Origin of the sequence: Geothrix campi (assembly GCF_024609265.1) — a bacterium.
GTDB lineage: Bacteria > Acidobacteriota > Holophagae > Holophagales > Holophagaceae > Geothrix > Geothrix campi.
In genome coordinates this window covers 1-447,003 of record NZ_JANHMP010000002.1, presented here as the reverse complement: position 1 = coordinate 447,003, position 447,003 = coordinate 1, and the positions used below count along the sequence as shown (strand labels likewise).

General features: G+C 66.7%; 429 protein-coding genes, 6 tRNA genes, 1 other RNA gene and 1 pseudogene (1 of these 437 only partly in view). 220 read left to right on the top strand and 217 right to left on the bottom strand.

The features are described 5' to 3' along the window. Window positions 1-1,026, top strand: partial view of a B12-binding domain-containing radical SAM protein gene (locus NOV65_RS11170; RefSeq protein WP_257306537.1) — the 3' portion only. It extends 630 nt beyond the left edge of the window; only the last 1,026 of its 1,656 coding nucleotides appear in the window; the start codon falls outside the window, past its left edge; the stop codon is at window positions 1,024-1,026. On the opposite strand, the gene pnuC is transcribed toward NOV65_RS11170, so the two are convergent. From pnuC to pyrF, 3 genes are read right to left on the bottom strand one after another with little or no spacing between them, the layout of a single operon-like run. After that, complete coding sequence (pnuC, locus tag NOV65_RS11165; protein WP_257306536.1) at window positions 1,007-1,615, bottom strand: nicotinamide riboside transporter PnuC; 609 nt, start codon at window positions 1,613-1,615, stop codon at window positions 1,007-1,009. The two genes, NOV65_RS11170 and pnuC, sit on opposite strands and share 20 nt — an antisense overlap. Further along, window positions 1,615-2,157: a hypothetical protein gene (locus NOV65_RS11160; RefSeq protein WP_257306535.1), complete on the bottom strand. Its 543-nt coding sequence runs from the start codon at window positions 2,155-2,157 to the stop codon at window positions 1,615-1,617. The genes pnuC and NOV65_RS11160 overlap by 1 nt, the downstream gene beginning before the upstream one ends. After that, window positions 2,157-2,882 carry an orotidine-5'-phosphate decarboxylase gene (gene pyrF, locus NOV65_RS11155; protein ID WP_257306534.1) on the bottom strand — a complete coding sequence of 242 codons (726 nt, stop codon included), beginning with the start codon at window positions 2,880-2,882 and terminating at the stop codon, window positions 2,157-2,159. Before pyrF ends, NOV65_RS11160 begins: the two co-directional genes overlap by 1 nt. Window positions 2,883-2,931: 49 nt before the next feature. On the opposite strand from pyrF, the gene NOV65_RS11150 reads away from it, so the two are divergent. Next, the gene (locus NOV65_RS11150) at window positions 2,932-3,906 is read left to right on the top strand and encodes a hypothetical protein (RefSeq protein WP_257306533.1); all 975 of its coding nucleotides are present in this window, start codon (window positions 2,932-2,934) and stop codon (window positions 3,904-3,906) included. 12 nt (window positions 3,907-3,918) lie between these two features. Here the strand turns inward: NOV65_RS11150 and NOV65_RS11145 are convergent, their stop codons facing one another. Further along, the gene (locus tag NOV65_RS11145; RefSeq protein WP_257306532.1) at window positions 3,919-5,865 is read right to left on the bottom strand and encodes a M1 family metallopeptidase; all 1,947 of its coding nucleotides are present in this window, start codon (window positions 5,863-5,865) and stop codon (window positions 3,919-3,921) included. Window positions 5,866-5,957: 92 nt separating this feature from the next. On the opposite strand from NOV65_RS11145, the gene NOV65_RS11140 reads away from it, so the two are divergent. Beyond that, window positions 5,958-6,034 (top strand) — tRNA-Met (locus NOV65_RS11140). A 330-nt stretch (window positions 6,035-6,364) separates the two neighbouring features. Here the strand turns inward: NOV65_RS11140 and NOV65_RS11135 are convergent. The 4 genes from NOV65_RS11135 to NOV65_RS11120 are packed head-to-tail and all read right to left on the bottom strand — an operon-like array spanning window position 6,365 to window position 8,410. Continuing rightward, window positions 6,365-6,619: a hypothetical protein gene (locus tag NOV65_RS11135; RefSeq protein ID WP_257306531.1), complete on the bottom strand. Its 255-nt coding sequence runs from the start codon at window positions 6,617-6,619 to the stop codon at window positions 6,365-6,367. Window positions 6,620-6,622: 3 nt separating this feature from the next. After that, the gene (locus NOV65_RS11130; protein WP_257306530.1) at window positions 6,623-7,072 is read right to left on the bottom strand and encodes a hypothetical protein; all 450 of its coding nucleotides are present in this window, start codon (window positions 7,070-7,072) and stop codon (window positions 6,623-6,625) included. Window position 7,073: 1 nt separating this feature from the next. Then, a complete protein-coding gene (locus NOV65_RS11125; RefSeq protein ID WP_257306529.1) occupies window positions 7,074-7,493 on the bottom strand; it encodes a hypothetical protein in 420 nt (139 codons plus the stop codon). After that, window positions 7,484-8,410 carry a hypothetical protein gene (locus tag NOV65_RS11120; protein ID WP_257306528.1) on the bottom strand — a complete coding sequence of 309 codons (927 nt, stop codon included), beginning with the start codon at window positions 8,408-8,410 and terminating at the stop codon, window positions 7,484-7,486. The genes NOV65_RS11125 and NOV65_RS11120 overlap by 10 nt, the downstream gene beginning before the upstream one ends. 203 nt (window positions 8,411-8,613) lie before the next feature. On the opposite strand from NOV65_RS11120, the gene NOV65_RS11115 reads away from it, so the two are divergent. The 11 genes from NOV65_RS11115 to NOV65_RS11065 all read left to right on the top strand — a co-directional run bounded on the left by NOV65_RS11115 (window position 8,614) and on the right by NOV65_RS11065 (window position 23,452). Continuing rightward, a complete protein-coding gene (locus tag NOV65_RS11115; protein WP_425250852.1) occupies window positions 8,614-11,037 on the top strand; it encodes an N-6 DNA methylase in 2,424 nt (807 codons plus the stop codon). Next, window positions 11,034-12,245: a restriction endonuclease subunit S gene (locus NOV65_RS11110; RefSeq protein ID WP_257306526.1), complete on the top strand. Its 1,212-nt coding sequence runs from the start codon at window positions 11,034-11,036 to the stop codon at window positions 12,243-12,245. The genes NOV65_RS11115 and NOV65_RS11110 overlap by 4 nt, the downstream gene beginning before the upstream one ends. 250 nt (window positions 12,246-12,495) lie before the next feature. Then, window positions 12,496-14,448: a GmrSD restriction endonuclease domain-containing protein gene (locus NOV65_RS11105; protein WP_257306525.1), complete on the top strand. Its 1,953-nt coding sequence runs from the start codon at window positions 12,496-12,498 to the stop codon at window positions 14,446-14,448. Further along, a complete protein-coding gene (locus tag NOV65_RS11100) occupies window positions 14,445-17,780 on the top strand; it encodes a type I restriction endonuclease subunit R (protein ID WP_257306524.1) in 3,336 nt (1,111 codons plus the stop codon). The genes NOV65_RS11105 and NOV65_RS11100 overlap by 4 nt, the downstream gene beginning before the upstream one ends. Next, window positions 17,780-18,469 carry a M48 family metallopeptidase gene (locus NOV65_RS11095; RefSeq protein ID WP_257306523.1) on the top strand — a complete coding sequence of 230 codons (690 nt, stop codon included), beginning with the start codon at window positions 17,780-17,782 and terminating at the stop codon, window positions 18,467-18,469. Before NOV65_RS11100 ends, NOV65_RS11095 begins: the two co-directional genes overlap by 1 nt. A 377-nt stretch (window positions 18,470-18,846) precedes the next feature. Next, entirely contained in the window at window positions 18,847-19,059 is a 213-nt protein-coding gene (locus NOV65_RS11090; RefSeq protein ID WP_257306522.1) for a helix-turn-helix transcriptional regulator, read from the top strand. Then, window positions 19,052-19,495 (top strand): hypothetical protein, encoded by a 444-nt coding sequence (locus NOV65_RS11085; RefSeq protein WP_257306521.1) that lies wholly within the window; start codon window positions 19,052-19,054, stop codon window positions 19,493-19,495. Before NOV65_RS11090 ends, NOV65_RS11085 begins: the two co-directional genes overlap by 8 nt. A 689-nt stretch (window positions 19,496-20,184) precedes the next feature. After that, window positions 20,185-20,580 carry a hypothetical protein gene (locus NOV65_RS11080; RefSeq protein ID WP_257306520.1) on the top strand — a complete coding sequence of 132 codons (396 nt, stop codon included), beginning with the start codon at window positions 20,185-20,187 and terminating at the stop codon, window positions 20,578-20,580. 1 nt (window position 20,581) lies between these two features. Further along, the gene (locus tag NOV65_RS11075) at window positions 20,582-21,628 is read left to right on the top strand and encodes an AAA family ATPase (RefSeq protein ID WP_257306519.1); all 1,047 of its coding nucleotides are present in this window, start codon (window positions 20,582-20,584) and stop codon (window positions 21,626-21,628) included. A gap of 339 nt (window positions 21,629-21,967) precedes the next feature. Beyond that, window positions 21,968-22,453: a hypothetical protein gene (locus NOV65_RS11070; RefSeq protein WP_257306518.1), complete on the top strand. Its 486-nt coding sequence runs from the start codon at window positions 21,968-21,970 to the stop codon at window positions 22,451-22,453. Between the two features lie 219 nt (window positions 22,454-22,672). After that, complete coding sequence (locus NOV65_RS11065) at window positions 22,673-23,452, top strand: recombinase family protein (protein WP_257306667.1); 780 nt, start codon at window positions 22,673-22,675, stop codon at window positions 23,450-23,452. 236 nt (window positions 23,453-23,688) lie between these two features. Here the strand turns inward: NOV65_RS11065 and NOV65_RS11060 are convergent, their stop codons facing one another. Then, window positions 23,689-24,378 (bottom strand): hypothetical protein, encoded by a 690-nt coding sequence (locus tag NOV65_RS11060; protein ID WP_257306517.1) that lies wholly within the window; start codon window positions 24,376-24,378, stop codon window positions 23,689-23,691. A gap of 240 nt (window positions 24,379-24,618) precedes the next feature. After that, window positions 24,619-25,275, bottom strand: a complete 657-nt coding sequence (locus tag NOV65_RS11055) for an SOS response-associated peptidase (protein ID WP_257306516.1) — start codon at window positions 25,273-25,275, stop codon at window positions 24,619-24,621. Between the two features lie 183 nt (window positions 25,276-25,458). Here NOV65_RS11055 and NOV65_RS11050 point away from each other — a divergent pair, with 183 nt between their 5' ends. The 3 genes from NOV65_RS11050 (at window position 25,459) to NOV65_RS11040 (ending at window position 31,814) form a co-directional block, all read left to right on the top strand. Further along, window positions 25,459-26,580, top strand: coding sequence for a Y-family DNA polymerase (locus tag NOV65_RS11050; protein WP_257306515.1), 1,122 nt, complete (start codon window positions 25,459-25,461; stop codon window positions 26,578-26,580). A 3-nt stretch (window positions 26,581-26,583) separates the two neighbouring features. Then, a complete protein-coding gene (locus NOV65_RS11045; RefSeq protein ID WP_257306514.1) occupies window positions 26,584-29,478 on the top strand; it encodes a helix-hairpin-helix domain-containing protein in 2,895 nt (964 codons plus the stop codon). A 128-nt stretch (window positions 29,479-29,606) separates the two neighbouring features. Then, the gene (locus NOV65_RS11040; protein WP_257306513.1) at window positions 29,607-31,814 is read left to right on the top strand and encodes a cell envelope integrity TolA family protein; all 2,208 of its coding nucleotides are present in this window, start codon (window positions 29,607-29,609) and stop codon (window positions 31,812-31,814) included. A gap of 20 nt (window positions 31,815-31,834) precedes the next feature. Here NOV65_RS11040 and NOV65_RS11035 read toward each other — a convergent pair whose 3' ends face one another. The 3 genes and pseudogenes from NOV65_RS11035 to NOV65_RS15625 all read right to left on the bottom strand — a co-directional run. Next, the gene (locus tag NOV65_RS11035) at window positions 31,835-33,559 is read right to left on the bottom strand and encodes a hypothetical protein (protein WP_257306512.1); all 1,725 of its coding nucleotides are present in this window, start codon (window positions 33,557-33,559) and stop codon (window positions 31,835-31,837) included. 24 nt (window positions 33,560-33,583) lie between these two features. Next, the gene (locus tag NOV65_RS11030) at window positions 33,584-33,754 is read right to left on the bottom strand and encodes a hypothetical protein (protein ID WP_257306511.1); all 171 of its coding nucleotides are present in this window, start codon (window positions 33,752-33,754) and stop codon (window positions 33,584-33,586) included. 219 nt (window positions 33,755-33,973) lie between these two features. Beyond that, window positions 33,974-34,159 (bottom strand): annotated as a pseudogene (locus NOV65_RS15625) (helix-turn-helix domain-containing protein); the annotation flags it as partial. Between the two features lie 444 nt (window positions 34,160-34,603). On the opposite strand from NOV65_RS15625, the gene NOV65_RS11025 reads away from it, so the two are divergent. Together NOV65_RS11025 and NOV65_RS11020 are read left to right on the top strand one after the other, a co-directional pair. Beyond that, complete coding sequence (locus NOV65_RS11025) at window positions 34,604-35,785, top strand: tyrosine-type recombinase/integrase (protein WP_257306510.1); 1,182 nt, start codon at window positions 34,604-34,606, stop codon at window positions 35,783-35,785. A 396-nt stretch (window positions 35,786-36,181) separates the two neighbouring features. Beyond that, on the top strand, window positions 36,182-38,182 hold the full coding sequence (locus NOV65_RS11020) for a transglycosylase domain-containing protein (protein ID WP_425250851.1): 2,001 nt from the start codon (window positions 36,182-36,184) through the stop codon (window positions 38,180-38,182). Between the two features lie 156 nt (window positions 38,183-38,338). On the opposite strand, the gene NOV65_RS11015 is transcribed toward NOV65_RS11020, so the two are convergent. From NOV65_RS11015 to NOV65_RS10995, 5 genes are all read right to left on the bottom strand, one after another. Beyond that, complete coding sequence (locus tag NOV65_RS11015; protein ID WP_257306508.1) at window positions 38,339-38,776, bottom strand: TPM domain-containing protein; 438 nt, start codon at window positions 38,774-38,776, stop codon at window positions 38,339-38,341. Window positions 38,777-38,801: 25 nt separating this feature from the next. Then, window positions 38,802-39,533 (bottom strand): TPM domain-containing protein, encoded by a 732-nt coding sequence (locus NOV65_RS11010; protein ID WP_257306507.1) that lies wholly within the window; start codon window positions 39,531-39,533, stop codon window positions 38,802-38,804. A gap of 12 nt (window positions 39,534-39,545) precedes the next feature. Beyond that, the gene (locus NOV65_RS11005; protein WP_257306506.1) at window positions 39,546-40,157 is read right to left on the bottom strand and encodes a LemA family protein; all 612 of its coding nucleotides are present in this window, start codon (window positions 40,155-40,157) and stop codon (window positions 39,546-39,548) included. Between the two features lie 124 nt (window positions 40,158-40,281). Beyond that, window positions 40,282-41,982 (bottom strand): sodium:solute symporter family protein, encoded by a 1,701-nt coding sequence (locus tag NOV65_RS11000; protein ID WP_257306505.1) that lies wholly within the window; start codon window positions 41,980-41,982, stop codon window positions 40,282-40,284. A 105-nt stretch (window positions 41,983-42,087) separates the two neighbouring features. Further along, window positions 42,088-44,607 (bottom strand): PIG-L family deacetylase, encoded by a 2,520-nt coding sequence (locus NOV65_RS10995; RefSeq protein ID WP_257306504.1) that lies wholly within the window; start codon window positions 44,605-44,607, stop codon window positions 42,088-42,090. A gap of 109 nt (window positions 44,608-44,716) precedes the next feature. On the opposite strand from NOV65_RS10995, the gene NOV65_RS10990 reads away from it, so the two are divergent. After that, window positions 44,717-45,571, top strand: a complete 855-nt coding sequence (locus tag NOV65_RS10990; RefSeq protein WP_257306503.1) for a hypothetical protein — start codon at window positions 44,717-44,719, stop codon at window positions 45,569-45,571. A gap of 15 nt (window positions 45,572-45,586) precedes the next feature. Here the strand turns inward: NOV65_RS10990 and NOV65_RS10985 are convergent, their stop codons facing one another. Then, entirely contained in the window at window positions 45,587-46,351 is a 765-nt protein-coding gene (locus NOV65_RS10985; RefSeq protein WP_257306502.1) for a slipin family protein, read from the bottom strand. Beyond that, complete coding sequence (locus NOV65_RS10980; protein ID WP_257306501.1) at window positions 46,348-47,625, bottom strand: NfeD family protein; 1,278 nt, start codon at window positions 47,623-47,625, stop codon at window positions 46,348-46,350. The genes NOV65_RS10985 and NOV65_RS10980 overlap by 4 nt, the downstream gene beginning before the upstream one ends. Window positions 47,626-47,806: 181 nt before the next feature. On the opposite strand from NOV65_RS10980, the gene NOV65_RS10975 reads away from it, so the two are divergent. After that, entirely contained in the window at window positions 47,807-48,679 is an 873-nt protein-coding gene (locus NOV65_RS10975) for a radical SAM protein (RefSeq protein ID WP_257306500.1), read from the top strand. Between the two features lie 41 nt (window positions 48,680-48,720). Here NOV65_RS10975 and NOV65_RS10970 read toward each other — a convergent pair whose 3' ends face one another. The 5 genes from NOV65_RS10970 to NOV65_RS10950 all read right to left on the bottom strand — a co-directional run bounded on the left by NOV65_RS10970 (window position 48,721) and on the right by NOV65_RS10950 (window position 54,066). Beyond that, window positions 48,721-50,826, bottom strand: coding sequence for a xanthine dehydrogenase family protein molybdopterin-binding subunit (locus NOV65_RS10970; protein ID WP_257306499.1), 2,106 nt, complete (start codon window positions 50,824-50,826; stop codon window positions 48,721-48,723). Continuing rightward, window positions 50,823-51,299, bottom strand: coding sequence for a (2Fe-2S)-binding protein (locus tag NOV65_RS10965; protein ID WP_257306498.1), 477 nt, complete (start codon window positions 51,297-51,299; stop codon window positions 50,823-50,825). The genes NOV65_RS10970 and NOV65_RS10965 overlap by 4 nt, the downstream gene beginning before the upstream one ends. A 174-nt stretch (window positions 51,300-51,473) precedes the next feature. Continuing rightward, window positions 51,474-51,653, bottom strand: a complete 180-nt coding sequence (locus tag NOV65_RS10960) for a hypothetical protein (protein ID WP_257306497.1) — start codon at window positions 51,651-51,653, stop codon at window positions 51,474-51,476. After that, window positions 51,650-53,821: a ferrous iron transport protein B gene (gene feoB / locus NOV65_RS10955; protein WP_257306496.1), complete on the bottom strand. Its 2,172-nt coding sequence runs from the start codon at window positions 53,819-53,821 to the stop codon at window positions 51,650-51,652. Before feoB ends, NOV65_RS10960 begins: the two co-directional genes overlap by 4 nt. Beyond that, complete coding sequence (locus tag NOV65_RS10950) at window positions 53,821-54,066, bottom strand: FeoA family protein (RefSeq protein ID WP_257306495.1); 246 nt, start codon at window positions 54,064-54,066, stop codon at window positions 53,821-53,823. Before NOV65_RS10950 ends, feoB begins: the two co-directional genes overlap by 1 nt. An 89-nt stretch (window positions 54,067-54,155) precedes the next feature. On the opposite strand from NOV65_RS10950, the gene pgsA reads away from it, so the two are divergent. The 3 genes from pgsA to NOV65_RS10935 are packed head-to-tail and all read left to right on the top strand — an operon-like array spanning window position 54,156 to window position 56,875. Further along, window positions 54,156-54,728 carry a CDP-diacylglycerol--glycerol-3-phosphate 3-phosphatidyltransferase gene (gene pgsA / locus NOV65_RS10945; protein ID WP_257306494.1) on the top strand — a complete coding sequence of 191 codons (573 nt, stop codon included), beginning with the start codon at window positions 54,156-54,158 and terminating at the stop codon, window positions 54,726-54,728. Continuing rightward, entirely contained in the window at window positions 54,728-55,762 is a 1,035-nt protein-coding gene (locus NOV65_RS10940; protein WP_257306493.1) for an AI-2E family transporter, read from the top strand. The genes pgsA and NOV65_RS10940 overlap by 1 nt, the downstream gene beginning before the upstream one ends. Window positions 55,763-55,804: 42 nt before the next feature. Further along, entirely contained in the window at window positions 55,805-56,875 is a 1,071-nt protein-coding gene (locus NOV65_RS10935) for a pseudouridine synthase (protein ID WP_257306492.1), read from the top strand. A 7-nt stretch (window positions 56,876-56,882) separates the two neighbouring features. Here the strand turns inward: NOV65_RS10935 and NOV65_RS10930 are convergent, their stop codons facing one another. The 6 genes from NOV65_RS10930 to NOV65_RS10905 all read right to left on the bottom strand — a co-directional run bounded on the left by NOV65_RS10930 (window position 56,883) and on the right by NOV65_RS10905 (window position 61,789). Continuing rightward, entirely contained in the window at window positions 56,883-57,674 is a 792-nt protein-coding gene (locus NOV65_RS10930) for an SDR family oxidoreductase (RefSeq protein ID WP_257306491.1), read from the bottom strand. A gap of 54 nt (window positions 57,675-57,728) precedes the next feature. Continuing rightward, window positions 57,729-58,181, bottom strand: coding sequence for a DUF2721 domain-containing protein (locus tag NOV65_RS10925; protein ID WP_257306490.1), 453 nt, complete (start codon window positions 58,179-58,181; stop codon window positions 57,729-57,731). 84 nt (window positions 58,182-58,265) lie between these two features. Then, entirely contained in the window at window positions 58,266-58,925 is a 660-nt protein-coding gene (gene ribA, locus NOV65_RS10920) for a GTP cyclohydrolase II (RefSeq protein ID WP_257306489.1), read from the bottom strand. 109 nt (window positions 58,926-59,034) lie between these two features. Next, window positions 59,035-60,030 (bottom strand): DHH family phosphoesterase, encoded by a 996-nt coding sequence (locus tag NOV65_RS10915; RefSeq protein WP_257306488.1) that lies wholly within the window; start codon window positions 60,028-60,030, stop codon window positions 59,035-59,037. A gap of 32 nt (window positions 60,031-60,062) precedes the next feature. Continuing rightward, the gene (gene add, locus NOV65_RS10910; RefSeq protein ID WP_257306487.1) at window positions 60,063-61,130 is read right to left on the bottom strand and encodes an adenosine deaminase; all 1,068 of its coding nucleotides are present in this window, start codon (window positions 61,128-61,130) and stop codon (window positions 60,063-60,065) included. A 158-nt stretch (window positions 61,131-61,288) separates the two neighbouring features. Further along, a complete protein-coding gene (locus tag NOV65_RS10905) occupies window positions 61,289-61,789 on the bottom strand; it encodes a Fur family transcriptional regulator (protein ID WP_257306486.1) in 501 nt (166 codons plus the stop codon). Between the two features lie 104 nt (window positions 61,790-61,893). On the opposite strand from NOV65_RS10905, the gene NOV65_RS10900 reads away from it, so the two are divergent. Together NOV65_RS10900 and NOV65_RS10895 are read left to right on the top strand one after the other, a co-directional pair. Continuing rightward, window positions 61,894-62,445, top strand: coding sequence for a hypothetical protein (locus NOV65_RS10900; RefSeq protein WP_257306485.1), 552 nt, complete (start codon window positions 61,894-61,896; stop codon window positions 62,443-62,445). Between the two features lie 12 nt (window positions 62,446-62,457). Continuing rightward, window positions 62,458-63,174, top strand: a complete 717-nt coding sequence (locus NOV65_RS10895) for a class I SAM-dependent methyltransferase (protein WP_257306484.1) — start codon at window positions 62,458-62,460, stop codon at window positions 63,172-63,174. Here the strand turns inward: NOV65_RS10895 and NOV65_RS10890 are convergent. The 6 genes from NOV65_RS10890 to recO form a co-directional block, all read right to left on the bottom strand. After that, window positions 63,164-64,318, bottom strand: coding sequence for an MFS transporter (locus NOV65_RS10890; RefSeq protein WP_257306483.1), 1,155 nt, complete (start codon window positions 64,316-64,318; stop codon window positions 63,164-63,166). The two genes, NOV65_RS10895 and NOV65_RS10890, sit on opposite strands and share 11 nt — an antisense overlap. A gap of 79 nt (window positions 64,319-64,397) precedes the next feature. After that, on the bottom strand, window positions 64,398-65,153 hold the full coding sequence (locus NOV65_RS10885) for a GNAT family N-acetyltransferase (protein WP_257306482.1): 756 nt from the start codon (window positions 65,151-65,153) through the stop codon (window positions 64,398-64,400). A 408-nt stretch (window positions 65,154-65,561) separates the two neighbouring features. Further along, window positions 65,562-65,924: RNase P RNA component class A (gene rnpB, locus NOV65_RS10880), an RNA gene on the bottom strand. A 9-nt stretch (window positions 65,925-65,933) separates the two neighbouring features. Beyond that, window positions 65,934-66,686, bottom strand: coding sequence for an energy transducer TonB (locus NOV65_RS10875; protein ID WP_257306481.1), 753 nt, complete (start codon window positions 66,684-66,686; stop codon window positions 65,934-65,936). Window positions 66,687-66,882: 196 nt separating this feature from the next. Continuing rightward, window positions 66,883-69,429 carry a methyl-accepting chemotaxis protein gene (locus NOV65_RS10870; protein WP_257306480.1) on the bottom strand — a complete coding sequence of 849 codons (2,547 nt, stop codon included), beginning with the start codon at window positions 69,427-69,429 and terminating at the stop codon, window positions 66,883-66,885. A gap of 73 nt (window positions 69,430-69,502) precedes the next feature. Beyond that, complete coding sequence (recO, locus tag NOV65_RS10865) at window positions 69,503-70,240, bottom strand: DNA repair protein RecO (RefSeq protein ID WP_257306479.1); 738 nt, start codon at window positions 70,238-70,240, stop codon at window positions 69,503-69,505. Between the two features lie 85 nt (window positions 70,241-70,325). On the opposite strand from recO, the gene NOV65_RS10860 reads away from it, so the two are divergent. After that, window positions 70,326-70,790 (top strand): Spy/CpxP family protein refolding chaperone, encoded by a 465-nt coding sequence (locus NOV65_RS10860; protein ID WP_257306478.1) that lies wholly within the window; start codon window positions 70,326-70,328, stop codon window positions 70,788-70,790. 199 nt (window positions 70,791-70,989) lie between these two features. Then, window positions 70,990-72,585 (top strand): transglutaminase family protein, encoded by a 1,596-nt coding sequence (locus tag NOV65_RS10855; RefSeq protein ID WP_257306477.1) that lies wholly within the window; start codon window positions 70,990-70,992, stop codon window positions 72,583-72,585. On the opposite strand, the gene NOV65_RS10850 is transcribed toward NOV65_RS10855, so the two are convergent. Beyond that, a complete protein-coding gene (locus NOV65_RS10850) occupies window positions 72,555-73,001 on the bottom strand; it encodes a MarR family winged helix-turn-helix transcriptional regulator (RefSeq protein ID WP_257306476.1) in 447 nt (148 codons plus the stop codon). The genes NOV65_RS10855 and NOV65_RS10850 overlap by 31 nt on opposite strands. 130 nt (window positions 73,002-73,131) lie before the next feature. On the opposite strand from NOV65_RS10850, the gene NOV65_RS10845 reads away from it, so the two are divergent. The 3 genes from NOV65_RS10845 to NOV65_RS10835 all read left to right on the top strand — a co-directional run bounded on the left by NOV65_RS10845 (window position 73,132) and on the right by NOV65_RS10835 (window position 77,031). Continuing rightward, window positions 73,132-75,060, top strand: coding sequence for an ABC-F family ATP-binding cassette domain-containing protein (locus NOV65_RS10845; RefSeq protein ID WP_257306475.1), 1,929 nt, complete (start codon window positions 73,132-73,134; stop codon window positions 75,058-75,060). Between the two features lie 80 nt (window positions 75,061-75,140). Beyond that, window positions 75,141-76,145, top strand: coding sequence for a DUF3450 domain-containing protein (locus tag NOV65_RS10840; RefSeq protein ID WP_257306474.1), 1,005 nt, complete (start codon window positions 75,141-75,143; stop codon window positions 76,143-76,145). Between the two features lie 31 nt (window positions 76,146-76,176). Then, window positions 76,177-77,031, top strand: a complete 855-nt coding sequence (locus NOV65_RS10835) for a hypothetical protein (RefSeq protein ID WP_257306473.1) — start codon at window positions 76,177-76,179, stop codon at window positions 77,029-77,031. Window positions 77,032-77,091: 60 nt separating this feature from the next. Here NOV65_RS10835 and NOV65_RS10830 read toward each other — a convergent pair whose 3' ends face one another. Further along, the gene (locus NOV65_RS10830) at window positions 77,092-77,742 is read right to left on the bottom strand and encodes a hypothetical protein (protein ID WP_257306472.1); all 651 of its coding nucleotides are present in this window, start codon (window positions 77,740-77,742) and stop codon (window positions 77,092-77,094) included. 210 nt (window positions 77,743-77,952) lie between these two features. Between NOV65_RS10830 and NOV65_RS10825 the strand changes: the two genes are divergently transcribed. Genes NOV65_RS10825 through NOV65_RS10815 form a run of 3 tightly spaced genes read left to right on the top strand, consistent with a single transcriptional unit; the run spans window position 77,953 to window position 80,881 of the window. Further along, window positions 77,953-78,738 carry a Smr/MutS family protein gene (locus tag NOV65_RS10825; RefSeq protein ID WP_257306471.1) on the top strand — a complete coding sequence of 262 codons (786 nt, stop codon included), beginning with the start codon at window positions 77,953-77,955 and terminating at the stop codon, window positions 78,736-78,738. Window positions 78,739-78,774: 36 nt separating this feature from the next. Further along, window positions 78,775-79,686 carry a PfkB family carbohydrate kinase gene (locus tag NOV65_RS10820; protein WP_257306470.1) on the top strand — a complete coding sequence of 304 codons (912 nt, stop codon included), beginning with the start codon at window positions 78,775-78,777 and terminating at the stop codon, window positions 79,684-79,686. 31 nt (window positions 79,687-79,717) lie between these two features. Next, window positions 79,718-80,881 carry a LysM peptidoglycan-binding domain-containing protein gene (locus tag NOV65_RS10815; protein ID WP_257306469.1) on the top strand — a complete coding sequence of 388 codons (1,164 nt, stop codon included), beginning with the start codon at window positions 79,718-79,720 and terminating at the stop codon, window positions 80,879-80,881. Window positions 80,882-80,920: 39 nt separating this feature from the next. Here the strand turns inward: NOV65_RS10815 and NOV65_RS10810 are convergent, their stop codons facing one another. Beyond that, window positions 80,921-81,505 carry a 16S rRNA (guanine(527)-N(7))-methyltransferase RsmG gene (locus NOV65_RS10810; RefSeq protein WP_257306468.1) on the bottom strand — a complete coding sequence of 195 codons (585 nt, stop codon included), beginning with the start codon at window positions 81,503-81,505 and terminating at the stop codon, window positions 80,921-80,923. A 234-nt stretch (window positions 81,506-81,739) separates the two neighbouring features. Between NOV65_RS10810 and ybeY the strand changes: the two genes are divergently transcribed. The 3 genes from ybeY (at window position 81,740) to NOV65_RS10795 (ending at window position 84,123) form a co-directional block, all read left to right on the top strand. Continuing rightward, on the top strand, window positions 81,740-82,468 hold the full coding sequence (ybeY, locus tag NOV65_RS10805; protein WP_306672088.1) for an rRNA maturation RNase YbeY: 729 nt from the start codon (window positions 81,740-81,742) through the stop codon (window positions 82,466-82,468). An 84-nt stretch (window positions 82,469-82,552) separates the two neighbouring features. Beyond that, the gene (locus NOV65_RS10800) at window positions 82,553-83,272 is read left to right on the top strand and encodes a tetratricopeptide repeat protein (protein ID WP_257306467.1); all 720 of its coding nucleotides are present in this window, start codon (window positions 82,553-82,555) and stop codon (window positions 83,270-83,272) included. Between the two features lie 119 nt (window positions 83,273-83,391). Next, a complete protein-coding gene (locus NOV65_RS10795) occupies window positions 83,392-84,123 on the top strand; it encodes a YebC/PmpR family DNA-binding transcriptional regulator (protein WP_257306466.1) in 732 nt (243 codons plus the stop codon). A gap of 101 nt (window positions 84,124-84,224) precedes the next feature. Here the strand turns inward: NOV65_RS10795 and NOV65_RS10790 are convergent, their stop codons facing one another. The 3 genes from NOV65_RS10790 to NOV65_RS10780 all read right to left on the bottom strand — a co-directional run bounded on the left by NOV65_RS10790 (window position 84,225) and on the right by NOV65_RS10780 (window position 88,969). Next, window positions 84,225-86,528, bottom strand: a complete 2,304-nt coding sequence (locus NOV65_RS10790; protein ID WP_257306465.1) for an erythromycin esterase family protein — start codon at window positions 86,526-86,528, stop codon at window positions 84,225-84,227. 46 nt (window positions 86,529-86,574) lie between these two features. Continuing rightward, the gene (locus NOV65_RS10785; protein WP_257306464.1) at window positions 86,575-88,242 is read right to left on the bottom strand and encodes a M14 family zinc carboxypeptidase; all 1,668 of its coding nucleotides are present in this window, start codon (window positions 88,240-88,242) and stop codon (window positions 86,575-86,577) included. A 256-nt stretch (window positions 88,243-88,498) separates the two neighbouring features. Further along, window positions 88,499-88,969 (bottom strand): hypothetical protein, encoded by a 471-nt coding sequence (locus NOV65_RS10780; RefSeq protein WP_257306463.1) that lies wholly within the window; start codon window positions 88,967-88,969, stop codon window positions 88,499-88,501. 68 nt (window positions 88,970-89,037) lie between these two features. Here NOV65_RS10780 and NOV65_RS10775 point away from each other — a divergent pair, with 68 nt between their 5' ends. The 4 genes from NOV65_RS10775 (at window position 89,038) to NOV65_RS10760 (ending at window position 94,095) form a co-directional block, all read left to right on the top strand. Beyond that, window positions 89,038-90,003, top strand: coding sequence for a Gfo/Idh/MocA family protein (locus tag NOV65_RS10775; protein ID WP_257306462.1), 966 nt, complete (start codon window positions 89,038-89,040; stop codon window positions 90,001-90,003). Next, window positions 90,000-90,959, top strand: a complete 960-nt coding sequence (locus NOV65_RS10770) for a serine hydrolase domain-containing protein (RefSeq protein WP_257306461.1) — start codon at window positions 90,000-90,002, stop codon at window positions 90,957-90,959. Before NOV65_RS10775 ends, NOV65_RS10770 begins: the two co-directional genes overlap by 4 nt. Then, complete coding sequence (locus NOV65_RS10765; protein ID WP_257306460.1) at window positions 90,956-93,064, top strand: SpoIID/LytB domain-containing protein; 2,109 nt, start codon at window positions 90,956-90,958, stop codon at window positions 93,062-93,064. Before NOV65_RS10770 ends, NOV65_RS10765 begins: the two co-directional genes overlap by 4 nt. A gap of 77 nt (window positions 93,065-93,141) precedes the next feature. Continuing rightward, window positions 93,142-94,095, top strand: coding sequence for a hypothetical protein (locus tag NOV65_RS10760; RefSeq protein WP_257306459.1), 954 nt, complete (start codon window positions 93,142-93,144; stop codon window positions 94,093-94,095). A 2-nt stretch (window positions 94,096-94,097) separates the two neighbouring features. On the opposite strand, the gene NOV65_RS10755 is transcribed toward NOV65_RS10760, so the two are convergent. The 3 genes from NOV65_RS10755 to NOV65_RS10745 are packed head-to-tail and all read right to left on the bottom strand — an operon-like array spanning window position 94,098 to window position 97,935. Beyond that, the gene (locus NOV65_RS10755) at window positions 94,098-94,748 is read right to left on the bottom strand and encodes a DUF2238 domain-containing protein (RefSeq protein ID WP_257306458.1); all 651 of its coding nucleotides are present in this window, start codon (window positions 94,746-94,748) and stop codon (window positions 94,098-94,100) included. A gap of 8 nt (window positions 94,749-94,756) precedes the next feature. After that, window positions 94,757-97,447: a formate dehydrogenase subunit alpha gene (fdhF, locus tag NOV65_RS10750; RefSeq protein WP_257306457.1), complete on the bottom strand. Its 2,691-nt coding sequence runs from the start codon at window positions 97,445-97,447 to the stop codon at window positions 94,757-94,759. 56 nt (window positions 97,448-97,503) lie between these two features. After that, window positions 97,504-97,935 carry a deoxycytidylate deaminase gene (locus tag NOV65_RS10745; protein WP_257306456.1) on the bottom strand — a complete coding sequence of 144 codons (432 nt, stop codon included), beginning with the start codon at window positions 97,933-97,935 and terminating at the stop codon, window positions 97,504-97,506. A 168-nt stretch (window positions 97,936-98,103) separates the two neighbouring features. Between NOV65_RS10745 and NOV65_RS10740 the strand changes: the two genes are divergently transcribed. Next, window positions 98,104-99,207, top strand: a complete 1,104-nt coding sequence (locus NOV65_RS10740; protein ID WP_257306455.1) for a hypothetical protein — start codon at window positions 98,104-98,106, stop codon at window positions 99,205-99,207. A 94-nt stretch (window positions 99,208-99,301) separates the two neighbouring features. On the opposite strand, the gene NOV65_RS10735 is transcribed toward NOV65_RS10740, so the two are convergent. Continuing rightward, window positions 99,302-99,378, bottom strand: a tRNA-Arg gene (locus NOV65_RS10735). Window positions 99,379-99,658: 280 nt separating this feature from the next. Here NOV65_RS10735 and NOV65_RS10730 point away from each other — a divergent pair. Together NOV65_RS10730 and NOV65_RS10725 are read left to right on the top strand one after the other, a co-directional pair. Beyond that, complete coding sequence (locus tag NOV65_RS10730; RefSeq protein ID WP_257306454.1) at window positions 99,659-100,372, top strand: TatD family hydrolase; 714 nt, start codon at window positions 99,659-99,661, stop codon at window positions 100,370-100,372. Next, window positions 100,369-101,106, top strand: coding sequence for a tRNA threonylcarbamoyladenosine dehydratase (locus tag NOV65_RS10725; RefSeq protein ID WP_257306453.1), 738 nt, complete (start codon window positions 100,369-100,371; stop codon window positions 101,104-101,106). Before NOV65_RS10730 ends, NOV65_RS10725 begins: the two co-directional genes overlap by 4 nt. Here the strand turns inward: NOV65_RS10725 and NOV65_RS10720 are convergent. The 3 genes from NOV65_RS10720 to NOV65_RS10710 form a co-directional block, all read right to left on the bottom strand. Then, window positions 101,103-102,686 carry a hybrid sensor histidine kinase/response regulator gene (locus NOV65_RS10720; protein ID WP_257306452.1) on the bottom strand — a complete coding sequence of 528 codons (1,584 nt, stop codon included), beginning with the start codon at window positions 102,684-102,686 and terminating at the stop codon, window positions 101,103-101,105. The genes NOV65_RS10725 and NOV65_RS10720 overlap by 4 nt on opposite strands. A 200-nt stretch (window positions 102,687-102,886) precedes the next feature. After that, window positions 102,887-104,500 (bottom strand): ATP-binding cassette domain-containing protein, encoded by a 1,614-nt coding sequence (locus NOV65_RS10715; protein WP_257306451.1) that lies wholly within the window; start codon window positions 104,498-104,500, stop codon window positions 102,887-102,889. Window positions 104,501-104,695: 195 nt separating this feature from the next. Then, window positions 104,696-105,160, bottom strand: coding sequence for a single-stranded DNA-binding protein (locus NOV65_RS10710; protein ID WP_257306450.1), 465 nt, complete (start codon window positions 105,158-105,160; stop codon window positions 104,696-104,698). A gap of 98 nt (window positions 105,161-105,258) precedes the next feature. Here NOV65_RS10710 and NOV65_RS10705 point away from each other — a divergent pair, with 98 nt between their 5' ends. From NOV65_RS10705 to NOV65_RS10695, 3 genes are all read left to right on the top strand, one after another. Beyond that, window positions 105,259-105,987 carry a gamma-glutamyl-gamma-aminobutyrate hydrolase family protein gene (locus NOV65_RS10705; RefSeq protein ID WP_257306449.1) on the top strand — a complete coding sequence of 243 codons (729 nt, stop codon included), beginning with the start codon at window positions 105,259-105,261 and terminating at the stop codon, window positions 105,985-105,987. Window positions 105,988-106,063: 76 nt separating this feature from the next. Further along, entirely contained in the window at window positions 106,064-106,852 is a 789-nt protein-coding gene (locus NOV65_RS10700; protein ID WP_257306448.1) for an enoyl-CoA hydratase/isomerase family protein, read from the top strand. A gap of 66 nt (window positions 106,853-106,918) precedes the next feature. Next, the gene (locus NOV65_RS10695; RefSeq protein ID WP_257306447.1) at window positions 106,919-107,203 is read left to right on the top strand and encodes a hypothetical protein; all 285 of its coding nucleotides are present in this window, start codon (window positions 106,919-106,921) and stop codon (window positions 107,201-107,203) included. On the opposite strand, the gene NOV65_RS10690 is transcribed toward NOV65_RS10695, so the two are convergent. Continuing rightward, complete coding sequence (locus NOV65_RS10690; RefSeq protein WP_257306446.1) at window positions 107,200-107,502, bottom strand: PH domain-containing protein; 303 nt, start codon at window positions 107,500-107,502, stop codon at window positions 107,200-107,202. The two genes, NOV65_RS10695 and NOV65_RS10690, sit on opposite strands and share 4 nt — an antisense overlap. Then, the gene (locus tag NOV65_RS10685) at window positions 107,502-108,470 is read right to left on the bottom strand and encodes a transketolase family protein (protein ID WP_257306445.1); all 969 of its coding nucleotides are present in this window, start codon (window positions 108,468-108,470) and stop codon (window positions 107,502-107,504) included. Before NOV65_RS10685 ends, NOV65_RS10690 begins: the two co-directional genes overlap by 1 nt. A 113-nt stretch (window positions 108,471-108,583) precedes the next feature. On the opposite strand from NOV65_RS10685, the gene NOV65_RS10680 reads away from it, so the two are divergent. Both NOV65_RS10680 and hrpB read left to right on the top strand, forming a co-directional pair. After that, a complete protein-coding gene (locus NOV65_RS10680) occupies window positions 108,584-109,582 on the top strand; it encodes a hypothetical protein (protein ID WP_257306444.1) in 999 nt (332 codons plus the stop codon). Beyond that, complete coding sequence (hrpB, locus tag NOV65_RS10675; RefSeq protein WP_257306443.1) at window positions 109,573-112,041, top strand: ATP-dependent helicase HrpB; 2,469 nt, start codon at window positions 109,573-109,575, stop codon at window positions 112,039-112,041. The genes NOV65_RS10680 and hrpB overlap by 10 nt, the downstream gene beginning before the upstream one ends. Before the next feature lie 25 nt (window positions 112,042-112,066). Here hrpB and NOV65_RS10670 read toward each other — a convergent pair whose 3' ends face one another. Beyond that, a complete protein-coding gene (locus NOV65_RS10670; protein WP_257306442.1) occupies window positions 112,067-112,735 on the bottom strand; it encodes an HpcH/HpaI aldolase family protein in 669 nt (222 codons plus the stop codon). 67 nt (window positions 112,736-112,802) lie between these two features. Between NOV65_RS10670 and NOV65_RS10665 the strand changes: the two genes are divergently transcribed. The 3 genes from NOV65_RS10665 to NOV65_RS10655 all read left to right on the top strand — a co-directional run bounded on the left by NOV65_RS10665 (window position 112,803) and on the right by NOV65_RS10655 (window position 114,574). After that, window positions 112,803-113,285 (top strand): GNAT family N-acetyltransferase, encoded by a 483-nt coding sequence (locus NOV65_RS10665; RefSeq protein WP_425250856.1) that lies wholly within the window; start codon window positions 112,803-112,805, stop codon window positions 113,283-113,285. Further along, window positions 113,285-113,653, top strand: a complete 369-nt coding sequence (locus NOV65_RS10660; protein ID WP_257306440.1) for a holo-ACP synthase — start codon at window positions 113,285-113,287, stop codon at window positions 113,651-113,653. Before NOV65_RS10665 ends, NOV65_RS10660 begins: the two co-directional genes overlap by 1 nt. A 72-nt stretch (window positions 113,654-113,725) precedes the next feature. Next, complete coding sequence (locus NOV65_RS10655) at window positions 113,726-114,574, top strand: HDOD domain-containing protein (protein WP_257306439.1); 849 nt, start codon at window positions 113,726-113,728, stop codon at window positions 114,572-114,574. Window positions 114,575-114,591: 17 nt separating this feature from the next. Here NOV65_RS10655 and lpxD read toward each other — a convergent pair whose 3' ends face one another. Beyond that, complete coding sequence (lpxD, locus tag NOV65_RS10650) at window positions 114,592-115,581, bottom strand: UDP-3-O-(3-hydroxymyristoyl)glucosamine N-acyltransferase (RefSeq protein ID WP_257306438.1); 990 nt, start codon at window positions 115,579-115,581, stop codon at window positions 114,592-114,594. Window positions 115,582-115,653: 72 nt separating this feature from the next. Between lpxD and NOV65_RS10645 the strand changes: the two genes are divergently transcribed. The 3 genes from NOV65_RS10645 to NOV65_RS10635 are packed head-to-tail and all read left to right on the top strand — an operon-like array spanning window position 115,654 to window position 117,941. Then, window positions 115,654-116,466: a prolipoprotein diacylglyceryl transferase gene (locus NOV65_RS10645; protein WP_257306437.1), complete on the top strand. Its 813-nt coding sequence runs from the start codon at window positions 115,654-115,656 to the stop codon at window positions 116,464-116,466. After that, on the top strand, window positions 116,463-117,443 hold the full coding sequence (locus tag NOV65_RS10640; RefSeq protein WP_257306436.1) for an RluA family pseudouridine synthase: 981 nt from the start codon (window positions 116,463-116,465) through the stop codon (window positions 117,441-117,443). The genes NOV65_RS10645 and NOV65_RS10640 overlap by 4 nt, the downstream gene beginning before the upstream one ends. Before the next feature lie 33 nt (window positions 117,444-117,476). Beyond that, window positions 117,477-117,941 (top strand): rhodanese-like domain-containing protein, encoded by a 465-nt coding sequence (locus tag NOV65_RS10635; RefSeq protein WP_257306435.1) that lies wholly within the window; start codon window positions 117,477-117,479, stop codon window positions 117,939-117,941. Window position 117,942: 1 nt separating this feature from the next. Here NOV65_RS10635 and NOV65_RS10630 read toward each other — a convergent pair whose 3' ends face one another. Continuing rightward, complete coding sequence (locus NOV65_RS10630) at window positions 117,943-119,157, bottom strand: AmpG family muropeptide MFS transporter (RefSeq protein WP_257306434.1); 1,215 nt, start codon at window positions 119,155-119,157, stop codon at window positions 117,943-117,945. A 25-nt stretch (window positions 119,158-119,182) separates the two neighbouring features. Continuing rightward, window positions 119,183-119,659 (bottom strand): DUF2231 domain-containing protein, encoded by a 477-nt coding sequence (locus NOV65_RS10625; RefSeq protein WP_257306433.1) that lies wholly within the window; start codon window positions 119,657-119,659, stop codon window positions 119,183-119,185. A gap of 179 nt (window positions 119,660-119,838) precedes the next feature. Between NOV65_RS10625 and NOV65_RS10620 the strand changes: the two genes are divergently transcribed. Both NOV65_RS10620 and NOV65_RS10615 read left to right on the top strand, forming a co-directional pair. Beyond that, a complete protein-coding gene (locus NOV65_RS10620; RefSeq protein ID WP_257306432.1) occupies window positions 119,839-120,387 on the top strand; it encodes a QcrA and Rieske domain-containing protein in 549 nt (182 codons plus the stop codon). A gap of 19 nt (window positions 120,388-120,406) precedes the next feature. Beyond that, a complete protein-coding gene (locus tag NOV65_RS10615) occupies window positions 120,407-121,201 on the top strand; it encodes a DUF5777 family beta-barrel protein (protein ID WP_257306431.1) in 795 nt (264 codons plus the stop codon). Between the two features lie 91 nt (window positions 121,202-121,292). On the opposite strand, the gene acs is transcribed toward NOV65_RS10615, so the two are convergent. Then, complete coding sequence (gene acs, locus NOV65_RS10610) at window positions 121,293-123,224, bottom strand: acetate--CoA ligase (protein WP_257306430.1); 1,932 nt, start codon at window positions 123,222-123,224, stop codon at window positions 121,293-121,295. 125 nt (window positions 123,225-123,349) lie between these two features. On the opposite strand from acs, the gene NOV65_RS10605 reads away from it, so the two are divergent. Then, window positions 123,350-123,991: a DUF4287 domain-containing protein gene (locus tag NOV65_RS10605; protein ID WP_257306429.1), complete on the top strand. Its 642-nt coding sequence runs from the start codon at window positions 123,350-123,352 to the stop codon at window positions 123,989-123,991. Window positions 123,992-123,995: 4 nt separating this feature from the next. Here NOV65_RS10605 and NOV65_RS10600 read toward each other — a convergent pair whose 3' ends face one another. Both NOV65_RS10600 and ybaK read right to left on the bottom strand, forming a co-directional pair. Further along, window positions 123,996-124,949: an aldo/keto reductase gene (locus NOV65_RS10600; protein ID WP_257306428.1), complete on the bottom strand. Its 954-nt coding sequence runs from the start codon at window positions 124,947-124,949 to the stop codon at window positions 123,996-123,998. Between the two features lie 27 nt (window positions 124,950-124,976). Further along, on the bottom strand, window positions 124,977-125,459 hold the full coding sequence (gene ybaK, locus NOV65_RS10595; protein ID WP_257306427.1) for a Cys-tRNA(Pro) deacylase: 483 nt from the start codon (window positions 125,457-125,459) through the stop codon (window positions 124,977-124,979). Between the two features lie 57 nt (window positions 125,460-125,516). On the opposite strand from ybaK, the gene NOV65_RS10590 reads away from it, so the two are divergent. Further along, window positions 125,517-126,215: a hemerythrin domain-containing protein gene (locus NOV65_RS10590; RefSeq protein WP_257306426.1), complete on the top strand. Its 699-nt coding sequence runs from the start codon at window positions 125,517-125,519 to the stop codon at window positions 126,213-126,215. 165 nt (window positions 126,216-126,380) lie between these two features. Here the strand turns inward: NOV65_RS10590 and NOV65_RS10585 are convergent, their stop codons facing one another. From NOV65_RS10585 to NOV65_RS10575, 3 genes are all read right to left on the bottom strand, one after another. Then, on the bottom strand, window positions 126,381-127,178 hold the full coding sequence (locus NOV65_RS10585; protein ID WP_257306425.1) for an arylamine N-acetyltransferase family protein: 798 nt from the start codon (window positions 127,176-127,178) through the stop codon (window positions 126,381-126,383). Beyond that, on the bottom strand, window positions 127,168-127,548 hold the full coding sequence (locus tag NOV65_RS10580; RefSeq protein WP_257306424.1) for a tautomerase family protein: 381 nt from the start codon (window positions 127,546-127,548) through the stop codon (window positions 127,168-127,170). The genes NOV65_RS10585 and NOV65_RS10580 overlap by 11 nt, the downstream gene beginning before the upstream one ends. Window positions 127,549-127,617: 69 nt before the next feature. Beyond that, complete coding sequence (locus tag NOV65_RS10575; RefSeq protein ID WP_257306423.1) at window positions 127,618-128,103, bottom strand: DinB family protein; 486 nt, start codon at window positions 128,101-128,103, stop codon at window positions 127,618-127,620. A 129-nt stretch (window positions 128,104-128,232) separates the two neighbouring features. On the opposite strand from NOV65_RS10575, the gene NOV65_RS10570 reads away from it, so the two are divergent. From NOV65_RS10570 to murJ, 9 genes are all read left to right on the top strand, one after another. Next, entirely contained in the window at window positions 128,233-130,827 is a 2,595-nt protein-coding gene (locus tag NOV65_RS10570) for a zinc-dependent metalloprotease (RefSeq protein WP_257306422.1), read from the top strand. Window positions 130,828-130,841: 14 nt separating this feature from the next. Continuing rightward, complete coding sequence (ggt, locus tag NOV65_RS10565; protein WP_257306421.1) at window positions 130,842-132,551, top strand: gamma-glutamyltransferase; 1,710 nt, start codon at window positions 130,842-130,844, stop codon at window positions 132,549-132,551. A gap of 153 nt (window positions 132,552-132,704) precedes the next feature. Continuing rightward, window positions 132,705-135,281, top strand: coding sequence for a bifunctional aconitate hydratase 2/2-methylisocitrate dehydratase (gene acnB, locus NOV65_RS10560; protein ID WP_257306420.1), 2,577 nt, complete (start codon window positions 132,705-132,707; stop codon window positions 135,279-135,281). 170 nt (window positions 135,282-135,451) lie between these two features. After that, the gene (gene ribH, locus NOV65_RS10555) at window positions 135,452-135,940 is read left to right on the top strand and encodes a 6,7-dimethyl-8-ribityllumazine synthase (RefSeq protein WP_257306419.1); all 489 of its coding nucleotides are present in this window, start codon (window positions 135,452-135,454) and stop codon (window positions 135,938-135,940) included. Continuing rightward, window positions 135,941-136,408, top strand: a complete 468-nt coding sequence (gene nusB / locus NOV65_RS10550) for a transcription antitermination factor NusB (protein ID WP_257306418.1) — start codon at window positions 135,941-135,943, stop codon at window positions 136,406-136,408. Window positions 136,409-136,477: 69 nt separating this feature from the next. Next, window positions 136,478-137,062: an acetyl-CoA carboxylase biotin carboxyl carrier protein gene (gene accB, locus NOV65_RS10545; protein ID WP_257306417.1), complete on the top strand. Its 585-nt coding sequence runs from the start codon at window positions 136,478-136,480 to the stop codon at window positions 137,060-137,062. 3 nt (window positions 137,063-137,065) lie between these two features. Continuing rightward, the gene (gene accC, locus NOV65_RS10540; RefSeq protein ID WP_257306416.1) at window positions 137,066-138,493 is read left to right on the top strand and encodes an acetyl-CoA carboxylase biotin carboxylase subunit; all 1,428 of its coding nucleotides are present in this window, start codon (window positions 137,066-137,068) and stop codon (window positions 138,491-138,493) included. A 134-nt stretch (window positions 138,494-138,627) separates the two neighbouring features. Next, window positions 138,628-138,703, top strand: a tRNA-Thr gene (locus NOV65_RS10535). 40 nt (window positions 138,704-138,743) lie between these two features. Then, window positions 138,744-140,348, top strand: coding sequence for a murein biosynthesis integral membrane protein MurJ (murJ, locus tag NOV65_RS10530; protein WP_257306415.1), 1,605 nt, complete (start codon window positions 138,744-138,746; stop codon window positions 140,346-140,348). Window positions 140,349-140,406: 58 nt separating this feature from the next. On the opposite strand, the gene NOV65_RS10525 is transcribed toward murJ, so the two are convergent. Then, the gene (locus tag NOV65_RS10525) at window positions 140,407-143,124 is read right to left on the bottom strand and encodes a S9 family peptidase (protein WP_257306414.1); all 2,718 of its coding nucleotides are present in this window, start codon (window positions 143,122-143,124) and stop codon (window positions 140,407-140,409) included. A gap of 139 nt (window positions 143,125-143,263) precedes the next feature. Here NOV65_RS10525 and dtd point away from each other — a divergent pair, with 139 nt between their 5' ends. Further along, complete coding sequence (dtd, locus tag NOV65_RS10520) at window positions 143,264-143,698, top strand: D-aminoacyl-tRNA deacylase (RefSeq protein WP_257306413.1); 435 nt, start codon at window positions 143,264-143,266, stop codon at window positions 143,696-143,698. On the opposite strand, the gene NOV65_RS10515 is transcribed toward dtd, so the two are convergent. Further along, entirely contained in the window at window positions 143,682-144,560 is an 879-nt protein-coding gene (locus NOV65_RS10515; RefSeq protein WP_257306412.1) for a phosphatase PAP2 family protein, read from the bottom strand. The genes dtd and NOV65_RS10515 overlap by 17 nt on opposite strands. After that, complete coding sequence (locus NOV65_RS10510) at window positions 144,557-145,435, bottom strand: 2-oxo acid dehydrogenase subunit E2 (RefSeq protein WP_257306411.1); 879 nt, start codon at window positions 145,433-145,435, stop codon at window positions 144,557-144,559. The genes NOV65_RS10515 and NOV65_RS10510 overlap by 4 nt, the downstream gene beginning before the upstream one ends. Window positions 145,436-145,548: 113 nt before the next feature. On the opposite strand from NOV65_RS10510, the gene NOV65_RS10505 reads away from it, so the two are divergent. Both NOV65_RS10505 and NOV65_RS10500 read left to right on the top strand, forming a co-directional pair. Then, entirely contained in the window at window positions 145,549-146,301 is a 753-nt protein-coding gene (locus NOV65_RS10505; RefSeq protein ID WP_257306410.1) for an outer membrane protein, read from the top strand. A 29-nt stretch (window positions 146,302-146,330) separates the two neighbouring features. Then, window positions 146,331-146,870, top strand: coding sequence for a hypothetical protein (locus NOV65_RS10500; RefSeq protein WP_257306409.1), 540 nt, complete (start codon window positions 146,331-146,333; stop codon window positions 146,868-146,870). 28 nt (window positions 146,871-146,898) lie between these two features. Here NOV65_RS10500 and NOV65_RS10495 read toward each other — a convergent pair whose 3' ends face one another. After that, complete coding sequence (locus tag NOV65_RS10495; RefSeq protein ID WP_257306408.1) at window positions 146,899-147,594, bottom strand: alpha/beta hydrolase; 696 nt, start codon at window positions 147,592-147,594, stop codon at window positions 146,899-146,901. Window positions 147,595-147,703: 109 nt separating this feature from the next. Beyond that, window positions 147,704-148,297 carry a YceI family protein gene (locus tag NOV65_RS10490; RefSeq protein ID WP_257306407.1) on the bottom strand — a complete coding sequence of 198 codons (594 nt, stop codon included), beginning with the start codon at window positions 148,295-148,297 and terminating at the stop codon, window positions 147,704-147,706. A 180-nt stretch (window positions 148,298-148,477) separates the two neighbouring features. Between NOV65_RS10490 and NOV65_RS10485 the strand changes: the two genes are divergently transcribed. After that, on the top strand, window positions 148,478-149,320 hold the full coding sequence (locus NOV65_RS10485; protein WP_257306406.1) for an RMD1 family protein: 843 nt from the start codon (window positions 148,478-148,480) through the stop codon (window positions 149,318-149,320). A gap of 7 nt (window positions 149,321-149,327) precedes the next feature. Here the strand turns inward: NOV65_RS10485 and NOV65_RS10480 are convergent, their stop codons facing one another. After that, entirely contained in the window at window positions 149,328-149,849 is a 522-nt protein-coding gene (locus NOV65_RS10480; protein WP_257306405.1) for a DinB family protein, read from the bottom strand. Between the two features lie 238 nt (window positions 149,850-150,087). Between NOV65_RS10480 and NOV65_RS10475 the strand changes: the two genes are divergently transcribed. Next, complete coding sequence (locus NOV65_RS10475) at window positions 150,088-153,021, top strand: bifunctional diguanylate cyclase/phosphodiesterase (RefSeq protein WP_257306404.1); 2,934 nt, start codon at window positions 150,088-150,090, stop codon at window positions 153,019-153,021. On the opposite strand, the gene NOV65_RS10470 is transcribed toward NOV65_RS10475, so the two are convergent. Then, complete coding sequence (locus NOV65_RS10470; RefSeq protein WP_257306403.1) at window positions 153,008-154,531, bottom strand: acyl-CoA carboxylase subunit beta; 1,524 nt, start codon at window positions 154,529-154,531, stop codon at window positions 153,008-153,010. The genes NOV65_RS10475 and NOV65_RS10470 overlap by 14 nt on opposite strands. A gap of 69 nt (window positions 154,532-154,600) precedes the next feature. Here NOV65_RS10470 and NOV65_RS10465 point away from each other — a divergent pair, with 69 nt between their 5' ends. Together NOV65_RS10465 and NOV65_RS10460 are read left to right on the top strand one after the other, a co-directional pair. Then, window positions 154,601-155,797, top strand: a complete 1,197-nt coding sequence (locus NOV65_RS10465; protein WP_257306402.1) for an MFS transporter — start codon at window positions 154,601-154,603, stop codon at window positions 155,795-155,797. Beyond that, complete coding sequence (locus tag NOV65_RS10460; RefSeq protein WP_257306401.1) at window positions 155,797-156,939, top strand: MFS transporter; 1,143 nt, start codon at window positions 155,797-155,799, stop codon at window positions 156,937-156,939. The genes NOV65_RS10465 and NOV65_RS10460 overlap by 1 nt, the downstream gene beginning before the upstream one ends. Window positions 156,940-157,096: 157 nt before the next feature. Here the strand turns inward: NOV65_RS10460 and NOV65_RS10455 are convergent, their stop codons facing one another. Together NOV65_RS10455 and NOV65_RS10450 are read right to left on the bottom strand one after the other, a co-directional pair. Continuing rightward, window positions 157,097-157,864, bottom strand: coding sequence for an SDR family NAD(P)-dependent oxidoreductase (locus NOV65_RS10455; RefSeq protein WP_257306400.1), 768 nt, complete (start codon window positions 157,862-157,864; stop codon window positions 157,097-157,099). 17 nt (window positions 157,865-157,881) lie between these two features. Further along, entirely contained in the window at window positions 157,882-159,237 is a 1,356-nt protein-coding gene (locus NOV65_RS10450) for an aminotransferase class I/II-fold pyridoxal phosphate-dependent enzyme (protein WP_257306399.1), read from the bottom strand. A gap of 165 nt (window positions 159,238-159,402) precedes the next feature. Between NOV65_RS10450 and NOV65_RS10445 the strand changes: the two genes are divergently transcribed. The 4 genes from NOV65_RS10445 to NOV65_RS15480 all read left to right on the top strand — a co-directional run bounded on the left by NOV65_RS10445 (window position 159,403) and on the right by NOV65_RS15480 (window position 163,226). Further along, entirely contained in the window at window positions 159,403-160,548 is a 1,146-nt protein-coding gene (locus NOV65_RS10445) for an acyl-CoA dehydrogenase family protein (protein WP_257306398.1), read from the top strand. A 199-nt stretch (window positions 160,549-160,747) separates the two neighbouring features. Further along, window positions 160,748-161,071: a DMT family transporter gene (locus tag NOV65_RS10440; protein ID WP_257306397.1), complete on the top strand. Its 324-nt coding sequence runs from the start codon at window positions 160,748-160,750 to the stop codon at window positions 161,069-161,071. A 213-nt stretch (window positions 161,072-161,284) separates the two neighbouring features. Beyond that, a complete protein-coding gene (locus tag NOV65_RS10435) occupies window positions 161,285-161,488 on the top strand; it encodes a cold-shock protein (RefSeq protein WP_257306396.1) in 204 nt (67 codons plus the stop codon). A 58-nt stretch (window positions 161,489-161,546) separates the two neighbouring features. Continuing rightward, on the top strand, window positions 161,547-163,226 hold the full coding sequence (locus NOV65_RS15480) for a tetratricopeptide repeat protein (protein WP_306672083.1): 1,680 nt from the start codon (window positions 161,547-161,549) through the stop codon (window positions 163,224-163,226). Between the two features lie 6 nt (window positions 163,227-163,232). On the opposite strand, the gene NOV65_RS10425 is transcribed toward NOV65_RS15480, so the two are convergent. Beyond that, a complete protein-coding gene (locus tag NOV65_RS10425) occupies window positions 163,233-164,291 on the bottom strand; it encodes a tetratricopeptide repeat protein (RefSeq protein WP_257306395.1) in 1,059 nt (352 codons plus the stop codon). Window positions 164,292-164,367: 76 nt separating this feature from the next. On the opposite strand from NOV65_RS10425, the gene NOV65_RS10420 reads away from it, so the two are divergent. The 4 genes from NOV65_RS10420 (at window position 164,368) to NOV65_RS10405 (ending at window position 168,018) form a co-directional block, all read left to right on the top strand. After that, window positions 164,368-165,288: a formyltransferase family protein gene (locus tag NOV65_RS10420; protein WP_257306394.1), complete on the top strand. Its 921-nt coding sequence runs from the start codon at window positions 164,368-164,370 to the stop codon at window positions 165,286-165,288. 99 nt (window positions 165,289-165,387) lie between these two features. Further along, the gene (locus NOV65_RS10415) at window positions 165,388-166,446 is read left to right on the top strand and encodes a 3-oxoacyl-ACP synthase III family protein (RefSeq protein ID WP_257306393.1); all 1,059 of its coding nucleotides are present in this window, start codon (window positions 165,388-165,390) and stop codon (window positions 166,444-166,446) included. A gap of 51 nt (window positions 166,447-166,497) precedes the next feature. Then, window positions 166,498-166,851, top strand: a complete 354-nt coding sequence (locus NOV65_RS10410) for a hypothetical protein (protein WP_257306392.1) — start codon at window positions 166,498-166,500, stop codon at window positions 166,849-166,851. A 117-nt stretch (window positions 166,852-166,968) separates the two neighbouring features. Then, complete coding sequence (locus NOV65_RS10405; protein ID WP_257306391.1) at window positions 166,969-168,018, top strand: SPFH domain-containing protein; 1,050 nt, start codon at window positions 166,969-166,971, stop codon at window positions 168,016-168,018. Between the two features lie 52 nt (window positions 168,019-168,070). Here NOV65_RS10405 and NOV65_RS10400 read toward each other — a convergent pair whose 3' ends face one another. From NOV65_RS10400 to NOV65_RS10385, 5 genes are all read right to left on the bottom strand, one after another. Beyond that, window positions 168,071-169,012 (bottom strand): cation diffusion facilitator family transporter, encoded by a 942-nt coding sequence (locus NOV65_RS10400; protein WP_257306390.1) that lies wholly within the window; start codon window positions 169,010-169,012, stop codon window positions 168,071-168,073. Beyond that, entirely contained in the window at window positions 169,012-169,797 is a 786-nt protein-coding gene (locus NOV65_RS10395) for an enoyl-CoA hydratase-related protein (RefSeq protein WP_257306389.1), read from the bottom strand. The genes NOV65_RS10400 and NOV65_RS10395 overlap by 1 nt, the downstream gene beginning before the upstream one ends. Further along, the gene (locus tag NOV65_RS15655; protein ID WP_482184092.1) at window positions 169,797-169,901 is read right to left on the bottom strand and encodes a biotin/lipoyl attachment domain-containing protein; all 105 of its coding nucleotides are present in this window, start codon (window positions 169,899-169,901) and stop codon (window positions 169,797-169,799) included. Before NOV65_RS15655 ends, NOV65_RS10395 begins: the two co-directional genes overlap by 1 nt. A 65-nt stretch (window positions 169,902-169,966) precedes the next feature. Then, window positions 169,967-170,179 (bottom strand): biotin/lipoyl-containing protein, encoded by a 213-nt coding sequence (locus tag NOV65_RS10390; protein ID WP_243304504.1) that lies wholly within the window; start codon window positions 170,177-170,179, stop codon window positions 169,967-169,969. Window positions 170,180-170,225: 46 nt separating this feature from the next. Then, window positions 170,226-170,462 carry an acyl-CoA carboxylase biotin carboxyl carrier protein subunit gene (locus NOV65_RS10385; protein ID WP_243317027.1) on the bottom strand — a complete coding sequence of 79 codons (237 nt, stop codon included), beginning with the start codon at window positions 170,460-170,462 and terminating at the stop codon, window positions 170,226-170,228. A gap of 129 nt (window positions 170,463-170,591) precedes the next feature. On the opposite strand from NOV65_RS10385, the gene ychF reads away from it, so the two are divergent. Continuing rightward, entirely contained in the window at window positions 170,592-171,692 is a 1,101-nt protein-coding gene (gene ychF, locus NOV65_RS10380; RefSeq protein ID WP_257306388.1) for a redox-regulated ATPase YchF, read from the top strand. A gap of 15 nt (window positions 171,693-171,707) precedes the next feature. Here the strand turns inward: ychF and htpX are convergent, their stop codons facing one another. From htpX to NOV65_RS10360, 4 genes are read right to left on the bottom strand one after another with little or no spacing between them, the layout of a single operon-like run. Next, window positions 171,708-172,547 carry a zinc metalloprotease HtpX gene (htpX, locus tag NOV65_RS10375; RefSeq protein ID WP_257306387.1) on the bottom strand — a complete coding sequence of 280 codons (840 nt, stop codon included), beginning with the start codon at window positions 172,545-172,547 and terminating at the stop codon, window positions 171,708-171,710. A gap of 45 nt (window positions 172,548-172,592) precedes the next feature. Beyond that, window positions 172,593-174,161 carry a PP2C family protein-serine/threonine phosphatase gene (locus NOV65_RS10370; protein ID WP_257306386.1) on the bottom strand — a complete coding sequence of 523 codons (1,569 nt, stop codon included), beginning with the start codon at window positions 174,159-174,161 and terminating at the stop codon, window positions 172,593-172,595. A gap of 19 nt (window positions 174,162-174,180) precedes the next feature. Beyond that, on the bottom strand, window positions 174,181-174,606 hold the full coding sequence (locus tag NOV65_RS10365) for an ATP-binding protein (RefSeq protein ID WP_257306385.1): 426 nt from the start codon (window positions 174,604-174,606) through the stop codon (window positions 174,181-174,183). A gap of 14 nt (window positions 174,607-174,620) precedes the next feature. Continuing rightward, window positions 174,621-174,980, bottom strand: a complete 360-nt coding sequence (locus NOV65_RS10360; protein WP_257306384.1) for an STAS domain-containing protein — start codon at window positions 174,978-174,980, stop codon at window positions 174,621-174,623. 109 nt (window positions 174,981-175,089) lie between these two features. Here NOV65_RS10360 and NOV65_RS10355 point away from each other — a divergent pair, with 109 nt between their 5' ends. From NOV65_RS10355 to NOV65_RS10300, 12 genes are all read left to right on the top strand, one after another. Beyond that, on the top strand, window positions 175,090-176,157 hold the full coding sequence (locus tag NOV65_RS10355; RefSeq protein ID WP_257306383.1) for a hypothetical protein: 1,068 nt from the start codon (window positions 175,090-175,092) through the stop codon (window positions 176,155-176,157). Window positions 176,158-176,238: 81 nt separating this feature from the next. Then, a complete protein-coding gene (locus tag NOV65_RS10350; protein ID WP_257306382.1) occupies window positions 176,239-176,532 on the top strand; it encodes an FYDLN acid domain-containing protein in 294 nt (97 codons plus the stop codon). A 78-nt stretch (window positions 176,533-176,610) separates the two neighbouring features. Continuing rightward, the gene (locus NOV65_RS10345) at window positions 176,611-177,546 is read left to right on the top strand and encodes an adenosine deaminase family protein (protein WP_257306381.1); all 936 of its coding nucleotides are present in this window, start codon (window positions 176,611-176,613) and stop codon (window positions 177,544-177,546) included. Between the two features lie 54 nt (window positions 177,547-177,600). Beyond that, window positions 177,601-177,677, top strand: a tRNA-Arg gene (locus NOV65_RS10340). A gap of 25 nt (window positions 177,678-177,702) precedes the next feature. Then, a tRNA-Leu gene (locus NOV65_RS10335) sits at window positions 177,703-177,787 on the top strand. Between the two features lie 86 nt (window positions 177,788-177,873). Beyond that, window positions 177,874-179,532: a trigger factor gene (tig, locus tag NOV65_RS10330; protein WP_257306380.1), complete on the top strand. Its 1,659-nt coding sequence runs from the start codon at window positions 177,874-177,876 to the stop codon at window positions 179,530-179,532. Between the two features lie 75 nt (window positions 179,533-179,607). Beyond that, complete coding sequence (gene clpP / locus NOV65_RS10325) at window positions 179,608-180,204, top strand: ATP-dependent Clp endopeptidase proteolytic subunit ClpP (protein ID WP_257306379.1); 597 nt, start codon at window positions 179,608-179,610, stop codon at window positions 180,202-180,204. Then, the gene (gene hisC, locus NOV65_RS10320; RefSeq protein ID WP_257306378.1) at window positions 180,204-181,331 is read left to right on the top strand and encodes a histidinol-phosphate transaminase; all 1,128 of its coding nucleotides are present in this window, start codon (window positions 180,204-180,206) and stop codon (window positions 181,329-181,331) included. The genes clpP and hisC overlap by 1 nt, the downstream gene beginning before the upstream one ends. 3 nt (window positions 181,332-181,334) lie before the next feature. After that, window positions 181,335-183,020, top strand: coding sequence for a RecQ family ATP-dependent DNA helicase (locus NOV65_RS10315; protein ID WP_257306377.1), 1,686 nt, complete (start codon window positions 181,335-181,337; stop codon window positions 183,018-183,020). Between the two features lie 184 nt (window positions 183,021-183,204). Then, on the top strand, window positions 183,205-184,656 hold the full coding sequence (locus NOV65_RS10310; protein ID WP_257306376.1) for a NapC/NirT family cytochrome c: 1,452 nt from the start codon (window positions 183,205-183,207) through the stop codon (window positions 184,654-184,656). Between the two features lie 35 nt (window positions 184,657-184,691). Continuing rightward, a complete protein-coding gene (gene cmk / locus NOV65_RS10305) occupies window positions 184,692-185,357 on the top strand; it encodes a (d)CMP kinase (protein ID WP_257306375.1) in 666 nt (221 codons plus the stop codon). Beyond that, window positions 185,354-185,908, top strand: coding sequence for a hypothetical protein (locus NOV65_RS10300; protein WP_257306374.1), 555 nt, complete (start codon window positions 185,354-185,356; stop codon window positions 185,906-185,908). The genes cmk and NOV65_RS10300 overlap by 4 nt, the downstream gene beginning before the upstream one ends. 82 nt (window positions 185,909-185,990) lie before the next feature. Here NOV65_RS10300 and cydB read toward each other — a convergent pair whose 3' ends face one another. From cydB to NOV65_RS10250, 10 genes are all read right to left on the bottom strand, one after another. Further along, entirely contained in the window at window positions 185,991-187,037 is a 1,047-nt protein-coding gene (cydB, locus tag NOV65_RS10295) for a cytochrome d ubiquinol oxidase subunit II (protein WP_257306373.1), read from the bottom strand. A gap of 9 nt (window positions 187,038-187,046) precedes the next feature. Next, entirely contained in the window at window positions 187,047-188,381 is a 1,335-nt protein-coding gene (locus NOV65_RS10290) for a cytochrome ubiquinol oxidase subunit I (RefSeq protein WP_257306372.1), read from the bottom strand. Between the two features lie 426 nt (window positions 188,382-188,807). Beyond that, entirely contained in the window at window positions 188,808-189,158 is a 351-nt protein-coding gene (locus tag NOV65_RS10285) for a rhodanese-like domain-containing protein (RefSeq protein WP_257306371.1), read from the bottom strand. Next, window positions 189,158-189,481 carry a thioredoxin gene (gene trxA, locus NOV65_RS10280; RefSeq protein ID WP_257306370.1) on the bottom strand — a complete coding sequence of 108 codons (324 nt, stop codon included), beginning with the start codon at window positions 189,479-189,481 and terminating at the stop codon, window positions 189,158-189,160. Before trxA ends, NOV65_RS10285 begins: the two co-directional genes overlap by 1 nt. A 42-nt stretch (window positions 189,482-189,523) precedes the next feature. Beyond that, complete coding sequence (locus tag NOV65_RS10275; RefSeq protein WP_257306369.1) at window positions 189,524-189,706, bottom strand: DUF6132 family protein; 183 nt, start codon at window positions 189,704-189,706, stop codon at window positions 189,524-189,526. After that, complete coding sequence (locus NOV65_RS10270) at window positions 189,694-189,906, bottom strand: YgaP family membrane protein (protein ID WP_243287646.1); 213 nt, start codon at window positions 189,904-189,906, stop codon at window positions 189,694-189,696. The genes NOV65_RS10275 and NOV65_RS10270 overlap by 13 nt, the downstream gene beginning before the upstream one ends. Before the next feature lie 3 nt (window positions 189,907-189,909). Beyond that, window positions 189,910-193,227, bottom strand: coding sequence for an efflux RND transporter permease subunit (locus tag NOV65_RS10265; protein WP_257306368.1), 3,318 nt, complete (start codon window positions 193,225-193,227; stop codon window positions 189,910-189,912). Further along, window positions 193,217-194,251 carry an efflux RND transporter periplasmic adaptor subunit gene (locus NOV65_RS10260; protein WP_257306367.1) on the bottom strand — a complete coding sequence of 345 codons (1,035 nt, stop codon included), beginning with the start codon at window positions 194,249-194,251 and terminating at the stop codon, window positions 193,217-193,219. The genes NOV65_RS10265 and NOV65_RS10260 overlap by 11 nt, the downstream gene beginning before the upstream one ends. Then, window positions 194,248-195,561 (bottom strand): TolC family protein, encoded by a 1,314-nt coding sequence (locus tag NOV65_RS10255; protein WP_257306366.1) that lies wholly within the window; start codon window positions 195,559-195,561, stop codon window positions 194,248-194,250. Before NOV65_RS10255 ends, NOV65_RS10260 begins: the two co-directional genes overlap by 4 nt. A 50-nt stretch (window positions 195,562-195,611) precedes the next feature. Next, window positions 195,612-195,941, bottom strand: coding sequence for an ArsR/SmtB family transcription factor (locus tag NOV65_RS10250; RefSeq protein ID WP_257306365.1), 330 nt, complete (start codon window positions 195,939-195,941; stop codon window positions 195,612-195,614). A 141-nt stretch (window positions 195,942-196,082) separates the two neighbouring features. Between NOV65_RS10250 and NOV65_RS10245 the strand changes: the two genes are divergently transcribed. Next, window positions 196,083-196,646, top strand: coding sequence for a KdsC family phosphatase (locus NOV65_RS10245; protein WP_257306364.1), 564 nt, complete (start codon window positions 196,083-196,085; stop codon window positions 196,644-196,646). Between the two features lie 9 nt (window positions 196,647-196,655). On the opposite strand, the gene NOV65_RS10240 is transcribed toward NOV65_RS10245, so the two are convergent. Both NOV65_RS10240 and NOV65_RS10235 read right to left on the bottom strand, forming a co-directional pair. Beyond that, window positions 196,656-196,838, bottom strand: a complete 183-nt coding sequence (locus NOV65_RS10240; RefSeq protein ID WP_257306363.1) for a hypothetical protein — start codon at window positions 196,836-196,838, stop codon at window positions 196,656-196,658. A 79-nt stretch (window positions 196,839-196,917) separates the two neighbouring features. After that, window positions 196,918-199,011: a M3 family metallopeptidase gene (locus NOV65_RS10235; protein ID WP_257306362.1), complete on the bottom strand. Its 2,094-nt coding sequence runs from the start codon at window positions 199,009-199,011 to the stop codon at window positions 196,918-196,920. Between the two features lie 90 nt (window positions 199,012-199,101). Here NOV65_RS10235 and NOV65_RS10230 point away from each other — a divergent pair, with 90 nt between their 5' ends. After that, window positions 199,102-200,067: a patatin-like phospholipase family protein gene (locus NOV65_RS10230; RefSeq protein ID WP_257306361.1), complete on the top strand. Its 966-nt coding sequence runs from the start codon at window positions 199,102-199,104 to the stop codon at window positions 200,065-200,067. Between the two features lie 40 nt (window positions 200,068-200,107). On the opposite strand, the gene NOV65_RS10225 is transcribed toward NOV65_RS10230, so the two are convergent. Continuing rightward, window positions 200,108-200,674 (bottom strand): hypothetical protein, encoded by a 567-nt coding sequence (locus NOV65_RS10225; RefSeq protein ID WP_257306360.1) that lies wholly within the window; start codon window positions 200,672-200,674, stop codon window positions 200,108-200,110. Window positions 200,675-200,703: 29 nt separating this feature from the next. Then, window positions 200,704-201,234, bottom strand: a complete 531-nt coding sequence (locus tag NOV65_RS10220; RefSeq protein WP_257306359.1) for an SET domain-containing protein — start codon at window positions 201,232-201,234, stop codon at window positions 200,704-200,706. A gap of 311 nt (window positions 201,235-201,545) precedes the next feature. Here NOV65_RS10220 and NOV65_RS10215 point away from each other — a divergent pair, with 311 nt between their 5' ends. Together NOV65_RS10215 and NOV65_RS10210 are read left to right on the top strand one after the other, a co-directional pair. Beyond that, a complete protein-coding gene (locus NOV65_RS10215; RefSeq protein WP_257306358.1) occupies window positions 201,546-202,874 on the top strand; it encodes an alpha/beta hydrolase in 1,329 nt (442 codons plus the stop codon). An 88-nt stretch (window positions 202,875-202,962) separates the two neighbouring features. After that, on the top strand, window positions 202,963-203,100 hold the full coding sequence (locus NOV65_RS10210) for a hypothetical protein (RefSeq protein WP_257306357.1): 138 nt from the start codon (window positions 202,963-202,965) through the stop codon (window positions 203,098-203,100). Window positions 203,101-203,139: 39 nt separating this feature from the next. Here the strand turns inward: NOV65_RS10210 and NOV65_RS10205 are convergent, their stop codons facing one another. Genes NOV65_RS10205 through NOV65_RS15565 form a run of 3 tightly spaced genes read right to left on the bottom strand, consistent with a single transcriptional unit; the run spans window position 203,140 to window position 205,921 of the window. Then, on the bottom strand, window positions 203,140-203,265 hold the full coding sequence (locus tag NOV65_RS10205; protein WP_257306356.1) for a hypothetical protein: 126 nt from the start codon (window positions 203,263-203,265) through the stop codon (window positions 203,140-203,142). Next, window positions 203,262-203,804, bottom strand: a complete 543-nt coding sequence (locus tag NOV65_RS10200; protein WP_257306355.1) for a hypothetical protein — start codon at window positions 203,802-203,804, stop codon at window positions 203,262-203,264. Before NOV65_RS10200 ends, NOV65_RS10205 begins: the two co-directional genes overlap by 4 nt. Window positions 203,805-203,830: 26 nt before the next feature. Beyond that, window positions 203,831-205,921, bottom strand: a complete 2,091-nt coding sequence (locus NOV65_RS15565; RefSeq protein ID WP_257306354.1) for a S9 family peptidase — start codon at window positions 205,919-205,921, stop codon at window positions 203,831-203,833. Between the two features lie 131 nt (window positions 205,922-206,052). Here NOV65_RS15565 and NOV65_RS10190 point away from each other — a divergent pair, with 131 nt between their 5' ends. The 7 genes from NOV65_RS10190 (at window position 206,053) to NOV65_RS10160 (ending at window position 215,604) form a co-directional block, all read left to right on the top strand. Further along, window positions 206,053-207,447, top strand: a complete 1,395-nt coding sequence (locus NOV65_RS10190; protein WP_257306353.1) for a hypothetical protein — start codon at window positions 206,053-206,055, stop codon at window positions 207,445-207,447. Window positions 207,448-207,450: 3 nt separating this feature from the next. Beyond that, window positions 207,451-208,872: a hypothetical protein gene (locus NOV65_RS10185; RefSeq protein ID WP_257306352.1), complete on the top strand. Its 1,422-nt coding sequence runs from the start codon at window positions 207,451-207,453 to the stop codon at window positions 208,870-208,872. A gap of 7 nt (window positions 208,873-208,879) precedes the next feature. Beyond that, on the top strand, window positions 208,880-210,313 hold the full coding sequence (locus tag NOV65_RS10180) for a hypothetical protein (RefSeq protein WP_257306351.1): 1,434 nt from the start codon (window positions 208,880-208,882) through the stop codon (window positions 210,311-210,313). Window positions 210,314-210,341: 28 nt separating this feature from the next. Continuing rightward, complete coding sequence (locus NOV65_RS10175; RefSeq protein WP_257306350.1) at window positions 210,342-211,796, top strand: HAD-IG family 5'-nucleotidase; 1,455 nt, start codon at window positions 210,342-210,344, stop codon at window positions 211,794-211,796. Window positions 211,797-211,953: 157 nt separating this feature from the next. Next, complete coding sequence (locus NOV65_RS10170; RefSeq protein ID WP_257306349.1) at window positions 211,954-212,919, top strand: sensor histidine kinase; 966 nt, start codon at window positions 211,954-211,956, stop codon at window positions 212,917-212,919. A 1-nt stretch (window position 212,920) separates the two neighbouring features. Further along, window positions 212,921-214,270, top strand: coding sequence for a sigma-54-dependent transcriptional regulator (locus NOV65_RS10165; RefSeq protein ID WP_257306348.1), 1,350 nt, complete (start codon window positions 212,921-212,923; stop codon window positions 214,268-214,270). Between the two features lie 137 nt (window positions 214,271-214,407). After that, complete coding sequence (locus NOV65_RS10160) at window positions 214,408-215,604, top strand: response regulator (RefSeq protein WP_257306347.1); 1,197 nt, start codon at window positions 214,408-214,410, stop codon at window positions 215,602-215,604. Between the two features lie 62 nt (window positions 215,605-215,666). Here the strand turns inward: NOV65_RS10160 and NOV65_RS10155 are convergent, their stop codons facing one another. The 7 genes from NOV65_RS10155 to NOV65_RS10125 form a co-directional block, all read right to left on the bottom strand. Continuing rightward, the gene (locus NOV65_RS10155; protein ID WP_257306346.1) at window positions 215,667-217,079 is read right to left on the bottom strand and encodes a hypothetical protein; all 1,413 of its coding nucleotides are present in this window, start codon (window positions 217,077-217,079) and stop codon (window positions 215,667-215,669) included. Window positions 217,080-217,177: 98 nt separating this feature from the next. After that, a complete protein-coding gene (gene mfd / locus NOV65_RS10150; RefSeq protein WP_257306345.1) occupies window positions 217,178-220,588 on the bottom strand; it encodes a transcription-repair coupling factor in 3,411 nt (1,136 codons plus the stop codon). A gap of 43 nt (window positions 220,589-220,631) precedes the next feature. Next, window positions 220,632-221,336, bottom strand: a complete 705-nt coding sequence (locus NOV65_RS10145) for a nitroreductase family protein (RefSeq protein ID WP_257306344.1) — start codon at window positions 221,334-221,336, stop codon at window positions 220,632-220,634. Then, window positions 221,329-224,529 (bottom strand): efflux RND transporter permease subunit, encoded by a 3,201-nt coding sequence (locus tag NOV65_RS10140; RefSeq protein WP_257306343.1) that lies wholly within the window; start codon window positions 224,527-224,529, stop codon window positions 221,329-221,331. The genes NOV65_RS10145 and NOV65_RS10140 overlap by 8 nt, the downstream gene beginning before the upstream one ends. 3 nt (window positions 224,530-224,532) lie before the next feature. Then, entirely contained in the window at window positions 224,533-225,678 is a 1,146-nt protein-coding gene (locus NOV65_RS10135; protein ID WP_257306342.1) for an efflux RND transporter periplasmic adaptor subunit, read from the bottom strand. A gap of 25 nt (window positions 225,679-225,703) precedes the next feature. Then, window positions 225,704-227,005: a TolC family protein gene (locus tag NOV65_RS10130; RefSeq protein ID WP_257306341.1), complete on the bottom strand. Its 1,302-nt coding sequence runs from the start codon at window positions 227,003-227,005 to the stop codon at window positions 225,704-225,706. Window position 227,006: 1 nt separating this feature from the next. Then, the gene (locus NOV65_RS10125; RefSeq protein WP_257306340.1) at window positions 227,007-227,690 is read right to left on the bottom strand and encodes a TetR/AcrR family transcriptional regulator; all 684 of its coding nucleotides are present in this window, start codon (window positions 227,688-227,690) and stop codon (window positions 227,007-227,009) included. A 159-nt stretch (window positions 227,691-227,849) separates the two neighbouring features. On the opposite strand from NOV65_RS10125, the gene NOV65_RS10120 reads away from it, so the two are divergent. The 6 genes from NOV65_RS10120 to NOV65_RS10095 all read left to right on the top strand — a co-directional run bounded on the left by NOV65_RS10120 (window position 227,850) and on the right by NOV65_RS10095 (window position 233,297). Beyond that, window positions 227,850-228,464, top strand: coding sequence for a TetR/AcrR family transcriptional regulator (locus NOV65_RS10120; RefSeq protein WP_257306339.1), 615 nt, complete (start codon window positions 227,850-227,852; stop codon window positions 228,462-228,464). Then, window positions 228,461-229,804, top strand: coding sequence for a TolC family protein (locus tag NOV65_RS10115; protein ID WP_257306338.1), 1,344 nt, complete (start codon window positions 228,461-228,463; stop codon window positions 229,802-229,804). The genes NOV65_RS10120 and NOV65_RS10115 overlap by 4 nt, the downstream gene beginning before the upstream one ends. 1 nt (window position 229,805) lies before the next feature. Further along, window positions 229,806-230,804: an HlyD family secretion protein gene (locus NOV65_RS10110; protein ID WP_257306337.1), complete on the top strand. Its 999-nt coding sequence runs from the start codon at window positions 229,806-229,808 to the stop codon at window positions 230,802-230,804. Window positions 230,805-230,817: 13 nt separating this feature from the next. After that, complete coding sequence (locus NOV65_RS10105) at window positions 230,818-232,362, top strand: DHA2 family efflux MFS transporter permease subunit (protein WP_257306664.1); 1,545 nt, start codon at window positions 230,818-230,820, stop codon at window positions 232,360-232,362. 62 nt (window positions 232,363-232,424) lie between these two features. Next, on the top strand, window positions 232,425-232,844 hold the full coding sequence (locus NOV65_RS10100; RefSeq protein ID WP_257306336.1) for a hypothetical protein: 420 nt from the start codon (window positions 232,425-232,427) through the stop codon (window positions 232,842-232,844). A 108-nt stretch (window positions 232,845-232,952) separates the two neighbouring features. Then, window positions 232,953-233,297: a hypothetical protein gene (locus NOV65_RS10095; protein ID WP_257306335.1), complete on the top strand. Its 345-nt coding sequence runs from the start codon at window positions 232,953-232,955 to the stop codon at window positions 233,295-233,297. 66 nt (window positions 233,298-233,363) lie between these two features. Here the strand turns inward: NOV65_RS10095 and NOV65_RS10090 are convergent, their stop codons facing one another. The 3 genes from NOV65_RS10090 to NOV65_RS10080 form a co-directional block, all read right to left on the bottom strand. Next, window positions 233,364-233,567, bottom strand: a complete 204-nt coding sequence (locus tag NOV65_RS10090) for a cold-shock protein (RefSeq protein ID WP_257306334.1) — start codon at window positions 233,565-233,567, stop codon at window positions 233,364-233,366. Between the two features lie 186 nt (window positions 233,568-233,753). Further along, complete coding sequence (locus NOV65_RS10085; protein ID WP_257306333.1) at window positions 233,754-234,545, bottom strand: hypothetical protein; 792 nt, start codon at window positions 234,543-234,545, stop codon at window positions 233,754-233,756. A gap of 53 nt (window positions 234,546-234,598) precedes the next feature. Then, a complete protein-coding gene (locus tag NOV65_RS10080) occupies window positions 234,599-236,725 on the bottom strand; it encodes an alpha-ketoacid dehydrogenase subunit alpha/beta (protein WP_257306332.1) in 2,127 nt (708 codons plus the stop codon). 217 nt (window positions 236,726-236,942) lie between these two features. Between NOV65_RS10080 and bioB the strand changes: the two genes are divergently transcribed. From bioB to NOV65_RS10065, 3 genes are all read left to right on the top strand, one after another. Then, on the top strand, window positions 236,943-237,893 hold the full coding sequence (gene bioB / locus NOV65_RS10075) for a biotin synthase BioB (protein ID WP_257306331.1): 951 nt from the start codon (window positions 236,943-236,945) through the stop codon (window positions 237,891-237,893). A 5-nt stretch (window positions 237,894-237,898) separates the two neighbouring features. Then, on the top strand, window positions 237,899-238,564 hold the full coding sequence (locus NOV65_RS10070) for a hemerythrin domain-containing protein (protein ID WP_257306330.1): 666 nt from the start codon (window positions 237,899-237,901) through the stop codon (window positions 238,562-238,564). Between the two features lie 72 nt (window positions 238,565-238,636). Then, complete coding sequence (locus NOV65_RS10065; RefSeq protein ID WP_257306329.1) at window positions 238,637-238,882, top strand: CDGSH iron-sulfur domain-containing protein; 246 nt, start codon at window positions 238,637-238,639, stop codon at window positions 238,880-238,882. A gap of 41 nt (window positions 238,883-238,923) precedes the next feature. Here the strand turns inward: NOV65_RS10065 and NOV65_RS10060 are convergent, their stop codons facing one another. The 4 genes from NOV65_RS10060 to NOV65_RS10045 all read right to left on the bottom strand — a co-directional run bounded on the left by NOV65_RS10060 (window position 238,924) and on the right by NOV65_RS10045 (window position 240,952). Further along, on the bottom strand, window positions 238,924-239,568 hold the full coding sequence (locus NOV65_RS10060) for an efflux RND transporter periplasmic adaptor subunit (protein WP_257306328.1): 645 nt from the start codon (window positions 239,566-239,568) through the stop codon (window positions 238,924-238,926). 172 nt (window positions 239,569-239,740) lie between these two features. Then, window positions 239,741-240,256 carry an aldo/keto reductase gene (locus tag NOV65_RS10055; protein WP_257306327.1) on the bottom strand — a complete coding sequence of 172 codons (516 nt, stop codon included), beginning with the start codon at window positions 240,254-240,256 and terminating at the stop codon, window positions 239,741-239,743. After that, window positions 240,217-240,537, bottom strand: coding sequence for an aldo/keto reductase (locus tag NOV65_RS10050; RefSeq protein ID WP_257306326.1), 321 nt, complete (start codon window positions 240,535-240,537; stop codon window positions 240,217-240,219). The genes NOV65_RS10055 and NOV65_RS10050 overlap by 40 nt, the downstream gene beginning before the upstream one ends. Window positions 240,538-240,592: 55 nt before the next feature. Further along, window positions 240,593-240,952: a cytochrome c3 family protein gene (locus NOV65_RS10045; RefSeq protein WP_257306325.1), complete on the bottom strand. Its 360-nt coding sequence runs from the start codon at window positions 240,950-240,952 to the stop codon at window positions 240,593-240,595. A 203-nt stretch (window positions 240,953-241,155) separates the two neighbouring features. On the opposite strand from NOV65_RS10045, the gene NOV65_RS10040 reads away from it, so the two are divergent. Genes NOV65_RS10040 through NOV65_RS10025 form a run of 4 tightly spaced genes read left to right on the top strand, consistent with a single transcriptional unit; the run spans window position 241,156 to window position 246,256 of the window. Beyond that, on the top strand, window positions 241,156-243,774 hold the full coding sequence (locus NOV65_RS10040) for a valine--tRNA ligase (RefSeq protein WP_257306324.1): 2,619 nt from the start codon (window positions 241,156-241,158) through the stop codon (window positions 243,772-243,774). 1 nt (window position 243,775) lies between these two features. After that, the gene (locus tag NOV65_RS15470; protein WP_306672080.1) at window positions 243,776-245,143 is read left to right on the top strand and encodes a polysaccharide deacetylase family protein; all 1,368 of its coding nucleotides are present in this window, start codon (window positions 243,776-243,778) and stop codon (window positions 245,141-245,143) included. A 52-nt stretch (window positions 245,144-245,195) separates the two neighbouring features. Then, window positions 245,196-245,621, top strand: a complete 426-nt coding sequence (locus tag NOV65_RS10030) for a hypothetical protein (RefSeq protein WP_257306323.1) — start codon at window positions 245,196-245,198, stop codon at window positions 245,619-245,621. Then, entirely contained in the window at window positions 245,618-246,256 is a 639-nt protein-coding gene (locus NOV65_RS10025) for a 3'-5' exonuclease (protein WP_257306322.1), read from the top strand. Before NOV65_RS10030 ends, NOV65_RS10025 begins: the two co-directional genes overlap by 4 nt. 4 nt (window positions 246,257-246,260) lie before the next feature. Here NOV65_RS10025 and NOV65_RS10020 read toward each other — a convergent pair whose 3' ends face one another. Next, window positions 246,261-246,431, bottom strand: coding sequence for a hypothetical protein (locus NOV65_RS10020; RefSeq protein ID WP_257306321.1), 171 nt, complete (start codon window positions 246,429-246,431; stop codon window positions 246,261-246,263). Window positions 246,432-246,582: 151 nt separating this feature from the next. Further along, the gene (locus NOV65_RS10015; RefSeq protein WP_257306320.1) at window positions 246,583-247,767 is read right to left on the bottom strand and encodes a hypothetical protein; all 1,185 of its coding nucleotides are present in this window, start codon (window positions 247,765-247,767) and stop codon (window positions 246,583-246,585) included. Window positions 247,768-248,158: 391 nt separating this feature from the next. Between NOV65_RS10015 and NOV65_RS10010 the strand changes: the two genes are divergently transcribed. From NOV65_RS10010 to NOV65_RS09970, 9 genes are all read left to right on the top strand, one after another. After that, window positions 248,159-248,728 carry a hypothetical protein gene (locus tag NOV65_RS10010; protein ID WP_257306319.1) on the top strand — a complete coding sequence of 190 codons (570 nt, stop codon included), beginning with the start codon at window positions 248,159-248,161 and terminating at the stop codon, window positions 248,726-248,728. Beyond that, the gene (locus NOV65_RS10005; protein ID WP_257306318.1) at window positions 248,721-249,233 is read left to right on the top strand and encodes a GNAT family N-acetyltransferase; all 513 of its coding nucleotides are present in this window, start codon (window positions 248,721-248,723) and stop codon (window positions 249,231-249,233) included. Before NOV65_RS10010 ends, NOV65_RS10005 begins: the two co-directional genes overlap by 8 nt. Continuing rightward, a complete protein-coding gene (locus tag NOV65_RS10000; protein WP_257306317.1) occupies window positions 249,217-249,594 on the top strand; it encodes a YraN family protein in 378 nt (125 codons plus the stop codon). Before NOV65_RS10005 ends, NOV65_RS10000 begins: the two co-directional genes overlap by 17 nt. A 218-nt stretch (window positions 249,595-249,812) precedes the next feature. Next, the gene (locus tag NOV65_RS09995; protein ID WP_257306316.1) at window positions 249,813-250,682 is read left to right on the top strand and encodes a MinD/ParA family protein; all 870 of its coding nucleotides are present in this window, start codon (window positions 249,813-249,815) and stop codon (window positions 250,680-250,682) included. An 8-nt stretch (window positions 250,683-250,690) separates the two neighbouring features. After that, window positions 250,691-251,581, top strand: a complete 891-nt coding sequence (locus NOV65_RS09990) for a FliA/WhiG family RNA polymerase sigma factor (protein WP_257306315.1) — start codon at window positions 250,691-250,693, stop codon at window positions 251,579-251,581. 135 nt (window positions 251,582-251,716) lie between these two features. Continuing rightward, a complete protein-coding gene (gene glmS, locus NOV65_RS09985; protein ID WP_257306314.1) occupies window positions 251,717-253,549 on the top strand; it encodes a glutamine--fructose-6-phosphate transaminase (isomerizing) in 1,833 nt (610 codons plus the stop codon). A 295-nt stretch (window positions 253,550-253,844) separates the two neighbouring features. After that, complete coding sequence (locus NOV65_RS09980; RefSeq protein WP_257306313.1) at window positions 253,845-254,009, top strand: hypothetical protein; 165 nt, start codon at window positions 253,845-253,847, stop codon at window positions 254,007-254,009. Between the two features lie 66 nt (window positions 254,010-254,075). Beyond that, window positions 254,076-254,150, top strand: a tRNA-Val gene (locus NOV65_RS09975). Window positions 254,151-254,362: 212 nt separating this feature from the next. After that, entirely contained in the window at window positions 254,363-255,172 is an 810-nt protein-coding gene (locus NOV65_RS09970; RefSeq protein ID WP_257306312.1) for a hypothetical protein, read from the top strand. Here the strand turns inward: NOV65_RS09970 and NOV65_RS09965 are convergent. From NOV65_RS09965 to NOV65_RS09780, 40 genes are all read right to left on the bottom strand, one after another. After that, the gene (locus NOV65_RS09965) at window positions 255,162-255,353 is read right to left on the bottom strand and encodes a hypothetical protein (RefSeq protein ID WP_257306311.1); all 192 of its coding nucleotides are present in this window, start codon (window positions 255,351-255,353) and stop codon (window positions 255,162-255,164) included. The two genes, NOV65_RS09970 and NOV65_RS09965, sit on opposite strands and share 11 nt — an antisense overlap. Then, the gene (locus NOV65_RS09960; protein ID WP_257306310.1) at window positions 255,353-257,179 is read right to left on the bottom strand and encodes a hypothetical protein; all 1,827 of its coding nucleotides are present in this window, start codon (window positions 257,177-257,179) and stop codon (window positions 255,353-255,355) included. Before NOV65_RS09960 ends, NOV65_RS09965 begins: the two co-directional genes overlap by 1 nt. Before the next feature lie 9 nt (window positions 257,180-257,188). Continuing rightward, on the bottom strand, window positions 257,189-259,228 hold the full coding sequence (locus tag NOV65_RS09955; protein WP_257306309.1) for a phage tail protein: 2,040 nt from the start codon (window positions 259,226-259,228) through the stop codon (window positions 257,189-257,191). After that, window positions 259,228-259,809, bottom strand: coding sequence for a C40 family peptidase (locus NOV65_RS09950; protein WP_257306308.1), 582 nt, complete (start codon window positions 259,807-259,809; stop codon window positions 259,228-259,230). Before NOV65_RS09950 ends, NOV65_RS09955 begins: the two co-directional genes overlap by 1 nt. A 4-nt stretch (window positions 259,810-259,813) precedes the next feature. Then, the gene (locus tag NOV65_RS09945) at window positions 259,814-260,680 is read right to left on the bottom strand and encodes a DUF2163 domain-containing protein (protein WP_257306307.1); all 867 of its coding nucleotides are present in this window, start codon (window positions 260,678-260,680) and stop codon (window positions 259,814-259,816) included. Beyond that, a complete protein-coding gene (locus tag NOV65_RS09940; protein ID WP_257306306.1) occupies window positions 260,677-261,843 on the bottom strand; it encodes a DUF2460 domain-containing protein in 1,167 nt (388 codons plus the stop codon). Before NOV65_RS09940 ends, NOV65_RS09945 begins: the two co-directional genes overlap by 4 nt. After that, entirely contained in the window at window positions 261,840-264,128 is a 2,289-nt protein-coding gene (locus NOV65_RS09935; protein WP_257306305.1) for a coiled-coil domain-containing protein, read from the bottom strand. The genes NOV65_RS09940 and NOV65_RS09935 overlap by 4 nt, the downstream gene beginning before the upstream one ends. Further along, window positions 264,121-264,273 carry a hypothetical protein gene (locus NOV65_RS09930; protein ID WP_257306304.1) on the bottom strand — a complete coding sequence of 51 codons (153 nt, stop codon included), beginning with the start codon at window positions 264,271-264,273 and terminating at the stop codon, window positions 264,121-264,123. Before NOV65_RS09930 ends, NOV65_RS09935 begins: the two co-directional genes overlap by 8 nt. Before the next feature lie 80 nt (window positions 264,274-264,353). After that, a complete protein-coding gene (locus NOV65_RS09925) occupies window positions 264,354-264,617 on the bottom strand; it encodes a hypothetical protein (RefSeq protein ID WP_257306303.1) in 264 nt (87 codons plus the stop codon). A gap of 2 nt (window positions 264,618-264,619) precedes the next feature. After that, window positions 264,620-265,360 carry a hypothetical protein gene (locus NOV65_RS09920; protein ID WP_257306302.1) on the bottom strand — a complete coding sequence of 247 codons (741 nt, stop codon included), beginning with the start codon at window positions 265,358-265,360 and terminating at the stop codon, window positions 264,620-264,622. A gap of 51 nt (window positions 265,361-265,411) precedes the next feature. Further along, window positions 265,412-265,663, bottom strand: a complete 252-nt coding sequence (locus NOV65_RS09915) for a hypothetical protein (RefSeq protein ID WP_257306301.1) — start codon at window positions 265,661-265,663, stop codon at window positions 265,412-265,414. 8 nt (window positions 265,664-265,671) lie between these two features. Beyond that, the gene (locus tag NOV65_RS09910) at window positions 265,672-266,109 is read right to left on the bottom strand and encodes a hypothetical protein (RefSeq protein ID WP_257306300.1); all 438 of its coding nucleotides are present in this window, start codon (window positions 266,107-266,109) and stop codon (window positions 265,672-265,674) included. After that, the gene (locus NOV65_RS09905; RefSeq protein WP_257306299.1) at window positions 266,106-266,591 is read right to left on the bottom strand and encodes an HK97 gp10 family phage protein; all 486 of its coding nucleotides are present in this window, start codon (window positions 266,589-266,591) and stop codon (window positions 266,106-266,108) included. The genes NOV65_RS09910 and NOV65_RS09905 overlap by 4 nt, the downstream gene beginning before the upstream one ends. Continuing rightward, window positions 266,588-267,148: a head-tail connector protein gene (locus NOV65_RS09900; protein WP_257306298.1), complete on the bottom strand. Its 561-nt coding sequence runs from the start codon at window positions 267,146-267,148 to the stop codon at window positions 266,588-266,590. Before NOV65_RS09900 ends, NOV65_RS09905 begins: the two co-directional genes overlap by 4 nt. A 3-nt stretch (window positions 267,149-267,151) precedes the next feature. After that, complete coding sequence (locus NOV65_RS09895; protein WP_257306297.1) at window positions 267,152-267,379, bottom strand: hypothetical protein; 228 nt, start codon at window positions 267,377-267,379, stop codon at window positions 267,152-267,154. Between the two features lie 3 nt (window positions 267,380-267,382). Next, the gene (locus NOV65_RS09890; protein WP_257306296.1) at window positions 267,383-267,568 is read right to left on the bottom strand and encodes a hypothetical protein; all 186 of its coding nucleotides are present in this window, start codon (window positions 267,566-267,568) and stop codon (window positions 267,383-267,385) included. A 56-nt stretch (window positions 267,569-267,624) separates the two neighbouring features. Then, the gene (locus NOV65_RS09885; protein WP_257306295.1) at window positions 267,625-269,118 is read right to left on the bottom strand and encodes a hypothetical protein; all 1,494 of its coding nucleotides are present in this window, start codon (window positions 269,116-269,118) and stop codon (window positions 267,625-267,627) included. Window positions 269,119-269,205: 87 nt separating this feature from the next. Then, window positions 269,206-270,387 (bottom strand): HK97 family phage prohead protease, encoded by a 1,182-nt coding sequence (locus tag NOV65_RS09880; RefSeq protein WP_257306294.1) that lies wholly within the window; start codon window positions 270,385-270,387, stop codon window positions 269,206-269,208. After that, entirely contained in the window at window positions 270,384-270,671 is a 288-nt protein-coding gene (locus NOV65_RS09875; protein WP_257306293.1) for a hypothetical protein, read from the bottom strand. The genes NOV65_RS09880 and NOV65_RS09875 overlap by 4 nt, the downstream gene beginning before the upstream one ends. 19 nt (window positions 270,672-270,690) lie before the next feature. After that, window positions 270,691-273,117 (bottom strand): phage portal protein, encoded by a 2,427-nt coding sequence (locus NOV65_RS09870; protein ID WP_257306292.1) that lies wholly within the window; start codon window positions 273,115-273,117, stop codon window positions 270,691-270,693. Continuing rightward, window positions 273,114-273,428 (bottom strand): hypothetical protein, encoded by a 315-nt coding sequence (locus NOV65_RS09865; protein ID WP_257306291.1) that lies wholly within the window; start codon window positions 273,426-273,428, stop codon window positions 273,114-273,116. The genes NOV65_RS09870 and NOV65_RS09865 overlap by 4 nt, the downstream gene beginning before the upstream one ends. After that, the gene (locus tag NOV65_RS09860; RefSeq protein WP_257306290.1) at window positions 273,425-273,961 is read right to left on the bottom strand and encodes a hypothetical protein; all 537 of its coding nucleotides are present in this window, start codon (window positions 273,959-273,961) and stop codon (window positions 273,425-273,427) included. Before NOV65_RS09860 ends, NOV65_RS09865 begins: the two co-directional genes overlap by 4 nt. After that, entirely contained in the window at window positions 273,954-274,217 is a 264-nt protein-coding gene (locus NOV65_RS09855; RefSeq protein ID WP_257306289.1) for a hypothetical protein, read from the bottom strand. The genes NOV65_RS09860 and NOV65_RS09855 overlap by 8 nt, the downstream gene beginning before the upstream one ends. Next, the gene (locus NOV65_RS09850; RefSeq protein ID WP_257306288.1) at window positions 274,214-274,729 is read right to left on the bottom strand and encodes a glycoside hydrolase family 19 protein; all 516 of its coding nucleotides are present in this window, start codon (window positions 274,727-274,729) and stop codon (window positions 274,214-274,216) included. Before NOV65_RS09850 ends, NOV65_RS09855 begins: the two co-directional genes overlap by 4 nt. A gap of 150 nt (window positions 274,730-274,879) precedes the next feature. Next, on the bottom strand, window positions 274,880-275,125 hold the full coding sequence (locus NOV65_RS09845) for a hypothetical protein (RefSeq protein WP_257306287.1): 246 nt from the start codon (window positions 275,123-275,125) through the stop codon (window positions 274,880-274,882). Continuing rightward, window positions 275,122-275,373, bottom strand: a complete 252-nt coding sequence (locus NOV65_RS09840) for a Mor transcription activator family protein (RefSeq protein WP_257306286.1) — start codon at window positions 275,371-275,373, stop codon at window positions 275,122-275,124. The genes NOV65_RS09845 and NOV65_RS09840 overlap by 4 nt, the downstream gene beginning before the upstream one ends. Then, a complete protein-coding gene (locus NOV65_RS09835) occupies window positions 275,370-275,525 on the bottom strand; it encodes a hypothetical protein (protein ID WP_257306285.1) in 156 nt (51 codons plus the stop codon). Before NOV65_RS09835 ends, NOV65_RS09840 begins: the two co-directional genes overlap by 4 nt. Before the next feature lie 140 nt (window positions 275,526-275,665). Further along, complete coding sequence (locus NOV65_RS09830) at window positions 275,666-275,863, bottom strand: hypothetical protein (RefSeq protein ID WP_257306284.1); 198 nt, start codon at window positions 275,861-275,863, stop codon at window positions 275,666-275,668. Continuing rightward, on the bottom strand, window positions 275,863-277,236 hold the full coding sequence (terL, locus tag NOV65_RS09825) for a phage terminase large subunit (RefSeq protein WP_257306283.1): 1,374 nt from the start codon (window positions 277,234-277,236) through the stop codon (window positions 275,863-275,865). The genes NOV65_RS09830 and terL overlap by 1 nt, the downstream gene beginning before the upstream one ends. Beyond that, entirely contained in the window at window positions 277,236-277,763 is a 528-nt protein-coding gene (locus NOV65_RS09820; RefSeq protein WP_257306282.1) for a terminase small subunit, read from the bottom strand. The genes terL and NOV65_RS09820 overlap by 1 nt, the downstream gene beginning before the upstream one ends. Further along, window positions 277,760-278,257, bottom strand: a complete 498-nt coding sequence (locus NOV65_RS09815) for a hypothetical protein (protein ID WP_257306281.1) — start codon at window positions 278,255-278,257, stop codon at window positions 277,760-277,762. The genes NOV65_RS09820 and NOV65_RS09815 overlap by 4 nt, the downstream gene beginning before the upstream one ends. Before the next feature lie 265 nt (window positions 278,258-278,522). Beyond that, window positions 278,523-280,571 carry a VapE domain-containing protein gene (locus NOV65_RS09810; RefSeq protein WP_257306280.1) on the bottom strand — a complete coding sequence of 683 codons (2,049 nt, stop codon included), beginning with the start codon at window positions 280,569-280,571 and terminating at the stop codon, window positions 278,523-278,525. Further along, window positions 280,568-281,533 (bottom strand): DNA cytosine methyltransferase, encoded by a 966-nt coding sequence (locus NOV65_RS15620; protein WP_425250850.1) that lies wholly within the window; start codon window positions 281,531-281,533, stop codon window positions 280,568-280,570. Before NOV65_RS15620 ends, NOV65_RS09810 begins: the two co-directional genes overlap by 4 nt. Further along, window positions 281,526-281,663 carry a hypothetical protein gene (locus NOV65_RS09805; protein ID WP_257306279.1) on the bottom strand — a complete coding sequence of 46 codons (138 nt, stop codon included), beginning with the start codon at window positions 281,661-281,663 and terminating at the stop codon, window positions 281,526-281,528. The genes NOV65_RS15620 and NOV65_RS09805 overlap by 8 nt, the downstream gene beginning before the upstream one ends. Continuing rightward, window positions 281,660-281,878 carry a sigma factor-like helix-turn-helix DNA-binding protein gene (locus tag NOV65_RS15615; RefSeq protein ID WP_425250855.1) on the bottom strand — a complete coding sequence of 73 codons (219 nt, stop codon included), beginning with the start codon at window positions 281,876-281,878 and terminating at the stop codon, window positions 281,660-281,662. The genes NOV65_RS09805 and NOV65_RS15615 overlap by 4 nt, the downstream gene beginning before the upstream one ends. A 41-nt stretch (window positions 281,879-281,919) precedes the next feature. Beyond that, entirely contained in the window at window positions 281,920-282,126 is a 207-nt protein-coding gene (locus NOV65_RS09800) for a hypothetical protein (RefSeq protein WP_257306278.1), read from the bottom strand. Further along, window positions 282,123-282,272, bottom strand: coding sequence for a hypothetical protein (locus NOV65_RS09795; RefSeq protein ID WP_257306277.1), 150 nt, complete (start codon window positions 282,270-282,272; stop codon window positions 282,123-282,125). The genes NOV65_RS09800 and NOV65_RS09795 overlap by 4 nt, the downstream gene beginning before the upstream one ends. After that, window positions 282,269-282,520 carry a hypothetical protein gene (locus NOV65_RS09790; RefSeq protein ID WP_257306276.1) on the bottom strand — a complete coding sequence of 84 codons (252 nt, stop codon included), beginning with the start codon at window positions 282,518-282,520 and terminating at the stop codon, window positions 282,269-282,271. The genes NOV65_RS09795 and NOV65_RS09790 overlap by 4 nt, the downstream gene beginning before the upstream one ends. Beyond that, window positions 282,517-283,017, bottom strand: a complete 501-nt coding sequence (locus NOV65_RS09785) for a hypothetical protein (protein WP_257306275.1) — start codon at window positions 283,015-283,017, stop codon at window positions 282,517-282,519. Before NOV65_RS09785 ends, NOV65_RS09790 begins: the two co-directional genes overlap by 4 nt. 231 nt (window positions 283,018-283,248) lie before the next feature. Continuing rightward, the gene (locus tag NOV65_RS09780; protein ID WP_257306274.1) at window positions 283,249-283,515 is read right to left on the bottom strand and encodes a hypothetical protein; all 267 of its coding nucleotides are present in this window, start codon (window positions 283,513-283,515) and stop codon (window positions 283,249-283,251) included. 96 nt (window positions 283,516-283,611) lie between these two features. Between NOV65_RS09780 and NOV65_RS09775 the strand changes: the two genes are divergently transcribed. The 22 genes from NOV65_RS09775 (at window position 283,612) to NOV65_RS09675 (ending at window position 294,688) form a co-directional block, all read left to right on the top strand. Next, window positions 283,612-283,989, top strand: coding sequence for a hypothetical protein (locus NOV65_RS09775; protein ID WP_257306273.1), 378 nt, complete (start codon window positions 283,612-283,614; stop codon window positions 283,987-283,989). Window positions 283,990-284,173: 184 nt separating this feature from the next. Next, entirely contained in the window at window positions 284,174-284,485 is a 312-nt protein-coding gene (locus NOV65_RS09770) for an ImmA/IrrE family metallo-endopeptidase (protein WP_482184091.1), read from the top strand. Beyond that, window positions 284,485-284,763: a zinc ribbon domain-containing protein gene (locus tag NOV65_RS09765; RefSeq protein ID WP_257306272.1), complete on the top strand. Its 279-nt coding sequence runs from the start codon at window positions 284,485-284,487 to the stop codon at window positions 284,761-284,763. Before NOV65_RS09770 ends, NOV65_RS09765 begins: the two co-directional genes overlap by 1 nt. A 304-nt stretch (window positions 284,764-285,067) precedes the next feature. Beyond that, complete coding sequence (locus tag NOV65_RS09760; RefSeq protein WP_257306271.1) at window positions 285,068-285,418, top strand: hypothetical protein; 351 nt, start codon at window positions 285,068-285,070, stop codon at window positions 285,416-285,418. After that, window positions 285,415-285,564: a hypothetical protein gene (locus tag NOV65_RS09755; protein WP_257306270.1), complete on the top strand. Its 150-nt coding sequence runs from the start codon at window positions 285,415-285,417 to the stop codon at window positions 285,562-285,564. The genes NOV65_RS09760 and NOV65_RS09755 overlap by 4 nt, the downstream gene beginning before the upstream one ends. Before the next feature lie 2 nt (window positions 285,565-285,566). After that, the gene (locus NOV65_RS09750; protein WP_257306269.1) at window positions 285,567-287,135 is read left to right on the top strand and encodes an ATP-binding protein; all 1,569 of its coding nucleotides are present in this window, start codon (window positions 285,567-285,569) and stop codon (window positions 287,133-287,135) included. Window positions 287,136-287,147: 12 nt separating this feature from the next. Further along, window positions 287,148-287,540 carry a hypothetical protein gene (locus NOV65_RS09745; RefSeq protein WP_257306268.1) on the top strand — a complete coding sequence of 131 codons (393 nt, stop codon included), beginning with the start codon at window positions 287,148-287,150 and terminating at the stop codon, window positions 287,538-287,540. Next, a complete protein-coding gene (locus NOV65_RS09740) occupies window positions 287,540-288,247 on the top strand; it encodes a hypothetical protein (protein WP_257306267.1) in 708 nt (235 codons plus the stop codon). The genes NOV65_RS09745 and NOV65_RS09740 overlap by 1 nt, the downstream gene beginning before the upstream one ends. A 305-nt stretch (window positions 288,248-288,552) precedes the next feature. Further along, complete coding sequence (locus NOV65_RS09735; RefSeq protein WP_257306266.1) at window positions 288,553-289,221, top strand: hypothetical protein; 669 nt, start codon at window positions 288,553-288,555, stop codon at window positions 289,219-289,221. Then, complete coding sequence (locus NOV65_RS09730; protein WP_257306265.1) at window positions 289,221-289,691, top strand: hypothetical protein; 471 nt, start codon at window positions 289,221-289,223, stop codon at window positions 289,689-289,691. The genes NOV65_RS09735 and NOV65_RS09730 overlap by 1 nt, the downstream gene beginning before the upstream one ends. Then, window positions 289,688-289,840: a hypothetical protein gene (locus NOV65_RS09725; protein ID WP_257306264.1), complete on the top strand. Its 153-nt coding sequence runs from the start codon at window positions 289,688-289,690 to the stop codon at window positions 289,838-289,840. Before NOV65_RS09730 ends, NOV65_RS09725 begins: the two co-directional genes overlap by 4 nt. 169 nt (window positions 289,841-290,009) lie before the next feature. Further along, the gene (locus NOV65_RS09720) at window positions 290,010-290,348 is read left to right on the top strand and encodes a DUF4406 domain-containing protein (RefSeq protein ID WP_257306263.1); all 339 of its coding nucleotides are present in this window, start codon (window positions 290,010-290,012) and stop codon (window positions 290,346-290,348) included. Then, on the top strand, window positions 290,345-290,893 hold the full coding sequence (locus NOV65_RS09715; protein WP_257306262.1) for a hypothetical protein: 549 nt from the start codon (window positions 290,345-290,347) through the stop codon (window positions 290,891-290,893). Before NOV65_RS09720 ends, NOV65_RS09715 begins: the two co-directional genes overlap by 4 nt. Next, window positions 290,890-291,156: a hypothetical protein gene (locus NOV65_RS09710; RefSeq protein WP_257306261.1), complete on the top strand. Its 267-nt coding sequence runs from the start codon at window positions 290,890-290,892 to the stop codon at window positions 291,154-291,156. Before NOV65_RS09715 ends, NOV65_RS09710 begins: the two co-directional genes overlap by 4 nt. Before the next feature lie 103 nt (window positions 291,157-291,259). Beyond that, window positions 291,260-291,685 (top strand): hypothetical protein, encoded by a 426-nt coding sequence (locus tag NOV65_RS09705; protein ID WP_257306260.1) that lies wholly within the window; start codon window positions 291,260-291,262, stop codon window positions 291,683-291,685. Continuing rightward, window positions 291,682-292,080, top strand: a complete 399-nt coding sequence (locus NOV65_RS09700; protein ID WP_257306259.1) for a MerR family transcriptional regulator — start codon at window positions 291,682-291,684, stop codon at window positions 292,078-292,080. The genes NOV65_RS09705 and NOV65_RS09700 overlap by 4 nt, the downstream gene beginning before the upstream one ends. Before the next feature lie 88 nt (window positions 292,081-292,168). Next, a complete protein-coding gene (locus NOV65_RS09695) occupies window positions 292,169-292,429 on the top strand; it encodes a PGDYG domain-containing protein (RefSeq protein WP_257306258.1) in 261 nt (86 codons plus the stop codon). Window positions 292,430-292,859: 430 nt separating this feature from the next. Next, the gene (locus NOV65_RS15610; RefSeq protein WP_425250849.1) at window positions 292,860-293,078 is read left to right on the top strand and encodes a DUF7446 family protein; all 219 of its coding nucleotides are present in this window, start codon (window positions 292,860-292,862) and stop codon (window positions 293,076-293,078) included. A 58-nt stretch (window positions 293,079-293,136) separates the two neighbouring features. Further along, entirely contained in the window at window positions 293,137-293,379 is a 243-nt protein-coding gene (locus NOV65_RS09690) for a hypothetical protein (protein WP_257306257.1), read from the top strand. A gap of 135 nt (window positions 293,380-293,514) precedes the next feature. Further along, window positions 293,515-293,943 (top strand): HNH endonuclease, encoded by a 429-nt coding sequence (locus NOV65_RS09685; RefSeq protein WP_257306256.1) that lies wholly within the window; start codon window positions 293,515-293,517, stop codon window positions 293,941-293,943. An 86-nt stretch (window positions 293,944-294,029) separates the two neighbouring features. Next, on the top strand, window positions 294,030-294,380 hold the full coding sequence (locus NOV65_RS09680; RefSeq protein ID WP_257306255.1) for a hypothetical protein: 351 nt from the start codon (window positions 294,030-294,032) through the stop codon (window positions 294,378-294,380). Then, complete coding sequence (locus tag NOV65_RS09675; RefSeq protein ID WP_257306254.1) at window positions 294,377-294,688, top strand: hypothetical protein; 312 nt, start codon at window positions 294,377-294,379, stop codon at window positions 294,686-294,688. The genes NOV65_RS09680 and NOV65_RS09675 overlap by 4 nt, the downstream gene beginning before the upstream one ends. Here NOV65_RS09675 and NOV65_RS09670 read toward each other — a convergent pair. Next, window positions 294,685-296,010, bottom strand: a complete 1,326-nt coding sequence (locus tag NOV65_RS09670; protein WP_257306253.1) for a tyrosine-type recombinase/integrase — start codon at window positions 296,008-296,010, stop codon at window positions 294,685-294,687. The two genes, NOV65_RS09675 and NOV65_RS09670, sit on opposite strands and share 4 nt — an antisense overlap. Before the next feature lie 758 nt (window positions 296,011-296,768). On the opposite strand from NOV65_RS09670, the gene NOV65_RS09665 reads away from it, so the two are divergent. The 3 genes from NOV65_RS09665 to NOV65_RS09655 all read left to right on the top strand — a co-directional run bounded on the left by NOV65_RS09665 (window position 296,769) and on the right by NOV65_RS09655 (window position 298,789). Then, window positions 296,769-297,248, top strand: coding sequence for a carboxymuconolactone decarboxylase family protein (locus NOV65_RS09665; RefSeq protein WP_257306252.1), 480 nt, complete (start codon window positions 296,769-296,771; stop codon window positions 297,246-297,248). 218 nt (window positions 297,249-297,466) lie between these two features. Beyond that, window positions 297,467-298,381, top strand: a complete 915-nt coding sequence (locus NOV65_RS09660; RefSeq protein WP_257306251.1) for a sigma-70 family RNA polymerase sigma factor — start codon at window positions 297,467-297,469, stop codon at window positions 298,379-298,381. Between the two features lie 63 nt (window positions 298,382-298,444). Continuing rightward, window positions 298,445-298,789, top strand: coding sequence for a cupin domain-containing protein (locus NOV65_RS09655; RefSeq protein WP_257306250.1), 345 nt, complete (start codon window positions 298,445-298,447; stop codon window positions 298,787-298,789). A 133-nt stretch (window positions 298,790-298,922) separates the two neighbouring features. On the opposite strand, the gene mobB is transcribed toward NOV65_RS09655, so the two are convergent. From mobB to NOV65_RS09640, 3 genes are read right to left on the bottom strand one after another with little or no spacing between them, the layout of a single operon-like run. Continuing rightward, a complete protein-coding gene (gene mobB / locus NOV65_RS09650) occupies window positions 298,923-299,426 on the bottom strand; it encodes a molybdopterin-guanine dinucleotide biosynthesis protein B (RefSeq protein ID WP_257306249.1) in 504 nt (167 codons plus the stop codon). Window positions 299,427-299,458: 32 nt separating this feature from the next. Next, window positions 299,459-302,557, bottom strand: a complete 3,099-nt coding sequence (locus tag NOV65_RS15560) for a BamA/TamA family outer membrane protein (RefSeq protein WP_257306248.1) — start codon at window positions 302,555-302,557, stop codon at window positions 299,459-299,461. A 4-nt stretch (window positions 302,558-302,561) separates the two neighbouring features. Next, the gene (locus NOV65_RS09640; RefSeq protein ID WP_257306247.1) at window positions 302,562-302,891 is read right to left on the bottom strand and encodes an STAS domain-containing protein; all 330 of its coding nucleotides are present in this window, start codon (window positions 302,889-302,891) and stop codon (window positions 302,562-302,564) included. Window positions 302,892-303,084: 193 nt separating this feature from the next. On the opposite strand from NOV65_RS09640, the gene ispG reads away from it, so the two are divergent. The 5 genes from ispG to NOV65_RS09615 all read left to right on the top strand — a co-directional run bounded on the left by ispG (window position 303,085) and on the right by NOV65_RS09615 (window position 308,945). Further along, the gene (ispG, locus tag NOV65_RS09635) at window positions 303,085-304,191 is read left to right on the top strand and encodes a flavodoxin-dependent (E)-4-hydroxy-3-methylbut-2-enyl-diphosphate synthase (RefSeq protein WP_257306246.1); all 1,107 of its coding nucleotides are present in this window, start codon (window positions 303,085-303,087) and stop codon (window positions 304,189-304,191) included. Between the two features lie 73 nt (window positions 304,192-304,264). Further along, window positions 304,265-304,489, top strand: coding sequence for a membrane protein insertion efficiency factor YidD (gene yidD, locus NOV65_RS09630; protein ID WP_425250854.1), 225 nt, complete (start codon window positions 304,265-304,267; stop codon window positions 304,487-304,489). Between the two features lie 125 nt (window positions 304,490-304,614). Continuing rightward, window positions 304,615-307,029, top strand: a complete 2,415-nt coding sequence (locus NOV65_RS09625) for an SIS domain-containing protein (RefSeq protein WP_257306244.1) — start codon at window positions 304,615-304,617, stop codon at window positions 307,027-307,029. Between the two features lie 138 nt (window positions 307,030-307,167). Continuing rightward, complete coding sequence (ric, locus tag NOV65_RS09620) at window positions 307,168-307,884, top strand: iron-sulfur cluster repair di-iron protein (RefSeq protein WP_257306243.1); 717 nt, start codon at window positions 307,168-307,170, stop codon at window positions 307,882-307,884. Between the two features lie 152 nt (window positions 307,885-308,036). Next, window positions 308,037-308,945 carry a hypothetical protein gene (locus tag NOV65_RS09615; protein WP_257306242.1) on the top strand — a complete coding sequence of 303 codons (909 nt, stop codon included), beginning with the start codon at window positions 308,037-308,039 and terminating at the stop codon, window positions 308,943-308,945. A 22-nt stretch (window positions 308,946-308,967) separates the two neighbouring features. On the opposite strand, the gene NOV65_RS09610 is transcribed toward NOV65_RS09615, so the two are convergent. After that, entirely contained in the window at window positions 308,968-309,186 is a 219-nt protein-coding gene (locus NOV65_RS09610; protein WP_257306241.1) for a hypothetical protein, read from the bottom strand. Window positions 309,187-309,270: 84 nt separating this feature from the next. On the opposite strand from NOV65_RS09610, the gene NOV65_RS09605 reads away from it, so the two are divergent. After that, window positions 309,271-309,984, top strand: coding sequence for a lysophospholipid acyltransferase family protein (locus NOV65_RS09605; protein ID WP_257306240.1), 714 nt, complete (start codon window positions 309,271-309,273; stop codon window positions 309,982-309,984). On the opposite strand, the gene NOV65_RS09600 is transcribed toward NOV65_RS09605, so the two are convergent. Beyond that, window positions 309,981-312,512, bottom strand: a complete 2,532-nt coding sequence (locus NOV65_RS09600) for a serine/threonine-protein kinase (protein WP_257306239.1) — start codon at window positions 312,510-312,512, stop codon at window positions 309,981-309,983. The genes NOV65_RS09605 and NOV65_RS09600 overlap by 4 nt on opposite strands. A gap of 82 nt (window positions 312,513-312,594) precedes the next feature. Between NOV65_RS09600 and NOV65_RS09595 the strand changes: the two genes are divergently transcribed. Next, window positions 312,595-314,160, top strand: coding sequence for a sigma 54-interacting transcriptional regulator (locus NOV65_RS09595; protein ID WP_257306237.1), 1,566 nt, complete (start codon window positions 312,595-312,597; stop codon window positions 314,158-314,160). A gap of 29 nt (window positions 314,161-314,189) precedes the next feature. Next, window positions 314,190-314,948: a YIP1 family protein gene (locus NOV65_RS09590; protein WP_257306236.1), complete on the top strand. Its 759-nt coding sequence runs from the start codon at window positions 314,190-314,192 to the stop codon at window positions 314,946-314,948. Here the strand turns inward: NOV65_RS09590 and NOV65_RS09585 are convergent. Together NOV65_RS09585 and NOV65_RS09580 are read right to left on the bottom strand one after the other, a co-directional pair. Further along, window positions 314,926-315,597: an enoyl-CoA hydratase/isomerase family protein gene (locus NOV65_RS09585; protein ID WP_257306235.1), complete on the bottom strand. Its 672-nt coding sequence runs from the start codon at window positions 315,595-315,597 to the stop codon at window positions 314,926-314,928. The two genes, NOV65_RS09590 and NOV65_RS09585, sit on opposite strands and share 23 nt — an antisense overlap. Further along, window positions 315,594-316,475 (bottom strand): tRNA (adenosine(37)-N6)-dimethylallyltransferase, encoded by an 882-nt coding sequence (locus NOV65_RS09580; protein ID WP_257306234.1) that lies wholly within the window; start codon window positions 316,473-316,475, stop codon window positions 315,594-315,596. The genes NOV65_RS09585 and NOV65_RS09580 overlap by 4 nt, the downstream gene beginning before the upstream one ends. 77 nt (window positions 316,476-316,552) lie before the next feature. Here NOV65_RS09580 and NOV65_RS09575 point away from each other — a divergent pair, with 77 nt between their 5' ends. Continuing rightward, window positions 316,553-316,948, top strand: a complete 396-nt coding sequence (locus NOV65_RS09575) for a hypothetical protein (RefSeq protein WP_257306233.1) — start codon at window positions 316,553-316,555, stop codon at window positions 316,946-316,948. A gap of 2 nt (window positions 316,949-316,950) precedes the next feature. On the opposite strand, the gene NOV65_RS09570 is transcribed toward NOV65_RS09575, so the two are convergent. Both NOV65_RS09570 and NOV65_RS09565 read right to left on the bottom strand, forming a co-directional pair. Beyond that, window positions 316,951-317,286 (bottom strand): hypothetical protein, encoded by a 336-nt coding sequence (locus tag NOV65_RS09570; protein ID WP_257306232.1) that lies wholly within the window; start codon window positions 317,284-317,286, stop codon window positions 316,951-316,953. Further along, window positions 317,283-318,068: an NRDE family protein gene (locus NOV65_RS09565; protein WP_257306231.1), complete on the bottom strand. Its 786-nt coding sequence runs from the start codon at window positions 318,066-318,068 to the stop codon at window positions 317,283-317,285. Before NOV65_RS09565 ends, NOV65_RS09570 begins: the two co-directional genes overlap by 4 nt. Window positions 318,069-318,136: 68 nt before the next feature. On the opposite strand from NOV65_RS09565, the gene NOV65_RS09560 reads away from it, so the two are divergent. Next, on the top strand, window positions 318,137-318,853 hold the full coding sequence (locus NOV65_RS09560) for a hypothetical protein (protein ID WP_257306229.1): 717 nt from the start codon (window positions 318,137-318,139) through the stop codon (window positions 318,851-318,853). A 6-nt stretch (window positions 318,854-318,859) separates the two neighbouring features. Here NOV65_RS09560 and purF read toward each other — a convergent pair whose 3' ends face one another. Together purF and NOV65_RS09550 are read right to left on the bottom strand one after the other, a co-directional pair. Beyond that, window positions 318,860-320,230, bottom strand: a complete 1,371-nt coding sequence (gene purF / locus NOV65_RS09555; RefSeq protein WP_257306228.1) for an amidophosphoribosyltransferase — start codon at window positions 320,228-320,230, stop codon at window positions 318,860-318,862. An 88-nt stretch (window positions 320,231-320,318) separates the two neighbouring features. Beyond that, a complete protein-coding gene (locus NOV65_RS09550; protein WP_257306227.1) occupies window positions 320,319-320,906 on the bottom strand; it encodes a hypothetical protein in 588 nt (195 codons plus the stop codon). A 50-nt stretch (window positions 320,907-320,956) separates the two neighbouring features. Here NOV65_RS09550 and NOV65_RS09545 point away from each other — a divergent pair, with 50 nt between their 5' ends. Continuing rightward, window positions 320,957-321,592 carry an HAD family hydrolase gene (locus NOV65_RS09545; RefSeq protein ID WP_257306226.1) on the top strand — a complete coding sequence of 212 codons (636 nt, stop codon included), beginning with the start codon at window positions 320,957-320,959 and terminating at the stop codon, window positions 321,590-321,592. A 130-nt stretch (window positions 321,593-321,722) separates the two neighbouring features. Here the strand turns inward: NOV65_RS09545 and NOV65_RS09540 are convergent, their stop codons facing one another. Next, window positions 321,723-322,277, bottom strand: a complete 555-nt coding sequence (locus NOV65_RS09540) for a TlpA family protein disulfide reductase (RefSeq protein ID WP_257306225.1) — start codon at window positions 322,275-322,277, stop codon at window positions 321,723-321,725. Window positions 322,278-322,373: 96 nt separating this feature from the next. On the opposite strand from NOV65_RS09540, the gene NOV65_RS09535 reads away from it, so the two are divergent. Both NOV65_RS09535 and NOV65_RS09530 read left to right on the top strand, forming a co-directional pair. Then, window positions 322,374-323,234: a sulfurtransferase gene (locus tag NOV65_RS09535; RefSeq protein WP_257306224.1), complete on the top strand. Its 861-nt coding sequence runs from the start codon at window positions 322,374-322,376 to the stop codon at window positions 323,232-323,234. Continuing rightward, the gene (locus NOV65_RS09530; protein ID WP_257306223.1) at window positions 323,231-324,415 is read left to right on the top strand and encodes an MFS transporter; all 1,185 of its coding nucleotides are present in this window, start codon (window positions 323,231-323,233) and stop codon (window positions 324,413-324,415) included. Before NOV65_RS09535 ends, NOV65_RS09530 begins: the two co-directional genes overlap by 4 nt. A 49-nt stretch (window positions 324,416-324,464) precedes the next feature. Here NOV65_RS09530 and NOV65_RS09525 read toward each other — a convergent pair whose 3' ends face one another. Both NOV65_RS09525 and NOV65_RS09520 read right to left on the bottom strand, forming a co-directional pair. Beyond that, the gene (locus NOV65_RS09525; RefSeq protein ID WP_257306222.1) at window positions 324,465-325,913 is read right to left on the bottom strand and encodes a hypothetical protein; all 1,449 of its coding nucleotides are present in this window, start codon (window positions 325,911-325,913) and stop codon (window positions 324,465-324,467) included. A 27-nt stretch (window positions 325,914-325,940) separates the two neighbouring features. Next, window positions 325,941-327,200 carry a hypothetical protein gene (locus NOV65_RS09520; protein ID WP_257306221.1) on the bottom strand — a complete coding sequence of 420 codons (1,260 nt, stop codon included), beginning with the start codon at window positions 327,198-327,200 and terminating at the stop codon, window positions 325,941-325,943. Window positions 327,201-327,625: 425 nt separating this feature from the next. Here NOV65_RS09520 and NOV65_RS09515 point away from each other — a divergent pair, with 425 nt between their 5' ends. Beyond that, a complete protein-coding gene (locus NOV65_RS09515; protein WP_257306220.1) occupies window positions 327,626-328,849 on the top strand; it encodes an ABC transporter permease in 1,224 nt (407 codons plus the stop codon). A 6-nt stretch (window positions 328,850-328,855) separates the two neighbouring features. On the opposite strand, the gene NOV65_RS09510 is transcribed toward NOV65_RS09515, so the two are convergent. Next, complete coding sequence (locus tag NOV65_RS09510) at window positions 328,856-330,493, bottom strand: acyl-CoA synthetase (protein ID WP_257306219.1); 1,638 nt, start codon at window positions 330,491-330,493, stop codon at window positions 328,856-328,858. Window positions 330,494-330,767: 274 nt separating this feature from the next. Here NOV65_RS09510 and NOV65_RS09505 point away from each other — a divergent pair, with 274 nt between their 5' ends. Next, complete coding sequence (locus NOV65_RS09505) at window positions 330,768-333,008, top strand: serine/threonine-protein kinase (RefSeq protein ID WP_257306218.1); 2,241 nt, start codon at window positions 330,768-330,770, stop codon at window positions 333,006-333,008. 62 nt (window positions 333,009-333,070) lie between these two features. Here NOV65_RS09505 and NOV65_RS09500 read toward each other — a convergent pair whose 3' ends face one another. Continuing rightward, the gene (locus tag NOV65_RS09500; protein ID WP_257306217.1) at window positions 333,071-333,481 is read right to left on the bottom strand and encodes a hypothetical protein; all 411 of its coding nucleotides are present in this window, start codon (window positions 333,479-333,481) and stop codon (window positions 333,071-333,073) included. Window positions 333,482-333,581: 100 nt separating this feature from the next. Then, window positions 333,582-334,793 carry an ornithine--oxo-acid transaminase gene (rocD, locus tag NOV65_RS09495; RefSeq protein ID WP_257306216.1) on the bottom strand — a complete coding sequence of 404 codons (1,212 nt, stop codon included), beginning with the start codon at window positions 334,791-334,793 and terminating at the stop codon, window positions 333,582-333,584. Window positions 334,794-335,012: 219 nt separating this feature from the next. Between rocD and NOV65_RS09490 the strand changes: the two genes are divergently transcribed. The 6 genes from NOV65_RS09490 (at window position 335,013) to NOV65_RS09465 (ending at window position 341,577) form a co-directional block, all read left to right on the top strand. After that, complete coding sequence (locus NOV65_RS09490; RefSeq protein ID WP_257306214.1) at window positions 335,013-335,753, top strand: YIP1 family protein; 741 nt, start codon at window positions 335,013-335,015, stop codon at window positions 335,751-335,753. Next, complete coding sequence (locus NOV65_RS09485; protein ID WP_257306213.1) at window positions 335,754-336,995, top strand: efflux RND transporter periplasmic adaptor subunit; 1,242 nt, start codon at window positions 335,754-335,756, stop codon at window positions 336,993-336,995. It abuts the gene before it with no gap. Then, window positions 336,995-338,218: an ABC transporter permease gene (locus tag NOV65_RS09480; RefSeq protein ID WP_257306212.1), complete on the top strand. Its 1,224-nt coding sequence runs from the start codon at window positions 336,995-336,997 to the stop codon at window positions 338,216-338,218. Before NOV65_RS09485 ends, NOV65_RS09480 begins: the two co-directional genes overlap by 1 nt. Beyond that, a complete protein-coding gene (locus NOV65_RS09475; protein ID WP_257306211.1) occupies window positions 338,215-338,832 on the top strand; it encodes a YiiX family permuted papain-like enzyme in 618 nt (205 codons plus the stop codon). The genes NOV65_RS09480 and NOV65_RS09475 overlap by 4 nt, the downstream gene beginning before the upstream one ends. A gap of 77 nt (window positions 338,833-338,909) precedes the next feature. Then, window positions 338,910-340,268: an acyclic terpene utilization AtuA family protein gene (locus NOV65_RS09470; RefSeq protein WP_257306210.1), complete on the top strand. Its 1,359-nt coding sequence runs from the start codon at window positions 338,910-338,912 to the stop codon at window positions 340,266-340,268. 103 nt (window positions 340,269-340,371) lie between these two features. Then, on the top strand, window positions 340,372-341,577 hold the full coding sequence (locus tag NOV65_RS09465) for an FG-GAP repeat domain-containing protein (RefSeq protein ID WP_257306209.1): 1,206 nt from the start codon (window positions 340,372-340,374) through the stop codon (window positions 341,575-341,577). A 45-nt stretch (window positions 341,578-341,622) separates the two neighbouring features. Here the strand turns inward: NOV65_RS09465 and NOV65_RS09460 are convergent, their stop codons facing one another. Next, on the bottom strand, window positions 341,623-342,084 hold the full coding sequence (locus NOV65_RS09460) for an Hsp20/alpha crystallin family protein (protein WP_257306208.1): 462 nt from the start codon (window positions 342,082-342,084) through the stop codon (window positions 341,623-341,625). 193 nt (window positions 342,085-342,277) lie between these two features. Here NOV65_RS09460 and NOV65_RS09455 point away from each other — a divergent pair, with 193 nt between their 5' ends. Further along, window positions 342,278-343,372, top strand: coding sequence for a S1C family serine protease (locus NOV65_RS09455; protein WP_257306207.1), 1,095 nt, complete (start codon window positions 342,278-342,280; stop codon window positions 343,370-343,372). A gap of 263 nt (window positions 343,373-343,635) precedes the next feature. Then, window positions 343,636-343,938 (top strand): hypothetical protein, encoded by a 303-nt coding sequence (locus tag NOV65_RS09450; protein ID WP_257306206.1) that lies wholly within the window; start codon window positions 343,636-343,638, stop codon window positions 343,936-343,938. Between the two features lie 47 nt (window positions 343,939-343,985). Here the strand turns inward: NOV65_RS09450 and NOV65_RS09445 are convergent, their stop codons facing one another. The 3 genes from NOV65_RS09445 to NOV65_RS09435 form a co-directional block, all read right to left on the bottom strand. Further along, window positions 343,986-344,795: an MqnA/MqnD/SBP family protein gene (locus tag NOV65_RS09445; RefSeq protein WP_257306205.1), complete on the bottom strand. Its 810-nt coding sequence runs from the start codon at window positions 344,793-344,795 to the stop codon at window positions 343,986-343,988. A gap of 101 nt (window positions 344,796-344,896) precedes the next feature. Further along, window positions 344,897-345,265: a cytochrome c3 family protein gene (locus NOV65_RS09440; protein ID WP_257306204.1), complete on the bottom strand. Its 369-nt coding sequence runs from the start codon at window positions 345,263-345,265 to the stop codon at window positions 344,897-344,899. A gap of 143 nt (window positions 345,266-345,408) precedes the next feature. Next, complete coding sequence (locus NOV65_RS09435) at window positions 345,409-345,930, bottom strand: tetratricopeptide repeat protein (RefSeq protein ID WP_257306202.1); 522 nt, start codon at window positions 345,928-345,930, stop codon at window positions 345,409-345,411. Between the two features lie 63 nt (window positions 345,931-345,993). Here NOV65_RS09435 and NOV65_RS09430 point away from each other — a divergent pair, with 63 nt between their 5' ends. From NOV65_RS09430 to NOV65_RS09380, 11 genes are all read left to right on the top strand, one after another. After that, window positions 345,994-347,847 carry a tetratricopeptide repeat protein gene (locus NOV65_RS09430; protein WP_257306201.1) on the top strand — a complete coding sequence of 618 codons (1,854 nt, stop codon included), beginning with the start codon at window positions 345,994-345,996 and terminating at the stop codon, window positions 347,845-347,847. Window positions 347,848-347,915: 68 nt separating this feature from the next. Further along, window positions 347,916-349,355 carry a Fe-S cluster assembly protein SufB gene (gene sufB / locus NOV65_RS09425; RefSeq protein WP_257306199.1) on the top strand — a complete coding sequence of 480 codons (1,440 nt, stop codon included), beginning with the start codon at window positions 347,916-347,918 and terminating at the stop codon, window positions 349,353-349,355. 104 nt (window positions 349,356-349,459) lie between these two features. Further along, complete coding sequence (gene sufC / locus NOV65_RS09420) at window positions 349,460-350,224, top strand: Fe-S cluster assembly ATPase SufC (RefSeq protein WP_257306198.1); 765 nt, start codon at window positions 349,460-349,462, stop codon at window positions 350,222-350,224. After that, complete coding sequence (gene sufD / locus NOV65_RS09415) at window positions 350,221-351,501, top strand: Fe-S cluster assembly protein SufD (protein ID WP_257306197.1); 1,281 nt, start codon at window positions 350,221-350,223, stop codon at window positions 351,499-351,501. The genes sufC and sufD overlap by 4 nt, the downstream gene beginning before the upstream one ends. Further along, entirely contained in the window at window positions 351,498-352,733 is a 1,236-nt protein-coding gene (locus tag NOV65_RS09410; protein WP_257306196.1) for a cysteine desulfurase, read from the top strand. Before sufD ends, NOV65_RS09410 begins: the two co-directional genes overlap by 4 nt. A 136-nt stretch (window positions 352,734-352,869) precedes the next feature. Beyond that, complete coding sequence (gene sufU / locus NOV65_RS09405) at window positions 352,870-353,319, top strand: Fe-S cluster assembly sulfur transfer protein SufU (protein WP_257306195.1); 450 nt, start codon at window positions 352,870-352,872, stop codon at window positions 353,317-353,319. 2 nt (window positions 353,320-353,321) lie between these two features. Next, the gene (locus NOV65_RS09400; RefSeq protein WP_257306194.1) at window positions 353,322-353,882 is read left to right on the top strand and encodes a NifU family protein; all 561 of its coding nucleotides are present in this window, start codon (window positions 353,322-353,324) and stop codon (window positions 353,880-353,882) included. Window positions 353,883-354,011: 129 nt separating this feature from the next. Beyond that, complete coding sequence (locus NOV65_RS09395) at window positions 354,012-355,769, top strand: 30S ribosomal protein S1 (protein WP_257306192.1); 1,758 nt, start codon at window positions 354,012-354,014, stop codon at window positions 355,767-355,769. 96 nt (window positions 355,770-355,865) lie between these two features. Continuing rightward, the gene (locus NOV65_RS09390) at window positions 355,866-356,990 is read left to right on the top strand and encodes an exonuclease SbcCD subunit D (RefSeq protein ID WP_257306190.1); all 1,125 of its coding nucleotides are present in this window, start codon (window positions 355,866-355,868) and stop codon (window positions 356,988-356,990) included. Further along, window positions 356,987-359,779: an AAA family ATPase gene (locus tag NOV65_RS09385; RefSeq protein ID WP_257306188.1), complete on the top strand. Its 2,793-nt coding sequence runs from the start codon at window positions 356,987-356,989 to the stop codon at window positions 359,777-359,779. The genes NOV65_RS09390 and NOV65_RS09385 overlap by 4 nt, the downstream gene beginning before the upstream one ends. Before the next feature lie 51 nt (window positions 359,780-359,830). Continuing rightward, a complete protein-coding gene (locus NOV65_RS09380; RefSeq protein WP_257306186.1) occupies window positions 359,831-362,197 on the top strand; it encodes a S9 family peptidase in 2,367 nt (788 codons plus the stop codon). Here NOV65_RS09380 and ggt (NOV65_RS09375) read toward each other — a convergent pair whose 3' ends face one another. Then, complete coding sequence (gene ggt / locus NOV65_RS09375; protein ID WP_257306184.1) at window positions 362,198-363,874, bottom strand: gamma-glutamyltransferase; 1,677 nt, start codon at window positions 363,872-363,874, stop codon at window positions 362,198-362,200. It lies immediately after the preceding gene. A gap of 46 nt (window positions 363,875-363,920) precedes the next feature. Here ggt (NOV65_RS09375) and trhA point away from each other — a divergent pair, with 46 nt between their 5' ends. Continuing rightward, a complete protein-coding gene (gene trhA / locus NOV65_RS09370) occupies window positions 363,921-364,676 on the top strand; it encodes a PAQR family membrane homeostasis protein TrhA (protein ID WP_257306183.1) in 756 nt (251 codons plus the stop codon). Window positions 364,677-364,691: 15 nt separating this feature from the next. On the opposite strand, the gene NOV65_RS09365 is transcribed toward trhA, so the two are convergent. The 4 genes from NOV65_RS09365 to NOV65_RS09350 all read right to left on the bottom strand — a co-directional run bounded on the left by NOV65_RS09365 (window position 364,692) and on the right by NOV65_RS09350 (window position 368,962). After that, window positions 364,692-365,456 (bottom strand): class I SAM-dependent methyltransferase, encoded by a 765-nt coding sequence (locus tag NOV65_RS09365; protein ID WP_257306181.1) that lies wholly within the window; start codon window positions 365,454-365,456, stop codon window positions 364,692-364,694. 4 nt (window positions 365,457-365,460) lie between these two features. Continuing rightward, window positions 365,461-366,036: a hypothetical protein gene (locus NOV65_RS09360; RefSeq protein WP_257306179.1), complete on the bottom strand. Its 576-nt coding sequence runs from the start codon at window positions 366,034-366,036 to the stop codon at window positions 365,461-365,463. A 60-nt stretch (window positions 366,037-366,096) separates the two neighbouring features. Beyond that, window positions 366,097-366,615, bottom strand: coding sequence for a tRNA (N6-threonylcarbamoyladenosine(37)-N6)-methyltransferase TrmO (gene tsaA / locus NOV65_RS09355; RefSeq protein ID WP_257306177.1), 519 nt, complete (start codon window positions 366,613-366,615; stop codon window positions 366,097-366,099). Window positions 366,616-366,790: 175 nt separating this feature from the next. Beyond that, complete coding sequence (locus tag NOV65_RS09350; RefSeq protein WP_257306176.1) at window positions 366,791-368,962, bottom strand: serine/threonine-protein kinase; 2,172 nt, start codon at window positions 368,960-368,962, stop codon at window positions 366,791-366,793. A 54-nt stretch (window positions 368,963-369,016) separates the two neighbouring features. Between NOV65_RS09350 and NOV65_RS09345 the strand changes: the two genes are divergently transcribed. After that, a complete protein-coding gene (locus NOV65_RS09345) occupies window positions 369,017-369,691 on the top strand; it encodes a cupredoxin domain-containing protein (RefSeq protein WP_257306174.1) in 675 nt (224 codons plus the stop codon). Between the two features lies 1 nt (window position 369,692). On the opposite strand, the gene NOV65_RS09340 is transcribed toward NOV65_RS09345, so the two are convergent. After that, complete coding sequence (locus tag NOV65_RS09340) at window positions 369,693-370,751, bottom strand: hypothetical protein (RefSeq protein WP_257306172.1); 1,059 nt, start codon at window positions 370,749-370,751, stop codon at window positions 369,693-369,695. 225 nt (window positions 370,752-370,976) lie between these two features. Here NOV65_RS09340 and NOV65_RS09335 point away from each other — a divergent pair, with 225 nt between their 5' ends. Both NOV65_RS09335 and rsmH read left to right on the top strand, forming a co-directional pair. Further along, on the top strand, window positions 370,977-372,449 hold the full coding sequence (locus NOV65_RS09335; RefSeq protein WP_257306170.1) for an aminotransferase-like domain-containing protein: 1,473 nt from the start codon (window positions 370,977-370,979) through the stop codon (window positions 372,447-372,449). Window positions 372,450-372,465: 16 nt separating this feature from the next. Continuing rightward, window positions 372,466-373,509: a 16S rRNA (cytosine(1402)-N(4))-methyltransferase RsmH gene (gene rsmH / locus NOV65_RS09330; protein ID WP_257306168.1), complete on the top strand. Its 1,044-nt coding sequence runs from the start codon at window positions 372,466-372,468 to the stop codon at window positions 373,507-373,509. A 99-nt stretch (window positions 373,510-373,608) separates the two neighbouring features. On the opposite strand, the gene NOV65_RS09325 is transcribed toward rsmH, so the two are convergent. Continuing rightward, on the bottom strand, window positions 373,609-375,144 hold the full coding sequence (locus NOV65_RS09325) for a M28 family peptidase (protein WP_257306166.1): 1,536 nt from the start codon (window positions 375,142-375,144) through the stop codon (window positions 373,609-373,611). Between the two features lie 140 nt (window positions 375,145-375,284). On the opposite strand from NOV65_RS09325, the gene NOV65_RS09320 reads away from it, so the two are divergent. Next, window positions 375,285-378,554 carry a S41 family peptidase gene (locus NOV65_RS09320; protein ID WP_257306163.1) on the top strand — a complete coding sequence of 1,090 codons (3,270 nt, stop codon included), beginning with the start codon at window positions 375,285-375,287 and terminating at the stop codon, window positions 378,552-378,554. Window positions 378,555-378,606: 52 nt separating this feature from the next. On the opposite strand, the gene NOV65_RS09315 is transcribed toward NOV65_RS09320, so the two are convergent. Continuing rightward, entirely contained in the window at window positions 378,607-379,365 is a 759-nt protein-coding gene (locus NOV65_RS09315) for a dienelactone hydrolase family protein (RefSeq protein WP_257306162.1), read from the bottom strand. A 130-nt stretch (window positions 379,366-379,495) separates the two neighbouring features. Between NOV65_RS09315 and NOV65_RS09310 the strand changes: the two genes are divergently transcribed. After that, the gene (locus NOV65_RS09310) at window positions 379,496-381,457 is read left to right on the top strand and encodes a sensor domain-containing diguanylate cyclase (RefSeq protein WP_257306160.1); all 1,962 of its coding nucleotides are present in this window, start codon (window positions 379,496-379,498) and stop codon (window positions 381,455-381,457) included. Here the strand turns inward: NOV65_RS09310 and dut are convergent. Then, the gene (gene dut / locus NOV65_RS09305; protein ID WP_257306158.1) at window positions 381,436-381,891 is read right to left on the bottom strand and encodes a dUTP diphosphatase; all 456 of its coding nucleotides are present in this window, start codon (window positions 381,889-381,891) and stop codon (window positions 381,436-381,438) included. The two genes, NOV65_RS09310 and dut, sit on opposite strands and share 22 nt — an antisense overlap. 150 nt (window positions 381,892-382,041) lie before the next feature. Between dut and NOV65_RS09300 the strand changes: the two genes are divergently transcribed. Both NOV65_RS09300 and NOV65_RS09295 read left to right on the top strand, forming a co-directional pair. Next, window positions 382,042-383,175: a hypothetical protein gene (locus NOV65_RS09300; protein WP_257306156.1), complete on the top strand. Its 1,134-nt coding sequence runs from the start codon at window positions 382,042-382,044 to the stop codon at window positions 383,173-383,175. Between the two features lie 143 nt (window positions 383,176-383,318). Beyond that, the gene (locus NOV65_RS09295; protein ID WP_257306154.1) at window positions 383,319-383,873 is read left to right on the top strand and encodes a metal-dependent hydrolase; all 555 of its coding nucleotides are present in this window, start codon (window positions 383,319-383,321) and stop codon (window positions 383,871-383,873) included. Between the two features lie 21 nt (window positions 383,874-383,894). On the opposite strand, the gene rlmN is transcribed toward NOV65_RS09295, so the two are convergent. The 5 genes from rlmN to NOV65_RS09270 are packed head-to-tail and all read right to left on the bottom strand — an operon-like array spanning window position 383,895 to window position 387,260. After that, window positions 383,895-384,971, bottom strand: a complete 1,077-nt coding sequence (gene rlmN, locus NOV65_RS09290) for a 23S rRNA (adenine(2503)-C(2))-methyltransferase RlmN (protein WP_257306152.1) — start codon at window positions 384,969-384,971, stop codon at window positions 383,895-383,897. A gap of 57 nt (window positions 384,972-385,028) precedes the next feature. Continuing rightward, window positions 385,029-385,916, bottom strand: coding sequence for a DMT family transporter (locus tag NOV65_RS09285; RefSeq protein WP_257306150.1), 888 nt, complete (start codon window positions 385,914-385,916; stop codon window positions 385,029-385,031). Further along, the gene (locus NOV65_RS09280; protein ID WP_257306148.1) at window positions 385,913-386,341 is read right to left on the bottom strand and encodes a hypothetical protein; all 429 of its coding nucleotides are present in this window, start codon (window positions 386,339-386,341) and stop codon (window positions 385,913-385,915) included. Before NOV65_RS09280 ends, NOV65_RS09285 begins: the two co-directional genes overlap by 4 nt. Then, window positions 386,341-386,802, bottom strand: coding sequence for a GNAT family N-acetyltransferase (locus tag NOV65_RS09275; RefSeq protein WP_257306146.1), 462 nt, complete (start codon window positions 386,800-386,802; stop codon window positions 386,341-386,343). The genes NOV65_RS09280 and NOV65_RS09275 overlap by 1 nt, the downstream gene beginning before the upstream one ends. Further along, a complete protein-coding gene (locus tag NOV65_RS09270; RefSeq protein ID WP_257306145.1) occupies window positions 386,799-387,260 on the bottom strand; it encodes a carboxymuconolactone decarboxylase family protein in 462 nt (153 codons plus the stop codon). Before NOV65_RS09270 ends, NOV65_RS09275 begins: the two co-directional genes overlap by 4 nt. 85 nt (window positions 387,261-387,345) lie before the next feature. Between NOV65_RS09270 and pdxR the strand changes: the two genes are divergently transcribed. Continuing rightward, window positions 387,346-388,788: a MocR-like pyridoxine biosynthesis transcription factor PdxR gene (gene pdxR / locus NOV65_RS09260; RefSeq protein WP_306672078.1), complete on the top strand. Its 1,443-nt coding sequence runs from the start codon at window positions 387,346-387,348 to the stop codon at window positions 388,786-388,788. Here the strand turns inward: pdxR and NOV65_RS09255 are convergent. Together NOV65_RS09255 and NOV65_RS09250 are read right to left on the bottom strand one after the other, a co-directional pair. Continuing rightward, the gene (locus tag NOV65_RS09255; protein WP_257306143.1) at window positions 388,785-390,053 is read right to left on the bottom strand and encodes a M16 family metallopeptidase; all 1,269 of its coding nucleotides are present in this window, start codon (window positions 390,051-390,053) and stop codon (window positions 388,785-388,787) included. The two genes, pdxR and NOV65_RS09255, sit on opposite strands and share 4 nt — an antisense overlap. A 38-nt stretch (window positions 390,054-390,091) precedes the next feature. Continuing rightward, window positions 390,092-390,400, bottom strand: coding sequence for an ArsR/SmtB family transcription factor (locus NOV65_RS09250; RefSeq protein ID WP_257306141.1), 309 nt, complete (start codon window positions 390,398-390,400; stop codon window positions 390,092-390,094). 132 nt (window positions 390,401-390,532) lie between these two features. Here NOV65_RS09250 and NOV65_RS09245 point away from each other — a divergent pair, with 132 nt between their 5' ends. After that, the gene (locus NOV65_RS09245) at window positions 390,533-391,519 is read left to right on the top strand and encodes a quinone oxidoreductase family protein (protein ID WP_257306139.1); all 987 of its coding nucleotides are present in this window, start codon (window positions 390,533-390,535) and stop codon (window positions 391,517-391,519) included. 102 nt (window positions 391,520-391,621) lie between these two features. Here the strand turns inward: NOV65_RS09245 and NOV65_RS09240 are convergent, their stop codons facing one another. The 4 genes from NOV65_RS09240 to NOV65_RS09225 are packed head-to-tail and all read right to left on the bottom strand — an operon-like array spanning window position 391,622 to window position 395,124. Then, window positions 391,622-392,407: an ABC transporter permease gene (locus NOV65_RS09240; protein ID WP_257306137.1), complete on the bottom strand. Its 786-nt coding sequence runs from the start codon at window positions 392,405-392,407 to the stop codon at window positions 391,622-391,624. Further along, on the bottom strand, window positions 392,404-393,324 hold the full coding sequence (locus NOV65_RS09235) for an ABC transporter ATP-binding protein (protein ID WP_257306135.1): 921 nt from the start codon (window positions 393,322-393,324) through the stop codon (window positions 392,404-392,406). Before NOV65_RS09235 ends, NOV65_RS09240 begins: the two co-directional genes overlap by 4 nt. After that, window positions 393,324-394,184 carry a hypothetical protein gene (locus tag NOV65_RS09230; protein WP_257306133.1) on the bottom strand — a complete coding sequence of 287 codons (861 nt, stop codon included), beginning with the start codon at window positions 394,182-394,184 and terminating at the stop codon, window positions 393,324-393,326. Before NOV65_RS09230 ends, NOV65_RS09235 begins: the two co-directional genes overlap by 1 nt. Window position 394,185: 1 nt before the next feature. Further along, complete coding sequence (locus NOV65_RS09225; protein ID WP_257306130.1) at window positions 394,186-395,124, bottom strand: ABC transporter ATP-binding protein; 939 nt, start codon at window positions 395,122-395,124, stop codon at window positions 394,186-394,188. Window positions 395,125-395,247: 123 nt separating this feature from the next. On the opposite strand from NOV65_RS09225, the gene NOV65_RS09220 reads away from it, so the two are divergent. The 4 genes from NOV65_RS09220 to NOV65_RS09205 all read left to right on the top strand — a co-directional run bounded on the left by NOV65_RS09220 (window position 395,248) and on the right by NOV65_RS09205 (window position 402,547). Beyond that, window positions 395,248-396,498 (top strand): 7TM diverse intracellular signaling domain-containing protein, encoded by a 1,251-nt coding sequence (locus tag NOV65_RS09220; RefSeq protein WP_257306128.1) that lies wholly within the window; start codon window positions 395,248-395,250, stop codon window positions 396,496-396,498. Window positions 396,499-396,620: 122 nt separating this feature from the next. Further along, window positions 396,621-400,256 (top strand): DNA polymerase III subunit alpha, encoded by a 3,636-nt coding sequence (gene dnaE / locus NOV65_RS09215; RefSeq protein WP_257306126.1) that lies wholly within the window; start codon window positions 396,621-396,623, stop codon window positions 400,254-400,256. Window positions 400,257-400,284: 28 nt separating this feature from the next. Continuing rightward, a complete protein-coding gene (locus NOV65_RS09210; protein WP_257306124.1) occupies window positions 400,285-401,004 on the top strand; it encodes a helix-turn-helix domain-containing protein in 720 nt (239 codons plus the stop codon). Between the two features lie 40 nt (window positions 401,005-401,044). Then, on the top strand, window positions 401,045-402,547 hold the full coding sequence (locus tag NOV65_RS09205) for a sigma-54-dependent transcriptional regulator (RefSeq protein ID WP_257306122.1): 1,503 nt from the start codon (window positions 401,045-401,047) through the stop codon (window positions 402,545-402,547). 9 nt (window positions 402,548-402,556) lie between these two features. On the opposite strand, the gene NOV65_RS09200 is transcribed toward NOV65_RS09205, so the two are convergent. The 4 genes from NOV65_RS09200 to NOV65_RS09185 all read right to left on the bottom strand — a co-directional run bounded on the left by NOV65_RS09200 (window position 402,557) and on the right by NOV65_RS09185 (window position 408,117). Beyond that, window positions 402,557-404,554: a tetratricopeptide repeat protein gene (locus NOV65_RS09200; protein ID WP_257306120.1), complete on the bottom strand. Its 1,998-nt coding sequence runs from the start codon at window positions 404,552-404,554 to the stop codon at window positions 402,557-402,559. Further along, window positions 404,551-405,738, bottom strand: coding sequence for a transglutaminase-like domain-containing protein (locus NOV65_RS09195; RefSeq protein ID WP_257306116.1), 1,188 nt, complete (start codon window positions 405,736-405,738; stop codon window positions 404,551-404,553). The genes NOV65_RS09200 and NOV65_RS09195 overlap by 4 nt, the downstream gene beginning before the upstream one ends. 106 nt (window positions 405,739-405,844) lie before the next feature. Further along, the gene (locus NOV65_RS09190) at window positions 405,845-407,617 is read right to left on the bottom strand and encodes a DUF885 domain-containing protein (RefSeq protein WP_257306660.1); all 1,773 of its coding nucleotides are present in this window, start codon (window positions 407,615-407,617) and stop codon (window positions 405,845-405,847) included. A gap of 254 nt (window positions 407,618-407,871) precedes the next feature. Next, a complete protein-coding gene (locus NOV65_RS09185) occupies window positions 407,872-408,117 on the bottom strand; it encodes an ArsR/SmtB family transcription factor (protein WP_257306114.1) in 246 nt (81 codons plus the stop codon). Window positions 408,118-408,342: 225 nt separating this feature from the next. Between NOV65_RS09185 and NOV65_RS09180 the strand changes: the two genes are divergently transcribed. Then, window positions 408,343-408,666, top strand: coding sequence for a hypothetical protein (locus tag NOV65_RS09180; protein ID WP_257306112.1), 324 nt, complete (start codon window positions 408,343-408,345; stop codon window positions 408,664-408,666). A gap of 310 nt (window positions 408,667-408,976) precedes the next feature. On the opposite strand, the gene NOV65_RS09175 is transcribed toward NOV65_RS09180, so the two are convergent. From NOV65_RS09175 to NOV65_RS09145, 7 genes are all read right to left on the bottom strand, one after another. After that, window positions 408,977-409,912: a YihY/virulence factor BrkB family protein gene (locus NOV65_RS09175; RefSeq protein WP_257306110.1), complete on the bottom strand. Its 936-nt coding sequence runs from the start codon at window positions 409,910-409,912 to the stop codon at window positions 408,977-408,979. Window positions 409,913-409,929: 17 nt separating this feature from the next. Next, entirely contained in the window at window positions 409,930-410,130 is a 201-nt protein-coding gene (locus NOV65_RS09170) for a hypothetical protein (protein WP_257306108.1), read from the bottom strand. Window positions 410,131-410,177: 47 nt separating this feature from the next. Continuing rightward, window positions 410,178-412,610, bottom strand: coding sequence for an endopeptidase La (gene lon, locus NOV65_RS09165; RefSeq protein ID WP_257306106.1), 2,433 nt, complete (start codon window positions 412,608-412,610; stop codon window positions 410,178-410,180). Between the two features lie 15 nt (window positions 412,611-412,625). Continuing rightward, window positions 412,626-413,870: an ATP-dependent Clp protease ATP-binding subunit ClpX gene (gene clpX, locus NOV65_RS09160; protein WP_257306104.1), complete on the bottom strand. Its 1,245-nt coding sequence runs from the start codon at window positions 413,868-413,870 to the stop codon at window positions 412,626-412,628. A gap of 25 nt (window positions 413,871-413,895) precedes the next feature. Further along, the gene (locus NOV65_RS09155; protein WP_257306102.1) at window positions 413,896-414,366 is read right to left on the bottom strand and encodes a GreA/GreB family elongation factor; all 471 of its coding nucleotides are present in this window, start codon (window positions 414,364-414,366) and stop codon (window positions 413,896-413,898) included. A gap of 50 nt (window positions 414,367-414,416) precedes the next feature. Beyond that, window positions 414,417-415,337, bottom strand: a complete 921-nt coding sequence (locus NOV65_RS09150; RefSeq protein ID WP_257306100.1) for a lysophospholipid acyltransferase family protein — start codon at window positions 415,335-415,337, stop codon at window positions 414,417-414,419. A gap of 223 nt (window positions 415,338-415,560) precedes the next feature. Next, entirely contained in the window at window positions 415,561-416,862 is a 1,302-nt protein-coding gene (locus NOV65_RS09145) for an arginine deiminase (RefSeq protein WP_257306099.1), read from the bottom strand. 197 nt (window positions 416,863-417,059) lie between these two features. On the opposite strand from NOV65_RS09145, the gene NOV65_RS09140 reads away from it, so the two are divergent. Continuing rightward, window positions 417,060-417,641, top strand: coding sequence for a peroxiredoxin (locus NOV65_RS09140; protein WP_257306097.1), 582 nt, complete (start codon window positions 417,060-417,062; stop codon window positions 417,639-417,641). A 758-nt stretch (window positions 417,642-418,399) separates the two neighbouring features. Here the strand turns inward: NOV65_RS09140 and NOV65_RS09135 are convergent. From NOV65_RS09135 to NOV65_RS09120, 4 genes are read right to left on the bottom strand one after another with little or no spacing between them, the layout of a single operon-like run. After that, window positions 418,400-418,585, bottom strand: a complete 186-nt coding sequence (locus tag NOV65_RS09135; protein WP_257306095.1) for a hypothetical protein — start codon at window positions 418,583-418,585, stop codon at window positions 418,400-418,402. Window positions 418,586-418,600: 15 nt separating this feature from the next. Further along, the gene (locus NOV65_RS09130) at window positions 418,601-418,759 is read right to left on the bottom strand and encodes a hypothetical protein (RefSeq protein WP_257306093.1); all 159 of its coding nucleotides are present in this window, start codon (window positions 418,757-418,759) and stop codon (window positions 418,601-418,603) included. Window positions 418,760-418,798: 39 nt separating this feature from the next. Next, window positions 418,799-420,001: an NrfD/PsrC family molybdoenzyme membrane anchor subunit gene (gene nrfD / locus NOV65_RS09125; RefSeq protein WP_257306091.1), complete on the bottom strand. Its 1,203-nt coding sequence runs from the start codon at window positions 419,999-420,001 to the stop codon at window positions 418,799-418,801. Next, on the bottom strand, window positions 419,998-420,771 hold the full coding sequence (locus NOV65_RS09120; RefSeq protein ID WP_257306089.1) for a 4Fe-4S dicluster domain-containing protein: 774 nt from the start codon (window positions 420,769-420,771) through the stop codon (window positions 419,998-420,000). The genes nrfD and NOV65_RS09120 overlap by 4 nt, the downstream gene beginning before the upstream one ends. 479 nt (window positions 420,772-421,250) lie before the next feature. On the opposite strand from NOV65_RS09120, the gene NOV65_RS09115 reads away from it, so the two are divergent. From NOV65_RS09115 to NOV65_RS15460, 3 genes are all read left to right on the top strand, one after another. After that, window positions 421,251-422,786 carry a sigma-54 interaction domain-containing protein gene (locus NOV65_RS09115; protein WP_257306088.1) on the top strand — a complete coding sequence of 512 codons (1,536 nt, stop codon included), beginning with the start codon at window positions 421,251-421,253 and terminating at the stop codon, window positions 422,784-422,786. A gap of 236 nt (window positions 422,787-423,022) precedes the next feature. Further along, window positions 423,023-423,349, top strand: a complete 327-nt coding sequence (locus NOV65_RS09110) for a sll1863 family stress response protein (protein ID WP_257306086.1) — start codon at window positions 423,023-423,025, stop codon at window positions 423,347-423,349. Between the two features lie 207 nt (window positions 423,350-423,556). Further along, the gene (locus NOV65_RS15460; RefSeq protein ID WP_341849963.1) at window positions 423,557-424,108 is read left to right on the top strand and encodes a 1-acyl-sn-glycerol-3-phosphate acyltransferase; all 552 of its coding nucleotides are present in this window, start codon (window positions 423,557-423,559) and stop codon (window positions 424,106-424,108) included. 33 nt (window positions 424,109-424,141) lie between these two features. On the opposite strand, the gene NOV65_RS09100 is transcribed toward NOV65_RS15460, so the two are convergent. Continuing rightward, window positions 424,142-427,018: a DUF748 domain-containing protein gene (locus NOV65_RS09100; RefSeq protein WP_257306084.1), complete on the bottom strand. Its 2,877-nt coding sequence runs from the start codon at window positions 427,016-427,018 to the stop codon at window positions 424,142-424,144. 153 nt (window positions 427,019-427,171) lie between these two features. Between NOV65_RS09100 and NOV65_RS09095 the strand changes: the two genes are divergently transcribed. After that, entirely contained in the window at window positions 427,172-428,491 is a 1,320-nt protein-coding gene (locus tag NOV65_RS09095; RefSeq protein ID WP_257306082.1) for a cyclic 2,3-diphosphoglycerate synthase, read from the top strand. Window positions 428,492-428,742: 251 nt separating this feature from the next. Then, window positions 428,743-429,837, top strand: coding sequence for an NADH:flavin oxidoreductase/NADH oxidase (locus NOV65_RS09090; RefSeq protein WP_257306080.1), 1,095 nt, complete (start codon window positions 428,743-428,745; stop codon window positions 429,835-429,837). Between the two features lie 39 nt (window positions 429,838-429,876). On the opposite strand, the gene NOV65_RS09085 is transcribed toward NOV65_RS09090, so the two are convergent. After that, window positions 429,877-430,581, bottom strand: a complete 705-nt coding sequence (locus NOV65_RS09085; RefSeq protein WP_257306078.1) for a ComF family protein — start codon at window positions 430,579-430,581, stop codon at window positions 429,877-429,879. A 113-nt stretch (window positions 430,582-430,694) separates the two neighbouring features. Between NOV65_RS09085 and NOV65_RS09080 the strand changes: the two genes are divergently transcribed. The 8 genes from NOV65_RS09080 to serC all read left to right on the top strand — a co-directional run bounded on the left by NOV65_RS09080 (window position 430,695) and on the right by serC (window position 440,610). Then, the gene (locus NOV65_RS09080; RefSeq protein ID WP_257306076.1) at window positions 430,695-432,203 is read left to right on the top strand and encodes an amino acid permease; all 1,509 of its coding nucleotides are present in this window, start codon (window positions 430,695-430,697) and stop codon (window positions 432,201-432,203) included. A gap of 9 nt (window positions 432,204-432,212) precedes the next feature. Continuing rightward, entirely contained in the window at window positions 432,213-433,676 is a 1,464-nt protein-coding gene (locus tag NOV65_RS09075) for a heparan-alpha-glucosaminide N-acetyltransferase domain-containing protein (protein WP_257306074.1), read from the top strand. A 33-nt stretch (window positions 433,677-433,709) separates the two neighbouring features. Next, window positions 433,710-434,954, top strand: coding sequence for a hemolysin family protein (locus NOV65_RS09070; protein ID WP_257306071.1), 1,245 nt, complete (start codon window positions 433,710-433,712; stop codon window positions 434,952-434,954). A gap of 112 nt (window positions 434,955-435,066) precedes the next feature. Next, window positions 435,067-436,341 (top strand): glycoside hydrolase family 113, encoded by a 1,275-nt coding sequence (locus NOV65_RS09065; RefSeq protein WP_257306069.1) that lies wholly within the window; start codon window positions 435,067-435,069, stop codon window positions 436,339-436,341. A 19-nt stretch (window positions 436,342-436,360) separates the two neighbouring features. Then, on the top strand, window positions 436,361-437,140 hold the full coding sequence (locus NOV65_RS09060; protein WP_257306067.1) for a response regulator: 780 nt from the start codon (window positions 436,361-436,363) through the stop codon (window positions 437,138-437,140). A gap of 134 nt (window positions 437,141-437,274) precedes the next feature. Continuing rightward, window positions 437,275-438,516 (top strand): DUF1015 domain-containing protein, encoded by a 1,242-nt coding sequence (locus tag NOV65_RS09055; protein WP_257306065.1) that lies wholly within the window; start codon window positions 437,275-437,277, stop codon window positions 438,514-438,516. Window positions 438,517-438,528: 12 nt separating this feature from the next. Next, window positions 438,529-439,401 (top strand): NAD(P)-dependent oxidoreductase, encoded by an 873-nt coding sequence (locus NOV65_RS09050; protein WP_306672076.1) that lies wholly within the window; start codon window positions 438,529-438,531, stop codon window positions 439,399-439,401. Window positions 439,402-439,509: 108 nt separating this feature from the next. Then, window positions 439,510-440,610 carry a 3-phosphoserine/phosphohydroxythreonine transaminase gene (serC, locus tag NOV65_RS09045; protein WP_257306063.1) on the top strand — a complete coding sequence of 367 codons (1,101 nt, stop codon included), beginning with the start codon at window positions 439,510-439,512 and terminating at the stop codon, window positions 440,608-440,610. A 55-nt stretch (window positions 440,611-440,665) separates the two neighbouring features. Here serC and NOV65_RS09040 read toward each other — a convergent pair whose 3' ends face one another. The 4 genes from NOV65_RS09040 to NOV65_RS09025 form a co-directional block, all read right to left on the bottom strand. After that, window positions 440,666-441,562, bottom strand: coding sequence for an acyltransferase (locus NOV65_RS09040; RefSeq protein ID WP_257306061.1), 897 nt, complete (start codon window positions 441,560-441,562; stop codon window positions 440,666-440,668). A gap of 152 nt (window positions 441,563-441,714) precedes the next feature. Continuing rightward, complete coding sequence (locus NOV65_RS09035) at window positions 441,715-442,086, bottom strand: metallopeptidase family protein (RefSeq protein WP_425250848.1); 372 nt, start codon at window positions 442,084-442,086, stop codon at window positions 441,715-441,717. Window positions 442,087-442,124: 38 nt separating this feature from the next. Next, entirely contained in the window at window positions 442,125-442,289 is a 165-nt protein-coding gene (locus NOV65_RS09030; protein ID WP_257306058.1) for a hypothetical protein, read from the bottom strand. Window positions 442,290-442,481: 192 nt separating this feature from the next. Continuing rightward, window positions 442,482-443,495: an integron integrase gene (locus NOV65_RS09025; protein ID WP_257306056.1), complete on the bottom strand. Its 1,014-nt coding sequence runs from the start codon at window positions 443,493-443,495 to the stop codon at window positions 442,482-442,484. A gap of 233 nt (window positions 443,496-443,728) precedes the next feature. Between NOV65_RS09025 and NOV65_RS09020 the strand changes: the two genes are divergently transcribed. From NOV65_RS09020 to NOV65_RS09010, 3 genes are all read left to right on the top strand, one after another. Then, window positions 443,729-444,157: a hypothetical protein gene (locus tag NOV65_RS09020; RefSeq protein WP_257306054.1), complete on the top strand. Its 429-nt coding sequence runs from the start codon at window positions 443,729-443,731 to the stop codon at window positions 444,155-444,157. Window positions 444,158-444,987: 830 nt separating this feature from the next. Continuing rightward, complete coding sequence (locus NOV65_RS09015; RefSeq protein WP_257306053.1) at window positions 444,988-445,389, top strand: hypothetical protein; 402 nt, start codon at window positions 444,988-444,990, stop codon at window positions 445,387-445,389. 873 nt (window positions 445,390-446,262) lie between these two features. After that, a complete protein-coding gene (locus NOV65_RS09010) occupies window positions 446,263-446,757 on the top strand; it encodes a hypothetical protein (protein ID WP_257306051.1) in 495 nt (164 codons plus the stop codon). Window positions 446,758-447,003: the final 246 nt, after the last annotated feature.

Here is a 447,003-nt window from a genome sequence, read left to right as displayed (position 1 = left end):
GGCACCTCCATCCGCTTCCGCAGCGCGCCCTCGGTGCTGCGCGAGATGCGCCTGCTCCGCGAGCGGCACGGCCTCACCTACTTCAGCTTCCGGGACGACACCTTCACAGCCAACCGCGACCGCGTGCTGACCCTCATGCAGGGCATCCAGGAGAGCGGCCTGCACCCGCTGTGGAACTGCCAGAGCCGCGTGAACCTGGTGGACGAGGACCGGCTGGTGGCCATGAAGCGCGCAGGCTGCGAGTTCATGCAGTTCGGTGTGGAGCACGGCAGCGAGCGCGTGCTGGCCCTCCTGGACAAGGGCACCAACCTGCGGCATGCGCGAAGGGCGTTGAGCCTGGTGCGCAAGGTGGGCATGAACCTGGGCATCTACCTCATCACCGGCATCCCCGGGGAGACCTGGGCGGACGTGGAGGAGACCGCCGCCTTCATCCGCGACACCCGGCCCCAGGACTGCCAGATCAGTCCCCTGGCGCTGTATCCGGGCACCCGCATGTTCGACCAGTACCGCGCCGAGGGCCGCATCCAGAAGGACTTCTACCGGGCTAGCGGCGACGCCGAGATCTTCGCCCGGGTGGACGGCCACACCGAAAAGGCCCTGCGCGCCCTCGACGGGGAGGCCCAGCGGGCCAAGGCCAAGTCCAGCTTCACGCCCGCGGAATTCGCCGAGCAGAAAGCCTGGCTGGGCTTCTGCGCCGTCACCAATCTGCTGTGTGGTGAGGCCGCTGAGGAGCAGGGGCGCTTCCTCGAAGCCGAGGCGGAGTACGCCGAGATCATCGCCAAGGAACCGGCCAACCCGTGGGGCTTCATGAAGCGCGCCCTGCTGCGCGAGAAACTCGGCCAGGTCGAGCAGGCCCGCGCCGACCTGCGCGAAGTGCTGGCCCTGGCCCCAGGGAACCCCGAGGCCACGGAACTGGCCACCCTCTGGGGCCTCCAGCAGCGCAAGGCGCGGACGAAGAAGCCCGCCCACGGCCCCACGGCCGAGATGAAGGGCGCCGAAGCCTACCTCAGCCGGCCGAAGATGTGACACCGTCCTGCAGGCCGGGCATGGCCTGGCCGTCTCGGAGCGCCCGCCGCCAGGCCACCCAGCCGAGGATGCAGAGGATCTGATAGAGCAGGTAGAGGCCACTGGTGACGTAGAGCCCCTTGTAGATCAGCAGGCCCACCGACAGGAAGTTGGCCAGGATCCAGACCAGCCAGTTCTCGACCCACTTGCGGGTCATCATGAACTGGGCGACGAGGCTGAGGGCCGTGATGAGCGAATCCAGCACCGGCACCGTGCTGTTCGTGTAGCGGTGCAGCAGCCAGGCCAGCAGACCGGTGGCGGTCGCCACCACCAGCGCCATGAGCCCGGCCATGGCGGGCCTCACCCGGCTGACCTCCAGGGCGCCGTGGTCCCGGCCCCCGTGCAGCCAGCTCCACCAGCCGTAGACGGAGATGGCGATGTAGAACCCCTGCAGGCCGACGTCGGCGTAGAGGCCCGTCCGGTAGAACAGCACGATGAACACCAGGTTGTTGGCGATGCCGAGCGGCCAGTTCCAGATGTTCTGCCGCACCAGCAGGCCCACGCAGGCGGCGCCCGTGACGAACCCGGAGACTTCCATGAGTGAGGGCATCACTCCTCATGCTTCAGGTTTGGACTGCGCTCCAGAATGGTGAACACCAGCCGCTCCAGCTCGTCCACCATGAGGAAGCGGAGGGTCGGATCCTTCGGGCCGTGGTGCTCCGGCTCACCGCCGCCCCGCAGCACGAAGAAGGGGCCGGAGTGCTCGAGGCGGGTGATCCGCTTCCAGAGCAGGCGCCCGGCGCCCAGCTTGCGGGCCAGGGGCGCGGGCAGGGCGTTGTGCTCCACCGCGAGCCCCAGCTCGTCCACCAGCACCTGGGAACCCTCCACCAGAAGCAGGCCCAGGAGAGTGGCCAGGAGGAGGAAGCTGCCCACCACGACGGCGGCGATGGCCGCCACCAGGGCGATCCAGAAGGACCAGGTCGGCTCGCTAGCAGCTTCGGCCACCTTCATGGAGGCGCGCAGGACGGGGAGCCGTTCCATGATCTGCGCCAAGGCGCGGACTCCCACCAGCCACGACCCGGCGAAGAGCAGGACGGCCATGGCCCGTTGGGCGAAGGAAGGCCGGAAGACGAGGGGCGAGCCAACAGACATCAGGCTTCCATCTCGGCCACGATCGCTTCCGCGGCCACGGCAGGATCCGCCGCGTGGGTAATGGGCCGTCCCACCACCAGCCAGGTGGAGCCCTGCTTCAGGGCTTGGGCCGGCGTCATGACCCGGGCCTGATCCTGGATGGCCGCGCCGGCGGGGCGGATGCCCGGCGTGAGGCGGTGGAAATCCTCGCCACAGGCTTCCCGGATGGCCGCGGCCTCCCAGGCCGAGCACACTACGCCATCGCAGCCCGCCTGCTGGGCCAGTTTCGCATAGGCCAGGGCGAGATCTTCGGCGCGCCCCGCGTGGCCCAGGGCCGCCAGGGCCTCCCGGTCCAGGCTGGTGAGCACGGTCACGGCCAGCAGTTCAGATTGGCCCCCCGCGGCGCGGTGGGCGCGCACGGCCTCCACCGCCGCCTCCAGCATGGCCGGCCCGCCTTGCGCGTGGACATTGATGAGGCGGGGATCCAGCTTGAGCAGAGCGTCCAGGGCGCGGCGGACGGTGGTCGGAATGTCGTGGAGCTTCAGGTCCAGGAAGACCGGCACCTGTTTCTGGAGTTCCCGGACGAACGCCGGCCCCTCGGCGCAGAACAGCTCCAGCCCCACTTTCAGCATGCCCACCCGGCCCGACAGGCGCGCGGCCATGGCCAGGGCCTCCGGCGCCGTGGGCAGATCCAGGGCCACCACGAGGCGCTCCCGGGGCGTGAGATTGAAAGGGGCTGGGCTCAAGGCGACTCCCGTATGATGCGGAGGACCATTCTGCCACTAAGGAAGCTCCATGCTGCTACTGACCGCCCTGCCGCCCACGCCGCCGCCAACCCCTCCCGCCGAAGTCCGGCCGGCGCCGCCCACGGCCGCAGAGCTGCAGAACCAGCTGCTGGAGGCCTACGACTGGGGCCGGCCCCTGCCCGAGGCGCCGAAGGGCCCCGGGGCCGCGGCCCACCGGTGGCTCCAGGCCGCGGCCACGTTCGATCCGCACCAGGAGCAGCCGGCCAATCCCTTCCCGCCCGGGGCGGCCCATCGGGAAGCGGAAGCCCTGCGGGCCCTGGTGAAGGCTCCTGGGAACCACCTCGCCTCGCGCCTCGCCGCCCTGCCCCTGCGCCAGCCAGGCACCGCCCTGGCCCTGTGGCGCTGGGGAAAGGCCCAGGTCCGCGAGGGCCACTTCACTCCCGCCGTGAGGCGGGCCTGGGAGGATCGCCTGCTCGCCAAGGGCCCGGGCCTCACGCGCGGCTACGCGCTCCGCCATGCCCTCTGCTGGGCCCTGGCGGACCAGGACGAAGCACGGTTCGCCGCGCTCAAGGCCCGGGCGGACGAGGCGGCCGAGCCTGTCGTAGCCCGGTTCCAGCGGCTCTTCGGCCTGCTGGGTGGGCCCTCGCCGATCCTGCGCTTCTGGACCCTGCCGGGCCAGGACTACCAGGACCTGCGACTGGATCAGCTGGGGGCCCGCCGGCTCTGGATCCTCCCCGCCGGAGAGGGCCCTCTGCCGGACCTCCCGGCGGATGTGGCCTGGATCATCCCCAGTCTCGATGCGGGCATGGACGACCGCAGCGCGAGCCTTCCCGCCGGCCTGGTGGCCGAGGCCCGGGCCCTGTCCACCCGGCTCAAGGCCGCGGGGCGGACCGCCTGCTTCGTTCCCAGCCGGGCCGCTTTCGAGAACCTCGGCCTGGCCTGGTTCCCCATCCTCCTCGAGCTGGAGGACCAGGGGAACATCAAGGCCATCCGCATGGGCGACGCGGCACCGCAGAAGCCCTAGGAGGGCGGCCGCTCAGCCGATCCCGCAGCCCTGCAGCCAGCCGGCCACGGCACCCCAGACCATCTGGGACCAGTAGTAGAAGCCCCGCTTCACGGGCTTCGGGGTGTAGCTGGCGTGGAGCCGGTCCTTGAGCATGGGGTAGTTGCCATCGGGATCCAGCACCGCAGCGGCGACAGGCGAATCAAATTCGTAGGTGATCCAGCGGTCCTGGCCATCCCACACGAGCCGCTGCTCGTCCTTGTTCTCCAGGCGCACCCAGAGCGTGATGGGCACCTTCAGGCCACCCTTCCGCTCGAGGGTGATGGAGCCCACCCGGCCCGGCGCCGCGGGCTGCGGGGCCGCGAAGACCGGCGGCTTGTCCGAAAAGAGCCAGCCGCCCTGCGTGACCTCCTGGGTCTTCACGCCGCGGATGGCGTAGTCGAGCACCTCAGTGCCTTCCACGAAATCCCGCCAGAAAGCGGAAAGATCGCGGCCCGACACCCGCTCGGCGATCCGCCGGAAGTCATTCCTGGTGGGATGCCGGAAGGCCATCTCCTGGGTGTAGGCGCGGAGGATCTGCTCCATCACAGGCCGCCCCAGCATGGCTTCGAGCTGGTTCAAAACCAGCGTGGGCTTGCCATAGGCCGTGACGAAGTAGCTCTGCATGTTCACCGTCTTGAACCCGAAGCGTGTGAGCGGGTCGGCGGAAGGCAGGGACCAGTAGCCCGCCCACTCGATGAAATCCGTGGGCACCTGGAAGCGCCGACCGCTCAGGAGGCTGTGGTAGCTGCGCTCCATGGCCTTGTGGGTGAACCAGCTGTTGAAGCCCTCGTCCAGCCAGGGTTCCTCGAATTCGTTGCTGGCCAGCATGCCGTAGAAGAACTGGTGGCCGTACTCGTGGATGGCCACCACCTCCGGCTCAAGGCGCTGCTGCAGCGGATCGAAAGCCACCGAACTGGCCGTGATCAGCGTCGGGTATTCCATCCCGTCGGCCCCCGGGGCGTCCCTGGGCGTGTCGATCACCGTCAGCGTGGGGTACGGGTACTTGAAGAACCACTCCTCGCTCCAGCGCAGGGCGTTCTCCACGGCCCGGCGCTGGCGCTGGAAGTTCCCCCGGTTGCGGTCGTTGACGTAGTAGAAGACCTGCACCCCGCGGTACTCGATCATGGCGGGGTTGCGCCAGCTCTCCCGTGGCATCACCGCCCAGGCGAAGTCGTGGACATCCTCCGCGTGCAGGCGCCAGATCACGTTCAAGGGGCGCTTGGGATCCTGCTCGATCTCGGTGATGAAGTTGGTCTGCGTCCCCGTGTGGGCCAGGCCCAGCGCGTTCGGGAGGGACAGGGATACGTCGTAGACCCCGAAATCCGCGAAGAATTCCGTGTTCGCGTGATAGGCATGGCAGTTCCAGCGGTCGCCCTGGTAGACCCCCACCTTGGGGAACCACTGGCCCGACATGAGGAAGTCGTCCGACCAGCCGCTGCGCGCGAAGACTTTCGGATAGCGGTTCTCCCAGGCGATCTCCACCTGGATGGTCTCGCCCGGCGCCACCGGGCGCGGCAGCTTCAGCCAATGGACCGTCTCGTCCTCGCCGGTGTGGCCCTGGAGATCCCGGCCCTCCATGCGGGCGCTGATCAGGCGGCAGTAGCCCCAGGAGGTGGCCTCGGAAGGGCGGTCCTGGTGGTCGCTCCGCAGGCGTCCGCCGCTCTCCTTCACGAAGAGGCTCTGAGGCCCCTTGAAGGCGTTGAGGTACAGGTGCAGCGGCAGCTCCTGGGTGGGCGCCGTGCCCGTGTTCCGCCAGGACAGAGTCTCGGTCGCCTCCAGAGTCTTGTGCTCGAAGTCCAGCACCGCATCGATCCGGTAGTTGGCGATCCGCGGTGACTTCGGTTTGTCGAACCACTTCTCCGGCGTCCAGGTCCGCGGAGCCGCGCCCAGCCCCATGGCCGCGAACACCACCAGCGCAGCCACCATGCGGCGTACCATTGGATCCTCCCAGAGCGTCCGTCGAGTCTACCAACACTCGCCCAGCCTGCGTCCTTGCTACTCCCCAGAACCCTGCTACACTCAAGTTCTACCGCGGGGTGGAGCAGTCCGGTAGCTCGTTGGGCTCATAACCCAAAGGTCGCAGGTTCAAATCCTGCCCCCGCTACCAAACCAAAGGCCCGGAAACACTACGTTTCCGGGCCTTTTCGATTTTTGGTCCGACCGGCGCAGTGTGACGAGAAATACTCCCGAATGCGACGCGATCCGAACGCCAGAGTGCAAGGGGGGGTGCCCAAAAGTGAAACACCACCAGGGTGGTGTAGAGCCTCGTAGTTGAATAGGTTTTCCCCTTTGATGGTGGATCCCCACTACCTAGTGGGCACAGGCCCCAATCGAGGGGTCCTCCAGTCCTGGCGACGTATTCCGACGAGGTAGAGCCCCTTCCCCAACCCGCCGATCTCCTCACAGATGGAGACCGCTCTGTGGCGGCGCCCACCTACTACTCGCCACGAACCTCAACCTCGGCATCCGCGATGTTCCCCTCGAACACCTCGCGGCCCTCGACGGTGCTGACGTGGACGGAGCCCAAGTCGTCGTAGTTGAAGGCCCAGTGGTCATCCTCCATGACCCCTTCGACGGGGAAGCCCTGCCCCTGGACGATCACTGGGAGGCCCGTCAGGATCTGGGCGAAGACGGCCTCCGAGATGCTGATCGTGTGCAGGTCGAAGCCGTAGTCCACGGTCACGCGGATCACGGACTACTCCCGCAAGAACAGCATTATGTGGCGGCGGCCATTAGGTGAAAATTCCAGCCAGGCGTAAAAACACGCAGGGATGTCGGAGTCGGTCAGGGCCCGAACCAGCACTGTGGCACAGCCTTCAGGGTGGTTGAGTATCGCCGCGACGTTGACCAAGCTGACCCCGAGGGTCATCGGGTCGGGGCTCCTGTCAAGCCAGTCTCGAACCTTCCCTGTGATCAAGATCAGCGGACGGGGAGACATGCTCGGGCGGCGAGGAGGGATCGTGCCTCGCTGGTCAAAGGGGATGACCACGACCTCGAACCCCGCTTCGATCAGAGGTCCTTTGAGGGCCTGAATGCGCTCGTCGAGCAGGATGGTCTCTTGGATCCGCGTGGTCGAAGGCGTTGGCACCGCTGGTAGGCCCCCCTCGGAGTGCAGGCCGTCGTTCCGGATGAGGTTGATGCCCATGTCAGCTCCAAAGTAGGGGTGGCAACGTGTTCAAGCCGACGTGCACCGTGAAGGCCACTTCCCACACCAGAGAGGCCCGAAGATCAATTCGGTGAAGCCGGTGTTCTTCTACGGCCCGGAACTCGGCCCATAGGGTTGCCGTGGAAAAAAGCCGAAAGGCCCCGGCGACGACGACGGCCATGACCTCCCGGAAGCTGATCCCCCAGGTAAGAACCCTGAACATCCCCGGGTTCCGGACGGTGGTCACCACGACAACGACGACGGCCACCCAGCGGAGCCATGGCCCTCCCAGATTCTTCAGGAACTGGTCCACGACCGACAGGGCTGCCCCGGCGGAGAGCAGGCGCCCGTGCAGGCGGAGGCGGAGCCCCAGACACGCCAGGGCCCAGAGAAGTCCCAAGGTGACGACGATCAGCAGCACTTCCCCTGTCCAAGCACAACGTCCAGCGGCACTACCTGGACGCTCGGCCAGTGAAGGCAGATGGACCCGTGCCCGTATCCGGCGACCAGAGGGACGTGCAGAGACTCCCCGTCGAGAGTCACCATGTCCTTGCCGGGCACCGGCCAGAACCTCGGAAGTCCGCAGGCACGGCAGTGGAGGGTGTTACCGCACTGGCATGGGGCCGACTGCCCCGTGGTTGGCCAGCCGCAGTCAGAACACACCCGGACGTGCTTCGGCAGACGGTCAGGGTCAACCGGGGTCAAGGGCGGGGCCGACGGGGACAGCTTCCAGGTCCGCCCGTCCTTCAGGGCCAACCAGCCGGATGCCTCGACGCCAGCAGCCCTCAGGATGGCCACGAGCTGCTCGGGCGGCACGTCCCCCGGGAGCGCAGAGCAAGTCCAGGTCCCGCTAGCCAACCATCCATCCAGCAGGACGAAAGGGCGTGGCAGGGGCAGGACTTGGGTCGGGCGCATCCAGACCGGCAGGAGGAACCGGTAGTCCCCGGCCTCGATGACCGGCTTGGCGTCGCCGTAGGTGAAGACGATGGTCTCGCCCCGGCGGAGGTCTGAGACGGTGCACCGGGTGGCCGGGCCGCAGTTCAGTTGCATGAACTTCGCGCTGCCCTTGATGGTCTCCTCGATGGTCAGGGTCGCCTCAAACGTTACTGCCCCGGGTCCGTGCCCACGGGTGCGGATCAGCCCCTGGTCCATGGCGAGCAGCAGGATGTCCCGACGGCCTCGACCGTTGAAATTCCAGGTCAGGAGACTCAGGGCCTGAGCGACTTCCTCCGAAATCCCGAACCCCCGGGCGTTCTCGGGGCGCTGAATCCATCGGGCATGCTCATCCACGAGTCGATACGAGCCGGTCTTGCCGTGGATCCAGAAGCCCTCTCGCAACAACCCCCCGCTTGGTAGGGGGCCTCGTGCTCGTCACCTTCGCCGTCAGGCGGGGCCCCTTGGCCTAGTAGGGGCCTCGGGGGAGGTAGTGCACCCGCTCACCATGACCACCCCGCCGATGAGGCCCCAGCCGGGATTACCGCCAAGGAAAGTCCAAACCCCTGGGTTAACCTGAAGGTCATCTACCAACAGGGCCTTGCCTCATGTCTAGACTTACCTTGCCCCAGCTTGAACGCCACATCTATGCCGCCGCCGACATCCTGCGGGGCAAGATGGACGCCTCGGAGTTCAAGGAATACATCTTCGGGATGCTGTTCCTGAAGCGGTGTTCGGATGTCTTCGACCAGCGACGGGAGGAGATCATCTACGACCAGATCGGCCGGGGGAGGTCCAAGGCCCAGGCCGAAGAGCGGGCGGAAGAGCCTAGTTACTACACGGCGCCGGACTTCTTCGTCCCAGAGAAGGCCCGGTGGAAATACCTCATAGACAACCTCACGGCCCAGCGGGGCAACGTGGGGGAGGGCCTGAACGTGGCCCTCGGGGTCCTGGAGGAGGAGAACACGGCCTTGGAGGGCGTCGTCCAGCACATCGACTTCCTCCAGAAGGTCGGGAAGAGCCGGAAGGCGCCGGACCCCAAGCTCCGGCAGCTCATGGAGCACTTCAACAAGCACCGCCTGAGGAACGAGGACTTTGAGTTCCCTGACCTGCTGGGGGCCGCCTACGAGTTCCTGATCGCGGAGTTCGCCGACTCGGCGGGCAAGAAAGGCGGCGAGTTCTATACCCCACGGGACGTGGTCCGGCTCATGGTCCGCCTGGTGGACCCCCGCCCGGGGATGCGGATTTACGACCCCTGTGTGGGCTCCGGCGGCATGCTCATCCAGGCCAAGCACCACGTGGAGGAGCACGGTGGCAACGTGCGGGACCTCCGGCTCTACGGCCAGGACAACAACGGCGGAGTGTGGGCCATCTGCAAGATGAACATGCTGCTCCACGGCATCGCCGACGCCGACATTCAGAACGACGACACCCTGGCCAAGCCCATGCACCGTGAGGGCGGCGAGCTGATGCGCTTCGACCGCATCCTCACCAACCCGCCCTTCAGTCAGAACTACACCCGGACGGGCATGGAGTTCCAGGAGCGGTTCCGCTACGGCTGGTGCCCCGAGTCCGGCAAGAAGGCCGACCTGATGTTCGCTCAGCACATGGTGTCCGTGCTCCGCCCCCAGGGCTGCCTCGCCACGGTCATGCCCCACGGCGTTCTGTTCCGGGGTGGAGAGGAAAAGAAAATTCGGCAGGGCTTCATCGAGGACGACCTGCTGGAGGCCGTGATCGGACTGGCCCCCAACCTCTTCTATGGCACGGGCATCCCCGCCTGCATTCTCATCCTCCGGGCCCAGGGCGCCAAGCCCGCCGTCCGCCGGGGCAAGGTGCTATTCATGAACGCCGACCGGGACTTCCGAGCCGGGCGGGCCCAGAACTACCTCCGGCCCGAGGACATCGAGAAAATGGTCAAGACCTACATGGCCTTCGAGGATGTGCCCGGCTACGCCACCGTGGTGGACCACGCCACCCTGGCCGAGAACGACTTCAACCTGAACATCCGCCGCTACGCCGACAACGCCCCCGATCCCGAGCCCCAGGACGTGCGGGCCCACCTGCTGGGCGGCATCCCCAAGGTCGAAGTGGCCGCCAAGGCCGATCTGTTCGCCGCCCATGGCCTCGATCCCCAGACACTCCTGGCAGCGCGGGATGATCGCTACCTCGACTTCCGGGCCGCCATCCAGGCCCGGGAAGACCTGAAGGCCGCCGTGGAGGCCCACCCCGGCCTCCAGGTCAAGGAACAGAGCCTCCAGGCTCTGTTCGACGCGTGGTGGACGGTCAACCTGCCGCTGCTGGTGGCCGTGCCGGGCAGCACCCAGCTCATGACCCTCCGGGGCAGGCTCCTGGCCTCCTTCGCCGAGGCCCTGGAACCCCACGGGCTGCTGAACCGATACCAGGTGGAGGGGATTATCGCCTCCTGGTGGAGCGAGGTGCAGTTCGAGCTGAAGGCCCTGGCGGCCACGGGCTTCGACGGCCTCGTGGACGGCTGGGTGACCTTCATTCAGGACGCCCTGGAGGACGAGGAAGCCGCCGGGGGGAAGTTTGATCCCCTGGAGCACAAGCTCGTGAAGCACCTCCTGGCGGACTACCTGGAGGAGGTGCGAGCCCTGGAGGCCCAGGCCGCCGACCTGAAGGCCCAGCTCGACTCCGCCAAGGGCGGCGAAGACGAGGAGGCCGAGGACGACGAGGAGGGCCTCTCCGAGGAGGGGATCAAGGCCCTGAAGAAGCAGCTCACCGCCGTGAAGAAGGACCTGAAGAAGCTCAGAGACCAGGTGAGCCAGCGATTGGTCAAGGCCCGCAGGTCCCTCACCACCACGGGGACCCAGGCCCTCGTGCTGGGGATCCTCCGCGAGGACCTCGCCACCCAAGTGGACCGCTACGTCGCCGCCCACCGCGTTGAGGTTGTGGCGACTTTCGAGGTGTGGTGGGACAAATACCGGGTCACCCTCGGGAAGCTGGAGGCGTCCCGGGATGCTGCCCGGGCCAAGCTGGATGGCTTCCTGGTCGAGCTGGGGTATCGGACATGACCTCCTCGAAGATGACCAATCCTCCCGAGTGGGAAGTCCGATCGATGATGGACATCGTAGAGCTTCCCACAGGGCAAGTGGACCCTCGACAAGAGCCATATTTATCTATGATTCTCGTTGCACCTGATCACATGGAGAGTGCGACGGGTCGACTCCTCGAAAAGGCGACCGCGAGCAGCCAGGGAGCAATTAGCGGGAAATACAAGTTCCGTCCAGGTGACGTTCTCTACAGCAAGATCCGTCCCTACCTTCGGAAAGCCGTCCTTGCCGATTTTGAGGGCCTATGTAGTGCGGACGTTTATCCACTTCGGCCCCGGCAGAACATTCATCCGAGCTTCCTACTGGCCCTCATCCTGAGCGACCCCTTTTCGGTATTTGCCGAATCAGTATCAATGCGCAGTGGCTTCCCCAAGATTAACCGATGTGAACTAGCCGAGTTCTGCGCTGTTCTTCCCCCCTATATTGAGCAGGCCCGCATCGCCGAGGTGCTGGACACCTTGGATAAGGCGATCCAGGGAACTAAGGCGGGGATCCTCAAACAGGGTGCCGTCTACCTGGGACTTCAGGAGCAGTTCTTCACCCCCTCTGGGGTTAGGGCTCGGCTGGGTTGGCAAGAGGCACAGCTTGAGAACATCGCAGAGTCCATCACTAGTGGGCCCAGGGGGTGGGCCACCTACTACGCCGACGAGGGTGACTACTTCCTTCGGATCGGAAACCTCACCCGGAAGCACTTGGATCTTCGCTTCGACGACGTGGTGAAGGTCAAGCCCCCAGGGGGAGCCGAAGGCGTTCGCACGGCCTTAGCCCCCGGAGACCTTTTGATTTCCATCACCGCCGATCTGGGGATCATCGGAGTCGTCCCAGACTGGATGGGCGTGGCCTACATTAACCAGCACATCGCCCGCGCCCGGTTGGACAGAACCAAGGTGAACCCCAGATTCCTCGGGTATCAGCTCTCTGGGCTTATCGGGCAGAAGCAGTTCTATCGCCTGAACGATGTCGGTGCCAAGGCGGGATTGAATTTACCTGCCGTTGGGGGGTTGAAGGCGTGGCTGCCCCCGTTGACCGATCAGGATCGCATCGCGAGCACTCTGGACGGTATTCAGCAAGCTCTTCGACAGGAGGAGGCCCTTCTCTCGAAGTTGAAGAGTCTCAAGGCTGGCCTCTCATCGGACCTCCTCACCGGGCGTGTCCGGATCTCTGCATGAACCCTCGGGTAGTTCATGACATTGCTTTTTCCCTAAGGTCGAAACTTTTCGTCACCGGCTTCCTCTCACGCCGAGATGCCGTTCAATTGGTAGCGTCCAGATATGGGCCCCGATACATCACGCCATGGGGCAGCCTTGCTCCAGAAGTTGCAGATGCATTCAGGGATCAGCGTGGGCCAAATGTTAAGTGGAACCCTGGTCGTCGAGGATGGGAAGATAAGTAGAGATATAGCAAAACATTGGAGAATCAATGAAACTCTCCACAATTCTTGACCACATCGATAGCGGTCATATGGCCCTGCCCGAGTTCCAGCGCGGCTACGTGTGGAACCGCGATCAGGTGCGGGGGCTCATGCTCTCGCTCTACAGATGTCACCCCGTGGGCGGCCTGCTGGTGTGGGCCACCGAGTCCCTGGGCGCCCCGACACGGGGAGACGGGCCCCTGGCGCCGGGCGTGGTCAAGCTCCTGCTGGATGGCCAGCAGCGCATCACCAGTCTCTACGGCATCATCCGGGGCCACGCCCCCAAGTTCTTCGACGGCAACGCGAACACCTTCACGGGGCTCTACTTCCATTTAGAGACCGAGGAGTTCAGCTTCTTCATGCCCACCAAGATGCAGGGTGATCCCCTGTGGGTGGACGTGACCCAGCTCATGAAGGAGGGCATCGGCCCAGCCATGGAGGCCATCACCGGGAGCCCCGACCATGCCCCCAAGCTGGTGGACCACCTGAACCGGCTGAACCAGATCCAGACGGTCAAGGACCGTGAGCTTCACGTGGAAGAGGTCACCGGGGCCGACAAGACCATCGACGTGGTGGTGGACATCTTCAACCGCGTGAACAGCGGCGGCACCAAGCTGTCCAAGGGTGACCTGGCCCTGGCCAAGATTTGCGCGGAGGCCCCCGAGGCCCGAGTGACCATGAAGTCGAGCCTGAAGAAGTGGCGAGAGAAGGACTTCCATTTCGACTTGGACTGGCTGCTCCGCAACGTGAACACCATCGTCACCGGCGAGGCCAAGTTCAGTTTCCTGCACACCGTGGACGCCCCCACCTTCGCCGACGGCTTGAAACGGGCGGAGCGCCGGATCGACACCCTGCTGAACATGGTGGCGGGCCGCCTGGGCCTGGACCACGACCGGGTGCTGGCGGGCCGCTACGCCTTCCCTGTGATGAGCCGCTACCTGGACAAGAAGGGCGGCAAGTTCGACGGTGGCGCCGCCGAGCAGGACCGGATGTTGTTCTGGTATCTCCAGAGCGCCATGTGGGGCCGATTCAGCGGGTCGGTGGAGTCCCTGCTGGACAAGGACATGGAGGCCCTGGAACGGGGCGGCCTCGACGAGCTGATCCGCGAGCTGCGCCTGTGGCGGGGCAGCCTGAAGGTCCAGCCTGACCACTTCGGGGGCTGGAGCCTGGGCGCCCGCTTCTACCCGGTGCTCTACCTGCTGACCCGCATCGGTGAGGCCCGGGACTGGGGCCTTGGCCTTCCCCTGAAGGCGAACATGCTGGGCCAGCACAGCCACCTGGAGGTGCACCACATCTTCCCCAAGGCCCAGCTCTACAAGCGGAAGTATGGACGCCCCCAGGTCAACGCCGTGGCCAACTTCTGCTTCCAGTCGAAGGAAACCAACCTGGAGATCAGCGACCGGCTGCCGGAGGAATACTTCCCGGAGTTCGAGTCCCGGCACCCCGGGGGCCTTGCCTCCCAGTGGATCCCCATGGACCCCCAGCTCTGGAAGATGGAGAACTACCCCGACTTCCTGGAGGCCCGGCGCCAGCTCCTGGCCGACACCATCAACGGCTTCCTCCAGGACCTGCTGCACGGTGAGCCCCTGGACGGCGCCGAAATCCGGCGTGAACGGACTGCGGAAGACATGCGGGTCGCGGCCATCCCCGGCGGCATCGACAGCGAGGCTGAGGAAGAGGCTCTTGAGACCCTCAATGCCTGGGTGGTCGAACAGGGGCTGCCCGAGGGACACCTGCTCTACGAGCTGGCCGACCCCGAGACCGGCGAGGCGATGGCCGTGCTCGACCTCGTGTGGCCGGACGGTCTCCAGGAGGGACTGAGCGAGCCCGTGGCGGTCCTTTTGGACGAGAGCCACGACTTGGTCGCCATGGCCTCCTCCAGGGGCTACAGGGTGTTCACCCAGCTCGACCCATTCAAGCACTACGTGGCCCGTGAGGTATTGTCCGAGGTGGCGAGATGACGCCGCCGCTCCCCAGCGAGTGGACCGAGTCCGAGAAGCCCCTGATGGAGCAGCTCCAGGGCATGGGCTGGACCATTCGCTTGACCTCCCCCGGGGAGCCCAACGACCTTCATGGCCGCGAGACGTTCCGGGAGGTCCTGCTCCGGGACCACCTGCGGGCCAAGCTCCGGGAGATCAACCGGGGTCCTGACGGACAGCCCTGGCTGGACGAAGCGCGGATCAACGAGGTCATCGCCCACCTGGACCGTCCCCAGGGCCTAAAGCTCATGGAGGCCAACGCGGAGCTGACGGACCTCCTGCTCATGGGGACGACCGTCGAGGGTATGCCGGACTGGGATGGGGGCCGTGAACAGGCCGTTCGCCTCCTCGACTTCGACCACTGGGACCGCAACGAGTTCCTGGCCGTCAATCAGTTCAAGGTCCGACCCCCGGGGGAGCGGAAGGCCATCATCCCCGACATCGCGTTGTTCGTTAATGGAATCCCCCTGGTGGTCATCGAGTGCAAGAGCCCGGCGATCACGGGGCCCGTGGAGGCGGCCATCGACCAGCTCCGGCGCTACAGCAACACCCGGGGCTACGAGATCGAGGAGGGGGTAGAGAAGCTGTTCTGGGCAAACCAGTTCATGGTGGCCGCCGCCGGGATAAACGGAGCCCGGGCCGCCTGCATCGGCGCTGCCGAAGAGCACTTCCTGGCCTGGAAGGACACCAGCCCCGTGCCCATGGCCGAAGTCGCTAAGGCCCTGGGGAAGGCCCGGCTGAACGCCCAGGAGACACTGGTGGCCGGGATGCTCCGACCCCAGCACCTGTTGGACCTCGTCCGCCACTTCATCGCCTTCAAGACCAGCGAGGGCCGCACCTTCAAGATCGTGGCCCGCTACCAGCAGTTCCGGGCTGTGCAAGAGGCCGTCCGTCGCCTGCTCACCGGCCAGGTGGGCGAGCGGGGCCGGGGCATCGTGGATCGCCGGGGCGGCATCATCTGGCATACCCAGGGCTCGGGCAAGAGCCTGACCATGGTCTTCCTGGTGCGGAAGCTCCGGACTCTGAACCTGCTGACCCGCTTCAAGGTCGTCATCGTGACGGACCGGACGGACTTGGAGAAGCAATTCGCCGAGGGGGATGCGGGCCTCATCGGTGACCAGGTGAAGGTCGCGCCGACCACCCAGAGGCTCCAGCAGCTTTTGAGGGAGGACGGCCCCGGGCTGATCTTCGCGATGATCCAGAAGTATCAGACCCGGGACACCGAGGAGCTGACCTTGGACCTCCCGTTCCCCACGGCCTCTGAGGAGACGGGCACCGGCGAGGCCGAGCCCGAGGCCAAGGCCGCCGAGACCACGACCAAAAAGCTCACCCTGCCCACCGAGGACCTGTTCCCGGAGCTGAACCCCTCGCCTGACATCCTCGTGATGATCGACGAGGCCCACCGCTCCCAGGCCAGCGCCCTGCACGCCAACCTGCTTCGGGCCCTGCCCAACGCCGCCCGGATCGGCTTCACCGGCACCCCCATCCTGGCCAAGGACAAGAAGAACTCCCTGGACATCTTCGGCTCCTTCATCGACACCTACTCCATCCGCCAGAGCGAGGAGGACAAGGCCACCGTGCCCATCTTCTACGAAGGCCGGGAGGTGAAGGGCGCGGTCAAGGATGGCCAGGACCTGGATGACCTCTTCCGCAAGCTCTTCGACGACCGGGATGCCGACACCCAGGAGGCCATCAAGGCGAAATACGCCAACGCGGCCAAGGTGCTGGAGGCCGAGGAGCTGATCCAGGCCAAGGCCAGGGACATGCTCCGCCACTACGCCCAGGTCATCCTTCCCAACGGGTTCAAGGCCCAGGTGGTGGCCACGAGCCGCCTGGCGGCCATGCGCTACCACACCGCGTTCGTGGCGGCCCAGAAGGAGCTGGTGGACGCCGTGGAGGCTCTTGCCTCGGGCGACCTCGCCCTGGATGACACCGCCCGCTTGTCGCTCCCAGAGGAAACCCAGGTCCTCTTGCGGATCCAACCCTACCTCGCGGATGTGAAGCGGCTCGACTTCGGGGTTGTCATCAGCGGGGACCACAACGACCCCCCGACCTACGCACCCTGGACGGACAAGACCAAGCAGGACGCCCTGATCGCCCGCTTCAAGAAGCCCCTCAGGCACAAGGACCCGCAGAAGGCCGACGGCCTGTCCTTTCTGATCGTGAAGAGCATGTTGCTCACCGGCTTCGACGCCCCAGTGGAGCAGGCCCTCTACCTGGACCGGATCATCAACCAGCCCCACGAGATCCTCCAAGCCATCGCCCGGGTGAACCGCACCTATGGGAATAAGAAGGCGGGCCGCGTGGTGGACTACATCGGGCGGGGCGGAAAGATCATCCAGAAGGCACTGGAGGTCTACGATGCCGCCGACATCGAAGGCGCCCTCGAAGGGGTGGAGGACCAGATCCCCCTTCTCCGGGACCGGCACCAGCGGGTGAAGGACGTGCTCACCGGCCAGGGGGTCACCGACCTGACCAAGCTGGAGGACTCCGTCCTCGCCCTCCGCGACGAGAGGGTCCGCGCCGAGTTCATGGTCAAGCTCAAAGGGTTCCTGGAGACGTTGGACACTGTCATGCCTGACCCGGCGGGCCTCCCCTTCGTCAGGGACGCCAAGCTCCTGGGCTTCATCGCCCGCGCCGCCGCCGCCCACTACCGGGACTCCCAGATCGACCTGCGCGGTGTCGGCGAGAAGGTCCGGAAGCTCATCGACGACCACATCCAGGCCCAGGGCGTGGAGCTGAAGGTCGAGCCCATCAGCATCCTGGACGTGAAGTTCGACGAGGCCGTAAACCGCCACGTGTCGGACCGGGCCAAGGCCAGCGAGATGGAGCACGCCCTCCGCGCCCACATCCGCCAGCACTTCCAGGAGGATCCTGTTCGCTACCAGAAGCTCTCCGAGCGGCTGGAGCAGGTGCTCACCACCCTGGAGGGCAACTGGGCCGAGATCCTGAAGGCATGGCGGGCAATTATGGAGGAAGTCCGGCACGACGGGAACGAGTCCTCCTTCGGCCTCGACCCCCGGACCCAGGCTCCGTTCGCCCGCGTGCTGCTGGAGGAAATGGGTGCCGGGGACACCCCCACCGGGGCACAGATCAAGCGGGCCTCCGAAGTTACCCTGGAGCTGGTAGAACACTTCCGCCAGGAGATTCGCCTCGTTGACTTCTGGCGCAACGCCCAGGCCCAGCAGGTGTTGAAGGGCTGGGTGTTCGAGCTGCTCGACCACCGGGACCTCATCGACTTCAGGAAGGCCCGGGCCGTCGCTGACCGGCTGGTTGATCTGGCCAAGGCCCTCCATGACCGGTTGGTGGACTGATGGACCAGCTCGTCCTCGGCGACCTCCGTTTCCAGGTCCGTTGGAGCACACGGCGGAGGACCCTGGGCCTGACCGTCGAGAGGGATGGCACGCTCACCCTGGCGGCGCCGCCGCACTGCCCCACGGAGCGCCTCATCAAATTCGCGAAGTCGAAGACGTTCTGGGTCTACACCCAAATCGCCAAGCGCGACCTCCTCCGCCGTCCCCATGACGAGAAGAGCTACGTCACGGGCGCGGGCTTCAGCTACCTGGGCCGCACCTACCGTCTCCTCCTGGTGGACCACGACGAGGGCGAGCCTCTACGTCTTCGCGGTGGCCGCCTGGAGCTACACCGTGGACGGGCCCGGGAAGGCGCGGCCCTTCTGCGGCGCTGGTATGTGCGTCTCGGGCAGGTCTGGCTACGTGCACGAGTCCATCGCCTTGCGGGACAGGTTGGTGTAGATGCACCTCCCGTCCAAGTTCAGGAGCTGGGCTACCGGTGGGGGAGCTGCGGGAGGAACGGCAGGCTTTACCTGAACTGGCAGGTCATGGCCCTCCCCCCGGCCCTCGTCGAATACGTCGTCGCCCACGAGCTGGTGCACCTCCGCGAGCCCCATCACACCCCGAAGTTCTGGCGCCTGCTGGGGCGGGTGATGCCGGACTACGTCCAGCGGCGGGACCGGCTGGCCGAGCTTGGTGGGGACTTGTAGGCGAAGAACTCTGTTTGGTCAGCGCGTGGACACTTCTTACGGCACCCGCTGGCACCGGCCCCAGGAGATGGAGGGATGAGTGGGATCAAAACGTTGACCGCCAACCACCCGCCCGCCGTGAGCGCCGTCTCAGTTTTATTTGCCCAGTGACTCATGCGGTAACGGCAGGGGTCAGGTTCGATTTCACGGGCGAAACGGCATGTGACACAGCGAAATCACCGCCCTAAACAGTCGAGATCACTTGTATTTAGCTGCAAGTCGATGATTCTGCGCAATGTCATCGCCGCTGGCTCTCATTGTTGGGAGGCAAGAAAAAACTTCGATTTTGAGAAGTAGAAGGAGCCGATGGACGGCTCCTCAATCCCAGAGGAGGGACAGTGAATCTACTTCTAGAACTCGAAGCTGCAAACAGGCTTCGTCTCGCCCGCACAACCATGGCCGGGATGCGCTCCCGGGGCACCGGACCCGAATGGGTCAAGCTCGGCGGCAAGGTCTTCTATCGCCCAGAGGCCCTCGACGCCTGGGTGGCGGCCTGCACCCACACCCCGAGCCCGGCCCCTGCCCGCGGAGAGGAGGGCGGCGATGATTGACCAGACCACCCAGCTCCAGATCCCCCCGGGCCCCTTCAAGTGGCTACTCGGTCTGGGAGGTCTCCTGAACCTCGACCTCTCCCACGCAATACCGGACGGCCCCCCGGGCGATGCGGTCCAACGGGCCATCGATGACCTCCGCTGGGCCCTCAGCGACGCCAGGATCTGCCAACCGGCCATGGCTTCCCTGAAGGGAGACAGCTTCTCCCGTGGCTGTTTCACCATCGAACGCGGTGTCCTGTGCCACTTGCGGGTTTGGGTGCGTGCCCAAGCACAAGGCGAAGGCACCGGTCGGATCGGCCATGAAGGGACTGTCTTCATGGTGGACAACTATGAGCGCGTGTTCTGGGCCGAGAACGACTCGAAGCTGGCCCTGGACCTTCTGAGGGACATCCTTCAGGCTCCGGACCTGCAACTTCGGGGAAGCGTTCGCTGAATACGTCCCTCGCCTCCCCCAGAGGTTACTGGGTCACTGGGTAACACCCAAATGAGGGACCCACTGCGGTGGCCCCTCGATCCGTGAAGTCGAGTAGGAGGTCGGTCGTGGGGAGGGCATCCCCTCTCCGCGACCGGAATCGTGGCCGTGAGCCTTCTGACAGCTGGGAGTCCGGCGCGATGCGGGGTCCAAGCGTTTCCCACCTTCTCGGTATCATCCCCCTAGGAAGCCATTGAGGTGGATTCCACGATCTTCGATTCCGTTACAGGGCCTGATTCAGATGTAGGCAATTCACCCACATTTGTGTTCACCTCCTGCCGGGTATCATCCTGGTGAAGAAGCTGAAGGGCCTCAAAACCCCTGGCCTAATCGGCAACAAAATCAACCATTTCATAAAATAACCGAGGGCATCAACTCGGCATACTCGTTGGAATGGCGGCGGAGATGCCCGCCAGGTAAGACCAGAACAAACGTCACGCTCCCCCTGTCGTCGAGGCCCGCGCCCAGGGGATTACATGTAACTGAATCCTCCCCGTAGCAGCCAATGGGCGAAGCCCTGCCTGGAAGCCGAGCCACCGCCCCAGTGACCTGGACCGGCAATATCCCTTGGCACCTCTGATCTAAAAACTGTGGTTTACCCACCTCCGATTCGACGGGGTGGCCTAGCCCCTACCTGCACGAGGCATCCCATGACCTGGCTTCCTCCCGGCATCAAAGATCCTGGTTATATCCCTTCTGGCGAGCATCTCGCCGAGATCCTCGACATCTCTGGATTCAAGAGCAAGAAGTCCGGCGACTACTTCATCCGCATCTTCCTGAAGTGCTCAACGGGCGAGTCCGGCCCCATCAGCATCCGCTTCTTCGCCGACGACGAGCAACGGAGCTGGATCAACGGGCGCAACGAGAAGTTCGTGGACTTCCTTCTCTTCGCCGCTCAACAGGAGACACCTCGCGGTGTCGAACCGAACTGGGCGGATGTTCTCAGTGGACTGAAAGGGATCACCTTCAAGATCACCGTGGCGGCCAAGGGTAACGGTGCGCCTTACCTCACGGGACTGGATGTCGATGAAACCGAGGAGGACTAAGATGGGCTCCTTCTTCTTCGACGGGTTCGATAACCTGGACCTGCGCTACACCGCTGTTGCCTCCAACAGTCTTCCGCCGATGCTGATTCCTGATGTTCTCCCTTTGGGTGAACCCGGCCTTTTAGTTGGCGATCCCTCGTGCGGAAAGTCTGAGTTCGCTCAGACGATCTCTGTCGGTTTGTCTCTCGGCCTTCCAGTTCTTGGGCTCCACATACCTGATCCGGTTCCGGTGGTCTACCTGGCCCTCGAAGGTTCCAAACCAAGCCTCATGGCCCGTATCCATCGGATCTCCCGGGAGGTCGCACCCGAGTTTGACGAGGACGATGCTGCCCTCCTGGACGCCAATCTTCACCTCCTGACTCCATCTCCCTTCAGCCCAATCCCCAAGGCGGAGCGCTTGGAGAACATCGTCAACAACATCGCCAGGCTCTCTGAGAAAGTTCGTCAGCCTGGCTTGGTCGTCATCGACACTCTGTCCCACCTCATCGTCGGCGATGAGAACCACGCCGATTCCGCACGGGAGCCTTGGGAGATGGCCCAGGCGATCTCCAACGGCTATGGCTGGACAGTGATCATGATTCACCACCTCCGGAAGGTCATCCAAGGAACCGGGGCTCCCTTTCGGGGTCGGGGTGTGGCCGATGTTCGTGGCTCCTCAGCTCACACCGCATCTGCCAGGTTCGTTCTCGGGCTCAGCTTGAAGAGGCGGTCCAGGTCAGCCTACACGGGTCAGGCTGACCCCGGGGTGGCCATGGAACTCAAGGTCCTCAAGTGGAACGACGGGCCTGAAGATTTCACCGTGCAGTTTCGTCGAGATCCCGATACGGGGTGCCTCAAGAAGGACGACATGGAGGTCCCTGGTCATAACGGGGAAAAGCCCTCTGACAACACCAAGGCGGGCCGTCTACTTCAGATCCTTCAAGACCCGACGTTGTCCGAGGAGGAATCACGGGAACGATCCCTCAAGCTCTTCCGGGAGACCAAGAATCCCGAGACGAGTCTCCGTTCAGCAGTCCGTCATCTCAGGAATAAGGGGTCAATACCCTGAGGGTCTGCTTCTGTGATTCTCTTCTTCTCTCTATGGAGTGCGTCGCGTCGGTGCGCGACGCACCTATATAGCGCACGTGCGCACGCCTTCAAACTCCATCCGGAAGAGGTGAATAACCAGGGGAAGCAGCCCTAGGGTTGGCCCCATTCCTGGCGATCTCTCTGTGCTGGATATCCTCCGCCTGAAGACGGCCCATCCGACCTATATCGGCCGCTGAACTTCACCCCAACTCCCGGTATCGCGGCGTCAAGCAGCCCTCGATACCACCTCCCCCAGCACCTGACTATCCGACTCCGAGTCAGGTAGTCCCCGTATGCCCCATCCAACACAGGAGCTTCCATGAAGCCCAGCAAGAACCAGCAGCCGATCACCAAGACCACGGCTCAACCCCACAACCCCAACGGGAGGCCGACCACCGAACCAAAGTTCAGCCAGCTTGATGTCCAGGATCTCCCGGCAAGCTTCTACATAGCACTGGGACGACTCCTCCAAACCGTTTGCGACCGGGGAACCAAGGGATGCCTCGCTCACACAGATGCCTTCCGACAAGCAGCGGACCTCCTTCTCCACCCGGAGGCCCTTGCCAAGGATGGTGTCCTCCTAGAAGTAATCAACCACAGCATGACGTTCCAGCTCGACCTGAATCATCACGGTGAGACATTTCACCTCCAGCTCGCCGACTACCACGCCCCCTGTGGGAGCTACTTCTTTCGGATACCTGAGGACCCGGTTTTGAGTTCCGGCTCGGCTGCATTCATCCTCCTTCACATCGCAGCCATCCTCGGCGATCCCACCGTCATCGAAGCGAGGATCTTCAACAACTAGATGGGTCGGCACCCACCGTGTGGCAACGGTGCCTCCGGGGACTTTGAGGAAGGGGCCCGGGGTGAATGCCGGTTGGGGCATCTGGACCAGGAGGTGAATCCTCCGGTGCCGGGTGCCCCATCTTCCACCCCACGCGATGGTTTGGAGTGCGCTCCGGCCCAGAGAACTACCTACTGAGTGTTACAGCGGGGTCCCGCCGTAACGAATGAGGGGGTGAAAATGGTCGAATCGAGACCGAAGCAGTCGTCGAAGGCGGTTGGATATACTCGGGTCTCTACGATTGACCAGGCAAACCATGGTGTGAGCTTAGAGGCCCAAGCTGAGAAAATTAGGGCATGGTGTGCGCTCTCGGACTATGAGCTTGCTGATATTCATGTCGATCGAGGCCTGAGTGGCGGTCGAGCGGACAATCGCCCAGCACTCCAGGCCGCCTTGCAGTCCATCAAGAAGGGTGACGCATTAGTCGTCTACTCGTTGAGCAGACTTGCCCGCTCAGCCTCTGACTCGGGAACCATTCTGAAAGATCTGCAACGGCGTGGGGCAGACTTGGTGAGTCTGACGGAGCGAATAGACACGACCAGTCCCTCCGGAAAGCTGGTCTTCACCATGATGAGTGGGATTCACGAGTTCGAGCGGGATGTGATTTCAGAGCGGACAAAACTGGCTATGCACCACCTCCAATCCCTTAGAAGGTTTATCGGGGGTGGAGTTCCATATGGCTTCCAGTTGAAGGAAGATAGGGTGTGGCCTTTTGCACCAGAAATGGTTGTTATCGCCTGGGTCAATCGATCCCGGCTGGAAGGTATGTCGCTCCGAGCCATCGCTGCGGAGTTAGCCGCAGAGGGCATCTACTCTCGAACAGGCCGACCGTTTAACCCCGCACAGCTCCATCGAATGCTGAAAATCGCCCCGAAGTATTTCACTGGGGATGATCCGGGCAAGCCCCTTCCAGGAAGTGGTGATCCCCCTGCCGTCGGCCAGACCCAGGCCAATGGTTGACCACACTGCTGGCGGCGAGCAGAGCAATCCGACCCTCAGGACCGAAGACGCTCCCCCCAGCTAGAAAATCATTCACATTCGGAAGCGCTGGCAGCCTCTGGGATCTCCACCATACCAACGAAGCAATGAGACGGGAGAAAGCGAAAAACGATGCAGGCGGAGTCCGGGTTGAGCGGAGGGTCAGGTTGCGTTGAACGGCGAGCCACTAGTTCAAGCTGAATGCGAGGATTTGGAACCTAAGGATTGGGAGTGGAACGAGGAATGCAGCCACAGGATCCGCACCCGTCACATACAAGCCAGTTACAGGTTTTACATTTCAAGTTGGTGGTTGAGGATAAATCATCTTTCTTACAATGATGACAGTGTGTCGATCTATCGGGTTGATTTGGAGGCAACCTCACTCCGGTATATTTGTTATGTAGATCATGCCATTTTAGCTTATTCCAGTGTAAATCTATCATTTTTAAGTATTGATTACTAGTATTTATTGCCACGAATCGATCTTTATATTCTTTGAATTTCTGTTTGAGCTTATTTTCATTTTTCTCTTTTTCCTCATCGAATTTGATTTTTTCTAAAGCCGACGTTTCTTCTGTTTTAATAAAGTTGATTTCCAATTCTTTAAAAATCGATTCCCATTCATCAGGGTGTTTTAAAAACTCTGACGGGAAGTCGAATCTTATATTTTCATAACTGAAAATTTCGTCAAAATGGGTCAGACAACTCGGAATGGTTTCATATCTGATTCGACACTTCGGTAATGATACGGAGGTTATTTCACCTGTTCCGTATTCGGTTGATAGCTTGGTCCCAACCAAATAATTGATGTATTCAGGATGAATCTCAAGATATTCATTGAATGCTTTGGGGAATTTTTTCAAATATCCGAGTAGTTCTGCTCTCCCGAATTGATGTTCTTTTTCCATCGAAGCCTCAGGTTCCCGTGAGTTTTGAAAATTCGCCTCTGCGTTCATTGCACTTAATGATTTTACACCGCCACCATCAGTTCGCCGCCTAAGACGAAATTTGAAGATTGATATTGGAAACAGGGATCATGCGGCACGGGGGATGTTGGCATCTTAACCGGGGCAGGTGTCGATCGGCCGAACGCATTGTTGAGTGCGTTCTGTTGTCCCTCGGGGACCTGTCCAAGGAGTGTTCTTTGATCAATCCAAGGAGAAGTTCGTGGGACCTGCCTGTCGAGCTTCCAACCACCCTGATGGGCATGGCCTGAGGATCGACAGGAGCCCTTCCACCGGCGTCGCTGGGTCAAGCCATGCGGCCCACTCCGACGGTGCCAAGATCGCGGGCATCCGATGGTGGGGTAGCTCGGCGATCAGTTCGTTGGGCTCCGTGGTGATCACGGTCGCCGTGTCGTGGCCGACGCCCGTCTCGGGATCCGTCCAGGGCCCCCAGAGACCAGCGAAGACGAACAAGTCCCCCGTGGCCGGGATGATTGTCCTCGGCGTGCCCTTCCTGGCGCCGGGAGCCTTCGGCCACTCATACCAGGCGTTGACGACGATGAGGCACCGCTGGCTTTTGAAGGGTTTCGAGTAAAGCCGACCCGTGGCGATCTTGTCGGCGCGGGCATTGAAGGTGAAGTATTCGGAGATGAAGCCCCGGCTTGGAGCGTTCGGCGGCATGAACCCCCACATATAGCTGCCCGCCACGCGGGCGCCGTCCACAAGGCGGACGCCGGGGATGGCGTTGGTAGGGGAGACGTTCGCGTTTGGCACAGCCCAGTCCTCGATGGCACCGGCGGCGCCGAGGTGCTCAAGCACCAAGCCCTCGATGCCTTTCTTCACCCCAACCCGACCGCACACATGTCCTCCGACTTGAGCTGCCGACCATGATGCGCCAGCGGGAGTGCACCGGGCAGAGCCGGGTTACAGCACACCCACTCCCACCGCCTCTACGCCGGTCCAAGATCAGGAACCTAGCATATTATTTTCGCCTAATTTTCGCTATGCTGGGACCCCGCCGATGGGGTGGGTGGGGTTGGTCCAATGTTGGCTGTGTGGGTCCCGGAGTTGCCGTTCCAGCTTGCGCGTCAGCGCGAGTCGGAGCTGATCGGACGGCCCTTGGGGTTCCGAAACCCGGAGCAGGGCCGGGCCCCGAGACTTTGGATGGTGGACCGCATCGCCCGCAAGGCCGGGCTAGAGGCCGGGGTTCCCATAGATGTCGCCCTCCACCAGGATCCCGGGCTCGTCGTGCTCGACCCCATGCCTTCGACCTGGATGGATGCCCGCGCCTGCCTGGGCCGTCACCTGCTCGCCTACAGCCCGCTGGGCCGCCTTGGGCGCTTCGGTGAGGGCTTCGTGGATCTCCGGGGAACTGAGCGTCTGCACGGCCCCGTGCTCGACGCCGCCGAGCGCCTCCGCATGGACCTCCTCAAGGTAGACGGCTGGAGTGCCCACGGCGGCCTCAGCCATAGCTTCTCCGCTTCCCGGTTGGCGGCCAAGGCGGAGGACCGGGTGCGGATGATCGAGGCGGGCCAGGAGGCCCCCTTCCTGGCCCCGTATGCACTCGGGGCGCTGTCGGCCCTGGAGGCTCGGTCGCGGGATCGGCTCCAACATTTTGGCCTGCACCGGGTCGCCCAGGTTCAGCCCATGGAGGTCCACGCCCTCGGGCAGATCATCCCGGCACCCGAGGCGTTCCAGGTGCTCCGGCAGGCACGGGGTGAAGACCAGGACCGGCTCCCGCCGCTGGAGGTCGTCCAGGCTTCGGAGACCCTGCGAAAGATCATCATGCCCCCGGCGCACAAGCACGACCTAGGGCTCGCCTCGTGGGTGTGGGAGGCGGCGTGGGCGTGGCGCCTCGATGGCCGCTTCGTTCACCGCCTCCGCCTGTCCTGGTGGGATGTCGATGACCTCCCCCATGCGCTGCTATTCGCCCTCGGTGGCGAGGACCTCTGGGCTTGCTGCCGTGACCTCGAACTCCAGTTCATGGCCGAGGCCACCCGGCGCGTGCTCATCCAGCGTCTGGAGCTGGAAGCGTGGTTGGGGCCCACACCCGGCACCCCGCTGCTGCTCGCCGAGGACCACGTCCAGAAGAGGCTTGCGCTAGAAGCAACTGCCCTTCGACTCCATCGTCGCTTCGGCCACCAGGCCCTCCGCCAAGGGGCGTAGACCATGGCCTTGGCTCTCGGCATCTCCGCCTACAGCCTCATGGAGGGGGTCTACCTCCCCGAGGACTTGGGGAAGCTGGCGCTCCGCCTCGGCTATACGGACCTCGCCTTGGTGGACCGTGGACTTCACGGCCTTCCCAGGATGCGGGAGGCCGCCGACAAGCTCGGCCTTCGCCTCCACGTCGGCTGCCGCCTGCCGCTCGGGGACGGCGAAGTCTACGTTCTCCCACTGGACACCGAGGGCTACACCTCGATGAACAAAGCTCTGACCGACAAGGCCCACGGTCGTTCGTGGGGGTGGCCGGGAAGCTGCGTGCTCCTGGCGGACAGGTGGGGCGTGGCCTTGCATTTGCGGGAGGAGGCGCCGGACGCCGAGCTGGTGGCCATCCTCATCGGCGGCGGCGGGTGGCAGGTCGCCCAGAGGGCCCGCGCCGAAGGCATCGCGGTGGCGGGCCCGCAAGTGCTGCGGTTCCTGAAGTCGGAGGGGCTGGCCATTCACAAGGTGAAACGTGCTATCGCCATGAACGCCATGCTCCAGGACCTGAAGCCCAAGGACTACTGGGAGCCGCGCCTGGGGGCCAAGACCTGCACAGTCTGGGAGCAGGGGCTCTCCGAAGAAGTGAACGAGGGCACCCGGCGTCTCGAAGCCCAGCTCGACGGGTGGACGTTGCCATGGGGGCGATGGGTGTTGCCGAACCCTCCGCATCTCGGCCCCGGTGAGGACCTGGCCGAGCGGTTGTGGGCCGAAGCCCGCGCGGGGGTCCGACGGCGCTACGGCGCCGTGTCCGATCCGAAGGTCCACCGTCGCCTGGAGAAGGAAATGGACCTGATCCTGCGGAAGGGCTACGGCGGCTACTTCCTAGTCATGCAGGCCATCACGCAGAACGCCTCCCGGACGTGCGGGCGGGGGAGCGGCGCGGCGTCCCTCCTCAGCTACCTGCTGGGGATCACGAACGTGGACCCTGTTGGCGCCAACTTGATGTTCGAGCGGTTCCTCAATGAGGACCGCGAGGACCCGCCGGATCTCGACGTGGACTTCGCCTGGGACGAGAGGGACGACGTTCTTCAGTGGGTGTTCAACACGTTTGGGCGTGACCATGTCGCGATGGTCGCGAACCACAACATGTTCCAGCCCCGGGCCGCCATCCGCGACGTGGCCAAGCTGCACTGCCGCCCGGAGAGTGAAATCTCCAGAATGAGCAAGCGCCTCCGGACCTGGGGCTGGGAGGACGAGGCCGGGCTGTCCGTGAAGCTCGGGCGGACGACCCGAACCGATGCACCGATGCCTGAACCCTGGCCGGACATCATCCAGATGGCCACCCGGCTGGTCGGCCAGCCTCACCTGCTGTCGGTGCACCCCGGCGGCACGGTCATCACCCCTGGGCCCCTGTGGGAGCACGCGCCCAGCCAGCCCGCTCCGGCGAAGGATGGCGTGTCCATCCTCCAGTGGGAGAAGGACGGTGTGGAGTCCTACGGGCTCGTGAAGCTCGACCTGCTCGGCAACCGGTCACTCGCGGTCGTCCGTGACGGCCTGACCGTCCTGGAGGCACGAGGAGAGGCCCCAGAACGCCAGACCTGGTTCCCTGAGCAGGACGAAGCCACCCAGGACCTCATGGCCCGTGGTGACACCATCGGCGTCTTCTACGTCGAGAGCCCGGCCAGCCGGATCCTCCAACAGCGCGTAGGTAGAGGCGACTACGAGCATCTGACCATCCACAGCTCGCTGATCAGGCCCGCCGCGAACCGCTGGGTGGACGCCTATGTGTCCCGGACCAAGGGCGAGCCCTACGAGCCCATCCACGCCTCCCTGGATGACCTCCTGAGCGAGAGCTACGGCGTCCTCGTCTACCAGGAGGACGTGATGCGGGTGGCCCAGGGCATGGCCGGGTTCACCTACAAGCAGGCCGACAAGTTGCGAAAGGCGCTCGGGAAGAAGGACCACGCCGCCCGAGTCCCCGACTACAAGGCCGCCTTCATGGACGGGTGCCGGACCAACGGGATCCCCGAGAAGGGCGCCGAGGAGGTCTGGTCGATGATCGAGACTTTCACGGGCTACTCCTTCTGCAAGCCGCACTCCGCGAGCTACGCCCGGGTGAGCTACGAGAGCGGCTGGATCAAGGCACATCACCCCGGCCCCTTCTACGCCGCCGTTATCAATAACCAGGGCGGCTTCTACCCGGCCATCGCCTATCTCGGTGACGCCCGGCGCCACGGCGTGAAGGTCCTGGGCCCGGACGTGAACGAGAGTGACGCCGGGTATGCCCCCGATGGCGACCACGTCCTCCGCGTCGGGCTCAGCTTCATCAAGGGCCTTGCCAAGGCTGACCTGGAGAAGCTGCTCGCCGCACGCGAGGAAGGCGGCGCCTTCCAGGATCCCCAGGACCTCCAGGCCCGGGCGAAGACTTCTGCGAAGGCCATGGAGCTGTTGGCCAGGGCCGGGGCCTTCGACCGGTGGGCGCCCGACGGAGATCGGACCCGGCTGCTCTGGGACAGCGTGGGTGGCCTGCCGAAGGGCGTGGCTCCGAGGCCCACCGGTCTCGTGCAGAGGGCAAACCAGGAGATGGAGCTGCTGGGTATCACCCTGGAGCTTCACCCGGCGGCGCTCACCCGTGGGCAACGTTCAGGAGAGGACTACCCCCACCGCGCCGGGCAGGTGGCACACCGCATCGGCCACGAGAGCCGCTTCTGGGCGCTCGTCGTGGCCGAGAAGCTCGTGCTCACCAAGGACGACCTCCCCATGCAGTTCGTGACCTTGGAGGACGAGACCGGTCTCGTCGAGGCTGTCGTCTTCCCCGATGCCTTCCGTCGCCGGGGCCACGGGTTCACCGTGGGGGAAGTGGTCCCAGCTCGGGGGGTGGCGGATCTCCAGGATTGCGTGGTGATTCTCCGGTGGCTCTGACAATGCAAGTCGGGCGCTTTTTTTGGGTTTGATGTTTGGCGTGAAAGTCCCACAGGCTGACAAGACCCACTATCCTGTTTGCAAGTGAACGAGGCTTCAAACAGGAACGATGTTAAGGAGATGGCTGAATGGATGCCGAAGGACGAGATAAAATTTCCGCACAGTCATTCAGCCGCACATTTGAGAAAATGTGTAACTTCATCGCCGTCTCTAAGACGGGCGACCCGAGGGCCACGGTTCGAGGACTTATCACTCTCTGTCTTCTGGAGCTTAAAGACGACATTTTTAATGACAAAGATGATTTTTTCTCAGCAATTGAGACCTTATTCGGCCTTGTTATCCCTAAAGATCAGATTGAATCTGCGCTTATAGAACTTGAAAGAACTAGAATTATATTAAGACTTGGAAATACCAATTATCGCCTATCTCCTAATGCACTAGAAAGCATTAAAAAGGCGGTTGATGACGCTCAGGCATTAGAAAATAGAGTAAAAGACGGTTGGGTCGAGCAGTTGAAGTTAACATACCCGAATATTCCAGAGATAGATGCTCTTAAAGTGCTTCACAATTATTTATGCATTACATTCCGTCGTCATGGCATACAAACTGCGGCATTAATTGATCCAGGAGTAGACTCTCCTTCGGAGTATGAAGAAAGTTTGAGTAAAATTCTGCATGATGTAGTAGCGGATAACAAAGATTTACCTAAACACCTTCATAAGGATATGATTCGAGCGGTTGGTGATTTCATGGCGTCATTAGGAAGTGATGCTGATCGTTCTAAATATATTGCACAAATTGCAGATGGAGCATTTAATTTTTATACGTTAGAAGTTCCAGATGATTTGTCACAACAGTTACGGCAACAGTTGCACGACCTCACTTTGTTTCTTGATACAAATTTCCTTTTTGGCATCCTGGATCTGCATTACAACACACAAGTCCAAGTTTCTCACGACTTATTAAATGCAATCTCGAAACACCACTTGCCTTTCAAACTTCGCTTTCATATTGATACAGGCAAAGAGATGGCGAACACTATTGCCCACTACGGGGCGATATTGCGGTCACGCACATGGACACGGTCACTGAGTAGGGCAGCGTCGGTAAGTCGAAATTTATCTGGTATAGAACAGAAATTTCATGAAGAAAATTCAACAAATTCGATAGATGTTGATGAATTTTTAAGACATTTTGAACATTTTGATCACCTATTGCAAGAAATGAATATCAAACCATTCCGGCCGCATGAGGAGCGGATGGAGGCTCGGAGCACGCTGTTTCATGACTATCAAGATTTCCTGAGAGCCCACGGTCGAACAGAGAAGCCATATGAAATCATCATGCATGATGCAACGCTTTTAGAGGAAGCTCGGAATCTACGGACCCTTGCCCCTTCAAGTTTGGAGGCTGGCGCGTTGGTAGTTTCTTGCGATTATTTCCTTTACCGTTTTGATTGGGAATCAGCTCGACGCAATGGACACAGGGCCTGCGTTCTCCTTCCCAATATCTTGTGGCAGATACTTCGTCCTTTTGTTCCATCGGACCAAGATTCTGATAAGGCCTTTGCTGAGACCTTCGCATTACCCCAGTTCAGGGCAATTGGAAGCGGCGGAAGCAAGGCCTGCTCAAAAATGCTTCAAATTCTTGCTACATACAAAGATGTGCATGAAGAAACCGCAATGAAGATGTTAGCCAACGACTTATTATTGGATCAGTTAAAAACAACGAAAAATGATGCACAATTTGCAGAGCAAGTTGAAGTTGCCTTTGTGGAAGAAAACTCAAACCTCATGGAGGAGAAGGCTGCTCTAGAAAGGGAGATGCTTTCACAAAGGGCCCTTCTTGAAGAAGAGAGACAAAAGCGCTTTGAAGAGAATGCAATGCATGCTGAAAAGCACAAAAAAATGAGTAAAGAACTTGGGTCGGTAGAACAAGAGTTGGAGAGAACAAAGAGGACCCTCGTTGAGCATGGGAATGCGGCATCTGAAGCCAACCAGCGTGCCGAAAGAGCTGATGCGGCAACCAAAGAAGCTCAAGATGCTGCGACCAAAGAAGCACTTGAAAAGCAGGCGGCTGAGCAACATGCGTTCAAAATGAGTATCCTGTCAGGATTTTCAAGTGGAATATTGGGAGTCATACTGTTTATGGCATTTACCCATCTACAGCCATGGATTTGGTTAATTAATCATGATAATAGTATTCCCATACAAATTGCAATTTCACTCATGATCCTTTTTGCATTCCTTGGGGCCATGGTTAAACCTTGGCGAAAATGGTGCTTTGGAGTCGGGGTTTTTTCCCTGTTTTGTGGGGTATTACTCAAACTCATATGATCGGGGCACCATTCACATATTCAAGGTGTTGCTATCACCCTGGATATTCGGGCAAGGGCTTGAGCACAAAGGAAGAGCATGTGGGCACTCTGCCAGACATACGGCTGCTGTCGATTGACGCCCAAGTCTTCAAGCCGTTGCTCAAGGTTCGTAGCAGGCAGATGGGCATCACCTAAACGCAGGTCGTAGATGCAGAATAATGGAGCCATGATCTGCCTTGCGTCTGGTTCGGTAACCATAGTCACCAAGAATTTTTCGAGAAGTTTTAAAGACCCAAATGTTCCAGGATTCATTACAACCATCTTCAGTGAATCTTTATTCAAGCTATCCGCGGTAAGGCGGGCAATATCTTTCGCCAAGGCTAATAATCCAGGCCAATCCATGCCATCAAAACGACTTAACCTGGAAAGAAGATCCGATTGAATATCGTGATCCACAAAGAGCTTAAGGCCCGTTTTTTTCAGGAAGACCTGTTCGGTCCCTGTTAACGCCTCCGAGAAAAGCGTTTCTGGCGCCCGTGAATCAACAAATTGCCCGACCACCTGCATCCGGTGCAACTCAGAGGGCAACCCTCCCTCTGGGCTTACGTTGTATGCAGACCAAATGCGCTGTTGCCAATTTGGCAGGTATGAAATGTCTTTCGCGTAAACGGCTATCAATCCTGTTCGATTAAGCCCAAAGACAACGTCGCCATCCGGAGAGCAGCTTACAGAGCCTGTTTCCCTGGTGTTCCAGGTCAATGAGCCACCGCGTCGATTCGACAACGCGGGGATTACTCCTGGCCGGAACCAGATCCAACGCCCCCCGGCCTCAAGGTCACTACTCGCGACTTCTCCGCCGCTAGCCCCTACTACAAAGTTAATTGGAGACTCCTTGTCCCCTCTCACCCGCGTGCTTACGACACCTGGTTCAACCCACTCGGTTTTCCATAGTTGGCCGCAAATCCTATGACAGGCTGCTTTCCTTCGAAATGTTTCCTTACTTGTCTCCATGGGGTCGGAGTGGCTTACCCTTGGGTCATCCTCATTGGGGTTCACGTCTGGGCGGGTGATGTGGAGAATCGCAATGTCACCCACCGGCATCCCTTGTGCGTCTACTCCGGTTACATGTCCGGTCCATCGCCCGCCTGGGAAGGCTTCTTCTGCGGAATTGCCTTCCCAAGTGATCCCATCGGCCTCTTTTCGAATTTCAACACGTTCTTGATAACTCAACACGCAGAGCCCCAGCTTCCTGGCGCAAAGGTAATCCTTTAGCAGATCTTGTCGGATCTCAATCAATGTAGGTCGCCCTGTCGTATCAGTTTTCAATCGGACGGCTTCTCTATAATCCTCGGCAGGCCTGACCCAGGAATCACCTTCCCTTAGAAGGCCAAGGGCAAAGACAAGATCTTGGTCTAGGTGCCAAATATTGTGTTTTTCACCTGCTAATCGCTGCTCTAGGACCAACTCAATGCCACATGGCCTTCTATAGAATGAACGGAGGAAGCCTGTGGGGGTATATCGATTCCTCTCAGCAATCGGTCCCGAATTGGAGCCACAAAATGAGTCCCATTGCATCTCCTGGGCCCTGATTTTCTGGCGTTCATGGATCGCAAGGGTGTGGATGCCGAGGTAGTCTTCGATTCTCCCTAGGCGCCCTTGGGTGCCTACTTCCCTAATGTATTGTGAAGACCTCAGAGGAATCCAAACCGAATTTGAAAACGTAATTTGTTTGATTCCAGAAAATTCAAACCAAGATTGCTCCATGCCATTCCTCGCAAAATTGAAGTTCTAATCCTCCAAACCGAGGACCCATCTGGCTTTCACATCGAGCGCCTCAGCCAAGGCGAATAACAGCTCTGCCGACGGGCACGCCCGGCCTGCTCTAACCTCTTCAAGGAGGACCGACCCAAGCACCTGCTTGATTGGGTCCTCCCCCTTCATCTTCACGAGTTCCAGCACGCGTTCACGAGCGGACTCCAACTTCACCTGACGCCCAAGGCGAAGCATAGAAAGCGGCATGGCGGCCCCTGGCCGAGTGCCCAAACCAAAAATCCCAGGGTCGGTGGCGGTCCCAAACCCAAGCCCGGACTTGACACCCTTCGCCGCTGCCTTGGCCTCGTGGGTTCTTGCAGCGCTCGGCACAGGGGGTTCTCCATCACCAGTCAGCAGCCACCGTGCGTCACAGGGGAACATCGCTGCGATTTTCTCAAGCCTAGGGGTGGGAGGCACCCTCACACCTGCGAGGTAGTCATACAGCGTTCCACGGTGGATCCCGAGGAGGGCGGAAAGGGCCGAGGGCCCACCTACCTGGTTCGCCAGGATTTGAAGGCGGTCTTGGATGGAAGGACTGCGTTTGGAGCCCACGAGATACTCCCTAATACGACGCAATCAGAATGGTCACGAAAAATACCCTTGTCAAATTAGGATGTATTTCGTAGTATTTTGAAGCATCAAGGGAGTGCGACGTGGCCATCCTGAACATTCAAGCAGCCCAAGCCTGGATTGGCGAGCTACTTCATCGCTCCGGCCCGGTATCAGGGAGGACTTGGCGGGGCATGGTGGACCAGGGGCTGCCGGTCGGGCTGATCGCGGGATCGCCCTTCGTTTCGACCGATGCCGTCATGGCATGGCTTGAAGCCAGGGCCGGGTTACCACTCGCCTCCGCACCGCTGCGGACACAGACGCCCAGGCGCCGGGGACGCCCTACTAAGAGCGGTAGGTGAACGGCAGGACGCGGATCAGCCCACCGGCCACTTGACCGCTTCCCCCGACAGTCATACCCCTCCACCCTTCCTGGATGCCAAACATATGGGTTACACCAAGGGCCTGAAGCTGATCGGTGGGAAGTTCCACTATCGCTTCAAGCACAACGGTCAGTTGCTGCGAGGGTCCACGGGGTGTTCGACCCTCCCAGACGCCCAAAGATGGCTGAACAGGTATCGAGCTAAGTTGGCCTTTGAGGGCATCGGGATCCGGGATATGCCTTCCCTTGGGCAGCTCTTGATCGAGTGGATGGAGACCGCAAGCGCTACCAACCAGCCGGGTCAGATCGCGTCAATGAAAGCCGCCCTCCAAAGGCACTGCAAACACCTTCTACCCCTTCCCATCGACCAACTGACCACGGAGCGCGTCCAGGCGACGTTACAACTCTACGTGGCCACAAATGGGCGTGGACCTGGTCGTCAAGGGCACACCAGGGGCGGAGCCAATGCCCTACGACTCCGCCTCAACACCTTGATGGGCTATGCGATCCGGTGCGGCTACCTGACCAAGAAGCCCTATCAGGTGAAAAAGTTCAAGGTCCAGCAGAAGCCGCGTCCCGTGGTTAGGACAAGGCAGGCCAAGGCGTTCCGCGAAGCCCTGGATCGAATCGGGCGCTCCGTAGATCGGAAACTGGCCATTTGTATGATGCTGGGCCTCGGGCTCCGTGAAAGTGAGGCTCTCGGGATGCGGTGGGACCTGCTTGATCTTCGACAAGGCAATCTCTTCGTGGGCCGCATCCTAGATGGGGAGTTCTACACGAAGGGAGGAGAAGCGCGGAACCTAGCCATCCCCGGATGGCTCCTGGAGCGCCTTCTCGCCCACTGGAAAGCTGCGGGGAAGCCGAAGAAGGGTCTGGTGTTCCCCGGGCCTGTAAACCCTGATACCAAGGAGCGGGACCCGCACTCCCCCGGCTACACGGCCCCCTTGGTCCGGCGCATCGCGCAGGAGATAGGGCTTCCTGGCCTCACGCCCCACCGAATGAAGGCGTCGTTCGTCTCGGCACTCGTATTGGAAGGCAACATCCCCCTGCCCCAGGCCCAACGGATGGCTGGTCACAAACACGTCGTAACGACCATGCGCTATGTCGAGGGTGCCGAAGAACACAAGGACGCCGTCGATGTCCTTGAACGCCTTCAGCGGCTCGGCAAGGGGGTGCCCAAAAGGGAAACGAAACGACGGGTAAAGCCCCCGCAGAGGCAGCAGGATCGGGCATCTTCCACGGAGTAATGCTGGGGCTCATAACCCAAAGGTCGCAGGTTCAAATCCTGCCCCCGCTACCAATGAAATGTTGACCGGAGCCGAGTGCTCCGGTTTTCGCGTCCGCCCATAACGGACGGGCAGGATTTGGACCTGCGAGTGGGATGTGGAGGACGCGACTAGATGTCGCGTCAGGAGCAGACCGGGGACCGCGCAGCGGGACCAGTTCAAATCGTGACCGCATGAGCCGGCGCGACAGGCGGGGAGCGGCAAACACCTGACGGCGCGGGGGTGGCCGGAAATCGAGCCGTTCTCGCTTTCCGACCATACTGTTCGGGGCGTCAACCCGCCGGTGATGGCCTACGTGGTTCGACCACGTGCGAAGGCAGATGAAGATGTGCGTGGATGCGTAGATCGGGTGAAGGAATGGTTCTGACCTTGTCCCATTTGAAACAAACCCGCAGGGGCTGTTGGAGTCGTCCGGTGCTCCTGGTGCTGGGTTTGGTTCAGGGCCTGGCTGCCCTGGGCCAGCAGACCCAGAACAACTTCGCGACCTGCCCCCTGCTGCCGGCTGGGATCAGCTCGGTCACGGTGCTCGACAGCCATGGCAGATACGTGGGCCGCATTCCGCCCCAAAATCGCTACTGGGTCCCTCTGGAACGGATTCCCAGCTTCCTTCAGCAGGCGTTGTTGGCCGTGGAGGATGCCAGGTTCTACGAACACGGCGGCATCGATTACCGGAGCGTCGCCCGGGCCGCGGTCAAGGATGTGCTCAAGGGAAAAATGGCCGAAGGCGGCTCGACCATCACCCAGCAGCTGATCAAGAACAAATACCTGACCTCGGCCCGGACCCTGGACCGGAAACTCGAGGAAGCCAAGCTGGCTCTGGAGTTCGAGAAGCGGTACACCAAGCCCCAGATCCTGGAGATGTATTTCAACGAGATCTATTTCGGGAACGGCGCCCAGGGCATCGCCCAGGCGGCCCGGCTCTACTTCGACAAGAGCCCGGAAGAACTGACCGAGGGCGAATGCATCCTCCTGGCGGGCGTGCCGAAGAATCCGAGCCGCTACAACCCCTTCGGCAAGCCGGTGGAGGTGGCGGGACGGAGGGATGTCGTCCTCAAGCGCATGGAGGACCTCCAGCTCATTTCGTCCCAGCGGAAACGGGCACTCCAGGCCCACGGCGCCGCCACACGTCCCCTGGGCCAGGCTCCGCAGTACCTGGCCCAGATCCGGGCGCAACTGGCCGGACGCCTGGGGGCCGAAGCCGTCGAGCAAGGGGGTCTGGAGGTGATCGCCGCCCTCGATCTGGACCTGCAACGTCAGGCTGAACGGACCCTGCGGGATGGCGTCAAGCGCCTCGCCCCCGGGCTGCAGGGTGCTCTGGTCTGTCTGGATCCCACCACAGGCGACGTCCTTGCCGCTGTTGGGGATATGGATGGGGTCCAGAACGCCATCAACCGGGCCTTCATCTCAAAGCGCCAGCCTGGCTCGGCGATCAAACCCCTCATCTATGCGGCAGCCCTGGAGAAGGGCGTCACGGCGGCCAGCCTCTGGAGCGATGAACCCGTGGCCTACGACGCCGGGAATGGCCGGGTCTGGAAACCCCAGAACTACGGCCGGGAACAATTTGGCGAGCTCTCCCTCAGGCAGGCCTTGGCCCACTCCGACAACATCATCACGGTGAAGGTGCTGGAGACCGTCGGAGTGCCGGCCTTCGTGGATCTCGCCGGGAAGATGGGCCTCTCGCTGCATGCCCAGAACGGCCTCTCGCTGGCACTGGGTACGGACGAAGTCACCCTGAAGGACCTGGTGCAGGCGTACACCCCCCTGGCCACCGGTGGCATGAAGGCCGAGGCCAGGACCATCCTCCGGATCTATGACCGCAAGCGCCAGACCTGGATCGAGAACCCGCCGGTCGTTTCCCAGGTGCTGTCTCCAGCGGCTTCCTTCATCACCACGCAGATGCTGAAGGATGTCCTGACCTACGGCACCGCCAAATCCCTTCGCCCATTCAGCCAGGCCCATCCCTCCGCCGGGAAGACGGGGACCACGGACAACTACGTGGACGCCTGGTTCGTCGGCTATACCCCGAACCTGGTGACGGGCATCTGGATCGGGCACGACCAGCCCAAGCCTGGAGGGCAAGGGTTCACGGGAGGAGCCGTCGCAGCGCCGATCTGGGAACGATTCATGAACAAGGTCGTGGCCTCGCGGCCAGAAATGGATTTCCCCCGGCCGGAGACCGTCGTGACCTGCCGTATCGACCCCACCACAGGACTCCTGGCCCGGGAGGAATGTCCTCAAAAGCTGGATGAGTTTTTCATCTCTGGCACCGAACCAACGGAAAACTGCACCGCCCATGGAGAAGTGCCGACCCAGCCCGGGGATCACCCAGCGGGCCCAGTTCAAATCAGAGAACGGTAGGGCTGAACCTTCCCAGCTTCGGGTTATGACCCCATGGCCGGTAAGCCGCGGTCGAGGGGCCAGGGTGCCGCTCTTCCCCAGAGCCAGTCCAAGAACGCGGTGGTTTTGCGATTCCCGTTCGTGCCAAGTGCGGCAGGGCACTCATTTCAGGACGCCTCACTGGAAATCGACACCATCCGACAGCTCGTTGCGGTCCGCGGCTCCGGCGGAGGGGAAGTGGGTGGCTAGGCTGTCTCCCACCATGCGGATGCCTTCCACCAGGCCCTCGGTGAACGCCCCCTGGCGGAAATGGGAGGAAAGGCAGGTCGACACCTCGTTCCAGAAGGCCTGGCCGACCTTTTCGTGGATGCCGGTGTCGCCCAGGATGGCGAAGCGCCGGCGGCTGGGCACCAGGAAGATGAGCACCGCATTGCGGTCGGCGGTGTGCGCCATGCCGAGGCGGCGGAAAGCCTTGCCCGCCGTCTTTTCGACATTCCCCCAGAAAAAGGGCGCCACCGAAACCCGGATCTCTCCCGAGGTCACCTGTTCCGCCGCCCGGATGGCCGCCACAACCTCCGCCTGATCCACGCACTTCCTCAGACTTCTGCGGCTCATACCCACCATGGGGACCCTCCGTCTCTCACCATGATCCCGAGGCTCCGCCGCCCCCGGAACGGCCGCCGCCTCCGGACCAGCCGCCATCGCCACCGCCGCCGCTGCCCCGCCCCCCGGAAAGGATGTTGAACAGGAGCCAGATGGCCATGCCTGGATGCGTGACGGCCAGCACCAGGAACGCCAGGCCCAGGATCCCGATGAGGATCCATCCACCCAGCCCAATGGGTGGGCTGCCCCGTCGGCCCTGGTCCTGGGGTTCCCGGGCCGAGGCATCCCCGCCGACCACCTTCAGGATGCGATCCACACCCTCGTTCAGGGCCCCATCGGCGTCTCCGGCCTTGAGGCGCGGCAGGATGGTCTCGCGAATGATCCGGGAGGCCAGGATGTCGGGCACCTGCCCCTCCAGGCCATAGCCCACTTCGATGCGGACCTTCTGATCCCCCGTGAACACGAAGAGGACCAGGCCATCGTCCAGTCCCTGGCGGCCCACCTTCCAGGCGGCGAAGGCCCTCACCGTCCAGTCCTCCAGGGGATCCCCCCCGGTGGTGCCGCCGATCCACACCAGCACCTGGTGTCCGGTGCCCGCCTGGTAGGCCTTGAGGCGCTGGTCCAGACCTGCCCGAGTGGCCGGGGAAAGCAGGTTCGATCCGTCCGTCACCCAACGCACGGGCGGGGGCGGCGGAACCGCCTGGGCCCCCAGGCACAGCCCGCCCCAGAGGCCCGCCAGCAAACCGATCAGGACAAGAACTCGCCGCATGGGAACGGGTGGCTAGAAGGCGACTTTAGGCGCCACGTCAGCCCCAGCTTGGGCCTTGAAGTAGGCCCGTTCCCGGAACCGGTCGCCAAAGAACCCCGCCACCAGGACCGTGGGAAAACTGTTGCGCCGGGTGTTGAAGGCCTGGGCCGCCTGGTTGAAGCGCATGCGCTCCACGGCGATGCGGTTCTCGGTGCCTTCCAGCTGGGCCTGCAAGTCCCGGAAATTCTGGGTGGCCTTGAGGTCGGGGTATTTCTCCACCACCACGAGCAACCGCGACAGCGCCGAGCCCAGGCCCTCCTGGGCCTTCTGGAAATTGGCCATGGCCTCGGGGGTATCCGGCACCTTGCCGCCGGTGGCAACCTGGCCCACCTTGGCCCGGGCCTCGGTGACTGCCTGGAACGTGTCCTTCTCGAACGCCGCGGCGCCCTTCACTGTTTCCACCAGGTTCGGGACCAGGTCGGACCGACGCTGGTAGACGTTCTCCACCTGCCCCCACTGGGCGTCCACGGCCTGGCTGAGGCTGTTCAGGCTGTTGTAGGACCCCACTGCCCCCAGGCCCAGCACCACGAGCAGCAGCACCACCAGCCCGCCGCACCCCAACGCGATCTTCGCGCCCAATCCCATGGCCCCTCCTTAACGGAACACCAGCAGGATACCTTCGAGATCCACCCACCACCTGTTAGTTCCACACCTCCCATGAGATTCCATGGCGCCGATTCGCTGAAGAGGCGAGCCGCCAGGCTGGATATCAAACCGGATCCGGGACGGCGTCCGGCCTTCCAAACCAGCTGAACCCCCAGGCCAATCCCACCACCGCGAGGCAACCGATGAGGTTGTACCAGAGGAATGAGATGTTCGTGAATTTGAAGCAGAGCAGCACGCCGGCCTCGGCGACGAGGGCGGCGTAGAAGGCCGTGCCGCCGCGCACCCGCTTGACGTAGAAGGCCGTGATGAAGATGCCGAGGATGGTGCCGTAGAACAGGGACCCGAGGATGTTCACCGCCTCGATGAGGGAGCCCAGACGGGCGGCATACTCCGCGAAAGCCATGGCGAGGCAGCCCCAGGCGAAGGTGGCGATGCGCCCCACCCACACTTCGCGCGCGCCCCTGCTGCCGCCGATGAGGCGCCGCCACAGGTCCACCACCGTGGTCGCGCCCAGGGCGCTGATCTCCCCGGACATGGAGGACATCGAACCAGAGAACACGGCGGCGAGCACGAGGCCCACAAGCCCGGCCGGGAGGCTGCTCAGCACGTAGGCGAGAAAGATGTAGTTGATGTCGCTGGGATGGGTGCCGGGATTGGCCTTCTCGATGATCGCCAAGCCCCGCATCCGCACCGTTTCGCTCTCGGCCTGCGCCTGCTGGAGCTGCTGCTTGGCCGCCGCGATCGTCCTGGCATCCCCGGCATGCCGGGCGGCCACGAAGGCCTCGGCCCGCTGACGCTGGACGGCCCGCGCCTTCGCAAAGTCCACCTCGGTGGCGCGGTAGGCCGGCGCATCTGGACTCGCCATGACCTGTTTCACGGGGCCCGGGTTGAAGAAGAGCGGCGGCGCGTTGAACTGGTAGAAGGCGAAGACGAACACGCCGAGCAGCAGGATGAGGAACTGCAGGGGCACCTTGACCATGCCGTTCAGCAGGAGGCCGAGGCGGCTCTGGGTGAGGGAGCTGCCCGCCAGGTAGCGCTGCACTTGGGACTGGTCCGTGCCGAAATAGGACAGCATGAGGAAGAAGCCGCCGATGAGCCCGGACCACAGGTTGTAGCGGTTGTTGAGGTCGAACCGCAGGTCGATGGCATTCAACCGCCCCAGCCCGCCGGCCACATGGAGGGCATCGCCGAGGCTCACGTGGGGGGGCAGGCGGTGGACGGTCATCACGCCCGCCAGGATCATCCCGAAGGCGATGATCACCATCTGCGAGGTGTGGGCCCAGGCCACCGCCCGGGTGCCTCCCACGACCGTGTAGGTCATGACCAGCAGGCCGACCAGGAGGATGTTGGCGTGGATGCTCCAGCCCAGCAGCACCGAGAGGACGAGGGCGGGGGCGAAAATGGTGATGCCCACGGCGAGGCTGCGCTGGATCAGGAAGAGGCCCGCGGCGAGGAGTCGGGTCTTCAGGTCGAAGCGGTCCTCCAGGATTTCGTAGGCCGTCGATACCTTCAGGCGGTGGTAGAGCGGAAGGGCCGTGATGGAGAGGACGATGGCCGCCAGGGGCAGGCCGAAGTAGAACTGCACGAAGCGCATGCCATCCACGTAGGCGAGGCCCGGCGTGGAGAGGAAGGTGATGGCGCTCATCTGCGTCGCGATGATCGAGAGGCCGATCAGCCACCAACGATGATCGCGTCCACCGCCGATGTAGCCTTCTCCTGTGGTGGCGCCGCGCCCCTTGTAGAGCCCCCAGCACACGACGAACAGCAGGGCGCCGCCCAGTACGAACCAATCGAGCCGGGTCATGAGAAGGCCCAGGAGAAGAGGCGGAAGCCCAGGATGCAGAGCAGCAGTTCGCCCAGGACCAGCAGGTAGAGGCGCTTCCAGGTTCCGAGGAGGGGCGGGATTCCCTCAGCCATGGGGGTGCCCCAGGGCCAGGAGATTGGCGAAGAGGCGGGTGGCGCCCGGCACCCCATCGGGGAGCTGGCGGAAGAAGGAGAGGCCGGTGTACACGTAGTGACCCTTCCCGTAGCCAGCCACGATCAGGGCCCCGCCATCCTCAGCTTCGCCGGGGTCGGCCATGCCCATCAGGGCCGTGTAGTGCGTATCCCAGCCTTCCGCGTGATAGAGGCTCCGCTCCTGCACCCAGCCGTCGAAATCCTTCGCGGTGATCTCGTTGGGCCAGTGGAAGACGGGGTGCCCGGGCTCAAGGAGGTGGACCGGCACGGTCTCAACGGTGACGCGCTTCCTTCCCACCTTGAAGGGATAGGGACCGATCGCCTCCGTGACCATGGCGGCATTGATGCCCGGGAAGCCGGTGTTCACGGTGTAGAGCACCAGCTCGGTGCCGCCCGCCGCGACATAGGCGTGGAGGCGCTCCTTGAGGGTGTGGAGGGCCGGGCGGGTGTTGAAGGCGCGGATGCCCAGCACGATGGCATCGAACCTGCCGAGGTCCTCCCGGGCCAGAGCCTCGTCGGTGAGGAGCTCCACCTCGTAGCCGATGCGGCGCAGGGCCAGGGGAATGTCATCGCCGGCCCCCATGACGTAGCCGATGCGGCGGCCATCGTGCTTCAGGTCGAAACGCTCCAGGCGCACTTTCGCGGGCGGCAGGAGGGTCTGCAGGGGGATGTGTGGATGGTCCAGCTTCACGAGGCTGAGCGCAGGCGTGAAGCCAGTGCCGGTGTCCACCTCAGCACGGAGCTCTCCGGAAGCCGTCGAGGCGGGTGGCGTGAGCCGGAAGGCCAGTTCCCGTTCCTCCCCGACGCGGGTCAAGGTGAAGGCCTGTTCAGGCGGGTCCACCTGCCACCCGGCCGGCGCCGGAAGGCGCACCCGCCCCGAGGTGGCGGAACCGCCCGCCATCACCTTGAGGCGCACCTCCTTGGCCAGCGGGTCCTCGAAGACCTGCACGGGATCCGCAAAGGTCACGAGGGCGGCGGGGACCACCGCCAGGGGTTGATACCGCTCACCAAGCACGGGATCCCGGAAGCGGAACTGCACGGGCACTCTGACCTCGAAGCCGCCGTCGGAAGTGGTCAGCCGGGCCCGGAGGCGGAACGGCGCCGGGGATTCGGGAAGGCCCGCCCAGGCCTCGGCGCCGGGGCCGCCCAGCCAGTGGGGCTGGCTCAGAGGCGTCTCCTTCGGCACGGTGATGGTGAAAGCTTCCTTCCGTGGAGCGTTGTCGGGCAGGGCCTTCCCATCCTTGCGGAGCTCCAGGACCTTCACGCCTTCGGGCCGGACGGATTCCAGGGCCAGGGACTCGAGGGTCAGGGGGCTGCCGCCGCGCGCCAGCAGGGCGACAGCCACGGTGAGCTGGTCCCCGGGCGCCGTCCTCTGCCGGTCGGCGATGGCTTCCACCCAGAGGCCGGCGACGGCCCGGATCAGCTCTTCCAGATCCGCAGCCTTGGCCTGGATGAGCGGTTCCGCCTGGGCGGCTGGAGGCAGGCCTCGCAGGTCCGCCAGGGCGCGCACCAGCTGGGGCAGGATGGCGGCAGGTTGATCGAGGCGGAACCCCTGGCGGGCCTCGCGCAGGAGCGCGGCAACGCCGCGGGTGCCGGGGAAGCGGGACCAGCTGAGGTCGATCCCTTCAAACGGGTCGGTCTTCGCGGGACGGCCCGCCAGCAGTTCGAAGGTCTCCACCCGCCGCCCCCGCTGGGCCAGCACGCCGAAGCCCTGGCTGCGATGCTGGCTCCGGCTCTCGGCGGCGAGTTCGCCGTAGGACCGGCCGAGCAGGGGATCGAAGGCACCCACGTCCAGCGAGAGGCTCTTGGCGGGTGGCGCGGGGGCATCGTCGGTGAACAGGTAGTGGTTCCACAGCAGTCGCGTGGCCTGCCAGGGGCGCAGGCCCGCTCGAAGCTGCTCCGGGAAGCGAGTCGGATCCGCAGCGGCCTTGAAGGCTTCGATGGCGAGCAGCGCGGAGGCGGTGTGGTGGCCATGCCCCGCCCGGGCGTCTGGGGGGAACCGTGTGAGGATGACGTCGGGCTCGAAGGCGCGGATGGTCCGCACCACCTCCGCGAGGACCTTGTCGTGGTTCCACACACGCAGGGATTCTTCGGCGGTCTTGGAATAGCCGAAGTCCACCGCCGATGTGAAGAATTGCTCGGCCCCATCGATGCGCCGCGCGGCCAGCAGCTCCTGGGTCCGGATGGCCGCGAGGCCGTCTCCCAGTTCCGGGCCGATGAGGTTCTGCCCGCCGCCGCCACGGTTCAGGGCGAGATAGGCGGTGCGCAGGTTGCGGCCCTTGGACAGGGTGGCGAGCACGGCCGTGTTCTCGTCATCCGGGTGGGCGGCGATGTAGAGGACGCTACCCACGGTCTGGAGACGGTCGAGCTGCTTCCGCAGATCGGCCGCGTCCCGCACGGGGACCTGGGCCTGGAGCCAGGGTACCAGGGCGGCCACTAGGACGATGACGAGGCTCCGGCACTGGATCTGCATGGGCTACCGCCCGCGGCCGGCGGAGGGAGGGAAGACACACGCGGAGGGACCTGGATGCATGGGGATTCCTTGGACGGAAGGGCCAGCATAGCGCCAGGCCCGATTCTCCATGGAAGAGAAGATGGGAGACGATGTGCCGACAGGAGATATCCTCAATCCAAGGCTGCCGGGTCAGCGACCCGTACTCAACCCCTGGCCGCCCTTCCCCCTTTCGCCCATGTTCATCACCCTCGGCCGCCTCCCGGACCATCCGACCGCCATCGCCCGCGCCGCCAGGCTTGCGGGTTTGGCCCCGGCGGATGGAGCCCGCCTGCTCGCGGGCACCTTCCCGCGGATCCTCCTTCGAGTCGCGACGGAGCCCGATGCCCTGATCGCGGCCCTCACGGCGGAGGGCTTCCTCGCCTGGGCCTCGGATCCGGCCGAGGTGACCACTGATGCGCGCCGGGTGCTCGTCCGGGACCTCACCTGGACGGCGGACGGCTTCCTGGCCCAGGACGCCCAAGGGGCTTCCCACGCCTGTCCGTTCACCGCCGTGCGCCTGCTTCAGCGGGGCGCACGCACCCACACATCCACCGAAATCGAAAAGACGACCACGCGGCAGTTGAGCCTGGGCCGGGCGGTGCTCAGCGGCGGCATGATGCTGACCAAGAAGGTGACGCAGACGACGGAGCGCACCACCCACGCGAAAGAGCCCTTCCTCCTGGTGCAGCGCCAGGACGGCGCGCCGGACCTGATCATGTACGAGCACCGCCTGAGCTACCAGTGCCTGGGCGCCGAGATGGGTCCGGCCACCCTGGCCAACCTCGGCTTGCTGACGGCGCGGTTCCAGAAGCTCTGCCCGCAGGCCCCCCTGGATGACCGCGTGGGCCGCCCGGGTTTCGTGGCGGGCCTGCCGTTGATGACGGCCGATCCGGTGGATTTGGGGCTCTTCCTGGTCTCCGAGGCGCGGTACCGGGGCTGCTGATGAAGGACCGGCGCCCTACCCCTTCTGGATGAAGGGCCGGAAGAGCTCGCTCGGCAGGGGGATGAAGCTGGTGGTGTTGTGCTCGCTGGAGATCTCCACCATGGTCTGGAGGAAGCGCAGCTGGAGCGAGATGGGCTGCTCCGCCATCATGGCGGCGGCCTGCACCATCTTCTCCGCGGCCTGGAACTCGCCCTCGGCGTTGACGACCTTGGCACGCCGTTCCCGCTCGGCTTCGGCCTGCTTGGCCATGGCGCGCTTCATCCCATCGGGAAGCACCACGTCGCGCACCTCCACGGTGCTCACCTTCACGCCCCAGGGCGCGGTCTGGCGGTCGATGATCTCCTGCAGCTGGACATTGATCTTTTCGCGATGGGCCAGCAGCTCATCCAGCTCCGACTGGCCCAGCACCTTGCGCAAGGTGGTCTGGGCGATCAGGGAGGAGGCCTTGAGGAAGTTCTCGACCTTGACCACCGCCGACTCTGGATCTACGACGCGGAAGTAGACCACGGCATCCACGGTCGCAGGGACATTGTCGCGGGTCATGACCTCCTGCTTGGGCACATCGATGGTGACCACGCGCAGGTCCATCCGCACCATGCGATCGATGAAGGGGATCAGGAAGATCAGGCCCGGCCCCTTGGCGCCCTTGAGCTTGCCCCACCGGAAGATCACGCCCCGTTCGTACTCGCGCAGGATGCGCGCCGCCTGGGGCAGGACGATCAGTCCCAGCGCCAGAAGCACGGCGATCCAGGGGCCCAGGTACAACAGGAATTCGTTCATGATTGCTCCTCCTTGGAAGTCCCCATCGATTTCACCGTCAAGGTCAACCCGTTCAGTGCGACGATCTCGACCGCCTGGCCGGCCGCGATGGCCTCGGCGCTGACGGCATTCCAGTACTCGCCCTCGATGAATACCTTCCCGCCCGCGGGATCGATCGGCTCCACGGCCGGGACGACCCGGCCCAGCATCGTCTCCGCGCCGGCCCTGGCGGGAAGCCGCTGGGCGCGGATGCCCGCGCCGGCCACGAAGATGAAGAACAGGGCCGTGACGACGGTGGCGGGCACCATCCACATCAGCGACAGGCGCAGATAGGGTTCACCCCGATCGAAGAGCATGACCAGGCCGAGGAAGAAGGCGATGACGCCGCCGGCCGTGAGCACGCCATGCGTCGGGGCGAAGGCGTCGATGGTGAACAGCAGGATTCCCACGGCGATCAGCGCCAACCCGGTGACATTCATCGGCAGCACCGAGGAGAGGTACAGCAGCAGCAGCAGCGCGATCACGCCCGCCACGCCCGGCAGGATGGCCCCGGGACTGGTCAGCTCACCGATGATCCCGTACACCACGACCAGCATCAGGATCAGCATCACCTGGGGATGCGCGATCATCTGGAACGCCTTCTCCCGCGGTGACATCGGGATCACGACGAGGGTGGCCCCGGCGGTCTCCAGCCTGCGTCCCCCCGCCTCCCTCCCATCGAGGCGCTTCAGCAGGTCGGGCATGTCCTCGGCGATGAGGTCCACCACGTTCATCTGGAGGGCCTTCTCGGCGGTAAGCGAGGCACTTTCGCGCACCGAGGCCTTGGCCCATTCCACATTGCGATGCCGCTTGCCGGCGATGGCCTCGAGGTAGCTGGAGGCGAAGTTCTCCAGCTTCTGCTTCATCACGTCGTCCTGCTTCTCCCCGCCGGTGCCGATGCCGACTGGATGCGCCGCTCCGATGCTGGTGGAGGGCGCCATCGCGGCCACGTCGGCGGCCATGGTGATGAAGCAGCCCGCGCTGCCGGCCCAGGCCCCCTGGGGCGATACGTACACGACCGTGGGGACGGGTGAGCGGAGGAAGCTCTGGATGATCTCCTTCGTCGAATCGAGGAGCCCCCCCGGCGTATCAAGTTCGATGATCAGGCACTCGGCCTTCTGGCCGGCGGCCTCTCCGACGGCCCTCGCGAGGTAGCTCGCCGTCGCCGGGCCAATGGTCCCCTGCACCCGCGCCACACCCACTCGCCGTTCCACGGTCTGGGTTCCCCAGGCCACCTTGGGCGCCAGCAGGGCCATCAGGGCGACCAAAGCGACAAGCAGCAGACGGACCGCCGCGTATCCCAGCGGCACTGAAGGTGCATCGGACCCGACCCTACCGCGACCTGCTCGCATGGAGACCTCGCGGGGACGGCATCATTCTACCAGGGGGGTATGCCCCTTTTGGCGCCGACCCGGCCTGCTGCGGGAGAATGTCCTCATGCGCTACGACGAGCCCCTCTTCCGCCCGCCCAGCGAGGCCGAATCGTTCATTCTCCAGGCCACCTTGGGCTGCTCGTGGAATGCGTGCACCTACTGCGCCATGTACCGGGACAAGCGCTACCGGGTGCGCCCCCTGGAGGAGATTCTGGCCGACATCGGCGAGGCCGGCGCCCGGTTCGCCGAGGACGTGCGGCACGTCTTCGTGGCCGACGGCGATCCGCTGGGCATGGACCTCGGGATGTGGGAGCCCATCCTGCTCGTCCTGGCCTCTGCCTTTCCCCGGCTCCGGCGCGTCAGCACCTATGCCACGGCGCGCAACCTGCTGGAGAAATCACCCCAGGAGCTGGAGCGCCTCCGGGCGTTGGGGCTTTCGCTGCTCTACATCGGCCCGGAGTCGGGCGATGACGTGACCCTCCACCGCATCGCGAAGGGGGCCACGGCGGCAGAACATGTCGAAGCGGCGCGCAAGGCCCGCGCGGCCGGCATGGAGCAATCGCTGATCTTCCTGCTGGGCGCCGGCGGCCGGGAGCGCAGCGAGGTGCATGCACGGGCTTCCGGGCGTCTCGCCACGGCCATGGATCCGCGCTTCCTTTCCACGCTGACGCTGACTGTGGTCCCGGACACGCCCCTGGCCAACCTGGAGGGCCACGGACGATTCGAACTTCCCGATATCCGTGGATTGCTGACCGAGTTGCGCTGGTTCGTGGAGGAGGCTCATCCCAGCGGCGCCATCTTCCGTTCCAACCACGCCTCGAATTACCTGCCCATCGGCGGCCGCCTGCCCCGCGATCGGGAGGCCATCCTGGCCGCCATCGACGCGGCGCTCGCGGGCCGAACCCCGCTGCGGCCGAAGTGGGCACGGGGGCTGTAGGAGCTGCGGGGGTTCTGCTGCCTGGGTTCGGCCGCGTCGTGTCAACCGTGCGCCAGGGCGGCCTTGACCCGCTCCGGCGTCATGGGGAGCTGGAACAACCTCACCCCGATGGCGTCATGGATGGCATTGGCGAGGAGGGCGCCCATGACGGTGATGGCTGGCTCCCCGCCGCCCTGGGCCGGGACATCCGGGTTGTCGATGAGGATGGTCTCGATCTTCGGAAGCCAGGAGAAGCGTGGGATTCCGTAGGTGTCGAAGTTCTTCTCCAGCACGTCACCGCCCTTGAACCGGACCTCCTCGGAAAGCGCGGAACCCAGGCCCATGGTGATGCAACCTTCCATCTGCTGGAGGGCCCCATCGGGGTTCACCACGACCCCCATGTCCTGCGCCATGACCACCCGCTTCACCTGCACCTGCCCGGTGGCCTTGTCCACGGCCACTTCGGCCATGGCGGCCACATAGGTGCCGCGGTAGACCGCGCAGGCGAGCCCCACGCCCCGGCCGCTGGGTGCCGGCTTGGCTGCCCAGCGGAACCTCTCGGCGACCTGGTTCAGCACGCGGGTCATCCGGGGATCCGAGAGATTCTCCAGCCGGAAGGCGAGGGGATCCCGGCCTGCCAGCGTGGCCAGCGCATCGATGTGCGACTCCCGCGCGAAGCCGTTGGTGTTGGCGGACGGCGCGCGCCAGGGGCCGATCCCGAAGGGGTGCATGCCCGGAGGGTTTCCGCCCTGCCAGCTGCCCGCGGAAGTGGTTCGCTGGTGAGGGATGGCATAGAAGGGCTTGGCCTCCCGCTCCCCGGCCCCCACCACTTGGCCGTCCCAGAAGGTGATCCGCCCCGAGGCGGAGAGACCCGCACGGAGCTTGACGACGGCGGCGGGGCGGAAGGTGTCGTGGAAGAACTCCTCGGCGCGGTCCCACACCACCTGCACCGGCACCCCGGCCGCCCGCGCAAGGCGGGCCGCCTCCACGGCCTGAGGGCCGGAGCTCTTGCCTCCAAAGCCACCGCCGACGTAGGGCGTGATCACCCGCACCTTCTGTGTGGGGAGGCCGAGGGCCCGGGCCACTTCGGTTCGTACGATGAACGGCGCCTGGGTACTGGCCCAGACTGTGGCCTTCCCATCGACGAACTGCGCCACGGCCGAGTGGGTCTCGATGGGAGCATGGGCCACGTAGCTGTTGAGGTAGGTGGCTTCGAGCGTCCGGGTGGCCTGGCGTGCTCCCGCCCGCAGATCACCAGCCTCGTACACCAGCTGGGCCGGTGGGGCGGTCTTCAGCAGGTGGTCGAAGATGCTGGTGTCATCGGGGCCTGCCTCGGGATGGCTGAAGTCGGCCTTGATGACCCGCCGGGCCTGGGTGGCCAGGTCAGGGCGCTCATGGAGCGCGGCGAGCAGGTCGCCCTCGCGCACGATGCGGACACCGGGTATCCGCTCGGCAGCGCCCGTGTCCACCCGCTGCAGCTTCGCGCCGTGAATCGGCGGCCGCAGGACACACGCGTGCAGGGTGCCGGGCAGGCCGGTATCGGCGGCGTACTTCGCCCGGCCGGTCACCTTCTCCTGGGCGTCCTTGCGCGCCACGGACTTGCCGACGAGACGGAAGGCGGACACCGGCTTCACGGTCACCTTCTCCAGGTGGCGCTCGATCTGCCGCCCCTGGACGAGTTGCCCGTAGCTCACCTGCCTCTTGGGATCGCCGATCACCGAGATGACCCCATCCTTCACCTGCAGACGTTCCGCCGACACCGACCATCTCTCGCCCGCCATCTGGAGCAGCACGGCGCGGGCCTCGGCCGCGGCGCCACGCAGGACAGGGCCGAACTGCCAGATGCTCAGGGAGCCGAAGGTGCCCACGTCCCAGGGACAGAGGTCTGTATCGCCCATGACCATGTCCACCCGTTCCAGCGCCACGTCCAGTTCCTCGGCGAGGAGCATGGCCAGGGCCGTCATGGCCCCCTGGCCCAGCTCCACCTTGCCCACCAGGCAGGTGACGCGGCCATCGGGACCGATCCTGAGGTAGGCATTGAAGTCCTTGGGATAGCCCGGCCGGGCGGCGGTCCGTTCCGACTCCTGCGCCTGGAGGGAGCCTTCGAGCGGGAACCAGAGCACCAGGCCCACGGTGCCGGTGGCCAGGAGGAAGTCGCGGCGCTTCATGCCGCACCTCCCTTCCGGGACGCCACAGCCTCGATGGCGTCCAGGATGCGGACATGGGAACCGCAGCGGCAGAGATTTCCTTCCAGGTGCTGGCGGATCTGGTCGCGGGTGGGCCGTGGCTTCTTGAGCAGCAGCGCGTAGGCGCTCAGGATCATGCCGGGCGTGCAGAACCCGCACTGGAAGGCATGGTGGTCGAGGAAGGCCTGCTGCAGCGCGTGGAGGCGGCCGTTCTTCGCCAGGCCTTCGATGGTGGTCACCTGCTTTCCGGCCACGGCCTTGAGGGGAACCGAACAGGCGCGCACGGCCTCGCCATCCAGGAGCACCGTACAGGCCCCGCACAGGGCTTCGCCGCAGCCGAACTTGGTGCCCGTGAGTGCCAGGTCGGAGCGCAGCGCCCACAGGAGCATCCGCCCATCATCCGTGGTGAGGCTCACGCGCTTCCCGTTGAGCCTGAAGGGAATCGGCTTGATCATGGGCACCTCCGGCCGGGCCGCACGGACGGTGCATCCACGGATGGGGCAGTCCTCCGGAAGGCGGCAGACGGAAATACCGGAGGGACCCGGAATGGACCGCACGTGCGCAGCACTGTCCACCCGACCCGGGTCGGGTGTCAACCCCGGCTGGGAGTTCAGGGCCCGGGGACGGGCTCAGGTTCGCGGATGGCTGGAGGACGGGTGGGCCGGGGCCTGGAAGGGGCACCGCTTCGAACAGGTGCCACAACCCGAGGCGCACCCGTCCTTTTCCCTGAAATCCTGGATGATGCCCCACAGGAACCAGAGGGCTGCAGCACCCGCCATGGCGGCGGCGGTCAGGAGCTGGAGACTCATGCGAACCCCATCCAGCGGCCGGCCACCACGGTGACCCAGGCCAGGCCCCAGCCCAGGACCAGGCCGTAGGCAACCGTGAACCCTGCCCAGCCCCAGCTCCCCGCCTCGCGGCGGATCATGGCGATGGTGCCCAGGCAGGGTGTGTAGATCAGGGTGAAGACCATGAAGGCCAGGGCCGTGAGCGGGCTCAGGCCCGAGTTGTCGCGCAGCGCCACCTGGAGCGGGCTGAGGCGCTCGCCCACCTTGGGCTCATCGCTGGCCTGGTGGATGACCGCCATGGTGGAGACCACGATCTCCTTGGCGACGAAGCCCGCCGTGAGGGCGATGACATCCTTCCAGGCCTCCGGCCGCTTGTGGTCCGGGTCGAGGATGGGCTGGAGAAGCGGGGACGCCTTCTGACCGAGCCGTGCCGCGAGACTGGTGTTCACGATCCGGCTCTCGTGGGCCAGCTGGAGGGCCTTCAGACGATCCTCGGTCTCGGCCGCAGGGAGTTGCAGAGCCTGCACGGCCAGTCGCTGGTCCTGGTACTGGGCCGTCCATTCCCCGTTGGCGATGCCGGGGTAGCGGGACAGGAACCAGATCAGCGTGGCGCCCGCGAAGATGGTGGTGCCGGCCCGGGTAAGGAAGATGGAGCCCTTCTCCCACATGTGGATGAGCGTGGCCTTCAGGACCGGCAGCCGGTAGGGCGGCAGCTCCATCACGAAGGGCGAGCTGGGACCGCTGAAGAGGGCGCTGCGCAGCATTCGCCCCATCAGCACGGCCAGGCCCAGGCCCAGGAAGTGCATGCCGATGATGGCGAGGGCGGCCTTGAAGGGTGTGAAGAAGGTCCCGGCGATGACGATGTAGACCTGGAGGCGCGCCGAACAGCTCACCAGGGGCGTCACCAGGATCGTGATGAGGCGGTCCTGGGGGCTTTCGATGGTGCGGGCGGCCTGGATGGCCGGCACGTTGCAGCCGCTGCCCATGATGAGGGGGATGAAGCTCTTCCCGTGGAGACCCATCACGTGCATGAGGCGATCCATGATGAAGGCCGCCCGGGCCATGTAGCCCGTGTCCTCCAGGAAGGCGATGCAGCCCATGAGGATCATGATCACGGGCACGAACACGATCACGGCGCTGACCCCGGGGATCACGCCATCCACCAGCAGGCTGGTCAGCTCGCCGGCGGGCAGACGGGCCCCGGCGAAGTCCGACAGGGCCTTGAAGCCCTCCGCGATCCAGTCCTGGGGGATCTTCCCGAGAATGAAGGACAGCGAATACACCAGGGCCAGGATGCCCAGGAAGATGGGAATTCCCAGCCACCGGTGGGTGAGCAGGGCGTCGAGGCGGGCCGTGGGCGTCTTCCGCTCATCCGCCGCCGAGGCCACCTCTTTCACCAGGCCGTGGGCGAAACCGTAGCGGCGCTCCGCGATCAGTGTCGCGCCGTCAGCGCCCAGATGGGGCTCGAGAAAAGCGAAGCTCTTCGCCAACTGCTGCCCGATGGCCTCGCTGGCGTGGCTCTCGGCCACCTTCCGCTTGGCGTCGGCGTTGTTCTCCAGGAGCTGCAGGGCCAACCAGCGGGGGGGCATGGAGGCTTCCAGCTGTTCGTCTCGGCTGATCTCCGTGGCGAGCTTGCCCAGTTCGCCTTCGATATCGTGGCCGTAATCCACGGTGATGCGGCGGCAGCGAGTGGATTCACCCCGGGCCAGGGTCGCCAGCAGGGCCTTGAGCTCAGGAATGCCCTGCTCCCGGTTGCCCACGGTGGGGATGACCGGGCCACCCAGCAGGATCTCCAGGGCCGGCAGGTCGATGCGGACGCCGCGGTTTTCGGCATCGTCCACCATGTTCAGGACGAAGGCGACGGGCTTGCCCAGCTCCAGCAGCTGGGTGCTGAGGTAGAGGTTCCGCTCGAGGTTCGAGGCGTCGAGCACGTTCAGGACCAGGTCCACCTCGGGGGAGGCCAGGAACTGGGCCGCCACGCGTTCATCCGCGCTGCGGGCCGCCAGAGAGTAGGTGCCGGGAAGGTCCACCACCTCCAAGGTCAGGCCGTCCTGCTCGAAGGACCCGCTGCGCCGTTCCACCGTGACGCCGGGCCAGTTGCCCACGTGGTGGCGGGCCCCCGTGAGGGCATTGAACAGGGTCGTCTTCCCGCAATTGGGATTGCCCGCCAGGGCGATGGTGAGGGACATCAGGCCACCCGATGGACGAGGATGCAGGCGCTCTCGTCCCGTCGCAGCGACAGGTGGTAGCCCTTGATCACGAGTTCCATGGGATCGCCCAGTGGGGCCAGCTTCTCGACCCGCAGGCGTACCCCTCGGATGAAGCCCATCTCCAGCAGGCGCTGACGGATGGGACCCTGGGCCTCCACCTGCACCACCTCCCCCTGATCCCCCGGCTGGAGGTCGCTCAGAGGGATTAATAGATTTTGAGTCATAATCTCAACTCCGTGATCCAGTCTAGCCCATCACCAGGGTGCTACAAGGTCCAAGTCAAAGGATGTGATCTCCGTCTAAACTGGACGCAATGACCACGACCAGCCGACTGACCTTGCCCAACGCACTGACCTTGTTGCGGATCCTGGCGATCCCCTTTTTCGCCATCGCGGTCTGGTACGGACACCACTGGCAGGCCTTCATCCTGTTCGCCGCCGCGGGGCTCACGGACCTGCTCGATGGGTTCATCGCCCGTACCTTCAACCAGGGGTCCGATCTTGGCGCCGTGCTGGATCCGGCCGCCGACAAGCTGCTCATGACCACGGCCTTTGTCCTGCTGGCCTGGCGCACCCAGGGCATGACCGCCCCCATTCCCGTCTGGGTGGCCATCCTGGCCATCACGCGGGATCTGGTGATCTCCTTCTACGCCTTTGCCTCCGTGGATCGCCTCAGCGACAGCAAGTTCCACCCGAGCCTGCTGGGCAAGGTGAGCACGGCGGCCCAGCTCATCGCCGTATCCCTGGGTCTGATGTTCAACGGCCTGGGCTATCGGCGCTGGATGGACCCCTTCCTGCCCGAGATGTACTGGGTGGTGGCGGCCCTGGTGCTGGCCTCCGGCATCCACTACTTCATGCGGGCCAGCCGGGCGCCTGTGGCTTCCTGATGGAAGGCCGGGGCCGGATTCCGCTGCGCTTCGCCTTGGCCGCCGCGGCGGCACTGCTGGCCCTGTGGCTGCTGCGCAGGGCCCTGGCCCCCTTCTTCCTGGCCATGGTCCTGGCCTACCTGCTCGGCCCCCTGGTGGACCGCCTGGAACGGCGCCTGGCCCGGCCCTGGAGCGTGGCGGCGGTGCTCAGCCTCGCCGTGGCCGCGGCGGCCGGCCTCCTGGTGCTCCTGGTGCCCTGGCTGGTGGATCAGGGCGAGCGCCTGGCCGCCTCCCTGCCCCGCTGGAGACAGGCCCTCGAGGCCAAGCTGCTGCCCTGGCTCCAGGCCCACCCGGCCTGGCAGGCCCGTCTGGACCGGGGGCTGGAGGGGCTCGACCCGGGCCTGCTGCTGCGCGGCCTCCGCGCCACGGGCGGCGGCCTGCTGGGCTGCTTCCTGGATCTGCTGGCCCTCATCCTCGTGCCCCTGATCCTCTACTACCTGCTGCTCGAGGGCCCCCGGCTCGTGGCCACCCTCCGGGGCTTGGCGCCTCCCCGGCACCGGGAGCGCCTGAATCGCATGGCCGGATCCATCCATCAGCGCCTGGGCGGCTACATTCGCGGCCAGGCCGCCGTGGCCGCCGCCATGGCCCTGCTCCAGGGGCTGGCTTTCGCGATCCTCGGCGTGCCCTACGCCTGGCTGCTGGGCCTCGTCGCGGGGGTCTCCAACGTAGTGCCCTATTCCCCGTACCTGACCGCCCTGCCGCCAGCCCTGGTGCTGGCCTACCTGGACGGGGGGCGCGCCGGGCATCTCCTGACTCTCGCCCTCGTGTTCATCGCCGTGCAGAAGGCCGAGGCTTTCTACTTCACGCCTGTCTGGGTGGGCCGCGCCAGCCGCCTGCACCCCCTGGAGGTACTGCTCGCCCTCACGGCCTTCGGCTTCTGGTTCGGCGTGCTGGGGCTCATCTTCGCCGTGCCTCTGGCGGTGGTCTTGAAGGTCGTGGCCGAAGAACTGCTGGCGGACTACCGCGCCCATGCCTGGTTTGGAGAAGAAGGCTGATAGACTGGTCCTTCCGCGTCGGGAGACGCCGAAGGAGCTGCCATGAGTAAGCCCGCCCCGAAGGGGCCGCGCACCGCGCCCACCACCCGCAAACCCGCCACAAGCCGCGCAGCGGCTGGCCCCGCCCGCTCATCTGCGCCGGCCCGCCCAGCGACTGGGCGCGCCCGGACGACCGCGTCGGCTCGTCCGACGGCCGAGGCAACCCGCGCATCCTCGACCACCCGTACCTCGCCGTCGGCTCGTCCGACCTCGCGCCCAACCTCACGCCCTACCTCGCGCCCGGGCCCCCGTTCCGCCTCTGGCGCTCCGGCCGGAGCGAGGCCAAGGCCTGATGCCGCCAAGCCAGCGCCACGCAAGGCCAGCGCGCCGCGTCCCTCCGGCGCCCCGCCCCGCAGCCCCCAGGCCGGGCAGGATCGCCTCCAGAAGATCCTCGCCGCCGCAGGCATCGCCAGCCGCCGGGCCTGCGAGGAGATCATCCTTGATGGCCGCGTGCAGGTGAACGGGAGGACCGTCACCGAATTGGGCACCCGCGCCGACCCGCGCCGGGATGAGATCACCGTGGATCTCCAGCCCATCGAGCGCGAAGCGCCGATCTACATCCTCATGAACAAGCCCAAGGGCTATGTCACCACCGTGAAGGACGATCAGGGTCGGCCGACCGTCATGGCTCTGTTGAAGGGCGTGCCTGGCCGCCTCTACCCGGTGGGCCGCCTCGACTTCAATTCCGAGGGTCTGCTGCTCATGACCAATGACGGCGCCCTGGCCCAGGTGCTCATGGGGCCCGAGCATGAGATCCCCAAAGTCTACCTGGTGAAGGTCCACCGCAACCCGCGGCCTGAACTTCTGAAGGAATTCCAGGAGGGTTTCCTGCTCAGCGGGCGTCGCCTGAAACCCTGCCATATCGAGATCGCCGAGAAGGGCGACAACCCCTGGTTGAAGGTGACGCTCACCGAAGGCAAGAACCAGCAGATCCGGCGCATGTTCGCCGCCGTGGGGCATCCGGTCAGCAAGTTGCGCCGTGTGCAGTTCGGCCCACTGTCGGACCCCCTGCTGAAACCCGGTGCCTGGCGCTTCCTGAACCCCCAGGAGATCGCGGCGATCAAGAGCCTGTAGGTCTCCGCTACAGCAGCGACGAGATCGCCCCGCCATCCACCGCCAGCGTGCTGCCGGTGATGTAGGAGGCGCCGGGGCTCGCGAGGAAGGCCACGGCCTCGCCGAATTCCCGCGGCTCGCCATAGCGGCCGACGGGGATGCGGGCGCCCTGCTCCGTCTGGATGTCCTCCATGGAGCGGCCACTGGCCTTCGCGGCCTCGCCGTCGAGGAACCGCACGCGGTCGGTGTAGATGCGCCCCGGCGCCACGCAGTTCACGGTGATGCCATCCTTCGCCACCTGCCCGGCGAGGGTCTTCGCCATGGCCGTCACCGCGGCCCGCAGCGAATTGGACAGGATCAGCGCAGGGATGGGCTGCTTGACCGCGCTGGAGGTGATGAAGAGGATCCGGCCCCAGTTCCGCTCGGTCATGCCGGGTACCACGGCCCGCGCCAGGCGCACGGCCGGCATCAGCAGGCTCTCGAAGGCCCCCTGCCACGCGGCGTCGTCGAAGGCCATGAAGGGTCCCGGCGGAGGGCCGCCCGTGTTGGAGACCAGCACGTCCACGCGGGAGTAGGCGGCCAGGGTGGCCTCCACCAGCCGCTGGACGTCCCCGGCGCGGCCCAGGTCCGCCACCACCGGCAGGACCGCGCGCCCCGTGGCCCGGCGGATCTCCTCCGCCGCCTTTTCCACGGCCGCCTGATCCCGGCTGCAGATGGCCAAGTCGCAGCCGGACCGCGCCAGGGCTTCGGCCGAAGCCCGGCCCAGACCTTTGCTGGCCGCCGTCACAAGCGCCACTTTGCCTTCCAGATCCTGAGCCATGGGCAACCTCCCGCTGGGAATTGTGGCACTCCTGGCCTTCGTTCGAGTCCCGGATCAGGCCAGGTGCAGGCTCCGCACCGCCAGCAGGATCTCCCGCAGGAAGAACACCAGCGCCGCCACGAAGGCCGCCATGGCCAGGATGAAGAGCAGGGCCACGGGCACGGCCACGCTGGCCTTCAGCACAGCCCCCAGGAACACGGTGGCGATGCTGACGCAGACCAGCAGGGCCGCGGTGGTGCCGGAGGTGATGGCGAAGTTGATGAAGCGCCGCCGCCGCGCCAGCGTCAGCATCTCGTCATGGATCGCAGGGTGCCGACGCTCCGGCGCCAGCTCCAGAAGATCCTTCAGCGCCCGGGCCCGGTCCACGATGCGCGCCAGACGGGTGGACAGCACACCGAGGATCGTCCCGATGGACGTGAGCAGGAAGACTGGCGCCACCGACAGCTGGATGACGTGGGAGATGTCGGTGATGGTCTGGGCGGAGACGGGAGGCACGGGGACGGGCATGGCTCTATAGCTATCAGCACTTGCCTGCCAACGGTCAGGGAAAAAATGGCCTCGGCCCGGTCGGAACCGCCCTCCGGCGACTCCCTAGAGCACCTCTTCCTCGAAATCCAGCATGTGGCCGCTCTTGCGGGCCTTGGTCTTGAGGTAGCGCAGGTTGTGGGGATTGGAGGCCAGCTGGTGGCGCTCCCGTTCGACCTCGATGCCGGCGGATTCCAGGGCCCCAATCTTGCGCGGATTGTTGGTGAGCAGCTTGACCTTGGTGATGCCGAAGAACTTCAGCATCTCCACGGCGCAATCGTAGGTGCGCAGGTCATCGGGGAAGCCCAGCGAGTGGTTGGCTTCCACGGTGTCGAGCCCCTGCTCCTGGAGCGCGTAGGCCTTGAGCTTGTTCAGGAGGCCGATGCCGCGGCCCTCCTGGCGGAGGTAGAGCACCATGCCACCGTGCTCGGCGATGTGGCGCAGCCCCCCCTCCAGCTGCTGACGGCAGTCGCACCGGAGGCTGCCCAGCACGTCGCCCGTCCAGCATTCGGAGTGGATGCGCACGGGAATGCGCTGGCGGGCGTCGATCTCACCGGACACGATGGCCAGATGCTCCTTGCCCGTCGCGTGTTCCAGAAAGCCGTAGACCATGAACTTCCCGAAGATCGACGGCACGTTGGCCTTGGCGATGAAGGGGACCTTCTCCGCCTGCAGCTTGCAGAACAGTTCGAGTTTCGGGGCGCTGCTGGGTTCTTTGGGGGACATGGGGTTCCAGAAAGAAGGTGCGGGTCCGTCCTTTGGATGCCGCCCGAGGGGAAAATGAAGTCTGGGACCTGCGCCTTTTCGGGGCAACCCGGCCGGTCCCGCGATTGCCCTAGACCATATCGCGTTCCAGCTGGGCCACCACGGCGGCCTCCACCTGGGTGATGAAGGTTTCCAGGGGCATGGCCGCCTTGGCGCCGGAGGCCAGGCGATGCCCGCCTCCGCCGAACAGACGGCAGACCGCGTTCACATCCACCTTCTCGCGGGAGCGGAGGCTCACCTTGGCCCGACCGTCCGCGGCTTCGGAGAACAGGGCGGCCACCTCCACCCCCTTCAGTTTGCGGGGCTCTTCTACCAGCTCGTCCAGATCCTCGTGGGTGGCACCGCAGGCGTCGAGGTCAGCCTGGGTGACGGCCACATAGGCGAACCGGCCAGCGTCCCGCATCTGCAACCCACCCATGGCCCGGCCGAAGAGCTTGAGCTTCGCGGGTGTGGCGGTCTGGTAGAGGGCGTTGAAGGTGCGCGATGGGTGGACGCCCTGGGCGATGAGATCGGCGGCGGCGTGGTGGATCTTGGGGGTGCTGTTGGAATGCCTGAAGTTGCCAGTATCGCTCACCATGCCCGCATAGAGGGCCTGGGCCATCACAGGCGGGAGGTCGCCCCCGAGGCGGGGCCGCACCAGATCGTAGACCAGCTCCGCGCTGGCGCTGGCGGTGGAATCCGTGAACTCATCGTCGAAGCCCTTCGGCTCGTCCTTCATGTGGTGGTCAAGGCAGGCCCGTTCGGCCTTCGTCGTCTCGAACGCGGCGTAGAGCGGACCCATGCGGTGGGGTTCGGAGGCGTCGATGAGCAGCCAGGCGTCCGGCCAAGCGGCCAGGTCCGCGTGGGCCCCCGAAGGCTCATAGGCCTCGATCCAGCCTTCGGGATCCAGGAAGCGCAGGTTTTCCGGCAGGGCGGGCGTCACGACGATGCGCGCCTCCTTGCCCTGCCCCTTCAGGTGGGCGGCCAAGGCCACGGCCGCGCCCACGCCATCCCCATCCGGGTTCTCGTGCGTCGTGAGAAGAATCTTGGCGTGGCCATCGAGAAAGTCGGCGAAGCGATCCAGCATGAATCCTGACCTCAATAGTCAGGATACCAGGATCAGAGCTGCTCTCGTTTACTCTCCAGGCTGCCCGGCTTGAAGGCCTTCAATTCGTGGACGACCTCCGCCAGGAGGGCCCGCTTCAGGGCGTAGGGCAGGAAGGCGCTCTTGAAGCCCATGATGATGAGCTCCTTGATCTCCTCAAGGTTGAAGTTCAATTCCTCGTGGATGACCTGGAATTCCCGGCTCACCGTGGTGTTCGTCACCATGCGGTTGTCCGTGTTCACCGTGACGCGCAGGCCCAGGTCATAGAAGAGGCGGATGGGGTGGTCGGCCATCTTCTTCACGGCCTTGGTCTGCACGTTGCTGGAGGGACAGCACTCCAGCGGGATGCGGTGGTCGTTCACGTAGTTCAGCAGATCCCCATCCTCGATGAGCCGCACGCCGTGGCCGATGCGGTGGGCTCCGCAGAGGTGGATGGCCTGGTGGATGCTCTCGGGGCCGTAGGCCTCGCCTGCATGGAGGGTGCAGTTGATGTTGTTCTGGAGTACGCGGCCGAAGGCGTCCTTGTGGCGCTTGGCGGGAAAATTCTCCTCGGCGCCGGCGAGGTCAAAGCCGACGACACCCTTGTTCTTGAAGGCCACGGTGAGGTCCGCCAGGCGCAGGGAGATGTCCGGCGAGATGTGGCGCATGCCACAGAGGATGACGCCGGTCTTGATGTTGTACTTCCGCTCGGCCTGGGCCAGGCCCTCCAGCACGGCCTGGACGATGGCGTGCAGGGTGAGCCCCTTCTGCTGGTGGAGGATGGGGCTGTAGCGGACCTCCATGTAGCGCACATTCTCCTTCGCCGCGTCCTCCGCCAGCTCGAAGGCTGTGCGGACCAAGCTCTCGTAGGTCTGCATCACGGACAGCGTGACGTCGAAGGCGCGGAGATACTCCACGAGGGACTTGCAGTCTTCGCCCACCTCCACGAAGGGCCGCAGGCCCTCCGGCGTATCCGCGGGCAGCTTCACCTTCTGCTGTTCCGCCAGGTCGAGGATGGTGGGGATGCGGAGGCTGCCGTCGAGGTGGACATGCAGATCCGTCTTGGGAAGGCGTTGGAGGTCCTGGAGGCTGAGTTTCGACATGGCCTAGCCTAGCGCTTTGAGGGGCGGGTGGCCATCCGATGAGGGCCTGGGAATAAGCAGAAGCCCGGCTTGGCCGGGCTTCTGCTTGGGGGTGCGGGGGTGTGCGCGCAGCGCGCCCTTAGATCCGTGCAACGCATGCGTTGCGCGGGGGACCCCCGTCATACATTCAATTGGCTCATGCGGTGAGCGAGGGTCGCGCCATCCGTATCCTGGGACTGGCAGGCCTTGCACAAGCCGAAGATCTGGTGGCTGTGGTGCATGGGCCTGAAGCCGTACTCGTGGCAGATGGATTCCTGCAGGGCTTCCAGGTCCGGCCGGAAGAACTCGATGATGGCGTCGCAGTTGAGGCAGATCAGGTGGTCGTGGTGCTCGTTGCTCCGCACCGCCTCGTAGTGCGCGTGCTGATCACCGAAGCTGCTCTTCCGCACCAGACCGCACTGCACCAGCAGGTCGAGGGTGCGGTACACCGTGGCCCGGCTGATGGCCTTGCCCTTCTGCTTGAGTGCCATGTGCAGCTGGTCCGCGTCGAAGTGGTGCACCTGGCCGAAGACCTCCTCCACCAGTTCGAGGCGCTCTCCCGTCAGCTTCAGCTGACGAGACCGGAGAAAGGTTTCGAAGCGCTGCTGTTCTTCGGGACGTTCAATCTTCGGTTTGCGCATGGCACCCCCGGTGGGAAGTCTATCCAGTCCACTCTGCAGATCGTATTTTACAGATGAAAAGCGAAAGTGTATTATGTATTCACCGTATACATATTGGAGTCGTCATGGCCATCGTCATTATTCAATCTCCCAGTCTATCGCCGGATCAGAAGTCCCGCGTTGGGGAGCGGGTCATCACGGCGCTCCAGCAGGAAGGACTGAATCCCGGCTCTGTGGTGGTGCTCTTCCGCCCTGAGCGCGGCGACATCTACCTCGATGGGATGCTGGTGCAGGCCCAGGCTCCCCTGGCCGCGCAGGCCCCCGCGCCGCCTGCGCCCAGGCCTGCCGCCCCCGCGCCCGTGGCCGCTCCCCCCGCCTTCAAGACCAAGGCCCGCCGTTCGAAACCTGAGTTGGAAGACCTGAAGAAGGATCTGATGTTCGCCCTCCAGGACCGGGGCTCCCTCAGCAGTTTCGAGGCCCAGGTCGCCTTGGATCTCAAGGATTGCGACTGGGCCCCGGCCACCCTCCGCCGCCTCTTCACGGAACTGGAAGAGGCCAAGCTGATTTCCAAGAGCGGCCAGAAGCGTGGCACCCGCTACGTCTGGAAGGGCATCGTCAACACGCCCCAGTCCACGCCCATCGTGAAGCTCGTCAAGGCCGAGACTGATGAAGCCTGATTGAACGGTCCCATGGACTGGTTCGCCTGGGACTTCGATCGCCCAGCCTACTTCCAGATCTACGCGGACAAGGACGCGGAGGCCGCCACCGAAGGGCCGGCCCTCGCAGCCTTGCTGGATCTGCCCCCGGGCAGCCGGGTCCTGGACCTGCCTTGCGGTTGGGGCCGTCTCCACCCCCATCTGGCTGCCCGGGGCCTGGAAATCGTGGGAGGCGACCTGAGCCTCCTGAATCTGCGGCGGCACGCCGCGGAACATCCCGCGCCCCTGGCGCGCCTCGACTTCCGGGCCCTGCCGTTCCGGGAGGCCTGTGCCGACGGGGTCTTCTGCGCCTACACGAGCTGGGGCTACTTCGCCACCGGGGAGGAGAACCTCCAACAGCTGACCGAGTTCGCACGCGTGCTCCGACCTGGAGGCGTCCTGCTACTGGACTTGGCGGGCCGGAACTTCCTGAAGGAGGCCGTGGCGGAGGTTGAAGGCCAGTGGCTGGAATTCCCCGACGAAGGCTACGAGGAACGCGCCACCTGGAGCCCCGACGGCCGTCGCATCCGCACCGAACGGCGCTGCCAGGGCGAAGCCTTCCGTCATGACATCTGGATCCCCACGGATGCTGAGGCCCGGGCCTGCCTTGCGGAGGCGGGCTTCGGCGCCGTCCGTCCCTACGGCGGGCTGGATGGGCGACCCTGGGCGGCGATGGCGGAACGGTGGATCTACCGAGCCATCAGGACCTGATGCCGCGCGTGGCCAGCAGGTAGGCCCCGAAGCCCAGTCCCGACAGACCCATGGCCACGGGCAGGCCCAGCCCCTGGACGAGGGCGCCCCCCACCAGCGGACCCACCATCAGGCCCACGGAGTACGCCAGGTTCAGGATGGAGAAGGCCGAGGCGAAGCTCTGGCTGCCCAGGCGCTCCACCTGGTCTGCCACCGCCGGGCTGCAGGGGCTCATGATGAAGCTGGCCGTGCTCCCCAGGGCCATCATGGCCAACACCACCATCCAGGGCCGGGGCAGCAGCACTGGCAGCGGCAGGAGCACCACCGTCAGCGCCAGCCCCATCCGCAGCACCCGGACCCGGCCGATGCGGTCCGAGAGGCGTCCCATCAGCGGTGAGGTGAAGGTGTGGGTCAGGGCCGCGGCAGCGAAGAAGAGGCCGATCTGGGAGGGCGATTGGCCCAGCCGACGGTCCATGTCCAGTGGCAGGGTAGATTCGAGCAGGGCCCAGAAGCAGGACCCGAGGGCCATGGCCCCGGCAAAAACCCGGATGATGGGATTGGACAGCAACTGTCGGAAAGGTAGTCTTGGGCCACGGTCGGGTTCCACTTCCGGCAGCAGGAAGGCCCGACCCGCCGCGTCCAGGGCCACCAGGACCGCCCCCAGCAGGAAGGGTGTGGAGGGCCCGGCATGCTGGTCGAGAAAACCCGAAAGCGGCGGGCCGATCAGCACGCCCAGATTGGCCGCCGCGAAGGCGGTTCCCATGGCGCGGCCACGTGCCTCCTTGGGGAAATGGTCCGCCAGCAGGGCCATGCCCGGCAGCCAGGTGGCGGCCCCCGCCACACCCTGGCAGAACCGCGCCAGGACCAGCAGCCAGTATTGGTTCGACACCGCGAAGACCAGCGTCGTGACTCCCAGCCCGGCAAGCCCCCAGAGCATCGGCCCGCGCCGCCCGTACCGATCCGTGAGGATGGCCACGGGAAAGGTGGCCGCCAGCAGGGCCACGGCGTAGCTGCCGAAGAGGATCCCCACTTCCATCTGGTTCAGGTGCAGGTCCCGCGCATAGCGGGGGAGGAGTGGCACCAGCAGGTAGTAGAGGAGCATGTCCACGTGGAAGGCCAGGGCCGTCACGAGGAGCGCGGCGGTGGGGGGAGCGGGGCGGCGCATCCCCCCACTATCGCATCGCCGCCGCCAGGGTTGGTTTTCAGACCGGGGTGTGGCCGCGCCCCCACCTTGAAAACAGACCCTAGCCCAGCGCCATCTCCACCTTGGGATAGGCCACGTGAAAACCGCAGGCCTCATAGGAGCCCTGGCTGGCGGTGCCCGGAGCTGTACCCGCGCAGGCCAAGTCACAGCCGCGTTCCCGGGCGAAGGCCAGACGCGAGCGGATGAGGGTCTTCTGGAGTCCTCGGCCCCGGTAACGGGGTAGCACGCCATCGCCCGACAACAGCGCCACGCCATCCACGATCCCGAGCATGCCGCCGCCGGCGGGTTCCCCGTTCACGAACGCGAGGAAACCCCAGGCATCCACCACCTCGAGAGAAACCTCGAAGGGTGGTTCCAGTTCGGACCAGTCATCGCGTTCCAGGAAACCCGCGCAGATGATCCGATTGTAAAGGGACGCTTCCCCGGGTCCGGCAAGCCGGATGGAGGGCTCCAGCGTTGGCTCGACTTGGAGGAGGGGCCGCACCCACAGCTGCTGGAACTGATGAAGTCGATAGCCCCGCAGGGCCAACAGCGGCCATAGGGAGGGATCAGCGCCGGGGCTCAGTTCCAGCACCGTGGGAGCCCCGAGGAAGGCCTCGATCACCTCCAGATCCGGCTCGGCCATGGGATCGATCAGCCCCAGAGCCTGGTTGAGGGGATGGCCTTCTCCGCGGAAGTGGGCGAAGCCGCCGCCCACGGGCAGGCTGCGGCCACCGGCGGCCTGATTGAAGCGCTCGTTCTGAAGGGCCTGGGCGCGCTCAAGGCGGCGGGCCAGGCTGGTCAGGTCTTGAAACATGGGATCTCCGGAGGAACAGGTCCGGCTGGCCGCCTCGATGAGGGTTGACGGCGCCCCGGGCCTGGAACATCTGACAACACGCGACGATGCCGCGCCCTTGTGTCAGCCGAGGCGCACGGCTGCGACGCCAGGTCCAGGCGTGCCACGGTGGCGATACAGGGTGCAGGTCAGAGGCCTATCCAGAGAGACCTCCAGACTAGCGGATGTTCCTGACGAAAAGCGAAGCTCGGCTTCGCCGGGCTGAGCGCGGAGGCCCGGGGGGGAGGCTCCATGTCCACGCGCCAAAGGCGAGTGGGAACGACGCGAAGCGTCGTGTCACGTGGAGGCGCGCAGCGCGCCCTTAGATCCGCGCGACGCATGCGTCGCGCGGGAGACCCCCGGAGGATATAAGCGCGGCCCCCTTGCGGGGGCCGTGGTGGATCGGTAAGCCGGGTTCTGTCGTGGGACGTCATTCCTCTGGGATGGATGTCACCAACCACCTCGTGCGACCTACCCGCCGGCTCGGTCGGGTCAACCCTCGCCGCTTGCGCGGTGCGCCGGCCTATTTGGTCTTGCTCCCTGGGGGGTTTGCCGTGCCCGTCCTGTTGCCAGTCCGGCGGTGGGCTCTTACCCCACCGTTTCACCCTTGCCTGTGATCCGGAGATCCATCGGCGGTTTGCTCTCTGTTGCACTTTCCGTCGGGTCACCCCGCCCTGGTGTTACCAGGCCCAGCACCCTGTGGAGCCCGGACTTTCCTCTGCCCTCGCGGACAGCGACGCCCTGATCCACACCTTCACGGTATCACCTCAGCCGGAAGTTGAGGGTGAGCCGGAAGCTCGCCGGCACCGGGTGGCCATCCATCAGGGCGGGCTCGAAGCGCCACTGGCGGGCCGCCTGGAGCGCCACCTCCTGGAGGGCCGGAGGGCCGTCGAGGACGTTCACCTGCATAGGTACGCCCCGGTCGTCCACGATCATCATGAGCACCACCGTTCCCTGGACATGAGCCCGGCGTGCCAGATCTGGATAGATGGGATCCACGCGACGTAGGATCGCCGGCGCGGTGGCCGTGAAGTCGTGGATCACCGGGCCGGTGGCAGGGCCCGCGGCGCCGGAGGCTGGAACTGCAAAGCCCGGTATCGCAGGTCCCGCACCGGGACCCTCCAGGTGGCGATCCGTCGTGGGCAGGCCTGCCGCGGGCTCCACCGGATCCGCTCGGGTGGGCGCGCCGGAGTTGGTGGAGACCACGCCGCCTCCACCGGTCCCGGTGGGAAGAGGCGCAACGCGTTCGATTGAGCGCAGCCTTGGCGGCCCGTCGAACGTCACGGGCCTCCAGGGAGGTGCGGTCGGGAGGACCGGCGCCAAGGCGGCCTTCGGCCCGAAGGACGCAATGGCCACAGTTCCGCCGGCGAGCAGGAGGTAGACCAATCCGGACAGCGAGGCGGCGCGGAGCGTATCGGAAGGTGGTGCCGCAGCCAGGATGGCGTGCGGCTGGAGGGTGGGCGGAAGGTCCGGGAACATAGGCCCCCGGCCGCGCCGGAGCGCGAGGCTGGACATGGGATCTCCTGTGGGTGGCGCCTGTGGCCTCCCTCAGATCCCACGCCCGCCGGGAACGGCGGACATCGGTTGGTGGCAATCCCGGGCCCTGGATCACACACCGTCTGGAGGAGGTCCAAAGATCGCTTGCATCAGGTATCGGCGGCCCACCACGGCTGTCAAGGTACCTACCTGGATTAAGCGCAGATCCTTCAACTCATCCAAGAGAAGGCACCGGAAGCGCCCAGCCCTTCCGCTGGAGATCCTCCAGCAGGGTCCAGGCCGCGCGATAGGGGCTGCCATCGCTCCCGCCCAGCACCTCGGTTTGGAAGCGGGAACGGAAGGGTGCCAGGTCCGGATGTGTGGAATCCGCCAGGCCTGAGCCAGACTGGAAGAGCCGCAGGAGCAGAGCCTCGGGGTGGACATGACCGAGCCTGACTGCGCAGAGGATGGCCCCCCCTTCTCCTTCCTCCGCCCCGGCCTGCAGCAGGCGATCCCGCAAGGGGTGGAGGCTCTGGGCCTCGGCGCCCAGGCCCACGCAACGGACCTTCGGCCGCCCCTCGAGCGCGTCACCCACCTCGGGCTCCGCCAGCCAGGGACAGGGCGGACGATGCCCCTCGTATGGCAGCCACGGCATGAAGCTTTCATGCTGAGGGTCGTCCCGCATCCAGGTATGAACCAGATGCATGAGCCCGGTCCTCTGGGCCGGATCCATGTCCGGTCCACACCAGAGGAGCTGCTGCACGGGGACCTTCCTCGTTCCGGCCTCTCGATGGGGATCGCTCCATTCCGTGGCGCCCACCGACAGCTCCAGCCCGAGGCCCGCCAGGAACAGGGGAAGCCCGGGATAGGGGAAGGGCAGCCGAAGATCGACGCCGTCTGCGGCAACCCGCACGTCGGTTCCGGGCAGGCAACCCTGCAGCGGGCTCTCCCTTAGGACTTCCTGCAGGGAATGGCGATGGCCTTCGGTCCTCAGGCTCTCGATCAATCGCAATCGCCAGATTCGGCCCTCGGGGTCGCAGGACCAATCGCCCACGGCGGAGGGTTCGGGGCGATCGAGGGCATCCAGGCCAAGCACGAGCAACCGGATTCCACCTGTCGAGTCCGCGCGCCCGAGCGGCGGCAGCGGACCGCCCTCCTCCAGCAGCCGCGTGCGCCGCTGGGCTCGCGCCCATGCGGTGTGGCTCCACGTGATGTCAGCCGCTCCGTCCGGTCCAAGCAGGCGGGCCAGCTCGCCGGAAACGATCTGGCGGTAGGCCTCGCTTTGACGGAGTTTCTGGTGGCCTTCGAGGATTTCCCAGATCTCCTCGACACTCCTCCGGCTGGTTTGGTGGAGCTGGCCGCCCACTTCAGCCATGTGTCTCCCGGTCCGGAGCAACTGGTCGACCTCGACCGCGGCCTTGGCCTCCACCCCCCATTGCCGGCCCAAGGCTGTCTGGATGGCCGACGAGCATTCACCGATCTCGTGCAGGGATTGTTCCGCCCGCTCAGAAGCCTGCCGGACCTGACCCACCAGGTCGACATGGGTCTCCAGCACCCGTTCCATGTCCTGTCCCTGCCGATCCAGGTGACCAGCCACATGGAGCAGTTCCTGGATGCTCGCTCGCAGGTGTTGGGTCACTTCCTGGAGGTCCCACAAACCGGTGCTCTCTCGCTCCATGCCCCGCTGGTGCTCATCCAGGGCGCGCTCCAGATCGGCGGCTCCCTGGGAAGTCTGGTCCGCGAGGTTGCGGAGACGTCCCCCGATGGCCTGCATGCCTGCTCCCCCGCCCCCCTGCAGGGCGAGGATCGCGGCGTTCACCGCCAGCAGCCCGGTCTGCTGCGCCGCCTGATCAATGGTGTGGATGGCCCCCTGCGCACCCCCGAACGAGGAGATGCGACGCTGGGAGTCGGCCCGGAAGGCCTCGATGCGGCGAGCCAGGGCCTCCGCCTGGTCCCGCACGCCATCGGCGGAGGTCCGGAACCGCCGGAGCTGTTCCGCCCGCGCCTTCGTCTCCTCGAGAAGCCTCGGGGTATGGGCCGCCAGGCCCTTGGCCGCCAGATCCAGGCGCGCACCCTGGCGGGCACCGGCATCCGCCAAGCGGCCCAGCGCATCCTCCTCCTTCTGCAACCGGGGGAAGGTGTCCCGGAGTTCCTTCAGCAGGGCCTCGACTTGGCTCAGCCGGGCCTGCCCCTGCTCCAGCGCGGCCCTGAACGCCTGCCCCTGGAGACGATGCTGATCCGCCCTGAGCCGCTGATCCAGTTCGATCTGGTCGAACTTCAGGGAGACCTCCAGGGCCTCTCTGAGCTCCTGGCCATAGATCGCCAGGCGTCCGCCCGCCGTGGCCCGCGCCGTCCGATCCGCGCTGGACTGCTGCTGGAGCTGCGCCAGCAGGTGGTCCAGTTCCACCCAATCCCTGCAGACTGCCTGGTGGAGGGACTCCAGGCGCTCGCCGGTCCGGCGGTTTTCCCCGAGGATGGTATTGAGGGCGACCACGACCTGGTGGACTTCCCTCCCGAGGCCCGTCTGCGGCACAAGCGCCGTGCGATCACCGCGGAGGATGCGACCGGCCCAGTCAGAGAGGAGGCTCTCCGGGGCGAGGCTCCGTTGCCAGGCGTACCACCGGCGCCCGAGCAGCACCAACCCAGCGGCCACCATCATCAAGATGGCCGCTTCGCCGGGCCGCAGCGAAGCCGAGGCCCTGAACAGGAGGTAGGCCGTAGCCCCCAGGAAGGGCAGCACGGCCAGATCCGCCACCCAGCGACGGATCTCATCCTGTCTCATAAAGAAGCCACCCAGCCTCATGCCGACCCCAAGCCATGGCAACCCATCGGCCGCTGGACCCTCCAGGCCAAGTTTAGATCGTCCGCCAGAGCACCTCGTAGCTCCGCAGGCTGCCCCCCAGTTCCAGGAGGAGCCGGGCCCGCAGGAGGGCCGTGACCGCTACCAGGGCTGCGTCGGCAGGATTCAGGCGGGGGGCCGTCTCCGCGCCTTCGGTCCTCAGCCGACGCAGGTGCTCCCGGGCCCCGGGCGGAAGGGCCTCGCTGGGGTCCACCGGCGTACACGCGGTGCAGCACCAGCCGTGATCGGGGCTGAGGAGAGCCAGGGGCGCGGTCTCGTTCCCGCAGCGTCCGCAGACCCTCGGATGGGGCAGCAGGCCCAGGCAGTGGAGCAGCCAGTGCTCGGCGTAGGCCAGGATGCCCAGGGCATTGTCCGGATCCGCCTTGAGGGCCCGCCCGCAGGCGCTGAGCAGGCGATAGAGGCGGTCGTCCTCCACGCCCTCCTTGGCCACCCGGTCAAAGAGATCGGCCAGGCAGGCCATCACCAGGCTGCATTCCAAGTGCCCAAGCGTGAGGGGACTGAAGGCCAACTCGCAGCGGGTGACGCGCTTCAACTCTGTCTGCTCTTTCCCGAAGAAACTCACCCGCACCTGGCTGAGGGGCTCGAAGGCCGCCACCCATTTGGCGGTGGGCTTCTTTACTCCCTTGGCCAGACCCGACAGGCGCTCACCGTGCTCGGAAAGGAACGACACCACGGCCCCTCCCTCGGCAAAGGGCACGGCCTTGAGCACGATGGCGGCGCAGGTTCGGATCACCCTTCCAGTCTGCCCGGATTCAACCCTGGACCCGGAGCCGTGTCTCACCAAGCGAGGCTGCAGAGGCCCCGCCCGGGAGATGGTCATGACACTGCTGTTCCGATCCTTCGCGATTCTCGCCCTCGCCGCCCTGCCCGGGCTGGCCCAACCCGCTCCAGGTCCTGTCCCCGGCCCTGGCCCTGCCGAGGGTCCTCGGATGGCCAGGGCCCTGAACCTCACCGGGGCCCAGCAGGCCAGCATCCAGGCCATCCGCGAGCGACATCGGCCGGACCTAGTGGTTCAACGGGATACGGTCCGGCGGGCCCAGGCCGCCCTGCGGGCCGCGCTTCAGGACCCGGACACCTCGGAAGCGCAGCTGCGCGTGCTGCACGACAAGGCCTCCTCGGCCCGCTTCGAGTTGCTGCTGGTGGGCAGGGCCCTCCGACAGGAAGTCCAGGCGGTACTCACCCCCGAACAGAGGGCCAAGGCCGCTGAATGGCGGGCCACCGCCCAGGCCCATCGCCGGGAACGCGTGCGCCACTTCCGCATGGCCCTGGGGATGAACGACTGATCCGGGCCCAGCGGACCGGTAGACTGGGGGGATGCGTGCATCCCCCCTTCTCGTGGCGGCCCTCAGCGGGATTTTTCTGGTCGCCCAGGAAGCCCCGACTCGGACATACCGGCAGTGGGTGGGTGGACAGGAGGTGGGTGGCGCCTCCCAGGAGGCAAAGACCCTCGGAGGTGTACGCGAGGTCCGAAACCGTGAGTGGATGTCCATTTCGCGCCTAGGCCAGGAGATCCGCCAGGAGGTGGATCAGACCGCGCGGCGCGCTGCGGATGGCTCACTGACCTTCACCTGGCGCCTCCAGCTCTCCAAAGAACCCTTCGAAGGCAGGGCGGAATGGTCGCCCGCGAATCCGGGTTCTCTGAGCCTCCAGCCCCTGAACGGAGCGGCGCTGCGCACCCAGGTGCCCGCCGGGGCCCTGCTCTGGCCCGAGGAGCTCGACGCCCGCCTGATCGAGGCGGCGCGGCTACGCCGCCCCGTGCAGGCCATCACCTTCTCCTTCCCCGTCCAGCAGTGGAGCACCCTCACCCTCGCCCCCGTCGGGCCGGACCCGCTGCCGGGGTTCCCGGACGCCGTGCACTTCACCGGCCAGGAAACCCAGGGGGATTCCTCGGCGCCCGTGGAAGCCTGGATCTCCCCGAGCGCCGGCGAGTTGCGACAGAGGACTGAACTCGGTGGTCTCGCTATCCTGATGCAGCGTGCCGAACTCCCGCCACCCAAGGCCCGCGTCGGCGATGCAGAGGGCTTCTTCGAACGCACCCTCCAGTCGCTGCCGCCCCACCCGTTCCAGCTCTGGCTGCGGAACCTGACGTTGAGGGCCGAGGGTTCCGTACCCACGCTGCCCGAGGATGCCCAGCAGATGCGGCTCCCCGAGGGCCGGTGGCGTCTGGCCCGCGCGGCGGACCCCAGCGCCGCCGAGGCCGCCCAGCTTCCGGTGGCGGGAACCCCCAAAGGAGAGGAGGCCCGCTATCTGGCCCCCAGCCCCCTGGTGCCCTTTCGCGACCCCGCCTTCGACGGCCTCCTCCGGCGCCTGGCCCTACCTCCGGGACTGCCACGCTGGGAACTGGCGAAGCGCGTGACCACCTTCGTCTTCGATTGGATCACCGACAAGGATTTCACCGTGGGCTTCGCCTCGGCCCTCGAAGTCTGCCGCACGCCCAGGGGTGACTGCACCGAGCATGGCGTCCTGGCCGTGGCCCTGCTGAGACGCCTGGGGGTGCCCGCCCGTGGCGTCACCGGGTGGGTGGGCCTGGGGGACACCCTGGGCCTGCACTTCTGGGTGGAGGTGAAGCTGGGCGACCGCTGGGTACCCGTGGACCCCACCTTCGACCAGGCACCGGCCTCGGCGCTCCGCATCAAGCTCGGCGACACGGATCTCGCGGACCTCGGCAGCGTGGGCTGGGAGGGTGCGGCCCTGGCCTTCTCGGGCGTCCGCTGGATCCCCGAACGCGAGGGCACCGCCTCCTGGGGCGCGGGCACCCGCATCGAAGGTGATCAGGTGACGGCTTCAGGCGGGCACCGGCTGCGCCTGCCGGGAGGGCGATGGCATCTGGAGCGCGGCAGGCTCACCTTGAACCGGACCTGGGCCGTGGAAGCCGTTCCCCACCCAGGGCAGGCCCAGTTGAAGGGGAATCGGCGACTGGCGGGCCCGCGCACCTTCCGCGAGGGCTGGTGGGATCCGGCCTCCCGTCGCCTGTGGATGGACCTGGGCCAGGGGCGCTGGCTGCGCCTGGACGGCGTGTCGGAGGTGGCCGCCTATCAGCTGCTGGATCAGTTGATGGCACCCACCAGTTCTTCCTGAAGCCCCTCCTGCTGGGTGCAGTGCTCCCGCAGGCGTTCCAGCCAGAGCGAGATGTCGAGGCACTCCTTTTCGTCGCAGCAGCTGGTGAGCTGCGTGGCCATGACCCGCACGGGCTCGTCGAGGCGCTCCATGAGGCGCCGCCCCTTGGGGGTGATGACCACGCGGCTCACGCGGCGATCCTTGGGATCCGCCACCCGCTTGAGCAGCCCCTGTGTTTCCAGGCGGTCCACCAGCCGCGTCACATTGGCGAAGCGGTAGATCATCCTCCGCTCGATCTCGTAGATGGGATGCCCCTTGACCGGGCCACCCCGGGCGATGCGCAGGACGTTGTACTGCTGGATGGTCAGCCCGTGGGCTTCGAAGAGACGCTCCTGAACGCGGACGACGGCTTCCCGCGTCAGCATCAGCTGGAGCATCAACTGAACTCCCGGGGCGGGGAGCTTTGACATCTGAAGTTCTTCCTGAAGGGACATGGCGACCTCACGGATTCTTTGCGGGCAAGGATCTCCCCATCCATGGGATTCTGGAAGGTCGTAGGAGCCCTTCTTGCCCGCTATCGCCCTTAGTTTGATCAATGTCACGAAACGATATGGCGCGACAGCCATTCTGGACAGACTGAGCCTCGGTCTCTTCCAGGGCGAGAAAGTCGGGCTCATCGGCCGTAACGGCGCGGGCAAGAGCACACTCTTCCGGCTGCTGACCGGTGACGAAACCCCCGATTCCGGGGAGGTGGTCATCACGCAGGGCCTCCGCGTCGCCCGCCTCAGCCAGGAGCCCCACTTCGCGCCTGGGGCCAGCATCCGCCAGGCCCTGGAGGCCTCGCTGGCCGACCATGCCGCCCTGCTGGCCAGGCACCAGCGGATCCACGAGACTCTCCACGGGACCACCGGCCCGGAGGAAGCCCGGCTCTTTGACGAACTGCAAAATGTGGAACACCAGATCGAGCGCTGGGGCTGGGATCTCGAGCCGCGCCTCAAGGCGGCGGCCACCACCTGGGGCCTGACCGACCTCGAAGCCGAAGTGGAATCCCTCTCAGGCGGCTGGCGCAAGCGTGTGGCCCTGGCCCAGGCCTGGCTCAAGGAACCTGATGTCCTGGTGCTGGACGAGCCCACCAACCACCTGGATCCGGACCAGGTGGAAAAGCTGGAAGCCTGGCTCCAGGCCTATGACGGCGCCCTGCTACTCATCACCCACGACCGCCACCTGCTGGACGCTGTGGCGACGCGAATGCTCGAGCTGGAGGACGGCGCCCTCCGCAGCTACGAGGGTGGCTACAGCGACTATCTGCTGGAGAAATCCGACCGGGAGTTCCGCGAGTCCCGGCTCACCGAGCACATGCAGAACCGCCTGCGCCGGGAGATGGCCTGGCTGCGCCGGGGCGCCAAGGCCCGCACCCGCAAGTCCAAGCTCCGCATCCAGGAGGTGCTGGATCTGAAGGATGACGTGGACGACCGCACCCGGCTGGAGACCCGACAGGGCCTGGCCTTCGCTGCCGGCGGCAATCGCAGCGACGCCCTGATCCGCGCGGAACGGCTGCGCTTCGCCTATCCCGGCGGCGAGGAACTGCTCGACGGCATCGACCTCAGCCTCCAGCGCGGCATGCGCATCGCCCTGCTGGGGCCCAATGGCTGCGGCAAGTCCACCCTGCTCAAGGTGCTGCTGGGCGAGCTGGAGCCCACGGCAGGCGAGGTGGTCCGCCACCCCAAGCTCGCCATCACCACCATCTCGCAGGGGCGCGGTGAGCTCGATGGCCCGCGCAGCATCCTCGACAACCTCGCGGAGCGCGCCTCCGTGGTGGACACCGGGAATGGCACGGTGCTCGCGCACGTCTACCTCACCCGGTTCGGTTTCCCCGTGGACCAGCAGGCGCGCCCAGCCGCGACCCTCAGCGGTGGCGAGCGGAACCGACTCCTGCTGGCCAAGGCCATGCTGAGCCCCGCGGACCTTCTGGTGCTGGACGAGCCCACCAACGACCTGGACATTCCCACCCTCCAGAACCTGGAGGAGGCCCTTCTGGGTTTCGGCGGCACCCTCCTGCTGGTGAGCCACGACCGCTTCTTCCTGGACCAGGTGGCCACCCACACCCTGGCCTGGAACCCCGCCGGAACCCCGCGCTGGGAACTCTATGAAGGGCCCCCCTCCACCGTGCGCAGCCTGCGGGAAGCCCGGGCGGCCGCCCAGGAAACGCCCAAGGCCGAGAGCCCCCGCGCCGCGGCCAGGGTGGATGCCCCCCGGCCTCGGAAGCCGGGCCTGTCCCAGAAAGAACAGCGCCGCTTGGCCGAAGTGGAAGGGGAGATGGAGACCCTCCACCTCCGGCTGGCGGAGCTGGATGCCTTGCTGGCGGATCCCTCCGCCTTCCTCCGGGCGGACAGCCCCGGACACCAGGCCCTGCAGGACCGGGATGGGGTAAAGACGGCGCTGCACGTTCTGGAGGAGGCCTGGCTGGAACTCGAGGAGAAACGCAGCGGAAGCTGATCCCATCACAATTTGCCAGGGCAGCGGACAGGCCCGGGGCCTTTTCGCTACCCTGGAGCCTGGACTTTTGTGGAGTGCCTATGCGCCCGATGCCCTTCCTTCTCTTCCCTGCTGTGGCGCTTGTGGCCCAGAGCCCCGCCTCCACCAACCTGACCCAGCGGTTCAACACAGAACTGCCGGGGATCAACCAGATGCTCAAGGCCTTCCAGGCCCAGGAGGCCATGGCGAAGGTGGAGGGCCTGATCCCCGCCGAGCGCCCCGCCTTCAACGGCACCAACCTGCAGACCATCGGTCAGAGCATGGACAACGCCCAGGGCCTCCTGTCCTTCTATCGCCTCTGGGCCAACACCGCCGCCGAGGCCGGCCAGTGGGAGAAGGCCGTCGAGATCCAGCAGAAGCGGCTCAAGCTTGCCCAGGGCATCAAGGCGGATCTGGACAAGGCCCAGGCCCCCATCGCCGCCCAGTGGGACAAGGCGACCAAGGATTCCCAGGACTTCATCGCCAAGAACACTGGCCGCCAGCAGGAACTGCAGACGACGCTGAATGACCTCAAGGAAGAGATCGCGGCGGTGAACGCGAAGACGAAGAAGCCCGACGCCAAAGGCCTGGAAGACCTCAAGGCCCGGGCAGCGAAGGCCCCCGAACAGCAGCAGGAACTCGATCAGATCAACGCCGCCCTTCCGGTCCACAAGCAGAACCTCATCAACGCCCCCAAGGTGACCAAGGTGCTCGCCGACAACCGCAAGGAAGCGGAGGAGATGGTGAAGGCAGCCGAGGCCTCCGTCACCAAATCGAAGGAAGTCCTGAGCAGTCAGAGCGACGAGATCACCAAGTTCAACACCGAGCAGGTCATCAAGAAGGTGAAGATCGTCGGGAAGAAGAACTGGGTGGACGCCGTCCTCCGCAACCATGAGAACGTCACCAAATTGAGTGGATCCCAGGCCCAGGCCGCCTTCCTCAATCGCCTGCTGGTCCTGGACCCCGGGAACCCGGCTGCCATGAAGGCCCTGGGAAACCTGAAGCAGGGCAAGGAGCCCTTCGCCAAGGAAGCCAGGCCCGCGAAGAAGACCGGCAAGAAGAAGTGACCGTGCTCTACACGACCCGGAAGGAGCGACCATGAGCCGCCTCGGCTTTCTGCTTGCCTGTGCCCTAGCCACGAGCCTGAGTGCCCAGAGCCTCACTGACCGCTTCAAGGAGGTCCGGGGGCCCTGGGAGCTCCAGCTGGAGCGGGGCGACGCCCCCACGGTCCGCCGGGGCGTGGAGGCCCTGCTCGGCCGGGAGGGGCTCGCCGTGAATCCCTCCGACTACAACGACATGCACGCGCTGGCGGCCCTCCGCAGTCTGGCCGCCCGGGCCTGCGTGGCCGAAGGCAGCTGGGAGGAGGCGGTCCTCCACCTGCAGAAGGCCCAGGCCGCTGCGGAAGAGAATCTGGCCACCGCCGAACCCCTGCTGGCCAAGACCCGCACCGAACATGAACTCAAGCTCCGGGAATTCCGGGACGCGATGGACAAGCAGGCGCCGCGGCTCAAGGAACTGGATGAGGCCCCAGGCCTGAACCAGGACCAGATGAAGCTCCGCCAGCAACTCAAGATCTTCATGGACGAACAGAAGGCTGCTGTCGCCCACAGCGAGCGCGCTCTTAAAGACATTGACGGCATCCTCGAGCGCCTCCGCCAGACCAAGGCCAGCACCACCAAGGCCGCCGCGGACTGGAAGGCCTTCCTCGACCGGGAGAAGGCGGAGATCACCGAGGCTGGCGGCTCCGCCCGCTTCGTGGCGGAAAAGGTGGAGCAGGTGAAGGCCGACGACGCCCGTCCCCAGCAGGAGCGCCTGGCCTACGCCCGCCGCCTCCAGAAGCTCGACCTCGCCAACAAGGATGTCACCCGGCTGGTGAACGGCCTCATGGGCAAGGAAGAAGAGGCCGCCCCGGCCAAGCCCAAGGCCAAGAAGAAGAAGGCCGCCAGGAAATAGCTCTTCCCGCCTTACGGAAAAGCGGCCCGCTCGGGCCGCTTTTCCGTAAGTGGGGGAACCCTAGAACACGAACCCGAACCCTACCTTCACGAAGTCCGTGCTGGGGGGATCACCCGCGTCCACATCATGGCTGGTGAGGGTCTTGTGGAAGGTGGCTTCCAGGGTGAATCGCGCCCCTGCGTCGTAGCCGAAGCTGTGCCCGAGGCCGATGGACCCGCCCATCCGGCTCTTGCGAGTGGTGTCGGTGTAGTCATAGAGGGGATCGCCGAAGCTGCGATCGAATTGCTCGAAGTCGGCGGAGAGGCCCATCACGAAGTACAGCCCCCGATGCCGGAAGGCCGTGCCCTCGGGGAAGATCTGCAGATCGCCGCCCAGGTTGAACTGGGAGTGGCGCAGGTTGATGGTGGTTTCACCCGGAGCCCGGTTGGTCCCATTCTCGGCCGAACCGCTGAGGTTCAACCGGATGGCCAAGCTGCGGTCCACGGGGAAGCTGACCGTGAAGCTGCCGCCGAGGCCCACGTCATAGGTCTCTTTCTGGGGCGGGATGATGTACCCCGCACTGGGGCTGTAGTAAGCGGGGTAGGTCTTGCTCGCGAAATCCCCGGTGGGGATCATCAGGTTCAGGCTGAAGCCCACGTGTGGGCTCTGGGCGTGGAGCGCGGCCCCCGGGGCGAGCAGCAGGGGCAGCAATAGCATCGTGGTTCGGCGCATGGGGCCTCCAGTGGATGTGGCAAGAGAGCTACGGAGCGAAGGGCGTGCCAGCTTACGACAAGTGGCGTCAATCCTTGGATCCAGCGCAGCATACTCCGGTTGAAGACCCACTGCGATCGCGGCGTTTTGCCTCGGAGTGGTGCGGGATTGCAACAGCAGGCTTTGGGCCGGGGCCGCGATGGCCTACTCTGGACAGGACGAGGATGGTTCATGGCATGGAAGCAGGATCTGGCGAAGTTGAAGCAGCAGTTGGGACCTGAGCCGGCCTCTCCTGCCCCCAAACCCCCGCCCAAACCCGCGCCAAAGCCCCAGGGGCCTGGCGACCTGGTTGACGAGGATGCGGTTTTCCTTTCGGCCATGGGGCTGAAGCCCTCGACCCCCCGCCCAGCCAAGGCGGCAGCCCCGACTGTATCAAGCCCGTCCGAAGCGCCTGTGGCGGCGCCCCCTCCGCCGGCCCCGCCCGAAACCTTCGAGGAAGCCCTCAAGGATCTGAAGGGCCTCAAGCCGCTGTCCCGCGGATTCCAGGCCCAGGCAGCCCCGGCCCTCCCACCCCCTGTGACTCTCCCCCCTTCCCCGGCCCCGGCGCCTCCACCTGTCGTCCCTCCCGTGAAGTTGGCCTCCCTTCCACCGGAACCGTCCGAAGCCGCACTGGAGGAATCCCTTCCCGCAGCTCCGAATGCGCCCCCGCCCGTGCCGATGCGGTTCCAACTGGCGGCCGGCATGGCCATCGAGGTCGATGGCGTCCTCGATCTCAGGGGGCATTCCCTGCAGGACGCGGTGGAACGACTGAAGGACCGCCTGGGCGACGGCCTCGTGCTGGGTTGGCGCAGCATCCAGGTCATCCTGGGCCCGGATCCGAAGCTCCATGAGGGCCTGCTGGCCCTGCTGGCCTCCGGGGAAACGCCCATGGTCGCCCGCTACGCCCAGGCCCCGGTACCCATGGGTGGTAGCCAGGCCTGGCTGCTCTATTTCACGCCTTCCCAGCCCCAGTCCTGATCCAGTGCCTGATCCGCGCGATAGGGAGTCCCCCCAATGAGTTTGCTGGTGGTCGGCAGTGTGGCCTTTGATGATCTGGAGACGCCCTTCGGTCGCCGCCAGCGCGCCCTGGGCGGTTCCGCGACCTACTTCTCCCTGAGCGCCAGCCGTTTCCACCCGGTGCGCATCGTCGCCGTGGTGGGCGAGGATTTCGGTCCGGACCAGATGCGCGTCTTCGAAGGCCGCCCCATCGATCTGGCGGGCCTATCGAAGGTCAAGGGCCTGAGTTTCCATTGGAAGGGGTCCTACGGCTACGACCTGAACGAGGCCAAGACCCTGGCCACGGATCTGAACGTCTTCGCCGACTTCAAGCCTGATCTGCCCGCCAACTACCGCGAATGCGACTACCTGTTCCTGGGGAACATCGACCCGGTGCTGCAGCTGGACGTGGTGCGTCAGATGGCCCGACGGCCCAAGTGGATCGCCCTGGACACCATGAACTACTGGATCCGCGGGGCCCGCCCGGCCCTGGATGCGGTTCTCCGGGAAGTCGACATCCTCCTGGTGAATGACGCCGAGGTTCGGGAACTCACCCAGGAATACAGCCTCATTAAGGCCTACAAGAAGGTCCGGGCCCTCGGCCCCAGCACCCTCGTGGTCAAGCGTGGGGAATATGGTGTGGCCCTCTTCACGCCCGAGGGGATCTTCGCCGCCCCGGCCTACCCCCTCGAAAATGTCTTCGATCCCACCGGGGCCGGGGACACCTTCGCCGGGGGCTTCCTCGGCTACCTGGCCTGGATCGAGCGGACGGATGTCATCGCCCTGAAGCATGCGACTCTCGTGGGATCGGTCATGGCCAGTTTCACCGTGGAACAGTTCTCCACAGAACGACTCGAGCAGATATCCCAGGATGAAGTTCGCAACCGCTTGGCATTATTTTCAGATATGATCCGCGTCGAAGACCTATAATCAGCACCACCTAAACCCCTGGGGGTCCCTGATGCACCAGCCCAATCGTCTGACTGTCGGCCGGCGGCGCGCCCTCGCGATGGCGCCCGGCCTATTCGTGGCCCTGGCGCTCGCGGTCCCGGCCCTTGATGCCCAGGAACCCGCTGGGACGATCAAGGTCGAAGCCCACAGCTCGAAATGGGATTATCCCAAGGAAATCAAGGTGCCCGAAGGTTCCCGCACCCATATCGTCGAAAAGGGGGACACGCTCTGGGACCTGGCCGGAAAGTACCTCGGCAACCCCTATGCCTGGCCCCAGATCTGGGAACTGAACCAGTGGATCAAGGATCCGCACTGGATCTACCCTGGCGACCCCCTGATCATCGACCTGACGCGGGCCGTGGCCACCGCCGGTTCCGTGCCTGAATCGGTGTCCGGCCTCCAGCCCGATCGGCGGCGGGCAGATCCCGGCGCCCTCCGGCGGCCTGAGCTTGGCTTCAGCTTCCAGGATTTCATCCAGCTGCCGTTCTTCGCTGCCGACGGGGCCGAGGCCCACTACAAGAACCAGGGCGCCTTCACCCTGACCGCCAACCGCCGCGAAGATCGGCGCTTCCTGGCCGAGGGCGAGACCGTCTACATGAACGGCGGCAGCGAGCAGGGCGTGAAAGTCGGAGACCGGTTCCTCGTTCTCAAGACCGTGGCCCGCAAGATCCAGCACCCCACCACCAAGCAGAAGCTGGGTGACGTGGTGCAGCAGGTGGGCGTGATCCGCGTGATCACCGCCCAGACCAAGGGCTCCGTGGCCACCATCGAGCGCTGCCTGGATGGCGTGGAAGTGGGCGACCATCTGGTTCGATTCACCGAGCCTGCCAACCTGCCCCTCCAGCTCCGGACTGACACCACCGACCCTGTGAAGGTGGCCCCGAACTCGCCCGTGGTGGTCTTCGCCCGTGATGACCATCAGCACACCGCCAACGGCGACATGGTGATCGTGGACAAGGGTGCCAACGACGGCCTGAAGGTGGGCGACGTCCTGCTGGCCGTCCGCACCCGGACCTTCCCTGTGGGACCGGACGGTGACCACAAGAACGCCACGGAAACCACCACCCATTATGTCGGCCAGGCCCTGGTCGTCCGCACGGACGCGCAGACGGCCACCTGTCGCCTGCTCCGGACCACCGAGGAGATCCGCCTTGGGGACACCCTGACTCACTGAGCCGGGGGGAATGTTCCAGTTGGGGCCCCTTCGGGGGCCTCAGCCGTTCTGGCGTCGGAGCGCCACCACCACCCGCTGCCCCCGGGTGGGCAGGGCGTAGGGATGGGGGGTGGCCTCCCAGCCAGGCGGGAGCGGCTCCCTGAACCAGTCCGGCCCCTTGAGGGCCAGGAACGGAGAGCCTGCCTTCCCATGCCGGGCCCACCAACCCGCCAGCTGTTCCAGGGAGCCCAAGGCCTTGGCGGTCCCCAGGTCGGCCTTCAGGGACGGCAGCTCCTCCAGGCGCCCCTGCACGGGCCTCAGGTTGGGCACTGGAAGCTCCAGCACCGCCTGGCGGACGAAGGCCAGCTTCTTGGCTGAGGCGTCCACCGCGAGCACTTCCAGGTCCGGACGGGCCAGGGCCAGCACCACGGCGGGACAGCCCATGCCCGTCCCCAGATCAACCACCCGACTCCCGGGAGGCAAGGGGTCGAGGAAGGGCAGGAGGATCGCGGCGTCCAACATTAATTCTTCCCACCGCTCAGCTTGAGGCAGGGAGGTCAGGGCGTGGGTACGGTTCCAGCGATCCAGCAGCACCAGGTACCGGCGCAGGATGGCAGTGAGGTGGGCGGGCAGTCGAGGCTCCATGCCTCCAGGATGCCAGGGATCACGTCCGGCGATTGAAACCTCTTCACTTGGCCCTTTTCTTCTTTATATTCAACATTTTTGAACTATTTTGGATCGAATTATTCAACGGCCCGTTCTATCATCTGAATGTGGAACAATCGCTGTAATTCATGCACCTAGAATGAAGACATTGACGAATAGCCCAATAGCATTCATGATGAACCCCCTTTGATTGATCTTCCACAGGAGCCAGCCATGACTGAGACCAAGCTGCCCTTCCAGATCGATTGGTCGAGTCGAAGCAAAATGCGCGGGCCCGGTGAGCAGTCCCTCGGGAAGCTGCTTCATAGCCTGCGGGATCGACTCGCTCCGCAGGCTCAAGGTGTGTCACTGACTTATGTCGATGATCGTGGCATGAGAAAACTCAACCGCGAGCACCGCGGGAAAAACATGACAACGGACGTACTGAGTTTCCCCTCAAGTGTGGAGAAGGGTGCCTTTCCGCACCTCGGCGACATCGTGATCAGCCTTCCCACCGCCGACAAAATGGCCAAGAAGTTCGGAGTGAGCCGCCGGCGTGAAGTGGAGACGCTGGTGATCCACGGATTCCTTCATCTCTGTGGCCATGATCATGAAAAGGATCACGGCGAGATGATGGCACTCCAGGTTCAGCTCGAACGCGAGCTGCTCGAGACGGAGCCCCTATCCATGAGCCTCAAGCGGGGACGCAAACCCGGCAGCAAGGTGAAGAAGCTCAAGGATGGCACCCGGGTCGTGGTGACCGGCCGGGCGGCCGCCGCCCTCGTCCGCCGGGAGCGCGTGAAGAAGGAGAAGAAGGTCAAGGTGCGCAAGGTCGCCAAGCCCAAGGACCCCATCGTGAAGCGCGGTCCCGGCCGCCCCCGCAAGGAGGCCGCCGCGGCTCCGGCCAAGCGCGTGCTGCGCCGCCGCCGGCCGAGCCCCTCCCGCAGTGGCGTCATCGCCTAGACTCCTGAAGCTCCTCATGGAAAAAGGGCCCGAAGGCCGATAAAATGGCCCTTTGGCCCGGCCCCGGGCCCCATCGGAGCCTCCGTGATCAACCTTCTGCTCGGCCTGGGCGCAGCCCTCGCGGTGATCCTGCTGTCCGCCCTGCTCAGCATCAAGCTGTGGATCAGCGTGCCCATCGGCCTCCTCGCCGGCGCCGGCCTCTTCATCTGGCAGGGCCGCAAGGTCCAGCAGGAACTCGAGAAAATCTTCACCCGCGCGGGTGAGTTGTTGAAGAAGCAGCAGTTCGAGAAGGCCATCGAGGTGATGAAGGAGGGCTACCGCTTCGCTCCGAAGCAGTTCCTCGTCAAGGGCAGCATTGACGGCCAGATCGGCGTGGTGCAGTACCTCCGCAAGAAGAACGAGGAGGCCGAGCCCCTGCTGGCTTCCGCCTCCATGCAGCACTACATCGCCAAGGCCATGCTGGGCATCCTCCAGTGGAAGCGGGGCGAGAAGAAGAAGGCCAAGGAAACCTTCGCCCTGGCCCTGAAGACCGGCAAGAAGGAGAGCCTGCTCTATGCCGTCTATGCCTACGTGCTGGTGGAGATGGGCGAGCGCGACAAGGCCATCGAGATCCTCAACCAGGGCCTTGGCGTCTGCAAGGGCGACGAGCGCCTCATCACCAACCGGAACCTGCTCCAGAACGGCAAGGCTCTCAAGATGAAGGTCTACGGCGAGCAGTGGTATCAGTTCCTCCTGGAGCGCCCCATGATCCGCCAGGAGGCCCCCGCCTTCGCGCGCGTGTCGCGCCGGGCCCTCCGGGGCTGAGGCCCCCTGCGGAATCGATGCTGCGCATCGATTCCGCAGCATTGAAATGACTCTTTTTATTGATTCAGCAAACGCGAAGCGGTTGCTGCACGGAACGAACGACTGAAGGAGCCCACCCCATGTCCGGCCACAGCAAATGGTCCACCATCAAGCACAAGAAGGGTGCCGCTGACGCCAAGCGCGGCAAGGTCTTCACGAAAATCCTCAAGGAGATCACCGTGGCCGCCCGCCTGGGCGGCGGAGACGTGAACGCCAACCCCCGCCTGCGCTTGGCCGTGGACCAGGCCAAGGGCAGCAATATGCCCAAGGACAACTGGGAGCGCGCCATCAAGAAGGGCACCGGCGAACTCGAAGGCGTGACCTACGAGGAAGTGATCTACGAGGCCTATGGTCCGGGCGGCGTGGCCATCATGGTCGAGGCCATGACGGACAACAAGAACCGCACCACCCCCGAGGTCCGCAGCTACTTCACCAAGTTCGGCGGGGAACTGGGCGCCCAGGGTTCCGTGGCCTATCTGTTCAGCAAGCAGGGCCAGATCGTGGTCGAGCCTGAAGTTTCCGAGGACAAAGTCATGGAAGTGGCGCTGGAGGCCGGCGCCGACGATGTGGTCAACGAGGGCGAGGCCTGGGTCATCAAGACCAGCCCCGAGGCCTACCAGGCGGTGAAGGATGCCGTGGACGCCGCCAAGCTCCCCGTCATCGAAGCCAAGATCATCATGGCCCCCAGCACCAGCACCGCCCTCGAAGGCTCCAAGCTCGCCAGCTTCCTCAAGCTCGTGGACCTGCTCGAAGACAACGACGACGTGCAGAACGTGTGGCACAACGGCGACTACGAGGAACCCGAGGACTGAGGTTCCGTGCCCTACGCCCTCCGGGCGAACACGGCAAGTTCGGGGCGCTGTTCGGCGCCCCGAATCGTATTTCTACGGATTGGTTATGGCGTGGTTCGCGACTACGGCAACACTTCCAATCGCACCCCATCGAACCAAGCCGACCCCATTCCCTGGATCATGCATCCGAAATTGAGATTCACCGCATCAACGGCGACCGGACCCTCGATGGCGACTTCAGTCCACTCCGCGCCCGTGACGGGCCGGCGCATCATGTTGTCGAAGAACCCCATCCCGCTTGAGCAGTCTACGCGCATCCAGAACATGGCCCTGCAATCGGGTTTCCCGTCCGTCCGGATCCACCCACTGAGGCGAACCTTCTTCCCGCGATAGGCCGTGGCATCGACGACCTGCATTCCCGTCCACCACGCGGCCGGATTCCGGTCTCCTTCGAACGCGACCTGGAGGCAGTGGGCGCCCTGCTTGGCACCCTGACCGGTTACGGCAGCCTTGAAGCCCCGATCCCGAGGATTGGACCAGCCATTCAGCCCATCCTCGAAGCCCAGATTCACGGGTTCTTTTGCCTTGGCCGTAGCCATCATGGGGATTCCACGGCCCCCTACAGGCCTGGCACTCGTAGTGCGTTTCACGAACAGGATTGCGTCATAGGCGTCGACGATGGGCTGCTTTACAAGGTAGCTGGCCGCCTGCCTCTCCCTGAACATTGCACCGATGCTCCAGGATCCTTGCGGAGAAGCGAGCCAGCGTTTGACGGGACCTGAGCTCGGCCGGGACCTGAGATCCAAGGCAAGAACCGGATGGCCGGTCGCCGCAAGCGCGGCATCCAGAGTCCCAACCTCCAGAGGTTTCACCTCGAAGACGCGCAGTCCCTGATGGGAAGAATCGCCGCTTATCGCCTGAAATCCGCCTTCGCTGAAGGCAAACCCTATGGGGAGGTAGGCCTTCCCCAACCTTTGGCGGAGGTGCCACCCGAGGCTGTTGTCCCCACCAATCGAACCGGGATGAAAGCTGATATGCCCGTTGTGAGCCCAGAGCACCACTTTTGCTCCCTGTTCCCGAGCCTGGATCCACCGGAGGTTGGCCGCCATGGATTCATCCCGAACGTGATTGCCACGGCCGACCTCGGCCTGCATCGCCGCAAACTGAGCCAACACGCGAATGTTCTGGCGCTGGCGGTTCACATCTCCCTCGGAGAGTGACTTCCCGTCGAGGCGGACGATCAAAGCCTCCAATCCCTGAGCAATCGAACGCCAAGCCGCCTGTGCATCGTCCGTCCGCTTCGCGTTATTCCATGCCGGGAGCTTCACCATGGCTGTCCTGATCGCAGCCAGATGCCCAGCCTCGGCCGGGTCCACGATGTCCAGCCAGGCCTTCGCCTCTGCGTAGGCCACCGTTTCTGTTTGCATGTCCACGCCATAGAACCGCAGCTTCTTCAGGTGGGCCGGATCCTCGTTGTAGCGTCGCATCCACCGGATCATGTCGAGGACTTCCTCCGTATTCCAGGTCCAGAAGTAGAGACCTGCGAGAGCCTTCGCGGGGTCTCCCTTCCCGGTAACCACGTAATCGTCCACCGCGAAGGCTTCCGGCAGGTTGGCCTCGATGGCGAACACGGTGAACCCCATCTCCGTAGCCAGGAATTCCAGCATCCGGTGTTTGAGCTGGAAGAATTCCCGGGTGCCATGGGTCGCCTCGCCCAATCCCACGACAGTCGCATCCCCCACAAGGGCTCTCATGGGCTGCATATCCGAAAATCCACGCCCTGCCTCCACGCCTTGCAAAGGGATGGCCTTCTGCTTGATCCACGCCAGGGTCTCCGGACCCGCGGGTTGAGGTTCTGCGCTCAGCTGCATCGTTTCGTTCTGGATATCCCCGCGGACAACCACCCGTTTTCTTCCCGTCTGCCCCTTGGCCTCGACATTGATCAGGTAGTCTCCGGGAGCGAGCGTGATGTCGAACCGGCCGAGCTTCACCTCACCGTAGAATTCGTCCCCATCATCCTGACTGATTTTAGAGAATCCGATGCGGACTCCGGTCAAGCCGAGCCCCTGTGCCGGCAGCAGCGTGCCCTGGACCCGATGCCCTCCCTTTTCCAGTCGAACCTCGAGTGGCTGTAATGAACCTTCGGCCTTGAGATCCAGGTTGCGGAAATGAGGGGAGAAAGTCCTGGCCGTGACAGTCAGGCCGAAGCGACCTGCGGAAGCCTCGAGCCAGAATTGACCCTTGGCATCGGTACGCTGCTCGGGGGTTGGAGACAAACCCGAGCGCCCACCCGTCGGAACAAGCGCCACCACGGCACCGGAAACCGGCTCACCGCCAGGTCCCAGGACCCTGCCTTCCACCCGCACTGGCACACTGGCCGCCATCAGCGGGACCGATAGGGCCAGAAACAAGGCCATTCGCATCATGACGCCTCCAGAATCACGGTTCATTCCGGCGAAGCCGGCCGGTGGATCACTCCTGCGTTTTCGCCATCGGAGATGATGGAACAACGGGAGCCGCATCATCCCCCTTCCCCACGGCCAGGATGGGGAACCTGGGCGGCTCTCCCCACATGCCGTTGCCCCGGAGCAGGACCGTGTGGAAGAGACCCCAGAACACCAGGCTGTCGGTGCTGCGGGGATCCAGCAGGTAGAAGGCTAGGCGGCCGAGGGGCTGGTTCAGCGGCACGTAGAGCGCCCGATCCAGGTCCGCGGGCGTCCAGGGCAGTTCCATCGGCTTCGGGGCCACCTCCGCCTTCCAGGCGCCCTGGAGTTCCAGCGTGAAGACGCCCTGGTAGGCCGAAGGGGAGAGCTTGCGACCCGTCTCCTCGAAGCGGAGGAGGGGCAGGGTCCGCGGCCGCGCGCGACCTTCGAGCACCTTCAGGCCATGGGCCTGGAGCAGGGGCAGCACGGTGGGGGCGAAGGCCGGATCCACCAGGTAGCCTGCCGGGACCGGCACGAAGTCCTGGCCCTCGAAGCCCACGAAACTGGGGAGGACGAGGTGGGTGCGCGACTTCTCGCCCACCAGGCGGCCCTTCTCGTCCCGGATGGGGTCCACCCAGTCGAACGAGGCGTGTTCCACTTCCTTTAGCTTCGCTGAAAGGGGCAGTGCGACTGGGCCCTGGGCCCATGCATCGGTCCACCGGGTCTGGGCGCTTCGGATCTGTGTGCGGATCTCATTGCGGTGCTCCGCCATCCAGCCCAGGCAAGCCAGCACGAAGCGGCGGGTGTCGGAAATGCGGTCGGGCCAGCTGCGGTAGACGTAGCTTTCCGACAGCACCGCCAGGCGGTTGCGCAGCGCCGGGTAGTTCGTCAGCAGCCTCGGGTGGGCGTCGTAGGTCTCCCAGGCGGTGGGCGGCTTCTCCGGCGTGGGTTTGTACGGGATGAAGTTGCCGTAGTCGTAGGTGGGCATGCCCTCGGCCTTCAGGTGCTCTCGCACCTCCACCAGCATCTTCCGGTTGAAAGCCAGCAAGTCCTCGTCCGCCCCCAGGGTGCAGGCGGGTCCGTGGGTAAGGTGGAACCCGTGGGTGCTGCCGTTGGTGGTGTGCAAATCCAGCACCGCCGCCGGGTCAAAATCCTGCAGCATGGCCAGCAGCCAGCGCGTGTTGGGCGCGGCAGCCTTCATGAGGTCGCGGTTGAGATCCAGGCCCAGGGCATTCTCGCGCCGGCCCACGCCGCTTTCCGTGGGATTGGGCTGCCAGGGCCGGATGGCGGGATCCAGCGCATCGGTGCCGTCGGCGTTGTAGGCGGGCATGACCACCAGATCGAGGTCCCGCCGCAACGCCGGGTGCTTCCCTTGGAGCAGCTCCCGGAGGATCTGCTGGATGGCCTCCTTGCCTTCGACTTCCCCGGCATGGATGTTGGCGTTCACGTAGACCCGCAGCGGGTCTGGCCCCGTCCCCTTCAGACGCCAAGCCAGGAGAGGCCTGCCCGTCTCCGTGGCGCGGGGGGAATCCTTCGGCTGGTAGGGTTCCAGGCCTGGCGCCTGCTTGCGCAGGGCCTCCATGAAGGCCTGCACCTCCATGACCGTGGAAGTCCGCTTCAGCTGGGTGCGTTCAGGGACAGTCTGGGGCCACCCGGCGAGGAGACTCGTCCCCACCAGGGTCAGCAGCAGGCGCCCCACGCCAAGAGCGCCTGACAAGACTCCACGGCGCCGCGCGAGGGGCGCCGGGCGAGCGAGGCGAGGAAGGTAAGTGGCAGCGTAGCGGGCACTACGCGAAACGAGCCTGACGAAACATCGAGAAGCCCGCCGCCCCTCGCCCGGAGGGATGAAACCAGCCGGCCGCTCGACGGCGTCCGGCCCCTTGAACAACGAACCACGATGCCCGGCGGGCCCTTCCTTGTGGAGCATCCCGGCTGGCTTCATCGCGGCATCGTCGAGTTTTGTCAGGCGCTCTTTAGCGCGCCGTGAAGGAACTGTCCGCCGCGGCGGGGATCACCGTGGCTGGGGCCGGGGAGGCGCCGAAGAGCCCCTTGTTGTAGACCGTGAAGGCAGAAGCCAGGAAGAGCACCAGCACCAGCAGGGCCGAGCCCCGCTTCCCAGCCGCCAGGGCCTTAGGTGTCATTTCGGACAGGCCCACCAGCACCAGGACCAGCACCAGCTTGATGTGGAAGTAGTGACCGTGCTTCATGGGATTCTGGCCGCCCTGGATCATCAGGATCAGCAGACCGATGCCAGCGATGAGGGCCAGGCGGAAGGACCAGGCCACGACCTTCGCCCAGATGGTGGCGGCCAGGCCGCGGATGTCCTCGCGGCCTTCCTCGAATCCCGACAGGAGCAGGGCCACCACGGCCGCGCCGCCGCCCACAGCGAGGGTCACGAAGTGCAGCCAGCGGACAAGGTTCACAGCTTCGAGCTTGAGATTCATGGTCGCCTCTGGAGTAAGGAACCTCAGGGTAACAGCCCTGGTAGGCTCAATAGGAATCGGAGGTTCTCATGTCCAAGCTGCGCGTCGCCGTCGTCGGTGTGGGACACCTCGGGCAGCACCACGCCCGGATCGCGGCCTCTGCGCCGGAGGCCGTCCTGGCGGCCGTGGTGGATCCGGATCCCGTCCGGGGTCCCGAGATCGCCGCGAAATTCGGTGCCCCCTGGGCCGCTTCGCTGGACCAGGTGCTCGCGGAGGTGGACGCCGTCCAGATCGCCGCCCCCACAGGCTTCCACCACGCCCTCGGAACCCAGGCGCTGAAGGCCCGCAAGCACGTGCTCATGGAGAAACCCCTGGCCGCTTCCCTCGACGAGGGCGTGGCCCTGCTGGAGGCCCTGGCGGCCGCCCGCGCCCTGAAGCCGGACCTCGTCGCGCAGGTGGGCCATCTGGAGCGCTTCAATCCCGCCGTCACGGCCCTGCGCGACCGCGGCTTCAAGCCCCGCTTTCTCGAGGCGGTGCGCGTCTCGCCCTTTCCGGCCCGCAGCCTGGAGGTGGACGTGATCATGGACGTGATGATCCACGACCTGGACCTGCTGCGCGCCCTGGTGGGTCGGCCGGTGGTGGATGTCGTGGCCGTGGGGGTGCCGGTATTGACCCCCTATGCGGATCTCGTGAACGCCCGCCTGAAGTTCGAGGGCGGCGCCTACGCCACCGTCACCGCCAGCCGCGTGGCCCGCAAGAAGGAGCGCACCCTCCGCGCCTTCGGCGACAAGGAATACGCCAGCCTCGACTTCGCGGCCCAGAAACTGGAGCTGCTGCGCCTGGTCATGGGTCCCGACGGCCCTGAGGTGCAACCTGAAACCGCCAGCATCGAGGAGGGCGAGCCCCTCCGCCTGGAAATCGAGGCCTTCCATGCCGCCTGTCTGAGCCGGGGTACCGAGGGCGTGACCTGGGAAGAGGGCCAGGAGGCCATGCGCGTGGCCGACCAGGTGCAGAAGGCCGTGGCCAAGAGCCTGGCGGAAATCCGGCAAGCGTGACCAGGTTCTACGACCTCGCCTCGCTCACCAAACCCCTGGTGACGGCACCGCTGGCGCTGGCCTTCCTGGATCTGGATGCTGATCGACGCTGGGCCTTGGGTTTCCACGACCGTGAAACGCCACTGACGGTGCGGCAGCTGTTGTCCCACAGCTCGGGCCTGCCTCCCTGGCGGCCCTTCACCAGCGAGCCCCTGGCCACCCAACTCCAGCGCCTCGTGCCGGATCACCCCCTGCTCCGCCCCGCCACGCCCGACCTGGCCACCTACTCGGATCTGAACTATCGCCTGCTGGCGGAATCGGTGGTCGCTGAAACCGGTGTGCCCTTCACGAAACTGGGCACCGCCTCGGGCCTGGATGCCGCCCCCTGGCGGGAAACTCCCATCAGCCTACCGGATGCCCCCGACGCCGAGGCCTGGCGGCTGGCGACGGACCGGCCCCTGCCTCCACGCGATCCCCACCTGCCCCAGGATGCCAACGCCCGGGCCGGCATGCCCGGCCACGCGGGCTTCGGCGCCACCGCCCCCCAGTTGCGGGCGGCCCTGGCCCGCTGGGTGGCCGCTGGCTGGCCAGACCGCATGGCGGTGGAAACGGCCGAGGGCGAGAACGGCACGCGCTGGGGTCTGGGCCTCCAGATCCTCTTCGATGGGAATGGGCGCTTTGGACAGTTGCTGGCGAAGCTTCCCCTCGGCCTCGGCCTCCAGGTCCTCGAAGATTCCACCCAGGAGGCTCCCGCCGCGGCGCCTCCCGCCGTTGCCCCGGATCCAGGCAGGCCTTCCGGCTGGTGGTTCCACCTGGGCTACACAGGCCCCGCCCTGTTCTATCGGCCCGCCGATCGAAGCTGCATCGCCCTGCTCCTCCACCGGCGCGGACCAGGCGGGGCGATGCTCGACGTCGAGACGCTGCGGGCCCGGCGCTGGGAGGCCTTGGTGCAATTCGTGGGACAATGCGACGGATGAAGACCCTCTTCGTTCCAGCCCTGGTCCTGTCGCTCGCTCCCACCTTCGCCGCCCAGCCCCCGCTGAAGATCGGCCTCGACACCCAGGCCACGGAATGGATCGTGTCGTTGGAAGGCGGCGGCCAGGTCTGCGACCGCGCCGGGAAACCGCTGCTGAGGCTGGCCCCGGATGAGAAGCTGCGCCTCTGGTGGGACAGCCGCGGCGTCTCGGATCCCACCAGCGAGTACCGCATCCAGGTGGGACGGCCTCTGGGCGCCGACGAAGCGGCCGCCCTGATGAAGCGCCTGAGCAAGCTGGGAGAACCTTCGGACCGCGTGAAGGTGCCCGACGCGGATACCTGGCGCGTACTGACAGGCCATTTCCCCGACGCGCCAAAAGCCGAGCCCCTGCTCCAGAAGCTCCAGGACCTGGGCTTCGACGAATTGTGGGTGGCCTCGGAATCCCGCGGCAGCCAGCCCCGCAAGGGCCGCGCCCTCTACGCCGTCAGCGAGCGCTACGAGCGGCGGGCCCTGCCCCTCGGCGGCGTATGGCTGAAGCCCGCGGGCGAACTCACCAGCCTCAACGGCAAGGGGCGCTACCGCGGCAAGGTGGAGATCTTCCCCAACGCCCAGGGCCGCCTGACCGTCGTGAACACGCTGGACCTGGAAACCTACCTGCGCGGCGTGGTGCCCAAGGAGATGGGCGCCTGGGAATTCCCCGCCATTGAAGCCCTCAAGGCCCAGGCCGTGGCGGCCCGGACCTATGCCGTGGCCAACCGCGGCAAACGCGCAGCCGACGGTTTCGACATGGGCGACACCGTGGCCGACCAGGTCTACGGCGGGCGCGACGGCGAGCAGCTCCTCACGGACCGGGCCATCCAGGAGACCGAGGGCCTCTTCGCCACCTACGGTGGCAAGCCCATCCTGGCCCTCTTCATGGCGAATTGCGGCGGCCACACCGTAGACGTGTCCCAGGTCTTCGGCGGTGATGCTCCCTACCTCAAAGCTGCCACCTGCTATCCCGCCAAACCCCTTACGCTGCCCTTCACCTCCGGCGTGTCCGTCACCCCGGAGGCCCAGCAACCCTGGCTCACCTGGGACCTGCTGAGGCTGGCCTCGGGCATCATCCCCGTGGAATGGCTCAACGGCGAGCGCCTGGCCCGGCCTGCCACGGCGGAGGACCTGGCCGGTCCGGTGCGGGCCCTCCAGCAGCGCCTCGGCATCGACCCCACGCCCCTGGCCCGCGAAGGGAACCTCATGCTCGCCCTGGCCCGGGCCCTGGGCTTCCAGAAGGTGGTGGAAGGCCAGGAGCGACCCCAGGACGCCGCCTACTTCCTGCCCGCCGACCTGCCCCCGGGGGATCGCCTGCTGGCCGCCTTCCTCACCCGGCGGGGCCTCATCCCTCCGGCCACCTGGGCCGCCAGGGAGCCCTCCACCCTGCGGCAGGCCCTCGTGACCCTGGGCCGGATGTGGCAGGATCTGGATCCGCTGGTCCCCGGAGAAGGTGCCCTGCTGATGGACCGGCAGGTGCGCCGGAAGCGGGGCGGCCCCGAGCCTCTGGCCCTCGCCCCGCGGCTGCTGCTCGCGGAGGAGGCGCCGGACGGCAGTCTCCGCCTGCTGTCGAAGGCCGACGTCCAGGTGGGCGACCGCCTGAAGTGGATCCCCGCCGAGGACGGTTCCGCCGTGGTGCTGGTGCGCCGGCTCGATCCCGACGGCGCCGCCTGGGACCGCTACAACCCCACTGCCCACTGGCGGGTGGAATACACCGAGGCCGACCTGCTGGCCCTGGTGCGCAAGCGCATCAAGGTCTCCGGCATCCGCGAACTCAGGGCCCAACACAACGAGGAGGGCCGGGTGCTGGATCTGGCCGTGATCGACAGCCAGGGTGCGGCACACCGGGTGCGCGGCATGCACATCCGCGGCCTGCTGGGCCTCAAGGACAACGTGTTCCGGTTCCTCACCATGGGTCAGGGTGCTCAGCGCCGCTGGGTGTTCTACGGACGGGGTTGGGGGCACGGCGTGGGCATGTGCCAGACCGGCGCTTACGGCATGGCCCTCGAAGGCGCGACGTTCCAGCAGATCCTCCAGCACTACTACCCCGGGACTGAACTCCGGAAGGTCGACTGATTTTCGACCATGAAATCCCATTCTGGGATTGACGGAAGGGCCTGGTGGCCTCAGGTTAGCCTCCCCGGGAGGTGATGATGTCTCTGGACGCCTGGATCCTCGGCGCGCCGCTGAAGGTGCTGCGGCAGGAGGACCATCCGTACCGCGAGACCACGCTGGCCACCCTGGGCCGCCATGAACTGGGCCTGAGCCGGCGGAAGACCCCGACGGCCCAGCCGGGCTGCGAGATCTTCCTCGATGGGCGATCCATCTACCTGCCCGGGGCCCCCGCGCCGGAGCGCCCCTGGTTCGATCTCTGCCGCGAACTGGGCTACGAGCCCACCCGCCACTGGGACTGGGACCCGGCCCTGATCCTCTTCCAGCAGGTGCTGCCGGCTCTCGCCGCGGACTGGCACGAACCACCCCTGGCCCTGGACGACCAGGGGCTCCCAGAGGGCGTCCTGAGCCTGGCCAGTCTCCGGCAGACCTTCGCGGAGGCCGTTTCCGATCTGCGCCGGGACAGCCTCGGCCCCGTGGGCACCAAGGTGGCCGAGACCTTCGAATGGCTGCCCCTGCGCGCCGTGGTCTTCCACGATGACGCCCAGCTGCCCCTCGATTTCGAAGGGGCCGGCTCCTGTGGGCGGGTCTCCCTCTGGCTCGGCATCCACCGGGACCGGGCCGTGGCGCTGGATGGACCCGCCCCCTTCGGGTCCGGCCTGCGACGCTGGGTGGCCGGTGGCTCCGGGGACCTCCCGCCGGCAGAGGCTTTCCTCCGGGCCGCCGGCCTGGATCCGGAACCGCCCAAGGGCTTCGACGCCGCCTTCGAATCCGCCCTCCATCACCTCTGCTATCGGCTGGAAGGCTCCCTGGATGCCTACCGTCGCACCTACCCCGTGGGCATCCCATGGCACCACGACCAGCGCGAGCGCCTGCTGGGCCGGACCATCGTCGATGTGCGCCCCGGCGATCCCCCGATGCTCCTGCTGGACGACGGCACCGAGGTGGCCTTGGACAACACGCCCGTGCCCACCTGGGAGCACGGCGGGATCTGAGGTCAGCCGGCAGGCTCAGGCATCCGCCTCATCCGCCGCACCAGGGCCACCACGAGCATGGTGAGGATCGCCCCGGCCGCCGCCGCCGTCATGTCCTTCTGGGCGTCCCAGATGTCGCCCTGAGTGCCCAGGAAGGCGTCGCCCAGCTCCGGCGCACTGAGACGGGCCGTGATGCTCTCGATGATTTCGTAGACGGCGGAAGCCGCCAGCACCACGTCCAGGGGCAGGTAGTAGTTCCAGAAACCGCGCGTGCGGGCCACCCGCATGAACACCTCCCGCACCGGATAGGCGAGCAGCAGGCCGAAGCTGAAGTGGACGATGCGGTCGAAGGGATTCCGCGCCAATCCCCAGTGGGCCTTCATCCAGAAGCCAAGGGGCACATTGGCGTAGGTGTAGTGGGCCCCCACCGCGTGCAGGGCGAGGAACACGGCGATCAGGAGGTAGCTGAGATCCGACAGCGGAAACCGGGAGTACGTCCAGCCCAGGCCCCCCACCGCAAGGACCACCAGCAGGTTCTCCATCCGCCAGTCGCCGGGATAGAGCGGCCGGATGGCGGTCACGATCCAGACGAGGCCATAGGCCACGCAGAGGACCTGGAGAAACCGGTTCTCGCGGAAGGGGCGCGGGTTGGGGCTGGCGGCATGGCTGAGCATGCTCCAGGTTATCGGCCCTTTGACTTGGCCGCAGCGCTCAGGTTCACCGCCGTGACCTTGTACTCGGGCGTCCCGGTGACGGCATCCCGCCCTGGGCCCGTGGCGAGGTTCACATAGGCGGCCACGGCATGGAAGGTGGCGAAGGGTTCGCCCCGCCGGACCCGGTCCGTGAGATGGGCTCGGAGGGTGAAGGCTCCGTGCCGGCTTTGCACATGGACCGGGTCCCCGGCGGAAAGGCCCAGCTCGGCCGCGTCGTCGGGATGGAGGTCCAGTGCGTCGTCCGCCCGCAGTTCGCGGTTGCGGGTCCGGCCAGTCATGGTCGAGGCGTTGAAGTGGAAGAGGCTGCGGCCCGTGTTCAGCAGGAAGGGGTAATCCCCACTGGTCACCTCCAGGCTGGGCGTCCAGGTGAGGGGGCGGAAGGCCGCCCGGCCCCCGGGGAAAGCGCCCACGTGGAGCACCGGTGTGCCCGGGTGGTCCTCTGCCGGGCAAGGCCACTGAAGGCCCCCCTCCCGATCCAACCGCTCGTGGCTGATCCCGGCGATGGCCGGCCAGACCTGGCGGGCCTCGTCCCAGACGGCGGCGGCGTCCGAGTGCCGAAAGTGCCGCCCGGCGCCCAACCGCTCCGCCAGGGCCCCAAGGATCGCCAGGTCGGTGCGGCTCTCTCCCTTCGGCGCCACCACCCGGCGGATGCGCTGGATGCGCCGCTCGCCGTTCATGAAGGTGCCTTCCTTCTCGAAGGGGCTGGCGGCGGGCAGGAAGACCGTGCCGAAGGCCTTGGCCGTCTCGGTGAGGAACAGATCCACCACGATGAGGGCATCCAGCCCATTCAGATTCTCCGCTGTCTCCCGCGCCCCGGGGTGGCTGAGCAGGGGGTCGTAGCCGATCACCAGCAGGGCCTTCAGCCGGCCTTCTCCGGCGGCGTCGATCATCTCCAGGGCGTTGAGCCCGGGCTCCTGGGGCAGCTCGGCCCCCCATACCTGCGCGTGGGTGCCCCGGGCCAGGGCCACCTTCTGGTAGCCGGTGAGCCTGGACGGCTCGCAACCCATCTGCGCGCTGCCCTGGACGTTGTTCTGGCCCCGCAGGGGATTCACCCCGCCCCCCGGGATGCCCACATTCCCCGTGAGCAGGGCCAGGTGGGCCAGCGCCGAGACACCATCCGTGCCCTGGCGGTGCTCGGTGACGCCGAGGCCATGGAAGATCATGGCGGGGCCCGTGGTGGCGTAGAGCCGGGCCGCGCGGCGGATGGCCTCCGGTTCGATCCCGCAGAGGGCCCCGGCCCGTTCGGGGGTCCACTCCCGGAGCGATGCCGTGAAGGCTTCCAGGTCCCCGGTGCGGGTCGCGAGGAAGTCCGCATCCACCAGCCCCTCGCCGAGGATCAGGTTCGCCATGGCCTGCAGGAGGGGCAGGTTCGTGCCGGGCCGCGGGGCGAGGTGGACCGTGGCCAGGTCGGCCAGTTCCGTGCGTCGTGGATCGATCACGATGAGCGGCACGCCGGCCCGGGCCCGCTGGCGGATGCGGACTCCCACGATGGGATGGTTCTCCGTGGGGTTGGCGCCCACCACCATCAGCAGGCCAGCCCGTTCGATGTCGGCGTAGCTGTTGGTCGCCGCTCCGGTACCGAAGGTCTGGCCCAGGCCCGCGGCGCTGGGGGCGTGGCAGACCCGGGCGCAGCAGTCCACGTTGTGGGTGCCCAGGGCGAGGCGCGCGAATTTCTGCGCCAGATAGTTCTCCTCGTTGGTGGCGCGGCTGGAGGCCAGCACGCCCACGGTGCCTGGACCACCCACCCGCAGGGCCTTCCGCAACGCCGAAGCCGCGGCCTCCAGCGCCTCCTCCCAGGTGGCCGGCTCCCAGGCACCGTTGCGCCGGATCATGGGCGCCGTGATCCGGTCCGGTGCGTCGTTGAAGCCCCATCCATAGCGCCCCTTCACACAGAGATGGCCGCGACTCAAAGGCGAGGCGAACACTGGACGCGCCTCGGTGATGCATCCGTCCTTCACCCCCACGTCCATCTCGCAGCCGGTGCCGCAGTAAGGGCAGGTGGTGCGCACCCAGCGTTCCGGCACCCCCGCCGCCAGGCGCGAGACATCCTCGATGGCCCCCGTAGGGCAGGCATCAGCGCAGGCGCCGCAGCTCACGCAGGCGCTCTCGCGCAAACCGGGTGACAGTGCCGGTGCCAGGGCCAGGTCCCCACCGCGGCCTGTGAAGGTCCAGATGTTCTGTCCCTGCACCTCGTCGCAGATTCGCACGCAGCGGCCGCAGGCCACGCACCAGGAGAGGTCCACGTCCAGGTAGGGATGCTCCGGGTGCTTCGCCTCCGGCCTCCTCGCGCCTGAAGGTGCCACACCGTAGGCGTCCAGCAGCTTCCGGAAGGGCTTCCCCGCCAGCCGGGCCGGGTCCTCCGCCGGGATGCGTTCCGCCAGGCGTTCCAGCATCGCCCGGCGGAAGTCCTCCAACTCCGCCGTGTGGGTCGCGACCACCATGCCCTCCTCCACCGGAGTCGCGCAGGCGCAGGGGGGGCGCTCCCGGCCTTCCACCTCCACCTCGCACAACCGGCAGCTGGAGGCGGGCTTCAGCCGCGGATCCGAGCAGAGGGTGGGAATTTCGATGCCGTTCTGCCGGCAGGCCTCCAGCAGCATGGTGCCCGGTGGCGACGCGACGTCGCGGCCATTCACCCGCAGGCGGATGAGGGTTCCGGTCACCGGCTTGTCTCCTGAAGGAAGGGGCGCTCAGCAGTATGCGCCGCCCGCCCGCGACTTCAAGCCTCGCCCTGCTGCTCCCACCGCACGCTGAAATGATCGAGGATGTGCTGGCGCTCCACGCGTTCCTGCTCGCCGATGCTCGTATAGGGGTGGCGGAACACCACGCGTCGCACGCCCCGGCGCACCAGGGCCCGGCAGCAGGTGAGACAGGGTTCGTGGGTGACGAAGGCGGTGGCGACGGGACCGTCGCAGAAGCCGAGGGCGTTCTCCTCCGCGTGGCTCGTGTGCAGGCAGCGCTGGCCCGGCTTGCAGGTTTCCGGCGTGCAGTGGGGCATGCCCGGCAGCGCGCCGTTGAAGCCGGCGGCCGCGATGCCGCCGTCGCTCCGCAACAGCACGGCGCCCACCTGGAGGCGGCAGCAGGTCCCCAGGCGGCTGAGCTCCAGCGCCATGTTCATGAAGACCTCGTCCTTCAATTGGGATCGCGTCACGGGGCCCCTCGAGAAAACTCCATCATCGCAAGAAGTTGAGGGTCATGGATGGGCCGGAAAGGAATCAATGGACATGGGCGTCCTTGGAATAAATCGTGCGTTTCGTCACAGCCTAAAGGATTCAACTGAAGTCTCGCATAGGCATAATAAAATATAGGCAGGTAATATATGAAACTCCGCCTTCTGACCCTCCTTCTTGCCACCATGGCCCTCTGCGGTCCGACACCTCTGCGCGGCCAAGCCCGTGCCCAGGCCCGCACCGAGGGATGGGACCCCGCCCGCGCGACGGGGGGATGGGCCTATCAGGAAGTGGATGGGTCCCTGGTGTTCTTCGATCCGGCCACCCGGTCGCTCCGTGCCTGGATGAAGGGCACCGGCCTCCTGTCCACCCTGCAGATCGTCCTGCCCGAAGTCCGGAAACCCGCTCCGGCCTCGAAACCCGCGGCGGTCGCACCCTCCCGCGTCGCCACAGACTACGATGCCGCGGGCGCGCTGCTGTACGGCATTCCGCGACACCAACGACCCCAGCCCGCCGCCCCCAGACCCGCACTCCAGCAGGTTCCCGAGGCCGCTGCCTGCGACGCCGTCCCCGAGCGCTGGGTGATCGACTCATACAGCCGGATCTGGATGATCTGCGACGGACGCCTGGTCATCCTCAACAAGGACGGACAGATCGAGACCGCCTCGGCGCTCCCCGCCCCGGTCGAGGACATGGCCGTGGGCCGTGAGGGCATCCTCATCCTCTACCGCACCCTGAAACCATGCCTGGAAAAGCGCGACCTCCGGACCGGCTCCGTGCTCTGGTCCTATGGCGACCGCTCCCAGCTGAAGGACACCGCGGCCCAGCCCCTGCTGGTCCCCCTCAACCGCATGGCCCTGGGAACGGATGGAACGGTGTACCTGGCTGAGGGTGCCAGCCTTGCCTTCACGGTCCTCGATCCCGTCAAGGGCCCCAAGGATCCGGGCCAGACCTTCTTTACCTGCCACGACGCCCTCCCCGGCCGCGCCGCGTTGGGCCGGGTGGGCCGGGGCCCCATGCTCTCGTGGGCCGGCAAGGATGTGATCTTCTGCGTCTTCGCGCCAAGCCAGGTCAAGGCCTGCGGCGCCCCGGAGTCCACGGGCCTGATGCTCGCCCGCTTCGATCTCCTCAGCGGCGCTCTGGAATGGATCCCCACGCCCCTCGCCGAGGGCCACCAGCTGGTGGGTCTCCTCGATCGCGAAGCCGTCTTCCTCGCTCCTGGCGGTGGCCTGGCCTACACGCCCATCCGCTGATCAGAAGAGAGACCTTCCCTTCGTCCTGACTTGCGAGCAGAAGCTCTGAAGGAGCTTCTGCTCGCAAGTCAGGACGGGTAAGGCCCAAACCGAATGGTGGCCCCGATGCGATTTGAACGCACGACCTGCTCCTTAGGAGGGAGCTGCTCTATCCAGCTGAGCTACGGGACCCCGAACGTGCAGTTTCTCACACTCGGAACCCGGTCTCAGCCCCTGAGCGCAACTCCTCAGACTCATCCACGGGGAGGAGATCGCCCTCCGCCTCAAATATCTGCACTCCGAGGTCAAGTTTGAACCCGAAAGGAGAGGGCATTTTCTGACCTGTTTTTGACAATCGATTATCAGGCCTGTCCCACGGATGCGGGCATATCATTCCATCCCAAGATCGATGCCTGCATCTATCATGGGAGAAGTGCTTCCGGATCCCCTGATCCCCCCACGAGCGAGCCCCATGCCCCCCCTCTTCAATGCCCACAGCCACCTGCCGAAGGTCGGCGCACTGGAGGAAATGACGCCACACGGGGATCATCGTCGGGTCGTCTGCGGGACCTGCGAAGCCGACTGGAGGGCCGTCCTGGCCCACGCGGCCTCCCATGATCAGGTCCTCCCGATGCTCGGCCTCCACCCCTGGTTCGTCGTGGAGGCCGCCACAGGCTGGGCTTCCCGACTGGAATCCCTGCTCCGCTCCGACCCAGCTGGCGTAGGGGAGTGTGGTCTCGATTTTTCGCGGAAAAACGCGGATCGGGAAAGGCAGGAGGAGGCTTTCCGCACCCAACTGCGCCTGGCTCACCTCCTGCGGCGGCCTGTCGCGATGCACATCGTCAAGGCCTGGGGTCTTCTGCTGGACGTCCTGCGCGAGGAAGGCGTGCCACCGGCCGGAGCCCTCGTCCACGCCTACTCGGGAAGCCCGGAAACGGCTCGGGAACTGCAGGCCATGGGTGTCTTCCTGTCGTTCTCCGGCGACCTCCTGAACCCCGAGCGTCCGGGCGTGCGGGAATCCCTGCGATCCGTGACCAACAACCACCTGCTCCTGGAGACCGACGGCACGGCGGAGTTCGAGCGTGTGATCGCGGCTGCCGCCACGCTCCGTGGCATCTCCGTGCCCGAGCTGGAGTTCCTGATCTGGGACAATGGCGGTCGGTGTTTCCAGGAGCTGATGGCATGAGGTGGTATTCCCGCAGTGAGCTGCTGCTTGGAGAAGCGGCACTGGAGCGGTTGCGCGCCTCCCGCGTCACCATTTTCGGCCTGGGTGGCGTGGGCTCCTTCGCCGTGGAGGCCCTGGCCCGCGCCGGCGTGGGGCACCTGCGTCTGGTGGACCATGACGTGGTGGGCCCCAGCAACCTCAACCGCCAGCTCTTCGCCCTGCGCTCCACCATCGGCCAGCCCAAGGCCGAGGTGGCCGCCGCTCGTGTGCGGGATATCAATCCCGACTGCGACGTAGAGCCCCGCGTGACCTTCATCCACACGGACACGCTACCGGACCTGCTCACGCCACGGCCCGACGTGATGATCGATGCCATCGACTCGATGACCTGCAAGGTGGCTCTCATGCGCACGGCGCACGAGCAGGGCCTGCCGATCATCTCGGCCATGGGCGCCGGCGGCCGCACGGACAGCAGCCAGCTCTGTGTCGGCGACCTGGGCGACACGCGCCTGTGCCCCCTGGCTGCCCGCGTGCGGAAGGAGCTGCGCAAGGTGGGCATCACTCGGGGCATCCGCTGCGTCTATTCGCTGGAGCCCGCCGACAACAAGCGCCCTGCGAACCCCATCGACATCGAACCCCACCGCGGTCCCGGGCGCCAGCGTCGCCCCGTGGGCACCATCTCGTACATGCCCGCCATCGTGGGGCTGAAGGTGGCCGAAGAAGTCCTGCGGCTGCTACTGCAACCCTCTGTCTAGTCCCCTTCCACGGCCTGTCGCAGCACGGTCTGGAACTGCCCGCTCTGGTAGGGCTTCGCGAGGAAACCGGCCAATCCGCGCCCCAGGAAATCCGCTAGAACATCCTGTTCGCTGTAGCCGCTGGTGAGCACCACGGGGACACTCGGATCCACCGCATGCATCCGGAGGAAGGCCTGCCGCCCATCCAGATGGGGCATGGTCAGGTCCATCAGCACCGCGGTGATCTCCCGGTGGCGCAGCTCGAACAGGCCAACGGCCTCCTGGCCATCCGCGGCCTCCAGAACCTGGAAGCCCAGGTTCTCGGCCAGATTCCGGGCCACCCCCCGGGCGCCGGGCTCGTCGTCGACCACCAGGAGGATGCCCCGGCCATGCCAGCCCGCCTCCCTCGGCGGCAGCAGGGGTGTCTCGTTCGCGGGGAGCAGGGCCGGAAGGAACAGCTTGAAGACGGAGCCCCGGCCTGGCTCGCTGTAGACCTTGAGGCTGCCGTGATGGCTCCGCAGGATGCCCAGCATGGCGGAGAGACCCAATCCCCGCCCCGTGAACTTGGTGGTGAAGAAGGGATCGAAGATCCGGTCCCGTACTTCCGGCGCCATGCCGCAGCCGGTGTCGCTCACCTCCAGGGTCACGTAGCTCCCGGCGGCGAGCGGCAGGGCGGGCAGCAGGCCGCCGTTGTAGGCCTCGTCCACCGCCTGGAGGCCGGTCCGGATCGTGATGAGACCGCTGACCTCGTCCCCGATGGCCTCGGAGGCATTGGTGACCAGGTTCATGACGAGCTGCTGCATCTGCGAAGGATCTGCGGAAATGTGCGGCAGCCCGGGAGCCAGGTCATACCGCACCATCGCCTTCTTGGAGATGGATACGGTGAGGAGCTGGGTCATCTCCACCACCAGACGGTTCAGATCCACCTCGATGACCTGCAGATGACCCTTCCCCGCATAGGCCAGCAGCTGCCGGGTCAGGTCCGCGGCCCTCAGCGTGGCCTGCTCGATCTGGTGGAGATAGGGCAGGGCCGGGCTCTCCGGCGGGAGCTTCATCGCCCCCAGGTTCGCGTTGCCCAGGATGGTGGTGAGCAGGTTGTTGAAGTCGTGGGCGATGCCGCCGGACAGGACGCCGAGACTCTCCAGCTTCTGGGACTGGCGCAGGGCCTCCTCTGCCTCCTTCCGCTGGGTGATGTCCGCCCGGATGGCCACGAACTGCACAGGCCGCCCACTCTCATCCAGGAAGGGGACGATGGTGGTGTCCACCCAGTAGTGGCTCCCGTCCTTCGCGCGGTTCTTGATCTCACCCTTCCAGACATTCCCCACCAGGATCGTCGCCCATAGGCGCGTCATGAAGGCCTTGGGGTGGTGCCCCGAGTTGATGATCCGGTGATCCTGGCCCAGCAGCTCCTCGCGGGAGTACTTGGAGATGGCGCAGAACTTCTCGTTCACGTAGGTGATTCGCCCCCGGGCGTCCGTGACCGCCACGATGGCGTGCTCGTCCAAGGCGCGTTTGAAGTCCTCCAACTCCCGGAGAAGGCGGGCCAGCCGCGAACCTGACCGGCCGGACAGCCCGGTTCCGCTGCCTTCCTCCGGGGACATGCCCTTGTTTCCCTGCCGAAGCGTCACAAATGGCCTTCTTTCCAGATTAGGGATCACGCAGAACAAGACTCAGTATAGGTACCCCTCACAACTAGGCAAGTTAGGCCCAAAGCACTAGGGCCTGCCTTCAAGACGGGGTTTCGACCAGACACACCCCGGCCGGGGCCCTGCGGTCCCTTCCCGAAATCAGATGGCTAGGGTCAGCGTCCCAGTGGCGCGCCGTACTCCGCGTAAGTGCCCTGGAAATCCTCGATGCCGTCGTCGGTGAGGTGCCAGATGCGAGTGGCCACCTCGTCGATGATGTCCTCATCGTGGGTCACCAGGAGGATGGTGCCTTCATATCGCTGCAGCGCATCGTTCAGGGCGATGACGGCTTCCAGATCCAGATGGTTGGTGGGTTCGTCCAGCACCAGGATGTTGGGCTTCTGCAGCATCAGCTTGCAGAAAAGCAGGCGGCAGGACTCGCCGCCGCTGAGCACATCCGTCATCTTGTTGCCTTCCTCGCCCCGGAAGAGCATCTGGCCCATGACGCCGCGGATCTGCTCCTTGGTGGCGTCGGGGTCGAACTGGTGCAGCCAGGTCACCAGCTCGTAGCCCTTGGGAATGCTCTCCGCGAAATCCTGGGAGAAGTAGCCCACGTTGGCCTCGTGGCCCCACTTCACCTCGCCCGCGTCCAGCTTCAGCCCCAGTTCGGTGACCTGGGGGGCGTTGGCAAGCAGCGCATTCAGCAGCGTGGTCTTGCCGATGCCGTTGCGGCCCATGAGGGCCACCTTCTCGCCCCGCTGCACCATGGCGGAAAAACCCTTGATGACCTCGAGACGGCCCTTGTCTGTATCGTAGCCCTTCTTCACGCCTTCGAATTCCAGCGCGTAGCGGCCCCCAGGCTTCGCCTGGCTGAACTTGATGAAGGGCCGCTGGATGTTGCTGCGGGCCAGGTCGCTGGGCTGGAGGCGCTCCACTTCCTTGCGGCGGCTGTTCACCTGGCTGCTGCGAGTGCCGGCCGCGAAGCGCTGGATGAACTCGTTCAGCTGGGCGATCTTCTTTTCGCGCTGCGCGTTGTCCGACTCGATGCGCGACCGCACCTGGATCTTGGCCATGACCATGTCGTCGTAACCGCCGGTGTACTGGATGATCGTCTGGTAGTCGATGTCGGCGATGTGCGTGCAGACATTGTTCAGGAAATGGCGATCGTGGGAGATGACCACCACCGTGCCCTTGTAGCGGATGAGGAATTCCTCCAGCCAGTGGATGGAATCCAGATCCAGGTGGTTGGTGGGCTCGTCCAGCAGCAGGGCCTGAGGATTGCCGAAGAGGGCTTGGGACAGCAGCACGCGCACCTTCTGGCCACCCTGCAACTCGCCCATCTTGCGCCCGTGCAGGGACTCGGGGATGCCGAGGCCATCCAGCAGGACGGCCGCATCCGCTTCAGCCGTGTAGCCATCCTCGTCGGCCACCACGCCTTCGAGCTCGGCCACGCGCATGCCGTCCTCGTCCGTCATCTCCGCCTTCTCGTAGATGGCGTCCCGCTCCTGCAGCGCCTTCCAGAGGCCCGCGTTACCCATGATCACCGTGTCGATGACCCGGAACTGATCGAAGGCGAACTGGTCCTGGCGGAGGATGCCCATCTTGCGGGGGCGGATCACGTTCCCCATCTGCTGTTCCAATTCGCCCGCGAGGATCTTCATGAACGTGGACTTCCCCGACCCGTTCGGCCCCGTCAGGCCGTAGCGGCGGCCAGGGTTGAAGGTCGTGGTGACGTCCTCAAAGAGGATCTTCGCGCCATAGCGCATGGTGACGTTCTGCACTGCAAGCATGGAAACTCCCGAACCGACCATTGTACGGGAAGAATCCTGTTTCTCCGAGCACCTAGCTCCAAATGGCGCCCTGCCGGGCCCCGTTTGGAGTTACGGCGGCTTCGCTGCCGGACGGATCTTTCCCCAGCTACAAAACGGCGCCCGCATGGGCGCCGTTTTGTAATGGTGCCGAGGCCATCGGCGGGACATCACCCATCAGAACGGAATGTCGTCATCCGGGAAGCCGCTGCCCGCGGGGCTGGGGGCGCCATGATCCTCGAAGTCCTGGGAACCGCCACCCGTCGCCTTGCCGCCGTAACCACCGGAATCGCGGCCGCCACCGTCCTCCATGCGGCCCAGCATGACGAAGTTGTCGCAGCGGATGTCGCAGGCGGTCTTCTTCACGCCGTCCTGGCCGGTGTATTCGCGGTACTGGATGCGGCCTTCCACCATCACCTGCTTGCCCTTGCGCAGGTACTTCTCGGCGATCTCGGCCTGCTTGCCCCACACGACGATGTTGTGCCATTCCGTCTTGCTCTGCTTCTCACCGGCCTGGTTCTTCCAGGTCTCCGTGGTGGCCACGGAGAAGCGGGCGACGCTCTGGCCCGAGGGGGTCGATTTCAGCTCGGGATCGCGCCCCAAGTTCCCGATGAGCAGCACTTTGTTCAATGAACCGGACATGATGTCCTCCTTTGTATCGGCGGAGCTCTCCGCCTCACCGTCGACTCAGACCATCTGAGGGGGTGGTAGGGTAATCACGATTCTCTTGAGGCCTTCCCGTGTCAAGCATTCTGGTGAGCTGCAAGAACAAGTCCGGCGCCGAGAAGCATTACCTTCCCGCCTTGAAGGCGGCCGGCTGGGCCGGAACCATCCAGCTGGTGGCTCCCGGCGACCCTCACCCCGACCTGGGGGGTGTCGCGGGCTTCCTCCTCACCGGGGGCGACGACATCCATCCCCGCCATTGGGACGAGGCCGAGGCCGTGCATCCCAAGGCCGAAGTGGATGAGGGTCGCGATGGCTTCGAGATCCCGCTCATCCGGGCGGCCTGGGAGCGCAACCTGCCCATCCTCGGCATCTGCCGCGGCGAGCAGATCCTCAACGTGGCCCTCGGCGGCAGCATGATCCAGGACGTGCCGGACCACTACGGCTGCGAGCCGTCACGGCATCAGCACGGCACGCCCGAGGTTCCGGACATGCACCACCGGGTGCAGCTGGCCCCGGCCTCCCGCCTGCGCGCCCTGTTGGGCGAGGATGTCTTCCTCGTGAACAGCCGCCACCACCAGGCGGTGAGGCGCGTGGCACCACCCCTGGTTGCCGTGGGCTGGCATCTGGACACAGCCCACCCCATCACCGGCCCCCTCGTCGAGGCCGTGGAGGCCACCGATGCCGCCCGCTGGGTCTTCGGGGTCCAGTGGCACCCCGAGAACCTCGTGGGCCTCAAGGGCCCCGCCGGCGACGCCGCGCGCGACCTGTTTTCCGCCTTTGTGGAAGCGATTGGCCACAGATGAACACGGATGAACACAGATGGTAGTTTTTTATCCGCGTTCATCTGTGTTCATCCGTGGCTAACTCCCTGGAGTCTCCATGTCCTCTCCCATCCGTTTCGAGATCCGCGATCGCATCGCCACGCTGACGCTGGACCGGCCGGACAAGCTGAACGCGCTGGTGCCCGAGATGAAGGAAGGCTTCGAGGAGGCCCTGGCGAAGGCGGCGGAACCCAACGTGAAGGCGCTGTTCCTGCGCGGCGCGGGGAGGGCCTTCTGTGCGGGCGGCGACCTCGGGTGGATCTCGAAGGCGCTCTCCGAGGGCCGCTGGGCCGATCTGGAATCCCTGCTCGACCTGGGCGCCGCCGTGGCCCATGGCCTCGCCACCCTGCCCAAGCCTGTGGTGGCCGTGGTGCAGGGCCCCGCCGCGGGCGCAGGCATGAGCCTGGCGCTCTGCGCGGACCTGCGCATCGCCACCCCCGAGGCCGCGTTCAGCATGGCCTTCGTGAAGATCGGCCTGCACCCGGACTGGGGTGGCAGCGTCATGCTGTCGCGCCTGGTGAATCCCGCCCTCGCCGCGGAATTGATGATGACCGGCGATACCCTCGATGCCGCCCGTGCCCAGGCCCTGGGCCTCGTGAACCGCATCGCGCCCGGCGATCAGCTGGAGGCCATCGTGGAAGCCCTGGCCCAGCGCCTGGCGGCCGGGCCTTCTGAGACCTTCGCCCGCATCAAGGCCACCCTGCTGCGCAACCAGGGATTGGACACCGAGAGCCTCCGCGCCCGTCTAGAGGCAGAAGGCGGCCAGATGAAGGCCGCCATGCGGCATCCCGACGCCAAGGAGGGACTGGCCGCCTTCTTCGAGAAGCGCGCGCCCATGTTTGCCTGAGAGAAGGGCCCGCCGGCTCAAGGATCTGCTTGGCTTGTGTCGGCATTGTGTGCAATTTTTATTTCTATGCCCGTTCTCACCATCTGTGCCGATTGCGAACGCCAGGCCCTCCGGAGTCCCCGGCGCGGCAAGGCCATGACCGAGGCCCTGACCTGCCTCACCCAGCTGCTCCTCAGCCGCAAGCGGCTTCAGGGGCTCCAGATCGTCCGTGAATCCTGCCTGCAGAACTGCCCCTTCGGGCGGATCTGTGTGGCCCTGAAGCAGGGTGGGCTGGAAGTGCGGCACCACCTCTCGCCCGAAGAAGACCTCAAGAAAGTCGCGGCGAAACTGGCAGGCACTGCGAAGGGCTAACGCATCCCCCGGCTCTGGGCGGCCTCGATGAGTTCCTTGATGCGGCGGGCGTCGGCCTTGGTGTGGCCGTGGCTGGCCAGGGGGTCGCTGCCGCCGGTGCTTTCGACCGTGATGTCGGACCAGAGCAGGCCGGTCTCGATGCGGACGCTGGCCACCTTCGACAGGTGGATGCTGATCTCGTTCACCGTGAACCAGGACCGCTTGCGGCGGATCACGGCGGTGTCCGTGACCTCGATGACCGTGGTGAACAGGTGGTTGCCCTGGGTCCAGCGGCTGGCGTGGAAGGTCTCTGTGGCCATCAGAGGGCCCCCTTCGCGGCGGCGGCCACGGCCTTGGGCGTGACGCCGTAGGCCTCCAGAAGCTTCTCGGGCTTGCCGCTCTGGCCGAACTGGTCCTGCACGCCCACCCGGCGCAGGGGCATGGGATGGGCCTCCGAAAGAATCTCCGCCACCACGCCGCCCAGGCCGCCGTGGGCCTGGTGCTCCTCGCAGGTGACGACGGCCCGGTGGGCCTTCGCCAGCCTCAGCAGCGTTTCGCGGTCGAAGGGCTTGATCGTGGGGCAGTGCAGCACCGTGGCCTCGATGCCCTCGGCGGCCAGCAGCTCCGCCGCCGCAAGGCAGATGGAGGTGCCCAGGCCGCAACCCACCAGCAGCACGTCCGTGCCGGGGCGCATTATCACGGCCTTGCCGATCTGGAAGCGGTAGTCCTCCGCGTGGATGCGGGGGAACTTGTCGCGGGTGAGGCGGACGTAGACCGGGCCCTTGTGGGCGTAGGCCGCACGGATCACCTGCTTCGTTTCGATGCCGTCGGCGGGCGAGATCACCGTCATCCCGGGGATCATCCGCATGAGGGCCAGGTCCTCCAGGCACTGGTGGGTGCCGCCGTCCTCGCCCACGGTGAGGCCCGCGTGGGTGGCCACGATCTTCACGTTCTGGTGGCCCACGCCCACGGCCTGGCGCACGAATTCGTAGGCGCGACCTGTGGCGAACATGGCGAAGGTGCTCACGAAGGGCACCACGCCCGTGGTGCTGGCCCCGGCGGCGGCGGCCACCATGCCCTGCTCGGCGGCGCCCATGTTGAAGAAGCGCTCCGGGAAGGCCTTGGCGAACTTGCTGGTGCGCGTGGACCCCGCCAGATCTGCGTCGAAGACGACGAGGTTGGCACCCTCATTCCCCAACTCCACCAGGGTGTCCCCGTAGGCGTCCCGCAGGCTGTCCATCACGACACCCGCCTTGCCGCCCACACCCGCCGTCTCCATGCCTGCCATGCCAACTCCCATCGAAGGATCCATTCTACGCGAGGCGCCGCCGCGGTCCGGCACCCGTCTATGAATCCACGCTGCACCCCGCGAAATCCAGGGGAACACCGTAGGCTGGAAGGATGGCTCTGCGCCTCCGCTCCCCTGCCCTGATCTGGGGCCCCGCTTTCATCCTGGCTGCGACCGGGGCGACCCTGCGTTTCCTGAGGCCGGGCCACCCGGCCCTGCCGGCCATCAGCGCCACCTTGCTGGGCCTCCTGACCCTGCGGATGGGGGTCATGGTCCTGGACTGGCGGCGGGGGCACCTCCCCGGGACCCGGATCCTGCTGCCGGCCGTGCTGGTGGCCGAAGGATTGGGACTTCTCGTGACACCGGCCTCCGCACTGGCGGGCAGAATTCGCCTGGGTACCGCGCTGGTGCTGGAGATCCTGCTGCTGGGGCTCGCGCTGAAGGTCTGGAAGGGAACGAAAGGCGTTCCGGGAGCCTGGCCCGAGGAGCGCCTCGCCCTGGCGTTCGAGGCGTTCGTGCCGCCCCGGGCTGCCCGGCTCATGGCCCTGGAGCTGGTCATGCTCGGCAGCGCCCTGCGCTTCCTCTGCGGCGGTTTTCGCGATCTGGCGCCCACAGGCCTCAGCCACCACCGGGAGTCGGCTCTGCGGAGCTTGCTGCCGGCCCTGCCCCTGCTCATCCCCGCGGACATGCTCCTGATCCATGCCCTCTTCCCCCGGATGGCCCCCTGGATGCGCTGGACGCTCCACGGGTCCACGGTCTACGCCGTGCTCTGGATGTTCGGCTTCTACGCCACGCTGAAGGCCCGGCCCCACCAGATCGTGGATGGCCAGCTCCACCTGCGCCTGGGTTTGCTGAAGTCCGTGGTGGTACCCAGGGGGCAGGTCCGCAGTGCCGCCCCCCTTCCCGAGTTCGACGACGACTGGGCCCGCCACCGCCACATGAAGGGCGTGCAGAAGCTCGTGGCCGCGGGCGCCCCCGTGCTGGAGCTGCGCCTGGCCTCCCCTGTAGCCGTACGGGGTCTGCTTGGCCCCGGACGACCCACGGATCGGCTGGCGGTCTCCATGGACGATCCTGCCGCCTTCCTCGCGAGCCTGGAGAGCTCTTGCGCCTGAGCCTTCCCATCGACTCCCTGCTGCCGCAGATCGCGGAAAGCCTGCGCAGGCACCCAAACCTGGTGCTCCAGGCCGACCCTGGCGCCGGCAAGACCACGCGGGTGCCCCCTGCCCTGCTGGAGACGGGCCTGCTGGGGGACGGTGAGTGCTGGATCCTGGAGCCCCGCCGCCTCGCCGCGCGCCTGGCCGCTACCCGCGTGGCCGACGAGTTGGAGGAACCCCTGGGCCAGCGGGCGGGTTACGCCGTGCGCTTCGAGCAGAAGGTGTCGAAGGCCACGCGCCTGCGCTTCGTCACCGAGGGCCTGCTGCTGCGGCGCCTGCACGGCGACCCGCAGTTGCGCGGCATCGCCGCCGTGGTGCTGGACGAATTCCACGAGCGGCACCTGCACACAGACCTGGGCATCACGCTGTTGCGCCGCCTCCAGCATTCATCGCGCCCGGATCTGAAGCTGCTGGTCATGTCGGCCACGCTTGATCCCGGCCCCGTGGCGACCTACCTCAACGCCCCGGTCATCCGGAGCGAGGGCCGCGCCTTTCCCGTGGATACCGCGTTCCTCCCCCGCCCCGACGACCGGCCCATCGAGCAGCAGGTGGTCGACGCCCTGGACCGCCTCTACGGCGAGGGACTGAAGAACCACACGCTCGTGTTCCTGCCGGGCGCCGCGGAGATCCGTGCCTGCCTGAAGGGCTGCGAAGCCGTGGCGGCGCGGCGAGGGCTGAGCCTCCGGCCCCTGCACGGCGAGCTGTCACCTGATGCCCAGGCCCATGCGCTGGAAAGCAGCACCGCCCCCAAGGTCATCCTCAGCACCAACGTGGCAGAAAGCTCCGTGACCCTGGATGACATCGGTGCCGTGGTGGATTCGGGCCTGGGGCGCGAGGCCTCGCACTCGCCCTGGTCGGGCCTCTCGGGCCTGCGCACGGTCCGCATCAGCCAGGCCCGCTGCACGCAGCGCACAGGCCGCGCGGGCCGCACGGGACCAGGGCGCTGCCTGCGCCTCTACACCGAGGCTGACTTCGGAGCCCGGCCCGCCTTCGACACGCCTGAACTGCAGCGTTCGGACCTGGCGGAGCCACTGCTTTCGCTGCATGGCATGGGTATCACCGAGCCCGGTGCCCTGGACTGGTTCGAGGCGCCGCCGGAAGCCGCCACGGCCGCCGCCGAAGCCCTGCTCACGCGCCTCGGTGCCCTGGCGGACGGCGCCCTCACGCCCGTGGGTCGGCGCATGGCCGACCTGCCCCTCCACCCGCGCCTAGCCCGCCTGGCCATCGCAGGCCAGGACCTCGGCATCCCACAACTATCGCTGCGAGCTGCCGCCCTGCTGGAGACCGGCAGCCTGTCCGCCCGCCAGGGCCTGGACCGGATGCCGGTGAAGACGGGTCATGGTGCGGACTCGGACCTGCTGCTGCGCCTGGACCAGTTCGAGGAGGCCGAGGCCGCGGGCTTCAGTGCCGGGGCCTGCCGGGCCGCCGGTCTGGATGCCGCCGCCGTGCACCGGGCCAAGCGGGCCGCGCAGTCCCTGTCACGCCTCCTACCTTCGCCTGCCGAACCGGCGGAGGCTGAAACCCGCCTGCTCAAAGCCCTGCTCCAGGCCTACCCGGATCGCGTGGGACAGCTCTCGGCCAACGGCACCTGCGCCTTTGCGGGCGGCGGGGGCGCCAAGCTGGATCCCGCCAGCCGGGTGCGGCGGCCGGGCCTGATCCTGGCCCTGGAAGCCGAGGCCGTGAAGCAGGGCACCGGCGGTCAGACGCTCATCCGGCTAGCCTCCCGCTGTGAGGCCGACTGGCTGCTGGAGGCCTTCCCCGAGCGCCTGGAAGACGTGGACGAAGTGCTGTTCAACGCTTCGGCGGGCCGCGTGGAGCGGCGCTCCGAGATCCGCTTCGAGGGGCTGGCCATCGACAGCAGCCGAGGCCCCGCGGACCCTGCGGACCCGCGCGTGGCGGGCCTGCTGGCCCAGGCCCTGAGGGAACGGCCCCTGGAGGAAGTCCCCGCGCGGTACCTGGCCCGCCTCTCGTTCCTGCGGAAGCACCGGCCGGAGCTGGACCTGCCGGAGGATCTGCTGGGCCCGCTGCTCGCGGGCGCCTGCGCGGGCCGCACGACCCTGCGCGAGGTGCAGGATGTGGACTGGCCCGGAGCCCTCCGCCAGGCCTTCCCCGCCGAAACCCTGCGCCTGCTGGACGCCTGGGCGCCGGAGGCCATCCAGCTCCCCAAGGGCCGGCCCACCAGGGTCCACTACGAGGACGACCCGCCCTGGATCGCCTCGCGGCTCCAGGATTTCTGGGGCCTGAAGAAGACGCCCGCCGTGGCGGGCGGGGCTGTGCCCCTGGTGCTGCACCTGCTGGCCCCCAACATGCGCGCACTCCAAGTCACCACTGACCTCGCCGGCTTCTGGCAGCGGGTCTACAAGGATCTGCGTCCGGGCCTATCCCGGCGGTATCCCAAGCATCATTGGCCGGAGTAATCAGAGGTTCGGTCCGGAGTCCAGACTATCCCCGCAGTTCCGCCAGCATCGCCCGCGCACCGGCCTCCAGCAAGGTTCCGTCCAGACCGGTGGCCAGCAGCGTGAAGCCGTCCTCCTCGTGGGTCCGGATCTCGGCCGCGGTCATGCGGAAGATGCCTAGGGGCATCGAAGCTTCGTGGCAGGTTCGGGCGATGGAGGCCACGGCCTCCAGGAAGGCCGGATGGCTGAACTGCTCGGAGATTCCCAGGCTGGCGCTCAGGTCGTAGGGGCCCACAAAGATGGCGTCTACGCCCGGCACGCGGGCGATGGCACCGATGTTCGTGGCGGCTTCGGCGGATTCCGCCTGCACCACCACCAGACCCCGGCCGTGGACCGCCTTCACGATCGCCTCGGCCTGGGCCGCGGTGTCCACGTGGGGCACGATGAGGCCATCCGCGCCGCAGGCGGCCGCGTCACCGAGCACCTCGGGATCCTGAGATGGGACCCGCAACAGGCAGGGCACGGCCCCCTTCAGGGATGCCAGCGTCCGCGAGGTCTCCGCCGGGCCGAAGCCGCCATGCTCGCCATCCAGGAAGAGCCAGTCGAAGCCCTGGCCGGCCAGGCGGAGGGACACCTCAGGGCGGGGGATCTGCACCAGGGTGCCCAGCAGGCGCTCCCCGGCGCGGAGACGATCGCGGAATGCGGACGAAGCCATGACGCACCTCTCTGACAGCATGAACCCGGGCGCCTCCCCGGGCGATGGTTTGGGCTACCTTAGACCCATGCTGACCTTCCGCCCCATCCAGCCCGAGGACGACGCCGCGATGGCGGCCATCATCCGGACCGTCATGCCGGAATTCGGGGCGGATGGCCCGGGCTTCGCCATCCACGATCCCGAGGTGGATCACATGAGCCGGGCCTACTCGGCCCCGGGGGCGGCCTATTTCGTGGTGGTGGATGCGGCCGGGCGCCTCGTCGGCGGGGGTGGCGTCGCAGCGCTCGAGGGCGGCGATCCGGGCACCTGCGAGCTGCGGAAGATGTACTTCCTGTCCGAGGCCCGCGGCCAGGGCATGGGCGAGACCCTGCTGCGCCACTGCCTCAAGGTGGCGAAGGATCTGGGCTACCGCACCTGCTACCTGGAGACCCTCACCGGCATGGACCAGGCCCTGAAGCTCTATGGCAAGGTGGGCTTCCAGCCCCTCTGCGCGCCCCTGGGCCGTACGGGCCACGGCGGCTGCGACCACTGGTTCGCGCGGGAGCTCTGATGATCCTTGGCCTCGGTACCGACATCTGCCCGCCCTCTCGCTGGCGGCACCTGGTCGAGCGGTTCGGGGCCGAGAAGTGCGCGGGGCGGATTCTCCATCCGGAGGAAGCGGCCTACCTGCTGGCGGGCAACCGGGAACGGTTGCCAGAACGGCTGGCGGGGCGCTGGGCCCTGCGGGAAGCCTTCGGCAAGGCCCTGGGCACGGGCTTGGACGGCTGGTCCTGGAAGGAGTTGCGCTTCGTGAATGGGCGCCTGTGGGCCGTAGGCGTCCTGGTGGATCTGCTCGCGGCCCGCGGCATCCGCAAGCTCCACGGCAGCGTGAGCCATGACGGGGATCTCGCCATGGCCGTGGTCATCGTGGAGGACTGACCGGGCGGAACGGCCACCGTTCCCATACCGGACCGAGGTTCGAAGCAGCACCTGAGCGGCGAGGAGCCGACCATGCCCATCACCCCTCACGAGCTTATTGCGAACCTCGGCGACCTGCCGCCCCTCCCAAAAGTGGCGACCCAGGTATTACGCCTCGCCATGGATCCGGCGGCCACCGCCGGGGATTTCCACCAGGTTATCGCCATGGACCAGGCCCTTGCCAGTCAGGTGCTCAGGATTTCGAACTCCACCGCCTTCGGCATGATGCGCGAAGTGACCACGCTGACCCAGGCCATCACCACCCTGGGCGTGTCTGCGCTCAAGAGCGTGGTCATCGCCAGTTCCGCCCGGAACCTCTACCACCGCGGCGCCGTGGGCCCCCAGGAGCGGCTGCTCTGGGAGCACGCCCTGGTGGCGGCCATGGCGAGCCGTGCCTTCGCCGAACGGCTCGGTCTCGCTCTGGCAGAGGAGGCCTTCGTCGGCGGGTTGCTCCACGACATCGGGAAATCCGTCCTGGGTGCCAAGTTCCCCGAGCGCTATGGCCCCCTGCTACGCCTGGTCCACGAGGAGCAGGGCGCCTGCCTCGACCTGGAGTTGGAGGCCTTCGGGTTCGATCACGCCATGGTCGGCGAGGCACTGGCCATCCAATGGAACCTGGCCCCCTGTCTTCAGGCCGCCTTGCGCTGGCATCACGAGCCCCACCGCGCGGGCAGGGATCACCGCAGGCTGGCCGCCGTGGTGGCCCTGGCCAACCACCTGGCCTTGGAACAGAAGGTGGGCCTCGGGGATCCTTCACGCCTGGAAGACGCCTCCCGGCAGGCCATGGACATCCTCACCCTCGACTCCGGAGCCTTGGCCAGCCTCAAGGCGGATATCCGCACCACCCTTGAGCGGGACCAGACCATGATCGCGGAGTTCTGAGGCCACCAGGAAGGGGCTCAGCCCTTCCGCAGCTGCTTCATGAGCCGCGGCAGGCGGTTCAGGGCGGCCTGGGCCTCGGTCCATTCGCGGTGAGGGCGGGCCGGGAAGCCCGTCACGAAGCTGCCTTCGGGCAGGCTCTTGGCCACCACGCTGTTGCCGCCCACCACACTGCGGCTGCCGATCTCGATGTGGCCCACCACGCCCACCTTGCCGGCCAGGGTCACGTAGTCGCCCAGCTTCGTAGAGCCGCTGATGCCCGTCTGGCTCACCAGCAGGCAGTGGTTCCCCACCTGCACGTTGTGACCCACCTGCACCTGGTTGTCGATCTTAGTGCCCAGGCCGATGCGCGTGGGGCCCAGCACGCCCCGGTCGATGCACACGCAGGCGCCGATCTCCACGTCGTCACCCACCTCCACCCAACCCACCTGGGGAATCTTGGCGTGGCGGCCCTCCACCAGTACGTAGCCGTAACCGTCGCTGCCCACCACAGAGTTGGCGTGGATGGCCACCCGGTTCCCCAGCCGCGTGCGGCGGTAGAGCACGGTGCCGGAAAACAGCTCGCAGCCCTCGCCCAGCACGCAGTCATCGCCCACATGGACGCCCGGATGCACCACGCAGCCCTTCCCCAGCACGGTGCGGGCCCCCACTGTGGCGCCCGGGGCGATGCGGCAGTCCGCCCCGATCACCGCCGTGGGATGCACGGGACGATCGCCCCACTCGGGGGCCGGTTCGGGGTGGAGCCAGCCGATGGCTTGGGCGAAGGCCCAGTAGGGATGCTTCACCCTCAGCACGGGGTGCTCGCCCATGTCGGCCGTCGCGTCCACGAAGATCAGACCCGCGGCACTTTCCTTGGCCTTCGCGGCATATTTCGGATTGGCCAGGAAGGATACGGAGCCCGCGCCGGCCTCTTCCAGGGGCTTCACTTCGGAAATGGGGCGTTCCGGGGGACAATGCTCGAGGTTGCCGCCCAGACGTTCCGCCAAATCCCGGGCTGTGATGATCGGCATGGCATCCTCCTCGTCAATCTTCAGTCTTCAGCCTTCAGTCTTCAGTTTCCAGTCATCCGTTCGGATTCCGCCATGCATCCAGTTCTTTTTGACATCGGGTCCTTCCCCCTCGGCACCTACGGACTGTTGCTGGCCATCGCGTTCTTCGCGGGCACGGCCCTGGCCAAGCGACAGGCGAAGCTGGACGCCCTGAACCCCGCCGCCATCACCGACCTGGCCATCGCCGTGCTCATCGCGGCGATCCTGGGTTCCAAGCTCCTGATGATCCTGGTGGGTCTCTTCACACCCGCCGGCCAGGAAGGCGCCATGGCCTTCCGGGATATCTTCACCCTCTCGACCCTGCGGGCCGGCGGCGCCATCCATGGCGGCATCATCGCCGCCACCGCCACCTTCTTCTGGAAGCTCCGCAAGGGTCAGGGCCTGCCCCTCCGCCTCACGGGCGATGCCCTGGTGCCCGGCGTGGCCCTGGGCCAGGCCATCGGCCGCCTGGGCTGCTTCTCTGCCGGCTGCTGCTACGGCACGGAGACCCACCTGCCCTGGGCCGCCACCTTCACGAATCCGCTGGCCCAGGCCTTCAGCAGCACGCCCCTGGGCATCCCCCTGCACCCCGTGCAGCTCTACAATTCCCTCGCCAACCTCACCGTGATGGCAGTCCTGCTGGTGGCCCGCGGCAAGCGCTCGTTCCATGGCCAGGTCTTCGCCCTCTATTTCCTGGCGGAGGGCCTTGGCCGGGTCATCACGGAAACCTGGCGGGGCGACGTGGATCGCGGCACGGGCTGGCTGGGCTGGGTGTGGCTCAGCACGGGCCGCCTCACCGGGATCGCCTTCTTGATGCTGGGCCTGGGCCTTTGGTTGTTCTGGAACCGTCGCAAGGAGTCGAAGTGACCCAAATCGTCGCCGAGGATGGCGCCCCCCGACTGGACCGCTTCCTGGCCGACCGGTTTCCTGAAGTGCCTCGTGCCCGCTGGGATAGCCACGTCCGCACGGGAGCGGTGAAGGTGAATGGACAGCCGGTGTCCAAGGGTGGCGTGAAACTACGGCCGGGCGATGTGGTGGAGACGGAGTTGCCGGTGATCGCCGTCCCTGCCGCCCACCTGGAAGCCGAGGCCATCGACCTGCCCACTCTGTTCGAGGACGCCCACCTCTGGATCGTGGACAAGCCCGCGGGCATGGTGGTGCACCCGGGTCCCGGCCATGCCGGCGGCACCATCGTGAACGCCCTGCTGCACCGCCTCAAGACGCCGCTGGTCCTCGAGGCCGATGGCGAGGATGTGGAGGACGCCGAGGAATTGGCCTCCGGGTGGCCCGGCCTCGTGCACCGGCTCGACCGCTACACCACCGGCTGCCTCTGCCTCGCCAAGACCGCCGAGGCCCAGCGCGCCATCCAGGACCAGTTCAAGGCCCGCACCGTGGAGAAGCGCTACCTGGCCCTGGTGCGCCATTCCCCCAAGCTGCCCCAGCTGGGCAGCCTCCTCATTGACGAGCCCATCGCCCGCCACAAGCGGGACCGCCTGCGCATGGTGGTGGCCGATGGCGGACGCCCCGCCCAGACCCGCATCCGCGTGTTGGCCCGCACCACGAGCGTGGCCCTGGTGGAATGCGAGCTGCTCACGGGCCGCACCCATCAGATCCGCGTGCACCTGGCCCACCTGCGGGCTCCGCTCATGGGTGATCCCCTCTACGGCGGGCCTGGGCGCTGGAAGGATGTGGATGGCGGTGCCCTGCTGCTGCCCCATCCGGCCCTCCATGCCTGGAAACTGTCGGTGGACCACCCCGTGACGGGTGCCCGGATCGACGCGGAGGCGCCCATTCCCGAGGCCTTCCTGGCCCTGGCCGAGGCCCTGGGCTTGCCGAGGATCTGAGGCGGGCGCATCATCCCCGTACCGGGGGAAGCCATGTCAGCCATCGCACAAGCCCTGACGACGCTGAGAGGCTGGATGGAGACCTATCCCTTCCTGCCCGGCCTGGTCTTTGCCGCCCTCTGCCTCCTCCTGATGTTCGCGGTGGCCCTGCCCCGACTCCGCTCCTGGCGTCGCGGGAAGGGGCGGCCCGTCCTGGATCCCCTCCAGGTCGAGGAACTCCTGCAGGGTCCTGGCGTGCTGCTGGTGGACCTGCGGGAGGATGAGGCCTTTCGCCAGGGTCACATCCGGGGCTGCCTCCATGTCCCCTTCGCGGAACTCACCCGACGCTTCGCGGCCCCGGATCCCAAGGCCAAGCGCGCGCTCGTCCTGGTGGACGAAACCGATGCCCTCTCCCACCGCGCCCTGCGCCAGCTCCTGGCCCGGGGCTTCGACTGGGTCTACGTCCTCAAGGGCGGCATGCGCGCCTGGCGTGGGGAAAGCCGGCCGCTCGTGAAGTAGTTCAGGCCCCGTCCGTCTCCGTCAGCCCCCAGCGGTCCCACAGTAGCAGGAGGAGCAGGCCGGGGATGGCCGCCGCGGCGCAGACGGGGAAGTAGAGTTTCCAGCCGTAGGATTCCGCCATGAAGCCCGTGAGCCCCCCGAAGACTGTCCGGGGCAGGGCTGTCAGGGCGCTGAAGAGGGCGTACTGGGTGCCGGTGTACGAGCGGTTGCAGCTACCCATGAGCAGCGCCACGAGCGCACTGCCGCCCATGCCGTACGCCAGGTTCTCCAGCGTGTTGGCGGCCACCAGCAGGGGCAGGTGCCGGCCCAGCATCGAGATGGCCCAGAAGCCCAGGATGCTGCCCGCCTGCACGAACCCGCAGATCCAGAGCGCTTTGCGCAGACTCATGCGCATGAGCATCCACCCTCCGAGCAGGCCGCCCAGAATGATGGCCACCATGGCGGTGGTCTTCTGCACGGTGCCGATCTGCATCTTCGTGAAGCCGATGCCCCGCATGAGGAAGGGCATGGTCATGGCTTCCGCCAGCCAGTCCCCCAGCTTGTAGAAGACGGCGAAGGCCAGGAGATAGCCAATGCCCTTGCGCTGAAGCAGATCCTTCAGGGGGCCCGAGACGGCCTCCTGAAGTGTGCGGGGTGCTCGAGCCACGCCATCCGTGTTCATGGCCAGCCAGGTCCCGAGGGTGCCCAACAGCGTGAGACCGGCCATGCCCAGGTACGTGGCGCGCCAGCTGAAGACCTGGGCCAGGATCATGGCCAAGCCGCCGCTCACCAGCATGGCCACGCGATAGGCGGCGATGTGGATGCTGTTGCCCAGGCCCAGGTGCTTCTGATCCAGGGCCTCGGCCCGCCAGGCGTCCACGGCGATGTCGAAGGTGGCGCTGGTGACGGCCACGGCCAGGGCCAGGATCACCACCCGCATGAGATCCAGGTTCGGCTGCGTGACGGCCAGCAGACCCAGGGCCAGAGCCATGCCCAGTTGCATGAGCAGCATCCAGCCCCGACGGCGCCCCAGGCCCGGCAACGCAAAGCGATCCAGGAAGGGCGCCCAGAGCACCTTCAGGCTGTAGGGCAGCGTCACGAAGCTGAAGAGCCCGATGGTGGCCAGACTCAGCCCCTCGTCCGTCATCCAGGCCTTCAGCGTCGAGCCCGTGAGGAAAAGCGGAAGCCCCGAGGCAAAGCCGAGGAGGATGAGCGTGGTGAGCTGACGGGGCTTCATCCCACCAGCCTAACCGGAGGGCCGCTCAGGGTGCCTCGCCCCCGTGGGTGTGCAGATCGTGGACCATGTGGCCCCCCAGGTGGCCCGTGCGAAGCAGCGCGGCGACCCCCAGGCCACTCACCAGCAGCCAGAGGATGAAGAGGCTGCGGGCCAGGCGCGGCGAAGGCTCCCGGTGGAGGAACCGGGATGCCCCCAGGTAGACAAGCCATGCCGCGGTCAGGAGCCCGAAGATGGCCATGGTCCACTGGGCCGACAACTCGTGGGCATTCAGGGCGACCCTCAGTTCCGGTGTCCGGTGCGCGAGGTTCTCCGCCGCGTCGCCGGTGGCCAGCGCCAGCAGCCCTCCCAGCAGCCCCAGCAGCAGCAGGAGCAGCGCGGCGGTGTGGATCCCCCGCCGCTGGGCCGGCCAGAGAGCTCCCAGCAGGAAGAGGAGCGGAGCCGTCGCCAGCAGCGCGATGGGGAAATGCACGATGGCGGGATGAAGGTGATTGAAGGGAGGCACGAGGAGCTCCTGGAAAAACGCCCACGGGATCTGCCCAAAGGATGCGCCAGCCTCCCGGTGGAACGCCAGACCGGAGGGGCCGGTTTCTGCCATCCGGATCTGGGACCTCCCCGGGGGGCACCGCATCCTCATCCCCAAGCCACCCCGCCATCGCTGCGGCCCCGCCCCAGGGAGGTCCCATGTCTCAACCCGAACCAGCCACACCCACCGGTACGTCCAGCGGTCTCGACCGCCGGGAGTTCTGCGCCTGCGCCCTCGCCGTGGCCGCGGCGGCCGCCGCCGTCTCCTGTGGCGGCGGCGGCGGGGGGTACTCCAATCCGGCACCCCCTCCGCCCCCACCCCCGCCCAGCCCGGTCACCACGTCCGAAACCAAGACCAGCATGCTGGGTCAGCCCTCCGGGACCGTGCGGGACTACACCACCACCGCCTCCGGTGCCTGCCCCCTGATCCTGGGGGCCGCCCAGGGCTACTACCTGGTCCGGGACAGCGCCGGCATCTATGCCTTCAATGCCAGCTGCCTGCACCAGGGGGGGCGACTCAACACGACGCAGACTGGCTTCGGCTGCCCCTGCCACGGCAGTCAGTACGACCTCAACGGCACCGTGACCGTCGGGCCGGCCCCGGTCGGGTCGGTCCTCCAGCACTACCAGGTGAGCGAATCCACGCCCGGCGGAGTGCTCGTGATCGACCCCTCCAAGCCCGTCTCCGCCACCACGCGGCTCACCTGACCGCCGGCCCGGATCGCCCATGCCCCTCCGACCGATCGCCCCGTCCTCCTTCCTCCTGCCCCTCCTCCTGTCCGCCCCCCTGCTGGGCCAGGACTCGGAACTGCCCCTGGGGCTGAACCTGCCCACCGCCGACCATCTCCAGGGATGGCAGCCCGCCATCCGCTTCACCCACCGGTTCGCCGAACCGGCCCGTGGGAACTCGAAGGACTTCTACGGCCTGGATGGCGGCAACTTCGCGGGTCTGGGCTTTGATCTCGGCATCGCCGCGGTGCCGGGCCTCAACGCCCAGGTGTACCGCACCTCGGATGGCAAGACCGTGATCCTCGCCCTCCAGGAACAGCTCCTGGACGGCCCGCACGTCCGCATGGCGATCCGCGGCGAGCGTTTCGATGAAACGATCAAGCGCGCCACCTACACCTTCGGAACCGTGGGCGTGACCGGTGCGGCCCTGCAGCTCCCCGTGGAATTCGTGGCGGGGCCGGTCACCTTCAGCCTCGTCCCCACCTGGCTTTCCCGCACCACCACGGAGGACCGCGCCCTCTTCACGGCCGGCGCGGGCGTCCGCTGGCGGATCCTCGATGGCCAATCCATCCTCGCGGAGTACTACCCACGCCCTGCCCGCCTGGACTCCTCTGCCTACGAACAGGGCTTCGCCCTGGGCTACCGCTTCCAGACCAAGGGCCACCGCTTCACCCTCCTCGCCACCAACGTCCAGGGCACCACCGCCCATCAGGTGCTGGGCGGCGACTATGCCGGTGGACCGAGGTCCCCGGGCCAGTGGGCCCTGGGCTTCAACCTGGTACGGGTCTTCTAGCCCCTAGGGAGAGTGGAAGCGAGGCGCGGCTCCGCCGAGCTGAGCGCGGGGGCCCGGGGGTGTGCGCGCAGCGCAGAACCCCCGGACAGCATCAATCGGCCAGCGTGCTCAGATCCCCCGGATCCTGTCCGAGCGCCTCGGCCTTGAGGGCGCGGCGGACGATCTTGCCGGAGCGGGTCTTGGGCAGGCTGGCGCGAATCTGGATCTCGCTGGGCATGGCGATGCCGCCCAGATCCTCGCGGACGTGATCCTTGAGGCTGGCGATGAGGCCCGGGCCCGTGGCGACCCCCGCCCGCACCACCACGAAGGCCATGATGCGTTCGCCCTTGATGGGATCGGGCAGGCCCACCACGGCGCTTTCGGCCACGGCGGGATGGCGGATGAGCGAGCCCTCCACATCGGAGGTCCCGATGCGATGGCCCGCCACGTTCAGCACGTCATCCGAGCGACCCAGCACGGCGAAGTAGCCGTCCGCGTCCTTCACGGCCACGTCGCCGACCGTGTAGTAGCCCGGAATCTCCTTCCAGTAGTCCTCGTAGCGCTTGTGGTCGTTCCACACGGTGCGCAGCATGTACGGGAGCGGGAACTTGATGACGAGCAGCCCGCCCTGGCCGTCCGGAACCGGGGAGCCGTCCTTGTTCACCACGGCCAGCTGGGCCCCGGGCAGGGCCTTGCCGGCCTTGCCGGGCCGGACCTCGAAGGTGGGCAAGGTACCGATCACCGGCCCCGCGATTTCCGTCTGCCACCAGTTGTCCACCACCTGGCCGTTCCCCTGGCCGACCAGGTGCTGCTGGGCCCAGCGGTGGGCCTCGGGGTTCAGCGGCTCGCCCGCACAGGCCAGGAGGCGCAGCTTGCTCAGATCGAACTTGCCGGGAGCCTCGGCGCCATGGCTCATCCACATGCGGACGGCCGTGGGCGCCGTGAACATCACGTTCACGCCGAACCGTTCGCAGATCTCCCAGGTGACCTCCGGGCTCGGGTAGTCCGGGGCGCCCTCGCGGCAGAGCACCGTGGCGCCGATGCTGAGGGGGCCGTAGACGATGAAGCTGTGCCCCACGATCCAGCCGATGTCCGAGGTGCTCCAGTAGATGTCGCGCTCCTGGATCTGGTAGAAGGCCTTGCTCAGGTAGTTCACGCCCACCAGGTAGCCGCCGGTCGCATGCACCACGCCCTTCGGTTTCCCGGTCGTTCCGCTGGTGTAGAGGATGAATAGGGGGTGTTCGGCATCCACCATCTCGGGCTCGCAGTGGATGTCGCGCCCCTGCTGGATGTCGTAGAAGTCCTTCTCGCGCTCGCTGGCGAAGGTCACGGGGGCATCGCCGGGCCGGGAGCCACGCCGGTGGACGATGACATGGTCCACGGAGGCCAGGTCGCGCACGGCCTCATCCACAATGGGCTTCAGGGGGATGGCCTTGCCGCGCCGGTAGGTGAAATCGGAGCAGACCACGACCTTGGCGCCGGCATCCTCGATGCGGGTGCGCAGGGCAGCTTGGCCCATGCCTGCGTAGACCACGCTGTGGATGGCGCCGATGCGGGCGCAGGCCAACATGGAGATGATGCCTTCCGGCGTGAGGGGCATGTAGAGGATGACCCGGTCGCCCTTCTTCACGCCCAGGCGCTTGAGGGTGTTGGCGAAGCGGTTCATCTCGCGGTAGAGGCGGTTGTAGGTGTAGGAGCGCTCGTCGCCGTCCTCGCCCACCCACAGCAGGGCGGCCTTGTTGCGCCGGTCGCTGTGCACATGGCGGTCGATGCAGTTCACGGTGGCATTGAGCTTGCCGCCCAGGAACCAGGCGTGGTTGGGCGCGTTGAACTCGAAGACCTTCGTCCAGGGCTCGGCCCAGTCCAGGGCCCGGGCCTTCTCGCCCCAGAAGGTCGCGGGATCGTCTTCGGCCAGGGCCCGCTCCACTTCGTAGTTGATGGCGGCCTGCTTGGCCAGCCAGCCCCGCATGGGGATGGGGGCCTCCCCCTTCTGCAGCGCCTGGATGGTCTTCTGCTGGGTGATGCTGATTTCCACGTCGCTCATGGAAGACTCCGAGAACGGGGTGAGGTGGATCGGTTGGATTGGTTGGGAGGGAAGGTAGCACGGGACCGCCGCAGCGTCTGCGAAGGATGACGGGGATCACAGGTACACTTTCCGGGGAGTTCCTCATGTCCAGACCCCCGAGCACCACCCACCCCTATGACCTGCATCCGAGCGTGGCCTACGTCCAGGGCATCCTCGCCAACCTCAAGTCGAAGACCGGGCGCACCCTGGAGGAATGGGTCGCCCTTGCCCAGAGCGAGGGCCCTCCGGATCGGAAGGCCTGCCAGGCTTGGCTCAAGATTCAGGGCCTGGGCACCAATCAGGCCGGGCTGGTCGCCCGGAGAGCCGAGGCCGTCCCCGGCCACGCCTTCGACGACACTCCCGAGGGCTACCTGGCCGCGGCCCCGGGCCATGTGGACGCCCAGTACGCCGGCAGAAAGGCTGCCCTGCGCCCCCTTTTCGAGCGCATCGTCACGCTGGCCCGAAGCCTGGGGGAGGACGTCAAGGTCTGCCCTTGCGAAACCCTCGTGCCCTTCTACCGGAACCACGTCTTCGCCGAAGTGAAGCCCTTCGCCTCTCGCCTGGACCTGGGCCTTTCCCTGGGTGATCCCGCCGCCGTGAAGGACTCCGGGGGTCACCTCAAGGACACCGGCGGCTTCGCGAAGAAGGACCGCATCACCCACAAGCTGGAGGTCACCTCCCAGGCGGACCTGGAGCTCGTTCGGCAGTGGCTGGAGCGGGCCTACCTGCGGGACCGGAACGAGTGAGCGCTTAGTACCGGCTCGCCGCATCCAGAGCGGCAAGATCCTCGCTCGCGAGTGCCAGGGAAGCGGCCCGGATCATGCTTTCGAGCTGATCCAGCGAGGTGGCGCTGGCGATGGGAGCGGTGACCTCCGGGCGGGCCATGAGCCAGGCCAGGGCGACCTCCGCAGGCTTCGCCTCAAGCCGGGCGGCGACCTCGTCGAGCGCCTGGAGGATGCGGAAACCACGCTCGTTGAGGTAGCCCTTGATCCCACCCCCGCGAGGGCTCTTCCCCAGGTCCGCCACGCCGCGGTATTTGCCGCTGAGGAAGCCCCGGGCCAGGCTGTAGTAGGTGATGACACCGAGCCCTTCGGCCATGCAGAGGTTGCGCAGCTCGTTATCGTAATTATTACGATCGTAAAGGTTGTACTCTGGCTGCAGCACCTCGTAACGCGGCAGGCCATGGGCCTCGGCGGCCGCCAGGGCCGCGTGCAACTGGGTCGCGTCGAAGTTCGAGGCTCCGATCGCCCGCACTTTGCCCGCCTCGATCAGCTTCTGATAGGCCGCCAGGGTCTCCTCGTGCGGCGTGTCCGGGTCGAACTTGTGGGACAGGTAGACATCGATGTGGTCGGTCTGGAGGCGGCGCAGAGAGTCCTCCACCGCCCGCTCGATCCAGGCCGCCGACAAGCCTTTCCGGTCGGGCGCCATCTGCATGCCGACCTTGGTGATGATGACCATGCGGTCCCGGTTGCCACGGGCGCGCATCCACTCGCCGATGAGGGTCTCCGACTCCCCACCGCTATTCCCGGGTTTCCAGGCCGAGTACACATCGGCGGTGTCGACGGTCTCGAAGCCGGCCCCGACGAAGCGATCGAGCAGGGCGAACGAAGTGGGCTTGTCGGCGGTCCAGCCGAACACGTTGCCGCCGAAGACCAGCGGTGAGATCGCGATCCCGGTCCGGCCGAGCTGGCGTTTGTGGCTCATGGCAGGGTTCTCCTTGGGTCCGGGGCGCTAGTGTATCGCCACACTCACGCGGGCCACCTTCAGCACGCGGTCGAGATCCTTCGGATCGAGCCCCACGAGGAACCCCCGGCTGCCACCATTGAGGTAGATGCGATCCAGGTCGAAGATGCTGGCCTCGGCATGGACGGGCATGGGTTTCTTGGTGCCAAGGGGGCTGGTGCCGCCCACCAGGTAGCCGCTGTGTCGGTTGGCCACCTCGGGCTTGCAGGGGTGCACTGCTTTGGCCCCGATCTGCCGGGCCAGTTCCTTCGTGCTCACCTCGCGGTCACCGTGCATGAGGATGATGAGGGGCGAGCCCTTTTCGTCTTCCATCACCAGGGTCTTGATGACGGCATGCTCCTCCACGCCCAGCTCCCGGGCGCTGACCGCCGTGCCGCCGTGGTCCTCGTAGCGGTAGAGGTGCTCGGTGTAGGCCACGCCCACCTGCTTGAGCAGCCGCGTGGCATTGGTGGAGGGAACCTTGGGACTCATGACGGAACCTCGGCCATGGCACCATGATTCCACGACTCGGCTGGAGGCCTCGTGTCCATGACGCCACCCGACCCCCTCCTCGCGATCGCCCTCGCCCTCGTGGCCCTGGGTCTCCTGGATCGCCTGGGGCTCTGGATGGAAGCCCGCGGCTGGATCTACTGGCGCAGACGGAGCGCCCAGGGTTCCGCCCTGGGGTCCACTTTCCTGGAACTGCAGAAGATCTTCGAATCAGGCAAGGCCGAGCACATCATCGAAGCCATGAACGACGGTCGGAAGGAAGCCCAGGATTCTCTCGCAGCCAAGCTGGCTGCGGATCACCGTGAGATCGATCACCTGTACCGGGAAGCCCGGGCGGCCGTGGAACAGCGACTCCAGGCCGAGGCCCATCGGGCCTTGGACCGGATCTGGATGCGCCTGGCGGTGCACATCCGGGCCGAACACAAGGCGCTCTTCCCCGCCGTCGCGGCGGCCCGGCCGGACCTGGGGGCCACCCTCCAGGCCCTGCGTGAAGACCACGACTTCTTCATGGCCACCCTGGCGGGCACCGTGAAGGCCCTGGAAGGGGCCGAGGTGGAATGGGCCACGGTCAGATCCGCGCTGGAGGCGGTCCACCGTCGTCTGGCCTCCCACAACACCCTTGAGGAGGAGCGGATCTACCCCCTGGTCGATCAATTCCCGGACGAACAGCGAAGGCAGCTGGTCGGCGATGTGTCCCGGGAACTGGCCTTGCTCCCCGCCCGCTACGAAGAGAGTTAGGGTTTGTTTTCAAAGTTGGGTGTGGCCGCGCAAGGGGCGCCGCCCAGCCGCACCCCTGGCTGCGTTGGCGACCTCGAACGATGTCCCGCATCGCCCTTCGGCCGCCGCCTCGCCATGGGCGCGGCTGGACGACGTCGCGGCTCGCATCCACTTTGAAAACAGACCCTAGCCCTCGAAAGCCCGGAACCTCGCCTCCTCCATCACCTCAATCCCGAAGACCTCGCGCAGAAGGGGGATGACCTCCTCCGGCGCCAGCTCGCGACCTTCGATCTTGTCGCCCCGGATCTCGGCGTAGGCACGGTTGCGCAGAATGCGCCGCACTTCGGGGCCCGACAACTGGGCCGTGAGCGTCTTCACGAAGCGCGACTCGGGGTAGGTGCTCGTGTAGTGGTTGGCCATCTCGAAATCAGGAGGAAAGCGCTCCTCGGCCCGGAACGCGTAGAGGTCCTCCCACGCGCCCTGCTGCCAGGACTGGAGGACGTTCAGGCGCTCCCCAACCGCCTCCTCCACCACGCGAAAGGTATTGAGGAACTGGGTATGGGCCTGCCCGTCCAGCGGCAGGGGATGAAGCAGGCCCTCCCCGCCGAAGCCCACGTCGCAGAGCCAGTGAAGACCCTCCATCCGGACCAGCAGCAGCATGTGGGTGCGGGGCAGCAGGGTCGTCGCGCCGCGGCGCACCCTGGCCTCGCAGGGGATGACTTCGAAGCCCAGCTGTCGCAGGACCGCCAGAAACAGGCTGTTCTGCTCGAAGCAGTAGCCGCCCCGTCGCCGCCGCACCAGCTTGTCCTGGAGCGAGGCCAGATCCAGGCGGATGGGCAGGCCCATCTGAACATCCAGGTTCTCGAAGGGGATGCTGGATGCGTGGGCCAGATGCAGGGTCCTGAGGCCAGCCAGATCCGCCCGGGGCGGGGCTGCGAGGCCGATGCGTCCCAGGTAGGCTTCCAGATCCAGGTCAGCGGACATACTGGGCTTCACCATTCCCGAAGGACCAGTCCACCAGCTCGTTCTCCACCAGGCAGATCAATACATCCTGGGGACGGAGGCCAGGGGCCTTCACCAGGTTCTCGACGATCCGGCGGTACAGCGCCTGCTTCGCCTCCACGGTGCGGCCCTTCCTGAGGGTGATCTGGATGGCCACCCATTCGGGCGACCGTTCGATGCCCAGGTAGTGCGCATCGAAGATCAGCCCCGTGGCGTGTTCCGTAAGGATGTGGAAGCGGTCGTCAGGGGGCACGTTCACGGCCGTGGCCAAGGCCTCCTGCACCCCATCCGACAGGGCTTGGCGATAGGTCTCCGTCACTCCAGCACGGTGGGAGATGCGGACGAGGGGCATGGGACCTCCTGGGGTGGAAAGTCGCCCATTCTAGCCTTGGTCGAGGTGGCGACAACCGTTTCTGAAGCCTTAGCGGCTGCCCCAGGCCGCCAGGTTTCTGCGGATCTGGGCAGTGTGGGCTTCCAGGTGGGCCGCGTAGCTGCTCAGCCAATCGTCGGTGCCGTAGGGGCCGCTGTGGGTGTGGCGTCCCATCCGGCCCCAGGCCTCGTCCGGCAACCGGTGGAGCGTGGCCACCGTATGGGCCCGCACCACCTCGATCAGCCGCAGGGCCAACTCCGGATCAGAAGCGTGATAGTCGAACCGCTTCGCCCATACGTTCTCGTCGTAGCCCACGATGAGCGGTTCCGGCTCGGCCAGCAGGAGCCGGATGCGGATGGCCGCGTAGGTCTCCGAATCCGCGCAGTGGACCACCACCTCGTGGGCGCTCCACTTGCCTTCGCCGGGGCGCCAGGTGCGGGCCTCCGCCGGCACTTCCTCCCAGGCCTGGCGGAGGAACGCGGGTCCCTGGCGGTAGCGGAGGAGATGGGCTTCGCGGGTGGCGGCATCAAAGGACATGGGCACCTCGGGCTCAGTGTCCCATTCTTCCTGGCCCTTCAGGAATGGCTCAAAGGGCAGCCTGATCATAGACCTCGAATTGCGATGCAAGGCTGTCTATCATGGGCCAGATCCCCCTTCGGAGCCCCCATGTCTTCCCGATGCCTGACCAGCCTCGCCTTGGCCCTCGCGGCCAGCCTGCTCAACGCCCAGCGCCCCACCATCCAGGCCCCGCCTGCCAATGGAGGCACATCCGCGCCGCGCCCCGCGGCCGCGCCAGAGGCAGCCGAGCCCAAGCCCTACGACAAGGTGATCACCGCCGAGGCGAAGTCCCAGGAGGGCATGATCAAGGTCCACCAGCTGAAGGGCCGGCTCTACTTCGAGATCCCCAAGGCGCTGCTGGATCGCGAGCTGCTGCTGGTGGTCTCCGCCAACCGCACCCCGGCCAACATCGACCATGCGGGGAGGGTGCTCGATGCGGACACGGTGCGCTGGATCCTGAAGGAGCACCGGGTGCTGCTGCAGCAGGTCTCCCATTCGGTGGTGGCCGATCCCACCCAGCCCATCGCCAAGGCTGTGGCGGCCTCCACCAATGACACCATCCTCATGAGCTTCCCCGTGGAGGCCTTCGCCAAGGACGGTTCGCCCGTCATCGAGGTCACCCGCCTCTTCACCACGGAGATCCCCGAGTACAGCGCCCGCCAATTGCTGGGCGCCCAGCTGTTCGACCCCTCCCGCAGCTTCGTGGACAAGGTGAAGGCCTTCCCGGCCAACCTCAACATCGAAGCCCTGCAGACCTACAGCGTGCCCTTCAGCCCCGCGGGCGCCACGGCCCTTCCCGCGCCCTCGCCCTTCGGCACGCCCACGCTGCGGCCCGGCACCAGTGGCACCGTGGCGATGTTCTACTCCTTCGTCGAGTTGCCCGAAAAGCCCATGATGGCCCGCGTCTCCGACGAGCGCCTGGGCTTCTTCAGCGTGCGGAACACGGACTACGGGCGGCCCGAGCATGAGGCCGCCCGCCGGACCTACATCACCCGCTGGCGCCTGGAGAAGAAGGACCCCGCCGCCGCCGTGAGCGAGCCCGTCAAGCCCATCACCTTCTACATCGACCGCGCCACACCGGCCCAGTGGGTGCCCTTCGTGAAGAAGGGCGTGGAGGCCTGGCAGCCCGCCTTCGAGGGTGCGGGTTTCAAGGGGGCCATCGTCGCGAAGCTGGCGCCCACCAAGGAGGAGGATCCCGACTTCGACGCCGGGGACGCCCGCTACTCGGTGATCCGCTGGGTGCCCTCGCCGGTCGCCAACGCCTACGGGCCCCACATCAGCGATCCCCGCACCGGCGAGATCCTGGAAGCCGACATCGTGATCTACCACAACATCCTCCAGCTCCAGCGCGACTGGTACTTCACCCAGGTGGCGCCCCTGGACAAGCGAGCCCAGACCCTGCCCCTGCCGGACGACCTCATGGGCGAGCTGCTGGCCTACGTCGTGACCCACGAGGTGGGCCACTCCCTGGGCTTCCCCCACAACTTCAAGGCCAGTTCCCAGTACCCCTTCGAGAAGATCCGCGACAAGGCCTGGGTGAAGAAGATGGGCCATGTGTCCACCCTCATGGACTACTGCCGCTTCAACTACGTGGCCCAACCCGAAGACGGCTTCGATCCTGCAGACCTGATCCCGAAGCTCGGCCCCTACGACAAGTTCGCCGTGAAGTGGGGCTACACACCGATCCCCGCGGCGAAGACCACCGATGATGAGAAGGCCACCCTCAACGATTGGCTGAAGGTCCAGGAGGCGGAGCCCTGGCTCCGGTTCTCCACCGCCGGCGGCGCGGGCGTCGATCCTGGCGAGCAGACCGAAGCCGTGGGCGACGCGGATGCCGTGAAGGCCACGACGCTCGGCACGAAGAACCTCCAGCGCGTGGTCGGGTTCCTGCCGAAGGCGGCCTTGAAGCCGGGCGAGGACTTCAAGGACTTCGCCCACCTCTACGAGGCCATCTGGGGCCAGTGGCGCCGGGAGCTGGGCCACGTGGCCGTGCTCGTGGGCGGCTTCGACACCGAGAACAAGCACGCCGGACAGGACGGCGGCCGGTTCACGCCCGTGCCCCGGGCCCGCCAAGCCGAGGCCGTGAAGTACCTCAACGGGACCGTCTTCAAGACGCCCACCTGGCTGATGGATCCGGCCCTACTGGCCAAGCTGGAGCCCGACGCGGGACAGGTCCGACTGCTGACCGCACAGCGCGGCGTGCTGACCACCCTGCTGGACCGTGCCCGCCTGTCCCGACTGGAAGAACAGGAGGCCCTGCAGGGGGACAAGGCTTACACCGCCACCCAGCTGCTGACGGACCTGCGCGGCGGCGTCTTCACCGAGCTGCAGGCCCCCGGGGCCAAGGTCGCCCCGGCCCGGCGGAACCTCCAGCGCGCCTACCTGGAGCTCCTGGGCAACCTGTTGAACCAGGCTCCGGCCCCCAGCCTGGCCATGGGCGGGCTCGGCATGTCTCAGCTGCCCGTGAACACCAGCGACGACACCCGCGGCGTGGTCCGCGCCGAGCTGAAGGCTCTCCAGGCCCTGGTGTCCCGACCCGGCGGCGACAAGGCCCTCCGCGCCCACCTGGATGACCTGAAGGACCAGATCGCCCGGATTCTCGATCCTAAGTTCGCGGCGCCCTCCGCGTCCACCGGTGCCACGATCACCACTCGCCGGGCCAGCGAGACCTGCTGGCCCGGCCTGGAAGACCTCCAGGATTGAAAGAAGGAGATTCCATGCGCTCCCCGCTGCTCCGCTCCCTGGCTCCGCTCGCTGTCGGCCTGATGGCCCTGTCTCCTCTGCGTGGAGGGGACCGGGTGACGGGCCGGGCCTTTGCCACCCGCTCCGAGGTGGCCGCCCAGCACGGCATGGCCTGTACGAGCCAGGCCCTGGTAACACAGATCGCGCTCGACATCCTCAAGCAGGGCGGCTCCGCCGTGGATGCGGCCATCGCTGCGGACGCGGCCCTGGGCCTCATGGAGCCCACGGGCAGCGGCATGGGGGGCGACCTCTACGCTATCGTGTGGGACGCGAAGGCGAAGAAGCTCCACGGCCTCAACGGCAGCGGACGCTCGCCGAAATCGCTCACCCTCGATCACTTCAAGAAGCTGGGCCTGAAGCACATCCCGGCCCAGGGGCCGCTCCCTGTGAGCGTGCCCGGCTGCGTGGACGGCTGGTTCGAGCTCCACAAGAAGTTCGGCAAGCTGCCCATGGCCCAGGTGCTGGCCCCGGCCATCAAGTACGCGAAGGAGGGCTTCCCCGTCAGCGAGCTCATCGCCTACTACTGGGACCGCAGCGTGCCCGTGCTGGGCAAGTATCCGGGCTTCCTCGAAACCTTCACCGTGGACGGCAAGCGGGGCCCCGTGAGCGGCGAGGTCTTCCGCAACCCGCGCCTGGCCCGGACGCTGGAGCTCCTGGCCAGGGATGGCCGCGACGCCTTCTACAAGGGCGAGATCGCCCGGAAGATCGATGCCTACATGGAGGCCAACGGCGGCTTCCTCAGCTACGAGGACCTGGCGGCCCACCACTCGGACTGGGTGGAACCCGTCAGCGTCAACTACCGCGGCTACGACGTGTGGGAGCTGCCCCCCAATGGCCAGGGCATCGCGGCGCTCCAGATGCTGAACATCCTCGAGGGCTACGACTTCTCGAAGATCCCCTTCGGCAGCCCGCAGCATGTGCACCTGTTCGCGGAGGCCAAGAAGCTGGCCTTCGAGGACCGGGCCAAGTTCTACGCCGATGCCGCCTTCATGAAGGTGCCGCTCTCCTGGCTGCTATCAAAGGACTACGCGGCCCAGCGGCGGGCTCTCATCGGTGACCGCGCTTCGCGCCGCCTGGAGGCCGGCCACCCGCCCCTGAAGGAAGGCGACACGGTCTACCTCACCACCGCCGACGGCGAGGGCAACATGGTGAGCCTCATCCAGAGCAACTACCGCGGCATGGGCAGCGGCATGACGCCCGGTGACCTGGGCTTCTGTCTCCAGGACCGCGGTGAGCTGTTCAATCTCGAAGAAGGCAACGCCAACACCTACGCGCCGGGCAAGCGGCCCTTCCACACCATCATCCCCGGCTTCATCACCAAGGACGGCCGGCCCTTCCTCAGCTACGGCGTCATGGGCGGCGAGTTCCAGCCCATGGGCCATGTCCAGATCGTCATGAACCTCATCGACTTCGCCATGAACGCCCAGGAGGCCGGCGACGCCCCCCGAATGAGCCACGACGGCTCCCCGGAGCCCACGGGCGAGAAGGGGAAGCTGCCAGGTACCATCCAGCTGGAAAGCGGCTTCCCCTACGAGACCGTCCGCGAGCTGATGAACCGCGGCCACGGCGTGGGCTGGATGTTCGGCGGCTACGGCGGCTACCAGGCCATCCGCTGGGACCCCACGCAGAAGGTCTACTTCGGGGCCAGCGAGTCGCGGAAGGACGGCCAGGCGGCAGGCTACTAGGAATTAGCCTCGAAGACGGCGCCCGTGGGCGCTCCTCCCGAATCGCCCATGTAGAATGGACGTGGCGGGAGTCTATGCCTGCCCTCTGCGGGGGATGGTGCCCCGCCAAAGCCATATCGTTCGCGCCAAGGGGCGTTTCCAGGGGAGTTGACCGTGCTGCAAGCCTATCGCCAACACGTTGCCGAGCGTGCCGCCCTCGGGATTCCGCCCCTGCCGCTCACCGAGGCCCAGACCGACGAGCTCACCCACCTGCTGGCCAACGCTCCCAAGGGTGAGGAGGCCTTCCTCCTCGACCTGCTGACCCACCGCGTCCCCGCCGGCGTGGACGACGCCGCCCGCGTGAAGGCCGCCTTCCTGGCCGCCGTGGCCAGCGGCAAGGAGAAGGTGGCCCTGGTCTCCCGCGAGAAGGCCACGGAGCTGCTGGGCACCATGCTGGGCGGCTTCAACGTGAAGCCCCTCATCGACCTGCTGGACGACGCCACCGTGGGCGGGATCGCCGCCGAGGGCCTCAAGAAGACCCTGCTGGTCTTCGATGCCTTCGCCGACGTGAAGGCCAAGGCCGACCAGGGCAATGCGAACGCGAAGGCCGTGCTGAAGTCCTGGGCCGAGGCCGAGTGGTTCACCAGCCGCCCCGAGGTGCCACAGAGCCTGACCCTGACGGTCTTCAAGGTCAGCGGCGAAACCAACACCGACGACCTCTCCCCCGCCCCCGATGCCTGGAGTCGCCCCGACATCCCACTTCACGCCGTGGCCATGTTGAAGAACGCCCGCCCCGGCATCACCCCTGACGAGCCCGGCAAGGTGGGCCCCCTCAGGCAGCTGGAGGCCCTCAAGGCCAAGGGCAACCTCGTGGCCTACGTGGGCGATGTGGTGGGCACGGGATCGAGCCGCAAGTCCGCCACCAACTCCGTGCTGTGGTTCACGGGCGAAGACATCCCCTTCGTGCCCAACAAGCGCTTCGGCGGCGTGTGCCTGGGCTCCAAGATCGCCCCCATCTTCTACAACACCATGGAAGACGCTGGTGCCCTGCCCATCGAACTCGACGTCAATGGCATGGAGATGGGCGATGTCATCGAGCTGCGCCCCTACGAAGGCAAGGCCCTGAAGAACGGGAAGGTCATTTCGGAATTCAAGGTGAAGTCCGACGTGATCTTCGACGAAGTCCGCGCCGGCGGCCGTATCCCCCTCATCGTCGGCCGCGGTCTCACGGCCAAGGCCCGGGCAGCTCTGGGTCTGCCGGCCTCCACCACCTTCCGGCTACCGGCCGTGCCCAAGGACACCGGCAAGGGCTTCTCCCTGGCCCAGAAAATGGTGGGCAAAGCCTGTGGTGTGGCCGGCATCCGCCCCGGCACCTACTGCGAGCCGAAGATGACCACCGTGGGTTCCCAGGACACCACAGGCCCCATGACCCGCGACGAGCTGAAGGACTTGGCCTGCCTCCAGTTCTCTGCCGACATGGTGATGCAGTCCTTCTGCCACACTGCGCCCTACCCCAAGCCCGTGGACGTGAAGACCCACCGCGAGCTGCCGCCCTTCATCACCAACCGCGGCGGCGTGTCCCTGAAGCCCGGCGACGGCGTCATCCACAGCTGGTTGAACCGCCTGCTCCTGCCCGACACGGTCGGCACCGGGGGCGACTCCCACACCCGCTTCCCCATCGGCATCTCCTTCCCCGCGGGCTCGGGCCTGGTGGCCTTCGCCGCCGCCACGGGCGTCATGCCCCTGGACATGCCGGAGTCCGTGCTGGTGCGCTTCAAGGGTGAGCTGCAGCCCGGCGTCACCCTGCGCGACCTGGTGAACGCCATCCCCTACTACGCCATCCAGCAGGGGCTGCTCACCGTCGAGAAGAAGGGCAAGAAGAATATCTTCAGCGGCCGCATCCTCGAGATCGAGGGCCTCCCCAAGCTCAAGGTGGAGCAGGCCTTCGAGCTGTCCGACGCCTCCGCCGAGCGGTCCGCCGCCGGCTGCGCCGTGCGCTTGGACAAGGAACCGATCATCGAGTACATGACCTCGAACATCACGCTCATGAAGTGGATGATCGCCAACGGCTACGAGCACCGCGAGACGCTGGAGAACCGCATCAAGGCCATGCAGGCCTGGATCGCCCAGCCCGAGCTGCTGGCGCCGGATGCGGACGCCGAGTACGCCGCCGTCATCGAGATCAACCTCGCCGACGTGAAGGAACCCATCGTGGCCTGTCCCAACGATCCGGATGACGTGAAGCTGCTGTCCGCCGTGGCCGGTGACACGATCGACGAGGTGTTCATCGGCTCCTGCATGACCAACATCGGCCACTTCCGCGCCGCCGGGAAGCTGCTGGACGGCAAGACCGACCTCGCCACCCGCCTGTGGATCGCCCCGCCCACCAAGATGGATGCCTACGTCCTCACCCAGGAGGGTTACTACGGCATCCTCGGCCGCACCGGGGCCCGCATGGAGATGCCCGGCTGCTCCCTGTGCATGGGCAATCAGGCCCAGGTCCGCAAGGGCAGCACGGCCATGTCCACCTCCACCCGCAACTTCCCGAACCGCCTGGGCCTCGATACCCGCGTCTACCTAGGCTCCGCGGAACTCGCCGCCATCTGCGCCCTGCTGGGAAAGATCCCCACCGTGGCCGAGTACATGGCCCAGATCGGCGTCGTGGGGCAGAAGGCGGGCGACATCTACCGCTACATGAACTTCGACCAGATTGCGGACTTCCGCGAGATCGCCGACACCGTCCAGGTGTAGTGAATTCGCCACAGATGGACAAGACCCTAGACCCCCGCCAACGCATGCGTTGGCGGGGGGATAAACACAGATGAGACGGAACCAATCCGTGTTCATCTGTGTTCATCCGTGGCAACAAACTTCTTTTGTGCTAGTCTCATCAGTTCTTGACCACCTTTCGGGGGGTTCCCATGGGGATCTTTGAGGGCCACATCCGCGTCCATGACGGCGATCGCTTCGCGCTGGTGGCCTCGCGCTGGAACGATTTCATCGTGGACCGCCTCATCGAGGGCGCGAAGGACTGCATCCTCCGACATGGGGGCCACGAAGATCAGATGGACCTCATCCGCGTCCCGGGGAGCTTCGAGCTGCCCCAGGCGGCCAAGCTGGCGGCCCAGAGCGGCCGCTACGCCGGCATCATCGTGCTGGGCTCGGTGATCCGTGGTGGCACGCCCCACTTCGACATGATCGCCGCCGAGGTCACCAAGGGCGCGGCCCAGGTGGCCCTGGATACCGGCTTGCCGCTGTCCTTCGGCGTGCTGACCACCGACAGCGTGGAGCAGGCCATCGACCGCGCCGGCGCCAAGATGGGCAACAAGGGCTGGGAGGCCGCCCAGAGCGTCCTCGAGATGGCCGACCTCGCCCACACGCTGAAGGCTGGAACCAAGGGGCGGAAGTAGATGGGTGTCCGTCGTCGGGGGCGCGAGTACGCTCTTCAAATGTTGTACGCCATGGACCTTACCGGCTACCAGCCGGACCAGGTCTTTGCGGGGTTCTACGCCATCCAGGATCTGAATCGGGACGCCTTCTACTACGCCCGGCGTCTGGTGGACGGGGTTCACGGCCACATGGACGAGATCGACAACGTGCTGACGAAGTACGCTGAGCACTGGAAGATCCACCGCATGGCCGCCGTGGACCGCAACCTGTTGCGGCTGGGGCTCTACGAGCTGATGTACGTCAAGGAAGTGCCCTTCCCCATCGTCATCAACGAGGCCCTGGAGATCGTGAAGGAATTCAGCGACCAGGAAGGCACGCAATTCCTCAACGGCATCCTGGACGCGGCCCGCAAAGAGTTCCGCCCCGAAGAAACCGGCCCCCGGCTGCGCAAGAAGGCCGTGGCCGCGGATCCCCCTGAAGAATCGTGACCTGACCCTCTCAGGCTGGTTTGGTATGCTCGTTCCCTTCCCCAGCCCGATCCGATCGTTGGAGCCCTGATGAGCACCTCCCGCAAGAAGTCCGCTGCCCCCAAGAAGCCCACTCCGGCCCCCAAGCCCGCCGCACTCAAGGCCGCCGCCCCCAAGGCCACCCCCCCACGCGCCACTCCGGGTGGCCCCCTGGGCCTGGAGGAAATCAAGGCCCTCATCGCCCTGGTGGGCCGCGAACCCTTCCAGGAATTCGAGTTCGAGGCCGGCGACATGCGCTTCCGCATCCGCAAGGACGGCCCGGCGCCCATGATCCAGGCCGCCCCGATGATGGTCGCCGCGGCCCCCGCGCCCCAGCCCTTCCCCACCATGGCAGCCCCCGCCGTCCAGCCGACGGTCCCCGCGGATGAGCCTGGCATCCACTACGTCACCAGCCCCATCGTCGGCACCTTCTACCGCGCCTCCAATCCCACCGCCACGCCCTACGCCTCCCCGGGCGATTTCGTGAAGCCCGGCCAGACTCTCTGCATCGTCGAGGCCATGAAGCTCATGAACGAAATCGAGTGCGACGTGGCCGGCGAGATCGTGAAGGTGCTGGTGGAGAATGGCACTCCCGTGGAGTACGGCGAGCGCCTCTTCGCGGTCCGGATCGGGTAGGCCATGGGCGCCGCCATCAAACGCAAGGCAACCCCCGTCGCGGCACCCGTCGACGCGCCGCCCTTCAAGAAAGTGCTCATCGCCAACCGCGGCGAGATCGCGCTCCGCGTGATCCTGGCCTGCAAGGAAATGGGCGTGCAGACCGTGGCCGTCTACTCCGAGGCCGATCGCAACGCCCTGCATGTGCGGTTCGCCGACGAGGAAGTGTGCATCGGCCCCGCACCCTCGTCCAAGTCGTACCTGAACATCCCCCAGGTCATCGCCGCGGCGGAAGTCACTGGCGCCGAAGCCATCCATCCGGGCTACGGCTTCCTCAGCGAGAACGCCCACTTTGTCGAAGTGTGCCAGGCCTGCGGCATCACCTTCATCGGCCCCAGCCCCGAGATCATCCGCAAGATGGGCAACAAGGCCCAGGCCAAAGCCACCATGCTGGAAGCGGGCGTGCCCCTCATGCCTGGCAGCGACGGCATCATCGAAACGGTGGAAGAGGCGTTGATCGTGGCCGAGCAGATCGGCTATCCCGTCATCGTCAAGGCCAGCGCGGGGGGTGGCGGGCGTGGCATGCGCATCTGCAACAACGCCGAGGAGCTGCCCGACCTCTACAACAACGCCCGCAGCGAGGCCAAGGGCGCCTTCGGTGATGACAGCGTCTACATGGAGAAGTACCTCCTGGAGCCTCGCCACATCGAAGTCCAGATCATGGGGGACCTCTTCGGCAATGTGGTGCACCTGGGCGAGCGCGAGTGCTCCATCCAGCGCCGCCACCAGAAGCTCATCGAGGAAAGCCCCAGCGCCGTCCTCGAACCCGCCCTACGCCAGCGCATCTGCGATACGGCCGTGCGCGCCGCGAAGGCCGTGGGCTACTACAACGCAGGCACCATCGAGTTTCTCCTCGACAAGCGCGGCGACTTCTTCTTCATGGAGATGAACACCCGCGTCCAGGTGGAGCACCCCGTCACCGAGCTGGTCACGGGCATCGACATCGTGAAGGAGCAGCTCCGCATCGCGGCCGGCCAGAAGCTGAGCTTCCGGCAGGAAGACGTGGTCCAGAAGGGCCACGCCATCGAGTGCCGCATCAACGCCGAGGATCCCTTCAAGTTCACGCCCTGCCCCGGCCGCATCACGGCCCTGCACTTCCCCGGCGGCCCCGGCATCCGCGTGGATACTGCCATGCATCAGGATGCCGTGATCCCGCCCCACTACGACTCCATGGTGGCCAAGCTGATCGCCTACGGCGCCAACCGCACCGAGGCCATTGCGCGCATGCGCCGCGCCCTGGACACGCTGGTCATCGAGGGCATCAAGACCACGGCCCCCCTGCACCGCCGCATCATGGACCACCCCGACTTCATCGCCGGCACCTTCTCCACCAAGTGGATGGAGACCTTCATGGAAGAGCTGAAGCGCGACCCGACCGGGGATCCGCGATGACGGGTCGCTCGGCAGGCGACTAAATATCGCCTGCCGAGCGGGGACCCGTCCGCGGATCCATAACAACCAGGTTGGCCACAGCCTTCACCTGCGCAGTTCAGGCCCGGCCAAGAATCCGATAGACTGGACACCGTGCCGCTATAGCTCAGTTGGTAGAGCGCCCGCCTTGTAAGCGGATGGTCGTTGGTTCAATTCCGACTAGCGGCTCCAATCCCGGGAGCCTCATGGACCACTCCGCCCAGTGCCGACCGTGAGCGATCCCACCCCCGCCCGCCCCAGCCTGCTCCGCTCTGCGGGGGTCGTGGGCTTCATGACGCTGCTGAGCCGGCTCACGGGCCTGCTCCAGACTTTCTTCCTCAGCCATGTGCTGGGAGCGGGTGCGGCGGCGGATGCCTACGCCGTCGCCTTCCGGCTGCCCAACATGCTGCGCCGGTTCACCGCCGAGGGCACCATGACCGCGGCCTTTCTGCCGACCCTGGCGGAAGCGGAGGCGACCGAGGGCGAGGCCGCCGTGAAGGCCGTGGCGGCGCGCTTCCTGGGCACCCTGCTGGCTCTGTTGTTGGCGGGTGTCGTCCTGGTACTGCTCTTCATGGGGCCCCTGGCAGGGCTGCTGATGATGGGGCGCCCGGAATCCCAGGGAGAGCTCACCACCCTGCTGGGCCGTATCATGTTCCCCTACCTGGCCCTGGTGAGCCTGACGGCGGGGTTCACCGGCCTGCTGAACCTGCGCCACCGCTTCGCCCTGGCCGCCTCCGTCTCGGTGTTCTGGAACCTGGCCTTCATCGCCTTCGGGTGGACCGCGCTGCGGGTGCTGGAGCAGAAGGGACGCCTCCCCCTCGAGACCGTGGCCGTCATTTGCGCCATCGCCGTGCTGGCGGGAGGGGTGCTCCAGCTGCTGGTGGTGCTGCCCGCCGTCCGGAAGGAGGGCTTCGGCCTCTCCTTCGGCCTGCACTTCCGGGATCCCTGGGTGGCGAAGGCCCTCAAGCGTATGGGGCCGGGCCTGCTGGCGGCGGGCATCTACCCCATCAACGCCCTTATCAGCGCCATGCTGGCCTCCCTGCTGCCCAACGGCGCCCAGATCGTGCTCTACAACAGCGGCATGATGGGCGAGATGGTGCTGGGTCTCTTCGCCATGAGCCTCGCCACCGCCAGCCTGCCCACGCTGTCGCGCCAGGCCGAAGCCAGGGACTGGCCCGGGATGGGCCGCAGCCTCACCCAGTCCATCTCCGCCTCGGCCCTGCTGGTGCTGCCGGCCTCCGTGGGGCTGGCCGTGCTGGCGCGCCCGATCTGCGCCTTGCTCTTCCGCACGGGCGCCTACACGCCGATGGCCTCGGATTGGACGGCCCTCACTCTCGTGTTCCAGTCCGTAGGCCTGGTCTTCGTGGCCGCCCAGCGCCTTGGCAACCAGGCTCTGTACGCCCTCAAGGACTATCGCGGCCCGGCGGCCCTGGCCGGCGGCACCCTGCTGCTGAACGTGGCCCTCAGCCTCGCCCTGCTGAAACCCCTCGGCACCGGCGGCCTGGCCCTGGCCAACGGCCTCGCCAGCCTTGCGGGCCTGGCGGGCCTGCTGCTGCGCCTGCGCCCGCGCCTGCCCGGCCTGGACCTGCGCCCCCTCCTGAAGGCCACCGCCCGCGCCCTGGCGGCCTGCATCCTCATGGGCCTGCTGGCCTGGATCGGCGCCCGATTCCTTGCGCTGGATGCGCCCCACGCCTTCACCCGGGCCCTGCTCGCCTTCCGCCTGCTCCCCCTCGTGGCCCTGTGCGCGCTGCTCTACGGTGGAGCCGCCGCAGGGTTCGGGCATCCCGAGGCCAGGGAATTGGTGGGGAAGCTCCAACAGAAGCTGCGACTGAAATGAGACCTTCCCAACAGAAAGGGCCGGGTGATGCCCGGCCCTTTCTGTAGTCGTCCAGCGTTCAGTTCTGCAGTTCCACGGTCACCACGGCGCCACCCATCTGGGGGCCGGTTTCCACAATCTTGAGCAGCTTGCGGCTGGTGGTGTCCACCCACAGCGTCTTGCTGCCGGGATCGCCTTCGGCGGAGGTGAGCTCCACCTTCCATGCCCTGAAACTGCCCGCGGGCACCTTCAGATCCTCCTGGCCCAGCACCTTGGCCTGCTTGAGCTGGACCTTCTGGCGCTGGAGGTCCACATTGCGGAAGGTGACGGTGTAGCCTTCCGCCAGGGGCAGGCAGGCCAGGGCGTCCTCGGCCCCGGAGCCTTCGGCGTAGGCCCCGCCGCCCAGCTCGATGCTGAAGGGCTTGGCGTTGCCGCCCATGGCCATCGTCCCGGTGGCCTTGCCGCCGTCGAAGGCCATCTCGATGACCACCGGGCCCTGCTTCACCTGGCGCTTCAGGGGCACCAGGGTGTCCAGGGCCATGGTGGTGGTGTCCATGGCTTCACCGCCCGGCAGCTTGGTGGCATCGGCCACCACCCAGAATCCGCCTTCTTCCTTCACCGTCCGGACCATGGTGATGGCCATGGAGCGGGGCCCCACCGCGAAGGTGCCCGCATAGTTCAAGGTTCCGGCGGTGGGCTTGGCGATGGGTTTGGGAACGGTCGCCGAGGCCGCATCAGTCTTCTTCGCCAGCACCACGGTCTTGGGATCGACGGTGATCTCCGGCAGGCGCTTCATGACATCCGGCTTGCCGCCCTCCTGATGGCGGGCCTTGAGATACTTCGCCAGGAACGTCTCCGCGGCGGCGAACATGGCCTGGCTGTTCACGGGGCGGGCGAAGCCGTGGCCTTCGTCCGGCGCGCACAGGTACTCCACCGGGAAGCCCCGGTCGCGCAGGGCAATGACGATCTGATCACTCTCCGCCTTCTTCACGCGGGGATCGTTGGCGCCCTGGATCACCATGAGCGGCGTGTGGATCTTCGCCGCGGAGTTCAGGGGCGACTGGCGCTCCAGCTGCTTCTTGCCCTCGGGCGTGTTGGGGTTGCCCATGCGCTCGTGGAAGATGATGCGGCCGGCCTCCCAGTAGGGCGGGATGGTCTCGAGCAGGGTCAGCAGGTTGGAGGGTCCCACGATGGAGACGGCCGCGGCATAGAGGTCCGGGGTGAAAGTCACGCCGGCCAGCGTGGCATAGCCGCCGTAGGAACCGCCCAGGATGCCCACGCGCTTGGGATCGGCGATGCCCTTGGCCACCAGATACTTCACACCCCAGGTGAGGTCGTCCTGCATGAGGTCGCCCCACTGCTTGTTGCCTGCGTTGAGGAACTTCTTGCCATAGCCGGTGGAGCCGCGGAAATTGGGCTGCAGCACGGCATAGCCGCGGTTGGCCAGGAACTGGGCCAGGCTGTTGAAACCCCAGGTGTCCCGGGCCCAGGGGCCGCCGTGCGGCACCACCACCAGGGGCAGGCCCTTGGCGGGAACGCCCTTGGGCAGGCTCAGGTACGCGGGGATCTCCAGGCCGTCGCTGGATTTGTAGCGGATGGGCTGCATGGCGACCATGTACGGCCGGGGCAGGTCCTCCCGCGATACGTATTCCAGGCTCAGCTTCTTGGTGCGGCGGTCGAAGAGGTAGCGGGTGCCGGGATCCCGGTCGCTGTAGGCGGCCACCATCACCAGCTGCTCGTCGTTCGTCATGGAGGCCAGGCTGATCTCCCGACCCGGCAGCTTCTTCTGGAGCAGCTTGTAGTCCGCCTCCCAGGCCTTGTCCTTCCAGTAGATCCGGGTGCGGTCATCGTTGTAGGTGGTGGCGATCAGGTCGTCCGTCAAGTCGGAGAACACGGCGGAACCGAAGTCCACGCGGCCCTTGGGATCGGATTCGAGCTTCTCCTCCTGCCCGGAGGCGGGATCGAAGAGCACCAGCTCGCTGAGATCCCGGGCGCCCTTGTTGGTCTCCAGGAAGACCCGCTTGCCGTCCTTGTGGAAATTCACCGGCGCCGCGGATTCGAAGACGGTGCACTCGTAGACCTTCTTGAAGCCCTCGGGATCCACGCGGAGGATCTCGGTGTCGCCCTTGTCCGTGGTGCGGAGGGCGAGGCGCAGGTTCGCCTGCTTGTCGAACATCCAGCCGGCGATGCGCTCGGTGTTCTTCCGGAGCAGGGTCCGCTCGCCCGTGGAGATCTTCACCTTGTAGACGTCATGCCAGGCGGCGTCACGGTCGTTGAGGCCCACATAGATCGTGTCGGGGTCCGCCTTGGGCACGGAGTAGATCATGGCCCGGGCGCCCTTGGCGGCCGTCAGGTTGCGGGCCTCGGGCACGTCCTTGCCGGGCGCGGCGGAGGCCGCCGGATCGACGGCATAGACATTGAAGTTCTCGTCACCGTCCTTGTCCTGCACGAAGAGGATCTGCTTGCCGTCCCGGCTCCAGAAGAAGGCCGGGATGGGGCGCTTGGGATCCGCCGTGAGCAGCCGCCCCTTCGAGTACGGCTCGCCCACCTTCTTCACCCAGATGTTGCGGGTTTCCTTGTAGGGCTTGAGGAAGGCGATCCATTTCCCATCGGGAGACAACTGGGCCGCCGCGATCTCGGGGTTCCCGAAGAACTTGTCCCGATCGATAAGGGGCGGCAGCTGGCTCTTCTTCGCCTCGGCGGCCGGGGCCTTGGCTTCCGCGGCGGCCAGAGGCAGCGCCAGGGCCAGGGCTAGGCCAGACCACAGGAGGCTGGACATGGTCGAATGGCGTTTCATGGTCTTGGGCTCCTTGGAAAGAATGGGTGAGGAAATCAGGTTACGCCGAAGCGGACCTGGAGGTTGAGGATGAATGGCGGGCTGGGCGCCCACCGATGACCTGGCGCCTTCCCCATGGCACAGTTCGAAGGGGGGTCCGATGAAGGCGGTCATCCAGCGGGTGAAACGGGCTTCGGTGCGGTGCGGGGGGCTGGAATCCGCCATCGGGCCCGGCCTGCTGGTGCTGGCGGGCCTCGAGACTGGGGACACGGAGGAGACCTGCGCCTGGGCTGCGGCCAAGATCGCCTCCCTGCGCATCTTCGAGGATGGCGACGGGAAGATGAACCTCGGCCTGCAGGAGATGGGTGGCGAGATCCTGGCCATCAGCCAGTTCACCTTGGCCGGCAGCATCGTCCGGGGCCGGCGGCCCTCCTTCGATCAGGCCATGAATCCCGAGGCGGCCCGGGTGCTCTTCCGCAAGTTCCTCGATCTGCTGAAGGCCCAGTACCCCCGCGTGAAATCCGGCTTCTTCCAGGAGCACATGGAGGTCGAGCTGGTGAACGACGGTCCGGTGACCTTCATTCTGGAGCGGTGAACAGGCGGGTGCCGATGTCCAGGCCACGCGCCAGCGGGGAGGCCAGCGCCAGGGTGAGACCCGCCAGCAGGAGGCCCGCGGCCACGTCTGCCAGGTAGTGGACGCCGATGTAGACGGTGGCGAACACGATGGCCAGAGCCCAGACCCAGAAAAGCACCGCCAGGCGGGGGAAGGCCCGCGTGGCCAGGTAGGCGGGCAGCACGGACAGGGCCGTGTGGCCGCTGGGGAAGGCATCCAGGGTGGTGGCCTCGGCACCGTGGAGGAAGGCCCGGACGGCCTGGGAGATCGCTCCCCCTCCCAGTTGGGCCGCTGCCAGGGCCTCAGGCACCCGGGGGCCCTCTGCGGGCCAGAGGAAGTAGCCGAGGAAGGACAGGTAGAACCCGAGGAGGATCACGAACGCCACTCGCTCGTAGCCCTCGGGACCCAGGCGGAGCCGCGCCAGCACGCCCACGGCGATGGGCAGCAGGTAGAAACTCGCATAGGCGAGGTAGACCAGGTCGGTGAAGACCGCGGGCCGGCCGAAGGCGCCGTGCCAGGCCGCCGCCAGGCTGCTGAACCAGCGCTGGTCGAAGGCGGCCAGCGCTGCGTCGCACCGATGCGGGTTCACGGTCACCACCAGAGGCTGCAGGAGTAGGAACACGAGCAGCACCACCGCCACGGGGGCGAAGTCGCGCAGCCACAGGGCCCCCTTTCCCCTGGACCGGCCCAGCAGCAGGACCGCCAGGAGCAGTCCCATGAAAGTCGCGGTCCGGAGGCCCCAACCTTCAGGGTGCGCCAGGAGGGTCAGCAACAGCAGGCCAGCAAGGACCAGGACCGTGAGCCGCTCGGAGGGCCGCAAGGTGACGATCGCCCCGGCCGTCATGATTCCCGCGCATCCATCGCCGTGCCCTGCCACACGGGCGTCCCCTCCGGCGCCCCCAGCCACCGGCCGGGGTCCTCCAGGATCTTCTGTACCAGCACCAGGGAGCGGGCGCAGGAGAACGCGTCATCGATGCGCTCATCGAAGGTCCAGCGCACCGCAAGGGCCTCCTCCACGGTCACGCCATCACGGTTGACGAAGGCCGCGCGCCGGGGGGCGGAGACGGCTCCGAAGATGGACACAGTGCCGTACTCGTAGAGGTGGTGGAAGACGTCGGACACGCCCACGGACCCGAGGTTGGCGAGGAAGATGCTCGCGTACATGGGATCGTCGCGGATCATGAACGCCGGGAAGAGATTCCAGTGATCCAGGCCCCGGGCGAAGGCCACCAGCAGACGCACCAGGGGACCGGGGAGCCGCATGATCAGGGCCACTTCCTTGTCGACACCCCGTACCGTCTCCCGCGCCTCGTCCACATGGGTCGAGATGCGCGCAGAGAAGGCCGGAAAGCTCTCACCCTCGGTGGCCGCAAGTTTCACGGTGGCCCCCGGGGCATCCTCCGTGAAGGCCTTCTTCGCGACGAAGGAGAAGAACACGCCCCGGCGCTGGTAGATGCGCCCCCCGGAGACGAACCGGTTCAGGCGCGGTCGGACCTCCAGGGCCACGGCCACCGCGTAGGCCACCAGGTGGAACAGCGTGGCGCGAGGGTGGTGGGAGCGATTGTAGGCCTTGAGCCAAGTGCGCGCGGCGGCGATGCGGAAGAGGGACTCCTGGTAGACGCAGCTCTCGTTCCGCCCCCACATGAGATACGGCATGATGCGCCGCACCGGGGCCTCGCCGCGGACCAGGTCGCCATCAGGACGGGAGAAGAGGGGCATGGACCAGGGTTGTCATCCGGACCGGACCTGTCAAGAAGACCCGGAAATCGTCTTTTCGCATTGACACCCTGGAAGGCCGGGATTATCCATGGGGCAACCTTTCCGGGGATCCCATGCCGACGCCCTCCGCACGCCTCCGCCTGCCCGCCTCCGGCCTGCTCGCCGCGGGCCTCCTCCTGAGCGGAGCCCCGGCCCGGGCCCAGGAGGCCCCGAACCCCTGGACCATGACCGTCTACCTCCAGCAGAGCTGGCCCAAGCAGACGGAGACGAACCGCCAGATCAAGGACATCAACGCGGCCCTGGGCTCGTCGTTCAAGACCTGGGACGACGTGGCGAATCTCAATCTTGGCGTGCAGGCCTACCGAGAACTGGAACCGCGCTGGAAGGTGGGCCTCGAACTCGACTACTCCCGCGGGAAGATCGACGGCTCGACCACCGTGGACACCCTCGCCGGCCCCGCCACCCTCGCCTTCGAGCAGAAATACTCGATCTACGCTGACCTCCTGGCCCTGGTCCAGTTCCGGCCCATGGGCACCAACCACCGCTGGATCCCCTTCTTCCAGGCAGGCCTCGGCATCGCCTACGAGAAGGACCAGACGCTCCTGACCCTCCGCAACGACCTGCTGGATGAGACCCTGGTCCACGTCGACAACGACGGCTGGTTCCCCATGTTCACGGTCGGCGCTGGCGTGGACGTCTACTTCTCGGACAAGCGCACCTGGTACGCCGAGGCTGGCGTGAGCTACTCCTGGGCCCGTCTCAAGCATGATGTGCCGGCCAGCGGTTCCATGGCCCCGCCCACCGTCACGGCCGACACCGATTCCACCGGACCCAACGTGTGGCTGGGCATCGGGCGGAGGTTCTAGACCCTATCCAGCGGGAAGGAGGTGGACCGATGGGGCGGCGCTCCCTCGCATGGCTCATGGCGCTGACCATGGGCATCTCCCTTCTGCAGGCCCAGGACTTCCGGGCCGGGGTCGGGGTGTTCCTCGTGGCCGATCAGGGGCAGGACTTCCAGATCAGCTTCCGGCCGGCCTCGAGCCACTGGCAGTTCGGCTACCGGCACGTCCAGTGGCGGGACCACTTCAATGATCCCTTCACTGGTCGCAGGCTGACGGAAACGACCGAAGCGCGAACTGGTCCACTCGTGGACTACCTCTTCCGCCCCGAGTCCCCGGGCACCTGGTACCTCGGCGGGGCCGTGTATCGATGGTCCAAGCGCGAGGAATCCCTGATGACCGGCGAGGTGAGCCGGGCCGCCACCACGGCCCCCTTCATCGGGGGTGGCTACACCCGGACCCTGGGCCGGCACGCCTACTTCAACCTCGGCCTCTACCTCAGCCCCGGCGCCAAAATCTCCACCCGGACCAGTGTCAGCTCCGAAGACGACAGCGGCGCCTTCGACATCCAACTCCAGATCGGAGCCCGATTCTAAGGCTGTTTTGAAGCGGCACCCACCAATGTCAGGCGGCTCCGGAGAGACCGCCGATCCAGGCGAGGACGTCGGCCTGCATTTCTGGATTCAGGGTGTGGCCGGCGGGGTATACGCGCGTGATGTGGGGGATGCCCAGGTCGTCCAGCCAATGGTCCGCCCGTTGCGCCCAGGCCAGGGGGAGGGTGGGGTCCTGTTCGCCGTGGCCGATAAAGCCGCGCAGGTGCGCCAACCATTCCCGGCCAGCGATGCGGGGTTCGAGCTCCGGCAGGATGCGGCCCGACAGGATGGCGAAGCCGCCCACGCGCTCGGGTGCACTGAGAGCCACGCTGGCACTCATGATGCCGCCCTGGCTGAACCCCGCGATGACGGTCCGGCGGGCCTCCACGCCATGAAGCGACTGCATGTGATCCACGAACCGGATGAGCGCGTGGCGGCTGGCCTCGGCTTCCGCGATGGCGATCTTCGGGCCCTCCACGGTGAAGGTCACGCGGAACCAGCCGAACTGTCCGGGTCCAAGCGAAAGGCCGCCACGGACCAGCACCACCAGGGTTTCAGGATCAACCCCGGCCGCGAGGTCGGCGAGGTCCGTCTCCTGGCCACCCACCCCGTGCAGGAGCACCACGAGGGCCCTGGGCCGGGCGGGCTGCGGCAACCTCAGGCGGTAGGACAGTCCTGAACCCGGGTTCTCCTGGAGGGGACCAATCGATGAGGCTGGGAAAGACATTGGGATCTCCAGAGGGTGAGCCCGCTCGCCAAGCCGCCGGCCTCCCGGGACCGCGGATGGCGGCCTCCGGGAAGGGGTGGGCAGGGCTTCGAGGGCCGCGGGTCGAGCGTTACTTCTTAGCGGTCGGGGCGACCTTGCCGGCTTCGGCATTCAGGCTGACGGCCACGGTCTCGCCGACGACGCCGGGGAAGGTCTTGATGCCGTACTCATTGCGGTTGAGGCTGAGGGCGCCGTCGATGAAGCCCGCGATCACGGTGCCGGGCGCCATGCCGGGCTGGGTCCCCGCGTTGGTGATGGGGAAGCTGATCCGCTTGGTCACGCCGTGCAGGGTGAAGTCGCCGGTGATCTCCAGCTTGCCCTTGGCCACTTCCTTCACGGCCGTGCTCTTGAAGGTGATGACGGGGAACTTCGCCACGTCGAAGAAATCGGGGGACTTCAGGTGCTTGTCCCGGGCCTCGTTGTCGGTGGTGAGGCTGGTGGCGTCGATGGTGACGTCCACGCTGGACTTGCTCATGTCGGCGGTGTCGACCTTGATGAGCCCCTCGAACTTCGTGAAGCGGCCGCTCACCTTGGCCAGCAGGTGGCTGACCTTGAAGCTCACCTCGCTGTGGACGGGATCGATCTTGTAGGTGTCCTCACCGGCCAGGGCAGGAACCGTCGCCAGGGCGAGGGTGGCGAGCAGAACGCGGAAGGGGTGTCGCATGAAGCCTCCAGGGAATAGGTGTTTCACCATGCAATCAAGTCTAGGCCGTTATTAGCGTGTTGCAACATCTTTTTCTAAATTTCTTTTTGTCTATATCTAAAATATTGTTAAAAAATAGCTTAAACAAACAGATCGATCGCCTGGACCACCGAGTGGCCCCCTGAGGCCTACATTGGGGCCATGGATTCGGGTTCCCTGGTGCTCCAGCACATCCCGCTCCCCCTGAATGGGGCCGCCCAGGAGCTGTTCCTCCGGGCCGAGTACTTCCTGGGCCAGATTGATTTCCGGGCCTTCTGCACTCGCCACCCCCACTACCGGGTCCTGTCCACCAATCCCCTGGTGCTCGAACCCGAGGCCGGAGCCTGGGTCTACCTTTCGCGCTTCGGCGCCGTGGTGTTCTGGAACGCCTCCCCGGGGATCGTGGAGGCAGTGCTCCGCGATCTGGATGACCTCCCGGGAACGGGCGCCCGGGCGGAGGGCGCCCGGGATGACCTGCGGGTCCACCTGCAGGCAGAGGCGGACCGGGTGGGTTTCTCCGAGGTCTGGCTGCGCGAGCTCTCCCTGGACAAGCTGAAGGTCGTCTCCCTGGCCCTGGCCCAGAGCGTCGCCTTGGACGAGGTGGAGGTGGAGGTGAGCCTGGCCATGTCCCGCTTCGGGCCTGTGGTGACGGCGCTCCGCGACGAGGGGCGGCTGGTGTTCGGCCAGAAGGACTTGCTGCGGACGGTGGGCTTCGCCATGGCGGTGCGGGCCGCGGTGCTGGACACCCTCACCCTCTTCGATGATCCGCCGGAGACCTGGGAAAGCGAGGCCCTGGCCCACCTCGACAGCGCCCTCTTCGACCAGTTCGACCTGGAGGAACGGTTGTCGGCTGTGAACCAGAAGGTGGCCTACCTCCAGGATGCGGGCGCCACGGTGCTGGACGTGCTGGCCCGCCGCAAGGATCAGCGGCTGGAGTGGATCATCATCGTGCTCATCCTGGTGGAGGTGGTCCTGTTTGTCTGGAAGGAGTTCCCCCTGAAGTAAGCGAACGCTAGACCTTGGGCGCCTCCATCCCGAACGCAGCCCAGCCCTCCTTGGTCGGACCGTAGAGGCTGGGGACATGCAGGCCCGCCTGCCGCATGAGGACGGTCATCTGCCCCCGGTGGTGGGTCTGGTGGCTCACCAGCACATACAGCGCGAAGGCACCGGTCCAGGTCTCGCCATAGAGGGTGAAGTTCCGGCCCAGTTCGGTGTTGCTCCAGCTGCCCATGTGATCCAGCAGGGACTCGCTCACCGCGCGATACGCGGCAGCGGTCTCGGCCATGGTGGGAGGCGGCGGGGTGGCGATGAAGCCATCGGAGCCCAGACCGACGGGTCCCTTCACCTTCAGACCCAGGTTCTGGGGCAGTTCCAGGATGGTCTCCACCAGGTGCCAGGCCATGCGCCGGAGGTCCCGGTGCTGCTCATCCACGGCCTGGTGGGCCGCCGCGTCGGGGATGGCCGCGAAGACCGCCAGGGTCTTCTCCGCCTCCTGCTGCCAGATGGTCTTGAAGTCGTCCACGCGACGGAACATGTGAACCTCCCGAAAGCTGCAGGAAGCATAGCGCAACGACCTGGGTGTGAAGCGAAGAGCACCTGGATCCAAGTGAGCCCTGCACCGAAGTCAACATTACCGGCTGCAGACCGATAGCGAGTCGGTATCAGACCGGGAATGCCGTCCAGACCGCCCCGTTCAGCCCAGACCTTTTCTCAAAGCAGAGCGTGTGATCATTCTTGCTCCTGGTACGCCTCTCTCGGACCCCCTCACGCAGATGGAACAAGCCCACCCCAGAGCCTCGATGTTCTACCGGCAATGCCTTCTCGCCCTGGCCTACTTTGCAACGGGGTGGCTGGGCCTGAAGACACCTTATGCGGGAACGCACATCACCCTCATCTGGCTTCCGACGGGCCTCGCGGTGGCCGCGGTCCTCCGATGGGGCCGCGGGGTCTGGCCCGGCATCGCCCTGGGGGCTTTTCTGGTCAACCTCACCATCGGCTCGACCTGGCACCTCGCCGCTGCCATCGCCGTGGGCAACACCCTCGCGCCGATCCTCTCCCTGGTCTACCTCACCCGGTTCCAATTTGACACCGCCTTCTCGAGGCAGAAGGATGTCGGCCTGTTCATCGTCGGGGCGGCCCTTGGCATGACCGTTTCGGCCACCTTCGGCACTGCGAGCCTCTTCCTCATGGGATCGATGCCGCTGAAGGCCGCAGGGCCAGCCTGGCTCTCCTGGTGGATGGGAGATACCGTGGGCGTGTTCCTGGCCGCCCCGCTCCTCTTGTCCCTCAACCAGAAAAACCTCGATCGGCTGAGGCAAGCCCGGAGGGAATACGTCCTCTGGCTCATCATCGCCGCCGCGGTCGTTTGGCTGGCCTTCATCCATCCCCCTTCGCAGGCAGGCCGGTCACTGCCCATCGCCTTGCTGACCCTCCCCTTGCTCACCTGGGCCGGCCTGCGCCTTGGGAGAACGGGTACGGCCCTGGCCGGACTGGGGTTCTCCCTTGCGGCAGCCTGGGCCGTGCTCATGGGTCATGGGCTTTCCCGCTTCCTCAATCCCCAGCTCAGCCAATTGATCCTGTGGAGCTACATGACCGCCCTGGTCCTCACGGGTCTCCTGATCACGGCCCTGCAGGCCGAACGGGTGAGAATGGAGGAGCGCCTCCGCGACCGGGAGGCGAGGCTCCGAGGGTTGTACGAGATGTCACCCCTGGGCATCGCGCTGACGGATATGCAGGGCCACTACCTGGAATTCAACGACGCCTTCCAGGCCATGACCGGCTACACCGCACAGGAACTCGCCCACCTCGACTACTGGACCTTGACCCCCAAGTCCTACGAGGTGGAGGAGGCCCGCCAGCTGGAATCCCTGAAGCGCACCGGGCGCTACGGACCCTACGAAAAGGAATACGTGCGCAAGGAGGGCAGCCTCATCTCCATCCGGCTCAACGGCATGCTGATGAAGCTGCCGGATGGCCAGCCGTCCATCTGGTCGATCATCGAAGACATCACCGACCGCAAACGGATCGAGACGGACCTGAGGGTGGCGGCGACCGTCTTCGATTCCAGGGAGGCCATGATCATCACGGATGCCCAGGAGACCATCCTGCGGGTCAACCAGGCGTTCACCGAGATCACTGGCTACGCCCCAGAGGATGTCGTGGGCCGGACGCCGCGCATGTTCAAGTCGGGCCGCCACAATCAGGACTTTTACAAGGCCATGTGGGAGGCCATCGGGCAGACCGGTGGTTGGCAGGGTGAGGTGTGGGACCGGCGCAAGAACGGTGAAGAGTACCCCAAATGGCTCACCATCTCCGCCGTAGCGGGGGAGGATGGGGCAGTTACCCACTACATCGGCACCCACTTCGACATCACGGCACAGAAAAGGACCGAAGAGAGGATCCAGGCACTGGCCTTCTTCGATCAGTTGACGGGACTGCCCAATCGGACCCTCCTGATGGACCGCCTGAAACAGACCATGACCGCCACCGCCCGGAATGAAGGCCACGGCGCCCTGCTCTTCATTGACCTCGACCACTTCAAGACGCTCAATGACACGTTGGGCCACGACCGGGGCGATCTCCTCCTGAAGCAGGTCGCGCAGCGGCTGACAGCTTGTATCCGGGAGGGCGACACCGTCGCGCGGATCGGGGGCGACGAGTTCGTGGTGGTCCTGCCGGGGCTGAGTCCGGTCCCGGAGGACGCCGCCCGGTCGACGGAATTGGTTGGGGAGAAGATCATCCAGGCGCTCAATGCGGACTACCAGCTGGGCGGACATCCCTACACGAGCACGGCGAGCGTGGGGGCCACCCTGTTCATGGGCAAGGACACCACCCTCGATGACCTGATGAAACAGGCCGACCTGGCCATGTACCGCGCGAAGGAATCCGGACGCAACACCTTGCGGTTCTTCGACCCGGACATGGAAAGCGCCGTGATCAGTCGCGTCGCCCACGAAAGGAGCCTGCGCGAGGCCATCGAGCAGCAGCAATTTTGCATCCATTACCAGGCTCAGGTCCTGGAGAATGGGGCCCTGATTGGCGCAGAGGCCCTGGTGCGTTGGCTACATCCCGAACGGGGAACAGTGCTCCCTGCCGAGTTCATCCATCTGGCCGAGGAGACCGGCCTGATCCTACCCTTGGGTCTGTGGATCCTTAGGACAGCCTGCGTTCAGCTGGCAGCGTGGAGCCAAGATCCCGGCATGGCCCATTTGACGATCGCAGTGAACGTCAGCCCTCGCCAATTCCGGCAGGCAGGCTTCGTGGACCAATTGATCGAGGTGATCGGAAGCACGGGCGTGAACCCGGAGCGGCTGAAGCTGGAATTGACCGAGGGCCTGCTGGTCGAGAATCCCGAAGAGGTCGCCGGAAAGATGACCATCCTGAGAGGCAGGGGCGTGGGCTTCGCGCTGGATGATTTCGGAACGGGCTATTCCTCCCTGTCTTACCTGAAGCGGATGCCATTCGATCAGCTGAAAATCGACCAGTCCTTCGTCCGAGATGTGTTGAGCGACCCCAATGATGCCGCTATCGCCGGCACCATCGTGGCGCTGGCCGAGAGCCTCGGCCTGGGCGTCATCGCTGAGGGAGTGGAGACCGCCGAGCAAAGGGACTTCCTGGCCAGCCTCGGGTGCCATGCCTTCCAGGGGTACCTGTTCAGCCGCCCTCTTCCTGTCGTTGAGTTCGAGGCACTCGTCAAACGGGGGTGACGGCCCGCCGCTTGGCGGGCCAGACGTCCCGGCGGCGGGCACGGGTGAGGCGGGTGATGAGCTCAGCGCGGAGGTCTGTCGGATCCACGATGGCGTCCACGTGCAGGTCGGCGCCCAGCTTCTTCAGGTCGATGTCCTCGTTGTACTCGTCGCGGAGCTGCTGGACATAGGCGACGCGCTCCTCCTCCGGCTTTTCCGCGATCTTGTTGGCGAAGACGGCGTTCACCGCGGCCTCGGCGCCCATGACTGCGATGCTGGCCGTGGGCAGCGCCAGCGTGGCGTCCGGGTCGAAGCCCGGCCCGCTCATGGCGTAGAGGCCTGCTCCATAAGCTTTGCGCACCACGACGCAGACTCGCGGCGTGCTGCAGCTGGCCATGGCGCTGATCATCTTGGCGCCGTGGCGGATGATGCCCTGCTTCTCCACGGCACTGCCGATCATGAAACCCGGTACGTCGCTGAGGAACACGAGGGGGATGCCGAAGGCGTCGCACAGTGTCATGAAGCGCGTGGCCTTGTCGGCGCTGTCCACGAAGAGCACACCGCCCTTCACCCGGGGCTGGTTGGCGAGGATGCCCACGGGTTTGCCGCCCAGGCGCGCCAAGCCGGTGATGATCTCGCCCGCGTAAAGCTTCTTCACTTCCAGGAAGCTGCCCTCGTCCACCAGGCCCTCGATGAGATCCTTCATCTGGAACGGAGCCATGATGTCCATCGGCACCAGGGTCCGGAGGTCCTTCGCCTTGGCGGTCACGGCCTTGGGCTCAGCGGCGGGGACGGGGGCTTCGCAGTGCTGGGGGAAGTAGCCCAGATAATGGCGGCAGAGGGCGATGGCTTCCACCTCGGTCTTGCAGAGGAAATCGCCGCAACCGCTCACGGAGCAGTGCATGCGTGCGCCGCCCAGGTCCTCCAGGCTGATCTTCTCGCCAATGACCATCTCGGCCATGCGCGGCGACCCCAGGTACATGCTGGCGTTCCCTTCCACCATGATCACCACGTCACAGAAGGCGGGGATGTAGGCGCCGCCGGCGGCGGAGGGCCCGAAGAGCAGGCAGACCTGGGGCACTAGCCCCGAAAGCGCCACCTCCATGTGGAAGATGGTTCCCGCATGGCGACGACCCGGGAACATGTCGAGCTGGTCCGTGATGCGCGCCCCGGCGCTGTCCACCAGGTAGAGCATGGGGATCTTCATCCGCATGGCCACTTCCTGGATGCGGATGATCTTCTCCACCGTGCGGGCGCCCCAGCTGCCGGCCTTGATGGTGCTGTCATTGGCCATGAGCGCCACCGGGCGGCCGTCCACGGTGGCCGTGCCCGTGATGACGCCATCGGCCGGAAGGTCCTTGTGCAGCACGTTGGCGAAGAGGCCGTCCTCCACGAAGCTGCCCTCATCCACCAGCAGGCGGATGCGCTCGCGGGCGAAGAGCTTGCCCGCCTCGGTGTTTTTCTCGTGGGCCTTGGCCGAGCCGCCCTTCTTGACACGCTCAACTTCGGAATGGAACTGCTCCAGCTGCATGGCGACCTCGGGATGGATCCTCCAGCATAGCGGGCGGCCCCGAGGCCGGTGACATGCGATCCTGGAGGGATGCTGGACGTGGATGGATCAAAGCGGCCCGGGTTCCTGACGGTGCCTTTCTTCGTGGTCTGCGTTTTCTATTTCCTGGTGTTCGCCGCCGGCTACCAGCTCTTCCCCGTGGTGCCCCTGCGCCTGCGGGAGCTGGGCGCGAACTTGGCGGAAAGCGGGCGCTTCCAGACGGCCTTCATGCTGGGATCCGGGTTCGGCGCGCTGTTCACGGGCCCCCTGGGCGATCGGCTGGGGCCGCGCCGCGTGCTGCGGGTGGCCTCCCTGGCGGTGGTGGGGATCCTCGTGGTCTACGCCCTGCTGAGGGTCCGCTGGGTGTTTTACCTGCTGGCGCCGCTGCACGGCCTGTTGTGGTCTGCGCTGCGCACGGCCTCCGTGGCCAAGGTGGGCGGCATCCTGCCCCTGGAACACCGCGCCCAGGGCCTTTCGATCTTCGGCCTCACTGGCCCTGGCGGCGTGGCAGTGGGCCCCCTCATGGGCCTCTGGCTCATGCCCCATCTGGGCTTCACCTGGATGCTCGTCCTCCTCGCGGGTGTCTTCGCGCTGCTGTATGCCCTCATCGGCGCCCTGCCCCGGGAGGCGACCCGGGAGATCGAGGGCCCGATATTTCAGTGGCCGGATCGCTCCGTGTGGGGGGGCGTGGCGGTGATGGGGCTGGTGGGCCTCAGCTTCGGTCCCATGACGCCCTACAGTGCCCAGGAGGCGAAGGCCCTGGGCATGGCCTGGCCTGCCGCCTTCCTGACCTGTTTCGCCCTGGGCATGATGGCCATGCGCGGCCTGCTGGCACTGACAGGCATGGGTCGGCGGCCCGTGGCGCTGATGCCGGGCATGGCCGCCCTGACCGCGGTGGGCTACGCCATGCTGGCCTTCCTGCCGGGGGGCCTGGCCCGGCATCTGTCCTCGGGTCTCGTCTACGGCGCCGGCTATGGCATGGTGCACACCCTGATGCTCACGCACCTCATGGAGACCACCCCGCCCCAGCGGCGCGGCGCGGCCACGGGAGCCTTCTTCTTCGCCTTCGACGCCACCACCGCCCTGGGCTCCCTGGTCCTGGGCTGGGTCATGCAGCACGGGGGCTTCCGCTGGGGCTGGGCCATCGGGGCGGGCCTGATGACGCTGTGCATTCCCGTGGCCCAGCGCGTGGTCCGCAGACCGGCCGTTGCATCCGCGCCGGCGCCCTCTGTCATCGTAGAGGGATGATGGATCTTTCGAGCCCGCGGCCGCGCCTGATCACGCGGCAGTTCGCCCTAGTCTGGGCCATCACGTTCCTTACCTTTTTTGCTGCCTTCCAGCTCTTCCCCACGGTGCCGCTCCGCCTGCGCGCCCTGGGGGCTTCGCTGGCCGAAAGCGGCCGGTTCATGAGCCTCTTCACGGCGGGCAGCGCCCTGGGCGCCCTGTTCACCGGTGCCCTGGGTGACCGCGTCGGGCACCGTCGCCTCGTGATCACCTCCGCCCTCCTCTACGCCGCCTTCCTCGGCGCCTACGCCGTGCTGCCCGTGCGCTGGGGCTTCTACGTCCTGGCCTTCCCCCACGGCATCGTGTGGTCGGGCCTGCTGACGGCCACCATGGCTTCACTAGCCCACGTGCTGCCGGATGGCCGCCATGCCGACGGCCTCAGCCTCTACGGCCTGGCCAGCCCCGGTGGCGTCATCGTGGGGCCTCTGCTCGGTTTGTGGATCCAGCAGCGCTGGGGCTTCGCCCCCATCGGCTGGTACTTGGCGATCCTCTTCCTCCTCCTCGGCGCCCTGGGAACCACCCTGCCGAAGGATCATCCCCATGGTCGCGCCGAGGGCTTCAAGTGGCCGGATGCCGCCGTCCTCGTCCCCAGCCTTGTACTCTTCTGCGTGGCCTTGGGCTACGGCGCCCTGGGCAGCTACACGGCCCAGGAGGCCCTGGCTCTGCGCATGCCGGTGCCCTCGGCCTTCCTCTCCTCCATGGCCGTGGGCATGGTGCTCATGCGCCTGGCCATGCTGCGGCGAGGCTTCGGGAAACGGCCCATCCGCAAGCTTCCGGCCATGCTGCTGGGGGCCTTCGCTGGAATGGCCCTGCTGGCGGCGCTGCCCGGCGGGACGCTGCGGCATGTGCTCTCCGCCCTGCTCTACGGCGCGGGCTACAGCATGATGCACACGCTCATCAACGCGAAGCTGCTGGAGTCGGCGGATCCCAAACGCCGCGGCTCGGCCTTCGGCGCCCTGCTTTTCGCCTTTGATTCGGGCATCGGCCTTGGCAGCTTCAGCCTCGGTTGGATCATCGGCACCTATGGCTATCGCGCCGGCTGGGCCCTGGGTGCCCTGGCCATCCTCGTGTCGCTGCCGCTGGCGTTGAGGCTCAGCCGGGACTGATCACCATTCCCATCGGGAAAGATCTCCACGAAGCGCACAAAGGGAAGCCAAAGAGACACGAAGGAGGAAGGGGCGGCCCAACCTTCTTCCTTCGCGTCTCTTCGTGCGTCCGCAGGACGCCTTTGTGTCCTTCGTGGAGTTCCTGATTCTTGGGATCTCACGCCCGTCGATGCAGCTTGTGGACGCTGGCCTGATCCACGCACTTCACGAGGATCTCGTCGATGTTCACGTGATCGGGCAGCATGAGGCACCAGCGCACGCACTCGGCTACGTCGAAGGCGGTGAGGGGCTTCACGCCCTGGTAGACGGCCTTGGCCTTGTCGTCATCCTTCAGGCGTACGTTCGAAAATTCGGTCTCGGCCATGCCGGGATCCACGGAGGTGACGCGGATCTGCTCACCGTTCAGCTCCAGGCGCAGGCTCTGGGCCATGGCCTTCACGCCGAATTTCGACGCGCAGTAGACGCTGCCGCCCTCGTAGGGCTGGTGGCCGGCCGTGGAGCCGATGAAGAACACATGGCCCCAGCCGGCCTTGCGGAGGTGGGGTAGGCCCGCGCGGACCGTCTTCACCACGCCCTCGACGTTGGTGCGCATCATGGCTTCCAGGTCCTCGTCCGGTGTCTCCCACATCTTGAAGGTACCGCTGGCCAGGCCCGCGTTGGCCACCAGCACGTGCAGCCCGCCGAGGGCTGCGGCAGCTTCCGCCACGAAGGTGTCCACGCTGGCGGTGTGGCGGGTATCCACGGCCCCGGCGAAGACCTTCACGCCATGGGCCTTCGCGAGTTCGCCCGCCAGGGCCTGCACGCGCTCCACGCGGCGGGCGCCCAGGGCCAGGTGGCAGCCCTGCGAAGCCAGCAGCCGCGCCATGGCTTCGCCGAAACCGCTGGACGCGCCGGTGATGAGGACGATCGGATGCTCTGGACGCATGGGGACTCCTGGAGGTTCTAGCGGTAATTCCGGTGGAATTCTGCCAAGGCTTCGACCACTTTCTGGATCTTCTCGGTGGGCGGCAGGATGGTGGTGCGGAAGTGGGCGGTGCCTTCGGCCTGGCCAAAGCCGGAACCCGGCACCACGCAGATGCCTGTCTGCTCCAGCAGGGCCATCGCATAGTCCGAGTCCGTCCGGCCGGGTGGAAGAGCGATGCTGGGGAAGGCATACATGGCCCCGGCGATCACGTTGCAGGTAATCCCTTCGATGCGGTTCAGGCCCTCGGCCAGGAGAATGGCCCGCCGCTTGAGGGTATCGAGGATGGCCCCCTTCTCTTCCACGTACCGGGGGTGGGAGGGCATGCCGGGTTTCGGAGGACGCACCATGGCATAGGTGGCCACCTGGCCCGCGAGGTTGGCGCAGAGGCTCACGCTCTGGAGCTTGAGGATCTGCGCGGCCACATCCTGGGGGACGTTCCGGTACTCGAAGTAGCCGCCCCGCACGCCGCATTCGCCCAGGAAGCCCTTGGAGCAGGAATGGAAGCTGAAAAGGGAAACATCCTTCGCCTCCAGCTGGTGGAGCACCTTGGCGAACGACACGAACTCGTCGCCGGGGAGGTAGATGTTCTCCTGGTAGACCTCGTCGGCCAGGATTGTCAGCCCGTGAGCCTTGGCGAAGTCGATGACCATCTCGATGTTGGCCTCGTCCAGCACCGCGCCGGTGGGGTTGCCCGGATTGATCACGCAGATGGCCTTCACATGCGTGCCTTCCATTTTTGCCTGAGCCAGGGAGGCCTCCAGCATGGTGCGGCTCAGCTTCCAGCCGTTGGCCTCGTCCAGGTAGTAGGGCACCATGCGCCCTTCATAGAGCGTGATGGTGGCCGAGTAGAGCGGGTACTGGGGGATGGGGATCATGATGCCGTCCCCCGGGCCGCTGATCAGCATCCGGAGGGCGGTCTGCACGCCCTTGCTGGCGCCGTCCGTGAGGAAGATGGCGTCAGGATCCACACCGATGTGGTCGCGTTCCAGGATGAACTCGGCCACCGCCTCGCGGATGAATCGTACGCCGCGGCTTTCACTGTAGGCGCCCAGCCCATGCTTCGTGCCGGCCAGGATGGCCCTGGCGGTCTCGATCACGTCCGCCGGGAAGGCACCAGGGGCCAGATCCATGAGGGCCGGATACTCGCAGAGAGCCAGGATCTGCCGGTTCCAGGTGAGGGGCCTCTGCCCCAGGGATTGGGGATTGCCGATATTGCAGTAGATGATCTCGCGGCCCGATTTCTCGAGTTCCGCCGCCCGGGCCACGATGGGCCCCCGCACGGCGTATTCGGTCTCGAGGACGGCCTTGCCCAGATCGGTCAATCGGATGGTCATGGATACTCCAACCGTCAAGTTTAACCCGGGCCCGCGGTGTGACCGCCGTCATCCTACTTCGCGTCAGGGCCTCTGGCCTTGGGCCGGGACAGGCGGGCAGATAGACTGATCCTTCCGGATTCTTCCAGCCAGGTCACCTCCCCTCCCTTTTCCATAGAGGTATTCATGCTCGGTTTCTCCCTTTCCCCTGAACAACTGGCCGAAAAAGAACGGGCCCACACCTTCGCCGAGAAGATCATGCGACCGGTGGCTCGCAAGTACGATGAGACCGGCGAGTGGGCCGTGGACGTCTACAAGGCGGCCTGGGACCAGGGCTACCTCCAGGCCCTGGTGCCTGAGGACTGCGGCGGCCCCGGTGCCAAGCAGGTCGAGGAGGCCATCGTCTGCGAGGAGCTGGCCTGGGGCTGCGCCGGTCTCTACACCTCCATCATGGCCAACGGCCTCGCCATGACCCCCCTGCTCGTCGCGGCTTCCCCCGAGCAGAAGAAGAAGTGGCTGGGCATGCTCGCCGAGGAGCCCAAGTTCGCGGCCTTCTCCCTGTCCGAGCCCAATGCCGGCTCCGACGCCGGCGGCATGAGCTGCCGCGCCGAGAAGAAGGGCGACAAGTACATCATCAACGGCACCAAGTGCTACTGCACCAACGGCGGCTACGCCGACTGGTACGCCCTCTTCTGCAGCACCGATCCCAGCAAGGGCGCCCGCGGCACCAGCTGCATCGTGGTCCCCCGCGACACGCCGGGCCTGGTGGTGGGCAAGGCCATGGACAAGATGGGCCAGCGCGCCTCCAACCAGGTGGAGCTCTACTTCAACGACGCCGAAGTGCCCGTGGAGAACCTCCTGGGCAAGGAGGGCATGGGCTTCGTCATCGCCATGAAGACGCTGGACCAGACCCGCGCCGCCGTGGCCGCCGGAGGCGTGGGCGTGGCCCGTGCCGCCTTCGAGATCGCCCTGGAGTACGCCAAGACCCGCATCCAGTTCGGCCAGCCCATCTTCGCGAACCAGGCCATCAGCTTCATGCTGGCGGACATGGCCAAGAAGATCGAGGCCAGCCGCCTGCTCACCTGGCAGGCCGCCTGGATGACCGACAACGGCATCAAGAACTCCAAGCAGAGCGCCATTGCCAAGACCTTCGCCACCGACACCGCCATGGAAGTCAGCACCGACGCCGTGCAGATCCTCGGCGGCAATGGCTACAGTCGCGACTACCTGGTCGAGAAGTGCATGCGCGACGCCAAGCTGTTGCAGATTTACGAGGGCACCAACCAGATCCAGCGGTTGGTCATCGCCAAGGAAATCCAGCAGGGGAACTAGTCCGACCCACTCCGGCCTGATTCCCTCCTCGCCGGATCCTGACTTCGCGGCCTCCACTGGAGGCCGCTTCGTCATCCGGTGGCCGGGAGATCCAGCGGCTGGTCATCGCGAAAGAGAGCCAGCAGGGTAATTGATCGAAAGAGAACGCTCTATCCTGAGAAGGCGGCCTCCGGGCCGCCTTCTCAGTTCCGGGAGCCCCATGCGCAGCTGGACCCTCCTCCTCATCGCCGGTCTCCTCGAGACGGCCTGGGCCGTCGGCCTGAAATACACGCAGGGGTTCACCCGGCCCGTAGCCTCGGTCCTCACGGGGCTGGCCATCGTGGGGAGCATGGTCCTGCTGGGCCTGGCCGCCCGCGACCTGCCCATCGGCACGGCCTACGCTGTGTGGGTGGGCATCGGGGCCTTCGGCGCGGCGGTGCTCGGCATGGTGCTCTTCAAGGAGCCCGTCACCCCGGCTCGGATGTTCTTCCTCGTGCTGCTTCTGGTGGCGGTCATGGGCTTGAAGGCCACCGCTCCGGCCTGATTCCGGGATTTGGGTCTTGAAGGCCACAACACTCGACCCTAGAATCCCTGTCAACCATCCATCTTTACCAGCCCAAGAGCCGTGAAAGTGGGGAGGGACTCCCGCCGGGGATCCCGGTTTCACTCGGGCGCAAGCCCCCGCGACCCGCATGCCTGGTGCGTATCGCGTGATCAACCTCCAGGCGTGAGGGGCTTGGTCCCCGGGAAGAAAGTCATGTCCGAAGGCACCGTCAAGTGGTTCAACGCCGAGAAGGGGTTCGGCTTCATCACCCCCGATGAGGGTGGCGCCGACATCTTCGTCCATTACTCTGCGCTCCAGTCCAAGGGTTTCCGTACCCTGGATGAGAAGCAGCGCGTCAGTTTCGAGGTGGTGCAGGGCCCCAAGGGTCCCCAGGCCGCGAACGTCATGAAGATCTGACCACCCGATTTCTCCCGAGCCCCGGTTCCGGCCGGGGCTCGTCGCGTACCCTGGAGCCATGGCAAAAGTCTCACTGCGCCCGGCTCTGGGCATCCTTCTGTTCCTCCTGGTGGTCCTCCTGTCGCTGGAGGGCTTCCGGCGCGAGCCCAGGTTCGGATGGGTCCTGCCCCTCACTGTAGCCGCCGGAGCCTGGCTGGGCTGGGCCCTCCGGCAGGCCTGGGTCTACCCGACGCGCCTGGCCCGGGCCGAAGCCATGTGGGCCGCGGGCGAGCCTGCCTCGGCCGTGGCGGAGTGCCTATCCGGCGCACCCCTCGCCACCGGGGAACTGGGCTACCGGATCCGGCTCCTGCGCAGCGCGGCGCATCAGTCCCTGGGCTACCGGGACCGAGCCTGGCTGGAGGCCCTGGAGGCCCAACTCTTCCGCCTTCCCCTCTGGAAGCGCCTGGTGGTGTCGCAGGCCTTCCGGCGGATTCCGGAAAGGCCCTCCGAACGGCGCCTGGCCTGGGGGGGCTGGCTCCTCCGGCTGGCCCCACGCATGGCTCGGCTGCGTCATCTGCAGGGGATGCTCCTGCTGCGCTCCGGCCGTGCAGACGCCCTCCACGAAGCCTGGGTCCACTTCGAGCTGGCCCTGCCTTTGGCCTGGGACGATCCCCTCGTCCTCGAGGACCTGATGCTGGCCGGACTCCAGCACGGACGGGAGGACGTGGCCGAGCGCGCACTGAACCTGCTGGCCTCCCGCCACGGTGATCCCCGCCTGCCCTGGGATCGCGGCGCCGCATCCATGCACCTCTTGCGGAACGGCCGTCCGGCCGAGGCCCTGGCCCTCGTCCAGGGGCTCCCCCGGGAGCGTCGCGACCAGCCCCTGCTCTGGCTCGCGGAAACCATATCCCGCCGGCGCCTGGGGGACCTGAAAGGCGCCTGGCGGCTGGTGGAGGCCGCGGTCCGCCACCTCCCGGAGGCTTTCCGGCTCTGGATGGAGCGGTACCAGACCGCTCTCGAATTGCGCCAGGAGCAAGCAGCCCTCGACAGCCTGGAACGAGCCTGGCAGACCATCCCCGCCGGCGCCGCGGGCGATTCGCTCCGCGCGGAATGGCAACTCCGCCGGGCCGAGTTCGCCTTCTGGTGGGAGGACGATCCAGCCTTCGCGAAGGAGCTGCTGGAAAAACTCCCGCTCGAAGGCCAGGGCGACCATCACCCGCCCCTCCTCCTGCAGATCCGGGTGGCCCTGGGGGAGTACGAGGCCGCCTACGAGGAGGTCGCCGCTCTGCTCCGCAAGGCGCCCGACGACACGGATCTCCTCCTGCTCCAGGCCGACTGCCTCGCCGGCCTGGAGGCCTGGGAGGCTCTGCTGCCATACCTGAACGGCCTGGGCGGAGCCTGTCGGGAACAGGCCGACTTCTGGCACTTGCGGGGCCTCGCCCGGGCCAACCTGGGCGAGCACGCCCCGGCGCGCCTGGACCTGGAGCGCGCGGTACACATGGATTCCCGCAACATCAGGTACCTGCTGGACGCGGGTCATGGCTGCGCCGAACTCGGCGACTGGGACCGCGCCGAGGGCCATTGGCGGCAGGCCCTCCAGGTCGACGGCCAGTCCGAGGAGGCCCTGCTCCACCTCGCCGAGGCCAGGCGGGAACTGGAGGATCTCGACGGCGCCCGCCGCTACCTGCGCGAGTGCCTGCTGCATCATCCGGATAGCGCCGATGCCCAGGCCGCGCTGGCGGAGCTGGAGGCGAACTGAGGCGGTTCACTCCTGTTTGATGTTCCGGAGGAGTGTGAGCTTGCTGTCGTAACGGGCCTGTGCCTCGGGCTGGGCCCACTTCCGGGCCTTCTCCAGGGCCTTGATGGCGTCCTTGGTCCGCCCCTGGGCCAATGCGACGCGAGCCTGGATCCAGTAGAACTCCGGTTCCATGGGAAGCAGCCGGATGGCCTGCTTGATCCGCCGCCCCGCCTCTTCCCACTGTTGTTCGCCGAGAGCCTCCTCGGCCAGGAAGGCATTGAAGAACGGATCCCGCTTCCGGATCTCCAGCCCGCGCTCCCGGTAAGTCTGCGCCTCCTCCACCCGACCCTGTGCACGCAGGAGGTTCTCCAGGTTCCCGCAGGGAGCGCCGTCCTTGGGATCCACCGCCAAGGCCTTCCGGAAGGAGGCCTCGGCTTCGACCTCTTGTCCCTGGGCCCGCTGGACCACTCCGAGGATGTTCCAGCCCACGCCCAGGCCAGGGTCCACCTCGAGCGCCCGGTGAGCCGCTGCCACCGCGTCCTCGATGCGGGACTCTGCCATCAGTTCGACCGCCCGGTTGCTGTGGTAAAGCGCCAACACCCGCTTGGGCTCCAGCGGCGCGATGAGGAGGCTGACCCGCCGCACCTCCGGCAGGAAGTCGGCCACCAGCTCCTGGCCCGGGGTTCCACACTGCACCACGGCCACCACGTGCCGTTCGAACCGGATGGTCGTACCCACCCGCCGCCAGCGGCTGATCCGCAGAGGTTCGCCGTACCGCACCTCGAGACCGATGGATCTGCAGGCACCAACATAGAGCGTGGTGAGGCTGAGGCAGTTGGCTTTGCGATCTCGCCACACTTCCTTGGGGGTTCTGGTGTAGGCGTTGTCATAGGTGATCCCCAGCCCACCCTCCTCAGGAGAGGCGAAGAAGGCCTTGAGCAGGGCCGAGACCTTGGCAGGCACGCCATCCTTGGCTATGGTCTGCTGCCTGGCAAAGGCCTGGATTTCAGGTGGTGCTTCAAAGGGATCCTCCCCGGCCAGCAACAGCGCAGCGCCAAGCAGCAGGGGCAGGACGCGCACACGCATGGGACGACTCCCGACACAACATACGGCTACGAAGGGGAAGGTCAATGGGTTATGAGATGCTTGATGGGGAGGGATTATGCCGAACCCGAGCGCCGTGGTGTGCGCCTATTCCAGCGTGGGGACCGCGGCCCTGGAGGGGCTGCTGGAGGCCGGGATCGACGTGAAGGCCCTGTACACCTATGCCCAGGGTGCGGACGAGCGGTGGTTCACGCCCCCCGCGGTCGTGGCCGAGGCGCATGGCATCCCCGTCCACCTGGTTCCAGTCTTCAATACGGATGAGGTTTTCGAGACCATCCAGGCCCACCAGCCCGACTTCCTCTTCAGCTTCTATTTCCGGGAGATGATCCAGGCACGGTTCCTGGAGACCCCCCGACTCGGCGCCTACAACCTGCATGGGAGCCTGTTGCCGAAGTACCGGGGACGAGCGCCCATCAATTGGGTGCTGGTGAAGGGCGAGACCGAAACGGGAATCACCCTGCATGCCATGACCCCCAAGCCGGATGATGGCCACATCGTGGCTCAGGCCCGGTTGCCCATCGACTGGGACGAGACGGCGCTGAGCCTCACCCTGAAGGCCGCGGATGCCGGTCGTGGCCTGGTGCGTGAAGCGGTGCCCGGGCTGGTGGATGGCAGTACCCCCCGGATCGATCAGAAGACCCTCGGCCCTTCCACCTACTTCGGCGGACGGAAGCCCGCCGACTCGCGCCTTGACTTCACCATGACGGCTCGGGAGGCGTTCAACCAGATCCGTGCCGTGGCCGATCCCTGGCCCAATGCTTTCATCGAAACCACGGAAGGGACCCTCAAGGTGGCCTGGGCCCTGCCTACGGAGCTGCCCTGCCCTGCGGGCTGTTTCCGAGCCTCACGGGAGGGAGTGCTGCTTGGCTTCGCCGACGGCGCCCTGCGGATCCACACCCTGAGGGCTGCCGAAACTCGCCTCGAGCGCCCCACCGAGCAGGCCATCGCCCTCCGCCTCCTGGGTGTGCCCGAGCGGTGAGAGTTGCCGACCAAAACCCCTGACGCCGCGTCAGGGGTTTTGTGGGGCGCTTCGAATCCGGATATGCTGACGCGCTCCCGTCCTCCCGAAAGGCGTTCCATGCAAAGTGTCATCACCGGAACCGGCATTGGCCTGCCTCCGCATATCGTGACCAACGAAGCCCTGTCGCGGCTCATGGACACCTCGGACGAGTGGATTCGCGTGCGCAGCGGCATCCAGGAGCGGCGCTATGCGGAACCGGGGCAGGGTTCCACGGATCTTGGCGTGATGGCCGCCCGTGCCGCCATCGCCAAGGCGGGCCTCGGCATGGCGGATATTGATGCGGCCATCTTCGCGACCATGACGCCGGATCACGTGCTGCCGGGCAACGGGCCACTGCTCCAGGCGGCCCTGGGGCTCCGCACGAACCTCCCCACCTTCGATCTTCGGCAACAGTGCAGTGGCTTCCTTTACGGCCTGGAACTGGCGGACCTCCTCCTCCAGAGCGGCCGCTACCGGCGCGTCCTGCTCGTGGGGGCCGAGGTGCACACCGCCTTCATGCCATGGCACCTGGGCTGGGACACCCTCATCGGCCAGTCCACCCGCGAGATCACCGAGGCCGAACGCGCCGAGAACACCCTCAGCCGTGACCGGACCGTGCTGTTCGGCGACGGCGCCGGCGCGATGGTCATCGAGGCACGGGAAGGCACTGCGGGCCTGCTGAAAACCCGCCTCTTCACCGACGGTACCGGCGCGGGCGTGCTCACCATGCCGGGCGCCAGCTTCAAGCGAAGGCCCTTCGTGACGGTGGAGCAGATCCAGGCCGGGGAGACCCTCCCGGTCATGTCCGGCAAGGAGGTCTTCAAGTCCGCGGTGACCCTGATGCCCCAGGCTGTGTGCGACGTCTGCGCCGAAGCTGGCGTGGCCGTGGAAGCCCTGGACCTGGTGCTGGTCCACCAAGCCAACCTCCGCATCATCGAAGGCGTGCAGAAGGCCCTGGGCCTGCCTGCGGAGAAGGTTCCCCACAACATCGAGCGCTACGGCAACACCACCGCCGCCACGCTGCCCATCCTCTTCCACGAATGCCTGGAGGGTGGATTGGTCCAGCCGGGCATGCTCGTGGCCTTCACCGCGCTCGGCTCCGGACTGCACTGGGGCGCCGCACTCTACCGGGCCTGATTGCGGGCTGACCTCGGCTGGGACTAGAATCCAGCAAACCCCGGAGTCCCCATGCGTTCCCTGACTCTCGGCGCCACCTTGGCGCTGATTCCTGCCCTTGTCCTGTCTGCCGGAACGACCAAACCCCGTCGGCATCACACGACCGGGCCCCTCAGCTCGGCCAAGGAGGCCAAGGCCATCGCCGAACGGGAAACCGGTGGCAGGGCCGTCAGCGCCCGGCGCATCCCCCTGAACGGCGCCTCCGGCGGCTGGGAGGTGGATCTCCACATGCCCGGCGAGGAGCGCGGCTGGCGCTGCATCATCGACTCGGACACCCACATGGTCCACAGCAAGGCGCGCATCGACCAGCCCGGTGCCAAGGCCAAGGCCGACGGCCCGGTGCGCATAGTCAAGGGAAGCCGCTGAGGGGGACTCCCCGGCCCGCGCCGACCGTTCACCGGTTTTTCCCACCGCACAGCCTGCCCGGCTTGACAGCCCGGCCTAGAATCGTACCTGCGGCCAGTGCCGCAAGGAGAACGACACATGGGTCTGATGGACTGGGGCAAAGCCCAATTCCTCGACATCCTCGAATGGCTGGATGATTCCAACGACACGCTGGCCTGGCGCTTCCCCATGCGCGGACAGGAGATCCAGAACGGCGGCAAGCTCGTGGTGCGGGAAAGCCAGGAGGCCGTCTTCGTCAACGAAGGCCAGCTGGCGGACGTGTTCAAGCCCGGCACGCACAACCTCACCACCCAGAACCTGCCCATCCTCGCCACGCTGAAGGGCTGGAAATACGGCTTCGAAAGCCCCTTCAAGAGCGATGTCTACTTCATCTCCACCAAGCTCTACAACGACCTGAAGTGGGGCACCTCGAACCCGATCATGCTGCGCGACGCCGACTTCGGCATGCTGCGCATCCGGGCCTTCGGCATCTACTCCATCAAGGTCGCGGACAGCGGCACCTTCCTCAAGCAGCTCGTGGGCACCAACGGCGTCTACACCGTGCCCGACATCTCCGAGCAGCTCCGCAAGACCATCATGAGCCGCTTCACGGACACCCTGGGCGAGGCGAAGATCCCGGCCCTCGACCTGGCCGCCAAGTACGACGAGATCTCCGACCTGGTGAAGCAGAAGCTCCAGGACGAGTTCAAGACCATGGGCCTGGAGCTGTCCAAGTTCTTCGTGGAGAACATCAGCCTCCCCGAGGAAGTGGAAGCCATGATGGACAAGCGCACCGGCGTGGGCATGATGGCCCCCGTCATGGGCGCCTACACCCAGATGCAGGTGGCCGACAGCATCCCCCTGGCCGCCCAGAACCCCGGCGGCGTCGCCGGCATGGGCATGGGCGTGGGCCTGGGCTTCGGCATGGGCAACATGATGGGCCAGCAGATGACCGGCGCCGCCCAGCAGATGGGCCAGCAGGGCTTCCCCGCCGGCAACGCGTCCGCGGCCCCTCCGGCCGCACCTGCCAAGTCGCTCAAGGAGGAGCTCACCGACCTCAAGGAGCTCTTCGACGGCCAGCTCATCACCCAGGCGGAATTCGACGCGCAGCGCACCGCCATCATGAAGAAGCACGGCATGGGTAACTAGAAGCGGTCAGCCGGCAGGCATCGGCCAACGGACTGGGGCGGCGCGAGCCGCCTCAGTCGTGATGGTGGCCATCCTCCACATCGTGCTGGTGGATGAACCGGTGGTGGTGGCGGTCCGCCATTTCCCGGGTCTCGAAGTGCACGGTGAGGTGGCGGACGCCGTGGCGCTCCCATAGCAGGTGCTCGATGCGCTCCAGGTGGGCCTCGGTGTCACCCAGCCGGTCGGCCGCCACGATGATGTGGGCCGTGGCGATGGTGAGGTGGCTGCACATCTTCCAACTGCGGAAGTCCTCCACACCCAGGACGCCCGGAAGGCCCATGAGTTCGGCTTTCACGGCCTCGTGCTCGAAGGCGGCCCGGTGCATGAGGATGCCCACGGCATCCCGGAGCAACAGCACAGCCCCGCGCAGGATGACCAGCAGGATCACGAGGGCGATGGCCGGGTCCACCCAGCGCCAGCCCGTGAGCCGGATGAGGATCATGCTCCCCACGAGGGACACGCTGGTGAGGCTGTCCGCGAAGGCGTGGAGGTAGGCGGCCTTCAGGTTGGCGTCGCGCTCCAGCAGGCTGCGGTCCCGGGGCACCAGCACCACCGTGGCCAGGATGTTCAGGACGAGGCCGATGCCCGAGAACACCAGCACCCAGCCCGTCTGGATGGGCACAGGGTGGCGAAACCGGGCCAGGGCCTCCCAGCCCACGGCCCCGGCTAGGAACATCAGGAAGCCCACGCCCACCAGGCTGTTGAACACCTCCAGGCGGTGCCAGCCGAAGGTCCAGCGATCATCCGGGTCCCGGTGGTTGGCCAGCCAGAGGCTCAGGATGCCCAGGCTGTTCACCAGCACATCGTTCAGATTCTCCAGGCTGTCGCTGATCAGGCCGATGGACCCGGTCCACCAGCCACCGAGCCCCTGGAGGACGAAGCTGGCGAAGAAGATCCCGGCGCTCCAGGCCAGGCGCCCCGTGGTGCTGGGGCCGTGGTGGTGGTGATCCGACATCATTCGCCCCGATACAGGGGTTTCCGCTTATCCCGGAAAGCGGCCAACCCCTCCAGGCGGTCCTTGGTGGGGATCACCTGGGCATAACAGGCCTGCTCAAGGGCCAGCCCCGAGTCCCGGTCCAGGTCGAGGCCCCGGTTCACGGCCTGCTTGGCCATGCGAAGCGCCACGGGGCCGTTGGGGAGGATCTCCCGGGCCAGGGCCAGGGCGGCATCGAGAGCTCCGCCAGCGGGCACCACCCGGTCCACGAGGCCCAGCCGCCCAGCCTCGACCGCGCCGATGCGCCGGGCGGTGAAGATCAGTTCCTTGGCCCGGGAAGCCCCGATGAGCCTTGGCAGCCGCTGGGTGCCCCCGGCACCGGGGATGATGGCCAGGGCTGTTTCCACCAGGCCCATCTTCGCGTCGGTCCCCGCCACGCGGAGATCCGAGGCCAGTGCCAGCTCCAGGCCGCCGCCGAAGGCCGCGCCCTCCAGGGCGGTGATCACGGGCATGGGCAGATCCTCCAGTTCTGTGAAGGCGGCCCGGAGGCCCTGCACGAACGCCGCGGCCTCGGCCTGGGCCATGCCGACGCGCTCTTTCAGATCAGCCCCGGCGCAGAAGACGCCGGGCACGAGGCTATGCACCACCACCACCCGGACGGCCGGATCGGAGCGCAGGTCCGCCAGGGCCCGGCGAAACTCGTCCATGAGTTGGCGGCCCAGGGCGTTCTTCGCGGCAGGGCGATCCAGGCCCAGCAGGATGATGCCCGCATCATCCCCCTCCAGGCGCTCCAGCCGGAGTTCCATCAACCCAACTCAACGATGGAGTCCCCTTCGTTCAGGAACTGGTCCGGGGTCACGAAGACCTTCTTGACCGTCCCCTCCTCGGGGCTGCCCACGGGAATCTGCATCCTCTCGGTATCCCCTGCGGGGATACGCGAGACCTCAACACCAAGCATTCTGCGCACGAGGAACCTCAGCCAAGTTCAACGATGGAGTCCCCTTCGTTCAGGAACTGGTCCGGGGTCACGAAGACCTTCTTGACCGTCCCCTCCTCGGGGCTGCCCACGGGAATCTGCATCTTCATGCTCTCGATGATGACCAGGTCCTGGTCCTCGCCCACGGCATCGCCTTCGGCGACACAAACCTCCAGAACCTTCCCAGCCATCTCGGCACGAACCAACGCCATCGAGCACCTCATCAGGACAATGGCTCCAGTCTAGCCGTGAGCCGGGCTATTCGTCCTTGTCGGAGTCGCCGATCACCACCAGGTCGTCGTCCTCGTAGGCGAAGTCGCCCTCTTCCATGAGGACCTCACGGACCTTTCCGCATTCAGGGGCGTTGATGTAGAAGGCCGTGCGGGAGGAATCCGTGCCCTCGAGGATCATCAGGGGCTCGTCCTCTTCCACCTCCTGGCCGGGGCGGACGAGGACGTCCACCACATAGCCCGGCCATTCCGCCCGCACGATCATGCTGCCTCCCCTGGCCCATCTGTGACCTTGGCCGGGAGAGTATGGCGCCCGGGGCCCCCGCGCAAGTCCTGGAAGCCGTTCTTTTCGTCACATCTCCGGTAGGTGATACTGGAGGGCTTGGAGGATGGAATGGCTGTCGCCTGTGGCATCGTGGGTTTGCCCAATGTGGGAAAGTCCACCCTTTTCAACGCCCTCACTCGTGCGGGCGCGGCTTCGGCCAACTACCCCTTCTGCACCATCGAGCCCAACACGGGCGTGGTGGACGTGCCGGATCCCCGCCTGGCGGCCCTGGCGGAGATCGTGAAGCCCCAGCGCATCCTGCCGGCCGCCCAGGAGTTCGTGGACATCGCGGGCCTGGTGCGGGGCGCCAGCAAGGGTGAGGGCCTGGGCAACGCATTCCTGGGCCACATCCGGGAGACGGACGCCATCGTGCAGGTGGTGCGCTGCTTCGAGGACACCAACGTCACCCATGTGGAGGGCGGGGTGAACCCCGAGCGGGACCTCAGCATCATCGAGACGGAACTGGTCATCAAGGACCTGGACGCCGTGGAGAAGGGCCTGGAGCGCCACCGGAAGATCGCCAAGACCGGCAACAAGGAGTCCCTGGCCCTGGTGGCCGTGCTGGAACGGGTCTTCGGTGCCCTGGACGACGGCAAGTGGGCCCGCACCGTCGGCCTCTCCGCCGAGGACAAGGCCCTCATCAAGTCCTACGGCCTACTCACCCTCAAGCCCACCCTCTTCGTGGGCAACATCGGGGAGGAGGACATCCGGAACCCCGAAGGCAACGCCCACTACCGGAAGCTACAGGAGCTGGCCGCGGCGCGCCACGCCCCCTGCATCCCCATCTGCTCCAAGCTGGAAGCCGAGATCCAGGATCTGCCGGAAGAGGACCGCCCCCTGTTCCTGGAGGAGGCGGGACTGGCCGAGCCGGGCCTGAACGTGCTCATCCACGCCAGCTACGACCTGCTGGGCCTCCAGACCTACTTCACCGCCGGGGTGAAGGAAGTCCGCGCCTGGACGATCCACAAGGGCGATACCGCCCCCCAGGCCGCCGGCGTCATCCACACAGACTTCGAGAAGGGCTTCATCCGGGCCCAGGTCATCGCCTACGAGGACTTCATCCAGTACAAGGGCGAACAGGGTGCCAAGGACGCCGGGAAGATGCGCACGGAAGGCAAGGACTACGTCGTGAAGGACGGCGACCTGATGAACTTCCTCTTCAACGTCTAAGAACCGGCGGCCCGGCTACCGGGCCTCGATGGGCATGCGCCGCAGCCGCTCCACCCGCACCTCCATGGGGGGGTGGGTGGAGAAGAGGCTCATGAGGCCGCCCGCGCTCAGGGGGTTCACGATCATCATGTGGGCCGTGGCGGGCTGGGCGGACTGCATGGGCAGCTGCTGGTTGTAGCTCTGCAGGCGCTCCAGGGCCGAGGCCAGCATGTCCGGCCGACCCGTGAGGTGGGCGCTGTAGTCATCCGCCAGGTACTCGCGGGAGCGGCTCACGGCCATCTGGAGCAGGATGGCTGCCAGGGGGCCGAGGATCATGATGGCGATGCCCGCCAGGGGGTTGGAGCGGCCCTCCTCGTCCCGGGGGCTGATCCACATCGCCATGCGGGAGAGGAACATGATCGCCTGGGCCAGCACCGCCGCCAGGCTGCCGATGAGGATGTCCCGATGCTTCACGTGGCCCAGCTCGTGGCCGATGACCGACTCCAGCTCAGGCCGGCTGAGGATGCGCATGATGCCCTCGGTGACCGCCACCACGGCGTGCTCGGGGTTCCGGCCTGTGGCGAAGGCATTGGGGGTGTCCTCGGGGATGATGGCAATGCGAGGGATGGGCAGGCCGGCCCGCTGGGCCAGGTTCGCCACGATGGCATAGAGTTCGGGGGCCTCGGCCTGGGTCACCACCCGGGCGCCATAGCTGGCCAGCACGATCTTGTCGGAGAAGAAGTAGCTGATCCCGTTCATCACGAGACCGATGACGAGCGCCAACACCATGCCGGACTGGCCTCCGAAGTACCCGCCGATCCACACCAGCAGCCCGGTCATGGCCACGATGATGAGAAGGGTTTTCGCCTGGTTCATGCAACTGCCTCCAGGTACCAGGATACGTAGCCGATCAAGGGGCGTTCAGCCCATGCGCTTGACCACGACCAGGGTCACGTCGTCCCGGAAGCGGCCTTCCTCCAGGTGCTGGAAGGCCTCCACCAGCAGGGCCTCCAACAGCTCGTCCGCCCCGGCGTGGGGGCGCCGGCGGATGACTTCGGCCAGGCGGCTGTCCCCCAGTTCCTCGCCCGCGGCGTTCTCGGCCTCCACCAGGCCGTCGGTGAAACTCACCAGCACATCTCCAGGCGCCATGGTGGCCCGGCCTTCCGCGAAGGTGGCGCCGGGCAACAGGCCCACCATGGGCCCCGTGGGCGCCAGCCGGACGACTTCGCCACTGGCCCGCACCACCAGGGGGGGGTTGTGGCCCCCGTTCACGAACCGGAGATCGCCGTTGATGGGATTGAGACTCGCGGCGAACAGAGTGGTGTAGCGGTTGCCGTCCCGCACGTCGTTCATGCGCCGGTTCAGGCGCTCCGCCAGCTTGCCCCAGTCCTGCACGCGCCGGCCCCCGAGGGCCCGGAGGAAGGCGGAGAGCTGGGTCATCATCAGGGAGGCGGGGAGGCCCTTGCCGGAGATGTCGCCCACGGCGATGTGGAGCCGGTCGCCCAGCTGCTCGTCCCGGGCCATCCAGAGGTCGTAGAGGTCGCCGCCCACGGCCTGGTACGGCAGGTTCGCCGCCGCGCACTGCCAGCCGGCAGGCTCCGGGAGTGTTTTCGGGAGCAGGCGCCGCTGGATGTCCCGCGCGAGATCCAGGTCCTTCTCCATGCGCTCGGCTAGGCGGCGGGCCTCGCGGAACTCCAGGCTCGACAGCTGGGAGGAGGTGAGGTTCAGCAGCGTGTGCAGGAACACCTCATCGTCATCCGACAGCATTCCCACGGCCGGATCGGCTGCGTAGGCGAAGCCGTGGCTGTGGTTCTGGTCCAGCAGTTCGACGGCATGGACGAGGCCCTTCGCCTCCACCAGTTCGTGGAGGCCATCCCCCTCGAGCACCGCCGGAACCGGGCCGAGTCCCTTCGCGTGCAGGACCGCGCCCTGGGCGTCCACCACCAGGAGCCGCATGATCCGGAACTCGCCCATGAGCGTGTTCGCCATGAGCCGGACGAGGTCCTGCCGGGTCTCCACCAGGCCCAGGTTGCGGGTGAGCTCGAAGACCGTGTTCAGACGGGAGAGCTGCAGGGCCAGGGCCTGGTTCTGGGAGCTGCGCACCGCCTCGGCTCGGCGCCAGGCCAGCAGGGGCGCGCTGATGGAAAGCAGCAGGGGAACTGCGCCCGGCAACTGGTCCACCCGGAGCACAAGGTGGCCGTAGACCTCGTCGCCATAGGCCCAGGGCAGGACCTGCCAACCCTCCCCCGGGTGGGTGGGGAAGGCCGGGGCCGCTCCTCGCAGGAACAGCCACTTGCCGCCATCCCACAGACCGCCCTGCCCTGTCTTGGCGATGCCCATGACGGTGACGCCCACCAGGTGGACGAGGTCCTCTTCGCTGCCCTGGTCCGGGAAGGTTTCCAGGAAATCGATGAGCGGAAGCAGCTCCTGCGCCCCTTCCGGGATCTTCAGCGCCAGCTGGCGGAGGCGATCGAAGGGATTGGTCGACATGAGAGGCGGACCTGCGGCGTCAGTCGAGTTTCTTGATCAGGCAGCATTCATTCCGCCCGGAGGCCTCATCCGCCTTGAACCGCACCTCGTCCATGAACCGGCTCATGAGCAGCAGGCCGAGGCCGCCCTTCCGGGGGTGTTTGATGTATTCCTTGGGATCGGGCAGCACCACCTGGTCGCCGCGGATGCCCTGGCCGGAGTGGAGGATGTGGATCTCCAGGGCCTGCTCGGTGAAGCGCAGTTCCAGTTCGACGCTGTGCTCGCCTTCGCCGTGATAGGCGTGGATGATCACGTTGGTCACCGCCTCGTCCACGGCGATGCTCACCTTGGCGGCGGTGGCGTCGTCGAGGCCGGCCACCAGGGAGGCCCGCTTCGCCAGCCCCGTCACCAAGTTCAGGTAGCGGGTCTGGCTTGGGATCACGAGTCGGAACTCGGCTGGTTCCATGGTGGCCGCCACGCTCACCCCTTCCGTTCTGGCGTGACCGCGGCCAGGGCCTGATCTTCATCCCCGAAGACCCGGTAGAGCTGTGTGAAGCCCAGGGTATCGAAGATGGCGAAGACATTCGGCTGGAGGTCGGAGAGCAGGATGTCGCCCTGGTGTTCGCGGACCGTCTCGATGAGGCCCATGATGGCACCCAGGCCGGCCGAGCTGATGTAATTGAGGTTCTTGCAGTTGAGGAGGATGGTGTAGCGCCCATCCTTCACCAGCCCCTCCAGAGCCTCCTCGAACTCGCGCACGGTGTGGGCGTTGATGAAACCGGCCGGGAGGAGCACCGCCACGTCGCCAGCCTGCCTCACCGCAATGGAAAGATCCGCCATCCGCCATCTCCAAGGAACCTGGGCCATCCTATCGGTTCCATGGGGCAATTGCCAGTGAGCGCCCCTGAACTGGGATACCCTGGACCCGAACCTTTCGATCGAGCCCCCAATGAGCGCCCCCCGCCCTGAGGACCAGCCCACCCACGACGCCCTCCGCGGGCCATTGGAATCGTGGCTGAACCAGAAGAACCAGAGTCTGCTCGAGGAGGTGATCGCCACCTGGCAGTTGGCCATGGAGCGATTCCATCCTGACGAGGCGCTGCTGGAGCGGCTCCGCCAGGCCCTCCCGGCCCCGGCTCCGGCGGAGACAGAAACAGGCGGCGCCATGGCGGCCTTCGCAGGAGCCTTGGACCTGGTGGAAGGGGCCCCCTCCCAGGGCGATCTCCTCAAGCGCCTCCTCGACGGCCTGGAGCCTCTCGTCGAGCGCAGCGCCCTCTTCATCCTCAAGCAGGGGCTGGCCTCCCTGTATGCCCATCGCGGCTTCGAGGCGAACGCCCCCCTGAAGCCTGGCGCCGTGGTGCCGCCCCCTGACCTGGAGGCGGTGATCCAGGGCCTGGGGCGATCCCTGCGCAAGAAGGGCGCCGGCTATTCGGCCCTGCTCGCGGTCCTCAGCCCCTATGAGGCCGCCGACCTGGTCATCCTTCCCATCCGGCACAAGCGGAAGACCGTGGCCCTGCTGCTGGTGGACAGCGGCCTGCGCCAGAAGCTGGACCACCCGGAGCTGGTGCGGGCCCTCGTGCTGGCGGCCTCCGCCTCCCTGGGCAGCCTGGCAGCGGGGAAGGACGAACCAGCCCATCCCCAGGCCATGCCGCAATTCAGCACCGGCACCCACCCTGGGACCAGCACCCAGTCCAGCGCCCCCACGCAGATGGTGCCCGAGACCATCGAGGCCCCTCCGACGGCGGAGCTGGATCCCAAGACCCGCGCCGCTGCCGAGCGGTTGGCCCGCGTCCTGGTGGGCGACGTGGAGTTGTACTTCCCCGGGAAGGTCGCCCAGGCCCGCACCCAGGGCAACCTGTTCGGGCTGCTCCGGGATGAACTCGAACGGAGCCGGGCCACCTTCGTGGAGCGCTTCGGGGAGGACGTCGAAGTTCGACACCGGATTTTCACCAGCACCGTCATCCATCAGTTATGCGATGACGACGCTTCCAAGCTGGGTGGGGCCCCCTGGGCCTGAGATCTCCCATCAGAATGGGTGACAACCCGAGTGGACTCTGGTAGAACCTTGTTCCTTTGGGCATGGGCGAGGAACAAGTCAATGGCGGATCTCGGCAAGAAGTTTTCGTGTTTCCAGTGTGCGACGAAGTTTTACGACTTCGGCAAGCCGGAGGCGGTGTGTCCCAAGTGCGGCGCGAACCAGAAGGCGGCCCCCGCCAAGCCTCGTGCCGTGAAGAAGGAGAAGAGCGTCCATGTCATCGAGGACGACTTCACCGCCGAGCCTGAAGCGGAGAGTCTCGAAGAGACTTTCAGCGAAAGCGGCGTGGCCATCGAACGGGGCCGGGGCGAGGGCTTCGATCCCGGTGACCTGCGCATGGACGACTACGACGAGTAGGCGAACTCCGCCGGATCGCTCGACAGGCTGCTGCGCAGCCTGGCGAGCGATCCGGCGAGCGGTGAGCATAATGTCCGGGTGAGCACAGCCGCCCCCTTTCCTCTCATCGACCGCCACACGCACCTCGAGGGTTCCCTCGATCCGGCGTGGGTCCGGAACGAGGCGGCGCGCCGCGGGCTGACGTTGCCCAGGCCCCTTGAAACCCTGTGGGCCGGCGCCGCCGTACCCTTCGAGGGCTTCATCGAGGCCTTCCTCTTCGGGGCGGCCCTGCTGGACAGCCGCGAGGCCGTACACGAAGCAGTCCGGGCCGTGACCCGGCGCACGCAACGGACGGGCGGCGCGGGCTTCGACCTCTGGGCCTCGCCCCACTTCCTGGTGGTCCATCGCGGTCAGCTCCCCCTCGATGCCTTCTGGCGCGGGGTGGAGGAGGGGCTGGCCGAAGCGCAGGCGGAGGGCGTCCGGGGCTGCGTCGTGGTGGATGCCGTGAACCACTTCGGCCCCAAGCATGGCCACGCGGTCCTGGATCTCGTGCTGCCGGGCCTGCCCCCTTTCGTGAAGGGCTTCTCCACCGGTGGGCTGGAGGGCTGCCCGTTCCGGGACTGGGCCCCCGTCTTTGACCGGGCCCGGGCTGCGGGCCTGCGCGTCGCCGCCCACGCCGGCGAGAACGGGCCGGGCTCGAATGTGCGCGAGGCCGTGCTGGAGGGCGGCGTCTCCCGCATCGTCCACGGCCTCCGGGCCGACGACGCCACCCTGGAACTGCTGGCGGAGCGTCGCATCCCCGTGGATGTCTGCCCCAGTTCGAATGGAGCCCTGGCCGCCGACGTGGTCCCCCACCCCCTGCCCCGCATGCTGCGCGCCGGGGTTCGCTGCGCCCTGGGCACGGACGACCCGGGCCTCATCCCCTGCGACCTGGGGACCGAGGCCACCTCCGCCCGGTCCATGGGCCTGGAGGACACCGTCCTGGCCGTCCTGAGACGGAACGGAGCCGAAGATGCCTGGTGTCTCCTGCCCTGACGCTTCCGGGGTCGAAGCCAGGGGGTCTTCCCGGTAGACTAGGGGATTCGGTGCGCGCCCATAGCTCAGCTGGATAGAGCATCAGGCTTCGAACCTGAGGGTCGGGCGTTCGAGTCGCTCTGGGCGCACCACCGGAACTGACAATTTGGCATCCCTGCGAGCGTGGCGGAACTGGTAGACGCACTGGATTTAGGTTCCAGCGGTTCACACCGTGTCGGTTCGAGTCCGACCGTTCGCACCACTTCAGATCAGAAGCACCTGCACCAAGTCTGAAGCGGAAGAAGCCAAGCCAAGAGGACCGAAACAACCGCATTACACGGAGCATCCATGTCCGCCACCCTGCACCACCAGTCCCCCACCCGCAAGGCCGTCGAAGTGACGGTGCCCGCCGCCGAGGTGAGCGCCACCTTCAACGAGGTGGTGGCGAAGATCGCGCCGAAGGTCCGCATCCCCGGGTTCCGCCCCGGCAAGGCCCCCCGGCCCGTCCTGATGCAGCGCTATGCCCGGGAGATCCAGTCGGACGTGGCCCAGCAGCTCGTGGAGAAGCACTTCTGGAAGGCCGCGCAGGAGGCGGGCGCCTTGCCCATCTCCCACCCCTCCCTGGAGAAGCTGGACCTGAAGGAGGGCGCCGACGCCGTCTTCCGCGCGCAGTTCGACGTGGCCCCCGAAGTGGCGCTGCCGGACTACAAGGCCATGGTCCTCACCAAGAAGAAGCGGGCCATCGATGCGGCCACCGTGGCCGAGCACCTGGAGGGCCTCCGCCAGCGGGCCACGAAGTTCCTGCCCGTCGAGGACGGCGTGGTGGCCCAGGGCCTCATTGCCACCTGCGACATCCGCGTGAAGCCCCAGGGCCTCAAGGCCCAGACCTATCAGGATCAGGTCCTGGAGGTCGATGGGACCCGCCCCTTCGATGCCCAGATCCTGGGCATGAAGGCCGACGAGAAGAAGGCTTTCACGCTCACCCACCCCGCGGACGACAACAACAAAGTCCTCGCCGGCAAGACGCTGGCCTACGAGGTGCAGGTCAAGGATGTCCGCCGCAAGGAAGTGCCCGTGCTGGGCGATGACTTCGCCAAGGACATGGGCGCCTTCGAGGACCTTGAGGCCCTGAAGGCAGCGGTGACGAAGGATCTGGAAGAGGCCGCCGAACGCGATGCGGTGGCGCGCCTCCACGCCTCCATGCTCGACACCCTGCTGGACGCGGCGCCTTTCGAGGTGCCCCGCTCCATGGTGGCCTTGCAACTCGACGACTACTGCCAGGAATTCGCCCAGCATGTGGCCCGCCAGGGCATGGACCCCAAGAAGGTCAACTGGCAGGCCTACCGCCAGTACCGCCTGAACGATGCCGAGCGAGCCGTCCGCAGCGGCTACCTGCTCCAGGCCATCGGCAACACCGAGTCCATCGAGGTGCCCGAGGCCGATATCGACGCCGAGATCCGGTCCTTCATGGCCGAGAACCAGGTTCAGCAGCCCTTCGAGACCTTCAAGGCCGAGCTGGAACGCCGTGGCAGCACCACCGAGATCAAAGGCCGCCTCCGCACGGACCGCATCTTCACCCACCTGCTCGGCACCGCCAAGGTTACCGAGGAGCAGCTGGACAAGGCGGCCTTCGAGGCCCTGGTCGAGCTGGAGCGCAAGCGCGAGGCCGGCCTGCCCGTGAACCGCTTTGATGCCGGTGGCCTCGAGGGCGGCGACCTGGAAGGCCAGGAGGGCGGCGAGCCCGCCGCCGTGGCCCCCGCTGGCCACGTCCACGGCCCCGACTGTGACCACGACCACGATCATGGCCACGAGGAGGAGGCGGCTCCGGCCAAGAAGCCTGCGGCGAAGAAGGCCGCAGTGAAAGCCGAGCCCGAAGCCGAGGAAAAGCCCAAGAAGGCAGCCAAGAAGGACGAGGCCGCCGCGGAGAAGCCCAAGAAGGCCGCCGCCAAGAAGGACGAGCCCGCCGAGGACAAGCCCAAGGCCAAGAAGCCCGCGGCCAAGAAATAGCGGTCTGCGCAGACCACCCAGAGAAGGCGCCCCATGGCGCCTTCTTGCTATCCTGATGAGTCAGCCGGAGGGCCCATGCCCAGCAGCTACTATCCCCCCATCGTCATCGAGCAGACGCCGCGTGGCGAGCGCAGCTACGACATCTATTCGCGCCTGCTGAAAGACAACATCATCTTCCTGGGCACGGCCATCGACGACAACGTGGCCAACGCCATCGTCGCCCAGATGCTCTTCCTCGAGAGCGAGGACCCGGACAAGGACATCCAGATCTACATCAACAGCCCCGGCGGCAGCGTCACCGCGGGCCTGGCCATCTACGACACCATGCAGTTCGTGAAGAACGACATCGTCACCTACTGCATCGGCCAGTGCGCCTCCATGGGTGCCCACCTGCTGGCGGCTGGCACCAAGGGCAAGCGCTTCGCCCTGCCCAACGCCCGCATCATGATCCACCAGCCCAGCGGCGGCGCCCAGGGCCAGGCCACCGAGATCGAGATCACCTTCAAGGAGATCCAGCGTCTGAAGGAGAATCTGGCGGCCACCTTCGCCAAGCACACGGGCCAGCCACTGAAGAAGGTCATGAAAGACATGGACCGCGACTACTTCATGGGCGCCGAGGAGGCCCTGGAATACGGCATCGTGGACAAGGTCCTCTCCGAGCGGCCCGCCTGATGACCAGCAGCCTTTCCGCCCTTCCCGCCTTCGAACACCTGGCGCGGATCCCGCTCTACATCCCCGGCAAACCCATCCAGGAGGTTCAGCGCGAGCTGGGCCTCACCGCCATCGTCAAGCTGGCCTCCAACGAGAACCCGTGGGGGCCCACGGAAGCCGTGAAGGCCCGCGTGGCCGCAGTGATCGAGGGCTCCGAGTTCGAGGGGCTGGGCCTCTACCCTGTGAGCGACGGCTACTACCTCCGCCAGCGCATCGCCGAGCGCAAGGGCCTGGCCCTGGAGCGCGTGGTGCTGGGCAATGGCAGCAGCGAGATCCTGGAGATGGTGGCCAAGGCCTCCTTCCTGGACGGGGGCAGCGCCGTCATCCCGAAGCACAGCTTCGCCATCTACGGCATCGCCACCCAGACCGCCGGCGGGCGTGTCATCGAATCCCGGGCCACGGCCACGGAACTCGATGCCGACGACATCCTGCGCTCCGTGGCGGCAGATACGCGCCTCGTCTACCTCGGCAATCCCAACAACCCCACGGGCATCCGCCTGGAGCGGGCCGCCCTGGAGCGGCTGGTGCGGAACTTGCGCGAAGACATCGTGCTGGTCGTGGACCAGGCCTACGCCGAATACGAGGATCCCGCCAGCTACCCGGATGCGGCCGCCTACCTGGATGAGCGCCCGAACCTGCTGGTGCTCCACACCTTCTCCAAGATCCACGCCCTGGCCGGACTCCGCATCGGCTACGGCCTCGGATCCAAGGAGATGATGGGCTTCCTGGAGCGCGTCCGCAGCCCCTTCAATACCAACCACCTGGCCCAGGCCGCTGCCGAAGTCGCCGTGCAGGATCTGGCCTTCGAAGCCTTCTCCCGCCAGAAGAACACCGAGGCCCGCGCGGCCTTCGTGACGGAGGCCGCGAAGCACCGCTGCCAGCTCTCGGGAACTTCGGGCAACTTCATCCTCGTGGAGACCGCCTTCCCCGCCGCGGAGCTGTTCAAGGAGCTACTTCAGCGCGGCGTGATCGTGCGGCCCATGCAGGGCTACGGTCTGCCCAACCACATCCGCGTGACTTTCGGGAAACCCGAGGAGATGCAGGCCTTCTGGATCGCTGCCGGCCCCCTGCTCGACGGCGGCTGCTGAGTGGTGCAGGTTCCAGGCGAGATTGAGCGGTTGCGCGCCCTGCTGGCGCAGGGTGCGCAAGCGGCATGCCGCCAGGGACTGGAAGCCCTCCGGGCCCGCTACCGCAGCGAAGCCGGCGCCTTCGACGCCGCTTCCATCGCGGCCCTGAAGGCCCTGGCCGCCGACCTGGAAGCTCCGGCCGACCTGGAGTCCGCCCTCAAGGCCACCTTCGGCTATGGGGCCTTCCGCCCCGGCCAGCGGGCCATCATCGAAGCCGTCATGGCGGGCCGCGACGTGGTGGGCATCATGCCCACGGGCGCCGGGAAATCGCTCACCTACCAGCTGCCCGCCCGCCTGCTGGGCGGCGTGACGCTGGTGGTCTCCCCCCTCATCGCCCTGATGAAGGATCAGGTGGATGCGCTGACCGAAGCCGGCCTCCGGGCCACCTTCCTCAATTCCAGCCTCAACGCGGAAGCCCGCCGCGAGCGCATCCGCGCCCTCAAGAGCGGCGAGCTGGAACTGGTCTATGCCGCGCCCGAGGGCCTCGAGCTCTACCTGGCGGACCTGCTACAGGCGGTGGACCTGCGCCTCATCGCCGTGGACGAGGCCCACTGCATCAGCCACTGGGGCCATGATTTCCGACCGGCCTACCGCACCCTGGCGGGCTTGAAGCGGCGCTTCCCCGGCGTGCCCGTGCTGGCCCTCACCGCCACCGCCACCCCCGAGGTGCGCCGCGATATCGCGGACCAACTGGAGATGCGGAATCCGGTCGAGGTACAGGGCTCCTTCTTCCGCTCCAACCTGCGCATCAGCGCCTACCGGAAGGGCGTCGAAGGCCTGCCCCCTGTCCGCGAGGCCCTGTTGCGCCTCGTGCTGGCACGGCGCGGCGAGAGCGGCATCATCTACTGCCTGTCGCGCAAAGCCGTGGAGGCCACCGCCGCGTTTCTCGTGGGCGAGGGCGTGCGGGCGGCGGCCTACCACGCGGGCATGGACGCCGCCGCCCGCTCCGCGGCCCAGGAGGCCTTCCAGCGGGATGATGTGGATGTCATCGTCGCCACCGTCGCCTTCGGCATGGGCATCGACAAGAGCAACATCCGCTACGTCATCCACCGCGACATGCCCAAGAGTGTGGAGGGCTGGTACCAGGAGATCGGCCGGGCCGGCCGCGACGGCGCGCATGCGGATTGCGTGATGTTCTACAGCTGGGGCGACGTGCTCAGCTACGACCGCTTCACGGACGGCCTCGACGCCGGCCTGGCCCAGGCCCAGCAACGGCAGACGCGGGACCTCTTCCGCCTCGCCGATTCCGTGCGCTGCCGCCACCAGGCCCTGCTGGCCCACTTCGGCGAGCGCATGGAGCCCTGTGGAGCCTCCTGCGATGTGTGCTCCGGCATCGATCCGCTGGAAGCGGCGCCGAAGCCTGGCAAGGCCAAGCGCGGTTCGCCCCGCGGTTCCCGCCCGGCCCTTCCGGAGGGTCCGGTGGACGGGGAGGAAGCGCTGTATCGCGAGCTGAAAGGCCTCCGGAAACAGTTGGCCGATGCCAAGGGCGTGCCCGCCTATGTGATCTTCAGCGATGCCACCCTCCAGCAGATGGCCCGGTTCCAGCCCGCCACGGAAGCCGAATTCTTGGCCTTGAGCGGGGTGGGGCCGAAGAAACTCCAGCAGTACGGCGAAACCTTCCTCCGGTTGCTGCGCGGAACCTCGAACTGAGGCCTGCTGCCCGTCCCAGGACCTCTGTCACAACCTGGAACGCCCCTTACTGATATCAAAGAAGATAAGTCGCCACCACCCCCGCGACGGGCTTGTTTCGGCCCCCTGGGGAATTTAGGGTGGAGGAGGACATTACCCACTCGGTTGTCATTTGTCTTTTGCCCCACGTCGCGGAGGTGGATACATGAGCTTGAAAGAACGCATCAGGGATCTCGTCAGGCTCGCCTTCCAGATGGGCAACAACTGGATGACCCTGCTGGGCGTGGCCATGACGACCAGTTCGGCCTTCACGCTCGTCTGGTTCTGGTTCATGGAGCTGACCAGCCCCAGGGCCGTCCATCCCTACGTCGGCATCCTGCTGTTCCTGGCCCTCCCCGCCCTCTTCCTGGTCGGCCTGGTGCTCATTCCCGTCGGCATCCTCCGCACGCGCCGCAAGCGCCGGCTGGCGGGCGAGGCCACCACCCCCCTCCAGAAGGTCGACTTCACCCAGCCCGGCATCCGTCGCCTGCTGCTGGTGGTGGGCGCACTCACCTTCATCAACGTCGGCATCCTGGGCACCGCGGGTCTCAAGGGCGTGGAGTACATGGACTCCAACCGCTTCTGCGGCCTCACCTGCCACACCGTGATGGCCCCCGAGTACACCGCCTTCCTGAACTCCCCCCACTCTCGCGTGGGCTGCGCCCAGTGCCACATCGGCCACGGCGCCCCGGCCCTGGTGCGAGCGAAGATCTCGGGCACCCGGCAGCTCTTCGCCGTCGCCTTTGGCACCTACTCCCGCCCCATCCCCAGCCCCGTCGAACACCTGCGCCCCGCCCGCGAGACCTGCGAACAGTGCCACTGGCCCCAGAAGTTCACGGACGACAAGCTGCTGATCCGCACCAAATACGCCGATGACGAAGCCAACACCCCCTCCACCAGCATCCTCCTGCTGAAGATCGGCGGACACACCGCCAACGGCACCACGGGCATCCATGGCCGCCACCTCGACGCCATGGAGCGCATCAGCTACATCAGCACCGACCACCGCCGCCAGGAGATCCCCAAGGTCACCTACCGCGATGACAACGGCCAGCTCGTGGAATACGTCACCGACGACTACAAGAAGCTGAAGCCCGAGCAGCTCGCCAAGGCCACCGAGCGCAAGATGGATTGCGTGGACTGCCACAACCGGCCCACGCACGCCTTCGAGCTGCCTGACCGCGCCGTCGACAAGGCCCTCAACCAGAAGCGCATGAGCGCCGATCTGCCCTACATCAAGAAGAAGGCGGTGGAGCTCCTGAAGGTCGAGTACGCCAGCCAGCAGGAGGCCGGCTCGAAGATCGTCCTGGGCATCAACGAGTTCTACCGGACCAGCTATCCCGAGGTGTTCAAGCACAAGCGGGCCCAGGTGGACGCCGCCGCGGAAGCGGTGAAGGCCATCTACCTCCGCAACGTGTTCCCCGAGATGAAGCTGCTCTGGGGCACGCACCCCAACAACATCGGGCACGAGGAATCCGTGGGCTGCTTCCGCTGCCACGACGGCAGCCACACCGCCGCCGATGGCCGCACCATCAAGGGCGACTGCGACACCTGCCACACGATCCTGGCCCAGGATGAGAAGGATCCCAAGGTCCTCAAGGACCTCGGCATGAAGTGATGGAATGGGTGGGAGCGGTCCTCCAGAATGAAGACATGACCGCTTCCGCCCTTCCCCTGATCGCGATCGACGGCCCGTCGGGGGTGGGGAAATCCACCACAGCCCGGCGGGTCGCCGTGCGTCTGGGCTGGCAGTACCTCGATACCGGTGCCATGTACCGCGCCGCCACCCTGGCCCTGCAACGGGCAGACCTGTCCCTGGAAGACCGCCCCGGGCTGGAACGGCTCCTGGAGGGCCTGAATCTCGCCCAGGAAGGCACGCGCATCTTCCTGGCCGGTGAGGATGTCAGCGAGGCCATCCGCAGCCAGGAGGTCACGCGCGGGGTGACGCCCGTGAGCGCCGATGCCCGCGTGCGGGAGGTGCTCGTCGAGCAGCAGCGCCGCATCGGCGCCTCCGGCCGCTGGGTGGTGGACGGCCGCGACATCGGCACGGTCGTCTTTCCCCATGCCTGCTGCAAGATCTTCCTCACCGCGAGCCCCGAAGCCCGGGCCCGGCGACGGTTCCTCGAACTGGAAGCCAAGGGCCAGGCACCGGTCTTCGAAGACATCCTCGCCGACCAGCACCGTCGCGACGAGGCCGACAGCACCCGCGCCGTGGCGCCCCTGCGCAGGGCGGCGGACGCCGTGGAACTGGATTCCAGCGCCATGACCCTCGACCAGGTGGTGGACTGGATCGTGGCGAGGCACCTGGCGCATCCGTGATGCCCCTCCTGGAGCCGCTGGCCGAAGCCTGGGAGGCCGAGTGGCAGCCCGTAGGAACCGCCGCCCTGGCCGGCGTCTCCCTGGGCTTTCTCCTGCTCGCCGTTCTAGCGGTCCGCTCCGAGCAGGGCTGGATCCCGCTGCTGGACGGCGTGAACCTCGTCTTCCATGAAGCGGGCCACCCCCTCTTCGGCCTCCTGGGCTGGGAGGTCCTGACCATTCTCGGCGGGACCCTCATGCAGCTTCTGGTGCCCCTGCTCGCGCTCGGGACCTTCTGGTTGCGCCGGGATGCCGTGGGCACCGCGGTCACGGGCATCTGGGTGTTCGAGAACCTCCTGAACATCGCGCGCTATGTGGCGGATGCCCGGGCGCAGGTCCTCCCCCTGGTGGGCGGGGAGGAGCACGACTGGGCCATGCTGCTGGGGCGCTGGGGCCTGCTGGCCCAGGACACCGCCCTGGCCCACGGACTCCAGACCCTGGGCTGGCTGGGCATGGCGGCTTGCTGCGCCTGGCTGGCTTGGCGGTGGCACCGGAGCCGGCCGGAGCAGGCGTAGAAGCACCGGCCCCCAGCCTTTCCTACCTCAGAAAACGGGCGCCAGAAGGCGCCCGTTTTTCTGAGGCGTGCACGAAAGCGCGTCAGTAACCCTCGCCCTCGCCCGCCGCCTTCACCTTCCCCCGGTTGAAGTGGAAGAGGAAGGCCAGGTAGCCGATGGCGATGGGGAAGCCGATGAGCCACCACACCAGGCCTGCGCGGAGGCCGTGGGTGCCCACGCTGGCATTGAGGGCCGTCAGGTCGAACTGGGGGCCGAAGGTGGACTTCAGCATCACCGGATAGACGCAGGCCGCGCTGGCGGCGAGGATGCCGAGGATGAAGGCCCCCGACCCCAGGAAAGCCAGCAGGAAGCGCTCCCGCTTGAGCCCGACGAACACCAGGCCCAGGCCGGCGAGGAAGATCAGGGAGGCCACCCAGCCCAGGGGCGCCTGGGGCAGTCGGTGGAAGATGCCGGGGTTGACCACCGAAGTGGCATAGCTCGCCACGAGCCAAAGGACCAGCACGGCGCCCCACAGCTTCATGGCGAGGCCCCGGGAGCGGTCATGCACGGGGCCCCCAGTCTTCCAGGCCAGGAACAACGCGCCGTGGGCGGCCACCGTCACCAGGGCGAACACCCCGATCAGCACGGTGTACCAGTCCAAGATGCCGGGCCGGGCGCCCATTCGGAAATCGGTCCAGAGGGCCATCTCGAAATAGCCGCTGCCATCGACGGGCACGCCCCGGAGAACGTTGCCCAGCGCCGCCCCGAAGAGCACCGGCAGCAGGACGCTGGCGATGGCGAAGGTGCCATCCCAGAAGCGGCGCCAGAGGCCATCGTTCAGGTGGGACCGGAACTCGATGGAGATGCCGCGGAGCATCAGGCACCAGACCACCAGCCACATGGCGAGGTAGAACCCTGAGAAGCCCGAGGCCAGCACCTTGGGGAAGGCCAGGAACATCGAGCCGCCTCCGGCCAGCAGCCAGACCTCGTTGCCGTCCCACAGGGGGCCGATGGCGCCCAGCACCTCGCGGCGTTCCTCGTTGGTCTTGGCGACCACCAGATGCAGGATGCCCGCGCCAAAATCGAAGCCGTCCATCACCACGTAGATCGCGACCATCACAGAGACGAGCCAGAACCAGAGCATTTCCATGGCGGACTCCTAGGCCTTCTGCGTATGGGAGACAGGGCCGTGGGAGATCTCCCGGCCGACGAGGAAGAGCCAGAGAACGCTCAGCACCACGAAGATTCCGGCGAAACCGAGCGTGGTGAAGGCCGTGTGGCCCGCGTTCACCGTGGGGGAGGCCCCATGGACGGTGCGCAGCACGCCATAGATGAGCCAGGGCTGCCGACCGAACTCGGCCACGGCCCAGCCCGCGGTGGTGGCGATGTACGGGAAGGGGAAGGCCAGCATCAGCACCCAGAGCATCGGCCGGTTGACGTCCAGGCGACCCTTCCAGAGCAACAGGGCCGCAAGGCCCATCACGGCGATCATGATCGTGCCTAGGCCCGCCATGATGTGGAAGCTGTAGTAGAGCAGTTCGATGTTCTGCGGCCACTGATCCTCGGGAAACTCCAGCAGACCCTTCACGTTGCTGGAGAAGCTGCCGTAGGCGATGAAGCTCAGCACGGCGGGCAGCTGGATGGGGTTCTCGATCCGCCGCCTGGCGACATCCGGCTGGCCGATGAGGGTGAGGTTCGCGCGGGGACCGCTCTCGAAGCGGCCTTCCATGGCCGCCAGGGTGATGGGCTGGTACTTGGCCACGAGCTTGCCGGAGATGTCCCCCGTGGGGAAGGCGACGAGGACGCTGAAGAGCAGGCCCATGATCGTGCCCACCCGCAGGTTCAGCCGAGCCTGCTCGGGATGGATGCCCTTGAGGGTCCAGAAGGCCCCGATGGCGGCCACCACGAAGGAGGCGGTCACCACGGCAGCGATCATGTTGTGCGCGTACTGGCCGAGGGCCCAGGGATTAAGGAGGAAGGCCCAGAAGCTCGCCAGCTGGAGGCTGCCGTCCGTGGCCACCGTGTAGCCCACGGGATGCTGCATGAACGCGTTGGTGGCGATGATGAAGTAGCCCGAGAGCCAGCTGCCGATCCACAGCGCCAGCGCGGCCCCGAAGTGGCCCTTGGGCGAGAGCTTCTTTTCGCCCCAGATCAGCATCCCCAGGAAGCTGCTCTCCAGGAAGAAGGCGAACATGCCTTCCATGCCCAGGGTCTGGCCGATGATGCCGCCGGAGAAGCGCGAGAAGGCGGCCCAGTTGGTGCCGAACTGGAACTCCAGGGGAATGCCCGTCACCACGCCCACGGCGAAGTTGATGCCGAAGATCTTGATCCAGAAGCGGGCCGCATCGTTGTAGCGCGCCTCGCCGGTACGGAGGCCCATGGCCTTCAGCACCACGATCACCAGAGCGAGCCCCATGGTCAGCTGGGGAAACAGGTAGTGGTAGGTCGCCGTGAACCCGAACTGAAGCCTGTGCCAGAAAAGCGGATCACCCATGATTTCTCCCGGAATGAATGCTCTGTGGTGTCTCTGGAGCCCAGATGCGCGGCCAGTATCCCACGCCAGCGCCCGGCATCCCTCTCAAAGAATTGAAACCACAGGAGAATACGCAGAGTGACCAAGGTCACATTGTTTTTAATAGTCTTTAATTGTTATTTAGTCATATTCTATTTTCACCCCAGCACCGGACCGCTCGTCGGACCCGGATGGCTCAGGGGTAGGGGAGGCGGGCCCGGGGTGGGCCCGCCTATTTTTTTTAACGCTGAGAATTCTCCACCACGATCTCCGATGTGATGGGCACGGTGGGGCACAGCCTGACGGACCCACCACGATAGGTGCCTCCGGACAGCTTCACGGCGCGTTCCTGCTTGTCCATGGGCAGGTTTCTGCCTCGGCACACCTAGAGGATGTGGATGCAGTCGGTCAGGACAAGAGGGTTTGGAGGCGGCGCCAGGAGCCCAGGTTGTGCACCTCCTTGAAGCCCTTGCGCTTGAGGATGGAGGCCGCGAACCCGCTGCGGCTGCCGCTTTCGCAGCAGAGGAGCACGGGCCGGTCGGGATCCAGTTCCTTCGCGCGCTGTTCCAGCTGGTCCGCCGGGATGTTGATGGCTTTCGGGTGCGAGGCGGTGCGGAATTCGCCCTTGGTGCGGACGTCCACGATCTGGGCGCCCCGCTCTAGGAGCGCCTTCACGTCCGTGGCTGAGGCGGTGCGCCGGCTCCAGAGCAGGTACCCGATGGCGGCCACCGGAATGAGGTAGATCCAATACTCGGCCATCAGGCGCCCGCCTGCTGGAGGGCCGCCAGGAGTGCGTGCGCGGGCTGGACGCCCACCATGCGGCTCTGGATGCGACCGCCCTTGAGAACGATGATCGTGGGGATGCTCTGGACGCCGAACTGGCCGGCCAGCAGCGGCTCCTCGTCCACGTTGACCTTCGCGACGACGGCCTTGACGCCCCCGGTCTTGGCGACCTCATCAAGGATGGGGCCCTGCATCCGGCAGGGACCGCACCAGGGTGCCCAGAAGTCGATGAGCACGGGGGTGTCATGGGACGAAACCTTGTGGAAGGCCTCGGTGGTGAGATGGATGACCTCGGACATGAGAACTCCAGTTCGAATCCGGCCGGGCCGGGAAATCGTGGGTTAGCGCGCCAGGGCCCAGATCAGACCCATGACCGCGCCGTAGCTGATGCCGCGGAGGGGGGTGGCCGTCAGGGGGCAGGTGCCGGTGCTGCACCCCACCAGGCGGTGCCAGCCATAGCCCAGGGCCCCGCCAATGAGGAGGCCCAGGGCGATGCGGATCGCCGTGGCCTTCACCGGGAGCACCCCACACCGGCGCCTTCGGGCACGCCCAGCTTGCGCAGGATCGTGGACATCAGGCACCAGTTGGTGAGGCCGCTCTGGAGCAGGTTGGCGCCCACGAAGACCGTGAACCAGATCCAGTTCGGGTTGTGGAAGCGGGCGAGCGCAAGACTCAGCAGGATGAAGGTTCCGGCGACGGTATGGACGATGCGATCGACGTTCATCGGTTAATCCTCAGGAGAGGCGGCGAGGGCCGCCTGGCGTTGCAGGTTGGCCGCGTGGCCCCGGCGGGCCACGACGTAATAGAGCACCGGTACGGCGATGCGGGACAGCAAGGTGGCAGCCACCTCGCCCGCCATGAGACTGATGGCCAGGCCCTGGAAGATGGGATCCGCCAGCATGACGGCGCTCCCCACCAGCACGGCGGCGGCCGTCAGCAGCATGGGGCGGAACCGCACCACGCCGGCCTCCTCCACCGCGGACTCCAGCGACATCCCCTCCTTCAGCTTCAGCTCGATGAAATCCACCAAGATGATGCTGTTGCGGACGATGATGCCGGCTCCGGCGATGAAACCGATCATGCTCGTGGCCGTGAAGAAGGCACCCATCAGCCCGTGGGCGGGGATGATGCCGATGAGGGAAAGCGGGATGGGCACCAGGATCACCCACGGGATCTCGAAGCTTTCGAACCAGCCCACCACCAACACGAAGATCAGCACCAGCACGGCGGCGAAGGCCATGCCGAGGTCACGGAAGACTTCGAGGGTGATGTGCCATTCGCCGTCCCACTTCATGATGAGGTTCTCGGTGTTCTCGGGGTGGGCCAGGCCGAGGCGCTCGACCTTCGCGCCACCGGTGCCCTTGAGGGCGTCGATCTTCTTGTTCAGCGCGGCCAGGGCGTAGACGGGGCTCTCGATGGTCCCCGCCAGGTCGGAGAAGACGTAGGTGACAGGCATCAGGTTCTTGTGGTGGATGACCGGTTCTTCGGCGCCCTCCCTCACGGTGACCAGTGCGCTGAGCGGCACCATGCCGCGCGCGCCGGGGACGTAGAGTTGGAGAATCTGGTCCAGGTGCCGACGTTTCTCAGGCGCGAGTTGCACCACCACGGGCACCTGACTGGAACCGCCCAGCACGTGGAAGGTCCCAGCCTGGTGGCCGTAACCCGCCATGTAGAGCGTCTGGATGACGTGGGCGGGGGCCACCCCGTGGAGGGCCGCCTTCTCGCGATCGAGAACAAGGCTGATCTTGGGCGAGGTCGGGTTCAGGGTGGAGTCCACGTCCACGATGCCGTTCACGCTCTTGAAGACTCCGAGCACCTCTCCGGCCAGGCGGGTGCGCTCGGCGTCGGAAGGCCCATAGATCTCCGCCACGATGGTGTCCATGACCGGCGGCCCAGGCGGGATCTCCACGAGTTTCATGCGGGCTCCCGCCGGCTTCGAGATCTTCTCGAGCTCGGGCCGCAGGCGCACGACGATGTCATGGCTCTGCTCCTTGCGGTCGCCCTTGGGCACCAGGTTGACCTGGATGTCGACCATCTCGGCCGCCTGGCGGAGGAAGCTGTGGCGCACCATGCCCACGAAGGTGAAGGGCGCGGCTTCACCCGCATAGACCTGTACATCCTTGACCGTGGCGTCCTTCAGCAGGCGACGGGCGATGTCCTGACCGGCGGCCAGGGCATCCTCCTTCGGCGTGCCGGCCGGGAGGTCCAGCTGGACCATGAACTCCGACTTGTTGTCGAAGGGCAGCATCTTGACCTTGACCACGCCGAAGCCCACCAGGGACATGGCACCCGCCAGCAAGACCACCACGCCGGCGAAGAAGGCCCACCGGACCCGGGGCCGGGTCAGCAGGGCATGCATGGAGGTCCGGTAGATCCGGGTGAACCGGGTCTCGGGCACCTCGTCCGGGCCCCGGTGATGCTGGGCCGGTTCGGGGGCTGCCTGGTCGGGGCTGCCGGGATGGAGGCCGGAGGGATCGGTCTCGGGGAGGTGGGCCTCCTTCCGGAACACGATGAGGCTGGCCCAGGGGCTGATGACGAAGGCGATGATCAGGCTGAAGATCATGGCCAGGCTCGCGCCCACCGGGATGGGCCGCATGTACGGGCCCATGAGGCCGCGCACGAAGGCCATGGGCAGGATGGCCGCGATCACCGCGAACGTGGCGAGGATCGTGGGGTTGCCCACCTCGTCCACCGCCTCCACCACCATGCGGGCGAAGGTCTTCTTCTGGCCGGGCAGATGCAGGTGCCGGTGGATGTTCTCCACCACCACGATGGCGTCGTCCACCAGGATGCCGATGGAGAAAATGAGCGCGAACAGCGTGACCCGGTTCAGCGTGTAGCCGAACAGGTAGGTGATGAGCAGCGTCAGCGCCAGGGTGACGGGCACGGCCACGCCCACCACCACCGCGCTGCGCCAGCCCATGGCCAGCAGGATGAGTGCGATGACGCTGAGGGTGGCGATGAGCAGATGCTCGATCAGCTCGTTGGACTTGTCTCCGGCCGTCTCGCCGTAGTTCCGGGTGACGGCCACCTTCAGATCGCGGGGGATGAGGGTTCCGCGCAGGGCTTCTGCCTTGGCCAGAACTTGCTCCGCCAGGGCCGTGGCGTTCGCCCCGGCCCGTTTGGACAAGGAGATGCTGACCGCGGGCTCGAAGCCGGGCCGCGCCGCATCGGCGAAGAGGACCATGGGCGGCTCAGGCTCGGGGGCGTCCCCCACCCGGGCGACATCCGCGAGGTAGACGGGCTTCATGTTCCGCACGCCCACCACGAGGCGGCGCAGCTCGGAGGCCTGGAGCACGAACCCGGCCGCTTCAAGCTCTGTGCGCTTGCCGTGGTCCACGAGCGCGCCCGCCGGCAGCTGGGCTTCGGCAGCCTGGAGGGCCGGCTGGAGCTCGCCAATCGACATGTTGAGGGACCGGAGGCGGTCGGGATCCGGCTCAATCCGGACCATGCGCCGGGCACCGCCGACCACCTTCACCTGGGCGGTGTTCGGCACATCGGACAGCTCGCGCGCCAGGACTTCGCCGACCTGGCGGAGCTGCCCCGGCGTCTGCCCGGAGCCAGCCTCGCCGTGAAGGGTGAGCACCAGGAAGGGCACGTCGTCGATGGTCTGGAGCTTGATGATGGGCTTCATGGCCCCAGGCGGCAGGATCTGCGGGTTGGCCGCCAGTTCCTGGTAGATCTTCACCAGGCTGGGCTCCTGGGGTTCGTTCACCTTGAAGCGCACCGTGATGAGCGCCATGCCCGGCATGCTTGTGCTGTAGAGGTACTCGACGCCGGGAATGCCCCAGAGGCGGCGCTCCAGGGGCGTGGCGACCTGGCTCTCGATCTCTTTGGGGCTCGCGCCCGGGTAGGGCACGTAGAGGTCGACCATCGGGACGATGATCTGAGGCTCCTCCTCCCGCGGCGTGAGAACCACGGCGAGGACGCCCAGCAGCAGCGAGGCCAGGACGAGGAGCGGTGTCAGCTTGCTGCGGAGGAAACTCTTCGCCAGCCGGCCGGCCAGGCCCAGTTTGGGCTCACTTGCCCCATTTTCACTTGCCACGGCTCACCCCGCTGGAGATTTCGATGGGCTGGCCATCCAGGAGCGCCCCGGGATGGTCGATGACCTTCTCCCCCTCCTTCAGCCCCGAGCGGACAGGCAGGTAGGCCCCTTCGGCCTCGCCCAGGGACAGCCAGCGCAGCTCGGCGCGGCCATCCTTGGCCACGAACACGCCCGTGAGCTCGCCCCGCTGCACGAGGGCGCTGCGGGGCACGGAGAAGCCCTGAGCAGCCGCCTTCACGCCCGGCACCAGGATGCGGGCGAAGGAGCCCTGCCGGAGGCCCTTGGGCTTGAGCACCTTGGCCCGCAGGGTGCCCTTGTGGCTGGTGGGATCGCCGCCGGGCGCCAGGCCCGTGACCTGGGCCTCGCCTTGAATGCCTTCGATTTCGAACGCCACCCTCGAGCCGGTCTTGAGGCCCTTGGCCTCCGCCTCGGACACGGTGGCGACCAGTTCCTGTTCGCCATCACCCACCAGTTCCAGCAGCGGCATACCGGGACCGACGAAGTCGCCTTCGTTCACCTTGCGGGACTGCACCACCCCGGCGAAGGGGGCGCGGATCTGCGTGTAGGCGATGTTGGCCTTCAGGGAAGAGACCCCGGCCTGGGCCTGGGCCACCTGGGCTTCCACCTGCTCCAGCTCGGAGAGGGTGCTGGCCTTCTGGGCCTGGAGGGCCTGGATGCGGCGGTGGTGGGCCTCGATGGTGGCTAGGCCAGTCTCGGCGGCCTTCAGCTGGCCCTGCAGGTCCTCGTCACCCAGGGCGATGAGGAGGGTGCCGGGAGCCACCCGCTGGCCTTCCTGGACGAGGACGCGCTTGACCTGGGCCGCCATGCGGGTGGACATCATGGCCGTGCGGCTGGACTGGAGCGTGGCCGCCACCCAGGCGCCGCCCTCCGGCGCGCCATCGGCCACCAGGGAGACCGCGACTCGAGGCAGTTCCTTCTCCACTCGGGAGTCCCGCTTGCTCCCGCAAGCGAGATTCCCGAGCAACGCCACACTCAGGCCGGCGAGCACAAATGCTGACTTCATGGCTTCACTCCTTCGATGGGGGTGCCGGTCGCAAGATCCAGGCTGGCGCGGCTCACGCGAAGATCGAACAGGCTCTGGAGGATGAGGGTGCGGGCGCCTTGCACGGCGGCTTCGGCATCGAGCACCTCGATCAGGGGGGTGAGACCCTCCTTGTGGCGGGCCTCCCGCAGGCGCTTGGACTCTTCGGAGGCGACCAGGGATTCCTTGGCGGCGGCATAGCGGGCCTGGGCGGCCAGGACGGATTCCCTCGCCACCCGGACCTCGTGTTCGGCCTGCTGCTGCTTGAAGCTGCGCATGTCGCTGGCGGCGCGCTCCTGGGCGCGGGCGGCCCTCGCCTTGGCCCGGTCCGGCGCGGAGAACACCTTCCACTTCACGCCCACCCCGGCCCAGGTCCAGTTGCCCTTATCGGACCAGGAGTGATGGAGGGTGCCCGCGCCGAGTTCCAGGCCCACCTCGGGCAGCAGGTTGCCGTGGGCGGCCTTGGCGCCCTCCCCGGCGGCCTTGGCTTGCAGTTCCGCCGCCAGCAGGTCGCCCCGCGGCCCGGAGGGCAGAGGGGCTGCGGGATCGGTGGGCTCCAATGGGGTGGCCAGGGGGCCTTCCACCGGTCCGCTGCCGGTGAGAAGGCCCAGGCCCGAGCGGGCTGACCGCACCTGCTTGGTGACCTCGGCCTTCTGCGCATCGATCTGGGCATGGAAGGCCTTGAGGCGTTGGAGTTCGGATTCCAGCATCAGGCCCTGCTTCACGCGGGCGCCCACGAAGTCCTCCATGCCCTGGATCCAGGTCCGGGAGTCCTCCACCCACTTGAGGGCCTGCTCGGCCACCTGGGTGCCGAAATAGGCCTCCACCACCGCCTGGGCCGTCTCCTGCTTCCGGCGTTCCTGGCTGGCGGCTTCGGCCTGGGCCATGAAGTCGCCGGCCCGCCGGGCGGCCACGATCCGCCCACCCGCGTATAGGGGCTGCTGGAGCACGGCCGAGCCGCCGTAGGCGCCGATGGGATCCGGGTGGTTCAGGGCCTGCGGGTTGAAGTCCGCCGCTCCGATGCGGGCCTGGTTCAGCTTGATGCCGAAGGCCATCATGGGCTCGTTGGTGCGGATCCCCTGGGCCTGGAGCGTGAGGTTCGGCAACCGGAGGTCGCGGTAACCCTCGGCTTCCGCCTGGCGGGCTTCCACCATGGCCTGGCCCGCACGGAGGCCGGCCTGATCCGTCCAGGCCTTCCGGATGGTCTCGGCCACGGTCAAGCCCCCCTGCCCCAGGAGGCTACCCCCCGACAGCAGCGCCAAGCTCAATCCCGTTATGGCTTTAATGTTCATAAAGGAATACTCCTAGGCAAAAAAAAGCAACTGCATATAGAATCATTCGTTCATTTAAGCGCCTTATAGGTCATCTTTGCGCGATCGGTCACGTGTCCGCAGACAAGGTCACACAGCTCACCCACCAGGGGCATCACAGGGGTGAAGTAGACGGCATTGCCTTCAGGCTCCCGGGCCACAAGCCCCACCCGCACCAGGCAGGCCAGGTGCTTCGAGGCGTTGGCCTGGGACAGGCCGGAGGCTTCCGCCACCGCGCCCTGGCTCAGGGGGCCCTTGCTGTCGAGGAGGGAGCGCAGGATCTTCAACCGCGAGGCATCACCCAGGGCGCTGAAGAGGCCGCTCACTTCATCGATCATCGGATTGCTGAGCTGGTGGTTCACAGAATCAACTCCATGCGACTATGATCATCCAGTTTCGATCCAAGTCAACCGGAAAATGACCAGCCACCCAAAAAACTGTATACCCATTGGATCATTCGACAAGCCAACATTCCAGTTTTCTGGCGGTCTCCGGGCCGGATCGTGACCGTCGTCATGGCCCGGGGTAGGCTGGTCCTGGAGATTCCCGTGGACGACCTGGACCTGCGCGCCGCCAAGATCCGCCTGCTCTGCACCGACATCGACGGGGTCCTCACCACCGGCGCCCTGCTCTACGGCCCGGAACCCGGCCACACCAAGGCCTTCCATGTGCGCGACGGGGCCGCCATCAAGCACTTGCAGCGGTCGGGCATCCCCGTCGCCTTCATTTCCGGCCTGGACGCCGGGGCTACCGTGCACCGGGCCCGGGACCTGGGCGTGGAGGACTGCTTCGCCGGTCATCTCGACAAGCTGCCGGTGCTGGACCAGCTCTGCGCCAAGTACGGCCTGACCTACGACCAGGTGGCCCACCTGGGCGACGACCTGCCGGACCTGCCCCTGCTCCGCCGCGTGGGCCTGGCCTGCTGTCCCGCCGATGCCGTGGAGGAGGTGCAAGCCGTCTGCCACTGGACCGTGCCCGTGGCGGGTGGCCGGGGCGTGCTGCGGCAAGTGGCCGAACGGATCCTCAAGGCCCAGGGTCGCTGGGCCGAACTCGTGAACAAGTACTAGGAGTGGACCCTAGGCTTCGTACGCCCACTTCTCGCAGTGGCTGCCGTCCTTGGAATCCACAGCCCGGGCGAGCGGCTTGCACCAGAAGCCCTTCCCATGCGCGCTGGCGGGCGTGCCGGCGGGATCTCCTTCTGCGGCGTGCATGCAGGCGGAGCAGCCGTTCATTTCCTGGAACTTGGTGACTTCGGCCATGTAACTCTCCTTGGCGATGGACGGATGATTCCCTTCAGGATTTCAAGGGTGCTGGGCCCGTCGGTCCCGAAGCATTCAGCTACTTCAAGCCTCGCTTCTCCAGCAACGGCTCGACCTTCGGATCACGGCCGCGGAAGTTCCGGTAGAGCTGCGCCGGATCGATCGTGCCGCCCTTCGAAAGCACCTCGGCGCGGAACTTGGCCGCGGTGGCGGGGTCGAAGAGGTTGCCCTTCTCCTTGAAGGCCTGGAAGGCGTCCGTGTCCAGCACGGCGCTCCAGATGTAGCTGTAGTAGCCCGCGGCGTAGCCGCCCATGATGTGGTTGAAGTAGGGGCTGCGGTAGCGGGGCGGGATCTCGGCGATGAGGCCCCACTTGGCCAGCGAGGCCTTCTCGAAGGCGGCGGTGTCCTGGGGTTTCGTGGTCGTCAGCGTGTGCCAGTCCATGTCCAGCAGCGAGGCGGCCATGTATTCCACCGTGGCGAAGCCCTGGCCGAAGGTGGCGGCCTTCTTCATCTTGGCCACGAGGGCATCCGGGATGACCTCGCCGGTCTTGTAGTGCTTCGCGTAGAGCTTCAGCATCTCCGGCTCCATCGACCAGTTCTCCATGACCTGGCTGGGCAGTTCCACGAAGTCCCGGGGGGTGCCGGCGGTGCCGCGGTAGCGGCCCTTGTAGAAGAGCCCGTGCAGGCCGTGGCCGAACTCGTGGAAGAGCGTGCGCACCTCATCCGAGGTCAGCAGCGCCGGGCGGTTTCCCGCCGGGGCCGTGAAGTTGCAGACGTTCACCACCACGGGGTCCACCTGCTTGCCGTCCTTGACCCAGGCCTGGCGGTAGCTGCTCATCCAGGCGCCACCCCGCTTGCCAGGCCGGGGGTGGTAGTCCACGTAGATCAGGCCCAGGTGCCGGCCATCCTGCTCCTTCACTTCGAAGCAGCGCACGTCCTTCTGGTAGAGGGGCATGTCCTTCAGCTCGGTGAAGGTGATGCCGTAGAGCCGGCCGGCGAGGGTGAAGGCACCCTGGCGCACGGCGTCGATGGCGAAGTAGGGCTTCACCGATTCTTCGTCGAAGTCGTACTTGGCCTGCTTCACCTTCTCGGCGTAGTAGCGCCAGTCCCAGGGCTCCAGCTTCTGGCCCGGCAGATCCTTCGCCATCATGGCCTGCAGCTCGGCGCGCTCCTTCTTCGCGACGTCCAGCGCGGGCTTCCAGATCTGGTCCAGCAGGCCGTAGACGCCCTTGGGATCCTTGGCCATGTTTTCTTCGAGCACGAAGTCCGCCCAGGTGCGGTAGCCCAGCAGCTGGGCCTTCTCCACGCGCAGGGCCGCCACCTGGGCCACGATGGCGTTGGTGTCGGTCTCGCCGCCCTGGTTGCAGCGCTCCAGGTAGCCTGTGAGCAGGCGCTTCCGCAGCTCGCGGTTCTGGGCGTATTCCAGGAAGGGCCAGATGCTGGGACCGTCCAGGGTGAACAGCCACTGGCCCTCCTTGCCTGCCTTTTTGGCGGCGGCGGCCGCGGCCATGCGCACGCCCTCGGGCAGCCCGGCGAGGTCAGCGGGCTTCTCCACCACCACCTGGAAGGCCTTGGTGGCCTTGAGGAGGCGATCCCCGAAGTCCACGCCCAGCTTCGACTGCTCGGCATTGATGGCGCGCATGCGGGTCTGCTGGTCGGCAGTGAGGGCCGCCCCCGAGCGGACGAAGCCCTTGTAGGTGCGCTCCAGCAGGCGGGCCTGGTCCGGGTCGAGCTTCAGCGTGGCGCGGGCGTCCCACACCGCCTTGACGCGCTGGAACAGCTTCGCATTCAGGTTGATGTCATCGCGGTGCGCAGCCATCAGCGGCATGACTTCGCGGTTCACAGCCTGGAGCTTGGGATTGGTCTCTGCGCCCGTGAGGTTGAAGAACACGGAGCCCACACGATCCATGAACTGGCCCGATAAGTCCAAGGCCACGATCGTATTCGCGAAGGTCGGAGCCTCCTTCGCATCCGCGATGGTGGCCACCTCGGCCTTCTGCCGCGCCATGCCCTCGCGGAAGGCTGGCAGGAAGTGGTCTTCCTTGATATCGGCGAAGGGCGGCACGCCGAAAGGCGCCTTCCAGTCCCCGAAGAACGGGTTGGCGGCGACGGCCGGATCGGCGGCGAGGATGGGCAGGGTCATGAGGGCAGCCAGAGCGGGAGCGGGGCGCATGGGGACTCCTGGAAAGTCTGTTGATGACCATATCATCATGTTACGAGGCAGGCTGGTTCCAGGTCCCAGAGCCTGGAGTATTCTCAAGGCATGACCAAAGCCCTTACAACCCGGATGGCTCAGTTCGGCGCCCTGCTCGGTCTCACCCTGCTTCTGGCCTGCCAGACGCCGGCTGTGGTGGTGCCGCCACCCGTCGTGGTGGCCCCGCCCCAGCCCCAGGGTCCGCCGCCGAAACCGAAGATCGCCCTGGTCCTGGGTGGCGGCGCCGCCCGTGGCTTCGCACACATCGGCGTCATCCGCACCCTGGAGCAGGAGAAGATCCCCGTCGACCTCGTGGTGGGCACCAGCGTGGGCAGCCTCATCGGCGCCATCTATGCCGCCGACCGCAACAGCTTCGAGCTGGAGTGGACCGCCTTCCAGCTGCAGAAGGAGGACCTCTTCGACTTCGGCGTCCTCTCCACCGTGGCGGGCATGGGCTTCGCCAAGGGCGACAAGCTCGAGGCCTGGGTCAAGGGGCACATCAAGCCGGCGAACATCGAGCAGCTGAAGATCCCCTTCGCTGCCGTAGCCACGGACCTCAATTGGGGCCAGAAGGTGGTGCTGGACCGGGGCTCCGTCGCCCGCGCCGTGCGGGCGAGTTCGGCCATCCCCGGCGTGTTCCAGCCCGTACAGCACCAGGGGAAGATCCTGGTGGACGGCGGCGTGGTGGACAACATCCCCATCTCCGTGGCCAGGGCCCGGGGCGCCGATATCGTCATCGCCGTGGACATCAGCGCCAACGTGGGGAACACGGACATCACCAACCTGCTGGGCGTGAGCCTCCAGGCCGCCAATATCATGTTCGCCCTCAACGTGGAGCACTCGAAGAAGGACGCGGACGTGCTCATTTCGCCGGCCATCGGCGACGTGGGCACCCTGGACTTCACCCAGAAGAAGCGCTGCATGGAGGCGGGCATCGTGGCCGCCCAGCAGTCCATGCCTGCCATCCGCCAGGCCATCGACAAGTGGGTCGCCGCGCGAACCTCTGGCACAGCCCCCGTCAGCCAGCGCCCCTGAAGAACCTTTCCCCTCAGGGGCGCCGGTCTCTGGGGGGAGGCTACTTCACGAACACCATGTCGCCCATGGGGTTGAGGTAGAAGCGCTCGCCGCGAGCGTTCTCCTGGATCACGTGGCCCTGGGCATCCACGCCCGCCACGGAAATCCGCTGTTCGCCCTTGATGCCGTCGAACTTCAGGAAGGTGGCCGCTCTTCCGAGGGAGGCCGTGGGCGTCTGGGCCCTGGCATCGCGAATTTTGATGAACCCCAGGGATTCAGGGCTGTGGAACTGCAGGTCGCCGGTATTCGGCTCCACCTGGAAGAACTCGCCCTGGGCAGTCTTGAAGACCGGGCGCCCGTTCAGCATGCCCGCCACGGACAGGCTGCCCCGCCACTTCATGAAGTTACCGGCGAACTTGATGGTGTAGGCGGCAGCCTCGCGGTTGCCCGCGGGCTTCTGGACCGCAGGCAGCGCCTGCGTGGCCCCCTGGGGCGCGGCGGGTGCCTTCTGGGACATCGGCTGGACCTTGCCGGGAGCCTGGGCCGAAGCCCCAGAGGCCAGGAACACGCCCGCCGAGAGCACCGCGGCCGCCGAAGACTGGGATTTGCTGCTGGGTTTCCGCTTCATGGTTCCTCCAATGGGATGGGTAGGCCGCATCAACCCTGCGGCGGGGAAACCTTTGCCTGCGACTGACGCGCGGATCTCACGCGTTTTTTCGGTGTGGCCACCAGGGTGCCCCGGCAGGTCGGAGCTCCGCAGTGGCAGGGGAACAGCTCGCGGCACAGGGCGCGGGAAATACGTACGGAGCTGACGGATTGCAGCTGGTAGTCGAAGGTCAGCTCAGCCTCGGCGGGGATGTCCTGCATGGCGTAGAGGTAGGGCGTGCCGTCGAAGATGTAGACTTCGCAGTTGGGCTCGCAACTGTGGTTGACGAAGCGCGCATCGTTGCCTCCCTCGGCCCCGTCGATGGCCCGCTCCTCGTCCAGATTCAGCACGTACGTCAGCTTCCGCTCACCCCGCCCCGCCGCGGCGAGCAGGTCGGCCTTGGCCAGCCGCCGACCGGCATACTCGATGACCCGCGTCCCCTTGGGAATCGCGCGCTTGGCGAAGACCCCCGCACCGTGGATGTCCGAAGCCTGGACCCGGATGAAGTCCCTGTCCTGCCCTGAAGCCTTGGGGTTGGACATGTCACCTCCCGGGAAGGCGTGCAGCGGAAAGGATGAACAACGGATCGACACAGCGGCGTGGGGACTGGTTGAGATTGGAGGATCCCCCATCATGATCGCCCGTCATCTGTGTGAACAGGAAATTCCGGCCCCCCGATTTCACGTGGGCGCGGCAGGTGAACGCCCTTCCACGACAGGTGCACCCCACCCCCGCCGGGAATTCCCGCCCACCCTGAGACAGGCCTGGCCGGGGACGGATCCACGGACGTAGAATCCGGTCACCCGAAGAAAGATAGGCGGTCCCTCCCCTTGCCCTTCGCGCCGAGGATGCCATGTCCCTACCCCAGCTCCGATGGATGCCCTGCCGGCCCTGGTGGCCCCTGGCGATCGCCGGGCTCCTGGTGGCCTGTTCCGCCCGTCCGCCAGTGGCCTCGCCGGCCCCCGCTCCACCACCGCCGCCACCGCCAGCGACCTCCTCTGCGCCTCCCGCGCCTGCCGCTCCCGCACCCGCCCCAGTGCCGCGCCCCCGGGTGGACCTCGACGAACCGCGGGACCGCGACTCCCGGATGGCGGAAGCCTCCGCGATGCCGCGGAAAGAGGGCCCGCCTGCTCCCCCCAGGTCCACTCCGCAGCCCACTCCTGTGGGCGGCAACCCCAACGTGGAGCACGATCAGGCCTATGCGCGGGTGTCGGTGATGTTCGGCACCGACCGGAAGCTGGACCCGCGCACCGGCGGCTTCGGCGGCGGGCGGGGCACCGGGATCTCCTACGGTGAAGTCACGGTCAGCGTCCCGCACGGCCACAAGACCGGCGAGATCGAGGCCCCCTCCATCTGGCGGCTGGAGTTCCGCGAGGATCCCCGCAAGCACATGGCCATCCTCGATTGGACCCCGCACACCCGGTTGGGCTTCCTGAACCGCGTGAAGGCCAAGGTCCAGGCGCAGGGCTCCTCCGGTTCCAGCTTCGTGTTCGTGCACGGCTACAACGTATCCTTCGACGACGCCGCCCGCCGGACTGCACAGATCACCTACGACCTGGACTACCGCGGCGTACCCGTGTTCTATAGCTGGCCCTCCCAGGGGAGCCTCCAGGGCTACACCACCGACGAGAACAACGTCCAGTGGAGCGAGGCGAACCTGAAGAAGTTCCTCGTGGACTTCGCTCAGAAGAGCGGTGTGAAGGACATCTATCTCATCGCCCATTCCATGGGCAACCGGGCCCTGACTGGCGCCCTCCGGCAGGTCTTCGCCGAGCAGCCGAAGCTCAGGGGGCGTTTCAGGGAGATCATCCTCACCGCTCCCGACATCGATGCGGAGATCTTCAAGCGGGACATCGCCCCCGCCCTCGCCGCCGGGTGCAACCGCATCACCCTCTACGCCTCGGATGGGGACAACGCCCTGCTGGCCTCCAAGAAGGTCCACGGCTACCCGCGCGCCGGCGATACCGCCGAGGGCATCGTCGTGGTACCCGGGATCGAGACCATCGACGCCTCCGGATTGGACACCAGCTTCTTGGAGCATTCCTATTTCGCCACCGCCCCGCCCGTGATCAGCGACATCCGGCGGGTGCTCCAGGACGGCCTCCGCGCCGCCCGCCGCGGCCTGGAGCTGCGCACGGCGGGCGGAGGGAGCTACTGGAAGCTGAAGGGCTCGGAGCCCTGACGAAAATAATTCAATGGATTCCAGGTATTGCGCCCATGCTCGCGACGGTTCCCGGCTCTACCTCCCCGGGGCTCCGAAACGAGGATGCATGTCCAACGATAAGAAACCCAAGAAAGCCAAGCCCCCCGTCGTGCACGGGGCCACCTCCCGAGGTTCGGAATTGTCCAGCCGCCTGGCCGCGCCCGTGGCGCCAGCGGGATTCACTCCGGCCAAGAAAAAGAAATAGTTCCTCCACCGGCATTGCCAGGCAGTTCCGTCAAACGCTCTAAGCCTTGTGCGCGTGCGCCCGGGGCAGGATTGAGGCATCGGCCTTGGCCCCGTGGCACTTCCGGCAGAAGTCGAGGGTAGGCAGGACCAGGCCCGCGGCCTTGGCCGCCACCGGGTTCTTCATGACACCCATGGCCTTGTAGTCGGCGCCGTTGCCAGGCAGGCCTCGCAATCGAGCCCCTTCTTCGCGTGGGCCGAGGCGGACCAGGAGTCGTGCTGGAGACGGTGGCACATCCTGCAGGCTCCGGCCCCCACCGCGGCGTGGCCGTTGCTGGCCATGGAGGGCATGGGGCTCGCGGCAGCAGGCGCAGGCGCCGGCTTGGGGGCAGGCGCAGGGGCCGCGGCTGGCGCCGGAGCAGCCACGGGGACTGGCGCGGCCACGGGTGCGGGAGCAGGCGCAGGAGCGGGCGTGACAGCTGACGCAGAGGCCGGCGGGGCCGTGGCCGGTTTCGGAGCCGTCTCGGCGGTCTTGGGAGTCGAGGCCGTGGGCCCTGCTTGTGTCCCGGCGGTGGCCGGCTGCGTCGGAGACTGGGCGGCGGGCGCGCCGGCGGCCGGAGTTGCGGCCGGGGTCGTGGCGGGAGCCGCGGCTGGAGCCGGGACCTCCTTCTCGGCGCAGGCCAGCAGGCAGGCGAGCATCAGGGCAGGCGCGGCCAATCGACGCATGGGATCTCCTTGGGGACTGCCTGATGCTACTTCCCGACCGGGCCGAATGCCAGGTTCCGCACCATATCCTCGGTCTTCCAGGGGGCGGCCCCGCCGCCCAGGTATTTCTGGAACCACTCGAGGTGGGCGTTGTAGTAGACGGGCATGGACTTCAGGTTGTCGGGCCAGTGGCCGTCGTTCTTGAAGACGATGAGGCGGCTGGGCACGCCCATCTCCTGGAGTCCGGTGAAGAACTGCAGGCTCTGGGTGTAGGGCACGCGGTAGTCGCGCTCGCCCGTGATGACCAGGCACGGGGTCTTGAACTGCTTCACGTGGCTGCTGGGGTTCATGCGGTCGTAGGCAGTGGCCTTGTCCCAGGGCGTGCCCGTGAGGTCGTGCTCGGGGAACCACAGCTCCTCGGTGGCGCCATGCATGGACCGCAGGTCGTAGACGCCCATCATGGCGGCGATGGCCTTGAAGCGCGTGGTGTGGCCCTCCAGCCACATCATGGCGTAGCCGCCCCAGCTCCAGCCCATGGCGCCCATGCGGGCCTTGTCCACGTAGGGCAGGGTCGCGAGGTGGTCGGCCACCTTGTCGATGTCAGTCATCACCTTGCCGTCCCAGTCGCCGCTGATGGCGTCCGTGAAGGCCTGGCCGTAGCCCGTGGAACCGTGCGGATTCGGGAAGGCCACGATGTAGCCCGCGCCGGGATAGACCTGCCAGTCGCCGCGCAGAGTGTCGGACCACATCATCTGCGGGCCGCCGTGGACGTTGAGGATGAGCGGGTACTTCTTCGCGGGATCGAAGTTGTGGGGCTTCACCAGGAACACGTGGATGTCCTTGCCGTCGGCGCCCTTCACCCACTGCTCTTCGGCGGGACGGATGTCCACCTCGTCAGCCAGGGCCTGGTTGAAGGCGGTGAGCCGCTTCAGCTCTTTGGTATCGAAGGTGTAGCGCCAGACCTCCACCGGCTCGCCGACGCGGGTCTTGCTGAGGAACACCGCCTTCTGATCCGGGCTCACCACGAACTCCCGGATGCTCTGGCCCTCGAGCATGCGCGTGGTCATCCCGGAGGCCACGTCCACGCGGAACAACGGCCAGCGGCCCTTCTCCTGCACCGTGAACCAGATCGACTGGCCGTCCTCAGACCACTGGAAGGCATCCACCCAGTTGTCGATGGCCTCCGTCAGCACCTTCCGCACCTTCGTCTGCCGATCGTAGACGGCCAGCCGGAAGCGGTCCGACTCCACGGCTGGGCGGGTCTGGAACTTGTACGCGATGTAGCGGCCATCCGGCGAGTACTTGGGATCGCCATCGTAGGCGGCGTTGTCGGTGATCCGACGGGGTGTGCGGTCGCCGTCCAGGGAGATCAGGAAGAGGTCCTGGTTTGTGGAGCGGGCCGGCACGGGATCCGTGTTGGTGACCACGCAGACTTCCCTGCCATCCGGACTGAGGTCGAAGCTCTGGGAGCTCGGCGTCGTGGCATCCGCCGGATAGTCCTGCTTCCCGGAGGTGAGCGCCTCCACCTTGCCTTCGAAGGTGGCGGTGAAGAGGTGGCTGTACTGGAAGTCGCGCCACTCGGTCCAGTGGCGGTAGAGCAGCGTGTCCGCCAGGTGGGCCTGCACGGGACCCTTCTCCAGCTTCTCGGCCAATTCTTTCTGCTTCGCGCCATCCGCCATGGCCTCGGGGAAGACCGTGGCCTGGAACACCACCTGGTTCGCGCCCGGTACCACCTTGGGGGATCCGACGCCCGCCTCGAAGGCAGTCACCTTCCGGGCCTCGCCGCCCGCCAGGTCGAGCGCCCAGAGCTGGCTGCCCTCGGCGCGGCTGGAGAGGAAATAGAGCGTCTTCCCATCCTTGGACCACTGAGGGGTCGTATCCGATTTGCCCGAGAAGGTGAGCTGCCTCGCCTGGCCCGTGGCCGTCTCCAGAATCCAGATCTGCGTGTTGCGCGTGGCGGCCTTGAGATCCTGGCTCGACACTTCGAAGGCGAGCTTCGACCCATCCGGACTCAGGGCCAAGTGTTGTACGCCCTTCAGGCGGTAGAGGTCCTCGATGTGGAAAGCACGCTTCTCAGCGGCCCTCAGGGGCAACGCAAGCAGCAGGGCGGTGGCTGGGACGAGGCAAAAAAGGCGCACAAAACCTCCAAAGGAGCCCTTCAGCATCGCATAGAAGAAACTGATGACCTTGTGATCATGTTCGATTTGCGCGGGGCTACCATGGGGGCACTCATCTTTCCAGCCGACCCATCCGCCGTGCCGGAGGCACCATGCTGATCGCTGCGCTCTTCCTGGGTCTGCTGCAGGCCCAACCACCCCCCGCGCAGCCAGTCTCCCGCGGGTACGAGCCCTCTGCGCCGGCCTTGGCGGCCAAGGCGCCGGGCACTCCGGGTTATGGCCTCCAGACCACCACCCGCTCGGGCAAGATCCTGCTCACCGGCCTCCGGTTTCATCCCGTCACGCGCAAGGTGCAGGCGCAGCTCTACCGGATTCTCGGGCCGGCGGGCATGGGGCCCTACCGGCTCGGAGTCCAGTTGCAATTCCATCCACAACAACAACCCCCGAACGATGTCCTCCATCCGATCTGGTTCGCCAACTATTTCGCCATCCTGAACGCCCAGGACGGATTCCCGGCGAAGGAAGCCGGTCTGGAGGGGCGCTGGGTCATTGAAGGCATCGATGGAAGCAACTTCGGATGGGACCTGGGTGCCCTCATCTTCCATATCTCCAACAACCCCGTCATCAATGTGGACGCCGCGAAGTTGCCGATGTTCGGAGGCCCGTCGCGGAAGACCTTCCGGATCACCACGCGCAAGGTGGACAGACCGGCGGATCCTGGCGATGGGACCCTCGAACCCGTCCAGGCCAACAGTGAGATCCAGGAATGGTTGAACGGCAGGCAGACTTGGCGCGACCTCCTCATCCTGCGGTCACGGCAGGCGCGATTCGCGCCCCTTCCCATCGATCTGGCTGGCCACAGGATCTGGGTGGTTCGCAACTCCGGGCAGCCATCCTCCGGCGCATCCCATGTGCTCGAATTCTGGCGGGAGGATCCGCTCACCGGCGCTTGGGATACCGGGCTCCTCGACCTCTGGCCTGAGCCCCCGGATGGCCTCCGACCTGGCAGGGCCATCCGGATCGAGGATCACTGGTACCGGATCCTGGCCAGCGGCCAGGACCCTGCAACCGGACGCCTCGACCGTCTGGAGCTCCGTTCCTGGGAGCCTGACATCGCTGCGCTGCTGGGTGGCGCCACCCTGGCGAAGGACCTGGGCGGATTGAACGCCCCTCCCCTCCAAGAATCCATCGAACTCCTGGCCAACGAGTCCCTGGTGGAATGGAAGACGCGCACCCTGCCGGGCCTGCTGGCCGCACAGAACCTCGGACCAGCGGAGGATTTTGTGATCCGGATCGAAAAGGGTGTCCTCGCACTCGATCTCGAGGCCAAGGGCATCCGCGCCCGCCTGGACGCCGCCGCCCGCGCCGAGGCCGAGCGCAAAGCCCAGGCAGAACTCGCCGCCAAGAGCGGCCAGCCCGCACCTCCAGCGCCGGCTGGCCCCGCCGCCGAGAGTGAACGTCTCGCGGATCTGCTGGAGCAGCGCAAGGCCATCCTCATGGCCATCCTCGGCAGCGCCAAACAGTCGCTCGCCAACCTGCGGAGGTGATCCATGCGCCGACCCACCCTTTTGATCCTCGCCATTTTCGTCCCGGCTCTGCTGCAGGCCCAGATCGGCCTCCACAATGAGGCACCCCCACCCAAACCCCAGAGCAGCCAGAGTGGGGATGCCCTCAGCCAGCTGGAGGCGATCGGCAACACCAAGGTGGATCGCAGCAAGGTCGGGACCTCCTTCAAGGTCCAGAAGACCGTCATCCCAAAGCTGAAACCCGTTCCGTGGATCAATACGGCCAGTGGCCAGAACGCCACGATGCTTGTGGGCATCTTTGGCAACCTCCTGAGTCAGGCCCTTGCGCCCACTTCCCCAACTGGCCCCAGTCCCGCAGAGCTCGCCCGCATCGAGGCCGAGCGGCAGGCCGCTCTTCAGCGGGAGCAAGCCGAGCTGCGTGCCTGGACCAACAGTTATGCCACCCGGATGAATGGGCTCATCGAGCACCAGCGACAGGAGCGCACGACCCAGAACAAGGAGAGCCTGGAGGGGCTTCGGGCTTCCCTTTCCGACGGCTTCGATTCCGCTGCCGGGGGCGGCCTGGCTGGGGCCCTCAGCGATCCTGCACCCGCGGTGGACCTGAGCCAGAGCCAAACCTTCACACCCAGCCTCCTCCGGGAGGCCAATGGCACCAAGCGCACCAAGCCCATTTCGGCGGATGATCTGCTGAAGCGCCGGGAGGCCGCCCAAGCCAGGCTCAAGACCATGATGGCGGAGAACAAGGACCTGCGCGTGCTGGGCCAGCGCTTCTACGAGCTGGAAGCCCAACTGGAACGGCTGAAGCGCCAGGCCGCCAGCCTTGGCTCCGAGGGCCGCGCCATCCAGCGGGACATGGACTTCTGGGGCTGGAGAATCGATCAGGCGACTCAGGCCTGCATGGAGCGGGGCACGAGCCTCCTCACCGACATCATCATTCCGGAAGGCAACAGCGCTGGGCTGGCCCGCCTCAAGAAGAATCCCAAGACCTTCAACAAGCTCGTCCAGGCCTGCTCGCACCTCAACGACTACACCGAGTTCACGACCACCCTGGGGGATCGCTACGATGCCGCAGGGCAGGCCCTGGACTGGCCCAAGGCCAAACACACCCTCATGGAGAATGTCGACTTCATCGCTTCCAACCTTCAGAACGTCTCGCCGGTCTTCAAGCCCGTGAGCACGACTTGGAATCTGGGCAAGACCATCATCGGCACCAGCGTGGACCTGGCGGCGGAGCTGGATGGCTGGGGCGCCATCTTGGAACGCCAGGGCGATGTGTCGCTGATCCTCCAGAAGCAGAGGGCCCTCAAGAGACCCCTCGAGGCCATGATCCGCGACCTCCAGGCCTCCCGCGCCCAGATCGCCGCCCAGCTGGGCGTGAAACCCGAGGACCTGATCCCCGCCCAGGCCCGGCCCAAGGGGCTGGGTTCCAATGTGGCTCCGCTGTGAGGCTGACATGATCCGCACCTCCGCCCTCCTGCTCGTCGCCGGCCTCTCCCTCCCGCTCCTGGCGGGGTGGAAGCAGCCCATCCCGCGCTACCCCGCTGTGGTGAAAACGGATGACTTCCGTGAGGAACCCATGCCAGCCCACTGGGGATCTCAACTCCCGGAGGCGCCCCTCACCGGGGCCATGCTCACGACCTACCTCGGTCGCTTCGCCATCTATCCCACGCGCTTCGATGTCCAGGTACGCCTGCGCTGGCGGGCGCTGCGGGTGGAAGGCCCGGCCGGCCTGGGTCCCTACGAACACGGCCTGTCTCTGGAGATGGTCTCCGAGCCGGGAGACACACAGGGCATGGCCCGGATCACAGCCATCCGAGACGAGCTGGGCATCGACCGGCGTCATTCATGGGGTGTCGGTGACTTCATCGAAGATCCTGCCAAATTCCATTACCCTGCGGTCTTCCACGATCTGACCCTGGGGCTCTTCCTGTTCCAGTATCGGATGTCAAACTTGCCGGGCTCCATATTCCCTGTGTACAGGCCGAACAAGCTCTTCGAAAAACGAGGCAGCGGTGGGGTCCAGAGCGTGGCTCGTACTGAGACGCCAGCCCAGCTGCCAGCCACCTTCAACCCGAACGGACCGATCCCCATCGAGGCTAGCGCGTGGCTCAAACAAGCCTCCGTGCGCCTCCTCTTCCTCCGCGCAGCCCACCCGGCCTACCAGCCCCTCGTTGTCGACTGGGCCGGCCGGAAGTGGGCGGTGGTGGGTCCCTCCCGTTCCGAGCGCCCCCTCCAGCTCGAATTCTGGGCGGAGGCTTTCAATCCTGATTCCAGGGGTTCGAAACCAGAAGCCACCTGCGATCTTCCAGGGGCTTCCAGCGCCGTCGGCGCGATCCTCTCTCTCGGGGGCCAGGCGGCCCGCATCCGCGAAGCGGCATGGGATCCCGGCACAGGGTGCCTGACCCGTCTCGAACTGGAGCCCTATGCGCCCGACGCCTTGGCCTTCCTCATGTCGGGGAAGTCCGAAGCCATGGCGCCGGAGAGTTCCGCGCTGGCCCTCAACGATGCGCTGGTGGACTGGAAGGTGAAGTCCCTCGCCTCGCATGTGCGGAACATCGACGAGGCTGCGGCCGGGGACTTCCTGGCCCGGCTGGAGAAGACCCTGCTGAGGATGGACATGGACATTCGGCGCCTGCGGCAGACCCGGGAATCCCAGGAGCGGGACGCCTTGAGCCGTCAGGCGGCGGATGGCGTCCAACGGCTGCAGCAGGACGAATCCCGCCGCCGGTTCCTCCTGCCAGCGGAGCTGAGGGAACTGGGCGAGGACGATGGCCGTACCGCCACCGTCACCAGCCCCGAGCTGATGGATCTGCTGGACCAGCGCAAGGCCATCGTGTCGGCCATCCTCGCCAACGCCAAGCAGATTCTGGCGGCCGTACGCCGCTGACGGCGCGCCTTGGTATCCTGCCCTGGACATGGAAACCCTGGACAGCCTCCGCATTCCTCCCCCCGGCCGCGGGATCTTCTGCAACCGGACACTGAACCTGCGCTCCGTGCGGGCCATCGGCTACGACATGGACTACACCCTGGTGGACTACCGGGTGGCGGCCTTCGAGCAGATGGTCTATGCCCAGGCCCGGGAGCGGCTGGCCGCGGAGGGTTGGCCCGTGGATGCCATAACCTTCGATCCGCGGATGGTGGCCCGCGGGCTGGTGATCGACACCGAGTTGGGCAACCTCGTGAAGGCCAACCGGTTCGGCTTCGTGAAGCGGGCCATGCATGGCACGCGCATGCTCGAACATGCCGAGCAGCGGGATGCCTACGCCCAGACCCTGGTGGACCTGAGCGATCCGCGCTGGGTGTTCCTCAACACGCTGTTCTCGCTGTCCGAGGGCTGCCTCTTCGCCCAGGCAGTGGATCTGTTGGATCGGGGCGCCCTGCCCCACCCCTTTGAATACGCGAGCCTCTACCGCCACGTGCGGGCCCGAGTAGATGCCCAGCACATCGAAGGCCACCTGAAGGCCGAGATCGCCGCCGCGCCAGAGCGCTACGTGATCCAGGACCCCGAGGCGGCCCTCGCCCTGCTGGACCAGAAGGCGGCGGGCAAGAAGCTGTTCCTCATCACCAACTCGGAGTGGAGCTTCACCGCGAAGATGATGGCCCACGCCTACGATCGCCATCTTCCGGAAGGCATGACCTGGCGCCAGCTCTTCGACCTGGTGATCGTGGCCGCCCGGAAGCCCGCCTTCTTCACCGAGCGCGGCCCCTTTTTCGAGGTGGTAGACGAATCAGGCCTGCTGCGTCCCCTGATGGGCCCCCTGCATGCGGGCGGCCTCTACCTCGGCGGTTGCGCCGCCCAGGTGGAGCGGGACCTGGGCATCTCCGGCGACGAGATCCTCTACGTGGGTGACCACATGTTCGGCGATGTGCATGTGAGCAAACGTTCCCTCCGCTGGCGCACGGCCCTGGTCCTGCGGGAGTTGGAGGGTGAGGTTGAAGCCCTCGCCGCCTTCCGGGAAACGGAGCTGCGCCTCGTGGCCCTGATGCGGGAGAAGGAAATGCTGGAGGCCCGGCTGTCCCAGGCGCGCCTGGCCCTCCAGCGCCTCCACGCAAGTTACGGTCCCGCCCTTGCGGCGGATGCGGCCACGCTGGAAGCACGCGTCCTCGACCTCCGCGGTCAGCTGGTGGCCCTTGATGCTGAAATCGGCCCCCTGGCCAAGGCCGGCACCGAACTGGTGAACTCCAGGTGGGGCCTGCTCACCCGGGCAGGCAACGACAAGAGCCACCTCACGCGACAGATCGAGCGCTACGCCGACATCTACACCAGCCGCGTGTCGAACTTCCTGCATGCCACCCCTTTCGCCTACTTCCGATCGCCGCGGGGAAGCCTGCCGCATGATCCGGGCAGACCCGCCCCCACCTCCGACTAAGAGCGAGGTCTTCCCGCCCCGTACGGCCTCCCAGAGACACCAAGCCATGTCGAACCCACTCTCCTTCACTCAGTTTCCCTGCGCCCACAGCCACTCGTGCCCGTTCTCCAAGGAGCCCTGCCCGGGTGTATGCGTCTTCGCCGACGGGATGCAATCCATGCACCTCATGATCCTCGTCCTCGATGTGGGTCGCCGCATGGTGGTTTTCGAGAATCAGGTCGCGAGACGCCTTCTGGACGAAGTGGGAGATCATTCCTACCAGGGATTGACCACCCTCCTGATGAAGCGAGGCGGCACCTTCGAAGACCTGTTCGCTGATCACGTGAAGGGCGATTCCGTCCGCGTGGGATCCCGCCTCTACGGCTATTCGTTCTATCGGTCCGACGGGTTCGTCTGGGTTTTCCTGCTTGACATCACGGAGCGGCATCGCCTCGAAGCGATTGCCGAGTCCGTGGAGCAGATGAACAGCCTGGGGTTCATCTTCTCGGCCGTGCGCCATGAACTCGGCAATCCGATCCACTCGATCAAGGCAGCGGTAAGCGTGCTCCGCGGCGGACTGGACCGGTTTCCGAAAGAAACGGTCGCAGACTACCTGGAAGGCATTGAGGCTGAGCTGGGCCGGGCCGAGAACCTCCTCCGATCCCTGAGGAATTTCTCGCTCTTCGAGCAGCCGGAAATGAAAGCCGTGGATCTCGCCTCCTTTTTCGAGTCGCTGAAACCCCTGGTCGAACCGGACCTCCGCACCCGTGGCATCGGATTCGAGATCGAGGTCGACCCGGGGCTCCCGCTGGTGGGCGCGGATGTCCGCGCCCTGCACCAGATCCTGATTAACCTGGTGGCGAATGCGGCAGATGCCTTCCAGGATGAACCCGATCCCCTCATTCGGGTGCAGGTCGCAGCAGGCGAGGGAGGGGCCTCTGTGAGCGTGGAGGACAACGGCCCTGGGATTCCAGAACATCTCAGGCCGCGGATCTTCACGCCGTTCTTCACGACAAAGGAGCACGGAACGGGCCTCGGCCTCATCATCGTGAAGAAAATGGTGACTGGAATGAAGGGGACGATCTGGATGGAGCCGGTCCTGCCCCGGGGCACCCGCGTGTCGTTCACCCTGGGGAGCGCCTGACATGGAATCTCAGAAAAAGTTGCTGATCGTCGACGACAACCCCCTGTTTCGGAAGGCGATCATGGGATTCTTCGGGGACCGGTTCAAGGTGCTTGAGGCCGGGACCTGCGCCCAGGGGCAGGAACTCCTGGGGCGGGAATCCGTGGACCTCGCCATCCTCGATGAGCGGCTGCCGGATGGCAGCGGCCTCGACCTTTGCCGCAACCTCTTCCAGCTCCACCCCTTCGCCAAGGTCATCTACGTCACAGCATTCCCCTCGTTCGACCATGCGGTCAATGCCCTGAAGGTGGGAGCCCACGACTACCTCTCCAAACCCTTTGAACTCGCGGCCCTGGGCCATGCCGTCGATCGGCTGATGTCCGTATCGGCTCTCGAGCGGGTAGGGCGTCTGGAGGCCTGGCGAGCCCAGGCGGACAGTCACCAAGCAATTCTGGTCGGCGGATCAGCGCGCATGTCGGAAGTCCGGAGGATCGTCCACCGGGCGGCCGGATCGGACGCCTCCGTGCTCATTACCGGAGAGACGGGAACGGGAAAGGGCCTGGTCGCAAGAACGATCCATCACGCCAGTCCCCGGGCGCAGGCGCCCTTCGTGACCCTCAACTGCTCTGCCCTGCCAGAGAACCTCATCGAGGCTGAACTGTTCGGCTGGACCCGGGGAGCCTTCACAGGGGCTGTCAATTCCCGGGAAGGGGTGCTGGAAATGGCCGAGGGCGGGACCCTGTTCCTGGACGAGATCGGGGAGATGCCCATGCACCTCCAGGTCAAGCTCCTGTCGGTGCTCGAGGACCGCACAATCACGCCCCTGGGCGGTCGGGTGGGAAAGCGGGTTGATGTTCGGATCGTCGCCGCCACCAACGCCCAGCTCGAGGAAGCCATCAAGGCCCGCCAGTTCCGGGCGGATCTGTACTTCCGCCTCAACGTGTTGCGCATCGAGATGCCTGCGCTCCGTGATCACCTCGAGGATCTGCCTGAACTCTGCACCTTTCTCCAGTCCCACTTGACGGGCCACGGGTCGGCCACCCCGGTGCTCCCCGGAGAACTGGCCCTCCTGGCCACCTATGCCTGGCCGGGGAATGTCCGAGAGCTGAAGAATGTCCTCGAGCGTGCCTACCTCCTCGAGTCGCCGCCTTCCACCTTCCTGGTGGGTGTAGGCGAGACCCGGACCGTTCCCACGGCCCCGAACCTGGCGGCGCGCCCCCTCCAGACCCTCGAGGAATTAGAGCAGGAGCACCTCCTTCGCGCCCTCCACATGCATCAGGGCAACCTCACTCGCGCGGCTGAGGCTCTTGGCATTTCACTTTCGACCCTGAAGCGCCGGGTGAAAACACCACCCAGCACCGGGTCAAAGTGACCTTCGCCAATCAAATCGGCTGGTTCAAACTGAACCAACGCCTTCTGAACAGATTAAATGCAGGTTGATTTCAAACAACTTAGATTATTGGAGATCTTGGCATCATCCATGCTCTGACCAGGGATGGATGGATTGCGATGAACCCCCTTCCCACCGTGCTGGTTGTGGACGACGAGGAACTGTTTCTGAGGACCGCTTTGGATGGGTTCTCTGGATCGTCCTCGGAGATGACAGTGCTCACGGCCAAGAACGGCCGGCTGGCGGCCCAAATTCTCGATGCCCGCCACGTGGATCTCGTCGTGACCGATCTGAAGATGCCCGAGATGGACGGCTATGGGCTGCTCTCGCACATGAGCCAGCATCACCCGGCCATTCCCGCCATCGTCATGACCGCCTTCGGGACGCCGGAGATCGAAAGCCGCCTGCGCGAGCAGGGCGTCACCAGCGTGCTTGACAAGCCCTTCGATTTCCCCCGGCTCCGGAAAGCTGTCACCGACGCCCTTTCCGCCATGGCCAGCGGCCACCTCACCGGAATCAGCCTGGCCACCTTCCTCCAGATGATCCAGATCGAGCGGAAGACCTGCGCGGTCCGTGTGGGGTCCAGAGAAGGCCAGGGGCTCCTCCACTTCAGAGACGGTCAGCTGATCCAGGCCGAGACCGGGGAGACCTCTGGGGATGCCGCGGCCATGGCCATCCTGGCCTGGGGCGAGCCTGTCATCGAATTCCTGAAAGTCCGCACCACTGTTCCCGGACAGGCCATGCAGTCGCTGCAGGCCCTCCTCATGGAGGCCTACCGCCTCAAGGATGAGTCCCACAGGAACCAGGTCAGCGACACCAGCCATCCGTCTCCGGGAGCTGTCCCCCTCTCCCCGGAAGATCTGGAAGATACCCCGACCCCTCACCCCCCCACACCCACCCTCACTTCTCACAAGGAGCCCACCATGGCTGCTGCTGACAAACTGAAAGAACTGGCCCAGATCGATGGGTTCGCGGGCTGCGGCCTGTTCACCCCCACCGGCGAAGCACTCGCCATGCTCGGCGCCGAGGGGGTGAACCTCAAGGACATCGGGGTTCTGGCCAACAATGTGCTGATGAACGCCCAGAAGGCCTCCCTGGACATGGGTACCGGCCGCGGCCAGCAGGTGCACGTGGAGGCGGAGCACGCCCACATCCTGGTGCGCTGCCTCAACGAAGGCACGGATCCCCTCCGTTCCCAGCCCGGCAAGGCCCACATCCATCTGGTCCTGATCCTGAAGAGCGACTCGTCCATCGGCATGGCCAAGCTCAAGATCAACGCTGTGATCGCCAAGCTGGCAGACGATTTCCGCGCCTGAAGCACTTCGCTCACCAAAGCGGCAGGGGAACCGGTTCCACCGGGACCCCTGCCGCTTTGAGTTCATCGCACTCCGTACAACGTCACGCCGTAGTGCTCGGGATCCCAGGGGGCGTCACTGTTCCAGCGACCGTAGGCGTGGCTATCGTCGGTCCTGAAACGCAGGGTGTAGGCACCCTTGGGCAGGCTGACCACTTCATCGGCCAGGCGGTTCTTGGAGGCTCCACCTGCGTGCCGGGTACGGATGTACTCCAGGGTCCATACATGCTTACCAGAGGCGTCCTCGATCCAGGCCTCATCGGCCATCTCGTCTCCGCTGCTTTCAGCGATGGCGTAGACACGGACGGGCTGCGCCGCGGCGAGGGTGAATGCCGTGCTGCGGTCCTGGGCGTCCCCCACCCGCACCAGCTCGGCCAGTACCGGCCAGGTCAGCGGCTTCGTCAGCGTGACCGCGGCCAGGTCGGCGGTGGCCGGCACCGTGAGCGTCAGGCCATACAACCCCGGATCGCAGGGCGGGGCGGCATTCCAGTCCGCCGGGGAATGGGAATCGTCGGTGACAAAGACAGCCTCGTAATCGCCTGCGGGCAACTGGATCGTCTCCACCTGACGGCGGTTCTTGGGCGCGCCACCAGCGAACTGGGCCTTGTCCGCGCTCATCTCCCATACCCGCGCGCGGGTGCGGGCCTCGATGATCCAGCCGTAATCGTGCAGGCGCCGCCCGCTGCCCTCACCCTCCGCATAGAGGTGTAGCGTCACGGGCTTCTTCACGTGGAAGACCTGGAGCCAGTGGCCGTTGTCGGTATTGGCGGAGAGGGACACGACGATGTTTTTCCAACGCAGGGGAGCCTCAAAGGAGGTCACCTCCCCGGCGTCGCCGCCCGGCAGGTAGATCTCCAGGCCGTAGTTCCCCACCTGCTGCTGCCAGTGGCGCAGCAGGCTCGCCTGGTCGGCGCCGAAGGCCGCCAGGAAGCCGCGGCGCCGTTCCGACTGTTCCGTGTGGAGGGCGCGCCGGTCGATGTTGCGGGTCCACTGGGCGAACAGCAGGCTCTGGCCGAAGCCATGATTGGCGAAGTAGGCTTCGTAGCTGCCGGCGGGCAGCTCAAGGTACTGATCCGCCACGCGGTAGTCCCAGTCCCGCTTCGTGTTGGCGCCATCCATCTGCCAGACCACTTCGCGGGTGGTGGCGTTGAGGATCCAACCGTAGGCGAAGAGCGGGTTGTCGCGTTGGGCGTGCATCAGGCTCCGGAGCCCCCCGCCCTTGGCATAGACATGGATGTTCATGGCCCTTGGGAGCGTGAAGCCCTGCTGGCGCACTTCGACAGCCTCAAAGCCCTTGAGGGAGACGATCCGCGGTTCAGGTCGCGGTTCCGCACTGCGCAGAACGATGGGCGCGAAGGCCATGCAGAGGATGAAGGCGACCGCGGCCTGGACCGTGCGGACCAGGGCGATCGCTTCGGACATCAGGAAGGACGACATGGGGACTCCCGGGTACTCCCCCAAGGTAGGCTCCCCGCTTCCGGGAATCCCGGCGAACCGGCCAATGAACGTGGCAGGCCGGCGGATGGTCCGCCCCTCTAGCCCAGCGCAGCCCACTCCGCCAGCACGCGCTGGGCCTGGATCACTGGGCCGTCCTGGGTACCCTGCAGGGGCAGGCGCACGGCGCCATCGGGACTGAGGCTGGCACCCTTCTGGCGGCCCACCCAGGCCAGCAATTTCGTCGGGTCGATGGCCGTCTGGGGACTGAGGCGCAGCTTGAGGTGGCCCTTGTCCACCGCCACCTCGGAGACCGCCAGGGCCTGGGCCCGCAGCTTGACCCGGAGCACCTCGAAGAACCGCAGGGTTTCCGGGTCGTCCTCGGGCACGTGGCCGAAGCGGTCCTCCAGGTCCAGGCGGTAGAGCTCCAGATCCTTCTCCTCCCGCAGCCGCGAGATGCGCTTGTAGGCCACCAGGCGCTCGGCGGCCTGGTCGATCCAGCGGCGGCTGAGCTGGGCGCCCGGCGCCAGGCCGTCCACCTTCACCTCGAAGGCGCCGCTGGGCTGGCCCTGCAACTCTGAAAGCGTCTCCTCCAGCAGCTTCACGTAGAGCTCGAAGCCGATGTCGTGGATGTGGCCGGACTGCTCGCCGCCCAGCAGGTTGCCCGCGCCGCGCAGTTCCAGATCCATGGCCGCCACGCGGAACCCCGAGCCCAGTTCGGAGAAATCCTCCAGGGCCTGGAGGCGTTTGCGGGCGTCCTCGCTGATCTCGTGCTTGGGGGGGATCATCAGGTAGGCGTAGGCAGGCACATCGCTGCGGCCCACCCGGCCCCGCAGCTGGTAGAGCTGGCTCAGGCCGAAGGCATCGGCCCGGTGCACGATGAGTGTGTTTGCATTGGGGACATCGAGGCCGTTCTCGACGATGGTGGTGGCCACCAGCACATCGATGCGGCCCTCCATGAAGCCGAGCATCACCTGCTCCAGCCCCTCGTCCGTCAGCTGGCCGTGACCCACCCCCACCCGGGCATCGGGCACCAGCTCGCGCACCCGCGCGGCGATGGAGACGATGGACTCCACGCGGTTGTGCACCAGGTAGACCTGGCCGCCGCGGCGCAGCTCGAACTGGATGGCCGTCTGCACCAGCTCGTCGCTCCAGGGCGCCACCACCGTCTCGATGGCCAGCCGGTCCTTGGGCGGCGTCTCGATGAGGCTGATCTCGCGCAGGCCCGTGAGGCTCATGTGCAGCGTGCGGGGGATGGGCGTGGCGCTGAGAGCCAGCTGGTCCACGTTGAGGCGCAGCTTCTTCAGCTTCTCCTTGTGGCCCACGCCGAAGCGCTGCTCCTCGTCGATCACCACCAGGCCCAGGTCCGCGAACTTCACGCGGGCGCCCAGCAGCTGATGGGTACCGATGACGATCTCGATCTTGCCATCGGCCACCTCCTGGAGGATGCGCTTCTGCTCAGCGGGGTCCACGAAGCGGTTGAGCATCTCGATACGGAGGGGGAACCCCGCGAAGCGCTCCTTGAAGGTCCGGAAATGCTGGAAGCAGAGCACGGTGGTGGGGCACAGGACGGCCACCTGGCGGCCTTCCAGCGCCACCTTGGCGGCGGCGCGCATGGCCACTTCCGTCTTGCCGAAGCCCACGTCGCCCACCAGCAGTCGGTCCATGGGGCGCGGCGACTCCAGGTCCGCCTTCACGGCCTCGATGGCCTCGATCTGGTCCGGCGTGGGGGTGAACGGAAAGCTCGCGTCGAAGGCGGCCATGTCGGGCCCGTCCGGTGGATAGGCGTGGCCCTTCTCCAGCTTGCGCAGGGCGTAGAGCTTCAGCAGCTCGTCGGCCATGTCCCGGATGGCCTTCTTGGCCTTGCGCTTGACCTTGGCCCAGCTGGCGCCGCCCAGCTTGTCCAGGGGCGGCAGGTGGCCCTCAGCGCCGGTGTAGCGCTGCATGAGGTCGGCCCGCTCGAGGCTCACGTTCAGCTGGCCGCCGTCGGCATAGCGCAGCTGCAGCACCTCCTGCTCCTCGCCGCCCGCCACGAGGGTGGCGAAGCCGACGAACTCGCCGATGCCGTGATCCAGATGCACCACGCGGTCGCCGGGCTTGAGGTCCCGCAGATCCGACAGGAAGGCCGCGCTGCGGGATTTCTTGGGCGCCGCCTGAATGGCCTTGCGGCCGAAGATCTCGCGCTCGGTGAAGACGACGAGCGCCGGTTCCTTGAGATGGACGCCCGCGCTCAGAGACAGCTGGAGGGCGCGGCAGCCCGTCTCGGTGCCATAGGCCTGCGGCAGATCGTAGTCCCTGAGGAATTCGGCGAACCGTCCCTGCATGCCGGGCGTCGAGCCCGCCAGGAACACGCGGTGCCCCGTGAGCGCCAGCTCCTGGACGTGGGTGGCCAACTCGGGCAGCCGGCCCTGGAATTCCCGCAGGGGCAGGGCCGCCAGAGGCACGGTGGCCTCGCTCTGCCATTCGGTGAGGTGGAAGGTAGGGCGACTGGGATCCGAGGCCTGGAAGCGATCCTCGAAATCCGGGCACACCACGCCGCCCCGCCGGAGCGTGACCAGCCCCTCCTCGATGCGGGCCCGCTCCGCCTCGCGCAGCGCCTCTTCCCAGGCTTCCTCCAGGCGCACCCTCAGGCAGGGCGGCACCCAGTGGGTCAGCTGCCCCTTGGGCTGGGCCAGCAGCGAGTGGAACAGCTCCTCGCCGGGGAAGTGGCCGTGGGTGGCCAGCCGCGCCCGGCGGAAGGCCAGGTCGTCTTCGGGCTCGGCCGTGCGATCTGCCCGGGCGGCTACGGCGTCCAGCAGGGCCTGACCATCGCCGCGCTCGCCCTCGAAACGCGGGTAGAGCGTCAGCGCCTCCAGAGCCTCGCCGGTGCGCCGCTGGGTATCCGGGTCGAAGGGGGACAGGCGCTCCAGCTCATCACCGAAGGTCTCCAGGCGCAGGGGCTGGTCCAGGTGGTCGGGCCAGAGGTCCACCACCATGCCGCGGGAACTGAACTCTCCAGGGGCCGAAGCCATCTCCGTGCGGCGATAGCCCAGGGCGATCAGGGTCTCCAGCAGCAGTTCCCGGGGCACCTCCGCGCCCTTGCGCAGCTCCAGCTTCTGTTTCTGGAACCAGGTGGGATGGGGCAGCTTCTCGCAGGCGGCCAGGGGCCCCGTCACCAGTACCTGGATGCGGCGCTCCAGCAGGCCCACCAGGGCCGAGAGCCGATCCCGCAGAACCATGCCCGGCGGGCTGCTCTCTCCCCCGGCATAGGGCGCGAACCCCGGAAAGTGGGCCACGCCCGCTTCCGGCAGCAGGGCCTGGAGATCCTGGGCCAGGATGCGGGCCTCGGCCTCGGAAGGGGCATCCACCCACAGGGATTGGATACGCCCCTCGCGGGTGATCCAGCGTGCCAGTACCAGCGCCAATGCGGGCGGGGAGGTCCAGCGGAGGCGGGCGCCCGGGGCGGTCAGGACCTCCGCGGGGGCCTCGGCGAGGCACAGCAGATCCTTCAGGTCAGGGCTGGCAACATTCATAGCGTTCTTCAGAGTGCCTCAAGCGGCGCCCCGACACGAGTGTTCATATCTCCCGCACCGCCCAGTCCCGCGGCATGAGCACCCGATCCCACCACACGCCCTTCTCGCTGCGCTTTCCCACCGCCAGGAACATGTTCACCTCGGCCCCCCGGGGAAGCCCGAGCAGGGCCTTGGCCCGCCAGGGGTCGAAGCCTTCCATGGGGCAGCTGTCATAGCCTTCGGCCCGCAGGGCCAGCATGAAGGTGGCGGCGGCCAGGGCCGTGCTCTTGTGGGCCATGATCCGGATGTCCTCCCGCGCCATGAGGTTCGGCGTGGGCTTGAACAGGGAGGCCAGGCGGCTGAACACGCGCTTCAACGGGCCCAGGAGACCGTACGGGCCCGTGGTGTAGACCAGCGGAATGATGCGCCGGTAGTAGGCCTTCTGGCTCCTGCGCAGGGGCCCCCGGGTCTCGAAGATCCGGAGGATCTCATCCCGGTTCCGCCGCCAGGTGTCGCGGTGGGTGACCAGGGCGATCAGCAATGGCGCCGTCTTGGCAGGTATCTGGTCCAGGCAGGCGGCGTTGGCCGCCTGTCTGACCAAGGGATTCCTGATGATGATGAACTCCCAGGGCTGGAGATTGCTGGAACTGGGGGCCAGCCGGGCGGCGTCCAGGGCACGGTCCAGGACCTCCTGGGGGATAGGCTCTGCCAGGAAGTCGCGGACCGTGCGCCGTGATTCCACGGCTGAATAGAACGAAGGCTCAGGCATCTGGCGCTTCTGCCATCGGGGGGACGATGACGGATTCAGCTTTTACCTTGCCCACGCGGGCCCGGATCCAGGCCCAGACCTTGGCCAGGCTGAAGTCTTCGATGATCTCGAAGAACACCGGCACCACGATGAGCGTGAGCAGGGTGGAGGTGATGAGCCCGCCCACCACGGCCCGGGCCATGGGGGCCCGCATCTCGGCCCCGGCACCCAGCGCCAAGAAGAGCGGCAGCATGCCGCCGATCATGGCGAAGCTGGTCATGAGGATGGGCCGCAGCCGCACGGTACCCGCACGGATGATGGCCTGGCGGCGGGAGATGCCTTCCTCGCGTTCCAGATGCAGGGCGTGATCCACCAGCAGGATGGCGTTCTTGGTCACCAGGCCCATCAGCAGGATCATGCCGATGCTCGTCATCATGGACATCGAGTCGCCCGTCACCAGCAGCATCAGCACCATACCCACCATGGAGAGTGGCAGGCTGGCCATGATGGCGATGGGCAGCTTGAAGCTTTCGAACTGGCTGGCCAGCACGAAGTAGATGAAGAAGACCGCCAGCAGGAGCGAGGTGCCCATGTAGCCGGCCGTCTCCTTGCTGTCCCGGGTCTGCCCCAGGAACTCCACACGGACGCCTTCGGGCAGCTTGCCGCCAGCCTTCAGCTCGGCCACCTTCTTCGCCGCGCCGGCACTGACTTCGCCCAGGGTGGAGCCATCGAAGTTGGCATCCACTTCCACTTCCTCCATCAGGTCGTGGCGCTGGAGCTTGGCGGGGGCGATGCCCTCCTCGAAGCGCACCACCTGGTTGAGGCGGACCAGCGGATGCTTCCCGCCGCCCAGGTCCTTGGTGCTCTGCACAGTCATGTTGGCCAGCTGCGCCGTGAAGCGGCGCTCCTGGTCGGCGAGTCGGACACGGACATCGCGCTGCTCGCCCTTCTCATCCTCGTACTTCGCGACCTTCTCGCCGTCCACCAGGGGACGGACCATCTGGGAGACCAGCGCCGGGCTCACGCCCAGGTCCGAGGCAGCTTTGCGGTCCACCACGAGCCTCAGCTCGGGCTTGCCGCTGTCCAGGCTGGTGGTGACATCCACGGCTCCGGGAACGCTCCGCAGGGCCTCCTTCACCAGGGGCACGGCCTGGATGACCGCATCCCGGTCCGGCGCCTGCACCGCCACCATGATGGGGAAGGTGGTGCCCCAATCGTTCGCCGTGCCGATGGCCGCGTCCACACCGGGTACCGAGCGGAAGGCTTCGCGGATCTGCCGGCGGATGACCACGTGGTTCGGGCGGTGTCCATCTTTCAGCTTCACGTAGATGCCGCCGGAATCCACGGTCCCGTTCAGGCCCGTGCCGATGGTGGTGTAGGCGAAGTCCACGCCGGGCACGGCCTGGATGGCCTTCTCCAGAGCCAGCGCCTTCTCGCGCGTGGCCGTCAGGCTGGACCCGGGCTCGGCCTTGAAGGTGGCCTGAAGGTCGCCGCGATCGTAGTCGGGCATGAAGTTGTTGCCCAGCAGGCCCGAGAGCATCATGGCCAGCACGAAGCTGCCCCCACCCGCGAGCATCACTGTCCAGCGATGGCCCATGGCCCATTCGATGGCCGATTTGTAGAGCTGCTCCCAGCGATCCAGCATGCGGCTGAAGGCCTCGACGCTGCGCATGATGGGATTCCGGCCCTTGTAGTGGACATGGCCATCCGCGCTCTTCTCATGCTCGGGATCGGGCCAGACGGCACTGAGCATGGGATCCAGCGTGAAGCTGACGAAGAGGGAGATCGCCACGGCGAAAGCCACGACGATGCCGAAGGGGAAGAAGAACTTGCCGACGATGCCGCCCATGAAGGCCACGGGCACGAACACCGCCAGGATGGACAGAGTGGTTGCGATGACGGCGGGCCCGATCTCGGCGGTGCCCTCGCGGGCGGCGGTGATGTGGTCCTTGCCCATCTCCGCGTGGCGGGTGATGTTCTCGCGGACCACGATGGCATCGTCGATGAGGATGCCGATGGCCAGGCTGAGGCCCATGAGGGTCATGGTGTTGAGGGTGAAGTCCAGGACCCGCATGATGATGAAGGTGGAGATCACGGATACGGGCAGCGTGAGGCTCGTGATCAGCGTGGACCGCCAGCTCTTCAGGAAGAAGAAGACGATGATCACCGTGAGCAGGCCACCCACGTAGATGGAGACATTCACGTCGTCCACGTTGTCGATGATGAAGCGGGCGTTGTCTTTCGCCGTCACCACTTCGACGCCCTGCTTCGCCAGCTCGGGCTTCAGCTCCTCCAGGGCCTTCTCCACCGAGGTCACCATGGCCACGGTATTGCCGCCGGTCTGCCGCTGGATCTCCAGGGCCACCACATCCTTGCCGCCCAGGCGGGCGATGCTGCGCTTCTCCTTGATGCCGTCCACCACCGTGGCCACCTCGCGGAGCTCGATGGGCCGGCCTTCCTTGTTGCCTACGATCACGTGCTCGAAATCGCCCACGGACCGGGCCTTGGCATCCACCTTCACGGACATCTCGCGATTGCCCTGGAGCAGGTTGCCGCTGGGGATGGCCATGGTGTCGCCACCCAGGGCGTTCTTCACAGCCTGGAGGGCCAGGCCCTGGGATTCGAGCTTCTGGGGATCCACCTGGACGAGGATCTCGCGGGTGCTGCCACCCACGGGATCCACCTTGCCCACACCCTGGATGTTCTCGATACGCCGCTTGAGGAAGTCCTCGGCGATGCGCGTCAGCTCGCGATCATTCATCTCCGCATGCTTCGCGTCCGGCTTCACCACCAGGGAGAGCACGGGCAGCTGGGCCGGATCGAACTTGGAGATGACGGGTTCCTCGATGTTGCCGGGGAGGTCGCGCCGGATCTGGCCGATCTTCGTGCGCACGTCGTTGAGAGCGTTGTCTACGTTGCGGCCCAGGTGGAACTGGATCACGAGCGTGCCCAGGCCCTCCTGGCTGGTGGAGCTGATCTCCTTGATCTTCTCGATGGGATTGACGGCCTCCTCGATCTTCCGCACGACGTCCTGCTTGACGGACTCGGGGCTCGCACCGGGGTAGACGACGGAAACGGTGACCGTGGGGATGTCGGTGTTGGGGTACTGGTCGATGCCCAGGGTCTTCACCGAGAAGAGGCCCAGCACCACCAGCGCCAGCATGATGCAGACCGTGAAGACCGGCCTGCGGATGGAGAAATCGGACAGGAACATGGGTCACTTCCCTCCTGCGGCGGAGCCGCCATTCGCGCTGGTCGGGGCGGCGCCGCTGATCACGCGGAGGCGGCTGCCTTCGCCCACCAGGTCCTTGCCGCTGTCGACGACCTGGGCACCGAGGCCCAGCCCACTCACCGGGCGGTAACCATCCTGTTCCGGGCCCAGCACCACCTTGTGACGGTGGGCCACGTCCTGTTCGGCCACATAGACTTCAGCATCGCGATCCTGGGCTTTCACCAGCGTAGCCGGCAGGGACGGCGCCTTGGTCTCGCCCTCGCCGAGGATGACGCCTTCCACGAAGAGGCCGCCCTTCAGGGTTCCGTCCGGGTTGGGGACTTCGACGCGGACTCGCAGCGTGCGGCCATCCTGGGAGAGGCTGGGGCTCACCTGGGCCACCCGGCCCTCCACGAGCCGGTCGACGCCGATGCTCCGGAAGGTCGCCCGCTGACCCACCTTCACCTGGGCCATGGCCTCGGCGGGCAGGTCCGCGCGGATTTCCAGCTTGCGGTTGTCCACGACCTCGAAGGCGGTCTGTCCGGGATTCAGCATCTCGCCGGGCTGCACCGCCCGCCGGGCCACCTGCCCCGCGAAGGGCGCGACGAGGCGGGCCTTCCTCAGTCGCAGACGAGCCAGGCCCAGATTGCTCTGCGCGGCCTGGGCCGCGGCCTTCGTCGCGTTGTAGACGGTCTCCGCCTGCTGGGCAGCCTGGCGGGTGATGCTGCGCTTCTCCAGCAGCGCGATCGAACGGTCGTTGTCGCGCTGGGCCTGGAGCGCCTGGGCCTGGGCCTGGGCCAGCTGGGCCTCGGCCGCCTGGACGCCGAGCAGGTAGTCGTCCTCGTCCTGGGCTCCCAGCAGGGCGCCGGCGGCGACGCTGTCACCCTCCTGCACGGCCACGCGGGTGACCCGGCCGGTGACCTCGGCCTTCAGTTCGGCGCGGTTCACGGCCAGCAGCGTGCCGGTGAAGGCCACGGCCGGACGGAAGCTGCGCTCCTGCACGGGCACCAGGGTGACCGCCACGGAGCCTTCGGCTTTCACCGCCGCCTGGTGGTCGAGTTCGGTGTTCCGCTTGCCGCGGTGGAAGGTGGCGGCTCCGGCGATGAGGGCAGCGGGCACGCCGATGTAGAGAAGAATGGCTTTCCGGTTCATGGTCGACTCCAAGCAATCATCGGGATCAGAGGGGGGCGAGACCGAGGGCACGGCGCTGGTCGAAGCGGGCGGACCAGAGACCCAGCTCGGCGCGGCGGCGTTGGCTTTCCGCCTGGCGCTCAGAGCGCTCCGCCTGCAGGAGGTCAAGGGAGGTGATGAGCCCCTGGTCGAAGGATTCGCGGCTCATGCGGAGGGCTTCCACCGTGGCGTCGTGGGCCTTGCGCGAGGCTTCGGTCAGGGCGATGGCCTTCTCGAGTTCGCGGTCCGCGGTGCTCTGCTCGATGGCGATGGATCGCTCGCGATCCACGCGCGCCTGCTTCACCTGCTCGAGCTGGGCCGTGTTCTGGGCCCGCTTGCCCGAGCTGCGCAGCCCATCGAAGATGGGGAACTTCATGGTGACGCTGACCCTCCAGGTGTCGTACGGCTCCTTGAAGAGGTTGTCCGTCTTGCCCGCCTGGTAGCCGTAGCTGGCACTGAAATCAAACTTGGGCCGCAGATCCGAGGTGATGATCTTTTCGTTGGCCCGGTACATGGCCTCCTGCTGCTTCAGCTGGGCGAGTTCGCTGCGTTCGGTGCCGGCGGGCCTGGCGGCGGGCTCCGGCTGTCCCAGCTCAGCCAGGGCCAGCGGCGTCTTCGGATCCAGGCCCAGCTGCCCGTTCAGCACCTCGAGGGCCCGCTTCACGTTGGCCTCGGCCTGGAGCGCCTCGGGAATCACGGCCAGCAGCTCGCTCTCGGCCCGCAGCCGATCCAGCTCGGTGGCGGTCTGGGCCTCCAGCCGCGCCTTCACATCCGATACGAACTGCTCGGCGGTCTTCCGCCGGGTCTCCACGACCTCCTGCTCCGCCTGGGCCACCAGCACGGCCAGGTAGGCCTTGGCGACCCCATGCAGGGTGTCGAGTTCGGAGGTGCTGAAGCCGTAGGCGGCTTCCTTTTCGCCCATCTTGGCGATGTCGATGGCCGTGCCCAGCTTGCCCCAATAGAAGAGCGGCTGGGTCAGGTTGGCCTGGCTGGTGTAGACGCTGCGGGTCCCTGCCAGCGCACTCAGAGGGAGGCCCAGTGACGGGGCCAGGTCTGCGAAACCGCTGTTGAGCATGGAGACGTCCCGGGCCCGCGTGAAATCACCGACGAGGGTGAGCTGCGGCAGGGCATCCGCCCGGGTGCTGGTGATGAGGCCGCGGCGCTCGTCCACGCGGGCCTTGGCGGCCCGGAGCATGGGATTCTCGGACCGGGCCCGGGAGAGGGCACCGGGAAGATCCAGTGCGAGGGGTGCACGCGGGGCTTCGACCGGAGCCTGGGCCTGGAGGGCGGGAGGGGCGAACAAGAGCATGTCAGTTCCTCGGCTGGGGGAAGGCTTCGGGGATGCCGAGTCCCCGCAGGCTGAAATCGGTGAAGTGCTGAGTGAGCACGGAGAGATCTTCCGGATAGTCGGGGTTCCCGCGGATGAGGCGGGAGATCCCCAGGGAATTGCGGAAATAGAGCAGCTGGCCCTGGATGCTCAGGCCCATGTTCAGGAGTTCGTCGGTGGACAGGTCCGGGCGGAGCACCCGGAGGCAGTGCATCAGATGCTCGACATGGGGTCGGATGTGCTCCATGAGCAGGGCCGAGGAGGCTGGCCGAGGGGCCTGCATCTCGCGGGCCATGAGCGCCATGGCCGCCTCTTCCACCGGGTCGATCAGGCGGTTGCAGGCCATCAGGTCCTCCATGAAGGCCCGGATGTGCTCCTTCACCCCCTGGAGGGCATCCTCGCGGGCGCCCGGGCCTTCGACCCGGGGCCGCAGAGCGAGCTGGGCCACCTGGCAGGCCTTCCGGTTGAAGATGTACCTGAGGGCTTCCAGGTAGAGGCCCTCCTTGCCGGCGAAGTGGTAGGTCACCAGGGCTGAATTGGCGTTGGCCCGCTTGGCGATCTCGCGGATGCCGGCCCCGTCGAAGCCCTTTTCAGCGAAGGTCAGGATCGCCGCCTCGATCAGTCGTTGCCGCGTGTCAAAAGATGCGTCGGTGGGTTGTGCGTTCATGGCCCCTCGTTTCCAATCAACCGATTGAACAACAGGGTCCAAGAATTAATCAATCGTTTGAATCGGTCAAGGGGAAAAGTTCTCCTCGAGGTGATTTGATTGAAGACTTGACGGTAATAATTAAAATTCTAGATTCGGAATATGGATTCGGAGTCTCCGATGACCATGGACCGGAAGGGCTTGGAAAGACAGCAAAGAAAGGGCCTCCTGCTGGAAGCGGCCGGTCGGGTGTTCGGCCGGAAGCCCTTCGAAGAAGCCACGATGCAGGAGGTCGCCTCCGAGGCCCAGATCGGGATGCAGGGGCTCTACGAGCACTTCGCCTCCAAGCAGGATCTCTACGAACAGGTGGTTGCCCGCCGGGCGGAGCATTTCCTGGCCCAGGCCGAGGCGATCCTCCGGGTGGACCGCCCACCCCTGGAGCAGCTGCGGGCCATGTTCCTGATCTACGCGGACCAGTTCAAAGGCCGGGTCATCTGGCTCCCCATGTTCATCCATGACCGGGTCCACTACGACTGGGGCTTCGAGTCCCGGTTCCTGCCCCGCCTGAAGGAGATCTACGAAACCGAACGGGCGCGCCTGAAGGGCATCCTCCGCGTAGCGGTGGAGGTGGGGCAGCTCCAGGATCTGGATGTCGAGTTCCTCACGCAGCTCTGTTTCGGCGTCCTCGAGGCTTCGCTCTACCACAGCCACAGGAGCGGGATCGAGGAGGAGCCCAGCGCCTGCGTGGAGCGTGCCATGGCCTGTTTCCTCCGTGGGGCGGGGGCACGGGCATGAAGCTCACGACCCTTCTCCTGGCCGGCGCGACGCTGGCTGGAACCCTGCGGAGCGATGAGCCCCTCAGCCTTCCCCGGGCCCTCCGGCTGGCCGGCGAGGGTTCCCAGGCGGCGGAGGCCGCCCGCTCGGGCCTGGCCGGAGCCCGGGAGGAGACCGCCCAGGTGAAGGGGCTGTACTGGCCCGAGATCCAGATCCAGGGCGGCTACTGGACAGCGGATCACCGGCCGGAACTGCTCAGCCAGCCCATGGCGATCGGCCCGTTCACCGTGCCCACCCAGCTCTTCCCCCTCTCGGACAGTCAGGCCTGGCGCTACAAGGCCTCGATCCAGTACCTGCTATGGGATTTCGGTCGGCGAGGGGACGCGCTCTCGGCCTCCCGCGCCCGGGAGGAGGCCGTGGCGCGCGCCGGCCACGCCGACCTCCTGAAGGCCCAGAGTGACGCCGCCAGCCGCTACTTCAGCCTTCTAAACCTGAAGGCCCAGAGGCGCGTCCTCGACCAGCGCAGGAAGGCCCTGGAAACCCACCTGGGCCATGCCCAGGCCCTCTTCGATCAGGGGGTGGTGGCGCGCAACGACCTCCTGCGCACAGCGGTGGCCCTCCGGGCCGTCGGGGATGGCGAACACGCCCTGAACCAGGCCTACACCTCGGCCCTGGAGAGCCTGAACGTGGCCATGGGCCTCCCCCCCGGAACCGCCCAGCAACTGCCGGAGGCCCTCGCGGGCCCGCCCGCCCTGCCCTGGGATGAGGCCGAGTGCCGGAGCCGGGCCAGGGAGCAGAACGGGGCCGTGCGGGCGGCCCGCGCCCGGACCCGGGCCCTGTCCGACCAGGCCGCCTTCCGGCGGAAGGACTTCCTGCCGACGGTGGCCGCGGAAGCCAGCCACACCTATGCCGAGAATCCGTTCATGGCCCGCGAGCACGAGACGAGCCTGTTCGTCGGTCTCTCCTGGAAGCTCTTCGACGGCGGGATCCGCACGGCCCGCGTCCGTCAGGCCGATGCGGAAGCCGGCCGCGCCCGCCGGGACCTGCAGGAGGCGGAACGCCAGGCCGAGACCGCCGCCGCTTCGGCCCTGCGGGCCTTCCACCAGTCGCTCCGCGAGGTGGAGACAGCCCGCCTGAACGTGGCGGCGGCCGAAGAGAATCTCCGCATCGTGGGGGATCAGTACCTGGAAGGCCTGGTCCGGAACACGGATGTGCTGGACGCGGAATCGGTGCTGGCCGAAAGCCGCAGCGCCCTGGAGGACCGGCGCTACCGGGCCTATGCCCAGCAGACCGTCCTCCTCGCGGTGCTGGGCGAGGACCTGCCGGCCTTCTTTGAGACACACGCGCCCCAGGAGCAGTGACATGGATGCGAAGACGAAGAAGTGGGTCTCCCTGGGGATCATCCTCACCCTCGCCGCGGCCGGCACGGTGTGGGCCCTGGTCCGCTGGCGCCACGGGCAGGTGTACGTGGCCACCGACAATGCGTACGTGAAGGGTCACGTGATGACGGTGTCGAGCCACATCCCCGGGCCCCTGCTCCAGGTGGCGGTCCAGGAGAACCAGGCGGTCCGGATGGGGCAGACGCTGGCCACGCTGGATCCCCGGGACTACGACGCGGCCATCGCGCGGGCCGAGGCCTCCCTGGCGGAGGCGCGGAGCGCTCTCGCCCTGAACCAGGCTCAGATCGCCCAGGCCCAGGCCCACCTCCAGTCTGCCGAAAGCCAACGGGCCCTCGCGGATCTTGAAAAGCAGCGCATGGCCGCCCTCCATTCCCGACAGTCCATCCCCCGCCAGAAACTCGACCAGGCCACCACCGCCGAGGAGGTGGCCACGGCTCAGGTGGCGGCCGCCCAGAAGCAGGTGGCCGCCACCCGGGGGCTCCTGGGCGTGAGCCAAAGCAAGGTCCAGGTGGCCCAGGCGGGCTTGGCCCAGGCCCAGCTCCAGCGTTCCTACTGCGCCATCGTGGCGCCCTGCGACGGGACCGTGAGCCGTAAGCTGGCAGAACCCGGCATGGTGGTGGCCGCCGGGCAGCCACTGCTGGCCGTGGTGCCGCTTGGCCAAGAGGATCTCTGGGTCGAGGCCAACTTCAAGGAGACCCAGCTCCACCGCGTGCGCCCCGGCCAGAGGGTGAGGATGAAGGCCGACATCGACGGCCGGATCTTCACGGGTACCGTGGACAGCCTGTCGGCGGGCACCGGGGCCGCCTTCAGCCTCCTGCCCGCGGAGAATGCCACCGGCAATTGGGTCAAGGTGGTCCAGCGGCTCCCCGTGAAGATCAGCCTCGACCGGAACGCGGATCCCGAGCGCAAGCTCCGCCTGGGGCTCAGCGTGGAAGCCGAGATCGACACCCGGAGCCGCTGAGGCCGCCGTGGACATGCCCCGGGGAACTTCCCACAAGTGGATCGTGGCCCTGACCACGATGCTGGGAACCTTCATGGAAGTGCTGGACACCTCCGTGGCCAACGTGGCACTCCCGCACATGAAAGGCACCTTCGCCGCAGGCACGGACGAGATCACCTGGGTGATCACCAGCTACCTGGTGGCCAACGCCATCATCCTCCCCATCACCGGGTGGCTAGGCGCCGCCTTCGGCCGGAAGCGCCTCTACCTCTTCTGCCTGGCGATCTTCACCCTGGCCAGCCTGGGCGCGGGGGCCGCCCCCACCCTGGGCTGGCTCATCTTCATGCGAGTGATCCAAGGCCTGGCTGGGGGCGCCATGGTGCCCATGTCCCAGGCCATCACCCTCGAGGCGTTCCCCACGGAGGAACACGGCATGGCCTCCGCCCTCTTCGGCATCGGCGTCATCTTCGGTCCCATCCTCGGTCCCCTGGTGGGCGGCTGGATCACGGACAACTGGACCTGGCCCTGGATCTTCTGGATCAACATCCCCGTGGGCGTCCTCGCCTACTACCTCGCCTTCAGCTTCGTGGAGGATCCAGTCTACCTGAAGAAGCCCGAAGGCGCCGTGGACTACTGGAGCCTCATCTTCATCGCCGTGGGGCTGGGCTGCCTGGAGTTGTTCCTCAGCCGCGGCGAGCGCATGGACTGGTTCGCCTCGAACACCGTGAAGGTCTACGCCGGCCTGGCCGGCCTAGGCATCACCCTGTTCATCTGGCGCTCCCTCACGGCTGAGCATCCGCTGGTGGATCTGAGCATGTTCCGATTGCCGGAGTTCGCGGGCGGCATGGCCATCATCTTCATCGTCAGCTTCGGCCTCTACGCGGCCTTCGTCCTGCTGCCGCTGTTCGTCCAGAACCTGCTGGGCTTCACCCCCACCTGGGCGGGGCTCCTCCTGAGTCCCGGCGGCGTGGCCTCTGTGGTGGCCATGATCGCCGTGGCGCTGGTCATGGGAAAGGTGGACGTGCGGCTCATCGTGGCCGCAGGCGCGGCCTCCCTGGCCTACTCCGCCTGGCTGCTGATGCAGGTGAACCTCCAGACGGGCATGGCCTATCTCGTCACCGCCTGGATCTTCCACGGACTGGGCCTCGGTTTCGTGTTCGTCCCCGTTGCCACGATCGCGGTTCAGCGCATCCCGCCATCGCTGGTCGGCACGGCCTCGGGCATGTTCAACCTGATGCGGAACGAGGGCGGCAGCGTCGGAATCGCCGTCGCCAGCACGTTCCTGGCCCAGCGGGCCCAGTTCCACCACGCCCGCCTGGCGGAGCATGTGACCCCGTTCAACGGGGCGCTTCAGACCGGCTACGTCAGCCTCAATCAAAGTCTGTTCCCGCACGCGGGCCTGGACCCGGTTTCGGTGAAGAGCCTGAGCCAAGGCCTCATGGACGCCGAAGTGACCCGCCAGTCCTTCCTCATGAGCTTCGTGGACGTGTTCGGGTTCCTCGTCGTGGTCTTTCTCCTGGCGCTGCCCTTCGTCCTGACGCTTCGAAACCCCAAACCCGGCGGCCTCGTCCTGCATTGAGGCCATCCCCGCGGAGCGGCTCATCTGCCGTTCCGCCCATCTCTCCAGCAAAGGAGTCCACCATGACGATCCGCACCCGAACCATGCAGCTAGACGATGCCTCGGGAGAGCTGGCCCTCTCCCTGGCCAAACTCGAAATGGAGGCGGCCCGGGGAGTGGCGAACAAGGACGAGCAGATCGATTTCGTGCGGGATCTCTCCAGGGTTGCCCTCAAGGAGCGGATCCGCCCCTGGCGCCTGCGGGCCACCCAGGCGGGAGCGTTGGGGGTCATCGGCCTCGGTGCGGCTGCCGCCCTCCCCGCCCGCTGGCCTGCCTCCGCGAAGGAGTTGGAACTCGCCCTCCTGGGCCTTGGGCTTCTCTGTTTCCTCTTGGCCGGCACCTGCCTGGTCACCTACTTCCGGCGGCGGCAGGATGAGCGCCAATGGCTGCGGCAGAAGGAGGAGGCCATCCTGGCGGGTCGGAACCTCCTGAATGAGCCCTGAAACCACGAGGCTCGGCAGGCTTCCAGGGGGCGGCAGGTTGTGACTCCTGCACCGAATTCCGGCCAGGGGCCGTGAGATCATGTTAGGAAGAAAAGTGAGGGTCTACTCATGCTCTTCTTGGTCTTCTATTTCATCCTCTTCTGCGTCCTGATCTTCCAGGGCACCCATGTGGCTGGCGAAGTGAAGAATCCCCTCGGGACCGTGCCCGAAGAAGTGGGACAGGCCTCCCTGGCCTCGGCCCGCTGGGGCCTCCTGCTCATCGGAACCGGCTTCCTCGGCCTGATCATCGGCCTGCTGGGCTTCCACTGGACCGGCCTGGTGGCCCTCCGGCACGCCTTCATGGCCCTGGGCCTCGTGGTTCTGGGACTCTTCGGCTTGTGGGTGATCTTCTTCGGACGCAAAGCTGAATTCGTCGGCACGCCCGCCGCCACCGACGGGCATGGACATCACTGAAGCAGAACCTCTGCATGCGAAAAGGCGGCCCGATGGGCCGCCTTTTCTTTGGAACGGTAGGAAGAACTAGATCTTCTGGACGTTGGTCGCCTGGGGGCCCTTCTGGCCCTGAGCGACTTCGAAGCTGACGCGCTGGTTCTCGTCCAGCGTGCGGAAGCCGCCGCCCTGGATGGCGGTGTGGTGGACGAAGAGATCAGCGCCGCCCTCATCGGGGGTGATGAAGCCGAAGCCCTTCTCGGCGTTGAACCACTTGACGGTGCCCTGTGCCATGACTGTTTCCTGCAGAATGTCTGGTGATGATTTAGCGATGACATTCCCCAGACAAGGCCGTCATTGCGTTGATGTGAATTCCGCCCCTGGCGGGTCACGCCAAACAGCATGACAGGATTGCCGGCGTCCACCGTTTTTTTCTGCGGAGGCTCATTCGCCCAGGGCCATCAAGGAGTCTTCCGGTGTTCAGAACCGGATCACCACGCCCAGGCCCGCGATCCGCCGGTCGGCCCGGAGTTCCAGGTCCCCCTCCACGGACCCCCGGGGAACCCGCACGCGGCCATCCTCGAAGAACGCCCTCAGCCCGAACCTTGGATACAGATAGGCCCGGGCATCCAGACCGTAACGGAAGGAGGTGGCCCCCCGGTAGGTGACATACCGGGCGTAGACCCGGGATTCCAACAGGCCATCGGCGCCCGAGGACCACCCGGTGAGGCCCACCTGCGGGACCACCCAGCTGGGCCGAAATGACTGGGCGCTCGGGGCGGATGTGAGCGCGAGCGCCTTGAGGTCCAGTCGGAAGACCTGGAGACCAAGGTCGAAGCCCAGCCAGGCATCTGGACGCCGGACGAACTTGTAGGTCCAGGTACCCTCCAGAGCCTCGATCTTCGCGTTGGTCCGGAGGGGAGTCCCCATCGAGTAGGGCGTGCCATCCAGGCTGATGGACCGCGGCAGGGTCCGCTCCCCCAGGTAGCGCGCGGAATCGTAGGTGAGCTGGAAGCCGTGGACCTCGCCCTGGTATTCCAGGAGGGCTCCGAGGGGGGTGCCGTCCCTCTCCAATCCGAGGTCCGCCTCTGTATCCACCAGGGAGGCCTTGCCATCCCGGCTCCCCTCGATGCTGGCGGAGAGCGAGGGTTGAACCCTCTGGAACCCAAGGGTCCAACCCGTCAGGTGGGCGCTTCCCCCATCAACCGAGCGTCCCAACTGTGCGAAGGCCGGGAGGCTGGCAAGGAAGAACAAGATTGGGGCCAGGCGCATGGGCCCTCCGATCATCGGCCCATCTTATCGGTTTTTTGCAGGGACTGACCGATTTAGACCGCGGCGAGCTTCCGGTAGGCCTCGAGGAAATCCTTGGGCTGAGGCAGGATCTCGTCCTCCAGGGCCGGATAGTACGCCACCCAGGTGTCCTTGGCCGCCACCCGGCGCACGGGGGCGTCCAGATGGAAGAACAGCTCGTCGGCGATGCGGGCCGCGATCTCGCTGCCATAGCCCCAGCTGAGCGTGTCCTCGTGGGCCACGATCACGCGGTGGGTCTTCTTCACCGTGCGCTCGATGGCCGCCCAGTCGTAGGGATTGAGCGTGCGGAGATCCAGGATTTCGACGGAGATGCCCTCCTTCTCCGCCTCCCGCGCGGCCTGGACGGCGCGGTGGACGGTGTTCCCGTAGGTGATGACGGACAGGCTCGTGCCCTCGCGCACCATGCGGGCCTTGCCGAAGGGGATCGTGAAGTCCGGCCCGGGATCGTTGCCCTTGTTGTGGGTCTGCCGGTAGAGGTGCTTGGGCTCCAGGAAGAGCACGGGATCATCGCAGCGGATGGCCGTGCGCAGCAGGCCCGCGGCGTCCAGGGCAGTGCTGGGGCAGACGACCCTCAAACCCGGGATGTGGGTGAAGGTGCTCTCCCCGCACTGGCTGTGATACGTGGCTCCGCCCATGAGGTAGCCCGCGATGGGCACGCGCACCACCATGGGGCTTTTGAAGGCCCCGTTGGAACGCCACCGGATGGTGGCCAGCTCATCGCGGAGCTGCTGCATGGCGGGCCAGATGTAGTCGAAGAACTGGATCTCCACCACGGGCTTGAAACCCCGCGCGGCGAGGCCGATGGCCCGGCCGATGATCGTGGCCTCGGCCAGGGGCGAGTTGTAGACGCGGTGGCTGCCGAACTGCTTCTGGAGGCCGTGGGTGGCCTTGAAAACACCGCCCTTGCCCTTCACCTCGCCGAGGATCTCGTCCCGGCTGGCGTCGGCCACGTCCTCGCCGAAGATGAGGATGCGCGGATCCCGCGCCATCTCATGCTTCAGCGTGGCGTTGATGAGATCGATCATCGTCTTCGTGCCGGTCGCCTGGTTTCCGGCCGCATGTTCGGTATCGAAGGTGGCGGCGGTGGGATCCACCTCTTCGCTGTACAGATGCTGGTAGAAGCTTCCCGGCGCGGGTCTGGGGGCGGCCTCGGCCTCCTCCCAGGCGAAGTCGATCTCGGCCTGCACCTCCTCCTTCAGCATCTGGAGCTGCTCAGGGCTCAGATCGCCCCAGGCCACCAGCTGGTTGGCGAAGGCGGCCACGGGATCCCGCAAAGCCTCGGCTTCCCGCTGAGCTTTGGACTTGTAGAGCTGCTCGTCGTCGGAGAGCGAATGGCTGTAGGGGCGGATCACCCTGGCCCGCACCAGGGCCGGCCCCTTGCGGGCCCGGGCGTGATCCACGGCGGCCTTCATGGCCTCGTAGCTGGCGAGGGGGTCGCAGCCGTCCACCTCATCCAGGATCAGCAGACCGTGCGCTTCGTAGCCCTTGAGGAGGGCGGCGACGTTGCCGCCGGGGTACTGCACCTCGCTGGGGGTGCTGATGGCGTAGCCGTTGTCCTCCACCAGGAAGACCACGGGAACTTTCAGATTCACGGCATTGCTGACGGCTTCCCAGAACTCGCCCTGGCTGCAGGTCCCGTCGCCCGTCGTGGTCAGGGCCACCTGGTCGGAAGGGATGCCCAACAGCTCCTGCAGACCGCCCTGCTCGGCGCGCACAACCGCCTCTGCCGCGCCCACGGCATGAAGGAACTGGCTGCCGGTGGGACTGGAGGTGGTGAAGATGTTCAGGCCCTGGTGGCCCCAGTGGCTGGGCATCTGGCGGCCACCGCTGGCCGGGTCCTCCACCGAACCCACGGAACCCAGGAACATCTCCTTGGCCGAATAGCCCAGGCCGTAGGCCAAGGCCCGGTCGCGGTAGTAGAAGAAGAACCAGTCGTGGCCAGGCCGGAAACACATCGCCGCCGCGGCCTGGATGGCCTCATGACCCACTCCGTTGATCTGGAAGAAGACCTTGTTCTGGCGCTTGCCCATGATCTCTTTGTCGTCGATGCGGCGGGCCGCATAGATCGTGCGGAAGAGCCGGACGCGCTGCTCGCGGGTCAGGGTCGTGGCGGGCGCTGACAGGTCGGAACGGGCGGCCAAAGGCACTCCTCACAAGGGGTTCTGAGCCATTCGGGGCTTCTCAATCTAGCACGGGGGGCTCATGCCCCGGGATAACCCGTCTACACCGGTATTCCCCCGACCCCATTGGGCAAATTTCCAGGATCGACACAGACCAGTGCAGATCAATAAGTGATCCATGGGTGATAAATCGCCGTGCCGATGCTTATGGATAGAATGGGCGCTTTGCGAGTGGCCCATGCCCATGTCCCCTGCCGAGATCCGAGCCATCCACGATCTGCCCGTGCCCGAGCTGCTCTACCGGGCGGCCACGGCCCACCGGCAGCACTGGAACGCCGAGGAGATCCAGTTCTGCACCCTGGATTCCATCAAGACCGGCGCGTGCCCCGAGGACTGCGCCTACTGTCCCCAGAGCGCCCGCTATCAGACCGCGCTCAAGGTCGAGCCGCTCAAGGATGTGGAGAAGGTGCTGGCCGGCGCCGCCGAGGCCAAGGCCAACGGCTCGACCCGCTACTGCATGGGCGCCGCCTGGCGCGAGGTGAAGGACGACGCCAACTTCGACGCCGTGCTCGACATGGTGCAGGGCGTCTCCGGCATGGGCATGGAGGTCTGCGTCACCCTCGGCATGCTCAACGAGGCCCAGGCCAGGCGCCTCAAGGCCTCGGGCTGCCAGGTCTACAACCACAACATCGATTCCAGCCGCGACTTCTACGAGACCATCATCCACACGCGAAAGTTCGACGAGCGCCTGGAGACCATCGCCGCCGTGCGCGCCGCAGGTCTGGAAGTGTGCTCCGGCGGCATCGTGGGCATGGGCGAAACGGTGGATCAGCGCATCCATTTCCTCCAGGAACTGACGGAGCTGGAACCCGCCCCAGAAAGTATTCCGATCAACCAGTTCGTGGCAGTGGACGGCACGCCGTTGGCGAACGTGGACCCTCTGCCCCCGCTCGAGCTCGTACGCATGATCGCCACGGCCCGCATCCTCTTCCCCAAGAGCCGCATCCGCCTCAGCGCCGGCCGCACCCAGATGAGCGACGAGCTGCAGGCCCTCTGCTTCTTCGCGGGCGCCAATTCCATCTTCACGGGCGAGAAGCTCCTCACCACGCCCAACCCCGGCGGCAACCACGATCACTGGCTGTTGAACGCCCTGGGCATGCGGGTGGAGGGCGCCGCCGTTAAGCTGTAGGCATCATGAAGCTCATCGACGACCTCCGCAGGGAACACGAGCTCATCGAGCAGGTGCTGGGCTCCCTCCGGGCCTTCGTGACCGCCCGTCTCGCCGACCAGGGCGACCCCGCGGATGGCACCCGCTTCATGGCCTTCTTCCGCCGCTTCGCCGGCGACTTCCACCACCACAAGGAGGAGGAAGTGCTCTTCAAGGCCCTGGCGGAACGGGCCGAACTGCCCCCGGACCGGGGCCCCATCGCCGCCCTCACCGGCGAGCACCGGCGCATGGCCGGGCTTCTGGATGGCCTGGAGGGCCTGCTGAGTGCTCCGCAGCTGGCGGAAGCCGACCGCCAGCGGATGGAAGCCCTGGCCGTGGACTACAGCCGCTCCCTGTGGCGGCACATCGACGCCGAGAACTCAGTCATGTACCCCGAAGGGGAGGAGCGTCTGCGCCGCTTCCACGTGCGCGACCTGCCCTCACGCCCCATGACCGGGGCCGAAGCTGCCGCCCGCGAAGGCGCCCTGGCCCTGCTCGCGATCTATCCACCCCAGCACGATGCGGAAGTCCACCGCGGCGACGGCTGCATCGCCTGCCCCTCGTTCGGCGTCACCTGTGATGGCCTCGAGTTCGAGTGGTGGACCGAACTGGAATGGGAGGAGATGGAGGAGCGGCGCGGTGGGGGTGATTGAGCCCCGATTAGGAGGGCGGGGGTATAGTGGATTCCGCTATCCAACGAAGGCACCCCGACAAGGAGGATTGCCATGACGGATCCCACGCCCCACATCGCCCAGAAGGGCCCCTACCAGGTGGAGGTTGAAGCGGGTAAGACCTACCACTGGTGCGCCTGCGGCAACAGCAAGAAGCAGCCCTTCTGCGACGGCTCCCACAAGGGCGGGCCGTTCGTGCCCATGGCCTACACGGCTGATGTCACGGGGACGAAGTGGTTCTGTGGCTGCAAGCACAGCGGCACCAAGCCGATGTGCGACGGCACCCACAAGAAGCTCTGATCCAACCGGGAGTGGGAGGTCGCGGTCCCCTGTAGGATTCTTCAGGGGGCCTCGGGAACCATGACCTGGGCCCTGAGCCCGGCGCGGAACCGTCCCTCCGGGTTCGCCACCACCACCTTCACGCGGACCTTGCCTGCGGCATCCGCGCAGGGGTCCACGAGGGCCACCTCCCCCTCGGCGCTCATGGTGCCACCCGGATCGGGAAAGAGCACCCGTACCTTGCGGCCGGGCGTGAGCGCGGCCAGGAACCCCGGGCTCACGGCACACTGGATCATGACCCGGCTCAGGTCCATGAGGCGGAACATCGGCTGGGCCCCAGATACCGCCTCACCTGCCTCGTGGTACCGGGCCACCACCACGCCATCCATGGGGGCCACGATGGTGTGGAGCCGCACCTGCTCTGCCGCGGTCTCGTACTGAAGCCGCGCCAATTCCAGATCGATGCGCGACTCCAGGGCCCGGGCCTCAGGGATGATCTTGCTGTCGTAGAGGCGTTTTGCGCCCTTGGCCTCGAACTCCCGGCGCTCGAGCAGGGCCTTGGCCCGCTGCATCTCGAGCTCTTCCAGCTTCCCGTAGAGCTGGGCCAGAGGCTGACCCGCCTTTACGGCCTCACCCTCCGTCACGCGCATTTCCGTGATCCGGCTCGATACCGGCGCACTGACCTCCACCTGGCGGAAAGGAAGCACCCGGCCATCCAGGACCAGCCCTCCTGCAGTGAGAGCCTGGCCGACCAGGAACAGAGAGAGGAGACGAGGACTGGAGCCCATCCTCCTAGGGTACCGCATGGCCGGTGGCGGCCTCCAGCAGCTCGAACCAGCCTCCGCGGTCGAGGCCCGTCGCCATCGCGGCCACACCCTCTCAGATCCGCTCGATGCGGCCCGTGCCAAGCACTGGCAGCATCCGGGCGGGATGGCGGGCCAGCCAGGCCAGGGCCACCTGGGCCGGCGTGAGCCCCAGCGACCGGCCCAGGCGCTCGAGCGCGGCCCCAAGGATCGGCGGTGCGGGTCGACCGCCTCCCAGGGGCGACCAGGCCATGGGAGTCAGGCCGGCGAGGCGGGCATGGTCCAGCGTCCCATCCAGCACGGGATCGGGATGCCAGAGGGAGGCCTCCACCTGGTGCGCGACCAGAGGCAGGTTGAGGCGGGCCCGGAGGAGGTCCGCCTGGGCAGGCCTGAAATTGGACAAACCGAAAGAGCGGACCCGGCCCGAGGCCCGTAGATCCGCGAAGGTCCCGGCCAGATCGTCCGGATCCAGAAGTGGGTCGGGCCGGTGGAGGAGCAGGAGATCCAGGTGGTCGGTTCCAAGACACCGCAAGGTCCGGTCCACCGAGGCGGTCAGGTGGGCGCGGGAGGTGTCGTAGTGCTTGACGGCCACCTCCCCGCCCCGGTGCCGCACTTGCCCACGAGGCGGAAGCGGTCGCGCAAGCCCGGCGCCTCCCGGAAGGCCGCCCCCAGCGCGGGCTCCACCTCCCCGGCGCCGTAGATGCCGGCCGTGTCCAGGACACCCACGCCCGCGTCCGCGGCCTGGGCCAGGAAGCTCGCCAGGGCCCGAGGGTCCAGATGCCAGTCCAGCAGGCGCATGGTCCCCAGCGCCAGCCGCGCCGCGCCGTCCGGCTGCAGGGTCACGGGGCATTCAGGAGTGTCTGCGGAGTCCATGCAGGCACCCTGCCAGGAATCCACGGCGCCGCGGCGATCACCCGCTCGCAGAGGCTCACTTGATCTTGAAGGTAAACTTCCCCTCGTGGCATTCCAGGCATTTCACCACCGGCGGCTTGTGCTGGCGGTGGCAGTCCGTGCAGGGGTAGGGCTCGTGGGGCGAGGCCTGGGGAGGGGCGTGGGGGTTGGGCTTGGCGTCCTTGGTCAGCGCCTTCATCGCGGGATAGTCGCCGTGACAGACCATGCAGGCCTCGTCCGGCACCGCCGCCGTGGTGGGCTTCTCCTTCTGGTGACAGTCGTGGCAGATCAGCTTCGCCTTGATGTGGGGCGCCGGCAGCGGCCGCTCCTGGGCCAGGCCGATCCCTGCGACCAGCAGCCCCGACAGCCCCAGAGTCCCCATCCGCAGAAGACGCATGTGCCCTCCCATCCTTGCCGCAAAAGTAATGATGACCATGATATCCCATTACTTTCAAGATGCTCCGCCTGGAAGCCCCTGCCTGGAAGGCCAGTCCTCCCACGGGTAAACTGATTCATTGGGCTGGCCGCTCCAGATGCAGTTCCGTTCACATCCCTCCAAATCGGCGAAGTCGATTTGGAGCCGGGAAAGGCAAGAAAAAGATGGCAACGCGAGAGATGGACAAGGCTTTCGATTTCAGGACGGCGCAGACCCGCTGGTACTCGGTGTGGGAGGAGTCCAAGGCCTTCGAGGCCGCTCCCGCCAGCGGCAAGGAGCCCTGGTCCATCGTCATCCCCCCCCCCAATATCACGGGCAACCTGCACATGGGCCACGCCCTGGTGAACACGCTCCACGACGTGCTCACGCGCTTCAAGCGGGCCCAGGGCTTCGACGCCCTGTGGGTGCCGGGCACGGACCACGCCGGCATCGCCACCCAGATGATGGTGGAGCGCCAGCTCAAGGCCGAGGGCACCGACCGCCACAAGCTGGGCCGGGACGCCTTCGAGCAGCGCATCTGGGACTGGAAGGAGAAGAACCAGGGCGCCATCGAGCACCAGCTCAAACGCCTGGGCTGCTCCGTGGACTGGACCCGCAACCGCTTCACCCTCGATCCGGCCCTCAACAAGGCCGTGCGCAAGGTCTTCGTGGAAAGCTACAAGGCCGGCCGCATCTACCGCGGCCCCCGCATGATCCAGTGGGACCCGGCCCTTCAGACCGCCCTCAGCGATCTGGAAGTGAAATACGAAGAGCGCAAGGGCAAGCTCTGGTACCTGCGCTATCCACTGGCGGACGGCAGCGGGAACGTCGTGGTCGCCACCACGCGCCCCGAGACCATGCTGGGCGATACAGCCGTGGCCGTGCACCCCGATGACGAGCGCTACCGGGGGATGATCGGCAAGCTCATGAACCACCCCCTGACAGGTCGCCAGATCCCCGTGGTGGCCGACGCCTTCGTGGATCCCGCCTTCGGGACCGGCTGTGTGAAGGTGACGCCCGCCCACGACCCCAACGACTTCGCCGCGGGCAAGCGCCTGAAGCTGGAGTCCATCACCATCATCGGCTTCGATGCCAAGATGACCGCCGCCGCCGGAGCCTATGCCGGTCTGGATCGCTTCGAGGCGCGCAAGCGCGTGGTGGCGGATCTCGAGGAACAGGGTTTCCTCGTGAAGGTGGAGGATTACGTCCACAAGATCAGCCTCAGCGATCGCAGCGGCGCCGTGCTGGAGCCCCTGGTCAGCGAGCAGTGGTTCATGGATGTGAAGGAGGCCGCCGCCAAGGCCTTGGAGGCCGTCCAGAGCGGCGCCATCCAGTTCACGCCCGAGCACCACACGGCCGTGTGGGCCCATTGGCTCACCAACATCCAGGACTGGTGCATCAGCCGCCAGCTGGTCTGGGGCCATCGCATCCCCGCCTGGACCTGCGCGAAGTGTGGCGAGCTTCATGTGGAGATGGAGGCCCCCTCCGCCTGTCGCGCCTGCGGAGCCGGAGACCTGATTCAGGACCCCGATACGTTGGATACGTGGTTCTCGTCGGCCCTGTGGCCGTTCAGCGTCTTCGGCTGGCCCGAGGAGACGGCGGAGCTGAAGCGCTACTACCCCACGAGCGTCCTCATCACGGGCTACGACATCCTGTTCTTCTGGGTGGCGCGCATGGCCATGGCGGGCCTCACGTGGATGGGCGACGTGCCCTTCCGCAAGGTCTACTTCAACAGCCTGGTGCGCGATGCCAGCGGCCAGAAGATGTCGAAGACCAAGGGCAACGTCATCGACCCCCTCGAAGTCATGGAGGAGTACGGCACGGATGCCCTGCGTTTCTCGCTCGCCATCATGGCCGCCCCGGGCACGGACATCGCCATGAGCACCGCCCGGCTCGAGGCCTCCAGGAACTTCTGCAACAAGCTCTGGAACGCATCACGGTTCGTGCAGATGAACATGGGAGAGGACATCACGCTGTCCACCGAACCAGAATTCGGCGAAGCCGAATTCTGGTTGATCAAGAGAATGGGAGGCGTGCTCCAGCAAGTGACCGTGGCCCTTGAGGAGTTCCGCTTCCACGAGGCCTCGGACCTGCTCTACCACCTGGTCTGGGACGATTTCTGCGCCACCTACATCGAGCTGGCCAAGGTGCAGCTTCTGAGCGGCACGGCAGGACAGAAGGCCGCCATCCTGCACTTCCTCGACATCCTCCTGCGCGCCCTGCATCCCTTCGTGCCCTTCCTCACCGAGGAGATCCACGAGGCGGTGATCGTGCCCCGCCTGCCGCCCTCGGAGCCCACCCTCCTGGCCCAGCGCTCCTGGCCCGTGGGGGAGAAGATCCTCCAGCTCCAGGGTGGGGATGCCACGATCATCCCCCAGTTCCAGGAAGTGCTTTCCGCTCTCCTGCGCCTCAAGGCCGAGCAGGGTGTGGACCCCGCCAAGCGCGTTCCGGCCTATTGTTCCCTGGTGGAACTCGAGCCCTTCACCGAAGCCCTGAAGTCCATCGCCCGCCTGGAATCCGTCACGTTCACCAAGGATGATCTCGCCTCGCCCACCCGCACGGTGGCCGTGGTGGCGGGTGGCGCCGTGGCCCTGGAACTGGCTGGCCTCAAGGATCCGGTGGCCGAAAAGGCCAAGCTGGAAAAGGAGCTGGCCAAGCTCGAGAAGGAACTGGAACCGCTGCGGGCCCGGCTGGCCGACGAGAGCTTCGTCACCAAGGCCCCCGAAGCCGCCGTAGCCAAGCTGCGCGGCCAGGCCGAAGAGAGGGAGCAGCGCCTCACCCAGGTGAAGGCGCTGCTGGCCTGACATGATCCGGAAGGCCCTGCCCCTGCTCTTCCTGGCCCTGGCGGTCGGGGGGGTGCGGGCCATCCGGCGCCAGCAGGTCCGGCCCACTCCTCCGCCGCCCCTGCTCGCCGCAGCCACCCTGGCGGACGCCGCCACCCATCCTGAGCCCCCGGGGACCGCGCCCCTGCTGGAGGCCCTGCGGGCCGACCTGCAGGTGCACCGCCAGCTCATCGTGCTCTTCGCGGACGAAGCAAACCTCAAGGGACCGGGCCTCGAACAGGCCCTGGCCGTGGGTCACCGCCTCCACCACGAGCGCCGGGACCTGGTGCACCAGCTGAACGGGGCACTTACTCGACTCGCGGCCCAGCCACCGGCCCAGCGCGATCCAGTCGTCGGCGCCCTGCTCGACTGGATGGAGGCAGATCCGGAGCTGCTCGAGCTCGATCGCCTCGCCTTCCGGGATTCTTTGCGGGTCCTCCAGAAACCCCTCCGCGGCGACACCACGCCCGGAGGCGTGCTGCTCAACCGGCGCCTGGCCCGGGACCTCGCCGAAGTGGACCGCGTGGAAGCCCTGGTCGAGACCGAGTACCAGCGGGTCTTCGGAGGCCCGGGGCACCCGGCCCGGGGTGGCCAGCGGGAGAGCTGGAACGCCTACGTGGCTGAACTCCAGCGCCACCTGTCCCTGGACACCCTGCTGAAGGGCGCCGCCATCCCCAGTCCGGCCGCCGGGCTGGTCGGCAGCGGCGAGATCAACGGCACCGAGCTGCCCGAAAAAGTGCTCATCCTCAGCTTCGATGACGGACCGCATCGGGTCTACACCGAGGAGATCAAGGCCATCCTAGAGAAGGAACATGTGCCCGCTCTGTTCTTCGAGGTGGGCCGGAACCTGGGTTCCCAGGATGCCTCCGGGCAGATCAAGCTGGGCCCCCTGGCGGCCTACACGGAAGATCTGGTCAGGAGCGGCTTCGTCGTGGGCAACCACAGCTACACCCACGCCCAGCTCAGCAGAGAATCGGGCACCCCGCTGGACCTGGAGATCCGCGAGACCGATCAGCTCCTCCGGGCCATTCCCGGAGCCCACAGCCAGCTCTTCCGCTTCCCCTATGGCGCCCGCACGCCGCTCCAGCTGCAGGCCCTGGAGGCGTACCATCTGCGCTCGGTGCTCTGGAACATCGACAGCCTGGACTGGGCCGATCCCGTGCCCAGCTCCGTGGCGGACCGTGTGCTGAAGGCCATCGCCCACGAGCAGCGGGGCATCCTCCTCTTCCACGACATCCATGACCGGGCCGGAAAGGTGCTGCCCTTGCTCATCCCGAAGCTCAGGGCCATGGGCTACACTTTCGCCGGGCTGGATGGCGAGGGGAGGCTCCGGGTGGAGGACAGGCCCTGAAACCCGCCCGGCCGTCTCCTCATCCCGGAAAAGCGGATGCTAATCTGAAACGATGACGATGAAGACCTACTACGCTGGCCAGGATGTGGATGCGCCTTGCGGGCGTTGCGGCGGCGAGACCCGTCACCAGGTCCTGACTGTGACCAACGGCGTGCCCGACCGGCTCATCTGTGGGAATTGCCGGTCCGTGCATAAATTCCGGGCGGCCAAGCCCGAGCCCCTGCCCCGCGTCCCCCGGATCCCCTCTGCGGCGAAAGCCGGCGGGCCCCGGCCCGGCTCCCTGGTGTCCCAGTTCCAGGAGGCCCTGGCCCGCGAACAAGGTGGCGCCCAAGCCAGGCCCTACGCCGTGGCCGAGCGCTGGGAAGAGGGCGCCTGGATGGACCATCCCAGCTTCGGCCTGGGGCGCGTGCAACGGCGCATGGGCCGCAAGGTGGATGTGCTCTTCAGGGACGGCCTGAAAACCCTGGTCAGCGCATGACCCAGGAACCTCTCCTCGAAACCAGCTCCCCCGCGCTGCGGGAGCTGCGCTTCGCGGTGCTGGATCTGGAGACCACGGGCGGCAGCCCCAAGGCCCGCTGGGGCAAGGACGGGCGGTTCATCCAGCCCTCCGAGATCACCGAGGTGGGCATGGTGCGCCTCGCGGGTCCGGTGGTGGAGGATCGCTGGTCGAGCCTGGCCGCCATCCAGGGCTTCCTGCCCGAGGAGATCCAGCGCCTCACGGGCATCAGCCTGCCCATGCTGGCGGGCGCGCCGCCCTGGGAGCAAGTGGCACTGAAGCTGGTGCCGAAGCTGGAAGGCCGCATCTGGGTGGCCCATCACGCACCCTATGACGGCAGCTTTCTCAAAGCCTGGCTGCCGGAGGGCGTCTGGCGCCGCCACCGCCTCGTCTGCACCCGCCTGCTGGCCAAGAAGCTCATTCCCGAACTGCCCCGGCGGAGCTTGGCCGAGCTTTGCGATTTTCTCGGCATCACCAACACCCGGGCGCACCGGGCCCTCCAGGACGCCGAAGCCACCGCCGAGGCCCTCCAGCACCTCCTGCAGCGCGCCGAGGACAGGGGCATGGACGGGGAGGCTTTCCTCGCAGCCGGCGAGGTGGCCTGGAACAAGGTCTGAGGCGCTACTTGATAGTCTTCTTCGCCTTCTCCGCGGAGGCCTTGCCGTAGTAGGCGCAGACCCCCTTCTTGGCGTCGGGCTCGATGCCGGCCACCTTGAAGGCGTCCTTGAGCTTCTTCTCGGGCACGCCCAGGTCCTTGGCCCAGGCCGCCGCCGTCTTCAGGTCTTCCGCCATAGGAAACCTCCGCATCGGCATTCTGCCGACCCCGGCCATGGTAGCGGATGTGGCCACACTCTCCGCATGGATCTCGCCCACTTCCTCGGCCCTGGGAAGGAAGCAGGGCCGGGCCACGCCTTCTGGCGTGGCCCGGCCCCGGGGAAGCCGCTCAGTTCCAGCTGTTGGCGTAGATGTGACGGATGCCGTTGGCGTCTTTCTGATACCAGGTGGCCATGGCGCTGCCACCGGTGGAGACATGCACTGCGGGCGCGTAGGCGGGACCCGTGTCATCCGTTTCCAACAGCCTGCTCGCGCCCCATTCTCCGGTCGGGCTGAGGTTGGAGGCGAAGATGCTGGCCACTGGACCGGAGATCTGCTGCCAGGTCACCACCCCGAAGCCGCTCGGGTTCACGTTGAGGGCCAGATAGGCAATCCCGCCGGAGAGGTTGTCGAGGGGCTGGGCCACAGCCGTCCAGGCCCCTGTGGTGGAGGTGCTGGATACACACAGGTCGTTCCAGGCCCCCCCGGAGTTTTGCACCCAGGCGGCATAGGCCTTCCCCTGGCCATCAATGGCCACCTCAGGCGAAGAGCCCTCGAGGGTGGCGTTCGTGATGGTGGCGGCCGCGGACCAGGTGCCGCTGCTGGGCTTCCAGATCCGCGCAAAGGGCCGGTAGCCGGTGGCACTGACCGACTCGGCCCAGCCCAGGACCGCCCCGGCTGAACTCATGGCCAGTGAGCAGCCGTAGGCGTCATCCGCGCCTTCGACGCCGGCCTGGAGGCTTGGAATGGAGGCCGGGATCTGCCACCCGGTGCCGGCCTTGTAGGAAACGGCACAGATGGCGCCGGGACCGTTCGTGATGTCCGGCGTGCGGTTCCAGGCCACCACACCATTGCCCGAGGGATCCATCGCCACGCGGGGGTTGTAGTTGTCGAGCGCCGGGCTCGCCCCGAGGAGCGTCGGAACATCCCAGTACCCGCTGGCGGCATTGAAGCGGGAGGCCTGTACCTCATAGAAGTTGGAGGCGTTCAACTGGGTCCAGGCCACCAGCGCATTCCCCCGGCCATCCACGGCCACGGCGGGCATGCTGGCCCCGGTGGTGCCCGTGCTGATCTTCAGGGGGCCATCCCACCCGGAGCCCGGAATGTACCGACTCACGTAGATGACCGAAACCGAGCCTGGCAGCAGGTGCTCCCAGGCCATAAAGAAGGTGCTCCCGCTCACGGCCACCACGGGATATCGGGCGTCCCCATCCAGGGATTCGATGGTGCCTTCCGGCTGCCACCCTGCCCCAGGCTGATAGACCTTCGCCCAGATGTCGCCATAGCCGCTGAGCAGCCGGAACCAGACGACCAAAGCGCGTCCTTGATCGTCCACCGCCACCTGGGGGTAGTACGAATCAGCCAAGAGGTTGGTTTCCAGCCGCTGGGGCCCACGCCAGGATCGGGAGGTGTCGGGCGCAGGCGCAGAGGCACCGCCTCCCCCACCACCGCAAGCCAGGGCCGCGAGAAGCGCTGCGCCGGCCAACAGCCGGCGCCAGATCGTTCGAGTCGGGGAAGGATGATGCACTGAACCTCCAGAGGCCCGCTGGGCGGGTGGTTTGGACAAGGCGTTCCCCGGCGCGCGCGGAGACGGGGGTCGTGGCGGGCTGGGGTGATTTAAAAATGATCTTATCATCCTCTTTATCGACTTCTGCCATGGCCGCTTCCCGGGTGGCCGACCAGCAGGCATCCGCTACACTCCCCGCATGGATCTCACCCGCTTCCTCGATCTCGTCCGCACCCAGGGCTGGCAGGGCTGGTCTCTGTGGGCGGTGCTGCTGGCCCAGGCGCTGCTGTGGGTGGGGCTGGTGCGCCTGCATCTCTCCCTCCACCGGGAGGAGGCACCCTGGGAGGAGTGCATCGGGAAGATCCGCAGCGCCTTCCTGCGCAAGGTGAATGGCGATGAGGAGATCCAGGAGCTGAAGGTCCACCGCTACGCCCCCCTGGTGGACCAGCTGCTGGCCTTGCATTTCACCGAAGAGAAAAGCGACCGCTTCGACCGCTGGCTGCTCCTGCGCTGGAAGGTGAAGGAGGGCCTGCGCCCCTTCTGGATCCGCTGGGGCCACCTGGTCATCGCCTTCGGCGCCGTGACCTGGTTCCTCCAGGGCCTGCGCCTCGACCTGGGCACGGAGGTCCTCAAGCGCACGCCTGTGGATCCCCGCATCCTCTGGGTCTGGCTGGGCTACGCCATGATCCTGGCATGGAAGATCGTCCGCCTCCACGGCAACCTCGAGCGCGTCCAGCGCAGCCTGCTGCTGCCGAGGCGGGATGAGTAGCCCCTTCCGGATCGAACCCTTCCGCCCCGGCCAGGAGGAGCAGGTCCTCGGCCTCATCCTCCCCATCCAGCAGGGGGAATTCGGTGTCCCCATCACGGCCGCGGACCAGCCGGACCTCGCCCGGATCCCGGAGGTCTATCAGGTGGGTCGTGGGGGTTTCTGGGTGGGCCTCGCGGAAGGTCAGGTGGTCGGCACCATCGGGCTCATCGACTTCGGTCGATCTCCCGGGGGAGGCGGAGCCCTGCGGAAGATGTTCCTGCAGCACGACTTTCGGGGCAGTGGGTTGGCCCAGGCTCTCCTGGACACTCTGTTGGTCCACGCCCGGAAGCAGGGCCTGCCGGGGATCTGGCTGGGAACCCTGCCGCACATGAGCGCGGCGCACCGCTTCTATGAACGCAATGGGTTCCGTCGGGTGGCGCCGGAGGACCTACCCCCCGACTTTCCCCGCATGCCGGTGGACACCGTCTTCTATGCCCTTGAGCCCGTCCATGCCGCGCCGCGGTGACGCCGCCCGCCGCCTAGGGCTGCGGGTCGAGCGGCTGACACTCTGGCTCTGCTGGGCCCGGGGCTGGGACTTGGTGGCCTGGCGGCAGAAACTGGGCCGCTACGAATTGGACCTGCTCCTGAGCCGGGGCTCCGAGCTGCGCCTCCTGGAGGTGAAGGCCCGCCGGCCCGGAGCCTGGGTCGGCGCCGACACGGCCCTGGCGCCCGAGCAGCGGCTCCGCCTTCAGCGGGCCCTCCGCACCTGGCTGGATCGCGTCCCCTGGCCCGGCCAGGTCAGTTTTCAGCGGGTGAGCTGGGCCGGGTGGCGCTGGAAATTCCACCCCCCAGAGCGTTGGGACCGCCTCAAAGCAACGAGGGAATAGATGTTAGCCATCATTTCCTCAGCCGCCACCTGGCCATGCCTGGCTGACCTCTGAGCTCCGAGAGCCAGTCCTCTGACTGGCACAGCCCTCGCCCCGCACCCAGCGGGTGTCGGTATGTTGACCTTCAAGGACTGTCTGCTTCCATCAGGGGCCCGCCGGGTTTGGCGGACGGGTCCGGCTATGCACGGCCCCGCGGTGGGGCGGGTGGAGGGCCCGGAATGAACACCCACCCGGGGCCCCGGTTCCGCAGCCTCCCTCTGGGCCAGGGGACCGAAGCCCCTCTTTTCGCTGCCAGAGTCGTGGCCATCACCTCCGGCAAGGGCGGGGTGGGCAAAAGCAACGTCACGGCGGGCTTGGCCATGACCCTGGCCCAGCAGGGCCAGCGGGTGGTGGTCATGGATGCCAATTTCGGCCTCTCCAACCTGGACATCCTCCTGGGGCTCTCACCTAAATACACGCTAGAACACGTGTTGCGTGGCGAGAAGGTGCTGGAGGAGATCCTTGTCGAGGGGCCGATGGGCGTGCAGATCCTGCCCACAGGCAGCGGCCTCCAGGAACTGACCCGGCTCGACACCATGAGCGAGCTGCGCTTGGTCCAGGGCCTCCAACGGGTAGCCGAAACCGTCGATTGGCTGCTGATCGACACGGCCGCCGGCATCCACGATTCCGTCCTCAAGCTGCTCCTGGCAGCCCAGGAAGTCATCCTCGTGGCCACGCCCGAACCCACGAGCCTGGTGGACGCCTACGCCATGGTGAAGGTGCTGCACCTGCGCGAACCCTCGAAACCCCTGTGGCTGCTGGTGAACAACGCCCAGAGCGCCGAGGAGGCCCGGGAGACCATCGATCAGCTCCAGGAGGCCACGGAGCGCTTCCTGGGCAAGCAGCTCCAGGTGCTGGGCATGGTCCCTCACGACCCCCACATCCTCCAGGCCGTGCGCCAGCAGCGGGGCGTGGTGGATCTCTTTCCCGGCAGCCCGGCTGCGCGCGCCTTCGCGGCCATCGTGCGTCAATTGCTGGGCCAGGCACTCTTGCAGCCAGATGACTTTGCAGCATTCTGGAAACATCCACCCCCCGGTGACGCCCCCTAGGAACCCGAATGACCCTGCTCCCAAACCGGCTCGTCGATTCCGATCCGTCGATCGATGACGAGGTGGCCCGCGCCGTGGCGTCCGCTCCGGCCGCCCTCCGGCCCTGGGCAGCCCTGCTGGCGGCGAGCGAACGGGAACGCGAGGCGGCCGCCTCCGCGGAGACCGGCGCCGAACCCCCGGAGCCCTTCGATCGGAGCAACCGCGAACAGATCATCAAGGACTACGTCCCCCTGGTGAAGTTCGTGGCCCACCGCATCGCCTCGCGCCTGCCCGCCCATGTAGAGGTGGACGACCTCATCAACAGCGGCATCCTGGGCCTGATGGACGCCATCGAGAAGTTCGAGCCCACTCGCAACATCAAGTTCAAGACGTACGCCGAACTCCGGATCAAGGGCGCCATCCTGGACGGCCTGCGGGATCTGGACTGGGTGCCCCGCAGCCTCCGGCGGAAGAAGAAGGACATCGAGAACGCCTATCGCCTCCTCGAACAGCAGAAGGGACGGGCAGCCTCGGACGAGGAGGTGGCGCGCCACCTGGGCATCCCGCTCGAGGAGCTGCACAAGAATCTGGATGAACTCAAGGGCGTCACCCTCGGCACCTTCGTCGAGGTGGGCGAGGACGGCGAGGGTGAAAGCCTCCTCAGCTTCGTGCCTGATCCGGACGCCGAGGATCCGCACCAGATCTTCCAGACCGCGGAGGTCAAGGACATCCTGCGGACGGCCATCGAAGGGCGGCCCAAGAAGGAGAAGTTCGTGGTCCAGCTCTACTACTTCGACGAGCTGACCATGAAGGAGATCGGGATCCTCCTGAACATCACCGAGTCCCGAGTCTCCCAGCTGCACACCAAAGCCATGCTGCAGCTCCGGAGCAAGCTGTTGGAGAAGCACATCCGGGGCTGAGCGCCCCGGAGACCGGCAGCCCGCTCCAGGCACCACACCTGTGGTCGCCGTGCTACCTCAGGGCGTGTGCCCCGGGCCACATTGGAACCTCAGCCCCGCCCGGCTATGGTCGGAAGCATCGGATCGGAGTCACCCATGTGCGGAATCGTCGGCTACATCGGTCAGCAGGGTGCCGCGGGCATCCTGGTGAATGGTCTTCGGAGCCTGGAATACCGTGGCTATGACAGCGCGGGCGTGGCTCTTTCAGATCCCAAGGATGGGTTCCGCATCATCCGGGCCTCGGGCAAGCTGGTGAACCTCGCGGGCAAGGTCGATCTCGCGGATCCCACGCCCCTGGGCATCGGCCACACCCGCTGGGCCACCCACGGCCGGCCCACGGAGGAGAACGCCCATCCCCACCGCAGCGGCGACGGGCAGGTGGTGGCCGTCCACAACGGCATCTTCGAGAACTTCCTGGAGCTGCGGACGGAACTGAAAGCGGCCGGCGAGACCTTCCGCTCCGAGACCGATACCGAGTGCTTCCCCGTGATGGTGTCCCACCTGATGAAGCGGGGCATGACCTTCCCGGACGCCTTCCGCGAGGCCGTGGGCCGCATGCGGGGCATCTATGCCCTGGCCTGCCTGCAGGCTGCGGACAAGGACCGCATTCTCGCCGCCCGCAGCGGCCCTCCGCTGGTGCTGGGTCTGGGGGAGGGCGAGACCTTCCTGGCCTCGGACGTGGTGCCTCTGCTGCCCCACACCCGGCGCGTGATCTTCCTGGAGGACGGCGATCTGGTGGAATTGACCCGCGAGGGCGCCCGCATCTTCCGCCTGGATGGCAGCGAGGTGCACCGCCCGGTCCACACCATCCCCTACGACCCCATCGCCGCGGAGAAGGGTGGCTACAAGCACTTCATGCAGAAGGAGATCTTCGAGCAGCCCCAGGCCCTCTCGAACACCCTGCTGAACCGCCTGCCCCTGGATGGGGAAACGATTCCCCTGGATCTGCCCTTCACGGCCCAGGAGCTGGCGGACCTCAACCGCATCCACATCGTGGCCTGTGGCACCAGCTGGCATTCCGCGCTGGTCGGCAAGTTCCTCATCGAGCAGCTGAGCCGCGTGGCCGTGGAGGTGGATTACGCCAGCGAGTACCGCTACCGGGAACCCGTGATCCAGCCCGGCACGCTCCTCATCGGCATCACCCAGAGCGGCGAGACGGCCGATACCCTGGCCGCCATGAAGGAGGCCGCGGCCCGTGGCGCCCGCACCCTGGCCGTGTGCAACGTCATGGGCTCCACCGCCACCCGCCAGGCCGAGGCCTCCCTCATGACCCATGCCGGACCCGAGATCGGCGTCGCCTCCACCAAGGCCTTCACCACCCAGCTGGCCGTGCTCACCCTGCTGGCGCTGAAGCTCGGCGAAGCCAAGGGCACCTTGGACCCCGCACTCAAGGCCGACCTGCTCCAGGGCCTGCGCGAGCTGCCCGCCCACCTGGAGCGCCTCAACAGTCTGGAACCCCAGATCATCCAGTGGGCCCAGCGCTGGCAGGACGCCACGGATTTCCTCTACCTGGGTCGCGGCCCCTGCTATCCGATTGCACTGGAAGGAGCCTTGAAGCTGAAGGAGATCTCGTACATCCACGCCGAGGGCTACCCGGCGGGCGAAATGAAGCACGGCCCCATCGCCCTCATCGACAAGACCCTGCCCGTCGTGGCCCTCATGCCCCGGGATGCCCACCGGGAGAAGACCCTCAGCAACCTCCAGGAGGCTGCCGCCCGCGACGGCCGCATCCTGGCCCTGGTCACCGAAGGTGATACGGGCCTGGCCGGCATCGCCGAAGACGTGCTGGAACTGCCGGCCGTCCACCCCTGGCTGGCCCCCATCGTCTACGCCGTGCCCCTGCAGCTGCTGGCCTACCACATCGCGGTCTTGCGTGGTTGTGATGTGGATCAGCCGAGGAACCTGGCCAAGTCCGTCACGGTGGAATAGGAATCATGGAATTTCCAGGAAAGTCACAGCGACTTCCCGGGCTGGGCCCCATCTTCTGGGCGGACAGTCGTCCCCTGGATGGAGGCTGCCATGGCTGCCCACTTCCTCCGCCGCCACGACTTCGCGCACGATCCCTCGATCGACTGGCTGCTGATCCTGGCCGGGGCCCTATTCGCCTGGCTCTTCTGGCCGGCCACCCACCATTGACTCCGCCGAGGGGCGGGTTGGGATGGCGCCGGGCCGGCCTGCGGCCCATGTTTGGGGTGGACCGTGGTCCTCAGGATTGGAGGTCCCCATGACCGCCCATGCCCACCCTCATCCCCATCCTCATGGTCACCCCCACTTCCATCCCGAAGTACCCCTGACCCGGTTCGCCTTGGACCATCCCTACGCAGGCGAATGGGCCCTGGTGACCATCGGCACCCTGGCCGCCCTATTGCTCTGGTACTGGAACCGCTGAAAGGACCCGCCACCCCGCCTGGAGGCTCGACAGCCGCCCCCGTTCCGCTAGAATGGAGCTTCGCGCTGGCGCGTAGCTCAGGGGTAGAGCACTACCTTGACACGGTAGGGGTCGGCGGTTCGAGACCGCCCGCGCCAACCAGCAATATCAACACTTAGGCCCCTCACGGGGCCTTTTTATTGCCTCCAGTCCGCCCCGAGTGGCAAACCACTGGCAAAGTGCACCCTCTGGACTAATGGGCCGCCTATGTGGACTGAGACGGACTGAAGGCCCATTGAGACCTCAAAACAACCCGGCATTTTTGACATGGCTTGTCAATTGCATAGGCCCCATATTGGTGACCAGGAGGCTCCATGCGCTTGCTTTTCTCCATTCTGATTCTCGCAGCAGCTCTCGCCTGTGGCGGCGGGTCCAGCCCCAGCACCACCAGCACCACGCCGCCCCCACCGCCTCCGCCTCCGCCGGTGACTAACCCGCAGCCCGTCCCGCGTGCGATCTACCGCCCCCGCGTGGCACCCGCCGCCCCTGGCATGGCCGCCGCGTCCATCGGCACCATCGGGGACACCTTCATCGTGGCCGCTGACGGCGGGTTCCAGGGCATCGTGGGCGACTATCAGAACCTCCGCGGCTCCATCTACGTCGATGAGGCCGGCGCGGTCTCCCTGGTAGGGACCTGCTGGCAGACCGATGTGGATGGGGCCACCTCGCCCCTCACGCTGACGGGCACGCTTCTGAACGGGGTGCTGTCCGGCACATCCAGCGCCGGGGCCTTCAGCCTCGCCGTGACCACGCTGCAGGATCAGGTGGTGGACCTGGCCGTCCAGACCGGGACCTGGCGCAGCACCGCGTCCAGCAACGGCAGGGTCATCGTTATGAATATCCATGCTGACGGCAGTATCAGCGGCTTCGCCTATGCCAACGACGCCGACGCCACCGCCGGCAAGCCCCAGGTCGGGGCCTATACGGGCACGATCAGCAATACCAACGCGGGGAAGAACTGCTTTAACATCGGGTTCTCCTACCTCCCCGATGGGTCGTTCAGCTACCTGCCATCCACCTACGGTTACGCCTACTTCGCGGCGGATGGGTCCTTGGTGGCGCTCACCTCGAACGTCAGCAACCCCCTGGCAGGGCAGCTCAGCGCCACCTTCGTCAAGCAATAGGCGCGTCAGGTAGCACGGGAGGCGGAGAGATCACCAGTTGATCCTCCGCCTCCACTTCGTACCAGCAGCCCTCCGGGAGCCCCGCCATGGAGACCTCCAGACTGGCCGCGTCCGGGGCCTCGAAGATGTGCCCGCTGACGGGCTTGCCCTGGGGGTCGGTGATCTGGATGATTTTTCGCATCAGCCCTCCGCCTTGAGGTTGGACTGCAGCACGCCGCTGGTCTGGTAGCTGTAGGCCATGTCGACGGTGATGGCCACGACAGGCCCGCGGTCCCGGTAGGCGGCAGAGACCACCACCCGGGGGGCGTCCCCGGCCACGATGTCCCCAGGCTGCAGATCCTCAATGGAGACCTGGCGCCCATCGGTGAGGTAGAACCGATGGTGCACGGCGTCGGTGAGTACCAGCCCGTCCTCGAAGGTGACGTCCCACCGCTCCTGACCCTCGACGGTGGAGACGGCCTTGATGGGCCACCGGCCCCGGGTGCTGGTGCCCGCGTGGTAGGTCACCACCAGGTCGCCCGCCACCAGGGCATCCGCCCGCTTCCGGGTCTCCACCCCGGCCTCGATGACGTCCACCAGGACCCACGGCGCAGGGCAGCTACCGCCACCGCCACCACCGCCGCCAGCCCCGCCGCCAGATCCGCCTGTGATGCCCGCGGGCCAGGTCTGCCCATTGTCGACCAGGGCTGAACCATCCCCGTTCCCCGTGGCGGCGTAGAAGCAATGGGTTTCAGATGGCCCGAAGGCGTTGTAGAGGGTGACGAGGCAAGCGGGGCACCCGGTGCTAATGCCACCGTCTATGAGCGTTGTCGTGGTGGTTACCGTATTCGCAGCATTTGAATCGGTCGTGTTGGCAAAAAGACGATCATGCATGGAGGGATAGGTGGTATCGAGCAGGGTGAGAGTGGCCGTGGTGCCCGGGATGCTTTGCCGGTACCAGACGATCTTGGCTGGGCGCATGCCATCCAGGTTGTCCGTGGTGGGGGCTCCGGAAGGGGTGAGGGAGAGTTCCAGCCGGCCGATTTTTAAGGTGGTATCCCATCGCCGCCGGGTGATCGTGAGGCAGCTGATCTTGGGAGCTCCCCCCAGGGTATTGGGGTCGCAGTTCCCGACGTAGAACGCCCGGTCCGCCGTGGTGCCGGTGCCGAGTAGGTTCTTGAGGGCATTGGCTGCACGGAACCCGCCGTCGGTCTCCATGTGGTTGAACTTCACGGCCCTGCGGAGGCTCAGGTTGTCGAAGTAGAGGAACTGCCCAGCCCCCGTGGTGCTGGCCTGCACGAAGGCCTGCACACCCACCGCTGAGGAGCCAGCTGCCCCCCGGAAGGGCGTCATGGTCTGGTAGACGGCCCCAGCGAAGGCCACCGAGGTCGAAGTGCCCACCGTGGCGCCTGATGCGTCGTAGAACTTCAGCACCAGCTGGGCGGCCACCGTGCCATTCGAGCCCTTCACATAGCCGTCGAAGCTGAACTGGTCCCCATAGATGCAGGGGATGACCGGCGTGAGGGCGGTCTGGTTCGTGGCGGAGGCGTCGAGTTTCCGGCAGTAGTTCCCGGCGTAGGCGTTGGTGGCGTCATTCACCACCAGCTGCCCCGCATAGCCCACCACGGCGCCCAGCTCGGAGGTGGGGTTGGGGATCAGGTTGTCCGACTGGTACGCGGTCACCGGGGGCGTGGCCGGCGCCAGGCTGGACGTCGTCGCCACCCAGGCGCTCTTCCCGTCGGGATAGACCACGCGCACCGCCGCGTTCACGTTGGTGGGGGCCGCGGTGTAGGTGCGGTAGCTGTAGGTGGTCACCAGGCGCCGGTCCGTGGCCAGCAGCCCCCGCTCGGGGGACTTCAGGTACTTCGAGGTGTCCGTGGGGTCGGTGCCGGTGTAGATCACGACCTCGAAGCCCTTCACCAGCCCGGCGGGGCTGGGCTCGGTGAAGGTCCAGTTGATGTCCACCCACTTGTAGATGGCATCCGAACCGCCACCGGATCCGCCGCCGTCGTCGTCAACTTTGCGCATCGGAACCCCTCAAGTCGGCCTTGTGTCGGAAACAGCCACCGTGATCGCCGTGGGCGCTGGCACCGCCGCGGCTGCAGGCGTCCAGGTGTAGACCGCCTCCGAGGCCAGCTGCCGCCCGCCCGCGCCCCAGAGGTTGAAGCTCAGGAGCTTGATGTAGAGCAGCTGGCCGATCTGGGTGGCGGGGATGGTGTAGCGGGCCACGGTGGTGTCGAGCTTCGCCCACTTCGTGCCCGACAGGTGGGCGCCCGGGGCCGTGCCGTAGAGCCCGCGGTAGAGCCCGGAGAGGTTGTAGGCGTTGGTCCCGGTGAGCGTGGCAGTCTGGAAGCTGATCATCTCCCCATCCACCCAGATCAGGTTCAGCCCCTGCGCTGCCGTAGCGTTGTCCACGGTGTTCAGGACGCCGCCGTTGGGCAGGGTCACAGAGAGCGTGTTCGTGTTGTCCTGGGCTGTGCCCCCGGCCCAGGCCGCCAGGTTGGCGGTGAGAGTGCCGAAGCGGCAGGGGTTGCTGATGTAGCCAGCCTGGGCGTAGCTGCTGCCCGTGCTGCTGACCCAGATCGAGCAGCCGCCCCAGAGCGGGCCCCCCGCTGTGGCGAGCGTGATCTCCGGCGCCTCACCCTCGGCGTAGAGGGCCGGGCTGTCGAAGATCACCGGAGCAGCGGCCGCGCCCGGGTCGGCGTTCACGTTGGGCGCCTGCCCGTCGGCGGTCTGGGTGGTGTAGAGCGTGGCGCTCCCGGTGCCGAAGGGCCACTCCTCGGCTTCGATGGTCAGCCCCTCCTCCTCTGAATTTTCGTCGGGCATCTCGACGCTGACGATCCGGACCAGCTTGTGGTCCAGGCCCAGCAGCGGTTCCGTGATGGTGACCAGATCCACCATTGGCTCCAGTAGGATGTAGCGCCAGCCGAGTCGGAACTTGTAGGTGCGGCGGATGAAGACGTTACGCTGGGCCTTGATCCGGCTCACCTGCAGCGCCACGGCGGAGCGGGTGATGCAGTGCAGGGTCAGCGGGGAATCCTTCTTCAGCCCGTTCAGGGCCACGTCCACCGGCTCCGGGTCGTCCACCACGCTCACGTTGTAGCTGTTCAGCCGGTCCAGGAACTCCACGGGCACGCAGTTGAAGATATCCTGCGGGCTCGAGATCGTGACCTCGATGGGGTCCTCGTCCGGCGCGCCGACCAGGAAGTCATCCACCGTCAGGTCGTAGAGCGGCGTGGTGTTCGGGGTGTAGGTGGTGCCGTTGGCCGTGACCGCGGTGTCGCCGTAGGGCACGATCTTCAGCAGCATGCCTGTGGCGCCGGCGGTCCAGACGGACTCGGAGTTCGTGGCGTTCAGGACGTCCTGCAGGTGCTCGGCGGTGCTCTTCTGTTCCACGAAGGCCGGGCTGATCACGAACCCGAGCGCCTGGCAGTAGGTGGCATAGCTCCCCGCCCCGGTGACGAGGTCCCCGAGCTGGGCCGAGGGGAACCCGCTGCCCTCGTAGGGGTCGGTGAGTAGCAGGTTCACCACGGCGGAGGGCTTGGCGTCGTAGGCTACCAGGGCTGCCGGGTCTTGCTCCGTGGCCACGAAGCCCACCACCTCGAATGAGTGGTTCTTGAACGCCCCGGACCCGCCCAGGTCCCAGGACGGGGAGCAGACCGTGGCCATGCCAGAGTAGCCGATGGCCTTGGTGGGGTGCTTCGTCGTCCAGGTGGACCAGGCTGTCTGGGGCCGCGTGCCCGTGAACAGCGTGAGCCCGTAGCCGCTCAGGCTGCCGATCTCCTTGTCCCGCCAGACCTGATTGACCCCCGTGATGGGCCCCGCGCAGATGGCCATGATGCCGCCCGCGGTGTAGGTGTAGGTGGTGTTGGACGAGGTGGAACCCCCGCCGCCCTTGCCGACCTTCTGGGTGGTGGTGTGGGGGATGGCCGTGAAGTCGTCGTAGTCCAGCAGGTTCCCCGGCACGCGGGTGGTCCCGCACACCACGGGCAGGCAGCCACCGTAGGCGCTGGTCTGGATCTGGATGCCGGCCAGGACCTGGTCGACCGTGCTGGTGCTGTGCCCGCCGCCGCCCATTAAGCCCCCTCGCTCAGATGCTTGGCGAGCCACGCGGGCACCACCATCTCACCCGGCTGGATCATGCCCAGCGTGTCGGCCGGCACCTCGTCCCAGCCTTTTGCCCACGGAGACCAGAACCCCACCAGCCGCTCGGCGAGCTCCTGATTGGCCACGGCATCATCCAGCACCACCTCACCCGCGTGGATGTAGGCGTGCACGATCTCTGGCCACGCCACAACGATGGAGCCGTGGCTGATGCACCGGCCCCAGCGGAACAGGGCGATGTCCCCGGGCAGTGGGGCGTCCACCTTCTGGGCGTAGGTCTCCACGATGCCCAGGAACCGCTCTTCGCTGCGGTGGAGCATCCAGTCGGCGGGGTACTCGGCGGGCTCGACGTGGGGCGTGACGCCCGCGCCCTCGTAGACCTCCGTGAGTAGCATCCCGCAGTCCACCCCGGCACCCATGACCCGGGCCCGGTGGTGGTAGGGCGTGCGGAGCCAGCACATGGCCTCCTGGACCACGGCGAGGCGCTGCTGCTGCTCCTCGGCAGGGCGGTCCAGGATCAGGGCGTGCGCGGCCAGCATGCGTTCGGCGATCATCGGGTTACCTCGTCGTCTCGGGCGGCGGGACATAGGGGCAGCCCCGGAAGCGGTCCAGGTTGGCCCAGGTGGTGCAGGCGGCCTTGGTCCGGGCGCACCCGGGGTAGACCGAGAATGTGTCTCCGGGGGCCGCAGCGGCCGGCAGGGGGATCGACAGGACCGCGATGCCGCCCACATAGGACTTCACCGCGCGCCGGCTGCCCGTGGCGGCTCCGGAGGTCATGGTGAGCACGCCCAGGGCGTAGTAACCGTCGGCGTGACCCGTGCCCACGTTCACCTGGCTGATGTTCGTGCCCGCGCCGGCCGTGCCGGTGTCCGTGAGGGCCACCAGGTTCTTGCCACAATTCGCGTCGCCGAAGCTGTTGGAGCATCCCGGCATGAACAGCGTGCGCGGGAATTTGTTGGTGAGCCGCTCCAGGTCGGACTTCACCCGCAGCGTGACCTGGGTCGAGGTGGGGTCCACGGCGGCCACGTTGCCCTCGAACAGGACGAGGCTGCCCGCGCTGGTATCGCCCCAGGTGGTCATGAAGACCCGCTCCACCTTCACCCGGCACCCGTCGAAGCCGCCGTTGTGCGCGAAGATCGCCAGCCCCACGCCACCGATCTGGGCGGTGCTGCCGCCGTAGAGCGTGAGGTCCATGACGTCCACCTCGAGGCCCTTGACCGTGCGCACCGTCCCGCGCTCCAGCGTCGGCTGGGTGCCGTTGTCGCTGGGGCTGGTGAAGGTGTTCGCGCCCAGGGTGATGGGCAGGTCAGCCTTGGCCCAGCGCACCACCGAGGCATCGCGCATCGTGAACGTGTAGAGGTCCGCCATAAGGAAGACGTTGTTGCTGTTGAGCAACGAGATCAGGGCTCCCGAGGCGGCCTTCACTTGACACTCAGCAGCGAGACCGTGCCGCCGTTCCAGCACAGGTTGAACATCTGCTCCTGCTCGTACTCGTCCATGTCGAACCGGACGCGGCGGTAGTAGGCTCCACTCCAGGTGAGGGTGGCGCCGCTCACCGGAGCCGTGGCCAGCGTCACCAGCCCCGTCCCGCTCAGCGTGTAGTCGGTGACGGTGACGGCGGCTGTGGTGGTGGGGATGTAGGAGGTGGGGGCGGGGGCGACCTCAATCTGAGCGCCCCACAGGTAGAGGCCGCTAGCACCATCGCCTGTGTAGCCTGTAGTACCGTCTCCGGTAGCGACGGCGATCCGCACTGTGCACGCTGAAGCCCCGGTCCCACTGTTAAATACGACAGTGCACCGATACCATCCGTTGCCCAGATTAACGATAGATGCGGTGGTACCACTGTTGACGGACCCGACCACTCCTGTTGCGAGATTGAACCAAGCGCCACGAGTAGTCCCACCCTTATCGTTTGGCTGAAGCCTCAGCCAGTTGCGCTCTCCGGCCTTTGCGTGAGTGCTGACTGCATATGTAGTGTTATCAAGAATCGTCAGACCCTGTGAGGCCTGGTGGACGTTGTTGGTGACATCCTCCACGATCTTGTCGGAAGTCGTTGTCCCATCGGGCGATAGAGTGGCGTTTGCTGTCACCGTTACGGAGGTCTTCACCCACCCCGCGTTATCGAATTGATCCGAGAATTTCAGCAGATTCGTCCGCGCCGTGCTGTAGAGCAGCTGCCGCCCCTGCCAGTCCGTGCGGTAGACCGAGGGCGTGCCGTTCATGTCGAAGACCGAATAGCCCTCGATGTCCAGCAGCTGGAACGCCGTGGTAGTTCCGTTCCCCGTGCCGAAGGGGGTGAACGAGGCCGTGTTCGAGTAGGGGTCGGTGTAGAGGAAGCTGTCCCACTTCCCGCGGACGGCATTGAACAGGCTGAGGATGGCGGTCATCTCGTCCGAGGGCGTGTTCGCGCTGAACCCGGCCCGGCGCACGAAGTTCACCGGGAACTCGTAGCGCCAGCGCGGGGTGGACTGCCACGACGCCCGCAGTTCCTTGCCGCTGGAGGTCGTCTGGACCTTCGTGGCCCAGATCGGCGTGCGCTTCACGGCGATGTCGATGCCCGCCAGGGTCGGGAAAATCAATCCGCTCACGACCGCCTCCCGTTGCGCATGGCTTCACGAAGCGTCCGCAAGAGCGGCCCCTGGTTATGGGCGAACAGGCGCTCCACGCTCTTGGCGTCCACCGAATGGATGTTGATGTTGACGGGCCCACTGCCAGCCCCCGCCGCAGCCAGACCGCCGCCACCCTGGAGACTTTCACGCAGGGGCCCGGCGATGTGTGCGGGGAGCACCATCTCGTTCTTGTGGATCATGGCGACCTGATCGGCTGGCACCTGATCCCAGCCACCCTCGGCAAAGGCCATCGTCCCCGCGAAGGCGACCGCAGCCGCAACCGGGGCGATGAAGGGGCCGATGTAGGGGATTCCGACCATTGCGTTGTATGCGCCGGATGCCGCGCTCTTTGCGTTGGTGACGACCTCCTTCATGTGGGCGTCTTCTTGGAGGGCTGACCTCAGCAGGAAGTGCTTGACCCAGTAGAGGCCCATGTTGATGAGCGATTGCTCGGTCTGGTTCTCGATCTGCTTCAGGGCACCGCCCACCCCCTGGGCGAGGGACATCTCCCCGTGAATGATTTGCTGGATGCCCTGCGTCCAGCCGGTCGTCGCCTTCGTGGCCGCCTGATCCCAGAACGCGGCGGTCTGCTGGGCCGCTGTCCTGCTGATCTTCGTGATGTCTGCGGCGGCCTTCCGGTTAATGGCGTCCTTCTGGGCCTGGATCGCCCGCCACTTGACGAGGTCCTCCCGAGCCGCCGCCTGTTCCTGGTCCAGGGCGTCCAGTTCGGCACGCAACCCAGAGCGGGCCGCTGCCTGCCGAGCCGCTGTCCACTGGGCCAGGGTGATCTTGCCCCGGGCCAAATCGTCGTCCAGCGCCTGCTCTTTTTCATCCAGGATCGCCCTCTGGATGTCCAACTCATCTTTGGCCGCGATCCGCGCCAGTTCGATGTTCTGTTTCCGCGCCTTCTCGGCGTCGGCATCGGCCTGGGCCCGCTCCTTGCGCGTGTTCTCGGCGGTTTTGCGCTCCAGCTCTGACAGGTTTGCCTGGTACTTCTGGAACTCCTCCTCCATCTTGGCGTGGATCTTGGCCATCTCGGCAGGCTTCCCTGCGTAGGCCCTCTCCTCGTCTTTGAGGGCCTTCATGGTCTGCGCGTACTGCTTGTCGTACGCGACCTCCACCACCCGGGTCATCTCGTCCCAAGTGAGAGTCCCGGCTTCCTGGAACGACTTCAGGTCCTTGATCTGCTCAGCTGCCACATGGGCCGCCGAGCGCATGATCTCCTCGTCCACAGTCTTTCGGAGCGCCAGGCGCTCTTCGGCGGCTTTCTTTTGCTCTTCGAGTTCCTTGGCGGTGACGCCACCCTTGCCACCCTTACCGTCCCCGCCGCCGCCTTCCCCTGCCGCGCCTTCCGGCTTCGGCAAGATGCCCTCCTTGGCCCACTGAGCCTTGAGGGCGGCGATGCGGCGGTCTTCGTCCCCGCCGAGGTCCGGGAACGCGGTGTGGTAGTACTCCGAGGCCGCCAGCGTGGCCTGGGACCACATCAGCTTGACCTTGTTCCCCCAGATCGCCCAGCCCTGGCCGGAGTCGGCGAGCTTCTGGTCGATCTGTTCGATGGCCAGCTTCACCTTGCCGGTTTCGATCTCGAAGTGGTCCAGCTTGGCGATGGCCTCGTTGTCGATGTGAGCGCCGTACTTCTTCAGCGCGTCCGGGCCGTCCTTCTCGATCATCTCGTTCATCTTCATGATCTGAGGGAGGATCGCCTGGGCACGGCTGCCCAACAGCGCGATGGCCACTTCCGAGCGACGGCCCGGGTCTTCGATGGACGCAATGACCTGGACCGACTTGGACAGGGTGGTCATCAGGTCCTGGTGGGAGAGCGCAGCCTCGTCAGCAGCGATCTTATTGGCGATGTAGATCTCGGGGCTGGCCGCCATCTTGCGCTGGAGGCCGTTCAGGATCCCCGACAGGTCCCCCATCGTCCCGCCCGTGAGGACCAGGGCGTTCTTGTAGACCGACAGATCATCGAACGAGGCCCCGGTGCGCTTGTTCAACGACTCGAATTCCTCTGTGAGTTCGTTGGTGGCGTGGACGGCCTCCAGAATCTTGTCCTTGACCTCGCCCAGTGCCTCGAACGCCAGCCCGACCATGCCGATGGCCACGGCCCCGGCCCCGAACTTATCGAAGCTCTCGATGGCCGACCCCAGGTCGCCCTTCATGCCTGATACGGCCTTCTCGGTGTGCTCCTGGGCGTCCTTCATGCCCTGGAGCAGCGACTTGACGTCGGCGCTGAGCTTGACTGCTACTTCTTTTTCGTCAGCCACGGTGCACCTGTGCCGCCCACACGCGGAGCTCGTCCTCGGTCATCGGCCGGGTCTCTTCGGGTTCCTGCGGCTCGTAGCCCATGTAGCCCTTCACCAGGAGGTGGAGCGGTGGGGACTCCCACCAGTAGTCGAGGAGGTCTGCCACATCGGGCCACGGGGTGGCGTCCAGCTGGTGGATGGTCCACCCCGTGGTCGTGACGATGAGCCCAGTGACGCGGCTCCAGTTCAGGGGTTCGTCTGAACTGGAGCTTCGGCTTCCGGGCGGCTGAACGTCGCCTTGTAGAGCGCCTGCCCCGCCATGAGGAGCCCCACGGGGCTGATCCCGTCGAAGTCCTCTTCCGTGGCCTCGGGGAAGCCCAGCTTGAGGAAGGCGATGCTGGCCTCGATCCGCTGATCGAGGTCGAGGGTGGGCGCGGTGAGCCGGTCCACCACGTCCTTGTTCCGGCGGATGACGCCGTAGGTGAGGGGTTTGATCGCGGTCAGGTCCATGATCAGTTCCCCGTGAAGATGCTGACGATGTTGCCGACAGCGTCCGCCGTGGCCTCGAAGTCGATAGACTTCTCCATGAAGTCCGAGTTCTTGAAGGCGAAGCTGAGCTTGGGGATGACCACGCTGGGCAGGTAGATGCCGGAGCTGTTCGCGCCGCCAGCCATGCCCTGGTAGTTGTTGTAGAGCTTCAGCGAGAAGGCGGTGTTCGTGCCCATCTGCTGGTTCGTGAGCTTGATCGTGGTGCCCACGGCGGCGGAGGTCTTGTCGTAGGTGATCGACATGAGGTGCGTGCCGTCGGTGGCGTTGAAGGTGTAGACCCCGGCCGCCACGCTGTACTGCCCCACGGCGGGAGCCGAGGCCACGCGGGTGAGGAACTTCTGGGCCACGGTGTCGAACACGGCCAGGTCGGAGACCCAGGTGGCGGAGCCGGAGACCGTGATGGTGTTCGTGGTCGGGACGGCCTGCTCGTTGAACACGCCGACGTTGGAGCCCACCACGGTGGTGGACCCGCTGAGGATGGCGGCGATGAGCCCGCCGTGGAACCAGCCGGACTTGGCCTTCCCGGTGAGCTTGCCCTCGCCCTTGGCGGAGTCGACGGGGAACTGGAGGTTGCCGATCAGGTCCTTCTTCGCGTAGCTGATGTCGACGCTGATGTCCTTGAGGACCGCGACCTGGATGGGCGTGGGAGTGGTGCCGGCGGGGGTGAGGGCAAGGATGCCCGTGCCGAAAAGAGGCTGTGCCATGTGAGTCTCCGGAGGGCCGGGGTGACCGGCAAAGGAGGAGTTGAAAAAGGGCTAGAGCAGGGCCTTCAGGCGGGCCTTGAGAGCCTCCGTCTCTTCACGGAGGAAGTTGTGGATAGGGGTCTCGACCTTGGCCGAGACGTTGGCGAGGATGTTCTGCCAGAAGGCGTCGATCTCGGCCTCCCATGGGGCGGGGGGGATGAGGTCGGGGGGAACCCCGACAATCACGTCGAACGCCAAGCCACTATTGGTCGGCTCGGTCTTCGGCTCGGCTTCCGGCTGGATCTCTTCAGGTTCATCAGGCATGGGATCTCCTAGTTCTCGGCTGCGGTGATGGTGATGGGGACGATGGCGATGCCGTGCTGTCCCCGGTTGCCCTCGAAAACCTCGATCTTTCCGTTCACGAAGACCGAGTAGGCGAGCCCGCCCAGTTCCTGGCGACTGCCGGGGATGTTCACGGCGATAGCCGCCCGCACCTGGTCGATCAGCCCGTTCAGGGCCACCGTGGGCACCACATTCGGGTCGCTCCCGGTGTTCACGTAGATCAGGATCTCGACGGGGATGGTGAAGACTGTCCCGATGCCGGAGCCATCGCACAGGGCGTCGATCTCCAGCTGGTTCAGCATCACGGCAGGGAACTGGCCATCGGCGAGGTTCTGCGGCACGTCCGGGCGCCGGGAGAAGTGGTTCACGCCAGGGATGGCCTGGATTTTGGCCCACAGCGCGGCGTAGATGGGCTCCAGGGCGATCACTTCGCCACCGCCTTGGCCACCGACGCCTGCATGTCGGCGATGATGTCAGACCGCAGCTCGCGCAGGCTGGAGCGCAGGAAGCTCCGCTCGGGGAGGTTCATCTTCATGGTGTGGGCGCCCACTTCGATCTTGCGGGGCTGCTTCACCGGGCGCCCCCAGGCCACCTTCATCATGCGGAGGTGAGCCCGGACGGTGACGGTGCCCTTGAACCCGTACTCATGGGCCGCGGCGTAGCGGAGCTTGATGCCGACCGTGCCGACGATCCGGCCGCCAGCCTCCTCGATGCGCTGGTTGATCGCCCGCCGGAGCGTGCCCGTGCGGTTCTTCAGGACCTCGCCGGAAACCTTCTGCTTGGCCTTGGCCAGCACCTTCATGGTGGACCGAGCGATAGACGCCTTCCCGGCCGCCACCACCTTCGGGCCCATACCTTTGAGGTTGGCGATCACCTTGTCGTCGCCGACAAACCGGACGTCGAGGCTCATACCGGCACCACCTTCTTGTATTGCTGCATCACGGTCTTGGTGCTGTCCGGCATGTCCTTCAGGCTGAAGCTGATGTGCTCCGGCCCCATGCCCGTGCCGGTCTGGCCGATGCGGGACTTCTCCCGGTACTTCCAGGCGGCCAGGGAGATGCACTCCTGCGCGAGGTCGAAGGGGATGGGGTTGTACCCTGCGGTGTAGGCCACCGTCACGTTGCGCCGCCCCACCGGGAAGCTGGTGCCGACGAGGAAGATGGCGGAGTCGCTGAAGATGTAGCCCGGCTGGATGCCGTCCGGGCTGAGGGCCTGCGGGAGCCCGTTGACCGTGACGCTGGTGACCGCGGTCACGGGCGTGTTGCCCAGGACCAACGTGTCCGAGCCCGTGCCATCCCGCACCTCCGTGTAGGAGGCGGACGGGATGGTGGCGCTCATCCAGCTCTGCATGGAGACACTGGCCGCCGTGAGCAGGCGCTGGAGCAGGACGTCATCCGTGTTGTTGGTGACGACTAGCCAGGCCTTCAGGTCAGCCAGGGTGCAGAGGTCGGCGGGGTTGGCGGACATGGGCTACTCGGAGAATCCGTGCTCGCGTGGTTCGAACACGGGGTGTGGGTTGGCGTCACACCAGGCCTGGCACTCTTCCCTCGTCTCGAACTGGAGGGCGTGGTGGGGGCTCATGGTGCTGGTTGGCTTCGTGAATCCCTGGACCTTGCCGGTGTCCAGGTCCGCGCCGTTCTTGTTGGCGTAGAGACCGGGGTGCCTTGGGGCTTCGGGGATCCAGACGAATCGAGTCATGGGCTACTCGGCGGCGACGTAGCCGTGGGACTCGATGAGGGTGGCGGCGTGGGCCTGGTCGACCTCACAGAAGCCGTCGTTGACGACGTATTCCACGCCGTCCACCGCGCAGCCAGTGGCGCCGTCGGGCGCCAGCAGGAGGACGTTGCCCTCGGCGGCCTTGGGGATGTCGGTTTTGATCTTGGCCATGTGGACCTCAGAAAGGGGCCCGGGAGCCCGCAAAGGCCCCCGGGCGCTGGCTACGTTCAGCCATTCGCGATATTGCTGATCACGCCCAGACCGAAGGGCGCGTAGACCGCGAGGGTCTCCTCGACGTAGACACCGACGTCGCGCGAGCGGGTGACCACGGGCCAGAAGGTCTGGCGGTAGTCCTTGCGCACGTGGATCTCGGCGACGTTGGGGACCTCGCTGTTTTGGAACTGGGCGGGCAGATTTTCACAGAGGGCGAGGATCGTGCCCGCGGGGATGTAGGGGTGCAGGACGATGGGGATGGTCACACCCTGCTGGCCCGCGGTGAACGGGTTGAAGTAGCCCGTCACGAAGCCGTTGGCGGTCACGGCGTAGGGGTCGCTCTGGTTGGCCGCGAAGATCGGGGAGGTGTTGGAGTTCATCACCTTGTTGGTGATGTTCTGCATCTCCTGGCTGTTCACGAAGATGACCGTGGGGCTCAGGCGGGAGTTGTCCCACATGCTCTTGAGCATCACGTCGATCTCGGTGATGTTCCGGCGCCCGCCCGCGGTGAGCGGGGTGCCGGTGCCGGACACGCCGGTCGCCATGACCTTCGTGTAGGCCAGGCCGCCGCTGTTGAAGGCGGTGGTGAGCAGGCCGTCGAAGGCGTAGTTCGCGTTCTTGGAGCAGTCGGCGGTGACCGCGGTGAGGGCCTGGCCCGTGCCGGCCAGAGCGGTGCTCCAGTCCAGGCTGTTGATCGTGGTGATGGCCTCGAGCTTGGCGGCACCGGCAGCGCCGATATACCAGGCGTAGGCGACCGCGCCGAGCACGGGGGCGACGCTGGCGAAGAGGTGCTGGCCGAGGGTGATGGCCTGGGTCGCCACGGCGGACTTCATGCTGGAGCCGCCGTTCAGGTTGTAGGTCTTGCCGTCGGCCCCGGTAATGGCGACCACCTGCTGGACGCCGCCGGACAGGCTGGCCGCGAGGTAGCCCTCCATGGTCAGCGCGACGCAGGCCACGTCGTAGGTCGTGGGGGCGCCGGGCAGCGTGCCGCCGGTGCCGGAGGCGGAGGTGGTGACCGTACCCACGGTGCCCAGGGCCAGGGAGGCGTTGCCCGCGATGAGGGCGTACTCTTCCTTGGTCAGGGTGCCCTGCATGAGACGGAACGCGAGGCCAGCCTGCGCGTCGGTGAAGCCCTCGGCGGCGGAGATCGCCTCCTCGGTGATGCTGTCCTCTTCACCCAGCGTCACGTAGTTCGCGCTCTTGTTCTGGGTGGTGTAGGACATGCGGGCCGACCGCTGACCTTCCGGCACCCACGGCATGGACTTCACGCCGGAGCCGGTGAAGCCGGTCACAGCGCGCCAGTTCGTGGCGATGCCGCCGCGGCCCGGGACGCGCTTCAGGCGGGACCGGATGGGCGCGAGGAAGGCGTAGAGGTTCTTCTCGGGGGCCTGCAGGTCGTAGTTGACCAGGCCGGTGGAGGTGCTGATGGTCTTCTGCAGATCGTTGACGGCGCTTTCGCCCATCATGGACTTATGCAGAGCCAGGGTGTCGGTGATGCTTGCGCTCATGGTTCTCTCCGGGGGGCGGGTTCGATCCCGCAAAGGAGGGTTTGAAAGACGGGGTGAGGTGCCCGGATCGCCGGGGAAGGGTTGCGGTTATTCCGGCTTGTGGCCGTACTTGTGGATGAACTTGATGGAGGCCTTGAACTTCTCCTCCGGGTCGGTGGTCTCCTGGTACTTCTTCAGGTCCTCGGCCTCGGCGTCCTTGGCCTGCTTGGCGAACATCTCGGCCTGCTTCTCCGCATCGAAGACCACGGCCACGCCCTTGGCAACCTCGGGCATCGCTTCGAGTTCGGTGATACGAGCCTGAGCCTTGGTCAGCTCGTCCTGGGCCTTGGCGAGGTCGGTCTCGAGGCCGGCGGCCTTCTGGAGTGCCTCGGCAGCGGCGGCCTTGTCGGCCTCCTCCTCCTTGTCCTCGACGTTGGCGGGTTGATCGAAGCCAAGCCCGCCCATCGCCTTCTCTGCGTCCTGGAGCATCTTGTGGACGCCACTCAATGCCTCGGCGGTGGACTTGCTGAACTTCTTGCCCGCCTTGGCGAGGTCGACGCCGGCCACCTTGGCGGCCATCTCGAGAAGGGCCTGGGGCTCGCGGCTGGGTAGCTGAGACATCAACTCGGCGCACTCCTCCGCGGTCATGGCCTGGAGGATGCCCAGCCCCTGCTCGATCCACGCGCCCAGCGCGGCGGGTATGGGGCTCGCGTCGCCCTCGCACTCCGCCTCGTAGGCCGAATCCCACGCCACGAAGGCCAGGGACTGGAGCAGCCCCGCGAAGTCCGCGATGCTCCACATGCTCTTGCGCAGGACGGCGAGGGTGAGGGCCTCGGACTCGTCCCCCTCGACCTTGCCCATGCTGAATACGGCCTCGGGGTTGGCGGGCCGGTCCACCAGGGACACCTCGACGAGCTTGATGCCGGTGATGGTCGAGCGGTTGGCCGGGTCGCGCTTGGTGACCTTCCCGCCGATGCTGAAACCCTTGTAGGTGCCGGTCTGGACCTTCTTGATGGCCTCGGCGTCCACCACCAGGGCTTCGAAGTGGGTCTTCCGGTCGTCGCCCACATCGCACTTCAGGGCGGTGCCGGCGGCCCAGGCGGTGTGCATCTCGCGCAGTGCGCCGAAGGCCATGTAGTCGGGGATGGCGGCCTTCATGGCTTCCGCCGTGATGGTCTCGCCGTCGCTGTCCACGGCCTCGGAGCTGGCGATACCGGATACCTTCAGCGTGCCGTCCTCCTGCTCCTCGACCTTCTCGAATTCTCCGTAGAGTTTGAATTTCTTGGTCATACGCTCGCCCCCGTGATCGGGTTGCGCCAGACCTTCCCGTCCCAGAGGATGGAAACGCCCAGCGTGGTGTCGGTGAACCGCATGCCCTTGAAGGGGTTCGCGGGTCGGGTGGAGGTGGTGCCGGACCCATGGGGGTCGGTGATCTGCCAGCCGTTGGCCTGCAGGGTGGGCGCGTCGAAGTCCGGCACGTCCTGGGGTGTACCCACGACGCCCACATAGCGGCGGCCGCTGACTTCGTGGGTGGCGTTGCCGGTGGCGGGGGGGAGCATTCTCACAGTGGCCATTCCTTTCTCCTCGTAGGGATCAAGCGGTTTCGTCTTCAGCTACGACCGGGAGCACGTCGCACACGCACCCGGGGTGGTTGGGCGGGGCGTCGTCCCCGCCGGGGAAAGTTCCGTCCAGGGGGATCACGCCGGCGTCGGCGTTGTCGGAGCAGTCGCACTCCAGGGCGTCGTCATGCTCGGAGCCCAGCACCCACTCCTTGCCGCTCACCACGCCGGACTCGCGGTAGGCGGCCATGTTGCCCTCCACATCGGCGAAGGCCCGCTCTGTGGTGGCGATCAGTTCAGCGCGGGCCTCGCTGAAGGCGTAGTCCTTCTCCAGCACCGCGGCGATCTCATCTACAGACATGCCGAGCTCGATGGAGGCAGCCAGGTCGCCACGCAGCGCCTTGAGCGTGGTCTCCTCCAGGCCCTTGACCAGCGTCGCGGCGTGGTCCTCGGCCCAGGAGACGGCCTTCTCGTTGACCTGGTCCACGATGCTGGCGCTGCTCACGCCAATCTGGGCGAGCGCCTGCGCGGCCCCGTCCTGGGCAATGGCAGCCAGCACGCTCTCCAGGTCGTCCCCGAGCTCGTGCCAGTCCAAGCCCAGCTCGTCCAGGAGCGCCTGGGCCTCCTCGCGGCTCATCTTCTCCAGCTTCTCGGCGCTCTCCGGCAGCACGCCGTGGAGCATCTTGGCGATGGGCAGCACCTGGGCGGCGAGGAACTTGGCCACGGTCTTCTTGACCTTGGCCTCGAGCTTCACCACGGACTTCCGGTCGCGCGGGATGGGCTTCAGTGCCTTCTTCTTCAGTTCGCCGGAGCGGAGCTTGGCGATGTTGGCGGCCAGAGCGGCACCGTCGCCCTTGATGGAGATCTGGATGCTGGCGCCCTTCGAGGCAGGCTCCCCCGCCTTGGGGGTCGGTTCATCAGTGGACGCAGCCGGGGGCTGGCCTTTCGCGTTGGGATCGCTCCCAGCAGGCGGGGGAGTGGGTTCTGGCTCAGGCTCCGCGGGCATGCCCGCCACCATCGCCGAGACCTGTTCGGGGGACAGGCTGGGGAACGACGCGGCGATGACCGCGGCGGCGGTGTTGCGGGGCACCTTGGCCTGGACCACGCCCAGTAGGGCCGTGATCTGCTGGCCGTTCAGGGCCGTATCCTGGGGCTTCTCGCCCGTGGGCAGGCCTTCGGTGGCGGTCGGCTCCAGGGTAGGCTCCTCGGCCAGGGGCTCCAGGCCGCGCTCCTCGCGCACCTCGTTCACCGTGCGGATGCCCGCCTCGACGTCGCTCTTGTCGATCTGCGCCTGCTCCAGCGGCGAGGTGGCCGCCTCCTGCTTCCAGTCGAACTGGAGGTCCGGCGCGCCGAAGAAGTCCCGCAGGATGTCGTCCATGACGCCCTTCTGGTACTTCATCAGCGGCAGGAGGCCCTCCTCCTTGCTCATGTCCTTCTGCGTGCCCGCCGTGGCGCGGTTCTGTTCCTTGACCAGGGCTTGGGGGGGGACACTGAAGCAGTAGCAGATGATCCGGGCCAGCCACTCGTCGTAAGCGTCCTTGAGCAGCATGTCCTTCGTGTTGATGGGCTCCACGCCGTGCGGCACGAACATCCCCTTGCGCTTCTGGGCCGTGTTCCCGTTGGAGAGCTGCGACCACCACCACTCGGCGAACTTCTTGATGGCGTCGAGGTTCCACTCGGGCGGCGTGCTGAAGATCATGTCCGGGGCGCTGCCCTCGGTGTAGTACTGCAGCTGGGACAGCTGGCGCCGGAGCGCGATGTTGACCGTGGTGATGACCTGCTCGACCTTGCTGTAGCCGTAGAGCTTGTGCGCCCGGGGGTTGTGGGGCCGGTAGTAGAGGTCCTGCACGGTGAAGTTGGCGACGGGGATGCCCTTGATGACCTGCTGGAAGGCCGGGCCCTCCAGAGGTCGGCGGCCATCGGCGCCCACCACGGGCTTGATGGTCGTGCCGTCGATGATGTCCAGGGCGTAGGGCTGCCCGCCCACGGTGCGGCGGGGCAGGATGGCCGGCGCGTCGGGGACCAGCACCTCCTCCCAGAACATGCGGTTCCACTGGTCCCAGTTGTGCACCTTGTCCGGGCACTGGAGGAACGCCTCGATCTCGGCACAGCGTGCGTCGGGCTTGGCCTTGGGCGCACGGGGCTTGATCGTCCACTCCAGCTTCGCCAGCTGGTCCTTGCGCGTCTCGATCACCAGGCGCAGCAGGTCGTAGCCGTCCGCCAGGTCGCGCAGGGTCTGGTAGCCCACCTGCTCGCCCACGCGGGGCTGCCACTGGAGGTTGATCTGGGTGGGGTAGTCGTACTGCCGCCCGCCGGCTTCGGGCTGCTGGGGCAGTGGCGGGGCGCCAGGGCCGAACCAGATGTTGTAGGCCGAGGTGTCCCCGGTCACGGCGTAGCGCAGGCCCGCGGCCACCCGCTCGACCAGGCCGGGCTCGATGGGGACCTCACGGTAGCCGGTCAACGGCGGCCCCGCTCGACCAGACGGTCGAGCTTGTCATTGATGGACTTCAGATCGGTGCGGATCTCGTCTCGCTGTCGCCCCTGCGCGTTCTCGATCCGGATGTCAGCGGCCTCCAGGCTGGTCGCCCGGTCCTCCACCTTCGTCACCCGCGAGTCCTGCCGCCAGACGTAGGCCAGGCCCGCGGCGACCATGCCACCCAGGGTGAGCAGGGCCGGGAGGTTGATGGACTTCTCGAGGTGCCAGCCGCGCCGGTCCTGGGGTTCACCGTGGAAGGGGCAGTCCGGCGAGGAGCACTTTACATGAGCGTTCACTTCCCCCCCTGCTGCGCGATGATGGAGGTCTTGGCATCGCTGCCAGCAGAACTGCCGAAGTAGTAGGTGACGATGGAGATCCAGGCCGTCCCGAGGGAGCCCAGCATCACGTTCAGGATATCCTTCGACCCAGCCGGCACCTCGTGGCGCAGCAGGTAACTCAGCAGGCCGAAGAACCCGATGGTTACGCCAGAGGCGAGCACCCGGGGCGTCCAGTCCTTGACGGACTTCTCCCGGTCCCGTGCAGACGCGCGGTCCGCGGCCGAGGTCTGGAGGAGGTCGGTTTCGTGCTGGAATCCCAGCGCCTGCATCTTGAGGACGAACTCGTTCTCGGCGTTCTTGAGGGCCAGAAGCTGTTCAGGTGTGACGCTCTGGACCATGGCGGCCAACTGCTGATCGGTGGTCTTCGTGGGGTCTCCGCCGAGAGCACCAGCCAGAGCAGACGCAGCAGCACCACCAAGGGGACCTCCCAGCGCCGTCCCGATGAACGGGGCGACCTTCTTCACGAAGGACTTCCAGTCAAAGTCAGACATGGCCCACCCCCACGGCATAGGCCGCCAGCACTGGCACGACGCCGAGGATGGTGGCCAGCAGGTCCATCGGGTCCGCCACATGGGGCGGGTTGAAGTGGTCGTAGACCTCCTTGGCGACACCCAGCGCCGTGGGCAGCAGGAGGGCCGTCACCGGGCCCCACGCCAGCCCCAGGAGGGCCAGGAGGGCACCGCACACGGCGTGCAGCAGCTTGTCCTGGGGGATGCGGCCAGCGGCCCGGAGTGCGTTCTCGATCATCCGAGGGCCTCCTTGGCGCGGGCCAGGTACGCCGTGCGGTAGACCAGCCCGTTCAAGCCGCCATTGATTCGCCGCGTGATGTGCTCCAGGTCGTCCGCATCCGCCAGGGGGTTCAGGTGCTTGAACTCGCCCCAGAACCACCCCGCGCTCAGGCAGGCGGCCTCCTTGGTCTCCAGCAGCTCCGGCGTCTCGGCCAGGGTCTGCGCGTCACCATACAGCGCCATGGAGCACCTGAGGTAGTTCGCCCGGCCCGTGACCTGGATCAGGCCACGGCCCTTGAACTTCATCCCGTCACCAGGCTCGGTGTTGCCGAGGTCGGCGCGGCCCTCATAGCCGAGCTGGGCACTCGTCGGACCCCAGATCTCACGCATGTAGCGCAGCTCGCCGCTCTCGTGCGCCACCTGGGCCAGGAAGTGCGCCACGCGCAGTTTCGACTCACTGATCCCGAAGCGGTCCATCGCCGCCTGGATGTAGTCCAGAAACAGGGGCGCCCGCTCCCGGGCTGTCGGCATGACCGCGAGCAGTTGCGCCAGAGTAATTTCGACGGCAACCGAACCCTGTGAGGGTAGGCCCTGAGCCTGTCCCGTCTGGTCCGCCATCGAATGCCTCAGATGGCAGAATTGGGTCAGGGCATTTTTATTGCCTTCAGAGTGCGGAAAAGATTATGTGAGGGCCCGAACAGCCTCAGCTGCGGCGGTGTTTAGGGCTTCCACCGCAGCATCACAGGCTTCCGCCGCAGCGACCTCCTCCTCAGCCGTTTGGAACCCTCCGACGTGGACCCGCTCCATGGCCTCCCACAGGGCCAGGAGTTCGCTCTTGAGCAAGGCCACGGCGTTTTCCTGGTCCGTGACCTCAATCTCCCCAATGTGGTCATCATCCAGTGCCTTGATCTGTTCGAGTGGTGTCACGACGCCGCCCCCATCTTCCAAGCCCGATACACCACGCCGATGCTCACGTTGAAGTGCCGCGCGACCACCTTGTAGTCCCGGCTCGGGAACCGGACGATGGCGCGGTGGCGCTGGACCTGATGGTAGCGCCGGAGTGTGGGCAGGTACCATTGCCGCCCGCCGCAGGTCGCCAGCAGTTGCTCCACGCTGATCTCCCCCGCCGCCAGGCGCTCGAGGGTCTGGAGGATGTCCAGGACGTCTGAGGTCATGCCCGCGCCTCCTTTGCAGCCGCCTCACAGTCACCGCCCAGGGCCTTGATGCCCTCCATGGCAGAGGCCCACATGGTTGAATCCTCGGCCTTGATGCCACCCATCTGCTCGCGGATGACCGCCAAGCGAAGGGAGTCCTTGTGATAGGCCATTCCGCCTTGGCCTGGCGGTGGACCCGCCAGAGAGATGCAAGCGCAATCCGTTCTCCACCCAGGGAGCCCAACCGGTGATTCTTTTGCCGTGACCAAGATGTAGGGGCGACCGCATTGCGGGCAGTAGGGGTGCAGGATTGTCATCTCGGCGCTCCACAAGAGCCACAGCGCACGGCGGCGGTGGTGAGGATAAGGGTCTGGCAGTAGGGGCAGCGGTGGGGTGTCTCGACCTGCATCGCCAGCAGGTAGTTCACCGGGCGGGCGGCATCCTGCGCCTCGTGCCAGACGATGCGGCCCGTGCCGAAGTAGGGCTGGATGGGTGGAATTGGTTGGCCCATTACGATGCCCTCTCCTTTGGTTTGCTGGCTTCCGCCATCTCGCGCATGTAGTCCAGGAGGCCCTGGCCACCGCCGCCCGTGCTGAGGTAGGTGAGGGCCTGGGTCATCGCGTCCACCTGGTCGTCGTGCCGGCCATTCGGAAAGGCCATCACCTCGGCCTCGAAGTCCATAAGCCAGGGGGCCGATTCAGGCAGCCACACCCTGCCGGACTCGATGAGGGCCGACACCGCCAGCAGGCGGACCACCTTGTCACCCTTTGGCTCGATCGGGATGATGGGCAGGTTGGTCGTGGTGCGCAGGTCCTGGACGATGCTCTGCCCGCTGGCCTTGTCTTCCACGAGGATGGATTGCGGGTTCCACCGCTCGGCGCTGGACAGGATCGCCCGTTTGAGGTCGGGATATTCCATCCGGCGTGTCAGGTTGTCCAGCTTGTAGTAGCCGGTCTCCGTCTCGCTCCAGGTCTGCCCGCAGCTCGGGTCGTTCACGTCTCCGGCCTTCATGGCGGTGTCCCAGGACTGGATGACCCGGCGGGGATGGGCTGGCGGGGTCATGTAGCGGCGGAACCAGGGCAGCTTCACCAGGCCACCCTCGACAGGTGCGGGGCGCTGTTGGTAGAGCGCGGTCCAGTCACGTGTCCCAATGGAGCGCCGGATGGCCTCCAGCTCGTTCAGTGGGTAGGCCTCGGGCCAGAGGGCGGCGCCGGCCTTCCGCCCCATTGGGTCGCCTTCCTCGGCGATGGCGGGCAGGCTCAGGACATCCCACTGCTCGTGCGCATGGTCGCGCAGCAGCCAGCCAGCGAGGTCGTCCTCGTGCCAGCGGGTCTGGATGACCACGATGGCCCCGCCTGGCATGAGGCGCGTGCGAGCCACGCTCGTGTACCAGTCCTTGAGTTGCCGCCGCTTGGCCTCACTCTCCGCGTCCTCCCGGCCCTTGATTGGGTCGTCGATCAGCAGCAGGTGCGCCCCGCGCCCCGTGACGGGCCCGCCGACGCCGACGCCGTAGTAGACGCCGCCCTGCTCCGTGTGGAACCGGCTGGCCGCCTGGCTGTCTTCTTTGAGCCGGAAGCCGGGGAACATGGCGTGGTGCTGGGGTGTCCGGCAGTGGTTCCGCACCTTCCGGCCGAAGTCGTCTGCTAGGTCCTGGGCGTAGGTGGCCGCGATGATGTAGCGGTCCGGGTTCTGTGCCAGCCACCAGGCAGGGAAGAACTCAGAAGCCTCCATGCTCTTCCCGTGGCGAGGCGGCATGAACACCATTAGCCGCCGGCACTCACCCCGCGCCACCGCCTCCAGCTTATCGGCGATCAGCCAGTGGTGCGGGGCGGGCTTGTACCCGGCCCATTGGCCCACGGCATAGGCGAGGAGCGGCAGGGTCACTACTTGCCCCCCCGCTTAGTCTTGATGATCTCGGCCATCGCCAGGACCTGCTCCTCACTGAAGAGGCTGGCCCCGTCCTTGCCGGTAACCTCAGTCCGATCCACGAAGATTCCCAGGTGCTTGCCCAGCAACTCCAGTGCACGGTTGGCCCCCGTCGAGTCGAACTGGAAGACCTGGGCAAGCACCTCATCGCCCTCTGGCGTGGTCACAAACTCGACAGCCTGCCGCCGGTCCTTCCCGCGGCCGATCATGAGCGGCTCGCGCTGAAGGCAGCGCTTCGTCACCTCCAGCAGCCCGGTGACCACGTAGTCCTGGTCCACAGCCGTCCGGGCCGAGCGCTCCTGGATGGCGTTGCTCATATATTCTGCAATGTCAGCCCTTGTCAGCAGGCGCGCCGCGTTCCTCCGCGCAGCCTCCTCGCCACACTTGGGATAAACCGCCATGTATGAGCGGGTTGCGTTCATGGTGGGGTCCGCCAGCAGGGTGTCGGCGAACTCGCGGTGTTTTGCCCGAAGTGCCCGGCTCATGCCGCCACCGTCCCGGTCGGGTCAGGCCGCAGGCCCGCAGCGTAGAGCATCGAGCGCATGCACTGCCAGGGGTTCCGAACCTGGAACCCGGCGCCGACCAGGGCGGCCCAGATCAGAAACACGCTGTCCGCCATGAGGGCGACGTGCCCGTCAGCCCGCTTGGCGGCCAGGTAGGCGAGCTGCTCGGCGTAGTGCTCCCGCTCCGCCTTGCCGCAGGGCTCCATGCGACCCGGCGCCTTGACCTCGACGTAGATCTGGACCGGGGTGCCCACCAGGTCGGCCCGCAGGTCGCTCATGCCTTTCTGGCCGAAGTAGACGGGCCTCTTGCCGAACTGGGCGCATCCCACCTTCTGCACCGCCACCTGCCGGACAGGCAGGCCGCACCGCTTCAGGTAGGCGATCTGGAGCCGGCGCTCCTTGGTCTCGGGGGTGGGCTGGGTCTTCCGCTTGGGTGCGCAGAACCCACCGAGGGGTGGGCCGCCGTCGAAGGTCATGAGATCACCTCGCAGTTGAGAGGGGTCAACCCCTCTCGGATGAGAGACCCCTCTCGGGAAAATTCCCTTGAGAGATATGGAATAGAGAGAGGAGAGAGAGGAGAGAGAGAGATATAAAGAAATAAGGGAAAGACAGAGAGCATGCTGTGGCGGGAATACGGCAAAGTGTTGGAAACCGAAAACCACCCTCTCACCCCTCTCAGAGCTAACGCCCATGCGGGTTTGAGCCCTATTTCACACCCCTCTCTCGGGGCTCTCACCCCTCTCAAGATTCGGGTTGGACCCATACCGCCACCCTCCTCTCCCCGGTCAGGGACCGGACCCACCCCTTCTTGCGAAGGAGCTTGGCGAGCCGCTGACCGGCCGCGTTGGTGTGCTGGGCGGAAGGTATCCCCATGTGTGTCAACAGTCCCGACAGGCTGTAGCCGGCAGGCCGGCCGAGGCCCCGGCCAATCGCAGCGATGTCGATGGCCTCCACAGCCTGGTGGATCAACTCCTCCCAGGGGTCCTCAGCCTCGAACCGGGCAGCATCCTTTGCCCGCATGCCCTCCCGGGCCTCGTCCAGCCAGTGGTGCACGCCCTTGCTCTCCAGGTCCATGGCCTCGGCCCAGAGCTGGTCCCGCCACTTCTTCAGCAGGTCCATGTCGATGTGTGTGCAGCAGATCGGCCAGAAGCGGCGTGACCCGGTGGGGTCAAATAGAAATGACTCCTGGTTGGTGGTGCCCACAAGGAACCCGGACCGGCGGAAGGCCAGCGCCGTCCGGCCGTAGGGTGGGCGGTAGACGTCCTCGGAGGATGAGAGGAAGGCCTTCACCCGCTCGATGGCCTTGGTGCCCGTGGTGTGGTCCAGCTCGGCCAGCTCCGTGCACCACTTCCGGTGCATGACCATGAAGCCGTCCTTGGACTCGACGTCTAGAGGGCTGTCGCCGAACCACTGGTCCCCGATGAGGGTGCGCCAGAAGGTGGACTTGCCGAGCCCTTGGTCACCCACCAGCACGGGCAGGGTGTCCAGCTTGGTCCCGGGCTGCAGGACCCGCCGGCAGGCACCGACCATCGTGCAGCGCAGGTAGTGGGTGGAGAGGGCGCTCTCGGCCCGCAGGATCTCCCTGCCCACCCGGTGGATTCGCTCGGTGCCGTCCCACCGCAGGGTCTTCAGCCACTCCCGGACGGGGTGCACGGGGTGACCCCCAGCCGCGGCCATGATCTTCGCGGCGATGTCCTCGCGCCCGAAGGCCACGCCGTGGTGGTCCTCGATCTGCTCCTGCACCCAGTCCACGAAGGCGTCGGCCTGGTCCTGGCCGTTGAACATGACGGCCTGCGTCATCTCGTTCAAGGCCAGGGCGGGGCCCCAGCGTGCGTCCATGCGGAGGATCTTGGCCAGGTTGCCCGGGGTCTTCTTGATCCCGCCGTCCTTGGTGTGGGTCAGGATGTCCTGGAGGCCCACGGCCCCGCCGTCGTCCAGGGTGGGCGCGGCAGGCGACAGGGGCGTGTAGCTGGTGCGCAGGGGCTGTGGCGCGTCCAGGAGGTAGCCGAAGGGCTCCGTGCCGTTCTCCCGGGCGCTCGCCACCTTGACCCGGAGGTCAGCCTCGGACCAGGCCGGCACGCACTTCGAGTTCCAGGCCATCAGGTATTCCAGGGCCTGCTGGTCGTTCAGGCTGAACCCCCGGACGAGCTTGCAGGCTACACGGAAGGTGTGGGCATCTCCGCCCTGTCCCTCCACTGCCCCGGGCGTCGCGTCCAGGTATGCCACCACCCGCTTGTCCCCGTCCGTGTGGGCGGCCCGGGGGAGCGGCGTGACCTTGGTGCCCAACCAGGCCGGCTGGAACATGGGGAGCGTGGCGCCCGGGGCCCACTGGCCCTCCTCCTCGTACATCGCCCCGTTCGGGTGGATCGAACCGGGGGCCACGACATAGCCGCCGTCCCCGCGGACGTCCAGGGCCATGCCGCCGAGCTTCACGTTGTTCTTGATGACCACGCCGGGGTGGCGGAAGAAGAAGTGCTTCCCCTTGCCGGTCCGGGTGCGCATGGGGCTCGGGTGCGTCCCGTGCAGCCAGTTCACCGCGTCCAGGCTATCGCCGTCCACGGCCACCAAGTTGGAGACTGCGCCGGTGACGATGCCGATGTTGAGGTCCACCCCGCCGTCGAACCAGCTGTGCACCTCCTCCATCGTGGCCCGGCGCTCCTGGTAGGGCTTCCAGGAGTTCAGGGCCGGGCGCTTGTCCCGGGCCCGGAGGGGGATGACACTGAACCCGAGCGAGAGCAGGCGCAGGGCCTGGTCCAGCGGGTTGGGGCGCATGATCTCGGGGGCGCTCATGCTACCGCCTCCCGTCGTTGCTGGGTCCGTCCTCGCAGGGTCTCCCATGCGAGCGCAGCCACTGCTGGAACTTGGCCGTTTCCAATGGCTCTAAGTCGGTCCACCCGATGGGCCACCCCATGAGCCACTCGACCCAAGGCGGGTTCAACGCTCCATTGAGTTCCTGGGGTGTGACCATCGTCCGCAACTTCGCCCGCGCTCCGCTGCCTCCCCATTTGCAGAGGGCTGCGCCGCCTGTGTTCGTCACGGCTGTGGGCGTCGGCCAGTTCCTCACAGCGAACCCCAGCGAGGTCCCGCCCTGTGCGTAGTTCGTGGTCCTGTCCCCATCCGCTACCGGCGTGGGCCACCACTTCACGGCCTGCTCCAGGCCCACTTGGCACTTCTTCCCGTTGGGCAGGTAGGCGGTCGGCACCGCCCCACCCTTGACGGTTGCATTCTCTGGCACCCTGCGGCCGCCGTTCGGGACGTTCGGCGTGGGCCAGAATCCAGATCCGCTTTCGGATGTGAGGTGCCCCGGCATCGTCCGCGCCCAGCACACCCCATTCCGCATCGAACCCCAGCGTGGCCAGGTCGCCAAGAACTCGTCCAAGCCCGCGAGAAGTGAGCATTGGGGAGTTCTCCACAAGGACGAAGCTGGGTCGAACCTCGTCAACGATCCGGGCAAACTCGCCCCAAAGCCCAGACCTGGCACCGTCGATTCCGGCGCCCTTACCGGCACTGCTGATGTCCTGGCAGGGGAAGCCGCCGGCGATGATGTCAACCCGCCCTCGCCAGGGGTTTCCGTCGAAGGTGCAAACGTCATCCCACACGGGGAACCAAGGCAAGAGCCCGTCTCGCTGGCGCTGGATGAGGACAGACCGAGGGTATGCCTCCAGCTCGACGGCGCAGACTGGCACATGGCCGAGAAGGAGTCCGCCGAGGATTCCGCCCCCCGCTCCTGCAAAAAGGTGTAGCTCACGCATGCACCTCTCCTTCGGCAGCAAGCGCCAGCGCCTCGCGCAGCAGCTCCTCCGCCCTGGCGAAATCCCCGGCGTGGAAGGCGTAGCGGGCCTCGGTGAGCAGGTTGTCGAACTTGATGGTGGAGGCGCTCATCGTCGCACCGGCATAAAGGAGATTCGCTGCCCCAGCGCATGCGCAGCCTGCATCTCCCAGAGGAAACGCTTTGTATCGTCGGAAGGGTAGTACCACATTGATTTGATCTGGGGGGCCACATAGCGCACCCCGTGACGGACGAGTTGTGCGGCTCGTTCCGTGCTGACACCCAAGGATTCTCCGATCTCCCGGTATGTCAGCCCTTCGATCCGCATGACGACGGCGGTCACCATTCGTTCTTTGCATGGGCGCCGGCTCATGAGGCCGCCACCCACGCCACCAGGGCGATGAGCAGCGCGAAGGCCAGCAGCAGGCCCAGCGTCTCGCCACGGGTGGCGAGCACGGCGTGGGAGTTACAGTCCGGGCATGGCGTGAAGCGCAGGGTAGGCTTGAACCCATTGGGGGTGTAGGGCTCTTCGACCCAGCCCAGGTCGTTGCATCGGGGGCAGGTGGGGCGGGTCATGGCTGCGCCTCTGGCTCGGGAGCCTTGAGGCCCTTGGCGATGAGTTGGCGCAGGGCGGCGATGTGTTCCCGCTCGACCTTGAGCAGGCCCTCCATGCGGGTCTCCGCGGCCTGGAGCAGTGCGGCTTGCATAGCTTCTGGGCTCATGCCGACACCCCCACCTTCCGCTCCAGCAGCTCCTGGACGCGGATGCGGCGGCGGTACCAGCCGTAGGCCTCATGGGTGTGGACCGAGGGGTTCAACTTCCCGATGGCCTTAGCCTCGGCCTTGTGGTAGTCCTGGTAGTAGCGGCAGACGGCGACCTCAGACTCGAGGTCCCACGCGCACATCGTCTCGATGTCCGGCTGGGTGGCGTCCAGGCTGGGCTGGCGCCCGATGGCGGCGAAGGGCATCATGACCGGCCCCCTTCCGCGCCTTCGCGCTCAAGATCTTCTATGATCTGGCCAACGACGGATTGGATTTTCAGCCACCCCGGCAGGTCGATCTGCTTCTCGTGGCCCGTATAGACACCACCGCTATGAATGTGCTCGATGGTCTGCCCGGCCTGCTTCCCTGCCATTCGGATAAAGAGTGCTGCCAGGGCCTCAGCCGTCTGGTGAGCGTGGGAATGCGCATGCTCGCACTCAGAATTTATGTAATTGAGATAGCCGTGGCCGACCTCGCGCGTCCACGCCTCGACCCAATGAGAGCCCATTGAATCCCGGTATTGGTCCTGCAACCAGCGGGTGAGCTGGGACTGGTCGGCCAAGCCCATGCCGCTGGCGATGGCCTTGAGGGGGCGGCCACAATGCTCGGCCTGTTCCCGAAGTCTCCGTTTATGCCGGCGGAGGGCGGTCTCGTCAAAATTATCCGGCTGGTCTTGAGGTGAAGTGCTGCCCACACTGCTACACATGGTGAATTCCTTGGAATTTGCAGGTGAAGGGAAAACGCCCGGATCAGCTCTAACTGACCCGGGCGCAGTAGCCCCCAGTTCCAGGGGCAGCCGGAACCAGAGAGATATTCAGATCGTGATTTTCCTGTCGATGGAAGATCTGATCGTGCACGGTCCCCAGGCACTGCGGCCATGGCTGGCTCGGCGCCTGATGACCCTGAAACGCGGGCCGGGGACGGTGGTGGAGTTTCATCAGCCGGCCATCCCCAGCGATGGGGGCAGCCAGTGAGGCCGCGGCGGGACCTGCCCGGGCTGCCAGATGTCCGGGCGGATTTCCCACCCAGGAAACGCCCCATTGCTGGCGTGGTGAATGGCGGCAGCGAGGGGGGCGCCACAGTCCGCCGGCTTCGTCATGTCCTCCCGCGGCTTGATGGCGCGGTAGACGGTCCCGGGGTGGCAGCCGATGATGGTCGCCAGGGCTTCGCTCTTCTGTTGGAGGGTCGTTCCAGTGCCTCGCATACCTCCAAAACTAACACTTTCCGTAAGTCGGGCAAGGGAGAATCTTACGAAATCCGTAAGGTTGCGGAAAAGCATGTATTTACAGAAACTGTGGGCATGCGGAAATGGAATCGGGACCTGTTCGTCAAGCTGGTCAAGGCGAAAGTTGCCAGTGGTGTCCCCTTTGAGGCAATCGCCCAGGGTTTGGAGATGGCGCCCGCCACCCTGCAGGGGTTCATGGACCAGCGAGATCGACCCCCATCAAAACGAATGCTTGACCTTGCGCCCGATTTCTTCCAGGTGGACCTTGACGATCTGTGGGCCGAGGACCTGAAGCCGGAGGCCATCGAGCTGCGCCACGCCAGGTCCATGCTGCGGGACAGCCTGGGGTATGAGGTCGCCGAAACCTACTCGGATGCTGCCACCCTGCAGTGGTATCGGTTTGGGCTAACAATGTTGAATACAGCAAGAAACAACACGCCATCGCAGGGTTGAATCCCAAACACTGCGGCAATACTCTATGCCGATGGTGCCCCCCTGGTACGGCCGAAAATATCCTAAATTCGAGGACTTGGAAGCGCATGCCCTCCGGCGTGGGGCGCTTGTAGGGGTTGGGGATGTGCCTGGCGCCCTATTCGTGCCCCCCGGGTGCATTATGCGAGGTGCCCCTCCATTGATCATGTTGCCCATCACGTCGGGGCCCCTCGAGCGCATCTGGCTTCTGGCCCATGAGGTGGGGCACCTGCTCAAGCACTCGGGGGCGGCCTCGCCGGCCCGGGCGCACAAGGTGGAGGTCCAGGCCGACAGGTGGGCCGCCTGCGCCCTCATCCCCGAGGTGGCTGTACAGCGGTACCAGAATGCCAGTGTGGACGCCTTCATTGGTGCCCTGAGTCGTCACTACGAGGACCTGCCGATGCAGGACTGCCCTCAGCGTAGACTGGCCGCAGAGATCGCAACCATTCGCCTGAAGGCCATCGCCGGAGCCCCCTGATGGAGTGCTTTATCTTCTTCCTCTGGATCGTGCTGTCGTTCGCCGTCGGCAGCTACTGGAAAGGTAAGGGTCACTCCTGGGCCGGCGGGGTCCTGGTGAGCCTGGTCCTGAGCCCCCTGATCGGGTTCATCATCGCCGCTGTGGCACGGCCCGACCGGCGACAGATGGAGAAGGACTCCCTGCGCACGGGCCAGCAGAAGAAGTGCCCCTACTGCGCCGAGCTAGTGAAGCGGGAGGCCATCGTCTGCCGGTTCTGTGGCAAGGACCTCCCCGCCTGATACCCCACCACCCCCACCCCGAGCCCCGATTTATCGGGGCTTTCTTTTTGTCAGCGCAAGACTTACAGAAAGTGTAAATTTTCCCCTTGCGCTCACTAACGGAAATCGTAAGCTAGTCCTGTCGAGCACAGGAGGCCCAAATGAAGTAGCCGGAGCAGACCTTGAGGAAACCGCCTCCCAGGCAAGGCGCGGCGGTTTCTCCAGGGCCCACGTAGGGCGCTGACGCACTCACCAGCCTTTCACCCATCACCCTCGGCGGGCAGGCCGAGCGGGATACCTGCGCTCACGGCGCGACGGAGAAGCTATGCAGATCCGCACCACCGAACAGATCGCCCCCGAAGACCTCCTGGCTTACACCAAGGAGATCCAGCGCCTCTGCTTTGATCAGCCCACCACGGCCGAGATCGAAGAGGCCCTGGCGGTCCTTCCCAAGATCAAGTTCGTCCTGAAGACCTGGATCCACGCCCGCCACCTGGCGCAGGCACAGTCGGTCCAGGCCGCCGAGTTCCAGCGGCGCTTCCCCAGCCACGCGCTAGCTCTGAAGGGCTGCCCGACTGCCGATACCAACGAGGCCGAGCGCATCGAGCGAGCCCACCCCACCGTTTTCAATCTGAGCGACCTGGCGTCGCCCTTTGTGCAGCGGAAGCCAGCATGAGCTCCACCCGCTGCGACTACTGCGCCGGCACCGGCCAGACCCCCACGGACTACGCCTACGGCAGCTGCCAGTTCTGTGGCGGCCGGGGCTGGGTTCTGGACCTGACGCCGCGCACGACCACAACCGCTACCACTTCACAGGAGTAAGCATGGCCATCCAGATCAAAAAAGCAGTACGCGAGCGCGTCTACCTGAAGGTGGCCGTGGGCGGCCCCACCGGGTCCGGCAAGACCTGGGGCGCCATCGGCGTCGCCAAGGGGCTGGCCCCCACCGGGAAGGTCCTGGTCATCGACACGGAGAACCGGAGCGCCAGCTACTACGCCGGCACCGCCGATTCGGCCGGCGCCTGGGACTTCGACGTGGTGGAGATCGAGGCCCCCTTCACCACCCAGAAGTATCTGGAGGGGCTGAAGGCCGCCATCGACAACGGCTACGAGGCCGTGGTCATCGACTCCCTGACCCATGAGTGGGCCGCCAGCGGCGGCATCCTGGACCAGAAGTCCCAGAAGGATGCAAGGGGGGGAAATTCCTTCACCAACTGGAACGACATGAAGCAGCTCCACAACAAGTTCGTGGAGACCCTGCTCCAGTCGAAGATCCACGTGGTTTGCACCCTCCGGTCGAAGATGGAATACGCGCTGGAGCAGGACGACAAGGGCAAGAGCTCGGTGCGGAAGATCGGCCTGGCCCCCATCAGCTCCGACGGCATGGAATACGAGTTCGGCGTGTTCTTCGATGTGGACCGCGCCACCCACCACGCCATCGCCACCAAGGACCGCACAGGGCTCTTCGAGGGTCGCAGCATCCCGCTCGGGACCGAGGTGGGCCAGGAGCTTCGAGCCTGGCGTGACAGCGGTGCCGAACTTTCCCCCGAACCCAACCCCGCCCCAGCCCCGGCAACGGCCACACACGGAACGGCCACTCCCGCGGCACCGGCGGCATCACGGGCCACCACCCCGAGGGCGCAGGGCGCCGCTCAGCCGGCGGCCCAGGGGGCGGTGAAACCTGCCGTCCCCACCAATGCGAGGGAGCGGGTGACGCCGCGCCCTACCCAGGACGCGGCGAAGGCCCAGACGGCTTCGAGCGCGGTGACGAACACCTCGACTGGCGCGACTTCACAGCCGATCTCTGAACCCCCCGCCGACTGGGTGGCCGCCATGGTGGAGCTCTCCGAAGTCTCCCTGGGCATGGAGGAGAAGACCCGCAAGGCGCTCATCGCGGACTTCGAGGCCGAGGGCCGCGCTGCCATGCCCGCGCTCAAGGAGGAGATCACCAAGCTGCGGTTCATCCTGCACCCGGACGATGCCCCCACCACGGCCGGCGGCGTCATCGCCCAGATGGATCCCCCCGAGGCCAGCCCTGTGAGCCAGGAGGCCAGCGACTTCGTGGACGGGGTTGACCCTCTCCCCACCTACGACACCGACGAGGCCGGCGGTGGCATCAGCGCCGTGCAGTACGAGGCCCTGAATCAGCTCATCGGCGCCTTCAAGATCGATCGCGACTGCCTGCGCTCCTACATGGCCAAGGCCGGCCACCTGCTGCCCGGGAAGAACGGGCCGACGCTCGCTCGGATGAAGGCCGAGGAGTTCGTCAAGCTGCGCGAAAAACTCTGCAACCAGAAGATCGCCGCCAAGGGCGAGACCTGGAGCGCCCGCTACGTGCGGATCGTCAACGAAACCAAACCCACCACCTACCAGCCGCTTCCGGCTGTCTCTTAAAGGAACACCATCATGTCCTGGACGCCCCCCAACGTCACCACCCAGACCCTCGCCCCTGGCCAGCACGCGGTCTTCCTGACCGATCTCAAGGAGATCACGGACCCGCAGAAGCTCCAGAAGTTCGCCGCGCAGGCCGTCTTCGTCGCCTCCTACAAGAGCGTCGAGTCCGCCATCGAGATCGACCAGATCATCAAGTTCAACGGGTCGAAGGCGGACTACTACGCCGGCCTGAACATCGACCGCCTGCACCTGGCTGCCGGGCTCGAAGCCCCCGCCGCCGGTGAGGCCCTGGACCTCCAGAACCTCAAGGAACTCCTCGACGGCATCGAGATCCAGCTGGTGGTCAACGACCGCGGCTACGCCAACGAGATCGTCCTCCCCATGCCCGAGGCCGGGAGCTTCTGATGGACGCCACCCTCGCCCTCATCACCCCCGAGGCCCAGGCCCTCGCCCAGGACGCCGAGAGCACCCTGGGCCTGATCCAGGCCGTCAAGATCACCACCGCGGAGGAGTGCCAGGCCGCGGTGGACCAGACCCGGGAGATCAAGGCCAAGGCCGCCCGGCTGGAGGAGACCCGCAAGGCCATGACCCGGCCGCTGGACGACGCCAAGAAGGCCATCATGGACTTCTTCCGCGCCCCCGCCGAGCTGCTGGCCAAGGCTGAGACGGTCCTCAAGGGCAGCATCACCACCTTCCAGCAGGAGCAGGCCCGCATCGCCGCCCTCGCCGCCGCTGAGGCCCGGCGCCAGGAGGAGGCCGACCGCCAGCGCCAGGCCGAGGAGCAGGCCGCCGCAGAGGCCCTGCTGGTCCAGGCTGAGCAGGCTGCCGTGTCCGGTGACACCGCCACCGCCGAGGCGCTGGAGGAGAAGGCCATGGCCACGCAGGCGGCTGCGGCTCCGATTGCCAGCTACGTGGCACCGGTGGTCGAGAAGCCCCGCGGCGCGGCCATGCGCAAGATCTGGAAGGCCCGGGTCATCGACGCCGCCCTGGTGCCGGATCAGTTCAAGACCGTCAACCTCCAGGCGCTCGACGCCTACGCCAAGAGCATGAAGGCCGACGCGAAGGTGCCAGGGGTGGAGTTCTACGCCGAAGACTCGCTGGCGATTCGATGACCACCTGGCCAGGCAAGGCACGGCTGGGCGAGGCCGGGCATGGCAAGGAACACGGTACGGTTCGGCACGGCATGGCGAGGCTTGGCAGGGCATGGAACCAGGCAATGTCGGGCCAGGCTAGGTTCGGCCGGGCTGGGCAAGGAACGCGGCGCGGCGCGGTCAGGCAAGGCAAGGCGGGGCAAGGCTGGGCACGGCATGGAACGGTGCGCGGTCAGGTAAGGCGTGGCCGGGCAAGGCTAGGAACAAGGCGTTAATTCGCGGGCCTCGTAACCCCGCATCACACACGAATCCAAAAGGGAAATCACATGAAAGCTCGCACGTATCAGATCGCACTCGAAGGTCAGACTCCCCTGCTCATGCACCAGGACAACCTCGCTTTCCAGGGGTTCCTGAAAAAGTGGCAGACGGACCCCGCGAACAAAGGCAAGAGTGAGCCTGGAGATGATCGCACCCCTGCTTTCACCTGGCTTGGTTACGCCTATGTCGAGAACGGGCAGTTCGTCATCCCATCCGACAACATCATGACCTTGCTCCGCGAGGGGGGCGTGAAGTGTCCGACCGGGAAGGGGAAGGGCACGTTCAAGTCCCTGACCCAGAGCGGCATCGTAGTCGATCAGGCCTCCTGGCCCTTGCTGGTCAACGAGAAGCCTGTCCCCTTTGCGCCCTTCCAAGCGCTCATGGACGAGCCGGACTTCACCATCCACGAAAAGGCTGCTGCCGATCATGGCTTCCAGTTGTTCAGCAAGCGGGCCAAGATCGGCAAGGCCAAGCATGTCCGGGTGCGCCCGCGCTTCGACCAGTGGGCTATCGAAGGCACCGTGACGGTGCTGGACGACATGATCACCGAGGATGCGCTTCAGACCATCCTCAACTTCGCGGGCAGGTACGCCGGTCTGTGTGACTGGCGCCCCAGCAGCCCCGACAAGCCGGGGAGGTTCGGCACCTTCACCGCCACCGTGAAGTCGGTGAAGTGATGGCGAAACCAACCCTCTACTTCGGGGGAGTCCCCACCGGGCCTGACGTAGACAAACTCCTCGAACACTACGGTGTCCCGAAGATCGGCACCCGGATCCCATACGATGAGCTGGCGGCCGTGATCAACCAGTCCGCGTCCTCCAACCGCTTCAAGTCCGTCACAGCCCAGTGGCGGAGGAAGTTGGATCGTCAGCACAACATCGTCCTCCGGTGCATCCCCGGCGAGGCGTTCGAGGTGGCGGACAGTCACGCCCGCGTGGACCTCGCCTCTCGTGGCTACAAGATGGGCGTGAGGAAGGTGGTCCGGTGTTCAAACATCGCCGCCCGGACGGACCGTAGCACCCTCAGCCAAGAAGAGGCCCGCGTCTGCGAGCACCTGGAGCGTGTGGCATCTGCTCACCTCTTGGCGGCCAAGACGAGCGCGAAGGAAGTCCGGTTTCAGTTCGAGTCGAAGGGAGCCATTCAGTGACCCCCTTCGCCTACCACATCGCCGCGGGCCCGCTGCCGTTCATCCCGGCGGGCCCATCCCTCACCCAGCAGGCTCTCGCGGCTGTGGGTGAGGGGACCTGGGTGGACTTCCGCACGCTGGAGATCGGCGTGGAATGGAGGCAGGAATGAGCCGGAACCCGAAGTGGTGGAGACTCTGGAAGAGGACCACCCGGATCACCCCGGCCTCAGAGCGCCGCCTGTGCTGGCAGTGGAAGCACGCTATCAAGAATGGCCGCTGGATGGCTGACGTGTTCTACGGCGGCATCCAGCATCCCGGCCCCGGTAGGCGGAGACAGCCATGAGGGTCTACTGCGCCAGCCCCTACACCTCCACCGACCCCGCCTGCGTGGCCCTGAACATCGCCCACGCCCAGGCCGTGGGCCAGCAGGTGCGAGCCCTGGGCCATGTGCCCTTCGTGCCGCACATCGCCCTGCCGTATTTCCCTGACCTGACCATCGAGGAAGCCTGGGAGCCCGCCATGCGCGAGTGCCTGAGCCACCTGGAGACCTGTGACGTCATCGTGCTCACGGGTGACTGGCAGCGGTCGAAGGGTTGCCGCACCGAGTTGGCTGCGGCCTACGGGCTGAAGATCCGGGTGTGTTTCTCGCTGGACGAGATTGGGGAGGTGGCGGCATGAATCGCATGCACCCGGAAGATCTGAGGGCACTGGTGGCGGCCACCCTCTGGGCAGGAGCCAGGGCCGACGAAACCAACCGTGGCGCCTTCGGATGGGCCAAGGCCGCCGAATGCGCGGACAACCTCCTGGCCGAGATGAAACGCACGACGAAGGCCGAGCCCGAGCCCAAGTTCATTCTCTGCCCAGCCTGCCACGCCACCGCGCGCGAAGGCGAGACGCTGACCCATGGCCAGCGGTGCCCCGTAGCACCGGGTGCATGGGATCTGCCCCGCACCTGCTCCCACGTGGACGAGACAACGCCCCCGGACCCACCCTACACCATCATCAGCAGCCGCGACCACACCAAGCGGATGACTGTGCCCAAGTGGCTGTTCGAGGAGTGCATCGCCATCAAGGCCCAGGGCGCCCGCGAGGAGCGGGAGCGGATCATCGCAATGCTCGATAAAGACGAGCCCGGCTACGTGCTCCTACAGATTCAAGAGGCGCTCCCGCCCAAGCGTCTGCGTGGATGGGACCTCCGCGTCGCCCTGGAGCCCGGCCCATGACCACCCGCCTCCTCGAGCACCTCCGCCCCTACCTCAACGACCACGGGCACGCCAACCCGGACGCCGTGCTGGACGTCATCGGCCCCGTCGCCAAGCTGCCGGACTTCGCGCCCCTCATGGCAGTCCTGCAGGCCCAGAAGGACGAACTGGGCCACCTCGTGACCATGGACGCCCTGGCGTTCCAGTTGATCCTCGAATTCCCTGAGCAGGCCACCCGCGTGGCTGGTGAGGCCCTGGCGCGGATCCAGCGGAGTGCGGCATGAGCCGGATGTATCGAGGCACTGCCACCGGGGCCTATCTGTTCGCCGTCCTGGCTGTCCCGGTCTTCATTCTCGCGATCTGCATCGTCCTCCTTGTGAGGTTTTCATGAAAACCAACCACGCCGCCACCCAGAGCCGCCGCCGCTACCGTGCCCGCCGTGCCGCCGGAATCTGCACCCAGTGCGGGCACGCCCAGGCCGAGCCGGGCCGTCCCATGTGCCAGGCCTGTCGCCTGATGACGAACGAGGCGACCCGAAAATATCAGCGCAAGCACCGCATCGTGGCCGTGGTCCTGAACCTCTGCACCCAGTGCTGCCAGCGCGAGCGCATGCCAGCCACGAAGTGGTGCGGCGTCTGCGCCGAGGCTCACACGGAGCGCCAGAGGGCCATCCGCGAGGCCCGTCGAGCCCAGGGGCGCTGCGCCCGCTGTGGCGGCTCGCAGCCGTGCGAGGCCTGCCGCGCGGTCTACCGCGAGCGGAACAGGCGATACCGGGCACGGCTGCGGGCGCGTGGGCTGGGGAGGACGGCATGAATAAGAAGAAAGCCCCTAAGATCGTTTTTCACGTAGGCGACAAGGTGATTCTCCACGGCATCTGGGAGGGCGCTGGAGCCGGAGTGATCGTTGAACAGGACCAGTCGGCCACCCCCTGGCGCGTCAAACTGGACAAGCCGTTCATGGGCTACGAGTCGGTTTCCGTTGGCGACAGCATGATCGAACCTGTCCCGGTCGAAGTGCTTCGCGCCCCGCTGCCCCACGATATCTACACCATCGAGGAGGCCGCCGAGTACTTCCGTTGCGGCCGGTCGATGATGTTCGACCTGATCAAGGAGTGGAACATGAAGACCTTCCTTGTTGGCCGCCAGCGCCGCATCACCATCTGGGAGATGCAGAGGGTGGCGAGGGAGCGGGAGAACAGTGCGGCATAACTTCGGAGCTAGCTCGGCCACGGCGTAGCCGGGGTCCGATGCTGAGCGACACGTTAGAAAGCCGAATCGAAACCAACAAGGAGAACCCATGAAATTCCGCAAGAAACCCGTGGTGATCGAGGCACTTCAGTTTATTGATGCCATGGCGGGACGATCCATCCTTGCCTGGGTCAACAGCAACGGGGGAAAGGCCATGGCCCTTGGGTGTGAAGAAGCTCCAGAAATGGAAATCTTCACGCTGGAGGGAAACCACCGAGCCATCCCGGGCGACTGGATCATTCAGGGCGTGAAGGGCGAGTTCTATCCCTGCAAGCCTGACATTTTCGAGGCGACATACGAGCCTACCTAACGAGCCAAGCTCACCGGGCCAGCCGTGGGCCAGAAAGGAACGAACATGAGCGAGGAAACGAAGGCGGGGTCCGAGTTGAGCGGGAGGTTAGGCGATGATGAACTGCTTGTTGTGTGGCTGTCGCCACGACTCTACTGGGTGCCCACAACCGAGTAGCTTCAATGACTTTGAGAGTCTCCAGGCCCTCTATATCCAAAAGCTTGGGGACTTGGCCGCCATGGATCGCCGCTGCCGAGAGATGGAGCGGCTTCTTCGGCGCTACCGCAAGGAGACCCCATTGGGACATCAGCCTCACATGATTGCCCATGAAGTAGATGCCGTGCTGGGTGACGCCTAACGGCCACGCATAACCGGCCCCAGCGCAGGGCCGGACCCATCAGAAACCACTTCGCACCCGCGCTGGGGTCCGAGTTGATGCAGAGGTTAGGCGATGCGGAAATTGCACGTAGGAACCAGCCCTTTGACGAACAGGATCTATGCGGGCCATGTGTTGAAGGACGGATGCACATGGGGGGATGGAAAGCAGGATGTTACTGGGCCAGCTTGTGGCGCCGTAGCACAGCATGTAATTGAGAACGGGGCGCCCGTAGTCGTCACCTGCAACGGGAAGCCCAAGTTTGAGATTTCAGTGCGTGAATTGGACGCCTAACGCCCCGAGCTAACCCGGGCCGCGCTTGCGCGGGTCCGGCGACCACAGGGAGCGCAGGTTGAGCGAGATGGTTGGGCAGCGCGACGAGGAGAGAGCGATGGGAACCACTTTTGAAATCAGACAGCGAGTTTCAACCGTAAAGACCAACCGATTCGAGGTAGTCGAATCCTGGAACCAGGACGGGGAGCGCGTGGCCCGGAATTGGTTCCGCGAACTGAAGGAGAGCCACCCGGATGCATATCTGGAGCTGGTGAAGGTCACACACAACGAGGAATGCCTTGAGTTCACGGCCTTCCGATAGCGCCCAACTAGCGCTTGGCGTACTCGCCAGTTCGTCTAATCGGGGAACCGGCATACCAGATAAAGCCATAAGCTCAGCATTTTCAATTAACCGAAGTTCGCCTAAACATCCGCAACCAAGTCTAAAGGGAAGACCATGCACGTATTCATCAAGGGTAAGGAAATCCAGATAGACGAGGACGACCTTCACATCCTCGATGAACACGCTTGGTTTTGGAGTCGCCAGGGGTATCTGCTCGCCAAGATCCAGACAGCCCCCCGCAAGCGCCGAACCGTGGCCCTGCACCGTCTGATCATGGAGGCCCCGCCTTATCCCTTGGTGGTGGATCACATCAACCTGGACCGTCTGGACAACCGCAAGTGCAACCTCCGGGCCTGCACTCAGGCGGAGAACAACCAGAACAAAGACCGATACGACATCCCCGGCAAGGGCGTCACATTCAATCGTGGGAAGTGGTGGGTCATCATCAAAATCAATGGCAAGGCTAAATGGTTCGGCCATTACGACACGAAAGACGAAGCGCTGATCGTCGCACAGAACAAGTTTAAAGAACTGGCCGCCTAACACCCCCGCGCCGAACGTAACTGCTGACGCACCCGTGGGGATGCGATTTGAATAGGCAGACCGTTTTTAACCGGATTGGAGCCCCCATGACCGACACCACGAACCACGCCGAAGTGATACGCGAGGCCCTGCAATGCCTCAAGAAGAATGCTTTCGACGGCTACGGGAACCCGATGCCCGCCAATGCCAATGAAGCTATCGAGTCCCTGGACGCCCTCACACGGGAACTGGCCGAGACCAAGCGCGATTGGGCGTTCAACATCAGCCTCGCGGAAGGCGCCGTGAAGGAGCAGCAGGCCACCATCGCCGCCCAATCCGAGCGCATCGCCAAGCTGGAAAGCGAGAACCGTGATATGAGGCTCGCATTGGCAAGGGGATGTCCATCTGTTTCAGACCCCAATTATGCCGCCCTCGCCCCCAAGGAGGCGCAGGGATGACACCGCTGTTCATCCCGCTCAAGCGCGAATACTTCGAGGCGTTCAAGGCGGGCACCAAGACCGAGGAGTTCCGCCCCTACGGTCGCCGTTGGAACGAGCGCACCTGCCCCGTGGGGCGCGCGGTCACATTGAGTCTGGGCTACGGGAAGAGCCACCGCATGACGGGCGTGGTGACTGGTTTCGTGGCAAGCACCACGCCCAGCGACACGGCCGCCTGGGTCGCCTGCTATGGCCCAGGCCAGCGCATGGTGGCCTGCATTAGGATCCGGCTGGACCCGCCGAGCACTGGCGCCAAAGTGTGCAGCTAGGCCGCTCCGGCGGCCTTTTTATTAACGGTGTAGATCCCCAGCTTCGGCGCATGCTTCTTCACCGCCTGCGCCACGGCGCCCTGGACGAGGTGCCCGTAGTGCCGCTCCACCATGCGAGTGTCCCTGTGGCCGAGCTGGGAGGCGACGTAGAGCAGGGGCATCCCCTTCAGGATCAGGTGCGAGGCGTAGGTGTGGCGCAGCTCGTGGAAGGTGACCTTGGGGATGCCCGCCGCCTTGTAGGCCCGCTCCATGCGGTCCCGCTGATCGTAGGGCATCCAGTCGTCCGAGGCGGCCCGCGTGACCCGCTCCACGCCCGTGTGGCGGAACAGGGTCTCACCACCATCCCGCCCCTTCACCAGCGCGGAGAACCAAACCACGGCCTCGGCGTCCAGGTGGATGTGGCGCGACCGCCCGTTCTTCCCGAACTCGATGAACAGCGTGCGTGAGGTGGCCGAGAAGTCCCGCACCACGCAGCGCCCCAGCTCGCCGTACCGGGCCCCGCTGGACAGGCCGCCGATGACCAGGTCCCGGAACTCCGGGTCCGCGCAGGCCGCCACCAGCAGGCGCGGCTCATCGTCCACCAGGAACCGCACCCGGGAGTTGCCCACGTCTTTGAACGCCTTGACCTCCCGCCACGGGGTGGGGCCCTGTACCTTCCCGTTCGCCAGCGCTAGGTTCAGCCCCGCCTTCAGGCTGGTCAGGATCCGGTTGGCCGTGTCCTTGCGCTGCCGCTGCTCCTCCGGCGTGACCGGCGCGGGCAGGTGGTCCGGGGTCTCCCGCACCCGCCCCGTGCGGCGGCGCCCGATCTCCGCGAGGCCCTGGTGCCACTTCTGGAGGCGGGCCTTGGTGAGCGCAGCCACCTCCAGGGCGCCCAGCGAGGGCAGGATATGGGCGTTGATCGTGGTCTCGATGATGTCCGCGCTGCGCTTCCCCCGGCGCCGGAGGTCGGCTAGATAGTCCCGCATCGCGTCCGCCACGAGGTAGGGCCCCTCTGGCGGGACCTCGCCGCCCGCGGTTAGGATGGCCTTGTGCTCCTGATCTTTGAACCACTTCTCGGCCTTCGTCGTGGCCTGGGCGTAGGTGAGGATCCCCACCCCATCCGCCGCCAGGAAGTCATCAGCCACCCCGAGTGGATGCCGGGTCATCTTCTTCGTGCCGGGGTCGTAGAACCGAGCCCGCCAGCTCCCCGCCGCCCCGTTCAGTGGACGCCAGTAGAGCAGATACCGCCCCGTGGCCAGGGTCTCCGTGTGGTCCCGGCCCAGCTCCAACTTCTGCCGCTGGGCCCAGAACTCCAGCAGGGCGGAACGCTTGGTGCGGGCCATGGGGGACTCCGGTGGCAAACCACTGGCAAACGGCAGGGCGTATCAGCCTACCATCCGGACGGACCAGGACGGACGCTCGATAGGTTCTAGGGCACTTGTTCAGTCCGTGTCAGTCCAGAACGGTCCAAAAATGGCCGGTGCGCCGCCTTGACACGGTAGGGGTCGGCGGTTCGAGACCGCCCGCGCCAACCAGCCAAAGGCCGCTTTTGCGGCCTTTTTTCATGCTCAATCGGGCGGTCTCGGGCCGCCAAGAAAGTCCAGCGGGCAGGCTGATTCGGGCCTCTGGCCCTCACCCCTCCGGGGCCGCCATCGCCTATGGCGATGCGGTCCTATCCTCCCTCCACTCCGCTGCGGTCGGATGGTGGGCCCGCTTCCGGCGCTCCAGTGGAGCGCCGGAAGCGATCAGGCCCGTGCCCAGCCGGACGCATGGTGACTCGGGGCTCCGCCCCTCGCCCTTCGGGCGGCAATCCGCTCCGCGGATTCCGTCCTATCCTCCCTCCGCTCCGCTGCGGTCGGATGGTCGAGACCGCCCGCGCCAACCAGTCTAGAAAGGCCCGAATCTGAACCTCCGGGCTGTTGGTTTCCAGAAACCACATGGACCTGTAACCTTTCGGCGCCCGGATGCGTGTCGTCTGTAGAAGGGGCAGCCAAACAGGGTCCCCATCCCAAGGACGGGCGGAGCTCTGGCTGGCGTGCCAAACCCACAACAAGCATCCTTCGCGGCTTTATGCCATGGATGCCAGGAAGAAGGAGAAGCAATGCAACCTCGACTGGATTACTCCAAGGCTTCATCGGGTGCCTTCAAGGCGATGCTGGGCTTGGAAATGCACGTGAGCAAATCGGGGCTGGAGCCGTCGCTGGTCGAGCTCGTCAAGCTGAGGGTCTCCCAGATCAACGGCTGCGCCTTCTGCCTCGACATGCACACCAAGGAACTGAGGGCCACGGGTGAAACCGAACAGCGGCTCTACCTTCTGAGCAGCTGGCGGGAGGCGGCCCTGTATTCCGAGCGGGAAAGGGCTGCGCTGGCCTGGGCTGAAGTCCTCACGCGCCTCCCTGAAGGGGGGGTGCCGGATGAGGCTTTCGAACGGGTCCGGAATCATTTCAGCGGGACCCAGTTGGTCGATCTGACCCTGGCCATCATTGCCATCAATGGCTGGAACCGGCTGAACATCGGTTTCCGGACTCCGGCTGGGGGCTACGTCGCCCGGTCGGCGGCGGCGCTGCTTGCGGGCGACTAGGCCCGGTTCCTCTGGCTGATCGTAGGCGCATCTGCGATGCAACAGCCGGATGGCCAGGTCCTTTGATCTTAGGGATGCCCCCCTCCTGAACCAGTGGCCCAGGAGGGGGCAAAGGGCAGGAAATCACCATGCAAGCCAGATCGCAGACCCAAACCCGGAGTACGGAGGGGCTCCGGCGTCGGCGCGTGCGATCCTTTCCCTCCCATGCCGAGGGGACCATGGACTCCACCGCCCTGGCCGAAGCCTTCGAAGCCCATCGGAAGCTGCTGTGGGGGCTCAGCTACCGCATGACGGGATCCCCCGCCGATGCCGATGATGTCGTGCAGGAGACCTTCCTTCGCGCGCTCAAGCGTCCACCCGCGGACCAGGAATCTCCCCTTCGCCCCTGGCTGGCGGCCATTGCCGTCAACCTGTCCAAGGATCTGCTGCGGCGCAGGAAATCGCGGCCCTATCCGGGGGTCTGGCTCCCGGGCCCCGTCGAATGGGACACCTCCGACTACGTGATCGAAGCGCCGCAGGAGCATTTCGACCTGTTGGAGACCGGATCCTATTCCTTCCTGGTGGCCCTGGAGGATCTCAGTCCCCAGCAGCGGGCGGTGTTTCTTCTCCGGGAGGTGTTTGATCATTCCGTGGATGAAACGGCGCGGCTGCTGGGCATTTCAGAATCCAACGTGAAGGTGACCCTGCACCGGGCGCGGAAAGTGCTCAAGCGGCCGAGCTACCCAACGAGCAGGAAACGGGAGCTCACGGGTCGGGCCCTCCGGCGGTTCCAGGAAGCCTTGGCCACCCAGGACCTGGAGACCCTGGAGTCCCTGTTCACCCCGGATGCCAAGGCCTGCGGGGATGGGGGCGGGATCTACGCATCTGCCGAGATCCCCATTCTGGGGGCGCGTGCCATCGCCCAGTTCTTCCTGCTCATCGCGCAGCAGGACCCCTCCATGCGGCTGCAACTCCGTGAGATCAACGGACTGCCCGCCCAGGTCGGAGAGAGGGACGTCCCGGAGACCGGGCCGCGAGCCCCACGCTGGGTCCTGCTGGTCGAGGTGGACGCAGAAGGGCGCATCGCCTGGGTCCGATCCGTCCTTGCTCCCCGGAAGCTCACCCGGATCTCCTGGGAGGCCTCCAAACCCTGAAGTCGATTCCAGGCAGAGCTGCTTCGTTCCTTCCGTCTTGCCATCTCCCATTGGAGCCTTTCCATGCGCCCAGTCTCGATCCAGAACGCTGATCACTACGTGTGGGGAGATCAGTGCGATGGTTGGCATCTTCTCAAGGGCGACGATCTCCACGTCATCCGGGAGAAGGTCCTGCCGGGAAGGTCCGAGACGCGGCATGTCCATTCCATCGCACAGCAGTTCTTCTTCATCCTCGCTGGCCAGGCTGTCATGGAGTTGAATGGTGAGGACCACCAGCTCTCGGCGGGCGAGGGCCTCCACATCCCACCTGGCATGCCCCATCAGTTCAAGAACCCCTTCCGCGATCCCGTCGAGTTCCTGGTCATCTCCCATCCAACGACTCGCGGGGATCGCACCGATCTGGCCTGACCCCTCATTCCCCCCGGCCGCGACTTCCGCGAGATACCCTCGCCAGTCCTCGATAAGCAGGCCGATTGAGAGGCGAGTTCAACGCTTGAAGGAGAACGGCCCAACCGCACCAACCAGCCAGGCCACCGGCCCTTCAATCCCGCCGCAGTCCCAGGTACCCGAGGATGAACTCGGCGATGGCGCTCGGATCGTTGAGGTTCAGCACGGGGACCGCCAGTCCGGGCAGCGGGCGGTCACTGGCCACGGCCACGATCCCGGGGTCCTCGACACAGAGCAGCGGCTTCCCCTCGGACTGGCGGTGGATCTCCAGCTTGGGGTGCGGGTGGGTCTTGAAGCCTTCGATGAGGAGCAGGTCCACCGGCGTCATGCGCTCGATGAGCGCCTCGATGCTGGGTTCCGGCTCCTCCCGCGACTCGTGCATCAGCACCCACCGGGAGGAGGTGACGACCAGGACCTCCGAGGCGCCGGCCTCCCGGTGCCGGAAGGAGTCTTTCCCGGGCGTGTCCACGTCGAACCAGTGGTGGGCGTGCTTCATCGTGGAGACCCGGAGCCCCCGTTCCTGCAGGATCGGCAGCACCTGGGTCAGCAGGCTGGTCTTCCCGCTTCCGCTCCATCCGACGATGCCCATGACTTTCATTTCGAACAGCCTCCTGCCGGTTCCGCAACCGATCAGAACTGGAACCCGGCCGAGATCAGCAGGCTCTTGAGCTGGGTGTCGCGTTCGTCCTGGGTGCGGGGGCGGCCCATGATGCGCTTCCAATCGCCGGCGTATTCAATCTTGAGGGGGAACCCCAGCTTGAGGATCAGACCGATGCCTGGCGTGATGCGCAGAGGAGGGTACGCCGCGGCCTGGAAGGGCATAGGCCTGGGGGTGGGCGGAATCGTGCTCGTATCCAGGTTGTAATCCAGAGGGGCAGGGCTGTGGTAGATCTGCCCGGCGTCGACGAAAACCTCGCCCCAGACGCTCTGCCATCCGAACAGCGGGAACCTGTATTCCAGGTTCAACACCACAATGGCCTGGCCTCCCAGGGGGATGGGCTGGGCAAGGACGTTGCCCTTGGTATCCGTGTGTTGGATGTTCCCCAGCATGTCCGGCTCCACACCGCGCACGGTGAAGGAACCGCCGCCGAAGAAGCGCTCGGATAGCGGCAGGTCCTTGGCGGACTGCGCGGTGGGGCGGGCGAGTCCCAATCGGGTGCTGATCATGACCACGCCGTTCTCCGCGTGGAAACCCACGGGCCAGTTCCACTGGTATCGGAGGTCCACCTTCACGAAACTGCTATTGGCGGAGGTTCCGAAGAACTGGTTCGCCAGCTCCAGCCGGCCCAGAAAGAAGGTGCCCTGGGTGGGATCGTAGGGACGATCGCGTCGATCCACCGCGATCTGGAGGTAGGGCGCGGAAATGATGCTGCGGGGCGGTGTCCTCGCCAGCAGGAAGAGATCCTGGCCTTCAAGCAGGAGCTTGCCGTCGCGATCCGTGTTGGAGGCCACTTCGACCCGCTCGAAGCGGTAGCCGAGTTGCACAGCCTGGACCGGACCGACCTTCCACTCCAGGCTGGGTGTGAACCGCCGGCGTCGGGCGAAGAAGGCGGCCTGGGCCTCCTCGATGTAGGCGCCCTCCATCCGGAAGCGCGTGCGGGGCGCCAGCAGCGAGTCCAGCGAACCGGGAAGGAACCACGGGTCCGTGTAGCCGATGCTGTAGCTGTCGACGGAGCGCTTGATTTCACCGGTGGGAAAGGCCCGCCGGAGGAAGGGACTGTCGAGGGTCTGATCCCCAGCCCGGAGACCGAAATCCAGGGTCCGGCCCATGCCGCCCACATTCAGGCGTTGGGCATTCAGGCCGAAGTGGTAGCCCTGGGTCTTGTCGTAGCCGAACGATTCGGTGAACACCCAGGGGCTGCCCTCCTGCAGGCGCAGGGCCAGATCCCCGCGCTGCCAGGGTTCCTTCTCCTGACCGGAAAGATCCTTCAGGGTGAGCAAATCCACCCGCTGGAAGGCCCCGAGGCCGCCGAGTTGGACCTGGGCTTCGTCCAGCTTGGCGGGATCCAGTGGCACCCCCTGGGCCAGCCCGGTCTCACGCAGCACCGCCTCGGCGCGCGTCCGATCGCTGCCCTGCACCACCAGCCGTCGGGTGCGGTCAAGGGGCTGGGGGGGCACCTGGATCCGCACCAGGGGCTGGGTATCGTCGTCCTCGAAAGTGAGCTTCACCTTGGGATCGGCCGAGCCTGCCGAGGAGAGGCGCTGGCGCAGGTCTGAGACCACCAGCGCCAGGTCGTTGCGCACCAGGGGGAGCGCAGGCTTGAAGGTCAGGCGCGCTCCTTCGGGCGTGGTCTCGAGGGTGCCCTCGAAACCCTGCAGGTGGCGACGATCCGAGCGGTAGCGCGAGGTGCCGCGCACCGCCACGGGGCGGTCTGCCAGGGCCAGCAGCAGGCTCCGGGCCAGGCGGTCCTTGGGGAAGGCGGGATCCGGAGGGAGCTCCAGCACCAGCGCACCCAGGAAGCGCCGCGCGCCCTCCCGGATGATGAGACGCACATCCACCGCACTGCTCTTCCCACTCTCCACGTGGCGGCGCACGCGCACGTCGGGGAAGCCTCGCTGGAGGTAGTAGGCCGTGAGACGGTCCTCCAGGGCCTTCATGGCCTCGGCCTTGGCGTGGGGCGGCAGGAGGAGGAACCGCTTGGGCAGGCTCACGGCCCGCGCCAGCTCTGCCTCCGACAGTTCACGGTTCCCTTCGAAGCTCACGGTGCCGAGGACCCGGCGGGGCCCCTGGATCACGGTGTACGTGATGGTCACGGCTTCGGGCCGTTCCGCAGTGCCCGCCGTCACCTCGCGGAGATGGGACACCTTGACCTCGGGGTAGCCCTGATCGCGGTAATAGGCGGCGATCCGGCCGTCGCCTTCATCCAGCAGACTCGGCGCATAGCGTTCGGCACGGGCCAGCGGCACGAATTCCAACAGCCGCGGACGGCCCCACAACGGACCGAGCAGGCTCAGGCCCTTGGCCTTCAGCTTCACCTTCGGCCCCGGCCTGACCTCCAGAACGAGGACACTGCCCTCCCCATCGGCAGGGGCGAGGCGGATGAAGCCTTCCATGCGCCGGTCCTTCACCAGCCGCTGGCGCAGGCGCCGCTGGGCCTCTCGCTGGACCGCAGGCGTCCAGTGGGTGCGACCGGGCTGGATGTCCGCGGTTTTCAGCAGGGACTCCCGCGTGTAGGGCGCGGGATCCCCTTCCAAGCGGACTTCGCGGATGAGCCGGGGAGGGCCGAGGCTGAGCACCAGCTTGAGCTGCCGCCCCTCCGCCTCCACCATCGCCTTCACATCGGCCTGGCGGTACCCGGCCTCCCGCAGGCGCTGTTCGGCACTCCGCTCCAGAACCGCCAGGCGCTGAGGGCCCAGGCGCTGGCCCTTCCTCAGTTCCGGCAACAGGGACTTGCGCAGATCGGCAGGCAGGGGATCTCCCTCCCAGCGCCAGGCGGCCACCGGAACCAGCGGTTCCAGGCGCAGGAGGATCTCGCCGTTGGCCCCGAGGCTCCCCTCCACCATGCGGTAGCGGTCCACCAGGCGCACGGCGGCGAGCGCCTGCTGAAAGGTCGCTGGGTCCACCATCTGCCCCGGCTTCAGCCCGAGGGCGGCCTCGGCAAAGCGCCGGTCATCCGCATCCCCGCCCTCGACCCGGACAGCCGTCACCGGCCGGGCGGATGGCGCCTCCTGGCCCACGGCGGAAACCAGGGCCAGGAGGCTGCATCCGAGGGCGGCGCGGAGACGCACCGCCCTAGAAGCCCGCGAGGGCCTCGTCCTCGGTGTCCTTGACCTCGAAAACCGAGTGCAGGCTGGTCATCTTGATCAGGCTGAAGATCTTGGAGCTCATCCCGCAGATGCGCAGCTCACCACCCTTGCCCTTGATCGAGGTGTAGCAGCCCACCAGCTCGCCCACACCTGAGGAATCCAGGTAGCTCACCTTGCTGAAGTTGATCACGATCTTGCGGGAGCCATTGGTAAGCGAGGTGCGGACGGCCTCGCCCAGTTCCTGGTCGCCGTCGCCGAGGGTGATCTTCCCCTCGGGGTAGAGGATCAGCACGTCGTTGTGATTGCGAGTGTTCATGATCATAGGGGCCTCAGGGTGAGGGGCCAGTGTAACAAGGCTGCCAAGGCCCAGCGCAAGCCCACCACCACCTGGAATCATCCGGCACGCCGGCGGCCCCTTACCGGAAACCGGTCCCGTCCGGGCCGCTTCCCGGGATCGTTCGGCCCGGGCCATAGGTGGGTACACTGGAATCTTTGATATCCGAGGCCCCATGTCCGATCAGGAACCCCAGCCCCTCGCCCCCCGCCGGAAGACCCGCCAGATCCTGGTGGGCAAGGTGCCGGTGGGCGGGGACGCCCCCATCAGCGTCCAGAGCATGACCAAGACGGACACCCGGGACGTGGAAGCCACCGTCAACCAGATCTACGGCTACGCCAACGCCGGCTGCGAAATCGTGCGAGTGAGCGTCCCCACCAAGAAGGCCGGCGAAGTCTTCCACGAGATCTGCGACCGCAGCCCCATCCCCGTGGTGGCGGACATCCACTTCGACTACCGCCTGGCCCTGGTCGCCGCAGACGGCGGCGCCGCCTGCCTGCGCATCAATCCCGGCAACATCGGCGGCCAGGATCGGGTCCGGGCCGTGGTGGACAAGGCCGGGTCGAAGGGCATCCCCATCCGCATCGGGGTGAACGGCGGCAGCTTGGAGAAGGACCTGCTGGAGAAGTTCGGCACCGCCACGCCCGAAGCCATGGTGGAGAGCGCCCTGCGCCACATCGACGTGCTGGAGCGCGAGGGTTTCCGCGACATCAAGATCAGCCTCAAGGCCAGCGATGTCATCCGCACCGTGCAGGCCTACCGCCTGCTCGCGAAGCAGGTGGACTACCCCTTCCACCTGGGCATCACGGAGGCCGGTACGCCCTTCGGCGGCACCATCCGCTCCAGCGTGGGCATGGGCATCCTGCTGGCCGAAGGCCTGGGCGACACCATCCGCGTGTCCCTCACCGGCGACGGCGAGGATGAGTGCCGCGTGGGCCATGAGATGCTGCGCGCACTGGCGCTGCGGTCCGGCGGCTTCCGCATGGTGAGCTGCCCCAGCTGCGGCCGGGTGCAGATCGACCTCAACCGGGTGGCGAACGAGATCGAGGAGGGTCTCAAGGCCATCAACCACGAGAACATCACCTACGCCGTCATGGGCTGCGTGGTGAACGGTCCCGGCGAAGCCAAGGACGCCGACCTCGGCGTGGCCGGCGGTGCGGGCGAAGGCCTCATCTACCGCAAGGGCGAGCTGATCCGGAAGGTGAAGGAGGAGGACCTCGTCCCCGCCTTCCTGGAGGAGGCCCGCAAGGTCAAGGCCGAGGCGGATGCTGCGAAAGCCTAGGATGATCGCCTGGCTGCTGGCCCACCCCCTGGCGGCCTTCGGGCTCTACCTGGTGCTGGAGGCCTTCCTGCCCGTGGCCTTCCAGCCCACCGCCTGGGTCTGCCGGGGCGCGATCCGCACCTACCAGGTCACGCTGTCGAGCCACCTGCCCACCCAGTGCAAGTTCACGCCCACGTGCAGCCACTACGGCCTGGCCTGCATCCAGAAGTACGGCACCCTGCGGGGCGGCCTGCTCACCACCTGGCGCCTCATCCGCTGCTCGCCGCTGACGAGCGGGGGCATCGACCCGGTTCCCTGATCAACGCTTCCAATTCAATTTGAAGGTTCCCGTGAAACCCACCAAGATGGTCGGTTGGACTGGTCCTCTGGAGTCGCCCCGTGTGTGGAATCGTGTCGCTTTGCTATGGATCAGAAGTCGCCGCCATGGGGCACGAGGCCGGGGAGCTGCTGAAGCGGCTTGAGTACCGTGGCTATGACTCCACCGGGGCCTCCTTCATCGGCGCGGACGGCGCCATCAGGCTCCTGAAGAAAGTCGGCGCCCCCAGCCGGGTGGTGCCGGAGTTGGGCATCGACCAGGAGCCTGGCCAGCGCTTCATCGGCCAGGTCCGCTGGGCCACCTACGGCGCTGTGACAGACGTGAACAGCCAACCCCACCACGTGCGCTGCAAGGTGGAGATCGTGGGCGCCCACAACGGCAACATCTCCAATACGGACGCTCTCAAGCCCGCCCTCACCGCGCAGGGCCATGCCGTGGTCTCCGACAACGACGGCGAGATGATCACCCACCTCACCGAAGCCGCCTATGCCGGCAACCTGGCGGAGCCCGGGCCGGCTCTGGCCGCTTGCCGAGCCGCCTACTCTGCCGCTGGGCTGAAGGCGGCCATTCCGGATGAGGCGTTCCTCCTGCTGGATGCCGCACGGAAAGCCGATGCGAAGGCGGAGGGTTCGTACGCGGCGGCCTTCGCCGATCCCAAGGCGCCCGGCGTGGTCGCCGTGAAGTCCGGCTCCTCGCTCTACGCGGGCCTCGGCACGGATGCCCACGGCGAGTTCGTGGTGGTCTCCAGTGACCTCACCTCCGTGCTCTCCAAGACGCGCATGCTCATTCCCCTGTCCGAGGGCGAGGGCATCTGGTTCACCGAGCGCGAATACCTGGTCTTCAGCCTCGGGAAAGAGCTGGCCTTCTCCGTCCCCCGTCCCAAGCGTTCCAAGCTGAACGTGCGCGATACAGGCCTCCGGGCTCCCTTCCACTACTTCATGGAGCAGGAGATCGCCTCGGTGCCCGACAACCTCGACGAAGTGCTGCGCTACTATTTCAGCGCGCCGGAAACCGAGGGCCTGTTTGCCGCCTTCGAGGACCGCCAGGATCTCTGCAAGGCCATGGTGGGCAAGGTGCTGGCCCTGTACGAAGCGCCAGATGAATCCGCCCTGGCGAAGGGCTTCAAGGCGTTGCAGGTGGACCCGGTCCACCAGGAGCTGGCCGCCCGCGTGAAGCCCCACGCCGATGCGCTGCGAGCCCGCCAGGGCCATCCGGTATCCGATGAACGCCAGCTGCTGGTGGACCTCGGCCGCCTGGATCCCCAGGCCCCGGAAGCCCTGGCCCTCTTCGATCTGCTCCTCGTGTGGAAGAAGCAGCGCCGGGTGACGCGCCACCTGCAGGAACTGGTGCAGGCCATCCGCGAAACCCAGAAGGAGGGCGGCCGCGTGTTCCTGGTGGCCTCCGGCACCTCGTACCATGCGGCCCTGGTGGCCGGAACCTTCTTCAACAACCTGGCCGGCGTGGCCGTCTTCCCGTGCAACCCGGGCATCTTCCGGTCCATGTACCTGAACACCCTCCAGCCGGGTGACCTCCTCCTCGGCATCACCCAATCGGGCGAGACCAAGGACCTGGTGGACATCTTCACGGATGTGCGCGCCCGCGTGCCGGCCCTGCGCCGCATCTCGCTGGTGAACAACGAGAACAGCCGCATCCCCCAAGAGCTCTCCGAGTTCTACCTGCCCATCCTCTGCGGCCCTGAGATCGCCGTGGCCGCCACCAAGAGCTTCCTCAACCAGGTGGCAATCCTCTATGTGCTGGCGGCCTCCTTCTCCCTGACCGAGCGCAAGATCGCCGCGAACCTGGAGCGGGCCAAGGGTCTCATCACCGACACGCTGAAGATGTGCGGGACCGACGTGGAGGAGGCCGCGAAACGGCTCTATCTGGAGCCCTCGCTGCACATCCTGGGCACGAACCTCATCGGCCTGGCCCGGGAGGGCGCCCTCAAGATCCGCGAGGTGGTCCTGAACCATGCCGAAGGCTACGACGCCGCCGAGTTCAAGCACGGCCCCAACACCATCCTCGGCAAGAACACCCTGTTCTCCATCCAGGACCTGGCGAGCCTGCTGGAAGTCTACGAGCAGCACCGCGACGGCCGCCCCTTCGCCGGCGGCATCGAAGCCCTCAAGGCCTGGCCCGAGCTGGTGGAGACGCGCTTCTCCAACTATCCCCTGCTCTTCGTGTGCCCCAGCGAGGAGCGCGACGTGCGCATCACCATCAGCCAGATCCACACCCACAAGATCCGCGGCGCCGACATCCTGCTCATCGCGGAGAGGAACCCTGAGCTGGCGGCGGCCGTGTCCGGCCGGCCCATGGGCCAGGACCGCTACTGGTCAAAGTACATCGAGGTGCCCTCCAGCGGCGATCCCAACCTCTTCGTCTTCGCGGCCTCCGTCGCCCTGCAGCGCCTGGCCTTCCGCATGTCGGTGCTGAAGATGGAATACCTGGATCGACTGACCGTGGCGGATCACGGCGTCCACCCGGACGCCCCCAAGAACGTCTCCAAATCCATCACGGTGGATTAAAATCAATGAAATCAATTTGTTGGATCTGAGTCTTTAGGTATTAAAGAAAACATGACCTTTTTAGTCAAGATGTGATGTTCCTCACGGCCCAGAGGCCTCATCTTTGAAGTCGGGGATGGCCCCCACCAAGGAGCCGGCATGAACGTGGAACTGAACACCAAGGTGGGCGAGCTGGTGATGGCGAGGCCCGAAACCATGCGCTATTTCGAGCGCCTGGGCATCGACTACTGCTGTGGCGGACATCGCAGCCTTGAGGAAGCCTGCCGGGTGGCGAATCAGGCTCCGGCCGAGGTCCTGAAGAATCTGGAGACCCTCGAACCCTTCCAGGCCGGCGTCCCCTCTCCCCGGGACTGGGCCCAGGCCCCCCTCGCGGATCTCACCCAGCACATCGTGACCACCCACCACGACTACCTCCGGGAGGAGATGCCCCGCCTCGAGCTGCTGCTCGAGAAGGTGCTCCGGGCCCATGGCGAGCGTCACCCCGAGCTGGGCCGCGTGGGCGAGCTCTACCGGGCCCTGGTGGCTGACCTCATGCCGCACATGATGAAGGAAGAGCAGATCCTCTTCCCCTTCATCCGGCAGATGGAACAGGGCCAGTCGGGATCATCCTGTTTCGGCACCGTCCAGAGCCCCATCCGCGTGATGGAGATGGAGCATGAGGCCGTGGGCGCCCTGCTGGTCGAGCTGCGCGAGCTCACCAGCGCCTACACCGTGCCTGCCGACGGCTGTGCGACCTTCCGCGCCCTTTATGATGGATTTGAGACCCTGGAGCAGGATCTCCACCTCCACATCTACCTGGAGAACCAGATCCTGCATCCGCGCGCCGTGGCCCTGGAGGCGGTGGCGCAAGCCTGAGCCCCGATCGCAGAGTGGAAAGCGGTGGACGGCAGGCATGAGTTCGGGCATATCATGGCCTGTTCTTTGCTATCCACCTCCAATGTCTGCGTGTGCGTTTCATGCCTTCGGGTAGGATCGCACGCGTCTGACTCACCACCTGCGGATCACCCATGAATTCCGCCGCCTCCCAAGGCTTCCGTCAGGGCCAAGCCGTCCTCATCCGCAGCGCGACTGAGATCGCCGCCACGCTGGATGCCGATGGAAAGCTGGAGGGCCTGCCCTTCATGCCGGAAATGGTGAGGTTCTGCGGCACCCGCGCCAGCGTCCACCGCAACGCCGACAAAACCTGCGTGGAGGGTGCCGGACTCCGTCGCATGGCTGGAACGGTCCTCCTGGAGGATCTCCGGTGCGACGGCTCCTCGCACGACGAGTGCCAGCGGAACTGCCTGTTCTTCTGGAAGGAGGCCTGGCTTCACCCCGCGGAACAAGCGACCAGCCCAGAGCCACCCGGGGCGAGTTCCGACGGCGCCCTCACGCAACTCCCCACCCGGCGGGAGGGCCGGTATGTCTGTCAGTCCACCGAGTTGCTTGCGGCCACCCGACCCATGTCCCGCTGGAACCTCGCCAACTTCTTCACGGAGATCCGCAGGGGCGAGCTGACGATTCCTGATTTCCTCCGGATCTTCATCACCACCACCTTCAACCGCCTTCTCGGGCTGTTCGGATTCCGGAAGGTCGGCGCGCTGGCCGGCTCTCACCGGAAGAATCCGAAGGGCGACCTCGAACTCCGGCCTGGAGACTGGGTGGAGGTCCGCAGCTTCGAGGAGATCCAGGGCACCCTCGACCCCGACGGGAAGAACTGCGGGCTCGCCTTCGAGCCGGGCATGACCGAGCACGTCGGCAAGCGATTCCAGGTCGAGCACAAGCTCGAGCGGATCATCCTGGAGCAGACGGGGAAGATGATCAGCCTGGCCCACACGGTCTCTCTGAAAGGCGTGACCTGTCAGGGTCCCTGCAGCAAGAACTGTCCGCGGAACAATGTCCTCTACTGGCGCGAGAGCTGGCTGAAGCGCGTGTAAGCGCCCGGTCCGGGATCGCCTTTCAGTGGGTGTCCTCCAGGCACCACCGGTCCGTGCAGCCGTGGCTTTCAACCACCTGTTTCGCGCGCCGCAGGCGGAGGGTGTGCTGGACGGTCTGCATGATGGTGAAGAGCCGGTCGTGGATGCCCAGCCGTGCGAGGTCTGCCGCCGTGAACCAGGTGACGCCGTCAGGATCCTTGCGCGCGGCGTGATCGGTCAGGATCTGTTCGGTGATGCCCACGGGTGACCTCCGGAACTGCTAGTTTGAATAGCACGGGGGGGCGTCGTGGCCAACTGGCGAAACACGGGAGGGGGCGCGGTTGTGATGGCCGTCTGGGGCATGGTCCTGGTGCCGGCTGTCGTGATCGGGATCCTGCTGGCCGTCCCCTTCCTGGGGCGGAGGCGGGCCTTCTTCACCATCGGGCCGCTGTATGCCAAAGGCATGGCCTGGTTCTGCCACATCCCCTTCACCCTCAAGGGTTGGGAACGCCTGCCCGAGACCATCCGGGAGGGGCGCCAGCCCGTCATCTTCATGTCCAACCATGAAAGCCAGATGGACCCGCCGGTCCTGATCGGCGCCCTGCCAATCCCGGCGGTCTACATCGCCAAGAAGGAAGTGAAATACCTGCCCTTCGTCGGCTGGGCCGCCTGGGTCGCGGGCGCCATCTTCATCGACCGGGGCGACCGAGAGCGGGCCATCAGGAGCATCCGCGAAGCCGCCAACGAGATCCGGGGCGGCAAGAGCGTGGTGATCTTCCCGGAGGGCACCCGCAGCCGAACAGGCGGAATGCTCCCTTTCAAAAAGGGGGGCTTTGCCCTGGCCCTGGATGCAGGCGTACCCATCGTGCCCATGGCCACTGTGGGCGGGCGTGAGGTGCTTCCGCCAGACAGCATCCGGCTCCGTCCAGGCCATTACGTGGTCGTGGTGGGTGAGCCCGTGGATCCCGCCGCGCATGTCGACCGGGAGTCCCTGATGGTCGAGGTCCGCAGCCGCATCGAGACCCTCATGGCCGAGGCCCGCGGCACGGCCTGGTCTTAGCGGAAAACCGGATCCTGCTGTGCCACCCGGCGCTTGCCCGGATGCAGCCGGTCGGCGAGATCCACCAGGTTGCGGGCCTCGGCGGCCCCACCCAGCTTCGCCGCCGTGCGGGCCATGAAGTAGAGATTCACGGAAAGCACTCGCTTTTCATTGTGCTTCTTGGCGGCCAGGTCCGAGGCCAGGAGCTTCTGTCGGTACCCCTCGAACAGGGTCAGAGCCCCTGTGGCGTCCCCCTCTATGGCCTTCTTCAGGCCCGCCAAGAGCAGGGTGCTGGAGTGGTCGGCGGGCCAGGCGCCGTCCAGTTCGCGCAAGTATCCTTCGGCGGTCCCGAAGTCCTGATGGTCCCAGGCGGCATAGGCCATGAGGCTGCGCAGGACATTGGAGTTCGGCACTTCGCGGAGGCCGGCCCGGAGCCGGATCTCGGCCTCCGGCGCGCGGCCCATCCACAGCAAGGCATCCGCGGCCGTGACGTAGGCGTACTCCGCGGCGGGGCGCAGCGCCACCGCGCGGTCCGCGTGCTGCAGGGCCAACCGCAACTCACCTTCGTTTTGCAGCAGCACGCCGTAGCGATGGTGGGCCTGCCAGCCCTCCGGAAACAGCGCCAGCGACTTCTCGAAGTAGCGGCGGGCCGCCTGATGGTTGTCCTCCCCCTCCAGGCCGGCGAAGACATCCGCCAGCACGTCGTAGGCCTTGTGGTCGGCCGGGTCGAGACGCACCGCCTGAAGGGCCGAACGGCTGGCCCCATCCAGATCTCCCAGCCGGAGCAGGATGGAGCCGAGGGCGCGGTAGGCCTGAGAGGCTCCGGGATCCAGGTTGATGGCCGCCTCGGCGGCCGCCTTCCCCTGGCGCAACAGGGCCTGACCTTCGTCGAACCGGCCCTGGCTCAGAGCCCTGGTGGCGCCCAGCTCCGCCAGGGTCCACGCGTACTCGGCCCGGGCCGGGGCGTAGTCCGGTTCGATCTCGATGGCGGATTGCAGCAGCGAGTTGGCCAGCTGGACCGAGTCCTGGTTGCCGTCCGTGATGACCTGAAGCGCTTTCGTGTAGAGTTCCCGCGTGCGCGGATTCCTCGCCTGGACCCGCGGCGCGCCGGAATCGCTGCCCAGGCCCATCTCCTGGGGCAGCCGCTGCTGCAGTTCGTCCTCCAGCTTCAGCAGATCCGCGAGGGGCCGGTCCAGCTGGAACTGGTGCCGAGTGGCCCCGTGGGCCACGTCCACCACGCGGACTCCCATGCGGAGCTGACCACCCACCACCTGGTAGCTGCCCAGCACCAGCAGCTCAGCCTTGAGCTGGCGCCCCAGCTCGCCCAGGGCCCTCGGAGCCCGGCCTGGCGTGTCGCCCAGCTGGTTCATGGCCTCCGCCACCCGCAGGCGGTCCACCACCAGCAGGTCCTCGCGCCGGACAAGCCCATAGGCCATCGCATCCGCGAAGCTGTTGCTCAGCCATGCGTGCTCCGTATCCGGCTGCAGCTGCTCCAGGGGCAGGATCGCCACCACCCGCCGCCCCTTGGTGAAGTCCTCCCGCGAGGCGCGCCGCGCTTCGCCCAGGCCCGTCGCCATCGTCCGGCGGACCACGAAAATTCCGAGAGCCGCCCCCGCCACCAGGATGGCCACCACGGAAGCCGGGATCCACCAGCGCCTGGGCTTCTGGAGCCGCGCCACCGACAGGCTGAGGTGCGGCACATTGGCCGTGGCGGTGTCTTCGGCCAACCCGGCCGCCAGGGCCTGCAGGTTGGGGAAACGGTCCTTGGCCGCCTTCGACATCAGGCGATGGATGGCATCCTGGAGGGTGCGCGGGAGGTCGGGACGGAGCTCGGACAGGGGCCTCGGTTCGTCCCGCGTCACCGCGTAGAGCGTGTCCACCAGGCTGGGTCGGCGGAAGGGGTGGGTCGCCGTGGCGAGTTCGTACAGCACCACGCCCAGACTGAACTGGTCCGACTGCCCGGTGAGCGGCTGGCCGTTGGCCTGCTCGGGGCTCATGTAGGCCGGGGTGCCCTGGCTGTACCCCGGTGCGGTGCTCTCGACCAGGGTCATGTGATGGGAGGTCTGCCCCAGGGGAAGGTCCTCGACGCCGCGGCGGGCGATGCCGAAATCCAGGATCTTGAGCTGGCCGTCGTCCGTGAGGAGCATGTTCTCGGGCTTGATATCCCGGTGGACGATGCCCTTCTGGTGCGCGTGGGAGAGGGCCGAGGCAGCCTGACGGGCCAGATCCTGGAGGGCGCTCCCCTCCAAGGGGCGGCCCACCAGGGCGCGGAGGGTGTCGCCCTCCACCAGTTCCATGGCGATATAGGGCGTGCCGTCCACCTCCCCGGCATCGTAGATGTGGGCGATGTTCGGGTGGTTGAGCTGGCAGGCCAGCTTGGCTTCGCCGATGAGCGCCTTGCGGCGCAGGTCGTCCGCATCCTTGAGGATCTTGAGGGCCACCTCGCGCTCAAGGCGCAGGTCCAGAGCCTTCCAGACCTCGCCCATGGCCCCCTCGCCCAGGCGGGCGAGCAGACGGTAGGAACCAAAGGTGGGGGCGTCTGGGGTCAAGCTTGTCCTTACAGGTCTAGGGAAGTATACCTTTCGGACTAGCGAAGCGTTTAACTCCCGGTAGCTTGACCGGAGTCTCGAAATGCCGAGAATCAGGCTGGAGGTGCCCGTGGCCGCGCCGGATCTCGAGACCGCCCTCACGGGTGCCCGCCTGGTGGAGGAAGCCGGTGCCCTCCTCACCCTCGGCGAGGAGCCGGAGCGCATGGTGGTCCATGCCTTCGAGCGCCTGGGCCAGCTGGTGCCCTACGACCTGGCCACGGTGCTGCTCCGCGAAGGGGAGGCCCTGCGGGTGGCCTACGCCGTGGGCCCCCTGGCCACGCCCCAGCTCACGGAGGCCATCATCCCCATCCGGGGGAACCTGCGCCTCCTGCACGCCCTCAAGCCGCGCTCCAAGCCCGCCACCTTCGAGGAGGATGATCCCGGCGAGGACACCTTCCACGGCCTGCTGGAGATGCCCCACGGCCACAGCTGCCTGGTGGCGCCCCTGCGCAGCCGCGGCGAGACCTTCGGCCTCATGACCCTGGATGCCATGGTCTGCCGCCAGTATCCCGACAGCGTGCTGCACCACGTGGGCGTCTTCGCCTCCCTGCTGGCGCTGGGCCTCAAGCAGGCGGAGCACCTGCTCCGGCTCGCCGAGCGGGAACGCAACCTGGCAGAGGAGGTCAGCTACTTCCGCGAAGTCCAGCGGCGGGATGTGCTCCAGGAGCCCCTGCGTGCCGAGAGCCCCGCCATGCGGACCATCCTCGACCAGCTCCGCCAGGTGGCCGCCACCGTGACCACGGTGCTCATCACGGGCGAGACCGGCACGGGCAAGGAGAAGGTGGCCCAGACCCTCCACCACCTCTCGCCCCGCCGCGAGCGGCCCTTCATCAAGGTGAACTGCAGCGCCCTGCCGGCGACGCTCATCGAATCCGAGCTCTTCGGTCACGTGAAGGGCGCCTTCAGCGGCGCGGCCTCGGCCCGGAAGGGACGGTTCGAGCTGGCCGACGGTGGCACCCTCTTCCTCGACGAGATCGGCGACCTGCCGCTGGACCTCCAGCCCAAGCTGCTGCGCGCCATCCAGGAAAAGGAGATCGATCCCCTGGGCGCCGAGAAGTCCCGCAAGGTGGATGTGCGCCTCGTGGCCGCCACCCACACGGACCTGCGCAAGGCCGTGGCCGAGGGGCGATTCCGCGAGGATCTCTTCTACCGGCTCAGCGTCTTCCCCATCCACATTCCGCCCCTGCGCGAGCGGCCCGATGACATCCCGGCCCTGGCCGAGGCCTTCCTCGACCGGTTCGCCCGGGACAATCGCCGCCCGCCCATCCACCTGCCCGGCGCCGTGCGGGAGCAGCTGGAGGCCTACCCCTGGCCCGGCAATGTGCGCGAACTGCACAACGTCCTGGAACGCGCCGCCATCCTCTCGGCGGGGCGCGAACTGCGCCTGCCCCCCGGCGCCCTGCCCGCCCGGGGTGGCAGCGACCGGGCCGGCCGCCCCCTCACCTGGGAAGCCCAGGAGCGCGTCTACCTGGAGCGCCTGCTCCACCACACCCGCGGCAAGATCGCCGGGACGGACGGCGCCGCCGCCCTGGCCGGCCTGGCCCCTTCCACGCTCCTCTCGCGTCTGGAAAAGCTGGGGCTGGCCCCGAAGGACTTCCGCGAAGCGTGATAGGTTTGAGCGCATTCCCGGAGCGACGGATGAGCGAGACCACCGGCCCCTACGATGCCCTGCCCCCGATCATCCCGCTGGATGAGCCACCCTCCCTGCCGCCGCCGGCCTTCGCCCCGCCACCGCTGGAGGCGCCGCTCCTCCGCCCCATCCCCTTCGAGGACATCGAAGCCATTCCCGGCTTCTGGGCCCGGATCGGCGCCATGTTCCGGCTGGTCTTCAGCAACCCCATGGAACTCTTCGACCGCGTGCCCGCCACCGAGGGCCTCGGCGCACCCTGGCGCTTCCTACTGCTGCTGTCGATTCCGGTCTTCCTCATCATGGCCCTGCTCTTTTTCTTCGTGGGCATGGGCATCATCCTTGCCGCCCTGGAGCAGACCGGCAAAAGCGAGGGCAGGACCATCGCCGCCGTCATGCCCCTCATCTTCGGCGCCATCCTGCTGCTCATGCCGCTCTTCACCTTCCTGGGCATGGTTGTCGGGGGGTTCTTCAACCACGTCTTCCTGTGGCTGTGGGGTGGCCTCAAGCCCGGTGTGGGAATGGGCCAGACCATCCGCGCCTACGGCTACGCCTCCGCCTTCATCCAGATCGGCGGCCTCATCCCCTACATCGGCTTCCTGGTGCAGATCGCTGGCATGGTAGTCATCGGCATGGGCCTGGCCCGCATGCACAAGACCGACACCTGGCGGGGCGTCTGTGCCGCGCTGACCCCCCTCATCCTCCTCTGCTGCTGCGGCCTCATCGCCGCCATGGCCGTTCCCGCGATCATCGCGGCGGCGGGACGGTAGCCTTCAGCCAATCGAGCACGGCGGCCCGCGCCGCTCCAGGCTCCAGGATGCGCTGCACGGCTCCCGCGGCGAGCGCGTCGGCCGTGCCCCAGGTCTCGAAATGCCGAAACAATCGATCCGCCCCTTCGCGGCCCAGGATCTCCGGCAGGCGCACCGTGCCCCCGAAGCCCGTGAGGATGCCGTGTTTCGCGGCAGGGTGGGCCAAGCGCAGGCCACCCTTTCCTGTGATGGGGTCCGCCGCCACGGCCCAGCGCTCCCGGCCATGCAAGGCCAGGTCGCAGCCGCCCCCCATGGCCACGCCCGAGATCAACGTGAGTGTGCGCCAGCCGGGCCAGAGGAGGTGGCCCATCACGCGCTGGCCCCGCCGGGCGAAGGGCTCCGCCGACACGGGATCCAGGGCGCCCACCTCGTGCAGATCTGCCCCCGCCGAGAAGTGATGGCCCCAGCCCGCCATCCAGCCGGCGCTGCTGAGGGCGACCCGGCGCACACCGGCGGCGCGCAGCTCGAGGAACAGGCGATCCAGCGCCACCAGCAGGTCGCTGTGCAGGCGGTTGAGGCCATCGCCGGACCGCAGTCCGATCCAGGCCCAGTCCGCGTCGCGCAACAGCTCCAGGGAGGTTCTGCCCTCGTACCAGATGGCCGGTGTCATGCCAGGCCCAGCCGTGCGAAGGCCACCGCTAGCGGCTCGGTGTCGGGATCCCAGGTGGGCGCACCGGACAGCTGGTTCCGGAACCAGGTGGCCTGGCGCTTGGCGTAGGCCTGGGTCTCCTGCACCACCGTGGCCTGAAGGGCAGCGGGCTCGCCCCCCGCCATCCAGGCGGCATAGCCCAGGGGTCGTAGCGCCAGCAGGTCCGCCCCATGGCCCGCGGCCACCAGGCCCCGCACCTCCTCCGGCCAGCCCGTCCGAACCTGGGCGGCCACCCGGGCAGCCACCCGCTCCCGCTGGCGCTCACGACCGGGCGTGACCACCAGGACCCGCCAACCAGCCGGAATAGCCGTATCCAGACCGGCCAGGAAGGTCGAAGGGACCCGTCCGGTGGCCAGGTGCAGGGCCAGGGCCCGCTGGATCCGGGCGCTGTCGTTGGCATGCAGGGCCGCGGCCCGGGCCGGGTCCACCACGGCCAGGTAGCGGTGCAGCGCAGGTGCCCCCAGAGCGGAACCCCAGCGCCGCACACGCGTCACCAGGGCGGGTGGCACCTCCGGCAGAGCGCTGAGCTGGTCCCAGATGCCCCGCAGATAGAGGCCCGATCCCGTCACCAGAACGGGCTCACGACAGGCCGAGAGTCGCCCCCGCACCCAGGCCCCGAAGACCGTGGGGTTCGGGCGGGTCGAGAGGGGCAGTTCGCCGTAGCCCAGGTGGGGCACGCCGCCCTGCTCGGCCGTGTCCGGCTGGCCCGTGCCGATGGCGAGGCCCGCGATGGCCTGGTAGGGATCGCCATTCACCACGGTGCCCCCCACCCGGCGGGCCACGGCCACCGCCACGGCGGACTTGCCGGAGGCCGTGGGGCCGAGGATCGCGATGGGCATGGGTCCAGTCTACTGAGTTCGGAGTCTGGGAACCCGGGGGCCGGGAACCTCGGGCCTCGTGATCTCATTCCAAAACCATGCGCGTCCTGCTCTGCATCTGCCTCGCCTCCGGCCTGATGGCCAGAGAGACGGCCCATCCCGAGCCGCTGGAACCCGGAAAGGATCGCGCCTTCCTGTCCCGGATCATGGGAAACAATGACAGCGGCACCCGGCCCTGGCGGACCTACAACCCCCCGGCGGAATCCGCCTCAGCCGTCGTGGAAGTGGTCGGAGAATTGACGAAAGAGGAACTGCGCCAGGTGGCCTTCCAGGAGTTCGTCGTCTGGTTCCGGCAGGATCTCCGGCGCTTCCTCCACACCATCGGCGGCGACATGCCCGAACCGGTGAGTCTGGCCTCCGCCACCCTGCCTGTGGACCGCTTCGGCGGCAATCCCGTGCCCCGGAACGTCCCTCTGGGCCGGGCCAACTTCTAGTTCTACTCCATCAGCCTCGGCAGCAGCAGGGCGGCCTGGTCCCGGGCCAGGCGGGCGGCCTCCAGGGCGTTGCGGGCCGCGTCTTCGGGAGATTGGCGGGGCGTGAGCAGAGCCTCCAGCTGGCCCCGAAGGCGGGCGGTCTCGCCCTCGGGATCAGGCAGATGGCGCTGGGCGGCCGTCTCGAAGACCGCCAGGAAGCACTGGATGGCGTCGCAGGCCGCGGTCACGATGGCCGCGCTGTGGCGGCGGTCGATGTCCAGGGCCAGGGCCGCGGCGAGAAAGCGGAGGCCGTCCTCGAAGCGACCCTGGGAGGAATGGGAGGGGCCGGAACCGTTCATGACGGGTTGCCCTCCGTCTCGAAGGGCCAGCGGAGGTCCGAGCGTCCCGAAAGCTCTCCCGATGGATCGAAGCGCCACTCGGTGAAGCGGGCCGAGCCATCACGGCCCAGGGTGACGACTGTGGTGCAGCGGGTTCCGTACTGGGGACTGACGATGAACGCCGGTGACAGCAGGCGCTCCAGTTCGAGCCCCACGCCGGTGTCGGGAAGGTCCGCATCGGGGGCGGGTGCCCGGTCCATCAGGGCGGCCAGCAGGGGTGTCTCATCCGCCTCCCCGGAAGCGACCCAGGCCGCCATCGCCCGCCGGAGCTTTTCCGTCTTGGGCCACGACGTGTCCAGATCCGCGTTCGAGACGACGTGCACCCCCGGCGGCACTTCACGCGAAACGAACCGCGGGTGGTTGTTCAGGTAGCACAGATCCGCCCCGTCCCAGAGCAGCAGGTTGAATCCGGCGAAAGCCATCGCCCGGTCTCCGACCTCCTCCGCGAAGGCCCGGGCCGTCTGCCGACTCCGGATGAAGTTGGCCACCAGCCCGCCCCGGGAAGGCGCGGCCGGATCCGGAATCGCCATGCGCCGCACGTTGGTGACGCAGGCCAGCCGCCCCCCCTGCGCCAGGGCGAGCCAGCTGCCACCCTGGGACAGATCGCGCCCTCCGAAGACCTCGGGGGCATCCACCCAGGCCGCGGCCGGCGCGGTGGGACGCGCATGGTACTCATCGCGGTTGGCGGCGATGACGAGTTCGAAATCCGGATGGGCGCGGTAGGCCAGCGCGATGAGGCACATAGCTAATGATAGGCCTGGCTCAACCGCTGTCGGAGGAGCCCGTAATCCTCCCGTCCGAGGATCCTCCCATGCGCCCTGCCCTCCCCTTCGCCGTCCTGGCCCTCTGCGGCTCTCTGCTCCAGGCCGACGGCCTCTCGGACTTGAAGGCGGCCCTCCGGGGCCTTCCGGCACCCGCGAAGGTGCGGGTGAAGGTCGAGGCGGAGAGCCTGGAGCGGGAGTCCGGGAAGGATGTCATCGAGCGCCGTTCCACGCTGGTGGAGGATGGGCCGGAGGGGATCCGGATTCTCGAGGACAGCCGCCCGGCGGCCGCGCCGGCGAAGGCCAAGGGGAAGGGCGCCTCCAAGGGCCCCGGATCGGCCAAGAAGGGCTCCGGCGAATTCCATGACGAACTGCGCCCCGCGGAAGGTCTGCTGGAGCAACTGGAGAAGGCCCGGGTGCTGGAGGAGAAGGTGGAGACCTACGAAGGCCGGCCGGCCCGGCGGTTGAAGCTGGCCATGGACCTGGAACTGGATGCCGAGGCCCGCAGCCACCTGAAGAAAGCCGAGCACGAGGCCACGGTCTGGATCGGCCAGGACGGCCTGCCGCTGGCCATGGTCCATCGCATCGAGATCAAGGCCCGGGTGATGCTCGTCGCCAGCGTCTGGACGAAGATCGACATCCGCCGACGCTTCCAGCGCAGCCAGAACCAGCTGCTGGTGCTGGACGAACAGGCGGAGGTCCAGGGCGCGGCCCTGGGGAAGTCCTTCAGCGCCAAGGACACCACCCGCTGCAGTGTGATCTTCTAGGCGTGGCTACTGCTTGGACTCCGGCACCACCGGGTAGTCGCCGGTGAAGCAGGCGTAGCAGTACCCCTGCCCGTCGTCCCCCATGCAGGCCTCCAGGTCCTTCAGATCGAGATAGCCAAGGCTGTCGGCTTCCACGAAGCCCTCGATCTCCTTCAGGGACATGTAGGAGGCGATGAGGTGCTGCCGCTTGGGAGTGTCGATGCCATAGAAGCAGGAATGCGTGGTGGGCGGACACGCGATGCGCATGTGCACTTCCTTGGCGCCGGCCTCGCGGACCATCTGCACGATCTTCTTGCTCGTGGTGCCGCGCACGATGCTGTCATCCACCAGCACCACCCGCTTGCCCGCCAGCAGGTGGCGCACGGGATTCAGCTTCACCTTCACGCCGAAGCTGCGGATGTTCTGCTTGGGCTCGATGAAGGTGCGGCCCACATAGTGGTTGCGGATGATGCCGAAGTCGAAGGGGATGCCGGATTGCTCGGAATAGCCGAGGGCCGCGCTCACACCGCTGTCGGGCACGGGCACGATCAGATCCGCCTCCACGGGATGGCGCAGGGCCAGCATCCGGCCCATCTCCCGCCGGGCCACCATGACGCTCTTGCCGTAAACCAGGGAATCCGGCCGTGCGAAGTAGATGTGCTCGAACACGCAGGGCTTCGGCTGGACCTTGGGCAGGGGGAAGATGGACCGCAACACGCCGCCGTCCCGCGGCACCACCACCATCTCGCCGGGGGCCACGTCGCGAATGTAGGCCGCGCCCACCAGATCGAAGGCGCAGGTCTCGGAGCTGAACACCGTGGTGCCGTTCATGTGGCCCATGGCCAGGGGCCGGAAGCCATGGGGATCCCGGGCGGCGATGAGGGTGTGCTCGGTGAGGACGAGCAGGGAGTAGGCGCCCTCGGCCTGGCGGAGGGCGGAGACCACCGCATCCTCCAGCGTGTCCGCCTTGGCCCGGTTGATGAGGGCCAGCAGCACCTCGGAATCCGAGGGGCTGGTGAAGGTGTGGCCATCCGCAATCAAGGCGGCGCGCAGGGTCTCCGTGTTGGTCAGGTTCCCGTTGTGGCAGAGGGCCACCTGGCCGAAGCGGCCGTGGATGAGGAAGGGATGGGCCGCGGAGGCCACGTTGCCGCCCGTGGTGGAGTAGCGCGTGTGGCCGATGGCGGCGTCGCCGGGCAGGCTGTCCAGGACGGTCTCGGAAAACACATCCGCCACATAACCCAGGGCCTTGTGGAGGTGGAGCCCCTCAGCATCGCCCGAGCAGATGCCGGCGGCTTCCTGGCCCCGATGCTGAAGCGCGTAGAGGCCCAGGTAGGTCTGCCGCGATGCTTCCGTCTGGGGACAGATCCCGAATACCCCGCACTCGTCCCTGAACGGCATGACCCCTCCGAGCCTTTCAGGATAAACCCTGGACGCCCGAACCCCCAGCCCGGAGGCCGAAAGCCACGGCCCTCAGCCGGATGCGTGGCTAGCGGACCGTGGCGCCCTCCTCGGATTCCTGCCGGGCCTCCTGGGCCCAGGCCTTCAGCGTGCTGAGCAGCACCGTCCCGTCCTCAGCCGGAGCCAGGGACCCGGTGCCATCCAGGCCTTCGAGGTGCAGCTCGATCCGGGCCAGGTCGCCCTTCTCGAAGCGCGCGCTGAGGTCGCAAAGGGCCAGCAGGCCCGGCGCCACCTCCACCAGGACCGTGGAGGTGTGCAGCCCGGCTGGCACCTCCAGGCTCCAGATGGGCACGCTCCGGGCGCCGAACCGCAGAGCGATGGGCTCGGCGTGGGTCTGGGGCGAGGGTCCAGCCAGATACAACAACCGCTCCGCCCGCCCCAGCAGAAGGGCCTGGGAATAGGCCGTCCCCTGGGTGCGGTCGGCTTCGAGCCGCCAGCCGCCCATGCGCGGCTTCTTCACCCGGTTGTGGCTGGTGGTGCCCTCGGTGGCCACCAGCCGGAACCGCGTCTCCAGGGGCGCGGGCTCGCCACGCATCCACATCTGCATGCGGTACCGAAGGCCCTCCTGCGCCGCAGCGGGAAGGGAAAGAGCCAGAAGGAACGCCAATCGGATCAAGGAGCCACCATCCACACCTTCGAGGATGCCATCTCGTGGCATCCTGAGCCATGCCGCTCTGCTTCGACCTCGACGGGACCCTCGGCCATTTCAGTTCCGGTTTCGTGCTGCTGAGGGAGGCCCTGGGCGAGCTCTGGGGCACGGCCCCGACGGCGGAGGACCTGGGTGGCTGCGGAGGTTCGACCGACTGGGAGATCGTGGACGAGCTGCACCGGATGAAGTTCGGTTCTGGCCTCGACGAGGCCGGCTACGGGGCCTACCAGGCCGCCTGCGTGGCCCGCTTCCAGGCGGTGTTCGCCCCCGGATGCCGGGCGGCCGTTGCCTACGGCGGCATCATCGAAGCCCTGCACCGGCTGGCGGAGCGCCACCCGGTCTGGCTGGTCTCGGGCAACGCCCCGGACCTGCTGGCCTTCAAGGCCGACACCCTGGGCATCGATCCGGCCATCCCCAGGCTGGGCTCCCTGCCCCGCCACGACCGCACGGACCTGCTGCGCCGGGCTCTGGAGGGCTGCCCTGGGCCCCATCTCTACGTCGGCGACCGTCCCCACGATCTGGCGGCCGCCCGGGCCGCCGGGTTGCCTTTCCTGGGCGTGGGCGAGGCTGTGCCCGGCGACCATCCCAATCTGCCCACGAGCGCCGCGCCCGAGCAGGTGGTCGAATCGGTCGTCGCCCTGATCAGGGACTAGAAAACCCCTGGCGGGAGGCCTTCGCCCACTGGGCCCAGCGGAACCAGGGGGCTTCCGGAGCCGCGGCAACCCGGGCCACCCAGGCGCGGAGAGGGTCCTCCAGCAGGCCGCCACCGGGGTGGCGCTCCTGTCAGCGCCCCTTCAGGGCCTCGTCCAGCGCGCGTTTCGCCATGCCTTCGCCATATCCCGCCCAGCTCTTCAGCACCCGGCCCTGGCGATCGATGATGAAGGTGGTCGGGATTCCGCGGATCTCCCCGAAGGGCTCCAGGCCCCCCGGCCCGTCAGGCACGAAGGCCGTGAGGCCCAAGTGCGGGTTCTGCGCGAGGTAGGGCTGCACGTCCTTCCAGCCGCCCCGATCCACGGAGATGGGAAGCACCACGTAGCGATCACCTCCGGCCCGCTGGAGTTCCGCCACCTCCGGCAGGGACTTCCGACAGGGGGGACACCAGGTGGCCCACACGTCCACCAGCACTACCTGACCCTTGTAGTCCGCCAGGGTGTGCCGGGCCCCCTCCGCATCGCGGAAGGCCACCCGGCTCACGTCCGTGCCCGCGGAAGCGCCGCCTTCGGCCCCGCCGGTGAAGGCTCGAACCGCCACCACCCCCGCCAGCAGCAGGCCGCCACCCACGAGGGCCGCCGCGGCAATGGTGCGCCAGCGGGATTCGGGAACATAGGCATCAGACATGGGGCCTCCCACCTTCCACCAGCAACGCCTGCGTTGCCCGTGATCCAGGGTCAGTCTTCAGGTTAATGCCCGGGCCGGCTCCTTCATACTGGTTGGATGCCGCTGATCTCCGCCACCGACCTTCGCGACCACCTCGCCTCGATCCGCCTGCTGGATGCCCGTCAGGATCCGGCCGAGTACGCCTCCGGCCACCTCCCTGGAGCGTTTCACGCGGACTTGAACCGCCACCTCAGCACGGCCACCGATCCTGGCCACGACCCGGCCTGGGGTGGGCGCCACCCCCTGCCGCCGGTGGCGCGCTTCGCGGCCCAGCTCGGCGCCTGGGGCATTGGTCCCGGCACCGAGATCGTGGTCTACGACGCCAGCGGCGGCGGGAACGCAGCGGCGCGTCTCTGGTGGATGCTGCGGGCCCTGGGGCACGAGCGCGTTCTTGTCCTCGATGGCGGCCTCCAGGCTGCGCAGGGAGCCGGGTTGACACTCACTGTCGAAAGGCCGCCCGTGGCCCCCGTTGGACCCTACCCAGCCGATCGCTGGATCCTCCCCCTCGCCAGCATGGACATCGTGGAGACGGTCCGCCGCGATGCCACCCGCAAGCTGCTGGACGTCCGCGCCGCCGAGCGCTGGCGCGGGGACAGCGAAACCCTCGATCCCGTGGCCGGGCACATCCCCGGTTCCGTGAACCTGGCCTGGAATGACAACCTCCGGCCCGATGGCCGCTACAAGTCGCCCGAGGAACTGCGCGCCCAATACGAGGCCCTGCTGGACGGCACTCCTCCCGGCCGCCTCACCGTCCATTGCGGCAGCGGCGTCACCGCTTGCCACACCCTCCTGGCCCTGGAAGTCGCCGGTCTCCACGGCGCCGCGCTCTATGTCGGCAGCTGGAGCGAATGGTGCCGCAGCGACCGCCCAAAGGCCGGAACCCACCTCCCGCCCCCTGAGGATCTGACCAGCCGATGAACCCCTGGAAAGGCCTTCGTGGCCTCCCCCGCGAAGTCTGGCTGGTCTGCGCCAGCACCCTGGTGAATCGCCTGGGGACCATGGCCCTGCCCTTCCTGGTGCTCTACCTCACCCAGGGCCGTCGCTGGACGCCGGAGGAGGCGGGCTTCGGGATGATGATCTACGGCGCCGGCGCCCTGGCGGCGGGCCCCTTCGCGGGCCGGCTGGCGGACCGGCTGGGGCATGTCCATGTGCTGAAGGCCAGCCTGTGGACCTCCGGCACCCTGCTGCTGGTCATCCCCTTCGCCACCACGAAACCCGTGCTCTTCGCCCTCATCTTTCTCTGGGCCGCCCTCACGCAGGCCTTCTGGCCCAGCGCCATGGCCCTGCTGGCGGAGCTCGCCGCGCCGGACCAGCGCAAGGCCGTCTACGCCCTGCACCGCCTCTCCGTGAACCTCGGCATGGCCGTGGGCCCGGCCCTGGGCGGCGTCATCGCCCATCGCAGCTACACCTGGGTGTTCTGGACCGATGGCCTCAGCACCCTGGCCGGCGCCGTCCTGCTGGGACTGCTGCTGAAGACGCGGCCCCGGCCCGCCGTGCCCCACGACCACACACCGGGCGCGAGTCCCTGGCGGGACCGCCGGCTGGCCTTCCTGCTGCTGCCCTTCATCCCCATGCTGATGGTGTTCTTCCAGATCGAGGGCACGCTGCCGCTGTGGGTGGTGCGCGACCTGGGCCTGGGGAGCCGCTTCTACGGCCTGCTGTTCACCGTGAACACCCTGCTCATCGTGGCGCTGGAAGTGGCCCTCAACCTGGCCATGGCCCGCTGGCCCCACGGCCGCCAGCTATTCCTGGGGGCGCTGTTCCTCGCCTTCGGCTTCGGCCTCACCGCCTGGGCCACGGGACCCACCACGCTGATCCTCACCACCGTGATCTGGACCTTCGGCGAGATGACCCTCTTCCCCGCCATGAGCGACGCCGTGGCCACCCTGGCGCCGCCGGACCGCCGCGGCGAGTATATGGGCCTGCTTTCCCTCTGCTTCGCCGCGGCGCTGGCCCTGGGCCCCTGGCTGGGTGTGCTGGCCTACGCCAAGGTGGGCCCCCGGGCGGTGTGGTTCGCCACCTTCGGCATCGCCCTGGCCGCGGGACTGCTGCTGGCGCGGTTCCGGGTGCCGAGGGCCGCCCCCATCGGCAGAGGTTGACGGGCGGGGGTCAACGCGGGTGGGGCAGCCAGCCTCCCCAATCAACGCCTCACAGATTCTCGTAGGTCATCGTGACCGTCGGCGGGACCAGGAGCATCTCCACGTAGTGATCCCGCACCACATTGTTCTGGGTACTCCAGGAATAGGGGACCCTGTCGCCGCTCTTGCCGCCAGGCAGGGTATTCCCGATGTCATTGCCCATGGTGTTCAGCCGTTGGCCCTTCCATTTGACTTCGAACATGAAGCGCCGACTGACCAGCATGTTTGGGTTCTTGACGTAGTAGGCGTACGAGGTGTGGCCGGATGGATCAATGGTCATCGCGAATTCCCAGATCAGTCCGTCTTCCCCCGCAAATTTGAACTGTTTGAGGGGCGTGTAGACGCTGAAAGTGAAGGGCACGGGTTTGGTCTTGCCCGAATAGGCAACCGTCAGCTCCGCCGCCTGCTGGATGCCTTCCTGCATGGCGGGGCTGATCCTGATGGGCAGAGGGACGGTCATCGTCTGGCCGCCTGGCACCTGAACGTTCACTTGGGCCATGGCGAACCCAGCTGGCAAGGTCTTGGCGGTGACCTGGGCGAGGACGGGCTGCTTCTCCGCATTGGTCAGGACCAGTTCCGCGCCCGACAACGCGCCGAGCTTGCCCGAGTACGCCACCACATCCCGGTTGGACATCACGGCGATCATCCCGATCTTCAATCCCTCGAAGCGCCCCGATACCGGGACGGACGCCCTCCACATGCCACCTTCGAAGGAAAGGGTGGCCTGGTGATCGCCGACATAGGGGCCATCCACCAGATCCAGTTTCGGCGCGAACACCAGAGTCGCCACCAGCTCGTTGCCTTCCCGGGCGAGGACCGAGAACGGCGCTTTGGTGAGCGTGGCCAGGAGGGTTCTGGATGCATTCGCATGCATCGCGGGGGCAGCACCTGCCCCGGGGCCGGCCACCATCTGGGAGCCCGTGGTCTGCCTCTGCACCTGGGTCGGAGCCGGCCGCGGAGTCGGGCCCGCCGGAAGGCCGAAGACCTTCACCTCGGCCAGCGTGAACGGTGAATTCGGCGCCAATGAGATGACCACTTTCCCTTCCCGCGGCGCCACCACCTTGACCTCGACCTGGCGACGGTCGCCGGAAAACAGGCGGCCGAAAGGCACCGAGGCCGGTACGGGCTGTCCCGCGACGATGGCGCCGCTATTCAACCCCGCCACACCGGCCGCCCCCGGCCCGGCCTGGGGTCCCTGCTGCACGATCCCGGCGTTGGGAGTGGGCGGCTTGGTCGTGGGCACCTGCTGGACCCCCTGGGCAGGTGCCGCGACGGGGGCTGGCACCTTGCGCTGCATGGTTTGCGCTCCCAGTGGGAGAACACAGAGCGTGGGAAACAGCCAAGCGGCAAACAGCAGACCGCGCCTTGCAGGAAGGTCGAATCGAAGCGTCATTTCAATCTCCTTACCGGACACCAATGGAATGGAAACTGAGCCTGCCTGCGGGATGGGCAGCCGCAACTCGGTCAGCGCGTGGGCGGTGGCCCGTCAATTCGGCCAGGGACTCACGCCCCGGGGACCGCTCACCCACACATTTAAGGCATAGCCAGATTGACTATCGTCCCTTGCCGGGGCGGTTAAAAACGGTGAGGTATGGAAATGCTGCATCTTCCAGCTCACACGGATGTTGTCACCAACCCATTCCGCGTTCGAGACGCCATTCTCCTGGAAGTTGACTCGTTGTTCTGGGGGCATGTCCCAGTATTCGAACACCATGCTTTCGGCAATGAACCCAGGCTTCATTTTGCTGAAGTCGAAAAAGTCCTGGCCACCGTTGAAGACAGAAGTAGCATCCCTGACCACCGAAGCAGACCTTCCAGGGAAATAGCCACTTCCCGGTGAACTGTACTGGGCCAAAACCGGATGATTCGCCATATCCGTCACGGCTGCCGGAACGAATACGCTCGGGAGAATCTTCGCCAGCAGCATGGTTTCACGCACCGCGTAGAACTTGAACCCGGCTTTCTGCACCTGCGGCGCCCCGGAAGGCACCACCACCAGCGTCACGTTGCTCTGATCCAGTTCCCCGGTGACCTGCGGATTCACCTTCGCGATGATCTGTGTATCACTCCAGAATTCGATCTGCAAAGAGACCTGTCCCGTGGCAAAGGGCCCATAGATGTAGGCCTGCCCCTGGGTGTCGCCGAACATGCAGCCCTTGATCGTGTACAGGTTGAACTGCGGATCGGGAGTGAAGACCGTTCCCTTCGCTTGTCCGTTCACCGTGCCGATGGTCGGGCGCAGGCAGGGACCCTGAGCCATCCCCAGTCCGGCGGGGGCTGGCGGAGTGATCGTGTTCCCGGACATCCGCATGGCGCCTGTCGCTGGACCTGCGGGGATTGAATTGCCCATCGTGCGCCCAGGCGTCAGCGGGCGAGCCCCCGTACCCGGCCCTTTAGGCGCCATCCGCTGGGACGCCAGAATCGTGCTTCGTTCGGCCTCGGCGGCCTGCTTCTGAGCGCGTAGCGCGGCCGTCATGCTGGCATGCAGAGGGCTGCTTGCGGCATGTGGGTTCGACTTCTTGGGGGTGCTCTTTATCTGCCCCGGTCCCATCTTCTTGGCGGGAGATTCACGAAGTTGCTGCGGAGAAACACTCGCCTGCATCCCGCTGGCCTTGGCCGAGCCCGGGGTCGACCCCTTCAACACCTGGGGGACCGGGGCACCCCCCCCCTGGGACACACCCAGCAGCCAGGCGAAACCGGCACCGGCCAACCACAGACGAATGGTACGTTCACCCTTGGATCGCATGGGCGACTTCCCTTCAGTAAGAAGCGGCTTTTGGGAATGAATTTTCTCAAATAGGTAATGCGGATATTCAACCAGTCACCTTTATTCGTCAAGCACATTTCGACACGATTCGAAATGATCGTGAATGAGCTTAAAGACCACCAATGGATCCCCAACCTCCTTGATGACCTCAGCCCACAAGCCGCCCCGGATCGGGGTCCGGGTAAACCCGGTGTCCAGCCAGGCGGGATCATTCCCGGACCAGGCCCCGCCAAACCACCAGCCGGAAGACACCACCCTTCCAGCGGGCCGCCAGGGGCTCGATCTGGGGTTCGGCGGGTACGATCCGTTCGAGCTTTGCCCTCCCCTTCTCCCTCGGGATGACGGCCTCGGCTGGGCCAAGGCGATAGAATGGTGATCAACGGGAAGAGACCCGGGGGATGCCCATGGGGGTTCTCGAACTGGTCAAGGAGGCCCTGACAGCCACCACCCGGAACAAGCTCCGGGCCATCCTGACCATGCTCGGGATCATCATCGGCGTAGGCGCCGTCATTGCGATGATCGGCATCGGCGAGGGGTCCAAGCGGGCCTCCGTCGCGATCATCCGGAACATGGGCTCCAACATGCTGACCATCTTCCCCGGGGCCCCCGGCACCCACACCCACCATGGGCCCCAGGCCATGGGCAGCGCCGAGATCCTCAAGGAGGACGACGCCGCCCTGATCCAGGCCGAGCTGGAGGATTCCAGCGTCCATGCCGCGACACCGCAGGTCCAGACCACGCGGCCGGTGATCTTCCAGAACGCGACCTTCATCACCCACGTCCAGGGGACCGGGCCGGAATTCCAGATCATCCGGGCGTGGGAACTGGAAGCCGGCCGCTTCTTCACCGAAGCGGAAGTGAAGGGCCAGGCCCTGGTCTGCGTCATCGGCCAGACCGTCAAGGCCACCCTCTTCCCCTATGGGGACGATCCGCTGGGGCAGACCATCCGCGTCGGCTCGCTCCCCCTCCAGGTCGTCGGGCTGCTGGAGCGGAAGGGGGCCGGCATGTGGGGCGATCAGGACGACCTTGTCGTGGCGCCCTACACGACGGTGATGCGGAAGGTCATGGGGCGGAACACCATCCAGCGGATCATGGTCAGTGCGCACGAGGGCGAGGCGGGACTGGCCGAGGCGGAAATCACGGCCCTGCTCCGGCAGCACCTGAAAGTGCCCGTCTCCCAGGAGAACCCCTTCAACATCCGGAAGCAGGACGAGATGGTCCAGGCCATGGATCGGCAGGCGGGCATCCTGACGGCGCTCCTGGCCGTGGCCGCGAGCATCTCCCTGGTCGTCGGAGGCATCGGCATCTCGAACATCATGCTGGTGAGCGTGACCGAGCGGACCCAGGAGATCGGCATGCGCCGGGCCGTGGGCGCCACGAGGCGAACCATCCTCTGGCAGTTCCTCGCCGAGACCGTGGTCCTCTCGGTGCTGGGCGGCCTCCTCGGCATCGTGCTCGCCCTGGTGGCGGTGGCGGTCCTGGGGCGCCTCCAGATCCCGGCGGTCACGGAGGGCTGGGCCATCCTGCTGGGCCTGGGCTTCAGCGGCCTGGTGGGCGTCGTGGCCGGGCTGCTCCCCGCCCTGAAGGCCGCCAACCTCGATGTGATCGAAGCGCTCCGTTACGAGTGACCGGGGCTAGCTCAGCGCGTCCGTGGACTTCATGCGCTGGCGCAGGACGTATTTCTGGATCTTGCCCGTGGAGGTCTTGGGGATGGGGCCGAACACCACCATGGGCGGCACCTTGAAGCGCGCCAGGTGCGCCCGGCAGTGGGCGATGATGTCCTCCTCCTTCGACGTGGCGCCCTCCTTCAGCTCCACGAAGGCGCAGGGCACCTCGCCCCACTTGGGATCGGGCTTTGCCACGATGGCGGCCACCAGCACATCGGGATGGCGGTAGAGCACGTCCTCCACCTCCAGCGAGGAGATGTTCTCGCCGCCGGAGATGATGATGTCCTTGCTGCGGTCCTTGATCTTCACGTAGCCATCGGGCTCCAGCACCGCCAGGTCCCCGGTGTGGAACCAGCCGCCGGCGAAGGCCTCCGCCGTGGCCGTGGGGTTCTTGAGGTAGCCCTTCATGACGATGTTGCCGCGAAACATGATTTCGCCCATGGTCACGCCGTCGGCGGGCACGGGTTCCATGGTGGCCGGGTCCATCACCGTCATGGCCTCCTGGAGGAGGTACGGAATGCCCTGGCGCCCGTTCAGGCGGGCACGCTCGCCGAGGGGCAGGTCGTTCCACTCCTCGCGCTTCACGCAGACCCCAGCGGGACCGTAGGTCTCCGTGAGGCCGTAGACGTGGGTGATGCTGACGCCCAGCTTCTCCATGCCCTCGATGATGGCGGCCGGCGGTGCGGCCCCGGCCACGGCCGCGGACACCGGGTGGCCCAGCCCCTCGGGGATGAGGTGGGCGGAGTTGATGAGCATGCCGAGAACGACCGGGGCGCCGCAGAAGTGGGTCACGCCGTGGCGCTGGATCAGGTCGAAGATGGCCTTGGGTTCCACCTGCCGCAGACAGACGTTGACGCCGGAGAGGGCGGCCACGGTCCAGGGGAAGCACCAGCCGTTGCAGTGGAACATGGGCAAGGTCCAGAGGTAGACCGAGTGCGGCGGCATGTTCCAGCTGAGGACGTTGGCCACGGCATTAAGGTAGGCGCCCCGGTGGTGGTAGACCACGCCCTTGGGGTTGCCTGTGGTGCCCGAGGTGTAGTTGAGGGAGATGGCATCCCACTCGTCCACCGGCAGCTGCCAGGCAAAGTCCGGATCGCCCTCCCGGAGGAGCTGCTCGTACTCGATGGCACCCAGCAGGTCGCCCTTGGCGGCGGGATCGTCCACGTCCACCACCAGGATCTCCCGGCCCTCCAGCAGCTCCAGGGCGCGGCGGATGGTGGGGGCGAAGTCCCGGTCCGTCAGCAGCACCTTGGCCTCGCCGTGCTTGAGCATGAAGGCGATGGACTCCGCGTCCAGGCGCGTGTTGAGGGTGTTGAGCACGGCCCCGGCCATGGGCACACCGAAGTGGGCCTCGAACATGGCGGGCACGTTCGGCAGCATGGCCGCCACGGTGTCGCCGGGCTGCACGCCGCGGCGGGCCAGGGCCGAGGCCAGGCGGCGGCAGCGGGCGTAGGTCTCGCCCCAGGTGATGGACCGGTCGCCATGGACGATGGCCTTCTTGCGCGGGAAGACCGTGGCGGCGCGCTCCACGAAGGTGAGCGGCGACAGCTGGACGTGGTTGGCCTGGTTCTTGTCTAGACCCGTGGCGAAGGGATTGCGGCCCATGGACATCCTCCCGGAAGGCAGGTCGTGGTGAGGGTTGTGGGGAGATCTGTTCCCAGGCTACTCCCGGGCCGGGACCACCACAGCGCCGTCAGTCACAACTCCAGCCCGTCTCCGGGTGAAGAAACCTTCTTCAGTTTCCAGAAAAACAAGACCACATCAAATTCCATGGCCTGTTTTTGAAAGGGACCATCCAGGCATAGTAAGCCCCTTGACCTCGGGTATGGCCGGGCGTATGTAGGGACAGGCAACACCGTGAAGTGTCGAGGTAACCGAAATGGCGACGGACGCACTGGTCGGGAAATCGGTTTCGCACTATCGGATCACACGCCAGCTTGGTTCCGGGGGGATGGGGGTCGTCTACGAAGCCGAGGACACCCACCTCGGGCGCCACGTGGCCATGAAGGTCCTGTCCGAGGAGATGCAACGGGATCCGTCGATCCTGGAGCGCTTCCAGCGGGAGGCCAGGGCGGCCTCTACCCTGAACCACCCGGGTATCTGCACCGTGCACTCCATCGAACAGCACGAAGGCCAGTACTTCATCGTCATGGAGCTGATCGAGGGCCAGACCCTCGCCAAGCGGATCGGCCACCGGGCGCTGGATCTCGCCGAGACCCTCGACCTGGGCATCCAGATCGCCGACGCCCTGGAATCGGCACATGCGAAGGGCATCGTCCATCGCGACCTGAAGCCGGTGAACCTCATCCTCAACGCCCGCGGGCAGATCAAGATCCTCGACTTCGGGCTCGCGAAGATCTCGCCCCTGACGAACCACCTGGGCACCGCCGACCAGGATTCCCGGCTCGATACCGAGCTGGATCGCGGGGACCTCACCGTCGCCGGGATGGTGCTGGGGACCGTGCACTACATGTCCCCGGAACAGGCCCGGGGGCAGCTGACCGATGCCCGCACCGATCTCTTCTCGCTGGGCGCCATCCTTTACCAGATGGCCACCGGCGAGTTGCCGTTCCAGGGGGACACCCAGGCCATCGTGTTCGATGCCATCCTCAACCGCGATCCGCCACCCCTGGCCGAACTCAAACCGGAGACGCCGGCCGCCCTGGGACAGGTGATCGGCAAGGCGCTCGAGAAGGATCGCAACCTCCGCTACCAGACCGCCACCGACCTGAAGACCGACCTGCTCCGCCTGAGGCGTGACCTCGATTCGGGCCAGCGGCGCATGGCCGAGCTGACCGACTCGAAGGGCGGGGCCCCTGGCCGCGCCAAGCACTCCGTCGCCGTCCTCTACTTCCAGAACCTGAGCGGTGCCAAGGAGGACGAATACTTCCGCGACGGGATCACCGAGGACATCATCACCGAGCTCTCCAAGATCCAGGGACTGGAGACCTTCTCGCGATCGACGGTGATCGCCTACCGGGACAAGGCTGCGACTGCGGTCCAGATCGGCCAGCAGATCGGTGCATCCTTTGTGCTCGAAGGCAGCCTCCGGAGGGCCGGCGAGCGGCTGAGGATCAATACCCAGCTGGTCGACACCAGGACGGACCACCCTGTCTGGTCGGAGCGCTATGACCGCGAGATGAAGGACGTCTTCGAGGTCCAGGACGAGATCGCCCGGAAGATCGCCGAGGCGCTGCGCATCAAGCTGACCCCCCAGGAGAAGGAGGCCCTCGCGACCCGGCCCACGGAGAACCTGCAGGCCTACGACCACTACCTGCGGGGCCGGAGCTATGCCCGCCGGCTGACCCGGCAGGATCTCGAATTCGCCCTCCAGATGTTCAACGACGCCGTCAAGCAGGATCCCGATTTCGCGCTGGCCCACGCCGCCATCGCAAATGCCTGCGCCCAGTGCTACTGGCTGTACGAACGTGATCAGACCTGGATCGAACGGGCCCGGGCGGCTTCGGAAAAGGCGATGTCGCTGCGCCCCGACCTGCCGGAGGCCATGGTGGCCCAGGGCTGGATCGTCTATTCCCGTGGCGAGAACCTGGACGCGGCCCAGATCGTCCGCGTGGCGATCGGCCGGAAACGCGATTGCGAGGGGGCCTACTACCTGCTGCTGCGCTGCCTGTTCGCCTCGGGCCTGTACCAGGAGGTCGCAGGCCTGGCCGAGGAGGCCATCGAGGCCAGCGGAACCGACTACAACGTCTATCCGCCCATCATGAACGCGCTGGGGGCCCTGGCGAAGAAAGAGGCCCTGGCCAACCTGAGGATCCGGGCCGTCCAGGCCTTCGAAGCCCACCTGCGCGAGGTGCCCGAGGATGCCCGGGCGCGCGGTCTGGTGGCGTCCTATTACGCCGAGATGGGACGGGCCGAAGAGGCCAAGCGGGAGGCCGCCCTGGCGATGACGCTCCGCCCGAACGAACCCCTGATCCTCTACAATGCCGCCTGCACCTTCTGCAAGCTGAACCACCAGGCCGAGGCCCTCGATGCGCTCGGGAAAGCCTGGCGGGTGGGCTATCGGGACTCCGACTGGGCCTGGCGCGATCCCGACCTGGCCCTCCTCCACGGCGAACCTGAGTTCGAGAAACTGTTCCCGAGGAAGGGCGCCCCGGTCTGATCAGCCGACCGGATCCCCCGTCCGGATCAGACTCCAGGGAACCGGGTGATCCGCCAAGGAGATCACTCCCGGATCAGATCCCGCCGGTCCACCAGCTGGAAGACCTGTCCCTTCCAGCGAGCCGCCAGGGGCTCGATCTGGAGTTCGGCCGGCGCAATCCGTTCGATCCTGGCCTTGCCCCGCTCCCCCGGAAAGAGGAAGACCTGTTCGATCTCCCGGAATTCCTCCCGTGCCTCCGGGAACATCACGTACCGCACCAGCCACTGGGCCTCGCCCGCATAGACCTCGTAGCCGTAGTGGCGACAGTCGGGATCCGCGAGGACATGGGAGTCGAGCCGCAGCCAGTCCGGCGGAGCCGGGTCGCCCCGGAAGGCTGTGATGGTTCCGGAATCGCGCACGCCAACGGGTTCCAGGGGGGGTGTCGCCTCCCCTGGAACCAGAGCCAGCAGGCAGATCATGAGGACGTTCAGCATGGAGGGCATCTCCGCGGATTGTGAAAATACCGCTCATGCCTTCCATTTTCCCACCAACGGAGCGATCCGTCAGTCACGGGGGTGTGACTTCCCTGGATTTTCAGGCCTGGAGGACCGCTTCGAGCTGATCCACGGCCCAATCGATCTGTTCCTTGGTGATGACAAGAGGGGGCGCCAGGCGGATGGTGTCCACGTGGGTGTCCTTGCAAAGCATCCCGCGGTCCTTGAGGGCGTAGCAGTACTTGCGGGCGCCGCCAGCCTCGGGCTTGAGCTGCACACCGGCCCAGAGACCGATGCAGCGGACCTCCTTGAGCTTGTCAGTCTTCATGCCCTTGAGCCGGGCTTCGAGGTGCTTGCCCAGCTCCGCGGCCTTCTCCACGAGTTTCTCGTCCACCAGCACGTCCAGGGCGGCACTGGCCACGGCACAGCCCAGGGGGTTGCCGCCGTAGGTGCTCCCGTGGATGCCCGGGGTGAAGACGTCCATCACCGCGTCGTTGGCCAGGAAGGCGCTCACGGGGTAGTAGCCGCCGCTGAGGGCCTTGCCGATGGTGATGCCGTCGGGGCGGATGCCCTCGTGCTCGAAGGCGAAGAGCTTGCCCGTGCGGCCCAGGCCCGACTGGATCTCATCGAGCACCAGCAGGAGGTTGTTCTGGTCGGCGACCTCGCGCAGGCCCTTCAGGAAGCCCCTGGGCGGGATCACCACGCCGGCCTCGCCCTGGATGGGCTCCATGAAGATGGCGCACGTGTTCTTGTTGACGGCCTTCTTCACGGCCTCGAGATCACCGTAGGGCACGATGACGAAGCCGGGGGTGAAGGGACCGAACTTGCTGGTGCTGTCAGGATCGGTGCTGAAGCCCACGATGGTGGTGGTGCGGCCGTGGAAGTTGCCGTCGGCCACGATGATCTCGGCCTTGCCGTACTCGATGCCCTTCTTGTCATAGCCCCACTTGCGCATGGCCTTCAAAGCCGTTTCGACAGCTTCAGCCCCGCTGTTCATGAGCAGGGCCTTGTCGAAGCCCGTCAGCTTGCAGAGCTTTTCCAGCAGCGGCGGGAACTGGTCGTTGCGGAAGGCGCGGCTGGTGAGGGCCAGGGTCTTGATCTGGGCGATCATGGCCTCGCCGATCTTCGGGTGGTTGTGGCCCTGGTTCACGGCGGAGTAGGCGGCCAGGAAGTCCATGTACTTCTTGCCGTCCACATCCGTGAGGAAGACGCCCTCGCCCTTGGTGCAGACGACATCCAGGGGATGGTAGTTGTGGGCACCGAACTGGTTTTCCTGCTGGATCAGGGCTTCGGTCTTGGTGAGGGTGGTCATGGGATCTCCGGAAGGGGAAGGATGAGAAGGCTCAAGGGGAAAAGGTCCATTCTAGGCCCGGCCGCCCAGCCCACCAGAATTCCCGGAAAACCCTTGACGAAGTGTCAGGCCGCGAACCGCCCGATCCCGTGCCCGCCGGGCGGGGGATTCCCACCGCTGAGAGAAGGGGTGGGACAATGAGGTCACCAATCCAGTAATGTCATGCCTTCGGAGACTCCCATGAATGAGCAGCCCTCCTCCCTGTACGGCAACCAGCCCGAGGCGCCGCGTCCCCAACCTCCAAGCCTGATGGATCAGATCGCCGGCGTGTTCACGGCCCCCGTGGAGCTCTTCCAGCGCCTCAACAAGGCCCCCAGCTGGGCCTGGGCTCTGGGCGCCATCATCGTCGCGAGCCTGGTGGTCACCGTGATCTGGGGCCTGAAGGTGGACGTGGACGAGATGCTGCGGCCCATCCTGGAGCGGAACCCCCAGATCCAGTCCTCCCAGATCGACATGATCATCGAGATGCAGAAGAAGTTCATCATGCCCTTCAGCATCCTGGGCGCCCTGTTCGGCACACCCGCCATGCTGGCCATCCTGGGCCTCTTCTACTGGCTGGTGGGCAAGGCCCTCCCCCAGGACGAAGCCCCGAGTTACCTTCAGGCCTTCAGCGCCGCTGTGGTGCCCGGTCTGGTGAAGCTCCCGCTCCTGCTCCTCATCGCCGCGATCTGTCTGATGCGCCCCATCGGCGGCCTCACGCCCGATCGGATCGCCCCCACGTCTCTAGGCTACTTCCTGCGCCCGGAGAGCCTGCGCCTCCAGGCCGTTCTCTTCAATGTGGAACTGTTCCGGCTGGCCGAAGCGGTCCTGGCCTTCCTGGCACTCCGGTACCTGGTTCGCATGAAGACCGCCGGGGCCCTGATCTGCGTGCTGCTGCCCCTGCTCCTCTCCCTCGGCTTCGGCCTGATGAGGGCACAGTAGATGGCCTCCAGGAACACCAAGCTCCTCCTCGGCGGCGGTGCCGCCCTCGTGGTCCTGATCGTCCTGGGTCTCGCTTCCGGCGGCGCCCGGGACGAGGACAGCGCCTATTCCTGGGATGCGATCGGCCGCGGTGACATCCGCGAGACCATCAGCGCCAGCGGCGAGATCCGCGCCAAGACCCAGATCAACATCGGCACCTCTGTCGCCGGCGAGATCAAGGCCATCCATGTGAAGGATGGCCAGAACGTGAAGGCCGGCGACCTGCTCGTCACCATCGACCAGGAGCGGCTCAAGCAGGCCATGGCCCAGGCGCAGGGCGCCCTCGACGCTGCCCGCCAGGACGCCTCCCGCCTGGAGGCGGCCATGAAGCGCTCTGTGGACAGCTTCCCCCGGTACGAATCCCTCCGGCAGCAGGGCCTCATGTCCGATGAGGACTTCCGCCAGCAGAAGCTCGCCAAGGAAAGCGCCGTGCTGTCCTACAGCAGCGCCAGGGCCAACGTGGCCCAGAGCGAGGCCAACCTGAAGGCCATGCGGGATGGCCTGTCGAAGGCCACGCTCCGCGCGCCCATCACGGGCCGGGTGACCAGCCTGAAGGCCGAGAAGGGCGAGACCGCCATTCCCGGCATGAGCAACCTCCCCGGCGCCACCCTCATGATCATTTCCGACATGAGCGAGATGCAGGCGGAGATCAAGGTCAACGAAAGCGAGGTCGTGCGCACCAAGGTGGGCCAGACCGCCCAGGTGACCGTGGAATCGCTGCCCGGCAAGCTCTTCCAGGGTTCGGTCATCGAAGTGGCCACGGGCACCGAGAAGACCGGCACGGACGCCAACCTCTACAAGGTGAAGGTGGTGCTCCACGGGCGTCAGGAGGATCTGGACAACCTGCGCCCCGGCATGAGCGCCCGCGCCGTCATCCTCACCCACGAGGTCAAGGGCGTATTGCGCGTGCCCCTCCAGGCTGTGCTGGAGCGCGAAGGCACCCTGGAGGATGCCCAGAAACAGGGGCTTCTCGCCCCCGCCTCGCGCAACATCGTCCTGGCCTTCAAGAGTGGCAAGGCCGAGGAGCGCACCGTGCAGGTGGGCATCGCCAACACGCAGTTCTTCGAGCTGAAGGAGGGCCTGGTTGAGGGTGACAAGGTGCTCACGGGCCCCATCCGGAAGCTGAAAGAACTGAAGGACAAGACCTCCGTGAGCCTGCGGGTCCGGTCCGACAGCGAACTCGCGAAGACCAAGAAGCCCTGATGGACATCCACGAACCCATCTCCGCCGCCGTCCGCGCCCTCAAGGCCAACAAGATGCGCTCGGGCCTGACGATGCTGGGCATCATCATCGGCGTCGCCGCAGTCATCGTGGTGGTGAGCCTCGTCCAGGGTCTCAAGACCAGCGTACTGAAGCAGGTGGAGCGGGCCGGCAGCCAGACCATCTTCATCCGCCCCGTCTTCCCCATGGACATGCCCTTCGCCGAATACACCAAGATCAAGAACAAGGACATGACCCTGGACGAGATGCGGCGGCTGGCCCGGTCGGTGCCGCAGATCACCCAGGTGACGCCCCTCTTCTTCAACGGCACCGAGGTGAAGGCCGGCGGACGCAGCGCCACCGTCAATCAGATCATGACGGACGAGACCTACCTGGAGCTCAATAGCATCAACCTGGTGGCAGGCCGCAACTTCGTGCCTTCGGATCTGCGCCTGGGCAACAAGGTGGCCATCATCGGCCCCCGCGTCATCGAGAAGCTGGGCCTCAAGGGCAACGCCCTTGGCCGCATCATCAGCACGCCCACCCTCAGCCTCGAGATCATCGGCGTGCTCGAGGAGCAGGGCGCGCAGCTGGGCAACGACCCCGACCAGAACATCCTCATCCCCCTCTCCACCGGCATGGCCCAGCTCACGGAGGCCCAGCGGCGCCAGCTCTTCTTCCAGGCCCGGGTGGACCCCCGTCTCAGCGCCGATGACGGCGCCGAGCTGGTGGAGGAATCCCTGCGCCGCATCAAGGGTCTGCGGGGCGCCGAGCCCAACGGCTTCAAGGTCTTCAGCCCCAAGCAGATCACCGGGATCATCAGCGGCATCACAGGCACCATCACCGCCGTGGCCGGGGGCATGGTCTCCATCGCCCTGCTGGTGGGCGGCATCGGGATCATGAACATCATGCTGGTGAGCGTCACCGAACGCACCCGCGAGATCGGCGTGCGCAAGGCCGTGGGCGCCAAACGTCGGGACGTGCTGCTGCAGTTCCTCATCGAGGCCGCCTTCCTCTGCATCATGGGCGGCGCCATCGGCGTGGGCCTGGGCTTCGTCCTGGGCGCCGCCATCGGCAAGGCCCTGCTGGGCACCATGGGCTCCGTGCCGCTCTGGGCCCTCGTCAGCGCCTTCGCCGTGCCCGCCGCCATCGGCCTCATTTTCGGCCTCTATCCCGCTGCCAAGGCCAGCAAGCTGGATCCGATCGAGGCGCTGAGGTACGAATGAAACCTCTGCGCTCTCTCCTGCTCATCGGAATGTTGAGTGGGGGATGCCACGCTGCCGAAGTGGACCGATCGAGGCTCCGGGAGGCGGACATCCTGTTCCAGACCTCCCGTTCCTCCCAGAGCCTGGCCATCCAGCTCGCGACGCATTCGCGGTACAGCCACATGGGGATCCTCTTCCTGCAAGGGAGGCGATGGATGGTCTATGAGGCGGTCCAGCCCGTGAAGTGGACTCCCCTCGATGCCTGGATCCGACGAGGGGCCCAGAGGCGGGTGGTGGTCAAGCGCCTCAGGGACCGGGACCGGCGGCTCACTCCTCAGGTGCTGGGCCGCATGAAGGCTGCCGGCTCCCGGTTTCTCGGCAAGCCCTACGACCTGACCTTCGAATGGTCGGACGACCAGATCTATTGCTCGGAGCTGGTCTGGAAGATCTACAAGGAGGGGGCCGGGATCGAGCTGGGCTCCCTCCAAACGCTTGGGGAGTTCGACCTGTCGCACCCAGCGGTCCAGGCCAAGATCCGCGAACGCTACCGGGGGCAGCCGCCGATGGACGAACCGGTGATCTCCCCACAACGCATCTTTGACTGCCCGGATCTGGAGACCGTGGCGGCGCAGTGATCCGGTTCCAGCAGCCGGACCTTCGGCTGTTTCCCCGCCATGGGTAGACTGGATGTCCGTCTCGATCGGAGTTCCATATGTCGAAGGTTGTGCGCATTGCCAATGGGCAGGGTTTCTGGGGGGACAGTATCGATGCCCCGGTGCGGCTGGTGGAGGCGGGGGGGATCGACTACCTCACGCTGGACTACCTGGCGGAGGTGACGCTGTCCATCATGCAGAAGCAGCGGCGGAAGGATCCGCAGCTGGGCTATGCGACCGATTTCGTGGACCTCATGAAGCGCGTGCTGCCCCAGCTCAAGGCCAAGGGCATCCGCGTGGTGGCCAACGCCGGCGGCGTGAACCCCGAAGCCTGTCGCACGGCCGTGCTGGAGGTGGCGCGAAAGCTGGGCGTGAAAGGTGTGAAGATCGCCACGGTGACTGGCGATGACGTGCTGGGGCGGTTGCCCGAGTTCCAGGCGAAGGGCCTGAAGCTGGCCAACATGGACACGGGCGAAGGCCTGTTCGATGCGCCCCGGGAGATCTTAAGCGCCAACGTCTATCTGCAGACCCAGGCCATGGTGGAGGCCCTCGATACCGGCGCCGACATCGTGCTGACAGGCCGCTGCACGGATCCCGGCCTCACGCTGGCGCCCCTCATCCACGAGTTCAAGTGGGCCGCCGATGACTGGAACCGACTGGCGGCGGGCACCGTCGCGGGCCACATCCTGGAGTGCGGCGCCCAGAGCACCGGCGGCAACTTCACGCGCTGGTGGGAAGTGCCCGAGCTGTGGAACGTGGGTTATCCCATCGCGGAATGTTCGGAGGACGGCACCTTCGTCGTCACCAAACATGCGGGTACCGGCGGCCTGGTGACGGTGGACACCGTGAGCGAGCAGCTCGTCTACGAAATGGGCGATCCCCAGAACTACATCACGCCGGATGTGGTGGCGGAATTCTCCAGCATCCACCTTGAATCGGCCGGGCCGGATCGGGTGCGCGTCAGTGGCATCACCGGCAAGCCCCGCACGCCCTTCCTCAAGGTGAGTGGCGCCTATCTCAGGGGCTACAAGGCCACCGGCCAGCTGACCCTCTGCGGTCCCCGGGCCCTGGAGAAGGCGAAACTCTGCGCAGACATCGTCTGGAAGCGCCTGAAGGCCGCCGGCTTCGAATACGAGCACACCGATGCAGAATTCCTGGGCGCCAGCACGGTCCATGCGGGCATCGCGCCCGCCCCTGAGAACCCCGCTGAGATCGTCCTGCGCCTGAGCGTGAAGGATCCGGATCGAAAAAAAGTGGAACGCTTCGGCCGGGAGATCGCCCCGCTCGTCACCGCGGGACCGGCCGGTGTCACCGGCTTCGCGGGGGGCCGGCCCAAGGCCCAGGAGATCGTGGCCTACTGGCCGGCCCTCCTGCCCCGGGAACTGGTCAGCTGGCAGGTGAGCGTCGAATCGGTCTGATCAGGCCTCAACCCGGGGGCCTTCCCCTGGGTCCAACCTCCTACCTGCTTGCAGGTCCCTGCCCAATCGCACATCTTTGTTTCCACAGGTTCAAGGAGTCGCCATGCGTCCACGCACCTCCCTCTTCCTCGGATCCCTCAGCATCCTCGCCCTGCTGGGCTGCTCCTACTCGGACCACGACTACAACTACGGCCCCTCGGCCAGCTACCTGGTGAACGCCATCGCCGTGGCGGACATCGACGGCAACGGCCAGCCGGACATCCTGGGTCTGGTTTCCACGGACGTCGGCGGCGTGGCCACTCAGGGCTATGTCTCCACGCGCCTCCAGGGGCCTGCGGGCGCCTTTGCCATGCCCACCCGCTTCGGCGTGGGAACCGAGCCCGCCAATCTGGTGGTGGCGGACGTGAACGGCGACGGTCGGCCCGATCTCGTAGTCGCCAACGCGGCTGACCAGACCGTGAGCGTGCGGCTGGCGGATCCTGCCAAGCCAGGCTTCTTCCTGCCTGCCATCGTGCTGGCCACCCCCGGCCGCACCCCGCTGGACGTGGCTGTGGGTGACCTGGATGGCGACGGCAAGACGGACATCGTGGTGGCGGCCAGCGGCGCCAACAACGTCATGGTCTTCCTCCAGGGAGCCACCGCCGGGACCTTCTCAGCCCCCGTCACGTTCCCGGTGGGCGGTGATCCCCAGGCGGTCACCGTGGCGGATCTGGACGGGGACGGCACGCTGGACATCGCCGTGGCCACGACCGCGAACACCGTCTCCGTCCTGCGCCAGCTCCAGTTCTCCCCGACCCTGGTCGCCCAGAGCGCCGTGGACTACCCCACCGGCGTCCAGCCCGTGGCCATCAAGGCCGCGGACTTGAATGGCGATGGCAAGCTGGACCTGCTCACCGCCAACTATGGCGCGGCCCTCAGCCCAGACACCCAGGGCCTGAGCGTGCTGATCCAGGGCGCCACCGCAGGCACCTTCCTGCCGCCGGTCCACTACACCACCGGTTACCGCTCCACCGCCTTGGCCGTGGGAGACCTGAACGGCGACGGGAAGCTGGACGTGGCCGTGGCCGATGCAGGCCTGCCCGGAGATCCGGGCAGCGTGACCGTGTTCCTCCAGGATCCGGCCACCCCGGGCGCCCTGCTGACCCCCAGGACCTACCGCGGCGCCTGGGGCCCCATGGGCGTGGCCATCGGCGACATGAACGGGGACGGCCTCCCGGATCTGGTGCTGGCGGACGGTGACATCGTGGTGCGCTTCAACAACGCCACCACACCGGGCACCTTCGGTTCCCCCCAGTTCTTCTACAACTGATGCGAAAAAGGCCCCGTTTCCGGGGCCTTTTCGTAAGCGGGATGCTCATCCCAGACTGACATTGATCTTGCGGGGCCGGACCTCAGGCCGCTTGGGCACCATGAGGGTGAGGACGCCGTTGCGGAGTTCCGCCACCACCTTCTCTCCCTCCACGTCCTCGGGGAGGGTGAACGTGCGGCTGAACTGGCCGTGGCTGCGCTCCGACAGATGGACGCGCTCCCCGTCCTTCAGAACCTCCTCCTCGCGCTTGCCGGCGACGGTGAGGCGGGTGCCTTCCAGGCTGATCTCCAGGTCGGCCTCAAGGATGCCGGGCAGATCGGCCCGGAACTGGTAGGCATCCGGCGTTTCCTTCACGTCGAAGCTCGGCATGAAGGCGGCCGCGGGGGCGCCCAGCTCGTAGTCCCGGAGCGGATCCCAGCGCATGAAGTCGCGCATGAAGCGGAAGGGTTCCAGGCTGGCGGCCGTAGCCGGCAGGGCCTGGGGGTTGCGGGTGCGAAGGATGGTCATGAGTTCCTCCTTTGAATGTGGATCCCGGTCGTCCATGCGCCTGAGACGCAGGCCATGACGCCATTGCCGAATAAAATATTAGCGCCTTTAAGTCACATGTCAACCAGTGGTCTCGAAAAAACATAATTCTTCGATCCCAAGGGGTTGACCTGTCTCTCCAAGCAGATAGATTGGGTTCCGCCTTGGAGGTCCCATGCGCCGGAGCGTTCTCATCCTCGGCCTGTTGTCCGCAGGCCTCCTCGCCGGCTGGTGCGGCCACGCCCTCACGCCAAGCCTGGCGAAACCGCGCTCCGTGGAGGCCCGCGGGCCGCTCTACGAATGGGAGAAGGTCCAGGCCCAGCGGTTCAAGGAGGCCGCTCCCAGCGTGGTCTACATCACCACCACCGAGGAACGCGCCCGTGACTTCTTCGGGCTCGACCTGGTGGAAGTCCCAGCAGGCTCCGGCACAGGCTTCATCTGGGACGCCCAGGGGCATGTGGTCACGAACTTCCACGTGATCCAGGGCGCCACCCGGGCCTTCATCACCCTCTCTGATGGCAGCCGCCACGAGGCGGCCTACGTGGGCGGAGCGCCGGACAAGGACCTGGCCGTCCTGCTGATGACGAAGACGCCGCCCAAGCTGCGGCCCATCCCCCTCGGCACCAGCGCGGACCTGCAGGTGGGCCAGGCCGTGCTGGCCATCGGCAACCCGTTCGGCCTGGACCAGACCCTGACCACCGGCGTGGTGTCCGCCCTGGGCCGCGAGATCCAGAGCGTCACCCAGCGGCGCATCTCGGGGGTCATCCAGACCGACGCGGCCATCAACCCCGGCAACAGCGGTGGGCCGCTGCTGGACAGCGCGGGCCGCCTCGTGGGCGTGAACACGGCCATCCAGAGCCCCAGTGGGGCCAGTGCCGGCATCGGCTTCGCCATGCCCGTGGATACGGTGAACCGCGTGGTGCCCCAGCTCATCGCCCGGGGAAAGCTGGAGCGGGCGAACCTGGGCTTCGAACCCGTGGCGCCGCGGCTGGTGGAGCGGGCCTTCGGCCCCCAGAAGGGCGTGATGGTGGGGAAGGTCTACCGCGGCGGCCCCGCGGCCCGAGCAGGCCTCCAGGGTGTGGGCATGGAAGGGCGGCGCGTGTTCCCGGGCGACCTCATCCAGGCCGTGAATGGCCGTGCCATCGAGGACTGGGATGGTCTTCTCGACGCCGTGGAGACCCTGCCCATGGGTGGCAGCGCCCAGCTGGACATCCAGCGCGAAGGCCGCAAGCTGCGGGTGCCCATTCGCCTGGAGGCGGCGCGGGAGTAGCCGCCTGCCTTCGGAAACGGCAGGGGCGGGATCGCCGGTTCCAAATCCTCCCTCCGGCCTTGACGGCCAAGCCTTGAAGACCGAGACTCATTCCGTCTGAACGGCCCGTGGTCCGATGGACTGTGGCACGGTCAAGCACCCCGCAGAAGACCGGGCCCCACCCCACGGTCGCAGGTCTTCCTCGAAGGCCCCTCCCGCCCTGGCGCGAGAGCGGCCGCTCGTCCACCCGGCAAGCAAGCCCGGCAGCGAAAAAGGAGGCCAGGATGAAGAACGGCAGGATGAAGAGCAGAGTGTTCATGTTGAGCGCGTTGGGTGTGCTGGTGTTCGCCCTTTCCGCCTGCGTGGTGGCGCCCGGGCGCGGGGGTGGCCTGGAAGTGGTGCCCGTCCTGCCCACGGTGGTCGAGCTGGACATGGAGCCCTACTACACCTACAGCGGTTATGTGTACTACTACTCCGGGGACCGGTGGCTCTATTCCACCTCCAGGAACGGTCCCTGGACCGAGCTTCCCCGATCCCATTGGCCCCGCGAAACCCGGCGCAGGGGATGGGAGCGTCATGAACACTGACGAGGGCGTCCTTCCCGGGATGGTTCCGAGCTGATTGGTGATCGACTTCAGCCCTGGATCCACACGGGCTCAAGCCCCAGCAGCTTCTCCACGGCCTCCCGGCCGCGGGGGCCGGGATCCACTGTGAAGTCATTCACCCAGGCGTTCACGTAGCGGCCAATCATCTCGCGGTCCATGCCGCGACCGAAGGACTGGCTGTAATCAACGCTCTCCCAGTGGCGGGCGCGCGCCAGCTCCACGCTCTTCCGCATGAGCACGGCGAAGCGCTGCTTCACCTCCTTGGGGAGGTCCCGGCGGATGGCGTTCCCACCCATGGGCAGGGGCAGGTCGTAGGCGTGCTTCCACCAGGCGCCGAGATCGACCACCAGGCGCAGGCCCGCATCGTGGTACATGAGCTGGCTTTCATGGATGAGCAGGCCGGCCTGGAAGCGGCCCTCGGCTACGGCGGGCAGGATCTGGTCGAAGGGCAGCAGCTCGACCTTGGGCTCGAAGCCCAGAGACTTGCACCAGATCCGCATGGCCAAGTAGGCGCTGGTGCGCCGGCCCGGAATGGCGATGGTGAGCCCCTTCAGCGCCGCCGGTTCCAGGGGCGCGCCGCTCACCACGAGAGGGCCCGTGCCCTCCTGGATGCTGGAGCCGGCGGTCAACAGGTCGTAGCGGCCCAGGAGTTCCGGATAGGCGCCGAAGCTGATGGCCGTGACATCGTAGCGGCCTTCCGTGGCCTCGGCGTTCAGGGTCTCGATGTCCTTGCGGACGAAGGTGATCTCGAACTCCTCCGGATCCAGCCACCCCAGCGCCAGGGGCGCCATCATGTAGGCATCGTCGGAATCCGGGCTGTGGGCGATGGTGAACTTCATGGCGGACCTCCCCTCCAGTTCAGCACAGATTCAGGCCGGAGGGCCCGCTCCTCGATCAAAGTCCTGCCCATCCGGGCCTCAACCCGGAAATAGGTTCTCCGCTACAAAGGCGCCTTCAACTTGAAATCCGTATGGCATTCCAGGCACTTCACTTCAGGGGCCTTGTGCTGGTGGTGACAGTCCGTGCAGGGGAAGGGGCCAGGGTGCTTTTCCTTCTTAGGGGGATCGTGGGGATTGATGGGCAGGTGCTTGGTGTAGGCGGCCATGGCCGCATAGTCCCCATGACAGACCATGCAGGAATCCTCGGCCACCGCGGCCTGGGTGGGATTCTCATTGCGGTGACAGTCGAAACAGGTGAGGCCGCTCTTGGCATGCTTGCCCGGAAGGGGCCTTGGCGTGGTCGCCAGGCCTGCACCGCTGGCCAAGGAAGCGGAGATCAAGACAAACGCCGTCATCGCGTTGGGTCTCATGGATTGCCCCTCATGACAGATCTGCAGGCTCTGGGTTTCCCCAAGCGTATTCGGAAACCAGGCCTCCGTCTGCGAGCAACGACGACAACCGGCCCTGCCGCTTTCCGGCGATGGCTGGGCCACTCACCCGATTCCAGGCAAGGTCAGCCGATCTTCTCCGGGTCCCTCGGCGCCAGCTTGCCCTTCACCCGTTCGACGGCCTTGGCCGCGAGGGCGTAGCGCGGGTTCTCGTCCAGGGCGTGGCGGAAATGCTCGAGGGCCTTGTCCAGCTGGCCCTTGGCCTCGTACACGCGGCCCAGGTTGAAGTGGGGAAAGCAGTAGCTTTCGTACCGCTTGGCCTTGAGGGCCATGCGCAGCCAGGGGATGGCCTCGTCGGGCTCGCCCTGCTCCACGTAGTAGGCGCCGATGTCGTTGTAGGGGTTCCCGAACTCGGGATCCAGATCGATGGCCCGGTGGCAGTCCTCGATGGCCGAGGCGTAGTCCTTCTCGAAGGAGCGGGCCCAGCCCCGGAAGGTGTAGGCCTCGGCCGTAGGGCAGATCTCGATGGATTTAGTGTAGAGGCCGATGGCCTTGGCCACTTCACCCTTCATGTGCAGCTGGTAGGCCTTCCCCACCCACTCCATGGCCTCCTGACGCTTGTCCTGGCGTTCCTGCTCGTCGCTCATGGGCCGCCCTCGCGGGCATCAGGATAAAACCTTCAGCCCCCCAGGGCCAGCTATCCTGGAATCATGGCCAACGATCTGCCTGGTTCCTACTGCCAGAATTGCCTTTCCTGGAACCCCGGGGACCGGGAGACCTGCGTGAAATGCGGCACGCGACTCCTCATCCTGGCCGGGGACCAGACCTGGGAGGACGAGCCGGACGAGCCCGAGGGCGGCGAGGACCTGGAGGAGCACCTCCTGGAGCGCATCACTGGGCTGGAGGAGACCCTGCGCCGGGTGGAGACCTATCTGGAGACCGTCTCCGACCAGTTGGGCAAGCTGGAGCGCAGCGAGGTGATGCTCCGCAACGGCCTCATGGCCCTCGTGCAGGAGATGGAGCACAAGCGCCAGCTGGACGCCCATGCCTTCTCCGAGCGCTGGGAGCAGCTGGTGGAGGAGAACCTGCACCTCATCAGCGCCCGGGAGTTGTTCACCCGCTACCGGGCCCGCATCCTGCCCATCGCCCGGCCCAAATCCATGTCCCAGCTCAAGCGCGCCCTGCTGGAGACCACGGCCCTGCTGGAAGCCGCCGACCTGCCGGGCGCGGCCCAGCGCCTGGGCCAGGCCCTGCCCCTCGATCCCAGGAACTACGAGCTGATCTTCACCGCCGCCTCCCTGCACGAGGCCGCCCAGAACCTTGAAGAGGCGGAAGGCCTGGTCCGCAAGGCCGTGAGCCTGAGCCCGCGCCACTTCGAAGCCTGGATGCTGCTGGCCAAGCTGCTGCAGGAGCTGCCGGATCAGGCGGACCAGGCCATCGAAGCCCTGCATCAGGCCTCGGATCTGCGTCCCGATGATGCCGAGCCCCGGATGCTGCTGGCGGAACTGCTGCTGGACGAAGAAGACCTGCAGGGTGCCCTGGAGGCGGCGCAGGAGGCCGTGGCCCGCCGCAAGGATGGCGAGACCTTGCTTCTGCTGGGGCAAGTCCACCTGGCCCGGGGGGAAAGCGCCCTGGCAGTGCCCACGCTCAAGGAGGCCAGCGCTTACCTGCCCGGCGACCTCCACGTGCGCGAATCCCTGGCCGAGGCCTACCTCCAGCAGGGCGACCGGTCCAAGGCCTTCGCCATCCTCCAGGAACTGCTGATGCAGAACCCCGGCGATCCCCATCTCCTGCTCATGGTGGACGCCGAGGATCACCAGCAGCTGCGCGAGGCCCGGGACGGGAAGACCGGCACCCAGACCCTGCTGGACGAGGTCGAGAGCCTGCTGGACGAGAGCCAGCTGGAGCCCGCCGCCCTTCTCCTCAAGCGCGCCCGGCGCAAGGGGAAGAGCCAGCGTTCCGAGTGGCTGGATCTGCGCCTGGCCTTCCTCCAGAATCCGGAGAAGTCCCTGAAGGCGGCCCTGGATTTCGCCTGCTCGGACCGGCATCCGCGCCTCTGCTTCCTGGCCCTGCGCCTGGGCCTGGAACACCTCATGGCCCAGAAGCGCGAGGCCGAGATCGCCCGGATCCTGGATGCCTTTCTGACCCGCCATCCCAAGAGCACGGGCGCCTGGGAGGCCGCCCTCATGCGCCAGGCCTACCGCCTGATGAACGGCCAGGCTTCGGAGCAGGACCTGATCGAGGTCCGCCGTCTGCATGCCCACCCGCTGCCGGGCATGGAGCCCCGCGCCCGCACCCTGCTGGGCCAATACCTCCTGGCCCTCAAGCGCCACCAGGAAGTGCTGGACCTGCTCGATCCCCTGCTGGAGAAGGAACCGACCCTCATCAACCACTTCCAGCTCGGCGCCGCGCTGGCCGGCCTGGGCGACCGAGAGGAGGCCCGGGCCCTGCTCAAGGCCGGTCTGGACGCCGAGCCTGGCGACCTCAACGACTCCCAGGCCAAGGGTGTGAAGAATCAGATCCGGGGTCTGCTCAAGGAATTGGACGCTCCCGGGGAAGCGTGACCGGAGCCACCGTCTATTAAGTTGACAATTTTAGTCGAGATTCCAGAATGGAGGTCTCGGGAGGCAGGATGAGTTCCACGCTGAATGTGGTCACCAGCCAGGAATACAAGTACGGCTTCGTGACGGACATCGAGGCGGATAGCGTCGCGCCCGGACTCAACGAAGACGTCATCCGGTTCATCTCGGCCAAGAAGGGCGAACCCGACTGGCTGCTCGAGTTCCGTCTCAAGGCCTACCGCCACTGGCTGACCATGACCGAGCCGGATTGGGCCAAGGTGGCCTACCCCAAACCCGACTTCCAGAAGATCGTCTACTACAGCGCCCCCAGGCCCAAGAAGCCCCAGTACGCCTCCATGGACGAGGTGGATCCCGAGCTGCGGCGCACCTTCGAGAAGCTGGGCGTGCCCATCCATGAGCAGGAGGCCCTGGCGGGCGTGGCCGTGGACGTGGTCTTCGACTCCGTCAGCGTGACCACCACCTACCGGGAGAAGCTGGCCACCGTCGGCATCATCTTCTGCAGCTTCAGCGAGGCCGTGAAGTCCCACCCCGACCTGGTGAAGCAGTACCTGGGCAGCGTGGTGCCCTCCTCCGACAACTTCTACGCGGCCCTCAACAGCGCGGTGTTCACGGACGGCAGCTTCGTGTACATCCCCAAGGGCGTGGCCTGCCCCATGGACCTGAGCACCTACTTCCGCATCAACAACAAGGAATCGGGCCAGTTCGAACGCACCCTCATCGTGGCCGAGGAAGGCGCCAGCGTGAGCTACCTGGAAGGCTGCACGGCCCCGCAGTTCGACACCAACCAGCTGCACGCCGCCGTGGTTGAGCTGGTGGCCCTGGATCGCGCCTCCATCAAGTACAGCACTGTGCAGAACTGGTACGCGGGCGACAAGGATGGTGTGGGTGGCATCTTCAACTTCGTGACCAAGCGCGGCCTCTGCAAGGGCAAGGGTTCGCACATCAGCTGGACCCAGGTGGAGACCGGCAGCGCCATCACCTGGAAGTACCCCAGCTGCGTGCTGCTGGGCGACGACAGCATCGGCGAGTTCTACAGCGTGGCGCTCACCAACCACAAGCAGCAGGCCGACACCGGCACCAAGATGATCCACATCGGCCGCAACACGAAAAGCACCATCATCAGCAAGGGCATCAGCGCCGGCGACAGCTCCAACAGCTACCGCGGCCTGGTGAAGGTGCAGCCCAAAGCCGAGGGCGCCCGCAACTTCAGCCAGTGCGATTCCATGCTCATCGGGCAATCCTGCAGCGCCAGCACCTTCCCCTACATCGAGGTGCAGAACCGCAGCGCCCGGGTGGAACACGAAGCCACCACCAGCAAGATCGGCGAGGAGCAGCTGCTCTACTTCCAGCAGCGCGGCATTCCGGCCGAAGAAGCCATCAGCATGATCATCAACGGCTTCTGCAAGGACGTCTTCCGCGAGCTCCCCATGGAGTTCGCCGTCGAAGCCACCAAGCTGCTGTCGTTGAAACTCGAAGGAAGCGTGGGCTAAGGATGGAACCGCGAAACACGCGAATGGACGCGAAACCTCACGGCCATTGCCTTTCGCGAACCTTCGTGCCTTTCGCGGTTGATTCTTTGTCTTTGGAGTATTGAATGCTTTCGATCAAGAACCTCACCGCCTCGATCAACGGCACGCCAGTGCTGAAGGGGATCGACCTGGAGATCAAGGCGGGGGAGATCCACGCCATCATGGGCCCCAACGGCTCGGGCAAGTCCACGCTGGGCAAGGTGCTGGTGGGCCACCCGGCCTACGAAGTCACCGGCGGCGAGGTGCTCTACGAGGGGCGCAATCTCTTCGAGCTGGCGGCCGACGAGCGGGCCCGCGCCGGGATCTTCATGGGCTTCCAGCACCCCATCGAGGTGCCGGGCGTCAGCAACGCCGCCTTCCTGCGCCTGGCCTACAACAAGAAGGCCGAGGCCGAGGGCCGCGACGAGCTGGACCCCCTGGAGTTCGACGACTTCATCCACGAGAAGATCAAGCTCGTGGCCATGAAGGAGGAGTTCCTGGACCGCAGCCTCAACGAAGGCTTCAGCGGCGGCGAGAAGAAGCGCAACGAGATCCTCCAGATGGCCGTGCTGGAACCCAAGCTGGCCATTCTCGACGAGCTGGACAGCGGCCTGGACATCGACGCCCTGCGCGTCCTGGGCGACGCCGTGAACAAGCTCCAGCGCCCCGATCGCGCCCTGCTGATCATCACCCACTTCCCGCGCATCCTGGAGACCATCCAGCCCCAGTTCGTGCACGTGCTCTCCGGCGGTCGCATCCTCAAGAGTGCCGGCAAGGAGCTGGCCACGGAGCTTGAGGACCGCGGCTACGACTGGGTCCTGGAAGAGGCGGCCGCCGGGGGCGCCCGATGACCACGATGGTGGCTGGCCCCAACCTGCTGGCCGATCTGCTCAGCGGCCCAAGGCCCACCGAGTGGGCTTCGCTGCGCGAAGCGGCAGAGCTGCGGTTGGCGGGGCGCGAGCTGCCCGCGACCCGCGAAGAGGACTGGAAGTACACGGACTTGAAGGCCCTGGCCGGCCTCGCGTTCGGCCCCGCCCCCAAGGCCACGGTGGACATCAGCAGTCACCTGCTCCCGGAGATGGTCGGCACGCGCCAGGTCTTCGTGAACGGGCACCACGCCCCTCACGCCAGCTGCGCCTCGGCCGTTCCCGCCGGTGTGCGCTACTTCCCCATGTCCCATGCCAGCGAGGCCTGCCATGCGCTGGGCAGCATCGGTAACGGCGTGGCCAAAGGACTTTTCGAAGATCTGAATACCGCCCGCTTCCAGGATGGCGCCGTGATCCTGGTGCCGAAAAACCTCAAGGTGGCCCTGCCCCTGCACCTGCTCTTCATCACCAAGGCCGAGACCCCCATCGCCGTCTTCCCGCGGGTCCTCGTGCTTCTGGAACGCGGGGCGGAGCTGGAACTGGTCGAGGAGCACCACGGCGAGGGCGCCTATCTGAGCTGCCCCGTGGTCGAAGTCCATGTGGCGGAAGGTGCCATCCTGCGCCACGAGCGCGTGCAACGCGAAAGCCCCGAGGCCTATCACCTCGGCACCCTCAAGGCCGAGGTCGGCAAGGGCGGCCAGTACCACTCCCGCACCCTCAGCTTCGGGGCCCGTCTCTCTCGCCAGCAACCCTGGGTGCGCCTGGCCGAGGGCGCCGAGGCCAGCCTGGACGGCCTGGTCCTGCTGGACGGTGCGCAGGTGGCCGATACCCACAGCTTCCTGCACCACGCCGAGCCCCAGGCCTCCAGCCATCAGCTCCACAAGTGCATCGTGGATGGGAAAGCCCGCGCCATCTTCAATGGCCAGATCCGCGTGGCCCCTGGGGCCCAAGGCACAGACGCCCAGCAGCAGAGCCGCAACCTGCTGCTTTCGGAAACTGCCCGGGTGGACACCAAGCCCCAGCTGGAGATCTACGCGGACGATGTGAAATGCAGCCACGGCGCGGCGGTGGGCCAACTGGACCCGGAGGAGCTGTTCTACCTCCAGAGCCGTGGCATGAACGCCGACGATGCCCGCAACCTGCTCACCTACGGCTTCGCGGCCGATGTGCTGACCCACATCCCCGTGGCCAGCCTGCGCCGGGCCCTGCGCCAGCTCGTCATGGCCCGCACCCAGGCCACCTCCCTGGGAGACCTCGGATGAGCGTCGACCTGAAGACCCTCGATGTGGCGGCCGTCCGCCAGGACTTCCCCCTGCTCTCGCGCGTATTGCACGGGAAACCGGTGATCTATCTCGACAGCGCGGTGAGTGGGCAGATGCCTGTTCAGGTCATCGAGCGCATGACGAAGTACCAGCGGGATGAGCACACCAACGTGCACCGAGGCGTGAGCACCCTCAGCCAGGAGGCCACGGATTTCTACGAGGCCGCTCGCGAGAAAGTGCGCCGGTTCATCGGGGCCGGCTCGATCAAGGAGATCGTCTGGACCCGCGGCACCACGGAGGCCATCAACCTCGTGGCGCAGACCTTCGGCCGGATGAACGTGAAGGCAGGCGACGAGATCCTTCTGTCCGCCATGGAGCACCACGCCAACATCGTGCCCTGGCAGATGCTGGCCCAGGAGAAGGGCGCCACGATCAAGGTCATCCCCATGACCGACGACGGCGAGCTGATCCTGGACTCCCTCGACGAGCTCATCACCGACCGCACCAGGATCCTGGGCGTGGTCCATGTCAGCAATGTCCTGGGCACTGTGAATCCCGTGAAGGAAATCATCGCCCGCGCCCACGCCAAGGGCGTGCCCGTGCTGGTGGATGGCGCCCAGGCGGTACCCCACCTCGCGGTGGACGTGCAGGATCTGGACGCCGACTTCTACGTGTTCAGCGGCCACAAGCTCTCGGGCCCCACGGGCATTGGGGTGCTCTACGGCAAGCTGGCCCACCTGGAGGCCATGCCCCCCTGGCACGGCGGCGGCAGCATGATCCGCTCTGTCACCTGGGAGAAGACCACCTACCTCCCCGCCCCGGGCAAGTTCGAGGCGGGCACCCCGCCCATCGCCGCCGCCATCGGCCTGGGCGTGGCCATCGACTATGTGACCGCCCTGGGCCTGGACCGCATCGCCGCCCACGAGCACGAACTGCTGGCCTACGCCACGGAACGCCTGGCGGCCATCCCCGGCCTGCGCATCCTGGGCAACGCCCGGGACAAGGCCAGCGTCCTCTCCTTCGTGGTGGAGGGCATCCACGCCCACGACATGGGCAGCCTGCTGGACGGCGAAGGCGTCGTGGTCCGCGCGGGCCACCACTGCGCCCAGCCCGTCATGACCCGGTTCTGCGTGCCGGCCACCACCCGCGCCTCCTTCGCCTACTTCAACACCCGCGAGGAAGTGGACATCCTGGTGTCGGCCGTCCTCAAGGCCATCGAGCTGTTCAAATGAAAAGGATCTCCACGAAGGACACGAAGATGGGTCAAGAGCACGAAGGAAGCGCACACGGGCCGATCTTGAATCTTCGGGTCCTGCCTTTCCCCTTCGTGTCCTTCGTGGATGTCTTTTCTGCATCTGGACCTGACCAATGACCGACCCCCGCGAGCTCTACCAGCAGGTGATCCTGGAGCACAACAAGAAGCCCCGGAACTTCGGGAAGCTTGAGGTCTGCACCCACCACGCCGAGGGCTTCAACCCGCTCTGCGGCGACCAGCTCGATCTGACCCTGGTGATCGAGGACGGTGTCGTGCAGGACATCAAGTTCCAGGGCAGCGGCTGCGCCATCGACACCGCCAGCGCCAGCCTCATGACCGGCGCCGTGAAGGGCAAGTCGGTGGCCGAGGCCGAAGCCATGGCCGAACAGTTCCGCGGCATGGTGCGCGGCGAGCTGGATCCCGCCACCCAGGCGCCCCTGCTGGGCAAACTCACCCTCTTCAGCGGCGTCAAGGACCTGCCCAGCCGCGTGAAGTGCGCCGTCCTCCCCTGGGCCACCCTCCACGCCGCGCTCAAGGGCGAGGAAGAAGTGAGCACGGAGTAGCCATGCCGAAGATCGCTGAAATCGAATACACGCCCAACCCCAACGCCGTAAAATTCGTGCTGAAGGAATCCGTGGCCCTGGGCTTTCCCAAGTCCTTCCCCAACGCGGAGACTGCCGAGCACGATGAGCTGGCCAAGGGCCTCTTCGCCGTGGGGAATGTCACCTCCGTCTTCATGCAGGACAAGTTCCTCACCGTCACCAAGACCGACGACAAGGGCTGGCCCGAGATGCTGCCCCTGCTGGCCGCACCCATCCGCGCCGCGGCTGGCGTGGGCGGCGGACAGGCCCCCGCGACCGGGGGGCCCCGGGTCTTCAGCAAGGTGGATGACGAGAACGACCCCATGCTCAAGGACATCCGCATGGTCCTGGAAAGCGCCATCCTGCCCGCCCTGGCGGCGGACGGCGGCGGCCTTGAGCTGATCGGGCGCCACGAGAAGCAGGTCATGATCCGTTATATGGGCGCCTGCGGGTCCTGCCCCGCCAGCCTCACGGGCACCCTGGTGGCCATCGAGGGCATGCTCCAGAAGGAAGTGGACCCCGAGATCGTGGTCATCTCGGTCTGAAGGCTGTCCAGCCCTTTTTCCTGGCCTCTCAAGGCATTCCCAGATAACCTGGGCGTTCTGCCGGACTTCGTGTGCCGGGATTCCAGCGCACCACCAGAGCGTGGGCGCAACCAAAAGAGGTGGACTTACATGTCCAAGTTAGAATCAATCATCAAGGGCCTAGGCTCCAAGCAGATGGGCCGCATCACCGTGCTCGACTCGGGATATATCGAGGACGGCAGCGAGGAAGGCCAGGAGTTCATGGCCGCCCTGCAAGGCGAGACCCGTGGCCTGCGCGAAGAAGAGGTCGTACGTGGCGTCGTCGTGGAGATCCGCGGCAAGGACGTCATCATCGACATCGGCTACAAGGGGTCAGGCACCGTCAATCTGGATGAGTTCAACAATCCGGATGGCACCCAGGGCGTCCAGGTGGGCGACGTGGTCGAAGTGCTGCTCGAAATGCTCGAGGATGCCAACGGCAACGTGCGCCTCAGCCGTGAGCGCGCCGAGAAGATGAAGATCTGGGACGAGGTCGAGAAGGCCTTCCGTTCCAACATGACCGTGCACGGCACGGTGCTCGAGAAGGTCAAGGGCGGCCTGGCCGTGGACATCGGCATCCGCGCCTTCCTGCCCGGCAGCCAGGTGGACATGAAGCCCGTCCGCAACCTGGATCCCTACCTCGGCAAGTCCTTCGACATGAAGGTCATCAAGGTCAACCGCCGTCGGGGCAACATCGTCCTGTCCCGCAAGCTGTTCCTCGAGACCATCAACGCGAGCCTGAAGGAAGAGACCCTCGCGGGCCTCGAGGAAGGCAAGCTGGTCGAAGGCACCATCAAGAACATCACCGAGTACGGCGCCTTCGTCGACCTCGGCGGTGTGGACGGCCTGCTACACATCACCGACATGTCCTGGGGCCGGCTCAACCACCCCAGCGAGATGTTCCAGGTGGGCGACAAGGTCGAAGTGGCCGTGCTCAAGTACGACAAGGACACCGAGCGCGTCAGCCTCGGCTACAAGCAGAAGTTCCCGGATCCCTGGCTCTCCGTCGAGGAGCGCTATCCCATCCAGGCCACCGTCAAGGGCAAGGTCGTCTCAATCACCGATTACGGCGCATTCGTGGAGCTGGAGCCCGGCATCGAGGGCCTGGTCCATGTCTCCGAGATGAGCTGGACCAAGAAGGTCAAGTCCGCCAAGGGCATGGTCAACCTGGGCGACCAGGTCGAGGCCCTGATCCTGCAGGTGGATTCCGAGAACCGCCGCATCAGCCTCGGCATGAAGCAGATCACCCCCAACCCCTGGATGGCCATCGCCGAGAAGTACCAGCCCGGCATGATCGTCACGGGCACCGTGCGCAACATCACGGAGTTCGGCGCCTTCGTCGAGCTGGAAGAGGGCATCGACGGCCTCATCCACGTGTCCGACTTCAGCTGGACCAAGAAGATCAAGCACCCCGGCGAGATCGTAAAGAAGGGCGACGAAGTCACCGCCAAGGTCCTCAACCTGGACCCCCTGGCCCAGCGCATGAGCCTCGGCGTGAAGCAGATGGAGCCCAACGTCTGGGAGATCTTCTTCGAGAACCACCACGTGGGCGATGTGCTCACCGGCAAGATCGCCCGCCTGACCGACTTCGGCGCCTTCGTCGACCTCGGCGATGGCATCGAGGGTCTGGTCCACGTCTCCGAGCTGAGCCGCAAGCGGGTGGAGGACATCCAGAAGGAGTTCGCCGCCGGCCAGGATCTCACCATGAAGATCGTGAAGCTCGATCCCACCGAGCGCCGCATCGGCCTCTCCGTCAAGCAGCTGGAGCAGGATCAGGAGCGCGGTGACATGGACGCCGCCAAGGCCCGCCAGCCCGAGTTCAAAAAGGCGACCCTGGCTGACGCATTCAACCGGGCGGAACGCGAGTAGCGATCCCTCCGATCCAGAACGACGAGGCCCCCGCAAGGGGGCTTCGTCGTTCTGGGATGCAATACTCGGGGTGCGACGCCCTCCTTCCGGAACCCCATGCGCTTCCTCCACACCTCCGACTGGCACCTCGGCAAGACCCTCTGCAATGCCAACCTGCTGGAGGACCAGGCCCACGCCCTCGAGCAGGTGGCTGCCATGGTCAGGGAGACCCGCGCCGAGGCCCTGGTGGTGGCCGGGGACATCTACGACCGGGCCGTGCCCCCCAAGGAAGCTGTGACCCTGCTGGATGACACCCTCGACCGCATCGTGCGGGGTCTCGGCGTACCGGTGCTGATCATCGCGGGCAACCACGACAGCCCCGAGCGCCTGGGCTTCGCCTCGGGCTTCCTGAAGGCCCAGGGCCTCCACGTGGCGGGCACTTTGGAGGCGACGGCCCCGGTCCTCATCGGCTCCGCGGCCTTCCACCTCCTGCCCTACGCGGATCCCGTCATGGCCCGCCATGCGCTCCAGGACGAGGGCATCCGCACCCACCAGGACGCCCTGGCGGCTCAGCTGGCCCGGGCCCGCGCCGCCCACCCCTCGAATCACCGTTTCGTAGCTGTGGCCCACGCCTTCGTGGCCGGGGGCGAGGGCTCCGATTCGGAGCTGGGCCTGGCCTTGGGCGGCACCGGCGAGGTGGACGCAGCATTGTTCAAGGACTGCGGCTATGCGGCCCTGGGCCACCTGCACCGCCCCCAGGTGGCCGGCTATCCCCAGGTGCGCTACGCAGGCAGCCTGCTCAAGTACAGCGCCTCCGAGGCGGCCCACGTGAAGGCCCTGACCCTGGTGGAACTGCCGGAGCACGGCCCCGCCCACACCGAGTCGCTGCCCCTCACACCCCGGCGCGACCTGCGGCGCCTGCGAGGCCACTTCGACGACCTGATGCGCGGGCCCCAAGGCAATCCCGACGACTACCTGTTCCTCGACCTGCTGGACCAGGGCCCGGTGCTGGACGCCATGGCCCGCCTGCGCCAGATCTACCCCAACATCCTCGGCATCCAGCCCGCTCCGCCGGCCGCACCGGCCCAGGACATCGCGCGCACCGCGGATCGCGACCTGGATCCGGCGGTCCTCTTCGAGACCTTCTTCCAGGACACCGCGGGCCGCGGGATGGACGACGAGGAGCGGGCCCTCTTCCACACCGTGGCCGGGCGGCTGCTGTCCGGGGAGGCGGCCGAATGAAGCCCCTGCGCCTCACCCTGGAGGCCTTCGGTCCCTACGCCGGACGGCTGGGGCTCGACTTCGCGGACCTGGGGGACCAGTCCTTCTTTCTCATCCACGGTCCCACCGGCGCGGGCAAGACCAGCATCCTCGACGGCATCAGCTACGCCCTCTACGGCCAGACCAGCGGCGGCCAGCGCGAGACCCGCGACCTGCGCAGCCACTTCGCCACGGCGGACCTCCCCACTCACGTGACCTTCGACTTCGCCCTGGGCGGGAAGTCCTACCGGGTGGAGCGCACGCCGGAACAGCAGGTGCCGAAGCAGCGCGGCGGCGGCCTGAAGAAGCAGCTCTACGCGGCCCACCTGTGGGAACTGGTGGATGGCGCCGAGGTGCCCCTGGCCACGGAGAAACCCACGGTGGTGGATGCCAAGGTGGCGGACCTGCTGGGCTTCAAGGCCAGCCAGTTCCGGCAGGTGGTCCTGCTGCCCCAGGGCCGTTTCCAGGAGTTCATGCTGGCGGGCTCCGCTGAGCGCCAGGCCATCCTGCAGACTCTCTTCCAGACGGCTCGTTACGCCGCCATCGCCGAGGCCCTGGCGGAGGAGGAGAAAGCCCTGCGCGGCTCGCTCCTCACAGCCCAGGCCGAGGCCCGGCAGCTCCTTGAGCAGGCCGGCGTGGCGACCGCCCAGGACCTGCCCGACCGCCTGGAGGCCGCGGCCCAGCGCGTGAAGGAACGAACCCAAGAGCAGACGGAAGCCCGGGTCGCCTTCGACCAGGCGGAGGCGGTCCTGCGCGAGGGGCAGCATCTGGAGGAGGCCCTCGCCCGGGTCCACACGCTGGAACAGGAGGCCATCCGACTGGCGGAGGCCGCTGCATCACGGGCCCTGGTCCTCACCAAGGCCGAAGGTATTCTGGCCGAGGCTGAACGCGAGGAACCCCGCCGCGAGGGCCTGCGCCGCGCCATCGACCGGCTGAAGGAACTCGAACCCAGACTGGTGGCTCTTGAGCAGGCACGAAAGGCCGTCGCGGAAGCAGCCCGGGAACGGAAACAGCTCGAGGATCTGGCCGAGAAACAGACCAGGCTCCGCGATGCCACCAGGCTGGAGGCCACGCGTCAGAAGGCCCTGCTGCAAGACCTGCGAACCGAAGCCTCCCAACGGGCGGGTCGGGAGGGCCTGCTCCGCCTGGCCAGCCAGAAGCGGAAGCAATGGGCGCAGTTCGAGCAGGCAGAGCAGGAGATCGAGCGCGCCTCCATCAATCTGGACACCGCCCGCACCCACCTGGGCGCCGCCCAACAGGCCGTGAAGCAGGCCCGCGACCACTACCGCGATCTCCAGGAACGACGCCTGGCGGCCCAGGCCGCCCATCTGGCCCAGAACCTGAAGCCCGGTGAGCCCTGCCCCGTCTGCGGCAGCGAGGTCCATCCCCATCCCGCCGGGCCCTCGGCGGATCAGCCCGGCGAGCCGGAGCTCCAACAGGCCCAGGTTCGGCAGGACGCGGCCGAGACGGCCCTGGCCCGCGCCCAGGAGGCTGCCGCGGCACGCTCCTCCGCCCTGGAGACCGCCCGTGCCCGCCGCGAAGATCTCGCCCACCATCTGGGCGAGGACGCGCACGCGGATCCCGCCACCCTGGCCGCCGAGGAGGCGCGATGCCTGGAAGCTCTGGAGCGTAGCCGCCAAGCGGAAGCCCGTCTGCCCGAGATCGAGCGGAGCTTGGCCAAAGCGGAAGAGATCCAGCAGCAGACGGAGGCCCAGCTCACCGCCACCACCCGACGGCAATCGGAGGTCGCGCTTCTGGAAGCCGGAGCCCAGGGCCGGATAAGGGTCCACGAGGAAGCCCTGCCCGAGGGACTGCGCGCCCCCGGCGCCCTCGTTGCCCAGCGGCGGGAGGCGGAAGGTGAGCTGGCCCGGTCCGAGGCCGGGCTGAAGGCGGCCCGCACAGCCCGGGACGCGGCCCAGACAGCGGCCATCGAAGCCGAGGCGGCCCTCAAGTCCCACGGGGATCGCCTGGAAGCCGGCCGGATGGAAGCCCGGAAGACCGAGGCGGATTTCCTGGCGGCTTTGACAGCGGCTGGCGTTGACCTTCCGACCGGAGAACAGCCAATTCCGAACCTGCCTTCGCTGCAGATCACCCGGGACGCTGCCCAGACGCGGTTCTCCCTGGCCGGCGAGGCCCTGGGCCAGGCGCAATCTGAGCGAGTCGCGCTCCAGCGCCTCGCCACGACCTTGGCCGCATTGGAAGCCCGGCAGGGCGCGGAGGAACGCCGCCACCGTGCGGCCTCCAGCCTGGCCCGCGTGGCCAGGGGCGAGGATGGCGCCCGGGTCTCCTTCGAGCGCTACGTGCAGGGCGCCCTCCTCGACGAGGTGCTGGTCTCGGCCTCGGAGCGGCTGCGTCGCATGAGCAAGCAGCGCTACGCCCTGCAGCGGGCCACGGCCGGCGGCGATCTGCGGCGGGCGGGCGGCCTCGAATTGGAGATCACGGACAGCCACACGGGCCGCGCCCGGGCGGTGAGCTCGCTCTCGGGCGGCGAAGGTTTCCAGGCCAGCCTGGCCCTGGCCCTGGGCCTCTCCGACGTGGTGCAGCGCCACGCCGGCGGCATCCGCCTCGATACTGTTTTCATCGACGAAGGCTTCGGCAGCCTCGACTCCGAGGCCCTGGACTTGGCCCTCCGCACCCTGGAGGAACTGAACCAGGGCGGCCGCCTGGTAGGCCTCATCAGCCACCTGGACGACGTGAAGGCGCGCATCTCAGCTCGGCTGGAAGTGACGCCAGGTCCCGGCGGCAGCCACGCACGGTTCCGGGTCGACTGAGTATTTACATCGCATGGCGTGGTATGCTCCCGGGCATCCCCCGGAGTTTCCATGTTGCGTCTCCTCGCACCCTTCCTGTGCCTGGCCCTCGCCGCCCAGCCGAAGCCCTACCAGAAGGCGCCCAAGGCCGTTGAGAAGGTGCTGGACGCCCCCGGGACACCCAACCTCGTGATCAGCCCCATGGGCGACCGCTTCCTGCTCACGGAATTCGAACGCAATCCCCCCATCCAGGCCCTGGCCCAACCCATGGCCCGCCTGGCGGGCCTGCGCCTGAACCCCCGCATCCGCGGCCCCCACAATCCGCCGCGGCTGAAGGCCCTGGCCATCCAGGACCTGAAGGGCGGGCCAGCCCGCCCCATCGTCCTGCCCTCCGAAGTAACCCTGGGTCAGCCCCGCTGGTCGCCGGATGGCCGGCGCTTCGTGCTGACCGGCACCGGCGCCGCGGCCACCGAGCTGTGGGTCGGCGAGGTCACTACCGGGAAGGTCCACCGCGTGCCGGGCCTGAAGCTCAACGCGGTGCTGGGCCAGCCCCTGGACTGGATGCCGGACGGCTCCCTGCTCGCCAAGGCGGTGCCCGCGAACCAGGGCCCGGCGCCCAAGGCGCCTGAGGTGCCCGTCGGCCCGCGCATCCAGGAGACCGAGGGCAAGGCCGCCCCCGCGCCCACCTACCAGGATCTGCTCCAGAACGCCTTCGACGAAACCCTATTCGAATTCCTGGCCCAGTCCCAGCTGGTGCGCGTGGACCTCGTCACCGGGGCGCTGAAGCCCATCGGCAAGCCCGGCCTCTACGCGGACATCCAGCCCTCGCCCGATGGGAAGCTGATCCTGGTGGCGCGTCTTCAGCGTCCCTTCTCCTACCTGGTGCCGGCCTTCCAGTTCCCCGTTCGCGAAGAGGTCTGGGATCGCACCGGCAAGGTCGTCCATACCGCGGCGGATCTGCCTCTGGCCGAGGGCATCCCCATGGAGGGTGTGCGCACGGGCCCCCGCCATCTGCACTGGCGGCCCACGGAATCCGCCACCCTTGCCTGGGTCGAGGCCCTGGACGGCGGCGACCCCAAACAGAACGCCGAGTTCCGCGACCACTTGCTGACGCAGGCGGCGCCCTTCCAGACTGCTCCCGCTGAACTCATCCGCCTCAAGGCCCGGCTCATGGGCCTGGAGTGGGGCGAGTCCGGTGACCTGGCCGTGGTGCGCGAGTACGAGCGCGACCGCCGCTGGACCCGCACCTGGCTGGTGGACCCCGCGAAATCCGCGGAGGCCCGTCTGGCCTTCGACCTCAGCGCCAACGACCGCTACAAAGCCCCGGGCACGTTCCTGACCCGCCTGCTGCCCAACGGCCACACGGCCCTGCGCGAGGAGGCCGGGAAGCTCTTCCTCACGGGGGCCGGCGCCACGCCCTCCGGCGATCGCCCATTCCTGGCCCGCTTCGATCCCGCCATTTTACGGACCGAGCGCCTCTTCCGCTGCGGCGAGGGGGCCTACGAAGCTCTCATGGCCTTGCTACCGGATGGCCGCTTCATCACCCGGCGTGAGAGCTCCACGGAGGCGCCGAACTACTTCCTGCACGGCTCCGCCCCGAACGCCCCTGCGGCGGCCCTCACGGCCTTCGCGGATCCTCTGCCCGAGCTGCGGAAGATCCAGAAGAAGCTCGTGACCTACACGCGACCCGATGGCGTGGCCCTCAGCTTCACGCTGTACCTGCCTCCGGACTACAAGGCTGGCGAGCGGCGCCCCGCCGTGGTGTGGGCCTACCCGCTCGAGTTCACGGACGCCGGCACCGCCGGCCAGGTGAGTGGGTCTGCAGACCGTTTCACGACCATCAACGGCATGTCCCATCTGTTCTTCCTGCTGTCGGGCTACGTGGTGCTGGATAGCGCCACCATGCCCGTGGTGGGCGATCCCAAGACCGTGAACGACACCTACCTCGACCAGGTCGTGGCCAGTGCCAAGGCCGCCATCGACAAGGCCGACGAGCTGGGCGTCATCGATCCGAAACGGGTGGGCGTGGGCGGCCACAGCTACGGCGCCTTCATGACCGCCAATCTGCTGGCCCACTCGACCCTCTTCAAGGCCGGCATCGCCCGCAGCGGCGCCTACAACCGCACGCTGACGCCCTTCGGCTTCCAGAGCGAGCGACGCACACTCTGGGAAGCTCCGGACATGTACCTGAAGGTGTCGCCCTTCATGTCGGCCAACCATTTCAACGCACCGATCCTGCTCATCCACGGCGAGGCGGACAACAACTCGGGCACCTTCCCCCTCCAAAGCGAGCGGCTCTACGCGGCCCTCAAGGGCAACGGCCAGACCGCCCGCTACGTCACGTTGCCGCTGGAATCCCACGGCTACCTCGCCCGCGAATCCGTCGAACACACCCTCTGGGAGATGCTCCACTGGTTCGACAAGCACCTGAAGAACTGATCACTCCACCGCGGCGCCGCTATCCGACCACCTCTTGGTGTCGGCGGCGCCTTCGGCCTGGCCGTGGTGCACCAGGATCACCTGCGCGCAGCCCTGCTTCGGGACCTCTTTGATCGCGTGCCCCAGGGCCTTCAGCGCCTCCTGGGTGACAGCGGGGAGGCTGGCCTCGACCTGGATATGGTTCGGCAGCCACTGGTGGTGGAAGCGCGGGGCGTCCACGGCGGCGCGGGCGTCCATACCGAAGTCTACGGCGTTGAGCACGGTGTTCAGCACGGTGGCGGGAATGGTCCGCCCGCCGGGGCTGCCGCTCACCATGAACACCGCGCCATCCTTCACGAGGATAACGGGGCACATGCTCGACAGCGGCCGCTGCCCGGGCCGGGCCAGGTTCGGCGCCGTGCCGATGCGGCCTGTGGCATCCGTCAGCCCCGGCACCGCATTGAAGTCACCCAGTTCGTTGTTCAGCAAGAAGCCCGCGCCAGGCACGATGCGTTTGAGGCCGTAGCTCTCCTCCAGCGTGTAGGTGAGGCTCACGGCATTACCCTCGCGGTCGAGGACGGACAGGTGGGTGGTGTGCGGGTGATCCGCCTCCCAGGAGAATCGGGCCGGATCCGAGGTCGAGGCCCGGTCGGGCCGGATGGTGGCGCGGAGCTCCGTCGCATAGGTTTTTGAGAGCAGCCGCGCCATTGGAATATCCGGGTTGAAGCCGGGATCGCCCAGGGACTGTGCCCGATCCGCGAAGGCCCGGCGCAACGCCTCGGAAGCGAGATGAATGGCCGTTGGTGAACCCGCGCCGGCGCCCTTGAAGTCGTAGCCTTCGAGGATGTTCAGGGCCTCGATCAGCACCTGGCCGCCGGAGCTGGGCGGTGGCGCGGCCAGCAATTCGAAGCCGTGGTACGCGCCGCGCAGCGGTTCGCGCATCACGGGCTTGTAGCCACGCAGATCCCCAGCGGCGATCAAGCCACCGTTCGCCTTCATGTCGCGCACCATGAGCCGCGCGGTTTCGCCGTTGTAGAAGTCCATCCAGTCCTTCGACAATCGAGTGAGGGTACGGGCCAGATCGCGCTGCACCAGGCGGTCGCCGGCACGGAGGGGCGAGCCCTTCCGGCTGAACTGCGCCAGGGTCGGCGCATGGCGGGCGAAGGCGGGCAGCTGTTCCGCCAAGCTCGCCGCCTGGTTCTGCGTCAGCACGAAGCCCTCCCGGGCCAGTTGGATGGCGGGCTTCAGCAACCGCGCCCAGGGCAGGTGGCCTTCGCGCTTCCAGGCCTCGCGCAGCCCCGCGACGGTGCCGGGCACACCCACGGACGCCAGGCTGTCGTGATGCCTCGCCTCGTCGTAGGTCCCATCCGGCTTCAGCCACATGCGGGGGTGGGCCGCGACCGGGGCCGTCTCGCGGAAATCGATAAAGGAGGCCTTACCTGCGGTAGGGCGGGAGAGTAGGAAGCCGCCTCCGCCCAGGTTGCCCGCGGCGGGATGCACCACGGCCAGCGCGAAGGCCGTGGCCACGGCGGCATCCACCGCGCTGCCACCCTCGCGCAACACACCCGCGCCGGCCTCGGAAGCCAGCCGTTCCTGGCTCACCACCACGCCCCGGAGGCGCTGCGCGGGAGCAGGCGCGGCGACGGACACCCCGCCAGAAGCGAGGCAGATGGCCAGCAGCAGGGCACCGAGGCGCATGGAAGCTCCAGGAAAAGACACCCTCAGAGTCTGTCATCCTTGAGGGATGTCCCCCAGCGCCGTGATTCCAGGCTCGACTCCCCAGACCCGCCGCGAGGAGCTGGCCAACAGCCTGACGCATGGGCTGGGCGTGGCCCTGGCCATCGCGGGACTGGTGGTGATGGTGGTCTTCGCCGCGCTCCACGGCACCGCCCGCGATGTGGTGGGCGTCACCATCTTCGGCTCCAGTCTCATCCTGCTGTACCTCATGTCCACCCTCTACCACGCCTTCCGCGGTCCCCGGGTGAAGCTGGTCTTCAAGGTCTTCGACCACTCGGCCATCTTCGTGCTCATCGCCGGCACCTACACGCCCTTCTGCCTGTCCGCCCTGCGCGGTGCCGTGGGCTGGACGCTGTTCGGCCTGGTCTGGGGCCTGGCCGCGCTGGGCATCGTGTTCAAGGCCGTGTTCTACGCCCGACTCGCCAAGCAGGTCTTCCGCCCCCCCGCGGTGGACCATCTCCATGCCCTGCCTTCGGACACGGACATGGATCCAGTCTTCGCCAGGCGCATGGGCTACATTTCCACGGGCATCTACCTCCTGATGGGCTGGCTCATCGTCTTCGCCGCCAAACCTCTCGGCCACGCCGTGTCCACCCATGGCCTCTACTGGCTCTTCGCGGGCGGGGGGTTCTATAGCGTGGGCGCCGCCATCTACAGCCTGAAGAAGCTGCCCTACCATCACGCGCTCTGGCACCTCTTCGTCATGGCCGCCAGCGCCTGCCATGTGTTCGCCGTAATGTTCCATGTGATCCCGCAGGGTTGACCCCGGCACGGTGATTCAGCGCCTCTGGGCCACCACCACCAGATCCGCCGACGTCTGGCTCCAGGGTTCGCCTGTCATGGTGCCAAACGTCTCGCGCACGTCGAAGCCGGCGTCGCGCAGCAGCGCCTCCACCTCGACCCGCCGCCAGCCGCGCAGCTGGACCTCTTCGGCAGACACCAGTTCCAGGGGCGGCTCGGCTCCAGGACGCCAGCACAGGTTGGCGGGCGTGAAGGTCACGCGCCCATCGGCGTGGGGCGTCATCAGGCGCAGGAAGACAGTCTCGGTTCCATCCTCCCCGGGCCGCACGAGCACGGGAAAGGTGCGTTCGCCACGGTCCAGGATGCGGTCGTAGTTCAGGATCTGGAGCAGGAAGACGCCGCCGGGCAGCAGGCGACCCGCCAGACTCCCGAAGCAGCGGCGCAGGTCGTCCTCCTCCGTGAGGTGAGGGAGGGTGTTGCCCACGCAGAGAGCGCCACCGTAACCGGGCTCCACCAGATCAGCCAGGGCCGTGAGGCTGCCCTGTATGTAGCGGCCCCCGGGATCGGCTTCCCGCGCCGTCTCCACCTGCGAGGGGGAGGCGTCCACGCCCGTGGTCTCGAAACCGAGGGAGGCCAACAGCCGGGCGTGCTCGCCAGTGCCACAGCCCAGGTCCAGCACGCGGCGCGAGGGCGCGCTCTCCAGCACTCGCCGGAGGAGCGGCTCCTCGCGCTTCAGGCGTTCCGGCCAGGCGATGAGGTTCCGGTACGAGATGCGTCCGTAGCGGTCGCGGCCGGATTCCACGGGCTCAGAGCTTCGGCCAGAGCCAGCCGAAGGCGCCGGCGCTCACCAGGCCATACAGGAGGCCGTCGATCAGATCCTTGACCACGCTGCGCCAGGGCTTGCCCGCCCAGATGCCCATCTGGACGCTGCCGCCCGCGTAGGTGAGGAACGAGACGGCACCCACGACCCGGAACACTTGGAGGTAATGGGTGCCGGGAGCCAGGGTGCGGGAAGCCACGTAGGCCGCCATGAAGGCCACCGCCACGGCATAGAGGAACCACAGGCCCAGGGCCTTGCCCATGTTGGGGGTGCCGTTGGGGCCCAGCATCAGGAAGCCCACGGGTCCGTCCGTGTATTTCTGCTGGACCTCGGGTTTGCCCATCTCCTTCATGTCGCCGCAGTAGGGGATCACGTACTGGCCGGGCGTGGGGGAACCTTTGCGGATGGCGGCGCGGACCTCGTCCTCGTTGGGCAGGGCCCGATAGTCCGAGTTGTGCCACTTCAGGACCATGTGGATGAGGCTGCTGACCACGAAGACGAAGACCGCGGACAGGATGATGGGCAGCCAGAGATGCGCGAGCGGAATGTGTGTCGGAACCATGGGGGGTCTCCTGGGTTGGGGTCGGGGGCGTCCGTAGGGTGGACCGGCCCCACCACCCCGTCAAGCGCGCCGGGGTTTCTTCGGGCCGGGCGCGGAGTGGACGCCCGTGGCAGCATCCACGGCATCGATCCAGCCCGCGCGGGCCTGCGGGAAGGCGTCGGCATAGGGCACATAGGGCTTCAGATCCAGCACCGGCGTGCCGTCCAGCAGGTCTACGCCCCGCAGGCGCAGGGTGCGGCCTTCCACGGCCACCAGCTCCACGCAAGAGATCCCGATGGGGTTGGGCCGGTGGGGCGAGCGCGTGGCCAGCACGCCGCGCTTGGCCTTGGGCCCGCGCGGTGGCTGCACCAGCGGGGCCCAGCCCTCGCTCAAATGGAAGGCGAAGATGAGCCACACGCGCTCGAAGCCCTCCAGGTCGCGCAGCACCGTCTCCGGCAGCGAGGGGTCCAGCTCCAGCGTGGCCTCGGCAGGCGCGCCCGTCTCCGTGCCCGCGACCACCGTGGGCTGGTGGGGCGCGTCGATGCGCGTCGCGTAGGGCGAACGCAGAGTTCCGATGGGATGGAAGGTGAAGGATGCCATGCCCAAAGCGTAGCGCCCCGGCGGCAGGTGGACGCCCTCGCCGAACAGATGACGGAGACGCGGCTGCTCAAGCTGCCCCCCGGGGTGCGGGCATGCTCCCCGCCCGGACCAGGAGGCGCAGGTGCTCGCGGCGCTGGCGGCGTCGTCGGCCAGCTGCCGCGAGGTTGAGGGCGGTTCACAGCCGGGAGGTGGCCCCACCACTGGCGGCCAGCGCCTTCAGGATCTCCACCACTTCGGCGGCGGATTGGGGCCGATCCTCCGGGCGCTTCTCCATGAGCCGGGCCACCAGGAGGCCCAGGTCCGAAGGGACATCCGGCACCGACTCCACCAGCGCGGGCGGACGGGCCTCCAGATGCAGGGCCAGCAGATCCTCGATGCGGGGGCTGTCGAAGGGCGGACTCCCTGAGCACAGCTCGAAGAGCATGACCCCCAGCGCATAGAGGTCGGTCCTGGCGTCCACCCGCCCGCCGCGAATCTGCTCGGGGGACATGTAGCGCGGCGAGCCGATGAGGTTCTCGGCGTCCCCCGGGGCGGCACCGGCGGCGGGGGCGGCGAGGCCGAAATCCATGATCTTGGCGTCGCCCCGCGTATCGAACAGCACGTTCGCGGGCTTGATGTCCCGGTGGATCACGCCCCCCTGATGGGCCGCTTCCAGGCCCTCCGCCACCTGGCGCGCGATCCGCAGCACGAGCGGCAGCGGCAGGCGTCCCCGCCCTTCCAGCAACTCCCGGAGGGTCGTGCCCCGGAGGTACTCCATGGTCACGTAGGGGATGCCGTCGCTCTCGCCGAAATCATGGATCCGCAGCACGTAGCGGTGAGTGATCTTCCGGGCGAGGCGGATCTCCTGCTTGAGCCGGTCCAGGAACGCGGGGATCGACGCCAACTCGGTGCGGATGACCTTCAGGGCCACCTCCTCCTCGAGCTGCAGATCCAGCACCTGGAGGACCACCCCCATGCCGCCGCGACCCAGCAGCCGTTCCACCCGGTACCTTCCGGCGAAGGTCGCCCCGATCCCGAGAGCGGTCGGCAGGGGCTCCTCTGGCACCGGGGTGGCCGCGGGCACCAGGCGCCGCGTGGCCTCGTCGATCCCGGTCTCCCCCAGGGACGGGGGGCGGAGCACTGGGGGTTTCGCGGAGCCCTCCATGGGCCTCTTCCGGGCCGAGGCCAGCAGGGCCAGCAGGTCATCCTTGACCTTCAACTCGGCCACCATCGACTTGAAGGCCCGGGTGAGCACGCCCACTTCGTCCTGGGTGGGGCTGAGCGCGAGGGTCTCCAGGGGTTCCCCCGCCGCCAGGGCCTCCGTGGCGGCGGCCAATTCCTTGAGCGGCGCCGTCACCTTCCGGGCGGACCGGAGGCTGAGGGCCAGCGCGACGAGGAGCCCGGCCGCCCCCACGGCGAGGATGGCCCGCTGCAGGTTGCGGAAGGGCGCCAGGAGCGGATCCACAGGCATCAGCAGGACCTCGGCCATTTCCAGATCGAGGGCGTTCACGCCCCGGATCGGCGAGACCATCCCCAGATAGTTCCGCCCACCCACGCGGAAGGCGAGCACGCCGGAGCCCTGCCCATCCAGGACCGGCCCGCGCACCGCCAGGAGCGCCGGCTCCCGGGCCAGGAGCCGATCGAGTTCCCCGGTCCCGCGGAGCGTGGTGCCCAGGGTCTGGAACCGGCTGAGCAGAGCCAGGTGGGCGGAAGGATCGCCGCGCTGAGGCCCCGCGATGGCCACGCGCCGGAGGTCACTGGCAGCCCGGTCGTCCACCCGGACACCCACCAGCATCGCCCCGAGCGACCGGCCACCGGGAGCCTTCAGGGGACGGGCTACAGCGTGGTAGACCCCCGGCCGATCCCCCCAGTCGACCTGGAGGAATCCCCGGTAGACCGGCCCGGGATGGCCTTCCACCTCGGCCTCCTCCGGAGCCAGGGCCATCTGAAGGATCCCCACCTCCGGGAAGGAGAGGCGCCCGCCTCCCCCCGTGACGGCCAGCAGGGTGCCATCCGGCTTCACCACCAGGGCGAGGTCCGCCCCCAGGCGCGGCAGGTTCTCCAGCAGCGTGTCCGCGAGGCTGGTGGCAGCCCCGGATTCCAGCGCCTGTTCGATGAGGGCGACATTGCCCGAGTACTGGGTGAAGACCTCCAGCCCCGCGTCCAGCGAACGCCCCTGCTGCTCGAAGGCGCGCTCCACGACGTACCGCCCGGCGGACAGGCTGGAATTCGCCGTGGCCTGGGCGCCCCGCTCCGCCTCGCTGTAGGCCATCCAGAGGATGAGGGCGAAGAGGGCGACGATCGCGGCCGCCTGCCGGAGGAAGAAGGTCCACGCCAGCGTTCGGTACCAGCTCATGGACTGCGACATGGGCATTCCTTGGTCGGTGGCTATACTGGCTCGAATCTACCCTGGATGTCCCGCATGATTCGAGTCCCCGCGAACGGCCTGCCGGTACTGGTCCTGGCCGTCCCCCTGCTGGCGGGTGGTCTCCAGGGGCCCGTGCGGCTGCACGAGAAGGACGGCCGGCTCCGCGCCTCCCTGAAGGACTGCGTGGCCATCCTGGAACCCATCGACGCGACCCTGCCGCCTCCGGGACCTTCGAAACCCGTGTCCATCCGGACCGTGGGGAAGCAGTTCCACCCCCGGGTCTCCCTCGCCACCCCAGGGACCGAGGTGGCCTTCCCGAACCTCGACCACATCCTCCACAACGTGTTCAGCGTGACCGAGGGCAACCGCTTCGACACGGGGCAGTACCAGCCGGGAGACGCACCGAAGGTGAAAGTGGTCCGGCCGGGCCTGGTGAAGCTCTACTGCAATGTGCATCACCAGATGAATGCCTTCCTGTGGGTGGTGGCAACGCCTTTCGCGCAGGTGCTGGACGGGCGGTCCGGCCTGGCCTTCGACGAGGTGCCCCCGGGTACCTACCGGCTCCGCCTCTGGCATCCCGAATCCGGCGAAAAGACCTGGACGGTGAAGATCGAGGCCGGGGTGTCCCGAGGCGCCTGGGATCTCAACCTCTCGTTGCCGGCCCTGGAACCGCACAAGAACAAGTTCGGCAGGGACTACGCACCACCGGCCGACGACCGCGCCTACTGAATCAGAACCGCTTCTGGAGGACCAGCATCGTCCGGGTGACCGATTCATCGGCGCCATCGGTCCGCTGACGGAGGTACACGAGGGTGACGAGCCAGCGGCGGGGAAGCGGCACGGCCAGGTCGAAGCGGGGCCCCCGCGCCTTCCGGTAGAACCACCATTCATCCCCGTTCACCGGGTAGAGGGTGCCCGTGGAGGACAGCCGCTGCCAGGTGAAGGCCAGCTGGGGCCAGTAGATCCGCAGGCGGCTCCCCACGGCGGCCTGCACCTCCTCCGCCGTTTCGCCGGTCTCGCGGTTCCTCGAACCGGACCAGCCCGCCTCGATGGGGAGCGTGGCATGCCAGGTGCCAGAGGCCCCGGCCGTATCGACAGTCAGGTGCTGGCGCTCCGTCGGATTGTGACCCGGCAGGGGGCGGAGCCGCTCGTCACCGGGGTTCCAGGACAGCCCCCACCGCCCGGCATGGGCGCTCCAGGACCAGGGGCCCGTGTCCAGCTTGAGGACCACCTGCCCGGCCGCGAGATCCACCTCCCCGCCCAGGAGGTTCCGTACCCTTCCGGCCTGGGCCCGGACGCCCGCCTCCTGGAGCAAGCCCGCTTCGTCGCGCACCCCGAACCGCCCTCCGGCCCCCAGGAAGCGGAGGTCCCGGTCCCACAGAGCCTGGGACGCCAGCAGCCCGTTCTCCTGGAACCCGAGGCTCAGGGACCCGAAGGCCCGCTCCGACAGCCACGAGAAGGTCCCCCGGGCCACATCCACCTGGGTTCCGTTGGATGGCTGCTGGTCCCACCGAGGGGCGTTGAACTGGTTCCCGTCCGAACCCAGGGCTGACCGCGTTCCGGCTTCCAGGCGCAGGTGCCCGGATTCCCAGGCCCAGCGCAGGCGGAGCTGGAGGTCCACGCGCTTGAAGGAATCCGAGACATAGCCCGGATCCGAGAGACGATCACCCCGCAGCGTCAACTCCCACGCCGGTTGCCATGACCCAGGCGCCGCCGGGGCAAAGGGGGCGGCCTCCTGGCCGAAGGCGAGAACGGCAACCAGTGGGAATGTCCAGCGACGGATCGGCATGATCATCCGGAGAGCCTGCGGTTTCGTGGATGGTAGCCCATTGTCCGGGAGACCGAAGGGGGTTGATGCCGTACCGGAGGGTTCCGGATTCCGAAATCGGATCTGGTGCCGGGTGGCCCGGGCCCCAACCTGGGCTGTGGACTTTCCCGGCCGCCTTGACGGGATCTGTCCGCAGCCAGATTCTGACCCAGCAACCACCTTCCAACCCGAGCCATGGAGTTCCATTTGGGTACCTGGGATCTCGCCATCGCACTGGATCGATCCCTTCCGGAACCCCTGTACCTCCAGCTGGTGAAGGCCATCGAGGAGGGCGTTCGGCACGGACGCTTCAAGCCGGGGGAGGCCCTGCCCGGGACCCGAGCCATGGCGGACCTCCTCGGCGTGAACCGCAACACGACGCTGACCGCCTACCGGGAACTCGAAGCGGAGGGCTGGATCGAAGTCGCCCCGGACCGGGGCACGTTCATCGCCCGGAAACAGCCTGTCGTGCTGGATGTCCCCACGGGGATCACGGCCCAGGACTCGGCCTCCTGGAAACGGGCCACCCCCCGGAGCGGCCCCTTCTTCCAGCCCGGGCTCGCCGCGCCGGAATCCTTCCAGCTGATCCCGGACACCACGGACCTGAGGCTCACCCCCACGGACGCCATCCACCGGGCCTATGGCCGGGTACTGCGGCTGCACCCGGAGCGCCTGCTCCAGCCGGGCTGGGATCCGCGGGGCCTCCTGGACCTCCGGAACTCGCTCTGCAAGATGCTGCGCGACCTGCGCGGCCTCTCCGTCGAGGCGGGCAACCTGCTGCTCACCCGGGGCTTGATGAGCACGCTCAACCTCGTCTCCCGGGTCCTCTTCGCCCCGGGCGACGCGGTGGCAGTGGAGAACCCGGGACAGTTCCGGGTGGCCGAGGCCTTCCGGGCCGCTGGCGCGCGGCTCTTCCCGGTCCCCGTGGACGCGCATGGGCTGGATGTGGAGGCCCTCGAGCTCCTCCTGCGTCGGGAACCCATCCGCCTCCTCTACCTGACCGCCGGTCCCCAGCAACCCACCCAGGTGAACCTCGACCCCGCCCGGCGCCAGCGGCTGCTCCAGCTCTCCCAGGCCCACGGGTTCCGCATCCTGGAGGGCGACCCTGCCCTGGGCTTCCACCGCGAGCGCAACCCCCACCTGCCGCTGGCCAGCGAGGATCCCCTCGGCCGCGTGCTCTACTTCAGCAGCTTCGAGCAGATCCTGGCCCCGGGCCTCCAGGTGGGCTTCCTGGCCGGTGAGGCCAGCCTCATCAAGGCCCTGGCCCAGCAGCGGCAGCTGGTGGACTGGCCCGGCAACCTCGTGCAGGAGGCCACCATCGAGGAGACGCTGCGGGACGGCGAGATCGTCCGCCACCTGCGGCGCGTCCGGAAGCTCACGGACGAGCGGCGGGAGACCATGGTCGACCGGCTCCTCCTGCACCTCCACCCGGCGCTCTCCGTGAAGAACCCACGGGAGGGGCTCTCCCTCTGGGCCGGCGTGGCCGAAGCGGTGCCGCTCGAGGCCTGGACCGAGCGCTGCCTCGCCCACGGCGTCGTCTTCTACCCCGGCAGCCTGTACGACCTGAACCGGCAACCGCTCGCCCACGTGAGCCTGGGCTTCGCCGCTCATACTGTCGAGGAGCAGAACGAAGCGTGCCGCCGGATGGCCCTGGCCCTGAAGGAGGTCACGACCCGTTGACGGGTACCATGGCCTCATGACTGGACACGACGATCAGGCCCCAGGCCGGCCCCCGCGCCGCCCCCGCTACAAGGGCAGCCACCCGCGGCGCTTCGATGAGAAGTACAAGGAACTCGCTCCGGAGCGCTACGCCGAGGAGCAGGCCAAGGTGGCGGCCCGAGGCCACACGCCGGCGGGAACCCACCGCTCCATTATGGTCGCGGAGATCCTGGAAGCCCTGGCACCGAAGCCAGGCGAGGTGGCCCTGGACGCCACGCTGGGCTATGGCGGCCACGCTCGGGAACTCCTGCCTCGCCTGCTGCCGGGAGGCCGGCTCATCGGTGTGGATGTGGATCCCCTGGAACTGCCGCGCACCGAGGCGCGCCTGCGGGAGCTGGGGTTCGGGGAGGACGTGTTCACCGCACGACGCATGAACTTCGCGGGCCTGCCGCGCCTGCGGGCCGAGGTGGGCCCCTTCGACGTGGTGCTGGCGGACCTGGGCGTGTCCTCCATGCAGATCGATAATCCGGCTCGGGGCTTCACCTGGAAGGTCGAAGGCCCGCTGGACCTGCGCCTCAACCCCCAGCGCGGCCGCTCCGCCGCGGACCTGCTGGCCACGCTGGATGCGCCGGCGCTGGCGGAGTTGCTGATGGAGAACGCCGACGAACCCCACGCCGAGGCCATCGCCCGCGAGGTGGTGGGCCAGCCGATCCGCACCACGCGCGACCTGGCGGATCGCGTACGCACCGCCCTGCATTCCGGGGGATTCGACGAAGATGAAACGAAAAAAGCCCTCCAGCGCACCTTCCAGGCCCTGCGTATCGCCGTGAACGACGAGTTCACGGTGCTGGACCAGTTCCTCGCCCTGCTGCCCGGCTGCCTGAACCCCGGTGGCCGCGTGGCCATCCTCACTTTCCACTCCGGCGAGGACCGCCGCGTGAAAAAGGCCTTCCTCCAGGGCCTCCGCGAGGGAACGTACACGGCCATCGCCCCCGAGCCCATCCGCGCCTCGTCGGAGGAGCGCCGCGCCAATCCCCGCTCCACCAGCGCCAAGCTGCGCTGGGCGGTGCGGGGTCTCTGACATGAAGGGGGGACCGCCCGCTCGCCGAAGCTCGCTCTGCGTCCCCCCTTTGACCCCCACGCGATGTCCGGGCAGAGCCCGGCCACCGCGTCTGATCCCTCAGCGCTCGGTCCCAGCCAGCCGGCCCAGCTCCAGCGCGAAGCGCACCTGCTGCATCAGGCCCGCCAGGTTCCAGGCGGGGTCGTAGCGGTCCGAAGGGCGGTGGTAGTGGTTCAGGAAGTCCGAGGCCTTCGCCTGAGCTGCGGCCTTGTCCCCCAGGTAGTCCCAGCCGCCATCCAGCGAGAAGCCCGGCGACAGGGCGGGGACGCCGGCCCGCATGAACGGGAAGTGATCCGACCGGAAGCAGAGCCCCGTGGGGTCGGCCTTGGCGGGCGTGAGCGCCAGGCCCGTGGCCGCCGCCGCCCGGGCACAGAGGGCGCGGGTGGCCGGATCATCCGAGCCCAGCAACCCGATGTCGCGGGTGGGTCCGACCACGTTGAGGCTCTCGAGGTTGATGACCAGCCGGGTCTTCGCCAGCGGCCGCAGGGGCCCGGCCACGTAGGCCGAGGAGCCCAGCAGGCCCTGCTCTTCGGCACAGGGGAAGAGGAACAGCACGCTGCGCGGGAGCAGCCGGGCCGCCAGCGCCTCCGCCAGGGCCAGCACCGCGGCGCAGCCCGTGGCGTTGTCCACGGCGCCGCTGTAGATGGCCCCGTCCGGCCCCTTGCCGAAGTGGTCCCAGTGGGCCGAGTAGATCAGGCATTCGTCGCGGAGGGCGGGATCCGTGCCCGGCAGGACGCCAACCACATTCCACTGCTCCAGGGACCGGACGGCGGAGCGCAGCGTCCCCCGGGCTCGGATGGGCAGCGGCACCGGGCGGAAGCCTGCAGAGTCGGCGCCGGCGCTCAGGGCGCGGAAATCCTGGCCCGCGGCGGCAAAGAGACGGATGGCGAAGGCCTCGGTGATCCAGCCCTGCATGGCGCCGGACTGACCTGAACCTTGCTGCTGGAAGCGCTCGCCGGTCCAGCCGTTCCGGACCACGGTCCACCCATAACCGGCGGAGGCGTCCGTGTGCACCAACAGCGCGCCTGCAGCTCCACGGCGGCGGGCTTCCTCGAACTTGTAGGTCCAGCGCCCCTGATAGTTCTCCGCCTGACAGCAGAGAGGCATGGGCGCGCCGCCCTTGCGGTCGCCCACGAGCATGACCAGGACCTTGCCGCGCACATCCAGCCCCTTGAAGTCGTCTCGGGTACCATCGGGGGTGGCGATGCCATGGCCCACGAAGACCAGGGGGGCGTCCACAGCGAGGGTGGGTTCGGCCCCGGCCACGCCCACCACGAGATCCGCCCCAAGCGCCGCCGCCACGCCGCCCTTCGGCGTCTCAAAGGCGAGACTGCTGGCGGCCGCGTCCAGGTGGACGCCCGATAGCCGTACGGCCTGGCGGTAGCTGGCGCCGTTGGCAGGCTGGAGACCCAGCACCTGGAGCTGGGTCTCCAGATACCGCACGGCCAATTCCCCGCCGCGCTGGCCGGTGCCACGGCCCTCCAGCACATCATCCGCCAGGAAGGCCAGGTGGGCGCGCAGGGCGCCTTCCTCCACCGGGGAGCGCTGGGCCAGCAGACCCGAACAGGCGAGGACGAGGCAAAGGATGGTTCGCACGGCGGCCTCCGGGAGCCACCTTACTTCAGCGAGGGCCCCGGGGCGATCTGTGTTGTCCAACGCAAGTCACCATCGGCCCTCAACCTTCCCGCCCTCTCGTGCGTAAGATGCGTGGACCCCTCAGGAACCCGGAGAGCCGTATGCGCCTGTTGCCCTTCTTCGCCACTGCCCTCGTCGTGGCAGCCTCCGTCAGCGCGACGGCGCAGATCGACGCTCGCCTGATCCGGTACCCCGACGTGTCGGCCACCCAGATCGCGTTCACCTACGCCAACGACCTCTGGCTCGTGCCCAAGACGGGCGGCGTGGCCCAGCGGTTGTCCACCCCCAAGGGCGAGGAGTCCTTCGCCCGCTTCTCGCCCGATGGCAGGGAACTGGCCTTCAGCGGCAACTACGACGGCAACCTGGATGTCTACACACTGCCCGTGGTTGGCGGCATTCCCACGCGGGTCACCCACCACCCCATGGCCGATCGCATGGTGGACTGGACCCCCGACGGCAAGTCCCTGCTCTTCGCCTCGGGCATGGAGTCCGGCAAGGACCGCTTCAACAAGCTCTTCCTCGTGCCCAAGGGCGGCGGCCTGCCCCAGGCCCTGCCCCTGCCCTATGCGGAGTTCGGTGCCCTGTCTCCGGACGGCAAGGTACTGGCCTATCAACCCATCAGCACGGACTTCCGCACCTGGAAGCGCTACCGCGGCGGCATGGCCTCGGAGATCTGGTTCTACGACCTTGAGAAGAAGACCGCCAGCCGCCTCCCCAGCGAGGGCGGTTCCAACGACTCCCAGCCCATGTGGCACGGCGGGAAGCTCTACTTCCTGTCGGACCGCGATGGCGTGAAGCGGGCCAACATCTGGTCCTACGACCTGGCCACCAAGGCCTTCAAGCAGATCACCTTCTTCAAGGACTACGACGCCCACTTCCCGGCCATCGGCCCCGCCGACATCGTGCTCGAGGCCGGGGGCCGGCTGTACCGCATCGAACTCCCCACCGAGAAGCTCGTGGAGGTGAAGGTCGAGGTGGTGACAGACCGGGCCACTCTTAAGCCCCGGACGGAGAACGCCAGCAAGCTCATCAAGAACCCCACTCTGTCGCCCCAGGGCAAGCGTGTGGTCTTCGAGGCTCGCGGCGAGGTCTTCTCCGTGCCCGCTGAAAAGGGCTACGTCATCAACCTCACGCGCACCTCCGACGCCGCGGAGCGCTACCCCGTGCTGTCCCATGACGGGAAGCAGCTGGCCTACTTCAGTGACCGTAGCGGCGAGTACGAGCTGTGCGTGCGGCCCGCGGACGGCTCCGGCCAGGAGCGCCAGGTCACGCACCTGGGCCCCGGCTTCCGCTACCGCATCTCCTGGTCCCCGGATGGCAAGCACGTGGTCTTCGCGGACCAGGCCATGCGCATCAACCTCTGCGATCTGGAGACCGGCAAGGTTCAGGCGGTGGACCGGGGCCTCTACATGTTCGAGGAGCCCCTGGAGGAGTTCCGCGCGAGTTGGTCCCCAGACAGCCGCTGGTTCGCCTATCCCCACGACACCGCCAACCGCAATAGCGTGGTGGCGGTCTACGACACGAAGACCGGCCAGCGCCATGAGCTGACCTCGCCCTTCTACAACGCCGGTGATCCCGTCTTCGACCCCGAAGGCAACTACCTCTTCCTCACCACAGGACAGCAGTTCAGCCCCACCTACAGCGACCTGGACGGTTCCTGGGCCTATGCGGCCACCACCCGCCTCGCGGCCTTCCCCCTGCGCAAGGACGTGGCCTCACCTATGGCTCCCCGCAACGATGCGGATGGCGTGAAGGATGAGAAGAAGGATGCCGGCAACGGCGCCGACAAGAAGGACACAGACAAGAAAGACGCGGACAAGAAGGAAGCCGTCAAACCCGTGGAGATCGATCTCGAGGGGATCGAGGCGCGGATGGTGCTGCTACCGCCCGCCGCCGGCTACTACGCGGACGTGACCGCCACCAAGGGCAAGCTGGTCTACCGCCGCGCCATCCAGCTGAACCCCATGGGCGAAACCAAGAGCACTCTCTACACCTACGATCTGGAGGAGCGAGAGGAGAAGGCTGTGCTGGCGGATGTGGACGGCGCCCTCCTCAGCGGCGACGGCAAGAAGGTGCTGGTGAACCGCAAGCAGGACTATGTCCTGGTGGATCTCAAGCCCGACCAGAAGTTCGAGAAGAAGCTCCCCACCACCGAGCTGATGATGACGGTGGATCCCCAGGCCGAATGGCAGCAGATCTTCAACGATGCCTGGCGCCTGGAGCGCGACCTGTTCTATGACCCGAGCATGCACGGCGTGGACTGGAAGGCCATGAAGGTCCGCTACGGGAAGCTACTCAAGGACTGTGTGACCCGTGAGGATGTGAACTTCGTCATCGGCGAACTCATCTCCGAGCTGAACGCCTCTCACGCCTACCGGGGCGGCGGCGACCAGGAGGTGCCAGCCCGGCTGGGTGTGGGGCTGCTGGGCGCGGATTTCGTCCTGGAAAACGGTGCCTTCCGCATCAAGACCATCCTCCGCGGTGCCGACTGGGATGCCCAGGTCCGGGGCCCTCTGGCCCAGCCGGGCCTCAAGGTGAAGGAGGGCGACTACCTCCTGGCCGTGAACCGCATCCCCCTCGATATCCACACGGATCCCTGGGCAGCCTTTCAGGGGCTGGCGGGCAAGACCGTGCTCCTCACCGTCAACGACAAGCCCTCCCTGGAGGGTGCCCGCGACGTGGCGGTGGATACCGTGGCCAACGACTATCCCCAGCGCTACTGGGCCTGGATCGAGGCCAACCGGAAGTATGTGGAGAAGGTCTCCCACGGCCGCATCGGCTATGTCTACGTGCCCGACACGGGCATTGGCGGGCAGAACGACCTGGTGCGCCAGTTCCGCGGCCAGTGGGACAAGGACGGTCTGATCATCGACGAACGCTTCAACAGCGGCGGCCAGATCCCGGACCGCTTCATCGAGATGCTGGGCCGCAAGACCCTGAACTACTGGGGCGTGCGCGACGGCAAGGACTGGCAGTGGCCCCAGATCGCCCACAATGGCCCCATGGCCATGCTCATCAACGGCTGGAGCGGGTCCGGCGGCGACCTCTTCCCCCACTATTTCCGCCAGGCCGGCCTCGGTCCCCTGATCGGCCGCCGAACCTGGGGCGGGCTCATCGGCATCAGCGGGGCCCCTGCCCTCATCGATGGCGGCAACGTGACCGTCCCCACCTTCGGCATCTACTCGAAGGAGGGGAAGTGGATCGTCGAGGGTCACGGCGTGGACCCCGACATCGAGGTGATCGACGATCCCGCCCTGCTCGCCCAGGGCAAGGATCCCCAGCTGGATCGGGCCATCCAGGAAGTGGAAGCGGCGATCAAGAAGCAGCCTGCCGCCACCCGCAAGCCCGTGTATCCGAACCGCGCCAACTGAGGCTGTTCACACCTGCGCCCCGCGATCGCGGGGCGCAGCCTTGTACGGTTGGCTAGAAGATCTCCTTGAAGAAGTCCTTCATGTGCTGCCAGCTGCGGCGGTGGGCGGCCTCGTTGTAGGCGGCTCCCTTCGAGTTGTCGCTGCCGGCCTCCTTCTGCGTGAAGGCGTGGACGGCGCCCGCGTAGGCCACGAACACATAGTCGGCCTTCGAGGCCCGCATCTCGTCCTGGAAGGCGGCCACGTCCTTGGCGGGCACGAAGGGATCATCCGCACCGTGGCAGACCAGCACCTTGGCGGTGATGGGACCGGGCTGGAAGCCCGTCGGCACGTCCAGACCACCATGGAAGGACACCACGCCCTTCACGGGCAGACCCGCCCGGGCCGCTTCCAGCGCACCTGTGCCGCCGAAGCAGAAGCCGATGACCGCCACGCGGGTACCGTCCACGCCCTTCTGGGCCTTCAGGGCCTCCAGGGCGGCGGCGATGCGGCGCCGGTAGAGGGCCCGATCACCCTTGTACTGACCCGCCAGCTTGCCGGCCTCGACCGTGTTCGCGGGGTGCACCCCTTCGCCATAGATATCCGCCGCCAAGGCCACATAACCCAGCTTGGCCAGGTCGTCCGAGACCTTGCGTTCGTGGTCTGTGAGCCCCATCCACTGGTGGATCACCACCACACCGGGCACCTTGCCCTTGGTGGCCGCGGGCTTGGCCAGGTAGCCGGCGAGCTTCGTGGCGCCGTCCGCATAGGCCAGCGGCTGGCCGGCCAGCAGCGGGAGGGTGGCCAGGGAGAGGGCGAGGGCGGCGCGTCGCATGAGACCTCCGGGATGGAGGGTGATCCTATAGCTGTTCAAACCAGAATTCCAGGGTGGAGGGCTCCGACCCGACAAGAAGGGTGAGCGACCGTGGTCCCGATCCCCGAGTCGACCCATCAGGAACCTGGTCATGTCGATCCACCTCCATCCGGACGTCGAAGCTGAAGCTAAGCGGCGGATGACAGTCCAAATATTCAAGAACGCGACCTTCACTTGGGGTGCGCACCTGGCCACCGCCGGGCTGCTGGCCTGGGTGAACGTGACCCAGGGCACCCCGGCAAGGATGGCCTTGGCCTGGTGGGGGCTCGTCGCGATGGCGACGACGGCCCGCTACGCGCTGGCCCGCCTCTTCACCACGACAGTTCCGGATGCCGGTCACGCCATGGCCTGGCGCCGTCGGTACGTGCTGGCCACGGCCTTCGTCTCCGCGGCCTGGGGCGTCGGCGCCGTCCCCTTCGTGTGGTACGGCAGCGAGGAGGCACGGATGTTCACCGGGCTCGTGCTGGCCGGAATCGTGGCTGGCTCCGTGCCCATCCTGGTGGCCGTCCCGGCCGCCCTCCGCGCCTTCGTGGTGCTGACTGGCGTGCCCATGGCGGTGGCGATTCTGCTCCGGGCCCATTCCGGCCTCCAGTGGGCCTTCGGGTTCATGTGCCTCCTCCTCCTGGGCTACATCCTCGCGGGTACCAAGCACCTGCACGAGATGCTCGGCGACTCGATCCGGCTGGGCCTGCAGCAGGGACGCGTCGCTGAGACCCTCGAGCGGGCCCAGGCCACGACGGAACAGGCCCTCGCTCAGCGAAAGGAGCTGCAAGAGGCGATGCGCCGGGAGCGCGATTTCGCGGAAGGGCTGATCGATACGGCCCAGGCCATCGTCATCGTCCTCGGTCCCGAGGGGCGGATCCTCCGCTTCAATCGCTTCATGGAGGAACTCTCGGGCTACGCCCAGTCGGAGCTCCAGAATGCCGACTGGTTCGCCATCTTCCCGCCGGAGGCGGAGCGGAACGAGGCGCGAGAGCGCTTCCTGAAGGCGATTGCCGGAGGCCGGGGCACCGCGAACACCAGTGAGATCATCGCCCGGGACGGGCGCTGGATCCTGGTGGAGTGGCACGACAAGCCCCTGAGGGACGCCGACGGGACCATCATCGGCTTGCTGGCCCTGGGCCAGGATGTCACCGAGCGGGAGAGGCTGGCCGAGTCCCAGCGCCTCCTCTCCGCCGCGGTCGAACAGAGCATCGCCTCCATTGTCATCACCGATACTCACGCCGACATCCAGTTCGTCAATGCGGGCTTCACCCGGTCCACGGGCTACACGCTGGCGGAGGTGCTCGGCCGGAATCCCCGCATCCTCAAATCCGGCCACACCCCCCGGAAGACCTTCGAGGACATGTGGGCCGCCCTCAACCAGGGTCTCCCCTGGGAAGGGGAACTGATCAACCGGAAGAAGAACGGCGACGAGTATTGGGAGTTGGCCCGCATCTCTCCCGTCGTGGATGCCGGCGGCCGGACGACGCACTACTTAGCCGTCAAGGAGGACATCACCCAGCGCAAGGCCATGGAGGCGGAGCTGCAGCGCCTGGCCACCACAGATCCCCTCACGGGCGTGGCCAACCGCCGCCGCTTCCTCCAGGAGATGGATATGGAGCTGGCCCGCCATAAGCGCTTCAGCAAGCCCGCGGCCTTCCTGCTGCTAGACCTGGACCACTTCAAGCAGGTGAACGACACCCATGGCCACGCCGCCGGGGACCTCGCGCTCAGGCACCTCGCGGACCTGGCCCGGATGCGGCTGCGGCGGCTGGACCTCTTCGGCCGCCTAGGCGGGGAGGAGTTCGGCATCCTGCTCCCGGGCACGGACGAGGCTGGTGCCATGGCCTTCGCCGAGCACTTCCGGCACCAGCTGGCACACACGCCGGTCCAATCCGGCCAGGGGCCCATCACCTTGACCGCGAGCATCGGCCTGACCACCTTCGATCCGGACGATGTCGCTCCAGACGGCATCCTGGCCAGGGCCGATGCCGCCCTTTACAGCGCCAAGGAGGGCGGGAGGAACCGGGTTGTGTCCAATCCACCCTCTCAGCGTCCCGTACTGCCGTAACCGCCGTCGCCGCGCCCGGTATCGCCCAGGGCCTCGACACTGGGCTCGGGGAGCCAGGTCCAGCTCTCCACCGGGGCCACCAGGAGCTGGGCGATGCGCTCGCCGCGGCGCAGTTCGAAGGGGGCCTCGCCGTGGTTGATGAGCAGCACCTGCACCTCGCCGCGGTAGTCGGCGTCGATGGTGCCGGGCGCGTTCAGCACCGTGAGGCCGTGACGCAGGGCCAGGCCCGAACGGGGTCGCACCTGCCCCTCGAAGCCCTGGGGGATGGCCAGCACCAGGCCCGTGGGCACCAGCCGCCGCTGGCCCGGGGCGATCTCCCACCGATCGCCCTCAGGAATTGCGGCCCGCAAGTCCATGCCCGCCGCGTGGGCCGTGGCCGCCACCGGAAGGTCGAGGCCGAGGCCGTGGGGGAGTTGATGGATGGGAATGCGCATGTAAAACGATCCACTCCAGGACGGGCGGGCGCAAAGAGAAATCACGCCCCTCCTTGATCGGAGCCAGGTTCCTTGGCTGGATCCAGCCGCCTGAATACACTCGAAGGGATGTCCCGGGCGTCCTGGACTGTCCTTGCTCGGGAGGGGGTCATGGTCTTTGCCGGCCGCCGGTGGTTCTCGTCCATGCTCCTGGTGGCCTCGCTCTCGACGGTCTTCACGGCCTGCAAGCGTGAGGATCCGCAAATCCTCGCCCTGACGGCGAAGGCGTCCCAGGCCGACGAGGCCGCGCAGCAGCTCCGGCAGGCCTGGAGCGAGCAGTTCCGGAGGCTCGGCCTGGCCGGGGTCGGGGACCTCCGGTTCGCGGCCGATCCCCTACTGCTGACCGAGGACCAGAAGAAGGCCCTCGAGGCGCGGATCCGGATCGAGAAGGACACCTCCCGCCAGGGCCTGCTCCGGGAGATCCTGGAGAAGGATGCAGAGCTCCGGACCCTCAACGACCATCTGGTGGATCTCAAGGCCGCCTTGCCTGCGCCGGAGATCGCAAGGCCCAATGACAGCCACTACGGACTGGCGCTGCGGTTCCTCAAGAGTCACGGGCACTCGGACGCAGAGGCCAGAAAGGCCCTGAGCCGCGTGATCCTCTCGGAGCGCCTCGCCCCGGGCTTCGAGGTCTACCACTTCTACGTCAATGGCGATTACGGCACCTGGGTCTCCCAGGGCACCGCCCCGATCACCCCCCGCAGCCTCGCCCGGCAGAATCCGAATCCCCTCATCGGCGAGCGCGACCAGGCCGTGGCCGTCGGCCGCCGACTCCAGCGGGAACTGCGGATCCTGGAGAGCCAGAAGCAGGGCATCGAACAGGAGATCGCCGCCATCCAGGCGGAGCGGGCACTCGTCCTGGAAGGGCAGGCCCGCCTCCAGTCCGAGAATGCCGAGCAGCTCGCCCGGCTGAACTCCCTGCACTACCTCGTCGGCGTGCAGGACACGCTGGAGCAGGAGGGGATCATCGAAGTCCCCCTGTTCGGCAAGAACCAGTCGGGCCGCAGCTGGCGGGACGCGGCCTTCACCCAGAACCTGGATCTCCGGTCCGACCGCACCCTCCTCATCCGGGCCCAGGATCTCGGCCTGCGGCAGATCAGCAGAGTGAGCGTCGTCCCCGGGTCCTACACCCAGAATGAACACTACCGCCTGTCCATCAGCAGCGATCGGCAGACCGCCAGGGTGGAACTGCTCTCTCTGCCCCGTTTCAAGAACGACAAGGTGGTGTTCGCCGTCGCGGAGTGACCGTCGGCTGGGATATCATGGCCGTTTGCGCGTTCTGCTGATCAGTCATCAGGTCCCGGGGCGGGATTCAGTCGAACCACCTGCGAGCGTGTCGGGTCCCCTCAGATCTGGGCCTGTTCCGGCTCTGACCTTTTGGATCCCCCATGTCCTCCCTCCTCGGCCACGCCCTCGCGGGCCTCACCATCAGCGCGGCCTTCACCAAGGGCCGGCCCCCCCGCCGGACCTGGGCCTTCGCCGTGGCCTGCGCGCTGGCACCGGACCTGGACTGGTTCACGGGATTCCTCCCGCTCCTGGATGGCACCAGCCTCTCCCACCGGGGGATGAGCCACTCCCTGATCGCCGCCGTACTCATCGCCACCGGAGCCATGCTGATCGGTTTCCGGTCCGAGCTCCGCAACCCGCGTCATTGGGCCTGCCTCCTTTCCGCGGCCTTCTCCCATGGCCTGCTGGATGCCTGCACCTTCGGCGGGACGGGCGTGGCCTTCCTGCTGCCGTTCTCCAAGGCGCGGTTCGTCTGCGTCTGGCAGCCCATCTTCGTGTCGCCGATCCCCCTCTCCGGGAAGCTCCTCGACTGGCTGCTGTTCTCCCTGGGCACCGAGGTCGTGTGGATCGGGATCCCGGCCCTGCTGGTGCTCAGCGCGCCCTGGGCCTTCCAGTGGCTCCGCCTGCTGCGGAAACGATCCGAAGAGACACCCTGACCGGTCTCCAGCTCCGGGGAATCACCTCCCCTTCACCAGCTGCCCGCAGGCCCCCTGCACATCGCGCCCCCTGCTGCGGCGGACGGTGACGAAGCAGCCGCGCGCCTTCAGCCACTCGGCGAACTGCTGCACGCGGTCCTCGCCGGGCTCGCGGAAGGCACTGGCGGCGTGCTCGTTCATGGGGATGAGGTTCAGGTTGTGGCCGCTGCGCAGGTCGCCCAGCCAGTCCGCCAGACGCTGGGCGTCGGCCTCGGTGTCGTTCTCGCCGGCGATGAGCACGTACTCGAAGCAGAACTTCTCGCCGCGCTTGGGGCCCCAGTCGTCCAGGGCCTTCCGCAGCCGCGCCAGGTTCCACACGCGGTTCACGGGCATGGTGCGGCCGCGCGCCTCGTCCGTGGTGGCGTTGAGGCTCAACGCCAGCAAGGGCCGTGGCTCGAGCTTCGCCAGCTTCTCGATGCCGCTCACCAGGCCCGAGGTGCTCACGGTGATGCGGTTCTTCCCCAGGCCCAGGCCCGCCGGGTGGCACATGAGGCGGATGGCGCGGTGCAGGTGGTCGAGGTTGTGCAGGGGCTCGCCCATGCCCATGAACACCAGCGTCAGCTCATGCCCGCGATCCGGCCCCAGATCCGCCATGAGGGCCAGCACCTGGCCCAGGATCTCGCCGGGCTGGAGGTTGCGCAGGATGCCCATGCTGCCCGTGGCGCAGAAGGTGCAGCCCATGGCGCAGCCCACCTGGCTGGAGATGCAGTAGGTCACGCGGGGGTTTCGCACCTTGCGCGGCATGTGGACGGCTTCGATGCGCTTGCCGTCCGTCAGCTCCAGGGCCAGCTTGGTGGAACCGTCCGACGAGGGCTGGCGTTCCGCGAGGCGCGGGAGGCGCAGATCCGCCACACCCTCCAGCCAGCGGCGGATGCCGGAGCCCAGGTCGGGCGCGCCGTCCTTCCAGGTCCAGGGCCGGTGGAGGCGCTTGAACGTCTCCAGGGCGCTGCCGGGGCAGCCCAGCGCCGCCAGGTCCTCCGGAAACAGCGACCAGGCCGAGGGCAGGCCCTCTCGCTCGGGGGCGGGGCGGTCCCAGGGCATGGGCGAGGCGTTCGTCATGCCTCCAGTCTATCGGCCCGGCCAGTCGCTCAGGCCTGGGCGCTCAGGCCCGAGCTCTCAGGCCCGGGCCAGGCGGGGTCGGGCCCCGGCGGGCAGCACGAGGAGGTTGCCCGCCAGGCAGAAGGCCGCGCCCAGGGCCAGGCCCCAGTGCCACCGCAGGCCCTCCACGGCCGTGGAGAGGGCCAGGGCCACCACGGGGATGGCGACCATGGCGTAGCCCGCCCGGCCCGCCCCGATGCGGCCCACGAGCGTGAGGTAGGCACCGAAGGCCAGGATCGACCCGAACACGGCCAGGAAGGCCAGGGAGCCCAGGTAGTGGAGCGAGGCGTCGAAGGTGAAGGGCCGGCCCGCCAGCGCGCAGTAGAGGGCCACGAAAGCCGCGCCGTAGGCCATGCTCACCGCGTTGCCCTGCATGACCGGGATGCCGTGCCGCTGGTTGCGCTGGGAGACGAGGTTGCTGAGGCTGGCGGCCACGGTGCCGCCCAGGGCTAGGCCCAGCCCCGCGCGGAGGGACCCGGTACCGAAGCCCACACCCGGCAGGCACACTAGGCCCACCCCGGCGATGCCCAGCGCCACCCCCGCGAGGGCCTTCCGCGCCACCGGCGTCCCGAAGAAGACCCGCGCGCCGAGGAGGTTGAGGATCGCCAGCAGGGAAAAGATCACCGCCATGAGGCCCGAGGGGATCCGTTGCTCCGCGAGGTAGACGCAGACGTAGTTGAGCCCGAACATCAGGGCGCCCTGGAGGGCCAGCCAGCCGTGCTCCCGCCGCGTGAACCGCAGCTTCAGCCCCCGCAGGAGGCACCAGGCCGCCAGCAGGAAGGCGGCGAGACCGAAGCGGTAGACCACGGAGACTTCAGGAGCCACCCGCCCGTACTGGAAGGTGATGGCGATCCAGGTGGACCCCCAGATCAGCACGGACACGAGGTAGAGGGACAGGTCGTTCATGGAGCCTCGGGATCGGGGTGGCACGCCAGGAGCAGCGCCGCTGCGGACGCGGAGAAGACAGAGTAGTCGAGGGGTTCCTTCGGGCCGAAGGAGACCGCCATGGCGACCCCGAAGACCGCCAGGAGGGCCGCGCTGGCCAAGGCCACGCCCCGGGCGGCCCGGCCCCGCAGCGGCAGGAGCAGCGCGAGGCCCAGGCCGCATTCCGCGACGGTGGCCGCCCAGGCCAGGAAGGGGATCGTGCGGGCCGGCATGAAGCTGTTCACCTGGGCCGTGTACTTCATGAAGTTGGCGAAGGTGCCGTAGCCCCGGCCCGCGCCCCACCACCCGAACCGGGAGGCGATGCCCGAGAGGAAGGCCGCGCCCAGGGCCCACCTTGCATAGCGGAGGGCCCAGCGATCGAAGGTGCGCGAAGCGGGGCCGGTCATCAGGCCTTCTCCGCCAGGTCTGCGTGCTCGGCCTGGTAGGCCTCGTAGGAGGTGGGAGTCCAGCCCGCGCGGTTCATCTTCCAGCCGTTCTCGATCTTCTCCCAGCCCACGTGGGCGTAGTAGTCCCGGGCCAGCGGCGCGGCCTGGAGCACCCACTGGATGCCCTCGCCCAGGCCCACCGCCAGGTCCAGCAGCTGACGCCCCACGCCCGCCTTCTGGAAGGCCGGATGCACGGCGAGGTCGCAGACATAGCCATCCCAGACGAAGTCCGTCCAGCCGCGCAGGAGGCCCACGAGGCGATCCCCGTCGTAGGCGGAGATCACCACGTTCGAGTCCTCGAACATGCGGCGGATGCGCTCGGGGTCGTGGATGGGCCGACGCAGGGGCGCGGCGGCGTAGAGGGCGCGGATGGCGTCCACCGGCGGAGTCCGGTCCAGGCGGTAGGTCAGGCGGGCGCTCATGCGGACACCTCTGTCTTGTCGGGGGGCAGGTCGGGCTGCAGGCCCACGCCCAGGCGGTTCCAGGCGTTGATGAGGGCAATGGCGTAGGTGAGGTCCACCAGCTCCTGCTCGGTGAAGTGCTCGCGGGTGGCCGCGTACAGAGCGTCGTCCACCTTGTGGCGGCCCAGTTCCGTCAGCGCCTCGGTCCAGGCCAGGGCGGCCCGCTCCCGGGCGGTGAACAGGGGCGCCTCGCGCCAGGCGGCCAGGACGTTCAGGCGCCGCTGGGACTCGCCGCCCTCGAGGGCCGCGGTGGCGTGCATGTCCATGCAGTAGGCGCAGCCGTTCAGCTGGGAGGCCCGCACTTCGAGGAGGTGCAGCAGGCCGTGGTCCAGCCCCGAGGCGCTGACGTGCCGGACGACCTGGAGCAGGCCCTGGAAGCCCTTGGGGGCGAGTTCGGGGTGGGGTTTCGAGGTGCGCATGAAGCCTCCGGGGCCGGGTGGCCAGCTCCAGGATCGGGCGATATGGCACATTGAAAAGATCCATTTTTGTCATTACAACTAGACCATGCGCCCCTGGACCTTCCCCGTCACCCTGCAATCCGGCACCGCCCGCGAACCGATATTCCAGCAGATCGCCCAGGCCATCAGAGGTGATATCCGCCGTGGCCGTCTGCGGCCGGGAGACCCCCTGCCCGGTTCCCGCAGCTTGGCCATGACCCTGGAGGTCCACCGGAACACGGTGCTGGCCGCCTACCGGGAACTGGAAGCCGAGGGGTGGACCGTGGCGGAGCAACGCACCACGCGCGTGGCCCGGGATCTGCCCCAGTCCCCCTCCGGCCCGCGGGCCGACCCGATGGGCCGCCCGGGCTATGACCTCCCGGGCCCGGGCCCCCGCCGAAGCCTCCGGGAGCCGGGCCTCCTGGCCTTCGGCGGCGGATTGCCGGACCTCCGCCTGGTGCCCACGGACCTCCTGGCCCGGGCCTACCGGCGAGCGCTCGGCAGCCGCGAACTGCTGGGCTATGGGGACGCCCGCGGCGAGGCGCGACTGCGGTCCGCCCTGGCCCGGCTGCTGTCGGAGATGCGCGGTCTGGCCGTGTCCGAGGATCGCCTGATGCTCACGGGCGGCAGCCAGGGGGCCCTGGATCTCGTGGCCCGCACCTTGATCCGGCCCGGAGACCGGGTGGCGGTGGAGGATCCCGGCTACCCCGCGGCCTGGGCCACCTTGCGGGCCGCGGGCGCGGAGCTGGTGCCGGTGCCGGTGGACGAGACGGGCATGCGGATCGAGACGCTGGCGAGACACCTGGCAGATGGCCCCCTCCGCGCCATCTACCTCACGCCCCACCACCAGTTCCCCACCACCGTGACCATGGGTGCCGCCCGCCGGCTGCGCCTCCTGGAACTGGCGGCCCACCACCGGATCGCCCTCCTGGAGGACGACTACGACAACGAGTTCCACTTTGAAGGCCGCCCCGTGCTGCCGCTGGCTGGAGAGGACCCCGCCGGCGTGGTGATCTACCTGGGCACCCTGTCGAAGATCCTCGCGCCCGGACTCCGCCTGGGCTTCGTGGCCGGGCCCCGGGCCCTGGTGGAGGCCCTGGCCGCCCGCCGGGAGACGGCGGATGGCCAGGGGGACCATCTCCTTCAGCGGGCGACCGCGGAACTCCTGGAGGACGGCCTCCTCCAGCGCCACGCGCGCAAGATGCGGCGGATCTACCAGACCCGCCGCGAGACCCTGGCCGCAGCCCTGCGCCGGCACCTGGGCGGGGCCGCGGCCTTCGACCTCCCGGCGGGTGGGATGAGCCTGTGGCTGCGGGTGGATCCCTCGATCGATGTGGAGGCCTGGGCGGTGTCGGCGCGGAAGGGAGGCGTGGGCATGACCACTGGCCGCGCCTTCGACTTCCAGGACCGGCCCCGGCCCAACCTCCGGCTCGGCTTCTCCGCCCTGGACGAGCGGGAACTGGAAGAGGCCGTGCGGCGGCTTGCCCGGGCCCTGCCCAAGTCGCTCTAGGCCACCAGGTCTTTCGGACGGATCTCGCCGCCCTTCCGGGTGCCGAGGGCACTGAGCCCCAACTGGGCCGGGTCGAGCAGATCCCGGGCCACCCGGAGCAGGTCCTCCGACGTCACCGCCTCGATCTCGGCCATCTGCTGGTCGAGGCTGTACAGCTCGCCCTGGTGGATGGCCTGGTGGGCCAGGCTGAACATGCGGCTGCTGCTGCTCTCTTGGCTGAACACGAGGCCGGTGCGGGCCTGGAGCTTGGCACGCTCCAGCTCGTCGGCCTCCACGCCGGCCTCACGGACCCGGGCGCATTCCACCATGGTGCGCTGCACCAGCTCGCGGAGCTGGGCAGGGGCGCAGCTGGCGCTGATCTGGAGGGCGCCGGTGTCGGCGTAGGGACTGAGGTAGCTGCCCACCTGGTAGCAGAGGCCCCGGCGCTCCCGCAGCTCCATGAAGAGCCGGGAAGCCATGCCCCCACCCAGCACGTAGCTGAGCAGATGCGCCGCGGCGCGATCCGGCGAGCGGTGATCCGGCGCGGGGAACCCCATCACCAGGTTGGCCTGCTGGAGGTCCTTCCGGGGCACGTTCAACAGGAAGGGCTGAGTGCGGGCCGGCCGATTGGGGGCGTGGTCCGTCCCCTTGGGCAGGCGCTCCAGGATGGGCCTCAGCAGGTCGAGGAAGGGGCCCTGCTCGATGGCGCCGGCGGCCGCCACCACCAGGTTCGGCGCGCGATAGGTGTGATCGAAGAAGGCGCGCGCCTCGGTGGGCCCATAGGTCGAGACCTGATCCCGGCGGCCCAGGATGGGATGGGCCAGGGGCGTGCCCTCCCAGAAGCCGCCGTAGAAGAGCTCGCTCACCCAGTCGTCCGCCTGGTCTTCGCTCTGGGCGATCTCCTCGAGGATGACACCGCGCTCCCGGGACAGTTCCTCGGCATCGAAACGCGGCGAGGTGACCAGCTCCCCCAGCAGGTGGATCAGCTCCGGCAACTGGTCCGCCAGCACCTTGCCGTAGAAGCACGCCACTTCCTTGCCCGTGAAGGCATCCAGGTGGCCGCCGAGGCGGTCCGTCGCCGCGGCCACCTCATCCGGGGTGGGGTAGGCCTCGGTGCCCTTGAAGACCGTGTGCTCCAGGAAGTGGGCCAGGCCCTCCTCCATCGGCCCCTCGTGGCGCGAACCCCGGCGCACCCAGAACCCCACCGAGCAGCTCCGCACATGCGGCAGCGGCTCGATGAGGATCTCGGTGCCTTCGGGAGTGAGAGTACGGAAGGGTTCGGCCATCCCTCCAGTCTATCGCCCCAAGGTCTCCGGCCCGCCGTTCAGCTTTGGCCGGAAGCCTTGAGAACCGCCTTCAGCAGACCAGGAAAGCGGGCTTCCAGATCCTGCTTCCGCAGGCTGTTGTAGCGGTGGACGCCTTCCACCCGCGTGTGGATGAGCCCAGCCTCCCTCAGAACCTTGAAGTGGTGACTCAGAGTGGCCTTGGTGGTGGGCAGGCCGAAGGTGCCGCAGGCCAGCTCCCCCTCCCCCGCCAACCGGCGCACGACTTCCATCCGTGTGGGATCGCTGAGCGCATAGAGCACCGCGGAGAGATCGAGCTGATTCCGCTCGGGATGGTGGGGGGTTCGCATGGACCCAGGGTGTTCCCGGGCTGGGTTGAGTGTCAAATAGTTTGATTGTTATCTAACTTTTTGTATTGACCGGCACCCTGCTCCGGAGCTACAAACACACTGTTAGGCAACAATCAAACAATAGGGGATCCCATGAACCACCACATCCAGTTCAGCGTCACTGGCGGCCCCGAAGTGCTCCAGTGGATGGAGGGCCCCCTGCCCGAGCCCGGTCCCGGCGAAGTCCGGGTGCGCCATACCGCCATCGGCGTGAACTACATCGATGTCTATCACCGAAGCGGAGCCTACCCCGTGCCCCTGCCCGCCGTTCCCGGTTTCGAGGCCGCCGGGGTGGTGGAGGCCCTGGGGCCGGGCGTGAGCGGGCTATCGGCTGGCCAGCGGGTTGCCTATGTGGATGGCCCCGCGGGGGCCTATTCGGAACGCCGAAACCACCCCGCGGAACGCTTGGTCCCCCTGCCGGAGACCCTGTCCGACGAAGCGGCGGCGGCCTTGCTGTTCAAGGGCCTGACCGCCCACATGCTGGTCCGGCGGGTGTGGCGCCCCGAAGCGAGCCCCTGGGTGCTGGTGCATGCGGCGGCCGGGGGGGTGGGGCTGATCCTGACCCGGTGGCTTGCCCGCGAAGGTGGCAGGGTCATCGGCGTGGTGAGCAGCGCCGAGAAGGCCGCCATGGTCCGGGAGGAGGGCGCCGAGGCCACCATCGTGGTGCCGCGGGGCGCCGCCTACGACCAGGTCCCCGACGAAACCCGCCGGATCACGGGCGGTCCGGGCGTGAACACGGTGTTCGATTCGGTGGGCCGGGACACCCTCGAAGCCTCCTTGGCCAGCCTGGCCCCCTTCGGCCTCCTGGCCTCCTTCGGCCGGAGCAGCGGCCCCCTGCCATCCGTGGATCCCGCGGACCTGGGAAGGCGAGGCTCTCTCGCCCTCCAGCGGCCCAGCATCTTCCACCACATCTCCGATCCGGCGGCCCTGCGCGCCGCGGCGGCGGAGGTGTTCGCCGCCCACGCACAGGGAAAGCTGAAGGCCCACATCCACGACACCCTGCCGCTGCGCGAGGCGGCCCGGGCCCACGCACTGCTGGAATCCCGGACGACTCAGGGCGCGCTGGTACTCATCCCCTGACACCAAGGTTCGTTCAGCTTGATAGGAAGAACATTCCCCGCCAGGGCGGTGATCTTTTAAGCAACATCGTACCGTTCCTGCGTTCCGGCCGAGGAGCGGCGGTCAGCCCTCCGCCTCGCTTCCCGCCAGCCCGATGGGCGTGCGATGGAGCTTCCAGCCGGCGAGGGCCCAGCAGAGGACGCCGAAGGCCAGGAGAGCCAGGAGGGCCAGGGCCGGGTGGGTTGTCACCTGTTCCTGGGCCAGCAGCTGGTTGGCCTGCACCTGGGCGGCACGGCTGCCGGCGAGGCTTTCGATGTGGTGGGTGAAGGTGAGGCGCTGGAGGAAGGGTGGGAAGATCCGCACCAGCGGTTCCCACAGGAAGAAGTACAGGGCGCCCCAGAGCGTGCCCCGCTTGAAGAAGAGGCCCAGCAGGGTCATGAAGGCCAGCTCGCCCCACCAGGCGCCCACGAGCGCGAGGATGCGGCCCGCCAGCAGGGTGGGATCACCGCCGACCATCTGGAGGCCGAGGGCCCCGAGGATGAGCCAGGCGGCACCCCAGACGAACCAGGGCAGGCCTTTGCCCAGAGGTAGGGCCCAGGCGGGCGCGGGCCGCGCCAGCAGCAGGGGCAGGGTGCGCTGCTCCAGGTCCTCGCGGATGCCCGCGGGGGCGGCCACCAGGGCCATGATGGGCAGCATCATCTTCACCAGCCCTTCGTGGAAGATGCGGAGGGCCTCGCCGGGGTTCGTATCGAGCCCCCGCATCCGGCTGATGGTGAAGATGAGGATGCTGAGGCCCACGGGCGCCATGACCAGGGCCGCCAGCACCCAGCCCCGGCCCTGCAGGACGCGGGGCGCGTAGCCGCGGGCCGTGGCGCGGATCGTCATCAAGGGAGAAGGGGCGGCGGTCATGCGTGGTCCCTCGTCAGGTACTGGAAGACCGCATCCAGGTTGAGATCCAGGGGATCGAGGGCGCGGAGCGGGATGCCGCCCTCGGCCGCGGCCTTCTGGAGGCGGGGCAGGATGTCCCGGGGCGAGCGCACCGAGATCACCACAGCATCCTCCTCCATGCGCAGGGCCGCCAGCTCCGGCTGCTCCACGGCCCAGCGGGCCAGGATCTGGGCCTCGCCCGTGAGGCGCAACTCGACAGGATGGCGGTCCAGCAGCTGGCGGATCTCGGTGACGGTGCCTTCGGCCAGCAGGCGCCCCCGGAACAGCAGCAGGATGCGGTCCGTGAGCTGGGCGATCTCGCCGAGGATATGGCTCGACACCAGGATGCGCGTGCCCTTGGCCGCGAGGTCGCGCAGCAGGGCCATGAGCGTGAGGCGGGCCTCGGGATCCAGACCATTGAACGGCTCGTCCAGGATGAGCAGCTCCGGCTCGTGCAGCAGGGCTTGGGCCAAGCGGATGCGCTGCCGCATGCCCTTGGACATGCGCGCGAAGGTGAGGTGGGCGCGGTCGCTCATGCCCACGGTGGCGAGGGCCCGGATCACGGCGGCTTTCAGGCCGTCGCCCGACAGGCCGGACAGCTCGCCCATCATGCGGAGCCAGCGGTCGGCCCGCAGGCCCGTGGGCAGGCGGTCGCCCTCGGGCACGAGGCCCAGGCGCGCCAGCACGGCGGGATTGCGGAAGGGAGCCGCGCCGAAGACCTTCACCTCGCCGCCGGAGGGCGGCAGCAGGCCCGAGAGCAGCTGCAGCAGGGAGGACTTGCCGGCGCCGTTGGGGCCCAGCAGGCCCGTGATGCCGCCGCCGTCCGGCAGTTCGAAGGTGGTGGGGCTGAGGCCGAGGATGGGGCCGTAGCGGAGGGAGGCGCGGTCCAGCGTAATCATCAGATCACCGCCTCGGAGGGCATGGTCCGCTTGGCGGCCACGAAGGTCCACAGGCCCAGGTGGAAGGCCGTGCCCAGCAGCGCGGGGGCCCAGCCCATCAGGGGGTGGTCCACGCCCAGGAAGAGCTGGGGCCAGGTCTCCGCGAGCAGGATGGGGTTGATGGCCTGCACCGTCGGGATCCCCGTCAGGCCATGGATCATGGAGGCGAGCGTGGCGGCGCCCAGCACCAGGCCCAGCACCCAGCCGATGCCGGCCCGGGGCGTGGCGGCCATGCTGGAGGCCCCCACGGCCAGGGAGCCCATCAGGGCCGAGCTGATGGCCATGGCGGGCAGCAGGCGCAGGGGCGCGGTCACCCACACGGGGCCGCTGGCGCCGGCGAGGATCAGGGACATCAACCAGGGCAGCAGGGCGAAGGGGAGCAGGATCGCGAACGGCAGGGCGGAGGCGAAGCCCAGCTTGGCGAGCAGGTAGTCCCTGGGCGCCACGGGGTGGGCGTACATCAAGGGGCGCACGCGGTAGAGCGTATCCCGGGCCACCAGGCCACCCCCGACCAGGGCCACCAGGAACCAGAGCAGGTAGCTGGCGGGGTTCAGCAGGTCCGCCTGGAAGTCCGCGCCCTGGGTGAGGATGGTCTTCGCGAACTCCTGCATGGGCTTGAAGGTCTGGTTGGTCTGCAGCAGGTGGTCCACGTAGATGCGGGCCACCTTCCAGAGCAGCAGCATGAGGAACGCGAAGCCGAAGAAGCGGCCGATCTTCTGGCGCCAGAGCCGGGCGAGGTCGAAGCGCGCGAGCACCAGGGCCGGTGGCTGGCCATGGGCCAGGTCCGGCGCGGGTGGGAGGGTGGGGGGGTAGATGGGCATGTCAGGCTCCCCCTCTGGCGGCGGTCGGAGCCCCGTGGAGGGCCCTCAGCAACACCTCGTCCAGGCGGTCGTGGCGCGGCGTGAGCTGCACCAGGGTGGCGCCCTTCGCCTCGGCCCAGCGGAAGGCGGCCACGGGGTCGGCCTCCGTCAGCTCCAGGTCATAGAGGCCGTTGCGGGCCTCCAGCACGGCCCCCAGTTCCGCCAGGGCGGCCTCCTGGACGGCGTCCAGTGGATCGAGGAAGCGCAGCTCCACGCGCCGGGCCAGGGCCTTGCGCAGGCCCGCCATGGAGCCCGCGGCCTTGATCTGGCCCTGGTCGAGGATCACCAGCTGGTCCGCCACCCGCTCCACGTCGCCCAGCAGGTGCGAGGCCAGGATGACGCCCGTGCCCAGCTCCGCGTGCACCCGCAGCACCAGATCCAGCATGCGGCGGCGGCCATCCGGATCGAGGCCGTTGGTCGGCTCGTCCAGGAAGATCAGCTCCGGGCTGTGCACCAGGGCCTGGGCCAGCTTCACGCGCTGGCGCATGCCCGTGGAATAGCCGCTGACGGGGCGATAGCGCGCCTCATCGAGGCCGACAAAATAGAGCACCTCGTGAGCCCGGTCCCGGGCCGATTCCGGCGCCAGGCCGCTCAGCTCGCCCCAGAAGGCCACCTGCTCGTAGGCCGAGGCATCTTCGATGAGGGCATCGTACTCGGGCATGTAGCCGATGCGGGAGCGGAGCTTCGCGGCCTCGGAGGCACCCAGGGGCACCCCCAGCACCGTGCCGCCGCCGCCGGACGGCTGCAAGAGGCCCAGCAGGGCCTTCAGCAGCGTGGACTTGCCGGCGCCGTTGGGGCCCAGCAGACCCACGATGCCGCGGTCCAGGGTCAGGGTCAGCCCCTTCAGGGCGGGCGCCGCCATGGCGGAGTAGCGCACTTCCAGGTTCTCGAAGGCGATCAACGGAGCCTCCAGATGACGGTCACGGCGTTCTCCAGGTTGTTGATTGCTACGAGCGGCGCGGGGAATGGATTAGGTGCCCACGGCCATCGCGGATGGATTGTTCAAGGAAAGCGACTTAGGCTGATGGCAACCATCCTCCCATCCCCCGGGGACTTCCGCATGCAACTCCTGGACTGGCCCTTCCTCGACGCGCTCCAGACCGGAGCGCTCGCAGCGCTGTTCGTCAGCTTCGGCACGGACGCCCTGTCCCGACGGGACCGCATGATGGGCTGGATGGCCCTGACCTGCCTGCTGGTGGGCTTCCGGCACGGGGTGCTGGCCGCCGGAACCCAGCCCAACTGGAACCCCGACCTGGTGGACCGCACCCAGAGCCTGCTGGTGGCCTTCGGGTTCATCTCCCTCTGCATGGCCCTCATCGAGCTGTTCCCGCAGCACATTCCCCGTCGTTTCCCGGCCTGGATCGCCCTGGGCATGATTCCCAACTTCATCCGGAACCTCCTCCTGCCGCACCCGAGCCTGGCGGAGGTCTGGACCCACCACCTCTACAACCTCACCTACCTCGTGGGGTGCGGCTTCATCATCTACTGGTCCCTCCGGGCGCGGCAGGACGGCGATCCCATGGGGCGCAGACTCTTCCTCGGCTTCCTCGGCCTGACCATCCCCGTGGTGGTGGAGATCGCGGCCCAGAGCCTGTTCGGCATGAAGATCCGACTCTCCGGCTTCAGCCTCGTGATCCTCGCCATGGCCATCGGCACCTCCTGGCAGTGGCTCGTGGTCCGGACCATGGAAGGCCGCATCCACCGGGCGGAAACCGAGGTGGAGGTCTGGCGCAGCCTCGTTCCCGGCAATGCCTTCCGCACAGACCGGCCGTCGGCGTTGATGGAGGGCCTCTTCGGAAGTGGCTGGGCCAACCGGGTGCGCGAGAACCCCGAGGCACCCCTGGTAGCCCTGGATGGCGCCTCGTATCGCTTGCGGACCCGCCTCCTGCATCACCACGAGCGCCTGGGGTGGTACGAGCGGGAGGAGGATACCCAACCTGGCGCCCGGGGCTTCCTGGCCGGATGGACCGTGGCCCTGGGCATGGATGATCCCGTGGCCAGCGCCCGCATCCAGGAGTGGCTCCGGAGCTGGGGAGCCGACGTGCAGCTCTGGGGCACGGTCCCCCCCCGGGAAGGGCCCTATCCCAGCGTCCTCATCTGGGCCCGGGAACCCAGCATCCTGGCGGTCTGGCGGGAGGATGACCTGCTGCGCCGCCGGCCCCGCTGGGTGCAGCTGGGCGGCCCCATCACCGCCGGACCCCATGCCCGCCTGGATCTGGGCCTGGACGCCACCAGCCTGAGGGACCTGCTCCGGGAGCTGCTCTCCCGTCATTAGCTCCCGATACCGGCCCCGAGGCCACGGCCAGGCATGCCGCCGAGTCGGCCGCCGGGCCCACCGCCGGGTGTTGATCCCCGGGCACTTGCCCGGGACCACGGGATCCAGCGGAGAATGGGGACATGAGCTTCGCCCATCTCCACCTGCACACCGAGCACTCGCTTCTCGACGGACTCACGCGCATTCCCGATCTCGTGAAGAAGTGCCGGACCTCGGGCATGCCCGCCGTGGCCGTCACGGACCACGGGAACATGTTCGGGATGATGAAGCTCTTCGACGCCTGCGAGAAGACGAAGGATGCCGAAGGCAACTGGGCCGTGAAGCCCATCCTGGGCTGCGAGGTCTATGTGGCCCCCAAGACCCGCTTCGACCGGAAGCTCGAGGCGAAGAACCTCACAGGTGAGGAGGGCCTGGAGGACTGCGTGGATCCCAGCGGCTCTCGGGATGCCGGCTACCACCTGGTGCTGCTGGCCAAGAACCCCGTGGGCTTCGCCAACCTGTCCAAGCTGGTGTCCGCGGGCTTCACCGAGGGCTTCTACTACAAGCCGCGCATCGACAAGGATCTGCTCCGCCAGCACAGTGAAGGGCTCATCGGGCTGTCGGCCTGCCTCGGCGGCGAGGTGCAGGCCCGCATCCTCCAGAATCGCCTGGACCAGGCCGAGCGCGTGGCCCGCGATTTCCGCGACATCTTCGGCGAGGATTTCTACCTGGAGATCCAGGACCAGGGCTTCGACAAGGAGAAGGAGATCATCCCTTCCCAGATGGAGCTGGCCGCGAAGCTGGGCATCCCCCTGGTGGCCACCAACGACGCCCACTACCTCAACCACGAGGACGCCGACCTGCACGACACCCTGCTGTGCATCGGCACCAAGACCACCAAGGCCAAGGAGAAGCGCATGCGTTTCTCCACCGACCAGTTCTTCGTGAAGACGCCCGAGGAGATGCGTGCCGTCTTCCCGGACCACCCGGAATACCTGGAGCGCACCCTGGAGATTGCCGCCAAAGTGGACCTGTTCCCCATCACGCGGAAGCCCGTCACGCCCCGCTTCCCCGTGCCCGAGGGCTACGACCTGGAATCCTATTTCATGCACGTGGCGAAGGAGACCTTCGAGCAGCGCATCGCGGAATGCCGCCCGCTGTGGCAGGCGGGAACGCTGAAACACCCGGAGGCCAAGTATCGCGAGCGCCTGGCTTTCGAGCTGGACATGATCCTCAAGATGGGATTCCCGGGCTACTTCCTGCTGGTCTGGGACTTCATCCGCAAGGCGCGCGAGATGGGCGTGCCCGTGGGTCCCGGCCGTGGTTCGGCCGCCGGCAGCATCGTGGCGTGGTCCATGATGATCACGGACATCGATCCGATGCAGTACGACCTGCTGTTCGAGCGCTTCCTCAACCCCGAGCGCGTGTCCATGCCCGACGTGGACATCGACTTCTGCCGCGACGGCCGCCAGAAGGTCATCGACTACGTCACTGAGAAGTACGGCCAGGACAAGGTCAGCAGCATCGTCACCATCAACCAGCTCAAGACCAAGGCCGTCATCAAGGATGTGGCCCGGGTCTTCGAGAAGGATTTCGCCTTCGCCAACAACCTCACCAAGCTGGTGCCCCAGGAGCCCGGCAAGCCCATCACCGTGGGCGAGGCCCTCGAGAAGAGCGACAAGCTGCGCGAGCTCTACGAGACCGATCCCGAGGTGAAGAACATCCTCGACATCTCCGCCCGGCTGGAGGGCTTGGCCCGCAACACCGGGGTCCACGCGGCGGGGGTCATCATCGCGCCGGACGAGCTGACCCGCTTCGCGCCGCTGTCCATGGACAAGGACAAGAAGGTGATGGTGCAGTACACCATGGTCGAGGCCGAGCGCGCCGGCCTGCTGAAGATGGACTTCCTGGGCCTGGAAACGCTCACCCAGATCGCCAAGACCCAGGAAGTCATCGCCCGGCGCCATGGCCAGCCCAAGGACATGACCACCATCCGCGCCTTCGACGATCGGAAGACCTTCGAGCTCTTCGCGGCCGGTGATACGGACGGCGTCTTCCAGTTCGAGTCCGGCGGCATGAAGCAGCTGCTCCGCCAGCTGGGGCCCGACCGCTTCGACGACCTCATCGCGCTCAACGCGCTCTTCCGCCCGGGTCCGCTGGGCGCAGGAATGGGGACGACCTACGTGGAGCGGCGCCACGGCCGCGAGCCCGTGACCTACCTCTTCCCCGACCTGGAGCCCATCCTGGCGCCCACCTACGGCGTGATCCTCTACCAGGAGCAGGTGATGCAGATCGCCAGCCTCGTCGCCGGGTACTCCCTGGGCGAGGCGGACATGCTGCGCCGCGCCATGGGGAAGAAGGACAAGGCCAAAATGGCCAAGGAGAAGGACAAGTTCATCGAGCAGGGCGCCAAGCGAGGCTATGACAAGGCCAAGGTCTCCGAGATGTTCGATCTCATCGAGTACTTCGCGGGCTACGGCTTCAACAAGAGCCACAGCGCCGCCTACGCCATGGTCGCCTACGAGACCGCCTACCTGAAGGCCAACTACCCCGTGGAGTTCATGGCCGGCCTGCTCTCCACCAAGTCGGGCCGCACGGATGATGTGGCCAAGTACGTGCAGAACTGCCGTGAGCGCGGCATCGAGGTGCTGGGGCCCGACATCAACGAATCGGCGCTCGATTTCACCGCCACGTCCGACCGGCAGATCCGCTTCGGCTTCGCCGCGGTCAAGGGGCTGGGTGAGGCGGCCCTGCAGGCCATTCTCGAGGCCCGCCAATCGGAGGGTGGCTTCAAGGACCTGTTCCATGCGCTGAAGAGCACCGACCTCCAGAAGGCCAATCGCAAGGTCTGGGAATCGCTCATCAAGGCCGGGGCCTTCGACAGCCTGGAGCCCAACCGGGCCGCGCTGCTCCAGGGCCTGCCGGATGCCGTGTCGGCGGCCTCCCGCGGGGGCGGCGACGCGGGGATGACCAGCCTCTTCGATGATGCGGAACTGGCCAGCCTGAGCGACGACTGGCGCGTGCCCGAGAACGTCGAGCCCTGGGACCGCAAGACCCGCCTGGCCGCCGAACGCGAAGTGCTGGGCCTCTTCGTCAGCGGCCATCCCCTGGAGGAATTCGTCGACGCCATCCAGGTGCACACGCACGGCACCCTGGCCAAGATCCTGGAGGACGTGGCCTCCGGCCGCCTGCGGGACCGTAACGAAGTCACGCTGGGGGCCATGGTGAGCACCGTGGCCTTCAAGACCAACCAGAAGGGCGAACCCTGGGCCATCCTCCAGGTGGAGGACATGGCGGGCAAGATGGAAGTCCTCCTCATGGCCAGCAAGTGGGATCCCCTCACCAAGAAGTCGACGCTCCGTCCCTTCGAGCGCTACCGGCACCTGGCCGTGCCCGAGGCCATGCTGCGCATCACCGGCGAGCTGCGGGTGGAGACGCTCCAGGCCAACGGGAACGGCAACGGCAACAGCGATGCCGAGGAGGAGGAGGAACAGACGGTGGTGAAGGTCTTCGCCACACTGCTCGAGCCCCTGGAATCCTTCCAGGGCCAAGGCTTCACGGGCGCCCTGGTGCGGCTGCCCGTGGGCGAATGCCCGCCCCGCCTGGAAGCTCTCCTCAAGGACCACCGGGGCGACCTGCCCGTGACCTTCGAGTACCGTTCGAAGGAGGGCCTGCTGGCCCGCGTGCGGGCCGGCCGCGACCTGCGCTTGAAGCACGATCCCGACCTGGCGGAAAAGCTCGCCAGGGAAGCCGGCTGCACCCTTTCCTGGACCTATTGACGCCCGGCTGACCGGGCGCGGAGCCACCTTGATCCCCCTTTCCCTCCTCCCTGGCTTCGGCCGCTGGGGCGTCCATCTGGAGGCCCTGCTGGCCCGGCCTGAGGCTTTGTGGATCCACGGCCCGGCGGGATCAGGCGTGTCCACCCTGGCGGCGGAATTCGCCCGGCGCCGGGGGGGAGCCTGGGTCGAGGCCGACGGGGCGGAGGCAGGGGCTGCCTGGATCGCCACCCATCCGGGCGGCGTGGTGGCCGCCCGCGATCCCATGCCCGCCGCCTTGGCCTGCCTGGAGTTGCGCCTCCCCTCACTGGATGAGGATCCCGCCACCCTCCCTGACCTCCTGGCCGCGCTGGCGGAGGAGGAAGGCGTGCCTGGGCCCCTGCCTCCGGCTCTGGCGACCCTGCCCTGCTCCGGCAACCTGCGGGAATTGCGGAATCGCCTGCTGCGCTGGAAGCTGCTGGGCCAGTTGCCGGGGCCAGAGCCGGCGGGTCCGCCCCGTTTCGAGGCCGAGGATCTGGCCACGAACCTCCATGATCTGGAGCGGTTCCTCCTTCACCGGGCCCTGCGCCGGGCCTATGGCAATCGGGTGGAGGCCGCCACCCGGCTGGGCGTGAGCCGCCGCCAGGTCTACCTGCTCATCCGGCGCCACGGCGATCCGGTCCGGGGCGAATCTGCCTCCGGGGACATGCCCCAGCGACTCAGAAAGCGCAGATCGGCACAAAACTCCAGTCTGGAGCCCGGAACCCGATAACGGGTGTGCGGTCGGTTGGCCGCTAGACGGATGTCCAGCCATGGCGACTCCCCTTCGGGTACTGGTGGTGAACGATGATCCCGGAATCCGGGATGGCCTGGCCTCGAGCCTGAAACGGTCGGGTTCCTCCGTGGAGCAGGCCCGAAGCGGCGAAGAGGCCCTGCGGATGGTGCGCCCGGGCGGCTACGACGCCGTGGTGGCGGACTTCCACGCACCGGGCATGGGCGGCCCGCAACTCACGGCCCGCCTCATGGCCGTGGATCCTGCCCTGCCCGTCCTGCTCATCACCACCCCCGGCGATGACCAACCCACCCGCGAAGGCACGCGCCTGGGCGCCTTCGATCTGCTCGCCCGGCCGTTCAGCCCCGAGGAACTCAACTCCGCCCTGCTGAAAGCCCTGAAGCCCGAGGGACACCTGCGGGCCGGGGAACCCACCGAAGCGCCCCTGACCCTCACCCAGGATCCAGCCCTGGGCGAAACCCTGGCTCTGGCCCGCCGCGCTACGGACAGCCGCGCCACCATCCTCATCCAGGGGGAACGCGGCACCGGCAAGGAGCAGCTGGCCCGACTCATCCATGGCTCCAGCCCGCGCGGCAATGGCCCCTTCGTGACCATCAATTGCGCGGCCCTCCCTGAGGACCTGCTGGAAGCCGAACTGTTCGGCCACGAGAAGGGCGCCTTCCCAGGCTCGGCCATGAAGCCCGGCGGGTTCGAACAGGCCGGCGGTGGCACCCTGGTGCTCGACGCCGTGGAGGCCCTGCCTCTGGGCCTCCAGGACAGGCTGCTGCGGATCCTCCAGGAGCGCACGGTGGAGCGCCTCGGCGGCACCCGCGCCATTCCTGTGGACGTGCGCCTCATCTCCCTCACCAGCCGCGACCTTCTGGTCGAGGTGAAGGCGGGCCGCTTTGCCGAGGACCTCTACTACCGCCTGAACGTGATCCCCCTGAACCTGCCGCCCCTGCGCGACCGGCTGGGCGACCTGGCCCTGCTGGCCTCGCACTTCGCCGAGCGCTATGCCCGGGAGAACGATCGCGCCGTGCCCGAGCTGATGCCCAGCTTCTTCACCGCCCTGGCCCGCCATCCCTGGTCCGGCAACCTCCGCGAACTGGAGAACGTCATCCAGCGCTGCGTGGTGCTGAGCCAGGACCACCGCCTCAGCCAGCAGGATCTCCGCTGGCTCCTGCCCCTCGAGGCCTTCGAGGGCCTGCCCGGGGACTCACTCGAGCCGGGATCCCCCGCCTCCGTCTCGCAGGCCCCGCCGCGGCCTGACGGGGCGTCGACCCTCGGCTCCGTGGTGGCCGATCCCCACAAACCCCTGGTGGGTCAGCCCCTGGGCACCCCCGTGATGCTGCCTCTGGGCCTGAGCCTGCCGGAGCTGGAGCGCTTCTGGCTGCTCTCCACCCTCAGCGCCCTCCGGGGCAACCGCACGCACTGCGCGGTGCAGCTCGACATCGCCCTCCGCACCGTGCGCAACAAGATCAACGAGTACAAGGCCGATGGCTACGCCATTCCGGCCAGCCAGCGGGGCCGCGACGAAGACTGAACCCTGGGCCTACTTCAGGTCCTCGCCATATCGGCTGGCCTTGAGGATCCCTTCGAAGTCGCTCGAGGTCAGGAGGTCGCGGACCGCCTGCTTCCTGTCCTTCGCCCGGTTGTAGTAGGCCTGGGCGATGCGGAACCCCATGAAGTAGCCGAGATCGGCGGGGCGGCCATCGCGCCGGCTGCTGCCGTAGAGCCATCTCGAGGCGTCCTCTCCTCCCATCTCCGCCCGGAACTGCTTCCACAGCTCGGCCTCGTGGGCGTAGCCGTAGTCGTAGGTGGCCTGGTTGAAGTTCCCCTCGGCGATGAGCGAGGCGAGGAAATCGGCGGAACCCTCGTGGAAGGCCTTCCCGAGAAGGGTGCGCGCTTCGTGCCTCTGCTGGAAGTGGATCAGTTCGTGGGCGATGATGCTGGGCAAGTCGGTGTGGGCGTGGATGACCGAACGATGCCAGCCGTCCAGCTCTTCCAGAGGCACACCCGGCCCGCCCCCGAACAGGTCGACACCAATCAGCAAACCGTTGGAGGACGAAGTCCCGCCCGAATCCAGGGCCCCCACGACGAAGGTGACGTCGGGGAACATCGCGTCAGCGTAGAGCGCCTTGAAGGCCCGGAAGGAGCGCCGCGCGGCGGCCTCCACCCCGGCGGCCTTCAACGTGTTCTCGCGGATGGCGGCGAAGTAGCGCGGGTGCTGCTGGATGACGTCGAGAAGGTTGGCGGCGCTCCGGATGCGATTCGGGATGAAGTCCTGTAACCCGGCGCTGCCCTGGTCGAGATACTCCCGCCGCAGGAGGCCCGCGGAATCCGATGAGGCCGGGAGCTGCGCGTAGGCCTTCCAGAAGAGGCCCACATCGGTGGCGATGAACCGCGCGCCGTCTGGATCCGAGTGGACGGCCTGGAAGCGCCGCGCGTTGGCCTCCGCCGCGGCCACCACCCCGGGCCAGCGCGGATCGGCATGGAGCGTGGCCAAGTCCACATCCTCACGGAGGGCGGCGGCCTCGTGGAAGCCCTGGTCCAGGGCCTTCCGGAGCAGGCCGAAGGCGGTGTCCGGGTGTCCGGCCAGGGCCTGGGCGCAGGCCCCCTGGTAGGGGTGCCGGGGGCCCTTCAGCCCCGCCGCGAGGGCCCGGTCGTAGAGGTCGGCTGCGCGGGCGGGCTCCTTGGCGAGGAGGGCCCGGTGCCCCTGCTGCGCGAGCTCCGCCGCGGAGGGGGCCTGCAGGGCCTGGACTTGGGTCCGCAGGGCCGCGTAGGCCCCGGCGAGGGCCGCCAGGGTATCGGCCTGCTCCTGGAGGTCCTCCGTTCCCCGGAAGGCGGCGGAGGCGTGGGGCTCCAGGGCCCGGACGGCCTTCTCCCAGACGGGCCAGGCCGGCAGGGTGCGGATGCGCCCGCCCTCCATGGCCCCGAAGGCCCGGAGGAGGTAGGCCTCGCTGCGGGGCTCCGACAGCCCGCCCGGCTGGACGGCCTCCACGAAGACCGGGGCGATCATGTCGGCCACCGCCGCGGGCCGGGCCCCGAAGCCCAGCCTGGCCCTGGCCCAGGCCTCGCCACCCACCACGCCCAGCGAGGAATCCGCCGGGAACCAGGTTCCGCTGGCGGGATCGCGAACCTCCAGCCAGCGGTGGTCGTTGTGCTGGTACCCGAAGACGCTGAAGCCCTTCCCGCCCTCCGCTACCTTGGCCCGGGCCGAGGCTTGGCGGCGCTCCGACGGCGCCTGGAGGTTGATCTCGTGCACCCAGCGGGCCTCGAAGCCCCCGGCCTTGAGCAGGTCCAGCAGCACCCGCGCGTGGTCCGCACAGTTGCCCCTGCCCCGGGCCAGGATCTCGTCTACGGTCCGCGTGCGGTAGTCCGTGGCCACCCAGGCCATGCGCCGGTGGAGGTGGTCCACCAGGGCCCCCACCCGGGCCTCCGTCGTCCCCGGCCTCGCCAGCACGGCCAGGGCCTCGGAACGGGACAGGCCAGGCTCCGCCTGGGCGGCCAGGACCGCGGGCAGGAGCAGCAGGAGGCCGGGATACTTCATGGCCGGGCCCAGAAGGCGGCGGGATCATGCATGATGACGCCCCCGGCCGCATCGCGGGCGGGCCGCGGCGGGAAGCTGAGGCCATCCAGCGTCACGTAGCGGCGCTCCGGCCGGGACTCGTAGCCGAAGGCGCTCTCCACCGGGCAGGTGATCCGCACCAGATTCTTGGCCATGTAGGCCTTGTAGGTGGCCGGGTTCTCGGGGCGCCCATTCCAGTTGGCGCCCTTGGCCAACTCCAGGGGCCCGCCGGAGATGAGGCGCTCGCGCACCTCGGCAATGGAGAGAGGGTGCCCCTGGCCGTCCGTGAACCAGGCCTCCATGGTGGGATCCATGTAGAGCCATTTCCCCAGATCGTTCGACCACACGGTGGTGATCACGTGGCAATCCGGGTCCTTCTCATCCAGGGGCTGGCAGGTGACCTGGCGGGACTTGAAGCCCAGGGAGAGGTAGACCTCGTTCAGGATGGTGGCCATCATGCGGCAGTTGATCCCCCGCTTCTCCGCGCGGCAGACCTCCAGCAGGTGCAGGGCGTTCATGGGCTCGGGGTTCTTCGAGCTGCCGTCGTGGCGCACCTGGGCGTGGACCCAGCGCATGAGGTTCACGATCCGCTCGAACTCGGGGCCGGTCCCGGCGGCCTCATCCAGCCGGCAGGCCTTCCGCAGGGCCACCAGATCCGGCGCGTCTGCCGCCTGGTAGGCGAAGGTCGGGGCCGCCGCGGTGGCTGAGGCCGGGGCGGGTCCGTAGTCCTTGAAGCGCTGGAGGATGCCCACGAAGTCCCCCCGGTGGCGGACGATCCCCTCCAGCCAGAGGAAGCCCGGTTCCTTCCGGAGGGGATCCAGATCCGGATCCGCACTGAAGGTGGTCCAGTCCTTCAGGCCCTCGCCCACCGCCGTGCCCAGGTAGGCCAGGGCCTCGCCGCGACGACCCAGGAGCGAGGCCGCGCAGGCCATGTTGTAGTGCACGCCCGCCCGGGTCTCGGCGGCAAGCTGGCCGAACGTCGCGGACTGGTCCCAGGCGGTCAGGATCGCCAGGGCCTCTTCGAACTTGCGCCCCTTCCAGAGCTCCTGGATGCGGGCGTTCTCGGCCTGGAGCTCCTGCGGCGGCGTGGACGCCTGGGCCCGCAGGCGCGCGGTGAGGTAGAAGGCGAGGACGAGGCACAGCGAAGTCAGCTGAAGTCGGCGCATGGGTTCCTCCCGGTCATGGGATCGATGAGCGGAATACGGAGGGGAGCGGCCATGGATTAGGAGGGGACCTTGCATCGCATGCCGAGCGCTGGCGTTCTCCCCACGCTCAACGTTCCTGTTCCGCCACCCAGTCCTTGATGCGCCGATCGAGCACATCCAGGGGCAAGGCTCCGGCGCTGAGCAGCTCGTCATGGAACCGGCGGACATCGAACTTCGCACCGAGTTGGCGTTTGGCGTAGTCACGCAATTCGAGGATCTTGAGCTGCCCCACCTTGTAGCCCAAGGCCTGACCCGCCCATGAGATGTACCGATCCGTCTCGCTTTGGACGACAACTTCCTCGATGCCGGAATGGGCGTGGAAGAACGCCACTGCCTGCTCGCGCGTCCACTTCTTGTGATGGAGGCCGGTATCCACCACCAGGCGGATGGCCCGGAGCATCTCATCCTGCAGGTGGCCGTAATAGCTGTAGGGATCCTGGTAGAAACCCGCCTCCTCTCCCAGCTGCTCGGCATACAGGGCCCAGCCCTCGATGTAGGCTGTGTAGTCGCCCTGCTGGCGGAAGGGAGGGAGCTCGGAAAGCTCCTGGGCGATGGCGAACTGCATGTGGTGCCCCGGAACGCCTTCGTGAAGCGCCGATGTCTCGATGCTGAGGGTGCGCCGGCCGGCGAAATCGCCTGTGTTGACCATGATGTGGCCGGGCCGGGAACCATCGGGCGTGCCCTGGTCGTAGGCAGCCGCCGGCGCTTCCTTCTCCCGAAACATCGGTACGGGCATCACCACCACACTGGCCTTGGGCAGCCGTCCGAAGAACTGGGGCAGCTTCGCATTCATCTGGGTCGTGTATCTGGCGTAAAGGTCCACGATCTCCTGACGGGACTTCGGATGGACCGCGGGATTGGTCTGAAGGGAGGCATTGAAGCTCTTGAGATCCTGGAATCCGAGCTTCCTGGCCGTATCGAGCAGCCGGCCTTCGATGCGCCGCACTTCCTTCAACCCGATCTGATGGATCTGATCGGGACTCAGGTCCGTCGTGGTCGATACTTTCACCTGGTAGGCATAGCGCTCCTCGCCCTGCGGCAGGGACCAGAGCCCCGCGTCGGCACGTCCTTTGGCAGCGTATTCGTTGCGAATGAATGCCGCGAATGTTCGGTAGGCGGGCACGACTTCCTCAGCGATCGCGTGCAGGATGCCTTCTTTGAGCCTGGCCTTGTCGGCCTCGGAGAAGTTGGCGGGGAATTTGGCCAGCGGCTGGGCGAAGGGGGAGTCCTCCCGTCCGGCGGCGATGAGGTTCTCGCACTGCTGGACGATCTTGGGCAGGAGGAAGGCCGGAGGCATGAGGCCATCCCGCATCCCATTCCGCATCTGGGCCACCGTTTGATCGAAGGCGCGGGGAAGCTGGTGGAGCCGAGTCAGGTAATCCTCGTAGTCCTTCACCGTCTCGAAGGAAAGCTGCGACACGAGCTGTGGCGCATCGAGGTGGATGCCCGCGTTCTGGAACACGGGCATCTCCCAATCCTTGAATCGCGCGCCCTCCAGCTCGAGACGCAATCGGCGCACCATCAGCTCTTGATTCAACCGTTCCTGGGCAGGAAAGCCTGTGGTATCAATGGCCCCGAAGCGCCTGAGGAAGTCCGCGGCCTGTTCGAGGTTCCGGTCAACGGCAGCCTGCGAAAAGTCCGAAAGCTTATCGTTGTACCGCTTGTCTCCGATGATCGACGCAAATTCCGGATGGGAGCGAAGATGGTGTTCCCACTGCTCGCGGAGCAGTGCATCAAGGGCTTTCCTGCGCGTCGCCAGGTCGGGAACGGAAGTTGCCAGGATCGCGGATGGGTGTTTTTCATGAAGGGGACGCCCCGCCTCCTGTGCCTGGAGACCCATGCCAGAAAGGGCGAGCGTGGCTAGAAAAAGCGGCTTCGGAAACATGGCGGCTCCTTAGGAGGGTGTGTTCTGGATTGGGCTGGGCCGTTCCACCAGCGGAAACAGCCACCACCGTGGGTAAAGACAGGCCTGGGGCCCTGCCCGGAGGAAGCCACCACCTGTGCCGACGCAGGATGGATCCTGGATCTGGTCCATGCTGATCTTCCTTTGCTATCGTAAAATTACGATTTAGTAAGCCAAAAAAATTGAAACCTCTAGAACACTCGCTCAACCAGGGTCCGGAACCATGCCGTGTTCTCCGGGGAGAGCTCATAGCACACCGACGGACCATCCACTTCACCCTTGATCCAGCCAGCTTCCCGAAGAACCTTCAAATGCTGGGAGACCGTGGCCTGGGCGATGGGCAGGTGGTCCACGATCTCTCCGGTAATGCAGCCAGGATGGGTGACCAGGAACTTCAGGATCTGGAAGCGCAACGGACTCCCGGCGGCTTTCATCATCCGAATGAAACGGACCTCATCCTTTTCCCCGATCGCGAGGTTGCAGCAGCGAGGAGGGACGGACCCCCGGGTTCGACTCATATCGTAATAATACGATATAAAAACCAAGTGTCAAGATGGGCGCCCACCCAACAGGACGATTCGCCCCTCTTCGGAAGACACCCTTCAAGGGGTTGACGACCCGCCCGGCTGCGCCTTTCATCGGAGAATCCACCAGGAGCCCCCATGATCGCCCGCCTGTGGCACGGACGCGTCCCCTCCACCCGGAAGGAGGCCTACCGGGACTTCCTCCGCGCCCGGGCCATCCCCGACTACCAATCCACCCCCGGGAACCGCGCCGTCTTCATTCTGGAACGCGATGAGCAGGGGGTCGCGCACTTCCAGACCCTCACCTTCTGGGAGGATCTCGACGCCATCCGCCGCTTCGCGGGCGACCCCGTGGAGACAGCGAAGTACTACCCCGAGGACCGGGACTTCCTGTTGGAGTTCGAACCCACGGTGACCCACTGGGATGTGGCCGGCCAGTCCGTGCCGGGCCTGGTCCCCTAGGGCCTGTTTTCAAAGTGGATGCGAGCCGCGACGCCGCCCAGCCGCGCTCATGACAGATATCAGTTCGTCTCGCGTATCGCCACAGGCGATACCGAGAAGGCGGCGGCCGAAGGGCGATGCGGGACATCGTTCGAGGCCGTCAACGTAGCCAGGGGTGCGGCTGGGCGGCGTCCCGGAGGACAAGGGGCGGCGCCCGGCGCGATGCTGCGTCAAGCTCCTCACCGATAGTGCCGCTATCGCCTTCGTCGCTTTCCTTGCCTCGCTTGGGCGGCGCCCCTTGCGCGGCCACACCCCACTTTGAAAACAGGCCCTAGGGCCGCCCGGCCGGCTCCCCCTTCCCCCGCAGCCAGGGTGGCACGGGGGTGGCGCCGGTCTCGTGGCGGTAGAAGGCGGCGGTGATCTCGGCGCCCAGCAGCAGGATGGCGCAGCTGTAGTACAGGAAGGTCAGGCCCGCGACGATGCCCAGCAGCGAGCCATACATGATGCCCCAGGTCATGGTGTGCTTGAGATAGACGCCGAAGCCCCACTTGGCCAGCCACCACATGGTCGTGGAGATGCCCGCGCCCAGGAAGGCGTGGCGGAACTTCACGTGCAGGCGGGGGAGGTGCTGCAGCACCACCGTCACCACGATCAGGCCGATCAGGGGGGCCAGGTAGGGCAGGAAGTCCGTCTGTCGCAGGGGCATGAAGCGCCGCAGGGCGCCGCCGAGGAGGACGGCCAGGAAGACGACCGTCATCAGCAGCCCCCCCACCAGGAAGACCAGCTGGCGCAGCAGGTGGTTCTTGCGGGTCTGCCGGTGCTTCTTGATCCGCAGGCCGAAGACATGGGCCAGGCTGGTGTCCAGCTGGCTGATGCCCCAGTAGCTGCCGAAGAGGAGCACGATCCAGGACAGTCCCATGCCGCCGATCTTCTGGCTGTTGGCCAGGGCATCGATGACGAACTCCCGGGGCAGGTAGGGCACGATCTCTTGCAGCGTCTTCAGGGTGGCTGGCCCATAGGCGCGGCTGCCCAGGATGGCGCCCAGCAGCTTGAACAGCAGGGTGGACAGCGGCACCAGGCTCACGATGAGCCAGAAACTCAGGCCCGCGGCATAGCTCAGGCAGTCGTCCTTGTGGTACTTGCCCAGCACCTCCACGGTGAAGGCCCCGGCCCGGCCCAGGGGCGGCACCGCCCGGGCGAGCTCATGCCAGACCCGCTCCAGCTTGGCGACCAGGCTTGCCCAGTGGCCCAGGACCTTCTCGACCACGGCCCCCTCCTTCCGGGTCAGAAGCGGACGGGGTGCCGGGGCAGCAGGTACATCAGCCAGGCGAGCGCCAGCCCGATGCCGATGAGCCCCGCCGCATGCTTGAGGATCGAGGCCCGCGTCCGCTCAGGTCGTGTCGTTGGATGCAAAAGCCCCAGCACCAAGGCGATGCCGAGCCCCATGACGACGAAGTGGATGACATGGCTGGAGAGAAAGCGCATGGAGTCAGGGTAGCAGGCGGAGGGTCGGGGCCAGAGCCCGGACTGCCCTACTGCATGGCCGGGTTCTCGCGGGCGGGGCTGGCCGCCTGCGAACCCGCCGCCTCCGGTCCCAGGGGCTGGGGCATGCGGGTGAGGGCCAGCTGGATGACTTCGTCCATGTGGCTCACGAGATGGATGCTGAGCTGCTCGCGGACCTCGGCGGGGATCTCCTCCAGGTGGCGGGCGTTCTCGCTGGGGATGAGCACGGCCTTGCGGCCCTGGCGATGAGCCGCGAGGAGCTTCTCCTTCAGGCCGCCAATGGGCAGGACGCGGCCCCGCAGCGTCAATTCGCCGGTCATGGCCAGATCAGCCCGGGCGGGGATGCCGGTCAGCACCGAGATCAGAGCCGTGGCCAAGGTGATGCCGGCGCTGGGGCCGTCCTTGGGAATGGCCCCCTCGGGCACGTGGACATGGAGATCCACCGTGTCCAGGAAGTCGCGCTTCAGGCCCAAGCGCTCGGCCCGGGCGCGGACATAGCTGAGGGCCAGGTTGGCGCTCTCCTGCATGACCTCGCCCAGCTTGCCCGTGAGCTTGAGGACGCCCTTGCCGGGCAGCACGGCGGCTTCGATGGTGAGGAGGTCGCCCCCCGTGGGCGTCCAGGCCAGGCCGTTCACGAGGCCCGGCGGGGCCGTGTCCTCCGCGCGGCTCTCCAGGAATTTTTCCGGTCCCAGCAGCTTCGGCACGCGATCGGCGGTGATGAGGGGATCGAAGGCCTCGTCCGCCGCATCGGACAGGTGGGGCTGAAGGGTGTGGCGGGCCAGCTTGCGCAGGATGTTGGCGATCTCGCGCTCCAGCTGGCGCACGCCGGCCTCGCGGGTGTAGGCCTGCACGAGTTTCTCCAGGGCCGCCGGCTCGAAGTGCACGCCCATATCCTTCATGCCGTGGCCTTCGAGGGCCCGGGGGAGCAGGTGCTGCTCTGCGATGGCCAGCTTCTCCTTGGTGGTGTAGCCCGAGAGATCCAGCACCTCGAGGCGGTCCTCGAGGGGCTCGGGGATCTGGTGGCGGATGTTGGCCGTGGCCAGGAAGAGCACCTGGCTGAGGTCGAAGCCCACGTCCAGGTAGTGGTCCTGGAAGCTGGCGTTCTGCTCGGGATCCAGCACCTCCAGCAGGGCGCTGCTGGGATCGCCTCGGAAATCCGAGGCCATCTTGTCGATCTCGTCCAGCAGCATGAGCGGGTTGCGGACCTTGGCCTTCTTCATCAGCGAGATGATGCGGCCCGGCATGGACCCGATGTAGGTGCGCCGGTGCCCGCGGATCTCGGCCTCATCGCGCACGCCGCCCAGGGACAAGCGCACGAAGGGGCGGTTCAGCGCCCGGGCGATGCTGCGGGCGAGCGACGTCTTGCCGACGCCCGGGGGGCCCACGAGGCAGAGGATCGGGCCGCGAAGCGGGGAATGAGCACCTTCCCCCGCGGCTTCCCCTGCTCGCAGCCGCGCCATGACGGCCAGGTGTTCCAGGATGCGGGCCTTGATCTTGTCGAGGCCGGAGTGGTCCTCATCCAGCACGCGCTCGGCCTCCATGAGGTCCAGACGCTCATCGGCCATGGCCTTCCAGGGCAGCGCCAGCAGCCAGTCCAGATAGGTGCGGCTCACGGTGGCCTCGGCGCTCTGCGCCGGCATGGCGTCCAGACGTTCCAGCTCCTCCAGGGCCTTGGCCTTGGCCTCGGCGCTCATGCCCGCGGCTTCGATCTGGTCCTTGAGGCGGGCGGATTCGTCCTTCTCCTCCTTCTTGCCCAGCTCCTGCTGGATGACGCGCATCTTCTCGTTCAGGACGTACTGCTTGTGGTCCTGGTCCAGACGCTGCCTGGTCTTCTCGTCCAGCGTGCGGTCCACTTCGGAGCGGGCCGCATCCAATTCCAGCAGGCGCATCAGGGCCTCAAGCCGGGGCCCGATCTCCAGCTGTTCCAGGATCTCCTGCTTCTGCTTCACCTCGGCGGGCACCAACCCGGCCACGGTATCGATGGCCTTCCCGAGGGGCAGCTCACGGATCTGGTCCATGCTCAGGAGGCGCGAGGCGTCGGGATTGCGGCCCAGGAAGACTTCCACCGCCTGATGGAAGGGCTGGAGGGATTCACCGGCCGGGTGGGTGGGTTCGGCCAGCAGGTAGGCCTCGGCCTGGATGACTTCGCCGCTGTCGTCGTAGCGGCGCAGGTTCACCCGGGCGATGCCCTTCACGCCCACCTTGTAGTAGTCCTTGGGCAGGGCGATGACGGATTCCACCAGGGCCAGGGTGCCGATGGCGAAGAGGTCATCCTGGCCCGGCGACTCCACCTTGGCGTCCTTCTGCGTGAGCATCAGGAGGTGGTCGCCGGCCTTGATGGCCAACTCCAGCGTACGGACCGAACCCGACCGCCCCACCACGAAGGGCACCCGAGCGCCGGGGAACAGCACCATGTCCCGGATGGGAATGGCCGGCAGGGTCAGCGTCTTTGGAACGGCCAAGAATGACCTCTCGAATCAACCTGCGGCGGAGATGGGCTGGGAGGGCAGGCCCAGCACTTCCTCCACCTTCTGGCGGGTGATGCGCAGGGATTCGCGCGAGGTGCGCTTGTCCGAGGGCAGCTCGTACATGGGCTCGAGCAGGATCTGCTCCACGAGGCTGCGCAAACCGCGGGCGCCCAGCTTGCGGTTCAGGGCCTGCTCGGCGATGGCGTCGATGGCGCCCTCCTCGAAGCTCAGGTCCACGTCGTCCATGTCGAACAGCTTCACGAACTGCTTGGTGATGGCGTTCTTCGGCTGGGTGAGGATGGCCACCAGGGCCTCCCGGTCCAGGGGCGTGAGGCCCGCCACCACGGGCAGGCGGCCCACCAGCTCGGGGATGAGGCCGAACTTGATGATGTCCTCGGGCTCCACCAGGCGCAGCAGGTTCTCCTTGTCCTCTTTCGACGAAGGCGTGGAGCCGAAGCCCACGGCCTTGGCCCGGATGCGCTGCTTGATGATGTCCTCGATGCCCACGAAGGCGCCGCCGCAGATGAACAGGATGTTGCTGGTGTCCAGCTGGATGAACTCCTGGTGCGGGTGCTTGCGCCCGCCCTGGGGCGGCACATTGGCGACCGTGCCCTCCACGAGCTTGAGCAGGGCCTGCTGCACGCCCTCGCCACTGACGTCGCGGGTGATGCTGGGGTTCTCGCTCTTGCGGCCCACCTTGTCGATCTCGTCGATGAAGACGATGCCGCGCTGGGCCCGCTCCACATCGTAGTTGGCGGCCTGGAGCAGCTTGGTGAGGATGTTCTCCACGTCCTCGCCCACGTAGCCGGCTTCCGTCAGCGTGGTGGCATCGGCCATGGCCAGGGGCACATCCAGGAAGCGCGCCAGGGTCTGGGCCAGCAGGGTCTTGCCGGTGCCCGTGGGGCCCAGCAGCAGGATGTTGCTCTTGGAGAGTTCCACCTCGGGGCCGCCCAGGGCCTTCCGGGGGGTGACGATGCGCTTGTAGTGGTTGTAGACCGCCACACTCAGGCGCTTCTTGGCGGATTCCTGGCCGATGACGTAGTCATCCAGGAAGCCCTTGATCTCCTTGGGACGGCTGAGCCGGGCATCGGGTTTGCCCAGGGGCTTGCCCTGGCGGCTCATCCGCAGCTGGAGCTGGCCCGCCTCCAGGCACTCATTGCAGATGAAGGCCTCGGGCCCTGCGAGGAGCTGCTCCACCTCGTGGGGTTCCTTGCCGCAGAAGGAGCATTTCTGCTCGCGCTTGTACTTATTCATGTCGAGCTCCCCTCCTGGGGACGGCTTAGGCTACATCGTGAATGGTCTTCAGTTCCAGGATCTCGAAGCGTCGGGCGCCCGCGGGGATCTGAACCCGCACCTCGTTGCCCTCCTCCTGGCCCACCAGCGCCATGCCGATGGGGGAACTGATGCTGAGATGCTGGGGATGGCCATCGAGTTCCTCGGGGAGCACCAGCTTGAAGGTGAACTCCTCCTCGGAGTCCAGGTCCAGGATCGTGACTTTGGACCCATAGGCGGCCCGGGACTTGGGCAGACGGCTGATATCCAGGCTGGCCACTTCCGAGATGCGCTTTTCGAGGGTGACCAGCTTGTTCTGGAACATGTCGCGCTTGGCCAGGGCCTGCTCGTACTCGGCGTTCTCGGAAAGATCGCCCTGGCCGGCGGCGCGGGCGATTTCCTGCGGGATGTCCACCAGGAGGGCCTGCTTGATGTCCTTGAGTTCCTGTTCGAGCTTCACAAGCACGTGCTTGGGCATGGTGATGTCCTGGAAAGAGAGGTCAAAAAAAGGCGGGCCGAAGGGCCCGGTCAGGCAAGGGGAGGTTGGATCGATTCTACCCACTCCTGGGGGGGAATCGGAGCCGGGAGGGGGTGGCCCGTCCCCGGTCGGGTCTTGAAGCGGCGGTGCATCCAGAACCACCAGCGGGGGTCTTTCCGGATCTGGGCCTCGATGCGGGCGGTCATGAGCTGGGTGGCCACCCAGGCATCCCGGGCCGCGTCCCCGGTGGCGGGCACGTGGAAGGGGGGCTCGAACCGCACGGTGGTGGTGCCGTCCGGGTTGGGCCAGCTGAAGACCGGCAGCACCGGCAGATCGTAGCGGGCGGCCAGACTGCCCGCCGTGGAGAAGGTCGAGGCCCACCGGCCCAGGAACCGGACGAACACGCCGCTGGTGAGGGCGTCCTGGTCCAGCAGGAAGCCCACGCCACGCCCCGCTTTCAGGGCCTTCAATGTGTCGCGCATGGCGCCATCCTTGAGGATCACCCGGTTGCCGAACCGGGTGCGGAAGGCCAGGGAGATGGGTTCCAGCAGGGGGTTGTCCAGCTCCCGCCCGATGGCGTCAATGGTACGACCGTGCCGGCTCTGGGCCAGGGCGACGGCCTCCCAGTTGCCATAGTGCCCCGTCAGCTGGATGAAACCCTTCCCGGTGGCCTGGACGGCATCGAAGTGTTCCAATCCCTCAACTTTGATCCAGCGGTCAAGTTCCTCGGCGGTGGCGTGCCGGAGGCGCAGGAGGCTGATGAAGAGGGACCCGAAGTGGCGGAAGCAGGTCCGCGACAGCGCCCGAGTCTCGGCTTCTGACAGGCCCAGGTCCGCGCAGCGCAGGTTCTCCCGGACGATGCGGCGGTGCCGGGGGTCCACGAGATAGAACAGCGAACCGGCCCCTTCCCCCAGAGCCTGGACCGTGGCCCAGGGCAGGCGCCCGAGGACCCCGTCCAGCAGGCGGAACACGCCGTACTCCAGACGATGTCTGAACTTGGGCCGGGAGCTCGGAGAGGGGGTGGGGGTCAAGTCGGCCAAAAAAAAAGGGGCGCCTCGGGGGACGAGGCGCGGAAGGACAGTCTACCAGCAACCTTGTTCAGGATTCTTTCGCAAGCATTTTCAGCAGTTCCATCCCCGCTAAGTGAGGGAAACGGAGGCGTCCGAGCCGTGGATGGGATCGGGCTGAGGAAACCTACCTCGCCTCCCGGGAGAGGGGCATGGTCATGCAGCGCGGCCCGCCCCGGGCGCGGCTCAGCTCGCTGGCCTCGATCTGGACCAGGTATTTCTTTCCGTCCAGCAGGTCCAGGGCGGGATCCGCCAGGACCTCTTTCGCGCTCAGGAGGTGGTAGCCGGCCCGGTCCAGGGCCTCGGCGGTGGCGAGGTTGCGGCCATAGCTGGTGATGACGCCGGGCGCCAGGCAGAAGGCGTTGGCCCCGTCGGTCCACTGCTCCCGCTGCTGGAGGATGAAGTCGCTGCCACCGCAGAAGATGGGCTGGAGGTCGATGCCCACCACCTTCAGCGCCTTCAGCAGGCTCGGGTGGGTGCTCATGCGCAGCTCGGGATGGCGCAGGTCGATGCTGGTCACGTTCAGCAGCTCCCGGCTGCCCTCCATGAAGTAGGGCGGGTAGACCAGGCACTCGCCTTCGCTGGTGCGGGTGAAGATGGTATCCAGGTGCATGGCGCTGCGCTTCTTGGGCATGAGCACCATGAGCAGGTGGTCGAAGCTGGTGTCGTCCTCGGCCCGGTGGGCCCGGAGGCTCTCCGCCAGGAGCTGGATGGCGTCCGCCTGGGTGCGCTCGGAGCAGCCCACCACGAGCACCTTGTGGCTCAGCACGAGGATGTCGCCGCCCTCCATGCTCACGGGCGCCTTGATCTCACCCCGGATCAGCGGCGTCACCTGATCGAACCACTTGTCGTGCTCGGTGTGGTGCCGCAGTCGCGGGTGGTGCCGGAAGACGTAGCTGAGGATCAACGGCTCGCGTTCCCGGGCCCAGGTGGCCATGGAGTTCACGCTGTAGCCGTCGCCGATGACCGAGGCTGGGTCGCGCATGAACAGCAGGTTCGGGATGGGCCGTACCCGGTAGTCGAACTCCTCCTCCCAGCGCGTGTGGCTCGGCATGTCGTCCCAGGGCAGGCCCCCGATGACGCTGCGGGCCACGTCCGCCGGGGTCATGTCCCGCAGCAGGTTGCAGGTGTCGTCCGGCAAACCCACGAGGCGCCGCAGGTCCTCCACAAAGGCCAGCTTCACCCCCTCGTCCTGGAGGGCGGCGATGAAGAGGTCCTGGATGTCCAGCACCTCGTCAGCCACCCGGGCCAGCACCTGGCGGAACTGGGCGTGCTCCTGGCGGGCGAGGTCGCCGTAGAGGATGTCGTCGAAAAGCAGCTTCTCCATCATCCCGGGCACCATCAGGTCCACCTCGGGGCCGGGGTTGTGGACCACCACCTGCCGGAGGCGGGCGGTCTCGGAGAACACAGAGAGTTGGATGGGCTGCATGCGGGGCCTCGGGGGTCCTGAAACCCCGCAGATTAGCATGGAAGCCTTGTCCCATCTGTATCTGCGTCTTTCAGTTGACCCATGGGTTCGATATACTTTACTGATTTGGTCGGATATTTTCCTTGAACCCCGGAGAGGCTGGTCCTAGCCTGATTATTCCCACCGAAACCCGGGGCAAGACCCCTTCTGGAGGCTTCATGGCCGCATTTGTCACCCAGCCCGCACCCGATTTCAAGGCCGACGCCCTGGTCAATGGTGAGTTCAAGCAGATCTCGCTGTCCGACTACAAGGGCAAGAAGGTCGTCCTCTTCTTCTACCCCCTCGACTTCACCTTCGTCTGCCCCACCGAGATCCTGGCCTTCGCCGACGCCCTCAAGGAGTTCGAGGCCCGGAACACCCAGGTCATCGGCGTCAGCGTCGATTCCAAGTTCAGCCACCACGCGTGGGTCAACACCCCGCGCAAGGATGGCGGCATCCAGGGCGTGACCTTCCCCCTGGTCTCCGACCTGAACAAGACCATCGCCCAGGACTACAACGTGCTGCTGCCGGCCGGCATCGCCCTGCGCGGCCTGTTCATCATCAACAAGGACGGCATCCTCAAGCACATCACCGTGAACCACAACGACCTGGGCCGCAGTGTGGAGGAAGTCCTCCGCCTCCTCGATGCCGTCGACTTCACCGAAGAGCACGGCGAAGTTTGCCCCGCCAACTGGCACAAGGGCGAGAAGGCCATGAAGCCGACGACCGATGGGTTGAAGGCCTACGTCGCTTCCAAGTAGACCGGCAGAGAACGCACAAAGCGGGCGCCGCAAGGCGCCCGCGGTGTGTACCCGGAGGCGGAATGGCCTTCTGGGCCATGACCATCCGACAGCAGCGAAGCGAATGGAGGATAGGGCCGCATCGGCGCAGCCGATGGCGGGGGCAAAGCCCCGAGGACCGGAGGTCCGAGCCAGGCCGACGACCGATGGGTTGAAGGCCTACGTCGCTTCCAAGTAGACCGGCAGAGAACGCACAAAGCGGGCGCCGCAAGGCGCCCGCGGTGTGTACCCGGAGGCGGAATGGCCTTCTGGGCCATGACCATCCGACAGCAGCGAAGCGAATGGAGGATAGGGCCGCATCGGCGCAGCCGATGGCGGGGGCAAAGCCCCGAGGACCGGAGGTCCGAGCCAGGCCGACGACCGATGGGTTGAAGGCCTACGTCGCTTCCAAGTAGACCGGCAGAGAACGCACAAAGCGGGCGCCGCAAGGCGCCCGCGGTGTGTACCCGGAGGCGGAATGGCCTTCTGGGCCATGACCATCCGACAGCAGCGAAGCGAATGGAGGATAGGGCCGCATCCGCGCAGCCGATGGCAGGGGCAAAGCCCCGAGGACCGGAGGTCCGAGCCAGGCCCACAACCGATGGATTGAAGGCCTACGTCGCTTCCAAGTAGACCGGCAGAGAATGTACGAAGGGGGCGCCAGAAGGCGCCCCCTTCGTGTACTCAGTGCCAGGATGGCCTCCAGAGTCTGGCCGCTGACCTGCACTTGGACCTGAGGTTCAAGGGTGAATCGGTCTGTGGCCCTCGACTCCCTGGAGCTGGGCGGGTCCGGCCGACAGATTCATCCGCGTGACCGTTCCCTGGGGATCTTCCCGCCTGGCTTTCGCCCGTCGGGAGACGGCCTGCACGACAAGGTCCGTGCCGACGAATGCGACGATCAGGAACAGGACGAGCAGCATGGTCATGGCTGGCCTCCGGATCTACTGTTTGCGGTGTGATTCCCTGCGCTGAAGGACGAATTCACGGATCGCCTCGCCGCAGATCCAGGCGACCAGCACGACAGCTGCGATTCCAAGCGCGCTGTTCGTGATGTTCAACATGAGCGTTTCTGGGTTCTTCCAATTGGCCAAATCGAACATGTAGACCTCCTGTAGAACATTCACTGAGGGGAACTCCACTCACCGGGACTCCAGGTCTCCACCTTCACGGGAGATGAAGATGGGCTCGGGCGGCCCGGTCACGACCTCCTTTCGACGGCGTGGGCCGGCCACTACGGGTTCGAAGATCGGCAGGTACTTGACGATGAAGGAGAAGGCACTGAACCCGACCGCCGTGATGCCGAGCGTGATGAACACCTCGATCAGGGACGGGAAGTAGGTCTGCGTGGGGTAGTGCTCCAGCCCGGTGATCGCGGTATTCATCCGGTTGAAGGCGAACCCGACCACCACCAGCAGGGTCGCGGCATACAGTCCCCGTCGCGAGGTCCGGACCCTTTCCATGAGCAGCATCACGAACGGGATGACGAAGCCGATCAGCAGCTCCGCGTAGAACGCGAGGCTGTAATAGGTGAGGGCCGTCAGTTCGCGCCAAGCCCCCCTTGTCAGAAGATCCTCGACCCTGACGACGAAGTACACGGCCAGCGTGACGGCGATGATCTTGGCCAGGTTGGCGCGGAGCGGAGTGGGAAGGAGGTCGCGCCCTCCGCGAGCAAAGATCAGAGATTCGAGGATGACCATCGAGATCCCGGACGCGATGCAGGAGATGAAGAAGAGGACTGGCAGCAGCGGCGTGTACCAGAGTGCGTGCAGGCGGTTCGGGACGATCAGGTACAGCGAACCGAACGAGGACTGGTGCAGGGTGGACAACAGCACCCCGAAGATCATGAGCGGCAGCGAGATGGCGTGGATCCACTTGATCGGCGAAACTATATTCAGTTTTTCGAGGACGATCGGAGCGAACTCCAGGGAGAGGACAGTGGTGTACAACATGAGACACCAGCTGATCTCGCACATCACCGAGTGCGGATTCCACATGACCAGGGGATGCCAGAAATGGTCGGGGCGGCCGAGGTCGATGATAAGAACCAGGACCACCAGCAGGTACCCGATGAAGGCAGTCAGGATCGCGGGTCGCACGATGGGCTCGTACTCCTTGGCGTGGAATAGGTTGACAGCGGCCACGATGGTGAAGCCCGAGGCGGCGAGTCCGATCCCGAGGAAGTCGAAACCGATCCAGAGCCCCCACGGGAACTCATCGCTCAGGTTCGTGGTGGCGCCGAGTCCGTAGTTGAACCGGGCGAAGGCCGCCATGGCCCCGGCCAGGATCAGGGTGGTGGCGATGGGGTGCCATCCGGTGATGCGTGGCAGACCTGGGATCTTCATGGCTTGTCCTCGGGCGGGCGGGTAGGGTCCTTCTTCTGGGAGGCCTCGAAGGCCTGGACTTTGGCGCGTCGGTTGGTGATCCACCAGACGCCGCCGAGCAGGACCCCTCCCACGGAAAGCACATTGGGAACCTTGGAAAGAGCGCTCATGGTCAACATGGGCATAGGCGTCTTCCCCATCCGGGAATCGAAGCCCAGTTGCTCGAACGGAACCGGGCTTATGTAGAACATGGATGTGCCGCCAACGTCATCCTTCCCGTAGACCCTGGGAACGAACCTGGCCGGCTCGGCGTTGATCCGGCGGGCTGCTTCGACCAGCAGCTCCTCGCGATCACCGAAGAGGGTCGCCCCAGTGGGACAGGCTTCAGCGCAGGCGGGCTGAAGCCCCCTGGCCAGCCTGGACGCGCAAAACTTGCACTTCTGAATGCGAGGCTTGGTGCTGCTCCATTCGTATTTCGGCACGTGGAACGGGCAAGCCTGCAGGCAATAGCGACAACCGATGCATTTCTCGCCGTCGTAAGCCACGGGGCCGGCTTCCGTCTTGCTGAGAGCGCCGACGGGGCAGACTGACACGCACGTGGGCACATCACAGTGCTGGCACATGCGGCGCACATACAGGTCGTTGTACTTGTCCAGAGCCGTGTAGGCGGTCAAGGACAGGTACTTTTCCTCGTTGGGGGGGAGCTGGTTCTCTTCCTTGCAGGCGCTCTGGCAGGCGTTGCACCCGACACAAAGGGTCAGGTCAATTAGCATGGCTTTCTTTTGACTCATGATCTCAGCCCACCCATCAGGAGGAAGATGTTTTTATTTATTGATTGCAAACGACATTGGCCACCAGTCAATCACCTATAGATCAAGTCCCATGCCAAGGCGAAGAAACGATCGTTATCGATCCATCTGCTTTAATAATTAATCTTAAATAATAGATGCCATCGAGATCAGGCTCGGGCCGTGCCTTGCCCGCCGCGCCATGGCGCGGAACCGTCAAATGCGACGGATGCGGGCTTGGGTTGGTACTTGATTGGAAATTAAACAGTTTGTAAAGACTCATCGCGGAATTTCGGGATTCGCGGGTTTGCGAAGGGAAAAGATCTACATTGATTGATGACCGCTGCGTATTCAACGAATCACCAGGGGCTGCAATGTCAATGGACAATGGACCTTACGCATTCCATTCCAGCGAGATCTCCGGTGTCCGTTTCCGTTTCGGCCCAGTTCGAGACCGAAGGCACCGGTCGCTCGCGGCCCTCGTGTCCGAACTGCTCCTGAAGCGGACTGAAATGAATGCAATTCTCGATACGACTCCAAACGCCGTCTGCATCATGTCCACGGCCGGGGTCACCCGGTGCAATCCCGCGGCCCTCCGGATGTTTGGTGCCACCTCGCTCGATGACCTTCGGGAAACCTTCGGAAGGAATCTTGAGGGGTTCACCCTTCGATGGCCACACAGCCAGCTCCCCCTCCGCGAGGAGGAGCGCCCTCTCACCCGCGCCCTCTCGGGGGAACGGTTGACCGAAATGGTGCTGGCCACCCACGCCGGGACCGGCGATGAAATCATCCTCCGGATCACGGCCGCGCCCATTCTGAAAATGGGCCGCATCATCGGTGCCGTCGGCGTCCACTCGGATATCACCTGGGGAAGGCGAGCGGGCGCTCTCCCTGCCCCTTCCGGCCAGGGACCGTTGATGGGGAGCGGGCGACCAGGCCAGCCCACGCACCTGCTCTTGAAGGAACAGGAACTCCGGGAACAGGCGGAAGCGGAACTCCACCGGGCTCACGCGGAGATACAGGAACTGAAGAAGCATCTTCAGACGGGGCACGCGTACCTGTTCCAGGAGATCAACCGCACCTACAACTTCGGTGAGGTGATCGGACAAAGCCCCTGCCTCGAGGACGTTTTCTTCCGGGTCGAAGCCGTGGCACCGCAGGATTCGACGGTGCTGCTGCTGGGCGAGACGGGGACGGGCAAGGGACTGGTGGCCCGCGCCATCCACAGCAGGAGCCTGCGCAAGCACCGCCCCCTCATCACCGTCAACTGCACAGCCCTGCCCGGCAACCTGATTGAGAGCGAGCTCTTCGGGCGCGAGAAGGGCGCCTTCACAGGGGCCAGTTCCCAGCAGCTGGGCCGTTTCGAACTGGCCGACAAGGGCACCATCCTCCTGGACGAGATTGGTGACCTGCCTTTCGAGCTGCAGGCCAAACTGCTGCACGTCATCCAGGAAGGTGAGTTCAGCCGTCTGGGCAGCGCGAAGACGATGAAGGTCGATGTCCGCATCATCGCGGCCACCAACCGGGACCTCTACGAGGAGATCCGGCTGGGTCGTTTCCGGGAGGATCTGTTCTACCGGCTCAACATCTTCCCCATCACCGTGCCCCCACTGCGGGAGCGCAAAGAGGACATCCCTCTGCTCGTCGACTATTTCCTTGATAAGTTCAACCGCAAACTTGGCAAAAACATCAGGATGGTCACCAACGGCACCATGGATGACCTCATGGCCCACTCCTGGCCTGGCAATGTGCGGGAGCTGGAGAGCGTCATCGAGAGGGCCGTGATCATCTCCAGGGGCACGACCTTGCAGGTGCTGGATCATTTCGAGGCTCCCTCCCTGGCCGGGCCGCAGGATGAAGGGAAGCCGCTGGTCGATCTGGAGCGCGACTACATCGATCAGGTGCTGCGGAAGACCAACTGGAGGATCGAGGGCAGCAACGGGGCGGCCCGCATCCTCGGCCTGAACCCGAGCACCCTCCGCGGCCGGATGCGGAAGGAGGGCATCCGCCGCCCCTGACCAGGCGGAGGTCCGTCGCATTTGACGAATCCGCGCCATGGCGCGGTGGGTCGGACCAGGGTTCCGGCTGGGCCAGCAGGCATGGATCGATCAAGCTGTACATTTATAATCATTAAGATGATTTTTTTATCTTTACATCGCTTGGCACGTGATTTGACACCTCCAGATCCAGGTCGTCAAAGGGCAGGTGCTGGGCCTTGGCCCGACCTTCCAACACTCCTGGACTGGATGGAACGATGCGCGTCAAAGAGGATTCCCCCCTGCCTCCCCCCTCCTCATTCTCCAGGCGAAAGGCCGACACCGAGCGGCTGGAGGCCCAGCTCGCGGAATGGACCGCCACCATCGCGCAGGCCCGGGCCAGGGCGAAGCGGTGCAGACCAGACACCGGGCTCGAATTCGACCGGATCGCGGATGAGCTGCAACTCCTGCGGAATGAGGCTGGCGCCCAGGTCATGCGCCTGAAAGGTTCGACCGCCCTCGACGGGGAGAGCTTGCTGGCGGAGTTGGACAACCGATGGAAGCTCATTCGCACCCGCCTTCGGCGGGCCGAAGCCGAGATCTGAGCGGATGTCGAAGGTGATTCATGGGGTGAGAAATCTGAATGGCGATGGGCGACCGGCGGTGCCCTTCTGTCATTAGGAAGGGAGGGCGGTTACCCTGTGAGGCCCCATCTCACAGCAGACACAGTCCCAGCTCTCCCGAGGCATCGCTTGCACCAGTCCACACCCTACCCAGCCCCGCTTGAGGCGCTGCACCAGCCTCGGGGATGGGTGTGGCGGACCATCGGACAGGCCTATCTGCGGCTGGCCGGCTGGCGCATCGAAGGCGCCTTCCCCGCCGAGCCCAAGTTCGTCACCATCGTGGCCCCCCACACCTCGAACTGGGATTTCGCGCTGGGCGTGGCCGTGGTCTTCGCCCTGGAAATGCGCGTGTCGTGGCTCGGCAAGCACTCCCTCTTCCAGAGCCCGCTCAAGCGCTTCTTCTTCTGGCTGGGCGGCATCCCGGTGGATCGCCGGGCGGCGCATGGGGTGGTGGATGCCTGTGTGAAGGCCTTCGAAGGCGTGCCAGCCCGCCTGCTGGCCCTGGCCCCGGAAGGCACCCGCAAGGGCGTGAGCCAGTGGAAGTCGGGCTTCTACCGGATCGCCATCGCTGCCGACGTGCCCATCTGGCCCGTCGGCTTCGACTTCCGCGACCATGTGGTCCGGCTGATGCCCGTGTTCAGGCCCACCGGCGACCTGGAGGCGGACCTGCCCCACATCCAGGCCTTGTTCCGCGACGTGCACGGCCTGCGGGAGCGCCGCCGGGAGGAACCGGAGGGCTGACCCCCCGGTGCCTGACTCTGGCGCAAGCCGCCGCTATTTGAGGTTGAACACCACGGCGGCGCCCTTGGCCTGGCCGGTGCGGACCTGGAAGACCCGGGCCGGGTCGGCCTTGGCCGTATCCAGGAGCCAGGTGAGAACGGCCTTGGCGCGGGTGTCTGCCAGCTGGGTAAGGTCGGCAGGATCCACCTTCAGGCTGCCCAGCAGGCGCTGCTCCATCTCTGCGGGAGGCGGAGGCGGGGCGGGCTGGGCGCCCTTGAGCTCCTTCGGCGCGGGGAAGGCGGCCTCGAAGGCGGCCTTGACCCAGCGTTCCCGCTCGGCGGTCGGCACCGGAGCTTCTTCGGTGAGCTTCAACCCCTGGGACCGGGTACGGCGCAGTAAGGCTTCCAGGGCAGCCTTGCGCAGGGCCCCCCCATCCTGCGCCTCGTCCATGGCTCCCTCCGCCTCCAGCCGCAGCTCGGGCCGTTCCTGCAGGGCCTTGGCCAGGGCCTGGAGCTTCGTGGTGGCCGCGGCATCCAGGGCCGCGGTCCCAGGCGCGAAGGCCACGCTGCTGAGGTCGCCCGCATCGCTGCCGAAGAGCTTTCCGATCAAGGTGAAGGGTGAGGTGGCGATCTTCCCCAGCAGGTTGAAGATGGCTTTCCACACGAGCTTTCCGTACTTCACATCGGGATCGTCGAGGTTGCCTTCGATGGGCAGGTCGAAGGCGATGACGCCCTTGCGGTCCCGCAGGATCGCCAGGCCCAGCTTCACGGGCAGGCCCGTGGCATCGGGGCTCTGCACCTTGTCGCCCAGGTAGAACTGGTCGAGCTTCACGGCATTCTCGGACTTCAGGTTCCGGCGGTCGATGCGCAGGCGGGCATCCACGTCCAGCTTGCCCTTCTGCACGGTATAGCCCAGGTACTTGCCCGTGTAGGGCGTGAAGTCCGTGAGGTCCGCGCCCTGGATCTTCAGGAGCACGTCGGTATCCAGGTCGCTACGCAGGGGCATCGCGTGACCCGTGATGGTGATGGGGGCCAGCCCTCCGGCGCGGCCCTTGAAATTGACTTTCGACGAGGCGTCAGGGCGGCTGGACAGCCCCAGGTAGCTGCCTTCCAGGTCGCTGAGCACCAGCGCCGCGTTCGGCTGAAGGGACCGGTCGATGTAGCTGAGCCGGCCGCCGGTGATGCCGAAGGTCACGATGGTCAGATCCGGTGCACTGGCTGGCGTGGCGGGCAGGACGGCGGCGGTCGGGGCGGCGGGCTTGCCTTCCGGGGCCAGCCGCAGGGCCCGGGCCACGTTGGTGCTGCCGTCGGGCTGCACCACGACGCGGCCTTCAGGGTCGGTCCAGTCCACGGTCTGGATGGCCACGGCCAGGGGCGCCGAGCGGACCTCCGCCCCCGACAGGCGCAGCTGTTTCCAGCGCAGGAAAGGCTCGTTCAGGGCCGCGTCCCGCACCTCGAAACCCTGCACAGAGGCGGCGCCCCGGTAGGTGACGCCATCGGTCTTGCGCCCTTCGAAGGCGAAGCGCACGCGGCCATCGGCGCCCAGCTTCCCACTGGCGATGCGCAGGTCCAGGGCCGAGTCCAGGTAGGGATCCCAGGGCGCCAGTTCCACGCCTTCGGCCTTCAGTTGGAGGTCGCCGGTGCTCTTGAGGGGGGCCACGGTACCTTCCGCCTTCAGGAGGCCGGCGCCCAGCTTCAGGTCCAGGGCGACCCTGCTGGAGGCCTTGGGCTCCAGGCTCAGCCCCTGCCAGTGCAGGTTCACGTCCGTGGCCTCCACCTTCACGGGGCGCGCCGGACCCAGGTCCTCCCACCCGAGGCGGAAGCCCCGCAGGGCCAGGTCGTGGATCAGGAGCTGCAGCGGCTTCTCGTCGGGCTTCTTCTCCTTTGGGTTGGGCGGCGCCAGCAGGCGTACCAGGTTCAGTCCGCCATCCTTGGCAGCCTGGACGCGGAGCACGCCCTGGTCCGCTGTGACGGAGCCCAGTTCCACGGAAGGCACCAGCAGGTCGGCCTTCCCGTCCCGGATCTCGAGGGCCGGCAACTCGATGGCGGGGTCGGGCGTGCCCCGCTCCGCGATCTTCAGGTCCTTCAGGCTGAGTTCCAGCCCGGACAGCTCGACCACGTGATGCCCCTTGGACCATTCGAACCGGTACTGCGCCCGCACGGCCCCTGTGCCGCTGCGGATCTCGCTGGACACCTGCTCCTGTTCGTAGGTGCGGTACTTGGGGAGGGACAGGTTCTCCAGCAGCAGGCTGCCCCTGGAGGCGAAGGGCTGGAAGCCCAGGTCGCCCTTCCAGGCGATGTGCTCCTTCGCCTCGGTCCAGGCCTCCAGGGAGATGCCACTGCGATGCCCCACCTCGGTGCGCAGGTCCTCCAGGCGGAAGGCGATGGGACCGAGTTCGGTGTGGAAGGGCGCGGCGGCCGAGCGGTCCGTGAACTCCACCCGCCCTTCCCGCAATTGGAAGCGGCGGACCGCCAGGATCCATTTGGAGGCAGGCGCGGCCTGGGCGGGGGCCTCCGTCTTGCCGTCCTCTTCGAGCAGATCCTGGAAATTGAGCCGGCCTTCCGGGTCCAGGGCCGTCCGGACCGTCAGGCCGTCCACCTCGATGATGGAGAAGCCCACGGTGCGACGCAGGAGGCGCCAGACATCGGGATTCACGTAGAGGAGTCGCAGGGTGATCCAGTCGCCCCCACCCCGTTCAGCCACCCGCAACCCCTCCAGGGTGACGCCGAAGGTGAAGGGGTTGAACCGCAGCTTCGCCACCGTGGTGGGGCGCTTCAGGGCCTGGGTGGCCTCCCGTTCGATCCGGGGCTTCGCCAGCGCCGGGAGCAGGAAGAAGCCCGCCAGGATCCATGCCACGTAGACCCCCGCCAGCAGGAGGATCAGGCGGCGCCACCGGCGGAGGAAGGCCGAGAGGGAGGCTGGAATGGACATGGAAGAAGCATAGACCTTCCCGGCCGGTGTGATTCAAGCCACAACCTCATTCTCAAGACACACCCAGGACGGCTATCCTCCCTGGGTCGCGGTGCCGTCAGGACTGCCATCCCCGAGCGTGTCGGCGCACCGCTGGACCGAGAGGCATGTGTCATGTCGGCACGACGCTTGGTGATCCTGGGAGCCGCCGGACGCGACTTCCACAACTTCAACACCGTGTACCGGGACAACCCCGCGTACCAGGTGGTGGCCTTCACGGCCACCCAGATCCCGGATATCGCCGGCCGCCGCTACCCGGCCGGGCTCGCCGGGAAACTCTATCCAGAGGGCATCCCCATCCTGGATGAATCGGAACTGGTGGACCTCATCCACCGCGAGCGGATCGATGCCGCGGTGTTTTCGTACTCCGACGTGCCCCACGCCACCGTCATGCATCTGGCCAGCCTCTGCATCGCCCACGGCTGCGACTTCGAGCTGCTGGGCGCGGACAAGACCATGATCCAGTCCACCAAGCCCGTCATCGGCATCACGGCCGTCCGCACGGGCGCGGGCAAGAGCCAGACCACCCGCTACATCAGCAACATCCTCAAGAAGCTGGGCAAGAAGGTCGTCGCCATCCGCCACCCCATGCCCTATGGCGACCTGGCCAAGCAGGCCTGCCAGCGTTTCGCCGACTACAGCGACCTGGACAAGCACGAGTGCACCATCGAAGAGCGCGAAGAGTACGAACCGCACATCGACAACGGCTTCATCGTCTACTCGGGCGTGGACTACGAGCAGATCATCCGCAGCGCCGAGAAAGAGGCGGACGTCATCTTGTGGGACGGCGGCAACAACGACCTGCCCTTCTACAAGAGCGATCTGCACATCTGCATCGCCGATCCCCTGCGTTCCGGCCATGAGATGGCCTACCACCCGGGCGAGGCGAATTTCCGCCGGGCGGGCATCATCCTCATCAACAAGTGCGACAGCGCCAAGGAGGCGGATATCCGCGCCATCGAGGACAATGCCGCCCGGGTGAACCCCAAGGCCCGCGTCATCCGCGCCAACAGCCCCGTGACCTGCGACCGGCCTGAGCTGGTGAAGGGGAAGCGCGCCCTCGTCATCGAGGACGGCCCCACGCTCACCCACGGCTCCATGACCTACGGCGCGGGCGTCGTGGCCGCCAAGGCCGTGGGCGCCCACGAGATCGTGGACCCCACGCCCTACGCCGTGGCCTCCATTGCCGCGACCTACCGCAAGTACCCCAACGCCCAGGGCATCCTGCCCGCCATGGGCTACGGCGACCAGCAGGTGAAGGATCTCGAAGCCACCATCGAGGCCACCCCCTGCGACGTGGTCCTCAGCGGCACGCCCATCGACCTCACCCGCATCCTGAAGGTCACCAAGCCCATGACCCGCGTCCGCTACGATCTGGCGGAGATCCGCGAGGGGGTTCTGGAGGCGGAAGTAAGGAAGATGCTGGGGTTGTGAAGCTGTGAATCGCGGGGTGTGCCCCGCGATTCACAGGTGGTAGGAAAGGCATTCTTCGCGGATCGCCCAATGGCTCGACTGGCCCGTCTGCTTGTTTCTCCCATCCCCTCCATCCCTTGCACTCTTGTGAATCACGAACAGATGCACAAGAACCAGGGATGAAGGGGATGCCCGCATACTGGCCGAAGGGTTCCAAAGATTGATGTAATGGGCCCTGGCCATGAGGACCCCACCCGTTTCCGGAGCGCGCCATGTCCCGATTGTTTCAACCCATGAATCTCCGCGGCGTCACGCTGCCCAACCGCATCGTGGTGTCGCCCATGTGCCAGTACCAGGCCCAGGATGGACTGGCCAACGACTGGCACCTGGTCCACCTGGGCGGCCTCGCCCAGGGCGGCGCTGGCCTGGTGTTCACCGAGGCCACGGCCGTGGTGCCGGAAGGGCGCATCAGCCCGGATGATCTGGGCCTCTGGAACGAAGCCCAGGCCGAAGCCCTGGCCCGCATCGTGCGCTTCATCGCCTCGCAGGGCGCCGTACCGGGCATCCAGCTGGCCCATGCGGGCCGCAAGGCTTCGAACCCCGCCCCCTGGAAGGGCAGTGGCAGCCTTCCCCCGGCGGCGGGCGGCTGGACACCCGTGGCCCCCAGCGCCCTGCCCTTCGACGAAGGCTGGACCGTGCCCACGGCTATGGATGAGCCCGGAATCCTGGCCCTCATCGAGGCCTACATGGACGCGGCCCGTTTCGCCGTGGCCGCGGGCTTCCGAGTCATCGAGGTGCACGCCGCCCACGGGTACCTGCTGCACCAGTTCCTGTCGCCCCTGTCGAACCACCGTACCGATGCCTACGGTGGCTCCTTCGAGAACCGGACCCGCCTGGTCCGCGAGGTGGTCGGTGCCTTGCGCAACATCCTGCCCGAGGAGCTGCCCCTCTTCACCCGGATCTCCGCCACGGATTGGGCCGAGGGCGGGTGGAACCTCGACCAGTCCGTGGCCCTCGCCAAGGAGCTGAAGGATCTCGGCGTCGACCTGGTGGACTGCTCCTCCGGCGGCCTCGTCCCCCGCGCCGAGATCCCCCTGGGGCCCGGCTACCAGGTCCCCTTCGCCGCCCGGATCCGCGCCGAGGCGGCCCTCCCCACGGGCGCCGTGGGCCTCATCACCGAGGCCGAGCAGGCCGAGCAGATCCTGGCCCAGGAATCCGCCGACCTGGTCCTGCTGGGCCGCGAGCTTCTGCGCGACCCCCGGTGGCCCCTGCGCGCCGCCAGGAGCCTGGGCGCGGAGGTGTCCTGGCCCGCGTCCTACCTGCGCGCCGCGAAAGGCCCCGTCCCGATGCGGCAGGCGTTGGCCTGAATCAACCCGGAGGCCGGCTCCAGCCTCCCGCTTGATGCGCTACAGGGCGCGGAACAGCGTCAGCACCCGCACCTCCGCCGCCCCACCCTCCATGAGGGCCTGAGCGCAGCGGAGCAGCGTGGTGCCGGTGGTCCACACGTCGTCCACCAGCAGCACGGTGCCCCCGGGTGAGGCGCCTCGCCGCAGGACGATGGCCTTCCGCGGCAATCGGCGGCGGGCGCTTTCCGTGCGCGAGGCCTGGCGGCCGCTGAACCACCCCTTGGCCAGCAGGGGCGCGAAGGGGCGCCCGATCCGGCCGGCCACCACCCGGCCGACCTCCACTCCCAGGTCGAATCCCCGCAGCAGGCGGCGGGGGAAGGCGCTGGGAGCGGAAGTCACCAGGTCCACCTCCGCGGTCCAGGCCGGCAGCGGGGCCGAGGCCAGGCGTCGGAGGAGGGCGGTCCGCCACCCCGTCTCGCCCTGCTTGATGCCAGGCAGCAGGAGGGCGCCCAGGGGCGGCCGGCCGCCGTGGTAGTCCCAGAGGGCATCACCGTGCTCCCAGGCGATGGTCTCGGGGCAGATTTCCTCCGCATGCCGCAGGGCGCAGCGGGGGCAGCGCCCCTCGGGCAGAGGCAGCAGGCCTGCCCAGCAGCGGGTGCAGAGCCCCGCCTCGGCCCCTCCCCCCACGGGGCCCAGGCAGCCGCGGCAGAGCAGCAAAGCTCCGCGGAGCACCGCGAGGCGGGGGAGGAGGCCGGCCGGAAGCATGGGGCATGATAGCGGCGGCCCCTGGTGGTAGCATCGCCGGAAGCCCTAGGCCCACCATCTTCCTGGAAATCCCCTTCCGGGTTCACGAACCCGGATCGCATGGAGTCTTGTTCATGTCGAACGATCCGAATCCCGAATCCCAGATCTTCGCGCGCAAGCCCCTGGCCCTCCTCCTGGAAGAGGCCCAGGGTGAGAACCGGCTCCGCCGCATCCTCGGTCCCGTGCAGCTCACGGCCCTGGGGGTGGGCGCCATCATCGGCGCCGGCATCTTCGTGGCCACGGGCGCCGCCGCCCACAACATCGCCGGCCCCTCGCTGATGCTCTCCTATGTCATCGCGGGCATCACCTGCATCTTCGCGGCCCTGTGCTACGCCGAATTCGCCGCCATGGTGCCCGTGGCCGGGTCGGCCTACACCTACGCCTATGCCACCCTCGGCGAGTTGTTCGCCTGGATCATCGGCTGGGATCTCATCCTCGAATACGGCGTCTCCAGCGCGGCCGTGGCCACGGGCTGGTCGGCCTACTTCCAGAGCGCCGTCAGCAAGATCGGCATCCACGTGCCCAAGCTGGTGAGCGAATCCCCCTGGAAGTACGACCCCCTCACGGGCCACTTCGCGTCCACCGGCGCCTTCATGAACCTGCCCGCCCTCCTCATCGTGGCCCTGGTCACCGCCGTGCTGGTGAAGGGCATCCACGAAAGCGCCAACTTCAACGCGGCCATGGTGGCCATCAAGGTCGCTGCCGTGCTGTTCGTTATCGGCGTGGGCGCCTTCTTCATCAACACCACCAACTGGCATCCCTTCGCCCCCTTCGGCTGGACGGGCATCAGCTTCTTCGGCCACCACGTGGCCGGCCAGGTGGATGGCGGCGGGGCACCCATCGGCACCATGGCTGGCGCCGCCATCATCTTCTTCGCGTACATCGGGTTCGATTCGGTCTCCACCCATACGGAGGAGGCCAAGAACCCCCAGCGTGACGTGCCCATCGGCATCGTCGTCTCCCTGGTGGTCTGCACGGTGCTCTACATCGCCGTGGTGGCCGTACTCACGGGCATGGTCAAGTACGACCAACTCGACATCAACGCGCCGGTCTCCATCGCCTTTAGCCAGAAGGGCCTGGGCTGGGCCGAGGGCCTCATCGCCACCGCCGGTGTGGCGGGCATCACCTCCGTGCTGCTGGTCATGATGCTGAGCGGCCCCCGTGTGTTCCTCGCCATGGCCCGGGATGGCCTGCTGCCCAAGGCCACCTTCGGCGACGTGCATCCGAAGTTCCGCACGCCCTGGAAGTCCACCATCCTCGTCGGCTGTTTCGTGGGCACCCTGGCCGGCTTCCTGCCCATCGACGCCCTGCTGCACCTCGCCAACATCGGCACCCTGCTGGCCTTCGTCATCGTCTGCGCCGCGGTGCTCATCATGCGCAAGAAATATCCCAACGCCGAGCGGCCCTTCCGCTGCCCCTGGGTGCCCGTCGTGCCAGTCATGGGCGTGCTCAGCTGTCTCATGCTCATGTTCTCCCTGCCCGTGGCGAACTGGTGGCGTCTCATCACGTGGCTGGCCATCGGCTTCGTCATCTACTTCCTCTACGGGAAGAAGCACAGCGTGATGAGGCAGCAGGCCCGCTAGGAACGTTCCATGTCTCTCTGGACTGACCTGACCCCCTCCAAGCGCTGCGACTGGATCGACCAGTTGCGGGGCTGGGCGGTGATCGTGATGATCGAAGTGCATGCGGTGAACGTCTGGCTGCACGCCGGATTGCGGCCGGATTGGTTGAACTACCTGAACGGCCTGGTGGCGCCCAGCTTCACCATGGCCGCCGGCTACAGCCTCGCCATCTCGACCTTCCGGACGGATGGCACGCTGCGTCCCTTCTGGCCCGACACCGCCCGGCGCCTGGGCTTCATCCTGCTCTGCGCCTACGCCCTGCACGCCCCGGGGATCACCGCCGCGGACTGGACGGTACTCAACACGACGCAGAAGGCCCGGGAACTCTTCAAGATCGACGTGCTCCAGTGCATCGTCTTCTCCCTGCTCATCCTCCAGGGCCTGGCCCGCCTGGTGCGGAACCCGCGCATCTTCACCGCGCTCGCCCTGGCGATCGCCGTGTTCGTGCCCGTGATCGCACCCCATCTCTGGGCCACGGGCGTGGCGGACGGATTGTGGCTGCCCATCCGAGGGTTCTTCAACGGCAACCCCGACCGCGGCGTGCAGGCCCTCTTCCCCCTGTTCCCCTGGATCGCCTTCCCGGCCTTCGGCGCCTTCCTGGGGGGCCTCTACCGGCACTTCCGCGTGGTCCAGGTCGACGGGAAGGCCCGCTGGAGCGAGGCCCGCTTCCTCGCCGGGCTGGCCGTCATCGGCGCCTTCCTGCTGGCCTGGGGCGCCTCCGCCCAGCATGCCTGGCTCTGGGGCGGCACTTGGCTCCAGGAGAACGGCGTATGGCTGCTGCACAGCCGATCCGGCGCCTTCACCTACAGCGAGCTCGGGGCCATCTCCAACACCACCCTGCCCAGTGTGGCCGCGCGCCTGGGCTGGATCCTCCTCGGCGGCACGGTCATGGGCACGGTGGATCTGCTCCGCCCCCGCTGGAAGGGGCCCAACCCCATCGATGCCGCCAGCCGGGAATCGCTGCTGCTCTACATGCTCCATCTCAATCTGATCTTCAGTGTGCTGCTGGCTCCCGCGATCATCACCCTCACCGGCTGGGGCTGGGGCAGCCTGGGCTGGACGGGCACCCTGCTGATGACCGCGGTCCTCATCGCCCTGACCCTCGCCGCCGGCGTCTGGTGGCAGCAGGTGCGCAAGGCGCCGGACCACATGCGTCGGCTCCAGCACCGGGCCGTGGCCGTGCTGGGCGTCTGGTTCGTGCTGGGCGGCTGGTGGACCTTCCGCCACTTCCTCCAGAGCCCCGAACTGGCCAAGGAACCGTACACCTTCCTGAACGCCGCCCGGATCCGCAAGGGACTGCCCCCCACGCCCGACGGCCTCTGCCGGGACCCTGAGGAATACTTCCGCGAAGCCGAACGCCGGAAGCTGCACCTCAGCGCCGCGGCCAAGGCGGACCTGGCCCGCCAGATCCTGGCCCGCTCCGGGGACCGATAGCATCGGGCGAAACCCGTTAGAATCAATCCAATCATGGCTGATCCCGGCGGCAACGCCCCCACATCCTGGTTCCTCTTCGCCGCCCTTGCGCTGCTCCTCTACCGGAGCGGGACGACGGCCCTGCTCTCGGCCTTCCATGCCCTGCCCTCGCTCCAGCGCCGGCGACTGCTCGAAGAAAACGCCATCCGGGACCCGCGCCTCGTCACGCTCCTTGAGCATCCCCGGACCCTGGGCATGGGCCTGGGTTTCTGGAACAAGGCCCTCCTGCTGGTCCTCCTGGGCCTGCTGTGGCCCTTCCGCATGGCCCTTCCCGGCGGCGGCTGGAGCCTGGGCTTCCTGGTGCTGACGGGGCTCTGGGCCCTGGATCTGGCGCTGCCCGCCCTGCTGACCTCGGGCGACCCGGCCCGGTGGCTGACCCGGCTGTTCCCCCTCTATTCGCCCATCCAGCCCATCCTCGCGCCCCTGGTGGACCCGGTGGCCCGGCTCATCGATCGCCACACCGAGGAACGCGCCAAGGATTCCGAGCCCGAGGACGCCACGGAGGAAGCCGTCACCGCCCTGCTCGAAGAAGGTGAGGCTGAGGGCATCCTCGAGGCCGGAGACCGCGAGCTCATCCGCAACGTCGTGACCTTCGGCGATACCCTCGTGCGCGAGGTGATGACACCGCGCACCCGCATCGCGGCGCTGCCCCTGGAAGCCACCATCCAGGAGGCCTGGCAGACCTTCACCCGCACCCGCCATTCGCGGCTGCCCGTCTACGAGGGCGGCATCGACCACATCCGCGGCGTGCTCCTGCTGAAGGACCTCATCCAGCTTCCGGATGGTGACCATCCCCCTCTGGCGACGCTCATGAAGCCCCCCCGCTTCGTGCCCGAGAGCAAGCCCGTGATGGACCTCCTCCGCGAGATGCAGCGCACCCGCACCCAGCTGGCCATCGTGGTGGACGAGTTCGGCGGCCTCTCCGGCCTGGCCACCATGGAGGACCTGCTGGAGGAAGTCTTCGGGGAGATCCAGGATGAGCACGAGGCCCCCGCGGGCCTGGTGGTGCAGGCTCCCGGCGTCTACCTGGTCTCGGGCCAGGCCCATGTGGAGGACGTGGCCCAGCGCCTGGGCCTCACCTGGGAGCGGGACGGCTTCGACACCCTGGCCGGCCTGGTCCTGGCCCGCCTCGGCCACGTGCCCCACGCCCAGGAAGGCGTGGAGGTCGAAGGTGCCCACCTCACCGTGCTGAGGATGGAAGGCACGCGGATCGTGCAGGTTCGTGTGGAGCGGACATAGGTCCTGTCAGGCTCGCGGAGCTTCGCTCCGCGGGTAGGGGAAAAGCGCGGAACTGCGAAGCAGTTCCTATCTCCGAACTCCACCCGCTAGGCTGGAGTTCGGAGCAACACGCATGATCCGTCGCACCCTCACCCTCCTGGCCATCCTCGGCCTGCCGATCGCCCTCTGGGTCGTCCACCGCGCGCAGCGCAAGGCGCTGGTTCCTCAGCCGCGGGGCATGGTGCTGGGGCTCTACGCCGGTGTGCCGGATTACGACTATGCCGAGGAACTGGATCGCATCGCGGCCACGGGCGCCACCTGCGTGAGCCTCCAGGCCATCTACCGCATGGACACGGGCCACAGTACCGAGATCCGTCGTCATCCCACGTCGAGCCCCACCGAGGAGAGCCTCCGCCGCACCTTCCGCCAGGCGAAGGTGCGCGGCCTGCGCATGATGTTCTTCCCCACCATCAACCTGCGGGACGAGGCCGAGAATGCCGACTGGTGGCGCGGCAACATCGAGCCCTCGGACTGGGAGCTCTGGTGGCGCAACTACACGGACTTCAACGTGCACCTGGCGGCCCTGGCCCAGGAGGGCGGCGTCGAGTGGTACAGCCTCGGCACCGAGATGGCCTCCACGCACCCATTCCCGGACCAGTGGCGGAAACTGGCCGCGGAAGTGCGGAAGGTCTTCAAGGGCAAGCTGGTCTACAGCGTGAACTTCGACAGCCACGACAGCTTCACCTTCGGCGATTGCCTGGACGTCATCGGCATCAATACCTACGATCCCATCGCCAAATACGACGACTACCCCACGCCGGACCAGATCCGCGACGCCTGGTGGTGGATCGTCTACAAGGCCCGCACGCTGTCCGCCCGCTTCGCCGATGCCAAGGGGCCCAAGCCCGTGATGATCACCGAAGTGGGCTACCCCAGCGTGGCCCACGCCCATGTGGGCCCCTGGGACTTCCGCACGGACAAGCCCGTGGACCTGGCCCTCCAGGATCTGCTGCTGAAAGGCGCCTTCGGTGTGCTGCGGCACTGGAGCGATGGCGACGCGGTGTTCTACTACCTCTACGGCGAGAACCTCAACGACAAGCCCATCGGCGGCCCCCTGGACCGCACCTACGCCGTGTGGGGCAAGCCCGTCGAGGCCACCCTGCGGCAGTACTTCCGCGAGCCCATCTGGGAGGGTCACATCCCGCCCAGGGCCGAGAACCTCCACGAAGCCATGGTGCAGGCCCTGGTGAGCTGGCACCGCAAGGTGCGGGACTACGAGGATGCGGAGCTGCCCCCCTGGGTGCTGGACTGGGAGGCCCGGCACCCCGGGGACGCCTCCGAAGCCCTGGCCATCCTCGCGAAAGAGCCGGTCCCGGCGCGGAAAATCCCCAAAGGCAAGGCCCTGTGACGGTATCCTCGGGTACCCCATGACCGCCTCCTCCCCCTCTCGTCCTGTTCCCAGCCACCAGGCCGCCACCCGGACCCTGCTGGTGGTGGAGGACGACCGCGCCACCCTCAGCCTCTACCGGGCCGGCTTGAAGGGGCTCGAGGGATTCAAGGTACTCACCGCCCCGGATGGCAGCGAGGCCATGGCCCTGCTCCGCCAGGAACCCGTCCACGTACTGGTCACGGATCTCAACATGCCCGTGATGGACGGCTTCAACCTCATCACCAAGGTGAGCCGGCTCTATCCCCACATCCCCATCATCGTCATGACGGGCCTGGACGAGAACCAGCACCTGAACACCCCCCTGGACCTGGGAGCCGTCCGCATCCTCAGCAAGCCGATCCGCCTGGGCTTCCTCATGGATGCGATCCGCACCGCGGTCCAGGCCGAGCCCGTCGGCGTGATCCGTGGCCTCAGCCTGGGCAGCATCCTGCAACTCCTCGCCTGGGAAAAGAAGTCCTGCACCCTCACCGTCCAGTCCGAAGCCGGCATGGGGCTCCTCTACCTGAACCGGGGCGAGGTGATCCATGCGGCCTTCCGCGATCAGGAGGGCTTCCCCGCCGTCTACGAGATCCTCACCTGGAACCACCCGGACATCGAGTTCGTGGAGACCTGCCGAGTGGAGCGGACCATCGACACCCCCCTCACCGAACTGCTGCTGAACGTGGCCATCATCAACGATTCGCTGGGCCCCGATCCCGACTCAGGCCCTGAAGCCGGCATGGGCCCCGACCCGTCTGCGGTCCGGTCCGGAATTTGACAGATCGCCTCATCCAGGCCCCAAGTATGGGACTTTCGTCAAAACCGGTCTTAGGGTGCCTCTAAAGGCCACCCGCCGGGGAATAATGGCGCGTGTGTGCGGCCCCATGGGGGCCCCTTCCCAGGCAGGTGTCCATGTCCCAGCTGAAGCCCTTCCGCGCCTACCGCCCCCGGCCCGAACTCGCCGCCCAGGTCGCCGCCGTGCCCTACGACGTGGTGAACACCCAGGAGGCCGCCGAACTGGCCAAGGGGAACCCCCACTCCTTCCTCCACGTGGGCCGGCCCGAGATCGACCTGCCCGCGGGCACGGACGTCCACGCCGATGAGGTCTATGCCAAGGGCGTGTCGAACCTCATGCGCATGATCGAGACCGGCACCCTCATGCAAGAGGGCCTGCCCAGTCTCTACGTCTACCAGCAGCGCATGGGCGATCACGTCCAGGCGGGCCTGGTGGGCCTCTGCTCCGTGCAGGAATACGAGATGGGGCTCATCAAGCGCCATGAGTTCACGCGCAAGGACAAGGAGGACGACCGCACCCGGCACGTCACCGAGCAGAACGCCAATGCCGAGCCCGTCTTCCTCACCTACAAGGCCGTCCCCTACATCGATCACATCGTCAATGACATCCGGAAGCTGCCGCCGGTCTACGACGTGGTCACGCCGGATGGCATCGGTCATACAGTGTGGGTCGTCACCGGTGAGACCGTGATCTACGAGCTGGTGAACCTGTTCAACGGCGTGCCCGCCCTCTACATCGCCGACGGCCACCACCGCACCGCCGCGGCCATCCGCTACGGCCAGGCCCGCCGCGCCGCCGCCGGAGCGGCCGCCACGGGCGACGAGCCCTTCGAAAGCTTCATGGCCGTGGTCTTCCCCCATGACCAGCTGAAGATCATGGACTACAACCGCGTGGTGAAGGATCTCAACGGTCTCAGCCCCGAGGCCTTCCTCGCCAAGGTGAAGGACAAGTTCGACGTGGCCGTCTCGCCGCATCGCGCGGCCCAGGCCCCCACCACCTTCGGGATGTATCTGGGCGGCACCTGGTACGAGCTCAAGGCGAAGCCCGGTACCTACCCCGCCAGCGACCCCGTGCGCGGCCTGGATGTCAGCATCCTCCAGGAGAACCTGCTCAACCCGATCCTCGGCATCGACGATCCCCGCACCAACACCCGCATCGACTTCGTGGGCGGCATCCGCGGCATGGACGAGCTGGAGCGTCGCGTGAAGGAAGGCTGCGCCGTGGCCTTCTCGGTGTACCCCACCTCGCTCACGCAGCTCATGAGCGTGGCCGATGCCGGCGAAGTGATGCCCCCCAAGTCCACCTGGTTCGAACCCAAGCTGCGCTCCGGCCTCCTGGTCCGGATGTACGAAGGCTGAACGGAGATCCGCATGCACATCCTCATCGCTGAAGCCTTCGACGCCAAGCTCCCCGAGCGCCTCACGCCCTTCGGAACCACCAGTTCCGACATGGCCACCCTCGATCGGGCCCAGGTCCTGCTCGTCCGCTCCAAGACCAAAGTGAACGCCGACCTCCTGGCCCAGGCCCCTGCCCTCAAGCTCGTCATCCGCGGTGGCGTGGGCATGGACAACGTGGACAAGAAGCTCTGCGCCGAAAAGGGCGTCAAGGCCCTGAACACGCCTAGGGCCAGCAGCGTGGCCGTGGCGGAAATGGCCATGGCCTTCATGGTGGCCATCCCCGCCCGCCTGATCGAGGCCCACACCTCGATGAAGGAGGGCAAGTTCCTCAAGAGCGAGCTGAAGCGGACGGAACTCTTCAAGAAGACCCTGGGCCTCGTCGGCGCCGGCAACATCGCCACGGAAGTCGCCAAGCGCGCCCAGGCCTTCGGCATGGAGGTGATCGCCTACGACCCCTTCCTCAAGGAGCACCCCATCGCGAAGATGGTCAGCCTCGATGAGCTGGCCGCCAAGGCCGACTTCATCAGCATCCACACGCCCCTCACGGACGACACGCGCGGCATGATCAACGCCGCCTTCCTCGCCAAGGTGAAGGATGGCGTCATTCTCATCAACACCGGCCGCGGCAAGTGCGTGGTGGACGCCGACCTCGCCGCCGCCCTCCACAGCGGCAAGGTCCGGGCCTACGGCACCGACGTGTGGCCCAGCGACCCGCCCCCCGCCGACTGCCCCCTGCTCACGGCCCCCAACGTCTTCATGGCCCCCCACCTCGGCGCCAGTTCCAAAGAGAACCTCGGCCGCATCGGCGACGAAGTGGTGGCGATCCTGACGGACTTCAAAGCCTGAAACCGCGAAAACCGCGAAATGGCGCCAAAATAGAACCACTCCTTGCTCGCGTTCTTTGGCGTATTTCGCAGTTCCATTCCTCTTTCGAATGTTCATCCGGAGGCATCCATGACCCATCGCGTGATCAACTTCTACGCCGGCCCCGCGGGGCTGCCCCTGCCCGCGCTCGAGCGCGCGCAGGAAGAGCTGCTGGACTTCGCCGGCACGGGCATGTCCGTCATGGAGGTCAGCCACCGGTCGAAGGAATACGACGCGGTGCATGAGGAGGCCATCGCCCTCACCAAGGAGCTGATGGGCCTGCCCTCCAACTACAAGGTGCTGCTGCTCCAGGGCGGCGCCCACCTCAGCTTCGGCATGATCCCCCTGAACCTCCTCCGCAACGACAAGAAGGCCGACTACATCGTCACGGGCAACTGGGCCGAGAAGGCCACCAAGGAAGCCAAGCTCGTCGCCGGCGACCGCGTGCGCGTGGCCGCCAGCACCAAGGAGCAGAAGTTCAGCCGCCTGCCCCACGCCGACGAGATCAAGGTCGGCCCCGACAGCGCCTTCGTGCACTTCACGTCGAACAACACCGTGGAGGGCACCCAGTGGCACGAGTTCCCGAAGGTGGGCAACGTGCCCTACATCTGCGACATGAGCTCGGACTTCATGTGGCGTCCGTTTGATGTGAGCCCCTTCGGCCTCATCTACGGCGGCGCCCAGAAGAACCTCGGCCCCAGCGGCGTGACCCTCACCATCATCCGCGAGGACTTCCTCGAGATGTGCGAGGCCCAGGACCTGCCCAGCTACCTGCGCTACAAGATCCACGCCGAGAAGAACTCGCTCTACAACACTCCGCCCACCTTCGGCATCTACATCCTGCGCAACGTCCTGGCCTACAACAAGAGCATCGGCGGCCTGGGGGCCATCGAAGCCAGCAACAAGAAGAAGGCCGAGCTGCTCTACGGCTGCGTCGACAAGCACAGCGGCTTCTACCGCGGCTTCGTCACCGAGAAGGCCCACCGCAGCGTCATGAACGTGGACTTCTTCCTGCCCACCCCCGAGCTGGACGACCAGTTCGTGAAGGAGGCCAAGAAGGCCGGCATGGTGGGCCTCAAGGGCTACCGCGACATCGGCGGCATCCGCGTCAGCACCTACAACGCCGTCACCGTCGACAACGTGAAGACCCTGGTGGACTTCATGGAGCAGTTCGTGAAGGTGAACGGGTAGTCCCGGGACCAAATCCCCATGCGGAAAAGAGGCGCCGGATGGCGCCTCTTTTTCATCAGGAACGGGCCTCTGAGCGTGCCTGCAATCCCAGCACGATCTCGTCGATCTTGTGGTCCTTCTCCTCCCAGATCCCATGCAGCCAGGCCTGCATGCGGGCGCGGAAAGCAGGATCGCCCTCGTAGTCACCGCCCAGCAGGTCCTTGGGGATCTCCAGCTCCCGCACCCGCACCACCACCTGCTTCACCTTGCCGGAGAGGAAGTCCCAGAAGCTGGGCACGCCCTCGGGGTAGACGATGGTGACGTCCAGCAGGGCGTCGAAGCGCTCGCCCATGGCGCTGAGGGCCGTAGCCAGGCCACCCACCTTGGGCTTGAGCAGGTGCCGGTAGGGCGACTGCTGGGCCGCCTTCTTGGCCGGGCTGAAGCGCGTGCCCTCCAGGAAGTTCATCACCGAGGTGGGGATCTGCCGGAACTTCTCGCAGGCCCGGCGGGCCGTGGCGAGATCCTTCGACCGGCTGCCGCTGCGGCGGCGCATGAACGGGAAATCCAGCGCCCACCAGGCCAGGCCCATCACGGGCACGTAGAGCAGCTGGCGCTTGAGGAAGAACTTCAGGAAGGGCACCTTGCGGTGGAAGACCTTCTGCAGCACCAGGATGTCCACCCAGCTCTGGTGGTTGCTGCTCACCAGGTACCAGCCCCGGCGGCGCAGCCCTTCGAGGCCTCGCACATCCCAGCGGATGCGCTGCACCATCGCCATCCACCCGCCGTTCACGGCGATCCAGCCTTCCGCCAGGGCATTCAGCGCGCGGTCCACCCCGCGGCGGGCCGCGCCGAAAGGCAGGGCCAGCTTCACCAGGGCCAGGGGGATCATCCCCGAGAAGATGGCCAGGGCGTTGGCCGCCAGCACCGAGCCGGCGACACTGCCCTTGAAGGTGGACCACAGGCGTTTCAGCATCAACACTCCGGGCTTCCAGGCGCGGTTCAACCCAATGGATCAGTTTATCGGAGGGCGCGAACAGCCACCGGAGGGAAAAAACGGCCGGCTCCTTCACCCTCATCCATCCTTAGGATGCTCTGCTGATCCGGCCACTTCCCGGCAGAACCCGCCTAGCCCCACCCCAGTTCCTCCAGCCGCGCCTCGCTGATGCCGAAGTGGTGGGCGATCTCATGGATGACCGTGGTGGCGATCTCCTCGCGCAGGTCGTCCTCGTCCCGGCAGTCCTCCAGGAGGGGCCCCCGATAGATCGTGATGCGCGGCGGCAGGTCGCCGGATTGCTCCGGTCCCTCCGTCAGGGCCCGGCCCGAGTAGAGGCCGTAGAGGGTCTCGTCCTCCGGCACCCCCAGGGTGTCCAGCAGGGCATCCGGCGCCCAATCCTCGATGACGATCGCCACCCCCTCGAGGTAGGGCCGGAACTCCTCTGGCACGAGCACCAGCGCCTCGTCCACCAGGCTGCGGAACCTCAAGCCGGACATGTGCATGATCCGATCGTACTGCCGCAGGACTCCAAATAGCCCGGTTATCGGCGAGCCTCAACTTGATCAAAGGCTTCAACAGCCTTCATGAAGCACACGAAGAAGAAAGCAGAGGCCACGAAGACGGATACCAGCGTTCCGGCCTGGGACATCCGGGCCTCTGGCCCCCGGTTGCGCTTGGCAGGACCGGCTTCGCGGGTGGCGACCATGGCGGCCCCTGGAAGCGGCCTGGAGCCGCCGCCCGCGAAGGGATGCCCACGGTGGATCGAGGCCCATTCGCGCCCTTCGTGCACCCGCAGGGTGCCTTCGTGTTCTTCGTGGAGATCGTTGTTCGGCTGAAGCTCGCCGATAACCAGGTGAAGTAGATCAGCTAGCGATTTCAGCTCATCACGGAAGCCCGGTCACAGCCCATCCAGCGGGCTCGCCACGCCGCGGCCGCCACGGTTCAGCACGTGGGTGTAGATCATGGTCGTGGCCACATCCTTGTGCCCCAGCAGCTCCTGCACGGTCCGGATGTCGTGGCCGGCGGCGAGCAGGTGCGTCGCGAAGCTGTGGCGGAACACGTGCGGGGTGACGGGCTTCACCAGCTCGGCGGCCCGGGCCGCCAGCCGCACGGCCTTCTGGACGCTCTCGGGATGGAGGTGGTGGCGGCGGACGAGGCCCGAGCGGGGATCCACCGAGCGCTGCGCCGAGGGGAAGACCCACTGCCAGCCCCAAGCCTGAGACGCAGACCTGCTTTTCTCCGCCAGCGCGTCCGGCAGCCAGACCATCCCGAAGCCCTCCGCCAGGTCCTGCTCGTGCAGGGCCCGCGCCCGGGCCAAGTGGGCACGGAGGGGCTCCGCCAGGCGGTCCGGAAGCATCGTGACGCGGTCCTTGCCCCCTTTTCCATCTCTCACCACGATCTCCCGCCGCTCGAATTCCACGTCCTTCACCCGGAGACGCAGCCCTTCCATCAGCCGCATCCCCGTGCCGTATAGCACCTGCGCCACCAGGGCCATGCCGCCTTCCATCTGGTCGAACACGGCCCGCACTTCCCCCGGCGTGAGCACCACGGGCAGCCGCGGCTGGCGTCGGGCCTGGACCACCTCGGAAAGCCACGGCAGTTCCACCTCCAGCAGGTTGCGGTAGAGGAAGAGCAGGGCCGCCTTCGCCTGATTCTGCGTCGACGGCGACACCCGTCGGTCCACCGCCAAATGGCTCAGGAAGGCCTGGACCTCCGGCGCCCCCATGTCCTGCGGGTGCCGCTTGCCGTGAAAGAGGATGAATCGCCGCACCCAGTCCAGGTAGGCATCCTCGGTCCGGAGACTGTAGTGCCGAACCCGCAGGCTGTCCCGAAGCCGATCCAGGAACCGGGGCGGCGGCGCCTCCGCCCCCACGTTCCGCCTTTCACCGGTCTGCCTATTCCCCTCAAGCATGGCCCCCGCTCCGATCACCCCAAGCCGCCTATTGCGCTAACCTGACCCCAGACCCTCCACCCGAACACGCTGAACTGGACTCAATTTATCGCTTTTTTTTCGCCCGTCAACCCCCACCCCCAGTACGCCCATTCCCCCAAGCACGACCTCCCAGATCTCTACCGCCCCTCCGACCTAGGCGTACTCCCCCCACCCCCACCCCAGTCGTCCAATTCAAAGTTAGGTCGCTGCCCATGCGCATCCGGTTCCTAATCGTGTTCTTGGTGCTGTCCCTAGCTGGGCTAATCCAAGCGCGCGAAACCTTGATCAAGGCTGAAGATGTGAAAGAAGTAACAATCTCCTTCATGCCATGGAAAACACAAACAAACCGCCGGCTATCGGCAGAGGACATTAGGTCAAATCCCAACTACCGCTTCTCTGTACGCATGCCATGGGATATCAAAGCTCTCCTCAAGCATCTTCCACTTCAGGAATTGAAGCCTACAACTGATGAGCCGGGTGATACTCGGCTCGTCATCGATTTCCAGTTAGCCAATGGAAGCCGCATGACACTCCATGCCTCGCAGTTCTACCTCTATACCGAGGACTGCACGTTCCGCTGGCGGGTCACGCCCAAGTTCAAACGGTTTTTCAGGTTCGAAGAAATGAGCCTACTCAAGTGACACGCGACCTAACCCTCCGCTCAACTCGGACCCCGCCTGCATTGCCTTCCGCTCTCTCTCAACATTCCGCTTCCTCGGCTCCGTTCATCGCCTCGGTGCAGGCGTGGCCGGTTAGCTTCATTCGTTAGGCATGCACAATGAGATTCCGAAATTCGACCATTTTGGTTTTAACGCTTACCGCCGCCCCTTGCTTCGCTACGGCGGATACCTTCATCGAGATCCAATCAGATGGAACTCTTGTAGGCCTACCGAAGAGCTTCCAACCAAGCTCAATCCGGATTCTGTTCGATAGCAGCGGCTCCCAAGAGCATCCAGTTGCATCCTTGTCCGTCACCCTCGGGAAGAACACCATTCAAATCCCGAAAGGGCTTTTGGGCCTCCTTCGTTCAAAAAGCATTGAGGCTTTGTCGGCATATGCTTCGTGGTACCACGAGCCAACAGTGCTTCCCCATTACCTAGTGATCACCTTCCTTGACCTGGGCTTCGATAAAAGCAGATCAGACAATCCAGGCTACTTAATGCGATTCAACCTTCATACGGGAAAGCTGATTTCGATGGCGAGTATTGTTGTAACCAAGCCAGGAGTATCCTGGGAACATCGTTCCATCAACATTTCTCAATATTGCACCGCATCCGAGTTGGCTAATTGTTTCGAGCCCCAGGTAATCAAGTAGTTTCTCCGAGGGTGAACCCTGCATGCCTAACCCTCCGCTCAACTCGGACCCCGCCTGCATTGCCTTCCGCTCTCTCTCAGCATTTCGCTAACTCGGCTTCGCTGAACGCCTCGCTGCAGGCGGGTCCGGTTAGCTTCATCCGTTAGGCCTCACCCAGTGCGAACCCACATTGAGTTCAAGTCAGCGGAATTTCCCGCCTACCCCGGCGAGGAGGAGGAGATCAATCCTGGTCGACATGGCAAGCGCCTAGCTGAGTTTCTCCACTCTGCATTAGCCAATGAAGGTTTTGAAGTGAGCGAAATCTACGCCGAAGACTGGGGTTGGGTGATTCCCATCCAGAACGATGCGTTTCCTCTGTGGGTCGGTTGTGGCAACTACGAAGAATTTGAAAATGGGTTTCTTTGCTTCATCGAACCATCAAAACCTTTTGTGCGAAGACTCTTTCGAAAGGTAAATACCACCGCAGCAGTCGAACGGCTTGCGGTGGCGCTAGAAAGAGCTCTCGCCAAGTCCCCAGGCATCACCGAACTTCGTTGGTGGCCCGAGAATCAGCGTTGATCGCCCTAACCTTTAGCTCAACTCGGACCCCGCCTGCATTGCCTTCCGCTCTCTCTCAACTTCTCGCTTCCTCGGCTCCGCTCGTCGCCTCGGTGCAGGCGGGGCCGGTTAGCTTCATTCGTTAGGCCGACGTGGGCGGGCTCGGCACAACGCTTTCTGGTCTGACTTCCCCAAGGTCCCGTCGCGCTAAAGTGGATTACTCCATCTCCGTCACTTCCCGCTGGCCCAGGCTTTCCGTTCGTCCGCTCTTTCCCATTCTCAGCGCTTGGGCCGTAAGTTCCGGCGCTGTGCCCTCACCCGCCCACCTCCGCCTAACGTGCCCGTCTCATGGGCTCGGTTCACCCAGCGATCGGCGTTCGGCCTAACCGGTCGCTCAACTCGGACCCCGCCTGCATTGCCTTTCGCTCTCTCTCATCCACTCGCTTCCTCGGCTCCGCTCAGCGCCTCGGTGCAGGCGGGGTCCGGTTAGCTCCGATCGTTAGGCCTCTCATGGACGTCTCGATAACGCACTGCCCTGTCTGTGGGTATGGGCCATTCACATCGAGCTATGCCTCAGCGCAGGAACTTCGGTGGTCCTACGACATCTGCGAATGTTGCGGATGCGAGTACGGTTGCGACGACCACGAACAGCATTACCAATCATGGGTCAACCAGGGCTGCCAGTGGTTCCACCCCGAGCGTAAGCCAGTAGACTGGCGGTTAGAATCCCAGCTTCCCCACATCATCAGGCCATGGCCCCCATCGGCCTAACCCCTAGCTCAACTCGGACCCCGCCTGCATTTCCTTCCGCTCTCTCTCAACATCTTGCTTCCTCGGCTTCGTTCAGCACCTCGGTGCAGGCGGGGCTGGTTAGCTTCATTCGTTAGGCCTCTGATGACTTCCGAAGCCAAGACAACCTCCATCGCTGACTCCGAGTTCATTATTGAGGTCTCGGGGTTCTTGCTTTTCCTGAAACGGTTCTTTCAGGTCGGAGCGATTTGGGTACTGGTTGCCTCAGTCGTTGAATCTTTTCAAGAGCGCAACTTTCTCCACATCATTACCGGCATCATCAGTTGCTGTATTTACCTGGCAGTCGCGAAATATGCCATCAGAACATTTCCAAGGAAGGTAAGCCTCGAAGGTGAATCTATCGTCTTTCATAAAGTCCCAACCACTTGGCTGAACATCAATGGCATCCCTATTCCCCTCGGCATCACTCAGAGGGTTGTGAGGCCCAAATCCGCTGTTGTGCTCGAATGGATTGGGCGAGCATTAACTTTGAACGACATGAACAACGGCAAATCCATTCGTTTAGCGGCGGGCAAGCACGCTGACCGGCTTGCAGAATGGTTCAAATCCACAGGTGTCGGCAATCCGGTCGGAGGTTGACCTTGATCTACCGTCGGCCTAACCCTCCGCTCAACTCGGACCCCGCCTGCGTTGCCTTTCGATCTCTCTCAACATTTCCCTTCCTCGGCTCCGTTCATCGCCTCGGTGCAGGCGGGTCCGGTTAGCTTCATTCGTTAGGTGGCTCGCACTCACAGGGACAAAATGCAACGAACCCTACAATTCAAAGTTTGGAGGGGGTACGCCTGGATGCACACTCTGGTGTTCTGGCTTGGCCCTGCCTACGTT

Excerpts from the sequence above, each read along its gene's own strand:
- dtd (WP_257306413.1), top strand. The coding sequence starts at position 143,264 with ATGAAGGCGGTCATCCAGCGGGTGAAACGGGCTTCGGTGCGGTGCGGG.
- NOV65_RS10790 (WP_257306465.1), bottom strand. The coding sequence starts at position 86,528 with ATGATGCGAATGGCCTTGTTTCTGGCCCTATCGGTCCCGCTGATGGCG.
- NOV65_RS09835 (WP_257306285.1), bottom strand. The coding sequence starts at position 275,525 with ATGGCCTATCACAAGGACTCCCTTCGCTTGGCGGTCATCCGCGAGCAG.
- NOV65_RS10870 (WP_257306480.1), bottom strand. The coding sequence starts at position 69,429 with ATGAGACAGGATGAGATCCGTCGCTGGGTGGCGGATCTGGCCGTGCTG.
- NOV65_RS09850 (WP_257306288.1), bottom strand. The coding sequence starts at position 274,729 with ATGCCGACAGCCCGGGAGCGGGCGCCCCTGTTTCTGGACTACATCCAG.
- feoB (WP_257306496.1), bottom strand. The coding sequence starts at position 53,821 with ATGTCCCTCACCATCGCCCTGGCGGGCAATCCCAATTGCGGGAAGACG.
- NOV65_RS09130 (WP_257306093.1), bottom strand. The coding sequence starts at position 418,759 with ATGTTCGATTTGGCCAATTGGAAGAACCCAGAAACGCTCATGTTGAAC.
- NOV65_RS09770 (WP_482184091.1), top strand. The coding sequence starts at position 284,174 with ATGTTGCCCATCACGTCGGGGCCCCTCGAGCGCATCTGGCTTCTGGCC.
- NOV65_RS10655 (WP_257306439.1), top strand. The coding sequence starts at position 113,726 with ATGCCCATCACCCCTCACGAGCTTATTGCGAACCTCGGCGACCTGCCG.
- NOV65_RS10045 (WP_257306325.1), bottom strand. The coding sequence starts at position 240,952 with ATGCGTCTTCTGCGGATGGGGACTCTGGGGCTGTCGGGGCTGCTGGTC.
- NOV65_RS09250 (WP_257306141.1), bottom strand. The coding sequence starts at position 390,400 with ATGCGAACCCCCCACCATCCCGAGCGGAATCAGCTCGATCTCTCCGCG.
- NOV65_RS10525 (WP_257306414.1), bottom strand. The coding sequence starts at position 143,124 with ATGAAACGCCATTCGACCATGTCCAGCCTCCTGTGGTCTGGCCTAGCC.
- NOV65_RS10590 (WP_257306426.1), top strand. The coding sequence starts at position 125,517 with ATGACGCCACCCGACCCCCTCCTCGCGATCGCCCTCGCCCTCGTGGCC.
- NOV65_RS10965 (WP_257306498.1), bottom strand. The coding sequence starts at position 51,299 with ATGATCAAGCCGATTCCCTTCAGGCTCAACGGGAAGCGCGTGAGCCTC.
- NOV65_RS09750 (WP_257306269.1), top strand. The coding sequence starts at position 285,567 with ATGGCCATCCAGATCAAAAAAGCAGTACGCGAGCGCGTCTACCTGAAG.
- NOV65_RS11020 (WP_425250851.1), top strand. The coding sequence starts at position 36,182 with ATGGTTCTGACCTTGTCCCATTTGAAACAAACCCGCAGGGGCTGTTGG.
- NOV65_RS10605 (WP_257306429.1), top strand. The coding sequence starts at position 123,350 with ATGTCCAGACCCCCGAGCACCACCCACCCCTATGACCTGCATCCGAGC.
- rlmN (WP_257306152.1), bottom strand. The coding sequence starts at position 384,971 with ATGACGAACGCCTCGCCCATGCCCTGGGACCGCCCCGCCCCCGAGCGA.
- NOV65_RS10085 (WP_257306333.1), bottom strand. The coding sequence starts at position 234,545 with ATGCGCCTGGCCCCAATCTTGTTCTTCCTTGCCAGCCTCCCGGCCTTC.
- NOV65_RS09855 (WP_257306289.1), bottom strand. The coding sequence starts at position 274,217 with ATGATCGAGAACGCACTCCGGGCCGCTGGCCGCATCCCCCAGGACAAG.
- NOV65_RS09785 (WP_257306275.1), bottom strand. The coding sequence starts at position 283,017 with ATGTGTAGCAGTGTGGGCAGCACTTCACCTCAAGACCAGCCGGATAAT.
- NOV65_RS10990 (WP_257306503.1), top strand. The coding sequence starts at position 44,717 with ATGGAAGAGAAGATGGGAGACGATGTGCCGACAGGAGATATCCTCAAT.
- NOV65_RS10200 (WP_257306355.1), bottom strand. The coding sequence starts at position 203,804 with ATGCGTCGATTGGCCGCGCCTGCCCTGATGCTCGCCTGCCTGCTGGCC.
- NOV65_RS10490 (WP_257306407.1), bottom strand. The coding sequence starts at position 148,297 with ATGCGACACCCCTTCCGCGTTCTGCTCGCCACCCTCGCCCTGGCGACG.
- NOV65_RS10980 (WP_257306501.1), bottom strand. The coding sequence starts at position 47,625 with ATGGCCCTGCTGGCGCCCAAGGTGGCCTGGGGAACCCAGACCGTGGAA.
- NOV65_RS10420 (WP_257306394.1), top strand. The coding sequence starts at position 164,368 with ATGCCGAACCCGAGCGCCGTGGTGTGCGCCTATTCCAGCGTGGGGACC.
- NOV65_RS10415 (WP_257306393.1), top strand. The coding sequence starts at position 165,388 with ATGCAAAGTGTCATCACCGGAACCGGCATTGGCCTGCCTCCGCATATC.
- NOV65_RS09065 (WP_257306069.1), top strand. The coding sequence starts at position 435,067 with ATGATCCGTCGCACCCTCACCCTCCTGGCCATCCTCGGCCTGCCGATC.
- NOV65_RS09470 (WP_257306210.1), top strand. The coding sequence starts at position 338,910 with ATGTCGAAGGTTGTGCGCATTGCCAATGGGCAGGGTTTCTGGGGGGAC.
- NOV65_RS09070 (WP_257306071.1), top strand. The coding sequence starts at position 433,710 with ATGGCTGATCCCGGCGGCAACGCCCCCACATCCTGGTTCCTCTTCGCC.
- NOV65_RS09795 (WP_257306277.1), bottom strand. The coding sequence starts at position 282,272 with ATGAGCCCAGAAGCTATGCAAGCCGCACTGCTCCAGGCCGCGGAGACC.
- lpxD (WP_257306438.1), bottom strand. The coding sequence starts at position 115,581 with ATGCCGATCATCACAGCCCGGGATTTGGCGGAACGTCTGGGCGGCAAC.
- NOV65_RS11100 (WP_257306524.1), top strand. The coding sequence starts at position 14,445 with ATGACGCCGCCGCTCCCCAGCGAGTGGACCGAGTCCGAGAAGCCCCTG.
- NOV65_RS09240 (WP_257306137.1), bottom strand. The coding sequence starts at position 392,407 with ATGACCGCCGCCCCTTCTCCCTTGATGACGATCCGCGCCACGGCCCGC.
- NOV65_RS10090 (WP_257306334.1), bottom strand. The coding sequence starts at position 233,567 with ATGGCACAGGGCACCGTCAAGTGGTTCAACGCCGAGAAGGGCTTCGGC.
- NOV65_RS10995 (WP_257306504.1), bottom strand. The coding sequence starts at position 44,607 with ATGCAGATCCAGTGCCGGAGCCTCGTCATCGTCCTAGTGGCCGCCCTG.
- NOV65_RS09085 (WP_257306078.1), bottom strand. The coding sequence starts at position 430,581 with ATGCTTCCGGCCGGCCTCCTCCCCCGCCTCGCGGTGCTCCGCGGAGCT.
- NOV65_RS10120 (WP_257306339.1), top strand. The coding sequence starts at position 227,850 with ATGACCATGGACCGGAAGGGCTTGGAAAGACAGCAAAGAAAGGGCCTC.
- NOV65_RS09995 (WP_257306316.1), top strand. The coding sequence starts at position 249,813 with ATGAACACCCACCCGGGGCCCCGGTTCCGCAGCCTCCCTCTGGGCCAG.
- NOV65_RS10040 (WP_257306324.1), top strand. The coding sequence starts at position 241,156 with ATGGCAACGCGAGAGATGGACAAGGCTTTCGATTTCAGGACGGCGCAG.
- NOV65_RS10255 (WP_257306366.1), bottom strand. The coding sequence starts at position 195,561 with ATGAACATTAAAGCCATAACGGGATTGAGCTTGGCGCTGCTGTCGGGG.
- NOV65_RS10435 (WP_257306396.1), top strand. The coding sequence starts at position 161,285 with ATGTCCGAAGGCACCGTCAAGTGGTTCAACGCCGAGAAGGGGTTCGGC.
- NOV65_RS10070 (WP_257306330.1), top strand. The coding sequence starts at position 237,899 with ATGAAGCTCATCGACGACCTCCGCAGGGAACACGAGCTCATCGAGCAG.
- NOV65_RS09155 (WP_257306102.1), bottom strand. The coding sequence starts at position 414,366 with ATGCCCAAGCACGTGCTTGTGAAGCTCGAACAGGAACTCAAGGACATC.
- NOV65_RS09810 (WP_257306280.1), bottom strand. The coding sequence starts at position 280,571 with ATGAGCGCCCCCGAGATCATGCGCCCCAACCCGCTGGACCAGGCCCTG.
- accC (WP_257306416.1), top strand. The coding sequence starts at position 137,066 with ATGGGCGCCGCCATCAAACGCAAGGCAACCCCCGTCGCGGCACCCGTC.
- NOV65_RS09565 (WP_257306231.1), bottom strand. The coding sequence starts at position 318,068 with ATGTGCCTCATCGCGCTGGCCTACCGCGCCCATCCGGATTTCGAACTC.
- NOV65_RS10775 (WP_257306462.1), top strand. The coding sequence starts at position 89,038 with ATGTCCAAGCTGCGCGTCGCCGTCGTCGGTGTGGGACACCTCGGGCAG.
- NOV65_RS09430 (WP_257306201.1), top strand. The coding sequence starts at position 345,994 with ATGGCCAACGATCTGCCTGGTTCCTACTGCCAGAATTGCCTTTCCTGG.
- NOV65_RS10660 (WP_257306440.1), top strand. The coding sequence starts at position 113,285 with ATGATCCTTGGCCTCGGTACCGACATCTGCCCGCCCTCTCGCTGGCGG.
- NOV65_RS11110 (WP_257306526.1), top strand. The coding sequence starts at position 11,034 with ATGACCTCCTCGAAGATGACCAATCCTCCCGAGTGGGAAGTCCGATCG.
- NOV65_RS09560 (WP_257306229.1), top strand. The coding sequence starts at position 318,137 with ATGCGCCCTGCCCTCCCCTTCGCCGTCCTGGCCCTCTGCGGCTCTCTG.
- NOV65_RS09760 (WP_257306271.1), top strand. The coding sequence starts at position 285,068 with ATGCAGATCCGCACCACCGAACAGATCGCCCCCGAAGACCTCCTGGCT.
- NOV65_RS10825 (WP_257306471.1), top strand. The coding sequence starts at position 77,953 with ATGGCATGGAAGCAGGATCTGGCGAAGTTGAAGCAGCAGTTGGGACCT.
- NOV65_RS10475 (WP_257306404.1), top strand. The coding sequence starts at position 150,088 with ATGGAACAAGCCCACCCCAGAGCCTCGATGTTCTACCGGCAATGCCTT.
- NOV65_RS10010 (WP_257306319.1), top strand. The coding sequence starts at position 248,159 with ATGGATCTCACCCGCTTCCTCGATCTCGTCCGCACCCAGGGCTGGCAG.
- NOV65_RS09340 (WP_257306172.1), bottom strand. The coding sequence starts at position 370,751 with ATGCCGATCCGTCGCTGGACATTCCCACTGGTTGCCGTTCTCGCCTTC.
- NOV65_RS09245 (WP_257306139.1), top strand. The coding sequence starts at position 390,533 with ATGAACCACCACATCCAGTTCAGCGTCACTGGCGGCCCCGAAGTGCTC.
- NOV65_RS09395 (WP_257306192.1), top strand. The coding sequence starts at position 354,012 with ATGTCCAAGTTAGAATCAATCATCAAGGGCCTAGGCTCCAAGCAGATG.
- NOV65_RS09625 (WP_257306244.1), top strand. The coding sequence starts at position 304,615 with ATGGGGCACGAGGCCGGGGAGCTGCTGAAGCGGCTTGAGTACCGTGGC.
- NOV65_RS09465 (WP_257306209.1), top strand. The coding sequence starts at position 340,372 with ATGCGTCCACGCACCTCCCTCTTCCTCGGATCCCTCAGCATCCTCGCC.
- rocD (WP_257306216.1), bottom strand. The coding sequence starts at position 334,793 with ATGACCACCCTCACCAAGACCGAAGCCCTGATCCAGCAGGAAAACCAG.
- ggt (WP_257306184.1), bottom strand. The coding sequence starts at position 363,874 with ATGCGCCTCGGTGCCCTGCTGCTGGCCATCTGCCTCGCTTCTGGCGGG.
- NOV65_RS09185 (WP_257306114.1), bottom strand. The coding sequence starts at position 408,117 with ATGATGAAAGCCGCCGGGAGTCCGTTGCGCTTCCAGATCCTGAAGTTC.
- NOV65_RS11065 (WP_257306667.1), top strand. The coding sequence starts at position 22,673 with ATGGTCGAATCGAGACCGAAGCAGTCGTCGAAGGCGGTTGGATATACT.
- NOV65_RS09780 (WP_257306274.1), bottom strand. The coding sequence starts at position 283,515 with ATGCGAGGCACTGGAACGACCCTCCAACAGAAGAGCGAAGCCCTGGCG.
- NOV65_RS10450 (WP_257306399.1), bottom strand. The coding sequence starts at position 159,237 with ATGACCATCCGATTGACCGATCTGGGCAAGGCCGTCCTCGAGACCGAA.
- NOV65_RS10000 (WP_257306317.1), top strand. The coding sequence starts at position 249,217 with ATGCCGCGCCGCGGTGACGCCGCCCGCCGCCTAGGGCTGCGGGTCGAG.
- NOV65_RS10680 (WP_257306444.1), top strand. The coding sequence starts at position 108,584 with ATGGCTCTGCGCCTCCGCTCCCCTGCCCTGATCTGGGGCCCCGCTTTC.
- NOV65_RS10815 (WP_257306469.1), top strand. The coding sequence starts at position 79,718 with ATGCACCAGCCCAATCGTCTGACTGTCGGCCGGCGGCGCGCCCTCGCG.
- NOV65_RS09285 (WP_257306150.1), bottom strand. The coding sequence starts at position 385,916 with ATGAACGACCTGTCCCTCTACCTCGTGTCCGTGCTGATCTGGGGGTCC.
- NOV65_RS09735 (WP_257306266.1), top strand. The coding sequence starts at position 288,553 with ATGAAAGCTCGCACGTATCAGATCGCACTCGAAGGTCAGACTCCCCTG.
- NOV65_RS09060 (WP_257306067.1), top strand. The coding sequence starts at position 436,361 with ATGACCGCCTCCTCCCCCTCTCGTCCTGTTCCCAGCCACCAGGCCGCC.
- NOV65_RS09840 (WP_257306286.1), bottom strand. The coding sequence starts at position 275,373 with ATGACCTCAGACGTCCTGGACATCCTCCAGACCCTCGAGCGCCTGGCG.
- NOV65_RS10005 (WP_257306318.1), top strand. The coding sequence starts at position 248,721 with ATGAGTAGCCCCTTCCGGATCGAACCCTTCCGCCCCGGCCAGGAGGAG.
- NOV65_RS09040 (WP_257306061.1), bottom strand. The coding sequence starts at position 441,562 with ATGCTGAAACGCCTGTGGTCCACCTTCAAGGGCAGTGTCGCCGGCTCG.
- NOV65_RS11130 (WP_257306530.1), bottom strand. The coding sequence starts at position 7,072 with ATGGGCATCAACCTCATCCGGAACGACGGCCTGCACTCCGAGGGGGGC.
- NOV65_RS09445 (WP_257306205.1), bottom strand. The coding sequence starts at position 344,795 with ATGAAGTTCACCATCGCCCACAGCCCGGATTCCGACGATGCCTACATG.
- NOV65_RS10630 (WP_257306434.1), bottom strand. The coding sequence starts at position 119,157 with ATGAAGCCCCGTCAGCTCACCACGCTCATCCTCCTCGGCTTTGCCTCG.
- NOV65_RS09200 (WP_257306120.1), bottom strand. The coding sequence starts at position 404,554 with ATGAAGTATCCCGGCCTCCTGCTGCTCCTGCCCGCGGTCCTGGCCGCC.
- NOV65_RS11080 (WP_257306520.1), top strand. The coding sequence starts at position 20,185 with ATGACCTGGCTTCCTCCCGGCATCAAAGATCCTGGTTATATCCCTTCT.
- NOV65_RS09270 (WP_257306145.1), bottom strand. The coding sequence starts at position 387,260 with ATGCGCACCTCGAAACCCCACCCCGAACTCGCCCCCAAGGGCTTCCAG.
- pdxR (WP_306672078.1), top strand. The coding sequence starts at position 387,346 with ATGCGCCCCTGGACCTTCCCCGTCACCCTGCAATCCGGCACCGCCCGC.
- NOV65_RS09570 (WP_257306232.1), bottom strand. The coding sequence starts at position 317,286 with ATGAACGGTTCCGGCCCCTCCCATTCCTCCCAGGGTCGCTTCGAGGAC.
- NOV65_RS09665 (WP_257306252.1), top strand. The coding sequence starts at position 296,769 with ATGCAACCTCGACTGGATTACTCCAAGGCTTCATCGGGTGCCTTCAAG.
- NOV65_RS09400 (WP_257306194.1), top strand. The coding sequence starts at position 353,322 with ATGCCGAAGATCGCTGAAATCGAATACACGCCCAACCCCAACGCCGTA.
- tsaA (WP_257306177.1), bottom strand. The coding sequence starts at position 366,615 with ATGGCATCCTTCACCTTCCATCCCATCGGAACTCTGCGTTCGCCCTAC.
- NOV65_RS09535 (WP_257306224.1), top strand. The coding sequence starts at position 322,374 with ATGCCGCTGATCTCCGCCACCGACCTTCGCGACCACCTCGCCTCGATC.
- NOV65_RS10795 (WP_257306466.1), top strand. The coding sequence starts at position 83,392 with ATGTCCGGCCACAGCAAATGGTCCACCATCAAGCACAAGAAGGGTGCC.
- NOV65_RS09575 (WP_257306233.1), top strand. The coding sequence starts at position 316,553 with ATGCGCGTCCTGCTCTGCATCTGCCTCGCCTCCGGCCTGATGGCCAGA.
- NOV65_RS09830 (WP_257306284.1), bottom strand. The coding sequence starts at position 275,863 with ATGGGCCAACCAATTCCACCCATCCAGCCCTACTTCGGCACGGGCCGC.
- NOV65_RS09905 (WP_257306299.1), bottom strand. The coding sequence starts at position 266,591 with ATGAGCCTCGACGTCCGGTTTGTCGGCGACGACAAGGTGATCGCCAAC.
- NOV65_RS09450 (WP_257306206.1), top strand. The coding sequence starts at position 343,636 with ATGAAGAACGGCAGGATGAAGAGCAGAGTGTTCATGTTGAGCGCGTTG.
- NOV65_RS10780 (WP_257306463.1), bottom strand. The coding sequence starts at position 88,969 with ATGAATCTCAAGCTCGAAGCTGTGAACCTTGTCCGCTGGCTGCACTTC.
- NOV65_RS09235 (WP_257306135.1), bottom strand. The coding sequence starts at position 393,324 with ATGATTACGCTGGACCGCGCCTCCCTCCGCTACGGCCCCATCCTCGGC.
- NOV65_RS09605 (WP_257306240.1), top strand. The coding sequence starts at position 309,271 with ATGGCCGTCTGGGGCATGGTCCTGGTGCCGGCTGTCGTGATCGGGATC.
- NOV65_RS10165 (WP_257306348.1), top strand. The coding sequence starts at position 212,921 with ATGGAATCTCAGAAAAAGTTGCTGATCGTCGACGACAACCCCCTGTTT.
- NOV65_RS09170 (WP_257306108.1), bottom strand. The coding sequence starts at position 410,130 with ATGCGCTTTCTCTCCAGCCATGTCATCCACTTCGTCGTCATGGGGCTC.
- NOV65_RS09120 (WP_257306089.1), bottom strand. The coding sequence starts at position 420,771 with ATGAGTCAAAAGAAAGCCATGCTAATTGACCTGACCCTTTGTGTCGGG.
- accB (WP_257306417.1), top strand. The coding sequence starts at position 136,478 with ATGAGCACCTCCCGCAAGAAGTCCGCTGCCCCCAAGAAGCCCACTCCG.
- NOV65_RS10125 (WP_257306340.1), bottom strand. The coding sequence starts at position 227,690 with ATGAACGCACAACCCACCGACGCATCTTTTGACACGCGGCAACGACTG.
- NOV65_RS10615 (WP_257306431.1), top strand. The coding sequence starts at position 120,407 with ATGCCCCTCCGACCGATCGCCCCGTCCTCCTTCCTCCTGCCCCTCCTC.
- NOV65_RS09050 (WP_306672076.1), top strand. The coding sequence starts at position 438,529 with ATGCACATCCTCATCGCTGAAGCCTTCGACGCCAAGCTCCCCGAGCGC.
- NOV65_RS10495 (WP_257306408.1), bottom strand. The coding sequence starts at position 147,594 with ATGTCTTTCCCAGCCTCATCGATTGGTCCCCTCCAGGAGAACCCGGGT.
- NOV65_RS09715 (WP_257306262.1), top strand. The coding sequence starts at position 290,345 with ATGAATCGCATGCACCCGGAAGATCTGAGGGCACTGGTGGCGGCCACC.
- dut (WP_257306158.1), bottom strand. The coding sequence starts at position 381,891 with ATGCGCATTCCCATCCATCAACTCCCCCACGGCCTCGGCCTCGACCTT.
- sufC (WP_257306198.1), top strand. The coding sequence starts at position 349,460 with ATGCTTTCGATCAAGAACCTCACCGCCTCGATCAACGGCACGCCAGTG.
- NOV65_RS10290 (WP_257306372.1), bottom strand. The coding sequence starts at position 188,381 with ATGGGTGATCCGCTTTTCTGGCACAGGCTTCAGTTCGGGTTCACGGCG.
- NOV65_RS10370 (WP_257306386.1), bottom strand. The coding sequence starts at position 174,161 with ATGTCGACCAATCCCTTCGATCGCCTCCGCCAGCTGGCGCTGAAGATC.
- NOV65_RS10500 (WP_257306409.1), top strand. The coding sequence starts at position 146,331 with ATGGGGCGGCGCTCCCTCGCATGGCTCATGGCGCTGACCATGGGCATC.
- NOV65_RS09475 (WP_257306211.1), top strand. The coding sequence starts at position 338,215 with ATGAAACCTCTGCGCTCTCTCCTGCTCATCGGAATGTTGAGTGGGGGA.
- NOV65_RS09275 (WP_257306146.1), bottom strand. The coding sequence starts at position 386,802 with ATGAGCGCCCGCCTGACCTACCGCCTGGACCGGACTCCGCCGGTGGAC.
- NOV65_RS09915 (WP_257306301.1), bottom strand. The coding sequence starts at position 265,663 with ATGCCTGATGAACCTGAAGAGATCCAGCCGGAAGCCGAGCCGAAGACC.
- NOV65_RS11075 (WP_257306519.1), top strand. The coding sequence starts at position 20,582 with ATGGGCTCCTTCTTCTTCGACGGGTTCGATAACCTGGACCTGCGCTAC.
- NOV65_RS11160 (WP_257306535.1), bottom strand. The coding sequence starts at position 2,157 with ATGTCTGTTGGCTCGCCCCTCGTCTTCCGGCCTTCCTTCGCCCAACGG.
- NOV65_RS10390 (WP_243304504.1), bottom strand. The coding sequence starts at position 170,179 with ATGGCGTTGGTTCGTGCCGAGATGGCTGGGAAGGTTCTGGAGGTTTGT.
- NOV65_RS09295 (WP_257306154.1), top strand. The coding sequence starts at position 383,319 with ATGTCCTCCCTCCTCGGCCACGCCCTCGCGGGCCTCACCATCAGCGCG.
- NOV65_RS09790 (WP_257306276.1), bottom strand. The coding sequence starts at position 282,520 with ATGATGCCCTTCGCCGCCATCGGGCGCCAGCCCAGCCTGGACGCCACC.
- NOV65_RS10400 (WP_257306390.1), bottom strand. The coding sequence starts at position 169,012 with ATGTCGGATCACCACCACCACGGCCCCAGCACCACGGGGCGCCTGGCC.
- NOV65_RS10700 (WP_257306448.1), top strand. The coding sequence starts at position 106,064 with ATGTCCTCTCCCATCCGTTTCGAGATCCGCGATCGCATCGCCACGCTG.
- NOV65_RS09655 (WP_257306250.1), top strand. The coding sequence starts at position 298,445 with ATGCGCCCAGTCTCGATCCAGAACGCTGATCACTACGTGTGGGGAGAT.
- NOV65_RS09775 (WP_257306273.1), top strand. The coding sequence starts at position 283,612 with ATGCGGAAATGGAATCGGGACCTGTTCGTCAAGCTGGTCAAGGCGAAA.
- NOV65_RS10025 (WP_257306322.1), top strand. The coding sequence starts at position 245,618 with ATGACCCAGGAACCTCTCCTCGAAACCAGCTCCCCCGCGCTGCGGGAG.
- NOV65_RS10765 (WP_257306460.1), top strand. The coding sequence starts at position 90,956 with ATGAAGACCCTCTTCGTTCCAGCCCTGGTCCTGTCGCTCGCTCCCACC.
- NOV65_RS10885 (WP_257306482.1), bottom strand. The coding sequence starts at position 65,153 with ATGTTTCAAGACCTGACCAGCCTGGCCCGCCGCCTTGAGCGCGCCCAG.
- NOV65_RS11025 (WP_257306510.1), top strand. The coding sequence starts at position 34,604 with ATGGGTTACACCAAGGGCCTGAAGCTGATCGGTGGGAAGTTCCACTAT.
- NOV65_RS11060 (WP_257306517.1), bottom strand. The coding sequence starts at position 24,378 with ATGGAAAAAGAACATCAATTCGGGAGAGCAGAACTACTCGGATATTTG.
- NOV65_RS10440 (WP_257306397.1), top strand. The coding sequence starts at position 160,748 with ATGCGCAGCTGGACCCTCCTCCTCATCGCCGGTCTCCTCGAGACGGCC.
- NOV65_RS09490 (WP_257306214.1), top strand. The coding sequence starts at position 335,013 with ATGAATGAGCAGCCCTCCTCCCTGTACGGCAACCAGCCCGAGGCGCCG.
- NOV65_RS09220 (WP_257306128.1), top strand. The coding sequence starts at position 395,248 with ATGGCAACCATCCTCCCATCCCCCGGGGACTTCCGCATGCAACTCCTG.
- ric (WP_257306243.1), top strand. The coding sequence starts at position 307,168 with ATGAACGTGGAACTGAACACCAAGGTGGGCGAGCTGGTGATGGCGAGG.
- NOV65_RS10645 (WP_257306437.1), top strand. The coding sequence starts at position 115,654 with ATGCATCCAGTTCTTTTTGACATCGGGTCCTTCCCCCTCGGCACCTAC.
- NOV65_RS09615 (WP_257306242.1), top strand. The coding sequence starts at position 308,037 with ATGAATTCCGCCGCCTCCCAAGGCTTCCGTCAGGGCCAAGCCGTCCTC.
- NOV65_RS09350 (WP_257306176.1), bottom strand. The coding sequence starts at position 368,962 with ATGTCGCAGTCCATGAGCTGGTACCGAACGCTGGCGTGGACCTTCTTC.
- cydB (WP_257306373.1), bottom strand. The coding sequence starts at position 187,037 with ATGGAAATGCTCTGGTTCTGGCTCGTCTCTGTGATGGTCGCGATCTAC.
- NOV65_RS10900 (WP_257306485.1), top strand. The coding sequence starts at position 61,894 with ATGGCCATCGTCATTATTCAATCTCCCAGTCTATCGCCGGATCAGAAG.
- sufD (WP_257306197.1), top strand. The coding sequence starts at position 350,221 with ATGACCACGATGGTGGCTGGCCCCAACCTGCTGGCCGATCTGCTCAGC.
- NOV65_RS09860 (WP_257306290.1), bottom strand. The coding sequence starts at position 273,961 with ATGTCTGACTTTGACTGGAAGTCCTTCGTGAAGAAGGTCGCCCCGTTC.
- nrfD (WP_257306091.1), bottom strand. The coding sequence starts at position 420,001 with ATGAAGATCCCAGGTCTGCCACGCATCACCGGATGGCACCCCATCGCC.
- NOV65_RS10180 (WP_257306351.1), top strand. The coding sequence starts at position 208,880 with ATGATCCGCACCTCCGCCCTCCTGCTCGTCGCCGGCCTCTCCCTCCCG.
- rsmH (WP_257306168.1), top strand. The coding sequence starts at position 372,466 with ATGACTGGACACGACGATCAGGCCCCAGGCCGGCCCCCGCGCCGCCCC.
- NOV65_RS15470 (WP_306672080.1), top strand. The coding sequence starts at position 243,776 with ATGATCCGGAAGGCCCTGCCCCTGCTCTTCCTGGCCCTGGCGGTCGGG.
- NOV65_RS09685 (WP_257306256.1), top strand. The coding sequence starts at position 293,515 with ATGCACGTATTCATCAAGGGTAAGGAAATCCAGATAGACGAGGACGAC.
- NOV65_RS10225 (WP_257306360.1), bottom strand. The coding sequence starts at position 200,674 with ATGAAGCGGAAACCCAGCAGCAAATCCCAGTCTTCGGCGGCCGCGGTG.
- NOV65_RS10840 (WP_257306474.1), top strand. The coding sequence starts at position 75,141 with ATGCGCCCGATGCCCTTCCTTCTCTTCCCTGCTGTGGCGCTTGTGGCC.
- NOV65_RS10135 (WP_257306342.1), bottom strand. The coding sequence starts at position 225,678 with ATGAACCGGAAAGCCATTCTTCTCTACATCGGCGTGCCCGCTGCCCTC.
- NOV65_RS09455 (WP_257306207.1), top strand. The coding sequence starts at position 342,278 with ATGCGCCGGAGCGTTCTCATCCTCGGCCTGTTGTCCGCAGGCCTCCTC.
- NOV65_RS09720 (WP_257306263.1), top strand. The coding sequence starts at position 290,010 with ATGAGGGTCTACTGCGCCAGCCCCTACACCTCCACCGACCCCGCCTGC.
- NOV65_RS11085 (WP_257306521.1), top strand. The coding sequence starts at position 19,052 with ATGATTGACCAGACCACCCAGCTCCAGATCCCCCCGGGCCCCTTCAAG.
- NOV65_RS09300 (WP_257306156.1), top strand. The coding sequence starts at position 382,042 with ATGGTCTTTGCCGGCCGCCGGTGGTTCTCGTCCATGCTCCTGGTGGCC.
- NOV65_RS10720 (WP_257306452.1), bottom strand. The coding sequence starts at position 102,686 with ATGTCCCCGGAGGAAGGCAGCGGAACCGGGCTGTCCGGCCGGTCAGGT.
- NOV65_RS11115 (WP_425250852.1), top strand. The coding sequence starts at position 8,614 with ATGTCTAGACTTACCTTGCCCCAGCTTGAACGCCACATCTATGCCGCC.
- NOV65_RS09010 (WP_257306051.1), top strand. The coding sequence starts at position 446,263 with ATGACTTCCGAAGCCAAGACAACCTCCATCGCTGACTCCGAGTTCATT.
- NOV65_RS09345 (WP_257306174.1), top strand. The coding sequence starts at position 369,017 with ATGATTCGAGTCCCCGCGAACGGCCTGCCGGTACTGGTCCTGGCCGTC.
- NOV65_RS09135 (WP_257306095.1), bottom strand. The coding sequence starts at position 418,585 with ATGACCATGCTGCTCGTCCTGTTCCTGATCGTCGCATTCGTCGGCACG.
- NOV65_RS09640 (WP_257306247.1), bottom strand. The coding sequence starts at position 302,891 with ATGAACACTCGCAATCACAACGACGTGCTGATCCTCTACCCCGAGGGG.
- NOV65_RS10240 (WP_257306363.1), bottom strand. The coding sequence starts at position 196,838 with ATGGCCGAAGTCACCAAGTTCCAGGAAATGAACGGCTGCTCCGCCTGC.
- NOV65_RS10725 (WP_257306453.1), top strand. The coding sequence starts at position 100,369 with ATGAGGTGGTATTCCCGCAGTGAGCTGCTGCTTGGAGAAGCGGCACTG.
- NOV65_RS10485 (WP_257306406.1), top strand. The coding sequence starts at position 148,478 with ATGGATTCGGGTTCCCTGGTGCTCCAGCACATCCCGCTCCCCCTGAAT.
- NOV65_RS09320 (WP_257306163.1), top strand. The coding sequence starts at position 375,285 with ATGCGCCTGTTGCCCTTCTTCGCCACTGCCCTCGTCGTGGCAGCCTCC.
- NOV65_RS10935 (WP_257306492.1), top strand. The coding sequence starts at position 55,805 with ATGAGTAAGCCCGCCCCGAAGGGGCCGCGCACCGCGCCCACCACCCGC.
- NOV65_RS10130 (WP_257306341.1), bottom strand. The coding sequence starts at position 227,005 with ATGCTCTTGTTCGCCCCTCCCGCCCTCCAGGCCCAGGCTCCGGTCGAA.
- NOV65_RS10385 (WP_243317027.1), bottom strand. The coding sequence starts at position 170,462 with ATGATCGTGCGGGCGGAATGGCCGGGCTATGTGGTGGACGTCCTCGTC.
- NOV65_RS09145 (WP_257306099.1), bottom strand. The coding sequence starts at position 416,862 with ATGCAGCCCATCCAACTCTCTGTGTTCTCCGAGACCGCCCGCCTCCGG.
- NOV65_RS10210 (WP_257306357.1), top strand. The coding sequence starts at position 202,963 with ATGTCCAACGATAAGAAACCCAAGAAAGCCAAGCCCCCCGTCGTGCAC.
- NOV65_RS09745 (WP_257306268.1), top strand. The coding sequence starts at position 287,148 with ATGTCCTGGACGCCCCCCAACGTCACCACCCAGACCCTCGCCCCTGGC.
- ribA (WP_257306489.1), bottom strand. The coding sequence starts at position 58,925 with ATGTCCCCCAAAGAACCCAGCAGCGCCCCGAAACTCGAACTGTTCTGC.
- NOV65_RS10505 (WP_257306410.1), top strand. The coding sequence starts at position 145,549 with ATGCCGACGCCCTCCGCACGCCTCCGCCTGCCCGCCTCCGGCCTGCTC.
- NOV65_RS09510 (WP_257306219.1), bottom strand. The coding sequence starts at position 330,493 with ATGGGCCGCAATCCCTTCGCCACGGGTCTAGACAAGAACCAGGCCAAC.
- NOV65_RS10110 (WP_257306337.1), top strand. The coding sequence starts at position 229,806 with ATGGATGCGAAGACGAAGAAGTGGGTCTCCCTGGGGATCATCCTCACC.
- NOV65_RS09670 (WP_257306253.1), bottom strand. The coding sequence starts at position 296,010 with ATGGCCCGCACCAAGCGTTCCGCCCTGCTGGAGTTCTGGGCCCAGCGG.
- pnuC (WP_257306536.1), bottom strand. The coding sequence starts at position 1,615 with ATGCCCTCACTCATGGAAGTCTCCGGGTTCGTCACGGGCGCCGCCTGC.
- NOV65_RS10360 (WP_257306384.1), bottom strand. The coding sequence starts at position 174,980 with ATGGCGGATCTTTCCATTGCGGTGAGGCAGGCTGGCGACGTGGCGGTG.
- NOV65_RS09480 (WP_257306212.1), top strand. The coding sequence starts at position 336,995 with ATGGACATCCACGAACCCATCTCCGCCGCCGTCCGCGCCCTCAAGGCC.
- mobB (WP_257306249.1), bottom strand. The coding sequence starts at position 299,426 with ATGAAAGTCATGGGCATCGTCGGATGGAGCGGAAGCGGGAAGACCAGC.
- NOV65_RS15615 (WP_425250855.1), bottom strand. The coding sequence starts at position 281,878 with ATGCGGATCGAAGGGCTGACATACCGGGAGATCGGAGAATCCTTGGGT.
- NOV65_RS09515 (WP_257306220.1), top strand. The coding sequence starts at position 327,626 with ATGGGGGTTCTCGAACTGGTCAAGGAGGCCCTGACAGCCACCACCCGG.
- NOV65_RS09230 (WP_257306133.1), bottom strand. The coding sequence starts at position 394,184 with ATGCCCATCTACCCCCCCACCCTCCCACCCGCGCCGGACCTGGCCCAT.
- NOV65_RS09380 (WP_257306186.1), top strand. The coding sequence starts at position 359,831 with ATGTTGCGTCTCCTCGCACCCTTCCTGTGCCTGGCCCTCGCCGCCCAG.
- NOV65_RS10235 (WP_257306362.1), bottom strand. The coding sequence starts at position 199,011 with ATGCGCCCCGCTCCCGCTCTGGCTGCCCTCATGACCCTGCCCATCCTC.
- NOV65_RS10850 (WP_257306476.1), bottom strand. The coding sequence starts at position 73,001 with ATGCTCCAGCTGATGCTGACGCGGGAAGCCGTCGTCCGCGTTCAGGAG.
- NOV65_RS10140 (WP_257306343.1), bottom strand. The coding sequence starts at position 224,529 with ATGTTCCTGTCCGATTTCTCCATCCGCAGGCCGGTCTTCACGGTCTGC.
- NOV65_RS10115 (WP_257306338.1), top strand. The coding sequence starts at position 228,461 with ATGAAGCTCACGACCCTTCTCCTGGCCGGCGCGACGCTGGCTGGAACC.
- NOV65_RS10095 (WP_257306335.1), top strand. The coding sequence starts at position 232,953 with ATGCTCTTCTTGGTCTTCTATTTCATCCTCTTCTGCGTCCTGATCTTC.
- trxA (WP_257306370.1), bottom strand. The coding sequence starts at position 189,481 with ATGTCCGAGGTCATCCATCTCACCACCGAGGCCTTCCACAAGGTTTCG.
- NOV65_RS10160 (WP_257306347.1), top strand. The coding sequence starts at position 214,408 with ATGAACCCCCTTCCCACCGTGCTGGTTGTGGACGACGAGGAACTGTTT.
- NOV65_RS09385 (WP_257306188.1), top strand. The coding sequence starts at position 356,987 with ATGAAGCCCCTGCGCCTCACCCTGGAGGCCTTCGGTCCCTACGCCGGA.
- NOV65_RS10915 (WP_257306488.1), bottom strand. The coding sequence starts at position 60,030 with ATGCTGGATCGCTTCGCCGACTTTCTCGATGGCCACGCCAAGATTCTT.
- NOV65_RS10465 (WP_257306402.1), top strand. The coding sequence starts at position 154,601 with ATGCTGGACGTGGATGGATCAAAGCGGCCCGGGTTCCTGACGGTGCCT.
- NOV65_RS10445 (WP_257306398.1), top strand. The coding sequence starts at position 159,403 with ATGCTCGGTTTCTCCCTTTCCCCTGAACAACTGGCCGAAAAAGAACGG.
- NOV65_RS10155 (WP_257306346.1), bottom strand. The coding sequence starts at position 217,079 with ATGTCGTCCTTCCTGATGTCCGAAGCGATCGCCCTGGTCCGCACGGTC.
- NOV65_RS10205 (WP_257306356.1), bottom strand. The coding sequence starts at position 203,265 with ATGAAGAACCCGGTGGCGGCCAAGGCCGCGGGCCTGGTCCTGCCTACC.
- NOV65_RS11015 (WP_257306508.1), bottom strand. The coding sequence starts at position 38,776 with ATGAGCCGCAGAAGTCTGAGGAAGTGCGTGGATCAGGCGGAGGTTGTG.
- NOV65_RS10395 (WP_257306389.1), bottom strand. The coding sequence starts at position 169,797 with ATGGAACTCCGGCTGGAGCGCCTGGAGGGGGATGATGCGGGCATCATC.
- ispG (WP_257306246.1), top strand. The coding sequence starts at position 303,085 with ATGTCCGATCAGGAACCCCAGCCCCTCGCCCCCCGCCGGAAGACCCGC.
- NOV65_RS10755 (WP_257306458.1), bottom strand. The coding sequence starts at position 94,748 with ATGCTCAGCCATGCCGCCAGCCCCAACCCGCGCCCCTTCCGCGAGAAC.
- clpX (WP_257306104.1), bottom strand. The coding sequence starts at position 413,870 with ATGAATAAGTACAAGCGCGAGCAGAAATGCTCCTTCTGCGGCAAGGAA.
- NOV65_RS15620 (WP_425250850.1), bottom strand. The coding sequence starts at position 281,533 with ATGCGTGAGCTACACCTTTTTGCAGGAGCGGGGGGCGGAATCCTCGGC.
- NOV65_RS09955 (WP_257306309.1), bottom strand. The coding sequence starts at position 259,228 with ATGGGCGGCGGCGGGCACAGCACCAGCACGGTCGACCAGGTCCTGGCC.
- NOV65_RS09100 (WP_257306084.1), bottom strand. The coding sequence starts at position 427,018 with ATGTCCATTCCAGCCTCCCTCTCGGCCTTCCTCCGCCGGTGGCGCCGC.
- NOV65_RS10175 (WP_257306350.1), top strand. The coding sequence starts at position 210,342 with ATGGAAACCCTGGACAGCCTCCGCATTCCTCCCCCCGGCCGCGGGATC.
- NOV65_RS10065 (WP_257306329.1), top strand. The coding sequence starts at position 238,637 with ATGACGGATCCCACGCCCCACATCGCCCAGAAGGGCCCCTACCAGGTG.
- NOV65_RS09580 (WP_257306234.1), bottom strand. The coding sequence starts at position 316,475 with ATGCCCATCGCGATCCTCGGCCCCACGGCCTCCGGCAAGTCCGCCGTG.
- NOV65_RS10860 (WP_257306478.1), top strand. The coding sequence starts at position 70,326 with ATGACACTGCTGTTCCGATCCTTCGCGATTCTCGCCCTCGCCGCCCTG.
- NOV65_RS09020 (WP_257306054.1), top strand. The coding sequence starts at position 443,729 with ATGCGCATCCGGTTCCTAATCGTGTTCTTGGTGCTGTCCCTAGCTGGG.
- NOV65_RS10365 (WP_257306385.1), bottom strand. The coding sequence starts at position 174,606 with ATGGAACCAGCCGAGTTCCGACTCGTGATCCCAAGCCAGACCCGCTAC.
- NOV65_RS09180 (WP_257306112.1), top strand. The coding sequence starts at position 408,343 with ATGATCGCCCGCCTGTGGCACGGACGCGTCCCCTCCACCCGGAAGGAG.
- NOV65_RS09800 (WP_257306278.1), bottom strand. The coding sequence starts at position 282,126 with ATGACCCGCCCCACCTGCCCCCGATGCAACGACCTGGGCTGGGTCGAA.
- NOV65_RS09505 (WP_257306218.1), top strand. The coding sequence starts at position 330,768 with ATGGCGACGGACGCACTGGTCGGGAAATCGGTTTCGCACTATCGGATC.
- NOV65_RS09885 (WP_257306295.1), bottom strand. The coding sequence starts at position 269,118 with ATGAGCGCAAGCATCACCGACACCCTGGCTCTGCATAAGTCCATGATG.
- NOV65_RS10635 (WP_257306435.1), top strand. The coding sequence starts at position 117,477 with ATGTCAGCCATCGCACAAGCCCTGACGACGCTGAGAGGCTGGATGGAG.
- NOV65_RS10355 (WP_257306383.1), top strand. The coding sequence starts at position 175,090 with ATGAGCGCCCCCCGCCCTGAGGACCAGCCCACCCACGACGCCCTCCGC.
- NOV65_RS11050 (WP_257306515.1), top strand. The coding sequence starts at position 25,459 with ATGTTGGCTGTGTGGGTCCCGGAGTTGCCGTTCCAGCTTGCGCGTCAG.
- NOV65_RS10600 (WP_257306428.1), bottom strand. The coding sequence starts at position 124,949 with ATGAGCCACAAACGCCAGCTCGGCCGGACCGGGATCGCGATCTCACCG.
- NOV65_RS11105 (WP_257306525.1), top strand. The coding sequence starts at position 12,496 with ATGAAACTCTCCACAATTCTTGACCACATCGATAGCGGTCATATGGCC.
- NOV65_RS09315 (WP_257306162.1), bottom strand. The coding sequence starts at position 379,365 with ATGCGACGCGCCGCCCTCGCCCTCTCCCTGGCCACCCTCCCGCTGCTG.
- NOV65_RS10890 (WP_257306483.1), bottom strand. The coding sequence starts at position 64,318 with ATGCGCCGCCCCGCTCCCCCCACCGCCGCGCTCCTCGTGACGGCCCTG.
- NOV65_RS10220 (WP_257306359.1), bottom strand. The coding sequence starts at position 201,234 with ATGTCCAACCCCAAGGCTTCAGGGCAGGACAGGGACTTCATCCGGGTC.
- NOV65_RS10620 (WP_257306432.1), top strand. The coding sequence starts at position 119,839 with ATGTCTCAACCCGAACCAGCCACACCCACCGGTACGTCCAGCGGTCTC.
- NOV65_RS11040 (WP_257306513.1), top strand. The coding sequence starts at position 29,607 with ATGGATGCCGAAGGACGAGATAAAATTTCCGCACAGTCATTCAGCCGC.
- NOV65_RS10105 (WP_257306664.1), top strand. The coding sequence starts at position 230,818 with ATGCCCCGGGGAACTTCCCACAAGTGGATCGTGGCCCTGACCACGATG.
- NOV65_RS09990 (WP_257306315.1), top strand. The coding sequence starts at position 250,691 with ATGACCCTGCTCCCAAACCGGCTCGTCGATTCCGATCCGTCGATCGAT.
- hisC (WP_257306378.1), top strand. The coding sequence starts at position 180,204 with ATGACCAGCAGCCTTTCCGCCCTTCCCGCCTTCGAACACCTGGCGCGG.
- NOV65_RS09080 (WP_257306076.1), top strand. The coding sequence starts at position 430,695 with ATGTCGAACGATCCGAATCCCGAATCCCAGATCTTCGCGCGCAAGCCC.
- NOV65_RS10455 (WP_257306400.1), bottom strand. The coding sequence starts at position 157,864 with ATGCGTCCAGAGCATCCGATCGTCCTCATCACCGGCGCGTCCAGCGGT.
- add (WP_257306487.1), bottom strand. The coding sequence starts at position 61,130 with ATGTCGAAACTCAGCCTCCAGGACCTCCAACGCCTTCCCAAGACGGAT.
- NOV65_RS10695 (WP_257306447.1), top strand. The coding sequence starts at position 106,919 with ATGCCCGTTCTCACCATCTGTGCCGATTGCGAACGCCAGGCCCTCCGG.
- glmS (WP_257306314.1), top strand. The coding sequence starts at position 251,717 with ATGTGCGGAATCGTCGGCTACATCGGTCAGCAGGGTGCCGCGGGCATC.
- NOV65_RS10810 (WP_257306468.1), bottom strand. The coding sequence starts at position 81,505 with ATGGAGCCTCGACTGCCCGCCCACCTCACTGCCATCCTGCGCCGGTAC.
- NOV65_RS10985 (WP_257306502.1), bottom strand. The coding sequence starts at position 46,351 with ATGAACGAATTCCTGTTGTACCTGGGCCCCTGGATCGCCGTGCTTCTG.
- NOV65_RS09950 (WP_257306308.1), bottom strand. The coding sequence starts at position 259,809 with ATGATCGCCGAACGCATGCTGGCCGCGCACGCCCTGATCCTGGACCGC.
- NOV65_RS10570 (WP_257306422.1), top strand. The coding sequence starts at position 128,233 with ATGTCTTCCCGATGCCTGACCAGCCTCGCCTTGGCCCTCGCGGCCAGC.
- NOV65_RS09530 (WP_257306223.1), top strand. The coding sequence starts at position 323,231 with ATGAACCCCTGGAAAGGCCTTCGTGGCCTCCCCCGCGAAGTCTGGCTG.
- NOV65_RS09030 (WP_257306058.1), bottom strand. The coding sequence starts at position 442,289 with ATGGTCGCCACCCGCGAAGCCGGTCCTGCCAAGCGCAACCGGGGGCCA.
- NOV65_RS10970 (WP_257306499.1), bottom strand. The coding sequence starts at position 50,826 with ATGAAGCGCCGCGACTTCCTCCTGGCCACCGGCACCGTGGGCCTGGTG.
- NOV65_RS10585 (WP_257306425.1), bottom strand. The coding sequence starts at position 127,178 with ATGTCCGCTGACCTGGATCTGGAAGCCTACCTGGGACGCATCGGCCTC.
- trhA (WP_257306183.1), top strand. The coding sequence starts at position 363,921 with ATGTCCCCCAGCGCCGTGATTCCAGGCTCGACTCCCCAGACCCGCCGC.
- NOV65_RS09675 (WP_257306254.1), top strand. The coding sequence starts at position 294,377 with ATGACACCGCTGTTCATCCCGCTCAAGCGCGAATACTTCGAGGCGTTC.
- NOV65_RS09540 (WP_257306225.1), bottom strand. The coding sequence starts at position 322,277 with ATGTCTGATGCCTATGTTCCCGAATCCCGCTGGCGCACCATTGCCGCG.
- NOV65_RS11095 (WP_257306523.1), top strand. The coding sequence starts at position 17,780 with ATGGACCAGCTCGTCCTCGGCGACCTCCGTTTCCAGGTCCGTTGGAGC.
- NOV65_RS09520 (WP_257306221.1), bottom strand. The coding sequence starts at position 327,200 with ATGCGATCCAAGGGTGAACGTACCATTCGTCTGTGGTTGGCCGGTGCC.
- NOV65_RS10670 (WP_257306442.1), bottom strand. The coding sequence starts at position 112,735 with ATGGCTTCGTCCGCATTCCGCGATCGTCTCCGCGCCGGGGAGCGCCTG.
- NOV65_RS09095 (WP_257306082.1), top strand. The coding sequence starts at position 427,172 with ATGTCGGCACGACGCTTGGTGATCCTGGGAGCCGCCGGACGCGACTTC.
- NOV65_RS11010 (WP_257306507.1), bottom strand. The coding sequence starts at position 39,533 with ATGCGGCGAGTTCTTGTCCTGATCGGTTTGCTGGCGGGCCTCTGGGGC.
- NOV65_RS09815 (WP_257306281.1), bottom strand. The coding sequence starts at position 278,257 with ATGACCTTCGACGGCGGCCCACCCCTCGGTGGGTTCTGCGCACCCAAG.
- clpP (WP_257306379.1), top strand. The coding sequence starts at position 179,608 with ATGCCCAGCAGCTACTATCCCCCCATCGTCATCGAGCAGACGCCGCGT.
- NOV65_RS09595 (WP_257306237.1), top strand. The coding sequence starts at position 312,595 with ATGCCGAGAATCAGGCTGGAGGTGCCCGTGGCCGCGCCGGATCTCGAG.
- NOV65_RS10665 (WP_425250856.1), top strand. The coding sequence starts at position 112,803 with ATGCTGACCTTCCGCCCCATCCAGCCCGAGGACGACGCCGCGATGGCG.
- NOV65_RS09895 (WP_257306297.1), bottom strand. The coding sequence starts at position 267,379 with ATGACTCGATTCGTCTGGATCCCCGAAGCCCCAAGGCACCCCGGTCTC.
- NOV65_RS10690 (WP_257306446.1), bottom strand. The coding sequence starts at position 107,502 with ATGGCCACAGAGACCTTCCACGCCAGCCGCTGGACCCAGGGCAACCAC.
- NOV65_RS11035 (WP_257306512.1), bottom strand. The coding sequence starts at position 33,559 with ATGGAGCAATCTTGGTTTGAATTTTCTGGAATCAAACAAATTACGTTT.
- NOV65_RS11070 (WP_257306518.1), top strand. The coding sequence starts at position 21,968 with ATGAAGCCCAGCAAGAACCAGCAGCCGATCACCAAGACCACGGCTCAA.
- acs (WP_257306430.1), bottom strand. The coding sequence starts at position 123,224 with ATGAGCGACGTGGAAATCAGCATCACCCAGCAGAAGACCATCCAGGCG.
- NOV65_RS09110 (WP_257306086.1), top strand. The coding sequence starts at position 423,023 with ATGCGCGTCAAAGAGGATTCCCCCCTGCCTCCCCCCTCCTCATTCTCC.
- sufU (WP_257306195.1), top strand. The coding sequence starts at position 352,870 with ATGACCGACCCCCGCGAGCTCTACCAGCAGGTGATCCTGGAGCACAAC.
- NOV65_RS10050 (WP_257306326.1), bottom strand. The coding sequence starts at position 240,537 with ATGGACTCCGCAGACACTCCTGAATGCCCCGTGACCCTGCAGCCGGAC.
- NOV65_RS10470 (WP_257306403.1), bottom strand. The coding sequence starts at position 154,531 with ATGCAGCTGGAGCAGTTCCATTCCGAAGTTGAGCGTGTCAAGAAGGGC.
- NOV65_RS10950 (WP_257306495.1), bottom strand. The coding sequence starts at position 54,066 with ATGACTCAAAATCTATTAATCCCTCTGAGCGACCTCCAGCCGGGGGAT.
- NOV65_RS15480 (WP_306672083.1), top strand. The coding sequence starts at position 161,547 with ATGGCAAAAGTCTCACTGCGCCCGGCTCTGGGCATCCTTCTGTTCCTC.
- NOV65_RS09925 (WP_257306303.1), bottom strand. The coding sequence starts at position 264,617 with ATGGACCTGACCGCGATCAAACCCCTCACCTACGGCGTCATCCGCCGG.
- NOV65_RS10460 (WP_257306401.1), top strand. The coding sequence starts at position 155,797 with ATGGATCTTTCGAGCCCGCGGCCGCGCCTGATCACGCGGCAGTTCGCC.
- NOV65_RS09205 (WP_257306122.1), top strand. The coding sequence starts at position 401,045 with ATGGCGACTCCCCTTCGGGTACTGGTGGTGAACGATGATCCCGGAATC.
- NOV65_RS15655 (WP_482184092.1), bottom strand. The coding sequence starts at position 169,901 with ATGCAGATTCCCGTGGGCAGCCCCGAGGAGGGGACGGTCAAGAAGGTC.
- NOV65_RS10975 (WP_257306500.1), top strand. The coding sequence starts at position 47,807 with ATGCGCTACGACGAGCCCCTCTTCCGCCCGCCCAGCGAGGCCGAATCG.
- NOV65_RS09280 (WP_257306148.1), bottom strand. The coding sequence starts at position 386,341 with ATGACCGGCCCCGCTTCGCGCACCTTCGATCGCTGGGCCCTCCGCTAT.
- NOV65_RS09360 (WP_257306179.1), bottom strand. The coding sequence starts at position 366,036 with ATGGTTCCGACACACATTCCGCTCGCGCATCTCTGGCTGCCCATCATC.
- NOV65_RS10905 (WP_257306486.1), bottom strand. The coding sequence starts at position 61,789 with ATGCGCAAACCGAAGATTGAACGTCCCGAAGAACAGCAGCGCTTCGAA.
- NOV65_RS09740 (WP_257306267.1), top strand. The coding sequence starts at position 287,540 with ATGGACGCCACCCTCGCCCTCATCACCCCCGAGGCCCAGGCCCTCGCC.
- ybeY (WP_306672088.1), top strand. The coding sequence starts at position 81,740 with ATGACTGAGACCAAGCTGCCCTTCCAGATCGATTGGTCGAGTCGAAGC.
- NOV65_RS10835 (WP_257306473.1), top strand. The coding sequence starts at position 76,177 with ATGAGCCGCCTCGGCTTTCTGCTTGCCTGTGCCCTAGCCACGAGCCTG.
- NOV65_RS11150 (WP_257306533.1), top strand. The coding sequence starts at position 2,932 with ATGCTGCTACTGACCGCCCTGCCGCCCACGCCGCCGCCAACCCCTCCC.
- NOV65_RS09255 (WP_257306143.1), bottom strand. The coding sequence starts at position 390,053 with ATGGCCGAACCCTTCCGTACTCTCACTCCCGAAGGCACCGAGATCCTC.
- NOV65_RS09970 (WP_257306312.1), top strand. The coding sequence starts at position 254,363 with ATGCGCTTGCTTTTCTCCATTCTGATTCTCGCAGCAGCTCTCGCCTGT.
- NOV65_RS09440 (WP_257306204.1), bottom strand. The coding sequence starts at position 345,265 with ATGAGACCCAACGCGATGACGGCGTTTGTCTTGATCTCCGCTTCCTTG.
- NOV65_RS10270 (WP_243287646.1), bottom strand. The coding sequence starts at position 189,906 with ATGAACGTCGATCGCATCGTCCATACCGTCGCCGGAACCTTCATCCTG.
- NOV65_RS10940 (WP_257306493.1), top strand. The coding sequence starts at position 54,728 with ATGGAAGGCCGGGGCCGGATTCCGCTGCGCTTCGCCTTGGCCGCCGCG.
- NOV65_RS10285 (WP_257306371.1), bottom strand. The coding sequence starts at position 189,158 with ATGGCCGAGTATTGGATCTACCTCATTCCGGTGGCCGCCATCGGGTAC.
- NOV65_RS10425 (WP_257306395.1), bottom strand. The coding sequence starts at position 164,291 with ATGCGTGTGCGCGTCCTGCCCCTGCTGCTTGGCGCTGCGCTGTTGCTG.
- NOV65_RS09585 (WP_257306235.1), bottom strand. The coding sequence starts at position 315,597 with ATGACACCGGCCATCTGGTACGAGGGCAGAACCTCCCTGGAGCTGTTG.
- NOV65_RS09680 (WP_257306255.1), top strand. The coding sequence starts at position 294,030 with ATGACCGACACCACGAACCACGCCGAAGTGATACGCGAGGCCCTGCAA.
- NOV65_RS10190 (WP_257306353.1), top strand. The coding sequence starts at position 206,053 with ATGCTGATCGCTGCGCTCTTCCTGGGTCTGCTGCAGGCCCAACCACCC.
- NOV65_RS09755 (WP_257306270.1), top strand. The coding sequence starts at position 285,415 with ATGAGCTCCACCCGCTGCGACTACTGCGCCGGCACCGGCCAGACCCCC.
- bioB (WP_257306331.1), top strand. The coding sequence starts at position 236,943 with ATGCCCATGTCCCCTGCCGAGATCCGAGCCATCCACGATCTGCCCGTG.
- NOV65_RS09660 (WP_257306251.1), top strand. The coding sequence starts at position 297,467 with ATGGACTCCACCGCCCTGGCCGAAGCCTTCGAAGCCCATCGGAAGCTG.
- NOV65_RS10215 (WP_257306358.1), top strand. The coding sequence starts at position 201,546 with ATGTCCCTACCCCAGCTCCGATGGATGCCCTGCCGGCCCTGGTGGCCC.
- nusB (WP_257306418.1), top strand. The coding sequence starts at position 135,941 with ATGGGTGTCCGTCGTCGGGGGCGCGAGTACGCTCTTCAAATGTTGTAC.
- NOV65_RS10820 (WP_257306470.1), top strand. The coding sequence starts at position 78,775 with ATGAGTTTGCTGGTGGTCGGCAGTGTGGCCTTTGATGATCTGGAGACG.
- NOV65_RS10855 (WP_257306477.1), top strand. The coding sequence starts at position 70,990 with ATGTCCATTTCGCGCCTAGGCCAGGAGATCCGCCAGGAGGTGGATCAG.
- NOV65_RS09190 (WP_257306660.1), bottom strand. The coding sequence starts at position 407,617 with ATGGGTCTCCAGGCACAGGAGGCGGGGCGTCCCCTTCATGAAAAACAC.
- NOV65_RS11005 (WP_257306506.1), bottom strand. The coding sequence starts at position 40,157 with ATGGGATTGGGCGCGAAGATCGCGTTGGGGTGCGGCGGGCTGGTGGTG.
- NOV65_RS09140 (WP_257306097.1), top strand. The coding sequence starts at position 417,060 with ATGGCCGCATTTGTCACCCAGCCCGCACCCGATTTCAAGGCCGACGCC.
- NOV65_RS10510 (WP_257306411.1), bottom strand. The coding sequence starts at position 145,435 with ATGCCCCTCTTCTCCCGTCCTGATGGCGACCTGGTCCGCGGCGAGGCC.
- NOV65_RS09700 (WP_257306259.1), top strand. The coding sequence starts at position 291,682 with ATGAATAAGAAGAAAGCCCCTAAGATCGTTTTTCACGTAGGCGACAAG.
- NOV65_RS10185 (WP_257306352.1), top strand. The coding sequence starts at position 207,451 with ATGCGCCGACCCACCCTTTTGATCCTCGCCATTTTCGTCCCGGCTCTG.
- NOV65_RS09965 (WP_257306311.1), bottom strand. The coding sequence starts at position 255,353 with ATGCGAAAAATCATCCAGATCACCGACCCCCAGGGCAAGCCCGTCAGC.
- ribH (WP_257306419.1), top strand. The coding sequence starts at position 135,452 with ATGGGGATCTTTGAGGGCCACATCCGCGTCCATGACGGCGATCGCTTC.
- NOV65_RS09820 (WP_257306282.1), bottom strand. The coding sequence starts at position 277,763 with ATGAGCCGGGCACTTCGGGCAAAACACCGCGAGTTCGCCGACACCCTG.
- NOV65_RS09025 (WP_257306056.1), bottom strand. The coding sequence starts at position 443,495 with ATGCTTGAGGGGAATAGGCAGACCGGTGAAAGGCGGAACGTGGGGGCG.
- NOV65_RS10895 (WP_257306484.1), top strand. The coding sequence starts at position 62,458 with ATGGACTGGTTCGCCTGGGACTTCGATCGCCCAGCCTACTTCCAGATC.
- NOV65_RS09900 (WP_257306298.1), bottom strand. The coding sequence starts at position 267,148 with ATGTCCGCCAACCCCGCCGACCTCTGCACCCTGGCTGACCTGAAGGCC.
- NOV65_RS09035 (WP_425250848.1), bottom strand. The coding sequence starts at position 442,086 with ATGCACATGTCCGGCTTGAGGTTCCGCAGCCTGGTGGACGAGGCGCTG.
- NOV65_RS09765 (WP_257306272.1), top strand. The coding sequence starts at position 284,485 with ATGGAGTGCTTTATCTTCTTCCTCTGGATCGTGCTGTCGTTCGCCGTC.
- pgsA (WP_257306494.1), top strand. The coding sequence starts at position 54,156 with ATGACCACGACCAGCCGACTGACCTTGCCCAACGCACTGACCTTGTTG.
- ybaK (WP_257306427.1), bottom strand. The coding sequence starts at position 125,459 with ATGAGTCCCAAGGTTCCCTCCACCAATGCCACGCGGCTGCTCAAGCAG.
- sufB (WP_257306199.1), top strand. The coding sequence starts at position 347,916 with ATGAGTTCCACGCTGAATGTGGTCACCAGCCAGGAATACAAGTACGGC.
- NOV65_RS09705 (WP_257306260.1), top strand. The coding sequence starts at position 291,260 with ATGAAAACCAACCACGCCGCCACCCAGAGCCGCCGCCGCTACCGTGCC.
- NOV65_RS09460 (WP_257306208.1), bottom strand. The coding sequence starts at position 342,084 with ATGACCATCCTTCGCACCCGCAACCCCCAGGCCCTGCCGGCTACGGCC.
- cmk (WP_257306375.1), top strand. The coding sequence starts at position 184,692 with ATGACCGCTTCCGCCCTTCCCCTGATCGCGATCGACGGCCCGTCGGGG.
- NOV65_RS11000 (WP_257306505.1), bottom strand. The coding sequence starts at position 41,982 with ATGACCCGGCTCGATTGGTTCGTACTGGGCGGCGCCCTGCTGTTCGTC.
- NOV65_RS10260 (WP_257306367.1), bottom strand. The coding sequence starts at position 194,251 with ATGAAGTCAGCATTTGTGCTCGCCGGCCTGAGTGTGGCGTTGCTCGGG.
- NOV65_RS09435 (WP_257306202.1), bottom strand. The coding sequence starts at position 345,930 with ATGAGCGACGAGCAGGAACGCCAGGACAAGCGTCAGGAGGCCATGGAG.
- NOV65_RS10310 (WP_257306376.1), top strand. The coding sequence starts at position 183,205 with ATGAGCTTGAAAGAACGCATCAGGGATCTCGTCAGGCTCGCCTTCCAG.
- NOV65_RS11145 (WP_257306532.1), bottom strand. The coding sequence starts at position 5,865 with ATGGTACGCCGCATGGTGGCTGCGCTGGTGGTGTTCGCGGCCATGGGG.
- purF (WP_257306228.1), bottom strand. The coding sequence starts at position 320,230 with ATGCCGTTCAGGGACGAGTGCGGGGTATTCGGGATCTGTCCCCAGACG.
- NOV65_RS09195 (WP_257306116.1), bottom strand. The coding sequence starts at position 405,738 with ATGCGCCGACTTCAGCTGACTTCGCTGTGCCTCGTCCTCGCCTTCTAC.
- mfd (WP_257306345.1), bottom strand. The coding sequence starts at position 220,588 with ATGAATGTTGCCAGCCCTGACCTGAAGGATCTGCTGTGCCTCGCCGAG.
- htpX (WP_257306387.1), bottom strand. The coding sequence starts at position 172,547 with ATGAACCAGGCGAAAACCCTTCTCATCATCGTGGCCATGACCGGGCTG.
- NOV65_RS09390 (WP_257306190.1), top strand. The coding sequence starts at position 355,866 with ATGCGCTTCCTCCACACCTCCGACTGGCACCTCGGCAAGACCCTCTGC.
- NOV65_RS10100 (WP_257306336.1), top strand. The coding sequence starts at position 232,425 with ATGACGATCCGCACCCGAACCATGCAGCTAGACGATGCCTCGGGAGAG.
- NOV65_RS09805 (WP_257306279.1), bottom strand. The coding sequence starts at position 281,663 with ATGAGCGCCTCCACCATCAAGTTCGACAACCTGCTCACCGAGGCCCGC.
- serC (WP_257306063.1), top strand. The coding sequence starts at position 439,510 with ATGACCCATCGCGTGATCAACTTCTACGCCGGCCCCGCGGGGCTGCCC.
- tig (WP_257306380.1), top strand. The coding sequence starts at position 177,874 with ATGTCCGCCACCCTGCACCACCAGTCCCCCACCCGCAAGGCCGTCGAA.
- NOV65_RS10830 (WP_257306472.1), bottom strand. The coding sequence starts at position 77,742 with ATGCGCCGAACCACGATGCTATTGCTGCCCCTGCTGCTCGCCCCGGGG.
- NOV65_RS09075 (WP_257306074.1), top strand. The coding sequence starts at position 432,213 with ATGTCTCTCTGGACTGACCTGACCCCCTCCAAGCGCTGCGACTGGATC.
- NOV65_RS09980 (WP_257306313.1), top strand. The coding sequence starts at position 253,845 with ATGACCGCCCATGCCCACCCTCATCCCCATCCTCATGGTCACCCCCAC.
- NOV65_RS09695 (WP_257306258.1), top strand. The coding sequence starts at position 292,169 with ATGAAATTCCGCAAGAAACCCGTGGTGATCGAGGCACTTCAGTTTATT.
- NOV65_RS10170 (WP_257306349.1), top strand. The coding sequence starts at position 211,954 with ATGCACCTCATGATCCTCGTCCTCGATGTGGGTCGCCGCATGGTGGTT.
- NOV65_RS10405 (WP_257306391.1), top strand. The coding sequence starts at position 166,969 with ATGGGTCTGATGGACTGGGGCAAAGCCCAATTCCTCGACATCCTCGAA.
- NOV65_RS09710 (WP_257306261.1), top strand. The coding sequence starts at position 290,890 with ATGACCACCCGCCTCCTCGAGCACCTCCGCCCCTACCTCAACGACCAC.
- NOV65_RS10145 (WP_257306344.1), bottom strand. The coding sequence starts at position 221,336 with ATGCCTGAGCCTTCGTTCTATTCAGCCGTGGAATCACGGCGCACGGTC.
- NOV65_RS09055 (WP_257306065.1), top strand. The coding sequence starts at position 437,275 with ATGTCCCAGCTGAAGCCCTTCCGCGCCTACCGCCCCCGGCCCGAACTC.
- NOV65_RS10730 (WP_257306454.1), top strand. The coding sequence starts at position 99,659 with ATGCCCCCCCTCTTCAATGCCCACAGCCACCTGCCGAAGGTCGGCGCA.
- NOV65_RS10930 (WP_257306491.1), bottom strand. The coding sequence starts at position 57,674 with ATGGCTCAGGATCTGGAAGGCAAAGTGGCGCTTGTGACGGCGGCCAGC.
- NOV65_RS10410 (WP_257306392.1), top strand. The coding sequence starts at position 166,498 with ATGCGTTCCCTGACTCTCGGCGCCACCTTGGCGCTGATTCCTGCCCTT.
- NOV65_RS09545 (WP_257306226.1), top strand. The coding sequence starts at position 320,957 with ATGCCGCTCTGCTTCGACCTCGACGGGACCCTCGGCCATTTCAGTTCC.
- NOV65_RS11045 (WP_257306514.1), top strand. The coding sequence starts at position 26,584 with ATGGCCTTGGCTCTCGGCATCTCCGCCTACAGCCTCATGGAGGGGGTC.
- NOV65_RS10580 (WP_257306424.1), bottom strand. The coding sequence starts at position 127,548 with ATGCCCCTCGTCCGCATCTCCCACCGTGCTGGAGTGACGGAGACCTAT.
- NOV65_RS10710 (WP_257306450.1), bottom strand. The coding sequence starts at position 105,160 with ATGTCCGGTTCATTGAACAAAGTGCTGCTCATCGGGAACTTGGGGCGC.
- ggt (WP_257306421.1), top strand. The coding sequence starts at position 130,842 with ATGCGCTCCCCGCTGCTCCGCTCCCTGGCTCCGCTCGCTGTCGGCCTG.
- NOV65_RS09590 (WP_257306236.1), top strand. The coding sequence starts at position 314,190 with ATGAGCGAGACCACCGGCCCCTACGATGCCCTGCCCCCGATCATCCCG.
- NOV65_RS09920 (WP_257306302.1), bottom strand. The coding sequence starts at position 265,360 with ATGGCACAGCCTCTTTTCGGCACGGGCATCCTTGCCCTCACCCCCGCC.
- NOV65_RS09875 (WP_257306293.1), bottom strand. The coding sequence starts at position 270,671 with ATGGCCACTGTGAGAATGCTCCCCCCCGCCACCGGCAACGCCACCCAC.
- NOV65_RS09090 (WP_257306080.1), top strand. The coding sequence starts at position 428,743 with ATGTCCCGATTGTTTCAACCCATGAATCTCCGCGGCGTCACGCTGCCC.
- NOV65_RS09410 (WP_257306196.1), top strand. The coding sequence starts at position 351,498 with ATGAGCGTCGACCTGAAGACCCTCGATGTGGCGGCCGTCCGCCAGGAC.
- NOV65_RS10030 (WP_257306323.1), top strand. The coding sequence starts at position 245,196 with ATGACGATGAAGACCTACTACGCTGGCCAGGATGTGGATGCGCCTTGC.
- NOV65_RS10230 (WP_257306361.1), top strand. The coding sequence starts at position 199,102 with ATGACCAAAGCCCTTACAACCCGGATGGCTCAGTTCGGCGCCCTGCTC.
- NOV65_RS09310 (WP_257306160.1), top strand. The coding sequence starts at position 379,496 with ATGTCGATCCACCTCCATCCGGACGTCGAAGCTGAAGCTAAGCGGCGG.
- NOV65_RS09880 (WP_257306294.1), bottom strand. The coding sequence starts at position 270,387 with ATGACCAAGAAATTCAAACTCTACGGAGAATTCGAGAAGGTCGAGGAG.
- NOV65_RS10575 (WP_257306423.1), bottom strand. The coding sequence starts at position 128,103 with ATGTCCTTTGATGCCGCCACCCGCGAAGCCCATCTCCTCCGCTACCGC.
- NOV65_RS10020 (WP_257306321.1), bottom strand. The coding sequence starts at position 246,431 with ATGGCGGAAGACCTGAAGACGGCGGCGGCCTGGGCCAAGGACCTGGGC.
- NOV65_RS10875 (WP_257306481.1), bottom strand. The coding sequence starts at position 66,686 with ATGTCCAGCCTCGCGCTCCGGCGCGGCCGGGGGCCTATGTTCCCGGAC.
- NOV65_RS10760 (WP_257306459.1), top strand. The coding sequence starts at position 93,142 with ATGTCTCTGGACGCCTGGATCCTCGGCGCGCCGCTGAAGGTGCTGCGG.
- NOV65_RS10715 (WP_257306451.1), bottom strand. The coding sequence starts at position 104,500 with ATGCTTGCAGTGCAGAACGTCACCATGCGCTATGGCGCGAAGATCCTC.
- NOV65_RS15610 (WP_425250849.1), top strand. The coding sequence starts at position 292,860 with ATGCGGAAATTGCACGTAGGAACCAGCCCTTTGACGAACAGGATCTAT.
- NOV65_RS10925 (WP_257306490.1), bottom strand. The coding sequence starts at position 58,181 with ATGCCCGTCCCCGTGCCTCCCGTCTCCGCCCAGACCATCACCGACATC.
- dnaE (WP_257306126.1), top strand. The coding sequence starts at position 396,621 with ATGAGCTTCGCCCATCTCCACCTGCACACCGAGCACTCGCTTCTCGAC.
- NOV65_RS10480 (WP_257306405.1), bottom strand. The coding sequence starts at position 149,849 with ATGTTCCGTCGCGTGGACGACTTCAAGACCATCTGGCAGCAGGAGGCG.
- NOV65_RS10960 (WP_257306497.1), bottom strand. The coding sequence starts at position 51,653 with ATGAGTCTCCAGCTCCTGACCGCCGCCGCCATGGCGGGTGCTGCAGCC.
- NOV65_RS09485 (WP_257306213.1), top strand. The coding sequence starts at position 335,754 with ATGGCCTCCAGGAACACCAAGCTCCTCCTCGGCGGCGGTGCCGCCCTC.
- NOV65_RS10350 (WP_257306382.1), top strand. The coding sequence starts at position 176,239 with ATGGCGGATCTCGGCAAGAAGTTTTCGTGTTTCCAGTGTGCGACGAAG.
- NOV65_RS09890 (WP_257306296.1), bottom strand. The coding sequence starts at position 267,568 with ATGGCCAAGATCAAAACCGACATCCCCAAGGCCGCCGAGGGCAACGTC.
- NOV65_RS09730 (WP_257306265.1), top strand. The coding sequence starts at position 289,221 with ATGGCGAAACCAACCCTCTACTTCGGGGGAGTCCCCACCGGGCCTGAC.
- NOV65_RS10740 (WP_257306455.1), top strand. The coding sequence starts at position 98,104 with ATGAAACTCCGCCTTCTGACCCTCCTTCTTGCCACCATGGCCCTCTGC.
- NOV65_RS09960 (WP_257306310.1), bottom strand. The coding sequence starts at position 257,179 with ATGCGCAAAGTTGACGACGACGGCGGCGGATCCGGTGGCGGTTCGGAT.
- NOV65_RS10685 (WP_257306445.1), bottom strand. The coding sequence starts at position 108,470 with ATGGCAGGCATGGAGACGGCGGGTGTGGGCGGCAAGGCGGGTGTCGTG.
- ychF (WP_257306388.1), top strand. The coding sequence starts at position 170,592 with ATGGCTGTCGCCTGTGGCATCGTGGGTTTGCCCAATGTGGGAAAGTCC.
- NOV65_RS09500 (WP_257306217.1), bottom strand. The coding sequence starts at position 333,481 with ATGCTGAACGTCCTCATGATCTGCCTGCTGGCTCTGGTTCCAGGGGAG.
- NOV65_RS10515 (WP_257306412.1), bottom strand. The coding sequence starts at position 144,560 with ATGACGGCCGGGGCGATCGTCACCTTGCGGCCCTCCGAGCGGCTCACG.